358 protein-coding genes, 7 tRNA genes, 3 rRNA genes, 2 other RNA genes and 14 pseudogenes (2 of these 384 cut by a window edge) are annotated in these 461,373 nt (G+C 50.0%); 231 read left to right on the top strand and 153 right to left on the bottom strand.

All coding sequences use genetic code 11. The features are described from left to right. From ACX9GV_RS02080 to ACX9GV_RS02155, 16 genes and pseudogenes are all read left to right on the top strand, one after another. Positions 1-53 carry the final stretch of a phosphopantetheine-binding protein gene (locus ACX9GV_RS02080; RefSeq protein ID WP_473196870.1) on the top strand. Its footprint begins 205 nt before the window's first position, so the window shows 53 of its 258 coding nt (coding positions 206-258); its start codon lies beyond the left edge, outside the window; the stop codon is at positions 51-53. 13 nt (positions 54-66) lie between these two features. Next, positions 67-315, top strand: a complete 249-nt coding sequence (locus ACX9GV_RS02085; protein ID WP_116730199.1) for an acyl carrier protein — start codon at positions 67-69, stop codon at positions 313-315. Positions 316-323: 8 nt separating this feature from the next. Then, positions 324-905, top strand: coding sequence for a COG4648 family protein (locus tag ACX9GV_RS02090; RefSeq protein ID WP_473196871.1), 582 nt, complete (start codon positions 324-326; stop codon positions 903-905). Further along, positions 902-2,263 (top strand): AMP-binding protein, encoded by a 1,362-nt coding sequence (locus tag ACX9GV_RS02095; protein ID WP_473196872.1) that lies wholly within the window; start codon positions 902-904, stop codon positions 2,261-2,263. Before ACX9GV_RS02090 ends, ACX9GV_RS02095 begins: the two co-directional genes overlap by 4 nt. Beyond that, positions 2,250-2,603 (top strand): ApeI family dehydratase, encoded by a 354-nt coding sequence (locus tag ACX9GV_RS02100; protein WP_023488906.1) that lies wholly within the window; start codon positions 2,250-2,252, stop codon positions 2,601-2,603. The genes ACX9GV_RS02095 and ACX9GV_RS02100 overlap by 14 nt, the downstream gene beginning before the upstream one ends. 20 nt (positions 2,604-2,623) lie before the next feature. Continuing rightward, a complete protein-coding gene (locus ACX9GV_RS02105; RefSeq protein ID WP_473197956.1) occupies positions 2,624-4,327 on the top strand; it encodes a glycosyltransferase family 2 protein in 1,704 nt (567 codons plus the stop codon). A gap of 3 nt (positions 4,328-4,330) precedes the next feature. Then, on the top strand, positions 4,331-4,753 hold the full coding sequence (locus tag ACX9GV_RS02110) for an acyl-CoA thioesterase (protein ID WP_023488908.1): 423 nt from the start codon (positions 4,331-4,333) through the stop codon (positions 4,751-4,753). Then, positions 4,750-5,355 (top strand): outer membrane lipoprotein carrier protein LolA, encoded by a 606-nt coding sequence (locus tag ACX9GV_RS02115; protein WP_023488909.1) that lies wholly within the window; start codon positions 4,750-4,752, stop codon positions 5,353-5,355. The genes ACX9GV_RS02110 and ACX9GV_RS02115 overlap by 4 nt, the downstream gene beginning before the upstream one ends. Then, positions 5,324-7,644, top strand: a pseudogene (locus ACX9GV_RS02120) (MMPL family transporter). Before ACX9GV_RS02115 ends, ACX9GV_RS02120 begins: the two are co-directional and overlap by 32 nt. Further along, positions 7,641-8,228, top strand: coding sequence for a DUF3261 domain-containing protein (locus ACX9GV_RS02125; RefSeq protein WP_473196873.1), 588 nt, complete (start codon positions 7,641-7,643; stop codon positions 8,226-8,228). The pseudogene ACX9GV_RS02120 and the gene ACX9GV_RS02125 overlap by 4 nt, the downstream one beginning before the upstream one ends. A 1-nt stretch (position 8,229) precedes the next feature. Beyond that, the gene (locus ACX9GV_RS02130; protein ID WP_473196874.1) at positions 8,230-9,399 is read left to right on the top strand and encodes a beta-ketoacyl-[acyl-carrier-protein] synthase family protein; all 1,170 of its coding nucleotides are present in this window, start codon (positions 8,230-8,232) and stop codon (positions 9,397-9,399) included. Next, positions 9,396-9,872: a hotdog family protein gene (locus ACX9GV_RS02135; RefSeq protein ID WP_473196875.1), complete on the top strand. Its 477-nt coding sequence runs from the start codon at positions 9,396-9,398 to the stop codon at positions 9,870-9,872. Before ACX9GV_RS02130 ends, ACX9GV_RS02135 begins: the two co-directional genes overlap by 4 nt. Further along, the gene (locus ACX9GV_RS02140) at positions 9,869-10,600 is read left to right on the top strand and encodes a 3-ketoacyl-ACP reductase FabG2 (RefSeq protein ID WP_473196876.1); all 732 of its coding nucleotides are present in this window, start codon (positions 9,869-9,871) and stop codon (positions 10,598-10,600) included. The genes ACX9GV_RS02135 and ACX9GV_RS02140 overlap by 4 nt, the downstream gene beginning before the upstream one ends. Further along, positions 10,597-11,826, top strand: coding sequence for a beta-ketoacyl-ACP synthase (locus ACX9GV_RS02145; RefSeq protein WP_473196877.1), 1,230 nt, complete (start codon positions 10,597-10,599; stop codon positions 11,824-11,826). Before ACX9GV_RS02140 ends, ACX9GV_RS02145 begins: the two co-directional genes overlap by 4 nt. Positions 11,827-11,872: 46 nt before the next feature. After that, positions 11,873-12,706 carry a mechanosensitive ion channel family protein gene (locus ACX9GV_RS02150; RefSeq protein ID WP_473196878.1) on the top strand — a complete coding sequence of 278 codons (834 nt, stop codon included), beginning with the start codon at positions 11,873-11,875 and terminating at the stop codon, positions 12,704-12,706. A gap of 195 nt (positions 12,707-12,901) precedes the next feature. Next, positions 12,902-13,402 carry an AmiS/UreI family transporter gene (locus ACX9GV_RS02155; RefSeq protein ID WP_473196879.1) on the top strand — a complete coding sequence of 167 codons (501 nt, stop codon included), beginning with the start codon at positions 12,902-12,904 and terminating at the stop codon, positions 13,400-13,402. A gap of 76 nt (positions 13,403-13,478) precedes the next feature. Here the strand turns inward: ACX9GV_RS02155 and ACX9GV_RS02160 are convergent, their stop codons facing one another. The 11 genes and pseudogenes from ACX9GV_RS02160 to ACX9GV_RS02210 form a co-directional block, all read right to left on the bottom strand. Next, positions 13,479-14,516: an ABC transporter ATP-binding protein gene (locus ACX9GV_RS02160; protein ID WP_473196880.1), complete on the bottom strand. Its 1,038-nt coding sequence runs from the start codon at positions 14,514-14,516 to the stop codon at positions 13,479-13,481. Further along, positions 14,513-16,062 (bottom strand): annotated as a pseudogene (locus ACX9GV_RS02165) (ABC transporter permease). Before ACX9GV_RS02165 ends, ACX9GV_RS02160 begins: the two are co-directional and overlap by 4 nt. Positions 16,063-16,234: 172 nt before the next feature. Further along, complete coding sequence (locus tag ACX9GV_RS02170) at positions 16,235-17,251, bottom strand: iron ABC transporter substrate-binding protein (RefSeq protein ID WP_473196881.1); 1,017 nt, start codon at positions 17,249-17,251, stop codon at positions 16,235-16,237. A 380-nt stretch (positions 17,252-17,631) separates the two neighbouring features. Then, positions 17,632-19,764 carry an alkyl/aryl-sulfatase gene (locus ACX9GV_RS02175; protein ID WP_473196882.1) on the bottom strand — a complete coding sequence of 711 codons (2,133 nt, stop codon included), beginning with the start codon at positions 19,762-19,764 and terminating at the stop codon, positions 17,632-17,634. Between the two features lie 65 nt (positions 19,765-19,829). Next, complete coding sequence (locus tag ACX9GV_RS02180) at positions 19,830-20,645, bottom strand: hypothetical protein (RefSeq protein WP_473196883.1); 816 nt, start codon at positions 20,643-20,645, stop codon at positions 19,830-19,832. Positions 20,646-21,312: 667 nt separating this feature from the next. Further along, a complete protein-coding gene (locus tag ACX9GV_RS02185) occupies positions 21,313-23,277 on the bottom strand; it encodes a peptidase U32 family protein (protein ID WP_473196884.1) in 1,965 nt (654 codons plus the stop codon). Positions 23,278-23,427: 150 nt separating this feature from the next. Then, positions 23,428-23,856, bottom strand: a complete 429-nt coding sequence (arsC, locus tag ACX9GV_RS02190; RefSeq protein WP_473196885.1) for a glutaredoxin-dependent arsenate reductase — start codon at positions 23,854-23,856, stop codon at positions 23,428-23,430. Positions 23,857-23,919: 63 nt separating this feature from the next. Then, entirely contained in the window at positions 23,920-25,209 is a 1,290-nt protein-coding gene (locus tag ACX9GV_RS02195) for an arsenic transporter (protein WP_473196886.1), read from the bottom strand. A 53-nt stretch (positions 25,210-25,262) separates the two neighbouring features. Beyond that, on the bottom strand, positions 25,263-27,023 hold the full coding sequence (arsA, locus tag ACX9GV_RS02200) for an arsenical pump-driving ATPase (protein ID WP_473196887.1): 1,761 nt from the start codon (positions 27,021-27,023) through the stop codon (positions 25,263-25,265). Between the two features lie 57 nt (positions 27,024-27,080). Further along, complete coding sequence (gene arsD, locus ACX9GV_RS02205) at positions 27,081-27,443, bottom strand: arsenite efflux transporter metallochaperone ArsD (protein ID WP_473196888.1); 363 nt, start codon at positions 27,441-27,443, stop codon at positions 27,081-27,083. Between the two features lie 90 nt (positions 27,444-27,533). Further along, complete coding sequence (locus tag ACX9GV_RS02210; RefSeq protein ID WP_473196889.1) at positions 27,534-27,875, bottom strand: metalloregulator ArsR/SmtB family transcription factor; 342 nt, start codon at positions 27,873-27,875, stop codon at positions 27,534-27,536. A gap of 396 nt (positions 27,876-28,271) precedes the next feature. Here ACX9GV_RS02210 and tnaC point away from each other — a divergent pair, with 396 nt between their 5' ends. From tnaC to ACX9GV_RS02245, 7 genes are all read left to right on the top strand, one after another. After that, complete coding sequence (tnaC, locus tag ACX9GV_RS02215; protein ID WP_072011683.1) at positions 28,272-28,349, top strand: tryptophanase leader peptide; 78 nt, start codon at positions 28,272-28,274, stop codon at positions 28,347-28,349. Between the two features lie 269 nt (positions 28,350-28,618). Next, the gene (tnaA, locus tag ACX9GV_RS02220; RefSeq protein ID WP_473196890.1) at positions 28,619-30,034 is read left to right on the top strand and encodes a tryptophanase; all 1,416 of its coding nucleotides are present in this window, start codon (positions 28,619-28,621) and stop codon (positions 30,032-30,034) included. Positions 30,035-30,424: 390 nt separating this feature from the next. Then, positions 30,425-31,678 carry a low affinity tryptophan permease TnaB gene (tnaB, locus tag ACX9GV_RS02225; RefSeq protein ID WP_473196891.1) on the top strand — a complete coding sequence of 418 codons (1,254 nt, stop codon included), beginning with the start codon at positions 30,425-30,427 and terminating at the stop codon, positions 31,676-31,678. A gap of 724 nt (positions 31,679-32,402) precedes the next feature. Next, positions 32,403-35,924, top strand: coding sequence for a type I restriction-modification system endonuclease (gene hsdR, locus ACX9GV_RS02230; RefSeq protein WP_473196892.1), 3,522 nt, complete (start codon positions 32,403-32,405; stop codon positions 35,922-35,924). A gap of 135 nt (positions 35,925-36,059) precedes the next feature. Beyond that, entirely contained in the window at positions 36,060-37,139 is a 1,080-nt protein-coding gene (locus ACX9GV_RS02235) for a Fic family protein (protein ID WP_473196893.1), read from the top strand. 22 nt (positions 37,140-37,161) lie between these two features. Further along, entirely contained in the window at positions 37,162-38,733 is a 1,572-nt protein-coding gene (locus tag ACX9GV_RS02240; RefSeq protein ID WP_473196894.1) for a class I SAM-dependent DNA methyltransferase, read from the top strand. After that, positions 38,733-40,148, top strand: a complete 1,416-nt coding sequence (locus ACX9GV_RS02245) for a restriction endonuclease subunit S (protein WP_473196895.1) — start codon at positions 38,733-38,735, stop codon at positions 40,146-40,148. The genes ACX9GV_RS02240 and ACX9GV_RS02245 overlap by 1 nt, the downstream gene beginning before the upstream one ends. 205 nt (positions 40,149-40,353) lie before the next feature. Here ACX9GV_RS02245 and umuC (ACX9GV_RS02250) read toward each other — a convergent pair whose 3' ends face one another. The 4 genes from umuC (ACX9GV_RS02250) to ACX9GV_RS02265 all read right to left on the bottom strand — a co-directional run bounded on the left by umuC (ACX9GV_RS02250) (position 40,354) and on the right by ACX9GV_RS02265 (position 43,227). Then, the gene (gene umuC, locus ACX9GV_RS02250; RefSeq protein WP_473196896.1) at positions 40,354-41,610 is read right to left on the bottom strand and encodes a translesion error-prone DNA polymerase V subunit UmuC; all 1,257 of its coding nucleotides are present in this window, start codon (positions 41,608-41,610) and stop codon (positions 40,354-40,356) included. 131 nt (positions 41,611-41,741) lie between these two features. Then, on the bottom strand, positions 41,742-42,161 hold the full coding sequence (umuD, locus tag ACX9GV_RS02255) for a translesion error-prone DNA polymerase V autoproteolytic subunit (protein ID WP_473196897.1): 420 nt from the start codon (positions 42,159-42,161) through the stop codon (positions 41,742-41,744). Positions 42,162-42,214: 53 nt separating this feature from the next. Then, a complete protein-coding gene (locus ACX9GV_RS02260; protein ID WP_473196898.1) occupies positions 42,215-42,526 on the bottom strand; it encodes a hypothetical protein in 312 nt (103 codons plus the stop codon). Between the two features lie 35 nt (positions 42,527-42,561). Then, entirely contained in the window at positions 42,562-43,227 is a 666-nt protein-coding gene (locus tag ACX9GV_RS02265; protein WP_473196899.1) for an FMN-dependent NADH-azoreductase, read from the bottom strand. A gap of 109 nt (positions 43,228-43,336) precedes the next feature. On the opposite strand from ACX9GV_RS02265, the gene ACX9GV_RS02270 reads away from it, so the two are divergent. Continuing rightward, positions 43,337-44,230, top strand: coding sequence for a LysR substrate-binding domain-containing protein (locus tag ACX9GV_RS02270; RefSeq protein ID WP_473196900.1), 894 nt, complete (start codon positions 43,337-43,339; stop codon positions 44,228-44,230). A gap of 505 nt (positions 44,231-44,735) precedes the next feature. Beyond that, on the top strand, positions 44,736-48,245 hold the full coding sequence (locus ACX9GV_RS02275; RefSeq protein ID WP_473196901.1) for an autotransporter domain-containing protein: 3,510 nt from the start codon (positions 44,736-44,738) through the stop codon (positions 48,243-48,245). Between the two features lie 305 nt (positions 48,246-48,550). Here ACX9GV_RS02275 and ACX9GV_RS02280 read toward each other — a convergent pair whose 3' ends face one another. The 7 genes from ACX9GV_RS02280 to ACX9GV_RS02310 form a co-directional block, all read right to left on the bottom strand. Then, a complete protein-coding gene (locus ACX9GV_RS02280; RefSeq protein ID WP_473197957.1) occupies positions 48,551-48,640 on the bottom strand; it encodes a type II toxin-antitoxin system RelE/ParE family toxin in 90 nt (29 codons plus the stop codon). Positions 48,641-48,665: 25 nt separating this feature from the next. After that, positions 48,666-49,763, bottom strand: a complete 1,098-nt coding sequence (locus ACX9GV_RS02285; protein WP_473196902.1) for an ISAs1 family transposase — start codon at positions 49,761-49,763, stop codon at positions 48,666-48,668. Between the two features lie 33 nt (positions 49,764-49,796). Further along, positions 49,797-50,045 (bottom strand): type II toxin-antitoxin system RelE/ParE family toxin, encoded by a 249-nt coding sequence (locus ACX9GV_RS02290; protein ID WP_473196903.1) that lies wholly within the window; start codon positions 50,043-50,045, stop codon positions 49,797-49,799. Further along, positions 50,035-50,226, bottom strand: a complete 192-nt coding sequence (relB, locus tag ACX9GV_RS02295) for a type II toxin-antitoxin system RelB family antitoxin (protein WP_473196904.1) — start codon at positions 50,224-50,226, stop codon at positions 50,035-50,037. The genes ACX9GV_RS02290 and relB (ACX9GV_RS02295) overlap by 11 nt, the downstream gene beginning before the upstream one ends. A gap of 555 nt (positions 50,227-50,781) precedes the next feature. After that, the gene (locus tag ACX9GV_RS02300) at positions 50,782-51,069 is read right to left on the bottom strand and encodes a helix-turn-helix domain-containing protein (RefSeq protein WP_023492721.1); all 288 of its coding nucleotides are present in this window, start codon (positions 51,067-51,069) and stop codon (positions 50,782-50,784) included. Continuing rightward, positions 51,056-51,379 (bottom strand): type II toxin-antitoxin system RelE/ParE family toxin, encoded by a 324-nt coding sequence (locus ACX9GV_RS02305; RefSeq protein ID WP_023492722.1) that lies wholly within the window; start codon positions 51,377-51,379, stop codon positions 51,056-51,058. Before ACX9GV_RS02305 ends, ACX9GV_RS02300 begins: the two co-directional genes overlap by 14 nt. Before the next feature lie 276 nt (positions 51,380-51,655). Next, positions 51,656-57,526: a DUF3320 domain-containing protein gene (locus tag ACX9GV_RS02310; protein ID WP_473196905.1), complete on the bottom strand. Its 5,871-nt coding sequence runs from the start codon at positions 57,524-57,526 to the stop codon at positions 51,656-51,658. Between the two features lie 424 nt (positions 57,527-57,950). Here ACX9GV_RS02310 and ACX9GV_RS02315 point away from each other — a divergent pair, with 424 nt between their 5' ends. The 22 genes from ACX9GV_RS02315 to ACX9GV_RS02420 all read left to right on the top strand — a co-directional run bounded on the left by ACX9GV_RS02315 (position 57,951) and on the right by ACX9GV_RS02420 (position 78,133). Then, a complete protein-coding gene (locus tag ACX9GV_RS02315) occupies positions 57,951-58,763 on the top strand; it encodes a tyrosine-type recombinase/integrase (protein WP_473196906.1) in 813 nt (270 codons plus the stop codon). A 372-nt stretch (positions 58,764-59,135) separates the two neighbouring features. Continuing rightward, a complete protein-coding gene (locus ACX9GV_RS02320; protein WP_473196907.1) occupies positions 59,136-60,002 on the top strand; it encodes a ParA family protein in 867 nt (288 codons plus the stop codon). Further along, positions 59,999-60,358, top strand: a complete 360-nt coding sequence (locus tag ACX9GV_RS02325) for a hypothetical protein (RefSeq protein WP_473196908.1) — start codon at positions 59,999-60,001, stop codon at positions 60,356-60,358. The genes ACX9GV_RS02320 and ACX9GV_RS02325 overlap by 4 nt, the downstream gene beginning before the upstream one ends. Then, positions 60,351-61,706, top strand: coding sequence for an SPI-7-type island replicative DNA helicase (dnaB-PI, locus tag ACX9GV_RS02330; protein WP_473196909.1), 1,356 nt, complete (start codon positions 60,351-60,353; stop codon positions 61,704-61,706). The genes ACX9GV_RS02325 and dnaB-PI overlap by 8 nt, the downstream gene beginning before the upstream one ends. Next, on the top strand, positions 61,696-63,447 hold the full coding sequence (locus tag ACX9GV_RS02335) for a ParB family protein (protein ID WP_473196910.1): 1,752 nt from the start codon (positions 61,696-61,698) through the stop codon (positions 63,445-63,447). Before dnaB-PI ends, ACX9GV_RS02335 begins: the two co-directional genes overlap by 11 nt. Beyond that, the gene (locus tag ACX9GV_RS02340; RefSeq protein WP_473196911.1) at positions 63,444-64,169 is read left to right on the top strand and encodes a DUF2786 domain-containing protein; all 726 of its coding nucleotides are present in this window, start codon (positions 63,444-63,446) and stop codon (positions 64,167-64,169) included. Before ACX9GV_RS02335 ends, ACX9GV_RS02340 begins: the two co-directional genes overlap by 4 nt. A 93-nt stretch (positions 64,170-64,262) precedes the next feature. Continuing rightward, positions 64,263-64,829 (top strand): DUF2857 domain-containing protein, encoded by a 567-nt coding sequence (locus ACX9GV_RS02345; RefSeq protein ID WP_473196912.1) that lies wholly within the window; start codon positions 64,263-64,265, stop codon positions 64,827-64,829. Continuing rightward, complete coding sequence (locus ACX9GV_RS02350) at positions 64,829-66,055, top strand: STY4528 family pathogenicity island replication protein (protein ID WP_473196913.1); 1,227 nt, start codon at positions 64,829-64,831, stop codon at positions 66,053-66,055. The genes ACX9GV_RS02345 and ACX9GV_RS02350 overlap by 1 nt, the downstream gene beginning before the upstream one ends. Positions 66,056-66,398: 343 nt before the next feature. Next, positions 66,399-67,178 carry a PFL_4669 family integrating conjugative element protein gene (locus ACX9GV_RS02355; RefSeq protein ID WP_473196914.1) on the top strand — a complete coding sequence of 260 codons (780 nt, stop codon included), beginning with the start codon at positions 66,399-66,401 and terminating at the stop codon, positions 67,176-67,178. Further along, positions 67,156-67,746: a hypothetical protein gene (locus ACX9GV_RS02360; RefSeq protein WP_473196915.1), complete on the top strand. Its 591-nt coding sequence runs from the start codon at positions 67,156-67,158 to the stop codon at positions 67,744-67,746. The genes ACX9GV_RS02355 and ACX9GV_RS02360 overlap by 23 nt, the downstream gene beginning before the upstream one ends. A 136-nt stretch (positions 67,747-67,882) precedes the next feature. Further along, positions 67,883-69,976, top strand: coding sequence for a DNA topoisomerase III (locus tag ACX9GV_RS02365; protein ID WP_473196916.1), 2,094 nt, complete (start codon positions 67,883-67,885; stop codon positions 69,974-69,976). A 198-nt stretch (positions 69,977-70,174) separates the two neighbouring features. Beyond that, positions 70,175-70,309 carry a hypothetical protein gene (locus ACX9GV_RS02370; RefSeq protein ID WP_473196917.1) on the top strand — a complete coding sequence of 45 codons (135 nt, stop codon included), beginning with the start codon at positions 70,175-70,177 and terminating at the stop codon, positions 70,307-70,309. 314 nt (positions 70,310-70,623) lie between these two features. Beyond that, positions 70,624-71,115 carry an STY4534 family ICE replication protein gene (locus tag ACX9GV_RS02375; RefSeq protein WP_473196918.1) on the top strand — a complete coding sequence of 164 codons (492 nt, stop codon included), beginning with the start codon at positions 70,624-70,626 and terminating at the stop codon, positions 71,113-71,115. A gap of 139 nt (positions 71,116-71,254) precedes the next feature. Next, positions 71,255-71,881, top strand: a complete 627-nt coding sequence (gene pilL2 / locus ACX9GV_RS02380) for a PFGI-1 class ICE element type IV pilus protein PilL2 (RefSeq protein WP_473196919.1) — start codon at positions 71,255-71,257, stop codon at positions 71,879-71,881. Positions 71,882-71,994: 113 nt separating this feature from the next. Next, positions 71,995-72,627, top strand: a complete 633-nt coding sequence (locus tag ACX9GV_RS02385) for a hypothetical protein (RefSeq protein WP_473196920.1) — start codon at positions 71,995-71,997, stop codon at positions 72,625-72,627. A gap of 12 nt (positions 72,628-72,639) precedes the next feature. Continuing rightward, positions 72,640-73,368 (top strand): TIGR03759 family integrating conjugative element protein, encoded by a 729-nt coding sequence (locus tag ACX9GV_RS02390; RefSeq protein WP_473197958.1) that lies wholly within the window; start codon positions 72,640-72,642, stop codon positions 73,366-73,368. Further along, positions 73,347-73,940, top strand: coding sequence for a transglycosylase SLT domain-containing protein (locus tag ACX9GV_RS02395; protein ID WP_473196921.1), 594 nt, complete (start codon positions 73,347-73,349; stop codon positions 73,938-73,940). Before ACX9GV_RS02390 ends, ACX9GV_RS02395 begins: the two co-directional genes overlap by 22 nt. Beyond that, complete coding sequence (locus ACX9GV_RS02400; protein WP_473196922.1) at positions 73,937-74,452, top strand: integrating conjugative element protein; 516 nt, start codon at positions 73,937-73,939, stop codon at positions 74,450-74,452. Before ACX9GV_RS02395 ends, ACX9GV_RS02400 begins: the two co-directional genes overlap by 4 nt. After that, positions 74,449-74,985, top strand: a complete 537-nt coding sequence (locus ACX9GV_RS02405; RefSeq protein WP_473196923.1) for a restriction endonuclease — start codon at positions 74,449-74,451, stop codon at positions 74,983-74,985. Before ACX9GV_RS02400 ends, ACX9GV_RS02405 begins: the two co-directional genes overlap by 4 nt. Next, positions 74,985-77,081, top strand: coding sequence for a type IV conjugative transfer system coupling protein TraD (gene traD / locus ACX9GV_RS02410; RefSeq protein ID WP_473196924.1), 2,097 nt, complete (start codon positions 74,985-74,987; stop codon positions 77,079-77,081). The genes ACX9GV_RS02405 and traD overlap by 1 nt, the downstream gene beginning before the upstream one ends. 13 nt (positions 77,082-77,094) lie before the next feature. Then, the gene (locus ACX9GV_RS02415) at positions 77,095-77,367 is read left to right on the top strand and encodes a hypothetical protein (RefSeq protein ID WP_473196925.1); all 273 of its coding nucleotides are present in this window, start codon (positions 77,095-77,097) and stop codon (positions 77,365-77,367) included. A gap of 10 nt (positions 77,368-77,377) precedes the next feature. Beyond that, positions 77,378-78,133 (top strand): TIGR03747 family integrating conjugative element membrane protein, encoded by a 756-nt coding sequence (locus ACX9GV_RS02420; protein WP_473196926.1) that lies wholly within the window; start codon positions 77,378-77,380, stop codon positions 78,131-78,133. Positions 78,134-78,186: 53 nt separating this feature from the next. Here ACX9GV_RS02420 and ACX9GV_RS02425 read toward each other — a convergent pair whose 3' ends face one another. From ACX9GV_RS02425 to ACX9GV_RS02440, 4 genes are all read right to left on the bottom strand, one after another. Continuing rightward, positions 78,187-78,897 (bottom strand): DUF4145 domain-containing protein, encoded by a 711-nt coding sequence (locus ACX9GV_RS02425; protein WP_473196927.1) that lies wholly within the window; start codon positions 78,895-78,897, stop codon positions 78,187-78,189. Between the two features lie 263 nt (positions 78,898-79,160). Next, positions 79,161-79,436, bottom strand: a complete 276-nt coding sequence (locus tag ACX9GV_RS02430; RefSeq protein WP_076944270.1) for a type II toxin-antitoxin system RelE/ParE family toxin — start codon at positions 79,434-79,436, stop codon at positions 79,161-79,163. Next, positions 79,436-79,627 carry a type II toxin-antitoxin system RelB family antitoxin gene (relB, locus tag ACX9GV_RS02435; RefSeq protein ID WP_076944269.1) on the bottom strand — a complete coding sequence of 64 codons (192 nt, stop codon included), beginning with the start codon at positions 79,625-79,627 and terminating at the stop codon, positions 79,436-79,438. The genes ACX9GV_RS02430 and relB (ACX9GV_RS02435) overlap by 1 nt, the downstream gene beginning before the upstream one ends. A gap of 29 nt (positions 79,628-79,656) precedes the next feature. After that, a complete protein-coding gene (locus ACX9GV_RS02440) occupies positions 79,657-79,815 on the bottom strand; it encodes a hypothetical protein (protein ID WP_473196928.1) in 159 nt (52 codons plus the stop codon). Between the two features lie 112 nt (positions 79,816-79,927). On the opposite strand from ACX9GV_RS02440, the gene ACX9GV_RS02445 reads away from it, so the two are divergent. The 11 genes from ACX9GV_RS02445 to ACX9GV_RS02495 all read left to right on the top strand — a co-directional run bounded on the left by ACX9GV_RS02445 (position 79,928) and on the right by ACX9GV_RS02495 (position 88,794). Then, the gene (locus ACX9GV_RS02445) at positions 79,928-80,236 is read left to right on the top strand and encodes an integrative conjugative element protein, RAQPRD family (RefSeq protein ID WP_473196929.1); all 309 of its coding nucleotides are present in this window, start codon (positions 79,928-79,930) and stop codon (positions 80,234-80,236) included. Continuing rightward, positions 80,236-80,472, top strand: a complete 237-nt coding sequence (locus tag ACX9GV_RS02450; protein WP_473196930.1) for a TIGR03758 family integrating conjugative element protein — start codon at positions 80,236-80,238, stop codon at positions 80,470-80,472. Before ACX9GV_RS02445 ends, ACX9GV_RS02450 begins: the two co-directional genes overlap by 1 nt. 91 nt (positions 80,473-80,563) lie before the next feature. After that, a complete protein-coding gene (locus ACX9GV_RS02455; protein ID WP_473197959.1) occupies positions 80,564-80,878 on the top strand; it encodes a TIGR03745 family integrating conjugative element membrane protein in 315 nt (104 codons plus the stop codon). Between the two features lie 12 nt (positions 80,879-80,890). Next, positions 80,891-81,274 carry a TIGR03750 family conjugal transfer protein gene (locus tag ACX9GV_RS02460; protein ID WP_473196931.1) on the top strand — a complete coding sequence of 128 codons (384 nt, stop codon included), beginning with the start codon at positions 80,891-80,893 and terminating at the stop codon, positions 81,272-81,274. Further along, the gene (locus ACX9GV_RS02465) at positions 81,267-81,920 is read left to right on the top strand and encodes a PFL_4703 family integrating conjugative element protein (RefSeq protein WP_473196932.1); all 654 of its coding nucleotides are present in this window, start codon (positions 81,267-81,269) and stop codon (positions 81,918-81,920) included. Before ACX9GV_RS02460 ends, ACX9GV_RS02465 begins: the two co-directional genes overlap by 8 nt. A 98-nt stretch (positions 81,921-82,018) precedes the next feature. Then, the gene (locus ACX9GV_RS02470) at positions 82,019-82,855 is read left to right on the top strand and encodes a TIGR03749 family integrating conjugative element protein (protein ID WP_473197960.1); all 837 of its coding nucleotides are present in this window, start codon (positions 82,019-82,021) and stop codon (positions 82,853-82,855) included. Continuing rightward, positions 82,845-84,341, top strand: a complete 1,497-nt coding sequence (locus tag ACX9GV_RS02475) for a TIGR03752 family integrating conjugative element protein (RefSeq protein WP_473196933.1) — start codon at positions 82,845-82,847, stop codon at positions 84,339-84,341. The genes ACX9GV_RS02470 and ACX9GV_RS02475 overlap by 11 nt, the downstream gene beginning before the upstream one ends. A 10-nt stretch (positions 84,342-84,351) precedes the next feature. Beyond that, on the top strand, positions 84,352-84,756 hold the full coding sequence (locus tag ACX9GV_RS02480; RefSeq protein ID WP_473196934.1) for a TIGR03751 family conjugal transfer lipoprotein: 405 nt from the start codon (positions 84,352-84,354) through the stop codon (positions 84,754-84,756). 47 nt (positions 84,757-84,803) lie between these two features. Next, the gene (locus tag ACX9GV_RS02485; protein ID WP_473197961.1) at positions 84,804-87,545 is read left to right on the top strand and encodes a conjugative transfer ATPase; all 2,742 of its coding nucleotides are present in this window, start codon (positions 84,804-84,806) and stop codon (positions 87,543-87,545) included. Further along, positions 87,542-87,940, top strand: coding sequence for a hypothetical protein (locus ACX9GV_RS02490; protein ID WP_473196935.1), 399 nt, complete (start codon positions 87,542-87,544; stop codon positions 87,938-87,940). Before ACX9GV_RS02485 ends, ACX9GV_RS02490 begins: the two co-directional genes overlap by 4 nt. Positions 87,941-88,152: 212 nt before the next feature. Further along, positions 88,153-88,794: a glutathione S-transferase family protein gene (locus ACX9GV_RS02495; protein ID WP_473196936.1), complete on the top strand. Its 642-nt coding sequence runs from the start codon at positions 88,153-88,155 to the stop codon at positions 88,792-88,794. Positions 88,795-89,116: 322 nt separating this feature from the next. Here the strand turns inward: ACX9GV_RS02495 and umuC (ACX9GV_RS02500) are convergent, their stop codons facing one another. After that, positions 89,117-90,385: a translesion error-prone DNA polymerase V subunit UmuC gene (umuC, locus tag ACX9GV_RS02500; RefSeq protein ID WP_473196937.1), complete on the bottom strand. Its 1,269-nt coding sequence runs from the start codon at positions 90,383-90,385 to the stop codon at positions 89,117-89,119. Continuing rightward, entirely contained in the window at positions 90,385-90,807 is a 423-nt protein-coding gene (umuD, locus tag ACX9GV_RS02505) for a translesion error-prone DNA polymerase V autoproteolytic subunit (RefSeq protein ID WP_473196938.1), read from the bottom strand. Before umuD (ACX9GV_RS02505) ends, umuC (ACX9GV_RS02500) begins: the two co-directional genes overlap by 1 nt. A gap of 609 nt (positions 90,808-91,416) precedes the next feature. On the opposite strand from umuD (ACX9GV_RS02505), the gene ACX9GV_RS02510 reads away from it, so the two are divergent. Beyond that, positions 91,417-94,299 carry a TrlF family AAA-like ATPase gene (locus ACX9GV_RS02510; protein WP_473196939.1) on the top strand — a complete coding sequence of 961 codons (2,883 nt, stop codon included), beginning with the start codon at positions 91,417-91,419 and terminating at the stop codon, positions 94,297-94,299. Positions 94,300-94,772: 473 nt separating this feature from the next. Here ACX9GV_RS02510 and ACX9GV_RS02515 read toward each other — a convergent pair whose 3' ends face one another. Beyond that, entirely contained in the window at positions 94,773-95,303 is a 531-nt protein-coding gene (locus tag ACX9GV_RS02515; protein WP_283988352.1) for a restriction endonuclease, read from the bottom strand. Then, the gene (locus tag ACX9GV_RS02520) at positions 95,304-96,239 is read right to left on the bottom strand and encodes a hypothetical protein (RefSeq protein WP_473196940.1); all 936 of its coding nucleotides are present in this window, start codon (positions 96,237-96,239) and stop codon (positions 95,304-95,306) included. Between the two features lie 627 nt (positions 96,240-96,866). Between ACX9GV_RS02520 and ACX9GV_RS02525 the strand changes: the two genes are divergently transcribed. From ACX9GV_RS02525 to ACX9GV_RS02545, 5 genes are read left to right on the top strand one after another with little or no spacing between them, the layout of a single operon-like run. Beyond that, the gene (locus tag ACX9GV_RS02525; protein WP_473196941.1) at positions 96,867-97,274 is read left to right on the top strand and encodes a TIGR03757 family integrating conjugative element protein; all 408 of its coding nucleotides are present in this window, start codon (positions 96,867-96,869) and stop codon (positions 97,272-97,274) included. Positions 97,275-97,288: 14 nt separating this feature from the next. Continuing rightward, positions 97,289-98,218: a TIGR03756 family integrating conjugative element protein gene (locus ACX9GV_RS02530; protein WP_473197962.1), complete on the top strand. Its 930-nt coding sequence runs from the start codon at positions 97,289-97,291 to the stop codon at positions 98,216-98,218. A gap of 18 nt (positions 98,219-98,236) precedes the next feature. After that, on the top strand, positions 98,237-99,658 hold the full coding sequence (locus tag ACX9GV_RS02535) for an integrating conjugative element protein (RefSeq protein WP_473196942.1): 1,422 nt from the start codon (positions 98,237-98,239) through the stop codon (positions 99,656-99,658). 2 nt (positions 99,659-99,660) lie between these two features. Continuing rightward, on the top strand, positions 99,661-100,029 hold the full coding sequence (locus tag ACX9GV_RS02540) for a hypothetical protein (RefSeq protein WP_473196943.1): 369 nt from the start codon (positions 99,661-99,663) through the stop codon (positions 100,027-100,029). Then, complete coding sequence (locus ACX9GV_RS02545; RefSeq protein WP_473196944.1) at positions 100,029-101,540, top strand: conjugal transfer protein TraG N-terminal domain-containing protein; 1,512 nt, start codon at positions 100,029-100,031, stop codon at positions 101,538-101,540. Before ACX9GV_RS02540 ends, ACX9GV_RS02545 begins: the two co-directional genes overlap by 1 nt. A 36-nt stretch (positions 101,541-101,576) precedes the next feature. Here ACX9GV_RS02545 and ACX9GV_RS02550 read toward each other — a convergent pair whose 3' ends face one another. Continuing rightward, positions 101,577-101,810 carry a hypothetical protein gene (locus ACX9GV_RS02550; protein WP_473196945.1) on the bottom strand — a complete coding sequence of 78 codons (234 nt, stop codon included), beginning with the start codon at positions 101,808-101,810 and terminating at the stop codon, positions 101,577-101,579. Between the two features lie 269 nt (positions 101,811-102,079). On the opposite strand from ACX9GV_RS02550, the pseudogene parM reads away from it, so the two are divergent. The 16 genes and pseudogenes from parM to ACX9GV_RS02630 form a co-directional block, all read left to right on the top strand. After that, positions 102,080-102,538, top strand: a pseudogene (gene parM / locus ACX9GV_RS02555) (plasmid segregation protein ParM domain-containing protein); the annotation flags it as partial. Then, positions 102,518-103,039: a hypothetical protein gene (locus ACX9GV_RS02560; protein WP_473197963.1), complete on the top strand. Its 522-nt coding sequence runs from the start codon at positions 102,518-102,520 to the stop codon at positions 103,037-103,039. The pseudogene parM and the gene ACX9GV_RS02560, both read left to right, overlap by 21 nt. 2 nt (positions 103,040-103,041) lie before the next feature. Beyond that, positions 103,042-103,428 carry a plasmid partitioning/stability family protein gene (locus ACX9GV_RS02565; protein ID WP_473196946.1) on the top strand — a complete coding sequence of 129 codons (387 nt, stop codon included), beginning with the start codon at positions 103,042-103,044 and terminating at the stop codon, positions 103,426-103,428. 1,096 nt (positions 103,429-104,524) lie between these two features. Beyond that, complete coding sequence (locus ACX9GV_RS02570; protein WP_473196947.1) at positions 104,525-105,430, top strand: integrase domain-containing protein; 906 nt, start codon at positions 104,525-104,527, stop codon at positions 105,428-105,430. A 323-nt stretch (positions 105,431-105,753) separates the two neighbouring features. Beyond that, positions 105,754-106,083 carry a hypothetical protein gene (locus tag ACX9GV_RS02575; RefSeq protein WP_473196948.1) on the top strand — a complete coding sequence of 110 codons (330 nt, stop codon included), beginning with the start codon at positions 105,754-105,756 and terminating at the stop codon, positions 106,081-106,083. 22 nt (positions 106,084-106,105) lie between these two features. Then, complete coding sequence (locus tag ACX9GV_RS02580; protein ID WP_473196949.1) at positions 106,106-106,387, top strand: hypothetical protein; 282 nt, start codon at positions 106,106-106,108, stop codon at positions 106,385-106,387. Positions 106,388-106,487: 100 nt separating this feature from the next. Continuing rightward, positions 106,488-106,979 carry a RadC family protein gene (gene radC, locus ACX9GV_RS02585; RefSeq protein ID WP_473196950.1) on the top strand — a complete coding sequence of 164 codons (492 nt, stop codon included), beginning with the start codon at positions 106,488-106,490 and terminating at the stop codon, positions 106,977-106,979. 83 nt (positions 106,980-107,062) lie between these two features. Further along, complete coding sequence (locus tag ACX9GV_RS02590) at positions 107,063-107,515, top strand: antirestriction protein (protein ID WP_473196951.1); 453 nt, start codon at positions 107,063-107,065, stop codon at positions 107,513-107,515. A 101-nt stretch (positions 107,516-107,616) separates the two neighbouring features. Continuing rightward, positions 107,617-108,615 (top strand): ArdC family protein, encoded by a 999-nt coding sequence (locus tag ACX9GV_RS02595; protein WP_473196952.1) that lies wholly within the window; start codon positions 107,617-107,619, stop codon positions 108,613-108,615. Between the two features lie 22 nt (positions 108,616-108,637). Beyond that, positions 108,638-108,958, top strand: a complete 321-nt coding sequence (locus tag ACX9GV_RS02600) for a TA system toxin CbtA family protein (RefSeq protein ID WP_473196953.1) — start codon at positions 108,638-108,640, stop codon at positions 108,956-108,958. Between the two features lie 86 nt (positions 108,959-109,044). Then, on the top strand, positions 109,045-109,746 hold the full coding sequence (locus ACX9GV_RS02605; protein WP_473196954.1) for an N-6 DNA methylase: 702 nt from the start codon (positions 109,045-109,047) through the stop codon (positions 109,744-109,746). Between the two features lie 233 nt (positions 109,747-109,979). Further along, positions 109,980-111,686, top strand: a complete 1,707-nt coding sequence (locus tag ACX9GV_RS02610; RefSeq protein WP_473196955.1) for a class I SAM-dependent DNA methyltransferase — start codon at positions 109,980-109,982, stop codon at positions 111,684-111,686. Beyond that, entirely contained in the window at positions 111,676-113,097 is a 1,422-nt protein-coding gene (locus tag ACX9GV_RS02615; protein ID WP_473196956.1) for a restriction endonuclease subunit S, read from the top strand. Before ACX9GV_RS02610 ends, ACX9GV_RS02615 begins: the two co-directional genes overlap by 11 nt. A 14-nt stretch (positions 113,098-113,111) precedes the next feature. Next, entirely contained in the window at positions 113,112-114,164 is a 1,053-nt protein-coding gene (locus ACX9GV_RS02620) for a restriction endonuclease (RefSeq protein WP_473196957.1), read from the top strand. A gap of 60 nt (positions 114,165-114,224) precedes the next feature. Beyond that, positions 114,225-117,356 (top strand): type I restriction endonuclease subunit R, encoded by a 3,132-nt coding sequence (locus tag ACX9GV_RS02625; RefSeq protein WP_473196958.1) that lies wholly within the window; start codon positions 114,225-114,227, stop codon positions 117,354-117,356. Between the two features lie 241 nt (positions 117,357-117,597). Then, complete coding sequence (locus ACX9GV_RS02630; RefSeq protein ID WP_473196959.1) at positions 117,598-119,034, top strand: TraI domain-containing protein; 1,437 nt, start codon at positions 117,598-117,600, stop codon at positions 119,032-119,034. A gap of 31 nt (positions 119,035-119,065) precedes the next feature. Here ACX9GV_RS02630 and ACX9GV_RS02635 read toward each other — a convergent pair whose 3' ends face one another. The 4 genes from ACX9GV_RS02635 to ACX9GV_RS02650 are packed head-to-tail and all read right to left on the bottom strand — an operon-like array spanning position 119,066 to position 123,125. Next, positions 119,066-120,790, bottom strand: a complete 1,725-nt coding sequence (locus ACX9GV_RS02635; protein WP_473196960.1) for a hybrid sensor histidine kinase/response regulator — start codon at positions 120,788-120,790, stop codon at positions 119,066-119,068. Then, a complete protein-coding gene (locus ACX9GV_RS02640; RefSeq protein ID WP_473196961.1) occupies positions 120,791-121,285 on the bottom strand; it encodes a putative pterin-binding protein in 495 nt (164 codons plus the stop codon). Continuing rightward, a complete protein-coding gene (locus ACX9GV_RS02645) occupies positions 121,278-122,270 on the bottom strand; it encodes a glycosyltransferase family 9 protein (protein ID WP_473196962.1) in 993 nt (330 codons plus the stop codon). Before ACX9GV_RS02645 ends, ACX9GV_RS02640 begins: the two co-directional genes overlap by 8 nt. A gap of 6 nt (positions 122,271-122,276) precedes the next feature. Then, positions 122,277-123,125 (bottom strand): helix-turn-helix domain-containing protein, encoded by an 849-nt coding sequence (locus tag ACX9GV_RS02650; RefSeq protein ID WP_473196963.1) that lies wholly within the window; start codon positions 123,123-123,125, stop codon positions 122,277-122,279. A gap of 614 nt (positions 123,126-123,739) precedes the next feature. Here ACX9GV_RS02650 and ACX9GV_RS02655 point away from each other — a divergent pair. Continuing rightward, complete coding sequence (locus tag ACX9GV_RS02655) at positions 123,740-124,723, top strand: tyrosine-type recombinase/integrase (protein WP_473196964.1); 984 nt, start codon at positions 123,740-123,742, stop codon at positions 124,721-124,723. Positions 124,724-124,974: 251 nt separating this feature from the next. Here ACX9GV_RS02655 and ACX9GV_RS02660 read toward each other — a convergent pair. The 4 genes from ACX9GV_RS02660 to mutY form a co-directional block, all read right to left on the bottom strand. After that, a tRNA-Phe gene (locus tag ACX9GV_RS02660) sits at positions 124,975-125,050 on the bottom strand. 128 nt (positions 125,051-125,178) lie between these two features. After that, positions 125,179-126,249 (bottom strand): membrane-bound lytic murein transglycosylase MltC, encoded by a 1,071-nt coding sequence (mltC, locus tag ACX9GV_RS02665; protein ID WP_023489079.1) that lies wholly within the window; start codon positions 126,247-126,249, stop codon positions 125,179-125,181. Between the two features lie 144 nt (positions 126,250-126,393). Then, positions 126,394-126,666: an oxidative damage protection protein gene (locus ACX9GV_RS02670; protein ID WP_473196965.1), complete on the bottom strand. Its 273-nt coding sequence runs from the start codon at positions 126,664-126,666 to the stop codon at positions 126,394-126,396. A 43-nt stretch (positions 126,667-126,709) separates the two neighbouring features. After that, a complete protein-coding gene (gene mutY / locus ACX9GV_RS02675) occupies positions 126,710-127,765 on the bottom strand; it encodes an A/G-specific adenine glycosylase (protein ID WP_473196966.1) in 1,056 nt (351 codons plus the stop codon). A gap of 175 nt (positions 127,766-127,940) precedes the next feature. Between mutY and trmB the strand changes: the two genes are divergently transcribed. From trmB to ACX9GV_RS02690, 3 genes are all read left to right on the top strand, one after another. After that, positions 127,941-128,660 carry a tRNA (guanosine(46)-N7)-methyltransferase TrmB gene (gene trmB / locus ACX9GV_RS02680; protein ID WP_473196967.1) on the top strand — a complete coding sequence of 240 codons (720 nt, stop codon included), beginning with the start codon at positions 127,941-127,943 and terminating at the stop codon, positions 128,658-128,660. Next, a complete protein-coding gene (locus ACX9GV_RS02685; RefSeq protein ID WP_023489075.1) occupies positions 128,660-128,986 on the top strand; it encodes a YggL family protein in 327 nt (108 codons plus the stop codon). Before trmB ends, ACX9GV_RS02685 begins: the two co-directional genes overlap by 1 nt. Positions 128,987-129,063: 77 nt before the next feature. Next, positions 129,064-129,780 carry a YggN family protein gene (locus tag ACX9GV_RS02690; RefSeq protein ID WP_023489074.1) on the top strand — a complete coding sequence of 239 codons (717 nt, stop codon included), beginning with the start codon at positions 129,064-129,066 and terminating at the stop codon, positions 129,778-129,780. Positions 129,781-129,941: 161 nt separating this feature from the next. On the opposite strand, the pseudogene hemW reads toward ACX9GV_RS02690, so the two are convergent. The 6 genes and pseudogenes from hemW to ACX9GV_RS02720 all read right to left on the bottom strand — a co-directional run bounded on the left by hemW (position 129,942) and on the right by ACX9GV_RS02720 (position 134,251). Next, a pseudogene (hemW, locus tag ACX9GV_RS02695) lies at positions 129,942-131,077 on the bottom strand (radical SAM family heme chaperone HemW). Positions 131,078-131,123: 46 nt separating this feature from the next. Further along, positions 131,124-131,719: pseudogene (rdgB, locus tag ACX9GV_RS02700) on the bottom strand (RdgB/HAM1 family non-canonical purine NTP pyrophosphatase). Between the two features lie 54 nt (positions 131,720-131,773). Further along, positions 131,774-132,073: a DUF167 family protein YggU gene (gene yggU / locus ACX9GV_RS02705; RefSeq protein WP_473196968.1), complete on the bottom strand. Its 300-nt coding sequence runs from the start codon at positions 132,071-132,073 to the stop codon at positions 131,774-131,776. Further along, entirely contained in the window at positions 132,070-132,624 is a 555-nt protein-coding gene (locus ACX9GV_RS02710) for a YggT family protein (protein ID WP_023489070.1), read from the bottom strand. The genes yggU and ACX9GV_RS02710 overlap by 4 nt, the downstream gene beginning before the upstream one ends. An 81-nt stretch (positions 132,625-132,705) precedes the next feature. Next, positions 132,706-133,527: a pyrroline-5-carboxylate reductase gene (gene proC / locus ACX9GV_RS02715; protein ID WP_473196969.1), complete on the bottom strand. Its 822-nt coding sequence runs from the start codon at positions 133,525-133,527 to the stop codon at positions 132,706-132,708. Positions 133,528-133,555: 28 nt separating this feature from the next. Continuing rightward, positions 133,556-134,251, bottom strand: coding sequence for a YggS family pyridoxal phosphate-dependent enzyme (locus tag ACX9GV_RS02720; RefSeq protein WP_473196970.1), 696 nt, complete (start codon positions 134,249-134,251; stop codon positions 133,556-133,558). 20 nt (positions 134,252-134,271) lie between these two features. Here ACX9GV_RS02720 and ACX9GV_RS02725 point away from each other — a divergent pair, with 20 nt between their 5' ends. Then, positions 134,272-135,309: a type IV pilus twitching motility protein PilT gene (locus tag ACX9GV_RS02725; RefSeq protein ID WP_473196971.1), complete on the top strand. Its 1,038-nt coding sequence runs from the start codon at positions 134,272-134,274 to the stop codon at positions 135,307-135,309. Here the strand turns inward: ACX9GV_RS02725 and ruvX are convergent. The 6 genes from ruvX to ACX9GV_RS02755 form a co-directional block, all read right to left on the bottom strand. Next, on the bottom strand, positions 135,275-135,694 hold the full coding sequence (ruvX, locus tag ACX9GV_RS02730) for a Holliday junction resolvase RuvX (protein ID WP_023489066.1): 420 nt from the start codon (positions 135,692-135,694) through the stop codon (positions 135,275-135,277). The two genes, ACX9GV_RS02725 and ruvX, sit on opposite strands and share 35 nt — an antisense overlap. Beyond that, entirely contained in the window at positions 135,694-136,257 is a 564-nt protein-coding gene (locus ACX9GV_RS02735; protein WP_473196972.1) for a YqgE/AlgH family protein, read from the bottom strand. The genes ruvX and ACX9GV_RS02735 overlap by 1 nt, the downstream gene beginning before the upstream one ends. A gap of 101 nt (positions 136,258-136,358) precedes the next feature. Beyond that, positions 136,359-137,309, bottom strand: coding sequence for a glutathione synthase (gene gshB / locus ACX9GV_RS02740; RefSeq protein WP_023489064.1), 951 nt, complete (start codon positions 137,307-137,309; stop codon positions 136,359-136,361). Between the two features lie 33 nt (positions 137,310-137,342). Then, complete coding sequence (gene rsmE, locus ACX9GV_RS02745; protein WP_473196973.1) at positions 137,343-138,074, bottom strand: 16S rRNA (uracil(1498)-N(3))-methyltransferase; 732 nt, start codon at positions 138,072-138,074, stop codon at positions 137,343-137,345. Between the two features lie 98 nt (positions 138,075-138,172). Continuing rightward, complete coding sequence (endA, locus tag ACX9GV_RS02750) at positions 138,173-138,871, bottom strand: deoxyribonuclease I (protein WP_473196974.1); 699 nt, start codon at positions 138,869-138,871, stop codon at positions 138,173-138,175. Positions 138,872-139,022: 151 nt separating this feature from the next. Then, positions 139,023-139,523 (bottom strand): SprT family zinc-dependent metalloprotease, encoded by a 501-nt coding sequence (locus tag ACX9GV_RS02755; protein ID WP_037383534.1) that lies wholly within the window; start codon positions 139,521-139,523, stop codon positions 139,023-139,025. Between the two features lie 265 nt (positions 139,524-139,788). On the opposite strand from ACX9GV_RS02755, the gene fumA reads away from it, so the two are divergent. The 3 genes from fumA to ACX9GV_RS02770 all read left to right on the top strand — a co-directional run bounded on the left by fumA (position 139,789) and on the right by ACX9GV_RS02770 (position 147,173). Then, a complete protein-coding gene (gene fumA, locus ACX9GV_RS02760) occupies positions 139,789-141,435 on the top strand; it encodes a class I fumarate hydratase FumA (protein ID WP_473196975.1) in 1,647 nt (548 codons plus the stop codon). A gap of 211 nt (positions 141,436-141,646) precedes the next feature. Further along, positions 141,647-146,227, top strand: coding sequence for a CHASE domain-containing protein (locus ACX9GV_RS02765; RefSeq protein WP_473196976.1), 4,581 nt, complete (start codon positions 141,647-141,649; stop codon positions 146,225-146,227). Beyond that, positions 146,214-147,173 carry a GGDEF domain-containing response regulator gene (locus ACX9GV_RS02770; protein WP_023489788.1) on the top strand — a complete coding sequence of 320 codons (960 nt, stop codon included), beginning with the start codon at positions 146,214-146,216 and terminating at the stop codon, positions 147,171-147,173. The genes ACX9GV_RS02765 and ACX9GV_RS02770 overlap by 14 nt, the downstream gene beginning before the upstream one ends. Positions 147,174-147,292: 119 nt before the next feature. Here ACX9GV_RS02770 and ACX9GV_RS02775 read toward each other — a convergent pair whose 3' ends face one another. After that, complete coding sequence (locus ACX9GV_RS02775; protein ID WP_023489789.1) at positions 147,293-148,654, bottom strand: amino acid permease; 1,362 nt, start codon at positions 148,652-148,654, stop codon at positions 147,293-147,295. 616 nt (positions 148,655-149,270) lie between these two features. On the opposite strand from ACX9GV_RS02775, the gene pdhR reads away from it, so the two are divergent. From pdhR to yacL, 6 genes are all read left to right on the top strand, one after another. Beyond that, on the top strand, positions 149,271-150,035 hold the full coding sequence (gene pdhR, locus ACX9GV_RS02780; protein ID WP_037383573.1) for a pyruvate dehydrogenase complex transcriptional repressor PdhR: 765 nt from the start codon (positions 149,271-149,273) through the stop codon (positions 150,033-150,035). Positions 150,036-150,208: 173 nt separating this feature from the next. Next, entirely contained in the window at positions 150,209-152,872 is a 2,664-nt protein-coding gene (aceE, locus tag ACX9GV_RS02785) for a pyruvate dehydrogenase (acetyl-transferring), homodimeric type (RefSeq protein WP_473196977.1), read from the top strand. A 13-nt stretch (positions 152,873-152,885) separates the two neighbouring features. Continuing rightward, positions 152,886-154,481 (top strand): pyruvate dehydrogenase complex dihydrolipoyllysine-residue acetyltransferase, encoded by a 1,596-nt coding sequence (gene aceF / locus ACX9GV_RS02790; RefSeq protein ID WP_473196978.1) that lies wholly within the window; start codon positions 152,886-152,888, stop codon positions 154,479-154,481. Between the two features lie 298 nt (positions 154,482-154,779). After that, positions 154,780-156,204 (top strand): dihydrolipoyl dehydrogenase, encoded by a 1,425-nt coding sequence (gene lpdA / locus ACX9GV_RS02795; protein ID WP_473197964.1) that lies wholly within the window; start codon positions 154,780-154,782, stop codon positions 156,202-156,204. Positions 156,205-156,495: 291 nt separating this feature from the next. Beyond that, positions 156,496-159,093 carry a bifunctional aconitate hydratase 2/2-methylisocitrate dehydratase gene (acnB, locus tag ACX9GV_RS02800; protein WP_473196979.1) on the top strand — a complete coding sequence of 866 codons (2,598 nt, stop codon included), beginning with the start codon at positions 156,496-156,498 and terminating at the stop codon, positions 159,091-159,093. A 147-nt stretch (positions 159,094-159,240) separates the two neighbouring features. Then, positions 159,241-159,603 (top strand): protein YacL, encoded by a 363-nt coding sequence (gene yacL, locus ACX9GV_RS02805; RefSeq protein WP_473196980.1) that lies wholly within the window; start codon positions 159,241-159,243, stop codon positions 159,601-159,603. Positions 159,604-159,668: 65 nt separating this feature from the next. Here yacL and ACX9GV_RS02810 read toward each other — a convergent pair whose 3' ends face one another. From ACX9GV_RS02810 to ACX9GV_RS02825, 4 genes are all read right to left on the bottom strand, one after another. Then, on the bottom strand, positions 159,669-161,537 hold the full coding sequence (locus ACX9GV_RS02810) for a DUF3857 domain-containing transglutaminase family protein (protein WP_473196981.1): 1,869 nt from the start codon (positions 161,535-161,537) through the stop codon (positions 159,669-159,671). 178 nt (positions 161,538-161,715) lie between these two features. After that, the gene (gene speD / locus ACX9GV_RS02815; RefSeq protein ID WP_023489552.1) at positions 161,716-162,510 is read right to left on the bottom strand and encodes an adenosylmethionine decarboxylase; all 795 of its coding nucleotides are present in this window, start codon (positions 162,508-162,510) and stop codon (positions 161,716-161,718) included. Between the two features lie 26 nt (positions 162,511-162,536). Beyond that, positions 162,537-163,400, bottom strand: a complete 864-nt coding sequence (gene speE / locus ACX9GV_RS02820) for a polyamine aminopropyltransferase (protein WP_473196982.1) — start codon at positions 163,398-163,400, stop codon at positions 162,537-162,539. A gap of 145 nt (positions 163,401-163,545) precedes the next feature. Next, positions 163,546-163,893 (bottom strand): YacC family pilotin-like protein, encoded by a 348-nt coding sequence (locus tag ACX9GV_RS02825; RefSeq protein WP_037383575.1) that lies wholly within the window; start codon positions 163,891-163,893, stop codon positions 163,546-163,548. Positions 163,894-164,080: 187 nt separating this feature from the next. On the opposite strand from ACX9GV_RS02825, the gene cueO reads away from it, so the two are divergent. Then, on the top strand, positions 164,081-165,712 hold the full coding sequence (gene cueO, locus ACX9GV_RS02830; RefSeq protein ID WP_473196983.1) for a multicopper oxidase CueO: 1,632 nt from the start codon (positions 164,081-164,083) through the stop codon (positions 165,710-165,712). A 135-nt stretch (positions 165,713-165,847) separates the two neighbouring features. Further along, positions 165,848-166,384 carry a hypoxanthine phosphoribosyltransferase gene (gene hpt, locus ACX9GV_RS02835; protein WP_023489548.1) on the top strand — a complete coding sequence of 179 codons (537 nt, stop codon included), beginning with the start codon at positions 165,848-165,850 and terminating at the stop codon, positions 166,382-166,384. A gap of 38 nt (positions 166,385-166,422) precedes the next feature. Here the strand turns inward: hpt and can are convergent, their stop codons facing one another. Beyond that, positions 166,423-167,082, bottom strand: a complete 660-nt coding sequence (can, locus tag ACX9GV_RS02840) for a carbonate dehydratase (protein ID WP_023489547.1) — start codon at positions 167,080-167,082, stop codon at positions 166,423-166,425. 193 nt (positions 167,083-167,275) lie between these two features. Between can and ACX9GV_RS02845 the strand changes: the two genes are divergently transcribed. The 3 genes and pseudogenes from ACX9GV_RS02845 to ACX9GV_RS02855 all read left to right on the top strand — a co-directional run. Next, the gene (locus ACX9GV_RS02845; RefSeq protein WP_473197965.1) at positions 167,276-168,199 is read left to right on the top strand and encodes an ABC transporter ATP-binding protein; all 924 of its coding nucleotides are present in this window, start codon (positions 167,276-167,278) and stop codon (positions 168,197-168,199) included. Then, the gene (locus ACX9GV_RS02850) at positions 168,196-168,966 is read left to right on the top strand and encodes an ABC transporter permease (RefSeq protein WP_023489545.1); all 771 of its coding nucleotides are present in this window, start codon (positions 168,196-168,198) and stop codon (positions 168,964-168,966) included. The genes ACX9GV_RS02845 and ACX9GV_RS02850 overlap by 4 nt, the downstream gene beginning before the upstream one ends. A 247-nt stretch (positions 168,967-169,213) precedes the next feature. Next, positions 169,214-170,470, top strand: a pseudogene (locus tag ACX9GV_RS02855) (polysaccharide deacetylase family protein); the annotation flags it as partial. Positions 170,471-170,690: 220 nt separating this feature from the next. Here the strand turns inward: ACX9GV_RS02855 and panD are convergent. The 9 genes from panD to thpR form a co-directional block, all read right to left on the bottom strand. Beyond that, entirely contained in the window at positions 170,691-171,071 is a 381-nt protein-coding gene (gene panD / locus ACX9GV_RS02860; RefSeq protein WP_116730726.1) for an aspartate 1-decarboxylase, read from the bottom strand. Positions 171,072-171,209: 138 nt separating this feature from the next. Then, entirely contained in the window at positions 171,210-172,061 is an 852-nt protein-coding gene (panC, locus tag ACX9GV_RS02865; protein WP_473196984.1) for a pantoate--beta-alanine ligase, read from the bottom strand. A 62-nt stretch (positions 172,062-172,123) separates the two neighbouring features. After that, positions 172,124-172,918 carry a 3-methyl-2-oxobutanoate hydroxymethyltransferase gene (gene panB / locus ACX9GV_RS02870; protein WP_473196985.1) on the bottom strand — a complete coding sequence of 265 codons (795 nt, stop codon included), beginning with the start codon at positions 172,916-172,918 and terminating at the stop codon, positions 172,124-172,126. A gap of 155 nt (positions 172,919-173,073) precedes the next feature. Continuing rightward, positions 173,074-173,553, bottom strand: coding sequence for a 2-amino-4-hydroxy-6-hydroxymethyldihydropteridine diphosphokinase (gene folK / locus ACX9GV_RS02875; RefSeq protein ID WP_473196986.1), 480 nt, complete (start codon positions 173,551-173,553; stop codon positions 173,074-173,076). Beyond that, positions 173,553-175,100: a polynucleotide adenylyltransferase PcnB gene (pcnB, locus tag ACX9GV_RS02880; protein ID WP_473197966.1), complete on the bottom strand. Its 1,548-nt coding sequence runs from the start codon at positions 175,098-175,100 to the stop codon at positions 173,553-173,555. Before pcnB ends, folK begins: the two co-directional genes overlap by 1 nt. 122 nt (positions 175,101-175,222) lie before the next feature. Then, entirely contained in the window at positions 175,223-176,113 is an 891-nt protein-coding gene (gene gluQRS / locus ACX9GV_RS02885; protein WP_473196987.1) for a tRNA glutamyl-Q(34) synthetase GluQRS, read from the bottom strand. Positions 176,114-176,185: 72 nt separating this feature from the next. Further along, positions 176,186-176,641 (bottom strand): RNA polymerase-binding protein DksA, encoded by a 456-nt coding sequence (gene dksA / locus ACX9GV_RS02890; RefSeq protein ID WP_023489537.1) that lies wholly within the window; start codon positions 176,639-176,641, stop codon positions 176,186-176,188. A gap of 209 nt (positions 176,642-176,850) precedes the next feature. Next, positions 176,851-177,558: a DNA/RNA nuclease SfsA gene (gene sfsA / locus ACX9GV_RS02895; RefSeq protein WP_473196988.1), complete on the bottom strand. Its 708-nt coding sequence runs from the start codon at positions 177,556-177,558 to the stop codon at positions 176,851-176,853. Then, the gene (thpR, locus tag ACX9GV_RS02900; protein WP_023489535.1) at positions 177,555-178,097 is read right to left on the bottom strand and encodes an RNA 2',3'-cyclic phosphodiesterase; all 543 of its coding nucleotides are present in this window, start codon (positions 178,095-178,097) and stop codon (positions 177,555-177,557) included. The genes sfsA and thpR overlap by 4 nt, the downstream gene beginning before the upstream one ends. Positions 178,098-178,188: 91 nt before the next feature. Between thpR and hrpB the strand changes: the two genes are divergently transcribed. Further along, positions 178,189-180,627: an ATP-dependent helicase HrpB gene (hrpB, locus tag ACX9GV_RS02905; RefSeq protein ID WP_473196989.1), complete on the top strand. Its 2,439-nt coding sequence runs from the start codon at positions 178,189-178,191 to the stop codon at positions 180,625-180,627. Between the two features lie 150 nt (positions 180,628-180,777). Then, complete coding sequence (gene mrcB, locus ACX9GV_RS02910; protein WP_473196990.1) at positions 180,778-183,372, top strand: bifunctional glycosyl transferase/transpeptidase; 2,595 nt, start codon at positions 180,778-180,780, stop codon at positions 183,370-183,372. 63 nt (positions 183,373-183,435) lie between these two features. Here the strand turns inward: mrcB and metK are convergent, their stop codons facing one another. After that, positions 183,436-184,590, bottom strand: coding sequence for a methionine adenosyltransferase (metK, locus tag ACX9GV_RS02915; protein WP_023489532.1), 1,155 nt, complete (start codon positions 184,588-184,590; stop codon positions 183,436-183,438). Between the two features lie 456 nt (positions 184,591-185,046). On the opposite strand from metK, the gene speA reads away from it, so the two are divergent. The 19 genes and pseudogenes from speA to ACX9GV_RS03010 all read left to right on the top strand — a co-directional run bounded on the left by speA (position 185,047) and on the right by ACX9GV_RS03010 (position 225,454). Continuing rightward, a complete protein-coding gene (gene speA / locus ACX9GV_RS02920; RefSeq protein ID WP_200874161.1) occupies positions 185,047-186,960 on the top strand; it encodes a biosynthetic arginine decarboxylase in 1,914 nt (637 codons plus the stop codon). A gap of 282 nt (positions 186,961-187,242) precedes the next feature. Beyond that, positions 187,243-188,166, top strand: a complete 924-nt coding sequence (speB, locus tag ACX9GV_RS02925) for an agmatinase (protein WP_023489530.1) — start codon at positions 187,243-187,245, stop codon at positions 188,164-188,166. A 329-nt stretch (positions 188,167-188,495) separates the two neighbouring features. Next, positions 188,496-188,813, top strand: coding sequence for a non-heme iron oxygenase ferredoxin subunit (locus ACX9GV_RS02930; protein WP_023489529.1), 318 nt, complete (start codon positions 188,496-188,498; stop codon positions 188,811-188,813). A gap of 2 nt (positions 188,814-188,815) precedes the next feature. Then, positions 188,816-189,124 (top strand): recombinase-like helix-turn-helix domain-containing protein, encoded by a 309-nt coding sequence (locus ACX9GV_RS02935; protein ID WP_023489528.1) that lies wholly within the window; start codon positions 188,816-188,818, stop codon positions 189,122-189,124. A gap of 18 nt (positions 189,125-189,142) precedes the next feature. Then, positions 189,143-190,186 carry a Rieske 2Fe-2S domain-containing protein gene (locus tag ACX9GV_RS02940; protein ID WP_473196991.1) on the top strand — a complete coding sequence of 348 codons (1,044 nt, stop codon included), beginning with the start codon at positions 189,143-189,145 and terminating at the stop codon, positions 190,184-190,186. Further along, positions 190,183-190,938 carry an SDR family oxidoreductase gene (locus tag ACX9GV_RS02945; RefSeq protein ID WP_473196992.1) on the top strand — a complete coding sequence of 252 codons (756 nt, stop codon included), beginning with the start codon at positions 190,183-190,185 and terminating at the stop codon, positions 190,936-190,938. The genes ACX9GV_RS02940 and ACX9GV_RS02945 overlap by 4 nt, the downstream gene beginning before the upstream one ends. Before the next feature lie 29 nt (positions 190,939-190,967). Further along, positions 190,968-191,762: an IclR family transcriptional regulator gene (locus ACX9GV_RS02950; RefSeq protein WP_023489525.1), complete on the top strand. Its 795-nt coding sequence runs from the start codon at positions 190,968-190,970 to the stop codon at positions 191,760-191,762. Positions 191,763-191,882: 120 nt separating this feature from the next. Beyond that, complete coding sequence (locus ACX9GV_RS02955; protein WP_473196993.1) at positions 191,883-192,824, top strand: VOC family protein; 942 nt, start codon at positions 191,883-191,885, stop codon at positions 192,822-192,824. Next, positions 192,821-194,020 carry an NAD(P)/FAD-dependent oxidoreductase gene (locus tag ACX9GV_RS02960; protein ID WP_473196994.1) on the top strand — a complete coding sequence of 400 codons (1,200 nt, stop codon included), beginning with the start codon at positions 192,821-192,823 and terminating at the stop codon, positions 194,018-194,020. Before ACX9GV_RS02955 ends, ACX9GV_RS02960 begins: the two co-directional genes overlap by 4 nt. 38 nt (positions 194,021-194,058) lie before the next feature. Continuing rightward, a complete protein-coding gene (locus ACX9GV_RS02965) occupies positions 194,059-195,306 on the top strand; it encodes an MFS transporter (protein ID WP_473197967.1) in 1,248 nt (415 codons plus the stop codon). Between the two features lie 34 nt (positions 195,307-195,340). Beyond that, positions 195,341-195,865, top strand: a complete 525-nt coding sequence (locus ACX9GV_RS02970) for a cupin domain-containing protein (protein WP_023489521.1) — start codon at positions 195,341-195,343, stop codon at positions 195,863-195,865. After that, positions 195,865-196,683 carry an alpha/beta fold hydrolase gene (locus ACX9GV_RS02975; RefSeq protein ID WP_473196995.1) on the top strand — a complete coding sequence of 273 codons (819 nt, stop codon included), beginning with the start codon at positions 195,865-195,867 and terminating at the stop codon, positions 196,681-196,683. Before ACX9GV_RS02970 ends, ACX9GV_RS02975 begins: the two co-directional genes overlap by 1 nt. Next, on the top strand, positions 196,680-197,474 hold the full coding sequence (locus tag ACX9GV_RS02980; protein ID WP_023489519.1) for an SDR family oxidoreductase: 795 nt from the start codon (positions 196,680-196,682) through the stop codon (positions 197,472-197,474). Before ACX9GV_RS02975 ends, ACX9GV_RS02980 begins: the two co-directional genes overlap by 4 nt. 12 nt (positions 197,475-197,486) lie before the next feature. Then, the gene (locus tag ACX9GV_RS02985; protein ID WP_023489518.1) at positions 197,487-198,260 is read left to right on the top strand and encodes an aspartate dehydrogenase; all 774 of its coding nucleotides are present in this window, start codon (positions 197,487-197,489) and stop codon (positions 198,258-198,260) included. A 128-nt stretch (positions 198,261-198,388) separates the two neighbouring features. Continuing rightward, a pseudogene (locus tag ACX9GV_RS02990) lies at positions 198,389-199,800 on the top strand (aldehyde dehydrogenase). A 38-nt stretch (positions 199,801-199,838) separates the two neighbouring features. Then, positions 199,839-201,476, top strand: a complete 1,638-nt coding sequence (locus ACX9GV_RS02995; RefSeq protein WP_473196996.1) for a thiamine pyrophosphate-binding protein — start codon at positions 199,839-199,841, stop codon at positions 201,474-201,476. Between the two features lie 550 nt (positions 201,477-202,026). Then, positions 202,027-212,262 carry an ESPR-type extended signal peptide-containing protein gene (locus ACX9GV_RS03000; RefSeq protein WP_473196997.1) on the top strand — a complete coding sequence of 3,412 codons (10,236 nt, stop codon included), beginning with the start codon at positions 202,027-202,029 and terminating at the stop codon, positions 212,260-212,262. A gap of 11 nt (positions 212,263-212,273) precedes the next feature. Beyond that, a complete protein-coding gene (locus tag ACX9GV_RS03005) occupies positions 212,274-214,106 on the top strand; it encodes a beta strand repeat-containing protein (RefSeq protein ID WP_473196998.1) in 1,833 nt (610 codons plus the stop codon). Between the two features lie 14 nt (positions 214,107-214,120). Continuing rightward, complete coding sequence (locus tag ACX9GV_RS03010; RefSeq protein ID WP_473196999.1) at positions 214,121-225,454, top strand: autotransporter outer membrane beta-barrel domain-containing protein; 11,334 nt, start codon at positions 214,121-214,123, stop codon at positions 225,452-225,454. 164 nt (positions 225,455-225,618) lie between these two features. Here the strand turns inward: ACX9GV_RS03010 and ACX9GV_RS03015 are convergent, their stop codons facing one another. Both ACX9GV_RS03015 and ACX9GV_RS03020 read right to left on the bottom strand, forming a co-directional pair. Further along, positions 225,619-227,007: a WG repeat-containing protein gene (locus ACX9GV_RS03015; protein ID WP_473197000.1), complete on the bottom strand. Its 1,389-nt coding sequence runs from the start codon at positions 227,005-227,007 to the stop codon at positions 225,619-225,621. A 109-nt stretch (positions 227,008-227,116) separates the two neighbouring features. After that, positions 227,117-227,449: a GIY-YIG nuclease family protein gene (locus ACX9GV_RS03020; RefSeq protein WP_023489757.1), complete on the bottom strand. Its 333-nt coding sequence runs from the start codon at positions 227,447-227,449 to the stop codon at positions 227,117-227,119. A gap of 406 nt (positions 227,450-227,855) precedes the next feature. On the opposite strand from ACX9GV_RS03020, the gene ACX9GV_RS03025 reads away from it, so the two are divergent. The 3 genes from ACX9GV_RS03025 to ACX9GV_RS03035 all read left to right on the top strand — a co-directional run bounded on the left by ACX9GV_RS03025 (position 227,856) and on the right by ACX9GV_RS03035 (position 229,684). Further along, positions 227,856-228,755 (top strand): EamA family transporter, encoded by a 900-nt coding sequence (locus ACX9GV_RS03025; RefSeq protein ID WP_473197001.1) that lies wholly within the window; start codon positions 227,856-227,858, stop codon positions 228,753-228,755. Between the two features lie 201 nt (positions 228,756-228,956). Continuing rightward, positions 228,957-229,397, top strand: a complete 441-nt coding sequence (locus ACX9GV_RS03030; RefSeq protein ID WP_473197002.1) for an antitoxin PaaA2 family protein — start codon at positions 228,957-228,959, stop codon at positions 229,395-229,397. Then, on the top strand, positions 229,397-229,684 hold the full coding sequence (locus ACX9GV_RS03035) for a type II toxin-antitoxin system RelE/ParE family toxin (RefSeq protein ID WP_473197003.1): 288 nt from the start codon (positions 229,397-229,399) through the stop codon (positions 229,682-229,684). Before ACX9GV_RS03030 ends, ACX9GV_RS03035 begins: the two co-directional genes overlap by 1 nt. Before the next feature lie 131 nt (positions 229,685-229,815). On the opposite strand, the gene loiP is transcribed toward ACX9GV_RS03035, so the two are convergent. Further along, a complete protein-coding gene (gene loiP / locus ACX9GV_RS03040) occupies positions 229,816-230,568 on the bottom strand; it encodes a metalloprotease LoiP (RefSeq protein ID WP_023489753.1) in 753 nt (250 codons plus the stop codon). A 365-nt stretch (positions 230,569-230,933) separates the two neighbouring features. Between loiP and tkt the strand changes: the two genes are divergently transcribed. Continuing rightward, positions 230,934-232,928: a transketolase gene (gene tkt / locus ACX9GV_RS03045; RefSeq protein WP_473197004.1), complete on the top strand. Its 1,995-nt coding sequence runs from the start codon at positions 230,934-230,936 to the stop codon at positions 232,926-232,928. 98 nt (positions 232,929-233,026) lie between these two features. Here the strand turns inward: tkt and ACX9GV_RS03050 are convergent, their stop codons facing one another. Then, positions 233,027-233,314: a putative quinol monooxygenase gene (locus tag ACX9GV_RS03050; RefSeq protein WP_473197005.1), complete on the bottom strand. Its 288-nt coding sequence runs from the start codon at positions 233,312-233,314 to the stop codon at positions 233,027-233,029. Positions 233,315-233,775: 461 nt separating this feature from the next. On the opposite strand from ACX9GV_RS03050, the gene epd reads away from it, so the two are divergent. From epd to argO, 5 genes are all read left to right on the top strand, one after another. Continuing rightward, on the top strand, positions 233,776-234,792 hold the full coding sequence (epd, locus tag ACX9GV_RS03055; RefSeq protein ID WP_023489750.1) for an erythrose-4-phosphate dehydrogenase: 1,017 nt from the start codon (positions 233,776-233,778) through the stop codon (positions 234,790-234,792). 94 nt (positions 234,793-234,886) lie between these two features. After that, positions 234,887-236,050, top strand: a complete 1,164-nt coding sequence (gene pgk, locus ACX9GV_RS03060) for a phosphoglycerate kinase (protein ID WP_473197006.1) — start codon at positions 234,887-234,889, stop codon at positions 236,048-236,050. A 163-nt stretch (positions 236,051-236,213) separates the two neighbouring features. Beyond that, on the top strand, positions 236,214-237,293 hold the full coding sequence (gene fbaA / locus ACX9GV_RS03065; protein ID WP_023489748.1) for a class II fructose-bisphosphate aldolase: 1,080 nt from the start codon (positions 236,214-236,216) through the stop codon (positions 237,291-237,293). Positions 237,294-237,868: 575 nt separating this feature from the next. Further along, the gene (gene mscS / locus ACX9GV_RS03070; protein WP_023489747.1) at positions 237,869-238,684 is read left to right on the top strand and encodes a small-conductance mechanosensitive channel MscS; all 816 of its coding nucleotides are present in this window, start codon (positions 237,869-237,871) and stop codon (positions 238,682-238,684) included. 274 nt (positions 238,685-238,958) lie between these two features. Then, complete coding sequence (gene argO / locus ACX9GV_RS03075; protein ID WP_473197007.1) at positions 238,959-239,564, top strand: arginine exporter ArgO; 606 nt, start codon at positions 238,959-238,961, stop codon at positions 239,562-239,564. A 73-nt stretch (positions 239,565-239,637) separates the two neighbouring features. On the opposite strand, the gene ACX9GV_RS03080 is transcribed toward argO, so the two are convergent. After that, positions 239,638-240,531 carry a LysR family transcriptional regulator ArgP gene (locus tag ACX9GV_RS03080; protein ID WP_023489745.1) on the bottom strand — a complete coding sequence of 298 codons (894 nt, stop codon included), beginning with the start codon at positions 240,529-240,531 and terminating at the stop codon, positions 239,638-239,640. A 184-nt stretch (positions 240,532-240,715) separates the two neighbouring features. Here ACX9GV_RS03080 and rpiA point away from each other — a divergent pair, with 184 nt between their 5' ends. Both rpiA and serA read left to right on the top strand, forming a co-directional pair. Continuing rightward, positions 240,716-241,372 (top strand): ribose-5-phosphate isomerase RpiA, encoded by a 657-nt coding sequence (gene rpiA / locus ACX9GV_RS03085; protein ID WP_023489744.1) that lies wholly within the window; start codon positions 240,716-240,718, stop codon positions 241,370-241,372. 367 nt (positions 241,373-241,739) lie between these two features. Beyond that, entirely contained in the window at positions 241,740-242,978 is a 1,239-nt protein-coding gene (gene serA, locus ACX9GV_RS03090; protein ID WP_023489743.1) for a phosphoglycerate dehydrogenase, read from the top strand. A gap of 79 nt (positions 242,979-243,057) precedes the next feature. Here serA and ACX9GV_RS03095 read toward each other — a convergent pair whose 3' ends face one another. The 3 genes from ACX9GV_RS03095 to zapA all read right to left on the bottom strand — a co-directional run bounded on the left by ACX9GV_RS03095 (position 243,058) and on the right by zapA (position 244,285). Then, positions 243,058-243,681 (bottom strand): 5-formyltetrahydrofolate cyclo-ligase, encoded by a 624-nt coding sequence (locus ACX9GV_RS03095; RefSeq protein WP_473197008.1) that lies wholly within the window; start codon positions 243,679-243,681, stop codon positions 243,058-243,060. A 34-nt stretch (positions 243,682-243,715) separates the two neighbouring features. After that, positions 243,716-243,899, bottom strand: a non-coding RNA gene (gene ssrS / locus ACX9GV_RS03100) — 6S RNA. Positions 243,900-243,955: 56 nt separating this feature from the next. After that, entirely contained in the window at positions 243,956-244,285 is a 330-nt protein-coding gene (gene zapA, locus ACX9GV_RS03105) for a cell division protein ZapA (protein ID WP_023489741.1), read from the bottom strand. 233 nt (positions 244,286-244,518) lie between these two features. Between zapA and ACX9GV_RS03110 the strand changes: the two genes are divergently transcribed. The 7 genes from ACX9GV_RS03110 (at position 244,519) to gcvP (ending at position 254,150) form a co-directional block, all read left to right on the top strand. After that, complete coding sequence (locus ACX9GV_RS03110; RefSeq protein ID WP_473197009.1) at positions 244,519-245,097, top strand: YecA/YgfB family protein; 579 nt, start codon at positions 244,519-244,521, stop codon at positions 245,095-245,097. Positions 245,098-245,178: 81 nt separating this feature from the next. Further along, a complete protein-coding gene (gene pepP / locus ACX9GV_RS03115; RefSeq protein ID WP_473197968.1) occupies positions 245,179-246,492 on the top strand; it encodes a Xaa-Pro aminopeptidase in 1,314 nt (437 codons plus the stop codon). 1 nt (position 246,493) lies between these two features. Beyond that, a complete protein-coding gene (ubiH, locus tag ACX9GV_RS03120; protein ID WP_473197010.1) occupies positions 246,494-247,672 on the top strand; it encodes a 2-octaprenyl-6-methoxyphenyl hydroxylase in 1,179 nt (392 codons plus the stop codon). A 59-nt stretch (positions 247,673-247,731) separates the two neighbouring features. Further along, positions 247,732-248,958, top strand: a complete 1,227-nt coding sequence (gene ubiI, locus ACX9GV_RS03125) for an FAD-dependent 2-octaprenylphenol hydroxylase (protein ID WP_473197011.1) — start codon at positions 247,732-247,734, stop codon at positions 248,956-248,958. A gap of 425 nt (positions 248,959-249,383) precedes the next feature. Beyond that, positions 249,384-250,481 (top strand): glycine cleavage system aminomethyltransferase GcvT, encoded by a 1,098-nt coding sequence (gene gcvT / locus ACX9GV_RS03130; RefSeq protein WP_473197012.1) that lies wholly within the window; start codon positions 249,384-249,386, stop codon positions 250,479-250,481. A gap of 25 nt (positions 250,482-250,506) precedes the next feature. Next, complete coding sequence (gcvH, locus tag ACX9GV_RS03135; protein WP_023489735.1) at positions 250,507-250,893, top strand: glycine cleavage system protein GcvH; 387 nt, start codon at positions 250,507-250,509, stop codon at positions 250,891-250,893. A gap of 377 nt (positions 250,894-251,270) precedes the next feature. Beyond that, positions 251,271-254,150 carry an aminomethyl-transferring glycine dehydrogenase gene (gcvP, locus tag ACX9GV_RS03140; protein ID WP_473197013.1) on the top strand — a complete coding sequence of 960 codons (2,880 nt, stop codon included), beginning with the start codon at positions 251,271-251,273 and terminating at the stop codon, positions 254,148-254,150. Between the two features lie 73 nt (positions 254,151-254,223). Here gcvP and ACX9GV_RS03145 read toward each other — a convergent pair whose 3' ends face one another. Further along, entirely contained in the window at positions 254,224-254,832 is a 609-nt protein-coding gene (locus ACX9GV_RS03145; protein ID WP_473197014.1) for an HD domain-containing protein, read from the bottom strand. Positions 254,833-255,114: 282 nt separating this feature from the next. Between ACX9GV_RS03145 and trhA the strand changes: the two genes are divergently transcribed. Then, complete coding sequence (gene trhA / locus ACX9GV_RS03150) at positions 255,115-255,780, top strand: PAQR family membrane homeostasis protein TrhA (protein ID WP_023491434.1); 666 nt, start codon at positions 255,115-255,117, stop codon at positions 255,778-255,780. 49 nt (positions 255,781-255,829) lie between these two features. Here trhA and ygfZ read toward each other — a convergent pair whose 3' ends face one another. Beyond that, positions 255,830-256,822 (bottom strand): tRNA-modifying protein YgfZ, encoded by a 993-nt coding sequence (gene ygfZ, locus ACX9GV_RS03155; RefSeq protein ID WP_473197015.1) that lies wholly within the window; start codon positions 256,820-256,822, stop codon positions 255,830-255,832. A gap of 316 nt (positions 256,823-257,138) precedes the next feature. On the opposite strand from ygfZ, the gene sdhE reads away from it, so the two are divergent. From sdhE to creD, 5 genes and pseudogenes are all read left to right on the top strand, one after another. Further along, positions 257,139-257,405: an FAD assembly factor SdhE gene (gene sdhE, locus ACX9GV_RS03160; protein WP_023491437.1), complete on the top strand. Its 267-nt coding sequence runs from the start codon at positions 257,139-257,141 to the stop codon at positions 257,403-257,405. Next, positions 257,386-257,808 carry a protein YgfX gene (locus tag ACX9GV_RS03165; RefSeq protein ID WP_473197016.1) on the top strand — a complete coding sequence of 141 codons (423 nt, stop codon included), beginning with the start codon at positions 257,386-257,388 and terminating at the stop codon, positions 257,806-257,808. Before sdhE ends, ACX9GV_RS03165 begins: the two co-directional genes overlap by 20 nt. Next, positions 257,808-258,502 (top strand): annotated as a pseudogene (creB, locus tag ACX9GV_RS03170) (two-component system response regulator CreB). Before ACX9GV_RS03165 ends, creB begins: the two are co-directional and overlap by 1 nt. Next, the gene (gene creC / locus ACX9GV_RS03175) at positions 258,499-259,917 is read left to right on the top strand and encodes a two-component system sensor histidine kinase CreC (RefSeq protein ID WP_473197017.1); all 1,419 of its coding nucleotides are present in this window, start codon (positions 258,499-258,501) and stop codon (positions 259,915-259,917) included. Before creB ends, creC begins: the two are co-directional and overlap by 4 nt. A gap of 84 nt (positions 259,918-260,001) precedes the next feature. Continuing rightward, positions 260,002-261,498: a cell envelope integrity protein CreD gene (gene creD / locus ACX9GV_RS03180; RefSeq protein WP_473197018.1), complete on the top strand. Its 1,497-nt coding sequence runs from the start codon at positions 260,002-260,004 to the stop codon at positions 261,496-261,498. 35 nt (positions 261,499-261,533) lie between these two features. Here creD and fldB read toward each other — a convergent pair whose 3' ends face one another. Beyond that, positions 261,534-262,052 (bottom strand): flavodoxin FldB, encoded by a 519-nt coding sequence (gene fldB / locus ACX9GV_RS03185; RefSeq protein WP_473197019.1) that lies wholly within the window; start codon positions 262,050-262,052, stop codon positions 261,534-261,536. 212 nt (positions 262,053-262,264) lie between these two features. On the opposite strand from fldB, the gene xerD reads away from it, so the two are divergent. The 9 genes from xerD (at position 262,265) to ACX9GV_RS03230 (ending at position 271,742) form a co-directional block, all read left to right on the top strand. Next, positions 262,265-263,164, top strand: a complete 900-nt coding sequence (xerD, locus tag ACX9GV_RS03190) for a site-specific tyrosine recombinase XerD (RefSeq protein WP_473197020.1) — start codon at positions 262,265-262,267, stop codon at positions 263,162-263,164. A gap of 42 nt (positions 263,165-263,206) precedes the next feature. Further along, the gene (dsbC, locus tag ACX9GV_RS03195; RefSeq protein ID WP_023491446.1) at positions 263,207-263,920 is read left to right on the top strand and encodes a bifunctional protein-disulfide isomerase/oxidoreductase DsbC; all 714 of its coding nucleotides are present in this window, start codon (positions 263,207-263,209) and stop codon (positions 263,918-263,920) included. Positions 263,921-263,926: 6 nt separating this feature from the next. Then, positions 263,927-265,663 (top strand): single-stranded-DNA-specific exonuclease RecJ, encoded by a 1,737-nt coding sequence (gene recJ / locus ACX9GV_RS03200; RefSeq protein ID WP_473197021.1) that lies wholly within the window; start codon positions 263,927-263,929, stop codon positions 265,661-265,663. Positions 265,664-265,776: 113 nt separating this feature from the next. Next, a protein-coding gene (prfB, locus tag ACX9GV_RS03205) for a peptide chain release factor 2 (RefSeq protein ID WP_473197022.1) occupies positions 265,777-266,875 on the top strand; the annotation gives its coding sequence in 2 pieces (ribosomal slippage) (positions 265,777-265,851 and positions 265,853-266,875; 1,098 coding nt in all). Positions 266,876-266,884: 9 nt separating this feature from the next. Then, the gene (lysS, locus tag ACX9GV_RS03210) at positions 266,885-268,402 is read left to right on the top strand and encodes a lysine--tRNA ligase (RefSeq protein WP_023491451.1); all 1,518 of its coding nucleotides are present in this window, start codon (positions 266,885-266,887) and stop codon (positions 268,400-268,402) included. A gap of 198 nt (positions 268,403-268,600) precedes the next feature. Further along, positions 268,601-268,674, top strand: a tRNA-Gly gene (locus tag ACX9GV_RS03215). A gap of 233 nt (positions 268,675-268,907) precedes the next feature. After that, on the top strand, positions 268,908-269,042 hold the full coding sequence (locus tag ACX9GV_RS03220) for a hypothetical protein (RefSeq protein WP_473197023.1): 135 nt from the start codon (positions 268,908-268,910) through the stop codon (positions 269,040-269,042). 78 nt (positions 269,043-269,120) lie between these two features. Then, complete coding sequence (locus tag ACX9GV_RS03225; RefSeq protein ID WP_037384937.1) at positions 269,121-269,327, top strand: type II toxin-antitoxin system VapB family antitoxin; 207 nt, start codon at positions 269,121-269,123, stop codon at positions 269,325-269,327. 243 nt (positions 269,328-269,570) lie between these two features. Beyond that, on the top strand, positions 269,571-271,742 hold the full coding sequence (locus ACX9GV_RS03230) for a WG repeat-containing protein (RefSeq protein WP_473197024.1): 2,172 nt from the start codon (positions 269,571-269,573) through the stop codon (positions 271,740-271,742). A 396-nt stretch (positions 271,743-272,138) separates the two neighbouring features. Here the strand turns inward: ACX9GV_RS03230 and ACX9GV_RS03235 are convergent, their stop codons facing one another. The 4 genes from ACX9GV_RS03235 to iolD all read right to left on the bottom strand — a co-directional run bounded on the left by ACX9GV_RS03235 (position 272,139) and on the right by iolD (position 277,932). Beyond that, positions 272,139-272,480, bottom strand: coding sequence for a thiamine-binding protein (locus tag ACX9GV_RS03235; RefSeq protein ID WP_037384759.1), 342 nt, complete (start codon positions 272,478-272,480; stop codon positions 272,139-272,141). 307 nt (positions 272,481-272,787) lie between these two features. Further along, complete coding sequence (gene iolE / locus ACX9GV_RS03240) at positions 272,788-273,693, bottom strand: myo-inosose-2 dehydratase (RefSeq protein ID WP_473197025.1); 906 nt, start codon at positions 273,691-273,693, stop codon at positions 272,788-272,790. Between the two features lie 21 nt (positions 273,694-273,714). Next, positions 273,715-275,631 (bottom strand): bifunctional 5-dehydro-2-deoxygluconokinase/5-dehydro-2-deoxyphosphogluconate aldolase, encoded by a 1,917-nt coding sequence (locus ACX9GV_RS03245; RefSeq protein WP_473197026.1) that lies wholly within the window; start codon positions 275,629-275,631, stop codon positions 273,715-273,717. A 369-nt stretch (positions 275,632-276,000) separates the two neighbouring features. Further along, positions 276,001-277,932 carry a 3D-(3,5/4)-trihydroxycyclohexane-1,2-dione acylhydrolase (decyclizing) gene (gene iolD / locus ACX9GV_RS03250; protein ID WP_473197027.1) on the bottom strand — a complete coding sequence of 644 codons (1,932 nt, stop codon included), beginning with the start codon at positions 277,930-277,932 and terminating at the stop codon, positions 276,001-276,003. Positions 277,933-278,326: 394 nt separating this feature from the next. Here iolD and iolB point away from each other — a divergent pair, with 394 nt between their 5' ends. After that, positions 278,327-279,151, top strand: coding sequence for a 5-deoxy-glucuronate isomerase (iolB, locus tag ACX9GV_RS03255; protein WP_473197028.1), 825 nt, complete (start codon positions 278,327-278,329; stop codon positions 279,149-279,151). 211 nt (positions 279,152-279,362) lie between these two features. Here iolB and ACX9GV_RS03260 read toward each other — a convergent pair whose 3' ends face one another. From ACX9GV_RS03260 to iolG, 5 genes are all read right to left on the bottom strand, one after another. Then, positions 279,363-280,199 carry a MurR/RpiR family transcriptional regulator gene (locus ACX9GV_RS03260; RefSeq protein WP_023489809.1) on the bottom strand — a complete coding sequence of 279 codons (837 nt, stop codon included), beginning with the start codon at positions 280,197-280,199 and terminating at the stop codon, positions 279,363-279,365. 168 nt (positions 280,200-280,367) lie between these two features. Beyond that, a complete protein-coding gene (locus ACX9GV_RS03265; protein WP_473197029.1) occupies positions 280,368-281,081 on the bottom strand; it encodes a 3'-5' exonuclease in 714 nt (237 codons plus the stop codon). Then, positions 281,078-282,937, bottom strand: coding sequence for a DUF294 nucleotidyltransferase-like domain-containing protein (locus ACX9GV_RS03270; RefSeq protein WP_473197030.1), 1,860 nt, complete (start codon positions 282,935-282,937; stop codon positions 281,078-281,080). The genes ACX9GV_RS03265 and ACX9GV_RS03270 overlap by 4 nt, the downstream gene beginning before the upstream one ends. A 131-nt stretch (positions 282,938-283,068) precedes the next feature. Further along, positions 283,069-284,775, bottom strand: coding sequence for a solute:sodium symporter family transporter (locus ACX9GV_RS03275; RefSeq protein ID WP_473197031.1), 1,707 nt, complete (start codon positions 284,773-284,775; stop codon positions 283,069-283,071). A gap of 95 nt (positions 284,776-284,870) precedes the next feature. After that, entirely contained in the window at positions 284,871-285,857 is a 987-nt protein-coding gene (gene iolG / locus ACX9GV_RS03280) for an inositol 2-dehydrogenase (RefSeq protein WP_473197032.1), read from the bottom strand. Between the two features lie 954 nt (positions 285,858-286,811). Here iolG and ACX9GV_RS03285 point away from each other — a divergent pair. Continuing rightward, positions 286,812-289,637 carry an autotransporter outer membrane beta-barrel domain-containing protein gene (locus ACX9GV_RS03285; RefSeq protein ID WP_473197033.1) on the top strand — a complete coding sequence of 942 codons (2,826 nt, stop codon included), beginning with the start codon at positions 286,812-286,814 and terminating at the stop codon, positions 289,635-289,637. A gap of 121 nt (positions 289,638-289,758) precedes the next feature. On the opposite strand, the gene ACX9GV_RS03290 is transcribed toward ACX9GV_RS03285, so the two are convergent. From ACX9GV_RS03290 to ACX9GV_RS03305, 4 genes are all read right to left on the bottom strand, one after another. Continuing rightward, on the bottom strand, positions 289,759-292,839 hold the full coding sequence (locus ACX9GV_RS03290) for an efflux RND transporter permease subunit (RefSeq protein ID WP_473197034.1): 3,081 nt from the start codon (positions 292,837-292,839) through the stop codon (positions 289,759-289,761). Continuing rightward, a complete protein-coding gene (locus ACX9GV_RS03295) occupies positions 292,839-293,924 on the bottom strand; it encodes an efflux RND transporter periplasmic adaptor subunit (RefSeq protein ID WP_473197035.1) in 1,086 nt (361 codons plus the stop codon). Before ACX9GV_RS03295 ends, ACX9GV_RS03290 begins: the two co-directional genes overlap by 1 nt. Before the next feature lie 640 nt (positions 293,925-294,564). After that, a complete protein-coding gene (locus ACX9GV_RS03300) occupies positions 294,565-296,292 on the bottom strand; it encodes an ABC transporter ATP-binding protein/permease (RefSeq protein WP_473197036.1) in 1,728 nt (575 codons plus the stop codon). Between the two features lie 350 nt (positions 296,293-296,642). After that, complete coding sequence (locus tag ACX9GV_RS03305) at positions 296,643-297,524, bottom strand: MBL fold metallo-hydrolase (RefSeq protein ID WP_023489637.1); 882 nt, start codon at positions 297,522-297,524, stop codon at positions 296,643-296,645. Positions 297,525-297,625: 101 nt separating this feature from the next. Between ACX9GV_RS03305 and ACX9GV_RS03310 the strand changes: the two genes are divergently transcribed. Continuing rightward, a complete protein-coding gene (locus ACX9GV_RS03310) occupies positions 297,626-298,534 on the top strand; it encodes a LysR family transcriptional regulator (RefSeq protein WP_473197037.1) in 909 nt (302 codons plus the stop codon). Positions 298,535-299,153: 619 nt separating this feature from the next. Here ACX9GV_RS03310 and ACX9GV_RS03315 read toward each other — a convergent pair. Next, positions 299,154-300,173, bottom strand: a complete 1,020-nt coding sequence (locus ACX9GV_RS03315; protein WP_473195432.1) for an IS110 family RNA-guided transposase — start codon at positions 300,171-300,173, stop codon at positions 299,154-299,156. 306 nt (positions 300,174-300,479) lie between these two features. Beyond that, the gene (locus ACX9GV_RS03320; RefSeq protein ID WP_473197038.1) at positions 300,480-301,394 is read right to left on the bottom strand and encodes a LysR family transcriptional regulator; all 915 of its coding nucleotides are present in this window, start codon (positions 301,392-301,394) and stop codon (positions 300,480-300,482) included. A gap of 169 nt (positions 301,395-301,563) precedes the next feature. Between ACX9GV_RS03320 and lysA the strand changes: the two genes are divergently transcribed. Then, on the top strand, positions 301,564-302,820 hold the full coding sequence (gene lysA, locus ACX9GV_RS03325) for a diaminopimelate decarboxylase (protein ID WP_473197039.1): 1,257 nt from the start codon (positions 301,564-301,566) through the stop codon (positions 302,818-302,820). Positions 302,821-302,864: 44 nt separating this feature from the next. On the opposite strand, the gene ACX9GV_RS03330 is transcribed toward lysA, so the two are convergent. Together ACX9GV_RS03330 and galR are read right to left on the bottom strand one after the other, a co-directional pair. Next, entirely contained in the window at positions 302,865-303,884 is a 1,020-nt protein-coding gene (locus tag ACX9GV_RS03330; RefSeq protein WP_473197040.1) for a LacI family DNA-binding transcriptional regulator, read from the bottom strand. A gap of 219 nt (positions 303,885-304,103) precedes the next feature. After that, positions 304,104-305,135 (bottom strand): HTH-type transcriptional regulator GalR, encoded by a 1,032-nt coding sequence (gene galR, locus ACX9GV_RS03335; RefSeq protein WP_023489632.1) that lies wholly within the window; start codon positions 305,133-305,135, stop codon positions 304,104-304,106. A 613-nt stretch (positions 305,136-305,748) separates the two neighbouring features. On the opposite strand from galR, the gene aas reads away from it, so the two are divergent. Beyond that, on the top strand, positions 305,749-307,902 hold the full coding sequence (gene aas, locus ACX9GV_RS03340) for a bifunctional acyl-ACP--phospholipid O-acyltransferase/long-chain-fatty-acid--ACP ligase (RefSeq protein ID WP_473197041.1): 2,154 nt from the start codon (positions 305,749-305,751) through the stop codon (positions 307,900-307,902). Continuing rightward, a complete protein-coding gene (gene lplT / locus ACX9GV_RS03345) occupies positions 307,902-309,092 on the top strand; it encodes a lysophospholipid transporter LplT (RefSeq protein ID WP_473197042.1) in 1,191 nt (396 codons plus the stop codon). Before aas ends, lplT begins: the two co-directional genes overlap by 1 nt. Positions 309,093-309,157: 65 nt before the next feature. Here the strand turns inward: lplT and ACX9GV_RS03350 are convergent, their stop codons facing one another. The 3 genes and pseudogenes from ACX9GV_RS03350 to mutH form a co-directional block, all read right to left on the bottom strand. Beyond that, the gene (locus tag ACX9GV_RS03350; RefSeq protein ID WP_023489629.1) at positions 309,158-310,198 is read right to left on the bottom strand and encodes an NADP(H)-dependent aldo-keto reductase; all 1,041 of its coding nucleotides are present in this window, start codon (positions 310,196-310,198) and stop codon (positions 309,158-309,160) included. Between the two features lie 402 nt (positions 310,199-310,600). After that, a pseudogene (locus ACX9GV_RS03355) lies at positions 310,601-311,313 on the bottom strand (TerC family protein). A 119-nt stretch (positions 311,314-311,432) separates the two neighbouring features. Then, on the bottom strand, positions 311,433-312,116 hold the full coding sequence (mutH, locus tag ACX9GV_RS03360; protein WP_023489627.1) for a DNA mismatch repair endonuclease MutH: 684 nt from the start codon (positions 312,114-312,116) through the stop codon (positions 311,433-311,435). A 696-nt stretch (positions 312,117-312,812) separates the two neighbouring features. On the opposite strand from mutH, the gene rppH reads away from it, so the two are divergent. From rppH to ACX9GV_RS03400, 8 genes are all read left to right on the top strand, one after another. Continuing rightward, the gene (rppH, locus tag ACX9GV_RS03365) at positions 312,813-313,340 is read left to right on the top strand and encodes an RNA pyrophosphohydrolase (RefSeq protein ID WP_023489626.1); all 528 of its coding nucleotides are present in this window, start codon (positions 312,813-312,815) and stop codon (positions 313,338-313,340) included. A gap of 12 nt (positions 313,341-313,352) precedes the next feature. After that, positions 313,353-315,599 carry a phosphoenolpyruvate--protein phosphotransferase gene (gene ptsP, locus ACX9GV_RS03370; protein ID WP_473197043.1) on the top strand — a complete coding sequence of 749 codons (2,247 nt, stop codon included), beginning with the start codon at positions 313,353-313,355 and terminating at the stop codon, positions 315,597-315,599. Between the two features lie 287 nt (positions 315,600-315,886). Continuing rightward, on the top strand, positions 315,887-316,759 hold the full coding sequence (lgt, locus tag ACX9GV_RS03375; protein WP_473197044.1) for a prolipoprotein diacylglyceryl transferase: 873 nt from the start codon (positions 315,887-315,889) through the stop codon (positions 316,757-316,759). Between the two features lie 6 nt (positions 316,760-316,765). Continuing rightward, positions 316,766-317,560: a thymidylate synthase gene (gene thyA, locus ACX9GV_RS03380; RefSeq protein WP_473197045.1), complete on the top strand. Its 795-nt coding sequence runs from the start codon at positions 316,766-316,768 to the stop codon at positions 317,558-317,560. A 227-nt stretch (positions 317,561-317,787) separates the two neighbouring features. After that, the gene (locus tag ACX9GV_RS03385) at positions 317,788-318,288 is read left to right on the top strand and encodes a prepilin peptidase-dependent protein (protein ID WP_473197046.1); all 501 of its coding nucleotides are present in this window, start codon (positions 317,788-317,790) and stop codon (positions 318,286-318,288) included. Continuing rightward, positions 318,279-318,893: a prepilin peptidase-dependent protein gene (locus tag ACX9GV_RS03390; protein WP_473197047.1), complete on the top strand. Its 615-nt coding sequence runs from the start codon at positions 318,279-318,281 to the stop codon at positions 318,891-318,893. The genes ACX9GV_RS03385 and ACX9GV_RS03390 overlap by 10 nt, the downstream gene beginning before the upstream one ends. Further along, positions 318,890-319,342 carry a YgdB family protein gene (locus ACX9GV_RS03395; RefSeq protein ID WP_473197048.1) on the top strand — a complete coding sequence of 151 codons (453 nt, stop codon included), beginning with the start codon at positions 318,890-318,892 and terminating at the stop codon, positions 319,340-319,342. The genes ACX9GV_RS03390 and ACX9GV_RS03395 overlap by 4 nt, the downstream gene beginning before the upstream one ends. A gap of 40 nt (positions 319,343-319,382) precedes the next feature. Then, entirely contained in the window at positions 319,383-319,739 is a 357-nt protein-coding gene (locus tag ACX9GV_RS03400) for a prepilin-type N-terminal cleavage/methylation domain-containing protein (protein WP_473197969.1), read from the top strand. A gap of 160 nt (positions 319,740-319,899) precedes the next feature. Here ACX9GV_RS03400 and maiA read toward each other — a convergent pair whose 3' ends face one another. From maiA to ACX9GV_RS03435, 7 genes are all read right to left on the bottom strand, one after another. After that, positions 319,900-320,562 (bottom strand): maleylacetoacetate isomerase, encoded by a 663-nt coding sequence (gene maiA, locus ACX9GV_RS03405; RefSeq protein WP_473197049.1) that lies wholly within the window; start codon positions 320,560-320,562, stop codon positions 319,900-319,902. Between the two features lie 55 nt (positions 320,563-320,617). Then, positions 320,618-321,634 (bottom strand): fumarylacetoacetate hydrolase family protein, encoded by a 1,017-nt coding sequence (locus ACX9GV_RS03410; protein WP_473197050.1) that lies wholly within the window; start codon positions 321,632-321,634, stop codon positions 320,618-320,620. Between the two features lie 4 nt (positions 321,635-321,638). Further along, positions 321,639-323,021 carry an MFS transporter gene (locus tag ACX9GV_RS03415; protein WP_023489616.1) on the bottom strand — a complete coding sequence of 461 codons (1,383 nt, stop codon included), beginning with the start codon at positions 323,019-323,021 and terminating at the stop codon, positions 321,639-321,641. 142 nt (positions 323,022-323,163) lie between these two features. Next, on the bottom strand, positions 323,164-323,703 hold the full coding sequence (locus tag ACX9GV_RS03420; RefSeq protein WP_023489615.1) for a VOC family protein: 540 nt from the start codon (positions 323,701-323,703) through the stop codon (positions 323,164-323,166). 260 nt (positions 323,704-323,963) lie between these two features. Next, on the bottom strand, positions 323,964-325,145 hold the full coding sequence (locus ACX9GV_RS03425; protein ID WP_473197051.1) for an acetyl-CoA C-acetyltransferase: 1,182 nt from the start codon (positions 325,143-325,145) through the stop codon (positions 323,964-323,966). A gap of 9 nt (positions 325,146-325,154) precedes the next feature. Then, positions 325,155-325,811, bottom strand: a complete 657-nt coding sequence (locus ACX9GV_RS03430; protein ID WP_473197052.1) for a CoA transferase subunit B — start codon at positions 325,809-325,811, stop codon at positions 325,155-325,157. A gap of 2 nt (positions 325,812-325,813) precedes the next feature. Further along, entirely contained in the window at positions 325,814-326,521 is a 708-nt protein-coding gene (locus ACX9GV_RS03435) for a CoA transferase subunit A (protein WP_473197053.1), read from the bottom strand. 141 nt (positions 326,522-326,662) lie between these two features. On the opposite strand from ACX9GV_RS03435, the gene ACX9GV_RS03440 reads away from it, so the two are divergent. After that, positions 326,663-327,547, top strand: coding sequence for a LysR family transcriptional regulator (locus tag ACX9GV_RS03440; RefSeq protein ID WP_023489611.1), 885 nt, complete (start codon positions 326,663-326,665; stop codon positions 327,545-327,547). Positions 327,548-328,002: 455 nt separating this feature from the next. Beyond that, the gene (gene recC / locus ACX9GV_RS03445; protein WP_473197054.1) at positions 328,003-331,377 is read left to right on the top strand and encodes an exodeoxyribonuclease V subunit gamma; all 3,375 of its coding nucleotides are present in this window, start codon (positions 328,003-328,005) and stop codon (positions 331,375-331,377) included. Between the two features lie 142 nt (positions 331,378-331,519). Here recC and pdxR read toward each other — a convergent pair whose 3' ends face one another. Continuing rightward, entirely contained in the window at positions 331,520-332,962 is a 1,443-nt protein-coding gene (gene pdxR, locus ACX9GV_RS03450) for a MocR-like pyridoxine biosynthesis transcription factor PdxR (RefSeq protein ID WP_473197055.1), read from the bottom strand. Positions 332,963-333,060: 98 nt separating this feature from the next. Between pdxR and ACX9GV_RS03455 the strand changes: the two genes are divergently transcribed. Continuing rightward, positions 333,061-333,492 (top strand): carboxymuconolactone decarboxylase family protein, encoded by a 432-nt coding sequence (locus ACX9GV_RS03455; RefSeq protein ID WP_473197056.1) that lies wholly within the window; start codon positions 333,061-333,063, stop codon positions 333,490-333,492. Between the two features lie 207 nt (positions 333,493-333,699). Here the strand turns inward: ACX9GV_RS03455 and ACX9GV_RS03460 are convergent, their stop codons facing one another. Next, positions 333,700-333,825 carry a hypothetical protein gene (locus tag ACX9GV_RS03460; RefSeq protein WP_473197057.1) on the bottom strand — a complete coding sequence of 42 codons (126 nt, stop codon included), beginning with the start codon at positions 333,823-333,825 and terminating at the stop codon, positions 333,700-333,702. A gap of 236 nt (positions 333,826-334,061) precedes the next feature. On the opposite strand from ACX9GV_RS03460, the gene ptrA reads away from it, so the two are divergent. From ptrA to recD, 3 genes are read left to right on the top strand one after another with little or no spacing between them, the layout of a single operon-like run. After that, entirely contained in the window at positions 334,062-336,953 is a 2,892-nt protein-coding gene (ptrA, locus tag ACX9GV_RS03465) for a pitrilysin (protein WP_473197058.1), read from the top strand. Continuing rightward, a complete protein-coding gene (gene recB / locus ACX9GV_RS03470) occupies positions 336,950-340,501 on the top strand; it encodes an exodeoxyribonuclease V subunit beta (protein WP_473197059.1) in 3,552 nt (1,183 codons plus the stop codon). The genes ptrA and recB overlap by 4 nt, the downstream gene beginning before the upstream one ends. Further along, entirely contained in the window at positions 340,498-342,354 is a 1,857-nt protein-coding gene (gene recD, locus ACX9GV_RS03475) for an exodeoxyribonuclease V subunit alpha (protein ID WP_473197060.1), read from the top strand. Before recB ends, recD begins: the two co-directional genes overlap by 4 nt. 603 nt (positions 342,355-342,957) lie before the next feature. Here the strand turns inward: recD and argA are convergent. Continuing rightward, positions 342,958-344,301 carry an amino-acid N-acetyltransferase gene (gene argA, locus ACX9GV_RS03480; protein ID WP_473197970.1) on the bottom strand — a complete coding sequence of 448 codons (1,344 nt, stop codon included), beginning with the start codon at positions 344,299-344,301 and terminating at the stop codon, positions 342,958-342,960. 334 nt (positions 344,302-344,635) lie between these two features. On the opposite strand from argA, the gene amiC reads away from it, so the two are divergent. Further along, positions 344,636-345,892, top strand: coding sequence for an N-acetylmuramoyl-L-alanine amidase AmiC (gene amiC, locus ACX9GV_RS03485; protein ID WP_473197061.1), 1,257 nt, complete (start codon positions 344,636-344,638; stop codon positions 345,890-345,892). Between the two features lie 72 nt (positions 345,893-345,964). Here amiC and ACX9GV_RS03490 read toward each other — a convergent pair. From ACX9GV_RS03490 to ACX9GV_RS03500, 3 genes are all read right to left on the bottom strand, one after another. Continuing rightward, a tRNA-Met gene (locus ACX9GV_RS03490) sits at positions 345,965-346,041 on the bottom strand. A gap of 68 nt (positions 346,042-346,109) precedes the next feature. Further along, positions 346,110-346,186 (bottom strand) — tRNA-Met (locus ACX9GV_RS03495). A gap of 66 nt (positions 346,187-346,252) precedes the next feature. Further along, positions 346,253-346,329, bottom strand: a tRNA-Met gene (locus ACX9GV_RS03500). 330 nt (positions 346,330-346,659) lie between these two features. On the opposite strand from ACX9GV_RS03500, the gene mltA reads away from it, so the two are divergent. After that, positions 346,660-347,811 carry a murein transglycosylase A gene (gene mltA / locus ACX9GV_RS03505; protein WP_473197062.1) on the top strand — a complete coding sequence of 384 codons (1,152 nt, stop codon included), beginning with the start codon at positions 346,660-346,662 and terminating at the stop codon, positions 347,809-347,811. A gap of 83 nt (positions 347,812-347,894) precedes the next feature. After that, positions 347,895-348,716 carry a tRNA cyclic N6-threonylcarbamoyladenosine(37) synthase TcdA gene (gene tcdA, locus ACX9GV_RS03510; protein ID WP_473197063.1) on the top strand — a complete coding sequence of 274 codons (822 nt, stop codon included), beginning with the start codon at positions 347,895-347,897 and terminating at the stop codon, positions 348,714-348,716. 56 nt (positions 348,717-348,772) lie between these two features. Here the strand turns inward: tcdA and csdE are convergent, their stop codons facing one another. After that, entirely contained in the window at positions 348,773-349,231 is a 459-nt protein-coding gene (gene csdE, locus ACX9GV_RS03515) for a cysteine desulfurase sulfur acceptor subunit CsdE (protein ID WP_473197064.1), read from the bottom strand. Between the two features lie 35 nt (positions 349,232-349,266). Beyond that, positions 349,267-350,472: a cysteine desulfurase CsdA gene (gene csdA, locus ACX9GV_RS03520; protein WP_473197065.1), complete on the bottom strand. Its 1,206-nt coding sequence runs from the start codon at positions 350,470-350,472 to the stop codon at positions 349,267-349,269. 671 nt (positions 350,473-351,143) lie between these two features. Here csdA and ACX9GV_RS03525 point away from each other — a divergent pair. The 3 genes from ACX9GV_RS03525 (at position 351,144) to rlmM (ending at position 353,622) form a co-directional block, all read left to right on the top strand. Then, complete coding sequence (locus ACX9GV_RS03525) at positions 351,144-352,058, top strand: transcriptional regulator GcvA (protein WP_473197066.1); 915 nt, start codon at positions 351,144-351,146, stop codon at positions 352,056-352,058. A 72-nt stretch (positions 352,059-352,130) separates the two neighbouring features. Continuing rightward, on the top strand, positions 352,131-352,526 hold the full coding sequence (locus tag ACX9GV_RS03530; RefSeq protein WP_152554914.1) for a DUF423 domain-containing protein: 396 nt from the start codon (positions 352,131-352,133) through the stop codon (positions 352,524-352,526). Next, positions 352,519-353,622, top strand: a complete 1,104-nt coding sequence (rlmM, locus tag ACX9GV_RS03535; protein ID WP_473197067.1) for a 23S rRNA (cytidine(2498)-2'-O)-methyltransferase RlmM — start codon at positions 352,519-352,521, stop codon at positions 353,620-353,622. Before ACX9GV_RS03530 ends, rlmM begins: the two co-directional genes overlap by 8 nt. 65 nt (positions 353,623-353,687) lie before the next feature. Here the strand turns inward: rlmM and xni are convergent, their stop codons facing one another. From xni to queF, 3 genes are all read right to left on the bottom strand, one after another. Beyond that, entirely contained in the window at positions 353,688-354,446 is a 759-nt protein-coding gene (xni, locus tag ACX9GV_RS03540; RefSeq protein WP_473197068.1) for a flap endonuclease Xni, read from the bottom strand. Positions 354,447-354,558: 112 nt separating this feature from the next. Further along, positions 354,559-355,923, bottom strand: a complete 1,365-nt coding sequence (gene ppnN / locus ACX9GV_RS03545; protein ID WP_037384957.1) for a nucleotide 5'-monophosphate nucleosidase PpnN — start codon at positions 355,921-355,923, stop codon at positions 354,559-354,561. A gap of 202 nt (positions 355,924-356,125) precedes the next feature. Further along, positions 356,126-356,971, bottom strand: a complete 846-nt coding sequence (gene queF / locus ACX9GV_RS03550) for an NADPH-dependent 7-cyano-7-deazaguanine reductase QueF (RefSeq protein ID WP_473197069.1) — start codon at positions 356,969-356,971, stop codon at positions 356,126-356,128. A gap of 63 nt (positions 356,972-357,034) precedes the next feature. On the opposite strand from queF, the gene syd reads away from it, so the two are divergent. Then, on the top strand, positions 357,035-357,589 hold the full coding sequence (gene syd / locus ACX9GV_RS03555; protein ID WP_473197070.1) for a SecY-interacting protein: 555 nt from the start codon (positions 357,035-357,037) through the stop codon (positions 357,587-357,589). An 816-nt stretch (positions 357,590-358,405) separates the two neighbouring features. On the opposite strand, the gene ACX9GV_RS03560 is transcribed toward syd, so the two are convergent. Next, positions 358,406-359,659 (bottom strand): MFS transporter, encoded by a 1,254-nt coding sequence (locus tag ACX9GV_RS03560; RefSeq protein ID WP_037384963.1) that lies wholly within the window; start codon positions 359,657-359,659, stop codon positions 358,406-358,408. Between the two features lie 135 nt (positions 359,660-359,794). Here ACX9GV_RS03560 and ACX9GV_RS03565 point away from each other — a divergent pair, with 135 nt between their 5' ends. From ACX9GV_RS03565 to ACX9GV_RS03585, 5 genes and pseudogenes are all read left to right on the top strand, one after another. Next, positions 359,795-360,121 carry a YqcC family protein gene (locus ACX9GV_RS03565; protein WP_023491883.1) on the top strand — a complete coding sequence of 109 codons (327 nt, stop codon included), beginning with the start codon at positions 359,795-359,797 and terminating at the stop codon, positions 360,119-360,121. Between the two features lie 309 nt (positions 360,122-360,430). Further along, a pseudogene (locus ACX9GV_RS03570) lies at positions 360,431-366,444 on the top strand (alpha-2-macroglobulin family protein). A 57-nt stretch (positions 366,445-366,501) separates the two neighbouring features. Then, complete coding sequence (gene pbpC, locus ACX9GV_RS03575) at positions 366,502-368,871, top strand: penicillin-binding protein 1C (RefSeq protein WP_473197071.1); 2,370 nt, start codon at positions 366,502-366,504, stop codon at positions 368,869-368,871. Positions 368,872-369,132: 261 nt separating this feature from the next. Beyond that, the gene (gene truC, locus ACX9GV_RS03580) at positions 369,133-369,879 is read left to right on the top strand and encodes a tRNA pseudouridine(65) synthase TruC (RefSeq protein WP_473197072.1); all 747 of its coding nucleotides are present in this window, start codon (positions 369,133-369,135) and stop codon (positions 369,877-369,879) included. A 42-nt stretch (positions 369,880-369,921) separates the two neighbouring features. Continuing rightward, the gene (locus tag ACX9GV_RS03585; RefSeq protein WP_473197073.1) at positions 369,922-370,371 is read left to right on the top strand and encodes a flavodoxin; all 450 of its coding nucleotides are present in this window, start codon (positions 369,922-369,924) and stop codon (positions 370,369-370,371) included. A gap of 107 nt (positions 370,372-370,478) precedes the next feature. Here ACX9GV_RS03585 and ACX9GV_RS03590 read toward each other — a convergent pair whose 3' ends face one another. From ACX9GV_RS03590 to map, 4 genes are all read right to left on the bottom strand, one after another. Then, a complete protein-coding gene (locus ACX9GV_RS03590) occupies positions 370,479-370,868 on the bottom strand; it encodes a DUF3461 family protein (RefSeq protein ID WP_473197074.1) in 390 nt (129 codons plus the stop codon). 256 nt (positions 370,869-371,124) lie between these two features. Continuing rightward, positions 371,125-371,949 carry a 2,3,4,5-tetrahydropyridine-2,6-dicarboxylate N-succinyltransferase gene (gene dapD / locus ACX9GV_RS03595; protein ID WP_023490011.1) on the bottom strand — a complete coding sequence of 275 codons (825 nt, stop codon included), beginning with the start codon at positions 371,947-371,949 and terminating at the stop codon, positions 371,125-371,127. A gap of 42 nt (positions 371,950-371,991) precedes the next feature. Then, positions 371,992-374,655, bottom strand: coding sequence for a bifunctional uridylyltransferase/uridylyl-removing protein GlnD (gene glnD / locus ACX9GV_RS03600; RefSeq protein ID WP_473197075.1), 2,664 nt, complete (start codon positions 374,653-374,655; stop codon positions 371,992-371,994). Positions 374,656-374,751: 96 nt separating this feature from the next. After that, on the bottom strand, positions 374,752-375,546 hold the full coding sequence (gene map, locus ACX9GV_RS03605) for a type I methionyl aminopeptidase (RefSeq protein ID WP_473197076.1): 795 nt from the start codon (positions 375,544-375,546) through the stop codon (positions 374,752-374,754). Between the two features lie 355 nt (positions 375,547-375,901). Here map and rpsB point away from each other — a divergent pair, with 355 nt between their 5' ends. From rpsB to tilS, 20 genes are all read left to right on the top strand, one after another. Further along, the gene (rpsB, locus tag ACX9GV_RS03610) at positions 375,902-376,627 is read left to right on the top strand and encodes a 30S ribosomal protein S2 (RefSeq protein ID WP_473197077.1); all 726 of its coding nucleotides are present in this window, start codon (positions 375,902-375,904) and stop codon (positions 376,625-376,627) included. A 116-nt stretch (positions 376,628-376,743) separates the two neighbouring features. Continuing rightward, complete coding sequence (gene tsf / locus ACX9GV_RS03615; protein ID WP_023490015.1) at positions 376,744-377,595, top strand: translation elongation factor Ts; 852 nt, start codon at positions 376,744-376,746, stop codon at positions 377,593-377,595. A 213-nt stretch (positions 377,596-377,808) separates the two neighbouring features. Beyond that, complete coding sequence (gene pyrH / locus ACX9GV_RS03620) at positions 377,809-378,534, top strand: UMP kinase (protein ID WP_023490016.1); 726 nt, start codon at positions 377,809-377,811, stop codon at positions 378,532-378,534. 255 nt (positions 378,535-378,789) lie between these two features. Continuing rightward, positions 378,790-379,347, top strand: a complete 558-nt coding sequence (gene frr, locus ACX9GV_RS03625; protein ID WP_473197078.1) for a ribosome recycling factor — start codon at positions 378,790-378,792, stop codon at positions 379,345-379,347. A gap of 230 nt (positions 379,348-379,577) precedes the next feature. Next, a complete protein-coding gene (gene ispC / locus ACX9GV_RS03630; RefSeq protein ID WP_473197079.1) occupies positions 379,578-380,774 on the top strand; it encodes a 1-deoxy-D-xylulose-5-phosphate reductoisomerase in 1,197 nt (398 codons plus the stop codon). Between the two features lie 480 nt (positions 380,775-381,254). Further along, on the top strand, positions 381,255-382,013 hold the full coding sequence (gene ispU / locus ACX9GV_RS03635) for a (2E,6E)-farnesyl-diphosphate-specific ditrans,polycis-undecaprenyl-diphosphate synthase (RefSeq protein WP_473197080.1): 759 nt from the start codon (positions 381,255-381,257) through the stop codon (positions 382,011-382,013). A 9-nt stretch (positions 382,014-382,022) separates the two neighbouring features. Continuing rightward, positions 382,023-382,871, top strand: a complete 849-nt coding sequence (cdsA, locus tag ACX9GV_RS03640) for a phosphatidate cytidylyltransferase (RefSeq protein ID WP_473197081.1) — start codon at positions 382,023-382,025, stop codon at positions 382,869-382,871. A 31-nt stretch (positions 382,872-382,902) separates the two neighbouring features. Next, positions 382,903-384,258 carry a sigma E protease regulator RseP gene (rseP, locus tag ACX9GV_RS03645; protein ID WP_023490021.1) on the top strand — a complete coding sequence of 452 codons (1,356 nt, stop codon included), beginning with the start codon at positions 382,903-382,905 and terminating at the stop codon, positions 384,256-384,258. A gap of 35 nt (positions 384,259-384,293) precedes the next feature. Then, a complete protein-coding gene (gene bamA / locus ACX9GV_RS03650; RefSeq protein ID WP_473197082.1) occupies positions 384,294-386,714 on the top strand; it encodes an outer membrane protein assembly factor BamA in 2,421 nt (806 codons plus the stop codon). Between the two features lie 162 nt (positions 386,715-386,876). Continuing rightward, a complete protein-coding gene (gene skp / locus ACX9GV_RS03655; RefSeq protein WP_023490023.1) occupies positions 386,877-387,374 on the top strand; it encodes a molecular chaperone Skp in 498 nt (165 codons plus the stop codon). A gap of 4 nt (positions 387,375-387,378) precedes the next feature. Next, the gene (gene lpxD, locus ACX9GV_RS03660) at positions 387,379-388,401 is read left to right on the top strand and encodes a UDP-3-O-(3-hydroxymyristoyl)glucosamine N-acyltransferase (protein ID WP_473197083.1); all 1,023 of its coding nucleotides are present in this window, start codon (positions 387,379-387,381) and stop codon (positions 388,399-388,401) included. A 161-nt stretch (positions 388,402-388,562) separates the two neighbouring features. After that, the gene (fabZ, locus tag ACX9GV_RS03665; protein WP_473197084.1) at positions 388,563-389,018 is read left to right on the top strand and encodes a 3-hydroxyacyl-ACP dehydratase FabZ; all 456 of its coding nucleotides are present in this window, start codon (positions 388,563-388,565) and stop codon (positions 389,016-389,018) included. Between the two features lie 3 nt (positions 389,019-389,021). Then, positions 389,022-389,810, top strand: a complete 789-nt coding sequence (gene lpxA / locus ACX9GV_RS03670) for an acyl-ACP--UDP-N-acetylglucosamine O-acyltransferase (RefSeq protein ID WP_473197085.1) — start codon at positions 389,022-389,024, stop codon at positions 389,808-389,810. Between the two features lie 3 nt (positions 389,811-389,813). Then, the gene (gene lpxB, locus ACX9GV_RS03675; protein WP_473197086.1) at positions 389,814-390,965 is read left to right on the top strand and encodes a lipid-A-disaccharide synthase; all 1,152 of its coding nucleotides are present in this window, start codon (positions 389,814-389,816) and stop codon (positions 390,963-390,965) included. Further along, positions 390,959-391,552, top strand: coding sequence for a ribonuclease HII (gene rnhB, locus ACX9GV_RS03680; protein ID WP_473197087.1), 594 nt, complete (start codon positions 390,959-390,961; stop codon positions 391,550-391,552). Before lpxB ends, rnhB begins: the two co-directional genes overlap by 7 nt. Positions 391,553-391,635: 83 nt before the next feature. Then, positions 391,636-395,124: a DNA polymerase III subunit alpha gene (dnaE, locus tag ACX9GV_RS03685; protein ID WP_473197088.1), complete on the top strand. Its 3,489-nt coding sequence runs from the start codon at positions 391,636-391,638 to the stop codon at positions 395,122-395,124. 12 nt (positions 395,125-395,136) lie between these two features. Continuing rightward, entirely contained in the window at positions 395,137-396,096 is a 960-nt protein-coding gene (accA, locus tag ACX9GV_RS03690; RefSeq protein ID WP_023489819.1) for an acetyl-CoA carboxylase carboxyl transferase subunit alpha, read from the top strand. 118 nt (positions 396,097-396,214) lie between these two features. Further along, positions 396,215-398,359: a lysine decarboxylase LdcC gene (locus tag ACX9GV_RS03695; protein WP_473197089.1), complete on the top strand. Its 2,145-nt coding sequence runs from the start codon at positions 396,215-396,217 to the stop codon at positions 398,357-398,359. 70 nt (positions 398,360-398,429) lie between these two features. After that, complete coding sequence (locus ACX9GV_RS03700; protein ID WP_023489821.1) at positions 398,430-398,819, top strand: VOC family protein; 390 nt, start codon at positions 398,430-398,432, stop codon at positions 398,817-398,819. A gap of 119 nt (positions 398,820-398,938) precedes the next feature. After that, positions 398,939-400,255, top strand: a complete 1,317-nt coding sequence (tilS, locus tag ACX9GV_RS03705; protein WP_473197090.1) for a tRNA lysidine(34) synthetase TilS — start codon at positions 398,939-398,941, stop codon at positions 400,253-400,255. Positions 400,256-400,323: 68 nt separating this feature from the next. Here the strand turns inward: tilS and rof are convergent, their stop codons facing one another. Together rof and ACX9GV_RS03715 are read right to left on the bottom strand one after the other, a co-directional pair. Next, positions 400,324-400,587, bottom strand: coding sequence for a Rho-binding antiterminator (rof, locus tag ACX9GV_RS03710; protein ID WP_023489823.1), 264 nt, complete (start codon positions 400,585-400,587; stop codon positions 400,324-400,326). Continuing rightward, positions 400,574-400,774 carry a YaeP family protein gene (locus ACX9GV_RS03715; RefSeq protein WP_037384060.1) on the bottom strand — a complete coding sequence of 67 codons (201 nt, stop codon included), beginning with the start codon at positions 400,772-400,774 and terminating at the stop codon, positions 400,574-400,576. The genes rof and ACX9GV_RS03715 overlap by 14 nt, the downstream gene beginning before the upstream one ends. Positions 400,775-400,985: 211 nt before the next feature. Between ACX9GV_RS03715 and ACX9GV_RS03720 the strand changes: the two genes are divergently transcribed. Genes ACX9GV_RS03720 through nlpE form a run of 3 tightly spaced genes read left to right on the top strand, consistent with a single transcriptional unit; the run spans position 400,986 to position 402,680 of the window. Beyond that, positions 400,986-401,534, top strand: a complete 549-nt coding sequence (locus tag ACX9GV_RS03720; RefSeq protein WP_023491423.1) for a YaeQ family protein — start codon at positions 400,986-400,988, stop codon at positions 401,532-401,534. Positions 401,535-401,537: 3 nt separating this feature from the next. Further along, positions 401,538-401,951 carry an alternative ribosome rescue aminoacyl-tRNA hydrolase ArfB gene (gene arfB, locus ACX9GV_RS03725; protein WP_473197091.1) on the top strand — a complete coding sequence of 138 codons (414 nt, stop codon included), beginning with the start codon at positions 401,538-401,540 and terminating at the stop codon, positions 401,949-401,951. Between the two features lie 42 nt (positions 401,952-401,993). Continuing rightward, positions 401,994-402,680, top strand: coding sequence for an envelope stress response activation lipoprotein NlpE (gene nlpE / locus ACX9GV_RS03730; RefSeq protein ID WP_473197092.1), 687 nt, complete (start codon positions 401,994-401,996; stop codon positions 402,678-402,680). 246 nt (positions 402,681-402,926) lie between these two features. Here the strand turns inward: nlpE and ACX9GV_RS03735 are convergent, their stop codons facing one another. The 7 genes from ACX9GV_RS03735 to metN all read right to left on the bottom strand — a co-directional run bounded on the left by ACX9GV_RS03735 (position 402,927) and on the right by metN (position 409,591). Beyond that, positions 402,927-403,790, bottom strand: coding sequence for a YaeF family permuted papain-like enzyme (locus ACX9GV_RS03735; protein ID WP_473197093.1), 864 nt, complete (start codon positions 403,788-403,790; stop codon positions 402,927-402,929). Positions 403,791-403,866: 76 nt separating this feature from the next. Next, positions 403,867-405,585 (bottom strand): proline--tRNA ligase, encoded by a 1,719-nt coding sequence (gene proS, locus ACX9GV_RS03740; protein WP_473197094.1) that lies wholly within the window; start codon positions 405,583-405,585, stop codon positions 403,867-403,869. Between the two features lie 117 nt (positions 405,586-405,702). Further along, on the bottom strand, positions 405,703-406,410 hold the full coding sequence (tsaA, locus tag ACX9GV_RS03745; protein WP_473197095.1) for a tRNA (N6-threonylcarbamoyladenosine(37)-N6)-methyltransferase TrmO: 708 nt from the start codon (positions 406,408-406,410) through the stop codon (positions 405,703-405,705). Beyond that, positions 406,407-406,811 (bottom strand): Rcs stress response system protein RcsF, encoded by a 405-nt coding sequence (gene rcsF, locus ACX9GV_RS03750; RefSeq protein ID WP_473197096.1) that lies wholly within the window; start codon positions 406,809-406,811, stop codon positions 406,407-406,409. The genes tsaA and rcsF overlap by 4 nt, the downstream gene beginning before the upstream one ends. Positions 406,812-406,986: 175 nt before the next feature. Then, positions 406,987-407,802, bottom strand: a complete 816-nt coding sequence (locus tag ACX9GV_RS03755; protein WP_473197097.1) for a MetQ/NlpA family lipoprotein — start codon at positions 407,800-407,802, stop codon at positions 406,987-406,989. A gap of 111 nt (positions 407,803-407,913) precedes the next feature. Continuing rightward, a complete protein-coding gene (locus tag ACX9GV_RS03760; RefSeq protein WP_473197098.1) occupies positions 407,914-408,567 on the bottom strand; it encodes a methionine ABC transporter permease MetI in 654 nt (217 codons plus the stop codon). After that, complete coding sequence (gene metN / locus ACX9GV_RS03765) at positions 408,560-409,591, bottom strand: methionine ABC transporter ATP-binding protein MetN (protein WP_023492799.1); 1,032 nt, start codon at positions 409,589-409,591, stop codon at positions 408,560-408,562. Before metN ends, ACX9GV_RS03760 begins: the two co-directional genes overlap by 8 nt. Positions 409,592-409,804: 213 nt before the next feature. On the opposite strand from metN, the gene gmhB reads away from it, so the two are divergent. From gmhB to ACX9GV_RS03800, 7 genes are all read left to right on the top strand, one after another. Then, positions 409,805-410,368 (top strand): D-glycero-beta-D-manno-heptose 1,7-bisphosphate 7-phosphatase, encoded by a 564-nt coding sequence (gene gmhB, locus ACX9GV_RS03770; RefSeq protein ID WP_473197099.1) that lies wholly within the window; start codon positions 409,805-409,807, stop codon positions 410,366-410,368. Positions 410,369-410,751: 383 nt separating this feature from the next. Then, a 16S ribosomal RNA gene (locus ACX9GV_RS03775) occupies positions 410,752-412,293 on the top strand. 74 nt (positions 412,294-412,367) lie between these two features. After that, positions 412,368-412,444 (top strand) — tRNA-Ile (locus tag ACX9GV_RS03780). Between the two features lie 147 nt (positions 412,445-412,591). Next, positions 412,592-412,667, top strand: a tRNA-Ala gene (locus tag ACX9GV_RS03785). 310 nt (positions 412,668-412,977) lie between these two features. Further along, a 23S ribosomal RNA gene (locus ACX9GV_RS03790) occupies positions 412,978-415,884 on the top strand. A 115-nt stretch (positions 415,885-415,999) separates the two neighbouring features. Continuing rightward, a 5S ribosomal RNA gene (gene rrf / locus ACX9GV_RS03795) occupies positions 416,000-416,115 on the top strand. The 16S, 23S and 5S rRNA genes sit together here with 2 tRNA genes alongside, the layout of an rRNA operon. Before the next feature lie 585 nt (positions 416,116-416,700). Beyond that, positions 416,701-417,225 carry a fimbrial protein gene (locus ACX9GV_RS03800; RefSeq protein WP_473197100.1) on the top strand — a complete coding sequence of 175 codons (525 nt, stop codon included), beginning with the start codon at positions 416,701-416,703 and terminating at the stop codon, positions 417,223-417,225. Positions 417,226-417,306: 81 nt separating this feature from the next. On the opposite strand, the gene pssA is transcribed toward ACX9GV_RS03800, so the two are convergent. The 3 genes from pssA to ACX9GV_RS03815 all read right to left on the bottom strand — a co-directional run bounded on the left by pssA (position 417,307) and on the right by ACX9GV_RS03815 (position 422,431). After that, positions 417,307-418,662, bottom strand: a complete 1,356-nt coding sequence (gene pssA, locus ACX9GV_RS03805; protein ID WP_473197101.1) for a CDP-diacylglycerol--serine O-phosphatidyltransferase — start codon at positions 418,660-418,662, stop codon at positions 417,307-417,309. Positions 418,663-418,998: 336 nt separating this feature from the next. After that, positions 418,999-421,650 carry a bifunctional acetate--CoA ligase family protein/GNAT family N-acetyltransferase gene (locus ACX9GV_RS03810; protein ID WP_473197102.1) on the bottom strand — a complete coding sequence of 884 codons (2,652 nt, stop codon included), beginning with the start codon at positions 421,648-421,650 and terminating at the stop codon, positions 418,999-419,001. Positions 421,651-421,741: 91 nt separating this feature from the next. Next, entirely contained in the window at positions 421,742-422,431 is a 690-nt protein-coding gene (locus ACX9GV_RS03815; protein WP_473197103.1) for a tRNA-uridine aminocarboxypropyltransferase, read from the bottom strand. A 273-nt stretch (positions 422,432-422,704) separates the two neighbouring features. Between ACX9GV_RS03815 and ACX9GV_RS03820 the strand changes: the two genes are divergently transcribed. Further along, a complete protein-coding gene (locus ACX9GV_RS03820; RefSeq protein ID WP_023492137.1) occupies positions 422,705-423,781 on the top strand; it encodes a tRNA/rRNA methyltransferase in 1,077 nt (358 codons plus the stop codon). A gap of 121 nt (positions 423,782-423,902) precedes the next feature. Here the strand turns inward: ACX9GV_RS03820 and emrB are convergent, their stop codons facing one another. From emrB to ACX9GV_RS03845, 5 genes and pseudogenes are all read right to left on the bottom strand, one after another. Beyond that, positions 423,903-425,438: a multidrug efflux MFS transporter permease subunit EmrB gene (emrB, locus tag ACX9GV_RS03825; RefSeq protein WP_473197104.1), complete on the bottom strand. Its 1,536-nt coding sequence runs from the start codon at positions 425,436-425,438 to the stop codon at positions 423,903-423,905. 17 nt (positions 425,439-425,455) lie between these two features. Then, positions 425,456-426,631: a multidrug efflux MFS transporter periplasmic adaptor subunit EmrA gene (gene emrA, locus ACX9GV_RS03830; protein ID WP_473197971.1), complete on the bottom strand. Its 1,176-nt coding sequence runs from the start codon at positions 426,629-426,631 to the stop codon at positions 425,456-425,458. Between the two features lie 249 nt (positions 426,632-426,880). Continuing rightward, positions 426,881-427,402, bottom strand: a complete 522-nt coding sequence (mprA, locus tag ACX9GV_RS03835) for a transcriptional repressor MprA (RefSeq protein WP_473197105.1) — start codon at positions 427,400-427,402, stop codon at positions 426,881-426,883. A gap of 259 nt (positions 427,403-427,661) precedes the next feature. Further along, positions 427,662-428,462 (bottom strand): DeoR/GlpR family DNA-binding transcription regulator, encoded by an 801-nt coding sequence (locus ACX9GV_RS03840; protein WP_023492132.1) that lies wholly within the window; start codon positions 428,460-428,462, stop codon positions 427,662-427,664. 36 nt (positions 428,463-428,498) lie between these two features. Beyond that, positions 428,499-429,394 (bottom strand): annotated as a pseudogene (locus tag ACX9GV_RS03845) (sugar kinase). Between the two features lie 236 nt (positions 429,395-429,630). Here ACX9GV_RS03845 and ACX9GV_RS03850 point away from each other — a divergent pair. The 3 genes and pseudogenes from ACX9GV_RS03850 to ompL form a co-directional block, all read left to right on the top strand. Continuing rightward, positions 429,631-429,738, top strand: a pseudogene (locus tag ACX9GV_RS03850) (NAD(P)-binding domain-containing protein); the annotation flags it as partial. 439 nt (positions 429,739-430,177) lie between these two features. After that, a complete protein-coding gene (locus ACX9GV_RS03855) occupies positions 430,178-431,614 on the top strand; it encodes an MFS transporter (protein WP_037386839.1) in 1,437 nt (478 codons plus the stop codon). A 140-nt stretch (positions 431,615-431,754) separates the two neighbouring features. Beyond that, positions 431,755-432,423 carry a porin OmpL gene (gene ompL / locus ACX9GV_RS03860; RefSeq protein WP_473197972.1) on the top strand — a complete coding sequence of 223 codons (669 nt, stop codon included), beginning with the start codon at positions 431,755-431,757 and terminating at the stop codon, positions 432,421-432,423. A gap of 100 nt (positions 432,424-432,523) precedes the next feature. Here the strand turns inward: ompL and uxuA are convergent, their stop codons facing one another. From uxuA to ACX9GV_RS03880, 4 genes are all read right to left on the bottom strand, one after another. Beyond that, a complete protein-coding gene (uxuA, locus tag ACX9GV_RS03865) occupies positions 432,524-433,708 on the bottom strand; it encodes a mannonate dehydratase (RefSeq protein ID WP_023491774.1) in 1,185 nt (394 codons plus the stop codon). A 96-nt stretch (positions 433,709-433,804) separates the two neighbouring features. Further along, on the bottom strand, positions 433,805-434,542 hold the full coding sequence (locus ACX9GV_RS03870; RefSeq protein WP_473197106.1) for an FCD domain-containing protein: 738 nt from the start codon (positions 434,540-434,542) through the stop codon (positions 433,805-433,807). Positions 434,543-434,646: 104 nt separating this feature from the next. Further along, positions 434,647-436,434, bottom strand: a complete 1,788-nt coding sequence (locus ACX9GV_RS03875) for a glycoside hydrolase family 2 protein (protein ID WP_473197107.1) — start codon at positions 436,432-436,434, stop codon at positions 434,647-434,649. Between the two features lie 80 nt (positions 436,435-436,514). Beyond that, entirely contained in the window at positions 436,515-437,507 is a 993-nt protein-coding gene (locus ACX9GV_RS03880; RefSeq protein WP_473197108.1) for a TRAP transporter substrate-binding protein, read from the bottom strand. Between the two features lie 460 nt (positions 437,508-437,967). On the opposite strand from ACX9GV_RS03880, the gene ACX9GV_RS03885 reads away from it, so the two are divergent. From ACX9GV_RS03885 to uxaC, 4 genes are all read left to right on the top strand, one after another. Beyond that, positions 437,968-438,459, top strand: a complete 492-nt coding sequence (locus tag ACX9GV_RS03885) for a TRAP transporter small permease (RefSeq protein ID WP_473197109.1) — start codon at positions 437,968-437,970, stop codon at positions 438,457-438,459. Positions 438,460-438,506: 47 nt separating this feature from the next. Then, complete coding sequence (locus tag ACX9GV_RS03890) at positions 438,507-439,808, top strand: TRAP transporter large permease (protein WP_023492050.1); 1,302 nt, start codon at positions 438,507-438,509, stop codon at positions 439,806-439,808. Between the two features lie 53 nt (positions 439,809-439,861). Next, positions 439,862-441,325, top strand: a complete 1,464-nt coding sequence (locus ACX9GV_RS03895; RefSeq protein WP_473197110.1) for a fructuronate reductase — start codon at positions 439,862-439,864, stop codon at positions 441,323-441,325. A gap of 89 nt (positions 441,326-441,414) precedes the next feature. Beyond that, positions 441,415-442,833 carry a glucuronate isomerase gene (uxaC, locus tag ACX9GV_RS03900; protein ID WP_473197111.1) on the top strand — a complete coding sequence of 473 codons (1,419 nt, stop codon included), beginning with the start codon at positions 441,415-441,417 and terminating at the stop codon, positions 442,831-442,833. Positions 442,834-442,920: 87 nt separating this feature from the next. Here uxaC and ACX9GV_RS03905 read toward each other — a convergent pair whose 3' ends face one another. Beyond that, positions 442,921-444,552: an ATP-binding protein gene (locus ACX9GV_RS03905; RefSeq protein ID WP_473197112.1), complete on the bottom strand. Its 1,632-nt coding sequence runs from the start codon at positions 444,550-444,552 to the stop codon at positions 442,921-442,923. A gap of 56 nt (positions 444,553-444,608) precedes the next feature. Here ACX9GV_RS03905 and ACX9GV_RS03910 point away from each other — a divergent pair, with 56 nt between their 5' ends. After that, positions 444,609-444,749, top strand: coding sequence for a hypothetical protein (locus ACX9GV_RS03910; RefSeq protein WP_473197113.1), 141 nt, complete (start codon positions 444,609-444,611; stop codon positions 444,747-444,749). Here ACX9GV_RS03910 and ACX9GV_RS03915 read toward each other — a convergent pair. Beyond that, positions 444,732-445,178: a DUF1198 family protein gene (locus ACX9GV_RS03915; protein ID WP_023492056.1), complete on the bottom strand. Its 447-nt coding sequence runs from the start codon at positions 445,176-445,178 to the stop codon at positions 444,732-444,734. The genes ACX9GV_RS03910 and ACX9GV_RS03915 overlap by 18 nt on opposite strands. Positions 445,179-445,217: 39 nt before the next feature. Then, complete coding sequence (locus ACX9GV_RS03920) at positions 445,218-445,556, bottom strand: MbeD/MobD family mobilization/exclusion family protein (RefSeq protein WP_023492057.1); 339 nt, start codon at positions 445,554-445,556, stop codon at positions 445,218-445,220. 232 nt (positions 445,557-445,788) lie between these two features. Here ACX9GV_RS03920 and smrA point away from each other — a divergent pair, with 232 nt between their 5' ends. After that, complete coding sequence (smrA, locus tag ACX9GV_RS03925; RefSeq protein ID WP_473197114.1) at positions 445,789-446,361, top strand: DNA endonuclease SmrA; 573 nt, start codon at positions 445,789-445,791, stop codon at positions 446,359-446,361. A 52-nt stretch (positions 446,362-446,413) separates the two neighbouring features. On the opposite strand, the gene ACX9GV_RS03930 is transcribed toward smrA, so the two are convergent. Beyond that, complete coding sequence (locus tag ACX9GV_RS03930) at positions 446,414-446,827, bottom strand: DoxX family protein (RefSeq protein ID WP_473197115.1); 414 nt, start codon at positions 446,825-446,827, stop codon at positions 446,414-446,416. A 509-nt stretch (positions 446,828-447,336) separates the two neighbouring features. Here ACX9GV_RS03930 and ACX9GV_RS03935 point away from each other — a divergent pair. The 3 genes from ACX9GV_RS03935 (at position 447,337) to ACX9GV_RS03945 (ending at position 451,777) form a co-directional block, all read left to right on the top strand. Next, the gene (locus ACX9GV_RS03935; protein ID WP_473197116.1) at positions 447,337-450,552 is read left to right on the top strand and encodes a molybdopterin cofactor-binding domain-containing protein; all 3,216 of its coding nucleotides are present in this window, start codon (positions 447,337-447,339) and stop codon (positions 450,550-450,552) included. A 98-nt stretch (positions 450,553-450,650) separates the two neighbouring features. Continuing rightward, entirely contained in the window at positions 450,651-451,109 is a 459-nt protein-coding gene (locus ACX9GV_RS03940; RefSeq protein WP_023491913.1) for a (2Fe-2S)-binding protein, read from the top strand. A 188-nt stretch (positions 451,110-451,297) separates the two neighbouring features. Further along, on the top strand, positions 451,298-451,777 hold the full coding sequence (locus tag ACX9GV_RS03945) for a GNAT family N-acetyltransferase (RefSeq protein WP_473197117.1): 480 nt from the start codon (positions 451,298-451,300) through the stop codon (positions 451,775-451,777). Between the two features lie 181 nt (positions 451,778-451,958). Here ACX9GV_RS03945 and ACX9GV_RS03950 read toward each other — a convergent pair whose 3' ends face one another. From ACX9GV_RS03950 to ACX9GV_RS03965, 4 genes and pseudogenes are all read right to left on the bottom strand, one after another. Next, positions 451,959-452,483, bottom strand: coding sequence for a cytochrome b (locus ACX9GV_RS03950; protein ID WP_473197118.1), 525 nt, complete (start codon positions 452,481-452,483; stop codon positions 451,959-451,961). Positions 452,484-452,700: 217 nt separating this feature from the next. Next, positions 452,701-452,871, bottom strand: coding sequence for a hypothetical protein (locus ACX9GV_RS03955; protein WP_023491909.1), 171 nt, complete (start codon positions 452,869-452,871; stop codon positions 452,701-452,703). A 243-nt stretch (positions 452,872-453,114) separates the two neighbouring features. Continuing rightward, a complete protein-coding gene (locus tag ACX9GV_RS03960; protein WP_473197119.1) occupies positions 453,115-453,255 on the bottom strand; it encodes a hypothetical protein in 141 nt (46 codons plus the stop codon). 123 nt (positions 453,256-453,378) lie between these two features. Then, a pseudogene (locus tag ACX9GV_RS03965) lies at positions 453,379-453,600 on the bottom strand (GTPase); the annotation flags it as partial. A gap of 347 nt (positions 453,601-453,947) precedes the next feature. Here ACX9GV_RS03965 and ACX9GV_RS03970 point away from each other — a divergent pair. The 3 genes from ACX9GV_RS03970 to ACX9GV_RS03980 are packed head-to-tail and all read left to right on the top strand — an operon-like array spanning position 453,948 to position 457,367. Beyond that, the gene (locus ACX9GV_RS03970) at positions 453,948-454,856 is read left to right on the top strand and encodes a hypothetical protein (protein ID WP_473197120.1); all 909 of its coding nucleotides are present in this window, start codon (positions 453,948-453,950) and stop codon (positions 454,854-454,856) included. Between the two features lie 11 nt (positions 454,857-454,867). Beyond that, on the top strand, positions 454,868-455,335 hold the full coding sequence (locus ACX9GV_RS03975; protein WP_473197121.1) for a serine/threonine protein kinase: 468 nt from the start codon (positions 454,868-454,870) through the stop codon (positions 455,333-455,335). Position 455,336: 1 nt separating this feature from the next. Then, on the top strand, positions 455,337-457,367 hold the full coding sequence (locus ACX9GV_RS03980) for a hypothetical protein (RefSeq protein ID WP_473197122.1): 2,031 nt from the start codon (positions 455,337-455,339) through the stop codon (positions 457,365-457,367). Between the two features lie 121 nt (positions 457,368-457,488). Here the strand turns inward: ACX9GV_RS03980 and ACX9GV_RS03985 are convergent, their stop codons facing one another. The 3 genes and pseudogenes from ACX9GV_RS03985 to ssrA all read right to left on the bottom strand — a co-directional run. Continuing rightward, positions 457,489-459,999 carry an ATP-binding protein gene (locus ACX9GV_RS03985; RefSeq protein WP_473197973.1) on the bottom strand — a complete coding sequence of 837 codons (2,511 nt, stop codon included), beginning with the start codon at positions 459,997-459,999 and terminating at the stop codon, positions 457,489-457,491. 18 nt (positions 460,000-460,017) lie between these two features. Next, positions 460,018-461,164 (bottom strand): annotated as a pseudogene (locus ACX9GV_RS03990) (integrase domain-containing protein); the annotation flags it as partial. Between the two features lie 208 nt (positions 461,165-461,372). After that, position 461,373, bottom strand: a transfer-messenger RNA (tmRNA) gene (ssrA, locus tag ACX9GV_RS03995) (it continues 362 nt past the right edge of the window).

The raw sequence follows: 461,373 nt of genomic DNA on the forward strand, positions 1-461,373 counted from the left end.
ATTTCTATTCTGTGGCGACGCTGGCTTCTTTCATCCACAATCAACGCGCTTAAGAGCCCATCCGCTATGACAGAACAACATGCCATTTATCAGGAAGTATCTGATCTTCTAGGTAAACTATTTGAAATTTCCCCTGATGATATTAAGCCAGAGGCCCGTCTGTATGAGGATCTTGAGCTGGATAGTATTGATGCGGTTGACATGATCGTGCATCTGCAAAAGAAAACCGGCAAAAAGATCAAGCCTGAAACCTTTAAATCCGTCCGTACCGTGCAGGATGTGGTGGATGCGGTAGAAAACCTGCTGCGAGAATAATATTCCCTATGGGTGGTTACCGTTTGCAGCGGGGTATACAACTGATTACAGCGCTGATGCTGCTGGCTTGGCCATTTCTTATCTGGTTTGGTTTGACCTATAACGGTCTGCGTTGGTTAGTGCCGCTGATGGTTTTTTTGCTGATCTTGCGAGTTTGTCAGGTCCGCCAGACTATTGGCCCGATGCGCCTGGTGATACAAAGCGTTGTTTCGGCGGGGGTTGCCTTATGCATCTTGAGCTATCTGCTGCAAGCGCACCAGCTGTTGTTGTTTTATCCCGTGATGGTGAATCTGGTGATGCTGGTGTTATTCGGCAGTTCACTATGGAGTTCAATGCCGCTGGTTGAGCGCTTGGCACGTTTGCAGGCACCGGAACTCCCCCCAGAGGGAGTGCGTTATACCCGCAAGGTAACGCAAATATGGTGCGTGTTTTTTATTTTAAATGGTGCAATGGCACTATTTACCGTTTTATATGGTGAGATGTGGTTATGGACGACTTGGAACGGCATGATAGCCTATGTGCTGATGGGAATATTGATGATGGGCGAATGGCTGGTACGCCGCCAGGTGATAAAACGAGCCGCCCCATGATCAAGCCGCTTCCTCTGGCACAGTGGTTGAGTGCACCTCGTCCGGATGACACACCGGTTGCCTGGCTGGGCGAACAGACCTGGACCCTGGGGCATCTGCGTTATGATGTCACGCTGTTGGTGAAAACCCTGCAACAGCACGAGGGTCAACGCTGGGCGCTCTGTTTTGAAAACAGCTATTTATTTATCGTCGCATTATTAGCGATGCTGTATGCAGGGAAAACACCGATTATTCCAGGGCATAGCCGTGTTTCGCTGCTGGAGGAGCAACAAGCCCTGTTTAATGGCGTATTGGCAGACCGCATGCTGACCTGGGGTGGTCCAACTGTTGTCATTCATTCTGCTAATCAACAGGCTGAACAGCGTGAGCCATTACCTGCGATTGACCCGTCAGCTTATGTCGAGTTATTTACCTCTGGTTCCACCGGGCAGCCGCGACGAGTCATTAAGCCTATCACCTGCCTGGATCGTGAAGCGCTATTATTGGCGGACCGCTTTGCTGAACGCCTTGCTGGCTGCCGTGTTGTCGCCTCTGTGGTGCCACAGCATCTTTATGGGCTCACCTTCCGTATCTTTCTGCCCATGGCGTTAGGGTTACCGCTGCATGCGGCGATGCTCTATTACACCGAGCAGTTGGCCGCGTTGAATCCTGCCTATCGCTATGTGTTTATCAGCAGCCCGGCCTTTTTAAAACGTTTGGATCATCAACTGACACCGCCATCGGTAGCGATGGTGCTTTCCGCTGGTGGCGTCCTGCCATGGGAAGATGTGGTTCAAACTGCCCATTGGTTGGGAGTATGGCCTGACGAAATTTACGGCAGTACTGAAACCGGGATTATGGCGTGGTGCCATCGCCAGCAGGAGGATATCCTTTGGCAATGCTTCCCAGGGATAAAGATCCACGCCGATGGTGAGGTGTTTCGTGCTATTTCCCCCCTAATACCCGACAGTCAGGGCCAGTTGCTTGATGATATTTTGCAGTTTGATGATAACGGCTTGTTCCGTTTGCAGGGGCGCTGTGGCCGTGTCGTGAAGATTGAAGAGAAGCGAATTTCGTTGGACGAGATTGAACAACGCTTGCTGGAGTTGGAAGGGGTGAAGGAGGCGGTAGCTCTGTCAGTGAGTTGCGGTGGTCGTCAGGGGATTGGTGCTCTGCTGGTGCTGGATGAACCTATGCGGCAACAATGGCAACAGCATAGTAAGGCGGCACAGGAACTTGAGTGGCGTCGTGCGTTGTTGCCTCGGTTAGAGCCAGTTACCGTTCCCCGTTACTGGCGTATTATCGATGAGATACCGGTCAACAGTATGAATAAGCGTGTCTATGCGCAATTACAGGAGCTTTTTCATGCAACCACATGAAATTGAAAGTCATTTGTTGCAGGCATCACAAGCGGAAATCGTCCTGTGGCTTGACCCGGCTTCATTCTGGTTTAAGGGCCATTTTGCTGCCCAGCCACTGTTGCCTGGTGTTGCTCAATTAAATTGGGTGATGCATTACGCCACTACGCTGCTGGCACCGGGTTTTCGTTTTCACAGTATATCGAACGTTAAGTTTCAAGCCCCTTTGCTGCCGGAAAATAGAGTGACGTTGCTGCTTAACTGGCAGGAAGAGCGGCAGGTATTAACCTTCAGTTATCAACGTCATGATGGTGATGCGCGGCAGACTGCCAGCAGTGGGAAGATTCGTCTATGTCGTTAACTGCCATGTCATTAACTGCTATGTCGCTAACCCCCGTAGCCTGCCATTTCTGTGTGGTGATCCCTTGTTATAATCACGGAGCCATGATGGCTAGCGTGTTGACACGTTTGCAGCCCTTTGGTTTGCCCTGCTTTGTGGTGGACGATGGCAGTGATGAAGCGACACGCCAAGAGCTTGAACATTTGGTGGGGCGTTATCCTCATGTGACGCTGGTACGTCTTGCTCACAATTCCGGTAAAGGGACTGCGGTAATTCGCGGGTTGGAAGAGGCTTTTCAACAGGGGTTTACCCACGCGATTCAGGTGGATGCGGATGGGCAACACACCATTGAAGATATTCCTAAACTGATGGCGTTGGCACAGCAGCATCCCAGTGCGTTAATTTCCGGGCAACCGATTTATGACGATTCAATCCCACGTTCGCGTCGTTATGGCCGCTGGATAACCCATGTCTGGGTGTGGATTGAAACCCTCTCTTTGCAGTTAAAAGATAGCATGTGCGGTTTTCGCGTTTATCCGCTGGCGCCTACGTTGCAATTAGCGCAGCAGGTAGCCCTGGGTAAACGGATGGATTTTGATACTGAAGTGATGGTGCGGCTCTACTGGCAAGGTAACCGTAGTTATTTCGTCCCCACTCGCGTCACCTATCCGCAGGATGGTCTGTCGCACTTTGATGCATTGAAAGATAACTGCCGTATTTCACTGATGCATACTCGTCTGTTCTTCGGCATGCTGCCACGAATCCCAGCGCTGCTATTGCGCCGTTCCAGCTCACACTGGGCACAGCAAAAGGAGGTCCAGGGGCTATGGGGGATGCGACTCATGCTTACTGTCTGGCGACTGCTGGGGCGTAAAGCATTTTCACTGTTACTCTACCCGGTCGTGGCCGCTTATTGGCTTGGTGCACATCAGGCACGCCGTGCTTCGCAAAACTGGCTCAAGCGGGTGAGGTATGAATTAACCCAGCGTGAGCGCCCGATCCCAGCCGGTTGCAATAGCTACCAACATTTTTTGCGCTTTGGTGACGCCATGCTGGACAAAATTGCCAGTTGGCGAGGCGAGCTGCAATTGGGGCGGGATGTTATTTTTGCACCGGGGGCTGAGGCCACTCTGGATGTTCCTTCACCAACGGGAAAATTGCTGTTGGTGTCACATTTAGGGGATGTTGAAGCCTGTCGTGCTCTGGCTCAACAACAAGGCAGTAAGACCATCAATGCGTTGGTGTTTACTGATAACGCGCAACGTTTCAAACAGATTATGGCAGAGATGGCTCCACAGGCAGGGTTGAATCTGATCCCGGTTAATCATCTCGGCCCTGAGAGTGCCATATTGCTGAAAGAGAAGCTGGACCGTGGTGAATGGGTTGCCATTGTTGGCGATCGTGTTGCTGTGAATCGGCAACGGGGTGGTGACTGGCGTGTGGTTTGGAGCCGCTTTATGGGGCGTCCGGCACCCTTTCCTCAGGGGCCTTTTATTCTGGCGTCGGTCTTGCGCTGCCCAGTATTACTGGTTTTTGCCCTGCGTCAGCAAGGGAAACTGTATTTACACTGTGAACCCTTCGCCAACCCGTTACTGTTACCACGTGCGGACCGCCAGGGAGCACTGCAACAAGCGGTTGATCGCTATGCGGAGCGCCTAGAACATTATGCGCTGGCGTCGCCGCTCGATTGGTTTAATTTTTTCGATTTCTGGCAACTTCCTGACCAACCTGTTGATAAGGAGTAAAGGGTGCTCAACGATCCCCGTTTTACTGCTGAAGTAGAGCTTTCAGTGCCCTTCCATGATGTCGATATGATGGCGGTGGTTTGGCACGGTAACTACTTTCGCTACTTTGAAATTGCCCGCGAGGCATTACTGAACCAGTTTGATTATGGTTATCGGCAGATGAAAGCATCGGGTTATCTTTGGCCAGTGGTGGACACTCGGGTGAAGTACCGCAACATCCTGACTTTTGAACAGCGGATCCGTGTCTGTGCCCGCTTAACAGAATATGAAAACCGTTTGCGCATTGACTATCAGATTTTTGATGCAGCTAGCGGCAAATGTACCACTACCGGTTACACCATTCAGGTGGCGGTAGAAGAAAAGAGTGGGGAGATGTGTTTTGTCTGCCCGGCAATTCTGTTTGAACGAATGGGAGTGACACCATGAAGTACTGGCCTCTATTTATTCTGCTGTTCACTCCGTGGGTTAGTGCCGTCACGCTGGATGAATTGCAGCAGCGTTTTACCGAACAACCGGTGGTGCGCGCTCATTTTGATCAGACTCGCAGTATCAAAGGCCTGCCACAGCCGTTGCGCTCGCAAGGTGAAATGGTCATTGCCCGTGAACAAGGGTTGTTATGGGATCAGAAAACGCCGTTTGTCATGACGCTGATACTGGATGATGCGCGTATGGTGCAAGTGATTAACGGTCAGGCACCACAGGTGATTACGGCACAAAATAACCCTCAGATGTTCCAGTTCAACCATCTGTTGCGTGCGCTATTTCAGGCTGATCGAAAAGTATTGGAGCAAAACTTCCAAATTGATTTCCAGGATAAAGGTGAAGGCCGCTGGATGTTAAAGCTAACGCCTGTCACCACCCCGTTGGATAAAATTTTTGCCACCCTTGAACTGTCCGGGCAGCATTATCTGGAAACCATCCAACTGAACGATAAACAGGGTGATCGCACAACGATTATCTTCTCCCAACATCGGCTGACCCCCAATAGCTTGACCCATGATGAGAACCAACGTTTTGCTGCACACTAGCGCTAAACGCTTGGCGTGGTTATGGGGAGCCCTTTGTCTGGTTTTACTGGGTACCTTGCTGGTCATGTTGCCACAAACGCGTATCAACAGCAGTGTGCTGGCCATGTTGCCCAAGCAGACCCTGGGGACTATCCCCCCAGCACTGAATGACGGCTTTATGCAGCGGCTGGATAAACAACTGGTTTGGTTAGTCAGCCCGGGTAAACAGGCTAACCCGCAGGTCGCGCAATACTGGCTCACACTGTTGCAGCAATCCAAGGGGGTGAAGGAACTCAAAGGCCCGATGGATGCGACTAGCCAGCTGGCTTGGGGGGACTTTTATTGGCGTCATCGTAATGGCTTGCTCGACAGTGCGACACGTCAACGCTTACAGGATGGGGGGAAGCCCAGGCTCAGTGGATCCTCTCGCAACTCTACTCTGCATTTTCAGGGGTGAGCGGTAAAGAGTTACAAAATGATCCCTTGATGCTCATGCGCGGCTCGCAATTGGCATTGGCCCAAAATAGCCAGCGTTTGCGACTGATGGATGGCTGGTTGGTCACCCAGGATGATGAGGGGAATTACTGGTATTTGCTGCATGGTGAGTTAGCGAACTCGTCGTTTGATATGCAGCAGACTCACCAGGTGGTGTCCACGCTTAATAGGTTGGAAAACCAGTTAAAGGCAGAGTATCCACAGGCACAACTGCTTTCACGTGGCACGGTGTTTTACAGTGATTATGCCAGCCAACAAGCGAAGAGCGACCTCTCTACCTTGGGGGTAGCGACGATCCTCGGCGTCATCTTGCTGATTGTTGTGGTTTTTCGTTCACTGCGCCCTCTGCTGTTGTGCCTGCTTTCGGTAGGTATTGGGGCGTTGGCCGGGGTCGTCGCTACATTGTTGCTCTTTGGCGAACTGCACCTGATGACGCTGGTGATGAGTATGAGCATTATTGGCATCTCCGCTGACTACACGCTCTACTATCTCACTGAGCGGATGGTCCATGGCGGCGAAGTGTCACCTTGGCAAAGTTTGCATAAAGTTCGTCAAGCGCTGTTGTTGGCATTGCTGACGACCGTCATCGCCTATCTGATTATCATGTTGGCGCCCTTTCCGGGGATTCGCCAGATGGCGGTGTTTGCCGTGGCAGGGCTGAGCGCCTCCTGTTTGACGGTACTTTTCTGGCACCCTTGGTTATGTCAGCGATTGCCGGTCAGGCCCATCCCGGCTATGACACTACTACTGCGCTGGCTGGCGTTTTGGCGGCGTAAGCAAAAATTATCGTGGGCCTTGCCTGTGCTCCTGGCGGTGGTTTCATTGGCAGGTATCGCGACATTGCGGTTTGATGATGATATTGCTCAGTTGCAAGCGCTGCCGCAGGGGATTCTGGCGCAGGAAAAGCAGATTACCTACCTGACAGGGCAAAGCGTCGATCAGAAATGGTTTGTGGTTTATGGGGCAACCTCGCAACAAGTTTTGGAACGCCTTGAAGCATTGACTCCGGTTTTGGAGCAGGCTCGTCAGGGGGGAACGCTGACTGGGTTTCGCTTGCTCCCACTGAATTCGCTGGTTCGTCAGCAACAGGATCTCACCCTGTTACGTGAGGCGGCACCAGCCACCATTCGTGCGCTGCAAAGTGCGGGGTTGACGGCAATCACCCCGGCATTGCAGGCGATGCCGGTCACAGTTGATGAATGGCTTGCCAGCCCTGCCAGTGAGGGGTGGCGTTTGATGTGGTTAACGCTGTCAAACGGTGAAAGTGGTGTGTTGGTTCCGGTTGATGGTGTGACAGACAGTACCGCATTGAAGGCATTGGCAGCAAAGCAGGAGGGGGTGGAGTGGGTTGATCGTAAAAGCACCTTCAACGAACTTTTTGCGCTCTATCGCACGCTGCTCGCTGGTTTGTTGCTGGTGGCTCTGGCGGTGATTGCCTGCGGCGCAATGATACGTCTGGGGTGGCGTAAAGGATTAGTCAGCCTGGTACCTTCGTTGCTGTCCCTCAGTTGTGGGCTGGCTGTTTTATCCTTGAGTGGTCATGGGGTGAACCTGTTTTCGTTATTGGCACTGGTGCTGGTTTTGGGGATCGGTATTAACTACACCCTGTTTTTCAGTAATCCACGGGGTACGCCGGTGACTTCATTGCTGGCGATCACGCTGGCGATGATGACTACATTACTTACGCTAGGCATGTTGGTTTTTAGTACCACACAAGCAATTAGTAACTTTGGGATGGTGTTGGTGAGTGGGATCTTTACTGCTTTTCTGCTTTCCCCATTAGCCATGCCTGACCGAAAAGAGAGAAAAAAATGAGAAAGAATCACCTTTGGCATACGGTTATGCTGCTTGGGGTATTGTTAATGAGTGGTTGTCGCCATTCCCCCGGCCCTGCGGATAGCTCCGCCCCACAGGCGTGGCTTGAGCCTGGTGTGCGGGTGACGCTACCGGCTCCGGGCATTACGCCAGAAGTGAATTCTCAACAGTTGCTGACGGGCAGTTTTAACGGACAAACCCAGTCTTTGTTGGTGATGTTGAACGCTGACGCCAACCAAATTACGTTGGCAGGTCTCTCGTCTGTGGGGATCCGTCTATTCCTGCTCACCTATGACCATAATGGCATCCATACCGAGCAGGCGTTAGTAGTGCCACAATTGCCGCCAGCCAGTCAGGTTTTAGCTGATGTGATGCTCAGCCATTGGCCGATTAGTGCCTGGCAGAAGCAATTACCCAAAGGCTGGACCCTGGTTGATCAAGGGGATAAGCGTGAGTTGCGCAATGCCAGCGGCAAACTGGTCACTGAAATCACCTATTTACAGCGTAAAGGCAAACGTGAGCCTATTAGCATCAGGCAGCATGTCTTTAAATATCACATCGGCATTCAATATTTGGGCGACTGATATGATTTACATTTCTGCTATCGGCATGATTAACGCCTTAGGGCAATCGAACGCGGAGATTGCGGCCAACCTGACGCGCGGTGTTGCGCCAGGTATGCGTCCGCGCCCGGGTTGGTTACAGAATGATCTGCCAGTGGTGTTAGGGGGTGTTGATGGTGAATTACCGCCGATTCCCGACAGTTTTGCCCCCCATCGTAGCCGCAATAATCAACTGCTATTGGCAGCGCTGGCACAAATTCAACCGGTGGTGGATGAGGCGATACGGACTATTGGTCCTGAGCGCATCGCGGTGGTGTTGGGTACCAGCACGTCTGGATTGGATGAAGGTGATCAGTACGTTAATCTGCGGCTCCATGGTGAAGAGAGTTCAAGTTGGCATTACGCGCAACAAGAACTGGGTGACCCGTCGCGCTTTCTCAGCCGTTGGCTAGGATTGAGTGGCCCGGCATTTACGCTTTCCACCGCCTGTTCTTCCAGCGCCCGGGCGATCATCAGTGGGTGCAGGTTGATCGAAGCAGGTTTGGCGGATATGGCGATTGTCGGTGGGGCTGATACCTTAAGCCGGATGCCGATTAACGGGTTCGATAGTCTGGCGTCGCTTTCTACTACTCTTTGTCAGCCGTTTAGCCGTGACCGTAGCGGCATTACCATTGGTGAAGGTGCAGCACTGATGGTACTGACGCGTGAACCACAGTCGATTGCCGTGCTGGGGGTAGGTGAGTCGAGCGATGCCCACCATATTTCAGCACCACACCCACAAGGAGAGGGGGCAATACGCGCCATTCAACAGGCGTTGCAGCAGGCGGGTCTACAACCTGCGGACGTGGGTTATATTAATCTGCACGGCACGGCCACATTACTTAATGATCAGATTGAATCCAAAGTGGTACATGATCTGTTCGGTACCGGAGTGCCTTGCAGTTCGACCAAGCATTTAACCGGGCATACCTTGGGAGCCGCCGGCATCACCGAAGCGGCTATCAGCGCACTGATTCTGTTACAGAATCTACCATTGCCACCCCAGGATTTCAGTCGTTCACCGCTGGACCCCGATTTACCGCCTTGCGGTCTATTACATACCGCAGCACCACTGGCGCGTCCGGTTATTTTGTCTAACTCTTTCGCCTTTGGTGGCAATAACGCCAGTATTCTGCTGGGGAGAGTGGCATGAGTGATTACTTACTGCCAGTGAACTACCTGCCACATGATGCACCCATGTTACTACTGGCTGAAGTGTTGAGTGTCAGCGAGGAGAGTGCACATTGCCGGGTCGCCGTGACAGCTGACAGCGTATTGGCCCCCTTTCTTGATGGTCAGGGTAACTTGCCAGGTTGGTATGCGTTGGAGTTGATGGCGCAAACCATTGGCGTTTGGTCTGGTTGGCATCGTCAGCAACAAGGCCAGCAAAGTATCACGCTTGGCATGGTACTGGGAGCCAGGGAGTTGATCTGCGCCGCTGGTAGTTTGCCAGCAGGTGCGGTGCTGGATATTGAGGTTAAGCTACTGATGCAAGATCAACGGTTTGGTAGTTTTGACTGTACCATCTGCGTGGAAAATCACACGCTGGCGACAGGCCGTGTAAATACCTTTCAACCCGCGCCGGAAGAGCTAACATTACTTTTTAATCAGGGATCTACAACATGAGTCGTTCAGTTTTGGTCACGGGGGCCAGTAAAGGTATCGGGCGTGCCATTGCCTGCCAGTTGGCGGCAGATGGATTTATCGTCGGTATACATTATCATCAGGACCGCGCAGGCGCAGAGGCGACACGCGAGACCCTGACCGCCGCCGGGGGGCAAGGGCGCTTGCTATGCTTTGATGTAGCCAACCGCCAGCAATGTCAGGAGGTCCTCGAACAGGATATGGCAGAACATGGCCCGTGGTATGGCGTGGTCAGCAATGCGGGGATTACCCGCGATGGGGCTTTCCCCGCGTTGAGTGGCGATGACTGGGGAGCGGTAATCCACACTAATCTCGACAGCTTTTATAACGTGATTCACCCCTGTGTGATGCCAATGATCGCTACACGTCAAGGTGGTCGTATTATTACCCTCTCTTCCGTTTCTGGCCTGATGGGCAACCGTGGGCAGGTTAACTATAGTGCCGCTAAAGCAGGGATTATTGGTGCGACCAAAGCACTGGCCGTTGAATTGGCAAAACGCAAAATTACGGTGAACTGTATTGCGCCGGGCTTGATTGATACCGGCATGATTGAGATGGAAGAGGCTGCATTACAAGAGGCGATGGCGATGATTCCCATGAAGCGTATCGGGCAAGCGCAAGAAGTCGCTGGGTTGGCGAGTTATTTGATGTCTGATATTGCCGGTTATGTTACCCGCCAGGTTATCTCTATCAATGGAGGGATGTTATGACACGCCGTGTAGTGATTACCGGAATGGGGGGCGTCACCGCCTTTGGTGAGGATTGGCAAGCAGTGTCCCGTCGGCTGTTAGGCTATAAAAATGCAGTGCGCCACATGCCAGAATGGCAAATCTACTCTGGCTTGCATACGCTATTGGGTGCCCCTATCGATGATTTTGTGTTGCCTGAGCACTATACCCGGAAGCGTATTCGCTCCATGGGGCGAGTGTCACTGATGTCAACCCGGGCGACAGAGTTGGCGTTGATTCAGGCCGGGCTGATTGATGATCCGGTTTTGACCCAGGGGCGGACGGGTATTGCCTATGGCTCATCAACGGGCAGCACGGGGCCAGTGAGCGAATTCGCCACCATGTTAACTGAGAAACACACCAATAATATTACCGGCACCACCTATGTACAGATGATGCCACACACCACGGCGGTTAACACCGGGTTGTTCTTTGGCCTGCGTGGGCGGGTGATCCCGACTTCCAGTGCCTGTACCTCGGGTAGCCAAGCCATTGGTTATGCCTGGGAAGCGATTCGCCATGGTTATCAGACGGTGATGGTTGCCGGTGGTGCGGAGGAGCTATGTCCCTCTGAAGCAGCGGTGTTTGATACCCTGTTCGCGACCAGCCAGCGTAACGACGCGCCCCAGACGACGCCCGCACCGTTTGATCAACAGCGGGATGGGCTGGTGATTGGCGAAGGTGCAGGAACGTTGATCCTGGAGGAGTTGGAACATGCCAAAGCGCGAGGGGCAACCATTTATGGTGAGATAGTCGGCTTTGCCACTAATTGTGATGCCGCACATATCACGCAGCCACAGCGTGAAACCATGCAGATTTGCATGGAGCAATCACTACAGATGGCTGGTTTAAGCCCAGGTGATATTGGTTATATTTCTGCCCACGGTACGGCGACTGATAGGGGGGATATTGCTGAAAGTCAGGCTACCGCCGCGATTTATGGTGATAATGTGCCAATCTCATCATTAAAAAGCTATTTTGGTCACACATTAGGGGCTTGTGGTGCATTGGAGGCTTGGATGAGTCTGCAAATGATGCGTGAAGGTTGGTTTGCCCCGACACTCAACCTGCATACGCCAGATAAGCAGTGCGGAGCATTGGATTACATTATGGGGGAAGCACGTAATATTGATTGCGAATACCTGCAAAGTAATAACTTCGCTTTTGGTGGCATTAACACTTCGCTGATTATTAAGCGCTGGGCGTAAACAGCTTGGTTGAGGAATATTAAGTGATAGCCAGAGAGAACAAAAAATGCACACATTAAAGCTTGGGGAAGTTAATTTGCTTTCCTTTCTAAGCCCGGATAGTTTGTTCGGGGCGCTGATTTACCTCTTTTTGTTTATACTCGGTGCATTGATACTGTCCCGCGGTTTGTCGCTCACGGTGAGTAAAGCGATATCGCGTCACGAGCATCTTGACCGCACCACCATCAACTTCTTGCAACAATTGCTGTCAGCGTTGATCTGGGTGGTTTCACTGATTCTGTATGCTCACCTGATTCCAGCACTTCGAACTATGGGAACGGCAATGTTGGCCGGTGCCAGCGTGGTATCGGTGGTACTGGGTCTGGCTGCGCAAAGTACGCTGGGCAACTTAATCGCTGGCCTTGCTATTACTATCTACCGGCCATTCCGCTTGGGGGATACCTTACAGGTGGCGGTACCCAGTGGCACCGAGATTGGGGTAGTGCAGACTATTTCCCTGGGCTACACCACATTACGTACCGGGGATGGGCGGTTGGTAGTGATCCCAAACAGTGCTGCGGCCAGTCAGGTGGCGATCAACCTTAACGTTAACAGTACCCATTTCCCGATGAGGATCAAAATTTCGATTGATCGCAGTGTTGATATTGCTGCCGCCTGCTCACGGGCTCAAGCCCTTGCTGCAGAAGTGCTTGGGCAGCAGGCCGTTGGGTGCTGTATTTTGACCCATATTGATGGGGCTGTAGCGCAGTTGGAACTTTGCTTTCATGGTGAAGATAGTGAAGCTATCGCCGAAACTCGATCGAAATTACTGACTCGCCTTGTCAGCGGTTTTTCAGGGGATCCCGCCTGGGGACCAGCGCCAGGCCCAAGCTTCCTCTGATTTAAAGCGCGTCATTGTGAGTGTTGATCAAGAAAACTCCGTAATCAGAGATAAAGCTCAAATTTTAATATTTTAAATCAATATGTTGTGTAATTACGCGGTGAGTTCTATTGATGCTATTGCGGAGATCCTTAGTCAGTAGAATCTCGCTGACCCATCATGGACGGGCATGCCTGCCAAGCCAAGGAGAAGAGTATGTTAGGGCTGAGTTTATTATTTATTGGTGCAGTGTTGTTAGTGAATGCCCAGTCACTTTATGGTCGAGTCGCAGCACGGGAATGCGCCCCCTTTAATCTGTTAGTGGGGTTATTGGCGCTAGGGGTTAATGCATTGGGGATTGTGCGGGCCACGGATAATTTGGCATTACTGGCGGCAGCGGGTGGTTTACTGTTTGCGTTTACCTATCTTTATCTCTCAGTGGTGCAATGGTGGTCACTGGATGGTAGTGGGTTTGGATGGTACTGCCTGTTTGTGGCGATAAATACATTGGTTTTTGCCTTGCTGAGTGTCAACCAAAAAGCCTGGTTGTTTACGGTGCTATGGTTGGCCTGGGGCTGCCTGTGGTTGATGTTCTTTATTGCCCAGGGGTTGAAGCGCGACCTGGGACGAGCGTTGCCCCATATGACGTTGCTGGTGGGGATATTCACCTGTTGGTTGCCCGGCATTCTGATGCTCACCGGGAACTGGCCCGATTGAGCGTCAACATCCTTGCCGTTTGATTGATGGCGGGTATCAACCCTACCCGCCTCAGTTACTGAGCCTGACCCACTGCTTACTCTGTAAAAACATGCGCCAAACCAAGAATACTCAGGTTAATGTGAGCACCAACATCAAGTCCTGTGCGGCTGATAGTTTTAACTTCCAGGATTTCGTTACTGTCGCTCATCTGTAACGTTACGGTAGTAATAAACCCGGCGAAGTCGATATGGGTGATCGTTGCCTGAGAATCTGCCAGTTGCAGGGTAGGCTCGAGCAGCACTTGTTCAGGCCGTAACATAATACGACCTGGCCCACGCTGTTGAATATTGTCCACCGCCACGCGGCCGAGAACACACTCGGCAACGCCCGCTGCCAGTTGTGCAGGCAGTATCAGGGTATCACCAAGAAATGTGGCGGTGGGTTCATCTACCGGGTGGAGATAAAGATCTTTGGGGGGGCCCACTTGGGTTAAACGCCCATTGCGCATAACCGCCAACTGGTCTGCAAATGAGAGCGCTTCAACCTGGTCATGGGTAACCAGAATAGTGGCGATACCTGCTTCAGACAGCAGTTCAGTCACGGCTTTGCGGGTGGCTGCGCGCAATCCGGTATCCAGTGCCGAAAAAGGTTCGTCAAGCAGCATCAGCGTGGGCTGTTGTGACAAAGCCCGGGCCAGAGCGACTCGCTGTTGTTGCCCACCGGAAAGTTCGTGGGGCCAGAGCTTGGCAAGCCTGCGGTCTAGGGCGACCATATCCATAAGCTTATCAATGTGATGCTGTTTTTCTTGTTTACTGCCTTTCAGGGCAAAGCCGATATTACCTGCCACGGTAAAGTGCGGGAACAAGGCGCCATCTTGTGGCACAAAACCGATCCGCCGTTGATGAGCGGGGATCCAGACTTTTTCCGCCGCTAAGGTGTTGCCTTGTAACTGAAGCTCACCAGCATCAGGGGCTTCAAAACCGGCGATAATTCTCAGCAGTGTCGTTTTACCCGAGCCGGAAGGGCCAACGATAGCCGTTCTACTCCCTTCAGCCACTTGTAGGCAGATATCATCCAGAATTTTAACCCCATGATAAGATTTACCAATGTGATGTAGCGACAGTGTGTTCATAATCCTGCTGTACGTTTAGATTGAGAGTAAAGAAACCAGGTCAAGGGCAAGGACAACAGCACCATGAGAGTGGCGTAGGGGGCTGCGGCAACATAGTCTATTTCGCTGGTTAATGCCCAGAACCCGGTGGCCAGCGTGCGAGTGCCATTGGGGGCCAACAGTAATGTCGCGGTCAGTTCATTGGTGATAGCTATAAATACCAGTGCCGCCCCTGCCGCCGCACCGGGGGCCGCCAAGCGCAACGTGGTACTGAATAGCGCCAGCAACGGTGTTCGCCCGAGGCTGCGAGCCACATTTTCCAGTTCAACCGGGGCTTGTGCGATACCCGCTCGTAGATTGATCAGCGCTCTTGGCATAAACATCAGTAGATAGGCCAACAGTAAGGTGATCTCTGTTTGGTAAATGGGGCGAAAAGCATGAATAGTGATCGTTACCAGAGCCAGGGCGACCACAATGCCGGGTAAGGAACTGGTGATATAGTTACACGCTTCCAGTACCCGATAGAATTTGGACGGATAACGTATCGAGAGCCACGCTGTTGGAATGGCACACAGGGTAATGATCACCGCACCACTGGCGGCCAGCGACAGTGTCTGCCAGATGGCTGGCCAGAGCTGGGGGTTATTCCAGACGGCAGTACCCCCTAACAGCAGCCAGCGAGATAGCGTGATAAAAGGGACACCCAGCGCCAATACTGTGAGCGTGATGGGTAATAGTAGGCACAGCCAACCCATTGATGGGCGAAGCGCGTACAGGTATTGACGGCGGGCACTACCAGAACCCACTCGGGCGTACCGTGTTCGGCCACGGCTGGTGGCCTCAATCAACAGCAACCCCAAGCAACAGAGCGCCAGAACACCCGCCAGCATATTGGCTGCTGGCCCATTAAATGTTGACTGGAACTGGTCAAAAATGGCCGTGGTAAAAGTATCAAAACGGATCATGGCATACAGGCCATACTCTGCCAGTAAATGTAAGGCAATCAGTAATGCCCCCCCCAGATGGCCAGTTTAAGCTGTGGCAGGATCACCCGAAAGAATACCACCCGAGGGCGGTTACCCAGCGAAGTCGCCACGTCTTCAATCGCCGGGTCAAGACGCCGTAATACGGCGGCTACGGGGAGATAGATAAACGGAAAGTAGGCGAGCACCGAGATAAATACCCCAGCAGCCAGCCCATGCATGCCGGGTACCAGGCTTATCCAGGCATAGCTTTGTACAAACGCCGGGATCGCCAATGGTAAGATGGCGAGAATAGCCCAGAGCCGACGCCCCGGTAGTTGGGTTCGCTCTGTCAGCCAAGCTAGCGTGACCCCCAAGAAGGTGCAAATTGGCAGGGTAAAAACCACCAATAACAAGGTATTAACCAGTAATTCGCCCACCCGGGGGCGGAAAACCAGTGCTTTAACTGTTTGCCACCCGGTGTCAATGGCGATCCCCAGAACAAATCCCAGCGGCAGCAGCGCTAATAGTGCAAACAGGACGGCGGTAATCACCAACCATAATGGGGGATGTTGATGGGGCGTGTGAGCGTTATTATTCGGCATCGCTTGGGTGATATCTGAAAAGGTATTTGATGACATTACGGTTAAAACACGCTGCACCACAGGGTCTGTGGAGTGGCAGATAGGGATGATTTTTCCACTATCGGCCACTTGATACATTGGGAAATTAACACCTTAAATAGGCAATGTAATGCGCCTGAATGCTTGTTGGTGGTTATAGCAAACCGGCTTCGGTCATTAATTCCACCACTTTCTTGCTGTTCAGATTAGCAGGATCCACCGTGGGTGCGTCCAGATCTTTGAGTGGTGTCAATTTAGGGTTGGATGCTGCTCCTACGCCAACGGCATACTCAAACGCATTATTAGTGCGCAACATCTCTTGCCCTTGTTTACCAGTGATCCATTTTACAAATGCTTGTGCTTGCTCAGGTTGTTTACTGGATGCAAGAACGCCAGCACCAGAAATACTCACGAAAGCGCCAGGGTCCTGGTGTTTAAAGTAATGCACTTTGACATTCTTGCTGTTTTCACCGGTCTTGGCACCATCGACAAATGGATAGTAATGATAGATGACACCACTGTCGATTTGGCCCGCGTTGACGGCTTTCATCACGGTATTATTACCTTTATACGCGGTGAAGTTGGTTTTCATCGCCTTTAGCCATTCTCGGGTGGCTTCTTCCCCTTTTAAGTCGAGCAATGCACTGACGATCGCCTGGAAATCTGCACCAGAAGGGGAGGCGGCCCAGCGGCCTTTCCATTCAGGTTTGGCTAAGTCCATCAATGAGGCTGGTAACTCGCTGCTGTTGATCTTGGCCGGGTTATAAACAAACACCGTAGAGCGGGCAGCAATGCCGATCCAGTGACCATGATCTGGGCGATATTGTGATTCAACCTGTGCCAATGTGGTGGCATCAAGTGGTGCAAACAGTTTGGCATTATCTACCAACACCATGGCGGGGGAGTTTTCAGTCAAGAACACGTCTGCTGGCGAGGCTTTACCCTCTTGAACGAGTTGATTACCTAACTCGCTGTCACCGCCGTTACGCAATGTGACCGGAATACCGGTTTCTTGGGTAAAGGCATCTACCCAGGACTTAACCATACTTTCGTGCTGGGCGTTATACACCACGATCCCTGGATTTTTTGCTTCAGCATAGGCAGAGAATGCCGATATTGTCGAGCAAGCGAAGAGAGTTAAAGCCTTCAGAGCGGTGAAACGCGACTTCATATCGTGATCCTTTTAGTGTTCATGGATGAAGGAGGTGAATCGCTAAAAGCGCAGACTTGACAATTGTATCTAAAATTATCACGAATGATAGTGAAAACTATTCGCATTACACTTTTTTTGCGTTAGATCAATAAAACGTTTTTCTGGGGCGTTGACGAGGCGTGTTACTGGGGAGGACCTGGTTTTAGCTAACGCAGGGGGCATGAGCGGCTGGTGAGCACAAAAGCGTGTGACGGAAAGGCTAATCTTCAGACTGCTAATGAGGGGCTGATTATCTGTAACTTGCTTGCATTAGTTAGAGTATAAAGGCCGTAATCTCTTCCGAGATTACGGCCTGTTAAATACAATTAGGATCGTTCAACCGGTCCTAAACGGAGAGATTAATCTTCACCCGCTTCATAGAGAACGTATTCAAACGGATTATTGCTGTTATCCCCAGGCGTTTTACTGCTTACATTCGACGCTGGCGTTGGACGAGCATTGACCGTACCCGGGATAATTTCAAAGTCCGGCGTGAATCTGGTCAAGGTGGTTTTCAGCTTGCTATAGGCTGAACGATCCCCCTCCATCTTCACTTTCCCTTCTTTTTCCAGTGCTTCAAATGTGGTCGCGCCCATCATGACGTTGTCCAGATCGGTACGATTAAGGGTAATAGTTAAAGTCGGATTTTTGGCCTGATAATCGGCAATGTTGGTCAAGGTTGCATTACTCATCTCTATCAAGTAACGCTCCTTGTTATCCGGTGTGACCAGATTAATGGTAAAGCCCATGCCCTCGGCCTTTTTGCTGTCCATACTGATCCCAAGGAAATCCAGCCATAATGAGGTTGGCATCGCGCGAATAACATCAGGGCCTGTTGTTCTCGGTGGTAGAGCTTGCGGAATACCGGTGCGTAACTCATAAGCGCCTTGCAAGAAGCTGTTACGCAAACTGGTACTTTCTTTCTGGTAACCCAGTTGTTCGTAAGCATCAGCCAGCAAATTACGCGCATCCTGATTTTTCGGTTCGGCGTAAACCAGTTTGTTGAGGATTTCTGTGGTTTCCAGATATTTGCCTTGTGCATTAAGCTCCTTGCCCTTGGCCATGATCTTTGCCGCTCCACCCATCATTTCGACATACAAAGGTGCCGACTCACGTGGTGACAGCGGGGTCAAAGTGGCTGGGTTACCATCCCAATAACCAATAAAGCGGTTGATGATGGCTCGGGAGTTATGTGCTTCTGAACCGTGGTAGCTGCGAGCGGCCCATTGGCGTTGCAAACTAGGGGGCGCTTGGTAGACATTTTGAATTTCGTTGATAGTCACGCCTTGGTTGGCGTAATGCAGTACCTGGTTATTCATGTTGGCGTACAGATCACGCTGGGCACGCAACACTTCTTTAATGCGATCATTCCCCCAACGCGGCCAGCTGTGTGAGGCAAACATCACCTGTGCATCATCACCAAATTTGTGTAGGGCCATATTAATCTGTTTTGACCAGTTGAGGGCATTACGCACTGGCGCGCCACGTAAGGTATAAATGTTGTGGATAGTCCCCGTGACATTCTCTGCTGCCCAGAACGCTTTAAACTGCGGGAAGTAGGTGTTCATTTCTACGGGGGCTTCGGTATCTGGCGTGTTCTGGAAGACCATTTTGACGCCGTCGATGGTGATCTCTTCAAAGTCGTTCTTGATAAAACGGTTCGGCACCAGCAGGCCGGTGTTACCGACAGCCACATTCTTACCGATCGCCTGGTCCACATGACCAAACGGGCTGCGATCTAACAAGACCGCATATTGATACTGGAACCGGCGGGCCATGGCGTTACCGGCAAACACGTTCTCGGAAATAGCCGCCTCTACAAAGCCTTCTGGCGCAATCAGCGGTATTTTACCGCTGGTGACATCAGCCTCACTCACGACACCACGAACCCCACCAAAGTGGTCTCCGTGGGAGTGAGAAATCACAACGCCCACCACGGGGCGCTTACCCAGTTTTTCATTAACAAATGCCAGACCTGCCGCCGCAGTTTCACGGGTGGTTAGTGGATCAAAAATGATCCAACCGGTATCACCTTTAATAAAAGTCATGTTGGCGAGGTCAAAACCGCGAACTTGGTAGATACGATCCGGTACCACTTCATACAGGCCATAAGCCATATTTAGTATTGCTTGACGCTGTAGAGAGGGGTTGATACTGGTGAAATCCTTACCTTGCAGCAGGAATTCATAGCTGCCCATATCCCAAGCGACATTGCCTGCATCTGCCATGATCTTGGTAAAGGTGGGTTTAGCGATAAAGCCCTTTTGTGACTCTTCAAAATCACGAGTATCTTCAAAAGGTAATGATTTTTTTGCCTGGTTGTACAGGTCAACAGTAAATTGGGACGGTAGTTTGCCTTGGGGATGGAAATGCACATCGGGGTTGGTGGTCCGGATATTGGTACTGCCCCCGTCGCCAGCTGCATAAGCGAGGTTGAAGGTATTAGCCGCGATGATGATGGCGGTAAACTGTGCAATCTTACTTAATTTCATAGAGTGATCCTTAAAAACGATTTAATCATTGTGATGTTATTTTTAACTGACGCAGCGCTCAGGTTTTACCAGGCAATACCGACCCCGGTATAAAATCCTGATGTTGCTACATCATAAATAAAACCGTCATTCTGATAATTGATAGCGACATAGCGATAACCTAGCTTACCAATCACGTCAGGACGAAAGGCATAGTTCACCCCACCAAGGAGTTGCCATGTCAAGTTTGATCCTGAACTGGCCCCCCCGATGTCGGCATAGCCAACAACACTCCATTGCTGATCGAAACGATGTGTAACCCGAACCCCTGCGTAGGGATCAACCCAACTTTTGCGTTCTGAAAAATTCCGGGAAATAGAGGCACCAGGGAGCAGTGGTGATGCAAGTTGCGCGTCTATATCCCAACTGACGATGTTATAGCGCAGCCCTGCCAGCGCATCCACGGTAGTTTGACCCTCGATGGCTCGGTAATAACCGGCAGCAGAGTACTGCTGCTGAGTCACGTTACCGTCTGCGGACAGGCTGATCAGGCCATTAGGGCCAGAAATGCCGGCATTGTCAGAGACTCTAAGATAAATACCATCCAGTAATAAGCCCCAGCGGTTATAGCGCGCTTCAAAAGCCGCCATTCCACCGATATCCATACGATCCCAAATGTCAGAAAAGCTCTGATCGAATGACTGCCCGTCGCCAGGGCCTCTCTCTACACCGAGGGTGCCACTTTGACCAGTAGCCCATATATAAGGTGTAAATTCAAAGTGCCATTGATCGGCATTGACATCGTTTACTGCGGCTTGAGTGAGAGGGACGAATGAAGAAGAGAGTCCTAAAATCAACGTGAAGCAAGCTATCCTTTGCCGACAATTATCTTTATTACTCATCAGACTTTTCCTGTTTAAAAAATGCCCAGAATAAAAAGGCACAATATATTCAAGGGATTGTTTGAGGTGAGAATAGGTAACCCGTACAATCCTCGATATCACCGTGATACTTTTTGCTGGCTGGCTCGGTTGGATATATTCTTGGATTAGTATAGCGTTCTGAAATGGTTTTTGCGTAACTCTAACCCCTGCTCCCATAGCAGCGATCTGATTGTCATGAGGATGTTCTAGGCGATGTGCCTGTGCTGTTTCGACGATAGGTACCAAGATCTGTATTATCCTCTTTCCCATGGTACTTTGGGTATCAAGGCTATCAGCCAGAAACTGAACGACTTATAGTCGTAAATACGAGGGCTCATCTTTAATGTCATATAGATCTCATAAGTCGCAATTGCTGATCTTGATGCTTAGTCCCTTTTTAACGGCCCAGAAGTCTACCTTGTTTGAGATGATTAAAAAGAGACATAAATCATATTTATGCAATGGACCTTGGGTAATATCTCTTATGAATGAGTTGGGCTGGAGGTACAGTGCGGTTTTTTCGGGTTTTCATGGCGGAGACGCAGTAGTTTGACTAACAGGCATGCCTTGCAAGGTTATTCGGCAAATATCGTCATTGGAGACGATCAGTTTGCGGTATCAACACCTTGAAAGGCAGCCGTTGAGTTTATCCATTCTTACGCGGCGGTAGGGTTTTCCGCAGATCTTCCGGGCTAATTGACGCGACGATATTCCCGGGCGGCGGCATTTTGAGAATGTGGCTTTTGATTTTACCCATTACGTGCATTTCACACGGCTTGCAGTTAAAACGCAGTGTCAACACTTCATTGCCATGTACCAATTGCATCGGAGTTGCCTGCCAGCTTTTGATATTCCCTTTTGCCTGTTTCGGACAGAGGTTAAAGGCAAAGCGCAGGCAGTGTTTGGTGATCATCACCGGCACATCGCCCTTCTCTTGGTGCGCCTCATAGGCTGCATCAATAAGCTTAACGCCGTAGCGCTGATAAAACTCACGTGCTTTATGGTTATAAACGTTGGCGAGGAAGGTCAGGTGCGTTTCCGGGTAAACGGGCGGCGGTGAGGATACCGGCTTACGGCTACCACGTGGGTAAGCCGCCAAGCGCGCAGCATCAAGCCGTTCGACTGTTTCACGACGCAGTTGATTCAGCTGGCTGTTCGGCACAAACAGCATGTTCGACAGATTGATCACCACATCGCGGGCATAATAAATAGTCTGCCCCAGTTTCGCGATCCCATCCTGCAGGTTATTCCGTGCCTTTTCCGTGTTGGTGGCTTCGGTAAAATGGCTTTCAAGGGTATGGGTGACACTCACGCCATCCTCACTGGTCATGGTGAGGATCAACTGTTCTTGCCAGCCGCTAAGTTCGATATCCACGGCAATGCGGCGCTCGCTGGAGGTTTTCAGTAATGCTTGCTGCCAGTTGTGGTCAAGATTACGGTTAATTATCTGGTGTGGGCGCACGCTATGCAGTTCTGCTGGCATTTCGTTCGGCCAGATGCGATAGCGATTTTCAGCAGTTTTCTCTACTGTATTGACGCGAAAGCCCACCACTTCACGCTTGATCATCACATTAAGCCCATCACCATTGGTCAGCGGCTCAGTGACTGCCACATCCAGATGATCTTTGCTGACCTTCAGCACCTCTCCCACCGGCAGGCCGATAAATTTGGGGGAGTCAAAGGCACCGATATCGCTTTTACGGCCATTGACGAAGTAGTCAGTGCTGCCACGGTGGAAGGTTTTGTCTGTTGAAGGAATAAAGAAGTGTTCGGTACGGCCTGCGGAAGAGCGAGCCAAGTCACTTCTGTCTTCGATGATTGCGTCGAGCATTTGGCGGTAGTGCGCCGTAATGTTCTTCACGTAGCTCATGTCTTTATAGCGGCCTTCGATTTTGAACGAACGCACCCCTGAGTCAATCAGCGCTGCCAGGTTGGTGGTTTGGTCGTTATCTTTCATCGAGAGCAGATGTTTTTCATAAGCCACAACGCGCCCCTGATCGTCTTTCAAGGTAAACGGCAGACGACATGCCTGCGAGCAGTCTCCGCGGTTAGCGCTACGCCCGGTCTGGGCGTGGGAAATATAGCACTGGCCGGAATAAGCCACACATAGGGCACCGTGAATAAAAAACTCAATGGTTGCGTCAGTGGATTTATGGATCTCTTGAATTTGATCAAGAGTCAGTTCCCGCGCTAGCACGATCTGGTTAAAGCCCACGTCGGAGAGGAATTTTGCTTTTTCGATACTACGGATGTCGCACTGAGTACTGGCGTGCAACTCAATCGGCGGCAGGTCCAGTTCCAAAATCCCCATATCTTGCACAATCAGCGCATCTACCCCGTGGTGATAGAGGTCAGTAATCAACTTTTGCGCCGGTTCCAGTTCATCATCATGCAGAATCGTGTTCAGAGTGACGAACACTTTGGCGCCATAGCGATGGGCAAATGGCACCAGTTCTGCGATATCGCGCAGGCTGTTACTGGCATTATGACGGGCACCAAACCCAGGGCCACCAATGTAGACGGCATCCGCACCATGCAAAATTGCTTCGCGAGCGATGGCGGTGTCACGGGCTGGGCTGAGTAGTTCAAGATGATGGTGTTGTCGGCGCATATAATCGTCGTTATCCGTTATGGTCAAAGCAGCGGCTATCAGCGGCTATTGTAATCAGAAGTGAAACTGGACGAAAACATTTTCAATCTGTATGGCGAGAGCGGTACAGGCAATAAAAAGGGAGCCTTCAATGCTCCCCTTGAGGTTAGCTTATTTCTCTACACGTTTCCCTTGTGCATCCACCACGCGTTCGCCATCTTCCTTAGTGAAGGCACCGCGTTGTACATCGGGCAGGATATCCAGCACCAATTCAGAAGGGCGGCACAGTTTAGTTCCCAATGATGTAACCACAATTGGGCGGTTGATCAGGATGGGATGCTGCAGCATAAAATCGATCAACTGGTCATCGCTGAAGTTATCTTCTGCCAGCCCTAGCTGCTCATAAGGCTCAACGTTCTTACGTAATAATGCCAGAACGGTGATCCCCATATCTGCAATCAGTTTCACCAGCACATCGCGGCTGGGGGGTGTTTCCAGGTAGAGAATAACTGTAGGTTCCGTACCACTGTTACGAATTAACTCCAGCGTGTTACGCGATGTTCCACAGGCCGGATTATGATAAATAGTCACATTGCTCATCGTGGTGATCTCTCATTGAAACGCCAACCGCTTATGCCTGCTGGCGTGATTGTTTAAAAACAATTATAGGGAAATAGATAATCGCAGGGCCAATGCCGCCAGCGTGACCAATAGCACCGGGATCGTCATAACAATCCCCACCCGGAAGTAATATCCCCAGGTGATGGTCATATTTTTTTGTGATAGCACATGCAGCCACAGTAAGGTAGCAAGACTACCAATAGGGGTAATTTTCGGCCCTAGATCGCTGCCGATCACGTTGGCATAAATCATTGCCTCTTTAATCACACCGCTGGCCGTGCTGCCATCAATTGACAGCGCCCCCACCAGAACGGTAGGCATATTGTTCATAATGGAAGAGAGGAACGCTGTCAGGAACCCGGTGCCCAGTGTGGCTACCCACAGCCCTTGCTCGGCGAATTGGTTCAGCAACGCAGAAAGGTAATGGGTCAGCCCGGCATTGCGCAGGCCGTAAACCACCAGATACATGCCCAGCGAGAAGACTACGATTTGCCAAGGCGCACCACGCAGTACTTTGCCGGTATTGATGGCATGCCCTTTTTTGGCGACAACGAACAAAATCAGCGCCCCGACGGCAGCGACCAGGCTGACGGGAACACCGAGCGGTTCCAGGGCAAAGAAGCCGACCAACAGCAGAACCAGCACCAGCCAGCCAGTTTTGAAGGTGTTCAGGTCGCGGATGGCCTCTTTCGGCGCTTTTAGCAGCGACAAATCGTAAACGGCGGGTATCTCTTTGCGGAAAAACAGGTGCAGCATCACCAGTGTAGTCGCAATCGCCGCCAGGTTAACTGGCACCATCACCGCCGCGTATTCAGTGAATCCGAGGTTGAAAAAATCCGCCGAGACAATATTCACCAGGTTCGACACGATCAACGGCAAGCTGGCGGTATCGGCAATAAAGCCCGCCGCCATCACAAAGGCCAAGGTCGCGCCACGGCTGAAACCCAGCGCCAGAAGCATGGCTATGACAATCGGCGTGAGGATTAATGCTGCCCCATCGTTGGCGAACAAGGCCGCTACCGCTGCCCCCAGCAGGATGATATAGGTAAACAACAAACGGCCACGGCCATTGCCCCAGCGCGCCACATGCAAGGCCGCCCATTCAAAGAAGCCTGACTCATCCAGTAACAGACTGATGATGATCACCGCAATAAAGGTGGCGGTGGCATTCCAGACAATCTGCCAGACCACCGGAATATCATTGAGATGAACCACGCCAGTCAGTAACGCCAGTACGGCACCCAGTGTAGCGCTCCAACCAATGCCCAACCCTTTGGGTTGCCAGATAACCAATACAATGGTTAAGACAAAAATAGCTCCTGCCAACAACATAACGCCCCCAAAAGGGCAAGGGCGAACCCTTGCCCTGAAAAAATGATCCTGAGTTAAACGCCGTCAGCCAACTGGCTCAGACGGGCAATACCGATTGGCTCCTCTTCCTGCAGAGGAATAAGAGCCAGGCGTGAAGCCAGTGAGTCTCTGACTTTTTTAATCTGTTCAACTTCATGCGATGCACGTAATTGCAACAGCGGTGATGATGTTGTCGCAGCAACCAGGCTGTTATTGATAACCCATGCCCAAGGTTCAATACCTGCCCGGCGCAGGTCTTTCTGTAGGTTGGCGGCTTCCAGCACCGGAGTGGTTTCAGGCAGCGTCACCAATAACACTTTGGTTCGTTTTTTATCCTGCAATTGCATCATCGGGGTCAGGTAATGGCCACTTTCCCCCATACGTTTGGCGACCTCACGGTGGTAGGCACCGGTAGCATCCAACAGTAGCAACGTATGGCCGGTCGGTGCCGTATCCATCACCACAAAGCGCTTGCCTGCTTCCCGTATCACGCGGGAAAAAGCCTGAAATACCGCAATTTCCTCAGTACAGGGGGAGCGGAGATCTTCTTCCAGTAACGCCTTACCTTGTGCATCCAGATCCTTGCCTTTGGTGGATAAAACGTGCTGACGATAACGTTCTGTCTCAGCCAGTGGATCTATCCGGCTAACCATCAGGTTCGGAAGTTGCCCATGCAAGGTGTTCTCGAGATGCGCGGCAGGATCAGACGTGGTCAGGTGGACATCTAGCCCTTTTTCCGCCAGTTTTACTGCAATTGAGGAGGCCAGGGTGGTTTTGCCTACGCCACCTTTCCCCATCAGCATGACTAAACCGTGTTTATCAGCGGCTATTTCCTCAATCAGTGTGGACAGCGTGGGTAACTCGGGTAATGCTTCGGTCATGTGAGGTGTTGACGCTGAACGGGGGACTTTGCTGTTTCCCAACAGTTGGCGTAGCGCATCAGTTCCCACCATATTTACCGGTTGCAACATCAAATCATCTCTGGGCAATGCGCTGAGAACGTCGGGTAACTCACTCAAAGCCTGTTGCTCACGTAGATACAATGCACTGGCTAGTTTGTCTGCCTGAGCTTCAGTTGCGGGCAATATCCCATTGATAACGAGAAACTGGTTACCTAAGCCGACTTGGGCCAGTTCGTGATGGGTTCTGGCGACTTCAGCAAGTGTTGATTTTTGCGCCCTGGCAACCAGTATCAAGCGGGTTCTTGCTGCATCAGATAAGGCCTGTAATGCTTGGGCATAGCGATCACGCTGCTTTTCCAAACCGGCCAACGGGCCCAGGCACGAAGAGCCTTCTGGGTTCTTGTCGATAAAACTGCTCCAGGCACCAGGTAGTTGCAACAAACGAATGGTGTGCCCGGTGGGCGCAGTATCGAAAATGACATGATCAAAATTATTTAGCAGGGCGGCATCAGTCAATAAACCGGTAAACTCATCGAATGCGGCAATTTCAGTGGTACAGGCTCCTGACAATTGCTCTTCGATACTGCGAACCACCTCCTCTGGCAGGAGGCCTTTCACGGGGTCAACAATACGGGAACGGTAAAGTTGAGCCGCCGCCTGAGGATCAATTTCCAGCGCAGATAATCCTGGCACGGTTGTGATTGCGGTAATCTGGTTGCCAATAGACTGATTAAACACTTGGCCGACATTCGATGCCGGATCGGTGCTGACCAGCAAGACGCGTTTACCGGCATCAGCCAAGGTAATCGCACTGGCACAGGAAATGGATGTTTTACCGACACCGCCTTTCCCGGTAAAAAAGAGGAAAACGGGTGGGTTTTGTAAGAATTTCATGGCGTTCCCTCTATGTGTTGATTAACAGCAGGGCGTTGATTAACAGCAAGGCGTTGATTAACAGCAGGACGTGTTACCACCACAGCAGCTTTGGGGTGCGATGCTGGTAATTTCCAGCGGCAGTTTGCACCAGCGAGCCAGGTCAGCACGGGTAGGGTAACGCCCTGCCATAACAAATTCACCATCAAGCAAAATTAACGGCAGTCCTTCAGCCCCAGAATTCTCAAGGAAGTTTTTGACTAGCGCATTGTCGATAAAGGCCATCGGTTGCTGGGCCAGGTTGTAACGAGCAACGGTGACACCACGTTTTTTGAGCCAGTCAACATCAGCAGAGAAGGTGACCAAGGCTTGGTCAACGTCAGTACCGCATACGCCGGTACTGCAGCAGAGTGCCGGGTCATACACTGAGAGTGTTTTCATCTATACCGTCCTTCCGTTATTAAATCAGTTTGTCGTACTACGTTATCAAATGTAAAAAAACAGATATGAAAGAGTCGGTTTTTTAGTACATCAAAGACAGGCAGCCTTGCCGCTCATCGTGCCATTACCTCGTGCAAGCAAAATGATTTGCTCTTGTTGACTGAGGTAGGCTTGCTCAATCACGGCGGCAGCCCAGGCCGGAATATGTGGAGACAGGCGATAGTGGATCCACTTTCCAGCACGGCGATCCAGTAACAGCCCGGACTCTCTTAGCATGGCCAAGTGCCTGGAAATCTTGGGTTGAGACTCATTGAGGGTGTTACAAAGCTCGCAAACACACAGCTCACCAGACTCTCGGAGCAGCAGAATGACATTCAGGCGGGTTTCGTCTGATAGGTTTTTGAAGAGCTGTAATGGGGTAAGTGTGGTCATGGGAGCTCCAAGACGGAATACTGCGGTTATCTTAAGAGTCTTAAAGTCAAAGTCAATAATACATTTGATTATTCATATATGTTATCAAGTGATGGGATCGTAAAGAAACGGGGGTTGGTGTCATAGAGGTCGATGAAAACGGATGAGCTCAATGGCTGCTCGTAACCATCGGTCTATCACTACCGTCAGTGTTCAACTGGTTGATTTTTAACTTCCGTTTTGCCTCGGGGTTGCCAGTATTAGCGGGATGATGTTTGATCTGATCCTACTGGCCGAGAACGATTCGATTTATTCAAAAAAGTAGTTGTGAATCTAATCACATTTACTCGAAATACTCATAGACAAATTAATCCATTGGAATAATGTAATACTACGTTTAATGAGGGCTGATATATTATGATTACCTTAAAAGAGACATATATAACCCCGAAATGGTTTAACATTGACTATATGATCGTCAATCATCGCCCTTGATCTTCCTCGCCCTACCATACAAATATAAGTAAAGATGGATTCGCCGTAATCTGTTTTACTTGTCATGCTACTAATAATTTCAATTTCATGATGGCAGCAGAGAAGTAAACTCTTAATTGGGTTGGCTTATGCAATTCGCTGTGTGAGCTAATTCCGCTAGCATTCATGAAACTTGATATATTTTAGGCATATTAATGAAAATTATAATGGCTATTCATTTTTAATGAACAGCTATCAGGCTAGCTATATTTAAATTTAAGGATTATACGATGAATAACTTCAAACATCTCCCTGAGCCATTCCGTATTAGAGTTATTGAACCAATCAAGCGCACGACAAGAGAACATCGTGATAGTGCGATCATAAAATCAGGAATGAACCCTTTCCTACTTGATAGTGAAGATGTATTTATTGATTTACTGACGGACAGTGGTACCGGGGCTGTCACGCAAAACATGCAAGCCGCAATGTTACGCGGAGATGAAGCCTACAGTGGAAGCCGGAGCTATTATGCTTTAGCTAACGCAGTCAAAAATATTTTTGGATACCAACACACTATTCCGACTCACCAAGGGCGTGGTGCGGAACAAATCTATATTCCGGTATTAATTAAAAAGCGTGAGCAAGAAAAGGGTTTGGATAGAACAAAAATGGTTGTCTTCTCTAACTATTTTTTTGATACCACCCAAGGGCATAGCCAAATAAATGGTTGTACGGTGCGCAACGTTTATATTAAAGAAGCGTTTGATACCGCAGCCCGTCAAGACTTTAAAGGTAACTTTGATCTTGAGGGGCTAGAGAGAGGTATCATAGACGTTGGCCCTAATAACGTGCCTTATATTGTGGCGACCATAACGTCTAACTCTGCTGGTGGACAACCCGTTTCCATAGAAAATTTAAAAGCCGTATATGCTATTGCTAAAAAATATGACATTCCAGTGGTTATGGATTCGGCTCGTTTTGCTGAAAATGCTTACTTTATCCAGCAAAGAGAAGCGGGATATAAAGATTGGAGCATCGAACAAATAACGATGGAAACCTATAAGTATGCCGATATGTTAGCTATGTCTGCTAAAAAAGATGCGATGGTTCCGATGGGGGGGTTATTATGCATCAAAGATGATAGCTATTTAGATGTTTATACAGAGTGCAGAACGATTTGTGTTGTTCAGGAAGGTTTCCCTACTTATGGCGGTTTAGAGGGTGGGGCGATGGAACGTCTTGCTGTAGGGCTTAGTGATGGTATGAATCAAGATTGGCTAGCCTATCGTATTGCACAAGTTCAATATTTGGTTGATGGTCTTGAGGCTATTGGCGTGATTTGCCAGCAAGCTGGTGGCCACGCTGCTTTTGTTGATGCGGGCAAGTTGCTACCTCATATACCTGCTGAGCAATTCCCAGCTCAAGCTCTCGCTTGTGAGCTATATAAAGTAGCAGGTATTAGAGCAGTGGAAATTGGTTCGTTTTTACTGGGCAGAGACCCTAAGACCGGGAAGCAATTACCTTGCCCTGCTGAGTTGCTTCGTTTGACTATTTCAAGAGCCACCTACACACAAACGCACATGGACTTTATTATTGAAGCGTTTAAACATGTAAAAGAAAATGCTCATAATATTAAAGGGTTAACCTTTACCTACGAACCTAAAGTATTACGCCACTTTACGGCCAGGCTAAAAGAGGTCTAGTAAGAAATAGAGTAAGAAATGATTTTGTGTCGCAATGTTTATACGCAAAATAATTTGAATTTCTTGTGAACGGTAATTGATTGACAAATCGGTTAATAACCGATTTGAACAGCACTTGTGCTGACCCTTAGGGTGAACCTCATGAATGAGGTTGATTAATCCCCAGTCATATAGATAACTATGTGGCTGGGGTGAAAAAGGTGGCCAAAGCCAGGGCGATTTGAAGGGCGCGGGTATATGATGCTTTAAGTGACATACTATTTTTTATCAACTGGGTTGCTCGCTGCGTGAGGCAATAATTGTTCTTATTTTTATGTAACTTGAGCGTCGCTATCTGATAACTTATTTAAAACAACAATAAACATAGATTCTCTATAAATAGAGGGCATCATGAACGAAACATCAAATACTAAACACTCCTCCTTTTGGGGCGTGATGGTTATAGCGGGTACAGTCATCGGCGGGGGAATGTTTGCTTTACCCGTTAACCTTGCAGGGGCTTGGTTTTTTTGGGGAGCCTTCATATTAATAATCGCCTGGTTTTCAATGTTACACTCAGGGTTGTTATTGTTAGAGGCAAACTTAAATTACCCAGTGGGCTCCAGTTTCAATACAATAACTAAAGATTTGATTGGGAATAAGTGGAACATTGTAAGTGGTATAACGGTGGCTTTTGTACTGTATATACTGACTTATGCTTATATCTCTGCCAATGGTGCAATAATAAGCGAAACCCTATCAATGAATTTAGGGTATCAGGTAAATTCTCGGGTGGTTGGCATATGTACTGCGGTTTTTGTTGCCAGTGTATTGTGGTTTAGTTCGTTAGCTGCGAGTAGAATTACATCCCTTTTTCTAGGGATAAAAATAATAGCATTTGTTGTTGTGTTTGGGACACTTTTCTTCCAGGTTGATTACTCAATATTAAGGGATGTTAGTGGGGGCGATGGTGGTGGTAACAATTCCTACTTCCCTTATATATTTATGGCTATACCTGTGTGCCTGGCCTCCTTTGGCTTTCATGGTAATATTCCTAGCCTGATTATTTGTTATGGAAAGAGAAAAGATAAATTAATGAAAAGCATTGTTTTAGGTTCCCTGTTAGCGCTTGCTGTTTATTTATTTTGGTTATACTGCACCATGGGTAACGTTCCCCGTAATGATTTTAAAGAGATTATTTCATCAGGAGGAAACGTAGATTCTCTCGTTAAATCATTTTTAGGGACAAATCAAAGTAGTTCGATAGAATTTTTCTTGCTTGTTTTTTCTAACTTAGCGGTTGCTAGCTCATTTTTTGGCGTTACACTGGGGTTGTTTGATTACCTTGCTGACTTATTCAAGCTAGATAACTCACCTTACGGGCGTTTTAAAACCATATTATTAACTTTCCTACCCCCGAGTGTTTTGTATTTATTTTTCCCCAATGGTTTTATTTATGGCATAGGTGGGGCAGGGCTATGTGCCACAATATGGGCCGTAATAATACCTGCAGTTCTTGCCTTGAAATCAAGAGAAAGATTCCCAAACAAGACGTTCACGGTTTGGGGAGGAAAAGTTATTCCATTTTTAGTTATTACTTTCGGTGTGGTGGTTATATTTTGCTGGTTTGGCAGTGCATTCAATATACTGCCAAAGTTTGGTTAAAGGCCATTATATCTCAAGCTGTAGTCGGTGATGCAAAACCACTCAGAGTTGCATCCGTTAAGAGGGCGTGGTGCGGACTCGGAATAGCAACAAACCAATAAAACCTTTGTGATATTAAAAAATATTGCGTTGCGTAATTTTGGGGGCCATCAATAGGGCCCCCAGATGGCCCTCAGTGTCAGCATAGCTGTCTGCCTGCTCCTGAGTTTCAAACTCAGACACGATGGGGGACAGTTTGGTTACCATGTTGACTTATACACTAAATAATTCGAGTTGCTTGCAGGCGGCCAGACCGGGAGTCGCCAGGAGCATAGATAACTATGTGACTGGTGCGAGCGGATGCAGCCAACACCCAAGCAGCTTGAAATATGACGAGTATACTCCTTTCTTTGCTGCTCTTTTGACCAGCATGGCTTGTTACGCGGTTCAGACCAAGTGGATGGCGCGGTCTACCGTTGTTCCGTACCTAAATTTTCACTAAATTTTCCCTAAATTTTCAAAGTCAGCCTTGATTTAATCATTCCCCCACGTGATGTTAAATTCAATGGGAGCAGTAACTTGAATGTCTTGTGGTATGCTTGCTGGTATCGAAATAATCCATAAGATCTCGCCCGCATAATGGGCGAACAACAGGTGCGTATTGCCAATTGGTTCTCTTTTAGCGCAGGTGCCAGGCAACACCATGAACAGTGTTGCTCGATAGATAAAATGGAGTATCTGAGTCATGACATCATCCAGCCAGACCAGTAATTTTGGATTTCTTGCAGAACATGATCCTCTTTTCATCGAACTGGCTCTCTCCGCCGAACGGGCTTTCGCGAGTGACCCGAATACTACGCTCATCAAGCTGCGTCAGTTAGGCGAAGCCTTAGCCCAGCATATCGCGGTTCTGGTCGGTATCACCTTTGACGCACAAACCTCGCAGGCCGACCTACTCTACAGAGTCAATCGTGAGTTGAAACTGGAACCGGTGGTAAGAGAACTGTTCCATACGCTCAGGGTTGAGGGCAACAAAGCCACTCATCAATTTAGAACGCAGCATAAAGAAGCCATCAACGGCCTGGTGGTCGCGCGTAAACTCGCCATCTGGTTTCATCAGTCTTTTGGCAAGGCAGGTACCCAGTTCAAACCCGGCCCTTTTATCCCGCCTGCAGACCCCAGTGAGCAACTGCGTAAGCTGCAAACCGAAATCACCAAGCTTAAGAATGAATTGCAGCAGGCTAACATTAACCTTGATTCCAGCCAGCAACTCAATACGCTGATTGCCCAAGAAAAAGATGAGTACGCCGCGCTCGCTCAGGCAATGGATGAAGAGTCTCGTGCGTTGGCACAACAAGCGGCCGCCCATGAAAAAGCACTCAACCAGCAACAGCAGGAATATGAGCAAAGAATTAAAGCACTTCAGGCACAACTGGCCGCGCAAGATGAAAAAGCCCAAGCTTCACAACGTCAGCAGCTAAACCGCAATACACAGGCGGCTACACAGCACATTGTATTAGATGAAGCCTTAACCCGGATCTTGATTGATCAGCAGTTAAAAGATGTAGGCTGGCTGGTGGATAGTGAGGCCTTGACCTTCCAAAAAGGAATAAGGCCAGAAAAGGGCAAAAACATCGCCATTGCCGAGTGGCCCACTGAGCACAAAGGTAAAAAGGGCAGGGCTGATTACCTCTTGTTTGCAGGCTTGACGCCTATTGCGGTGATTGAGGCCAAAAAAGAGAACATCAATGTCGCCGGTAAGATCCCACAGGCCGAACGTTACAGTAAAGGGTTACAAATCACGCCGCCAATGCAGGGCGCATGGGAGTTGGCAGGCATGACCGTTGCCTGGCCCGATGACGAGGAGGGCCACTACAAAGTGCCGTTTGTTTACTCCTGCAATGGTCGCCCCTATGTGCCGCAACTTGCCGAGCAGTCGGGTATTTGGTTTCGCGATGTGCGCGCCCCCTCCAACACTAAACGAGCCTTGCCCGGTTTTCATACCCCGGCAGGTTTAATCGACCAGCTCAAACGCAGCAAGGTGGCAGCGGAGCAACAGCTCAAAGCAGAACCCTTTGGCTATCTGAAATTGCGTGATTATCAACAACACGCCATTATCGCCGTTGAAAACACCCTTGCTAGAGAAGTGCGCCATGCATTGCTGGCGATGGCGACAGGTACCGGAAAGACCCGCACTATCATTGGTTTGATGTATCGTTTTTTAAAAGCCGAACGCTTTAAACGTATTTTGTTTCTGGTTGATCGCACGGCGCTTGGCCAGCAGGCCATTGATGTGTTTAACGAAGCCCCGCTGGAACAAAGCCGTACACTCTCGAAAATTTACAATATCGCCGAGCTGGGTGATATGGCCGCCGCAGCGGAAACTCGCGTGCAGGTTGCCACCGTACAGGCGATGGTGAAGCGCATCTTCAACAGCGACTACCCACCACCGGTAGACCAATTTGACTGCATTATTATCGACGAAGCGCACCGTGGTTATACCCTCGACCAAGAGATGACCGAAGGCGAACTGGCAACCCGTGACGCCAGTCAATATCTCTCCAGCTACCGCCGGGTGCTGGATTATTTTGATGCGGTAAAAATCGCTTTAACCGCCACCCCGGCGAAGCACACCAGCGAAATTTTTGGTTCGCCGGTTTTCACTTATTCTTATCGTGAGGCCGTGGCTGATGATTGGCTGGTGGATCACGAACCGCCGATTCGCTACCAAACCCTGCTGACTCAAAACGGCATCACGTTTACCAAAGGGGAAAAGGTCAGCGCAATCAACATACAAACGGGCGAAGTGGACAGTGCTGAGTTGGATGATGAACTGAGTTTTGATGTTGATGCCTTTAACCGCAGGGTGATTACCGAAAACTTTAATCGCGTTATCTGCCAACAACTGGTGCATGAACTTGACCCCTTTGGTAACGAGAAGACCTTGATCTTCTGTGCTACCGATCTACACGCTGATATGGTTAAACGCCTGCTGGATGATGCCTTTAAAGACCTTTACAACGGCGAATATAACCAGGCGGCAGTGGCCAAAATTACCGGCCAAAGCGATAAGGTTGAGCAGTTGATCCGCCAGTATAAAAACGAACGTTACCCGAATATCGCCATTACAGTAGACCTGCTCACCACCGGCATTGATGTACCCGCCATCTGCAACCTGGTGTTTATGCGCCGGGTGAAATCACGCATTTTGTACGAGCAGATGATTGGCCGTGCTACACGGCGCTGCGATGATATTGGCAAAACCGTGTTCCGCATTTACGACCCTGTGGATATTTACGCTGCTCTGGCTGACGTGAACACCATGAAGCCGCTGGTGAAAGACCCCAACATCACCCTGGAACAGTTGATTGACGAAATCACCCACCCCGAGCAACTGGAGCGCGCATTGAATGCACCGGGTGATGCCGATGGGCAAAGCCATGCGGATGTGGTACTCAGCCAGCTTAGCCAAAAAGTGATGCGCATCCTGCGTAAGGCTGAAAAGAAGGCGGAACACAAATCTGCGCTTAAACAAAAACTCGATGAACTGCAAGGTTTGTGGGGGGTAGAGCCTAAAAGCCTGCATAGACATTTGTCCGCACTGGGCCCCAAGCAAGCCGCTGCCTTTATGACGCAACACAGCGGCCTGTTAAACCAGTTGGCAGAAGTCAATAGCCTGTTGGGCAGTGATCGCCAACCGGTTATCTCTGAGCATCACGACGAACTCCTGGAGCGTACCCAAAGCTACGGCGTGCATCACAAACCGGGAGATTACCTGGATAGCTTTAATCAGTTCATCAAAGAGCGGTTGAACCAAAGCGCCGCACTGGCGGTGGTGATTAACAAACCCCGAGATCTTACCCGTGAGCAACTCAAAGAGATCAGGTTGCTGCTTGATGGTGCGGGTTACTCAGAAGCCAAGCTACAAAGTGCCGTGCGTAATCAAACCAACCAGGATATTGCCGCCAGTATTATCGGCCATATCCGCCGCGCCGCCTTGGGGGAGCCCTTGGTACCCTTTGAACAACGGGTTGCTCAGGCCATGCAGCATATCTACCAAAGCCACAACTGGTTACCCACCCAACGCAAATGGCTGGAGCGCCTGTCTAACCAACTGGTACACGAAGTGATTATTGACCGCGATTTTGTCAACCAGCGCTTTGCCGAGCAAGGTGGAGCCAAGCAACTGGATAAAGTCCTTGGCAATCAATTGAGTAGCGTATTGGATGAGCTCAGTGATGCCATTTGGCAAACCAAAAGTGCCTGAGATGCATGGGCGACAGGGTGATTTTATGTATAGAAAATAGCAAAATCTATACATATTGGCGGCGATATGTATAATTTGCCCGGTTATTTATACCTATTTAAGCGCCATGAATCGGAACAAGGGAGAGATATAACTATGTCAGCGAATCTTACTCCGCTCCCACTGGCGAATATTGAACAATGGGAAACGCGAGCGGTACTCAAAAAGAGCGCAGAAGCTCACCGCCACTTGGCTGAGCTGAAAGGCGTGGCGGCCAGTATCCCAAATGAAGCCATATTGATTAACACCCTGTCACTGCAAGAGGCTAAAGACAGCTCTGAAGTGGAAAACATCGTCACCACCCACGATGAACTCTACAAAGCCAATTTGTTTCAGGAAGCGGTCACCAGTCCAGCGACCAAAGAAGTGCAGGACTATGCCTTTGCTTTAAAGCAGGGCTTTCACACGGCACGTCAAAACAAGTTGATCCGCCTTGGTGACATTCTCGCGGTGCAGCAGCAATTGGAGCACAATAATGCTGGCCTTCGCAGGCTGCCGGGAACAGAACTGAAGAATGCCCACACTGGCGAGGTTGTCTATACGCCACCGCAACATGCCGATGAAATTGCGGCGCTGATGGATAACCTCATCGCTTTTATCAATGACGACAGCCTGTGCGATGCAGATCCGCTGGTGAAAATGGCCATCATTCACCACCAGTTTGAAAGTATCCATCCGTTTTACGATGGTAATGGCAGAACTGGGCGTATTGTTAATATTCTTTATTTGGTGATCAAGGAATTGCTCAACCTACCGGTGTTGTACTTAAGCCGTTTTATCATTCGTCACAAAGCGGCCTATTATGCCAATTTGCAAGCGGTAAGAGACACCGGTGACTGGGAACCTTGGTTGCTGTTTATGCTTGATGGTGTGATTGATACCGCCAAAGATACCATTACCCTGATCATGGAGATGAAAAACCTAATGGTCAGCGTTAAACATGGCATCCGCGAGCAGTTGCCTAAAATTTATAGCCAGGATTTACTCAATAATCTGTTCAACCACCCCTACACGAAAATCGACTTTCTTGTTGAAGAGTTGGGCGTGACACGCATTACGGCCACCAAGTATCTGGAAAAACTGGTGGAATACGGCTTTTTAAGCAAACAGAAAGTTGGCCGAGCTAACTATTACATTAATCAGCCGCTGTGCAACTTACTGATCGCACATGGCTGAGATACGCAATCAAGAGACCATAATGACCAACAACGATATTGTACAAAAACTGTGGAACCTGTGTGACGTACTGCGTGATGACGGCATTAACTACAGCGACTATGTTACCGAGCTGGTATTGCTGCTGTTTATTAAAATGGTGCATGAAAATACCGAAGCGGAGATCCTGGATAAACATACCTTGCCGGAAGGGTGTCGCTGGAGTGATATCAACGGTAAATCCGGCATCAACCTGCTTAACGACTACAAACGTATTCTGCTGAGCCTGTCTACCGGTAAAGACGCCGAGGGCAATGTGGTTCACCAAGACCCACTAATCAGCGCCATTTATGCCGATGCCCAAACCCGCCTGCGTGAGCCACGCCATTTGGAGCAGATGATTAAAACGCTGGATCAAATCGACTGGTTCAGTGCGCAGAAAGATGGTCTGGGGGATTTATACGAAGGCTTATTGGAGAAAAACGCCTCTGAGACCAAATCTGGTGCCGGCCAGTACTTCACCCCACGTGCGCTGATTAACAGCATGGTGCGTTGCATCAAGCCGCAAATAGGCGAAACCATCCAAGACCCAGCGGCAGGTACGGCGGGCTTTTTAGTGGCAGCCGACCAATATATGCGCGCGGAAACCGACGACTATACGCAACTGCCCGCCAAAGATGCCGCCTTCCAGAAAAACAAAGCCTTTGTTGGCATCGAGCTGGTGCCCAATACCCGCCGACTGGCACTGATGAACTGCCTGTTACACGGTATGGAAGGGGATGACGAAGGGGTGGTGCATTTGGGCAATGCCTTGGGTGAATCGGGTAAGGGGATGAAACCCTGCGATATTATTCTGGCCAACCCGCCGTTTGGTACTAGCAAAGGTGGCGAAGCCAGCAACACCCGTGACGACCTGACCTATAAAACCAGCAACAAGCAACTGGCGTTTTTGCAGCATATCTACCGCAACCTCAAGCCCGGTGGCCGCGCGGCGGTGGTGTTGCCGGATAATGTGCTGTTTGAAGCCGGTGTCGGCACCGAGGTGCGCCGCGACCTGATGAACAAGTGCAATCTACACACCATTTTGCGCCTGCCCACCGGTATTTTTTATGCCCAGGGGGTAAAAACCAATGTGCTGTTTTTTACCAAAGGTTCGGCAACAGACAAATTTCAGCAGGAAAACTGCACTGAAACGGTATGGGTGTACGATCTACGCAGCAATATGCCGAGCTTTGGCAAACGCACGCCGTTTGGCGACAGCCACCTAGCGCCGTTTGAAGCGGTATATGGTGAAAATGCTGTTGGCACCAGCCCGCGTACAGCAGGTGAATACAGCTTTGGTGCTGAGGAAATCGCCGTTGATCATCAAGCCGCCGCAGAAAATAAAAATGTGGATGACAAGCTGTTACACAGCCGCTGGCGCTGCTTTAGCCGTGAATGGATCCGCGACCATAAAGGCGACTCGCTGGATATCAGTTGGCTAAAAGATAAAGACAGTGTGGATGCCGCCAGCCTGCCGGAGCCGGAGGTATTGGCACTGGAGGCAAAAGCGGAGCTGGAAGCAGCGTTAAGTGAGTTGGATGAATTATTGGTGGCGTTGGAAGGGGTGAATTGATGAGGGATATTAATTTGCCCGAAGGGTGGTTGCTCAGTAATTTAGGCGCAGTTTGCATTTATATCCAACGAGGCAAAGGGCCTAAGTATTCCAATGAGCCAAATGATTTTCCTATCGTTAACCAGAAAGCCATTAGATGGAGTGGTATTGAGCAGCAACATTTAAAGTATGTCGATCCAATCCAATGGGATAGCTGGGAGAATATACGATTTATCCATCAAGGTGATATTTTATGGAATTCCACTGGAACCGGAACTATCGGTCGCGCTTGCTATTTAACTGAAGAGGAAGTTAAAAAAGCTCGAGTCGTTGATAGTCATGTAACTATTGTACGTTCCGCCAAGAACCTAAATAGCAGGTTTGCATTTTTTTGGATTATGCATCCTGAGGTACAAGGGAAAGTTGGGGGGTTATATACAGGGACAACGAATCAAGTTGAATTAAGCAAAAAAATGGTGGAAGACTTGGAGTTTCCACTCCCCCCTCTAGCCGAACAAAAAGTCATCGCTGATAAACTCCATACCCTGCTGGCACAGGTGGAAAATACTAAAGCCCGCCTTGAACGCATCCCCACTATCCTAAAAACATTCCGGCAATCGGTACTGGCTGCGGCGGTCAGTGGGAAATTGACGGAAGAGTGGAGGAAATTCAACAAATCAAAGTTCCCTTACGAAAGCTGCCAATTATTAGAAATTATTCAGGAAATGCGAAACGGCTTGTCGCCTAAGCCAAATGAACAAGGGAGAGGCCATCCCATTTTGCGAATCAGCGCTGTTAGGCCATTTATACTGAATCAGGATGATATTCGACATCTTGAAATTTCTGAAAAAGATCAAGAGCGTTACTCGCTAAAGTCTGATGATCTCTTATTTACTCGATATAACGGCAGTATAGAGTATGTTGGCGTTTGTGCGCGTGTTACGCACATCGTTCACAATATTCTTCTTTATCCAGATAAGATAATTCGTGTGCGTGTAGACAAAGAAAAGGTGAATGCCGCATTCCTAGAGATAGTTGCAGCAAGTCATGAGGCTCGTGAATATATTTTCTCTCTTGTTAAATCAACATCTGGTCAAAAAGGAATATCCGGACAGGACCTGAAACTGTTGAAAGTAAAACTCCCCTCAGTTTCAGAACAAACCGAAATCGTCCGCCGTGTCGAACAACTGTTTGCTTTTGCCGATAATATCGAGCAAAAAGCCAATGCGGGATTAGCACGGGTTAATAACCTCACCCAATCCATTTTGGCTAAAGCCTTTCGTGGTGAACTCACCGCCGATTGGCGTGCCGCCAACCCGGAGTTAATCACTGGGGAAAATAGCGCCGAGACCTTGCTGGAAAAAATTAAGGCTGAGCGTGGGGCGCTCAAGGCCACCAAACCAACCCGTGGGCGGAAGCAAGCCTCATGCGGGTGATGCGGTGTATTAGCTAAGGGTGCTGGTGGGGTGGTTGGGGTTCACGGTGGCTCACAGTTAAGCTATTCCTGTGTTTGATGACTATTTTTGCCAGCAACCTAGCGGAACGGCAGAAAGCAAAAAACCAGCCATCGGCTGGGTTCTCTGAATAACTGCTGCCGTTTAGGCTCGCGATTTGTCGTTATTCACCGGGGGATGGGGGCACTTATATTTTAGCTTTAGGGATAGCGCGCCAATCAGTGGTATAGGCAGGGGAGAGCAGTTCGCGCTTCATCTTCCACCCCTGCTCGATGCCTTGGCCCGCAAACCAAATCTTACCCATGCCGGTGGTGTTAATACGATCAACCACTTTCATCAAGTGTTCACTGTTGGGCCGGGGGGGTGTTTCATCGAACATGTCTATTTGCCCAGGGCGGTGGCAGAAATCGTTCAAAATAACGCCCGCTTTTTGATAGCGGTAGCCGTTACGCCAAATCTTCTCTAGTGCCTTCATCGCGGCAGCGATAATGTCTCGCGTATCTTGCGTTCCTAGCATCAGTACATGGTTGGCGTTGTTAGCGTAATAGGGCTGATTGGCATGGGGGCTGGTGCGCAGAAATACGTTGATATGGCGGCAATACTGGTGTTGTTGGCGCAGCCTTTCAGCCGCCCGTTCTGCATATTGGCAGATTGCCTGGTGCATATCCTGTAACTGTGTGATCGGTTCACCAAAGCTACGGCTGCAAATGATCTGCTGTTTTGCAGGCAGAGAATCGATGGTGATGGAGGGTATGCCATTCAGTTCACGTACCGTTCGTTCAACCACCACGCCAAATGTTCTTTTAATTAACTGTATGTTCGCATCGGCCAACTTCAGCGCGGTGGTGATCCCCATTGCATTGAGCTTGGCTGAAAGCCGGTAGCCAATTCCCCATACCTGTTTGACCGGGAGCAACGCCATTAATTTCCGCTGACGCTGCGGGTTACTCAGTTCTACAACGCCACCGGTTGCTGGCCAGGTTTTTGCTGCGTGGTTGGCCAGCTTGGCTAATGTGCGTGTTTGCGCAATCCCGATACCACATATCAGCCCGGTTTGTTGTGCCACCGTGGCGCGGACTCGTTGGCCAAACGCGAAAAAGGGTTCGCAAGCATCAATGCCAGTGATATTCAGGAATGCTTCATCAATCGAGTAAATTTCAAGTTTGGGGGCCAGGGCTTCTAATGTGGTCATGACCCGTGCGCTCATATCGCCATAGAGCGCATAGTTGGAACTGAAACAGGCTATCTGGTAGCGCTGGATCAGGTTTTGGGCTTGAAAATAGGGGGAACCGGCCTTGATGCCCAGCATTTTGGCTTGTCGATTGGCAGCGACAATACAACCATCGTTGTTGCTTAACACAATAACCGGTTTTCCTTTCAGGTCCGGCCGAAACAGTTGCTCGCAACTGGCATACATCGAATTGACATCGCACAGCAGATACATATACCCCTCATACTTCAAGTTGCTTGGGTGTTGGCTGCCCTCGTTCACCCTAGTCACATAGTTAGCTATGCTCCCAGGGATTCGCTCAGTTGCCGCCTACAGGCAACTCGAATTATTTTGTGTATAGTCGATTACGACAAGGTGTGGATGGCGTGCGTGACTACACCAAAAATATCCAGGTCATCAGGTTCAACATAAATCGGGCTGTAGGCCGGATTCATCGGCTGAAGGCAAAGGCGAGGCTGTATACACAGCTTTTTCACCGTGAATTCCCCTGCCACTGCGGCGATGACAATATCACCATGCTTTGGCATCAGCGCCTTATCAACAATCAACAAATCACCGGAAAGAATACCCGCCTCGACCATCGATTCACCTTCCGCGCGGACAAAGTAAGTGGCAGAGGGATGCAAGATTAAATAGTGGTTGAGATCCAACTGCGCCTCGATGTAGTCCTGCGCGGGGGATGGAAAACCCGCTGGGCAGGTCTCCCCAAACAGCGGGATCTGCTGGTGAGTATCAGTAAATACGGAGGTGGTTGCTGCTTTCATGCCGATGTATGCCTGTAAAACTGTATAAATAAACAGTATTATGACTGACGATTTTACTGACTGGCAAGCAGCAACCAGCAACGTTTTGCTAGGGTGATGTTTTGCTGAGGAAAATAGTTTTGCACAAATTGGCAAATTGCAGCGGGCCGAGGTAATTGGTGGTGTCGTGTCAGCAACACCAACAACACCAACAACACCAACAACACCAACAACACCAACAACACCAACAACACCAACAACACCAACAACACCAACAACACCAACAACACCAACAACACCAACAACACCAACAACACCAACAACACCAACAACACCAACAACACCAACAACACCAACAACACCAACAACAATACCGACAGGCCCACCGTTTATCGGTGAGCCGATGAGGGGCTCCCGGTGGTTAGGCCAACTGCGATACTAGGCTCTTTACTGCGGCTTCCGCCTGCTGGATGGAGTTAACCAGCCGATGATCCGCAAATTCATCGTACTCAATAGCCGCCTCATACACATCGGTTACGCCGATATAGGCGAAAGCGGTGCGAACTGAGGCTTCCACATGGTTTTGAGTTCCGATGCGACCGCCGGGTTGATACCCATAGTCCCCCCGCGAAGAGAGGATCACCAGACGTTTGCCAGAATCCGACAGCAGGGGCCAATAAGGTTCTCCCTCTCGGCTGCGGTCAAATCCGAAGGTACGCCCCACTCGAACGATATTGTCAATGTATGCCTTGAACTGTGCGGGTGGCCCGAAGTTATACATCGGTACACCAGCAACGATGAGGTCAGCCTGGAGTATCTCATCGACCAAAGTATCACTGACGCGAAGCACATCCCACATCCAGGCTTCACGCTTGTTTTCAGGGGTAAAGGCCGCATGTATCCATTGCCCCGTGATATACGGTGGTGGCTCCTGCCCGACATCGCGGTAGATCACCTTTGTCTCGGGACGCATTGCAGTCCATTGTTGTACGAAATGAGCGGTTAAACGGCGAGTGTGCGATCCGTGAGAAATCTCGTCAGAGCGTCCAAAACGTGCGCTGGCATCAATATGCAGTAACGTGGTCATATAAATCCTTATAGATGATTTTAATTCAAACAAAGCAAGTTTCTACGTAATATGGATGGCCAACAAACGATAAAATCTCAGCTAATAGATGATATAAGGTCAGGTGTTTATGGCTATAAAACTCCCTTCGCTGACTGCTCTTCGTGCTTTTGAGGCTGCCGCACGTTTGGGGAGTTTCAAGAAAGCTGCCGAAGAGTTATCCGTCACGGCCACGGCCATCAGCCACCGTATTCGTGTCTTGGAGGAATATCTCGAACACCCTCTGTTCTTGCGCAAGGTACGAGCGGTTGAGCTGACCCAGAACGGCGAGGCGCTTTTCACTGCGGTTCATAGCAGTTTTGAGACTATCGCTCTGGCAATTGAACGCATACGCAAGCCATCTCGTTCATTGGTGACATTATCTACGACGCCTGCATTTGCCACTAAATGGCTGGTTCCTCGGCTAGCAGACTTTCATGAAGCACATCCAGATATTGATCTGCATATTCATGCTTCCAATACGCCAGTCGATCTCAATGCAGGCACAATAGACCTGGCGATTCGCTACGGACAAGGCCAGTATGGCGGCGTAATTTCGACGTTGCTCCTGGAGGATAATTTCGCGCCTGTCGCCAGCAAGATGCTTCAAACGATGACAAACCAAGATGTGTCAAAATGGCCTTTGATCCATTTCGATTGGCATCGCCCATTGCCTGTAGACCTGACATGGGCAGCGTGGGCGCGGGCTACCGGGCGAAAGCCATCTGATCTGTCGGCAGGTAGTCGGTATTCCGAAGAAAGCCACGCCATTCAGGCGACGATTGCTGGCCAGGGAGTGGCACTCTTGAGTCTGCTCTTGATAGAGGAAGAGCTGCGTCTGGGCGTTCTAGAGATTGTTGGCGAACCTAGGCTCAAGGGGATGTCTTACCACCTGCTTAAGAGCAATCAGCGCCCAGCCTCTGAGGCTATTGCCACCGTTGAGAACTGGCTGTTGCGTGTCGCTCGTCAGGTTAAACCGGCGTAACTTCTTTTGCCTCTTAACTTGACACCACACTGGCTTATACTCGCTCAGGTAGTACGCTTGGGTCATGTTTGGCAATAATATCGTTCATCTTATTCATCAATGCCGGAATGCTGGCTTCTTAAATGTCAGATGTATTGATCCCTTCATAAAGTATTTTCATGCCGATGTACGCCCGCAAAAACTATATAAATAAACAGTTTTATAACTGACGGTTTTACTGGCTGGCAAGCAGCAACGTTTTGCTAGGGTGATGTTTTGCTGGGGAAAATAGTTTTAAGGGGAGGGAAGGGGCTTGTTCAGTTATCGAGCCAGGCGATAACCTTTCTTGAATCACTCCGTGCTTCTTCGATGACTCACTTTAGCGTCAGCGAACACCACTTGAGGGTGGGTTGGGATGGCGCTCACGATCACGACCAAATTATTGTTGGATAATCTCCCCGTCCGCAGGGAGGTTTCATGCGACAGGTAGGTTTTACCTATTTAAACTGTTTTATGGAGGCGTTAGATGGTCAAAGATCCTATGAGAGTTCCACACCTATCCAAGGAGCAAAAAGGTCATGCCAGGAAAGAATTTTTTGTCCTGGCGTTTCTATGGGTACCCCTTGTCTTCACTATTCCGGCCGGTGCGGCCAGCGCACCTATATTTACCTACTATGGTGACCCGGGCTTTGTCGCCACTAGCCCGGGAGAAATGGCCAGCGCGAAAGCCAGTTGGGAAACGGCGGAATATGGTTTTTATACCGGCCATAACCCTGCTACTGATGGCTCGGCGGTCAACGCTCCATGGCAGCTCAGCGCGGTAAACGCATCCACCGCCTATGCCCTAGGGTACTTCGGGCAAGGCGTCACGCTCGGCATGATGGATTCTGGCTACAGGGCCACACACGAAGCATTTCAAACCGATTTGATCAAGTCGGTTACTGCGGAGGGTGTCTACGGCACGTCCGGCTACGGGTATCGTGGCGCAATCCCAAATAACCCGTTTTACGCGGGCGATAGGTTCACTGTGGCTGGTGATCAGGCGTTAACCAGCGATTACTCGCACGGCACCGGTATGCTCGGGGTTACCTCTGGCATCCGTGACGGTAAAAACCAGCACGGTATCGCCTTTGGATCGATGATGTATGTCGCCAAGACCGGCGGTTCCGATGGCCAATCCCACGGTCCATTCCACGATTACGAGTACTGGTATACAGCCAATAAGGCGCTGGTCGACGCGGGTGCCCAGGTCATCAATAGCAGTTGGGGATCCTACGTCCAGACCCTTGACAGAGCCCGCTATGATGGTTACGGAAACGATCTCGGCGCCGATGGCAACCTCGCCAACGCTTACGAGCTAGCCGGCAGAGACAGCGCCAGCAGCACGGCAATGGCGATTATTCTCCCAAGCCAGAACCTGAAGGATCTTGAGTACCAGCATTTCCTCTTCAAAAAAAGCTATTCGGAAGGTGGCATTCAATACGATAAGAACCACCCTGGGCTTTCCTTTATGGACGCCATATGGGACGCCATCAAAGACAGCGGCACCGTCAACGTACGTTCGGCTGGTAACAACGACTGGGACAATCCCTATTACCGTCCGGCCTATCCCATCTTCAATCCCTGGGCGGAAAACCAGTGGGTCGTCGTCGGTGGGGTGATACCACCCACTGATGCCAATCCAGAATATACCAAGCAGTCCAGGTTTAACGAGGCGGGGCTCGCCAAATGGTGGACCGTGTCTACCCCTTCAAACAGCATTTGGACCTCGGGCAGCGGTAGCGACACGACCTATTCAGGCTCAAGCGGTACGTCACCAGCAACACCCGTTGCGACAGCGGTGATGGGGGTTCTGCTCTCCCGCTATCCAAACATGAACGCCATGCAGGTGCGCGAACTGATGTTCACCACGGCGAACAACAAGATGTCCGATGGTGTGAGATTCCTCGGTACTGGGCAAACCTCTGCCACCGGGGAATCCATCGCCTGGACTGCTCCCGACGGCCTTCCGGACCAACGCTGGGGCTGGGGGATCCCCGATCTGGCCAAGGGCATGTATGGCCCCGGCCAATTCCTGAGCCCGATGGTATACACCATGAATAAGGCATCTCTGGACGTCTGGTCGAATAATATTAGCCAGACTGCGATCAAGGAAAGGGAAAGGGAAGACCTGGCGTGGCTGGCGGGCTACAAGGCGCAGGGCATTGCCTACGCCGGTGACTACGGCCCCAACGTGCTGAACCCGGATGGCACTCTTAACGAGCAAGCGTTCATGACTCAGGGCATTTTGAATGATCCTTACATACAGGCGATCACTAACGGCCACCCCGAGATGTATGACAAGATCGCCTATGAGGACGCTGTCAAGTGGCGCAAGGAATGGATGGATGGGAACGCAGCCTACATTGAGCACAAGATCGCCAACGGCCTCTACACGGCTTCGCTGACCAAGCAGGGTCCTGGGATGCTGGTCATGACCGGTAGCAATAGCTATGAAGGCGGCACGATGGTTGAGGATGGCACGCTGTACGGCTTCACCGAATCCTTCGGCACCGCGCCGGTCAACATTAACGGCGGCTATTTCGGCGTGCTTTCACACTACAACGATCTTTTCACGATGAAAGGCCTGCTGACTACCACGGAAAGCCGTCTGGCCAACGTCAACGTCAATAGCGGCGGTACGTATGTCATCGTGACGGGAAATGATGTCAATGTGGGTACACTGACCTTCAACAAAGGTTCCAAGCTTACGATTGCGGCCGCCGATACTGATATTCTGCGAGATGTGTTCAACAACCACAACCTCGTCGCAACGGGTAGCGTAGCCGCTGACACCTTGGCTGGCAGCGAATACATGGTGGTAGATCCAGACTATGCGTTCTTTAATATGGATGTGCTCACCACCAGGAGTGCTAGCGGTCCCTCCACCATCACAGGAACTCTTAGTTGGAATGACGCCGGCCTCGCCAGTTATGCGGCCAATAGCAACGGTCGCACTGTCGCAAACGTGATTTCGACCCATGTGCCTAATATGTTTATGGATCAACTTCTTTGGTCAACCAAGGATCAAGTTCACTCCACCCTTGATTCGCTGGGCAATGACATGTACCTCAATGTCGACAATACGAGCATTGTCAATTCACTGACTCTGTCCCGCACGCTCGAAAACCAGGCATCGGGTTTTGGCCACGACAAAAGCATCCAAATCAGTGACACGGCCCGCGTATGGGCCACGGGTGTCGGCAGTTGGTCCAGTGTAGATTTTGGTCGCTCCGATCTGGACGGTGAATTCTACGCAGCTCTTGTCGGCATGGAAGCCGACATCACCTCCAACAACAAGGCTGGCCTCTTCTTTGGCGCGGGTGAGAGTAAGTTCAGGGGCGGCCAGTACGGGACAGTGGACAGCAACGACCTGCACGTCGGGGTTTACGGCGTTTCCGATATCCCTGAGATCGCAAAGTTCACCTACGGCACCATGTACACCAACCAGGACCGGGAGTCGAGCCGCCAACTGACTGTTATTGACCAGTCGCAGATCAATAACGTTACCACCACTACGGATATCACCCAAGTCTTCGCCGATGCGGCGTACACGGGGTTCAACAAGGATAAGTACTCCATTGAACCCTATCTTGGTATGAACATGTTGTGGCTCAAATCAGACGGTTTCGATGAAAGCGTCGGTGATTATAAGTTCCATACTGACGGCAATTCGCAGACGCTTGGTGCGGCGACCCTAGGTGTTCGCGGAAGCGCTCCGCTTCTTACGGCCGGTACCGTGAAGCTTGCGGCACGGGGCTATATCTCCGGAACCACGTTCATGGGCGACACCACTCCAGAGGCCTATCTGCAGATTATGGATCTCGGCAAGGCCAGAATTGAGGGCGGAAAGATGGACAACCCGATGCTCAATCTCGGCGCTGGTGTTGATGCGACTCTTAGCGAATCGGTGAAACTCAGCCTGTCTTACGTAGGTTCTTTTAACAGCGACATTCAATCAAATGGCGTTGCGGCCAATCTGCGCATAGCGTTCTAAGGAAACGCTGATTTAACCCTCACAAGGTTCTGTCGCATTAGCGTAGTGAAGTTAGCAACCGTTGCGCTGCCTGAATAACCGGCAGCGCAGCTTTTGTTGACCTGCTTGCGTTAACGCGACACAACTCCCTTGCGTGCTGCACCAGTCCGCGCCGTTCGCCGTCTAACCAAACTTATTGTTGCTGCTCGCAGCAATGCTGATGGAGTTGGCGATATCGGTGACGATGGGGGAATTTAAAAGGTACCTCTGAGTCGGCAAGAACAACCTTCGTTATGGAGGCGGTTTAAGCTATTTTTCTCGATATTCTACGGGTATTCCTGGCGGGCGTGTAGAACATCAAGTACTTCAACTCTATCAAGCTGTACCCGATATACTACGATATAGTTAGGATGCAGGGCGGGAGCATACTTTGCTTGTTATTTAACCAAAGAATAACTGAGCCCGATAATTGTCATCCCAACCTGCCTTTTTTAGCTTGTTTCTCTGACTCGGCGCACCACAATTACTCTGCTTTATGATGTTTAGAACAAAGCGCCGGAATAGTGCCATATTCTCGACCGCATCCTCCATCGCTATTCTGGAGGCATCTTCATTGAACACCACATCAAGAATGTAATGCTGGCTGTTCTCAATCCGCCAGTGTTGACGAATATAGTGCCCGAGCAGCTTGTGTTTGGGAGATAACGAGCTGACATAGTAGGCGGTCTCTACCGTTCCTTTTCCGTTGGCGCTACGGTGACGCTCAACGGCGATGATGCTGCGGATTGTCGGCCATTTCTCCGCCAGCTCAGGCGGTAGTTTTGATTTTAATTGAAAGACATAACGCTCTTCTTGGCGGCCATGACCACTCTCTTTGTGCTCGACGATTATCTTCTCTTTCTGTGCGTCAAAGAGTGCCTGAAATTGCGATTGAACGGCTTGATACAGCTTCGGTTGGTTCTTCTTTACCTGAACCACCACATGCGCCTTCTTCTCGCTGATTTTCTCCAGCGTCTCACGCTGACAATGCAGGGCATCAAGCGTCACAACGGCGCCTTTGAGCTCAAGAATTTCCAGCATTTCTTTGACCGTTTCGAGTTCCCCTTTCTTATTTGGGGTTGTTTTCTGGCTTAAAACCAAACCATTTTCGGTATCGTAGGCTGTAACCAGTTGCAGAGCTTCGGCGGAATTTCCGCGGTAGGAGCCGCGTAACACCTTGCCGTCAAAGGCAATTATGGGTTTGCCCTGATGGGTACGCTGTTCATTGACCCAGCAGAGCAACGCTTCAAGCAGGGTATCGATGACAATGCAGCGCAAAATGCGGGCAATGGTGTGACGGCGCGGGATACCGTTGGCAAAAGGTCGATACTGACGGAGCCAATCGGCCTTTGAATTGCCATAGGTCTCTATGTCCCGCCAGCCTTCGGCACCACTCATGATGGCACTGATGACAAGAAACATGACGTCAACAAGGTCATGTTTACGATTGATGTCAGAGCGGGTTTCTTCAACAAGGGTAAGGTGTTCAATCAATGTCATCGAGCGTGCCTCCTACATGGAGACGTGATTAGATCACAGACGATCTGCCCGTTCAAGTTTCATTAACAAAGTGCGATCCCGCCCTGAGTTAGGATGGACGATGATTTCTCTCGTGCTTGGCATGCGACCAATACGATGCATATAAGGCTGTAATGGTAGGGATTGCGTAGCTTGCTCTATATCCGACGAGAGTTTGGCAGCAGCACTGGGATTACGTGTATCTATGTAATCAATAATGGTCCACAATGCTTCCAGTGCTTCATCACTCCAATCAACTCGCATTATGAAGTTTCCGCTTAGCCTCCAGACGAGAACGGATCTCTGCCATCACCTCATCGTGAGGTATACGGGGCTTGGTACTGTTCATCGCTGCTTCTACTCTGGCACGGAACCAGCGGTCATAGCTGTCTGCCTGCTCCTGAGTCTCAAACTCGGATACGATGGGGGACAGTTTGGTTACCATATTGACTTACTCCTTTCTTTGCTGCTCTTTTGACCAGTATAGCTTGTTACGCTGTTCAGACCAAGTGGATGGCGTGGCCTGCTGTTGTTCCTTACCAAAATTTTCAACATCCCCCTTCTCGTTGTTTGCTGCTACCTAGCTGTTTGTCTGCTCTCGGCTGCGGCCAGTTCAGGGCAGCGAGAAAGACGAGTTGGCGCTGGCCCTAAAGCATTTGAGCGGGGCCTGGAGCAGTCGAGATATGGGGTTCATGGGGCAGTGGCTTAGGTGACCATAACGACCAGCCATCTACCAACCGGAGTGCTAAAAAGCAAAAACCCAGCCATGGGCTGGGTTCTCTGAATAAGTGGTGCCCGGACTCGGAATCGGAATAAACCAATAAACCAATAACAAATTGTTATTTAAAGATATTATTTTTTTCGGTAATTCAAGGGGCCACCAATAGGGCCCCGGGTGGTTTGGCATAAAAAAGGGAATAGGTTCGATACTGTTTTCTCCTGTCGAGGTATTGAATGTGTTCGGGGTGGTTCCGAAATAAGGAACCATATCAAACATCAGTTATAGTGTAATCTGAGGGTGTTTAATACCACACGCGTTGGCATATCTGACTAGGGTGTCGAGGCTTGCTTTAACGATATTGGACTCCATACGTGAAACGGTGGGCGGCGTTACCCCCATTCGCTCAGCAACCTGTGCACGCGTTAACCCTGCATGGCTACGCCATTCTGCCAACATGGCCTGCAAACGCTCTTTACGTTCTTCGGCTTCATAAGCAGCTTGTACTTCTGGGTCAGACATTAAATCGGTTCTGACTGTCTCCCAGGCAACGCCTTTAGCTTTTTTCATTTAGCATCTCCTCTAATCGTTCAAAAGCGAGCGTTATCTCCCCTGACGGTGTTTTCTGTGTTTTCTTGATAAACACTCGTAATAGATAGATATTTTTCCCTTTCTGATAAACATACAACCCTCGGGCGATATTCGTTCCCATTGTTCTGATCTCAAATAAGCCATCTTTGAGTGGTTTGCTATCAGGCTCTCTCAGGGCAGTTGCATTTATCTTAAGTTTATCAATCAGTCGGATCATTTTAGCTTTGATGACTGGCGGTAAACTTGCGAGTTCTTCGGGTACTTCATCATGCAAAATCACGTTAAACACTCTCACTCCTCCATAGAGTAATGTTGCTCTATAAGCTAAGTTGCGTCAAATGCTAATTTAGAAGCAGCCTTATATGAACCTACTTACTCTGTCATTTGAGTAGGCGTTCACATTTGTCAGGGGGGCGCAGAACATGCCACACAAGTACCTTGGGTTTAGACAACCGTCGGTGGTGCTTGAGGATCTGAGACTGGCGGTTTAGCGTTGCAATCCGCCAGTCAACAGGCGTTAATAAGGACCACTACAGATCTTTAGTACCCAAAGTGGCCATTTTATTTAGAACAATAATTCCAGCCTTTTCTTCGCCTGGCTGGTCAGTCGCTTAATACCCAGTGACCTTGCCATTTCTAAGGTCTTATTTTCCCCATCAATACTTAAAGCCAGCGAGCGTAACTCTTCGTTTGGAATAGCATCAACCTGACGAACATCATAATCTGTTGCAGGAACACGGAAGGTATTCCAGTCAGAGCGTTGAGCTTCAGATAGCCAGACAAAATCCTCCCCACAAAGATCCGTTGCGACATGGTAGTTCTGATCAACGATCTCCATAACACGTTCGCGAATCAGTCTGCCAGTACGGTTAAATCCATGTGCACGTGCGACACGCTGCACCAATGTGGTATCAGGTAGAGGTGACTCGCCATTAACCACTTCCGCAATGAGAGCTTTTAACGTTTCATCGTATTCTGGAATATAAAATTTCTCTGGATCAGTCTTGCCTTGCCACCCCAGCAAGTCATTCACGACATATTTATCAGCCTTGGTATTTCGGGTTGGCTCAGATGCCGCTGAATAGGCGTACTTGAGTTCAGGTAATGAATCTCCAGAATCATCTTCCAATAGGGGTACAGATTTTATGTTTTCTACAAGTGCAGCGATATCACCGTCATTCGCTACTGACGTTATGGCATGAGCAGAAGCCTCTTCAATGATTTCAGCTTCTGCCAGGGCAATCTGGGCCTGTTCTTCTGCTGCAACCCTGATGGCTTCAGTGGCTCTGGATTCTTCAAGTAGGCTATTAATTGCCACATCGAGTCTTTCCAGAGCACCTTCTTTATCTATCCACCATTCTGTTGACCACAGACGAAGAAGTTTCCAACCAAGACTTTGCAGTATCGCGCTGCGTACCTTGTCGCGATCGCGTGCAGTGGCTGCGCTATGGTAGGTAGCGCCATCACATTCAACACCGACAAGATAATCACCAGGCTTATCTGGATGAACAATCCCCAAATCAATACGAAAGCGTGACACACCGATTTGCGGAACGACATGCCAGCCTTTCTTTCTTAGGCCATTAGCCACCGCCTCTTCAAATGGCGAGTCATAACCCCCTACCGAACTTCTAACGGCTTGCGCCAGAGCCATCGGGCCACGCTGGGCGAATTCAATAAAGTGCTTAAGATCAGAAACGGCCCGCGCACTCGTGCGATTGAGATCGATAACGGAAGGATCAAATGAACTGAAAACTATCATCTCCTGACGTGCACGAGTGATCGCAACGTTGAGGCGACGCCAGCCTCCATCACGGTTTAAAGGCCCAAAATTCATCGACATGGTATTGGCGCCAAGTTCTGTAGGACCGTATCCTATCCCGAGCATGATCAGGTCACGCTCATCACCCTGGACTGTCTCAAGATTTTTAACCACAACGGGTTCTTCCAGTTCAGGCTGGAAGAATGGTTCAATCTCTGGATATTGCTGCCGTGCACGATCCAACAGGTCGTTAATCAGCTTTTGTTGTTCTGTATTCAGCGTGATAATACCGATTGACTTGCCGGACGCGATAAAGGTTTTATCTTTCAGTCGTTTTACCGTTTCAGCAACCATCGCTTCTGCCTCTGCCTGATTGTGGCGTCCTTTACCTTTAGAGTAAATACCAGCAACTTTGCGCCACTGAACGGCACTCTGACATGTTTTTGAGGCCGGGAAAGTAATCAGATTACTGTCGTAATAGCGATGGTTGGAGAATGTAATCAAGCTTTCATGGCGACTCCGATAATGCCAACTCAAGCTGTGGTTATACAAACCAGCAGCCAGGCACTCATCAAGGATGCTCTCCATGTCTTCTTCAGTATCATCATCTGTTTCATTGGCTGCGCGGTTGAAGAAGCTGGTTGGAGGCATTTGACGAGGATCACCTGCAATAACAACCTGTTTGCCGCGAGCTATTGCGCCAATAGCATCCCAGGGGGCTATCTGTGATGCCTCATCAAAGATAACTAAATCAAACAGCGTCTGATCTGAAGGCAAGAACTGTGCTACTGAAAGTGGGCTCATCAGCATGCAGGGCGCAAGTTTAGACATAGCATCGCCCATTTCCGCAGCCATCTGGCGTACCGGTTTATGACGACGTGACTTCTGCAACTCATGTTTGAGCAGAGCAAAACCACCTTGCTTACTGACCTCATTTTTCGCCGGGATCACACCACATAAACGTGCACGAATATAGCGCACAGTAAGTTTGGCAAGACGATCCGTCTGAGTACGATAGGCCTCAATATCACTCATATGCTCCGCAGGAACAAAATTATGCAGCAAAGGTTCCGAGTCAATCATCCACGAGGCGAACCAACGACAATACGCAGTTTCAAACAACTCAGCCACACTGACATCGCTTGAATCAACATGACCAAGTGCGTTGACTAAAGGCAATAACCCCTGAGCTATCGCTTCTTCGCGCACCCTTGCCCAATCACTCCAGGCTTTGAGAGCGGACTCATGATGAATAATTTCTAATGCACAGTCGCGTAACGCTGTTATCGTCAGTTCACTTTCTGTCGATTTGATCAGATGACAGAATCTGACTTTAGCTTCGTTGAAATCAGACACCGTAGTGCGTAGTTTCTGAGTTAAAGCAGCAATAATACCCTGCGACCCGAGTAAATCATTAGCCTCAATGACCAGTGTTTTAACGGCAGAACGGATCTCCGTAAGCTGCTGAAGCGATGATGCCATACCAGCTAGAGTATTTCGAATAGCATCAGCTAAATCCAGCATGCCCTGTAAATCAGAATGACTGCTATCCAGGCCATTCCATCCAGGCAAGGTTGTCGTTAATAAAGTCAGTTCTGACAGCTGCTGATATAGTGATTGAAGTATCTCTATAATAGGTAGATCGGCAGAAAGGTCGGGAGTTGAATCAAGTGAGCATTGCCGCATCACTTCCCCAACAATTTTCTTACGAGCATTAGTTGCGAAGAACCAGAATTTTTTGTCAGCTTCTGCCAATGAGACTTTAATCTGCTGAGCATTGACGCTTTGCCACCTATTATCAGGATAAGGAACTGATAAACGCAATTGAGTTGATTCGATTTTTGTGAGCAGGTTGATTGCTGTTTTCGCAGCTTCAATTCGAGCCGTAGCATCCGGGGCAAACATAAAACTTAGGTCAATACCGGCTGCCTTAGATAACAATTCGCAAAGTGAGGCTAACTGTACAAGCCTCTCCGGTTCAACGGAATCCAATGATATTCCCGTGGCTTTAAGTAATTCCTCCGTGGCTTGTTCCAGATACTCAATTTTGGCAGGGATTGTTCGTGCCTCAGCTATCAGCGACGACTGCCAACCATTGGTCCAGTCAGTTTGGTTAATGATCCCGAAATGCATTCTATGTTGTTTAAAGGCGTCATAGTTGAGTTCAAGACGTCTTGCGATTTCTCTGAACACGGTCATTTGTTCAGCCGTGTGCAAAGTACCAGCAGGCCAGATGAAAGGAGGTGTTGCATTGCTGGCATCTCTGATAACGCGTCCCATCGCCTGATGGAGAGTCAAACCATTTGGCCAGCGCAAATGCAGCAAGCGGACAACCTCATTCAACTTGTCACGCAGGCGTTGTACCTTACCAGCCTCTTCTTCCCACTCACTGGTAGTTAGCACATCTCGAGCATCCCAGGCGCGTTCCAGCTGTTTGAGGAAATCCATTTTTGAAGTTTTACTGGAGTGTAACTCCAGACAAAACTCGCCTAGTCCCTGAGCTTCCAGTCTGCGATAGACCACATCAAGCGCAGCTTTCTTTTCGGCAACAAACAGTACACGTCGCCCTAGTGCCAAATTATGGGCAATAATATTGGCGATTGTCTGGGATTTACCGGTACCGGGTGGTCCATCAAGTACAAAGTCACGCCCTCTAGCAGAAGCCACAACCGCAGCAATTTGTGAGGAGTCTGCGGGCAATGGCAAGAAGAGCTCCTCGGGGCCGATGATATCGTCAAGCCTCTCAACCTCAACAATTTCGCCGCTCTTTTCCAGAACCTCATTGTCTTGACCGCGCTCAATAAGATATTTAACCAGTGGACTTTGCATTAATTGTGCAGCACGATCGATAAGGTCTTTCCACATTAGATACTTGGCAAAAGAGAAAGTACCAATCACGACATCACGAGTGACTTCAAAACCAGGCATATCACGCACAGCACGGCGGACAGTGTTCCAGATGCCCTCCACATCAATGCCGCTTTCATCCGTGGGTAACTCCCCCTCAAGACCATTGATCATCAGAGCAAAATCATTGCGCAGTAATTCGAGTAAAGTCAGGTTGAATCGAGGCTCCTCCTCAAGTATTCGCATAGTGACGCCTGAAAGCGCGCTCTTACGGTCAAGCTGGATCGGCAAAAGAATCAGAGGTGCAGAATAACTTTTCGGATCATCAGCTGATTTTTTCCACTTAAGAAAACCCACAGCAAGAAAGAGCGTATTAGTACCACCTTCTTCCAGATCACTTTTTGACTTGCGATACAGATCTATAAGGGCAGATTCCAGCCGATCTTTTTCAAGTGGTGACACCACTTCTCCGCGATCAAGCGCAAGCTGAGCATATTCCTCACGCAGGCTCGTGTTTGTTTGCTGACTATACAACTCTGCATCACGTCCTCCCTGCTCAAGATTTGGCATAGAGACAATGCGTATTCGTTTCCCCTCAGCCAGTTTGTCCTCCAAATAGCCAGGGTTTGAACATATTAGGCGGATACCTTTAGCACTTTCTGGTAGATGCAGCAGGCGGTTACGGGTGGTTAGATCGAGTAATTTGCGTTGCCAGTGCACCAGACGACTGGTTTTTTCTTTCTTACCCTCAATTTCAATATCTAAATCAAAGGCAGGGAGCGAAGGGGCATTTTCAAATCCATGTATGATATCTGATGTTGAATCGGATGATGTCTTCAGGTGAGTGATGCCTAATGCCAAGGGGCGAATTTTTTGCATTCGCGCACGGCGGGTATCTATGGCCGCATGGAATTTTTCTTCTGTCAGGTTTTTTAAGGCTGCTTCAAAAGCTTGTGAAAATGAAGGTGGATATTCCTTCGTCACCAGCGTTGTTTCAAATACGACCATTTCTTTTAGGTCAATACGTTTACGCACCGAAGATACATCTTCAGTGACCAATTGTGCAAACTCCTGTGGTTGCAGCCAGCAGCCAGCGAAGGCATGTCCTTCACTGAGAAATACCAGCGAGTTAAGCCCGATTTGCTCCAGTGCGGAGGCGAACAATAACGTTGTGTCCAGACAGGTGGCAACTTTGCTTTCAAGAATGGCACCCGGTGTACGGATCTTCTGGCCGTTACACTCAAAGCTGGCAGGAGGGAGGGCATAGCTGATTCTTAAGTTACAAACCGCAGTCCATAGTGCAGACGCGATCTCCCATACGCGAACTCTGGATTGGTTTTCGTACCCATCAAGTGCATCGTTTTTCCCGGCACTACGCAGAACATCTGATGTAGCTTTGAGGAGGCGATCAACAGCAGGATCGTTCGGCATAATGAAAGAGGGCAGTAGTTCAGACATTGCATTGCCGCCCCATTCATTTTTCGCCAACGCCTCAAGTGGATAATTAAGGGTAAAAAGTTCTTCGTCGCCCTGCCACAAACTTAACGTGATTTCACACATCACACTTTCAGTGAGTTCAGCTAGCCATTCCGCATTGAGCTTTACATCGCGCTCACGAATATCAATAGATGAACCAGGAAGCAGACGATCAATACTCCACTGTTTCGCTTCTAGCACTGCAGGTGCAGTCTGCAATTGTAACCTTAAGTCCTGAAAGGTTTGATCTGATTCGTTATGCAAGACAAGTTCACGTAACAGCGGAACTGCATTCTGGTGCGAAGTAAATCCCAGTTTGCGGGCGATACTCACCTGCGCCTTAATACTCATAAAAACGTGTCTCCTTAGAGGTAGATCCCTCTTGTATCCAAGTAGTTTCGTCGGCTATGACTGCTAAAAGAGGCATAAGAGATAGCGAGGTGAGTTGCTACGACGAGAAGTCAAAAAAGTGAAATGCTATGTAGCACCGTCCATTCGCTGGGCATTAGCGTAAAGGCTGCAAATGAGAAGCAACAACATCCAAAATCTATAGCCTGAATTTCCCCAGAATAGCTTTAGTTTTTTTATACCTTAAAGCATAAGGGAGGGGTAATCTATAGACACAGCTAACTTTAACGCTTCGAAATCAAATCCAAGGATTTTATTCATATGTAATTGATAAAATTATACATTATGTAAAAATCACCTGGATGATATTGTATTTTTATGATTAAAACCATTAATAAATTAGTATTATTCAAAATAATATTCCGTTATGATATTAATTAACAGGCAAATTGGCACGTTAAGAAATCGATTTAATGCGACTGATGCATTAGCGTTATTTAATTTTGGTATGAAGAATGACCTGTTACTTCATCCAGAAAATCCTTTCAATAAAGCCGTCGTTCGGGTTGGCAAAAAGAAGAAGAAAACGTTGTCACCTACCCAAGTAAAAACCGTGTATCGCCTGATGGAACAACACCATGAAAAAGAACAATCGGGCGCACAATCCCATGTGTTGAACGGGCGCGCTAATGCCTGTTATCCGGCCTGGTTTTGGCTGACAGTATTAGACACATTAAGTTATACCGGGATGCGCCAGAATCAACTGCTGCATGTGCGGCTGTGCGATGTGAATCTGGAGGAACACTGGATTGATGTGATTGCTGCGGGCTCTAAAAATCACCGGGAATTTCGTGTCCCTATTACCTCACGCTTGCGGCCACGGTTGGAGATGTTGGTGATGCGTACGCAGGAGGCAGACGCATCGCCCACTGAACAACTGTTTAATGTGAACCGTTTTGATCTACGACGTAAAGCACAACAGGGGAATGCGTCGCCTGAGCCGATGGGTGTGTACCCGCTGCGCTCTTTTTTCCATCGTCTTTCCCGGGAATGCCGCTTTGCGGTCAGCCCGCACCGTTTTCGGCACACTGTGGCCACTAACTTGATGAAATCACCAGATCGTAATCTGCAGGCCGTCAAACGCCCGTTGGGGCATTCCAGTTTGCGCTCTACGCTGGAGTACATTGATCAGGATATTGATAGCTTACGCGAGTTGTTAGAACAGGAATTGTGGGTTTAGATGGGGGATGGGAGGCACTTCCCTTGACGCAGTTTGATATTTGAATGTAGAAACTGTAAAACACGTAAGTGAAACAGCCCACCTGCGTCAGCAGGTGGGCTGTTCAAGAGCCTTTTACAACAACCGAGTAATGGTATCACTACATAAAATTACCATTCTGCGTTGGGTTATTGCTAGTTTGTGCTCGCTTTAGAACCCGTCATTTTTTCATTCTGAAAGAATGACAAGCGCTTCTGAATAAGTGGTGCCCGGACTCGGAATCGAACCAAGGACACGGGGATTTTCAATCCCTGTTCAGATAACCCGCAAAGATAACGATTAATTTTAGACGTTGCTAACCATGACCTGAATTAACTAATTCGGGTAATGTATATGCATGTAATTTCAATCATTTCCACCAAAGGCGGCGAAGGTAAATCGACCCACGCAGCTAATCTTGGCGGCTTTTGTGCCGATGCCGGCCTTAAAACCCTGCTGATCGACGGCGACTACGCCCAGCCAACGGCCTCCAGTTATTATCACCTGCGGTATGAAGCGCCCTGTGGTCTGTACGAACTGTTGATGCAAACTGCAGATCTGAACCAGCCTCAACAGCTTATTTCCCATACCAGCATTCCCAACCTTGATCTGATTGTTTCTAACGATCCCCATGAGCAACTCAAAACGGCCATGATGCATGCACCGGATGGACGTTTTCGTCTGCGCAATTTACTGCAGCATCCTCTGTTTACTCACTATGACGTGATTATTATTGATTCGCAGGGGGCACGTTCCATCATGTTGGAGCTGGTGATGCTGGCAACCAATCACACTGCACTTGCCATGATCAAGCCGGTCGTCCCCGATGTCCGTGAATTTTTACGTGGGACGATCCCGCTGATGGAGGGGCTACTGCCCTACAAAGATTTTGGTATTACGCTGCCGCCAGTGAGGATCCTTGTTAATTGCATGGACTACACCAATCTAGCCAGGGAAGCGCTGACGGCGATTACACAGATCGTTGAAGCGGGGAGCTACAGTTCGGCGGATATCCCGGTCAGTATGCTGACAACGCAGATCTATGATTTGGACGTCTATAAGTTAGGGCATAGCCTTTCACAGCCTGTGCATCGCTTGGAATACCAAACAGATCGCAAAACTCCACCTGCAGCACAATCGATATGTGGCCTGGCTTGTGAGCTCTTCCCTGAGTGGAAAACCCTGTTTAATGATGTTCTTGCCAGGGGGATCCGCTCATGAATCGCAATCAACTTTGGCGGGCTGTCGCCCGTTCCACTGCGACCTGTAAAGAGCACGACGAGATCCATGTGTTCGTCGATTCGCCCGATTATGAAACGGCAAAAAGCCGGATTGATGAGCGTCTGGTTGATGAATGGGAAGTGACTAGCGGTTTTATCCAATTTTACAACGTGTGGAGTGAATCGGAACTTCGTGAAATGGCTATTGGTCCGCAAGCGCCGGTTGGGCTTCCGTTACTGGAGTCTGGCGTGGGTTACGATCGGCAACCCTTGATTCTGGTTGCTTCCTCCCGACTCAGTTCAGTTCTGGAGTGCGCCTTGTTGGAGATTCAGAGTGAGGAGGCCTGCCATGCATAGCGATGAACCACGGCGGATGATGCCGCATTCCCTGGAAGCAGAGCAGTCAGTCCTGGGCGGATTAATGTTAGAAAACGACCGTTGGGACGAGATTGCACCTGTTCTGGCTGCTGACAGCTTTTTCTCTCCCCCTCACCAGAAGATATTTGCGGTTATGCAGGGGTTGCTTGGCCGCAATATGCCTATCGATCTGATCACCGTTTCGGAAGAGCTTGAACGTCTTGGCCAACTTGATATTGCCGGAGGTTTTGCCTACCTGGCGGAGCTGTCGAAGAATACCCCGAGCGCTGCCAACATCGTGGCTTATGCGGAGTATGTCTCTACGGCGAAGCAGAAACGTCAATTATTGGCGCTGGGGCATGATCTGGCCAAGCAGGCGGAAGATGCCCGCACGGATGTGCCTTCGTTAATGGAGGAGGCCGAACGACGTCTTTTTGATATCGCAGGATTGCAGGCTGCTGGCAAACAGTTCGACCTGGTCTCTTCGCTGGAGATCTACCTTAACCGGCTGGAGCAGCGCTGTGCCAGTGAGGACTTGATCACTGGTACGCCTACCCCGTTTACACAACTTAATGGCATGACCAGCGGGTTGCAGGCGAGTGATCTAATCCTGCTGGCAGGCCGTCCCTCGATGGGGAAAACCGCGTTGGCCCTGAGTTTGTGTGAAGGAGCGCTGGATAGCCGAAAAGAACAACCGGTGCAGATCTACAGCCTGGAAATGCCGGTTGACCAGCTTTTATCGCGGTTTGTTTCCATGTTGGGGCGTGTCTCCCTGCAGAATTTGCGCAGTGGCAATATGGATGATGAGGATTGGGCCAGAGTGGCCAAAGCAACCCATACTCTCCTGACGGAGTGGAAAGATCGCCTGATCATAGATGACGACAGCTTTATGACCCCGTCAATGCTGCGTTCCCGCGTCCGCAAGAATGTCCGTAAATTCGGTCATCCTTCACTGATCCTGCTGGACTATCTGCAACTGATGCGCTGTCCTGGCCAAGAAAATCGTACGCAGGAGATTGCCGAAATTTCGCGTTCGCTAAAAGCGTTGGCAAAGGAGATCGGCTGTCCGGTGGTGGCCCTCTCACAACTTAATCGTGCGCTTGAGAACCGGGTAGACAAGCGGCCCAATAACGGTGATCTGCGAGACTCCGGCGCATTAGAACAGGATGCCGATGTGATCATGTTTATCTACCGTGACGAGGTTTATGACGAGCACTCACCGGATAAAGGTGTTGCCGAACTGATTATTGGCAAGCAGCGTAATGGCCCTATCGGCACGGTAAAAGTGAAATATCAGGCTGAAATCACACGATTTGAGGATTTTTCAGGAGGTCGCTATGACTTCTAAAAAGGTGCAGGCCTTAGGCGAGAAATTGTTGCAGAGGGGGCGTTCTCCCGCTTCCAATGTAGTGATGTTGCCAGTCAGTGAAATGCCGATGGTGCTGACGCTGGATCAACTGCGGCCCAACCCAGATAACCCACGAACCACGCGCAACCCGAAGTATGACGAGATCAAGGCCTCCATTATGGCGCGTGGACTGGATTCGGTACCCAAAGTGACTAAAAACCCCGATAGCGCCGAAGATGTGTATATCTTCAGCGATGGGGGGAATACGCGTTATAGGATCCTGCTGGAGTTATGGGAAGAAACGCAGGATGAGCGCTTTCGTCGCATTCAGTGCATTTTCAAACCTTGGCCTGGACGGTTGAAGTGTCTTATTGGGCATTTGGCTGAGAATGATGTACGGGGAGATTTGTCTTTTATAGAAAAGGCCTTGGGGATCGCGAAAGCAAAATCTATTTATGAAGAGCAAGTCGGAAAGGTAATATCTCAGAGAGAGTTAGAGTCACTTTTGCGCTCTGAAGGGTATCCTGTCAGCCAGTCAAGCATAAGCAGGATGGAGTATACGCTCGAAAATTTATACCCTTATATGCCAAGTTTGTTTAAGTCAGGTATTGGCCGCCCTCAAATTGCTCAACTTATTACTTTACGAAGTGCTGCGCACAAAGCATGGGATACATTCTCTGCAAACTGTTCGGTAAATAACAATTTTGAAGAAGTATTTGGCGAGGTTTGTCGTTCTTTGGATGATCCCGACCATTACACTCTGGAAACGTTTAAAGATGAGTTGATCGCAGCATTACTTCAGGCGATACCTGATCCAGAGGTTACCTATGACCGCTGGCTAATCGAACTCGACCCGAACGAGCAGAATCGCAGGAAGCTCTTTGGTGAACCCGCTCCATTGCCGCAACATATTATCAATGCAGATAAAGTCCCTGGGGAAAAAGACGCTGCGAAAGCAGACGAAAAGGGGGCAGTTCCTGTCACTGTGCCATCGTTTTCACCCGGTTTATCTTCCAGTGACCGCAGTCAGAGCAAAGTTTCCCCCTCCGCAGTAAACCACCAACCCGATGCTGTTATCTCGCTGCAGGACGCGAATCGCTTTGCGGCTGCCGAGACAGGTTCTGCATCGCGGCAACTGCAAAATATCCCTGCACGAAAGGAGGAGCAGCTTGATTTGTCTGGTCTGGATAGTGGTTCTGGAGAGGAGATTAGAGAGTCAACGCTACCGGTTAGCTTTCCGCTGGCATCTGATACTGAACAGAGGGTACAGCATCACAATAGGCCTGATTCCGAGCTTGACAGTGCAATCACGGGCTCTTCAGTTTCTTTTGCCAATATAGGTCTAGAGCCGGTGACGGACATTTGGCATATCTCTGCCCTGCAGGATGACCTGGAGCATTTGCAAGATGCGGCCTTTCGCCTGGCATTCGAGTTGGCTGAAGTGTTGCAAGCTGAACAAGAACTGTGTGAAGACAACGCGCCAGTCTCAGTGGGATATCGTGTGCAGGTCAACATTCATCAGGCTTCACCCATCACGCGATTGCTGGCGGGGATAGCGGGTGATGACGCCGTCTCACTGACCGTGACCGAACTGACGAATATCGTGTTCGGCACTGAACAACCCGCAGACTGGCCACTACTGGATGATGTCCAGGTGGTGAAATTGTTGCGGCTAATTCGTGTTGTACGGCGCTTGCGTGAGATCCAGCGTCAGAGCCAGGATCGGGAGGTGCAAAGATGAGTCATTCACAGCGCCAAGTTCGCTTGGTGAAGTTAATCCGTAAATTACTGGAACTGGCCAGAAGTAACAGTAATGCGTATGAAGCTGGTCTGGCTTTATCTCGCGCACAGATGTTGATGCAAAAATACGGTATCAGTGAGTTAGATGCTGAATCCTCGTCTGTGCGCGAATTTACAACGCAGGGAGCCCCTTCTAGCGCAGTAAAAATTCCGCAATGGATGGATCGGCTGGTATGGGTGGTGAACCGGACATTTGGCTGTCGTGCTTATTTTGGCTGGCAACAGGGGCGTTCGGGCAACTGGCACAGGGTTGTGACGTTCTGCGGCTTTGGAGAGCGTCCAGCCGTTGCTGCATATTCCTTTGATGTCCTTTCTCGCCAGTTGAAAGAGGCGACAGCTTCTTACCTTAAAACACAGAATAAGCGCCTAAAGTTGGCCACTCGCCGTGCGCGGGCCGATCAGTTTCGTGAAGGTTGGGTTGATGGTGTTCGCCGAGTGGTTGCCGATTTTGGGGTGAATGAGCATGAAAGCAGAGTCATGACACATTACATCAACGCGTTGGGATTTGATGATGCAAAACTTCGGGAGGCGAAGTACTGCCGGGGAGCCGAGATCGCCCGTGGCACTGGCTTTGCTGCCGGGCAGAACGCCCGATTACATCATGGTGTCAACGGCGCGGAGCAAGGCAGACTGACGCGTAACAAGGAGGTTAATCGTGAATAAACCCCGTAAGGACTGGTCCACCATAGCGCTGGTTGTACTGAGCGTGGTGACCTGGGTGATTGATTTAGGGATATTGTTAGGCGGGAGCTATATATGAATGCACACATTGGTATGACGACTAACGCGCTGTTGACGCAGGTGTTGATGGAGCTGAAATCCGGCAATATCCGGCGTTGTGAAGCCATAGGGTTGACGCTGGAGGAAATCCAGGAGCTCAATCAGCTCACCGTTGAAGATCTACACTATCTGGTTAACTCTTCTGTCTCCATTCTGACGTTCCATATTAATCATACCAATCTCAATATGATGTTGGCGCAGGCTCGGCAGGAGCAGATACGCCTGCAGCGTATCGATCGTGCTTTGGCGCTGGGTGGGTCGATAGAGATGATGCAATGTTATTTTGGGCTTACGGCAGCAGAGGTTAGCACCCGCCGTCGCCTTGCCGGTATTCTTACCCGACAGGGGCGTAGTTTGACCCCCAGTGAAGCCGAGGAAGTCGCCATTTGGGAACAGTGGCGTGTCGCCAAAATAGATAATCTGGATTCACTGGAAGCGCTTGAGGTCATGATGCTGATTGCTGAACAACAGGATATTACCTTAACGTCAGTCTGGACGTTGGTAAAAAGCTGGGTTAATGAGCAACAGCGGAGAGTGGGTTAATGGCTTTGGTAGTAGATAATGTCATTCAGCATACTTTAAGCAAGATGGCAGACCGGATTGTGCAAAAAGCGCAATCCGGTGCTGTGGTCAATGAACAAAGTGGTTTGCTCTATTTGGGGAATGTGCATGATGCCGTTCCCCGGAAGTTGTTTCTTGATGCTCGGTTATCTCCTCTCGATAAGATGGCATGGATAATGATACGTCTCTATGCCCAACAGAACGAGGGGGCTGTGTTTCCCACCTATGAAGAACTACAGTTTCAGCTTGCATCCCCACATGCTGGCAAAGCGTCCAGAGAAACGGTCAGCCGTACATTGCTTATGTTGCGACTGACCGGCTGGCTCAGTCTATGCAAGCGGGCCCGAGATGAGAGGGGCCGAGTCCGTGGCAATATCTATGCTCAGCACGATGAGCCGTTAGGGTTACGCGATGCTGAGCATTTTGATCCCGGTTGGCTGGATGTTGTGGCACAGTCCTGTCAGCACGGTAATAAGACTATTCGGTTAACGGCACTTTCTGTACTTAATGAGATTAAGCAGGAAAGGTCTATGCGCCATCGTCATTCGCGAATTGCGTTGATAGAGTCTCGTTTGTCATCACCACAATCACCGCAAGAATTTGCGCTGCGACAGCAAGCTATTTTGCCGGGTTCGGTTTCCGAACCCAGTCAAAAAATGCCCCATTTCACTGCTGGATCACCGAGTTCGGGATCCGAACTCAGCATGAAAGAGGGGGCTATTTTACCGAGTTCGGGATCCGAACTCAGTGGTGAAATAAGGGGTTATGACCGAGTTCGGGATCCGAACTGTTACGTACGTAGTTTTACACAGTGTGTAAAAGATACGTACGTAGGGGGGGGGGTAAAAAATGAGCCTCGCTTGCGTTGGCCAGCAGTGCTTGTTGACAATCTCGCTACGGCGGACAGGGATAATGTGGAACCGCAACTTCGGGCATTGCCAGACCTGTTGGGACAGCAGGTTCTGGATGATGTTGCAGAGCGTGTTGGTAGCGGTGAGATAAAAAATGTGATCGCTTACCTGCTTGCCACGCTGAAACGTGCCAGAAACGGGCAGTTTAATACGACAATAAGCGCGACCAAACGTGCGCAACAACCATCAAAGCCCACCGAACTTGCTCAGAGCGCTATTCCGCAGGCGCGTCAGCGAGCTTCAGCAGAACAGATTGCCCAAGTCATGGAACAGATTCGAACTGCTTACAAACAGTAGTTGTTTTAACAATCAATAGTCGGTTATCAATAGGTACAGACTGATTACAGTGTAATCAGTTTTTGACTATCAATAGTTAGTTATCAATAGGTGCAGACTGATTACAGTGTAATCAGTTTTTGACTATCAATAGTTAGTTATCAATAGGTACAGACTGATTACAGTGTAATCAGTTTTTGACAATCAATAATCGGTTATCAATAGGTATAAGCCGATAACGGTGCTACGGTCACAACGGTAACTAAAAAGAATTGTGATAGTTGAGAAAATACTTTCTCGTTGTTCACCATCCTCATGATCTCCGAGTATCCCACTCTATCTCAACTATTGAACAGAGGCTGTTATGACTGAGAGTGTGGAGAAAAATGTTGGTAAAAAGGTGGGCGCTCTACGTTCAGAGTTGCGGATTGATTTGCACACCTTCTATGCGATAAGTACCTGGGAAGGTAGAAAGAAAAACGCGAGAAAAGGCATAATTATCGGAATGCCTCAATTTTTCCAGTTGGTTTCCAGGATTAATCGAGATTCTCTGGCTGATAACCCTTATGCCGATGCGGTGATGTATCGGCTTGAAAAGCTGATTGATGAGGCGCATCAGGAAATTCAGCATTTATTGGATGACGCAGGGAGTCTGCTCGCCGAGCTTCCAAGTGGAGTCACGCTATCTAACGTTGTATCCAGTGAACCTTTAAATATTGCGGTCCATAGTCATACCCCGTTGGGGTATCGGTGCGTTTATCTTCTGGTGGGATTTGACCAATTGGCCTTGAAGTTATTTCAGGCACATCATTACGGTTTTATCTCTCGTCGGCATCGTGATAATCAATTGCAGCAGGGTGGATATCTGATTCGTAGAGTGTTTACTGTAGCGCAGGACTACCGTTCGTTTCCCGTCAGCCGTAAAGAATGGACTGAAGAGAGTGTCCAGCAGGCCCGGAAGTATTTTGGTGATCTGGATGATGAAGTATTGTTTGGCAGAATACGTTCCCGTTTCTCTCCGCCCGTTAATACTGAGAGTATTCGTTTACTAAATAATCTATTGCGGCTTCAACCTGGCGATACTAAGGTAGCAGTGATCGTTGATAAACAAGGAGATAAGAATGATACGCATAAGTCAGCGTAAATCTCATCAAGCTGTAGCAATGGGGTTATCTGTCGTGCTGTTAAGTGGGTGTGCCGGTAGTGACATTGCAGAGTTGAATAAGAAAGTGAGCGATATAAGCTACGGTTTGCTTTCTGTGGGTAAAAAAACAGAGACAAATAACGGTGGTGGTTTACCTGCCTTATCAAAGAATACGCCCGTGGTGGACCAACAATCGTCGCGAGAATTTGAAGTACCGGTTGATGTGGACTCTGCGGCTGCAAGGGTAAAAAGGTATTATAAATTTACTTCCGGTGATGTTGTTAATGCCCTGAATAGCCAGGGGCTAGAAGGTAAAATGAAGGCAGCGGCAATCACTCAGGGAGGATATACCTGGGAAGCGCAACCTGGTTCTTACTACAAAATGGGCAGGGATTGGGGCGCTGATGAGGGAGTTGAAGACATTATCCTTATTGAACTGGAGAAGAATGGGGCGGGGAGTCGTATGTACATTACGTTCCGATCCAGTGAGGCTTCCCACGTCACCGACGCCTATACGGGCAAACTGTTTGCTGAAATCAAACAGGTCGCTGAAGGCAAATTACGCTAACGGTGATTGCATAGTGTGATGGCTTAGCGGAGCCATCACCGAATTTCCTTTATTAACCTGTCATCTTCATGGTTATGCCTCTATAGGTAGGGCTTCTTACATCCTGAATTTGACCAGACTCTCCTGGAGAAATGTAATGAAACTCTTTCTGTGCGAAAAACCCAGTCAGGGGCGTGATATTGCTGCTGTGCTGGGAGCGACTGAGAAGAAGCAAGGTTACCTGTCAGGGCAAGGAATTGCGGTGACCTGGGGATTTGGGCATCTGCTGGAGCAGGCCGGCCCGGAGGTTTATGGCGAACAGTTTGGTAACCCGTGGAGAGTAGAGGTATTGCCCGTGTTACCCTCTCAGTGGCAAATGCAGATCAAGCCAGAGTCAAAAGCACAGTTTGAAGTGATCCGAAAGCTGTTGATCAAGGCGGATTGCGTGGTGATTGCGACAGATGCCGACCGTGAAGGTGAAGTGATTGCACGCGAAATTCTTGATTATTGTGGGTATCAGGGCAGTGTCGAGCGTCTGTGGCTCTCGGCGCTCGATGAGGCCAGTGTTCGGGCTGCACTGGCAGCGATAAGACCAGGGCATGAAACGTATCCTTATTATCTGGCGGGCCTTGGTCGCTCTCGTGCAGATTGGCAGATTGGCATGAATTTGACGCGACTTTACACGGTAAAAGCCCGTGAAAGTGGTTATGGTAATGTGCTCTCTGTGGGGCGAGTTCAGACGCCGACTCTGAACCTGATTGTTGAGCGCGACCGTGATATTGCCGGTTTTGTGCCCAAATCCTATTTTGCTGTCACGCTTACACTTACCATAGATGGTCTACCTTTCCAAGCGCAGTGGGTGCCAGCGGCAAACTACTGTGATGAGGAGAGTCGCTGCATTCAGCAAGCGGTTGCCCAACAGGTTGTCCACCTGTGTCAACAGGTGGGGATCGCCTCGGTCACGGAGGTAGAGACTAAACGTGAAACCCTCTCAGCACCGTTACCTTTTGATTTAGGTACGCTGCAGCAACAGTGCTCAAAACGTTGGGGATTGGGTGCTCAGCAGGTTCTGAATATTGCTCAGGCGCTGTATGAAACACATAAAGCGACGACCTATCCTCGTACAGACTGCGGGTTTCTGCCGACCTCGATGCTGTCGGAAGTATCAACTGTCTTTTCTGCCCTGGTAAAAAGTGATCCTGCACTGTCGACGGTGCTGGAGCGGTTGCAGTCAGGATATGTCTCCCGTGCCTGGAACGACAAAAAAATCACTGCCCACCACGGTATTATCCCCACGAAACAGCCTTGTGATCTGGGTAACATGACTGATACGGAGCGCCAGGTCTACCTTCTAATCAGGCAGCACTATCTGGCGCAGTTTCTGCCGGTTCATGAGCTTGATGCGACCCGAGTGTCTCTCAATTGTGGCGGTCAACTGTTTAAAACCCGTGGTAATGTGGTGGTAGTTCCGGGGTGGAAAGTGTTGTTTGAGAAAGATGAAAATGGCGAGGATGCGCAAGGTGATACTGAGAATGCGCAGCTTCCTGCTATGCAGCAGGGAACACAATGCCAGGTTACTAGTTCAGCCATGAAGCCCCAGCAGACCAAGCCACCGGAGCATTATACGGAGGGCACTTTGGTTGCTGCGATGAAAAACGCGGCACAGTTTGTTACCGATCCCCGGCTGAAAAAAATCCTGAAAGAAAATGCTGGGTTGGGTACCGAAGCGACGCGTGCCAGTATCATCGAAACCCTGCTGGCTCGCGGTTTTATCATCAAGAAGGGGAAATCCCTACGTGCTGCAGTCGTCGCCGGTGAATTGATGGACGTATTGCCGACGCCGTTGAAAGATCCGGGAATGACAGCGCTGTGGGAACAGGCGTTGGATGATATCGCTGAAGGCAAGATGTCTCTTGATGATTTTATGGCCAAGCAGTCAGTTTGGACAGCGCAGTTAGTGGAGAAAGGGCGTCAGCAGGGAATACACATTACGGCCCCCCCATCGCCACCTTGCCCTGATTGCGGTGGCGCGACACGACAGCGAAAGGGGAAGTCAGGGGATTTTTGGGGATGTTTGCGTTACCCAGACTGCACTGGTGTGGTGAATCCTCCCAAGGGAAGCCACCGACGCTCTGCCGCTAAAAAAAAAGCGTACCGCTGGGTAACTAATTACCCATTGCACTGCGTACGGGGAGTTTGCTATTTTGCCGTGGCTTCTGAAGCACCCCGTGATTACTGCGGTTACCAGTAAGATACACCGTTCTTTTACCTGGGGGGCGATGTATAAGACGCAAAGTCTCAGTGAAAAACGCGTCGGGTTCGATGGCTCGGCCTCTGAGTTGATATAATGCAGCAACAGACAGCCTGTGGTGAGGGCCTGGCGGGGACGGTGTCGGGATGATACGGTCCCCGTTTTTTTAAGGCGCATATATCGTGATAGGAAAGGGAAATGGACAAACTGATTAGCGATATTCTGGACTGTTATTGGCTCGTCAATACCAGAAAGGGACGTCTGTATCTGACCATTTTGCTCGTGTTGTTGTTTGTCATCATCGTGTTGGCGGTTCATTATTTCGGTGAATAGTTAAGTATTGACTTCTTTTTAGACGATTTGAATAATGGTCAGGCTTACTTGTTGTCACAGACAACACCCCATGCTGCCATGACCTGTGAGGTAGCGCTGTAAAGCGGTCAAACCCAGTTGCCTAGACCTGAAACGCAACGCTTTTAGAGCGGTAACCCCCCTGAATCTTTGAAAGCGGGGATCGCAGTTCACTGCGATGAAGGTACGTTTATCTAACTTAACAGACAGTCAGCGTTCTGACGTTGACACCCTGCGGGAAACTTCCCGTAGGGGACGTTTCTCCGCATACCGATTTATTCCCAAGGAGAAACACCATGTCTCAAGCAACTCAAACTACAGCAACTCAAACTACAGCAACTCAAAACCAGACCAGCTATTTCAATCTGCATGTTGATGGTCTGGGGTATCTCAGCAATCTCCGCGAAATCACCACGGCCAACGGTTCATTCTTGACCTGCGTGATTAACGCCTTACATGGTTCGACGGAGAAACCTGACTATACGCGCTTCGATGTGACCGTCTCAGGTAAAGAGGCCAGTGGTTTACTCCGGCGCTGCCAGAAAGCGGTCGATGAAGAGAAGAAAGTGCTGTTGGGCTTTAAACTCAGCAATCTGACGGCAGATGTGTTCACCTTGACCAAAGGGGATTACGCAGGCGAAACCCGGCCGACACTGAAAGCCCGGCTGATAAAAGTCAGTTGGATAAAAGTGGGGCAGGAGATGGTTTACAAGGCGGAGAAGTCTGCACCAACACCAGAGGCTCCGCTCAATAACACACAAAAACAATACCCAGACAATGCCTTCTAGCTTGTCCATGTAGCATCATCCTTATACGCCAGGGCTTCTCTGGCGTTTTTTTATTTTTGGGAAATGAGTTATTGATTGAGGGGGAACCTGAAGATTCGCACAGTGAGCACGTCTTGTTGACTGCTTACTGAGGATGTTCATGAAACCACATTATGCTTTTTCCCTTTGTTTATTGGTCTTCGGTGTGTTGACCGGGTGTGCCCCATCACAAAAAAACCTGTCGCGTGACCCGGTTTCGCCGCTGGCCGGTGTTCAGCTATCCAGCAATGTTCAATCGGTGCGTCCAGATATGTTTGCCATGCCGCTGGAGGTTGTCCGCTACGATCGTTACCTGTTGGTCAGCACGTCGCCCTCCCAGGCACAACGTGCGCCGCTGGAGCAGGTGATTGATATCCGTATCCCCGCGTCTCTTTCGCCTACGGTGGCTGATGCCATGCGTTATGCCCTGCGCCAGTCCGGTTTCAGCCTTTGCAGTATCACCTCCGACAATCGGGTGCTCTATCACCAGGCGCTGCCTGCAGTGCATTATCAACTCGGTCCCATTCGCTTGAGTGAGGCGTTGCAAATCCTGGCAGGACCAGCCTGGCAACTGGAGGTGGACGCTGTACAACGGGTGGTGTGTCACTCGCTGCGTGACGGGTTCCGTTTACCACCAGAGCCGAGATCTGTGCCGATCGTCAACAGTCACTTTCTGCAGCCACCTGCTATCAAGGCGTTGCAACCGCAACCTACTCCGGCCCCCGCCCGGCAAAGGATGCTGAAATGAGCGAAGCGAAAGTGGAAACCCTGCCCGTTCGTCCGGGCAAGGCAATGCAGGTATTACGTTATAGCGTCTTCACGCTGCTGGTGCTTTCCGTGGCCGGTATCGGCGTCAAGGTGATGCGTCAGTCTGCCGAGATAGCCACCTTGCATACGGCGTTGGGACAAGTACCGGGCCGGGATGCGGTGCAGCAGGAACTGGACCGCTTGGGTGAGCAGGTCAATCACAACCGCGAGACGCTGACTGCCTTGTCGGCCTCAGTGGAAAAAGTAAAGGTTGTGCCAGCCGTGGATAAACCGGCGTTTGAACAACTGGCGCAACAGGTGCGCCAGCTCGAGACCAAAGTCAGTCAGCCGGTGTCGTCAGATGCACAGGCACTGCAGGGCGTTCATGCCACGATGGCACTGCTGCAGGCCCGTGTTGACACCCTGGAACAACGGGCCGGTGCAGCACAAACACCGGCAATCAAACCAGCAACCTCTGCCGTCGCTCCAGGGGCGACCTCACCCACCGTCAAGAAATCCCCCACCCGGATCGCCCGGTCTGTTGCTGCCCCTTTCCGTCTGACCAGCATTGAACGGCGAGGCGGCACGGTGTTTGTCGCCGTGGCCCCGTTGCAGGCGTTCAATCTGGCCGATATCCGGCTGATGGAAACCGGTGAGACTTTTCAGGGTTGGACGCTGCTGTCCGCCGCAGGCAATCAGGCCAAGTTCCGCGTCGCAGGCCGGACGCAGACGCTCAACGTTCAATAGGGAGGCTGCATGATGAAATTGACCGCTATCACGGTGGTATTGGCACTGGGACTAGCTCCTACCCTCCCGGCCACGGCAGCACTGCAAACCGAACAATCCCATCAGGGGAATACGGCCAGCGTTAGTACCACTTTGCAGGCCTTGGAAGAGGCGCAGTCGAAAAAAAATGCTCAGGAGTGGGGGCTAACCACCGAAGAGTGGCAGCGTTACCAGCACTTGAGCAAAGGGCGGCGCGGGATTTTATCGCCGGGGTTGGATCCCATTACCACGCTGGGCATCGAGGCGCGGACGGAGGAAGAACGTCGTCATTACGCCGAGCTGTCGGTCAAACAGGATTTTCAACGAGTGGAGGCGGAGTTGGCGTTTCAGCGCGAGGTGAATGATGCCTGGCAACGTGTCTACCCCGATATCCAACCGATTCAGGCCTCCGGCACCATAACAACTGCAGGCAACGGTCGCCTGGCGCTGTTTGTCCGTGCGGACTGTGGCAGCCCTTGTGAAACCAAGGTCGCCTCGCTGTTGGCGACCCAACGTCCGCTGGATATCTACCTGGTGGGCAGTGACGGGAAAGATGAGGCGGTGCGTGCCTGGGCTCGCAAACTGGCGATCCCGGTCGATCGGGTCAAAGCCAAGACGCTGACGCTCAATCATGACCGTGGCCAATGGTTTAAGTTCGGTCAGGGGCGGATGCCGGTGGTGCTACAACAGGGAGAAAACGGATGGCAAATTACCGCGTATTGAGCGTGCTGGCACTGCTTTTTAGCAGTGTGAGCAGCCTGGCATCAGTATCGTCTCAGGTGATACCGACGGGTTACTACCAAGTGGCGACATTGGAGCGGGTGCCCGCCGAAGCCTTGTACAGTCTGGCGCTCACCGAGTCGTCCAGGAAACTTCCCCACGGTGTTCGCCCCTGGCCGTGGACCATCAATGTGGCCGGAAAGGGTTACCGTTACGCAACGAGGCAAGAGGCTTACCAGGCGTTACTGGGGTTTATGCGCAGCCATTCGCTGAAGCGTATCGACGTCGGAATTGCCCAGGTGAACCTGGGTTGGAATGGCCACCATTTCCGTTCTGCCTGGGAGGCCTTCGATCCCTATACCAATCTGCATGTTGCGGCCCGTATCCTGAGGGACTGCTACGACAAAAAACCGGGGAGTTGGATAACGGCTGCCGGGTGTTACCACCATCCGGCAGGCGGTCAGCATGCCCGCACTTATCAAGCCATCGTCAAACGACACTTGAACCGCCTGCAACCGGCTACGGGGGGACTGGTCTCAAATGTTGTTGAACCTGCAGCAGGAGTGACCCCATGACATCACGTTTATCAGCTCGTTTGCTGTGCTTACTGGCATTACAGGTGGTCAGTGTGACAGCCCACGCTGGATTGGAGGTTGTCGCCGATTTGGGCGGCACCTCAACGGCAGCGTATTTCGACGGTATCAACAATCAGGGGGGCGTAGCTGCCTCACCGAGTGAGCCCTTGTCGACATCTGTGACCCCGGTGATGGGGTTGCCGGTCAGTACCCCCGAACTGACACCGGGCAAGGTTGAGGCCAGAGTGTTGAATCTGGCCGGAATGCGCCCGCTGTTCCTGATTGGCGATGACGATCTGTCACGTCGCTGGCTCGCAATGCGCCGTGATGCATTGGTGCAGTTGAACGCCATGGGCCTGGTGGTGAATGTGGCCAGTGAGGCGGCGCTCAATGACCTGAAGAAACACGCCGACGGGCTGGAGTTGCTGCCGGTCTCTGGCAGTGACCTGGCGAAACGGCTGGGGTTATCCCATTACCCGGTGTTGCTGACGGAGAAAGGGCTGGAGCAATGAGACCGGGCCTGCCGCTGGAGAGTTGGCCGTGGGGGATGGCGTTGCTGTTGCTCAGCCTGCTGGTGTGGTGGGCTTTGCTCGCTCGGGGAAAGTCCCTGCGCCATCGCCGCTATCAACTGCAGGCCCAACGTATTCTTGACCGTCTCCCCCAGTTGGCGGGTGACGGCCAACGTCTCAATTACCTGCGCAAAATCAATCCCTACGTGTTTGAGGAGTTACTCCTGACCGCATTCGAAAGTCGAGGTTATCGCATCCAGCGTAACCGGCGTTACAGCGGTGACGGTGGACTGGACGGGCAGGTGTGGATTGAGGGGCAACGTTACCTTATCCAGGCCAAACGCTATGCCCGTGCCATCACGCCGACCCATGTGGCCGAGTTCGGTGCGTTAGTGCGCCGCGAGGGTTGCCGGGGGCTGTTTGTCCACACCGGACGCACCGGCCCCAAAAGCCGCGCCGCACTGGCGCGTTTCCCCGAGATTGAAGTGCTCAGCGGGCAACGCCTGCTGGCGCTGCTGATAAAGGACATCCCCTGATGAGCGATCGCTATGTGATTGAGGCCATGCTGCGGCCTGCTGTTGAACTGAATACGGCGGTGGTAGCCGCCTGTGCCAGCTATATTTGCGTGACCGCGCCATGGGCGGTGGCATTGGCCCCGACGGTCAGTTACGTTACCGCCGGTGGGTTTGCTCTCTTCGCCCTGAAGCGGACCCGCGAAGGTCTTTTGGTGTTGCGCTACCGGCGCAATATCCGCCGTTTGCCCCGTTACGTGATGACCAGTGCCGAGGTGCCGGTGAGCCATCAACGCCTGTTTCTGGGGCGGGGGTTCCTGTGGGAGCAAAAGCACACCCAGCGTCTGCTGGCGACATTACGCCCAGAAGTGGAGCGCTATGTGAATCCCCCGGCGTTATACCAGGCGGCGCGTCGTTTTGAACAACGTTATGAATACCGCTATCCCACCCTGTGCAAATGGCTTGCCAGCCAGTCTGCTCTCAATCCGGTACGACCGTTGCCGGACGTCGGCGGCAAACCTGCGCTGCACGGCATCGAACCGGATGAGGTCAATGTCTCGCTGAACCTGCTGGAGCGGGTAGGGCATATGTTGGTACTGGGCACCACCCGCGTCGGCAAAACCCGCCTGGCGGAGCTGTTAATTACCCAGGATATCCGGCGTGGCAATGTCACCATTGTGTTTGACCCGAAAGGGGATGCGGACTTGCTCAAGCGTATGTATGCCGAAGCGCACCGCGCCGGTCGTGCCAGCGAGCTGCAGGTGTTTCACCTGGGCTGGCCGGATATCAGTGCCCGCTATAACGCCGTGGGGCGTTTTAACCGTATCTCGGAAGTGGCCACCCGCGTCGCCGGGCAACTGGAGGGCGGTGGCAACAATGCGGTATTCCGAGAGTTTGCCTGGCGGTTTGTCAACATCATCGCCCGTGGCCTGGTGGCACTGGGGCAACGCCCTGACTTTGGCCTTATCATGCGTTACGTCAATAACATCAGTGACCTGTATGAGGATTACGCCGAGTTCTACCTGTCGCAACATGCTCCTGCGCTGTGGGGACAGATTGAAGGACTGGTGCCCATTCTGGATGAGCGTGATGTGCCGCGCCATATGGAGGGGCGGTCGATGCGGGTGGTGGCGATTGAGCAGGTGTTGGGCAGCGATGAGGGCAAGCGGATTTACGACCCCATCCTCGATGGCCTGCGCTCTTCGGTGCGCTACGACCAGAAATACTACGACAAGATTGTCGCCAGCCTGTTGCCGTTGCTGGAGAAATTGACCTCCGGCAAGACGGCGCAACTTATCTCCCCGGACTATACCGACCTTACCGATCCGCGCCCGATTTTTGACTGGCAGCAGGTGATCCGCAAAAAGGGCATTATCTATATCGGCCTCGATGCGCTGTCAGACCCGGAAGTGGCGGCAGCGGTGGGCAACAGCATGTTTGCCGACCTAGTGAGCGTCGCCGGTCATATCTACAAGTTTGGTATTAACGACGGCTTACCGGGGGAGGAGGGGAAGAAAACCCCGATCAGCCTGCACTGTGACGAGTTTAACGAACTGATGGGCGATGAATTTATCCCATTAATCAACAAGGGCGGTGGGGCCGGTATCGAGGTGACGGCGTATACACAGACCCTACCGGATATCGAGGCGCGGTTGGGCAGTGCGGCCAAGGCGGCGCAGGTGGTGGGTAACTTCAACAGTTTGGTGATGCTGCGTGTTCGCCACACCGAGACGGCAGAACTGATGACCAAACAGCTTCCTGAAGTGGAGGTGTATACCAAAACGCTGGTCTCGGGCGTCACCGACATCTCCAATCCAGAGATGGGCAGTGATTTTACCTCCAACACCCAGGACCGGGTAAGTTCGGTCCGCACGCCGCTGATCACCCCGGCCAATGTGATCAACCTTCCAAAAGGGCAAGCCTTCGCCTTGCTGGAAGGCGGCAAGCTGTGGAAGATCCGTATGCCGTTGCCTGCAGCGGGGAATGATGCTCTGATGCCCGCAAGCCTGGCGAAAATCGCCGAGTACATGAAGAAAAACTATCGCACGGGCGATACCTGGTGGTCGGGGACGGCCCTGCCGGGTGACCGAGCGCCGGAGAATGATCATAGTGTGGTCTGAGAAGGAGAAAGGTGTGAAACAACAGTACCGTGTCCGCGCCGTCAAGGCATTCTGCCCCAGTCTGGGAGGTCCTGCCGAGGTGCCGGGTGAGATCCTTATGGTGTTAAACAGCCTACCCTGCTTAACCCCTTTCGTGACGGAGATCCTGGTGGCATTAAACCGGCAGGGGTTTGATGCCCGACGTGAACAGGAGCCTTGCCCGCCGGATCGGGTGGGGATCTGGGTAACGGTGTATGGCGAACCCATGTTGCTGCAGTGTGAGCTGGAAGCGCTGGGGTTACATTAAGGAGCATGTGATGGCGCAAGAATCCTCTTCCCAACCCATTCAGCAAACTGCACCGCCCAAGCGGCCTGGCCTGCTGACGACGGTATTGTGGGATATGCCCTGGCGGGTCGTCGGCATGTTGCTGGTCTCCCTGTTGTTCAGCCTGGTGGTGGAGTACATCGGCATTGCCTTTTTCTGGCCGGAACAGGGGGCCGAGCACAGCCGTGCAGTGATGGTGACGGAAAGCGGTTATTTTTCTGAAGGGTTTACCCGCAGCCTGTTGCTGTCTGCGCCGGTGACCACGGTGAGTACCTGGATAGCGCTGGGTTATCAGTGGCTGTTTGTGAACAGCGGTTTTCTGGGCTGGCTGCAGTCGGCACAGTCCGGCAACAGCGGCAATGCGGTGACGGATGGCCTGAATCTCGGCGGGGCCTGGCTGCTTCAAACGGCGCGGGAATACCTGATGGCCACCATGTATATCACCCTGGTATTTCTGATGCGGGTGACCATTCTGGTGCTGTCGGTGCCGCTGTTTGTGTTGGTGGCCCTGGTGGGGATTGTGGACGGTATGGTAAGGCGCGATTTGCGGCGCTATGGTGCCGGGTATGAGTCGAGTTTTTTGTATCATCACGCCAAGCGGTTTGTGAAACCGGCGGTGTATATCCCCTGTGTGCTGTACCTGTCCGCACCGTTTTCGGTGTATCCGAACCTGCTGTTGCTGCCCGCTGCACTGTTGATGGGGCTGGCGATCTCGGTGACGATGGGAGCATTCAAAAAGTACATTTGATCGGCAAGAACAGCCTTCGTTGTGGAGGCTGACCTCTTTTTACTCGAACTCACCTATTGCCCCACTAGTCTTTGTTTCCGTTCTTCACGCCTTGCTCTGGCTTCAGCAAGACGATGATGTTCGGTATATAAACGTTCAAGGAGAAGTTGAGTAAAGTCCTCGAGCTCCTCAGCTGCATCTTTATCTAAAGTACCTTCGTGTGCACCGTCGTTACCGTCATCTTTCACGCATTCTGCTAATTCTCTTAAAGTCTCAGGTAATAAACGATTATCAAACAACCATTCCATCCTCAATCCTAAGCTTCTTTTTACCTTTGATGTTGGCTCTTGTTCTCCCTTGGACACTAGTTCTTTTGTAGCGTAATCGAGACACAAGCGAAACATTGTCGCTGCAGCGTTATAGCAACCAATGGCTAAACATTTTGCGCCCTCAATGTATGCATCATTGATACGGGGAGGCAAAAATTCAGGAGGCTCAGAAACCTTTAGGTCAGCAGGGGAAATAGGCCTCCCAATTTCAGCTATCTCACTTAAATCTCGATAGTAATCCCAATTAATACTTTCAAAGGCTACGTCACAAGCTACTTTTTGGAGCGCATTGAAGATCGTGCCCTTGCCACATGACTTACAAACACAATACAGCTCGTAGCATTTAACACTACCACCATACTCATATTCAGAATTAGTAGTGAAATTGTATGCAAATACGTCAAGTGTCATTCGTTTTGCACTGCATCTGGGACAATCATCGACGATGAATGGCATCCTCAATCCTTAGAAAATTTGTATATATTGATGCTATACAATCACATAAACTAGCCGGAGTTCTAGAACTTATCCCCTGCTAGTTTATGTGTTCAGCGTTGGTATGTGTGGTCACGCAAACAACTGGTCGAGTGACCGCTACTTAACCATCATATTTGGCGTTCAACTCTGTTATATGGCCTTTCACTCTAGTCAAAATCATAGATACCAGACATTTTCAGCTTCAGTAACGGAAACGTCTGGGATTCCGGCATATATCCGTCTTATGGGTATTCCTGGCGAGCGTGTAGAACATCAAGTACCTCAATACAATCGACCAGTACCCGATACACAACGATATAGTTGGGGTGAGCGACGATTTCTCGTGTACCAGGAACTCGACCAGGACGAAAAATATAGGGATGTTCTGTTGCTGGAAGCGTTGAGTCCTCAATCCGATGCAGTAAAGACTCGGCAGCGAAAGGGTTCTGTTCGGCGATAAAGGCGATTAACGTGTAGAGTGCAGTTCGGGCATCGTCAGTCCATTTGACCGGTAACATTAAGCCTGTTTCCTTCTTGCTTTAGCCTCTTCAATAATCTTCCAGGCACCCGCCATCACTTCATCGTGTGGAATGCGGGGTTTGGTACTGTTCATGGCCGCTTCCACCCTGGCACGGAACCAGCGGTCATAGCTGTCTGCCTGCTCTTGCGTATCAAACTCTGACACGATGGGGGACAGTTTGGTTGTCATGGTGGCTCGCTCCTTATTCTGCTGACCTTTTAACCAGTATAGCCTGTTCCGTTGTTCAGACCAAGCGGGGAGAAAGTGACTGAATAGCAAGCCTGTGCGTCTTTCTGTTCCTTTCTCCCTGCCTGCGGGGCGCACAAGCGGGCTTGTGCCGGGGTGGCAAAGAACCCCGATGGCGCAAACTGCGCCACACTGTTGATACCTGCCTAAATTTTCACAATCCCCCTTCTAGTTGTTTGCTGACCCTTCCCTCCCTTTTCGCCACTCTCTGCCCTGCATCCATTACTCGAAAAGGAGGTTCATATGCATATAACACCGCTGCGGACGCTCTGCCTGGCAGGTTGTCTGCTCTCGGTAGTGCCGGTTCATGCCAGCGAAAAAGACGAGTTGGCCCTGGTTCTGAAGCAACTGGACCAGGTGCAGGCCAGCCTGGAGCGTGCCCGTGTGGTGGCGGTTCAGGACGGCCAGTCCGGGCGTTTTCATTTTGACTATCTGCGGGCTACGCAAGACGTCAATACGATGCGCCGGGGGATTGAGTTTTACCTCGAACCCTCCCGCGCTCAACCCACCACATCGTCAGTTTCCGGGCAATACCGCCAGGAGCGCCGGTAATGAATGACGCACAGACCGCTGCCTTTAAAGCCGCAGCAGGCAACGTTGAGCCTGCTGTGTTGAACGTGCTGTTTATCGGTTCACTGATAGCGGTCCTGACGCTGTGGGCTGGATGGGGTTTTGTCCATGTCTATCGCGGCTATGCCGCTGGGAAAATCGACGCCTCTGCTGTTCAACGCTTTGTCGTGCGCGTCGTCATCCTGTTGTTGGTCAGTCTGTATCTGTTCGCCAGTTAATTTTCTCTTGATTGATAAGGAATATGTCATGAATTTGCAGTCTCTTTTCTCCTTACCTCGCCGAGTCCTTCAACGTGTTCGTCAGGGCACGATGTTGTTTGCTTTGATGGCAGTGACTTCAGCACAGGCGGCATTGCCGACTGTAGAAGGTCCTAAAAGCGCCACCGACAGTACGTTCTATGGCCAGATTTCCGGTTACGTCAATGACGGTATTGTGCTGGGTGGCCTGATCCTGGCTGCGGTGGCCCTGCTGGTCGTGGCGAACTCCATCATTGCGACATTCGCCGAAGTACAACAGGGCAAATCCACCTGGGCCAAGTTCGGGATGCTGGTTGTGGTTGGCATTGTGCTGGTCGTGGCGGTTATCTGGCTGGCGACCAAAGCCGCCACTGTCATCGTCGGTTAAGGCAGGCACGGTATGGCGACTATTACGTTTTTGCCTGACAGGCTCAATGCTGAGCCTGTGGTGTTCAAGGGCTTTACCACGCCGGAGTTGTTTATGACGGCAGGGTTAAGCGTACTGGGCGGCCTGGTGGTCGCCATACCTTTTATCCCGTTTCTCGGTTGGCTGGCGTTCCCTACAGTCAGTTTGTTGATGCCGCTGTTTACGGTGTTTTTCGGCGGCAAGTTGATGGCCCGTTTCAAGCGTGGCAAGCCGGAGAACTATCTGTATCGTCGTGCTGAACTGTGGTTTAGCCGTCAACGCCTGGGCAATCCCCGGTTGATACACCGTAGCCAGACTTGGGCGTTACGCCGTTCAGTGCCAGTTGTACGCCAGCTTCAGGAGGAGTTTGATGAGTAAATACCGAAGTGCGGTCAATGCGCGTGACCGCCATATTGCTACCCTGCGTGGGGCTTGTGGCCTGTTGCTGGTGCTGTTGATGGTGGCCCTGACAGGCTGGATGCTGTCGCCGCGCAATCTGACCATCCATAACCCGCCCGACCTGCGTTCGGGCTCGACCCGCGCCTGGTGGGAGGTTCACCCGTCCACCGTCTACAGCTTTGCCTTTTACATCTTCCAGCAACTGAATTCCTGGCCAAAAGACGGCAATACCGACTACCCGTACCGTATCAGTACGCTCTCTGCCTACCTGACGCCGACCTGTGAAGAGTGGCTGAACAAGGATGCAAAACAGCGCAAGTCTGCCGGGGAGTTACGTGAGCGTGTGCGGGGTATCTCGGAGGTGCCAGGACGCGGTTACAAGGATGACAGCGTGACGGTGGTGAGCCGCGATAGTTGGATTGTGCGTCTGGATCTGGTGGCGGACGAGTATTACCACACCGAGCCGGTCAAACGTGCCCTGGTGCGCTACCCGCTGAAAATTGTGCGTTGGGACCAGAACCCGGAGGCCAACCCGTTTGGTCTGGCGCTGGATTGCTACGCTGATATCCCACAACGCCTGGAAGCGGCCCCGGTCGCGCCGGTGGAGAAAAAAGGACTATTTTGATGCGTATAAGACATCGTCATTATCTGCCGCTGTACCTGGCGTTGCTGGGAGCGGTAGGCACATTGGTTGTCCCTCTGCCAGTTGCAGCGGTAGAGTTGATGAAATGGGAGCGCATTCCGCTGCAGGTACCGCTGACCGTGAGGCAGGAGCGCATTGTGTTTGTGAACAAGAATGTGCGCGTGGGTTTTCCGCCTGAATTGAACGGCAAACTGCGGGTACAGAGTAGCGGCGGGGCGGTCTACCTGCAGGCGAACAGCGCCTTTGCCACCACGCGGCTACAACTGCAGGACGTGGAGAACGGCGAACTTATTCTGCTGGATGTCACCGCCCTGGAGGGCAAACAGGTGCGTGAGCCGGTGAGCGTGGTTTACCAGGGTGAAGTGTCCAGTGCCACCGCCAGCGATAACACTGTGGTCAGTGGTGAAACGTCGACCACAACCAACAGCAAGGCGTCCGATAGCTCGCCACGGTTCACCACCCCGTTGCCGATTGCGCTGACCCGCTATGCGGCACAAAGTCTGTATGCGCCGTTGCGCACCCTGGAGCCGTTACCTGGCGTTCATGCCATTTCACATGGATTGCCGTCGACCCTCACCTCTTTGTTACCTTCAGAGCCGGTCACGGTGCGTCCGTTAGCGGCCTGGGGTGTGCAGGGGTACAACGTGGTGGCGCTCAAACTCACGAATCAGCGATCGGGGAAGGTGGTTCTCGATCCGCGCCGCCTGCAGGGCAATTTCACGTCGGCCACCTTTCAACACCGTTGGCTCGGCGCGGCAGGCACCCCGGAGGACACCACCACACTGTACCTGGTGATGGAGGGCCGTCCGGACGCAGCGTTCCTGCCCGAGCCGGTGATGCCAGTGGTGAAAACCAAGGGCAAGGTGCGGAGTCCCTCAACCTCTGCTCCGGCAGGAGGAACCCCTCATGCAAATTAAATCCAACACCCTGCTGAAAGTGCTGGTGCCAGTGGTGCTGTTTATTGCCGTAACTATCGGGGTGAAGTCCTGTGGTTCGGGCAACGCCCCGGCAACTTCGGCCCCCAAACCGAATACGGTGTCTGATCTGACTCAGGAAGAACTGCAAATCCTCGGCATCGAGGGGGATACCCCGGAAGACACCTTGCGCACCCTGGTGGGCCGTTTGAAGGTCATTCAGGACAAGCAAAATAGCCTTGAGAGCAATAACGTGGCGTTGGCGGAAGAGAACGCCAATCTCAAGCGCAGTGGGGAGAACGTTGATAACCGTATCCGTGATGCGGTGAATGCAGCAAAGCAGGAAGAAGGTCAGGCCCGGCAAAAACTCCAGGCCGAGCAGCAACGTCTGGCCGCGCTGATTGAGAGCTTGAACAATACGGGCGTTACAGGCGGAAGGGCTGGACAGACAACATCTGCCGGTGCATCCGGGCAGGGGCAGGGTGATTTGCCGATTGGCCTGGGCCTGGAGGCCGGGGACGGTGCGGTGGGAACGGTAAGCGGTGGCGTGATATGGATTGAGCCGCAGGACGCGGTGCAGCTCGATCGCAACGGTAAACCCATGATTGGGGCTGCAGCCACCGGCACCGCAGCGGGCACCGGCAGTTTCCAGTTTCCCTCTTCCTTTGCCAGTCTGGATGACAATGAAATCAGTCGCCAGAAGGCTGAGCTGGACCGGGCGGCGAAAAATCAGCAGGCCATTGAGGAGGCGACCCCGGTGTATACGTTGCCGGAGAATGCCACCCTGGTAGGGAGCCGGGGCATGACGGCCTTGCTGGGCCGGGTGCCGATTGATGGCAAGGTGACCGACCCGTACCCGTTCAAGGTGCTTATCGGCAAAGAGAACCTGACTGCCAACGGCATAGAGTTGCCGGACGTGGAAGGGGCGATTGTCTCCGGTACCGCCACCGGTGATTGGGTACTGTCCTGTGTCCGGGGCGACGTGCATTCCATTACCTTTGTCTTTGCCGATGGCACCGTACGGACCGTGCCGTCACCGGCCAAATCCAGCGATGGCAGCAATGGAAAGACAAACGCGGGCAGTATTGGCTGGCTGTCTGATGAAAACGGCGTGCCGTGCCTGTCCGGGGAGCGCAAGTCCAACGCCTCCACCTACCTGCCGACCTTGTTTGCCCTGTCCGGGGCTGGAGCAGCGGCGGATGCGATGGCCAACAGCCAGACCACCACCTCGGTGGACGGGACCACGGTCACCAGCACCTTGACCGGCAGTGCCGGGCAGGCGGCGTTGGGTAAAGCGCTGTCGGGTGGCACCAACGAGTTGGCGACCTGGGTGAAGGCCCGTTACGGCCAGATGTTTGATGCTGTGTATGTGCCGCCAGGCGCACAGGTGGCGGTGCATATCACCCGCCAAATCCCGATTGATTTTGAGAAGCAGGGCCGCAAGGTCCGGTACGAGTTTGATATTCGCCAGCAGCATGGGCTGGATTGAGGAGAATGAAATGAGACAGCGACTGTTACCGTTCCTGTGCCTGGCTGCCTTACTGAGCGGGTGCAGTACCACCAAGGATGAAATGCTGCCGCCGGGGGATTCCACCATGTTGGAGCTGTGGCAAAACAAAGGCTCGTCGGCACGGACGGCCACCGAGGCCCGCAGCACCTTGCGGCGTGGGCTGACCGAAGAAGACCGCGCCGCCCTCCAGGCCATTGAGGAGAGCTATACCCGGACGGCGGAAAACGAAATCCAGCAGGTGTTTCCGCGCCTGCCCAACCCGGATATGGTGATTTACATCTACCCGCACATGGCCGGGAATGCCCCTGCGCCGGTGCCGGGTTATAGCTCGGTATTCCCGTTTTACAGCCAGGTGCAGTATGCGCTGCCGGGTGAACGTACGGAGGCGTTGTAATGTTCTCATTGTTCAACAAGAAGAAAATCGGCAAGCAGGCACCCGCTATGCCGGATGACGACCAAGATACGGTGGTGTTGGCGCGAGAGCCGCAGGTGAAAACCGGTAAGTTGACGGTGGCCGAGGAAAAGGCGCTCTACCCGAACAACCCGACGTTTGTGGATTATCTACCGTGGGCTGAGTATTTGCCGCGTAGTCAGAGCCTATTGCTTGATGATGGGGTGTCGGTAGGCGCGGTGTTTGAGATTGTGCCGGTAGGCACCGAAGGGCGCACCCCGGAGCGGTTGGAGGAAATCCGTGATGTGGTTGAGGATGCTCTACAGGACAGTTTCGACGAGCGGGACACGCATCCGTGGGTGATACAGTTTTTCTGCCAGGATGAGACCGATGTGACGGAGTATCTGGATAAACTGCGCGGTTATGTCAAACCCTGGGCACAGGGCTCTGCGTTTACCGAAGCTTACCTCAGCGAGATGGAACGGCACATGCGCGGTATTGCGGTACCCACAGGGTTGTTTATCGACAAGGCCATCACCGGCGCACCCTGGCGCGGTCAGCAACGCCGTACCCGGATGGTGGTCTACCGTTATGTCAACCCGGTGGTGCGTGAGCCCCATGCGCCCGAAGAGGCGTTGAATCAGGTCTGTGAACGTCTCTCGTCAGCGTTGGCCGGTGCCGGTGTCGTGGCGGCACGTCAGAATGGCGAGCAGATCCATGCCTGGTTGCTGCGTTGGTTTAACCCCAGCCCGGACTGGATAGACAAAGAGACGCTGTACCGCACCGCAGCGCATCAGGATGAGGTGGGGGTGTTGCCAGTGCAGAATGATTTCAGCGAGACGGTGCTGTTCTCTCCGCCCCGTTCGGACGTCGAGCGTGGCGTGTGGTGGTTTGATGAGGTACCGCACAAGGTGGTGACCATTGACCGGCTGCGCCGCGCCCCGACCGTGGGGCACCTCACTGGTGAAACGAGCAAGGGGGAAAACATCAATGCCTTGATGGATTTGATGCCGGAGGGCACCGTGGTCTCGCTGACCCTGGTAGTACAGCCTCAGGACGTGCTGGAAGAACGCTTCAACCACCTGGCCAAAAACGCCATCGGTGAGAATACCGAGTCCGAGCGGGTGCGGGAAGACTCGGAGACCGCCAAGCGTTACCTGGGCGAAAAGCACAAACTCTACCGGGCCAGCATGGCCTTTTACCTGAAGGCACCGACCCTTAAGATGCTGAACGCCCGCCAGCGTGACCTGACGGCGGTATTGCTGAATGCCGGGCTGCAGCCGGTGAAACCGGAATACGACGTTGCGCCTCTCAACGGTTACCTGCGTGCGTTGCCGATGTGTTTTAACCCGATGCATGACAAGAAACACTGGTACACGCGCCTGACCTTCGTGCAGCACTTGGCCAACCTGCTGCCGGTGTTTGGTCGTGACACCGGCACCGGCCATCCGGGCTTCACCTTCTTTAACCGGGGCGGCGCACCGCTGACCTTTGACCCGCTCAACAGCCTGGATCGCTCCAAGAATGCCCACCTTACGCTGTTTGGCCCCACCGGCTCAGGGAAGTCTGCCACGCTCAACAGCCTGTTCGCGCAACTGGTGGCCATCCACCGGCCCCGACTGTTTATTGCCGAAGCCGGTAACTCCTTCGGCTTGTTTGCTGACTACTGTGAAGAACTGGAACTGAGGGTAAACAAGGTGAGTATCAAACCAGGGTGTGGGATTTCTCTGGCTCCGTTTGCCGATGCCTGGCGTCTGATCGAAGAGCCTACTGCGCCTGTGCGCGAAGAAGAACTCAGTGACCGTATTGAGACTGAGGACAGCGACGACAATGACGACGACGAGCGGGACATCCTGGGTGAACTGGAAATCGTGGCCCGGCTGATGATCACCGGTGGGGAGGCCAAAGAAGAAGCCAAGCTGGAGCGTGCCGATCGGGGCATGATGCGTGAAGCTATCCTGGTGGCAGCAAAAACGGCCTATGGTGAAGGGCGGCAGATGATCACCGGCGACCTGCAGGCGGCGTTGTACCAGTTTGCTTCAGACGAGGCTCGCCCCGAAGTGCGCCGTACCCGGGCGCAGAACATGGGTGAATCGCTGGGCGTGTTTATGCAGGGGTTCCTGGGAGAATTGTTCGATCGTCCAGGTGAAAACTGGCCTGAGGCCGATGTGACGCTGATTGACCTTGGCACCCTTGCGCGGGAAGGGTATGAAGCCGCACTGGCGGTGGCTTACACCTCGCTGGTGAACACCATCAACAATATCGCTGAGCGTGACCAGTTCCTCGACCGGGAAATCGTGTTTGCGACCGATGAAGCCCACATGATCACCACCAACCCGCTGCTGGCCCCGTTCGTGGTCAAGATCGTGAAAATGTGGCGAAAACTCGGGGCCTGGCTGTGGCTCGCGACGCAGAACCTGGAGGATTTCCCCGACACTTCGAAGAAGATGCTCAACATGATTGAATGGTGGTTATGCTTGGTGATGCCGCCGGAAGAGGTGGAGGAAATTGCCCGCTTCAAGAAGCTGACGGCAGAGCAGAAGGCGATGTTGCTGTCGGCCACCAAAACCCCGCGTTGTTATACCGAAGGGGTGGTGCTGGCAAGCCGCATCGAGGCGCTGTTCCGGGCGGTGCCGCCGAGTCTGTATCTTGCGCTCGGGATGACCGAGAAGGAAGAGAAGGCGGCTCGGCGGGCGATTATGCAGGCACAGGGGGTGTCGGAGTTAGCAGCGGCGAAACAGATAGCCCACCAACTGGATGTGGCTCGCGGTATCGCTAAGGCGGCGGAATGATGCAATTGAAAAAGACGGTACTGGAGATAATCACCGGTGACGGTCAGGAAGGCGGGGTGCTGTTTGAGGCCCCGCCGCAGGGCAACCCGCGTATCAGTGAGGCCCACGCCGGGCAGTTAGCAGAATTATGCGACCACATCCGGGGACGTACCCCGTCAGTACTCACTATCACCTGCGCACCGCACCGGGTGGGGCATCACAGTTGTGTCGCAGTGACGTTGGCGGGGACGAGTAGCAGCGTCAACCTGTTGTTGACGATCACCGGCACGCTACGTTGGCCAACCCCGCAGGATTATGCCCAGGCTCCGCGCTGGTATATCAATCTTCCGGATGCGGTTGATGCGGTGTACCTGGTGACACAGTTGGCGGCACGGTTGGGTATAAAAACGGATTAGTCGGTCGGGTACCCGCCTGTTCTGCATGTTCATAAGTCGGCCATCGGGCCGATTTATTTTTAGTCTCCGTCGAACACTGGCCCTCTGTCATTGCGCGTATCCCCTGTTCTTTGTTCATGCATAAACAAATTGGTAACACTACTGCCAGTTTCTGACACTGTAACGAGAGATACTCCCCCATGTTATTCACTGCAACCTAAGGACGCTTTAACATGAATGATGCCAAAATCACCCTCTATACCCACCCGATGTCTCGTGGTCGCACGGTGCGCTGGTTACTGGAAGAGTGTGGTGCCTGTTACGACACCGTGGTACTTGATTACGGCCCCAGCATGAAAACCGCCGAGTATCTGGCCATGAACCCCATGGGTAAGGTGCCAACGCTCACGCATGGGGACACGGTGATAACCGAACACGCCGCTATCTGCACCTATTTGGCGGATCTGTTCCCTGAAAAGCAACTTGCACCTGTGCTCGGCAGCCCGGAGAGAGCGGCATATTACCGCTGGCTATTTTTTGCCGCTGGCCCCTTGGAAGCGGCTTTCACAGGCAAAGTGCTCGACCAGTTGGCTCCCCCTGATAAATCGTTCACGGTAGGTTACGGCAACTATGAATTAACAATGGACACCCTGGAGTTTGCTATTAAACAGGGTCGGCCTTACTTGTGCGGTGAGCAATTCAGCGCAGCAGACGCCTATCTGGCGGCCTGTATTCACTGGGGTATGCATTCCGGTGGCATTGAAAAGCGGCCAACCTACGAACACTACATCGAACCCATCCTCCAACGCCCTGCCTATATACGCGCCAGCGCTATGGATGACGCACTACTGGTCCAACATCCATTCCCTGGCTAAAGCTGATATTGCACGCTAGCCCGTTACCCCGCCCGAACGGCTTGAGCCAAGTCAATTGCGTTTGGTTTTATCATTCGGGCTATACGGACGTTGGCTGTGTCCCTTACTCACTCGCTCAATGAGTCTCGCATGCTTCGGGATCGGGGTACGCGGCGGTCAAAACTTGCCTTTCCAGTAACAACCACCTGTCCCTAGGTACGACAGGTGGCACGAAAAAACTGTCGTCAGGTCTGCATCTGGAGTAAATACGATAGGCTTATTCATGATGGCTTCCATTACAGCTTTTGCCTTCGCTTCACTACGGACCAGAAAAAACCGTGGGTCAATACACCCTTGCCAAAGGCAAATCGCTGATCCTGGTTGTATATGCGGGAGACAACATTTCGCGCTTCATCGTCCATACCTGCTCTGTCCCCTGTCCGGCAAACCAGATTTTGGCGCGGCCTGATTGGTTGATGCGGTCTAAAACCCCCATCAACTGCTCGCTATTAGGCTGTGGTTTGTACTCATCGAACAGCCCCAACTGCGCCACGCCGTGGCTGAAAAAATCTTGCAGCATCACGCCCCCTTTTTGGTATCGGTGGCCGGGTTGCCAAATCGCATCCAGGCAGCGCAACGCGGTGGCGATGATGTCGCGTGTATCTTGCGTGGGTATGTTCAACTGCACGTTGGCCGAATTGCCGTAATAAGGTTCATGGGGGGAGAAGGGGCTGGTCTTAATCCAGGCGCTCACGTGCCGACAATACTGGCGTTCTTCGCGCAATTTTTCCGCCGCACGCGTTGCGTACATGCAAATCGCCTGGTGCATGTGCTCGTACTCCGTGATGCGATCGCCAAAAGAACGGGAACAAATGATCTGCTGCTTGGTTGCTGCAAATTCCTCAAGGGCAAAACAGGGTTCGCCGCGCAATTCCCTCACCGTTCGTTCGATCACCACGCTGAAATGCCTGCGGATCATCGCAGTATTGGCATCGGCCAACTGCAGCGCTGATTCGATCCCCATTACCTTCAGCTTTTTCGATATCCGCCTGCCGATGCCCCAAATCTCTTCCACGGGCACCATGGCCATCAGCTTACGTTGCCGCGCCAGATTGGAGAGATCGACAACGCCACCGGTTTTATCCCACTTTTTGGCCGCAAAATTGGCCAGCTTTGCCAGCGTTTTGGTTTGAGCGATGCCAACGCCCACCGTCAGCCCCGTATCCTTTAGAACGCGGGCTTGGATCTGCCGCCCAAAGGTTTCAAGCTCAATGCAATGACGCACGCCGGTCAGATCGAGAAAGCTTTCATCAATCGAGTAAATCTCAATACGCGGTACCATTTCCTCCAGGACGGTCATCACTCTGGCAGACATGTCGGCATACAGTTCATAATTGCTACTGAAAGCGACGCCTCCGGCACGCTCAAATTTTTCTTTGATCTTGAAGTAGGGGCCACCCATTTCAAGCCCCAGCAATTTTGCCTCTTTGTTGCGGGCCACCACGCAACCATCGTTATTCGACAGCACCACCACGGGCCGCCCGCGTAAGTCTGGCCGCCATAGTGTTTCGCAGCTTGCATAGAAGCTGTTTACATCAGCCAGGGCGTACACTATTTCAGCCTCGTGATGGTCGATACCACGACCCCAACGATTTCCATTCCATCGCCACCGTCATAAAGCGGTATAGGCTGGTATTTAGGGTTCATCGGCTCAAGCTGGGCAACTGGCCGCAGACATAGCCGCTTGACGGTGAATTCACCGCCGATACTGGCAATCACAATGTCGCCATGCTCAGCGGTGATACTGCGATCAACCACAAGCATTGAACCATCTGTGATACCGGCCTCGAGCATGCTTTCACCAGACGCCAACAGGAAATAAGTGGCGTTTGGGTGGCTGATGCAATACTCGTTCAGATCGATGCGCTTGTGTATGTAGTCCTGTGCCGGGGAGGGAAAGCCAGCAGGCACCTTGTCAGAGAAAAGTGGGACTTTAAGTTTTATCGGGGTTGGCGTTGGTAATGAAATTTTCATAGCACGACTCTTCACTGTTTTTATATACAGTATAGGTGTGAGGAATGGCGGGCAAAAGATGAATTTATTCGGTGAATGGTATGAGATTGATCGCTAAGGAAAGAAAGTTTCTTGCTGCTGCCCCTCCCGATGTTCAACCCTAGACAACATCATGAAGCCGGTACGGGGCAGCGTTAACTGCTATGTAGTGGCGGTTTAGGGGATTTCAACTGCCGGTATTGCTATTGCCATTTGAAGTGATTAACGAACGTTTTATAAACACGGCTTTCGCCGTTTGCGAGCCAGGATATGTAGCATGTGGCTGTTATGTGCCAACAGCGGACATGCCTTTCGGTATCCCACTTGGAATTTGAGTGGTGTATTTAATCCAGCTTGCTGCTAAAAACGCTCCGTACCTTGTTAGACGGGTTTCCCCTTATTTGTCGCCTGCTTGAGTAGCAGTTGTACCTGTAAGTTGTTGTAAGTTTTAAAGAAGTGGTGTAATGTTTGTACATTAAATTTACAAAAGCGGGTTACCTCGTACTTAAATACGGTTCGACCCGCCGAATAAACGTTATATGCTAAAGTGAGTACTAAAATATTTCAATAATTTGATTTGTAAGGAATGTGATGAATAGCAAAGGTTCGGAATGGAATAGGTGGGACTTACATTTTCACACTCCATCCTCGTATGACTATAAAGATAAGACAGTTTCAAATGTCGATATCATCAACGAAATGAAGAAAAATTCTATAGCGGCGTTTGCTGTTACCGATCATCACGAAATTGACATAAATCGATACAAAGAACTTAAGGCGTTGGGTGAAAGGGAAGGAATCACAGTTTTACCTGGCATCGAGTTTCTTTCGGATGCCAGAGGCAGAGACCCTGTACACTTTATCGGTATATTTTCTGAAGATTCGAATATAGAACATATTTGGGGGCAAATTAAGCACAAAACAGATATCTATAAAGTGGATTCGGAGGACCGTAGAAAAAATCAAGTTTATTGTGATCTTAAAGACACAATAGAATTGGTAAAGGATTTAGGCGGAATTGTCACAATACATGCCGGCGAAAAGAGTGGAACTGTAGAAAATATTACACATTCACTCCCGCATGGAACCGCTCAGAAAACAGAAATTGCGAAGGCCGTTGATATATATGAGCTCGGCAATGAAAGTGACCAAGAGGGTTACAAGAGGAATGTTTTTCCCAAAATCAGTAAAATAATACCAATGATTATTTGCTCTGATAATCACAATATTCGAAAATACCAATTAAAACAGAAATTATGGATCAAGGGTGAGCCCTCTTTCAAAGGTCTAAAATATGCTCTAAATGAGCCTGAAAGTCGGTTCTATATTGGCGATGAACCGGAAATACTAAAGCGAGTTAGAAATAATCCTACCAAGTATATCAAGTCCATCAACATTCGGAGAACAGGTAAAGAAGATGCCAGTTCAATTTGGTTTGAAGATATTTCCATACCAATGAATAGCGAACTTGTCACTGTTATCGGCCATAAAGGCAGCGGTAAGAGTGCTCTGTCTGACATTCTAGCTATATGCTCAGACGCTGAGCATTCTGAAGATTATATATTTCTCCATAAGCAAAAGTTTAAAAGGAAAGGGCTTGCTGATCGGTTTAGTGCTTTTGTTGAGTTTGAGAGTGGAAAAAAAACCGAAGAGCGTTTACTTACGCATGTGATCGATGAAAGCCAAGAAAGGCTCGTTAGATATTTGCCGCAAAGCTACTTTGAGAAAGTTTGTAATGAAATTGATAAAGCGGATGCTTTTCGCTCAGAGATTGAGAAGGTCGTATTTCAATATGTCCCTATAGAGAAAAAAATGGGACAAACCACTTTTAAAGAGCTCATTGATTTAAAGAAAAGATCTGCTGAAAAAGAAATTCATCAAATCCATGAACAGATACTCGAGCTTAATGATGAAATTATAAAGCTAGAGAACCAATTTGATCCAAGTTTTAGGAAAAATCTCCTTAGTAAAATTAAAGTTAAGAAAGACGAGCTTACCGCCCATGAGTCTTTAAAACCAAAAACTGTAGAAGATCCGTCAAAACACGCTGAATCAGAAGATACCAAAACGAAAAAAGAGGCACTTAGAGAATTAGAATCTTCAAAGTTAGTTATAGAAAAAGAGATTCAATCTATAACTAAGGACATATCTGATAGGAACTATTTAATTGTCGAGGCAGAAAAGCTAAATCGCGACTTGAAAAACAAATACGGAGAGATAATCTCAATAATATCTGAAAGTAACGATGTTTCTGATAAGTGCGGATTCAACATTTCTAAAGCGATTAGTATTGATTTTGATGAGAATATAATTAGTTCTAGTGTCCTCTTGTTGAAGAAAATGAATGAAAGAGATGCCAATCTTATTAAGGTAGAAGATGACTGGCAACAAAAGAATTATGAGTCGCTTTCGCCAGCTTCAAAACTCGAATCTCTGAAAGATCAGATAAGTGCTATTCATTCCGAATTTACCGGCGAACAAAAGGCGTTTCAGACTTATTTAAGTGATTTGGCAGAGTGGGATATAAGAAAAAAAGAAATTGAGGGCGATTCTGAAACTGCTGACAGCTTGATATACATGCAAGATAAATTAGATTATCTAGAAAATGAACTTGAATCAGATATTAGCAAGAAGAGAGATTTAAGAATTAATAAATCGATCTTGATATTATCGAAAAAGAAGGAAGTTCAAGGGTTTTATGAAGAGATAAAAGAGGAAATATCTAAAAAATTATCACAATCTGATGTTTCAGGGTTGAGCATAGCCAGCTCATTCTATTGTTCAAATGAATTTAAAAATACGATCCTACGAAATATAAAGCAAAATAGAATAGGTTCTTTTTATGGTAGCGAAGATGGCTCAACACTGCTTCAGGAAGAGTTAATTGCATCAACCAACTGGAATGAAGAAGCGTCTGTGGAAACCTTTCTACGTCGGTTCATTGAATATTTGGAGTTTGATAAGCGGGTTAGCTCTCAGAATGAAAAAACATTTATCGGAGAAGTTACTAAGGATAGAAGTGAGTTATATAGTTATGTTTATGGGTTGAGCTTTATCGAACCATATTATGACTTGCGTCAAAAGGGTAAGAGTTTGGAGCAGCTATCTCCGGGAGAAAAAGGTGCTCTTTTACTTGTTTTTTATTTAGTGCTTGATAAAGAGGATATTCCTCTGATTATCGACCAACCAGAAGATAATTTAGATAATAATAGTGTTGCTAAAGTCCTTGTTCCCTATATAAAAGAAGCTAAAAAATACCGTCAAATTATTATGGTAACTCACAACCCTAATTTGGCTGTAGTAGCGGATTCTGAGCAGGTGATAAAAGTTAGTATAGATAAGGAAAATGGCAACGAATTCTGTTTTATATCAGGTGGTATAGAGCTTACAAAGATTAATGAGCAGATAGTAGAAGTTCTAGAGGGTACTATACCGGCTTTTTCTTTAAGAAAAGATAAGTACCAGATTGCGTGATGCATATAATACAAATAAGGCAGCTGCTGCTGAACAAATTTTCCGCTTCGCTGCAAGTTTGCCGCAGAGCGCGGCGTTAACTTCCGCTTCACGCTCGAAGCTGTCCTAAGTCCTGCCTACGGCAGCTTCGAGGGCGTGAAGCGGACATTAGCGATTGTTCTCAGTACCATGAAGAGCTAGTTAAACCTAGGTGTGTTAATCAATTGGAAGAAGCTCAACCCACCACAGGGCGGGCTGATACACAGTGATCTGTCCATAATCGAATCTCCTACTTTTTGTAATGGAGGATCCTCGAAAGTGAGGATCAGATGTTTATGCCAATTTAAGTTGAACCTCAAAACCTGCAGCATTATGATCTACCGTACTTTTTAACATCCCACAATCACATAAATTATATCCAAAAGCGAGCGTTTGACTTTACAGAAAATTATGAGTTCGGAGGAAAAATTTCCTGTAGCTACGCCTTATTATGTCTAAAGTACTTTGTGCACATAAAGCCCGCAGTATCGTTTTTTTATTAGCGCCCTGATATCATCTAAAGAAGTTAAAGAGCGAATATCATCCATAGTAATCACAATAACTCTAATACCATCTTGTAAAGCACTTGTTAAAATACCAATTGCTCCAGGCTCATTTCCGTCGCCTCTCACAAAGCTACCCGTAACACCATTGGCAGCAACAAATATACCGGTTGTTAAAGCTCGTCTACGGACTTTATTCACAAAATTATCTAATACTGATGCGCCAACAGCCGAGCTCCAATTTTTACACTCAACGAGGATCACTGAATCCCATGGTCTTAATATCTCTTCTGTCTGTGCATTCCACAGAACAATGTCTATTTCCTCTGAAGGCATCCTAACATCATGCTCAGTAATGTCTACCCCATTTAGATGAGCAAACATATAAATAGAAAGAAGCTCAAAAGACTGACCTTTTTGTTGATTTGTAATGGCTGCATCAACATCATTAATTAATGTTCTGAAGTGATTTAAGTCAAACATTTAGAACTCCTTTCCGTATAAGAGTTCTCTAACTTTCGTTTTGACAAGATATAATAGATCACTTGGGCTTATAACATTTATAAGATCATCTCGGTCTAACGCAATAACATTGATGCCCTCCTCAACTCTAAGCCTACTGAGTAATCTTTTGGTTCTTATATCATTTAATCCAGTCGTAGCTAATATTAATCCTTTAATTCCTGACTTCTTGCTTATCTTAAGGAGATTATGAAGCTTTGCCAAGCTCATTGACTTAATTGCTTTAATTTCAACGGCTATTGGATTCCCTAAAATAGAAAGCTCAGAATCTTCTTGGGAGTTCCAAATAACCAAGTCGAAACCAGTATCTCTACGATCAAGCGATTCAGATGCAGTAACCTCCCAACCTTCGATACCTGCAGCCCTCTCTGCAAGCCATTGTTCAAATAACCGAGCACGCCTATAACCTTCCACGGAAAAAAGATCGCGAAAATTTACAGCGGGCTGAAAGTTATGTAAGGCGGAATATTTTTTGTGCTCACTCCTAGGGCCGAGATAGCCAGATTTTCTTCTTGTTGCATCGTCAACTGCTTCTTTTAACTGAAAGACAAATTTGTTATCAAGAAAATCATATTTCGATACGCTTAATATTCTCTGGCCTCTAATCTCTGGTGGTAACGAATATTCGTTGTCAGTTATTATTACAACGGGCTTTCCTGCACCATGGGCTAACCCTATCTGATAATACAAGCTTTCAGAATTTTTATTAACGAACGCAACTAATACGTCACATAAATTAATCAGTCCCCACATAGCGCCTGATACAGTCTCTTGTTGATAAAAATCATCAATAGTTTCTACTTCATAGCCTTCCAATTGGGACATGTTTTTGAGTGAGTTTTTTAGCTCATTGGCCTCATGCGACAAACTATTTAATAATCCAATTCTCTTCATCATTATCTCTTAATGTCTTAAAATTCATAACGTCTGCCATTTAATTTAATCACCAAACTTTCTTTAAACAGTACAGTTTTTCATAGATGGCATATTTACTTAAGGGCTGATAACAAGCTCAGATTTCAATAGTCTATCCTCACAAGTATCAACACTTGGAACTTTGGTTCAAATTTATAGCCGAAAACATCATATTAGACAACCGAATAGGGTTATTAAAATGTTTTTCCTCTAAGCGGGCAACGTCCGCTTCACAGACTGTGTGAAAACCCTGACCGAAAACGGAAGTGCGTGCATCTACGTAAAATCTGAAATTGATCGACTGGTTAGTAGAGCCGAATTTTACGTATGAGCGCGGTTTTCAGCTCCGTTTTTAGCAGTCTCTGCGGTCAAAAACGTTTTCACACAGCCTGGGCACTTAGCAGATCATCAGGGATGGTTTAGCCACACTTTATTAAAAATCACACCCAGATTGAGCAACTACTCACCCGGTATGACTATCTCGATCAGACATCAATAATGTACGTAGTGGTTACTTTCCTTAATCTCCCCCAATGCATTTAGAGTTGTTTGCTGTTTTTGTCGCCAACTCACGTCACCCTGCGGTTTTATCCCACAGGAGTGAATGTGATGAAAAGACGAAACAGGGCCTTCCTGCTGGCCATCGGGTGTACCGCCGTGTCGGCACAGGCGGGGACCGTGGTGTACACCGACAGTCAGCACCCTCCCACAGGCTTGAGCGCTGGGAACCAGGTGATTTACCTGGATGCGCCCGAGACTGTCCAGCGCAACGTGTTTGGAGAATTGTCGTCAGATCCCCGCCTGGCAGAACAACAGGCCAAAGCGGTGCTGCAGTCCCCAAACTGGCAGCAGCAAGAGCAGCGTATTACCCTGGCTTACCAAGGCGTTATCCAGGCTTACAGTCTTGGATTGAAGAAATACCCTGCCGTAGTATTTGATGATCGCTATGTGGTTTATGGTACGGCAGATGTTGCCCTGGCCGAAGTGAAACTGGCCGAACTGAAGGGGGCACAATGACGTTCACTCCTTTCCTGCGTCATCGCCTGGCCACTGCGTTACTGTTGTATGGCGCAGCACAACCGTTCACGGCCAGTGCCATCAACTCGGCTCAAATCATTGCCAGTGCCATTTCCCCCACCTGCCTGGAGTACCGGATTGCCGGTATCTGCTACTGGCTGCTTTGCACCCCGTTTGGTTGTGTAGTTCGGACCTCCGTCAAAGTAAAACACTATATTCCCAATGCGGTGGTCTCCAGCTATGCCCAGGCAGGGGATAATCCCTGGTCAGAAGTGTCGATGCTTGGCACCGGTATTCCAGGCATTGCAGAAGGTGGTGGGAATAACGAACAGAAGCGCGGGCTGCGCAAAGATAACCTGCGTTATAAGAATGCTGATGCCATTGGTCACCCGGCGTTGGCTGCCCCGGTATTCAATAATTTTATGGGTTCAATGGGCTATACCTGCCCCGGTTCAGCCACGGCGTTTGTGCCGTATTTCCTCAGTACCCTGGATGCGCTGGTCTGGCGTAGTGGTGTCCCGGAAAGCTTTTACCCGGAGGCGGTGACTCCAGGGTTAAGGGAGGTTGGCTCTACCGGGGATATGTGGGGCAATGTCTATCCGCGCAGTGGGTTTGTCACTCAGGTGGATGACTACAAGGCTGCCGCTGTAGTCGCTCAACGCACGGCGGACATTATTACCCGTACTGGCCAGGTGCATGTTTATAACCCGATGACGGCCAGTAAAAGAGAAGGTTATTGGCCCCCGGAGCCGGTGACCGAAAACACCGGCACCAAGAATCATAAGTGGCAACGTCTAGCCCCCTCAATTTCGTCTTCCTGCGCCGTATTCCCAGACAGCAGCAACCCGATAGCGACAGACGGTGCTTACGCCTGGGCGCTGTGGCAACCCTATGCCTGCTGCCAGCGGCGTGGGCAGACGTTCCTCTACAGCACCGATTTCTAACCCAAGGGAGTGTATTCAATGACAGTGAAAATAGGGTTTAAAACAAGAATGCTGGCTGGCGTGGTCCTGCTGGCTTTGGTGCCATCGGTATTTGCGGCATTCAATCTCAGCGCGGAACAGGCCAACGCCGGTTATGGCAAGGCGGTGAAAGGTGCAGTGAACGACAACCTGTTTTACTCCATCGGCGGTGGCACGGTGATCTCCCAGCCGCCCAGCAGCAACAATATGGAGAAGCTCGGTTTGGGTATTGGTTGGAACAATGACCTGATGTGTGGCAATTTTGATTTGAGTACCACGGTCAAGAACCAGCTCAATGGTGCAACGCAGGGTTTCAAGAACATGATGGGGGATGTAATCAGTGGTGCGACAGGTGCCGTGGCCAGCTTGCCGGCAATGGTTATTCAACGCGCCAACCCTGGGTTGTATGAACTGCTCACCAACGGGGTGTTGCAAGCCAACGTGGCATTCGACAAGGCACAGCTTAACTGCCAGGCGATGTCGAAGAAACTGGCCGATTACACCTTATCCGGCAAGTTAACGCAGACCGCTATCGGCCAAGAGTTCCAGAACGTGATCGCCAGTACATCGGATGCTATCCGGGCGGATAACAGCTTAAAACAGTCGAGCGGTAAAGAAGGGGTGAAGTGGGTGGGGGGCCAGCAGCGTGGTGGTGCCGGGCAAAAAGCCATCAAACCGACTTATGACATTGCCAAAGCAGGCTACAACATCCTCAACAAGCAACCGGCCACCAGTGATGCAACAGTGACCGCCAGTGCCTGTAACGGTGCTTTGTGCCAGAAATACCCCACCAGTGCACAAGCAGCGGAGGCAGTGGTCAAGGTGCTGGGTGATCGTGCCTTGCGCACCTGCGTCAGTGGTAATGAATGCAGCAGTGGTGGACTGGAAAACGAACCAGGTACCTCGACACCGGGCGAGGGCTTCTCTCCCATGTTGGAGAAGACCACTCAAGATAACCTGGAGGTTCTGGTCAAACTGGTCAACGGTAATCTGGCCCCAAACGCCAGCAATCTAGCGACCTTGAAAACTGGCGACTTGGCGGTTACGCGCGGGGTGATCCAGGCATTGAAAGATGACCCGGACAATGGAGCTTTGGTGCAACGGCTAGCGGGTGAGTTGGCGATGGCGGACACCATTACCACCGCATTGGCCATGCGCCGGATGTTAATGGTGGGGCAGTCAGAGCCCAGCGTAGCAGCACAAGAACCGATTGTTGCCGAGTCGGACCGCCGCCTGGAATTTTTAGACCGTGAGATCCAGGCACTGAAAAATGAAATGGAGATCCGCAAAGCCATTAGCAACAACTCTATTTTGGTGGCGATCACCCGCCAGGAGGCGCGGGAAGTGGATAACAGCCTGCGTCAGGATAACCAGCAAAACGACCGTGCTATCCAAGGGCTTAGCCAGCCTAAGGAGGAATGATCATGACCACTGAACGCATTTCTAAAGATGAGCATCGCTCCAATCGCATAACGGTGCGCCGGTGGCGTAGAGCTGCCACCATCATGTTCGGGATGGTGGGGATGTTGCTGTTGGCGGGATGTGCAACGGCATTAGGGCTGTATCTGGCCGGGAATGAAACGGCATTGACGGACTGGTTGCGACAGGCCCGTGTACCGCTGTTGATCTGGCGGCTAACGCTGTACGGCATCGTGGCTGCAATGTGGTTTCACCGTGTACGCGCGGTATTGTTGCGTCAGGCACCGTCACCAGCGGCGGTCTACCGACTTGAGGTGATGATGGTATGCCTGGCATTGCTGATTGAGTTCACCAGTTACCGTTGGGGGATGTGATGACGACGGACAGTTATCTGGAGTTTTTCCTGGTGTTCCTGGGCTGGCTGATTAACAACGCCCTGTGGAGCATCATTACTACCACAGGATTGTTTGCTTTGCCATTGGTACTGAAAGTGGCCGGGGTCTGGCTGAAGGTGCGCACTGAGGGGGATGATGAGGGGAACAAGGGGGCACTGGCGTTGCCCCGCATCGAGCAGGTTCTGTATGTGGCATTTGTGGTGATCCTGTTCTGTGCGATGCCGTTCAAAGAGGTGGATCTGACTGTGATGAAGTTTGATCAGACTCGCTCCAGGCAGTGTGGCATTAACGTCCCGAAGCCTGACGAGTCGGGCTACGGTGGCTTATTGAACGACTTCAATGGCCAAGTGGCCAAGGTGCCGATGTGGTGGTATCTGGTTCATAACCTGTCAAAAGGGGTCACTCATGCTGCAATTGCTTCCATACCCTGCGGTAAGGAGTTACGACAACTGCGCTTTGAGGTGCAGCATACGCAATTGATTGACCCGGTGATCCGCCAGGAAGTGCAGGAATTTGCCAATCAGTGTTATTCCAAGGCCTATTTCAAGCTGAAGTCCACCAACAGCCAACTGACTGACGCCACCATCAATTCGGTGGGCTGGATAGGTTCAAGCTATTTCCTCAACACTGCTGGGTATTATGACTACTACACCTCAACGTCGCCCCGCTCGCAGTGGCCCTACAGCGAGAGCCGTGACAGTGGTTACCCTGACGTTGGGCGCGGTGGCTACCCGAGTTGTAAAACCTGGTGGAATACGGCGGAAATCGGCCTCAAAAGCCGCTTGTCGGCAGCCTATCACCCCAAAGTGGTCAACAGAATGAAGGTGAGAGATCCGGCAAACTGGGAAGAAAATCTGTTGCGTTGGCTGGTGAGCCCGCAAAACACCCTGATGTCTGGCGGTAAAGAAACCTATATGGCGGGGAGTCAACGGGGGACCGGGATTGCACTGGATACTACTTTTAAACAGATGGTTAGCAGCCTGGGTGCATTTTCAGCGCAGGCTACCCAGTTACCGGCATTCGATGCTTTACGGCAGGCGTTACCCATGGTGCATGGCATCCTGATGATGGCAATGGTGATCTGCATCCCGCTGGTGATGTTGTTTGGTGCGTACGATCCCAAAGTGGTGGTAACACTGACCTTTGCTCTGTTTGCCCTGACGTTTGTCACGTTCTGGTGGGAACTGGGGAGTTGGATGGATGATCGGTTGATCGAGATTGTCTACACTGGCGCGAACGGTTATTACAACTGGTTCAGCAGTGTCGGGGCCGAAGGTTGGATCATGAATCTGGTACTAGGGGCGATGTTTGTGGTGCTGCCCGCGTTTTGGTTTGGGGCTATAAGCTGGAGCGGGGTGCAAGTAGGGGGTGTTATATCTCAATCACTCATGAATGCTTCTGATGGGAGCCGTGCCGCAGGTGCTCAAGGGGGAAAGATCGCTTTAGAAACAGCTAAAACCGTAGCTACCAAAGGAATGGGTAAGAAATAGTGAGAAAGATGGGTGGTAACAATGGATACAATGTTATCACTCATCGTCCTGATCTGTTCTCATTCCATTCACGTAGTATCCATAGCCGCTATGACCATTACGTAGTTCGCCTATTCCGTTCTCTTTCTTGATACTTTCAGATGAGTTACTGCTTTTTCCTGATGTAAAAACAAAAATAAAGGCAGAAAACACCATCTTTACGGCTTCGACTAACCCTTTGGCGATGACACCCCAGATATCATCCTGTTGATTTGACGCTTTATTGGTCATGGCCCTTAACCTCCAGAATTTTTTCACCCTTACATTACGGCAGATGCGATGTTGGGACAACTGGTTTGCTGCATAAAGGGTGGCGCAATGTGAGACAGCTCATGACGCATTTTGAGTCAGGGGAGGCAGTAAAAGCGCTAGGGAAATTATAAATTTCTCAATTTGAGTTAAGAATGGACTCAATTATTGATTCGTCCGAAGGTAAGCGTGTTTCAGGCACTCATATTTTCTCAATATGAGTCATATCAATACGCAATCAGAGACATAGCATGCTCAACATATCTTGTGATGATGGATCGACCTACGTAAAACTGGCCTGGCTGGAACAGGGCGAGATTAAGACACACCTGTAGGGTAACAGTTTCAAAGATGGTTGGAGCCCTGCAATCTTGGGGACGGGAAGGGTGTTCAATTACACCGTTGATGGTAAGAAGTATTCCCATGACCTGGGGAGTACTGCGTCGATCGGCACCACCTACGTCGGCTATCAATACAGCACAACGAACCTGCTCGCTATCCACCATGCGCTGCTGACATCTGGTTTGTCGCCGCAGGACATCATATTGACGGTCACACTGCCGGTGACGGAGTTCTTCGATTCTGATAATCAGCCGAATGAGATGAATATTGAAGCAAAGAAAAAGAATGTTCTCCGTGATATCTCGTTGAATAAAGGCGAAGTCTTTAAAATCATACAGGTAAACGTGATGCCGGAGTCGTTACCCGCAGCATTGTCCTCCATCATTGCCGATGAGGTTACGCCCCTGGAACGTAGTCTGATTGTCGATTTGGGTGGGACAACGCTGGACTGTGGCATGATACAGGGTGCGTTTGAGAGCATCACTGAAATCAAGGGGAATGCTGAAATTGGCACGTCAAGGGTTACTCGTGCAGTGATGAATGCCCTGATAAATGCATCTACGCCAAGCAGCTACTATGTGGCAGGGGAAATAATTAAAAACCATGCTGATCAAGATTATTTGTGTACGCTAATTAATGATGTTGAGCAGATAGGGAATATCCAGTCGGTAATACAGAGGGAGTCCTCTTCCCTGGCGGAGAGTGTAAGAAATGAAATTGAGTCATTCAATGGGATGCATCGTATATATCTCACGGGTGGCGGTGCTGAAATTATCTACCCCTATATCGAAAAGTACTTCCCTCGGCATAAAGTGAGCAAAATAGAAGAGCCGCAGTTTGCTCTGGTCAAAGCGATGGCTAGGTCCTGATTATGGATAATAAACGAAAGAAGATAATAGCATATCTGCATCCGTCAATATATCCTCAGGAAAAATTGACTCAGCAATATGTAGAGGGTTTGCCTGTGCAAATCCGTGGCGAATTCTACCGACAGGCTATTGTTTGTGGCGTGGCCTTATCGTTTGTTGATCCCAGGTTGGTTAACTTGATTAGTGGTTTCTTTAATGAATCAATAACAGCGAGGGACGTGATCAGGCTTATAGAACAGGTGAATTGTAATCAATCAAATGGAGTAGGAGTTAATAGATTTGGTGATGTTATTTCAGAGGGCTCTTTCGTCCCTCCAAATAATACAATGCCAGAAGTCGGAAAAACTGAGAAAAATGCCATCAAGAACCTGTCCATGTTAAAAAAATAAATTGAGTTATGCACATATCCACGGTCAGAAAAGCCAGTGCAGCCGGGGGCCACCCAGCACCCCGGCAAACGGGAGCGGTCTGTGAGCGGGGCAAGCGAACAGACTCTGGCGGTGGGTATGTGTAGAACTCCGACACCTCAGCACCATATACCCCGTTTTCTTTTTGTTTGAAGGTTTTCCAGCCCTACACTATGATGACCATGTTTCACCGTTGTCACTGACAACACCCAATGCTGCCATGACCTGTAAGGCAGCGCTGTAAAGCGGTCAAACCCCAGTTGCCTAGACCTGAAATGCAACGCTTTTAGAGCGGTAACCCCCCTGAATCTTTGAGAGCGGGGATCGCAGCTTACTGCGATGAAGGTACGTTTATCCCTCAAATGATGACTTCTCCGCACTGGAGAACGTCCAGAACAATGCACGGTTTCCTGGGTTTACGTCCAGCCATCCCGGCAACATTTGCGGCTCTCTGCAAGGCCAATTGGAACATTTGGCCTCTGCGAGAGCAGCATTTGGCGCGGGATTGGCGCAGCGCGTCACTTGTGTCAATGCAACGCATTACCAAGTGACGCGCGAAGCGCATAACGGACAAACCCACGTCATACGGGCTTTCACAACGTCTACTACCCTCTGACCGACACGTAGTACCCTGGCCGAACCTCGGGCTACGCAACGTTCAGTGAACTAGATGGATATTTTTTAAACCCACGCGTCATAAAAACGGGGAACCCCCTATGAAGACGCTTACCCATGAAATGAAGGAGAACAATCGACTCGGTAACGATGGCAACGTCAGTCAACGCTGACGGATGGAGGTGACCTGACAACAGTCAGGAACCGGCGAAAGCCGCAAGCAGCTCAGCGAGCTGTGGATACCTCACAAGAACTCAACATTTTGCCACCCCGATGCACAGTCACCAGTCGAGCCGCAGGAAGCGCAATATAAACCGTGCCGTCGGGGCCAGGATGTATCACTGTCGTACTGGACGTCGTTCAGACGTCGTGGCGTACATCAAAAATGCAGTTCGGTGTGTCTTTCATCTCTCGGGATGAAAGCGGCAGTGTCGTGCGTTTTTCAGGACGAAAGGGGGCAGCGATGTCGCGAGCCAATAAGCAGTTAAGTAAACAATTAATCACCTTGGCCCGAAAGTCAGGGGGGAGTTTTAAAACCGTTGCGGACCGCGCCAGAATAGCGTCTCGATTGGCGGAGAGTATGCTGAAGTTAAACATTCAGATCCGCGACGTGAGCAATATTAAAACTAATCATATCGAGCTCTATATTAAGAGTCGCCAGTCTGAAAATATCTCAAAACGGACGATGCAAAATGAAATGGCGGCTATCCGGGCGATATTCACCACGGCAGGCAGGACGAAACTCGCCGATCCGAACCATGAGCGATTAAGTAATTCAGCGCTCGGCTTGTCCGGGGCCAGTCGTGACGGTTCTAAAGTCGCTATTTCGGACGAGCGCTATCACACAGCGCTCGTCCATATACGTGAAAAAGACGAAGGTGTAGCCGCAACCATGCAGTTGGCGCGCTATTTAGGGTTAAGAACAGAAGAAGCCGTGCAGTCCGCCAAATCATTAAAAACCTGGCAGCAGGCATTGAATAAAGGTGATGAACGGCTGCGTATTGTATTTGGCACTAAAGGTGGTCGCCCGAGAGAAACGACGATTGTTCATCGTGACCAGGTTATTCAGGCAGTGGGTGACGCAATTAAATATGCCAATCAGCATGGTGGGCGATTAATTGATAAACCCACATTACATTCGGCTATCGACCGTTATCGAAATACACTAAAAGACGCGGGACTTACCGGAAAGGAATCCCCTCATAGTTTGCGTTACGCGTATTCTCGCGAGGCAACGGAATACCATATGCGCAAGGGGTTAAGCCGAAAAGAGGCAGAAGCCATGGTCTCGATGGATCTGGGACATGGCGATGGCCGTGGGCATTATGTCGCCAGGGTGTATAACCGGGTTGATGAGGGTGAGAATTAATTTCCACGAAAGGGCTTGTTGAACTCGTTTGATTTATGTACGATTTTAAATGCTAAACCGTTGTCGCTGACAACACCCGATGCTGCCGTGACCTGTAAGGCAGCGCTGTAAAGTGGTCAAACCCCAGTTGCCTAGACCTGAAACGCAACGCTTTTAGAGCGGTAACCCCCCTGAATCTTTGAGAGCGGGGATCGCAGTTTACTGCGATGAAGGTACGTTTATCCAATATGCCTTTGAATGGCATCCTGTCTGATTGACTCACCCTTGAGGGAACACGCTTCCCTTCAGGGCAGTGGTGTTCCCTTTTTTTTATGGAGAACATCATGCAAACCCTTACCCAGCGTTATGCTGCATCCGTCGCCCGTGGGGCTTTTCCCCTGTTTGATTTGCTTTTTCCTGAACGGAAGGAAGCACTTCGAGGTGACTGGACAGCGAATAAAACCGGGCGTGTCAGCTACCGTGCCGAGGTCTTTCCGCTTGAGGAAGGAGCCTGGGGCATGGCGATACTGTGCCGTACCGGTTGGCACTCTGGTGAATATAGCTACGAGTGGTGCCGTGTGGGCCTGAATGCGGGCCCCAGTCGTCACCAGGTATTTCGTGAAGCCTGCCTGCTCGCCGAGCAACTGGCGACGCTTCGTTACCGTTATCACTAAACCAAACAAACAGGAGTGACTGATGACAACGTTTGTTCTGGTGGCAGACTATCGTAACGCCACAGACCGCCTGTTTACGTTGGCCAACGTGCATTTTTGTGCGTGTGTGACCGACAGCGAACGGTGTTCGTGGCGTAGCTGTGCGCAACGCCACCTTGCTGAACTGGAAAACCTGGGCTGCAAGCGAGCGAGTGAGCGAGACCGGCGTTGTTTTACCCAGGCCTGTCAGCTTCTGCGTGAACGTATTGCCATGGTAGGTCCACACGGCGAGGTGCTGTTACCGACCTCGGTGGTGGATCGCTAACGCGGTACCGTCTGCATTTTACACTTTTCATGATTTTCACCTGATTGGGTTGACCTCTGCCCGACAGGGCAGGTGTACGCCGATCTTTCTGGAGTACCCCATGCACTATGAGTCTCATGAGCAACATATCATCACCCAGGCTATCGGTTTGTTGGAACGACAACTGCAAGCCCGCACGGTGGTGCTGACACAACCTGATGCGGTTCGCCGCTATCTGCGTTTGCAACTGGAAAGGCAGGATCGCGAGGTGTTTATGGTGATGTTCCTGGATAACCAGCACCGGTTGATCGCGTGTGAAACGCTGTTTACCGGCACGTTGGCTTCGGTCAATGTTTATCCCAGGGAAATCGTCAAACAGGCTCTGGCCTACAATGCCGCAGCGGTGATCCTGGCGCATAACCATCCCTCGGGGATGGCTGAGCCCAGCCAGGCGGACAGAGCCGTGACGGATACAGTGACCGCCGCGCTGTCATTAATTGATGTGCGTGTGTTGGATCACATGGTGATCGGTCATGGCGAGGCGGTTTCGTTTGCCGAGCGTGGTTGGCTCAACGCGCTTAATGACTTGCCTGTTCGCAGTTCGCTCGCGTAGGGCACATAACCTGATTTAACTCAATCCTTTGTGGGGCCCGTCCCCAAAGGGCAGGTCCCACTCTTTTTTGGAGAAGACCTGGAATGACACAAACGACAACAGCAGAAACACCTGCCGTCACGGCGGAGATAAAGGAATGGATGACCAGTTATTACGGCCTGGTTTCCATACTTGTCCAACAGAGATTTTCTCCGGACAGTGCCAATCTTCATGTGATTAAGTTTACTGAGATGTGCTACGCCTTCGCGCGTAAATTCAGTCAGGACTATAGCGGTGATTTTTGGCATTGGTACACCCAATCTGATGGCGGGTTCTTTGTCTGCCCTCAGACCGAGAAAACCTATCGGATCGAGGTTAATTCAAACTATTACCAAGGTGAGATGAGCGCCCAGGCATTGGGGCTGACGGTGTCATTGTATGCCCTGTGCGTCCTAGCGGAAACTGGCCATGACTTTTTCATTGAGAGTTATTACCGGCTACGCAGTTTTGCTCTGGCGCATCCCGAAGGCATGGCGATTGCCGGTGCCATTGATTAGAGCCATCCACGGGCGTTAACCCGCCCGGTATTTTACTCACCCATAGGGGACTGATTCCCCTATGGGCGGTCGGTCCCCGTTTTTTTATCTGGAGACTGACCATGACAACCAAACACACCAAGAAAAAGGCGGTAGCAGGTCGCCAGGATAAAGCGGACCTGTTCCAGGTGGTGACGGATAAAATCATCGCCGCACTGGAAAAGGGCACCTCTCCTTGGCGCAAACCGTGGAAAACCGTCGCCGGTGGCCACACTGCCAGTATGAGCGGATTACCGGCCAATGCGGTGACGGGGCGTGCCTACAGCGGCATCAACGTGCTGCTGTTGTGGATTGATGCGGCGGACAAGGGGTTTACCTCTCACCGTTGGCTGACATTCAAGCAGGCACTGGATGTTGGTGGAAACGTCCGCAAGGGCGAGAAATCGACGCTGGTAACCTTGTTCAAGCCGTTCGAGAAGAAAGAGACTGACGAACAGGGCAAGCCGCTGTTTGATGAACAGGGGAATGCCGTGGTTTCCCAACGGAATTTCATGACCAGTTTTCATCTGTTCAATGTCGAGCAGTGTGAGAATTTACCTGACAGACTGTTAGCGCCGGTGACCGTGGCCGGTGAGGCAGAAGACACACCCGAGCAAGACGATATTGTACGTATCCAGCGGGCAGAACAGGTGATCGCCTGCAGTGGTGTGCCAGTGGACCATCGGCATCAGGACCGGGCGTTTTACAGCCCTGCTGCTGACCGAATCACCATGCCGGAGGCCGTGCAGTTCAACTGCCCGGCAGATTACTACAGCACGTTGCTGCATGAATTGGTGCACTCCACCGGTCATATCTCCCGACTGGCGCGAGAAGGTATTACGTCTTCAGCGCGTCGGTTTGGTGACCCGGTGTATGGGTTCGAAGAATTGGTGGCGGAAATCGGTTCGGCATTTTTGTGCGCCGAACTGGGTATCCAGGGTGACGTTCAGCATGAAAGCTATATCGCTTCCTGGCTGAAGGCACTGAAGGAAGACAAGAAGGCTATCTTCCAGGCAAGCCGTTTTGCCCGTGAAGCCTTTGAGTACCTTATCTTACGTGAACAGGCCCTGGCTGCTGCCTGAGCCGCTATTGGAGGAAGACACGATGGACACGATTGCAATTCGCGAATACCAAAAGATAGCGGCGTTCTTACTGGAGAAATACTTCGGGCTGACGTTGAACGACACCAACCTGCATGACGATGCTGTTGTACAGGAACTGGTCGAGCTTAACGTGCCGGTGTTTGAAGCCATTAACCAACTGGTGGAGAAATACCACCTGGACCGGATAGACCAGAACGCCTGGTCGCCCCGGAGCCCGTTGTTGACCGCGAGCCACTTTATGGTGGCCGTCTTGGAGACAGTGCCGGAAAACGTCCAGCTTGTCCGTATCGATGCAACGGATAGCAGCCCGACCCCGCACTGACTTTTTACCCAAGGTTAGTCAATAACCTGCCCCCCAGGGAAACATTTCCCTGGGGGATGTTTCCCGTCATTTCAGGAAACATCCCTATGGCAAACCACAACAACCCGCACATTGCGGCGTTTATTGCATTATTTAACCAGACGGCCCGTTATCATCACCGCTACGAGGTGTTTCGGGATTTTGTACAGATGGCGGCGTGCGCCGTCCACAATCAGGTGGTTTTTTCGCCACCGTTTGAGGATGAGTATCTTGGCTTGGTCAAGCGTTATGAACGTGACGACGTCAATCGGATGGGGAAGCTGTTAGGTATTCTCCGCTGTGGCTTGGGTCTGCAACAGCCGATTTACGATGATGTGCTTGGCAGGATATTCATGAGCTTGGAACTGGGTGATACGCACCGTGGGCAGTTTTTCACACCGTTCCACATCTCGCGGATGATGGCGATGCTGACGGTGCATGACCTGGAGAGCAGATTGGAACAAGCGCCATTCCTGATCGTGGGTGAGCCAGCCTGTGGTTCAGGTGGGATGGTTATCGCGGTGGCCGAGCAGTTTAGCCAGGCGGGGTATCCCCCAAACCAGCATCTGTTCGCTTCCTGCGTTGATATAGACACGGTGGCAAGCGCCATGTGTTTTTTGCAGTTGGCATTGTTGCAGATACCGGCAGAAGTCATTACCGGTAATTCGCTCACCGCGCAGTATCGCCGGGTTCTGCGAACGCCGGCTTACTATCTGCATGGATGGCCAGCACGTTTGGAGAGTAACGAAAAATCAGTGGTAGCATACTGAGTACAACGCCCTGGAAGCATCGGGGCGTTTTTTCTATGTTCGACCCGGCCTATCAACATGTACTTTTGCTCAGTAGTGATCCGCCATACTCATCCTCCTATTTTTTACCGTTTTGACTAATTCCTCCCATTCCGTGCGTCATGTCGTTGGTGATTACCGCGCTAGCAGGTATTATTTTGTGATACGCATTCCAAAAACTCCGTTTGCGCCGGTGCTGATTTTTAAGGATTTTGATGAACAACAACGAACAGCTTTTTCTGAACGAGCTGGATAACAAGTTCTGGAAGGCCGCCGACAAGCTGCGCGCCAATATGGATGCCGCCAACTACAAGCATGTGGTGCTGGGGCTAATTTTCCTTAAGTATGTTTCTGATGCCTTTGAGGCCCGCCAGCAGGAGTTGCTCCAGTTGTTCCGCGAACAGGGCAACCCGGACAATATCTACGCCATACCGCGTGACGATTACGCCTCTGATGAGGAATATGCGCAAGCATTGTGTGATGAGCTGGAAGTTGAAGACTATTACAGCGAAAAGAACGTGTTCTGGGTGCCAAAAGCGGCACGTTGGGAGACGCTGAAAAACAAAGCGGCACTGCCTATTGGGGCTGTGTTGTGGGCTGATGACGCTGGGCAGGACGTGAAGCTGCGCTCGGTTTCCTGGCTGATTGATAACGCGCTGGATGAGATCGAAAAGACCAACCCGAAACTGAAAGGCATTCTTAACCGCATCGGTCAGTACCAACTGGGTAATGAGGTGCTAATTGGCCTGATTAACACCTTCTCGGATGCTAACTTTAGCAACCCGGAATATAACGGCGAAAAACTGCCGCTTAAAAGCAAAGATATTCTCGGCCACGTTTACGAGTATTTCCTCGGTCAGTTTGCCTTGGCAGAGGGCAAGCAAGGCGGCCAATACTACACACCAAAAAGCATCGTTACCCTGATTGTGGAAATGCTCCAGCCGTATAAAGGCCGGGTGTACGATCCGGCGATGGGTTCCGGCGGTTTCTTTGTCTCCAGCGATCGTTTTATTGAGGAGCACGCGGGCGAGCAGCACTACAACGCCGCCGAGCAGAAACGCAATATTTCGGTCTACGGCCAGGAGTCCAACCCGACCACCTGGAAGCTGGCGGCGATGAATATGGCGATCCGCGGTATCGATTTTAACTTTGGTAAAAAGAACGCCGATACCTTGCTGGACGATCAGCACCCGGATCTGCGCGCCGACTTTGTGATGGCCAACCCGCCGTTCAACATGAAGGAGTGGTGGAACGCCAAGCTGGAAAAAGACGTGCGCTGGCAATATGGCACCCCGCCACAGGGCAACGCCAACTTTGCCTGGATGCAGCATATGATCTACCACCTAGCCCCCAAAGGCTCGATGGCGTTGCTGTTGGCCAATGGTTCGATGAGTTCCAACACTAATAACGAAGGGGAGATCCGTAAGGCGCTGTTGGAAGCGGATCTGGTGGAGTGCATGGTGGCTTTGCCAGGGCAGTTGTTTACCAACACCCAGATCCCCGCTTGTATCTGGTTGCTGACCAAAGATAAATCCGGTGGCAACGGCAAGGCGCACCGCAAAGGCGAAGTTCTGTTTATTGATGCACGCCAGATTGGCTATATGAAGGACCGGGTACTGCGTGATTTCACCAAAGAAGATATTGCCAAAATCGCCAATACCTTCCATGCCTGGCAGCAGGATAAAGCGTATCAGGATGAAGCTGGTTTCTGCTTTGCCGCCACGCTGGAAGAGATTAAGAAACACGATTATGTCCTGACGCCGGGGCGCTATGTGGGTGCTGCCGAACAGGAGGAAGATAGCGAACCCTTTGCCGAGAAGATGGCCCGTTTGACCGAGCAGCTAAAAGTTCAACTGGCAGAAAGCGCGGAACTGGAAATGCAGATTAAGGCGAGTCTGGGGGGGCTTGGTTATGAGTTTTAAAACTTATGTTTTAGCTGAACTCATCGAAAAGTGGATCGACAATCGTGGCAAAACACCTCCGCTGTCAAGTATAGGAATACCGTTGCTTGAGGTCAAAAATTTGCCGGCGAATGGCATCTACCCGCAACTCGAAGGAACAAAATATGTTAATCAAGAAACGTATGACTCTTGGTTCCGTGCATATTTGAAGCCAGAAGATATTCTGTTCTCAACAGTTGGAACCACTGCTAGGGTAATAATGACCCCAAAGGATAAAACTGTTGCCATAGCACAGAATGTTCTCGGCATCCGTTTCAAAAAGGAAATTGTTGATTCGTGGTATATGTTCTATTACATGCGTGGCAGAAAGTTTCAGCATGATATTGAATCACGCTTAGTAACAACTGTTCAAGCAAGCATCAAACGAGCGGACATGGTTGGAATAGAAATTGCGCTTCCGCCATTGTCTATTCAACGATCAATTGTTCAAAATATTTTTGGACTTGACCAAAAAATCCAACTAAACCACCAAATCAACCAAACACTAGAGCAAATGGCGCAAGCGCTATTTAAAAGCTGGTTTGTGGATTTTGAACCGGTAAAAGCCAAAATTACCGTTCTGGAAGCTGGCGGCACATTAGAAAATGCCATGTTGGCGGCAATGACGGCAATTTCCGGTAAGGATGGCACTGCCCTGGCCGTTTTTGCCCGTGAACAGCCGGAACAATATGCTGAACTCAAAGCCACCGCAGAGTTATTTCCGGCTGCCATGCAGGGGAGTGAGTTGGGGGAGATTCCGCAGGGGTGGTATTGTGCAGATCTATCAAGTTTGGCGCTACTTAATGCGTCATCATGGACAAAGAAAAATACGCCTGAGTCAGTGAGGTACGTGGACCTGGCAAACACAAAATGGGGGGCAATTCACTCTACGGAGGAGTTTGTCTTTTCTGAAGCGCCCAGTCGCGCGCGTAGGATATTAAAATCTAACGATACTATTGTGGGAACAGTCAGACCGGGTAATGGCTCTTATGCGCATATCAGCGTTGATGGACTTACTGGTAGCACTGGTTTTGCAGTGCTCACCCCGAAGCGTGATGCTTTTGGCGAGTTTATATATTTAAGTGCGACCGCAAAAGACAACATTGAACGCCTTGCACACTTAGCTGATGGCGGCGCTTACCCTGCAGTTAACGCGGATGTTGTTCTTTCAACACCGTGTGTAATTCCTGCTGAGCAAAAAGAAATGGAGCGTCTACTAAGTGTATTCAGTTCAAAAGTAAAAACGTTGTTTACATATAGAGCATGCAACTTTGAGCAGAATGTAGCTCTTTCCCAACTCCGCGACACCCTAATCCCCAAACTTCTTTCCGGTGAAATTACCCTCCCTGATGCAGAAGCCAGGGCAGCGCAAACGGAACCCCAGGAAGCCTAATTAAGGACAACGCCATGGAACTTTGGTTAACCCGTGCAGGTTCACAGGGGGAGTTTGAGCAAAAATTCCTCGAAGAGGGGCGCATCTACCTTACCTGGGATGAGCTGAACGACGACTTATCCAAGTTGGATAGCCGCCAGTCGTTGCTTGAATTGTTGCAACAGGTTTACCCCAACGAGAAACTCAAACGCTTGCAGAACCACAGCAGCCAGCTCTGGCCCTTTGCCAACGTCATGCAGCGTGGGGATTGGGTGGTATTGCCTTCCAAAAAACAACCGGTGGTCTATGTGGGGCGCATTACCGGGGATTATGTTTATAACCCGGCTGGCCCAGATCCTTATTACCACTGGCGCAGCGTAGAGTGGTTTGGGCAGGAGATCCCACGGGCCTACTTTGGCCAGGACCTGCTCTATAGCTTCGGTGCCTTTATGACCATCTGCCGCATCCAACGCAACAATGCCTTGGAACGGCTGCAAGCTATGTACAAGAATGGTTGGCAAGCAGAAAGAATCTCGTCCCAGATCCATGCCAGTCTGAGTTCTACCCGCTTGGACAGCAACGATGTCTCTAACGATGCCGAGAGCGAGCCAGACCTGGCGGATATGGCCAAGCAGCAGGTGATAAGGCTAATCGAATCGCGCTTCAAGGGGCATGAACTGACCCGCCTAGTCAAAGCCATTCTAGAAGCCCAGGGTTACACCACTTGGCAAAGCCCGGAAGGAGCCGATGGTGGGGCAGATATTCTGGCTGGCAACGGCGTTATGGGCTTTGGTAACCAGACCATCTGCGTCGAAGTGAAGTCTGGCAACGGCACGGTAGATCGCCCAACGGTCGATAAGCTGTTGGGAGCAATGTCCAAATTCAACGCCAACCACGGTTTATTCGTGGCTTGGGGTGGCTTTAAGCAGCATGTTCCGCGCGACATGGCCTCGAGTTTCTTCCGCTTACGCCTGTGGTCGCAGGATGACTTGCTGGAACAACTGTTCGCGGTTTACGACAAGCTGGATGAAGAACTGAAAGTGCAGTTGCCACTTAAGCGGGTATGGGCAGTCGCTTCTGACGAGTAGGGCCTTATTCAAGCAGGGAGCCTGACTGAAAAGCCTGCGCAATACTGAAGGAACAACAGCATGACCGAAGAGCAGTTGGAACAACAATGCCTAACCTGGTTTGCCGAAACCGGCTGGGAGGTTCATCACGGCCCGGATATTGCGCCAGACGGCAGCGATCCGCAGCGCGGTTCTTATCATGATGTTTTCCTGCGTAGGATACTGACAGACAGTCTACGCACGATTAACCGACACTTGCCTGCCGACGTTTTCGAACAGGTTATCGCCAAGGTCACTCACGCACAAAGCCCCGATCTGGTGGTCAGTAATCAAGCCTTCCATCATCTGCTGCTGGAAGGTGTGCCGGTGGAATATAAGAAAGGCGATGACGTTATCCACGATCACGCCTTCTTAATCGACTTTGCACATCCGGCCAATAACCGCTTTATGGTGGTTAACCAAATGACCATCACCGGCGCTAAACAGCCACGCCGCCCAGATGTTATCTGCTTTATCAACGGCCTACCGATAGCGGTAATAGAACTTAAAAGTCCGACGGAGGTTAACGCCGATATCTGGGCAGCATTCAACCAACTGCAAACCTATAAAAACGAACTCGGCGATCTGTTTATCTGTAATGAAGCGCTGGTGGTGAGTGATGGTTACCATGCCCGTATTGGCTCCCTCACCGCCGATCAAGAACGCTTTATGCCCTGGAAAACCCTAAGCCACGAGAACGACAAACCGTTGCTGGAATGGCAACTGGAAACCCTGGTGAAAGGTTTCTTCAACCGCGAATTGCTGCTTGATTACCTGCGTTACTTCATTCTGTTTGAACGTGACGGCAAGCATCTGATTAAAAAAATTGCCGCTTATCATCAGTTCCACGCGGTGCGTGAAGCGGTACGCGCCACCATCGTGGCCGCTACCGGCAAGCATCTGGCACTGCGCAGCAATATTCAGCCTGGCAGCAAAAAAGCCGGGGTGGTGTGGCATACCCAGGGCTCCGGCAAAAGCATCTCGATGTGTTGCTATGCCGGTAAATTGTTGCAGCAGGCGGAAATGGATAACCCGACCATTGTGGTGGTCACCGATCGCAACGATCTGGATGGCCAACTGTTTACCACCTTCTGCCAGGCGCAGGATCTGCTTAAGCAGTTGCCAGAGCAGGCGGATGATCGTGAAAAGCTGCGTGAACTACTCAATGCCCGTGAGTCTGGCGGCATTATCTTTACCACGGTGCAGAAGTTTACCCCGGAAAAGGGCGAGAAAGCACACCCGGCGCTTAACCTGCGCGGCAATATCGTGGTGATTTCCGACGAAGCACACCGCAGCCAATATGGGCTCAATGCTACGCTGGACCGGGAAACCGGCGAATACAAATACGGTTATGCCAAGCATATGCGCGATGCGTTGCCGAACGCCTGCTTTATGGGTTTTACTGGCACCCCGGTTTCTGCTGACGATAAAGACACCCGTGCGGTATTTGGCGATTACGTCTCGATTTACGATATTCAGGATGCGGTGGACGATGGCGCAACGGTGCCGATCTTCTACGAATCCCGCCTCGCCAGGCTCGATCTCAACCATGAGGAACTGGAAGCCCTTTCCGACCAGGTGGATGAACTGGTTGAGGACGAAGAGACTGAGCAGCAGGAGAAAACCAAAGGGGAGTGGAGCCGACTGGAAAAACTGGTGGGTTCAACACCGCGCTTACAGCAGGTGGCCGAGGACTTAATCAAGCACTTCGAGGCACGTAATGCCACCATTAGCGGTAAAGCGATGGTGGTAGCCATGAGCCGGGATATCTGCGTGCGGCTTTACAAAGCGCTGGTGGATCTGCGCCCAGAATGGCATAGCGATGACGTTGAGAAAGGTGAGATCAAAATCATTATGACCGGTTCCGCCTCTGATAAAGCCCATTTGCAACCGCATATCTACAATAAGCAGACCAAAAAACGTTTGGAAGCGCGTTTTAAGGATGTGAATGATCCACTGAAGATCGTGATTGTGCGCGATATGTGGCTGACCGGTTTCGATGCCCCTTGCTGCCACACCATGTATATCGACAAACCGATGCGTGGTCATAACCTGATGCAGGCTATTGCCCGCGTGAACCGGGTGTTTAAAGATAAACCCGGTGGCCTGGTGGTGGATTACATCGGCATTGCCAATGAGCTCAAGCAGGCGCTCAAAACCTATACCGATTCGAAAGGCAAAGGGCAAACCACCATCAATACGCATGAAGCCTTCGCGCTACTACTGGAAAAGCTGGATATCATTCATGGTATGTTTGCCAAAACCGCCACTTCGCCGGGCTTTGACTATGCTGGCTTTGAAACTAACCCAACACCACTGTTGATTGGGGCGGCAAACCATATTCTCAGCCTGGATGAGGGCAAAAAACGTTTCTCTGATACTGTTCTGGCGATGACCAAAGCCTGGTCGCTGTGCAGTACGCTGGATGAAGCCGAGCCGCTGAAGAGAGAGATCGCTTTTCTGTGTGCGGTAAAAGTGGCAATCACCAAGTTTGGTACCCCCGATAAAAAACTCAGCGAAGCAGAAAAGAACTCGGTACTGAGCCGCATTCTGGATAATGCTGTTGTGGCCAATGGTGTGGACGATGTGTTTGCGATGGCCGGTTTGGATAAGCCGAATATCGGCCTGTTGTCTGACGAGTTTTTGCAGGAAGTACGTGATATGCCCTACCGTAACCTGGCGGTGGAACTGCTGCAAAAACTGCTTAACGACGGTATCCATGCCCGTACCCAGAACAACGTAGTGCAGACGAAAAAGTATTCCGATCGTCTACAGGCGGTGCTCAACCGCTATAACAGCCGGGCAATAGAAACCGCGCAGGTGATCGAAGAATTAATCCAGATGGCAAAAGAGTTCCAGGCAGCGATGGCGCGGGATGATGCGCTGGGGCTGAACCCGGATGAAATCGCCTTCTATGACGCGTTGGCAGAAAACGAAAGCGCGGTGCGTGAACTGGGCGATGAGGTGCTGAAAAAGCTGGCGATAGAAGTGACGCAACAACTGCGTAAATCCACTACCGTTGATTGGCAGGTGCGTGAGAGCGTGCGGGCAAGGTTGCGGATACTGGTACGCCAGACGCTGCGCAAGTATAAGTATCCACCGGATAAAACCGCCGGGGCGGTGGAACTGATCCTCAAACAAGCAGAAGTGGTGTCGAATAGCTGGACGGTGTAGTTCACATTAAGACCAGTCTAGAGTCTATGGCTGGCCTGCGTGTTTGTAATATGAAGAGAAATCATATGCAATATATTGAAATTTATATAAAAGCATCTTGTTGAGTTGGCGCGCAATATCTTGGGAAGTTAGTCAGGAAGGGGGGCTAAAAAATACTTTTTTCTGATAAAGAGTTGTCGGTTGCACTCTGGATCAAGACAGATAAGGTAGCGGGATTGCTCACCTGATCAGGGCTCCCGCTATGCTACGTCTGAAACTGAGGTCTTTTTTTCGTCCCGTCGTTTCTTCACCTGTTGATTCTACACTCTCTGTCCCTTCGGGGTATTCGTTGCCGCTATCAGCAAGCAGCATGCTATCAGAGGCTAAACGCCAGCAATGGCTGCAAATCCTATGGGACTACTCCTCGCTACCAAAAGACCTGTACCAACAGTATTACCTGCAGCCGCTTGAGCGTTGCGTCAGCCTGATGCAGAAGTTTCCGGCCACCGAGAACGGCCATCATGCCTACCTCGGCGGCATGGTGGATCACCTATTGGAAACAGTGGCCTATGCCGCCCGCCTATCAAAAAACTATTTGCTCCCGGTGGGAGCCCCACCGGAAGAACAGGCATCACAGGGGGCTGCCTGGAATGCGGTGATTGTCTATGCCGCGATGCTGCAGGTACTTGAGGGGGTGTGTCATGTTGAGGTCGAACTGGAAAGCGGGCAGCGCTGGATGCCAATTAATGTCATACCTGGTGAGCCCTATCGTTTTCGCTTTGCACCGGTGACTGATGTGCTTCAGGTTCAGAGCTTTGGTGCAATGTTGGCCTGGAAAATCATTCCTGACAAGGCGCTTCAGTGGTTGAGTGTTTGGCCAGAGGTGCTAAGAACGTTGTCGCTGTATTTAACGGGGTTTCGTAACGAATCAGGGATCGTTAATGCCATTGTCTCGGAAGCGATCCGCACATCGATAGGAAAAACTGCACCTACTGTGGCAGATCCTGCTTTAGCAACGACACTCCCCGTTGTTCTGGAGGCAACATTGCCGTTGACTACCATTGTGGCCAATAACCCCGCAACTATTCTTTCCGTACCTTCTGGTGAAGGTAACGCACCTGTTGCCCTTGCTACCTCACTGGACAGTGCTGTCACCCAGAACGTTCTCAACGTTGATCCTGCAGAACCCGTTGTAGAGGATGTTACGGGGGACTTATTAGCCGTTATGGGTTTTTCGGAGTCGACTAGTTTGATCGAGAATCAGGGAGAAACATTAACGCAAGCGACGGCGGTAGCATCGACAGCAGAATCTTTGCACCCAAGCCAGGCTAGTGTAGGGGAGGTTTTCTATCAATGGTTGAAGAAGTGTCTTTTAGAACAATCCATTGCGGTAAATGAAGCGAAGTCCCCTGTCCATATCATTGCGGGCTATGTGTTTATGAGGTCACCGACAATTTTTTATCAGTTTATTGCTGAAAGGAAATCAACATTGTCGGAACAATCGCACGATTGGCGCGTTGTACAAAAACAATTTGAGAAACTGAAACTCCATAAACGCCAGTCGGATGGAACGAACGTATACCGCTGTCAGGAAAACAAAACCGGTAAATCGTTCAACGGCTATCTCATCCCCGCAGCAAAAATTTATGGTGCCATTCCGCCCCCGTCTGGTAACTCTTTGACGATGAAGCCTGTATAGGTAATTTTAAATAAAGTGCAAAAATTGCACTTTATTTATCTTCCATAACTAAATAGATTTGCTTATTGATGTCTCTCATTCTGACCGGTTTAGTCAGCATGGGCACAGATGATATAGGGCTTTCAGCCGAATAGGCGCTGATGAAAATAAATGGTGTATTTTTATTTGGACCATCCATAGTACGAGTTTTTTTGTAAAGTTCATCACCGGTCATTATCGGCATTTGAAGATCACTCAATACCAGGTCATATGATTTCCTCAATAGTTTCTCCAAAGCACGCTTGGGTGAAGTTGTGTACTCAGCCTTATAACCTGCACTATCCAATAATGATGCTATCGAAGTACAAGACATTTCATTATCATCGACGAGAAGAATTCTGATATTTTCATACTTTGAGTTGAATGAATGATCCTGTTCATCCACTTGATGCTCATGAACGAAGGGGGATATTTCTATAGGAATTTTCACAGTAAAAATACTTCCTTTCCCGATGTCACTTTTAACAAAAATACTTCCCCGCATTGCTTTTATAACCCCGTTAACGATAGCAAGGCCCATACCAAAACCAGGGATCTCTTTACTATTGTTTATTCTTACAAATGGAGAGAATATCGATGCTATTTTGTCTTTAGGTATTCCTTGCCCACTGTCCTCCACGATAATAATTAGCGTGTTATTATTTTCGATTGATGCTGTTATAAAGACATTGCCTATCTCTGTGTATTTAATAGCATTGGTGATGAGATTTTCCATTATTTGCATCAGTCGAGCTGAATCACTAATAATGAAAATATCAGGTATGTCCTTCGCCGTAACTATAACTGAGGGTTTAGGTAGTAGAACGACAGAGTCGCTAATGGATGTGTTTATTAGGCGCTTAAGATTAAATAAGGACGTGTTAATTTCAACGTTTCCGTTGTCAATTTTCGCAAATTCGGCTAAATCCTTCATTTGTCGCTCCATTTTTGTCGCCGCATTCTCTAAGCGATAAAAATGTTGCTTGTTATAATCATTGTTACTAATTACAACATCTACAGAAGATATTATTGCTTGTAATGATGTTCTTAATTCGTGGCCAATAACCCCTAAGAATGCATTTTTATTGTTAAATGCTTTTCTCTCTGAATCTAACAGTCGGTTTAATTTAAAAAGATAAAAGGAGGTTATGAAACATAACGATGAAATTAAAATGGCAGTTATAGTAAGTAGAATAAAAAGTTGCTTTCTTTTTTCTTTGAAATCTTCTAATGCCATTGTTCTTTGCTTGACTTCGGCATGGTCAGCCAAGTTGTTTAATAACGTAGAGTAAGGTTTCATTTCATTGACGATTTCAACAGCTTTTTTTATATCTGTATTGTCTGTGTTGATATATGAATCAACAACATTAAGTTTATCATATATGGCGTCAATGGTTTCTTTATATCCTTCTTGTCTATATAACGGTATCGTAGACTCACTTTTATTTCTTATTGATTGCACTCTTGAATATAATATATCTAGTTTTTCTTTTATCTCATCCATGTCTTTATCATTAGAACCGGTTAAATAATTAACTTCTGAAACCTTAACTAGTGAATAAAACTCAGATAGTTGAATTGAAAATTTAGCAATCGCCCATGAGTAGTTTTCTTGTGTGCCAGTTATAGCATACAAGGATTTATCCGAAAGCATTGAGTTATATTTTATGATGGCGGAAATAGAAAAAGTTAACGCAATTGATATTCCTGAAAGTAAAAGAAGGAAGTTTTTTTTCATTTACATCACCAATATCTTGTTTATTTGCCAAACAAACCGCGATAAATATATTGGTTTGTTTAGACCTGAAATATCATCAATTGGATAAATGCTAAAGTAAGGACCAAAATCTCTTGTTGTGAGCGTCTTACCATCCATTTTATTCGCTATAATAACACCATAGGCCTCAACGTCAGAAATCGGAATATCTACCCAGTAATCATTTAACGCGCTGACTCTAAGAGTAGTTCCATATGCACCTACTTTATGTAATATATCTTTAAGCGCGACACCTTCAAATGTTGCACGATAATCTTTTGGTGTCCAAGATGTTGTTGTTTTTATTGTTGATTTATCCATTTCATCAAAAATCTCCTTTGATAAAATAAAAAAACCATCACTATTTTTTATTTTTATCTTACCTTCTATTATAATATCTCCAACTTTAGCCATAGAAGAGAGTGGAACGATGAATAACATAAATAACAAAGAATAATATTTTATAATATTAAGCATAAAAAGCCTCAAATTTGGAATCAATTAAATTAATGAGATTGGCATTCTCATTACTATGTATTCCGTCGGTTTCAACTGTACCAATATAGTATGACTCGCAATTTTTATAATACAAACTACGAAATTCAGGTCTTACAGTAGTGAATATACATGTTGTTGGTATTTCAAATCCTGCACCAATATGAAGAGCTGATGAGTCGCATGTGTATAAATATTTTGAGTTCTTTATTATAGAAATGAAGTCTTCTGTTTTTCTTGAAAACTCACTTATATTTGTGTAGTTATCATGTTCAATGTCAGTAAATCCAATTACTTTACTTTGATACTTCTTACTGAGTTCATCTACTATTTTTTGATGAAAACGTGATGGGATACTTCTAATTTTAGTGCTTGCATTAGGGCAAAATAAAACGTAATCATTTAATGCAAACTCAGGTAGTTTTATATCTTTAAGCCAATGGTTTGATTTTTCACAGTCTTCAATATCGTTTGGTTCAATTCCAAGATTGTATAGAAAGAAATCATGCATTTCTCTTTTAGAAAATTCTTCCCAATACAATTGATTCCCCATGTCTATAATTATACCATCTTGGGAGTAGGGGATTTTTTCTATATGAAAAGGCATGTATGATAAAGTGTCAATGACATTGCTTGACAATGTGTAAACGTCATTAACATAGCTAGGGCATTTCTCTGGTCTTATGACTTCAATATTGATATTCTTGTTTATTCTTTTTACTGTAGATAATGCATTTATTCCGATGACAGAATCGCCGAGTGTGACTCCCATACCATTTATAATGATAAGTTTTTTTATATTTTTGTAATTTACTTTTATTTTCTTTTTTGAATTGTTATGAATTATATCTTTTTCTAGTGGCATTAAATTTCCGTCAGTCACTACCTTGCTAACACCGTAAGGTGAAACAATAAATTTCCCTTCTAATAACAGGCTGCCATTATATTCTAACAATAATTTATTCATATATGTCTATTTAGAAAAGTATTTATCTAGATTAGATTTAATTAAATTTGCCCGAATTGGTTTTTCGTAAGGACCAGTGATGTCGTAGTCGTGAATGGCATATGAAACTTCTTGATCTACGATCCCTTCTAGTTGCCCTGTGAGTACCAGTATCATTGAGTTTTTCTTTTGCGACTGCCTGATTTTCTTAATCGTATTGAAAACGGTTTTGTCACCAATAACCCAATCTAAAATATATGCATCATATGGGGAGTTATTTAAGCTATTCTCCAAGTCTTCAATTCTATAAAATGTATCTACGCTATAACAATCTCTACTTATAATATCTTTTAGACTGTCGACAATGATTTTGTCGTCATCAAGAATAGCTATTCTATGTTTTACAGTCTCTAAAGTTTTTGGGTAAACATGTAGATATTTAATGTTTCTTTTTGACTCAAAAAGAAAATCGTCTTTAATTTCATCGGTTCTAATAACAAACCATCCATCGTTAATTTTTAGAGCTGAATATTCTGTGGTTTTATTGATGTCTTCGTCAGATAGATAAATTTTACATGTTAAATCAATTTTGCCATTGTTCCATGTTGCTTCATGAATTTCAGTTACTGAATGGTTATACATGTCAAAAAAGTCACTCATTTCCATATCGATAGATTTAATGACCTTAATTAACTGGGACACTTCCCATTTTGATGCTCCACTCAATTTTTTATGAGCGGCGGCTGTAGTGATATCCAAAACTCGACCAGTATAGCCAATGTGCTTTTGCTTTGGTACTCCCTTCATTGTTAGAACTCTGGATATCATTTCTCCCAGAGAATTGTCAATTTTTTGATCTAGATCACAGTTCATCATTAGTCACACCCTCTCAGAACTATATCGTTTCGTATCAGTAGTGATTCTAACCGTAAAGTTTTTTTTATCAATAAAAACAATCCCTTTCCATGTCTTTTAATGATAATTTATTTCTCAAAAGTATCATAAATATGATTTAATATCGCATTAGTTGTTAAAATGTTGCAAATGATACCTATTTGATGTAGGTTCTGTGATGTAAATGATGCGTGATAACTAATACCGGGGGAAGATGGAATAATAATAATACTAAGGGAATAAGTAATTAAATTATGCTTTATGTTATTATTTAAATTAGATTTTTCTTGCTGAACTCATGTGGCGCTCCGGTAACAATGGAGCGTCTTTTATGAAATAAATTTTTAAAATACATATAGAGTTTTTCATAGTAGCCGTTATTTTTCTTCCTAGAGTGGAACACCTGTTAACTATCAGGATAACCACGCTATGCACATACCAGAAGGAAACGGTCAGGTTTTGCAACTGCTTGATGCAGTTTATATTCGAAACAGGTGGCCAGTACCAATCTGGCAAATGAATATTGCTGAAATGTTTTCGCATTTCCGGCAGGTAGTTCTTTGATTACTTTATGGAGCAATCCTGGAGAACATCTGGTGACTTGTGAACAGTTAGTAACATTTGATGCGCTATTAGACCATTATTTTTTCAGTCATGCGGTCCGTAATGACACCGAGTGGAGTTATCGAAAGGTGGTGAGGACTTTTTTAAGGTTTACCACTAAAAATCCGAATGAGGTTGATAACAGAGTGGTGCTCGAATGGCGCAGGCATGTTTTGAAAGAGCAGCAATTACAAGCGACAACCTGGAATAATAAGGTGACGCATATGAGGGCGCTGTTCAATTTCGGAATGAAGAACGGATTACTACAGCATAAGGATAATCCTTTTAACAAAGCAGTGGTGCGGGCAGGAAGGAAAAAGAAGAAAATCCTGACAGAGGCACAGACGGAGGCCGTCTATCGGCTGATGGCGCAGTATGAGGAGCAGGAGCGGTTGCAGGCCATGAGTTTGGCGGTGAACTGGCGGGTCCATGCCTGCCAGCCTGCCTGGTTCTGGCTGACGGTGCTTGATACCCTCAGTTACACCGCGATACGTCAGAACCAACTTCGCCACATACGTATCTGTGACGTCAATCTTGAAGATCGTTGGCTTGATTTGATTATCGCCGGAGCGAAGAATCACCGTGAACTGCGTATTCCCATCATTACCGAACTTTTTCCTCGTTTGGAGATACTGGTGACCCGCTCACTGGAAGCGGGTGCCGAACCGGAAGAACAATTGTTCAATGTGAACCGTTTTGATGTGGGGCGCAGGGCAAAACAACAGGGTGAAATGACCGACATGGGCATCTATCCCATTCGAGCCTTTTTTCGGCGGTTATCGAAGGAGTGTCGGTTTGTCGTCAGCCCCCACCGTTTTCGGCATACAGTGGCCACCAATCTGATGAAGTCTCCGGATCGCAATATTCATGCCGTGAAGCGTTTGCTAGGCCATTCTAGTTTGCGTTCTACGCTGGAGTACATTGATGAGGACGTGGAAAGTTTGCGGGAGATTATGGAACAGGAGTTCAAGCGATAGTTGAACGATACGATGGTTAACGGTATCCCCTTGACATAATTTGACATTCCAAGACGAAGTCTGTAAAAATTGTATATGAAAAAACCGCCTGTTGGAGCAGGCGGTTTTTCAAGAGCCTTTTACAATAACCGGGTAATGGTAGCACTGAATAAAATCAATCAGCCATTTTACTTGGGTTATCGTGTGCTTTGACTCGTTTTCGAACCCATCATTTTTTCATCCTGAAAGAATGACAAGCGCTTCTGAATAAGTGGTGCCCGGACTCGGAATCGAACCAAGGACACGGGGATTTTCAATCCCCTGCTCTACCGACTGAGCTATCCGGGCAACGGGCCGCATTAAACCGTATTGCTGATGTGGCGTCAATCAGTTTCTGCTACAAACAGATTTACTTGTTCTCTTTTCAGTCAAAATAGTCATTTTTCATCAGGTCATGACAGGGTGATGAGTTATTTTCACCGATATTTTTTCTGGGCGTTGTTGACCTTCACCAGGTAACGGCGTGATTCACTGGCCGGGTGCTTGGTGGTGAGGGTCTGGAAAACATCGCCCGGGGGCATGCTGTTGATAATGCTCGCGGCACGCGCTTTGTCACTGTGGAATACCCGAAGCACGCTGCCTGCGCCACCATTGTATGCGGTGATCACCGCGTAACGGCGTGAAGTCGGGTTTTGAATACCACCCAGATAGTTGTTCTGCAAAATCGCCAGATAGGCGGTGCCGGCATCAATGTTATTTTCTGGATCAAACAGATAGCTGCGGCTTGGAATGCCCGATTTCCCCTTCATCAGGAAAACATCTTTACCGGCAGTATGTTGCATGACCTGCATCAGCCCGAGTGCATCTGAACCGCTTACTGCATAGGGGTTGAAGCTGGATTCAGTCTGCATAATTGCCAGGATCAGCGATTCATCGACACCGTATTTTTGTGAAGCTTTGCGCACCATGGGCAGGTATTTATGCGCACGTTTATCCAGGTGGTTAGGCACCAACTGAATGTTGACCGAGTAGATCACATGCAGGCCAGAGGTGCGGCGTTGTAATTTATGTTGCAGCAGGTAGTCGGCAAACTTAGCAGCGCGCCATTCCCAGCGGATACTCTGGCCTTCATTATCCAGCACCTGCCCATAGAGGAACGGCTCTTTACTGATCTGGATGTCATTGGCATCAGAATAAAGATCAATAGAGCCGGGGTCATCCCCAATCAGCAAGGTGGTGATAATCGCCTGACGTAGATGAGCGGCGGGATCGGTAGTGGCAATGGTCTCGACAGTGATGGTGCCTGAAACAAAGTTAATATGGCTTCGGGTTTGATACTGGTCAGTATATTTGACGTAATCTTTCGGGCCAGCGATCAGAACTTCGTTCATTCCCCAGATATTCTCGATGTTGTGGGCAAATTGCCCCATCAGAATGTCAAAGGCGTTGGTGTCTTTGATATAGGCTTCGTTAACTGCTTCATCTTTGTTGCTGGAACAAGAGATCAGCAAAGGTGCTATCACGAGTAACGTTAAAATTTTCTTCATGTCAAAGCCGTATACAATACTTGCTGCGTGACTTGGTCCATCAGGGCCTGGCTCCTGCGGAGCCAGCGTAAGCGTTGTTTAAAACACCCTGCGGTTGTCCTGCAACTGGAATGAACTTAGGTACATAACGCTAGCTGCGTAAATTTACTGACTGGGTGGTGTGTAACCTTCAATATGCACATCCTGCCCTTCGAAAAGATAGTTGATCATCTCTTGTTCCAGCAGTTTGCGGTCATCAATGTTCATCATATTGAGTTTCTTTTCATTGATCAGCATGGTTTGCTTTTTCATCCATTCTGCCCAGGCCTCTTTGGAGATTTCGTTATAGATGCGCTTGCCAATATCACCAGGATAGAGCTGGAAATCCTGCCCGTCGGCGTCACGTTGCAGGAAAGTACAAAAAATGGTTCTGCTCATGCTAATTCCTCATTAATAGTTATACCGAAATAGTGATACCGGCTTAGGGCAGGGACTGTTTCGCCAACTGCTGCAACAGCCTTTCAACAGGCGTTGCCAGCCCGACCGATGGCGGCTGCGCTAAGTTATACCAGAGACCAGCATTCTCATCCATGGCACCAGCGACTTTATCGATGTTTAGCCACATGGGCACAATGTCCAGATGAAAGTGGCTGAAAGTGTGGCGAAATGCCGTCAACTGCTGTAGGTGGTTAGTGCTCAGGCCGCGCTGTTGTAACCAATACGCCAGCTCTTCTTGGGTGCTGAACTGTGGAAAGCAGAATAACCCGCCCCATAAACCTGTGCCTGGTCGCTGTTCCAGCCAGACTTTATCGCTTTGTTGCAACAGCAGGAAGTAGCTGGTTTTTTCTGGCAGCGTCTGTTTCGGTTTTTTGCCCGGATAGTTGGCCCAACTGCTGTTGCCGTTGGCACTACAACCTAGATTGAGGGGGCAAAGATCACATTTGGGTTTACTGCGGGTGCAAATCATCGCCCCCAGGTCCATCATTGCCTGGTTGTATTGACCAACACCGTCTGCGGGCGTCAGTTCTTCACTCAGTTGCCAGAGGCGGTTCTCCACGTCTTTCTTACCTGGCCAGCCATCGACTGCGTAACAACGTGCCAGTACCCGTTTGACGTTGCCGTCAAGTATGGGGTAGTGCTTGCCCATCGATAAAGAGAGGATCGCCCCGGCGGTTGAACGGCCAATACCAGGCAGAGCGACAATTTCTTCCAGGGTTGTGGGGAACTCGCCGCCGTGTTGTGCCACAATAGTTTGAGCCGCTTTATGCAGGTTTCTGCCGCGTGCGTAGTAACCTAAACCGGTCCAGAGATGCAGCACTTCATCCAATGGTGCTTCAGCAAGGGCGCGCAAGTTTGGAAAGCGTGCCATAAATCGCTGAAAATAGGGGATCACTGTGGCAACCTGAGTTTGTTGCAACATCACCTCAGAGAGCCATACTTGATAAGGTGTTTTATCGAGTTGCCATGGCAGCGTCTTGCGACCATAGCGTTGGTACCACTCAAGCACCAGGTGCGAAAACTGTTGCGCTTGCATCATAAATGGGGGCGTTATCCGGCGGTTAATGATCTTATTGATGGGCGATTGCAGCATAGAGTCAAGGTGCTGTAAACCGGAACTTTCAGGCAAGTAGCGTGATGAATGCTTGCTAAACCAAGGTATCTTTGCATAATGCGCGTTTCCCTAATTGGCAGTTCAACAGATAGAAAGCACTATGATTAATGACGTCATCTCTCCGGAATTTGATGAAAACGGCCGCGCGATGCGCCGTATTCGCAGTTTTGTCCGCCGCCAAGGGCGTTTGACCAAAGGCCAGCAGTACGCGCTGGATAACTATTGGCCGGTCATGGGGTTAGAATATCAAGTTGAACCTGTCGATATGGCGGCGCTATTTGGCCGAGAAGCCCCGACGGTACTGGAGATCGGCTTTGGCATGGGGGCGTCTCTGGTCACGATGGCGACCCAAAACCCGCAGCAGAATTTCCTGGGGATTGAAGTTCACTCCCCGGGTGTCGGGGCCTGTCTGGCGGATGCCCATGAAGCGCAATTGAGTAATTTGCGGGTAATGTGCCATGATGCGGTAGAAGTCTTGCAAAATATGATTCAAGACGCTTCACTGGATATGGTGCAGTTGTTTTTTCCCGATCCGTGGCACAAAGCACGGCATAACAAACGTCGCATTGTACAGCCGCCGTTTGTTGAACTGGTGTTAGGTAAATTAAAAATCGGTGGGGTATTTCATATGGCCACCGACTGGCAACCTTATGCAGAGCATATGCTGGAAGTGATGAATAACACCGCCGGGTACCGTAATCTGTCTGTCACTCAGGATTATGTGCCTCGGCCAGAATCACGTCCGCTGACAAAATTTGAATTACGAGGCCAGCGCCTAGGACATGGCGTTTGGGATTTGATGTTTGAGAGGGTTAAATAATGGCTAAGAACCGCAGTCGTCGCTTACGTAAAAAAATGCATATTGACGAGTTTCAGGAATTGGGCTTTTCCGTTGCCTGGTGTTTTGCTGAAGGTACTGCTGTCGAAGATATCGACAGCACATTGGATGCGTTTATTGATGAGGTTATCGAACCTAACGGGTTAGCGTTTGATGGCAGCGGCTACCTACAGTGGGAAGGCTTGGTCTGTTTGCAGCAGATTGGCCATTGTACCGATGCCCAGCGCGACCTGATCAAAAACTGGTTGGAAGCACGCCAGTTGAATGAGGTAAGGGTTAGCGCGTTGTTTGACATTTGGTGGGACTAACCTTGCCAGATAGACCGCAGAACGGGTAACGGGTATCACAGGAAGCTCTTTTAAAGAAAATCAGGTTAATGAAAACCATGTTAAAGAAAACCGCAGTAGCTTTACTGTTGCTGTCTGCGTTGCCGGTTTCTGCGCAGTACCAGTGCAATGTCAGGCCGCAAGATGATGTCATTATCACGCCACATCAGGTGCAAGTGGTGGGAGCAAGTGGGGACCTTAATATTTCTCCTGATGGTGATGTCACGCACAACGGTAAGGTGATGAGCCTGAATGATAACCAGCGTCAAAAGGCGTTTAGTTATCAGCAGGCATTGCGCAAAGATTTACCCTTGATCGAACAAGGGGCACAGCAGCACCTGGAAAAAGCCCGGGTGGCGCTGGATAACGTGATTGTCAAACAGTTGGGTAGCAGCAGTAATGTGCGTAATCGCCTGACCACACTGAATACCCAGCTTAAGCAGCAGATGAATCGTGTTATTGAGCGTCGCAGTGATGGTTTGGCATTTCACCACAAGGCGATCAATCAGGTTGAACAGGATTCACGCAATATTGTGCAGCAGAGTTTGGGCGGTGTATTGCAAGATAGCCTGAATGAAATGGGGATCAAGCAGGTGGCTAATGCTGCAGGCAACCCACTGCAGGCGCTCATGGGCAATTTGGGTGGCTTGCAACAAGCCATTAAAAATGAATGGAGCAGCCAGGAGCAGGGGTTCCAGAACTTTGGCCGCGACGTTTGCAACCGGGTGAGTGCATTAGAAAACCAGCGTAAAGGCCTGATTAAAGCGCTGAAGTAAGGTTTGATAGATATGGGGCAGAGGTTGCCCCATCTATACCCGTCGCCAATCAAACTGCAGCGGTGTTGGCTGCCTTCGCTCACCCGAATCACTTACTCTAGTAAGCTCATCGGGATTCGTTCAGTTGCCGCCTACCTGCAACTTGATTGAACTTGGGTATACTATTGGTCGGCTAAAAAGAGTTCCAGCAGTGAATTAAGGAACAGTTTGCCTTTTTCTGTCACCTGCCAGTATTGCTCAGACTCCAGTAGATAACCGTTGGCCAGTGCCATTTCCAGTGGTGCGCGGATCACGCTTTCATCCAGCCCGGTATAGCGGGTAAACTCTGCACGAGGTGCCGCTTCCAACAAACGGAAACGGTTCATAAAGAATTCAAACGGCCGATCATCGGCTGCAACCTGGTGCGACTTATCGCGATACTTCCCTTGCATATAGCCACGTGGGTGTTTGGTTTTGCTGGTACGCAGTATGCGCCCATCATCAAAACTCAACTTGCCGTGCGCACCGCAACCAATACCAAGATAATCACCAAACCGCCAGTAGTTGAGGTTATGTTGGCACTGATAACCCGGCTTGGCATAGGCGGAAGTCTCATATTGCTGATAACCCGCATCACTCAATAACTGATGCCCCTGCTCGAAGATATCCCAGAGTGCGTCATCATCGGGTAGTTTGGGTGGGCGTGAGCTGAACAGGGTATTGGGCTCAATAGTCAGCTGATACCACGACAAATGGGGGGATCCAGCGCAATGGCTTGGCGTAGGTCGTCCAGGGCTTCTGCCAGTGATTGGTCCGGCAAGCCATGCATCAGGTCAAGGTTAAAACTGCGTAACCCAAGCCCTGCTGCCAGGAGGGCGGCGCGTTTAGCCTCATCTGGGCCATGTATGCGGCCCAGGCGGGTTAGTTTTTCGCTGCTAAAGCTCTGTACGCCGATGGAGATGCGGTTCACGCCAGCGCGCAGATAGCCACTGAAACGGTCAACCTCCACCGTGCCTGGGTTAGCCTCCATGGTGATTTCGGCATTATCCGCAACTTTAACCCGTGCTCGCACACCGTCCAGCAGGGCTTGCATGGCTTCTGCGCTTAGCAGGCTCGGGGTTCCGCCACCGATAAACAGGCTACTGATTTCACGGCCACTGGTGAGTGGCAAATCAGCCTCCAGGTCAGCCAACAAATGGTCAACATACTCCTGGTGCGGTACTTCGCCCTTTAACGCATGGGAATTGAAATCGCAGTATGGGCACTTCTGTACACACCAGGGGATGTGAATATAGAGGCTCAGTGGTGGCAGTTGCATGGTTTTGACCGGCAGTTGCATGGTTTTAACTGGCAGTTGTATAGTTTTAACTGGCATTACGCATGGCTTCCAGCATCAGCTTTAATGCTTTACCACGGTGCGAAACGGCGCTTTTTTCATCCCGGGTTAATTCCGCTGCAGTGCTGCCCAATTCTGGTATGTAGAAGATTGGGTCGTAACCAAAACCGCCCGCCCCGGAGGATTGAAAAGCGATCTCCCCAGCCCAGCAACCATGGAACACTAATGGGGTTGGATCTTCTGCATGGCGCATATAGACCAGTACGCAGTGGAATTGGGCACCACGTTTGCCTGGCGGTACGTCTTGCAGCGTGACCAGTAATTTGTCCAGATTCTGCTGATCGCTGGCTTCCAAACCAGCATAGCGGGCAGAATAAATCCCCGGAGCCCCCCCAGAGCATCTACCGCCAGACCGGAATCGTCAGCAATGGTCGGCAGGCCAGTAATCTGTGCCGCATGACGAGCTTTCAAGATGGCATTTTCAATAAATGTCAGGCCAGTTTCTTCAGCGGAGTCCACGCCAAGCTCGGTTTGTGCTACCACGTCCAGACCAAAATCGGCTAGCAGATCGGCCAGTTCACGTACTTTGCCCGGGTTGCCAGTGGCAAGAACGACTTTTTGCATAGTGATTACCTTGGAAATGATTTGATGATACCCGTCGTCAATCAAGCGGCCGGGTCAAAATTCGGCCGGATATAGTGCTGCAATCACAGCAGGGATCTGCTGTGGGTTAACAATGCGTAGCTGCTTGTGTCGCCCCAATTCGCCTTTTTCTATCACCACATTGCTCTTCGCCACCCGGAACTGCTTGGCGATAAACTTGACCAAGTGGGCATTGGCCTGACCGTCTACCGGAGGTGCGGTAATGGCGACTTTTATCTCGTCGCCATGCAGGCCAATAATCTGGTCACGGCTGGCTTTAGGCTGGATATAAAGCCTGATAGTCAGCGCGCCGGGCATTGGAGTGACTGCACTCACAGTAGGACCCAGATCTGACCAAACACGTCCGCGCCCAGAGAGTTGAGAAGATAGAGGATCAGGATCACCACCATCGCAGAAAAATCAATCCCACCCATTGCTGGAATCAACCGACGGATCGGGGCCATCAGCGGTTCGGTAAGCTGATGCATAACATAATCAACCGGGCTGCGCCCTTGGCTGACCCAGCTCATTAATGAGCGAATGATCACCACCCAGAAAATCAGGTGCCCGGCAGATTTGATCAAGGCGATCAGGCCAAACAGCAAGTTATACAGACTGAGTGACATGCCGCCACTTTGGATCAGCAACAACAGCGGGTACTTGATGGTCATCAGCAGGAAGGCCAGCAATAAAGATGCGCTGTCTACCGGCCCCATAGAAGGAAGAATACGGCGTAATGGCCCGATAATTGGCTGGGTGACCTTCACCACGAACTGTGAGAAGGGGTTATAAAAGTCGGTGCGTGTCAGTTGCATCCAGATGCGCAGCAACAGCACCATCACATAAATATCGATAACAGTTTTGACCAGGAAAGTCAGCGTTAGCATGTAGGTTACCCTTTTTCTTAACTCTTGGTGATGCCCTTGAGAGTTCAAGTTGCCTAGCAACCTGAATACCTTCAGGTACAGTTAAAATGATTTTTCCATTTCCTGCGCACGGGAAACGGCGGCCTGCATTGCTTTAGCGACGGTCTCTGGCAGATGGTGCTCATTGAATACCCGCAATGCTTCGGCGGTGGTGCCACCTTTAGAGGTTACTTGATCTCGTAGGGTTGCTAAAGATATTTCCGGGTGGGCGCTAGCCAATGCGGCTGCCCCCACGGCGGCCTGTTGCACCAGGTTACGGGCCGCTTGGCTGCTGAAGCCCATACGTTCAGCCTCTTGCTGCATCGCATCCATAAACAGGAAGAAGTAGGCCGGGGCACTCCCCGCAGCGGCTATTACGCCATTGATATCGTTTTCGTCATCGACCCAACAGATTTTACCCACTGAACTCATCAGGCTGCTGGTGTAATCGCGGTCCTGTTGGCTTACCTGAGCCGGTGCATACAGCCCACTGATGCCTTCCCCCACCAGTGCGGGTGTATTGGGCATAATACGCACAATATTCAAGGCGGTGCCGAGCATTTGATAGAATCGGCTGACCAGGATACCCGCTGCAATGGATAACACCAGTTTGCCAGAGAAATTAACCTGCTGTTGTAACGGTTGACAGACTTGCGCCATCATTTGTGGTTTTACCGCCAGCACCACCACATCGGCGGCTTGTGCGCAGGCGATATTGTCGGCACTGCTGATCACGCCATACTCGGCGGCCAGCGCATCACGCTTGCCCGGTGATGGTGCGCAAACGCTGATGGCGGAAGCCGGATAACCACTGGCAACCAGACCAGCGATAATCGCACGTGCCATATTGCCGGCACCAATAAAGGTTATTTTACGGTGTTGCATGGACTTCCTCATTGGTTGTATGGATTTGTTAGGCCCGAGCGCCAAAAATAGCGGTACCGATACGTACCAGGGTACTGCCCGCGGCGATGGCGGCGGACATATCGTCAGTCATCCCCATCGACAGCGTGTCCACTTGCGGATAACGCTGTTTAAGCGCCTGATAGGCGCTGTTCATCTGGCCAAATACTGCTAATTGGCGCTGATAATCGCTTTCCGGTGCCGGGATCGCCATCAATCCACGCAAAGTGATATTGGGTAGCGCAGCGATAGCTTCAGCCAAGGGGGCCAGTTCAGTCAAGAGAATGCCTGATTTACTCTGTTCGTCACTGATATTTATCTGGATCAGTACATTAAGCGCTGGCATACCCGCAGGGCGTTGATCGCTGAGTCGTTCGGCGATTCGCAGGCGATCAAGGGTATGGAACCAGTTAAAGTGCTCGGCAACCAGTCTGCTTTTATTGGATTGCAACGGGCCGATAAAGTGCCATTCCAAGCCAATTCCGTTGGGTTGCTGAGCAAAATACTGGATCTTCTCCACACCTTCCTGCACGTAATTCTCACCGAATGCGCGCTGACCCGCCGCGATGGCTTCTGCGATCGCTTCCACAGGTTTGGTTTTGCTGACTGCAAGCAATACCACCTCTTCTGGCGAGCGCGCGCAACTTAGCGCTGCGGTAGCAATACGCCCCCTGACATCTTGCAGGTTCTGTTGGATAGTACTCATAGTTAACCCAGGAGATTGATATGGATATCGATAAATTTGTGGCTCTTAGTGTAAAGCATAATGCTTCAGATCTGCACCTTTGTAGCGGTCATCTACCCATGTTACGTATTGATGGTGAGTTGCAGGCGGTCGCGGGGGAAGAAATTATCTCGCCGCAGCAGATGGAGGCCGGGTGTAAGCCGTTATTAACGCCAAGTCTGTGGCAGCAATTGCAGAAGGTTGGGCAGCTTGACTTGGCATTGACCCTGGCGGATGGCGTGCGGTTACGGGCTAATTTCTTTTTACAAAACAGCGGGCTTTCCGTCGCGTTACGCAGGATAGCCAGCCATTGCCCAAACCTGGCGGAATTGGCCACCCCTGAGATTATCCCCGCTTTGTTACAGCGCTCTGATGGTCTGATATTGGTGACTGGCGCCACAGGCAGCGGCAAATCCACCACCTTGGCGGCCATGATCGATTTTATTAATCAGCATCAGCACCGCCATATTCTCACTTTGGAAGATCCTATCGAGTTTGTTCATCACAGCCGCTGTTGCTTAATTCAGCAACGGGAACTGGGGCGTGATACTCACAGTTTCGACGCTGCATTGCGTGCCGCATTACGTGAAGACCCTGATGTGATCCTGCTGGGGGAGCTGCGTGACACTACCACTATTCGGCTGGCATTAACGGCGGCAGAAACCGGCCATCTGGTACTGGCGACCCTGCATACGCGTAGTGCAGCACAAGCGGTAGAGCGGCTGGTGGATGTATTCCCCGCCGAGGAGAAGCCCTATGTACGCGCGCAGTTAGCTAACAGCCTGCAAGCGGTGATTGCCCAAAAGCTGTTGAGCCGGCCTGGTGGAGGGCGAGTGGCTATTTACGAAATTCTTACCGCCACGGCGGCGGTTAGCAGCATGATCCGTGAGGGGAAAACCCATCAGTTGGCCAGTGTGTTACATAGCGGGGGGCAAGCGGGTATGCAAACCTTTGAACAAGGGCTACAGCAGCGTATTCAAGCGGGGATACTCAGCGGGGGAGGGCCTAAGGATGCTGCTCAAACCAGCTTTCCAGAATAACCACCGCAGAGGCTGAATCCACACTACCTTTGTCGAGCGCCCGGAAACCACCACGGTCAAACAGGTGCGAACGTGCTTCAACGGTACTTAAACGTTCATCATGCAGAATTACCTGCACACCAAAGCGACCATGCAGGCGATTGGCAAATTTACGGGCACGTTCAGTTAACGGTTGCTCAGTGCCATCCATATTCAGCGGCAAACCGACTACCACTAAATCGGGTTGCCACTCTTGCAATAGACGTTCAACTTTTTGCCATTCCGGTACGCCATCCTGTGCCTTGAAGGCAGGTAATGCCCGTGCGGTGCCGGTGATTTCCTGGCCGATAGCCGCACCGATGCTTTTAGTACCGAAATCAAAGGCAATAATAGTACGGTTGGTCATCAGGCATGTCCTGCTTGGTTGGCAATGCTACGAATATCAATCCCTAAGCGGTTTGCAGCTTCGCGCCAGCGGTTAGCGATTGGCGTATGGAACAGGATCTCGTTATCGGCCTCGGTGGTTAGCCAGGCATTAGCCAGCACTTCTTGCTCTAACTGGCCCTTGTCCCAGCCAGCATAGCCGAGTGCAACCAGTACCTCTGCCGGTTGGTTCGGGGTACCGAGCGTTTCCAGTACATCTTTCGAGGTGGTGATCATGGTCGTAGGCGAGATCAGGATGCTGGAATCAAAGCCTTGATGTGGCGTATGCAGAATAAAACCGCGATCATCGGCCAATGGCCCGCCAGAGAATACTGGCTTCTTCAGCTTAATTGATGGGTCGCGCGGTGAAGGCTGGATGTTAAGTTTTTCCAACACCGTTTCAACGGTGAAATGCTCCATCGGTTTATTGATAACCAACCCCATGGCTCCTTCATCGTTATGTTCGCAAACGTATATCACTGCATGCTTAAAGCGCGGATCTTCCATGGCAGGCATGGCGATCAGGAAATGGTGCTGTAAATTCATATGGTTATATAAGTCAGTGGTTTTTAATTAGGGATAGTCAATATACTCTAAATAATTCGAGTTGTTATAGCATCCCCTTTCAGAGAAAGGGGATGGGGTAGTTAGCTTTTCGCCAGGCGCTTTTCAATGGCATCCATCAACATGCCGGTGATGGAAACTGGGAAGGCGGCTTCGATCTCGCGAGCGCAAGTTGGGCTGGTGACGTTGATCTCAGTGAGGCGGTCGCCGATCACATCCAATCCAACAAAAATTAATCCTTTCTCTTTGAGGGTTGGGGCCACTGCACGGGCAATTTCCCAATCACTGGCGCTTAGCGGGCGAGCCTCACCCCGGCCACCTGCTGCCAGGTTACCACGGGTTTCCCCCTGTGCCGGGATACGTGCCAGGCAATAAGGCACGGGTTCACCATCTACCACCAGAATACGTTTATCCCCGTCCTTAATCGCTGGCAGGAAGTTCTGTGCCATACAGAAACGGCTACCGTGTTCGGTCAGGGTTTCGATAATTACCGACAGGTTCGGATCATCCTGCTTAATACGGAAGATGGAAGCTCCCCCCATACCATCAAGCGGTTTGAGGATAATATCGCCATGCTGCTGGTGGAACTCACGAATACGGGCTGCACTGCGGCTCACCAGGGTGTCTGGTGTCAGTTCTGGGAACCAGGCGGTAAACAGTTTTTCGTTACAATCGCGCAGGCTCTGCGGTTTGTTGACCACCAGGGTTCCTTTCACTTCTGCACGTTCTAGAATATAGGTGGCATAAATGAATTCGGTGTCAAATGGCGGATCCTTACGCATCAGGATCACATCCAGCTCATGCAGTGGCAGGTCTTGCTCAGTGCCAAAATTAAACCAATTCTCCTGGTCTTGTTTTACTGTCAGTTGTCGAGTGCGGGCTCGGCCCTCACCGGCATGCAGATAGAGGTCACCCATCTCCATATAGTGAATTTGCCAACCACGGCGTTGTGCTTCAAGTAGCATGGCAAAACTGGTGTCTTTCTTGATATTGATGGATGCAATAGGGTCCATCACGATGCCGAGCTTGATCATCTCTTCTCCTTACAAACCTGTTATCACAGGCTATTAGCCCAGGTCGCCGAAACGGACCTGCAAGGCGGTAATTGCGGTGAGGGCGGTGGTTTCGGTACGTAAAACCCGCGGCCCTAACAGAATATCAGTAAATCCATAACCTGCAGTCATGGCAATTTCATCGCTGGATAATCCCCCTTCTGGCCCAATCAGTAACCGCACATGCTTCATCGGTAATGGCAGTGTATTGATGCTTTGGCTCGCGCGAGGGTGCAGATTCAGTTTGAGGCTATCATCTTGTTCTGCGCACCAGTCTGATAGTGACATGGCTTCACGGATTTCTGGAATGCGGTTGCGGCCACATTGCTCGCAGGCGGCGATGGCAATTTTTTGCCACTGTTGGCGTTTTTTGGCCAAGCGTTCACCAGCAAGCGTAACACCACAACGCTCGGAAAACAGCGGGGTGATGAGGTTAACGCCTAGCTCAATAGACTTTTGGATGGTGAACTCCATTTTATCCCCACGGGAGATAACCTGACCAAGGTGCAGATTGAGCGGTGATTCACGGTCTTCCCACTGCGCGCCGTGAACCTGAACCAGCAGATTCTTTTTATCGGCCCGGGTGATTTCGGCATCAAATATCTGGTTGCTGCCGTCGAACAACTGCAACTTTTGCCCAGTGCTCATGCGAAGTACTCGACCAACATGATTAGTCGCATCCTCGCTCAGAGCGATTTCGCTATTAGCGCTCAATGGGGCAGGATGGTAAATGCGAGGTATACGCATAATGGTTCTCAGATCCTGGCTTGATGAAAGTGCGCTGTTTTCAAGCAGCGCGAACGTATTTACGCATTAAAGTACTATAGTAGGTCAGCAATAGTAGGTCAGTCTTTTCGTTGCTGACAAGCCTGTTGAATATACGGGTTATTATTGCCTTGTACGAGGGCGATACGCGCTTCTCTTTGGCATTCCCAGAGGCTGACGGGGTACTGACGGTCCCAAGCGTCAAACAGTTGGGTTTGCTGCCGTGAAAGTTGCAGGTGATAACGGTCACGCATATAGAAGTAAGTACGGGCAATGGCACCGCGCGCACGGGCTGGCGGCTCTGCCTGTTTATTTTTGAAATCGACTTTCATTGGGCATTGGCCGTATTGACCTTCCCCACCATTCCATTGGCTGAACATAAAATTATTGCGGTCACCATTCACTTCGCCGATGGCGGGTTGCAGGTTATGCAGGTCAGTTTCCATTTGGCGATAAACGGGGTCTTTATCGCAGTTCTTGCGGCCACCGTTTTGCCAGCATTGCAATTGGTGGCCAAACTGCCAGGCCGGGACCACATGTTCCCATTCAATGCGCTCAGCACGCTGAGTATTTTTACGTACCTGATAACCGCAACTGGTGAGGTCAGGAATACCCTGTTTTCCCTGCCAATGGATCTTACAGCCACAGTAGAAGCTACCTGGGGCATCTTGATTGATTTTAGCTGCGGCGGCTTTGGCTTGGGTGAAGTTATTAATACCTTGTGCCAAGGCGCTGCTGGAGAGGGCTAAGGCCACTATAAATAAAATTTTGCGAGGCATATTCCAAAACTGTTTGAAATGGCAAAGTAGGCAGGGTAGTCGAAGTTATCGGCAGTAGCAAATGGTGATATACCCGTCGTGAATCAAACGGTGGGATGTGAGTAGAAACTTATATGTGTTTGCGGGTGAATTTGTACACGCTTACTGGTTGTCAGCCTGAAAATAACAGCTTTTCACCACATTGGCGGCAACGGTATTCGCTCTCGCTACGCATCACTCGGTTATGGCGGCGCAGCGTCAACTGATGTTGCTGGCAAGCGCAGCGATAAGGAAAGGTTTTGCTCTGTACCGAGCTGACTTCAAATCGGTGGGTGCGGCGGGCGGAAACCAGTAGCACTTGCTCCATCATCCAGCGCCATTCTCGACCATGGGGTGCAACGCGGCCAAAATGGCGGAACACCAGCAAATGGGCCAACTCATGGGGGACGACTTCATCAATAAACGGCTGTTGGTTTTCCAGCAATAGCACCGGGTTGAGGCGGATTTCCCAGCTTTGTAACCAGGCGGTACCCGCGCTGGTGCCCCGTTGCTGGTAAATGACTTTCGGTTCAGGAAATTCAACGGCTAAATGCTGCTGCGCCAATTGTAATTTATCCCGTAGGCAGCGCATCACCGCTTGTTGTAGTGCAATGGGGACTCTTATTCGGTTCATTGATGTTAGCTTAAGTAATGAGGCAATGGCTGGCAAAAGGGGATATGAACGGAGATGATATACCGTAGTAATGGAGATTTCATCAGGTAGGATAAAACACACCGTTATTGCTAAGCTACTGAGTTAATCGCGGCTATTTTGCGATTTAGCGCAACGACTGATGGCCTGAAAATACGTAAGGTATAGAGAGTTTTTGACGCAGCGCGCTCTGAGCATGCAGAGCACGTGTGAATTTAACGCAGCTGATGTTGCAAGTGAGAGATCAATGTCGAATAAACCGTTTTATTACCAAGACCCGTTCCCACTAAAGGCAGACGATACGGAATATTACCTATTAAGCCGCGATTATGTTTCCATCGATCAGTTTGCTGGTCAGGAGGTGCTTAAGGTTGATCCGCAAGCTTTGACGCTGGTTGCTCAGCAGGCTTTTCACGATGCCTCATTTATGCTGCGTACCGGTCATCAACAACAAGTTGCTGATATTCTTCATGACCCAGAGGCCAGCGAGAATGATAAGTATGTTGCCTTGCAATTTTTGCGCAATTCCGAAATTGCAGCCAAGGGCATTTTGCCTACCTGCCAGGATACCGGCACCGCAATTATTGTAGGTAAGAAGGGGCAGCGTGTTTGGACCGGTGGTGGCGACGAAGAAGCCTTGTCACGTGGGGTATACAACACGTTTATTACCGATAATCTGCGTTATTCGCAAAATGCCGCACTGGATATGTATAAAGAGGTCAATACCGGTTGCAATCTGCCTGCGCAGATTGATCTCTATAGTGTGGATGGGGAAGAGTATAAATTCCTGTGTATTGCCAAAGGTGGCGGTTCAGCCAATAAAACGTATTTGTACCAAGAAACTAAAGCGTTGTTGTCACCAGGCAAGTTGAAAGATTATCTGGTGGATAAAATGCGTACTCTGGGGACATCGGCGTGCCCACCGTACCATGTGGCTTTTGTTATCGGTGGTACTTCTGCCGAAGCAACGCTAAAAACCGTCAAGCTGGCTTCAACGAAATATTATGATGGCTTGCCAACAGAAGGTAATGAGCACGGCCAGGCGTTCCGCGATGTGGCTCTGGAAGAAGAACTGCTGAAAGAAGCTCAGAAACTGGGCATCGGGGCGCAGTTTGGGGGTAAATATTTCGCCCATGATGTTCGTGTGGTACGTTTACCGCGTCATGGGGCTTCTTGCCCAGTAGGGATGGGGGTTTCCTGTTCAGCCGATCGTAATATCAAAGCCAAGATCAACCGTGAAGGTATCTGGTTGGAAAAACTGGAACATAATCCAGGCCGGTTTATTCCGCAAGAACTGCGTCAGGCAGGGGAAGGTGAGGCCATCAAAGTGGATCTTAACCGCCCAATGGCTGAGATCCTCAAGCAGTTGTCACAATACCCGGTCTCAACTCGTCTTTCTTTGAGTGGAACCATTATTGTTGGGCGAGATATTGTTCACGCCAAGTTGAAAGAGCGGCTGGATCGTGGTGAAGACTTGCCACAATACATAAAAGACCACCCGATCTATTATGCAGGCCCGGCCAAAACACCAGCAGGTTATCCTTCGGGTTCTTTGGGGCCAACAACCGCTGGGCGTATGGATTCTTATGTCGATCAGTTGCAGTCTCATGGTGGCAGCATGATTATGCTGGCTAAGGGGAATCGCAGTCAGCAGGTGACTGATGCTTGTCACAAGCATGGTGGGTTCTACCTGGGGAGTATCGGTGGCCCGGCCGCCGTTTTGGCGCAGCAGAGTATCAAGAGCCTGGAGTGTGTGGAATATCCTGAGTTGGGTATGGAAGCGCTCTGGAAAATTGAAGTGGAAGATTTCCCAGCCTTTATTTTGGTGGATGATAAAGGCAACGATTTCTTCCAGCAGGTTCTGTCATCACAATGTACAGCTTGTGTGAAGTAACCCAGCCCGGTTGATTCAAGTTGTAGCTTGACCGTCATCGAGAGGCCCATTGCTGGGCCTCTTTCTTTCTGTGCCGCAGTAGCCTAATTCCGCCGTAGCCGATATTTATGTAGTCCAGAGTTTGTTAACCCACTCGATGATTAAACGCCTTGAATCATAGGGTATTACAACTATGCTTAATTCATTATTGATGACTGAAAAGTGATGTCGCATGACGAGCCCACAACCCGGAGAGGTTAGCAGTACCACCAGAGGTAAGTTCTCTTTCGCCAAAAATCGGTTAATAAAAATTAATCTACTGCCATTGATGTTATTTATCGTTGGGGTGGTTCTGTCTGCGGTTGGCACTTGGCAGATCTACCGTGAAATAGAAGATCATGCCAAAATTGAGTTTAAAAATGATGTAGAAAGGGTCTCAGGGGAACTGGTCCGTCGTTTCCTGCAAAAGGTCAATGGTTTGAATGGTGCGCGCGGAGTTTATGCGACTAATAATCATTTAAGTCGAGCGCAGTTCCGCGCTTATGTGGCTTCACGTGACTTGCCAGTGGACTTTCCTGGTGTGAGAGGGTTTGGTTTTATTCAACGGGTTGAGCGTAATAATCTCGATGAGTTTATAAAAGCCGTTAGGGCGGATGGGGCCCCTGAATTTACTCTTCGTCAGCTGAATGATAAAAATTACAATGATCTGTATATCATCAAATTTCTCGAGCCAGCCAAAGGTAATAAAGGTGCTGAGGGGTTAGATATTGGCTCGGAAGCGGTGAGGCGGTCGGCTGCATTATCGGCTATTAATACGGGCAATGCGACATTAACGGGTGCCGTTAATCTGGTACAAGAGAGCCGTAAAATCCCAGGGGTGCTATTATATGTTCCGGTTTACACCACAGGGAGTATGCCGACTACTCCTGAACAGCGGCAGGAATCACTGGTAGGGTTAGTTTATTCACCCATAGTGATAGCAGAGTTGCTAAGTGATATTCCTGAGTTTGTTAATAGAAGAGTCAATATAGAACTGTTTGATAGTATAAATAATATATCTACACAGAATTTGATTTTTGATGCATCCGCCAATAAAGAGTCTGATTTTTTCACTAAAGAAGCAAAAAAAGATCAGTTTGAGGCTGACGGCGAGTTTGTTGACACCAGCATATTGCATCTTCCTGGCCGCGATATGACACTAAGAGTCAGTCGGTTTGCAAACTATGAAGATACGACTGAACGTTATGCCTCTTGGTTGTTATTTTTACTTGGCTGTTTGTTAAGTGGCGTGTTGGCACTGTTTCTCCGCCAGCAAATTAATGGTCGCTATCGTGCCGAACGCTTGGCTTATAATATGACGGCTGATCTTGAACGGCTGGCCCTGGTGGCTAAAAACACCTCTAACGCAGTGGTTATTACTGATATAAACCGCTTGATTGTTTGGGTTAATGAGGGGTTTGAGCGCATTACGGGGTACAGTAAAAGTGAAGTGCTCGGTAAATCACCAGGAGCATTATTACAGTGTGCGAACAGTGATAAAAAAGTTCTGGCGCAAATGGGAAACGCTTTACATGCCGGAGAGTCGTTTAAAGGAGAAATCATCAATTGTTCCAAATCGGGTAAGGAGTACTGGATTGAGCTGGAGATCCAGCCGCGTTACAACGATAAGAATGAAGCCATCGGTTTTATGGCAATTGAATCGGATATCAGTGAACGTAAAGCCACTTACTTTCGTCTGGAAGCTGCTTTGCGAGAAAACAATGCCTTGCTCAGTACACTTAATTTATATGGCATCGTCTCTTCTGCAGACTGTAATGGGAAGATTATTGATGTTAATGATGCCTTCTGTAGCATCAGTGGCTATAAGCGCGAGGAGTTGATTGGCAACAATTACCGGATGCTGGAGTCTCATGCGCATTCGCCCGAATTCTGGTTATCCATGTGGAATGATATCTCGAGTGGGATTCCCTGGCGGGGGGTTATTTGCAATAAATCGAAGAGCGGCGAACTCTATTGGGTCGATACCACTATTGCGCCTTTTAAAAATAGCGCGGGTGAAATTGACCGCTATGTCTCTATTCAGACCGATATTACCGCCAGCAAAAATCAACAAGCCAGTTTGATTATCGCGCGTAATCAATTAGTCAGGGCGGCAGATGTTGCTGAGTTGGGTGTTTGGTCCTGGAATATTCCTGAAGGTACGCTCTCTTTTGATGAGCGGATGAATGATATCTATGCATTACCGCTTGAATTACGCCATGGCCCTATTTCACAGGATTATTGGTTTGATTTATTGCACCCTGAAGATCGTCAGGATGTTGCATCTGCTTTAAACCAGGCATTAGAAGGTGAAGATGTCTACCGCCAAGACTTTAGGGTGGTTATTGATAATCAAGTACGCTTTATTCAATCCACCGGTACCGTGGAGCGGGATGAGAATGGGCACCCTGTGTTGATGATGGGTATCAATCGCGATATTACTCAGCAACGTGAGAATGAAAATATACTGCGTGCAGCCAGGCAGGCAGCAGAAGAGGCCAATAGCGCCAAATCTGCATTCTTAGCGACCATGAGCCATGAACTGCGCACCCCAATGAACGCTATTCTTGGCATGATGACACTACTGAGAAAAACCGGGTTAAATACCAAACAGGCAGATTATGCGGTCAAAATTGAAGCAGCGGCACGCTCACTACTGCATCTGCTTAATGACATTCTAGACTTTTCAAAAGTTGAATCAGGCAAGATGGTATTGGAATGTATTCCATTTAATATTCATGAAATGCTGAGGGATCTGTCGGTTATTTTATCCGGTAATTTGAAAGTTAAAAGTGTCGAAGTTTTATTTGATATTGATCCGCAACTACCCACTTTTGTTGAAGGGGATAGCATGCGGTTGCAGCAAGTATTAACCAATCTTGGCAGTAATGCGCTGAAATTTACTGAGAAAGGTGAAGTGGTTCTGTTTATCAAGGTGGTGCAGAAAGAGAGTCATTATGTGACGTTGCAGTTTGGGGTCCGTGATACCGGAATTGGGATTGCTCCTGAGCACCAAGAGAGAATATTCAGCGCATTTACTCAAGCAGAAGCCTCCATCACCCGTCGATTTGGTGGTACTGGGCTAGGGTTGGTCATCAGCCAGCGTTTTGTCAGCTTGATGGGGGGAACATTACAGCTGGAAAGCCAGCTCGGTTTTGGTAGCCTGTTCCATTTCACGGTTACTCTGCCAATACCTTCTCAGCCGCTTTCAGGGCCGCAAATTTCAGGGACCTTGGCAAATAAAGTCAATGTCCTGCATCAGCTACGCGTGTTGGTTATTGATGATAATTTGACCTCTTGTAATCTGATTAAACGGATGGGGGAGTCACTCAACTGGACAGTTGATGTGGCAACCAGCGGCAATGACGCTTTGCAATTGATTAATACACAGCGTGAGCAAGGAATGACTTACGGTGCATTATTTATTGACTGGAAAATGCCTGGCTTAGATGGTTGGCAGACCAGTAAAGCCGTGCGTGAACTAATGTCGAAAGGTAACTCGCCAATGATTGTGATGATTACTGCTCATGGTCGCGAAATGTTGTTAGCACGCAGTGAAGAAGATCAAACATTGATTGACGGTTATCTGATTAAACCGATTACTGCCTCGATGTTGCTGGATTCAGTTACTGACGTGTTAAGTCATAATAATCAATCAGACAATTCAAAGATGGTGCAGCAGACATCCTCTCATCGATTAGAGGGCATCAGGTTGTTGGTGGTTGAAGATAATTTAAATAATCAGCAAATCGCACGAGAGTTATTGGAGGATGAAGGCGCTATTGTGCAGATTGCTAATCAAGGGCAAGAAGCCATTGATATACTTCAGGATAATTCGGCTTTATTTGATGTGGTGCTGATGGATTTACAAATGCCGGTCATGGATGGTTTAACGGCTGCGCGCTATATTCGTGGCACTTTAGAGTTGGCTGATTTACCGATTATCGCCATGACGGCCAATGCGATGACTTCTGACCGTGATGCTTGTTTAGCTGCAGGGATGAACGATCATATCGGCAAGCCCTTTGAGCTGAATAATTTGATCCGGGTGATTCGCAAGTACAGTAAACGCCCTGAATTGGTGCTGGTTGCCAGTGAAAATTACACCAGTTCACCATTAGGACAGGAATGGAAAGATGTAGCGGCTGCCGCAGGTATTGATTTTACCTCTGCCATTGATCGATTAGGTGGCGACATTGAACTTTATCAGAATATGTTGTTGTTGTTTTCCTCCGAATTGGCTGATTTCCCGCAGCAGTTGGATAAATTTGTGGTTCAGCAGGATTGGCCCGCTTTATCGCGGTTGTTGCACACCCTTAAAGGGTTGGCGGCGCAATTGGGGGCACCTTACTTATCGCAGATGGCCAGTGATGGCGAGCAATTGTTGAAGAACTCACCAACACTGCCATCAGAAGGGATGGCTAGGTTGTTTGATGAGGTAAAAAAGGAAGCACAATCAATACAGATGGCATTGGTACAGCTAAGTCAGTTATCACCTGATGATGTACATCAGGCAGCGTCAAAAGAAGAGACAGACACGCATCCTATTCTTTCTGAGTTGAATGCTTTGATAGCCTTGCTGCAAAATTCAGATATGGCGGCATTAGAGGTGATGCGTAAATTGCAAACGAACTTTGGTCATCATTTTGGTGAACAGTTACGCCCATTAAGTGATGCAATCAATCAGTTAGATTTTACTCTGGCGATTGAAGTAAGCCAGGCATTGTTAAGTGCGCTTTCTATTCAGGGAGAGAGCCATAATGCCAATAAGTAATCTACCTGAGTTGGATTCAACACTGTTTTTTCCACAACAGGGAACGGCGAAGCTGCTGATTGTGGATGATCACCCGATCAATATTCAGATGCTATATCAAGTGTTTTCCGCCGATCATCAAGTTTATATGGCGACGAATGGTAAGCAGGCTCTGGAGGTCTGTTTAAAGCAGCAGCCAGATTTGATTTTGCTGGATATTGAAATGCCTGATATCAGTGGCTATGAGGTGTGTGCACAATTGAAGGCGATGCCTGAAACCAAAGATATTCCGATTATTTTTGTTACCTCTCATAGTAATGAAGAAACTGAAACGCGTTGTTTCCAAGAAGGGGCAGCTGATTTTGTCAGTAAGCCGATCAATAGAAATACAGTTAAAGCCAGGGTTCATACCCAGTTGTTATTGCGGGCACAAGCGAACTTATTGCGACAATTACTTTATTTTGATGAGGTCACCGAGGTTCATAATCGCCGTTACTTTGATGAGCGATTACATCAGGAGTGGCAGTTTGATAGCCAGGCACCGCTGAGCTTGATTCTTATTGATGTCGATTTTTTTAAAAAATATAACGAATTGTATGGGCACCAGGAGGGAAACATTAGTCTGCGGCGTATTGCGAAGTCAACGCAGCTGGTTGTTACGCGGCCAAGAGATGTTGTTGCACGTTATGGTGATGAAAACTTTGCCTGTTTACTGCCTAATACCGAATTTAATCATGCGATGGCGATAGCCGAGAAGATAAGAGCACAAATTATTGCTCTTGAGATCCATCATAGTGATTCGTTTGTATCGCCGTTTGTCAGCGCTAGTCTGGGCGTTTGTTGCCGAGGAGCCCAGAGCTCAGGGAGCCTTGATGATTTTTTGCACCAGGCAGCAGAACAACTATATAAGGCGAAGAAAAATGGCAAGAATCAGGTTTGCGGGGCGCTGTTAGGCTCTATCGGTTAATCGGTTAATTGATTTGTTGGTAATTGCATTATTCAGAAAGGCTTAAAGCGCTATAGCCAGCCCCTCTGTGATTTGATTAATGTATCTTACTCAAACCGCAGGGGGGGCTGGCCGATGAATCAGTTTACTGATTGTTGAGTTTTTTGTTTAATCGCATAGCCGATACCGAGAATGGCAACCCACACTGGAATTAACAGAACGGAAATCCGAATGCCAGGTGTTAGGTACATAATCACCAGAATACCCGCCAGAAATGCCAGGCATAGATAGTTACTGAACGGATACCAGAACGCCTTGAACTTCGGTTGTACCCCTTCACGCATTTTAGCGGCACGGAATTTCAGGTGTGCCAGGCTGATCATCGCCCAGTTGATCACCAGCGCAGAGACCACCAGTGCCATCAATAGCTCAAAGGCACGGCCAGGAATCAGGTAGTTGATCAATACACAGAACCCGGTTGCCACGGCAGAGAAACCAATGGCAATCACTGGCACGCCACGGCCATCGACCTTCATTAGGGCTTTCGGGCCATTACCTTGTTTCGCCAGACCGTACAACATGCGGCTGTTGCAGTAAACACAACTGTTATAGACCGATAGTGCGGCAGTGAGTACCACGATATTGAGTACCGTTGCCACCATATTGCTGTTTAATGCATGGAAGATCAGGACAAATGGGCTACCACCTTCAACCACTTTACCCCACGGATAGAGTGACAGCAGAATGGTCAGGGAGCCGATATAAAAAATCAGGATACGGTAAATGACCTGGTTGGTGGCTTTGGGAATGCTTTTTTCCGGGTTATCAGCTTCAGCTGCGGTAATCCCCACCAGTTCCAACCCACCGAATGAGAACATGATCACCGCGATAGCCATCACTAATCCCATAACACCGTTCGGGAAAAATCCCCCTTGAGCCCAAAGATTGGTCACTGTGGCTTCTGGTCCACCCTGGCCGCTGAGCAACAAATAAGAACCAAAGGCGATCATACCGATAATGGCGACCACTTTGATGATGGCAAACCAGAATTCCATCTCTCCATAGACCTTCACATTGGACAGGTTGATGGCATTGATGACCAGAAAGAACACGGCGGCCGAAACCCAGGTTGGGATCTCTGGCCACCAGTATTGTACATAGATACCCACAGCCGTCAGTTCCGCCATGGCAACCAGTACATATAACACCCAATAATTCCAGCCAGAGGAGAAACCTGCGAACCCCCCCCAGTATTTATACGCAAAGTGACTAAAAGAACCAGCGACCGGCTCTTCAACGACCATTTCACCTAATTGACGCATGATCAGGAACGCAATAAAACCGCCAATGGCATAACCCAGAATGACTGATGGGCCAGCCATTTTTATGGTTTGGGCGATACCCAGAAATAAACCGGTACCGATTGCCCCGCCTAAGGCAATAAGCTGAATATGGCGGTTTTTCAGGCCGCGTTTCAGCTGGTCGTGTTGTTGACCACTCATTAAAAGAATCCTCTGTTGTTGCAGAACATGAATATTGCAGAACACGAATGTTGCAGAACATGAATGTTGCAGAACATGAATGTTGCAGATGTTGTTGCAGAACACCGATGTTGCAGAATGCCAATGCTGTAAATTTTAAATTACAATTTGTGTATTTTTTTATTTACATTTTTTGATATCGGAAATCTATCTCTCTACTACCATGCGGCACAGAATAGTGGTAAGCACGAAAGTTTGCACCTGTTTTATACTCAAGTTTATTCATATTGAGAGGGAATAGGGGCGTGTTCAGTGTTCTATGCTTCTTTCTTTCAACGCTAGGCAGTCAGTATGCCAACTCTCCCTGCTGCCATTATGCTGTCATAACAGCTTGATATTCATGCTAACCATAAGTTTCATAAAAGTTAAATTCGTCACTGACTGAGTAAATGGTATTACCAATACGGCGTTAATGGATTGCGCATTTTTGTGGTCTGACAAGTTAAAAATGGCGGCTTAAATGATTTCGATCAAATTCCATATGGACAATAGGTGAATGATTTGTTACTTTGTCGGCACGTTTTTGGAATTGGTATTACCAATTGACTCCGCGCCCTTCGCAGAGAAGAAAGCATCCATGACATACAGCAAAATCCGCCAACCTAAATTGTCAGATGTTATCGAGCAACGGCTCGAGTATCTGATCCTTGAGGGGACACTGCGTCCGGGCGAAAAGCTACCCCCGGAGCGGGAGCTGGCAAAGCAATTTGATGTTTCTCGTCCTTCGTTGAGAGAAGCTATTCAGCGCCTTGAAGCCAAGGGGCTGCTGCTGCGTCGTCAGGGTGGTGGCACCTTTGTACAAACCAATTTGTGGCAGAGCTTCAGCGATCCGTTGGCTGAACTGCTTGCTGATCATCCCGAATCACAATTCGATCTGCTTGAAACCCGTCATGCCCTTGAGGGCATCGCCGCCTATTATGCCGCACTACGTGGCACCGATGAGGATCTGGCGCGTATCCGCGATTGTCATGATGTTATTGAGCAAGCTCAGAACAGCGGCGATCCCAACGCGGAAGCTGAGGCGGTGATGCAGTATCAGGTTGCGGTAACCGAAGCGGCTCATAACGTGGTGTTACTCCATCTGCTGCGTTGTATGGGGCCAATGTTGCAACAAAACGTCCATCAGAACTTTGAATTGCTTTACTCGCGCCATGAGATGTTGGCAACAGTGAGTAGTCATCGCGCCAGAATTTTTGAGGCGATAATGGCTCGCGAACCTGAAAAGGCCCGTGAAGCCTCGCATCGTCATTTGGCGTTTATTGAGGAAATCTTGCTGGATCTCGACAGAGAACGCACCCGACGCGAGCGATCGCTGCGGCGTCTCCAGCAACGCAAGGATTAATAGAGTGGTTCTCTGCAGTGGACACCAGCCTGTGGAGATAAAGCTCGAAGTGCTGAATTTAGCATTTAAAGTAGAAACCGATACCCAAGTTGATTCGAGTTGTAGCCAATAACACTGCCGCTTGAGAAACGATGGGAATAAACAAAACCATTAGACAGATAAGGAATACCACCATGTCAGAACGTTTAAACAATGACGTGGATCCGATCGAAACTCGCGACTGGTTACAGGCGATCGAATCGGTCATCCGTGAAGAAGGTGTTGAGCGAGCTCAGTTTCTGATTGATCAACTCTTGGGGGAGGCCCGCAAAGGTGGTGTTAGCATTGCTGCGGGCGCTGGCGCTAGTAAGTATATCAATACCATTGCGGTAGAAGATGAACCCGCCTACCCCGGGGACCAGGATCTGGAACGTCGTATTCGTTCCGCGATCCGTTGGAATGCGGTCATGACGGTACTGCGTGCTTCCCAGAAAGATCTGGATCTGGGCGGCCATATGGCTTCTTTCCAATCCTCAGCTACCTTCTATGAAGTCTGCTTTAATCACTTTTTCCGTGCCCGTAATGCCAAAGATGGTGGTGATCTGGTTTACTTCCAAGGTCATATCTCCCCTGGCGTTTATGCTCGTGCCTTCCTGGAAGGCCGCTTGACCGAAGATCAAATGAACAATTTCCGTCAGGAAGTTCATGGTAAAGGGCTCTCTTCTTACCCGCACCCTAAACTGATGCCGGAATTCTGGCAGTTCCCAACAGTCTCTATGGGGTTAGGCCCCATCAGCGCTATCTATCAGGCTAAGTTCCTCAAGTATCTGGAGCATCGTGGTCTGAAGGACACCTCAGGACAAACCGTTTACGCTTTCCTGGGTGATGGCGAAATGGATGAGCCAGAATCCAAAGGGGCGATCACTATCGCTACCCGCGAAAAGCTGGATAACCTGGTGTTTGTCATCAACTGTAACTTGCAGCGCCTCGATGGCCCAGTTACCGGTAATGGCAAGATCATCAATGAGCTGGAAGGTATCTTCGCGGGTGCTGGCTGGCAGGTATTGAAGGTCATCTGGGGTGATCGCTGGGATGAGTTGCTGCGCAAAGACACCAGCGGCAAACTGGTTCAATTAATGGGTGAAACCCTGGACGGCGACTATCAGACCTTCAAATCCAAAGACGGCGCTTATGTGCGTGAGCACTTCTTTGGTCGTTACCCGGAAACTGCTGCCTTGGTGAAAGACATGAGCGACGATGAGCTCTGGGCACTGAACCGTGGTGGTCACGATCCGAAGAAAATCTATGCGGCACTGAAAAAAGCGCAAGAGACCAAAGGTAAAGCGACAGTTATCCTGGCCCATACCATTAAAGGTTACGGCATGGGTGAAACCGCAGAAGGCAAAAATATTGCCCACCAGGTGAAGAAAATGAACATGGAAGGCGTTCGCCATTTCCGTGATCGTTTCAATGTGCCGGTTGCCGATGCTGACATCGAAAAACTGCCGTACGTCACTTTCGACAAAAATTCTGCAGAATCCCAATATCTACACCAACGTCGTCAGGCACTGGAAGGCTATGTTCCTACTCGCCTGCCAGCGTTTACCGAGAAACTGGAAATGCCAGCACTGGAAGAGTTTGCCCCATTGTTGGAAGAGCAGAATAAAGAAATTTCTACCACCATCGCCTTTGTTCGTGCTTTGAACGTGATGTTGAAGAACAAGTCGATCAAAGATCGTCTGGTGCCAATTATCGCTGATGAAGCGCGTACCTTTGGTATGGAAGGCTTGTTCCGTCAGATTGGTATCTACAGCCCGAATGGTCAGCAGTACACGCCGCAAGATCGTGAGCAGGTGGCGTACTACAAAGAAGACGAGAAAGGGCAGATTCTGCAGGAAGGGATCAACGAACTGGGGGCTGCTTCTTCATGGTTGGCTGCTGCCACCTCCTACAGTACCAACGATCTGCCGATGATCCCGTTCTATATCTACTATTCGATGTTCGGTTTCCAACGTATCGGTGATCTCTGTTGGGCTGCTGGCGACCAACAAGCTCGTGGTTTCCTGATTGGCGGAACTTCAGGCCGTACTACGCTCAATGGCGAAGGTCTGCAGCACGAAGATGGTCACAGCCATATTCAATCGCTGACGATCCCTAACTGTATCTCCTATGACCCGGCTTATGCGTACGAAGTAGCTGTCATCATGCATGATGGTCTGGTGCGGATGTATGGTGACGCGCAAGAAAACGTCTACTACTACCTGACCACACTGAACGAAAACTACCATATGCCAGCCATGCCTAAGGGCGCTGAAGAAGGCATTCGTAAAGGGATCTATAAGCTGGAAACCTTGGAAGGCAGCAAAGGCAAAGTACAATTGCTGGGTTCAGGTGCCATCTTGCGTCATGTTCGTGAGGCAGCTCAGATCCTGGCGAAAGACTATGGTATCGGTTCAGATGTATTCAGCGTGACTTCGTTCACCGAACTGGCGCGTGAAGGTCAGGATTGTGAGCGTTGGAATATGCTGCATCCAACCGAAGCGCCACATGTGCCTTACGTTGCTCAGGTGATGAGTGATGCACCAGCAGTCGCGGCGACCGACTACATGAAGCTGTTTGCAGAGCAGATCCGTAACTTCATCCCGGCAACGGATTACTGTGTACTGGGTACTGATGGTTTCGGTCGTTCTGATAGCCGTGAGAACCTGCGTCACCACTTCGAAGTCGACGCTACTTATGTCGTGGTCGCGGCCCTGGGCGAATTGGCTAAACGTGGTGAAATCGATAAGAAAGTGGTTGCGGAAGCTATCGCCAAATTCAATATCGATGCAGATAAAGTCAACCCGCGTTTGGCATAAGAGGTAAAGAACAATGTCTATCGAAATTAAAGTGCCGGACATCGGTGCAGACGAAGTTGAAATCACCGAAATTCTGGTGAAGGTTGGCGATAAAGTTGAAGTAGAACAATCGCTGATCACGGTGGAAGGTGACAAGGCTTCTATGGAAGTTCCCTCGCCACAAGCTGGTGTGGTGAAAGAGATCAAAATTGCTGTGGGTGATAAAACCACCACGGGCAAATTGATCATGATCTTTGACGCTGCCGGGGCCGCTGGGGCTGAAACAGCTGCACCAGTCGCCAACAGCGCGGAAAAACCAGCGGTGGTTGCTGCTGCGGTAAGTGCTGACCAAGACGTTGCGGTGCCCGATATTGGCTCTGATGAAGTGGAAGTCACTGAAATCCTGGTGAAGGTAGGGGATGTGGTTGCCGCCGAGCAGTCACTAATCACTGTCGAGGGCGATAAAGCCTCGATGGAAGTTCCCGCGCCATTCGCTGGTACGGTTAAAGAGATGAAAATCAATACTGGCGATAAAGTGAAGACCGGTTCCCTGATTATGGTCTTTGCCGTGGCTGATGCGGCGGCTCCGGCTGTGGCCGTAGCGGTTGCCGCACCTGCACCTGTTGCCAGCGCACCCGCTGCTGTGGCTCCGGCTGCACAACCGGCACCAGTTGCTGATACCAACCGTGGTGAGTTCACTGAGAACGAGGCTTACGTTCATGCTACCCCAGTCATCCGCCGCTTGGCGCGTGAGTTTGGTGTTAACCTGGCGAAAGTGAAAGGTACCGGGCGTAAAGGCCGTATTCTGCGCGAAGACGTTCAGGCTTACGTGAAAGACGCGGTTAAACGTGCGGAAGCTGCGCCGGCTGCGGCTGGTGGTGGTCTGCCTGGTATGCTGCCATGGCCGAAGGTGGACTTCAGCAAGTTTGGTGAGATCGAAGAAGTTGAAATGGGCCGTATCCAGAAAATTTCTGGTGCCAACCTGAGCCGCAACTGGGTGATGATCCCCCATGTAACTCACTTCGACAAAACGGATATCACTGACCTGGAAGCGTTCCGTAAGCAGCAGAACAGTGAAGCAGAAAAGCGCAAACTGGATGTGAAGTTCACACCAGTGGTGTTTATCATGAAAGCAGTTGCTGCCGCCTTGGAACAGATGCCACGTTTCAACAGTTCTCTGTCTGAAGATGGCCAAAAGTTGACACTGAAAAAATACATCAATATTGGTGTGGCAGTGGATACGCCAAATGGTCTGGTAGTGCCGGTGTTCAAGGACGTGAATAAGAAAGGCATTGTGGAGCTTTCCCGCGAGTTGATGGCTATCTCCAAAAAAGCGCGTGACGGTAAGCTGACGGCCGGTGAAATGCAGGGCGGGTGTTTTACCATCTCCAGTTTGGGTGGTATTGGGACGACCCACTTTGCGCCGATTGTTAATGCGCCGGAAGTGGCTATTCTGGGGGTTTCCAAGTCGTCTATGGAGCCAGTGTGGAATGGTAAAGAGTTCATGCCACGCTTGATGATGCCGATGTCTCTCTCCTTCGACCACCGTGTGATCGACGGAGCTGATGGCGCACGCTTTATCACTATTATCAATAATATGCTGTCTGATATTCGCCGTCTGGTGATGTAATGAATCAAGGGGCGGTAGAGATGCTGCCCCTTTTGCAATTCAGTCGCGGTTCTGACGAGTTTTACATGACTCGACAGAATTGTTGCGACACGGGTCACTCGAACACGCTTTGCAGCTTATTAACAATTCTGTAAACTGCTTATACACAAAATAATTCGATTTATTTGATGTCAGGCAGTAGAAGCGGGTTAGTCAAGGACGTCTTTAAAGCACAAGTAACGCTAACAATGCAGCAACTTGAAAGACGCAGGGGATATATAAACGTCTGACCCGGCGGACAAACAATTAAGAGGTCATGATGAGTACTGAAATTAAAACTCAGGTCGTGGTAATTGGGGCGGGCCCGGCAGGTTATTCTGCTGCTTTCCGTTGCGCTGATTTAGGTCTTGAAACCGTTCTGGTTGAGCGTTATCCCACGCTGGGTGGGGTTTGTTTGAACGTGGGCTGTATCCCTTCTAAAGCATTGCTGCACGTTGCCAAAGTGATCGAAGAAGCCAAAGCGCTGGCTGAGCACGGCATTGTTTTCGGCTCGCCGAAAACCGACATCGATAAAGTGCGTATCTGGAAAGAAAAAGTGATCACCCAACTGACCGGTGGCCTGGCGGGTATGGCTAAAGGCCGTAAAGTGAACGTGGTCAATGGTCATGGCAAGTTTACTGGCTCCAACACTCTGCTGGTGGAAGGGGAGAATGGTGCAACCACCATTAACTTCGACAATGCCATTATTGCTGCAGGTTCCCGCCCAATCCAACTGCCATTTATTCCCCATGAAGATCCACGCATCTGGGATTCAACCGATGCCTTGGAGCTGAGAAGCGTTCCTGAGCGTTTGCTGGTGATGGGGGGCGGTATTATCGGCCTGGAGATGGGTACGGTATACCATGCACTGGGTTCAAATATTGATGTGGTTGAAATGTTTGATCAGGTGATCCCTGCTGCTGACAAAGACGTAGTTAAGGTCTTTACCAAGCGGATCAGCAAGCAGTTTAACCTGATGTTAGAGACCAAGGTTACCGCCGTAGAAGCCAGAGAAGATGGCATCTATGTGAGCATGGAAGGCAAGAAAGCACCTGCTGAACCACAGCGTTATGACGCCGTATTGGTTGCCATTGGCCGTGTACCTAATGGTAAGCTGCTCGATGCTGGCAAAGCAGGCGTGGAAGTTGACGATCGTGGCTTTATCCATGTTGACAAGCAACTGCGTACCAATGTGCCGCATATTTTCGCCATTGGTGACATTGTGGGTCAGCCGATGCTGGCACACAAAGGTGTCCATGAAGGCCATGTCGCTGCCGAAGTTATCGCTGGCATGAAGCACTACTTTGATCCGAAAGTGATCCCATCCATTGCTTATACCGAACCCGAAGTTGCATGGGTGGGTATGACCGAAAAAGAAGCCAAGGAAAAAGGCGTTAGCTACGAAGTGTCGACCTTCCCATGGGCAGCTTCTGGCCGTGCTATCGCTTCTGATTGTGCTGATGGTATGACCAAACTGATTTTTGACAAAGAATCCCACCGTATCATCGGGGGCGCGATTGTCGGCACTAACGGCGGTGAATTGCTGGGTGAGATTGGTTTGGCTATCGAGATGGGTTGCGATGCAGAAGATCTGGCATTGACTATCCATGCGCACCCGACTTTGCATGAATCTGTCGGCTTGGCAGCAGAAATCTACGAAGGCAGTATCACTGACCTGCCTAACCCGAAAGCCAAGAAGAAGTAATTTTTGCGCTCTTGCGGTTAATCAGCGGCTCCTATATAGGGGCCGTTTTTTTATGTGTCGCTTTTTATGAGTTAAGCTGAGGTGTTGCCAGCGTCAACGGCTTGCCAGACGATTACACCGCCCGCAACGATTCAGCAAAGATTTGATGTTGCTTTTATGTGAAGGAATTAACAACGGTTTTAAAGCCTGCTATGCTGGCTGAGTCAAACGAGGTGCTGTACCTTGCCACCCAGATAACAGTGCCTGTCAGGAACAATCATAATCAATAACAATGTGAGCGAGGAGAACGTCGTGCTAAAAGAATACCGTAAGCACGTAGCCGAGCGTGCTGCAGAGGGTATTGTCCCTAAGCCGTTAGATGCGATACAGATGGCTGCATTGGTCGAGTTATTAAAAAATCCGCCAACAGGTGAAGAAGAATTTTTGTTAGACCTGCTGATTAACCGCGTACCACCAGGCGTTGATGAAGCTGCCTATGTTAAAGCCGGTTTTTTGGCCGCTATCGCGAAAGGTGAAACCACTTCTCCTCTGATTACTCCAGAAAAAGCCATCGAGTTATTGGGTACTATGCAAGGCGGTTATAATATTCATCCGCTGATTGATGCATTGGATAACGAAAAGTTGGCACCGATTGCCGCCAAGGCACTTTCTCATACCCTGTTGATGTTTGATAACTTCTACGATGTGGAAGAAAAAGCCAAGGCCGGTAACGCCTTTGCCAAGCAGGTCATGCAATCTTGGGCGGATGCCGAATGGTATCTTTCACGCCCTAAGCTGGCAGAAAAAATTACCGTCACTGTATTTAAGGTCACCGGTGAAACCAATACCGATGATCTCTCACCAGCACCAGATGCCTGGTCACGTCCCGATATTCCACTGCACGCCTTGGCGATGCTGAAGAACGAACGTGAAGGTATCACGCCAGATCAGCCTGGTAGCGTTGGCCCGATCAAACAGATTGAACAACTGAGCAAAAAAGGCTTTCCATTAGCCTATGTGGGCGATGTGGTGGGTACCGGTTCTTCTCGTAAATCTGCCACCAACTCGGTGCTGTGGTTTATGGGGGACGATATCCCTTATGTGCCGAACAAGCGTGCTGGCGGTGTGGTACTGGGTGGGAAAATTGCCCCTATCTTCTTTAATACCATGGAAGATGCAGGTGCATTACCCGTCGAAGTCGATGTTTCTAACCTGAATATGGGGGATGTTATCGATATCTTCCCATACCAGGGGGAAGTACGGAACCACCAAACAGGCGAAGTGTTGGCCAAGTTTGAATTGAAGACCGATGTGTTGCTGGATGAAGTGCGTGCTGGTGGGCGTATTCCACTGATTATTGGCCGTGGCTTGACCACTAAAGCGCGTGAAGCCCTTGGGTTGCCACACAGCGATGTCTTCAATGTTGCTAAACCGGTTGCCGCTAGCAATAAAGGTTTTTCACTGGCACAGAAAATGGTTGGCCGTGCTTGTGGTGTCGCTGGTGTTCGCCCAGGTGAATATTGTGAGCCCAAGATGGCTTCAGTGGGCTCGCAGGATACCACCGGCCCAATGACGCGCGATGAGCTGAAAGACCTGGCTTGCCTGGGTTTCTCTGCTGATCTGGTGATGCAGTCATTCTGCCATACTGCGGCTTATCCTAAGCCGGTGGATGTGGTCACTCATCACACCCTGCCTGATTTTATTATGAACCGCGGTGGCGTTTCCTTGCGTCCTGGTGACGGTATTATTCACTCGTGGTTGAACCGGATGCTGTTGCCGGACACTGTGGGCACCGGTGGTGATTCACATACCCGTTTCCCTATCGGGATCTCTTTCCCTGCGGGTTCTGGCCTGGTGGCGTTTGCTGCCGCGACCGGCGTCATGCCGCTGGATATGCCGGAATCAGTATTGGTACGCTTCAAAGGTAAAATGCAACCCGGGATCACCTTACGTGATCTGGTTCATGCCATCCCTTACTATGCTATTCAGCAGGGCCTGCTGACGGTTGAGAAGAAGGGTAAGAAAAATATCTTCTCTGGCCGTATCCTGGAAATCGAAGGTTTGCCTGAGCTGAAAGTGGAACAGGCATTTGAGCTGGCGGATGCTTCTGCTGAGCGTTCTGCTGCCGGTTGTACCATTAAGTTGGATAAGGCGCCGATCCAGGAGTATCTGAATTCCAATGTCGTGCTGCTGAAGTGGATGATCGCTGAAGGTTATGGTGACCGTCGTACCTTGGAGCGCCGTATTCAAGGGATGGAAAAATGGTTGGCCGATCCACAACTGCTGGTCGGTGATGCCGATGCCGAATATGCCGCAGTGATTGAAATTGATCTGGCGGATATCAAGCAACCTATCCTGTGTGCGCCAAATGACCCAGATGATGCGCGCTTGTTGTCCGATGTGGCTAACAGCAAGATCGATGAAGTCTTTATCGGCTCCTGCATGACCAACATCGGTCACTTCCGTGCGGCAGGCAAGTTGTTGGAGCAGCATAAAGGCCAACTGCCAACCCGTTTGTGGGTGGCACCGCCAACCAAGATGGATGCGGCTCAACTGACTGAAGAGGGCTACTACAGCGTCTTTGGCAAGAGTGGGGCGCGTATCGAGATCCCGGGTTGTTCACTCTGTATGGGCAACCAGGCACGGGTAGCGGATGGCGCGACCGTGGTCTCTACCTCAACCCGTAACTTCCCGAACCGTTTGGGAACCGGAGCCAACGTTTACCTGGCTTCCGCGGAACTGGCGGCAGTGGCTGCTCTGTTGGGGCGCTTGCCAACGCCAGATGAATATCAGAGTTATATGGCACAGGTTGATAAGACGGCAGCGGATACTTACCGTTATCTGAACTTTGACCAGTTAAGCCAATATACTCAGAAAGCAGATGGGGTGATTTTCCAGACTGCGGTATAAGTCAGCGTATTATTATCTCTAGTATTATCGGGGGACCTGCGGGTTCCCCTTTTTTGTCTTGGTCGCTAAATCTGTTATGCAAAGTAACTTGAGTACAGTCGCCAATTAGCGTTTAAACTTATAAAAACGACTCAGGGGGAACAGGCTATGGATTACGAATTTCTGCGTGATGTCACTGGCCAGGTGGTTGTCAAATTTTCTATGGGGCATGAGGCGATTGGTCACTGGATCAATGAAGAGCTGAAAGGGGATCTCAATATACTTGATCAGATTGAGGCCGCAGCGGCGGAGCTTAAAGGCAGTGAGCGTCAGTGGCAGTTAGCCGGTCATGAATATACGTTGCTACTGGATAGTGAAGAAGTGATGATCAGAGCCAATCAACTGGAATTTGAGAGTGACGAAATGGAAGAGGGAATGAATTACTATGATGAAGAAAGCCTCTCTTTTTGTGGTGTAGAAGACTTTCTGGCCGCGCTGCAAGCCTACCGCCATTTTATGCTGAATCACTGAATTCAGATGTGGTGATGAGAAGGCAGGGCTGCCCTCTCATCACGATAATTAGCCCATCTGCGGGGCTAAGCTTTCACGGGCTGCATCACCAAACGTAGCTTTTTGACGCAATCATCCCCTTGTTCGATCAGTTTGCCGAAGGGTTCGCTGTTGATCTCATCGTGGCTCAACCAACTGACTTTCTGCACTTCCCGGTAGCGATAGTGGTAACCCGCTTTGCTGGGTTCTGCTTGTAAATCAATATCGAACCAGGGGGAGCGTATCTGGCAATGGTGCGCTGGCTCCTGGGTCTCCCCTGATAAACTGACGTCATAGGAGATGGTCTGCGGGTCCCCCAGGTAGATATCTGCCAACTGCCCCTCAAGGCGATAAGTAGAGAAGGCACGCCAGTTTTGGGCCAGACTCTGGCGATGGTAGGTATATTGCCCCCCGATAAGCTCCAGGCCATGCAGGTCGGTCAGCTTGGCCTCAATGTGATACTGGGGCGGGATGACAAACTGGCTCTCATCACGCTGCAAACTACAATCGCTGACTTGATTCGCAAAATTGCGACAGAGCATTTGATCAACGCTGGTGCGTCCATCCTGGTGGTCAGCGACGCTAAGTTGCATTAGCGGGATATTGGAGAGTTCTACGCTTGCTTGGATTTTGGCTTGACCGTCGTGGGTATATTGTTCGCTACGGGTGACACGCACGGTGTCATCGGGGTTTTCCAGGGGGATATTCTCTTGCCGAACCTGACCCGCCTCACCTAGCACCAATACCCAGCGCTGCTGAAGGTCATGCATGGTACGCCCAGGAATAAACGCCGGGTTGGTGGGATCAAGCCACCAGATGTTGCCATCGACTTCTGCGCGCACTATGGCATGGTTGGGGGCGTAGATGCCTGGAATCAATAAGTTTGGCGCGACATCGCCACGATTGACTAAAGCGGTTTCTGCTTTTATACCGACTGCTTTGAGCATGGCGGTGAGCATGGTAGCCAAGTCTTTGCAGTCCCCATAGCCATTGCGCTCGATTTCGGCCAAGGTAAAGGGAATGTAGCCGCGTTCGCTGCTGCGCCAGTCACCGAGATAGCGGTAGTTATTGTTGATGTATTGCATCAGCGCGGCAACCTGTTGTGCCGCAGGTTTACCTTGGTTAGTGGCAACAGCAGCTGCCATATTTTGCGGCAGTTCGGCGGCCAGCAACTGATTATAACGCTTGGCTAAAGCAGACAGATTGTCCTGTAGATCAAGTGAACTGCCTAATTCCAGGCGAGGTATCTGCCGGAAGTAACTACTGTCCGCTTCGTTGATATAGTTCAAATAGTACGGGGATGACTTAAGGCTGACCTTGACGCTTTTTTTATCGTCACTCTGTTCAATGTGGTAAGCCTCCATCTTCTCACTGCGTATCAGGATTGGGCGTTCAGCAGTGAATTCTGCCTCAAAGCGATCATAACGTACGGGTATTGCCCCCAGACCAAGTACGTAATGGAATTGGCTATTTAAAGGTTTGGCGACAAAATGTTCACGTAAGGTATAGCTGATACGAGTGCCAACGCGCAGATTGGGGAAGGCCAGGGAAATCTGTTTTTCTCGCAGAAAACCTTGATCAGGGTTCGGAGCCATGCGCGTATCGATCTGTGACTCTGCCAAGGGGACTGGCTGTTCACCCGGTTGGGTCACTTCTGCTTTCTCAAGTGTCAGGGTGTCATTTTCCGCATAATTGCGGTCAATACGCGAGAGCATTTCACGCCCGTTGGGTTTGAGTATGGTAAAGCTGTAGGTAGTAACACAATCGGTACTGTTATCCGTATTGAACTGGCAATGGCGCTCTGTCTCGCCCGACAGAGGTGCCTCTTCAATCGGTTGTAAGGCGGCAAATACGGAAGTGGTGGTTAGCAACAGACTGTAAGCAACTAGGGAGAGCGGGAAGGAATAACGGTGCATTAATACCTCGTAGAGAGTACTTGAATAACGATATACCTATCGTCTTCAAGCTGCCGCAGTGTTGGCTAAGGCTGTGCGCCCCAGTCACATAGCGTTTATGCTCGTGGGGACTTATTCACTTGCCGCCTGGCCGCAACTTGAATGAACCCGGCGGTAAGCCTGGATAGGTAATGAGATGTTATAGCTGTGGGATGTTCCGCCCGTAGTAGATTTCCTGCATCTCTTTCCATAGCAGAGCAGTGATCCTTTTCCGTTCAATTTCGTTGAGCGCTTCCGGCTGAGCATTAAACAGGTAATGCTTCAGATCAAAATCCTTCAACAGCATCTTGGTGTGGAAGATGTTTTCCTGATAGACGTTCACATCCATCAGGTGGTACAGCGCTTTCATATCTTCGGACATAAAGTTCTGGATCGAATTGATCTCATGATCGATGTAATGTTTCACACCATTTACGTCGCGAGTAAAACCACGTACCCGATAATCCATGGTGACAATATCGGATTCCAACTGGTGAATCAGATAGTTCAGCGCTTTTAACGGTGAGATGACCCCACAGGTAGAGACTTCGATATCGGCACGGAAGGTACACAGACCGCCTTGCGGGTGACTTTCGGGGTAAGTGTGGACGCAGATATGGCTTTTGTCCAGGTGGGCAACCACCGTATTAGGCAACGGACCAGGGTGTTCCGAAGTATCCACATCTTTAGGGTCAACGGGTTCTTCGCTAACCAGAATAGTGACACTGGCCCCTTGGGGGTCATAATCCTGGCGTGCAATATTCAGAATATTGGCACCGATGATCGAGCAGGTCTCACTGAGGATCTCGGTCAGGCGGTTGGCATTGTACTGTTCGTCAATGTAGGCGATATAGCCGTCACGGTCATCCGTGGTCTTGGCGTAACAGATATCGTAAATACAAAAACTCAGGCTCTTGGTCAGGTTATTAAAGCCGTGCAATTTGAGCTTATGCAATTTGGCTCACCTCCTTATCTTCTCGCTTAACGTGGTACGTCTAGTGCATTGAGTAAATACTGTGGCAGAGCAAAACTGCCGATGTGAATTGCCGGGTTGTAATAACGGCAGTGTAATCCACTCTGATTAAAGCGCTGTTGTAGCGTGGTTATGTCCAACTGGCGTAATGCCGGGTTCTGGCTGGCCCAGGCAAATGTCATGATCCCGCCGTAGTAAGTAGGAATCGCGGCCTGGTAAAAGCTGACATCATTAAAATATTGGCTTAATCGGCTATGGCTGTTGACCGCTTCATCCTGTTGTAGAAAACAGACACCGTTTTGCGCCACAAAGATACCGCCTTCATTCAGGCAGCGAGCGCAACCTTGATAGAATGCGGAAGTGAACAGGCTTTCACCGGGGCCGATGGGGTCGGTACAGTCAGAAATAATGACATCAAATTTGTCTGTGGTCTGATTAACAAAGTTGACGCCATCGTCGATCACCAGTTTAAAACGCGGATCATCATAGGCTCCCGCATGGTGATTAGGCAGATACTGACGGCAGAACTCCACCACACCGGCGTCAATCTCCACCATGGTGATTTGGCGAACGCCCGGATGACGGCTCACTTCACGCAGCATACCGCCATCGCCACCGCCAATAATCAATACATTGCTGGCATGACCATGTGCCAATAAAGGGATGTGGGTCATCATTTCGTGATAGATAAATTCATCACGTTCAGTGGTTTGCACGACGCCATCCAGGGCCATTACACGTCCGAGTACCGAATTTTCGAAGATCACCAGATCCTGATGTTCGGTCTGTTTACGATAAAGCACCTTCTCAACAGAGAAGTATTGGCCGAAATTGGCATGAAGTGTCTCATACCAAATATCTTTCTGGGTCATGTGAGGGGTTACTCCGTGATAACAGCCATGAAAAACGGGCGCAACATGATAAACCGGACCTGCGGCAAATTACAAACTTGTCCGACTTGTCTAGCGCTTCACTCAGCTTGCGTTCACCGCTGGGTTTTGCTGTGGGGGAGACAACCTAGTTGGCGTAAGTGAGCAGGTTTAATGAATCGCGTGCCAGCAACTTGCACTTGTTGGGTGTAGGAATGGCAATTCCACTGAGGTCACGATAACTCTCTTCCCCCAGCATTTTCATATTGAAACTACTGTAATTACTTAAATCCCAACGATTTTGCCGAGCAAAAAAGACAATAGCTCGTTTGATTTGCTCATTAGGCAGATCACTGTAGCCGCAATTGCTTTTTAGATAGACAAACACCGCGGTCAGATCAGCAAGATCTTCAGCTTCGGCTTCATTAAGGGCCAGACTGGCTTTGGAGAAGCCTAGCATTGTCAGCAATAGCATCAATAACGTTGTTTTTTTCATCATCAAAGTAGACCTGTGCAATATGTGCTGACGTTACCATATTTGCCTGTAAAGGCACCAAGTTTTATTACTGTAGCTTAACTTTTTTAAAGATAAAGGCTTGACCTTCCTCTAAGGGGAGGCTTTACGCTAAAGGATTCAAACAGCGATGATGAATTTTTCGAACACTGAGAAAAGGGAGTCTGAAATGTTGCGTCGTGATTTTATCAAATTAACTGCCGCGCTCGGGGCTGCTAGCACGTTACCATTATGGAGTCACTCGGCCTGGGCGGCGGGTCGGCCATCCCTACCCATTCCCCCCATTTTAACCCCTGATGCCCAAGGTAAAATTTCGTTGGTCATGCAAACGGGGCAAATGAACTGGTTACCTAACGTGGCGACTCAGACTTGGGGCGTTAACGGCGCGTTACTTGGCCCGGCAGTGCGCTTGCAACGGGGGCAGTCGGTCACGGTAGATATCCATAATAAATTGCCGCAAGCCAGCACGCTGCACTGGCATGGGCTGGAGATCCCGGGGGATGTTGATGGGGGGCCACAAGCCTTGATTCAGCCGGGTAGTACGCGCACTGTGGCTTTTACTGTTGATCAAAGTGCTGCCACCTGTTGGTTTCACCCCCATACACATGGGACAACCGGTCAGCAAGTGATGAAGGGGTTAGGCGGATTAGTCCTGCTGGAAGATGACGAAAGCAGTCAGTTACCGTTACCCAAAACCTGGGGCCAGGATGATTTCCCGGTGATCTTGCAAGATAAACGCTTGGATAAAGCGGGGCAGATCGAATATCAATTAGATGTTATCAGTGCTGCGGTAGGCTGGTTTGGTGACCGCATGTTTACCAACGGTGCCCTCTATCCACAACATATCGCGCCACGCGGTTGGTTACGCTTGCGTTTCCTGAATGGCTGTAATGCCCGCACTCTCAATCTGGCAGCCAGTGACAATCGGCCGTTATATGTGATTGCCAGTGACGGCGGATTTCTTGCCGAGCCGGTAAAATTGACTGAATTGCCGATTTTTATGGGGGAACGCTTTGAGGTCATGGTCGATGCGACGGATGGTAAGCCATTTGATATTGTCACTTTGCCCGTGAAGCAGATGGGCATGACATTAGCGCCATTCGATCAACCATTGCCAGTATTACATATTCAACCTTCCTTGGCTCAGGGCATCAAATCAATGCCTGACAGTTTAGTCAAACTTCCCGTGTTGCCTTCATCAAGTGGGGGACCAGAGCGATTCTTACAACTGATGATGGATCCGAAACTCGACATGATGGGTATGAAAGCATTGATGGATCGCTACGGACATCAGGCGATGGCGGGCATGAGTATGAACCACGGCAGTTCAAACCATAACATGGCAGAAATGGATCATGGAAAGATGGATCATGGAAAAATGGATCATGGTGATATGCAGGGTATGGATCATAGCAAGATGAGCGGCATGAAGCAGAATCACTCATCGTTTGATTTCAGTCATGCCAATACCATCAATGGCAAAGCGTTCGATATGAACAAGCCAATGTTTGAAGCCAAACGTGGTCAGTATGAGAAATGGACCATTTCTGGAGAGGGCGACATGATGCTGCACCCGTTCCATATTCACGGCACGCAATTTCGCATTCTGTCAGAGAATGGTAAGCCACCAGCGGCTCATCGTGTGGGTTGGAAGGATACCGTGCTGGTTGAGGGCGCACGCAGTGAAGTCCTGGTACGCTTTAATCACTTGGCTAATGCGCAGCAGCCTTATATGGCTCATTGCCACCTGCTGGAGCACGAAGATACCGGCATGATGTTGGGCTTTACTGTTACCGCTTGATAGACCTGCCATTCTGCAAGCGACAGCGTGAATGAGGGCCTGTTGTAGGCTCTCACATCGCCACTGTTTGCCAGCTATGTTAAACTTTGGCAACGTGTTCCGGTAATTGACCTAAAACTATTTGACCTAAAAACCATGAAACATATTGTAGAAGTAATGATTTCCGAGCAGGAGATACGTACCCGCGTCGCCGAACTTGGGCAGCAAATCAGTGAAGATTACCGTCATAGTGGTAGTGAGATGGTGCTGGTTGGGCTGCTACGTGGCTCTTTTATGTTTATGGCCGATTTGTGCCGCGCTATTGAGGTGCCGCATGAAGTGGACTTTATGACCGCCTCCAGTTATGGCAGCGGCATGTCGACCTCTCGAGATGTCAAGATCCTCAAAGATCTGGATGAAGATATCCATGGTAAAGATGTGTTGATCGTGGAAGATATTATCGACTCCGGCAACACCTTGAACAAAGTGCGCGAGATTTTGGCATTGCGTGGGCCAAAATCCTTGGCGATTTGTACCTTGCTGGATAAACCTGAGCGTCGAGAAGTGGACGTCCCGGTGGAATATGTCGGTTTCTCTATCCCAGATGAGTTTATCGTTGGCTATGGCATCGATTATGCCCAGCGTTACCGCCATTTGCCCTACATTGGTAAAGTGGTCATGTTGGATGAGTGATTAAACGATGGGGGCCACAAGGTGGCCCCCATCAGGCGCTAGGATACACCTTTGTCACGGGTGAGGGTGGCTATAGCCTTGCGGTAGCCCATCTCCAGGCTTTCACGGCTGGTGGCGGTGACCTCCAGATTGTGTAAACGACCATCCTGGATCCCATAGACCCAACCATGAATCATCACTTTCTGGCCACGTTTCCAGGCAGACTGCATAATGGTGGAATGGCCCAGGTTATAAACCTGTTCAATCACATTGATTTCACACAGGACATCCAGGCGTTGTTCTGGCTCCAGTTCCCCCAGCAATGAACTGTGCTTGTACCAGAGGTCGCGAATGTGCAGCAGCCAGTTGTTGATCAGCCCCAGTTCCGGGTTTTCTACCGCTGCTTCCACACCACCGCATCCCAAGTGACCACAGATAATGATATGTTCAACCTCGAGCACATCAACGGCATATTGCACTACGGACAGGCAGTTCAAGTCAGTGTGAATGACCAGGTTTGCCACATTGCGGTGGACGAACAGTTCTCCCGGCTCCAGGCCAGTCAAACGCTCTGCGGGTACTCGGCTGTCGGAGCAACCTATCCATAAGAATCGTGGTTTCTGCGCCTGGGATAACCGCTCAAAAAAGCCAGGATCTTCTAGCTTGATGTTAGCGGACCAGGTTTGGTTGTTGGCTATAAGCGTTTCGATTTCTTTCATGGCAGTGATTGACCTGTGATGAACGAATTGCGTTGATGTAATATAGGGTAAGCATCACAATTTGGAAATGGAAACCGTACAGCTATTTTTTTGCGTGGGGTAGGTTTCCTATCGCTATAGCTTGCTGGCAACTCGAGCAAACTCGGGTATATGCTAGCAAAATACTTATCTTCACAAGGCACTCTCATCAATGATGGATTATGCACTGGAAATAGCGCAGTTGACCAAAACTTATGCCGGTGGCGTAAAGGCATTGCGCGGTATTGATCTCAAGGTAGAGGCAGGGGATTTTTATGCTCTGTTAGGACCCAATGGTGCTGGGAAATCAACCACCATTGGGATTATTAGTTCGCTGGTCAACAAAACTTCAGGCACTGTGCGGGTGTTCGGTTACGATATTGACAAAGATATTGTCAATGCCAAGCGTCAGCTTGGGCTGGTGCCACAAGAATTCAATTTCAACCCGTTTGAGACGGTATTTCAGATTGTCGCCAATCAGGCCGGTTACTATGGTGTTGAACGTCGCGAGGCCCATGCACGGGCAGAAAAATATCTTAACCAGCTCGATTTATGGGATAAGCGTAACGTGCGGGCTCGTATGCTTTCTGGTGGTATGAAGCGCCGGCTGATGATTGCTCGTGCCTTGATGCACCAACCAAAATTATTGATCCTCGACGAACCCACTGCCGGGGTGGATATTGAGTTGCGCCGTTCGATGTGGGTTTTTTTGAAAGAGCTGAATGCGCAAGGCACCACGATTATTCTGACTACACACTATCTGGAAGAAGCGGAAATGCTGTGCCGAAACATTGGCATTATTCAGCATGGCGAATTGGTGGAAAACACCTCAATGAAAGGGCTACTGTCGAAGCTCAAGTCAGAAACCTTCATTCTTGATTTGGCAGCCAAAAGTCCATTACCTAAGTTGGAGGGGTACCAAAGCCGTTTGATTGACACCTCGACGCTTGAAGTAGAAGTGATGCGTGAACAAGGTTTGAACTCGCTGTTTAGCCAATTGAGTGCCCAAGGGGTACAGGTGCTGAGTATGCGAAACAAGGCTAACCGGTTGGAAGAGCTATTCGTCAAACTGGTGAATAGCCATGGAGAAAAAGCATGATGCATTTGTATTGGGTGGCTTTGAAGAGTATCTGGGCGAAAGAGATTAACCGTTTTACCCGTATCTGGGTCCAGACGCTGGTTCCTCCGGTGATCACCATGACGTTGTACTTTATTATTTTTGGCAACCTGATTGGTGCGCGAATTGGCGAGATGCATGGTTTTGATTATATGCAGTTTATTGTTCCAGGGCTGATTATGATGGCGGTGATCACCAATTCCTATGCCAATGTGGCAGCATCGTTTTTCAGTGCCAAGTTTCAGCGTAATATTGAAGAACTCCTGGTCGCACCTGTACCGACTCATATCATGATTGCCGGTTATGTGGGGGGCGGCGTGGCCAGAGGTATTTGTGTGGGTATCTTGGTCACCGCCATTTCATTGTTTTTTGTTCCCTTGCAGGTACATGCTTGGTGGGTGATTGCCGTGACACTGTTATTGACGGCGATCCTGTTCTCACTGGGGGGACTACTGAATGCCATATATGCCACTACCTTTGATGATATCAGCCTGATCCCGACTTTTGTGCTGACACCCTTGACCTATCTGGGGGGCGTCTTTTATTCGTTGACACTGCTGCCGCCGGTTTGGCAAATGGTCTCCAAATTAAACCCGATTGTGTATATGATCAGTGGATTTCGCTTCGGTTTTCTTGGCATTGCCGATGTTCCTTTAGCGCTGACCATGGCGGTGCTGGTAGCGTTTATCGTGGTGTTTTATGGGTTGGCCTGGTATCTGATTGAGCGTGGCAAAGGTCTACGCACTTGATGTAGCCATTGAGGTTGCCGGGCGCATTAGCAGCGCCACTGACTCCTTACTTTCCCCAAGCGGGCAGACCTGCGCGTCTGCCCTGTACACATAAAGACATATTCTTTTGTTACCTGATACCATTGTTAACTGTTTGTAACTTTAATTTATCAGGTCGCCGTATGATCAGAATAAGCACTTTCTACCTGTGATTTAAATCATGTTATGCTAGCGCACTTTTATCGGGGATTAGTAAGTAGAACAAACCATGCAGTCTCAACATAGAATAATCGCAGGATTACTCGGTATTGTTATATCGTTGCTGGTGCCAACTGCCGCGGCGGTGGTGGTGTCGCAAGACAGTACGGTCAAAACCGAGTACATGGAAGCAGAACGAGACAGCGAAATGTATTCGTTGGTGGGCGAACAGGTCATTCCAGTAGGGCAAGTGAAGCAAGGTCAACTGCTCCAGGTGTTCCGTGCAGATGCGCAATATTATGAGTTCAAATTTGGGCATGGTACCGGTTTTATTGATAAAGCCAATGTTCGCCCGATCATTAAATCACGTCAGGTGAAGGATGACTCAAAGGAACTGAGCAAACAGCCCGCGAATCCACAACATTTGATTACTCAGCGGCCAACCCAGGTTTATTCTACTCCGGATGCTCAAAGTAAAGTGTTTGCTGTACTGGAAGAGAATCTGCGTTATCCGATTATTGGTAAACTGAAAGACCGGATGCATAACACTTGGTTTGAAGTTAACATTGGCGATCGTCTGGGTTTTATCAGGGCCCAGGATAGCGAGATTGACAATGGTATCCCGGTGTTGACCTATCACCACATGTTGAAAAATGAAGAGAACAAACGTTTTCGGAATACGTCAACCACCACCTCTGATGCGGCATTTAGTAATCAGATGGCGTATCTGAAACAGGCTGGCTATGACACTATCACCTTGTATCAACTGGAAGCTTATCTGAATAATCAGATCAATCTACCTGCTAAGGTTGTGGTGCTGACCTTTGATGATGGTTTGAAATCGGTTTATCGCTATGCCTATCCAGTACTGAAGGCGAACGGTTTTCAGGCAACAACATTTGTTATCTCTTCACGTATCAAGCGCCATCCACAGCAGTGGAACGCAGATACATTGCAGTTTATGAGTATTTCTGAATTACAAGAAATTCAGGATGTTTTTGATATTCAATCGCATACCCATTTCCTGCATCGTACCGATGGCAAGCACCGGCCCATTTTGCTGAGTCGTTCGCTACATAATATTAGGGTTGACTTTGAGCGTTCAAGAAGGGCGTTGGAACAGTTTAACCCGAAAATCTATTATCTCGCTTACCCATTTGGCGGCTATAACCAGGATGCGGTCGAGGCAGCAAAAGAAGCAGGGCTGCATCTGGCGTTTTCGACGGTAAAAGGCAAAGTGAAGCCAGGGGATAATATTTATACTTTGAAACGGTTATATATCCTACGCACCGACTCTATTCCTTCGATGGCAGAGCGAGTTGCCAACACGCGGGAATCCTTATCGACACCGTTGTACCCAAGTTTATCCAGTTTGTCGTTAGATCATGGCGACGGGAAATCTCAGGAGTCAGTTGACCTAATGGATTTCTGGGGGCAGTTTGCCTCATTGATGATGCTCGGTCAGATGCAAATGTTTATTCAACCCGGGTGAGTCGGCTAGGGTATGGAAGATAAAAAACGGGCGCTTTACGCGCCCGGTTTTTTTATCAGGCAACCTGTACAGGAACGGCTTTCGCCTTGCGTTGCAGAAGGTTATCGCCCTCAAAATAGGCGACTTTCGGATGGTGCTGACGCGCATCGGCATCACTCATCTGCACATAGGAACAGATGATCAGTTTGTCACCGACACAGGCACAGCGCGCCGCCGCACCATTGACCGATATAATGCGTGAACCGCGTTCAGCAGCGATGGCATAGGTGGAAAAACGCTGACCGTTATCAACGTTGTAAATATCAATCGCTTCATATTCCAGAATCCCTGCCGCTTCCAGAAAGTCCTGATCGATGGCGCAGGAACCCTCATAATGCAAGTCAGCCTGAGTCACTTTTACCCGATGCAGTTTGCCTTGCAACATAGTACGTATCATAGCGTTACCTAACTGAATATCGGCTTTTCAGCCAACTGGATTGAAATCTGACTCTGCTTGCGGGTCACTTCAGCAATAAACAGGCTCAGTCTACTGCCAATGAAGTCACCACGGCAACCGTGTTCTATAAAGGGCTTATTACGACAGGTCGACCTGTTGATTATCGATCAAGCGCGCTTTACCCAGCCAGGCAGCCATTAATATGACTGCATGGCGGCTCTCTATACCTAATGGTTGCAGCGTGTCGGCATCACGGATAAATAATTCATCAGGGGTAAAGCCAGCAGTGCGCAGCCTTTCCGCTGCCTGCCCAAGTAATTTATCCACATGGCGCTCACCATGGCTGAGTTGCTCTGCTACGCCATGCATAATCATGCTTAGCTGCGGTGCAATTTTGCGCTCTTCGGCATTGAGGTAGCCATTGCGTGAACTGAGTGCCAACCCATCTTTGGCGCGCACTGTGGGTACACCAATAATGTCAATATCGTACCCCATGTCCTCGACCATCTTGCGGATCAGTGCCAGTTGCTGGTAATCCTTCTCGCCAAAGCAGGCCAGATGAGGTTGAACCAGATTAAACAATTTACTGACCACGGTAGCTACACCACGGAAATGCCCTGGACGGCTGGCACCTTCAAGGATGGTGGAAATACCAGGAACATCGACACTGGTTTGCTGATCCAATCCTTGTGGGTAAATTTCTGCTGGTGATGGGGCGAATATCAGATCAACATTACGGTGAGTGAGTTTTTCACTATCCTCTTGCAGTGTGCGTGGGTAGCGAGCCAAATCATCAGGGCGATCGAATTGCATCGGGTTAACGAAAATAGTCACAACCACAACATCGGCACGAGCACGAGCCTCATCAACCAACGTCATGTGGCCTTCATGCAAGTTTCCCATGGTGGGGACCAGTGCGATGCGCTTGCCTTCTTGCCGCCAGCGGCGGATTTGTTGGCGTAGCAATGGCAGAGTTTCGACAATTACCATTCCATAACTCCTGGAGTTTCAATCAATCTTTCAAACAATCATTCATTCAAGCAATGACAAAATTAGTTGAACGAGTGCTCTTCTGCAGGATAGACACCTTGTTCAACTTCCTGAATATAGCGTTGTACTGCACTGCGGATATCACCACTCTGTGCCAGAAAGTTTTTGGCAAATTTTGGAATATGGCCACTGGTGATCCCTAAGGCGTCATGCATGACCAGTATTTGACCATCGGTAGCATTACCGGCACCAATGCCAATTACCGGGATAGACAAGGCTTCTGTCACCTTCCGCGCCAGTTCGCTCGGAACGCACTCCAGTACCAGTAGTTGCATGCCAGCCTGCTCCAGGCTTTTGGCATCCTCCAACAGTTGGTTTGCTGTGGCTTCCTCGCGCCCTTGCACTTTATAACCACCGAACAGGTTGACCGATTGTGGTGTCAGCCCGAGATGACCACAAACGGGAACAGCACGTTCTGTCAGCATTTTTACGCTATCAATCAGCCAATTGCCCCCTTCCAGTTTGACCATATTAGCCCCGGCACGCATCAGTTCTGCCGCACTGTGGCAGGTTTGTTCAGGGGTAGCGTAACTCATGAAAGGAAGGTCGGCCAATAACAGGCAGGCTGGTGCGCCACGACGCACCGCACGAGTATGATAGGCGATGTCGGCGACGGTAACGGGGAGTGTGGAGTCATGCCCTTGTAGTGTCATCCCTAACGAGTCACCAACCAACATCACTTTAATGCCTTGTTGCTCGAATAATTGGGCAAAACTGGCATCGTAAGCCGTTATGGTGGCAAATTTGTGCTTTTGCTGTTTCCACTGGCGTAAGTGGCTCACGGTGGTGGGTTTCACGATCATCTCTCCAAAGAATAGCCGTACAATTTATCCCCAGCGCCATGCAGGTGGTAAGCGGGGGGCGGAATGCTGGGGTATATTGACACCACCTTAATGATACAGGGTGGTGAGGTGGCAGACGTTCCTCTAGGGTTGTTTCAGCAGGCAGGTGATTACCATAACGTCATGCCGTTTTTAGGTACAGGTTTCAGGCAGTCTGCCAGGCTTTCACCATCCGGCAACACCAGATTTGGCGCAATATCCGCTAGCGGATAGAGCACAAATTCACGCTGTTTCAGGCCATAGTGCGGTACGGTTAAGCGCTCGGTATTAATCACCTGGTCACCATATAACAGGATGTCCAGGTCCAGTGTGCGTGGCCCCCAGCGCTCATCTTTGCGGACCCGCCCTTGGTCGCGCTCTATCGCTTGAGTGTGATCAAGCAATTGTTCTGCGGATAACAGCGTATCCAGTGCCACCACCGCATTAAGAAAATCCGGCTGGTTTTGTGGCCCCAGCGGCTTGGTACGGTAGAACGGCGAGCAAAGGATGCGCTGGGTCTGCGGTAGATGATCCAATGCTGCCAGTGCGTTATTTATCTGCTCAATGGGATGCGCCAAGTTGCTCCCAAGAGCGATATAAACGCGTACCATTATACTTCCTCTTTACGTGGGGATCGGTTACGCGGGCGGCGCTGACGCGTTCTGCGTGGTGCCGGGTCTTCCCCCAACGTGCTCACCATATTTTTCTGCTGTGCCGCAGTAGCTTCCTGGAAGTCGCCCCACCATTTGACCAAGCGCAGCATCTCGGCATTGTTTTCCACTTCGGCGCGCAGAGCCAGCAAATCGTAAGCGGCGCGGAATTTGGGGTGTTCCATCAGCTTATAGGCACGTTTGCCTTGACGACGGGACAAGCGTAATTGCAATTGCCAGATATCCCGCACTAATGTGGTGATCCGCTTGGGAATCGCTAATGAACGACACTCTTCATCCAGCACATCATTCATTGCCAGTGCAAAGGCATCATAATAGGTCAGCCCACTCTCCTGAACCAGTTTCTGTGCGTGTTCCAGCAGTGGGTACCACAACATGGCAGCAAACAGGAAAGCCGGGTTGACACGCAGACCGTTTTGCAAACGGTGATCGGTATTTTTCAGTACCTGCACCAGAATGCGTTCCATTGGCGTATCCTGGTCTGGCGTGAAGTGGCGCGCAATCAGTGGGAACAGCGGCTGGAACAGCTGATATTCACACAGTTTGAGGTAGGTTTGATAACCACTCCCGGTCTGCAATAATTTCAGCGACTCTTCAAACAGACGAGCTGGCGGGATCTCGCTTAGTAATGAAGCTAGCCGAGGGATTGGCTCGGCAGTTTCTTTGCTGAGGGTCATGTCCAGTTTGGCGGCAAAGCGTACCGCACGTAGCATCCGCACCGGGTCTTCACGATAGCGGGTTTCTGGATCGCCGATCAAGCGGATCACACCTTGTTGCAGATCGTTCAGGCCACCGACGTAATCGCGCACGGTAAAATCCGCAATGCCGTAATACAGGCTATTGATGGTGAAGTCGCGGCGCTGGGCATCTTCTTCAATAGAACCAAAAATATTGTCGCGCAGCAACATGCCACTCTGCGCTTGTTGCGAAGAGTTCTTGTCTGACTCTTGATGCTGTTCGTGATGGCCACGGAAGGTGGCAACTTCGATAGTTTCTGGCCCAAACATCACATGTGCCAGCCGGAAACGGCGGCCAACCAGACGGCAATTACGGAATAATTTGCGTACCTGATCCGGGGTAGCATTGGTGGTAATGTCGAAATCTTTGGGCTTTTTGCCAAGCAATAGATCGCGTACACCACCACCGACCAGATAGGCTTCATAGCCGGATTTGTTCAGACGGTATAGCACCTTCAGGGCATTATCACTGATGTCTTTACGTGAAATCGAATGCTGATCACGCGGGATCACGGTGATTGAGCGTGCGTCTGCTGTGGTCGGCAATGGCGCACGCTTGCGCGCTGCCGGACGGCGGGCAGGGTTATGGGCGCCGCTGGTAGCAGAGCGGGGTGATTGTTTCGCCGGTTGTTCTACGGGGGCGAGTTCCTCGCGAGTTTGGGCTTGCTCGCTGTCCCGCGCATTATCGCGGTTCAATTTGTCATCGCGGATAAGCACCTTACGGCAGAAATTGGCTACTCGGGTAAAAATAGTACACCTCGATAGTGACGGATAAAAAAGTGCTAATTAAAAACAGCGGCTAATAATAGCTCACCATGGCGTCTTTGAGAATGCTGTTGTGATTTTACTCACTATATTGACGTCTGTTACCACTACAATGAATCTGGGGTGAGATGAATAGCCCGTTGGCGTGGTACATTTTCTAAGCACCAATGTTGCACAGCCCAGTTCAATAATAACGACAGGCTCAGATCTTGCCAGCTTTCTGGCTGTGGTTGCTGGAGAAACTTGAGGGCCTTAATCAGCGTCGGGCGTGGGTCACCACTGGGTAGCGCCGGTGCTTGATTTTGTTTCGACAGCTTGATCCCATGATGGCCTAATGCCAATGGCAAATGAATATAGTGCGGAACCGGGGCTTGTAACTGCTGGTATAGCGCAATTTGGCGCACGGTGGGGGCGATCAGGTCGGCACCACGAACGATTTCGGTCACCCCTTGAAAATGGTCGTCGATCACCACAGCCAGATTATAGGCAAACAGGTCATCACGGCGGCGAATGATAAAATCTTCTTCTGCCAAGGCGGGTTCAGCCTGCAATTCCCCCTGCAACCGATCGTTAAAGGTATAGATCGGGTTTGATTGTCGCAAACGGATTGCCGCACCTTGTGGGCCAAGTCGTAACTGACGGCAATGACCATCGTATAGCCCACCAAGCTGCTGGATACGCTGGCGTGTACAGGTACAGTAATAACTTGCTCCCTGTTGTTGTAAACAATCAAGGGTAGCTCGGTAGGCGTCGAGGCGTTGGGACTGATATAGCACCTGACCATCCCAGTGGAGGCCATAGTGTTCTAATGTCGTCAGGATGCGGTCAGCTGCACCAGCCACTTCCCGCGGAGGGTCGATATCTTCAATGCGTACCAGCCATTGCCCGTGTTGAGCACGAGCCTGAAGGTAGCTTCCCAGAGCGGCAATCAGCGAACCGAAATGCAGATCTCCAGAAGGCGATGGGGCAAAACGCCCCACATAGTGACTGTCTACCATAGCAGTAGGAAGCAGTGTCCTTTACTCGGTGTGGCGCGTATAGAGGCACGCGCCACAGGCGGTAATAACTGCTTAGCCAGCCATCTGCTTTTCACGGATCTCGGCCAACGTCTTGCAATCGATGCACAAATCAGCAGTCGGACGCGCTTCAAGGCGACGAATGCCAATCTCCACGCCGCAAGATTCGCAGTAGCCGAAATCATCGTCTTCTACTTTCTTCAGCGTTTTCTCGATCTTTTTGATCAGTTTACGTTCACGGTCTCGGTTACGAAGTTCAAGGCTGAACTCTTCTTCCTGAGTTGCTCGGTCTGCTGGATCAGGGAAATTAGCTGCCTCTTCCTGCATATGTGAAACCGTGCGGTTAACTTCATCCCTAAGCTGGTTACGCCATGCATCAAGAATGAGTCTGAAATGCGCCAACTGAGCGCTATTCATGTATTCTTCGCCCGGCTTCTCTTGGTACGGCTCCACCCCAGCGATGGCGAGAATGCTCAAGGACGAGGCTTTACGGGTTTGCCCTTCTTGCATATTGCTTCTCCTACATACACACGCACTATACCTTTATTACAACGATGTTCAGGTATATCGAATCCCCGAAGAGGGGAAAAACAGGCCGCTATAAATAACAGAAGGGAAGAGGGATGGCAATTATTCCTGTCGCCTACTTGACAATGCTGTGAAGGAAGGCGTAATCGACGCGGCTATCTGGTGGCAAAATTAATCACTGCCCGCACGCGCTAATCGATAAAAAACGGTAACTTATCACAGAGTGATAGACCGTCAGGTGATAATTTTGCCCCATAACAAATCACTTCCACTCCTGTCTGCTGAACTTGCTTGAGTAGTGCCGCATAATGCTTATCTATATGATGTGCCGGAGTCACCTGAGCGATACCACTGTGCAACACCGCAAAAAACAGTACCGCCCGTTGACCTTGTTCAACCACGCTTTGCAACTCACGTAGATGTTTTTGTCCTCGGAGCGTAACAGCATCTGGGAAATAACCACGATCATGTTGCAATAGTGTGACAGACTTGACTTCAATATAGCAGTTAACCCGGTTTTCTGCCTGTAATAACAAGTCGATACGGCTATTTTCCGCACCATATTTTACTTCACTGCTGATTTTACAATAACCGGATAATTCAGTGATTATATTCTGTTCAATTGCTTCACGCACCAGCGTATTGGCACGCAGCGTATTGACGCAGATCCAGTCACCTCCCTGCGTATGGGTGAGTTCCCAACTCTGGGGATATTTACGCTTGGCATTCTCTGACGTGGAGTACCAAACCGTATCACCCGGTGTCGCACAGCCGGTCATCGCCCCGGTATTGGCACAGTGCAAGGTCAAGGTTTCGCCTGTTGGCGTAATCACATCAGCCAGAAAACGTTTATAACGCTTAATCAGTTGGGCAGATTTTAGCGGTGGGGTAAAAATCATGTTTTATCCTGTTGGTTGAGTGTCCACTGCTCAAGTTCATGGTAGCGGGTACGACCTTGTTCAAACACCGATTGATAGAGCGAGAAATGACGGGCATCAAAATGCCAACCCGGTGTGCCCGGGGGAAGAACCAGCGGTTTAGTCGCCGCCCGCAGTAACGTGATATGGGGGTGAAACGGTAATGGGCTCTGATAGCAGCCACTGCGGGCCGCCTGCGAGCGGAGTAAGGCCGCCAACTGCAACAGGGCGCGTGGTGCCTGCTTGGTGCCAAGCCAGACGATACCCGGGCGCGGCCAGTGACCGAGGTCATCAAGGCAGAGCTGAAAGCCAGCTTGTACTATGCGCCCGGCCAGCGCTTTTAATGCTCGCTCTTTCTGCTCACTAAGCTCGCCCAGAAATGCCAGGGTCAGATGTAGGTTGGCAGCAGCAACCGGGCGGCCATCTTCGGGAGCGAAGGCAGTGGCACGCCAGCGTATCACCTGTTGTTGCAGGGCATCAGGTAACGGAAGTGCAAAGAACAAGCGGCGTGAACTGGACATGTAACCCCGGTAAGTGAATTAAACGCTGAGGGTAATGCTACAATGGGTGTCATTCATTAACTACCCCACGAACCACTCCACGGAGAATTTAGTGTCCTTATTGCCCGTCAGTGCGGTTGTTGAGCAACTGCTTGCCTCACTGCAATCCGCCCCTCAGGTCTTGCTGCATGCGCCGACCGGTGCCGGTAAATCTACTTGGTTGCCACTACAAATACTGGCAAAAGCTCAGTTGCCAGGGCGTATTATCATGCTTGAGCCGCGGCGGTTGGCGGCCAGAAACGTGGCCTATCGCCTGGCACAGCAATTGGGGGAAGAGCCGGGCCAAACCGTCGGTTACCGTATGCGGGCTGAAAGCAAAATCGGCCCTCAGACTCGTCTGGAAGTGGTGACTGAAGGAATACTGACCCGCATGTTGCAGCAGGATGTTGAACTGCAGGGGGTTTCCTTGGTCATTCTGGATGAATTCCACGAACGCAGCTTGCAAGCGGATTTGGCCTTGGCCTTATTGCTTGATGTGCAACAGGGGCTGCGTGACGATTTGAAGTTACTGATTATGTCAGCGACGCTGGATAATGTGCGTTTGTCGCAATTACTGCCGGCAGCACCGGTGGTGGTTTCAGAAGGGCGTAGTTATCCTGTTGAGCGCCACTATCAACCACTGGCTAGCCATCAGCGGTTTGAGGAGGGGGTGGCATCGGTGGTGAAGCGCTTACTGTCTGAGCAGCAGGGTTCATTGCTGCTTTTCTTACCTGGCGTGGCGGAAATCAGTCGGGTACTGGAACGATTGACAGGGGATGTGGCCACTGACATTGATCTCTGCCCGCTATACGGCGCATTGCCCTTGATGCAGCAACAAAAAGCGATTCAGCCCGCAGCGAAGGGACGCCGCAAAGTGGTGCTGGCCACCAATATCGCGGAAACCAGCTTGACCATTGAAGGGATTCGTCTGGTGGTTGATGCGGGCCTGGAGCGCGTAGCCCACTATGACCTGCGTAGTGGACTGACTCGTTTGGTCACCCAGCGCATCAGCCAGGCTTCCATGTTACAGCGTGCCGGGCGTGCTGGGCGTCTGGAGCCTGGTATCTGCTGGCATCTGTTTACCCGGGAGCAGGCGGAACGTGCGGCGGAGCACGCAACAGCGGAAATCCTGCAAAGTGATCTCGCCAGCTTATGGCTTGAATTATTGCAATGGGGGTGTGTGGATGTCGAACAACTGACCTGGCTTGATCAGCCTCCTCAAGGGGCATTGATGGCAGCCAGCCAGTTGTTACACACCTTATCGGCCATCGACAGTGGGGGCAAGCTCACGGCTCAAGGTCGCAAGATGGCGGGATTGGGTTGCGAACCCCGGTTAGCGGCCATGCTCTGCGCCGGCGCAGAGATGGGGCCTGATGGATTAGCGACAGCAGCGATGTTAGCGGCTCTGCTTGAAGAACCGCCGCGCGGTGGGCAGATCGATATTGGCTATTGGTTGAGTTGCCCCCAATCACATTGGCAACGCCGGGCGACTCAACTAAGTAAGCGCTTACTTCAAAAAACAGGGCAGGTGGATACTGAGCTTGCCCCTTTTTTGCTGGCAACGGCTTTTGCCGACCGTCTAGCGCAGCAGCGTGGGCACGATGGGCGTTATTTGCTGGCGAATGGTTTAGGGGCCGCTATGGATCAGCATGACGCACTATCCAGGTACCCTTGGCTGATCATTCCTTCCCTGTTGCAAGGGCACAACAACCCGGATGCTCGTATCCTGTTGGCGTTACCGATCGAGATTGACAGCCTGGTGACTCAACGGCCACAGCTGGTCAGCAGCCAGACTGCTGTTGAATGGGACGAAGATAAAGGCACTCTGCGCGCATGGCGGCGGCAACAGATAGGCCGCTTAATCTTGCGGGCTCAACCGCTGGCCAAACCGGCAGATGAAGAGTTGCAACAGGCACTGATAAACTGGATACGCACGCAGGGGGTGGGTGTACTCAGTTGGGACAGCGCCGCAGAGCAGTTACGTTTACGTTTACACTGCGCTCAGCGCTGGCTGCCTGAGGCTGCGTGGCCTGCGGTAGATGATGAGTCGCTGTTGGCGACATTGGAAAGTTGGTTATTACCGTCATTGGGGGGCGTGCGCGATCTTCGTGGACTCAAGCAGGTAAATATGGCTGAAGCCCTGGGGCGTCTATTGAACTGGCAACAAAAACAGCGGCTGGATAATGCGTTACCGACTCATTACACTGTAGCCACCGGCAGCCGCTTACCGATTCGCTATGACAGCGATAATCTGCCAGTGCTGGCGGTGCGTTTACAAGAGATGTTTGGTGAACAACGTAGCCCAATGTTGGCCGAGGGGCGTATAGCGGTGGTGCTCGAGCTCCTTTCACCCGCACACAGACCATTGCAAATTACCAGCGATCTGGCTGCTTTCTGGCAGGGGGCGTACCCAGAGGTACAAAAAGAGATGAAAGGGCGCTATCCCAAACATGTATGGCCGGATGACCCAGCCAATAGTCCCCCGACCCGACGTACCAAAAAATATCAATAACGGTACCGCTAGTTTAGGGGGATGGGTTTTCTGCACCTTTGAAGGGTGATGGGTATAATTCAGAAGTTTCTTCTGTTCTGTAGCCTGCTACAGGACTAGATTAAGCGATAAATAATGGCCATCAGGGCCACAATATGGAGAGCAACAGTAATGGCTGGGGATGACCGCAAGCCGATTGGGCGCCAAGGGAGACAAGCTAAACGTCAGGCGCCACGTAGACCGATGCGCCGTCGTCGTGATGATGATTATGACGATTATGATGAATACGAAGAAAACGAGTATCAGGATGAGTATGACGACGACGAGGATGGCTATGATGAGGAATATGAGGAAAAACGCATGTCGCGCAAGGTAAAAGCGCGCCCATCACGTAAAAAACGCCGTTGGCTGGGTTTACTGATCAAGCTGTTCCTGGTGGTTGCCGCATTGTTGGCGGTTTATGGCGTTTATCTCGATTCGCAGATCCGCAGTCGTATTGATGGCAAAGTCTGGGAGTTGCCAGCGGCGGTGTATGGCCGAATGGTTAACCTGGAACCTGGAATGCCATACAGTAAACAGCAGATGGTTAATCTGCTGGAAGGGATGCAATACCGTCAGGTTAGTCGCATGACGCGCCCAGGGGAATTTACGGTGGAGGGCAACAGTATTGAACTGCAGCGCCGTCCATTTGATTTCCCGGATGGCAAAGAGGGGCAGATCCACGCTCGGCTCGATTTCCAGAACAACGGTTTGGCAAAAATCGTTAATATGGATAATCAGCGTAACTTTGGTTTTTTCCGTCTTGATCCGCGTTTGATAACCATGATGCAGTCACCCAATGGTGAACAGCGCCTGTTTGTACCGCGTAGTGGCTTCCCGGATTTGCTGGTGGATACGTTGATCGCCACCGAAGACCGTCAGTTCTATGAGCATGAAGGTATCAGTCTTTATTCTATTGGCCGTGCAGTATTCGTTAACCTGTCCGCCGGTCATGCGGTGCAAGGCGGTAGTACTCTGACGCAACAATTGGTGAAGAACCTGTTCTTGAGCAGTGAGCGTTCACTTTCGCGCAAGCTCAATGAAGCTTATATGGCGTTGCTGCTGGATTATCGTTACAGCAAAGACCGTATTCTGGAGTTGTACCTTAACGAGGTCTACCTGGGGCAGAGTGGTGGTGATGAGATCCGCGGTTTTCCACTGGCGAGCCTGTATTACTTTGGTCGTCCGGTTAATGAGTTGAGTCTTGATCAACAGGCCTTGCTGGTGGGCATGGTCAAAGGCGCCTCGTTGTATAACCCATGGCGTAACCCGCAGTTAGCGTTGGAACGCCGTAATGTGGTGCTTAAGCTGTTGCAGGGGCAGGGGATGATTGACGCTGAGCTCTATAACATGCTGAGTAGTCGTCCGTTGGGGGTGCAGCCGAAAGGGGGCGTGATTTCACCGCAGCCCGCTTTTATGCAACTGGTGCGTCAGGAGTTGCAGAATAAGCTGGGTGACAAGATTAATGATCTTTCAGGGGTGAAGATCTTCACCACACTGGACCCGGTTTCGCAAGATGCGACGGAGAAAGCGGTTGAGGAAGGGGTCCCGGCGCTGCGTGCAGCTCGTCATGTTGATGATCTGGAAGCTGCCATGGTGGTGGTGGATCGTTTCACCGGCGAAGTTCGTGCCATGGTAGGGGGAGCTAATTCTCAGTTTGCTGGTTTCAACCGGGCAACTCAGGCGCGGCGTCTGGTGGGGTCACTGGCCAAGCCACCGACTTACCTGGCGGCGTTGTCGCAGCCCGATAAGTACCGCCTGAATACCTGGCTGGCGGATCAGCCGCTGTCGATAAAGTTGCCAAATGGTACCTCGTGGCAACCGAACAACTATGATCGCCAGTTCCGTGGCCGGGTGATGTTGGTTGATGCCTTGGCCAACTCCCTCAACGTGCCAACGGTCAATCTCGGGATGTCGTTGGGGCTGGATCAGATCAGCGCGACGCTACAACGCTTGGGTATCCCTAAAACCGCCATTTCTCCGGTACCTTCTATGTTGCTGGGGGCCATTGGTCTGACTCCGATGGAAGTGGCACAGGAATACCAGACTATCGCCAGCGGGGGGAACCGTGCCCCGCTGTCTGCAGTACGTTCAGTGATTGCAGAGGATGGCACCGTGTTGTATCAGAGCTTGCCACAGGCAGAGCGTATGGTCCCGGCTCAAGCGGCTTATCTGACATTGTACGCGATGCAACAGGGGGTAGTCCGTGGTACTTCGCGTTCACTGTCTGGTAAATATGGCAACTACAATTTGGCGGCCAAAACCGGTACCACCAACGATTTGCGCGATAGTTGGTTTGCAGGTATTGATGGCAAGGAAGTGGCGATAGCCTGGGTTGGGCGTGATAATAATGGCCCAGCTAAATTAACCGGTGCTAATGGTGCTCTGACACTGTACCGTCGCTATCTGGAGAATCAGACGCCGTTGGCGTTGACGTTGCAACAGCCAGAAGGAATTAGCCAGATGGCCATCGATTCTGACGGTAATTTCATTTGTGGTGGTAATGGCTCGCGTACCCTCCCCGTGTGGACGGAAAACCCACAGGGATTATGCCAGGGGAGTCAGGCGGTGGTACAACAGGCTCAACAGCCATCGCAGCAAACTCAGCCACAGCAGCAGCAACAGCAACAACAGCAACAGCCACCACAATCTCAGCAGCCAAAACTGGATGAGCAGAAAGATGCCGATGGTGTTCCTGGGTGGATCAAGGATATGTTTGGTCAATAAAATATATCCAGTAACAAAAACGGCGAGCCAGTGGCTCGCCGTTTTTACTACCCTCATATGGGCTTATTTCAAGCCAGCAGCTTCACGCAACAAAGGGGCTTTATCAGTGGCTTCCCAAGGGAAGTGTTCACGACCAAAGTGGCCATAAGCGGCGGTTTGGCGATAGATCGGTTTTAACAAATCCATCATCTGGATCAGCCCATAAGGACGCAGATCGAAAAATTCGCGCACCAGCACGGTCAACCGCTCAGTTGAAATTTTCTCAGTCCCGAAGGTTTCCACCATGATAGAGGTTGGCTCAGCCACACCGATAGCATAAGAAACCTGGATTTCACAACGCTCAGCCAACCCGGCGGCCACGATATTTTTCGCGACATAACGGGCAGCATAGGCAGCGGAACGGTCAACTTTGGAAGGATCCTTGCCGGAAAATGCCCCACCACCATGACGTGCCATACCACCGTAGGTATCAACAATGATTTTGCGCCCGGTCAGGCCGCAATCACCCATTGGGCCACCAATAACGAAACGGCCTGTCGGGTTGATGTGGTATTTGGTATCAGCACTCAGCCATTCAGCGGGCAGCACGGGCTTGATGATCTCTTCCATCACTGCTTCTTGCAGCGCTTTTAGCGTGACCTCTTCACAATGTTGTGTAGAGAGTACCACGGTATCGATACCCACGATTTTACCGTCGTCATACTGGAAGGTGACTTGGCTTTTAGCATCTGGACGCAGCCATGGCAGAGTGCCATTTTTACGCACTTCAGACTGGCGTTGAACCAGGCGGTGTGCGTAAGTGATTGGAGCCGGCATTAACACGTCGGTTTCGTTGCTGGCATAACCAAACATCAACCCCTGGTCGCCAGCCCCTTGCTCCAATGGGTCACTACGATCTACACCCTGGTTGATATCTGGGGATTGTTTACCGATGGCGCTTAAAACCGCGCAGGAGTTGGCGTCGAAGCCCATATCAGAATGAACATAGCCAATCTCACGCACGGTTTGACGGGTGATTTCTTCAATATCAACCCAGGCGCTGGTAGTAATTTCGCCGCCAACGAGCACCATACCGGTTTTTACGTAGGTCTCACAGGCTACGCGCGCTTTAGGATCTTGTTCTAGAATGGCGTCAAGAACGGCATCGGAGATCTGATCGGCAATTTTGTCTGGATGTCCTTCAGAGACAGATTCAGACGTGAAAAGGTGTTTAGCCATGGTGATTCTTTACCTTGCACAAAACGGGTTAAAAATAACTGCACAGCGTTGGCGATCCGAACAGCAAAGCATCAGGGCTCTGGTGGTGATAAATTGATCCTGCAACGCCTCTCAGGCAAAGCTGTCAAGCAGTAGAAAAGTATAGATGGATTAACATCTGGACGTCTATTTTAAGTCAGGAGCTGAGAAGATTGCCAGCAATTTCTGATTTTTTGTGCTCGCGATCGCCCGTCTTTACGCCATTTTCATCGCTTGAAACAGTTTCTGGCAAATTTTCATTTTGCATTTTCCTTGAGTGTCCGGTAAAAACAGCGCCAGAATGCTTTTAGTGCATTACGCAGGGTGTGAATTTGTCGTTGATTCAAGTTGCAGTTAATACGCCTGCAACTTGGGTGAACTTGGGTATATGCTGAATAGATGTCCGCCATTAACGGGTGAAATTTATTTTTATGCTCCATGCAGGAGGTTGCCATGAATGATCAGGTTGCCAGCAAGATGCTGCGCACTTATAACGTCGCCTACTGGGGCAACAATTATTATGACGTTAATGAACTGGGACATATCAGCGTCTGCCCGGATCCAGACGTCCCACAGGCGCGTATTGATCTCGCTGAATTGGTCAAAGAACATCAGGCAGAGGGGGGGCGTTTACCTGCTCTGTTCTGTTTTCCTCAGATCTTGCAGCATCGTTTGCGATCAATTAATGCCGCTTTCAAACGTGCGCGTGAATCTTTTGGTTATCAAGGTGATTACCTCCTGGTTTACCCGATCAAAGTTAACCAGCATCGTCGGGTGATTGAGTCGCTGGTCAATTCGGGGGAGCCATTAGGGTTGGAAGCGGGTTCCAAGGCAGAGTTGATGGCCGTATTGGCACATGCCGGTATGACTCGTTCGGTGATCGTCTGTAACGGTTATAAAGATCGCGAGTATATCCGTTTGGCACTGATTGGCGAAAAGCTAGGCCACAAAGTCTATCTGGTGATCGAGAAGATGTCGGAAATTCGCCTGGTACTGGAAGAAGCCGAACGCCTGAATGTGATACCTCGTTTGGGGGTTCGTGCTCGTCTGGCTTCCCAAGGCTCAGGTAAATGGCAAGCCAGTGGCGGGGAAAAATCCAAGTTCGGCCTGGCCGCTATTCAGGTGCTGAAATTGGTGGAAACCTTGCGTAATGTGGGTCGCCTGGATAGCCTGCAATTACTGCATTTTCACCTGGGTTCTCAGTTGGCCAATATTCGCGATATTGCCACCGGAGTCCGTGAGTCTGCGCGTTTTTATGTCGAATTACATAAGCTCGGCGTTAATATTCAATGTTTCGATGTGGGCGGTGGCCTGGGTGTAGATTACGAAGGGACCCGTTCGCAATCCGATTGCTCGGTTAACTACGGTCTGAACGAATACGCCAACAATGTGATCTGGGGCATTGGGGATGCTTGCAATGAGTATGATTTGCCGCATCCAACGGTGATCACTGAGTCGGGCAGAGCAGTAACCGCTCACCATACTGTGCTGGTCTCTAATGTCATTGGGGTTGAGCGTAACGAATTCTGTGAGCCTGTTCCCCCACCGGAAGATTCGCCGCGCGCACTGGAGAGTATGTGGGAAACCTGGCAGGAGATGAATGAACCGGAAAATCGGCGTTCACTGCGTGAATGGTTACACGATAGCCAGATGGATCTGCACGATGTGCATACCCAATATACTCACGGGATGCTGGACCTGACCCAACGAGCCTATGCCGAGCAGTTGTATCTGAATATCTGCAATAAAATTCAGCAGCAGCTTGACCCAAGTAATCGAGCTCACCGCCCGGTTATTGATGAGTTGCAAGAGCGGATGGCAGACAAGTTATACGTTAACTTCTCGTTATTTCAGTCAATGCCGGATGCTTGGGGTATTGATCAACTGTTCCCGGTATTGCCGCTCGAGGGGTTGGACAAACCACCGGAAGGTCGGGTGGTGTTGCTGGATATTACCTGCGATTCTGACGGTACCATTGACCACTATATTGATGGTGATGGTGTGGCAACTACTATGCCGATGCCCCCTTACGACCCGGAAAATTTACCGGCGCTGGGGTTCTTTATGGTGGGGGCATACCAGGAAATTCTGGGGAATATGCATAACCTGTTTGGTGATACTTCCGCAGTGGATGTGTTTGTGTTCCCTGATGGTAGCGCGGAAACCGAGTTATCTGATGAGGGGGATACCGTTGCCGATATGCTGGAATATGTGCAGCTCGATCCCACAGCGTTGCTGGCGAAATTCCGCGACCAGGTGAAAAAAACCGATCTGGATAGTGAACTGCAGGCCCAGTTTGTGGAGGAGTTTGAAGCTGGGTTGTATGGCTATACCTATCTCGAAGATGAGTAAATCTATTTGATTGATTGGTTGATTGTCGAGTGAGGATTGACAGTTTCAGGGCGACTAGCTAGCCCTGAAACTGTTGCTAAAGTGAAGGTTCTGACCATGGGGTCATTAGGTGCCATGAGTCGGCCTTGGGTGTGAGAGGTGGTATTTCACGCCTAACATCAATTGGCTAAATCTGTTCGATTAGATTTAAATTTAACGATGTATGACCAACGGATTTAATCGTATTTTTGCTATCGCCCAAGCGATTGGCTACGGGCAATTCGTTTAAATAAGAGGTTAAATATGAGTACCTTAGGCCATCACCCTGATAATTCTTTAGTCTCCAATGCCTTTGGTTTTCTGCGCTTTCCACTGAATTTCATGCCCTACGACAGTGATGCTGAGTGGGTTATCACCGGCATTCCATTTGATATGGCCACCTCTGGGCGTGCCGGTGGTCGTCATGGCCCGGCTGCTATTCGTCAGGTGTCTACCAACTTGGCATGGGAAGGGGCTCGCTGGCCATGGCGTTTTGAACTGCGTGATCACTTGAACGTCATCGATTGTGGTGACATCGTGTTCAATTTCGGTGATGCGCAAGATATGAGTGACAAACTGCAGGCACACGCAGAAAAGTTGTTGCAAGCGGGTAAACGCATGCTCTCTTTTGGTGGTGACCATTTCGTCACCCTGCCATTGCTGCGCGCCCATGCCAAACATTTTGGCAAAATGGCACTGGTACATTTTGATGCGCATACCGATACCTATGCCAATGGCAGCAAATTCGATCATGGCACCATGTTTTTCCATGCGCCAAATGAAGGGCTGATCGACCCTCATCATTCAGTGCAGATTGGTATCCGTACCGAGTTCGATCATGACAACGGCTTTACTGTTCTGGATGCTGCGCAAGTGAATGACCGCAGTGTGGATGATCTTCTGGCCCAGATCAGAGAGATCGTGGGTGATATGCCCGTGTACCTGACGTTTGATATTGACTGCCTGGATCCGGCTTTTGCACCGGGTACCGGAACACCGGTGATTGGTGGCCTGACGTCTGATCGTGCTCTGAAACTGGTACGTGGTATGCAGTCGTTGAATATTGTCGGCATGGATGTGGTGGAAGTGGCTCCGGCTTATGATCAGTCAGAGATCACCGCATTGGCGGCGGCAACGCTAGGCCTGGAAATGCTCTATTTGCAAGCGGCCAAAAAGCTGGAGGGATAACTCCACTGCATTAGTGGCTTGATGGCCAGGCTGTTAGGCTGCTACGGGGCTGGTTGAGACTACCAGCCCCTTTTTTATCCCCGTTATTATTAAAACTGTCGCGCTATTCCCCTCGTTATTGACTGCGTTATTTGTCACTAAAGCAATTGTTGTGTTGCTTTATAACTGTACATTTTTTGTGATCATCACCTCAAAGGCAACTTTTAAACAACCATTTGTTAACAATCCATCGGTGATTTTCTTGACTAAAGAATCGCCATATTTATAGTGGCTGTATTAAATAATAAACTAAGTTTCATATATGAGACAAATAGTTAAGGATGGAAGATATGAGCTGGAAGAATGTGTGTGAGGCATCTCAGGTAACCGAGGATTTTCCTTTCTCTGCGAACATAGAGGGTAGGGAGATCGGCGTTTTCCTGGTGGAGGGGCAATATTACGCGCTGGAAGATGTTTGCCCGCATGCCTATGCCTTGCTCAGCCAAGGGTTTGTTGATGACGGAAAAGTGGAGTGCCCGCTACACGAAGCCCAGTTTGATGTGCGTACTGGCAAGTGTTTGCGCGAGCCGGGTGGCCGTGATCTGCGAACCTACCCTACCCGGATGATCGACAATCAAATCCAAATCACCTTGATCACAGAGGAATAAGCATGCAGCCGATTACTGATTTCAACCCTTGGCTACCGGATAGCCAACAAGTGATTCCCTCCCGTTTTGGCGGTAATGGTCAAATCCATCATCCCGGTAAATATCAAAATGTCATTTGGCAAAGTCGGGCGCGGGTTCCAGACGGCTTTGAAACTGCCCTGGTCGGCGCGTTGGAAGAGATTTTTGAACAGGGGGCGGAAGAGCTGGATCAGATTATCCAGGCCCTCAATCAGCGCCGCTTTTTTGATCGCCATGGGCAGCCATGGAACGAAGACACTTTCCGCCAATTCCTTCAGGTTAACGGTTTCTGAGCCGCATAGGAGAAGAACATGACAAATCAGACCCCATCCTCCGCGCAGACAGTACAGGAGTACCTTGATCAGGGTTTACGTGGTCTCTGGTATCCGGTGCTGGCCAGTTGGGAAGTGAGCAGTAACCCGGTGGGGATCACCCGCCTGGAGCAACAGATCGTATTATGGCGTGATAGCCAAGGCCAACTCCATGCGCTGGAAGATCGCTGCCCCCATCGTGGTGCGCGCCTTTCCGTGGGCTGGAACTTAGGTGATCGCATCGCCTGCTGGTATCACGGTGTCGAAGTTAATGGTGACGGTGTCGTCAAAGATGTCCCAGCGGTGGATCGTTGTCCACTGGTGGGGCAGAAGTGTCTGCGTTCTTATCCGGTGAAAGAAGCCTATGGCGCGGTTTTCCTCTATTTTGGGGTTACAGCTGACGAACCACCTGCAGAACTGACGTTTCCTCAGGAGTTGGCGGATGGCGAAAGTTATAGCCATTTCCTCTGTACTGCCAGTTGGGACTGTAATTACCAGTATGCCTTGGAAAACGTGATGGACCCGATGCACGGTTCTTATCTCCATTCCGCCTCCCACTCTATGGCGGAAGGGGATCGCAAGGCCAATATGTCGTTGCAGCCCACTGGCAGTGGATTCATCTTTAAAAAGGATGAACAAAGTGGTGTGAACTTTGACTGGGTAGAGCTAGGTAGTAGTGGGGCGTATTGGATGCGCCTGTCGATCCCGTATAAAAAACGCTTTGGGCCGGGGGGACATTTCTGGATCATCGGGATGGCGGTACCGGAAGATAAAGATCACTGCCGGGTATTTTTCTGGCGGATCCGTAAAGTGAAAGATTGGCAGCGTGATGCCTGGCGTTTTATGTATCGCAATCGTTTGGAAGGTTTACATTGGGACGTGCTGGAGCAAGACCGTATCGTGCTGGAAAACATGGTACCGAACGCACGTGGCCGTGAATATCTTTACCAGCATGATGTGGGGCTCTCCCGCCTGCGGCGTGTAATGCAGAAGGAAGCCCAAAAACAATTGGCGACCCTCAGCCAACAGGAGACCGCACAGTGAGCGGCCTGCTGGCAGGGAAACGGATAGTGGTCACCGGTGCTGCCCGGGGGCTTGGGCGCAGCTTTGCGGCGGCACTGGCTCAGTCCGGCGCCAGTGTGGTGATGTGCGATATCCTGGCTGCAGAATTGCAGGATAGTGCCGCCAGCTTGCGCCAGCAGGGGGCACAGGTGGAAGTACAGGTTATCGACCTCGCCTCTCCCGCTTCCATCACCGCCGCTTTTAGCGAGATCGCTAAAGGTGGCGTGATTGATGGCTTGGTGAATAACGCCGCATTGGCCACCGGCGTGGGCGGTAAGACCATGATGGAGTACGATATTGATCTGTGGGATCGGGTGATGCAGGTGAATGTGCGTGGTACTTGGTTGGTAAGCCAGGCGGCGGTTCCACTGTTGGCGCAGACGGCCCATGGCAAAATCGTTAATGTCGCTTCAGATACCGCGTTGTGGGGCGCGCCCAAATTGATGGCTTATGTGGCCAGTAAAGGGGCGGTGATCGCCATGACCCGTTCCATGGCTCGCGAGCTGGGGCCGCAGGGGATCTGCGTTAATACCATTGCTCCAGGTTTGACCCGGGTAGAAGCCACAGAGTATGTTCCCGCTGAACGGCACCAATTGTATGAGCAAGGCCGAGCTTTGACCGGGGTACAACATCCAGACGATGTGACTGGCAGTGTGATTTATCTGCTGTCACCATTGGCGGATTTTGTCACTGGCCAGTTATTACCGGTCAATGGTGGCTTTGTGTTTAATTGACAGGTAGGCAACGACTTAAGAGGTAGCACATGGCAGACGAACAAGCGTGTAAATATCTTATCCCCGGGCTGGATCGCGGGTTACAACTGCTACTGGCATTCGGTGAGCAGCATAAGGAAATGACCTTTGCAGAATTACATCGCCTGGTCGATATGCCAAAAGCTACGGCCTATCGGGTGGTACAAACACTGGAACATCTGGGTTTTTTGGAGCGTAATCCACGTACCAATACCTTTGCGTTGGGGATCAAAGTGCTGCGGTTAGGCTTTGAGTATATCGCCTCATTGGATGTTGCTCAGGTGGGTCAACCGGTGATTGAGCAATTGCGTGATCGCAGCCAGTGCAGTAGTCATCTGGCGATCCGCGATGGGCATGATGTGATCTACATTGCCCGTGTCAGCGCGGCGGGTTCGCAGATAAATCAGGTGAGTGTGGGCACTCGCTTGCCAGTACACCGTACTTCTCTTGGCCGCATGTTGCTGACCAGTACCAGCCGGGAAGAGTTTGAGAAGCTATTTCCGCAGGAAACCTTACCTGATAGGGCACCGGGTACGCCCGCTAGCCGTGAGGCTTTGTGGCAAATGGTGCAGCAAGATAAAGCGCGCGGTTATGTGATTGGTGAATCCTTCTTCCGGCTAGGTATCTCGTCGATCGTTTACCCGATCTTTAACCGCGAACGGCAGGTGGAGGCAGTAGTCAGCATTATGGTGCCCTCGAATGAGATCCCGAAAGCGGACCGCGAACGGTTACGCGCCGAAGTGCGTGATGCCGCAGTGAAAATATCCGGGTTTCTAGGGGCATCGGTGCAGGAGTACGCCAGCTAGGTCACTGTTACAACCAGACTGATTCTTTAACTCAGGCAGTAATCAGGCTCATGCAAATTAATGGGCCAGGGTTCGCTCATGCCTGAAAAACATATTCAGCGATAACCTGAGGCACAACGAATGAGCATAAGCGGAATCGAAAAGCTGGAATTTGGCGTTGAAGATCTGCCAACGTGTGAAAAATTTATAAAAGACTTTGGCTTGCAGCCAGTGGTTCAACAGCAGGGGGATCTCTACCGTGAGTTTACCACCCTCACTGGGGCCAAAGTGGTGCTGTATCCACAAAACAGCGGGGCATTACCCCCAGCGTTTGAAGCGGGTTCTACGCTGCGCCGTATCACTTGGGCGGTTGAAAGCCCAACTGCTCTGGCTACATTACAAAAGAAACTGGCACCCATGCCAGGCTTCCACCAGGTGGGCGAAGAGTTTGAATGCCAAGATCCTAACGGCATGACGGTACGCTTTGCTGTCAGTGCGCAGCAGCCAGTGAGTCTGCCGGTATCGCCGATTAACCAGTGGGGAGATGTACGCCGCATCGATCAAGCCAGCCCGGTTTATACCCAGGCACAACCCGTTAATATCGGCCATGTGGTGTTCTTTGTGGAAGACTTACCGGCTACGGAGCGTTTTTACTGCGATGTGCTCGGGTTCCAGGTGTCTGACCGCTATATTGACCGCGCGGTGTTTCTACGCACCCAGGTACGCGGGGTTCACCACAACCTGTTTCTGCTCAAATTGCCCAACCGCCCGCGTGGCCTGAACCATGTGGCGTTCACCGTGCGCGATATCCATGAAGTGATCGGCGGTGGTATCGCCATGAATAAACAGCAGTGGAGCACTTTTCTTGGCCCGGGCCGCCACCCGATCTCCTCTGCCTACTTTTGGTATGTCAACAGCCCGACCGGCGGCGCGTTTGAATACTACACCAATGACGATTACTTGACCGAAAACTGGCAACCCCGTGAGCTGGAGCATTCGCTGGTGTCATTTACCGAATGGGCGGTTGAAGGGGGAATAGACCACGATACCCGCCGGCAACATCACAAAACGGGGGCGCTATGAGTGCAGGTATTGTGATTATTGGTGCTGGGCAAGCGGGGGGTTGGGCCGCCAAAACCCTGCGTGCAGATGGTTACAACGGCAAACTCACGGTGGTGAGTGATGAACCTTATGATTTCTATGAGCGTCCACCGCTTTCTAAATCCGTGTTGCTGGATGAACAGGCTCCACTAAGCCGCCTGTTTAGTGAAGAAGAAGTTTCCGCGCTAGATATCGACTGGTATCGCCCATTACGGGCTGAGGCGATTGATGCCCATCAGCAGACGGTGACGCTCAATAATGGTTGCCAACTACATTTTGAACAACTGTTGCTGGCCACCGGTGGGCAGCCACGCTTGCCGGATGCCCACTGGGCCAGTCATCCGCACGTGATGACATTGCGCTCTTGGGATGATGCCATTCGCCTGCGCCACAATTTGCTGCACTGTAAAAAACTGGCAATTGTTGGCGGTGGCTGGATTGGCCTGGAAATCGCCGCTTCAGCCCGCAAGCTGGGCATTGAGGTGACGGTATTTGAGCGGCAACCTGCATTGTGTATGCGCAGTGTTGGGTCAGAGGTCTCGCAGGCGTTGCTGGAACTGCATCAACAGCAGGGTGTGACGGTGCATTGCGACTGTGGCGAACTCACCCTTGAGGACCGGCAGGGAACTGCGTGGATAACCAGTGGCAAAAGCGCCGCACACTCTTTTGATCGGGTGGTGGTGGGCATTGGCGTGGAGCTAAACCTGGCGTTAGCACACAGTGCTGGGCTGCGGGTTGAGCATGGGATTGTGGTCGATGGGCAAGGGCGAACCAGCCACCCGGCAATTTTTGCCGCTGGCGATGTGGCACGTCATCCTAAACTTGGCCTCTGTCTACAGTCTTGGGCTTACGCACAGAACCAGGCGATTAGCACCGCCCACGCGATGCTGGATGCCACCGCGGTACCTTACGATGAAGCCGCCTGGCTTTGGTCAGATCAATATGACGCCAATATCCAGATCCTTGGCATCCCTAATGGGGGTGTTCACTCCGTGGTGCGCCGAACACCGCAATCATCGCTGTTTTTTACCCTGAATGCTGAGCAGCAACTGGTGCAAATGGTGGCGTTTAATGATGCGCGCGCCATCAAGCTGGGTAAACGTTGGCTGGCCAGTGGCCGGATATTGGATCCGCAGCAACTGGCGGATGTGGAGTTTTCTCTGATGGCGTTGAAATAGCCGCCGACCTGAGGGAGCGTTTTATGACGATACAAGATATTGACACCCGTAATACTCGGGTGGGGGATGTTGTTGCCGAAAACTTGCCAACCAGAGTGCGTTGGTCAGCGCCTATCGCCCTGTTTGCCTGCGTATTGCTGGCATTTTTCGACAAGATCAGTATTGCTGCACTGTTTTCTGACGCCGAGTTTCAGCAGGCGATGGGCATTGGTTTTGATCCTGCCCGGCTGGGATTACTGATGAGTGCCTTCCTGTTCTCTTACGGCATCTCTTCCATGTTGCTGAGTGGCATTGGTGACCGGTTAAACCCAGTCAAAGTCCTGATCGGTATGATGGTGAGTTGGGGGGTGCTGATGGTCTTAATGGGCCTGACACGCTCCTATTACAGCATGATTACCTTGCGTGTTTTGCTGGGGATCGCAGAAGGTCCACTGATACCGATGGCTTACACCATTGTACGCCAGGCATTTCCGCAACATTTACAGGCACGTGCCACCATGATGTGGTTATTAGGCACGCCGATCGGTGCGGCGCTCGGCTTCCCGGCAACCTTATATATTCTGCACAACTTTGACTGGCAAAGTACCTTCTTCTTTATGGCATTTCTGACACTGCCGGTCATGCTGTTGGTGTTTTGGGGGACCAGACATCTGAATGTGGATCGCCCCGTGCTGGCTGGTAATAGCAAACCGCTGGCTGCTGAGCGTAGGCAGCTACGGGCTGAACTGTTTCGGACCCCGCATTTCTGGATGATTTGCCTATTCAATATTGCATTTCTGACCTACCTGTGGGGCATGAATGGTTGGGTGCCTAGCTATCTCATTGAAGGTAAAGGTATTCATCTGGAACATGCTGGCTACCTGTCATCACTACCGTTTATTGCCATGCTGTTAGGCGAAGTGCTGGGTGCCTGGCTATCAGACAAAATGGATCGCCGGGCTTTGGCCTGTTTTATCTCATTGTTTGGGGCCGGCTTGGGTTTGTGGGTGGTGTTACATCTGCAGGGGACTTACAGCGTGATTGCCGCCATGTCTTTCAGCACCTTTATGTGGGGTACCGGGGCACCCAATATCTTTGCCCTGTTGGCTAAGGCCACCAGCAGCCGGGTTAGCGCCACTGCTGGCGGTATTTTTAACGGGTTAGGTAACTTTGCCGGTGCTTTGGCTCCGGTGCTGATGGGGGCGTTGATCGCCGCTAGCGGCAATATGGATAACGGCTTGCTGTTCCTGGTGGTGATGGCCTTGGTTGGCTGCGTCATTTTGCTGCCGTTAGTGAAAAAATATTGATGTGACCATATTGATATAACAAAGGAGAGAAAATATGTCTCAAGTTGAAGATAAAGCAGTGACCAAGCCGCAGGATCTGACGATAAAACAACGGGTAGAGTCACGCATCGCCCGCTTTGAGGGGCGTAAATACGACTGGAACGCACTGAAGTTTCAGGCGGATTATGATCCGAAGTATCGTCGCGCGCAGATGCGCTATCTGGGGACTGGTGCTACCGGTGTCGCCAGCGATAGCAACACCGTTCCGGCAGAGCACTTTACTTTTTCCACCATGGTGCTGCCCGCCAAATGTGAAGGACCGCTGCACCTCCATGCGGATGTTGAAGAAGTGTTCTTTATGCTGAAAGGCAGCATCACGGTGATGATCAGAGATGGTGACGAATACTACGAAACCACCCTGAAAGAGCGTGACCTGATATCCGTACCGGCAGGGATTTATCGCGGCCTGTTCAACCATGGTGAAGAAGAAGCCCTAATGTGCGTGATGCTGGGTACCCCCAAGCCGGAAATACCGACCTACCCGGCGGATCACCCTTTATCCAAAGTGAAGCGTAACTGATGAGTGGTTTACCGCAACGCCAACAGGCGAACTGTGGCGGCTACCCATTAAGCTGGCGTGAGGCGGGACAGGGCCAGGCGGTGTTGTTACTGCATGGTATCAGTTCCGGCTCCGCTTCTTGGGTCAAGCAGTTCAGTGATAGCGCCTTGACGGATAACCATCGTCTGATCGCCTGGGATGCCCCAGGTTATGGTGGGAGTGCGGTACTGGCGCAAGCGACAGCCAGTGCCGCCGACTATGCCAAGGCGTTGGCGGCCTTGGTTGCTGAGTTGGCGTTGCAACAGCCACTGATTGTTGGGCATTCCCTTGGCGCGTTGATTGGCAGTGCCTACGCCGCCGCCCATCCTGATGGTATCAGTGGCTTGGTCCTGGCTGATCCGGCGCAAGGTTATGCCACGGCCAGCGCAGAAAAACGCCAGCAGGTTTATGCACAGCGTAAACAATTGATGGCAACACTCGGCCCACAAGGTTACGCAGAGCAGCGTGCGGCGGCGTTACTGCGTGAGGGGGCAGAACCACAGGATATCGCTTGGGTCGGTAATGGTATGCAGCAGCTTAATCCCGCTGGTTTTCTTAATGCGGCGTGGATGTTGGCCAATGATGACATCCATCAATATTTGCGTGCTTACCAGGGGCACTTACAGGTGTGGTGTGGCAGTGAAGACCGCATCACCCCGCCAGCAGGGGCTGAAAGTCTGGCACAACAGTATGCTGCGCCGATGCGCCTGATCCCAGCGGCAGGGCATGCCAGCTATCTTGATGCCGCAGCACTGTTTAACCGTTATTTGCAGCAGTTTACGGGGGGGATCCCATCATGAACTTTCAAATAGAGCAACGAGTTGCCGTGGTCACTGGTGGCTCCTCAGGGATCGGTTTTGCAACCTTGCGTCTGCTACTGGCGGAAGGGGCAAAAGTGGCTTTCTGTGGTCGTAACCCAGATAAACTGGCTTCTGCACAGGCCAATTTGCGCGATGAGTTTCCACAAGCACAAATCCTGGCATTACCCTGTGATGTGCTTGATGTTGACCAGGTTGCCCACTTTGCTGACCAGGTGAACCACCATTTTGGTGCAGTGGATATGTTGATCAATAACGCCGGGCAAGGGTTTGTGGCGAATTTTGAGCAAACACCACGTGAAGCCTGGCTGCATGAAGCAGAACTCAAACTGTTTGGGGTGATTAACCCGGTACAGGCATTTTTACCCGCGTTACAACGTTCAGATATTGCTTCGATTACCTGCGTTAACTCGTTACTGGCTTTGCAACCGGAAGAGCACATGATTGCCACCTCGGCGGCTCGGGCCGCGCTACTCAATATGACGCTGACCTTGTCGAAAGAGCTGGTGAGTAAGGGAGTGCGTGTCAATTCTATCCTGCTGGGAATGGTGGAATCTGGTCAGTGGCAGCGCCGCTTTGCCCAACGGGATGATCAGCAGCAGAGCTGGGAGCAGTGGACAGCGGCGCTCGCGCAGCGGCGTGGTATTCCGATGAAACGACTGGGTAAGCCCCAAGAAGCGGCACGCGCCTTGCTGTTTTTGGCCTCACCCATGGCTTCCTTTACGACTGGGGCGACACTGGACGTTTCCGGTGGTTTTAACCGGCATCTCTGATAGGGCCAGAAAATGAAAAAAATCATGATGATAGGTTATGGCTCAATGGCCAAAGAGGTGGTGGCACGCTTACCAGCAGGGGTTGAATTGGGTTGGATCCTGGCACGGGAAAAACATCATGGCGAGATCGCGGCGGCATTTAATGGGCGCGTGGTGGCGTTGAGTGACCCGGCACAATGCAGCGAGCGGCCTGACCTGGTGTTGGAGTGCGCCAGCCAACAGGCAGTTGCCGAGTTTGGTGAAGCTATCCTGAAACGTGGTTGGTCGCTGGCGGTGATCTCTACCGGTGCGTTGGCTGATAGCGCATTACAACAGCGTTTACAGCAGGCGGTGGCAGCGCATCATGGCCGGTTGATGGTGCTGTCTGGTGCGGTGGCGGGTATGGATGGACTGGCGGCGGCTCGTGAGGGCGGGCTGGAAAGTGTCACTTACCAATCCAGCAAAAGCCCGGCCAGTTGGCGTGGTAGCCAAGCGGAAAAATTGATCGACCTAGATAGTGTCACTGAAGCGCGAGTGTTCTTTGAGGGCTCAGCCCGTGAGGCGGCACGGCTATTTCCAGCCAATGCCAATGTGGCTGCCACCATTGCACTGCATGGCCTGGGGATGGATGCCACGCGAGTACGCTTGCAGGTGGATCCACATACCCAACGCAATACCCATCGCTTACAGGTATCTGGCCGCTTTGGTCAATTCCAGATTGAGCTCTGTGGCAACCCGTTGGCGAGTAACCCCAAAACCTCAATGTTGGCGGCGTTGAGTGCGGTACAAGCTTGCCGTGACTTGTAATGGCCAGTGAACGCCAGTGATAGCCGAGATTTTGACCTTAGTTTTTATTGCCTGAACAACAGGAGTACCTGATGGAAACGTTAAAGATTTTTCTTGCTGGCCGCTGGTGTGAGGGGCGAGGTGACGAGATGCAGTCGGTTTTTCCGGCTGATGGCAGCGTGAATGCCCACTTGCGTGCCGCCAGCATTGAAGATGTCAATGAAGCGGTGACGGCAGCGGAACAAGCCTGGCGCAACCCAAACTGGCGGGGGGTGATGCCGCATCAGCGTGCGGCTATTTTGTACCGTGTTAGTGATTTGATCAGCGCACAGGTAGAGAGCTTGGCGCAACTGCAAACCCGTGATAACGGTAAGCCATTAGCGGAAACCCGTGGATTAGTGATGAGTGCGGCAGCTACTGCGCGCTATTTTGCTGCCGCCTGCGAAGTGCTTGAGGGAGAACTGCCCACTCAGCGCAACCGTGACGTAATGACCTTAAGCCAATATCAACCGTTGGGGGTGATTGCGGCCATCACCCCCTGGAACTCCCCCATTGCCAGTGAAATGCAGAAAGTGGCGCCGGCGTTAGCTGCAGGAAATGCCGTGGTGCTTAAACCTGCCGAAGCGACGCCTTTAATGGCGCTGAAATTGGCGGAGTTGTTTGAACAAGCGGGTTTGCCTGCCGGCTTGCTGAGTGTATTACCGGGTAAAGGGTCAGTGATTGGCGAAGCGTTAGCGCGTCACCCACTAGTGAAGAAGATCTCTTTTACCGGCGGTACCGGCACTGGCCGTCATCTGGCCCATATTGCGGCTGAAAAACTGATCCCCACTTCACTGGAGCTGGGGGGTAAATCACCAACGATAGTCTTAGCGGATGCCGACCTGGAGCAAGCGGCAAGGGGTATTTGTTACGGTATTTTCAGTTCGGCGGGGCAGGCGTGTATTGCCGGATCGCGGTTGTTTGTACACCGTTCATTGTATCAGCCCTTATTGGCACGCTTGTGTGAACTGACGGCGGGTCTGCGTATCGGCAACCCACTACAGCCCGGTATTCATCTGGGCCCATTAATCAGCCAAAAACACCGCCAGAGCGTCGCGGACTACGTGGCGTTGGCTCAGCAGGAGGGGGGAGAGTCCTGATGGGGGGCGAGTCACCGGCCGATCCACAATTGGCGCAAGGCAGTTATTACCTGCCAACGATTATAGAAGGGCTGAGTAATAGTGCTCGGGCCTGCCAAGAGGAGATCTTCGGCCCGGTGCTGGTGGTAATGCCGTTTGATGATGAAGCACAGTTGGTTGAACTGGCCAACGACTCAGTATATGGCCTGGCCGCAGGTATCTGGAGCCGTGATTTTACCCGTGCGATGGCGCTGGCAGAACAGTTGGAAACCGGCACTGTGTGGATTAACACCTACAAAACATTCTCGATTTCTACGCCATTTGGCGGCTTTAAACAGAGTGGCTTGGGGCGTGAAAAGGGCCGCCAGGGTATTCAGGCTTATATGCAACAAAAAAGCCTGTATCTGGCATTGAGTAATCAGCCCAATCGTTGGAGTGACTGAGCGTCTTCCATAAAACAAGATAATCAAGAAGGTAGAAGATGAACGAAAAAATAACGGTTGGTGAGGCGATAGTCCGAACGCTGGAACAGTACCAAGTGGCTGCAATCTATGGCGTTATCTCAATCCATAACCTGCCAGTGGCCGATGCTATTGGGCAACGTGGGGCGATCCGCTTTGTGCCAGCACGCGGCGAGGCAGGGGCGGTGACCATGGCGGATGCTCACGGGCGTTTTTCTGGCCTGGGGGTGGCGTTGACCAGCACCGGCGCTGGGGCGGGCAATGCGGTGGGGGCAATGATTGAAGCACTGAATGCCAATACGCCATTACTGCACATTACCGGCCAGGTAGAAAAAGCCTATCTGGATGCTGATGCCGGGTTTATTCATGAAACCAAAGATCAATTGGGTTTTCTGCGTGCTTGTTCCAAGCAGGCTTATCGGGTGCATACGCCCGAACAGGCGGTAGCGGTGTTGCAACGGGCTATTCTGGATGCGCAGACCGTTCCTTGTGGCCCGGTGGCGATAGAGATCCCGATCGATATTCAAAACAGTCTGATCCCTGCCAATCTGGTAGGTGGTGCCATTTTGCCACCGGTGTTGCCAGCGGCGGCTGACGTGGCGGTAGAGCGCCTGTACCAGCGCTTGCGCAGTGCCAAACGCCCGCTACTGTGGGTGGGGGGCGGTGCACTGGCCTGCCGTGAAGCGGTTAAACAGTTGGCAGATGCCGGCGTGGTGGTAATTTCCAGTACGCATGGGCGTGGTATTTTGCCCGATAGCCACCCGCGCAGCTTGCGGGCATTCCATAACTCACCCAGTGTTGAAGCGATCCTGACGCAGTGTGACTTAACGCTGGTGGCGGGTTCTCGGCTACGTAGTAATGAAACGCGTACTTGGTCGCTACCACTGCCTCGCCCGTTGGTACAGATTGATATCGACCCGGCGGCAGCCAACCGTAACTATCTGGCAGATGAACAGATTTCTGGTGATTGTGCTGCTTTGCTCACTGCATTGGCAGCACGGTTGACCCCAGGAGAAAAAGTGAATGCCGACTGGGATAGGGAAATTGCTCAGGCGGTAGAGCAGGCAGAAGCGGCACTGCGCCAGCAGTCGGGGGAATACGCCAAACTGAATGATGCGATCGCCAGCGCATTACCACCGGATGGTTTACTGGTCCGTGATATCACCGTCTCTGGCAGTGTTTGGGGCAGCCGCCTGTTCCGTGCTATTTCACCTTTGTGCAATATTCACTCCTTGGCGGGGGCGATCGGCATGGGGTTATCGATGGCCATTGGTACGGCGATTGCCAACCCACAGCGCAAAGTGGTGGGACTGGTGGGGGATGGGGGTTTAGCCCTAGGGTTAGGGGAATTGGCGACCATGGCGCAGGAGAAAGCCAATATCACTTTGCTGATTATGAATGATGGTGGTTATGGTGTGATGCGGGGTATTCAAGATAAGTATTTTGCCGGGCGGCAGTACTATAACCAATTACATACCCCAGATTTTTGCCAGGTTGCCGAAGCTATGGGAATCAAAGCCTGGAAAGTGAATCATGCCGAGCAGTTTGCCGGTGTTATGGCAGAGGCGATTAACTACTCAGGGCCATCAGTGGTCGAGGTGGAGATGAACAGCGTAGGCCCCTTGAGTTTTGCCGGTCCACCACAGAAATTGTATTAACTATCGGCGGCAAAGCGTTCTGCCATTTTTCAAGCGACTGCCATGTTTATATCATCCGCTGTTTTATCAGGCCCATTATTGGGCCTTTTTCTCACCTGCTTAGCGGTTTACGTTGTTTAAACCCATCTGCATTTTACTTGGTCATTTAAAGTAGATTAACGAGATAAAAGAATGGCTAACTGATCTTTTTTTTTCTACTACACTTTCTTAAGAAGCGAATGAGTTTCTCACCCGATACTCATGAGACTCCTCATACTTCAATTGCAGGGCTATTGGTTGAGTTATTCAGCCTGGCTCCCTGAAATTACTCGTTTCGGCACCACCGATGATGTGGGTGCGAAAAGGCTTTACCTGCAACTTGAATGAAGCAGGACATAAAGGGTTCACACCTTATCACTCTATTCTATAAAACATTAACTCAATTTATTTAACAAACCTGTGTCAGTGTTACGCAAAGAGTCATGCGATGGGTGACATCATCATATAACCAATAAATTCACGATATTGTCACCTCATTTAGAATAACGCTGGCATAGAGGGGATGGACACTATGAATCGTGTATACCGTGTTGTTTTTAACTACGCTTTAGGGCTTATGCAGGTGGCTTCTGAGTTTACGCGCCGTACGGGTAAGTCATCCTCTGGTCAGACCGTGGTTGAAGGTGCTGGTTGTCACGCTTCAGAGAGTCAAACAATTAAAAAAAGCGCTTTATCAATTCGTGGTTGGCCACTGCTGAGTGCGGTTTGCCTGGTTTTATTCTCTCAAGGGGTATTCGCCAACGGTACGGGTGGCGATAACGCTTCTTTCTTGGGGGGCAATGGAGCTTATGGTGGTGCTGGCGGGGGTGGGGGAGCGAGTGGCACTGGTGGAAGACCGAGCGCCCGTTCTATAGCGGGTTCCGCTGGTTTAGCCAATGGTACTGGCGGGGCGGGGTCAAGAGGTTCGGGTACAAACGCCGATGACCCTGTGGGCTCGGCAGGGCTTGGTGGGGGCATAGGCAGTGCAGCTAACCCGGTGGGTGTAGCGGGAGGTGTAGGGGGAAATGCTGTTTGTACACCTTCTTGTTCTAATGGTTTTGGTGCTGGTGGTGGTGGTGGTGGTGGTGCTGGTTTTGTCGGTAGCACAATAAATACGATCTCGGCAACTATCCGTGGTGGCAATGGCGGTAATGGGGGTAATGCCTTGGCTACTGGTGGTTCAGATGGGGGTAGTGGTGGCGGTGGTGGTGCCGGTGTTGTACTGACAGGTAGCGGTACCACCACGGTGAATACCAATATCACTATATCTGGTGGTACTGGGGGCAATGGAGGAACCGGTGCTGGTGGTGGTGGTGGTGGTTTTGGTGGTGGTGGTGGTAGTGGCATAGTGAGTAGTGGCGTCAGTATCAGCAATAGTCGGACCATTTCCGGTGGCAATGGCGGGGTGGGCGGAACCAATGCCACCACCGCTGCGCACAGCCGCTCTGGTGGGGTTGGTGGCACCGGTATTACCGGGTCATCACTGACCATCACTAACACCGGAACCATCCAAGGGGGGAGTGGCGGAGCAAGTGGCACTGGCGCATCAGGTACGCCGGGGGCTCTGGCAGCGGGTGGCATTGGTATCACTGGCAGTAATATGACCATCATCAACTCCGGAACCATTACTGGTGGTCTAACTAGCACCGGTGGCACGCGCAGCCGGGCAATTTCATTTACTACGGGTACTAATCGCCTGGAGTTACAGGCGGGCTACTCTATTAATGGCAATGTCGGCGGGAGTGGAACCAATACCTTGACGTTGGGCGGGGCGACTACCGCTATCTTTAATATGTCCCTGCTAGCCAGTCAATTCACCAGTTTCGGTGCGTTACAAAAAACCGGCAATAGTACCTGGACGCTGACCGGTAGCAGTACCACCACTTCGCCATGGACTATCTCCGCCGGTACATTAGGGACGAGTATTATCGGTGCATTGGGGAATGGTACAATTAGTGTGGCTAATGGCGCGACTTTATTATTTACCAGTATTACCGGATCAACATTTGCCAATACCTTAAGTGGTGCGGGGACCTGGGCGTTAAATGGCAGTAATGTCAGTATGGCCAGCCGTACCAATGCCAGCAACTTTACCGGTATTTTTAACCTAATCAACACCTCAAGCTTAACCATTAATAACGCCACATCATTAAATAGCAATGCCCGGTTTAATATGACCAATGCGAATAGCCGCTTGCTGATTAATAATACCGCCAACTATACCCTGAATAATGGCATTACCGGTGCAGGGCAAATTAATGTCAATGGCAGCAATGCGAATTTGAGCTTTGGTTTTGGTGCCAATGCCGGTAGTGCTTTTACCGGTACCGTGAATCTACAAAACAGCCAGTTCGCTTTGACCGGTAATAATACGACAGCGTTAACCCGAGCGACACTCACCCTAAGCAGTGGCAATCGGACCACGGTGGGTGCGGCGGGAACAACCAGTACGCAAAATATCGGCAACCTGGGCATAGCCGGTGGCACAGCAGAGTTTTATAGCAATTTATTCAGTGATCGTGCGGATAGCATTATTAGCGCCACCGCCCTGACCGCCACCAGTGGCACCATTAATATTGTGGGTGATGGTGCCATCAATGCCAATACGTTAATAGGGAGTCGTTCTTTACTTAACCAGAATATAAATACCCAGTGGACTCAGTTGGTGAACGCCACCAGCGCCGGCAGTGTCAGTGGGTTAAACATGCAGCTCAATGGGGCTGCAGTGAACCCAGGTGTGCGCTATGGCATCACTCAAAATAGTGAGCGTGTAGCCAACGGGCTGTATGATTTTAGCTTATTGAATAACGGCAGCAGTGGTCAGGGCCTTTATATGGGCTATGACCTTGGCTCGATAGAGTTGTTGGTCAATAGTACTAATGCCTTGGTGATCGCCACCGATGGGGTCGTAGGGTCTAACAATAATCTGTCGGTTAACCTGTTTGGTACCGGGGGCATTGTACTGGATGGCACCCAGGCTGCGTTAACCATCTCCAACAGCACCAACAGTTACAGCGGTAACACCACCATCCGTGGGGGTACCGTCTTGCTGGGGGCCAGTGGGGCTTTGGGGAGCACCAACTTACTGGCGGTGAACAACGGCAGTACCTTGAACCTCAACAGCTTTAACCAGAGTGTGTCGACCACCACCAATGACGGCACGGTATTGCTGGGCAGCGGTGTGCTCACCAGTGGGGCATTAACCAACAATGGCACCATTAACCTGGGAACCGGTACTTTGGCACTGACCCAGGGGGGGACGTCCAGTGCTAGCGGGGGGCTAAGCGGTAATGGGCTGTTGAATCTCCAAGGGGGCACTTTCACCGTCAGTGCCGCCAATGGCGGTTTAACCGGTAATAGCACCATTGCCACCGGGGCGACCCTGGTGTTGAACAGTGCGGGGACCCTGGGCAGCAGTGCGGTGAATGTGGGGGGTAACCTCAATTTTGCCCGTAATGGCAGCTTTGCCAACCAACTCAGTGGTCTCGGCACCATCAATACCCTGGGGGATGTGCAACTCACCGGTAATAACAGTTTTACCGGTAATCATGTCATTGCGGCGAATAGCCGGTTAACCGTCAATGCGGCTAACAATCTGGGGCAGTCAGCAGCGAGAGTGAATTTAACCAGCAACACCTCTGGCCTGGTTTTTAATGGCGTGACAGGGAATGTGGCCAATGCGCTGACCGGGGTCGCGGGCTCGACGGTCACCCTCAGTGCTCTGGCGAATATGTCCCTGTCGGGTAATAACAGTACCTTCAATGGACTCTATGACCTGATTGGCAACAGTACCCTGACCGTGGCGCAGGCTCAGAATCTGGGTAACGGTTCGGTGGCGATGGCCAGTGGCAGCAATTTACTGTTCAGCAATTATGCCAATGGTGTTTTGAGCACCTTGGATAATACCCTCAGCGGGGCAGGCACCTGGACGCTGAACGCCAGCCATATCAATCTGAGTAATAACAATCGCACGCTGGATTTGAGTGGGGTGATGGATCTCACCAATGGCTCTAGCCTGAATATTGACGGCAGCACCGTACTCAATACTCTCGCCAGGGTGAATGTGGCGGATACCGGCAGTGATTTGAATATCACCACCACCGGGGCCTTTACCTTCAATAATGGGTTGAGCGGGGTGGGGGATGTTAATGTCAGCACCAACAACACGGCGTTTAATTTTGGTACCGCAGTAGGCAGCGCTTTTGCCGGTACAGTGAATTTACAAAATACCCTGTTTGACCTCATCGGCACCAATACCAGTACGTTAACCCTGGCAACTCTGGACTTGGGGACGGGGAGCTATACCACGGTCGGTAGCAGCAACGTGACCAGTACGGAAAGTGTCGGCAATGTCAGCCTGAATGGCGGCACGCTGAAGTTTTATGGTGATATCCAGGGGCAACGTGCAGATGGCTTGATCACTACCGACGACTTCACCGCCACTGGCGGCATTATTGATCTGGAAAGTCCGGCAATAGTGGCCAATAGTACTGGCAGCGGCTCGCTGCTCAATCAAATGACCGATGGCGATAGCGTGCAGTTGGTGAGTGCCCAAACCGCCAGTGGGGCCGACCAACTGACCTTGCAGATCAATGGCGATGAGGTGGGGCAAAATGTTTCAGACGCCATTGAACAGAATGGCGTGCATGTTGCCAACGGGATTTATGATTACGGCTTGAGCAACAGTGGGGAGAATGGCGAGGGGTTGTATATGAATTACGCCCTTACCGCCTTGGAGTTGCTGGAAGATGGCGACGATGCACTGGTGATAGCGACCGACGGTTTGCCTGGCTCCAACAACGACTTGCTGGTTAACGTGTTTGGCACTGGCGGTCTTGTACTGGATGGCACCTTGGCCCCGTTGACTATCTCCAACAGCACCAACAGTTACAGCGGCAGTACCACTATTGCTGGGGGCACTGTGTTGCTGGGGGCCAGTGGGGCGCTGGGGTATACCCATTTACTGGCAGTCACCACCGGCAGTACCTTTAACCTCAATAACTACAGCCAACTCGTTGAAAGCACCACCAATGAGGGTACGGTGCTGTTAGGCAGCGGCGTGCTGACCAGTGGGGCGTTAACCAACAATGGCATCATTAACCTGGGGACTGGCACGCTAGCGCTCACTGCGGGGGGGACCTCCAGTGCGACCGGTGGCTTAACCGGCGCTGGGTTGTTACAGGTACAAGCCGGTACTTTCACTGTCAGTGCCGCCAACAGTGGGCTGACCGCTGATACCGATATTGACAGCGGCGCGACGCTGGTGCTGAACAATGCCGGGACCCTGGGCAGCAGTGATGTGAACGTGGACGGTAACCTGAATTTCGCCCGTGATGGCAGTTTTGCCAACCCGCTCAGTGGTGCGGGCACTATCAATACCCTGGCGGATGTGCAACTTACCGGTGATAACAGAGGGTTTACCGGTGCTCAGGTGATTGCAGCAGACAGCCGGTTAACCGTGACTGACGCCAATAACCTGGGGGATGCTACGGCTACGGTGGATTTAACGACTGATACCTCGGTGCTGAATTTCAGTGGTGTGACGGAGGATGTGGCCAATGCGTTGACCGGGGTGGTCGATTCCACTGTCAGCATCAGCAATGAGGCCGATATGTCCTTGTCGGCGGATAACAGCAATTTTTACGGCGTGTTTGCTCTGGTGGATAACAGCACCCTGACGGTGACGCAGGGGCAACAACTGGGTAATGGCTCGGTGGCGATTGCCAGTGGCAGCAACCTGTTGTTTGGCGCTTATGCCAATGGGGCGCAGAGCACCTTGGATAACGCGCTGAGCGGGGCGGGCAACTGGACGCTGGATGCCAGCCATATCAATCTGGCCAATAACAGCAATGCGCAGAATTTTAGTGGCGTGGTGGATATCACCAACGGCTCCAGCCTGAATATTGACGGCAGTACGGTGCTCAACAGTGCCGCCAGGGTGAATGTGGCGGATACCAGCAGTGACCTGAATATCACCGCCACCGGGGCGTTTACCTTCAACAATGTGTTGACCGGGGTGGGGGATGTCAATGTTAACACCAACAACAGCGCGTTTAACTTTGGCAGTACGGTGGGCAGTGCGTTTGCTGGTACGGTGAATGTGCAAAATACCCTGTTTGCACTCTCCGGTGATAACACCAGCGCGTTAACCTTGGCGACGCTGGATCTCGGCACCAACAGTCATGCGACAGTTGGTAGCAACGGGGTGACTACCACCGAATCTGTCGGCAATGTAAACCTGAATGGCGGCACCCTGACGTTTTATGGCGACCTGCCGGGGTTGCGTTCAGATGGCTTGATCAGTACCGATAATTTCATCGCCACCGGCGGTACGGTAAATATTTTAGGCAATGCAGCGATAGATAACACCCCCGGCAGTGGCTCACTGTTGAACCAAATGACCGGCAATAATGCCATGCAACTGGTGAGTGCCACCACGGCGACGGGGGCTGACCTGCTGACCTTGCAGATTAATGGTACTAACGTTGGGCAAAATACCTCAGACCAAATTGAACAGAATGGCGTGCATGTTGCCAACGGGATTTATGATTATGGCTTGAGCAACAGCGGGGATAATGGCGCCGGCCTGTATATGGATTATACCCTTACCGCCCTGGAGTTGCTGGAGGACGGTAACGATGCACTGGTGATAGCGACCGATGGGCTGGCGGGCTCCAACAATGACTTGCTGGTTAACGTGTTTGGCACCGGCGGTCTTGTACTGGATGGCACCTTGGCACCATTAACCCTTTCCAACAGCACCAACAGCTACAGCGGCAGCACCACCATCCGTGGGGGCAGCGTGTTGCTGGGGGCCAGTGGGGCGCTGGGGAGTACCTATTTACTGGCAGTCACCACCGGCAGTAGCTTTAACCTCAATAACTACAACCAACAGGTGGGAAGCACCACCAATGAAGGCACCGTGCTGTTAGGCAGCGGGGTGCTGACCAGTGGGCTATTCACCAACAATGGCATCATTAACCTGGGGGCTGGCACGCTAGCGCTGACTGCGGGCGGGACCTCCAGTGCGACCGGTGGCTTAACCGGCGCGGGTTTGTTACAGGTGCAAGCCGGTACCTTCACTGTCAGTGCCGCCAACAGTGGGCTAACCGCTGATACCGACATTGACAGCGGCGCGACGCTGGTGCTGAACAATGCCGGGACCTTGGGCAGCAGTGATGTGAACGTGGACGGTAACCTCAATTTCGCCCGTGATGGCAGTTTTGCCAACCCACTCAGTGGTGCCGGCACCCTCAATACCCTGGCGGATGTGCAACTTACCGGTGATAACAGCGCGTTTACCGGTGCCCAGGTGATTGGCGCCGACAGTCGTTTAACCGTCATTGACGCCAATAATCTGGGGGCCGCCAGCGCCACCGTGGATTTGACCACCGACAGTTCGGTGCTGAATTTCAGTGGCGTGACGGAGGATGTGGCTAATGCACTCACTGGGGTGGTTGATTCCACCGTCAGTATCAGCAATGGGGCAAATATGTCCCTGTCCGCCGATAACAGCAATTTCTATGGCGTGTTTGATCTGGTGGGCGGCAGCACCTTGACGGTAACCCAGGCCCCACAATTGGGCAATGGTGTAGTCGCCATCGCCAGTGGCAGCAACTTGCTGTTTAGCAATTATGCCAACGGGGCACTAAGTACCCTGGATAACGTCCTCAGCGGGGCAGGTACCTGGACGCTGGATGCCAGCCATATCAATCTGAGCAATAGCAGTGATGCACAGGGCTTGAGTGGGGTTATAGATATCACCAATGGCGCCAGCCTGAATATTGACGGCAGCACCGTGCTCAACAGTGCCGCCAGAGTGAATGTGGCCGATACCGGCAGTGACTTGAATATCACCACCACCGGGGCGTTGACCTTCAACAATGCGCTGACCGGGTTGGGGGATGTCAATGTCAACACCAACAACAGCGCGTTTAACTTTGGCAGTACAGTGGGCAGTGCGTTTGCCGGTACGGTGAATTTGCAAAATACCCTGTTTGCCCTCGCCGGTGATAATACCCGTGCGTTAACCTTGGCGACGCTGGATCTGGGCACCAACAGTCATGCGACAGTTGGCAGCAACGGGGTGACTACCACTGAATCTGTCGGCAATGTAGACCTGAATGGCGGCACCCTGACGTTTTATGGCGACCTCCCGGGGTTGCGTTCAGATGGCTTGCTCAGTACCGATAATTTTATCGCCACTGGTGGGACGGTGAATATTCTGGGTAATGCAGCGATAGACAACACCACCGGCAGTGGTTCACTGCTCAATCAAATGACCGGCAATAATGCCATGCAATTGGTGAGTGCCACCACGGCGACGGGGGCTGACCTGCTGACCTTGCAGATCAATGGTACTAACGTTGGGCAAAATACCTCAGACCAAATTGAACAGAATGGCGTGCATGTTGCCAACGGGATTTATGATTATGGCTTGAGCAACAGCGGCAGCAATGGCGCGGGCCTGTATATGGATTATACCCTTACCGCCCTGGAGTTGTTGGAGGACGGTAACGATGCACTGGTGATAGCGACCGACGGTTTGCCAGGATCCAACAACGACTTGCTGGTTAACGTGTTTGGCACCGGCGGTCTTGTACTGGATGGCACCTTGGCACCGTTAACCCTTTCCAACAGCACCAACAGTTACAGCGGCAGCACCACCATCCGTGGGGGCAGCGTGTTGCTGGGGTCCAGTGGGGCGCTGGGGAGTACCTATTTACTGGCCGTGAACAGCGGCAGTACCTTTAACCTCAATAACTACAACCAAACGGTGGGGAGCACCACCAATGAGGGCACGGTACTGTTAGGCAGCGGGGTGCTGACCAGTGGGCTATTCACCAACAATGGCATCATTAACCTGGGGACTGGCACGCTAACGCTGACTGCGGGCGGGACCTCCAGTACTACCGATGGGTTAACCGGCGCAGGTCTGTTACAGCTACAAGCCGGTACCTTCACTGTCAGTGCCGCCAACAGTGGGCTAACCGCTGATACCGACATTGACAGCGGCGCGACGCTGGTGCTGAACAATGCCGGGACCCTGGGCAGCAGTGATGTGAACGTGGACGGTAACCTCAATGTCGCCCGTGATGGCAGTTTTGCCAACCAGCTCAGTGGTGCGGGGACCATCAATACCCTGGCGGATGTGCAACTCACCGGTGATAACAGTGCGTTTACCGGTGCCCAGGTGATTGGGGCAGACAGTCGGTTAACCGTCACTGACGCCAATAACCTGGGGGCCGCCAGCGCCACCGTGGATTTGACCACTGACAGCTCGGTGCTGAATTTCAGTGGTGTGACGGAGGATGTGGCTCATGCACTCACTGGGGTGGTTGATTCCACCGTCAGTATCAGCAATGGGGCTGAGATGTCCCTGTCTGCGGATAACAGCAATTTTTACGGTTTGTTTGATCTGGTGGGCGGCAGCACCCTGACGGTGACCCAAGGGCAACAACTGGGCAATGGCTCGGTCGCCATCGCCAGTGGCAGTAACTTGCTGTTTAGCGCTTATGCCAACGGGGCCTTAAGTACCCTGGATAACGCGCTGAGCGGGGCGGGTACTTGGATGCTGGATGCCAGCCATATCAATCTGAGCAATAGCGATAATGCACAGGGCTTGAGTGGGGTTATAGATATCACCAATGGCGCCAGCCTGACGCTTGACGGCAACACGGTGCTCAACAGTGCCGCCAGAGTGAATGTGGCCGATACCAGCAGTGATTTGAATATCACCACTACCGGGGCGTTGACCTTCAACAATGCGCTGACCGGGTTGGGGGATGTGAATGTCGACACCAACAACAGCGCCTTTAACTTTGGCACTACGGTGGGCAGTGCGTTTGCCGGTACGGTGAATTTACAAAATACCCTGTTTGATTTGTCCGGCACCAATACCACCAGCTTAATGCTTGCTACCCTGAACCTGGGCACCGGCAGCAACACCAACGTGGGTGATGGGGTGCAAACCCTCGGTGGTCTGGTGTTCAATGGCGGTGAATTAACTTACGCCCATATCACTGAAAATAACGGTGTGATCACTGCAGATGGCATCATTACGGCACAAACCATTGATACCACTGCTGGCGGTACCGTGAGTGTTAACCTACCACCGAGTTTATCCCCTAGCTTGGCGGGGTTAAATACGCTGGATCTGGATACCGGGGTGGCTATCGCCACCCTGGCCACTGGCGCTGCTACCGGGACCGGCAGTGAATTGACCCTTACCGATGGGAGCAATACCCCGATCACCGACATTTATCTGCAAGGCATTACCAATCCCAACGACACCACTGTTGCGGCGATGGGGAGTTTTGTTTATGGCTTGAGTACCGGGGTTGGGCAAGATGGTTTATATGTCAGTTATCTGTTGCAACAACTGGAACTGTTAACCACCGGCAGCCAGGCGCTGATGTTAGAAGGTAGCCTGGCGAATAATGGGACTCGACACAATGATCTCGGTGCCAAAATTACCGGCAGTGGGGATTTGGCTATCGACTCCCCCAATGATGGCACCATCATTACCTTGTCTAACAGTAGCAATGATTACACCGGCGATACTTTTGTGCGCTCAGGGATCTTGCAACTGGCGGCGGACTCGGCCTTGGGGCAGACCACCACCCTTGACCTGAGCAGTGGGGCGACGGTGGATTTAAATGGCCACACGCAAACAGTGCAAACCCTGCTCAACAATGGGGTGCTGGACCTGGCGGGCGGTTCGTTACTGCTCGCCCAAGGGGGAGCTCTAGTTCCACCGGGGGTTTGACCGGTGATGGTTTGTTGCAGGTACAAGGTGGCACCTTCACCGTCAGCGCCGCCAACAGTGGCTTAACCGCCGATACCCAAATTGACAGCGGGGCGACGCTGGTGCTGAACAATACCGGGACCCTGGGCAGCAGTGAGGTGAACGTGGAAGGTAACCTCAATTTCGCCCGCGATGGCAGCTTTGCTAACCCACTCAGTGGTGCGGGGACCATCAATACCTTGGCGGATGTGCAACTCACCGGTGATAACAGCCTGTTTACCGGTGCTCAGGTGATTGGCACCGACAGCCGGTTAACCGTGACTGACGCCAATAATCTGGGGGCCGCCAGCGCCACCGTGGATTTGACCACCGACAGCTCGGTGCTGAATTTCAGTGGCTTGAGTGAGGATGTGGCCAATGCGCTCACCGGGGTGGCAGACTCCACCGTCAGTGTCAGCAATGGGGCTGATATGTCCCTGTCTGCGGATAACAGCAATTTTTACGGCGTGTTTGATCTGGTGGGCGGCAGCACCCTGATGGTGACGCAGGGGCAACAACTGGGTAATGGCTCGGTCGCCATCGCCAGTGGCAGTAATCTGCTGTTTAGCGCCTATGCCAATGGGGCACTGAGTACCCTGGATAACGTGCTGAGCGGGGCGGGCACCTGGACGCTGGATGCCAGCCATATCAATCTGAGCAATAACAGTGATGCACAGGGCTTGAGTGGAGTGCTGGATATCACCAACGGCGCTAGTCTGACCATTGACGGCAACACGCTGCTCAACGGTGCCGCCAGAGTGAATGTGGCGGATACCGGCAGTGATTTGAATATCACCACCACCGGGGCGTTTGCCTTTAATAATGCGCTGACCGGGTTGGGGGATGTCAATGTCGACACCAACAACAGCGCGTTTAACTTTGGCAGTACGGTGGGCAGTGCGTTTGCGGGCAATGTCAATTTGCAAAACACGCGGTTTGATCTGTCCGGTACTAATACCACCAGCTTAACGCTCGCCACCCTGAACCTGGGTGCGGGCAGTAACACCAATGTGGGCGATGGGGTGCAAACCCTCGGTCATCTGGTGTTCAATGGCGGTGAGTTAACTTACGCTCATATTACTGAAAATAACGGTGTGATCACCGCTGATGGCATCATTACGGCACAAACCATTGATACCACTGCCGGCGGTACCGTCAGTGTTAACCTGCCAAGCAACTTATCCCCCAGTTTGGCAGGGTTAAATACGCTGGATTTAGATACCGGGGTGGCTATCGCCACCTTGGCCACCGGTGTGGCCACCGGCACCGGCAGTGAATTGATCCTCACTGATGGGAGCTATACCCCGATTACCGGCATCTATCTTCAAGGGATTACCAATCCTGGTGATAGCCAAGTCGCGGCACTGGGAAGCTTCGAGTATGGCCTGAGTACTGGGGCGGATAGTAATGGTTTATATGTCAGTTATCTGCTGAAACAGCTGGAACTGTTAACCACCGGCAGCCAGGCACTGATGTTACAGGGCACCCTGGCCAATAACGGCACTCAACGCAATAATCTCGGGGCCAAAGTGACCGGTAGCGGGGATTTGGCTATCGACTCCCCCAACGATGGCACCATCATCACCGTGTCCAATGCGACCAATGACTACACCGGCGATACGTTGGTGCGCTCAGGGATCTTGCAACTGGCGGCGGATTCGGCCTTGGGGCAGACCACCACCCTTGACCTGAGCAGTGGGGCGACGGTGGATTTAAATGGCCACACGCAAACAGTGCAAACTCTGGTCAATAGTGGGGTGCTGGATCTGGCGGGCGGTTCGTTACTGCTCGCCCTGGGGGGAGCTCAAGCGCCACCGGGGGCTTAACCGGTGATGGTCTGTTGACGCTACAAGGGGGCACCTTCACCGTCAGCGCCGCCAACAGTGGCTTAACCGCCGATACCGACATTGACAGCGGCGCGACGCTGATACTGAACAATGCCGGGACCCTGGGCAGCAGTGAGGTGAATGTCGACGGTAACCTGAATTTCGCCCGCGATGGCAGCTTTGCCAACCCACTCAGTGGTGCCGGCACTATCAATACCCTGGCGGATGTGCAACTCACCGGTGATAACAGCCTGTTTACCGGGGCTCAGGTGATTGGGGCAGACAGTCGTTTAACCGTTACTGATGCCAATAATCTGGGGGCCGCCAGCGCCACCGTGGATTTGACCACCGACAGCGCGGTGCTGAATTTCAGTGGCGTGACGGAGGATGTGGCTCATGCCCTGACTGGGGTGGTTGATTCCACCGTCAGTATCAGCAATGGGGCTGAGATGTCCCTGTCTGCGGATAACAGCAATTTTTACGGTTTGTTTGATCTGGTCGATAACAGCACCCTGATGGTGACGCAAGCCCCACAATTGGGCAATGGTGTAGTCGCCATCGCCAGTGGCAGTAACTTACTGTTTAGCGCCTATGCCAACGGCGTGCTGAGCGCCTTGGATAACGCGCTGAGCGGGGCGGGTACCTGGACGCTGGATGCCAGCCATATCAATCTGAGCAATAACAGTGATGCACAGGGCTTGAGTGGGGTTATAGATATCACCAATGGCGCCAGCCTGACGCTTGACGGCAACACCGTGCTCAACAGTGCCGCCAGAGTGAATGTGGCGGATACCGGCAGTGATTTGAACATCACCACCACCGGGGCGTTGACCTTCAACAATGCGCTGACCGGGTTGGGGGATGTCAATGTTAACACCAACAACAGCGCCTTTAATTTTGGTAGTACGGTGGGCAGTGCGTTTGCCGGTACGGTGAATTTGCTAAATACCCTGTTTGCCCTCGCCGGTGATAACACCAGCGCGTTAACCTTGGCGACGCTGGATCTGGGCACCAACAGTCATGCGACGGTCGGCAGCAACGGGGTGACCACCACCGAATCTGTCGGCAATGTAAACCTGAATGGCGGCACCCTGACGTTTTATGGTGACCTGCCGGGGGTACGTGCAGATGGCTTGCTCAGCACCGATAACTTTATCGCCACCGGCGGTACGGTAAATATTTTAGGCAATGCAGCGATAGACAACACCCCCGGCAGTGGCTCACTGTTGAACCAAATGACCGGCAATAATGCCATGCAACTGGTGAGTGCCACCACGGCGACGGGGGCAGATCAACTGACCTTGCAGATCAATGGTACTAACGTTGGGCAAAATACCTCAGACCAAATTGAACAAAATGGCGTGCATGTTGCCAACGGGATTTATGATTATGGCTTGAGCAACAGCGGGGATAATGGCGCGGGCCTGTATATGGATTATGCCCTTACCGCCCTGGAGTTGCTGGAAGATGGCACCGATGCATTGGTGATAGCCACCGATGGGCTGGCGGGCTCCAACAACGATTTACTGGTTAACGTGTTTGGCAGCGGCGGTCTTGTACTGGACGGCACCTTGGCGCCGTTAACCCTTTCCAACAGCACCAACAGTTACAGCGGCAGTACCACTATTGCTGGGGGCACCGTGTTGCTGGGGGCCAGTGGGGCGCTGGGGAGTACCTATTTACTGGCCGTGAACAGCGGCAGTAGCTTTAACCTCAATAACTACAACCAAACGGTGGGGAGCACCACCAATGAAGGCACCGTGCTGTTAGGCAGTGGGGTGCTGACCAGTGGGGCGTTAACCAACAACGGCACCCTTAACCTGGGGACTGGCACGCTAGCGCTTACTGCGGGCGGGACCTCCAGTGCGACCGATGGGTTAACCGGCGCGGGTTTGTTACAGCTACAAGCCGGCACTTTCACCGTCAGTGCCGCCAACAGTGGGCTAACCGCTGATACCGACATTGACAGCGGCGCGACGCTGGTGCTGAACAATGCCGGGACCTTGGGCAGCAGTGATGTGAACGTGGACGGTAACCTCAATTTCGCCCGTGATGGCAGTTTTGCCAACCCACTCAGTGGTGCCGGCACCCTCAATACCCTGGCGGATGTGCAACTTACCGGTGATAACAGTGCGTTTACCGGGGCCCAGGTGATTGGCACCGACAGCCGATTAACCGTCACTGACGCCAATAATCTGGGGGCCGCCAGCGCCACCGTGAATTTAACCACCGACAGTTCGGTGCTGAATTTCAGTGGCGTGACGGAGGATGTGGCTCATGCCCTGACCGGGGTGGCAGACTCGACGGTCACCCTCAGCAACGGGGCCGATATGTCCCTGTCTGCGGATAACAACAATTTCTATGGTTTGTTTGATCTGGTGGATAACAGCACCCTGACGGTAACCCAGGCCCCACAACTGGGCAATGGTTTAGTCGCCATCGCCAGTGGCAGTAACTTGCTGTTTAGCGCTTATGCTAACGGTGCATTAAGTACCTTGGATAACGCCCTCAGCGGGGCGGGCACCTGGACACTGGATGCCAGCCATATCAATCTGGGTAATAGCAGTGATGCACAGGGCTTGAGTGGTGTGGTGGACCTGACTAATGGCTCTAGCCTGACTATTGACGGCAGCACGGTGCTCAACAGTGCCGCCAGGGTGAATGTGGCGGATACCGGCAGTGATTTGAACATCACCACCACCGGGGCGTTTACCTTTAATAATGCGCTGACCGGGTTGGGGGATGTCAATGTTGATACTAACCAGACGGCCTTTAACTTTGGCACCACGGTGGGCAGTGCGTTTGCCGGCACGGTGAAGCTACAAAATACTCTGTTTGCCCTCTCCGGCGACAATACTCGCGCGTTAACGCTTGCCACCCTCAACCTGGGTAACGGCAGTAACACCACGGTCGGGGCCAGTGGGGTCATCAGCACAGAAACTGTCGGCGATGTCAGCATCGATGGCGGTAGTGTGACGTTTTATGCCGGTATTCCCGGCCAGCAGGCGGATGGGATCATCGCGACTGACAGCTTGACTGCCAATGGCGGGGTGGTGAATGTGTTGGGCAATGTTGCCATTGATAACACCCCACCCAATGGTTCACTGTTGAATCAAATTTCGGCCTCCAATGGCATTCAACTGGTGAGTGCCCAGAGCGCTTCGGGGGCCAGTCAGTTAACCTTGCTGATTAACAGCAATGCGGCAGGGCAAGGGACCTTGAGCCAAATTGACCAGGGCGGTGTCCATGTTGCCAACGGGATTTATGATTATGGCTTGAGCAACAGTGGCCGTTATGGGGCGGGCCTGTATATGAATTACGCCCTCACCGCCCTTGAGTTGCTGGGTAATGGTGTGGATGCGCTGGTGATTGCTACCGATGGGCTGGCGGGCTCTAACAACACCCTGTCGGTGAATATCTTTGGTACCGGTGACCTGGTGCTGGCGGGTGCCTTGGCACCGTTAACGATTTCCAACAGCACCAACAGCTATAGCGGCACCACCACCATCAGTGCAGGCTCGGTGTTGCTGGGGGCCAGTGGGGCGCTGGGCAGCACCAGTTTGCTGGCCGTGAACAGCGGCAGTACCTTTAACCTCAATAGCTACACCCAAATGGTAGGAAGTACCCTCAATGAAGGCTCGGTGTTGTTAGGCGCTGGCGTGTTGACCAGTGGGCTATTCACCAACAATGGCAGCATTAACCTGGGGACCGGCACGCTAGCGCTTACTGCGGGCGGGACCTCCAGTGCGACCGATGGGTTAACCGGTGCGGGTTTGTTACAGGTGCAAGCCGGTACTTTCACCGTCAGCGCCGCCAACAGTGGGTTAACCGCCGATACCGACATTGACAGCGGGGCGACGCTGGTGCTGAACAATGCCGGGACCTTGGGCAGCAGTGAGGTGAATGTCGACGGTAACCTGAATTTCGCCCGCGATGGCAGCTTTGCCAACCCACTCAGCGGTGCCGGGATCATCAATACCCTGGCGGATGTGCAACTCACCGGTGATAACAGTGCGTTTAGCGGTGCCCAGGTGATTGGGGCAGACAGTCGTTTAACCGTCACTGATGCCAATAATCTGGGGGCCGCCAGCGCCACGGTGGATTTGACTACCGACAGTTCGGTGCTGAATTTCAGTGGTGTGACGGAGGATGTGGCTAATGCACTCACTGGGGTGGCAGACTCCACGGTGACCCTCAGCAATGGGGCCGATATGTCCCTGTCCGCCGATAACAACAATTTTTATGGTTTGTTTGATCTGGTGGACGGCAGCACCCTGACGGTGACGCAGGCACCACAATTGGGCAATGGTGTAGTCGCCATCGCCAGTGGCAGTAATTTGCTGTTTAGCGCCTATGCCAATGGGGTACTGAGCGCCTTGAACAACGCCCTCAGTGGGGCGGGCACCTGGACGCTGGATGCCAGCCATATCAATCTGAGCAATAGCAGTGATGCACAGGGCTTGAGTGGTGTCGTGGACCTGACTAATGGCTCTAGCCTGACTATTGACGGCAACACGGTGCTGGACAATGCCGCCAGGGTGAACGTGGCGGATATCGGCAGTGATTTGAACATCACCACCACCGGGGCGTTGACCTTCAATAATGCGCTGACCGGGTTGGGGGATGTCAATGTCGACACCAACAACAGCGCCTTTAACTTTGGCACGACGGTGGGCAGTGCGTTTGCGGGGACGGTGAATCTACAAAATACCCTGCTTGCACTCTCTGGCGACAATACTCGCGCGTTAACGCTTGCCACCCTCAACCTGGGTAACGGCAGTAACACCACAGTCGGGGCCAGTGGGGTCATCAGCACAGAAACTGTCGGCGATGTCAGCATTGATGGCGGTAGTGTGACGTTTTATGCCGGTATTCCCGGCCAGCAGGCGGATGGGATCATCGCGACTGACCGCTTGACTGCCTATGGCGGGGTGGTAAATGTGTTGGGCAATATTGCCATTGATAACACCCCACCCAATGGTTCACTGCTGAATCAAATTTCGGCCTCCAATGGTATTCAACTGGTGAGTGCTCAGAGCGCTTCGGGGGTCAGTCAGTTAACCTTGCTGATTAATGGGGCGGCGGCAGGGCAAGGGACCTCGAGCCAAATTGACCAGGGGGGCGTGCATGTTGCCAATGGGATTTATGATTATGGTTTGAGTAACAGTGGCCGTCATGGGGCGGGCCTGTATATGAATTACGCCCTCACCGCCCTTGAGTTGCTGGGTAATGGTGTAGATGCGCTGGTGATTGCTACCGATGGGCTGGCGGGCTCTAACAACACCCTGTCGGTGAATATCTTTGGTACCGGTGACCTGGTGCTGGCGGGTGCCCTGGCACCGTTAACGATTTCCAACAGCACCAACAGCTATAGCGGCAGCACCACCATCAGCGCAGGCTCGGTGTCGCTGGGGGCCAGTGGAGCACTGGGCAGCACCACTTTACTGGCAGTCAACAGCGGCAGTACGTTCAACCTCAACAACTACCAGCAAATTGTGGGAAGTACCACCAATGAGGGCTCGGTGCTGTTAGGCAGTGGTGTGCTGACCAGTGGAGCATTAACCAACAATGGTTTGATGAATCTCGGTACCGGCACCTTGACCCTGACCCAGGGGGGGAGTTCCGGCGCTACCGACGGTTTAGCCGGTAATGGATTGCTCAATGTTCAAGCCGGCACCTTTACCGTCAGTGCCGCCAACAGTGGGCTAACCGCTGATACCGACATTGACAGTGGGGCGACGCTGATACTGAACAATGCCGGGACCCTGGGCAGCAGTGATGTGAACGTGGACGGTAGCCTGACCTTTGCCCGCGATGGCAGCTTTGCCAACCCACTCAGTGGTGCGGGGATTATCAATACGCTGGCGGATGTGCAACTCACCGGTGATAACCACTTGTTTGTCGGTGCTCAGGTGATTGGTGCCGACAGCCGCTTAACCGTGACTGCGGCCAATCACCTGGGGGATGCTGCCGCCACGGTGAATTTAACCACCAACACCTCGGAACTGGTCTTCAGTAGCCTGTTTGGTGCGGTGGCCAATGCACTGACCGGGGTGAGCGATTCAACGGTGACGGTCACCAATGGGTCGGCGTTGTCGTTGACGGGTGATAACAGCAACTTTAATGGCGGGTATGATCTGATTGGCAACAGCACGGTGACGGTGACACAAGCGCAGAGTCTGGGCAATGGCTCGGTGGCGATTGCCAGTGGCAGTACGTTGCTGTTTAACGGTTATCTCGCGCGCGCGTTAAGCACCTTGGATAATGCCCTCCGTGGTGATGGCCGTTGGACGCTTAATGCCAGTCATATTGACTTGAGCAATAACAGCCTGGCTCAGGACTTCAGCGGTGTGGTGAATATCACCCAGGGCTCCAGCCTGAATATTGATGGCAACACGGTGCTGAACAGTGACGCCACGGTGAATGTGGCGGATATCAGCAGTGATCTGAACATCGCCACCACGGGGGCGTTTACCTTCAATAATGCGCTGACTGGGCAGGGCGTGGTCAATGTCAATACCAACAACACGGCGTTTGATTTTGGCACCCCGGTGGGCAGTGATTTTACCGGCAAGGTCAGCTTGCAAAACACCCAGTTTGCTCTCGCCGGCACGAATACCGGTACATTAACGCAAGCCACTCTGGACCTGGGCACGGGCAGTCATACCACCGTGGGGCGTGTTGGGGTGAGTAGTACAGAAGCCGTGGGTAATGTCAGTCTCCATGGCGGCAGTCTGGTGTTTTATGCCGGCATTCCCGGTCAGCAGGCGGATGGGGTGATTGCGACCAACAATTTGACTGCCAGTAGCGGGGTGGTCAATGTTCTGGGCAATCTTTCTATTGATAACACCCCGCCGAATGACTCATTACTGAATCAAATTTCAGCCTCCAATGGCATTCAACTGGTGAGTGCCCAGTCAGCCACCGGGGCGAATAAACTGACCTTGCAAATCAATGGTAGCGAGGTGGGGCAAGAGACCACCTCGCAAATCGACCAGGGCGGGGTGCATGTTGCCAACGGGATTTATGATTATGCGTTGAGTAACCAGGGTCGCAATGGTGCGGGGCTGTATATGAATTACGCCCTCACTGCGCTGGAGTTGCTCGGTAAGGGTGCTGATGCGCTGGTGATTGCCACCGATGGGCTGGCGGGCTCTAACAACGACCTGTCGGTGACTATCTTTGGCGGCGGTGATCTGGTGCTGGAGGGTACCCAGGCCGCGTTAACCATTTCCAACAGCACCAACAGCTACACCGGTAATACCACCCTCCAGGGCGGCACGGTGGTGCTGGGGGCTAACGGGGCGCTGGGCAGTACCCGCTTGCTGACGGTCAACAGCGGCAGTACCTTTGATCTCAACAGTTACAACCAGAATGTGCAGAGTGCTGTCAATAATGGCACGGTACTGCTCGGGGCAAGCCTGCTGACCAGTGGGGCGTTAACCAACAATGGCATCCTTGATCTCGGTAGCGGTATCTTGACGCTGACCGAGGGGGGAACCTCCAGCGCGACCGGCGGTTTAACCGGTCATGGTGAGTTGCAGGTGCAAGGGGGCACCTTTACCGTCAGTGCCGCTAATAGTGGCTTAACCGGCGATACACAGATTGATAACGGGGCTACGCTGGTGCTGAACAGTGCCGGGACCTTGGGCAGCAGTGAAGTCAATGTGGAGGGTAGCCTGACCTTCGCCCGGGATGGCCGCTTTGCCAATCAGTTAAGTGGCTCCGGTATCATCAACACCCAAGGGGATGTGCAACTTACGGGCATTAACAGCTTCGGCGGTACCCAGAGGATTGCAGCGGATAGCCGCTTAACTGTCGATGCGGCTTACAATCTTGGGGATTCAACGGCGACGGTGGATTTAACCACCAATACCTCGGTGCTGGTATTCAATGGGTTGAGTGGCTTGGTGATGAATGCACTGACCGGGGTAGACGGTTCAACCGTCAGCGTCAGCAATGGCGCTGATATGGCGTTGGCTGGCGATAATAGCAACTTCTATGGGCGGTATGACTTGGTGGGTGACAGCACCCTGACGGTGATATACGCACAGAATTTGGGGCAGGGTTCGGTGGCGATTGCCAGTGGCAGCAACTTGCTGTTTAGCGATTATGCCGGTGGAGCCCCGAGTACGCTGGATAATGTGTTAACCGGGGCGGGCAATTGGGTGCTGAGTGAAAGCCACATTAATCTGGCGGGTAACAGCAATGCTCAGAATTTCAGTGGAATAGTGGATCTGACGAGTGGCTCCAGTCTGAATATTGATGGCAACACGGTGCTGAACAGTGACGCCAGGGTGAATGTGGCTGATAGCAGCAGTGCGTTAGATATCAACACCAGCGGGGCATTCACCTTCAATAATGCCCTGACCGGGATCGGTGATGTCAACGTCAACACCAACAGCGCCGCCTTTAACTTTGGTACTACCGTGGGCAGTGCTTTTGCGGGCACGGTGAATTTACAAAATACCCGGTTTGATTTGTCGGGTGCCAATACCACCACCTTGACTCAGGCGACGCTTGAGCTGGCGGCGGGCAGTAATACCTCGGTGGGTGATGGGGTACAAACCCTCGGTAGTCTGGTGTTCAAGGACGGGGTATTAACCTATGCCAACCTGATTGAAAACAATGGGGTGGTCACTTCCGAGGGGACCATTATTGCGCAAAATATTGATACGCGCGCTGGCGGTACGGTGAGTGTCAACTTGCCAGAGACGCTCTCGCCCAGTATCGAGGGGCTGAACACCCTGGATCTGGACACCGGGGTGATTATTGTCGGGTTGGCGCAAGGGGCCGCCAACGGCACGGGTGATGAGTTGATACTCACGGATGGCAACAATCTTCCCATCGAGACTATTTATCTGCAAGGCATTACCAACCCCAATAACACGACGGTCGCGGGTATGGGGACCTTTATGTATGGCCTCAGTACCGGTATCGAACGGGATGGTTTATATGTCAATTACGGTTTGAAAAAACTGGAGCTGTTAACCAGCGGCAGTGAAGCGCTGGTTTTGCAGGGCACGTTGGTCAATAACGGCACCCCACACAATAATCTTAACGCGAAAATTACCGGCAGCGGTGATTTGGCGATTGATTCCCCTAATGATGGCACCATCGTGACCTTGTCAAGTAGCGCCAATGATTACACCGGTGCGACCTTCGTGCGCTCGGGTATTTTGCAGTTAATGGCCGATTCGGCCTTGGGGAATACCGCTAACCTTGCCATTAGCAGCGGTGCCCGTGTGGATTTGAATGCCCATACCCAAACGGTGGGGGCACTGAATACAGACAGCAACAGTACCTTGGCGCTCAACAATGGCAGCTTGACGGTAAAAGAGGGGGGGCAAGTCAATGGCGTGATGACCGGTGCGGGTAACCTGATATTGGCTGGCGGCACCTTGGCGCTCACCCGTCATAGCCCGGACTATAGCGCAATAACGCACATCCTCTCTGCAGCCAACGCACAGCTGACTCAAACCGGCGCGTTGGGGCAGAGTGACATTATTATCGATGGTCAACTGACGCTGGATAACGCCGTGGGCGACCTGGTCAATGTGCTACAAGGGGCCGGTGACGTTGAGCTGACTAACGCAGCAGCGGTGACATTAACCGGCAATAACAGCCAGTATGGCGGTACCTTCTTCACACAAAGCGGGACCACCTTACAAGCCAGTGCGGCGGAGAGCCTGGGGAGTGGTGCGGTGGCTAACGACGGGACGTTGGTGTTAGAGACCGAGGGGCTCTGGCAGTTTGTCACGCCAGTCAGTGGTCAGGGTACGGTGGTTAAACAGGGGAGTGGTACGCTACACATTGCCAACGACCAGGTGAGTGCGCAGACCACCGTCATTCAAGCGGGGCGCTTACTGCTCAGCACGACGCCCGCCGTGATGGCAGGGGTACAAGCCAGCGCGATGGCGTTCAGTGGCGCCTCGTCGGCAATTTTAAACAGCCAGGTTCTCATTGAAGCGAATGGCACCTTGGCGGGTGATGGCCAGGTGAACGGTAATGTCACCAACGCCGGTACGATGGCGGTTGGGCGCAGTGCCACCGGGGCGGATTACGCCGCGCTGACCATTAATGGCAACTACATGGGCAATAATGGCAATATCACGTTTGATAGCGTGTTGGGGGATGATGCCTCTAAAACCGATAGGCTGGTGATTAACGGTAATACCGCTGGCGAGAGTACGGTCACCGTCAACAATATTGGCGGCGAAGGGGCAGAAAACAGCAATGGTATTGAAATTATTCGCGTGGGGGGCGTTTCTGCGGGCAACTTTACCTTAAATGGCCGTGCTGTGGCCGGGGCACTTGATTACTTCCTCTATCAGGGAACACCCACGGACCCAGCCAGTGGCAACTGGTATTTGCGCTCGAACTATGGTGATTTTGTCAACGATGTCTATCGCCCTGAAGCCGGCAGCTATATGGCCAGCATTGGCACGGCCAATACCTTGTTCAATACGCGCCTGGATGACATCAAACCTTCGGTTGATGATGGGGAACACAGCTTATGGCTGCGCCAGCAAGGCTCCCGTACCAAGTTTAATGATGCATCCGGCCAGCTTTCCAATAGCAGTAATAACTATGTGGTACAACTGGGGGGCGAGGTGTTTAACGGGCAAATCACCGGTGAAGATGCGCTCGCCGTGGGTGTGATGGCGGGTTATGGGCTGAGTAATGGCAGTTCAGACTCACGGATCAGCGATTACCGTTCTGACAACCGGTTAGACGGTTACTCCCTGGGGGTGTATGGCACCTGGTATCAATATGCCAATCAACGCCATAGCCCTTATGTGCATGGCTGGTTGCAGTACGCTTGGTTCAACGGGTCAACCGAAGGGCAGTCGGAGAGTCAGCAGGATTACCGCCTGCGCGGTGCCAGTGCCTCGGTGGAGGTGGGTTACCCCGTGGAGATTTATCAACGTGGTGATAACACCGGTTATATGACGCCGCAAGCGCAGTTAACCCTTAATGGCGTCAAAATGAAGGATTTTACGGATAGCAAAGGTACCCAGATACAACAAAGTGGTCATCATAATCTGCAAACTCGCGTCGGTGTGAAGTTCGCCAATGATATGCAGATGGCGGGGGATAAAACGGGCAAGACGGTATTCACCACCTATGCGGCGGTGAATTACATTGGCAATAGCCAGATGTCCGGTGTTTCCATGAATGGCACCACCCTGGAACAGGCGGGTAACCGCCATCTGGTTGAAGTGCAAGTGGGGGTTGAAGGCAAGTTAAATAAAGACCTCACGGTTTGGGGTAACTTGACCAATCAAATTGGTGAACAGGGTTATGACAATAAAGCGGTGATGGTCGGGGTGAAATACGCGTTCTAACAGACTGTTGTTATTGAGAGAATGCTATTGAGATAATGTGATCCAGAAAATCAGGGGCGAGGTGACTCGCCCTTGTTATTTTTGTTACCTACCCATTGTTGGAATTATTCAGGTTTGAGGGGCGAAATTGTCACGGAGAGTGAAGACCCTATAAATTATTCCAACTAGTTGTCACCGACATGCTTATTGATATCTTTAAATGGCAGTTTTTTTAATTGTCGTGTTTGCGGATCGAATGACATATAGGTATAGATGAGCTCGGTGGTCACGACATCGGTATCTTTATCTTTATGGGATGAACCCTCATCGGTCATCAGGTAGATACCGCTGATATCAGTTTGTTCAATTTTGTGAAACTGCGGTTTGATCACCCAATTGCCGCTTTTATCGACCAAACCGAAGGTGTTGCTGGCATCATCTTTGGCAATATAGCGATCTTGCTCAGCCAGTTCATTGGTGAGCGTTTGGTTGAATGTATTGCTTTTTTCCTGCATGGCAAGAAGATAGATCACCACAGATTCAGGTTGTGCCACAAATTTTACTTCCTGCTGGATCTGTTTTTTATTATTTTTTTCCAACGCTTTTTTACGCTCGTCGGTGAGTTTTTCCAGATGCGCCTGTAACGCTTTGCTATCGGTGAATTGGTTAATATCACGACGTGTTTTCACCAAGTCATCACGATACTGTTTAAACTGTTGTAGTTGCTCATCAGAGGGCATTGAAGCGAAACTGCTGCCAGTTCTTGGTAATACCTGTCCGGAAGCAGTCAAGCCCTCCACCAGATAATGTGATGCTTCAGGCAGGGCCAGTTGTAATGACACTTTGCCCCCTTTAATACTGATAAGCTGATAGCTTGAACCATCGTCAGTGGTCATTTTGGGCTGTTCTTTATTCAGAACGACTTTTTTAAAAGAGCTGTAAGAGGGATAACGGATTTCGAATTCGATACCTTTTATCGGTTTACTGGTGGGTAATGTAAACGTCGAGCTGGCACTGAGGTAGTAGTAGCCGTCATCTGCCTCAGAAATAATAACCGGTTGCAATTTTTGTTCACTACCATCCCAGAAGGAAACCTGGGTGATTTTATATTGTAGGTCCGGTTCATTATCCTTTGGCCATGCATCAGCAAACAGTTTCTCCAATGGCTTATTGGAAAAACGGATCTCTGAGCCTGTAGAGGTAATAGCTTGCTTGAAACTAGTCGTCTGTGTTTTTTGGCTATTCAACCTGTTGACCAGTTGCTGTGTCGTTAATGGTGTGAAGGGTTTTTCATATCGGATGGGCGATTCAGTTCGATAATCGACTCCTGGTTTACCGGGAGAGACTTCAAACTTCATGTTCTGCACCATCTTAATCGCTTGCTCAACGGTTTGAATAGTATCGTTGGTTTCGGCTATCAGATAATTCAGACGTTTTTCCGCTTCGGGCATTGATAGCGTGGCGATGTCATCGATCTCGCCTGCATTCATCTCTTGTTGTTGAGCCTGAGCACTACTAACCATCAGCATCAACGCACTAAAAAAAACGGCTATAGGAGATGATGCTTTTTCCATTTTCAATTCAAGTTATCCTAATGTTTGGTTATGTGGGGTGGTTACACACTAGCGATATTGCCGCCAGGGGCATGGCGAGTAAATGATCAATCGGTCATTTTCGCAGACTTTACGGTGCGTTCAACTGCCTGCGCTTCAGCTCTTCGATGGGCAATAGCGGCTCCAGAGAGTGCGGTAGGCTGGTAATCAACTGCTCTTTCTGTTTTTTGCTCAATTGTTTAACCCGATATTCCAGCTTGAGTGCGTTGGAGTGGTCGCCGACTTGGCAGTGAAATACCAGCGTCAGTGGTCCTTTGCCACGCAGGGCTTTCGCCCCTTTGCCTGCCTGATGTTGTGCCAACCGCCGGGGGATATCGGTGGTGATACCGGTATACAACATACCGCCTGACATACGCAGCATGTAAAGCGACCACACTGTTTTACTGTGCTCGCTCTGTGTCATGCTTTGCACCGAAATGGCTCATCAGTTATCAGCTCTCTGATGATGAATTTACCACTAGACAGCTTGCCTTTAGCGTGGTTATTTCTTGCGAGCTTTTCCGTTGGCTGCATGGTTGACATGGGTAATCCCCGGCTTGTTGAGTGCTTCCCTTATTCTATACCCAAGTTTAATCCAACTCTAAGAACCTAGCCCTCTATAGTGGCGGAAGTGGCAAGTTTGCCGGCTTCAGGCTTGAACCCGGCTCTTGCAGCATCCTCGTCATGGGGCCCTGTGGGCCCTTATCTATCAGTGACGCGCTGAGAGCGGCTGGGGCGTTTTCTCTGCGGGTAAGTGCATTATTCCCTATAATTTTTGTGATATTCTCGGCATATTGAACTCCCTCTATTAATTATCTGCTGGATCAAAAATGGGCTCCACCAAAAAAGGGATACTGAGCGTCTTAGCTGCTGCCATATTGTGGGGGAGCTCAGGGGTGTGTGCGCAATATATTATTGAGCAAGGGCAGGTCCCTTCGCCGTTTTTGACCATGACGCGTTTGCTGCTGGCTGGGCCGATTTTACTGGTGATCGCCCTGGTGCATGGTGATAAGGTGTTTGCGATACTGAAAAACCGCAAAGATATCATGAGATTGCTAGTGTTTTCTCTGTTCGGCGCTATGATAGTGCAGTTAACCTTTCTTTTGGCGATTGAACACTCTAATGCTGCCACCGCAACGATACTGCAATTTTTGTCCCCTTCGATCATCGTCACCTGGTTTGCACTAGTACGCAAGAAACGCCCCGGTGGCGTGCTGCTTGTTGCAATTATCACCTCACTGGCAGGGATGTTCTTGCTGGTCACTCATGGTGATCCCACTTCACTTTCTGTCTCACATGCCGCCCTGTTCTGGGGTATTGCGTCAGCTTTTGCAGCTGCATTTTATGTGACTTATCCACCAAAGTTGATTAGCCGCTATGGCACATTGCCGATTGTTGGCTGGAGTATGTTACTGGGGGGGCTGATGATGGTGCCATTTTATGCCGGGAAAACCCCCGATTTTGTGGTCAATCTCCGCTTATCATTAGCCTATCTCTACCTTGTGCTGTTTGGCACTGCTTTGACCTTTAGCCTCTATCTTAAAGGTGCTCAGGTCATTGGCGGTTCGAAAGCCAGTGTGCTCAGTTGTGCTGAACCACTTAGCAGTGCACTGCTGTCATTATTGCTCTTGGGGGTGGTTTTTACCTTCCACGATTGGGTCGGTACTTTCCTGATTTTATCTTCCGTAGTACTGATTTCTATGGATTCACGTCGCAGTCTATCTGCTTAGCTTGTAACAGAACGGTACGCCATGCTACCTGCCTCGCAATACCGGAAAGAGGCAGTAGTAGGTACGGTTTAGCTATGGCATAACCCCATTTAAAGCATCTGGTGACGATATGCTATTTTTTATTGTTTAATTCGCAATCTATAGTAAATTGCAATAATTAATATTATTAATTGCAGCGCTATATCACCAGAGAGCGATTTTATGGTAACGGAAACTATCGATCATTCTACCCTGCATCACTTGGTTGAGGCGGGAGCCGTCTCTGCGGCTCATGTTGTTGGCACCCAGGGTGGATGGGTATTGGTCGTCAGATATGGTTTGTTGGAGCGGTCATTAGCCGCACAGCGTAGTCGGCAGGTACGGCTATTTAAGCGATTGGAGACACTTGTGAACTATTTGAAAGATATCGGTATTGTACGGTTTGATGTTGATGCATCTAACTTCACCCCAGAGCGCCTGCCGAGGCATGCTCGCCCAGACCGTTCAATTGCGTTAAAGCGGGCACATGAAGCGGCTGCTTATGATGCTTGGTTCAGAGAGCAGGTGCAGGCATCAATGGATGATCCTCGGCCAGCAGTGTCACATGAAGAAGCTAAGCATCAGTTCGCCGCCCGTAAAGCCGCTTTACGTAAGGTGCCTTAATGCGGTTGGGGTTGGAATGGAAACCCATCTCCTTGGTAGACAGGGAAAAGATAATGGATTATATCGCCCGAGGTAATCCCCAGGCTGCAGCGTTACTGGATGATGCGTTTGAGAAAGCCGCAGAGCGAGCCCGTGAGCGGCCTGATATGTATAAAGTGGGTCGTATTAATGGCACCAGAGAAGTGGTCGTTCGGCCCAATTACGTTCTGATCTATCAGGTTAATGGTACAACCGTAGAGGTTTTACGCATATTGCATGCTGCGCAACAGTGGTCACTTACTGAGTAAAAAGGTCAGTTGCTGCATCGATCAGTCTAAATTCAAGAATAACAGTGAGATATACCCAAGTTCATTCAAGTTGCCGATTATAAATGCTCGGCATTTTATCGGGCAACTTGAATTTTTTAGCTATAAAACAGTTATTTACCGGCGGCGATACGGTCACGAATATGTTGTGCGCGGGCTTCGGAAGCCGGGTGGTCATCAAACATACTGCTCTTGCGCCCGCCCTCCATTTTGGCCAGTTTTTCGAAACTGGTGACAAGACCATTCGGGTCAATTCCGCGTTTTTTCAGCAAATCAAATGAGTAATCATCCGCTTCGCTTTCCTGTTTTTGTGAAAACTGTGCATTAACCAGTTTTTCGCCCAAGTCAGCCAACTGTGACTGGGAGAGGGAACCCACTACTCCGCCTGCTGAAGAGGCCGCAGTGCGCAGGGCGACAGTTCCGTAAGCGACCTGTAGCTTCTTGCGAGTATGACCCAGCGCGACGTGGCCCATTTCATGCCCCAGTACGCCTTCCACTTCGTTGTCGGTCATCATATCCATCAGACCGCTGTAAACGCGGATACAGCCATTGGCCATGGCCCAGGCATTCACGTCGTTGGTCATGTAAACTTTATAGTTAGCTGGCGTGCCGTTGATGTTATCCCCTAATGCAGCGGCGATTTTGTTCAAGCGCTTGGCATAGTCGCTGTTTGCCGGGGCAATTTGTGCTTTACTGTCCATCTCGGCACAAGATTTATCACTCAGTGCTATCACGTCGTTGTCGCTCAGTGTCGCGGCCTGGAAGGCTTGAGCGCCGGATTGCATCAAGGTATTGGTATTCAGGTTTTGGCAACCGCTTAATAGCGCAGTAATACTCAATGCAATTAAAGAAATACGTATCTTCATGAAACTATCTTCCTGTGATGGTAAAAGGGGCTATCCATGCCTGTGGCGCTGATCTGCAACTTTACGTAACCTAGATGAGGCCAGGGGAGCGGAGATACCCTATCAATTGTAAGTACCCTGCGCGTTATATCCCTTTGTTCGGGTGCCAGTCAAATAATCAAGGTGAGTTCCCCGCCAAGAGTGCTGCAATTTGAGCAACAATAGGTATAGTGTTACAGCGAAACACGGCTTACAGCGAAACACGGTACTAATGTGCCGATAAGTTGTGATCTCACTCGCATTTACCATTAGAGATTGCCGTTTTGATGCAGAGTCTGAGAAAATAGAAAAACTGACTGCTTTTTAAATCCGACTTGGAGTAAAACATGTCCTCTCGTAAAGAACTTGCCAACGCTATCCGCGCACTCAGTATGGACGCTGTCCAAAAAGCCAATTCCGGCCATCCGGGTGCCCCGATGGGGATGGCAGATATCGCTGAAGTTCTGTGGCGTGATTACCTCAACCACAACCCGACTAACCCACATTGGGCTGATCGTGACCGTTTTGTCCTATCCAATGGTCATGGCTCCATGCTGATTTACAGCCTGTTGCACCTCACCGGTTATGATTTGCCGATGAGCGAACTGGAAAACTTCCGCCAACTGCACTCCAAAACTCCCGGCCACCCAGAGTACGGCTATACCCCAGGGGTAGAAACTACCACCGGGCCTTTGGGGCAGGGGATCGCTAATGCCGTGGGCTTTGCCATTGCTGAACGCACGCTGGCGGCGCAGTTCAACCGCCCAGGGCATGACATTGTCAACCATCACACCTATGTCTTTATGGGTGACGGCTGCATGATGGAAGGCATCTCACACGAAGCCTGTTCCCTGGCGGGCACCATGAAATTGGGTAAACTCACCGCGTTCTACGACGATAACGGCATCTCCATTGATGGCCACGTAGAGGGTTGGTTTACCGATGATACTGCCAAGCGCTTTGAAGCCTACGGCTGGCACGTGGTGCGCGGCGTAGATGGCCATAACAGCGAATCTATCAAAGCGGCAATTGAAGAAGCACGTAAAGTGACTGACAAGCCTTCACTGCTGATGTGTAAAACCGTGATCGGCTTCGGTTCGCCAAGTAAGGCGGGTACCCACGATTCGCACGGCGCTCCATTGGGTGCGGCGGAAGTGGCTGCTACCCGTGAAGCACTGGGTTGGAAATATCCGGCGTTTGAAATCCCGCAAGAGATTTACGCGCAGTGGGATGCCAAAGAAGCTGGTAAAGCCAGAGAGAATGCCTGGGATCAAAAGCTGTCAGCCTACCGCCAAGCCTTCCCAGAATTGGCAGCGGAGTTCCAACGCCGTGTGAATGGTGAGTTGCCTGCTAACTGGAAAGTCGAAGCGCAGAAGTTTGTTGAGCAGTTGCAGGCTAACCCGGCCAATATTGCCAGCCGCAAAGCCTCACAGAACTCATTGGAAGCCTTTGGCAAAATCCTGCCAGAATTCCTCGGTGGCTCTGCTGACCTGGCACCTAGCAACCTGACCATGTGGTCTGGCTCTAAATCACTGAGTGATGATCTGGCGGGTAACTACATCCACTACGGTGTGCGTGAATTCGGTATGACCGCCATCACTAACGGTATTGCGCTGCACGGTGGTTTCCTGCCGTATTCAGCAACGTTCCTGATGTTTGTGGAATATGCCCGTAACGCGGTGCGTATGGCGGCATTAATGAAGCTGCGCAACCTGTTTGTCTACACCCATGACTCCATCGGCCTGGGTGAAGATGGCCCAACCCACCAGCCGGTTGAGCAACTGGCTAGCCTGCGCACCACGCCAAACATGAGCACCTGGCGCCCTTGTGATCAGGTGGAATCCGCTATCGCCTGGCAATATGGTATCGAGCGCAATGACGGCCCAACCACGCTGGTATTCTCGCGCCAGAACCTGACCCAGCAGCCACGTAGTGCTGAGCAGTTGGCTAATGTTTACCGTGGTGGTTATGTGCTGAAACAGTGTGCTGGTACTCCGGACGTGATCCTGATTGCTACCGGTTCTGAAGTGGGCATCACCGTGGAAGCAGCAGACAAACTGAGTGCCGAAGGGCATAAAGTACGGGTCGTCTCTCTGCCATCTACCGATGCCTTCGATAAGCAAGATGCTGCTTACCGTGAGTCTGTACTGCCTGCCGCCGTAACTGCCCGTGTGGCGGTGGAAGCGGGCATTGCCGATTACTGGTACAAGTATGTTGGCCTGAACGGTGCCATTGTGGGTATGACCAGCTTCGGTGAGTCAGCTCCGGCAGACCAACTGTTTAAAGAGTTCGGTTTCACCGTGGATAACGTGGTCGCCAAGGCGAAAGCGTTGTTGAAGTAATCCGGTTTTGAGTTGTGCTATCAGGGGCGAATATTTCGCCCCTGATTCTTTGTGGGAGTAGGGCAATTCTCCCGGCGATTTGAATGACGACCCGCTTCTTACAACGGCGTCACTTTTTTCACTTCCAGACTAACCAGTTTCCCTTCCAGTTCAGCCAGAAAAGCACGGAAGTGGTTGGTTTCGGTATGTTCCTGCAGGGCTTGTGCTGAGGCCCAGCGTTCAATAAATACATAAGCGTTGGGGTGGTCCACTTCCTGATGTAAGTCATACTGCAGGCAACCCGCTTCAGCACGGCTTGGTGCCACCATAGCACGCAGCGCTTGCTCTACGGCGGTACGGTGTTCAGGGGTGGCAGTAATCAGGGCAACGACTTTAACTTCACTCATTTGGGCTCCTAGTCCTATTACTCAGTCATATCCAGTTCTGGGTTGTTAGTAGAAAAATCATCGAACCGTGGTTATTCAGGTGGTAGGTATCTGAATAAACACAGGCTTAGAGTCTATGTCAAACCGGGTGTGAAAATGTGCGCTAGATCATTTTATTTGGGTAAAATCAGCCGAACTTGTCAGGTGGCTTATTGCACCTGTTCCTTTTGGTAAAGCTTTGGTTTATCCTCAGCTGAAGCGTTTCAGTTGGTAGGGTTGCGAGTGGAAACGTCAGGTCAGTGTGAAGGGTTGCGATAGACCGCACAAGTTTGAGGAATAACGAATAGAGTGGTTCACAGTAAGCGGCGCGCTAAAGTACGCTATAGTCGTCATCATTCAGGTTGCTGGGGTTGTCTGCAATTTGCAGAATGGCGAGTATAAATGACGATCACTGGCGTAAAGACGCGTTCCCAAGGAGTAGCATGACCATCCGCATAGCAATCAACGGTTTTGGGCGTATTGGACGCAGCGTTTTGCGCGCGCTGTATGAATCAGGACGACGCGCTGACATTTCTGTCGTCGCCATCAATGAATTGGCTCAGGCTGAGGGGATGGCGCACCTGCTGAAGTATGACTCCAGCCACGGCCGTTTTGCCTGGGATGTACGCCAGGAGCTTGATGTGCTGAGCGTCGGGGATGATAACATTCGCCTACTGCATCAACCGGCATTGCAACAGTTGCCCTGGCGGGAACTGGGGGTTGATGTGGTGCTCGATTGCACCGGGGTATACGGCAGCAAGGCGGATGGTGAAGCTCATTTGCAGGCAGGGGCCAAGAAGGTACTGTTTGCTCACCCGGGCAGCAATGATCTGGATGCCACTATTGTGTTTGGGGTTAACCACCAGACACTACGTAAAGAGCACCGGATTGTGTCCAATGCCTCCTGTACCACCAATTGCATTATTCCGGTGATTAAACTGCTGGATGATGCTTACCACATTGAATCCGGGACTGTCACCACCATCCACTCCTCAATGAACGATCAACCGGTGATAGATGCCTATCACTCGGATTTACGGCGTACCCGTGCGGCGAGCCAATCGATTATTCCGGTGGATACCAAGTTGGCTGCTGGTATTACGCGTATTTTTCCGCAGTTTTGCGATCGTTTTGAAGCGATTTCGGTGCGGGTACCCACGATTAATGTGACCGCCATTGATCTCAGTGTCAGCGTTAGTTCTCCGGTACAGGTGAGCGAGGTCAACCAGCTGTTTCAAAAGGCGGCACAGGGTTCATTTCGTGGTATAGTTGACTACACAGAAGTACCACTGGTTTCCATCGATTTTAACCATGATCCGCACAGTGCCATCGTTGATGGTACGCAAACTCGGGTTAGTGGGCAGCACCTGATCAAAACCCTGGTCTGGTGTGATAATGAATGGGGCTTTGCCAACCGGATGTTGGATACCACACTGGCAATGGCCGCAAGCGGTTTCTAGTAAGGGCTTGTTTTAACAAGTCTAAGGTGGCACCAGCGTTGTGTTGGTGCACCACTCAGGCAACTTTGAAGAGAATCAACCAAGAGGGTTCACCATGTCTGTAATTAAGATGACCGATCTGGATCTGGCCGGTAAACGTGTTTTGATCCGTTCTGATCTCAACGTACCAGTGAAAGACGGTAAAGTGACGTCCGATGCACGTATCCGTGCCTCCCTGCCGACTATCGAAGCAGCACTCAAGCAAGGCGCGCGCGTGATGGTCACTTCCCACCTGGGGCGTCCTACCGAAGGTGAGTACAATGAAGAGTACTCTCTGCTGCCAGTGGTCAACTACCTGAAAGAGCATATGACATCACCAGTACGTCTGGCGAAGGATTATCTGGATGGTGTGGAAGTGGCTCCTGGGGAACTGGTGGTTCTGGAAAACGTCCGCTTCAATAAAGGCGAGAAGAAAGACGATGAAGCCCTGTCCAAGAAATATGCAGCGCTGTGCGACGTGTATGTGATGGACGCCTTTGGTACTGCACACCGTGCGCAGGCGTCTACCCATGGCGTGGGTAAGTTTGCTCCTATTGCTTGTGCTGGCCCGCTGTTGTCGGCAGAACTGGAAGCGCTAGGCAAAGCACTGGGCAACCCAGCACGCCCAATGGTGGCGATTGTCGGTGGTTCTAAAGTGTCTACCAAACTGACGGTGCTGGATTCCCTGTCCAGAATCGCTGATCAACTGATCGTCGGTGGTGGTATTGCCAACACCTTTGTGGCCGCTCAAGGGCACAATGTGGGTAAATCCCTGTATGAAGCTGATTTGATCCCTGAAGCGAAAAAGCTGCTGGAGACCTGTGATATTCCTGTTCCTACCGATGTGCGCGTAGCCACTGAGTTTTCTGAAACCGCTACCGCGACCCTGAAGTCAGCTAGTGATATCAAAGACGACGAGCAAATTCTGGATTTGGGGGATGTGTCTGCACAGCGTCTGGCCACGATCTTGAAAGATGCCAAAACCATTCTGTGGAATGGCCCGGTGGGCGTATTCGAGTTCCCTAACTTCCGTAAAGGGACCGAAATTGTTGCGCAGGCTATCGCCGATAGCGACGCTTTCTCTATTGCTGGTGGTGGCGACACACTTGCTGCGATCGATTTGTTCGGTATTGCTGACAAAATCTCCTATATTTCTACCGGTGGCGGTGCTTTCCTCGAGTTTGTGGAAGGCAAACAACTGCCAGCAGTAGTCATGCTGGAAGAGCGCGCCAAGAAGTAATTCAGGCATTAGCGGGGGGAGATTGGCCTCCCGCTTGTTTTATTCCCCACAGTTGCGATGACAGTTGCGATGCGGGGAATTTCATCCATCGCTACTTGCCCGCTTTCATGTTGTCACTTGAGAGCGTGACGGGTACACGGCCAACGAAATAGGGCGAAACCACATGTCTAAAATTTTTGATTTCGTAAAACCGGGTGTCATCTCAGGTGATGACGTTCAGAAAGTCTTTGCTATTGCCAAAGAGCACCATTTTGCACTGCCTGCAGTAAACTGTGTGGGGACTGACTCCATCAATGCCGTGCTGGAAACAGCCGCCAAAGTGCGCGCTCCAGTGATTGTTCAGTTCTCTAACGGTGGTGCTGCGTTTATCGCTGGTAAAGGCGTTAAAACCGATGTTCCGCAAGGTGCTGCTATTCTGGGTGCAATTTCTGGCGCTCATCATGTGCATCAGATGGCGGAGCATTATGGTGTGCCAGTGATCCTGCACACTGACCACTGTGCCAAGAAATTGCTGCCATGGTTGGATGCATTGCTGGATGCCGGTGAGAAGCACTTTGCCGCGACCGGTAAACCTCTGTTCTCTTCCCATATGATTGACCTGTCTGAAGAGTCACTGGAAGAAAACATCGAAATTTGCAGCAAGTACCTGGCGCGTATGGCGAAGATCGGTATGACGCTTGAAATCGAACTGGGTTGCACCGGTGGTGAAGAAGATGGTGTGGATAACAGCCATATGGATGCTTCTGCCCTGTACACTCAACCTAAAGATGTTGATTACGCTTACGAGAAACTGAACGCTATCAGCCCACGTTTCACCATTGCAGCCTCTTTTGGCAACGTACACGGTGTTTACAAGCCAGGTAACGTAAAACTGACCCCGACTATTCTGCGTGATTCCCAAGAGTATGTTTCCAAGAAACATAACCTGCCGCACAATACCTTGAACTTTGTGTTCCATGGTGGTTCAGGTTCTACTGCGGCTGAAATCAAAGAAGCCGTCAGCTACGGTGTAGTGAAAATGAACATCGATACCGATACCCAGTGGGCAACTTGGGAAGGTGTACTGAATTACTACAAAAAGAACGAAGCTTATTTGCAAGGCCAACTGGGTAACCCAGAAGGTGCCGACAAGCCAAACAAGAAATACTATGATCCGCGTGTATGGGTGCGTGCAGGCCAGACCACGATGATTACCCGTCTGGAATTGGCGTTCAAAGAGTTGAATGCTATCGACGTGCTGTAATATCTAGGCCATAGGCATTGATAACGAAAGGCTCCCATTGGGAGCCTTTCTATTTTTTAATTCAGTAATTCCATTTTTAATTCAGTAATCCCGCCCCGACATTAATTGATATATACCCAAGTTCAATCAAGTTGCAGGACAAACCGCTGTGCGTTTTGAACAGCACTTGCGCTGGCCCGCAGGGCGAAGCTCATGGATGAGGTTCATTAATCCCGATGAGTTTACTAGGGTAAGTGATTCGGGTGAGGGACAAATCCGCCTGGACAAATCGGTCAGGAATCGATTTGAATACCACTTTGCGGCAACCCGAAGGGTAAATTACAGGGAATTGATTTATAAAGGATTTTAACGTTGCTTGCAGCGGCCTTAGGGATGAGGCGAATAACCGCAGCCAACACCGCTACAGTTTGATTGGTGACGGGGATATACCCAACCTGCCAGAGAGTTTTCCCAGTACAGATTGGCATTGTAGCAAAAGGTTGGTTACCCTTAGGCGGTCGTTTTCATACTGTTGTTACTTCATTAGTCTATTTTGTGCATTTTTCCCCTCAGGGGCTTTGCAGTGGGACCTCAAAATGAAAGATTTTAATGTAATAGAAGATATTAATAAGGCCAGTAACTGGGTCGTGACCCATCAGGATTTACTACTGCAATATGTGGTGAATATTGTCGCGGCAATCATTATTCTTATTATTGGTTGGCTGGTTGCGCGTATCGTCAGTAATGCCTTGAGGCGTGTGATGAAACTGCGTGGTATTGATGATACCGTGGCGGGTTTTCTGGCGACGATGGCGCGTTATGCTATTTTGGCATTTACCCTGATTGCGGTGTTGGGGCGGGTGGGGGTGCAGACGACCTCGGTGATTGCGGTGTTAGGCGCCGCGGGTCTGGCTGTGGGTTTGGCATTGCAAGGCTCCCTTTCCAACTTTGCCGCAGGTGTGTTGCTGGTGGCTTTCCGCCCAATGCGCGCAGGTGAGTTTGTTGATCTTGGTGGGGTCGCTGGTACGGTAGATGAGGTACATATTTTTTCCACCACGTTGCGTACTGGCGACAATAAAATGATTGTGATACCGAACGGTAAAATCATTGCTGGCAATATTATCAACTTTTCCCGCGAGCAAGAGCGCCGCGTGGATATTATGGTGAGTGTGGCTTATCACGCTAATATCGACCTAGTGAAACAAGTGCTGGGGGAGGTGATCGCTGCCGATAAACGTATTATGCATGATAAAGGCGTCACCGTGCGCTTGAATGAAATAGCCCCAGCGGCACTCAATTTTGTTACCCGTAGTTGGACCAGTAGCGCTGAGTATTGGGATGTCTACCATGATTTGATAGAAAACTTTAAACGTCAGCTAGACGCTCACCATATTGGTGTAACCATGCCTTAAATGGGGGGCAGTTACAGCAGGTGAGCCAAGCAGGTGAACAATAGCTAGAAATGCTGTTGTTGATACTGAGCGTCATTAGGGGGGCGTTTATTCGCTCCCGTCACTGATGAGCAAGGCTGGGGATTGATTCGTTTGCTGCGTTACTTGGTCAAAGAGCGAGTATTAGCAATATTGATGGCTGATTAGAATTATCTATTTCTCCTAATGATTTTCTCTTCGTATGATGAGCGTATTGAACCACACAGACGCTATTTTTTATCTCCATTAGGAATCTATGTTAACCACTTATTTGCAGGGACTTATGCTGAGTGCCGCGATGATCTTGCCGCTGGGTCCACAAAATGTTTTTGTGATGAATCAGGGGATCCGCCGCCAGTATCATCTGATGATTGCCTCGTTATGTGCATTGAGTGACATTGCCTTAATCTGTGCGGGTATTTTCGGTGGTAGCGCGTTGCTAAGCCGCTCGCCAATGCTGTTAACCGTGGTGACCTGGGGTGGGGTGGCTTTCCTGTTGTGGTATGGCTGGGGGGCCTTCCGTGCGGCTTTCAGCCAGCACCTTGAACAGGTCGCCGCGCTAGAGATGCAACAGAGCCGCTGGCGTATTCTGGTCACGATGCTGGCAGTCACCTGGTTGAACCCCCATGTTTACCTCGATACCTTTGTGGTCCTCGGTAGTTTGGGGGGGCAACTGATGGAGGAGATGCGTTTATGGTTTGCCTTGGGGGCGGCCAGCGCTTCCATTCTCTGGTTCTTTGCTTTAGCCCTGCTAGCTGCGTGGTTGGCCCCCTGGTTGCAGACTCAAATGGCACAGCGTGTTATCAACCTGTTGGTGGGGGTGGTGATGTGGGGGATTGCTCTGCAACTGGCTTGGCATTAAAGCTATCGACACCCGTCGTCAATCGAACGGCAGGCAACCCTGGTTAGCATGACAACGAGTATAGCGATACGGCTTAGTCTTGCCTTAACACCTTATGCCCGTGGGACAGGATGGCATCGGTGACCTTACGCATCATACGGCTCTCTGGCGCAAACCGGTGCCAGAACAGCATCCGGCGTTGGAACAGGCCGGGTGTCAGATCGATTAATTCCCCATCTGCCAGCTCTCGCTCTATTTGCAGATGCGGGATCATACAGCAAGTGGTGCCTTGCCGTGCCAACTGCACAAAGGCCTCTGACGAGTTAACAATATGGCAAGGAACACTACCCGGTGAAAGGTCAAAATTTTGCTGGAGAAATGCCTGATGCATATCGTCGAGATGGTCGAAGGCCACCGCAGGGGCTTTTAATAGCGCAGTGCGGGTAACACCTTGAGGAAAGTAGCGCTCGGCAAACGGTTTTGATGCGACAAACAGGTAGTCAAGGGCACCCAGTCTGTCCACCAGGCAGCTTGGCAGCGGTTGTGGCTGGATACTGACCGCACCAACCACCTCTCCGCGCCGCAGGCGCTCCTGGGTTCGAGTTTCATCTTCAACCTGCAGGTTGAGGCGGATAGGGGAATCAGCCAGCACCGGTTTTAATGCCGGTAACAACCAGGTTGCCAGGCTGTCGGCGTTAACTGCCAACGACAGCAGTAACGGTGTATCAATACCGTTATCATTACCCAGCCACTCTTCTTCCAGCAATTCCACCTGGTGTAGCAAAGCCAGTAACTTCTGGCCCTGCTCAGTAGGGCGAGGCGGCACAGTACGCACCAACAAAGGTTGACCGAACAGGTTTTCCAACTGTTTGATGCGTTGGGATACTGCCGATTGGGTGATACACAGTTTTTGTGCCGCACGCTCAAAGCCGCGTTCACGGATCACCGCGTCCAGCGCTTGTAATGTCCTATAGTCTGGGCGTTTCATCGGAGAAATATCCCTTAAAATAAATTGAGTGAAAACGATCAATACGCTTGTTGTTGGCAACCAGAACCAACTTATGCATCGACAAATGTGCGGTAGCTTAAATAAGTCTCTTTTAGCCTAAGATGTAGATGAAGATTTACCTTATAATACGTATTCGTTTTCGTACATAGGCAATGAACAGATTATGACTCAGGATGAACTCAAAAAAGCGGTAGGTTGGGCTGCATTGGAGTACGTGAAACCAGGCACTATTGTGGGTGTCGGCACGGGTTCTACCGCAGCGCACTTTATTGATGCTCTTGGAACCATCAAACATCAAATCGAAGGGGCGGTATCCAGTTCAGATGATTCCACAGCCAAACTCAAGAGCCTGGGGATCACTGTTTATGATAGTAACGAAGTGGATTCGTTGGATATCTATGTTGATGGTGCGGATGAGATCAACCGTCATATGCAAATGATCAAAGGTGGGGGCGCCGCGCTGACCCGTGAGAAGGTCATTGCTGCCATGGCTCGCCAATTTATCTGCATTGTCGATGCCAGCAAACAGGTGGATGTTCTGGGGAAATTCCCGTTACCTGTGGAAGTGATCCCCATGGCGCGTTCTTATGTAGCGCGTGAATTGGTCAAGCTGGGGGGGCTGCCAGAATATCGTCAGCACGTGGTGACCGATAATGGCAACGTGATCCTTGATGTATACAATTTGAATATTCTTGATGCGGTTGCCTTGGAAAACAAGATCAATGGCATCGCCGGTGTAGTGACCGTGGGGCTGTTTGCCAACCGTGGCGCAGATATTGCGTTGGTGGGAACCGCGGATGGTGTGAAGGTCGTCAAGTAAGAGACTCTCGGCGGCGCAGTTGATTTACTGCGCCTGCTGATACCTGTCAGCCATTCAGGCTGCATCATTTTGCTATTAAATGATATTTTCTTAAATTCAGTTTTTTTGGTGATATATATCACATTCTAATAAGAAGCATTGCCGGGCTTCTGTCTAATGACTTCCTGATGGCATTTTCCACCAGAAACGAAAGCGATGACTGTACCTTGTGTAGGGCAGCAGGCAATCGTTTGGTCTTGCCCGACGTGTAATTTTTGTTATGTTGGTAGGCGTGCTGTTGGTTTCAAGCTGGAGACAGCCAGTCTGAATGGCGATGGATAGTGTTCCACAACAGCCACTTCTGAGGTCTGAACATAGGGTCGGGTAAATGGCAAAAGTATCATTGGAGAAAGACAAGATTAAGTTCTTGTTGGTTGAAGGGGTTCATCAAAGCACCGTAGATAACCTGCGTGCCGCTGGATATACCAATATTGAATACCACAAAGGTGCGTTAGACACTGAATCGCTTAAGGCATCGATCCGTGATGCGCACTTTATCGGTCTTCGTTCGCGCACTGAGTTGTCGGAAGAGGTGTTTGCTGCCGCAGAAAAACTGGTGGCTGTGGGTTGTTTCTGTATTGGTACCAATCAGGTTGATTTGAAAGCGGCCACCAAGCGTGGCATTCCGGTATTTAACGCACCGTTCTCCAATACGCGATCCGTGGCAGAAATGGTACTGGGGGAACTGTTGCTGATGCTGCGTGGTATCCCCAGCGCCAACGCCAAGGCCCACCGTGGTCAGTGGCAAAAACTGGCTGTCGGCTCCTATGAAGCACGTGGCAAGAAACTGGGTATCATCGGTTATGGTCATATCGGCACTCAGCTCGGCATACTGGCCGAAGGGCTGGGGATGCACGTGTTCTTTTACGACATCGAAAACAAGCTGCCATTAGGTAATGCTCATCAAGTCCGTCACCTGTCCGATTTGTTAAATATGAGCGATGTGGTGACACTGCATGTGCCAGAAACACCGTCCACCAAGAATATGATCGGTGAACAAGAGTTGGCATTGATGAAGCCAGGGGCGATTCTGATTAATGCCTCACGAGGGACGGTGGTAGATATTCCGGCGCTATGTCAGGCTTTGTCTAGCAATCATCTGGCGGGCGCGGCGATTGACGTGTTCCCGGAGGAGCCAGCCACCAATAGCGATCCTTTTGAATCACCATTGTGCCAATTTGACAATGTGCTGTTGACGCCACATATCGGTGGTTCAACCCAGGAAGCGCAAGAGAATATCGGTGATGAAGTGGCGGGCAAGCTGGCGAAGTACTCTGATAACGGTTCTACCTTGTCAGCGGTCAACTTCCCAGAGGTTTCGCTACCTTCCCATGCACCAAGCTCCAGCCGTTTACTGCATATCCATGAAAATCGCCCAGGGATCCTGACGCAGATTAACCAGATCTTCGCTGAAGAAGGGGTAAACATTGCCGCTCAGTATCTACAAACCAGCGCAGAGATCGGTTATGTGGTGATCGATATCGAAGCCACCACTGAGGATGCGGCGGTGGCCTTGCAGCGGATGAAAGCGATTGAAGGCACGATTCGCGCCCGTCTGTTGTTGTAGTTGGAATCAGTTATAACGAAAGATTAGTTGTAACAGGTTATCAGCGTAAATAAGAAGGCCGGAGTGATCCGGCTTTTTGTTATTCTTGGTGCCATGCCCAGCACTTGGTGGGGGTAATAATCTCCGGTAGCGCAATATCCCATGATTCCACGGGTAAGGCGCTAACCTGCTGGCAATTATGTGCCAGCCCGATAGGGTAAGGGCCACCACGTTGCCAATGCTGCAGGGTCCGATCGTAAAATCCGCCCCCCATCCCCAAACGCCCCCCTTGTGAGTCAAAGGCCACCAGTGGCGTTAAAACCACGGCTAACTGTGATAATGGCAACACATTACGTACATCCAGCGCCGGTTCCAAAATATGGAAGCGATTTTCAACCAGCACGGTTTGCTCGGTGTAATGCAGGAACAGCAGATTGCCAGGGCTGAATGGATGCAATACCGGCAGATAAACCTGCTTGCCCAGTTGCCATAACTGCTTAATCAGCGGGCCAGTATCCAACTCCCCATCAAACGAGAGATACAGAGCAAGATGTTGCGCGGCTTGAATACGCGGATGTTCGGTGACTCGAGTCACCAGTTGATTGGCATCACTTTGTTGCTGTTGGGGGGATAACGTGCGCCGCCGTTGGCGGATTTCATGACGAATGGCTTGCCGTTGCTGGGCAACTTGCGGTTGCTGAGTAGATTGTGCTTGGAGTGCCATAGTACCAGACCGGCAAAAAATATGATGAAGGTGAAGGATCTCCGAGATGCCGCCGCAGGCTGTAACCCTTGAACCCATGGTTCAAGGTGAACGCACCGTCGCAACCTTCAGGCTCCTCGGACGAACCGAGTATGCACACCGATCACAGAGCAATACATTCTATTGGTACTAAATATCGGCTCAGGGGACTGGCCCGCTGGCAAACATCTCAGAGAAATCTGTTAACTCATTGCCGAAGCCTTCAACTTCCACAATGATATTTATTCAACGCTATTTATTCGAACTGCGCACCCTGATGTTCAGTGATGCGACCTTGCTCAAGCAGTGCCTGTTCAATGGTCTGTTGCAGCATACGAATTCTTTGTTCCATATTGTTCGCATAATCACGAGTTTTCAAGCGTTCTTGTGTAAGTTCGTGACAAACATTCAATGCTGCGATAAATACAAGTTGTTCTGTATTTGTGACTCTAGTGCGAACTTTCAGATCTTGCAACCGTTGATTAAGATCCTCTGCGGCCATATTCAACGCATCTTGTTGTTCTGGCGGACAATTGACTCTTAACGAGCGGCCAAAAATTTGTATATCTACCGGTTGTGCAGACATGCCACCTTCCTGCCTAAATTTCGCGCCAACACTTTTTCGCGCAAACACTGGCCAACGATTGCCGCGCTATCAAAACGGGCGCCACTATATATACCACGGTACCAAGATACAACACTTTTTCAGTCACAGATGATAGCCACTGACTGAACTGAGATGTTGCGCTCAACTGGTGTACCAATGGGGCTTGGTGGTAGCATAACACGAACTTATCTTGCCAACGATGACCAATACGCATGTCTATACAGAATACAGTTCCAAGTTATCAATCTTTGACCGTCGTGCTCAACCAGCAAGCGGTGGCCTTAACCGCTGCAGAAATGCACGGCTTGATCAGCGGCCTGCTGTGCGGTGGCAACCAGGATGCCAGTTGGCGGACGCTGGTGTTTGATCTGACCAACGATGGGGAGGCTTTCCCGCAGGTGCTGAGCCAGCCATTGCAACAACTGCATGACGCCACCAAAGAAGCGCTGGAAGATGATGAGTTCATGTTCCAATTGATGATGCCTGAGGGGGAAACCGTCAGCGTATTTGAACGTGCTGATGCACTGGCGGGCTGGGTAAACCACTTTTTGCTGGGGCTGGGCATGATGCAGCCGAAGTTGGCACAAGTGAAAGATGAAGTGGGTGAAGCGATAGACGATCTGCGTAATATTGCCCAACTGGGTTATGACGAAGATGAAGATCAAGAAGCGTTGGAACAGTCACTGGAAGAAGTGATGGAGTATGTGCGAGTTGTCGCGTTACTTTGCCATACTGAATTTACTCGCCAGCAGCCGAATGCGGCGGAAAATCACAAGCCAACTTTGCATTAAACACCTGCGAGAGTGTTCGTGTAGAGAATACTCAGCCTGATCTAAGACAGGAACAGGATTAACCGATTTCAGGAGAAGATGATGACCCAACAAGAATTCCATAACCGCCGTCAGGCATTGTTGGCGAAAATGGCTCCAGCCAGTGCGGCAGTGATTTTTGCCGCTCCGGAAGTGGCGCGTAATGCAGATTCTGAGTATCCGTATCGCCAAAACAGTGATTTCTGGTATTTGACCGGTTTTAACGAACCTGAAGCGGTCCTGATCCTGGTGAAAAGTGATGAAACCCATAATCACAGTGTGCTGTTTAACCGGGTACGTGATTTGACCGCAGAGATCTGGTTTGGTCGCCGCTTGGGGCAAGACGCCGCCCCAGCCCGATTGGGGATTGATCGCGCATTGGCGTTCAGCGAGATCAACGAGCAACTGCATCTGCTGCTTAATGGTCTGGACGTGGTGTACCACGCCCCGGGGCAATATGCTTTTGCTGATGAGATTCTGTTTGCGGCGTTGGAGAAACTGAGAAAAGGTTTCCGCCAGAATCTGACGGCACCGGACACCTTAACGGACTATCGCCCATGGTTGCATGAAATGCGCCTGTTCAAATCAGCGGAAGAGTTAGCGGTGATGCGCCGTGCCGGTGAAATTAGTGCCCTGGCCCATACGCGTGCCATGCAAAAATGCCGCCCTGGTCTGTTCGAATATCAGTTGGAAGGGGAGATCCTGCATGAGTTTATCCGCCATGGCGCACGTTCCCCTTCTTATAACACCATCGTCGGTAGCGGTGACAACGCTTGCATTCTGCATTACACCGAAAATGAGAGTGAAATGCGTGATGGTGATTTGGTGTTGATTGATGCAGGTTGTGAGTACCGTGGTTATGCCGGCGATATCACCCGCACTTTTCCGGTAAATGGTAAATTCAGCCAACCTCAGCGTGAGCTTTATGACATCGTACTGGCCTCGATTAATAAGGCACTGGCGCTGTTTAAACCAGGCATCAGCATCCGCGAAGTGACTGATGAGGTGGTACGTATCATGATAGTTGGGCTGGTTGATCTGGGGATACTCCAGGGTGACATTGAACAACTGATTACTGAGCAGGCACACCGCCCATTCTTTATGCATGGCCTGAGCCACTGGTTAGGGCTGGATGTGCATGATGTAGGGCATTATGGCTCACCGAACCGTGATCGTGTGCTGGAACCTGGCATGGTGCTAACGATTGAACCCGGTTTGTATATCGCGCCTGATGCGGATGTACCAGCGCAATATCGCGGTATCGGTATTCGTATTGAAGATGACATTCTGATCACCAAAACGGGTAATGAGAACCTCACCGCCAGCGTGGTGAAAGAGGTTGATGCGATTGAAGCCTTGATGGCGGCGGCGCGTTGATATGAGTGTCATCATTGTGGGTGGTGGCATGGCAGGTGCCACGTTGGCACTGGCGATTTCCTCCCTGACGCAGGGTAAACTGGCGGTCTCTCTGGTTGAGGCAAATCAGCCGGATGAGGGTGGCCACCCTGGGTTTGATGCCCGGGCTATCGCTCTGGCGCAGGGAACTTGCCAACAATTGGCGCGGATTGGTCTTTGGCAGGCGTTAAGTGATTGTGCCACCGCCATCACCCATGTGCATGTGAGTGACCGTGGACATGCCGGTTTTGTTAATCTGAATGCTCGGGACTACCAACTGGACGCCCTCGGGCAGGTTATCGAACTGTTTGATGCCGGGCAGCGGCTGTTTGCGTTACTGGCCAAAGCGCCCGGTGTTACGGTGCATTGCCCGGCTAAAGTGGTTGATGTGCGGCGTACTGCTGAGTACGCAGAGGTTGAGTTAGATAATGGGCAACACCTGAAAGGGCAACTGCTGGTGGCGGCGGATGGTTCGGCTTCCCCATTGGCCCAAGCCTGTCATATTCAATGGCAACAACAGGATTACCCGCAGTTCGCCACGATTGCCAATATCACCACTTCCGAGCATCCACAAGGTCGAGCGTTTGAACGCTTTACCCGTCATGGCCCGCTGGCGTTATTGCCCATGTCTCACGGGCGCTGTTCTTTGGTTTGGTGCCACGCACGGGAAAACCGCCAGCAGGTGGATAGCTGGAGCGAGGAACAGTTTCTCAGTGAATTACAACAAGCGTTTGGTTGGCGCTTGGGCAAGATGTTGCAGGCGGGTAAGCGCCATAGCTATCCTCTTCGCCTGCTGAAGGCTAACCAGCACGTGAGCCACCGTTTGGCATTGGTGGGTAATGCTGCCCAGACGTTACATCCTATTGCTGGGCAAGGGTTTAATCTGGGGCTACGTGACGTGATGTCGTTGGCAGAAACCTTGGCAGAAGCGGCGCAAACCGGAGAGGACGTTGGGGCTTACCCATTATTAAGCCGTTATCAGCAACGGCGGCAGGGTGATCAGCAGGCCACTATTGGTGTTACTGATGGATTAGTACGGTTATTTGCCAACAACTATGCGCCGCTGGTTGCTGGGCGTAATCTGGGGTTGATGGTGATGGAACAGTTACCTGCAGCACGCCATGCTTTTGCCAAACGCACGTTGGGCTGGGTGGCGCGTTAAATTTCCCCTTTTCTGTGTTACGGGCAAGGGCTTAAGTTAGATGAAGGAATTGAGGCAGCATGCAATCATTTGATGTGATTATTGTTGGTGGCGGTATGGTGGGTTTGGCGCTGGCCTGTGGTTTGCAGGGCAGCGGTTTGCGCGTGGCGGTGCTGGAACAGCAATCACCACAACACTCACTACAACACGCACCGTTGTCAGAACGTCCGGCGCTACGGGTTTCTGCCATCAATGCTGCCAGTGAACGCTTGTTGCAACGGCTTGGTGCCTGGGACGAGATCATCAACCGGCGCGCCAGTGCCTATAACGCCATGGAAGTCTGGGAACGTGACAGTTTCGGCAAGATCGCTTTCCGCGGCGATGAATATGGCTTCAACCATTTAGGGCATATTATTGAAAATGATGTGATCCAGCAGGCGTTGTGGAACCGGGCTCAAACCTTGGCGGATGTAACGCTGCTGGCACCGGCGGTATTGAAGCAGGTGGCTTGGGGCGAGAACGAGGCTTTTGTCACCCTGGAAGATGGCCGCATGTTGAGTGCTCGTTTGCTGGTCGGGGCAGATGGTGCCCATTCCTGGCTGCGTCAACATGCTGATATTCCATTGACCTTTTGGGATTATCGCCACAGTGCGTTGGTCGCCACCATCGCTACCGAACAGCCCCATTTGGCTACCGCGCGTCAGGTATTTCATGGTGACGGTATTCTGGCATTCTTGCCATTTAACGATGCGCATTTAAGTTCGATTGTCTGGTCAGTGGCACCGGAAGAGGCAGAGCGGCTGAAGCAGTTAGAACCGCAAGCCTTTAACCGTGAATTGGCGATGGCTTTTGATATGCGCTTAGGCCATTGTCAGTTACAGAGTGAACGCTTGACCTTCCCTCTTACTGGGCGTTATGCCCGTAGCTTTGCCAGTCATCGTCTGGCGTTGATGGGGGATGCGGCTCATACCGTACATCCTCTGGCGGGTCAGGGGGTGAATTTGGGCTTTATGGATGCGGCAGAACTGATCTCTGAACTTAAGCGTCTGCATCGTCAAGGTAAAGATATCGGTCAGCATCTCTATCTGCGCCGTTATGAGCGCCGCCGTAAGCACGGTGCCGCGATGATGCTGGCCAGTATGCAGGGTTTTCGTGAATTGTTTGCGGGCAACAATCCAGCGAAGAAATTGCTGCGTGATGTAGGTTTAAGATTGGCAGATAGCCTGCCCGGTGTGAAACCCAAGCTGATTCGTCAGGCGATGGGGCTTAATGATTTGCCGGAGTGGTTGGCAGAGCCCGGTCATTAATTCAACTCCCAGGGGCGAATCGACTCGCCCTGATACTCTCCCTTCATTTGAGAAATTCTAATTTCAAGCCGATTTCATCATTACTTTTTCTAATGTTACTGTTGGCGGGTAAAAACGCTCATTCTCCAGATTTGACGAAGTTTGTTATATAACTTTGCCATTTTGCTGCTTTAATTGTTTGTTTTGTAGATTAAGTCGTGTTTTCCCAGTGAAAAAAACTGCATGCTAGTACCTGCCATTGACTGCTGATAAGTCTATTTTAACTTATGGTTAATCGGCGAGTTCGGTGATAACGTCACAGCAAAGGCATCGTTTGCGTCGTTGACTATTCGGCGCGGGTGAGTGTTAAGCAGCACACAATCAGCCCCCATCTTATTTGCGTAGCAACAGCCGGACTGCGGCTACTGGAGCGGAAAGAGGAAGAAATGGCAAAGCAAACCCCCCTGTATGACCAACATGTGGCTTGTGGTGCGCGCATGGTCGACTTTCATGGCTGGATGATGCCGCTGCATTATGGCTCCCAGATTGATGAACACCATACCGTGCGCCAAGATGCTGGTATGTTTGACGTTTCCCATATGACCATTGTCGATCTTCATGGTGCCCGTACCCGCGAGTTTCTGCGTTACCTATTAGCGAATGATGTCGCCAAACTCACCCAATCAGGCAAAGCCTTGTATAGCGGTATGCTGACTGCTTCCGGCGGGGTGATTGATGACCTGATTGTCTATTTCTTTACTGAAGAGTACTTCCGCCTGGTGGTGAACTCCGCCACCCGCGAGAAGGATCTGGCCTGGATTGAACAACATGCCGCCGCCTACCAGGTTGAGCTGACGGTGCGTGATGATCTGGCGCTGATTGCGGTACAGGGCCCCCAGGCTAAACAACGTGCGGCCACCCTGTTTACGCCAGAACAACAACAGGCGGTGGCGGGTATGAAGCCCTTTTTCGGTGTGCAGGTGGGGGATTTATTTATTGCTACCACCGGTTATACCGGTGAAGCGGGCTATGAAATTGCCCTACCTAAAGAACAAGCAGTTGATTTCTGGCTGAAATTGCTAGCCGCAGGGGTGAAGCCGGCTGGGTTGGGGGCTCGTGATACATTGCGCCTGGAAGCGGGCATGAATCTCTACGGTCAGGAAATGGACGAAGGCGTTTCACCGCTGGCGGCTAATATGGGGTGGACGATTGCCTGGGAACCACAGGATCGCCAGTTTATTGGTCGCGAGGCGTTGGAGCAGCAGCGAGAAAACGGCACTGAACAACTGGTCGGTTTGATCATGACCGAAAAAGGTGTATTACGTAATGAGTTACCGGTGCATTTTACCGATGCGCAGGGGCAGCCGCAGGTTGGGGTGATCACCAGTGGATCCTTTTCGCCGACCTTGGGCTTCAGTATTGCATTGGCGCGTGTGCCTGCCGGTATTGGCGAACAGGCTATCGTGCAGATTCGTAACCGTGAAATGCCCGTCGTGATAACGAAACCGGGTTTTGTACGCGCTGGTAAATCATTGATCAATTAGTTCTTATTAAAGGAGAAGTAGGCCAATGAGTAATGTGCCAACAGAGCTGAAATATGCCGCATCTCATGAGTGGGTGCGTGACGAAGGTAATGGCGAATACCTGGTGGGGATTACTGAACACGCTCAAGAACTGCTGGGCGATATGGTATTTGTTGATCTGCCGGAAATCGGCACTGCGGTTTCCGCGGGTGATGAGTGCGCTGTTGCGGAATCGGTCAAGGCCGCGTCTGATATCTATGCTCCCATCAGCGGTGAAATTATTGCCGTCAATAATGAGCTGGAAAGTTCACCTGATCTGGTTAACAGCGAACCCTATGCTGATGGTTGGTTGTTCCGCATCAAGGCTTCTGATGAGGCTGAGCTAGACATGTTGCTGGATGCTGATGCGTATTTGGCTTCCATTGACGAATAATCAGTCGCTACTCACGTTCATTCGAGCTACAGCGGCTTGAATGAACGTGGGTAGATACCCGTCACCAATGAAACTGCAGCGGTGTTGGCTACGCTCGTTCGCCCGAATCACTTACCCATGTAAGCTCATCGGGACTCTCTCGTTTGCCGCCTACCTGCAACTCCATTGAACTTGGGTATCGTTTCCGTCTTGATTGTACGGGTTGCCGAGAGTGATGTTAGCCACTGGGCAGCCCGTTTACCGCCTGATGACAACGGGTAATCTACTGAGTAGGTAACGTGCTTGCCTATGACGTAATAGAACCTATGACGTGATAGTCAGCGTTGTGCAGTTCGGGCGATATCCCATACCCTGCAAGTATCCAGGAATTCGTAGCAATGACTCAGACACTCAGCCAACTTGAACACAGCGAAGCGTTTATTGAGCGCCATATCGGCTCTTCTGCCGAGCAACAACAGCAGATGCTGGCAGCGGTGGGGGCAGGTTCGCTCAACGCGTTGATCCAACAGATTGTCCCGGTGGACATCCAACTGCCCGGGCCACCGCCAGTGGGCGAGGCGGCTACTGAACATCAGGCGTTGGCGGAACTAAAAGCCATTGCCTCACTGAATCAGTGCTACAAATCCTATATCGGTATGGGTTACAGCGCAGTGCTGATGCCACCGGTGATCCAGCGCAATATGCTGGAAAACCCAGGCTGGTACACCGCTTATACCCCGTATCAACCGGAAGTGTCACAAGGCCGTCTTGAGGCATTGCTGAATTTCCAGACCTTGACCCTTGATCTGACCGGGTTGGATCTGGCCTCCGCTTCCTTGCTTGATGAGGCGACAGCAGCCGCTGAAGCGATGGCATTGGCCAAACGTGCCAGCAAATTGAAAGAGGCTAACCGTTTCTTTGTTGCTGATGACGTTCACCCGCAAACGCTCGATGTGGTTCGTACCCGTGCGAAAACCTTTGGTTTTGAGGTTATTGTCGACAAGCCGGCGAAAGTGCTGGAGTTGCAAGGTGTGTTTGGTGTGCTGTTGCAACAGATGGGCACCACCGGTGAACTGCATGACTACAGTGCGTTACTGGCAGAATTAAAACAACGCAAGATTATTACCAGCATGGCGGCAGACATTATGGCGCTGGTATTGCTGGTAGCTCCGGGCAAACAGGGGGCCGATGTGGTCTTTGGCTCCTCACAACGCTTTGGTGTCCCGATGGGCTATGGTGGCCCCCATGCGGCGTTCTTTGCTTGCCGTGACGAGTTCAAACGTTCAATGCCCGGGCGTATCATTGGCGTTTCTCGCGATGCAGCAGGTAATACTGCGTTACGTATGGCGATGCAAACCCGCGAGCAACATATCCGCCGTGAAAAGGCCAATTCCAATATCTGTACCTCACAGGTGTTGCTGGCCAACATTGCTAGCTTGTATGCGGTGTACCATGGGCCGCAGGGCTTGCGGCGTATCGCTTTGCGCATTCATCGCCTGACGGATATTCTGGCAGCAGGGCTGCAACAAGCGGGTTTATCTCTGCGTCACAATACCTGGTTCGATACCCTGACCGTGGAAGTGAAAGACAAGTCAGCGGTATTGGCGCGTGCGCTGAGCTTTGGTATTAATCTGCGTACTGATATTCATGGTGCGCTGGGGATCTCGTTGGATGAGGCCACTTGCCGTGAAGATATTCAGGCGCTGTTTTCAGTATTGATAGGTGATAATCACGGCCTGGATATTGATGCGTTAGATGCGCAGGTCAGCCAAGAGAGCCAGTCGATCCCGGCTGCATTGTTGCGTAAAGATCCGATCCTCACCCATCCGGTATTCAATCGCTATCACAGCGAAACCGAGATGATGCGTTATATGCATCGCTTGGAAAACAAAGATTTGGCGCTGAATCAGGCGATGATTCCGCTGGGCTCCTGCACCATGAAGTTGAACGCTGCCGCAGAGATGATCCCCATCACTTGGCCAGAGTTTTCAGACCTGCACCCATTCTGCCCGCCGGAGCAGGCCGCTGGCTATCAACTGATGATTGGCCAGCTTTCCCAATGGTTGGTTCAGTTAACCGGTTATGATGCGGTATGCATGCAGCCTAATTCTGGGGCCCAGGGGGAGTATGCGGGCTTGCTGGCTATTCGCCGTTATCATGAAAGCCGTAATGAAACCGACCGTAATATCTGTTTGATCCCGAGTTCAGCCCATGGTACCAACCCGGCGTCAGCCCAGATGGCGGGCATGAGTGTGGTGGTGGTCGCCTGTGACAAGAACGGGAATATCGACTTGCATGATCTGCGGTTGAAAGCAGAACAGGCAGGTGAAGCCCTTTCCTGCATTATGGTCACCTATCCCTCCACCCATGGTGTTTATGAAGAGACCATCCGTGAAGTGTGCCAGATAGTGCATCAGTTCGGCGGCCAGGTGTATCTGGATGGCGCCAATATGAATGCGCAGGTGGGGATCACCACGCCGGGCTATATCGGTGCCGATGTTTCCCATCTTAACTTGCATAAAACCTTCAGCATTCCCCATGGCGGTGGTGGCCCAGGTATGGGGCCGATTGGCGTGAAGGCACACTTGGCCCCCTTTGTGCCAGGGCACAGTGTGGTACAGATTGATGGCGTGACCACGCAGCAGAGCGCGGTTTCTGCGGCGCCGTTTGGCAGTGCTTCCATTCTGCCAATCAGTTGGATGTATATCCGCATGATGGGAGCAGAAGGGCTCAAGCAGGCTAGCCAAGTGGCGATCCTCAATGCCAACTATATTGCCACCCGTTTGAAAGGGGCATACCCGGTGTTGTATACCGGTCGTGATGGCCGCGTAGCTCACGAATGTATTTTGGATATTCGCCCGTTAAAAGAGGAAACCGGCATCAGTGAGATGGATATTGCCAAGCGTCTGATTGATTATGGGTTCCATGCCCCTACCATGTCATTCCCGGTGGCAGGCACGTTGATGGTGGAACCGACCGAATCGGAAAGTAAAGTGGAGCTGGACCGTTTTATTGATGCCATGCTGGCTATTCGTCACGAAATTGATCGGGTACATCGCGGTGAATGGCCACTGGATGATAATCCTTTGGTTAATGCCCCGCATATTCAAGCTGAACTGGTCAGCGACTGGCAACATGCTTATAGCCGTGAACTGGCGGTGTTCCCGGTTGCAGGGGTGCGTGAGAACAAATATTGGCCGAGCGTCAAGCGCCTGGATGATGTTTATGGGGATCGTAATCTGTTCTGTTCTTGTGTGCCGATGGAAGAATATCTGTAGGATGATTTGTGGCCCGAAGACTCGGGCCTGACATTATCGCAGGGAAGGGGGCCTCGGCCCTCTTCCGTTATGGCTATTTCAACCAACCTTTGCGCTGAGCCTCCTGCAGATGGTGCAGTAAGTGTTGCCATAGCTCCGGGTGAATATCGCCAATCACGCCATTACGCTCTAACACCTGACTGAGACTGACGTTATTTTCTATCCAGCTCTGGCCTTGATTATGCAGGTTCATCAGCATGGGCATTGCGCGATCCAGCATGAACGCAAAACGTGCATCGGCGCTGCTGCCCTCTTCATATTCTTGCCATAAAGCAGTGAACTGTTCACGCTGCGGTTCAGGTAGCAGGCCGAAGAGCCGTTTCGCTGCTGCGACCTCTTGATCATGGATCTCCGCCCGGGCACTCAGGTCATAGACGAAGACATCCCCCGCATCGATTTCAACAATATCATGCAGCAATGCCATCTGGATCACGCGCTGAATATCCACCTCTTTACTGGCATAAGGTGCCAGGCTGAATGCCGCAACCGCAAAGTGCCAGCTATGTTCAGCGGAGTTTTCCTGGCGCTGCGTACCCAGCACCTTGGTACGGCGCTGAACGCTTTTTAGTTTATCGATCTCCATCAGGAACTGAATAACTTGTGTCATGGAACCAAAATTTAATACTGGCACAGCAGATGACATGGTACGGACCTCGAGGTGGGCAAAAAAGGGAATATCCAAGTAGCTGCTCATCTGCAACTTGAATGAGCTCGGGTATAAAAAACCCGCTGATTGTAGCTGAATGAACTATAGATTTCGATGTTGACCCGGTGTTACATGCGTTCACAGTTTATTTGAGCGTACACGTGTACACTGGAATCATTGTTGGTTAAGCTGATCTGTAGTGATTTTGCACAATTTATTCCGCTAGCAGCTCACATTCTGTGGCTGCATGGATGCGGATTTCAAGGAGCGATGGAGATAATGGTTGAAGTAAAAAACGAGGTGAGTAAACAGCCTGCCAAAACTTACCCATGGGCTGAAGAGATCGCTAACAGCGTTAGTCATGGCATTGGTTTGGTTTTTGGTATTGTCGGGTTGGTTTTACTGCTGATACAGGCAGTGGGGAGTGGTGCCGATGCAATAGCGATCACCAGTTATAGCCTGTATGGCGGCAGTATGATCCTGCTGTTTTTAGCTTCCACGCTGTATCATGCCATTCCGCATCAACGGGCCAAGCACTGGCTGAAAAAGTTTGACCACTGTGCGATTTACCTGCTGATTGCTGGTACTTATACACCGTTCTTGCTGGTGGGGCTGGATTCGCCCCTGGCGCGGGGGCTGATGGCGGTAATCTGGGGCTTAGCGCTGCTGGGGGTGATTTTTAAACTGGCGTTTGCGCACCGGTTTGAAGTGTTATCGTTGGTGACTTATCTCACTATGGGCTGGTTGTCGCTGATTGTGATCTATCAATTAGCCACCCGCTTAGCCGTTGGCGGCGTCACTTTGCTGGCAGTGGGTGGGGTGGTGTATACACTCGGGGTGATTTTCTATGCCTCCAAGCGTTTTCGCTTTGGTCACGCGATTTGGCACGGTTTTGTCCTTGGTGGTAGCGTCTGCCATTTTCTGGCGATCTATTTATATGTTTAATCTTCTCAGATAGCCCCAGGCAACATGCTGTTCGTCTGGGGCGATGCTTTTACTGCCCTTCTGCCAGTGAATAGGGCAGTGGCTTGATGCTCAGCTGACTCTCGGCATCGCCACGCACCCGCAGTTCGCTGTCAGCCGCCAGATCGTTATTCATCACCACTTGAACCCAGAGCGCGCCATCAGCCTGATGGCTCGCCGCCAGCACGGTGCCGGTACGCCGCCAGTTGTCACCCAGCTTCAGTTCCAGCTCGTCACCCGCTTGCGGAGCAGCGTTGCCGGTGCCTGCCAACCAATACATGGCGCGTTTATTGGCACCACGGAACTTGGCGCGAGCCACCATTTCCTGCCCGGTGTAACACCCTTTACTAAAACTGATGCCCGCCAGTGCCTGCAGATTGGTGGCTTGGGGGATCAGTTGCCCACTGTTTGGCGCATCAATCACTGGGTAACCGGCTTCAATATCCAGTAGCAACCATTGGCGACTATCGTTTAATTCAGCCTGCCCACTCAATTGTGTGGTGATCTGGTTGGCGAACTCAGCGGTGGTGATTAACATAAAGCGCTCTGCGGGCAGCGCAAAATGCAATAACGTGGTATCCCCGTCTTGCACCACTTGATGCTCAGCATCAGGTAAAGTCGCAAAAATAGTCGCCAAAGTGGCACGTGCCTCAGCGCCCGCCACACCGAGCAATACCGCTTGATCGTCAGCAGCGATGGTCACTTTGGAAAAGACAGCGTATTTTTTGATTTCCGCCAGTTGGCTTTCCAGCACACTGCGACGTTCAAGATAAGCGAAACCTTCACCACGGTGAAATAAACGCAGGTTGCTCCACATTTTGCCTTTGGCATCACAATGGCCACAAAGAACATGTTGGTCGGCCGCTAATTTGCTGATATCCGCCGTCACCTGCCCTTGCAGGTATTTCACCGTATCGGGGCCATTGAGCTGCACCAGCACCCAATCTTCCAATGAGATCAGCGCCAGTGGCAGATGGATGGAGGCACAAGGTGGATGGGAGGGAAAAGGCATGTTGGGCGTCATAATCACTTCCTGCTGCGTATTGATACTTTCTGTCCGTTAATAGGCGAATTGTCAGAGGGTTGTAGCTGACATGAGTTTAGGTATAGCTTACCTGAAGGATGAATACCATGGTAAAAGAGATGGCGGGCTTTGCAAACAGTTATTATGGCGTAGGGTTTTTTAAGATTTTTCTCATTGTTTGGCAAATACCCTTTCCGCAAAGTGTGTCAAATTGTTACTCTATGCCATCTTAGCGCAATTTGGGGCGATACCCACATTGCTGCAATACTGTTTGAATGATGACGGGCATAGCTGATAAGAGGTGAGTGATAACAGCATGGATATTAACAATAAAGCACGCATTCACTGGGCTTGCCGCCGTGGTATGCGCGAGTTGGATCTCTCAATCATGCCGTTTTTTGAGTATGAATACGACACGCTGAATGATAAAGACAAAGCGCTGTTCATCCGTCTGCTTGAGTGCGATGACCCGGATTTGTTGAATTGGCTAATGAATAATGGCGCTCCGCAGGATCAAGAACTGCAGAGAATGGTTTCACTGATTCAGACGCGAAATAAAGACCGTGGCTTTGTGGCGATGTAATGTCCGGGTTTCCTGGCGAACCCAATGCTTTTCACTGTTAATGCATGGTGCATTGATTTTATTGATATTGATCTCACCTTGGCCAGTAAATTATAGCCTGATCTGGCTGGTGTTGGTGACCTTGGTGGTGTTTGAATGTATCCGCAGCCAGAAGCGTATTGCCTCAAGAAAAGGAGAGTTGCGCTTGCTGGCAGAACGCAGGATTGAGTGGCAAGGAGAGGAATGGCTGATCGTGAAAAAAGCCTGGATGCTGAGGTTCGGGGTTTTACTCTCACTGCAGCAGGCCAATGGTAAGAAACGCTGTAAGCTATGGTTGGCCTCAGATGCCTTAAGTCATGGGGAGTGGCGTCATCTGTACCAACAGCTGTTATACCCGCAAGTGACGTTTGACGAGGATAAGTAATGAAACCACTGCTCTGGTTGGTAGAGGACGAACCCAGCATTGCAGATACCTTGATCTACACCCTGGAGAGTGAAGGTTTTCAGGTACGTTGGTTTGACCGTGGTGAGCCTGCATTACAGGCTTTGCCGCAAGGCGTACCGGCACTGGCTATTCTTGATGTGGGGTTGCCTGATATCAATGGTTTTGAACTTTGCCGTCGCTTGCTGGCGCAGGCAGAGGATTTACCTATTCTATTTCTTACCGCACGCAGTGATGAGCTCGATCGCCTAATCGGTTTGGAAATTGGTGCGGATGACTATGTTGCTAAACCTTTTTCCCCCGCGAGGTTAGCGCACGGGTGCGTACTATTTTGCGGCGGCTGCAAAAGCAGCAGCGCCTGCAACAGCCAACACACTATCATTTTGGCGCTTTTACTCTGGATGAAGAAGGGGCCTTGATCTGTTATCACCAACAGCCCTTACAGTTAACCCGCTATGAATTCTTATTATTGAAAACCTTGCTGTTGGCCCCGGGGCGGGTGTTTTCACGCCAGCAATTGATGGATATCGTTTGGGCTCAGGCAGAAGAGAGCCTGGATCGTACTGTCGATACCCATATCAAAACGTTGCGCGCCAAATTGCGTGCTATTGATGCCGGGGAGCCGCCGATCCATACCCATCGGGGTTTAGGTTACAGCGTGAGCCGTCAGCCATGAGGATTGGCCTGCACTTACTATTGGGCTATTTTCTGATTGTGGCGATAGCGGGTTACTTTGTCCTGAGCATTTTTGTCCAGGAGGTGAAGCCCGGCGTGCGGCGCGCTACTGAAGGCACCCTGGTGGATACCGCCAATCTGCTGGCGCAAGTGGCCCGTTTGGATATGAAACGCGGCGATGTGGCCCAGGGCCAATTAGCACAAGCTCTTGGCCAGCTTAATCAGAGGCCGATTGGCGCGAATATTGCCGGTATTCGTAAAGATCGTAATGAATATCGTGTCTATCTTACTGACGTGCGCGGCAAGGTTATTTTTGACTCGCAAGGTCTGGCGCTGGGGCAAGACTATTCCCGCTGGAATGATGTCTATTTGACATTACGTGGTCAATACGGTGCGCGCAGTACACGCACCATCGCGGATGATGAAAACAGCTCAGTGATGTATGTGGCGGCCCCGGTGATAGAACAAGGGCAGATTATCGGGGTGCTCAGTGTCGGTAAACCCAATAGCGCCATGGTGCCAGTGATCCGCCGTAGTGAGCGGCGTATTTTATTGGCGGGGGCGATGTTACTGGGGATTGCCTTGGCGATTGGCCTCGGGTTCGTCTGGTGGATCAACCGTTCAATTAACCGCCTGGTGCGTTATGCCAATGGGGTGGCGAAGAGCGAGGCGGTTTCACTACCCAGAATGGGCAGTGTTGAATTGGCCCAGTTGGCGCGGGCTCTAGAAAGTATGCGTATCAAACTTGAGGGTAAAGCCTATATTGAACAGTATGTGCATACCCTGACGCATGAATTGAAAAGCCCGCTGGCGGCGATCCGTGGTGCAGCGGAGTTGTTGCAGGAGTTACCACCGCCAGAGACCGCAAAACGTTTCCTCACCAACATTGAACAGCAGAGTGCGCGCATCCAACAACTGGTGGATAAATTGCTGGTTCAGGCACGCTTGGAAAGCCGCCCCGGTTTGGAGTTGGCTCCTGTGGCATTGGTGCCATTAGTGCAACAAGTACTGGCTACTAAGGAAGCACCGGCGGCGCAGCGCGGTATTACTATCACCGTGGGGGCGTTACCTGAGGTAACGGTGACTGGGGATGCGTTCCTGCTCGGGCAAGCGTTAAGCAACCTGTTGGATAATGCCTTGGATTTCACCCCGGCGGGTGGCTCTATCAGCGTTGACGGGGTGCGTTTGGAACAGCAGTATCAACTGACGATTAGCGATACTGGCAGCGGTATTCCTGATTATGCCCTCGATAAAGTTTTTGAACGCTTCTACTCCCTGGCCCGCGCCGATAAACCCAAAAGTAGTGGTCTGGGGCTTAACTTTGTGCAAGAAGTAGCGCGTTTGCACCATGGCAGTATCCGTTTGCACAATCTACAACCCTCCGGTGTTGCCGCAATTTTCACTTTAATGATCTAACTTCACCTGCTCTTCACATAACCACATTCTGATTTCACTTGCCGGTTTTATTGTTGCGTCATCGTCTACAAGGAGAATGCAGCAATGTTTAAATCGGTGTTATTTTGGAAAATCACCACATTATTGGGGTTAATGATCCTGATGATGTTCCCGGTATCCCTGTTAAGAGATGCCATCGAAGAACGTAGTGGCTATCGTCAGAGTGTGATCAGCCAGGTGAGTGAAAGCACTAGCCGGGCACAGAAGATCCTCGGGCCGTTGATTGTGATCCCTTATACCGTCAGTGAAGAGAGAAAAGATGAGAATGGGGTCGAGTTTGTACTGGAAAGCCAGCGTCAATTATTTGTGTTACCGGAATCGTTACAGGTTAACGGCACACCCAATGTTGATGTACGTAAACTGGGGATCTATCAGACCCAAGTCTATCAAGGCCCATTAGAATTTCAGGTGAAATTTACCCCGCCCAACTTGCAGGAGTTGCAGCAGAGTCATGTGAAGATGGGCCAGCCATTTTTGATGGTGTCGTTAAGTGACTCCCGCGGAATCAAAGCTATTTCACCACTGAGTGGTACACAGCAGGGAACATTCGAGCCAGGTACCGGGGTCAATGGGCTTACTCAAGGCCTCAGTGCCCCGTTGTCACTGGATGTTTTACAAGCCCAAGGGTTAGAAGCGAGCTTTACCCTGACGCTAGCTGGTACCAGTCGGTTGTCATTAGTCCCTCTGGGGCGTAATTCGCAACTGACACTGCAAAGTAACTGGCCACATCCTAACTTTTTAGGTGATTTCTTGCCTGATGAACGCAAAGTGACGGAGAAAGGTTTCAGCGCCCATTGGAGCAGTACTTGGTTTGCCAATAATATTAATAGTGTGCTCCACCTGAAAAGTGTTTCTATCGGCAATGACGCGTCTGATTACCAGGATAAACTACCGACGTTTACCACCAGCTTTATCGAACCGGTGGATCATTATCAGTTAGTTGACCGTGCAGTGAAGTATGCGATGCTGTTTCTTGGCTTAACGTTTATGTCGTTCTTCCTGTTTGAAACCCTGACCGGGCTACGGGTCCACCCGATCCAATATCTGTTGGTAGGTGCGGCGCTGGTGCTGTTTTACCTGATCTTGCTGGCGTTTTCGGAACATGTCGGTTTTGACGTGGCCTATTTACTGGGAAGTATCGCTTGTAGTGGTTTGATTGCTTTCTACCTCTGCGCGGTATTGCGTAGCAAGCTGTGGGGAATGCTGTTTGCTGTTGGCTTGTTATCGCTGTATGGCGTGTTGTTTCTGTTGCTACAGTCAGAAGATAACTCGCTGGTGTTGGGCTCGGTACTGCTGTTTGTGGTGTTGGCGGCGATTATGTTGCTGACGCGTAAACTGGATTGGTATCTGGTGGCTGACCCGACTCGGTTGAAGGGGAATCCTGCCGTAGCTAAAGGACCCGCAGTGTCAGAAGAGGTTGCAGCCCCTGAAGATGTCACGGTAGCGGAAGACATTGCGCAGCCTGAAGCGGAAGCAGTTACTGAAGCCACGCTTGAAGAACCTGCTACCAAGGATGAAAGCAATTTCAGATTGTGGAAGTAACCTTACTACTGGGCGCATGATTGCGCCCAATCTCCTTACAGCAACGCATCTATCTCCAGCAGGATCTGTTCACACCATTGTTCTAGGCGTTGTTCGCTCATCTCATACTGATTGACTTCATCCAGTGCCAGACCGACAAAGTATTGCCCGTCCGCAGTGAGCGGTTTGGGGCTGGTGAATTCAAAGCCTGCCGTTGGCCAGAAACCTATAAACTGCACCCCGATGGGGGCCAACTGATCATGTAGCATCCCCAGTGCATCAAGAAACCATTCACCGTAACCCAGTTGATCGCCCATGCCGTAAAGAGCAACAATTTTGCCTTTCAGATCTAACTCCGGCAGTTGCTGCCAGATAGCTTCCCAGTCTTCTTGCAACTCACCAAAATCCCAGGTTGGAATACCGAGGATCAGCACGGAGTAATCCTCCATTAACTTGGGGGAAACCTCTTTCAGATTGTGCAGTTCAACCAGTTCCTCTCCCAGGATGTCGCGGATTTTCTCTGCTGCCATCTCGGTGTAGCAGGTGCTGGAGCCATAAAATAGACCGATCTTCATGTTTAAGTCACTTAAGGTGCTGGGTGTAGAATGGTAACGAGTATACTTGATTGCCAACGGGGTTAAACCTATACCCAAGTTCATTCGAGTTGCAGGTAGGCGGCAACAGAGCGAGTCCCCAGGAGCTTACACCAGTAAGTGACTGGGGGGAGTGAAAGCAGCCAACAACCCTGCAGCTTGAATGGCGACGGGTATAACAAAGAGAGAGACACATGCAACACCAAGATAGCGCACTGATTGAGCAATTTCTGGATGCGCTGTGGCTTGAACGCAATCTGGCAGAAAATACCCTGGTTTCCTACCGGCTGGATTTGCAGGCCTTGGCAGGCTGGTTGGCTGCCACTCACAGTAGTTTTTTGCAGGCACAAGCGCTGGATCTGCAGGCTTTTCTTGCTGATCGGGTTGAAGGGGGCTATAAGGCCACCAGTTCCGCTCGTTTGCTCAGTGCGATGCGCCGTTTGTATCAATATTTTAACCGTGAAAAATTGCGGGAGGATGACCCCACCGCATTGTTGGCCTCACCCAAATTACCGCAGCGCTTGCCAAAAGATCTGAGTGAAGCGCAGGTAGAAGCGTTGCTGCAAGCTCCTTGTGTTGATCAACCTCTGGAGTTGCGTGATAAGGCGATGCTTGAAGTGCTGTATGCGACAGGTTTGCGGGTGTCAGAGCTGGTGGGTTTGAACATCGGTGATGTCAGCTTGCGCCAAGGGGTGGTACGCGTCATTGGTAAAGGTAATAAAGAGCGCTTGGTTCCCTTGGGGGAAGAGGCGGTATACTGGATTGAAAACTACCTGGAGTACGGTAGACCCTGGATGTTGAACGGCCAGACGCTCGATGTGTTGTTCCCCAGTAGCCGAAGCCAGCAAATGACCCGCCAGACATTCTGGCATCGCATCAAACATTATGCGACTCTAGCAGGTATTGATAGTGAGCGCTTGTCGCCACACGTCTTGCGCCACGCCTTCGCCACCCATTTACTGAACCATGGGGCTGATCTGCGTGTCGTACAGATGTTATTGGGGCACAGCGACCTCTCAACAACGCAAATTTATACACATGTAGCCACTGAAAGATTGAAACAGCTACATCAACAGCACCACCCGCGCGCTTGAAACGCGGACTCTGGAAGGATAAAAAGTGGAAGGATGGAAAGAATGAAAAAAAGTTTATTGCTGCTCTCTTTACTGACCGCTTCGGTAACCGGTGTAGCTCATGCTGATGATGCAGCAATTCAAAAAGCACTGGGTAGCCTGGGCATCAAACAGGCGGATGTCCAATCTTCGCCTATTGCTGGGGTCAAAACCGTACTGACCGAAAGCGGTGCGTTATATGTTACCGAAGATGGTAAATACATCCTACAGGGGCCGTTATATGATGTTAGCGGTAAACAGCCGGTTAATGTGACCAATCAACTGTTAATGGCCCAACTGACCGCGCTGGAAGACCAAATGATAGTCTTTAAAGCAGCGAAGGAAAAGCATGTCATTACCGTGTTTACTGATATCACCTGCGGTTACTGCCATAAGCTGCATGAGCAAATGAAAGAGTATAACGACCTGGGCATCACGGTGCGTTATCTGGCATTTCCACGTCAGGGGTTGAACTCTCAAGCTGAGAAAGACATGCAGTCCATCTGGTGTACCGCCGATAAGAATAAAGCCTTCGACGCTGCCATTAAAGGCGACCCCATCTCTCCGGCAACCTGCAAGATCAATATTGCCAAACATTATCAGTTAGGGGTGCAGTTTGGTATTCAAGGGACACCTGCGATCATTTTACAAAATGGCGAGATGGTCCCAGGTTATCAAGGGCCGAAAGAGATGCTCGCCATGCTGGATGCTCACGCTGCTTCAATGGCGGCGAAATAAACTTCAGTGAGTATTAAAACCCAATTACGCCGCCGCAAGGCGGCAGATAGTCGCGATTTACCTGCCAGCCTCCCCCCTTTGTTGCGCCGCTTATATGCGTTGCGTGGCGTTCAGGGGGAGCAAGAACTGGAACGCAGCGTCAAAGGCATGTTGCCTTGGCAACAGTTGGGCGGTATTGAGGCGGCGGTCACCCTGCTGCAGCAGGCCTTGACGCAGCGCCAGCGCATTATGGTGGTGGGGGATTTTGATGCTGATGGTGCTACTAGCACCGCGCTCACGGTATTAGCCCTGCGCAGTATGGGCGGTAGCGCCGTTGACTATTTAGTGCCTAACCGTTTTGAAGATGGCTATGGTTTAAGCCCGGAAGTGGTGGAGCAAGTCGCCACACGGGGGGCTGAGCTTATCATCACCGTGGATAACGGTATCTCCTCCCATGCTGGCGTTGACGCAGCTCACGCTAAAGGGATGCAGGTGCTGGTCACTGATCATCACTTGCCAGGGGAAACGTTACCCGCCGCCGAAGCGATTGTTAACCCAAACCTGGCCAGTTGTGATTTCCCCTCCAAGTCTTTGGCAGGGGTGGGCGTGGCGTTCTATCTGATGCTAGCGCTACGTAGCCGATTGCGTGATAGCGGTTGGTTCGAACAACAGTGCCTGGGGATACCCAATCTGGCCGATTTACTCGATCTGGTGGCGTTAGGCACCGTGGCAGATGTGGTGCCATTGGATGCCAACAACCGCATTCTGGTCTATCAAGGGTTAAATCGTATCCGTGCCGGTAAGTGTCGCCCAGGCATTCGCGCCTTGCTGGAAGTCGCCAACCGTGATGCACGTCAGTTAGCAGCCAACGATTTGGGTTTTGTGCTTGGCCCAAGGTTGAACGCAGCAGGGCGTTTGGACGACATGTCGATTGGGGTGGCGCTGTTGCTCAGTGATGATATTGCCCAGGCGCGCATGTTGGCGAGTGACTTGGACGCGCTTAACTTGACCCGCCGCGATATTGAACAGGGTATGCAAGTGGAAGCCCTGGCGCTGTGCTCTCAACTGGAGCAAACCACCACAGAGTTACCTTACGGCTTGGCAATGTATCACCCGGAGTGGCACCAAGGGGTGGTGGGGATCCTCGCTTCCCGTATCAAAGAGCGTTTTCACCGCCCGGTAATCGCTTTTGCACCAGCAGGGGAAGGCATCCTCAAAGGCTCTGGCCGTTCAGTGGCCGGGTTGCATCTACGTGATGCGCTGGAGCGGCTCGATATGTTGCACCCCGGCCTGATGATGAAATTCGGCGGCCATGCCATGGCGGCTGGGTTATCGCTGGAAGAGGCCCGCTTTGATGAGTTTCGCCAGCGCTTTGGCGAACTGGTGGGGGAGTGGCTCGATCCGGCGATGCTGGAAGGCGTCGTCTGGTCTGATGGTGAATTGGCAATGCAGGAACTGACACTGGATACCGCCGAGTTACTGCGTGAAGGGGGCCCCTGGGGGCAAGCCTTTCCCGAGCCGGTTTTTGACGGCAAGTTCCGCATTTTACAGCAACGGCTGGTGGGGGAAAAACACCTCAAGCTGATGGTGGAGCCGCTGGGGGGTGGCCCGTTGCTGGATGGTATCGCCTTTAATATCGATACCACGCAGTGGCCTGATAACAGCATCAAGCAAGCGGAAATCGCCTACAAACTGGAAGTGAATGAGTTCCGTGGCAATCGTAATGTGCAGTTGCTGATCCAGCATCTGTGGCCATTGGCGTGATAGCCCGACAAAAACTGACCAACCTGCTATAAACTGGCCATCGGATCCGTTAGAATTAGCGGTTCCAATGGCATTTCGCCATCGACGACATCAACGTAAGAACGCTAAAAATCATGTTTGAAATTAATCCGGTAAAAAACCGTATTCAAGACCTGTCTGAGCGAACCGCCGTTCTCAGGGGGTATCTTTGACTATGATGCCAAGAAAGAACGCCTAGAAGAGGTTAACGCCGAGCTGGAGCAGCCAGACGTCTGGAACGAGCCAGAGCGTGCACAGGCATTGGGTAAAGAGCGCTCGGCGCTGGAAGCCATTGTAGAAACCATCGACCAACTGCAACAGGGCTGTGAAGACGTCACCGGCCTATTGGAACTGGCAGTTGAAGCAGAAGATGAAGAAACCTTTGATGAAGCGGTGGTTGAGCTCGAACAGCTCAGCGTCAAGCTTGATCAACTGGAATTCCGCCGCATGTTCTCTGGTGAGTACGACAGCGCCGATTGCTACCTGGATATTCAGGCCGGTTCTGGCGGCACTGAAGCGCAAGACTGGGCAAGCATGTTGCTGCGTATGTATCTGCGTTGGGCGGAAGCAAAAGGCTTCAAAACTGAAGTAATTGAAGAGTCTGATGGTGATGTTGCTGGCCTGAAGTCGGCCACCATCAAGATTATCGGTGATTATGCCTTTGGCTGGTTGCGTACTGAAACTGGCGTGCATCGCCTGGTACGTAAAAGCCCATTCGACTCCGGTGGCCGCCGCCACACCTCGTTCAGCTCAGTGTTTATCTACCCTGAAGTGGATGACGATATCGATATTGATATCAATCCGGCGGATCTGCGTATTGACGTTTACCGCGCTTCTGGTGCGGGTGGGCAGCACGTTAACAAAACCGAGTCGGCGGTGCGTATTACCCACCTGCCAACCAACATTGTGGTGCAGTGTCAAAACGACCGCTCACAGCATAAAAACAAAGATCAGGCGTTTAAACAACTGCGCGCCAAATTGTATGAATACGAGATGCAAAAGAAAAATGCCGATAAACAGATGCTGGAAGATAGCAAATCTGATATCGGCTGGGGCAGCCAGATCCGCTCTTATGTGCTGGACGACTCCCGCATCAAAGATTTGCGCACCAACGTAGAAACACGTAATACGCAGGCCGTACTGGATGGCGACCTGGATAAATTCATTGAGGCAAGTTTGAAAGCCGGGTTATGAGGAACAGAAATGTCTGAGCAACAACCACAAGGCGCCGAGCAGGCGTTGGATCTGAACAACGAGTTGCAGGCGCGCCGTGAAAAACTTGCCGCACTGCGCGAGAACGGCCTCCCGTTCCCGAATGATTTCCGTCGCGATACCACATCAGATCAATTGCACGCCGCCTATGACAGCAAAGAAAACGAAGAGCTGGAATCTTTAGGCATCGAAGTGACGGTTGCGGGCCGTATGATGACCCGCCGCATCATGGGTAAAGCCTCTTTTGTTACGCTGCAGGATGTTGGCGGGCGTATTCAGCTTTATGTGGCTCGTGATGATCTGGCTGAAGGGATTTATAACGAACAGTTCAAAAAGTGGGATCTGGGGGATATCCTTGGCGCACGGGGTAAGCTGTTCAAAACCAAGACGGGCGAACTGTCTATCCACTGTACTGAATTGCGCCTGCTGACTAAAGCGCTGCGCCCGTTACCAGATAAGTTCCATGGCTTGGCGGATCAGGAAACCCGTTATCGTCAGCGTTATCTGGACTTGATCGCTAACGAAGAGTCACGCAACACCTTTAAAATTCGCTCACAAGTGATGGCGGCGGTGCGTAACTTTATGGTGGATAGAGGCTTTATGGAAGTCGAAACCCCCATGATGCAAGTGATACCGGGTGGTGCTGCTGCCCGTCCGTTTATTACCCACCATAATGCGCTGGATATTGATATGTATCTGCGTATTGCCCCAGAACTTTACCTGAAGCGTTTAGTGGTGGGCGGCTTTGAGCGGGTGTTCGAAATCAACCGTAATTTCCGTAATGAAGGGGTTTCCCCACGTCATAACCCAGAGTTCACCATGATGGAACTCTATATGGCCTATGCGGATTACAAAGACTTGATCGAGCTGACGGAATCCCTGTTCCGCACCTTGGCGCAAGATGTGCTGGGTGACACCAAAGTGCCTTATGGCGATGTGGTGTTTGATTTCGGCAAGCCGTTTGAAAAGCTGACCATGACGCAGGCGATCAAAAAATACCGCCCTGAGACCAATCTCGATGACCTGAACGAGATGAGCAAAGCGGTGGCTATTGCCGAGTCTATCGGTATTAAAGTTGAGAAGAGCTGGGGCTTGGGCCGTGTGGTAACCGAGATTTTTGAAGAGACCGCAGAAAGTCATCTGATCCAGCCGACCTTTATTACCGAGTATCCAGCGGAGGTTTCTCCACTGGCACGCCGTAACGACGAGAACCCGGAAATTACTGATCGTTTCGAGTTCTTTATCGGTGGCCGTGAAATTGGTAATGGTTTCTCGGAATTGAATGATGCGGAAGATCAGGCGCAACGTTTTGCTGACCAGGTTACTGCCAAAGATGCTGGTGATGACGAAGCGATGTTCTACGACGAAGATTATGTTACCGCGCTGGAACATGGTTTGCCGCCAACGGCAGGTTTGGGGATTGGTATTGACCGCATGGTAATGTTACTGACCAACAGCCACACCATCCGCGATGTGATCCTGTTCCCGGCGATGCGCCCAAGCAAGTAACACTAAGCACGGCATTCTGACTTTTTCAAGCGATGGTCAGCATAAGTGCAATCTAAACCGGTGCCAGTAATGGTGCCGGTTTTTATTTACGCAGACAGCCAAAATAATGATGATTAACCGCCTAAAATATCGGCAGTTATCTACTTTCTTCGCTTGCTCGATGCGTATAACCAGTTATAATGCCAGTCGCACACCAAAGCGGGTGTAGTTCAATGGTAGAACGAGAGCTTCCCAAGCTCTATACGAGGGTTCGATTCCCTTCACCCGCTCCAAGATTTCAGACCCTCGCTTCGGCGGGGTTTTTTGTTTTTTGGCTCAGTAACTTATTGGTTTAGTGATGTTTCCAATCGATAACCCAACCTGTGGCTGTTGTAGCAGGTAGTACAGATTGGTAGTACATTATGGGCATTATGCCGACTCCAAAACCTAACAAACATGGCGTATATCTGTCGCTGCTACCGTGAATGGTTAAAAGCGTGGAGTCTCTCAATGCGCCAGAAGCAACATGTCGGCAAAAAGTGCTTTATCGACTTCTGGCGGTCCGATGGTCTCCAGCATTAACCCGGCTACCGGCGAGGTTCGCCGCGTGCTCATCTTCGCGGTTGTAATGGGGGCATCGACGATACGTGCCAAACCGTGATCGATTTAGATGCCATTTTGTACTTTGATTCTTTTTTTGATGTATGTTGTCATCATTATATGAATCAAGGGGGATATTATGCGAACTACAGTCACGATTGATGATGCGCTGTATGCACAGGCATTGGAAATGGCCGACCCAGATATGGATAAGGCAGATATTTTCCGTGAAGCGATGAAAACGTTTGTTCGGGTGCAGGCAGCAAAAAGGCTGGCTTCGCTCGGCGGCACCTCACCTGATATGCCGATAGTTCCTCGTCGCCGGGAAGAGCCATCCGCAGAATGATTGTTTTAGCTAAACGTTTTAATGCGAGTTATCGGTCGATTCATTGAGCCCAAAACCTAACAAACATGGCGTATATAAAGTATGCCTCGGCGTTCCCCAAGAACCTCAGCGATCATCGGCACACTCAACAGACGGCACGAACTTGACGTTGATATTGCACTGAGTAAGCGTATTATTTCTGTCAATGATGCCTTGAGTGCTCAATCATATCTATCGGTTTAAACCTGTGAGTGTTGCGACTAAATGAATAACAAAATTTTATTATCCGCTTTCTCCCTAAAATCGTTATTACTGGCTCTCGGGTTGTTATGTTCCGCTAGTGTGATGGCTGGGCCTGAAATTATAGAACCGACTCAAACAGAGTCAGCCTCAGCGGAGCCTTCCAAAGCAGAAATAGAAGCCCTGTTCCAAGAGTCATTTAAAGGCAAAACGCTGCCTCAGATAAAAATCATGCTCAATGAGCAAATTGAAGAACTAGAATCCGTTCAAAAATTTAATTCGATACGTCTATCTGTTGGTTCAGCAGAGGATGATAACAAGGTCCAGCATACATCTAAGTTTACTCCGATGTCAGCATCAGCTTTCGAGACCTTGTTTAATCAGTATTTTGATTCGCTGGAGCCACGTCAACAAATTGCAGGTAAGTCCTCTTATGTTTCAACGAATTTCAGGAGCTATGATTTTTCTAAGCTCTCCGCCGATTACGAGGTTTTTGACTATGAACCGGTAACAATAATGATTGAACGGGTTCACTTTAAAGATGGTTCATCTGCATTACCGGCAGAAGTCATAAACATGGGGGAGATTAAAGTTGCCAGTGCCGGAAGGGTCGTCTCAGTTGATATGGTGGCAACCTATACATTACCGGATTCTGTTAAGCATTTTGACTTTAATACCAAAGATAACGCGAGTCAGAATGAGAACAGTCTGGTGTCAATCAATGGGCGCGAAGTGACGCTGACCATGCCAGAAGCCATGTACAAAAATATTCTTCACGTCGAAGCCATTGATAAAAACGGCGAGCCCCTGAAGGATGCTGGATCATCATCTTATTACAACAATGCTTACTACGTTGATAAGCTACATCAGTATTTTACTGATGCCATTAAGCAACTGGACAACGATAAAATTACCGAACGTGACAGTTTGATAAAGTATCTGGCCAACAACTACCCTTCAAAAAAAGAGGCCAACAAGGCACATCCGCCTAAATATACGGCATCTTATCGGTTTCATGGGGAGCCAGCTTCAGTAACCGTTTTCCTCAAGCCTGAGGCAAAAAAGTATACTTACAACTTTACACTAACCATGCCAGACACCGCATATAACAACGGTCTGGCTGTCGCTGCTAACGAATCAGAAAAACCGCTATATGGTTTAGTCGATGAGCAAGGGAATTGGTTGATCCCTCCTCAGTATATTCGGTTAGATAGGCAAGTAGGAGACTACTACTATGCTGTTGGCGCTAAGGGTGATTATAACGACGGGAAAGTTTATTTACTGAACCGAACAGCTAAAAAACTGGAGCTGCAACCATTTTATATTATGAATGAAGAGATAATTAAAGATAAGTTCCTCATTGTTAATAAAGAACGAAATAATAATTTCATTCAAGGCTTAGTCAATATACAAACTCATCAAATTTTATTGCCATTAAAGTACCACGATATTGAAGTGGCTGGGTCACTGTTTATTGCTTCTAACTTCGATGATAAGCGTAATATCCGCCGTTACGAGGTCTACCGTCAGAGCGATAATAAACAGATCCTCCATGGTGATTTTAATGACTTTTATGTTGATGGTGATAATATCATTGTGCGGCATGAAATGAGAACGACGAAAAAAGAGGGCAATACCCCTTATTACGCCATTGAAAACGATAATGTTTATATTTATCATAACTTCGATATCTATAATGCCGATGGGGTTCGGCTTAATGCTAAATCCTATGCGCAACTGCCTTCCGAAATGAGTTTTGGTAAAGATGGCTTAATGCCGGTAATCGATAAGCAGGATAAATCATATTACGTTGATCGTCAGGCCAAAAAAGTTAATTTCGATCTCAGTGGCTATCAGAATATCAAGTCGTTCTCCAACGGCCTGGCTGCTGTACAAGGTGAAGATGGCCAGTATGGCTATATCAACACTCAGGGTAAGTTAGTTATCCCTATGATGTACAAAGGCGCCAACTTTTTTCAGGGTGGAACAGCGCTGGTCGAAACAAGTGAAGGATATCAGCTGATCACCCCTAAAAATAAAGTTGTGGCACAATTTAAGGACATTTCGATTCGCACCTACAGCTTAATACAAGATGCGCAGGAAGCCACTTATACCTTTATTAATTATCAGACTGATGAGTTTTTTACCTATGATCAACAAGGTAAGCCGATTACCAAGGAAAAATCAGGTAATTAGTTAACCTAGCGGCGGTTACCCGATTTCTATACTCGTCATACTTCAAGTTGCTTGGGTGTTGGCTGCCCTCGTTCACCCTAGTCACATAGTTAGCTATGCTCCCAGGGATTCGCTCAGTTGCCGCCTACAGGCAACTCGAATTATTTTGTGTATATATGAGCCTTGTAGAAATCGGGTTGGTCGTCATCGCCACTATGCCAATCATCTGATTCTGTTGGTCAGAGAGAGTTCACGCGAATCATCTTTTGTGATTTGCGCCTGGCGAACTAACGATGCCAAGAACGATCTGAGTAAATCTGGTTTCTTGGAATTATGTACAAAAGTATTATTGCACGCCGGTTACGGTGTCAAACCACCGGCAGATAAATGAGCAACCAGAAACGCCTAACAAGGAAGCTAATCATCCATAAACATATGATTAGCTTTGGTGACGCCTCTGTTATAGGTACAGAAAGTGTCGGTTGCCAGTTCAGTTTTACTATGAATTTTAATGTTTGTAATAACCTCAACAGCACCAGCTTGGTAGCACGCTTGTTGTGCGTCTTTGACAATCTCTAATAGCTGGTTTAGCTCGCCTCTCATGGTGGTTTCCATTGCACTCACTTGGAATGGCACACCCGAAGCTTTTACAACTTCGATAGCTTTATCGACCACCTCGAAGTTGTTGCCTTCTTTCAGTCTTGGGATGATCTGGAAAGCGAGCATGACATCTTTTAGTGGTTGGTTTTCAGTTGGCATCAGCAATGACTCATGGGTATATACTCGTCATACTTCAAGTTGCTTGGGTGTTAGCTGCGCTCATTGCACCCCAGTCACATAGTCAGCTATGCTCCTGGGGATTCCATCGCTGGCTGCCTACAAGCATCTCGAATTATTTAGAGTATATATTTTTACGGGATGCAGCATAGTAGCACTGTTTGTCGATTATGCAGACTGGGGGATGCAACACCTAGCTCTATCAAGTGATGGCAAATGGTAGAGATATCCAATGTTAGGCAGTCACCAGAAGCGCCTAAAAAAGGCGCTTCTGGTTAAAGGTACAGAACTATTGCTGGGTAAGATCAAACAGCCCTGCTTCGTTAGCAAACTTGTATAAATTGTTGTAACCCAAGGTGGCATAGGTCAGCGGATGGGCAATGGCTGGGTCTTGTTCGGCTTCAACCACTAACCAGCCGCTGTAATTGACGTTTTTAAGTACGTTAAATACCGCCGGGTAATCGATGCAGCCATCTCCGGGAACGGTATAAACCCCTTCAAGCACCGAATCGAGAAAGCTCAATTTGCGGTTTTTCACATCCGCCAGCACCTCTTGGCGGATATCTTTGCAATGCACGTGGTTAATACGCTCAGACCAGTTCTGTGCCACAGTGACTGGGTCGCCTCCGGCGAAAGTAATGTGCCCGGTGTCTAACAGTAACCCCACTTCTGGCCCGGTATGTTTCATTAAGTTATTAATATCTTCTGCAGTTTCAATCACCGTGCCCATATGGTGGTGATAGGCAATTTGTACCCCTTGGCTTTGCGTATATTGAGCAAACTCGGTCAGTTTGCGGCCATATTCTTGCCAACGCTCGGCAGGGAAAAGCGGGCGTAAATGGACCGGGATGTCTTGCGCGCCATGGATACAACCCGTTACTTCACAAGCGACCATCACTTTGGCACCGAGTTCACGTAACAAGGTCAGGTGGTTTTGGACCGCCACAATCTCTTCTTCAACACTGCGGGTCAACAGTTCCATGGAATACCAGCCTGATACCAGTTTAAGATCATGCCTGGCCAAGATGGGGCCTAATAAGCTTGCCTGACGTGGAAATTTATTCCCCAGCTCAAAGCCGCTAAACCCGGCTTGCTTCCCTTCGCTTAAACAGGTTTCTAGCGAAGTTTCTGCCCCCAATGTTGGCATGTCGTCATTAGTCCAAGTGAGCGGGTTGATACCTAGTTGAACACTCATCAAAATTCTCCTGTGCTGGCACTATTTTTCGCCACGTTGGCGCCATAGTGTGATTAAGTTGTGGTAATTGGTTTTCACTTTATGAATCAGCGTTTGATCATCTATCTGGCCGGCTAACCAGGCACGTGAAGGTTCGCCAAATAACGTGCGACCAACAGCAAACCCTTTCACAATGCTTTGCCCGGCAGTTTGTGAAAATGCGTGTTGTAATTGTTCTTGTGGGGCATCTAAGCCAAGAATCACCACCCCGCGGCAGTAAGCATCGCGCTCAGCTATCAAGGCAGATACGGCACCCCAACTGGCTTTTGCCAATGGTGGCAGTTTCCACCAATCGGGTTTGATCCCGAGGTTATAAAAGCGTTGCAGCGCACGTAGATACAGGGCGTCGTCTTGTTTGGTCCCTGCGGGTAAAATCACTTCCAGCAACAACTCATGCCCGGACTGGCAACAGGCTTGATAAACTTCTTGAATTTGATGCTCTTGCTGTAAACGGAGGTGGTGATCATCCTCTGGGTTAAAGAACACTAGGCATTTCACGATATGCTCAAGCGGCCAACTGACCAGTTGTGAGCCGATATTGCCATGTTCAAGCTTGAGTGGACGTGAACTGGGTAATTCAATCGGGCGAGCAATCCACCACCCCTGACCCGTCACGGCATTTAATACCTCTTGGCCAAAGGTGCTGTCACACAGCAGGCCTGCCTGACCTTGGTCCAATCCAGCTTCAACGGCCACTTCCTGGCTGGCTTGTAAAATCAGTTGTTTAAGGGGGCTAATGCGCGCGATATCCGCCCCTGCTTGCCGCGCCATATCAACAAATTGAATGCGGTGATCAAAGGCCAGTACACAGAGTTCATTACGCTCTGGGGATTTACGTGTCGTGACGCGATGGAGATGGTTTAGCTCAGGATCCAGGTCTGGGCGCTTCACTTGCTGCGCCCGTAGTAGGTAGTTATCCAGTTCCACTTTGGTCGGCATGGCGGGGGCACAGCCATGGCGAGAAACCACCAGGGCACCACAGGCATTGGCGTAAGCACAGGCTGTTTCCCAGCCCTCACCACTTAAGTAGCCACGCAGCAGGCCAGACATAAAGGCATCCCCAGCCCCTAAGACATTCAGCACATCAACGCGCACGCCATAGACCGTGATCCCTTGGTCCAGCTCATCAGGGATCTCACCCGTAAAGACCGAGCAACCTAACGCGCCGCGCTTGCAGACCAGTTCCGCCTGCGTTACGGAACGGATGGTTTTTAGCGCTGCAATGGTATCGGTTGATCCCCCGCCGATATGGAACTCTTCTTCGGTGCCGACGATCAGGTCAAACAGGCCTAATACCTCTTGTAGTTGTTCCGTGACAGCATCTGATTGAATAAAGCGGGTTTCACCGTCCCCTAATGAGGTCAGCCCCCAAAGTACCGGGCGGTAGTCAATATCCAAGGCGGTTTTTACACCGTGGCGGCGAGCGTATTGCAAGGCAGTGATGACTGCATCACGTGTTTTAGGGTGAGAAAGGTGCGTGCCGGTAATAGCCAGGCAACGGGCAGAAGCAATGTATTCTTCACTGACGTCGTCTCTGGTTATCGCCATATCGGCGCAATTTTCACGATAGAAAATCAGTGGGAAAGTCTCTTGATCTTTGATGCCAAGAATGACCAAACCGGTTAGGCGATCTTTGTCGGTAATTAAATGGCTGGTATCGCAGCCAACCCGTTCCAGTTCTTCACGCAGAAAACGGCCCATATGCTCATCGCCGACGCGCGCCAGCATGGAAGATTTCAGCCCCTGCACGGCGGTACCATAAGCAACGTTACCGGATGACCCCCCCAAATATTTGCTGAAGGAGCTCATGTCTTCCAGGCGGGCACCGATCTGCTGTCCATAAAAATCAACAGCGATTCGTCCCATGCAAATCACATCAAACTTTTTTTCTGTACTCACCGTTCGCTCCTCAAGTCTCTCAGTGCTTGGGCTATATATAGGCCGTCGCTTTTGCCGTTTTGCAGCTTATTGCATAATCATTTCAATAAATCGTTTATACGGAATGATTGTTTCATTTTCAATTGAAAAATACAGGAATATTTCATTATGTGATCACCGTGGAATTTTAATTTAAAATGTATAGGTAAATGGAAAAAATATTCCGCAATGATGGTTAATATTAAATAAAATCAATGGACTAGAAGCTGTCTTCTTCCTGTGTGATCAGGTAATGGCAAGAAAGGCAGAGCAAGAAATAAACCCACCACGTAAGGTGGTGGGAAAGAGGAGGGGAAACCCTGGTTCAAGTCACTTGAACTGAAGGGGGATTTAATACTGACGAGCCTTGGCTAGCGCCTGTTTAATTTCATCGGCAGCTTGTTCAATTTCCGGCTTATCGGCCACTTGCGCCGTACCGCAGCGCCACCAGGCTTCATAGCCGTGGGTCATGGTTTTTGGCAACACTTTAATATCAATCAGTGTCGATACGGTCTGCTGTTTGGCATCCGCCAGCGCATGGATCAGTTGCTCTTCGTTATAGACCCGATAGGCTCGGCATCCATAACTTTGCGCATTCATCGCAAAATCCACCGGGACTAATGGCCCGGTCAGTTTGTTGGTCTGCGGATCTCGAAAGCGGTTTTCAGTGCCAAAACTGCCCATGCCTTGGCTCATCTGTAAATTGTTAATGCAACCGAAGGCCGCGTTATCAAACAGAATCACATTGATCTTCAGCCCTTCCTGAATGGAGGTCTGTAATTCAGAATGCAGCATCATATAAGAGCCATCACCCAATAAGCTGTAAACCGGCTGATCAGGACAGGCGATTTTAGCGCCAATGGCGGCACCGATTTCATACCCCATGCAGGAAAAGCCGTATTCCATATGGTAGGTATCCGCGACTTTCGGTTGCCATAGCCGTTGTAAATCACCCGGCAGTGACCCCGCAGCACCCACCACAATGGCATTATCTTCCAAATGTTGGTCCAACAAGCCCAAGACCCGGGTTTGCGTCAATTCTGTGTTGAGGGCGTCACGATACTCACGCAGTGCATCATCGAAATGTCCTGCCACTTCGGGTTGGTAATTGGAGTTTATCTGAGTGCTAAACAGGCGTGCGACCTCTGCTCGCCAAGCCTGTTTTGCTTGTTGGATTTCACCATGGTAACCACTGAGATATCCCGCCGCGCTTAACTTGTGGGATATGGCCATCAGCGCAGATTTAGCATCGGCAACCACCGATGTGGCATCCAGTTTACTGGCATCAAACTCGGAAACATTAATGGTTAAAAAGTCCACATTAGGATTCTGGAATAGCGATTTTGACGCGGTGGTGAAATCGGTAAAGCGAGTGCCGACGCCAATCACTAAATCGGCTTCTTTCGCTATCAGATTGGCAGCCAGGCAGCCGGTGGTGCCAATGCCACCCAAGTTAAGTGGGTGATCGTAAACAATGGCGCTTTTGCCCGCTTGCGTTTCACCAAAAGGAATATGGAAGGTTTCTGCAAATTGACGGAAAGCCTCATGGGCTTCGGAATAGCGAACCCCGCCGCCACAGATCAACAGCGGTTTTTTCTTACTGCGGATTAATCGGATGGCATCATCAATCATCGTTTCCGTGGCGGGGCGGCGATCAATACGATGAACCCGTTTCTGGAAAAAATAGGCCGGGAAGTCGTAGGCTTCCCCCTGAACATCTTGCGGCAGGCAGATAGTCACCGCACCGGTATCAGCCGGGTCGGTCAATACTCGCATGGCATTGAGCATGGCGGACATCAACTGCTCTGGGCGATAGATGCGATCCCAATAGCGAGAAACCGGTTTAAAGCAGTCATTGGTGCTGATAGAGGCATCATGATATTGCTCTACTTGCTGCAGAACCGGGTCCGGTTGGCGGCAGGCAAAGACATCACCGGGTAAAAACAGCACCGGAATTCGGTTCGCGGTTGCGGTTGCCGCTGCGGTGATCATATTGGCTGCCCCTGGCCCAACCGATGAGGTTACCGCATAGATTTTCTTACGTTTATGCTGTTTGGCAAACCCCATGGCGATATGGGCCATGCCTTGTTCGTTACAGCCTTGGTGCACCATCAGGTCGCCTGCATCTTGTTCCAGTGCTTGTCCAAGCCCAACCACATTGCCATGACCAAAAATGGTCAGCACACCATGAATAAATTTGTGTTGCTGACCATCGAACTCGACATATTGTTGGTTCATAAATTTTACCAACGCCTGTGCCGTGGTCATTCTTATGGTATTCATCAGCGGATCATCTCCCAATTCGCGTAGAGAAACATTGGCGTTGTGGCGTATTTGCACTCATCGCCTGCTGCAATCTAGTTATCATCTGAATGCACTATATGAAATATAAATTTCATTTCAATTTATTATTGAAATAAATTGGGCTTTTGTGATCGCGGTATAATTCTCAAGATTAATCCGTTATCCAGCCGTGCAACGCACTATTTTCTAGTAATTGAGCATTGAGTTTGAAATGTTTATTTCATAATATTGAGATATTGAAAACTTGGGCTCATCCCAATCACCGCAAAGCATTTGCTAGTGGGCAGAGCGCAGCCAACACCGCTGCAGTTTGATTGGCGATGGGTATAAATGAACTGGCAAAATGGGGGCCGGCCCCATTAAGGAACAGAGTATGTCGACACTGCTGTCAAAGTATCAAGCACCTGATGATGCGGGTTGCACCCAAAAAATCACCCCTGAGAATGCGGGTTGGCAGTATGTCGGCTTTGAGGTTTATGAACTCAAACCCGGTCAAAAACTCACTCTGCCAGCATCCGCCAATGAGCTCTGTTTAGTCTTGGTGGCGGGTAAAGCCTCGGTTAAAACAGAAACAGCCCACTTCGAAAATATTGGCGAGCGCATGTCCCCTTTTGAGCGTAAAAAACCCTATGCGGTTTATGTGTCCGCTCAGGAAAGCTGTGAAGTTGTAGCATTAACTTCCCTCGAGTTGGCGGTGTGTCAGGCACCTGGCAAAGGAACCTACGCCACCCGGTTAATTACCCCGCAAGACATTCAGGCCGAAGCGAGAGGGCACGGGAATAATCGGCGTTATGTGCATAATATCTTGCCCGATAATCTGCCTGCGGATAGCTTACTGGTGGTGGAAGTCTTTACTGATGAGGGTTGTACCAGTTCTTACCCCAGCCATAAGCACGACCAAGCTAACGAACCGCATGAAACCTACCTGGAAGAAACCTACTACCATCGGCTTAATCCTGAGCAAGGTTTTTGTCTACAACGCATTTATACCGATGACCGCTCTTTGGATCAGTGTATGGCGGTGTATAACAAAGATGTGGTGAAAGCACCAAAAGGTTATCACCCGGTGGCGACGATTGCGGGGTACGACAACTATTACTTAAATGTGATGGCGGGCCCTTCACGCAAATGGTGTTTTACTTGGGAACCGGACCATGTTTGGGTCAATGGCCCGGAGTATCAAGCCAAGCACAGCTAAACTAATCCATTATTAACAATGCCAGTGATGATCACTGGCATTGTTTATGGAAAACGCTGTTAGCCCTAAATAGCGCTATAGGTGGGAGTGGGGTAGGTTAGCCGAGCGCAGGAGTGCGCGATACGAGCGCCCACGAATTGGGTTCCACGGCGTGTCGGCGCTCCTGGCCATTCCCACCGACCTAAAGTGGAGCTGTATTATGAACACCTATTTAGGCTTTGCTCGGGGCATTATGAAACGCCAGCGAAACCGCCAGGGTTTGTGCTAAGCACAATGACGCCGCCTGAGAGCGAAAGGCATCCACCTTGGCTTCTTTAACTACAAAGCAAATGTCGCTTGATGAAGCTAATGGGCTAATTTGGCTATCGGTAATAATAATTTGCTTAATGGCTGAACCCACTAACGACTCGCTAATGGCGGTGGTCTCTTTCGCATAGGGTGAAAAGCTAATCACAATTAAAACATCATGATCTTCAATGGTGCTCATCTGCTCTTTAAACATGCCCCCAAGCCCATCAATCAGAAAGGCTCGCTTGCTTAAATGCCGTAATGCATACACCAGATAAGAAGCCACCGGGAAAGAGCGACCTAAACCCACCACGTAGATGTTTTTGGCATTGGCCAGCGTGTCGACCGCTTCGTCTAAATGCTCGACAGGCGTTTGAGCCGCCAACTGATGCATGGCATTGCTATTGGCTCGTGCAAACTCTTGCAGAATATCCGCCGGGCGTTCAGGGGGCGCGGTATCCCCAGACATTTCTTTCAGCAGACGAACGCGGTCGGTGTAACTGGAGGTCTCTTCTAGCAGGTTACTACGAAATAGTTGTTTCATTTCGTTGAACCCGCTATAGCCAAAAGCATTGGCAAAACGGATCAGTGTAGAAGGGGGAACACTGGCCTGTTCGGCAATCGCTGACACTGTTTCAAAAGCAACACTGTTTTTATTATCTAATACATAGGCTGCAACTTGTTGTAATCTTTTGCTTAATTCATCGTAGCGATTGCGAATTTGGTCTTCCAATTCACTTAAGGTTGTTGCTGTTAACATTCCAGTACTCCAACACTCCGTTAATTACCTTAGGGGTAAGTTTATGCGAAATGAAACTATAGTAAAAATAATTTTCTGTTTTTTATAAAAATAAAACAAAAAATACAATTGGTTAGCAACGCCGTTTTAACGGTTGGGCTCAAGCCAGTTCATTCGCCGACATTGTCATCATAATGAACGTAACACCAATGGCCCCAAAAGAGGTGGCTTATCTGCACAGATTTCTTCAACCAGAGCTAGAAACAGCTCACCGGTGGCCACCACATCGGCGAACGCATTGTGAGCAAGATACGGCGGTAATCCTTTTTGTTGGCGAACATGAGTCAGCCGTAAATCGGGATACATCACGCCGCGATATTTCATCAATGAGCGCTCCAGGCGCAGAGTATCTAAGAAGATCAGCGGTAACGGCAGGCTATCGTCTAATTGCAATAAGTGACGCAAAAAATGCTTCTCAATTTCTGCCCCATGGGCGATCACCACTTTGCCACTTAAACTGACCACTAAGCGTTCAATTAACTGATGGCGTGAAATTCCCCCGATCAGCGTTTCAGGCACAATGTGGTTAATCACCGCAGTTTTTGAATGGATGACTTGCTCTGACTGAACATAATAGTGCTGAGCGCTAGCCAGGGACATCACCGGATAATGAATATCAACCATCCCCACGGAGAGAATCTCATCCTGTTTGGGGTCAAGCCCCGATGTTTCAAAGTCCAATACCACACACTTGAGCTCAGATAGCGGGCTGTTGGGGGCTGGGTAGCTTTTTTGGAATAGCTCAAGACAATGGGCGGGAATGGGGGATTTTGCCAGTGCATGACAGCGTAATTGATCACCGTTTTGCAGCGGATGTTGGCGACGAAACCAATTTACTTTCACCGTAAGCGCCCCCCCGCCTGGTATCGCTGTTTTGCTGCCTCTTGATAACGTGCAATGATGCGAAACGCGTCCTTAAGGTGATTACGTTCAAACGCAGTAAACTCACCAGGTGCTATCTGATTGTTCAAACTTTTTCCCCGTTTTACCTGTTCACCTTGGTGATGCAAACGCACTTGATTGATAAAATTCAATGCGGCTTGTAATTCTTGCTGGCTGGCATGACTTATCACGCCCTGCTCTGCAGCAAACTCCAGCCGTTTACTGGTTTCAGGCACCAAACTGCATGCGGTTAAGGCATAAATTCGGGCTAATTCGACCACCAAACTGACCGCTTGCTGTTTAATGTTCAATACTTGCCGATTATCGCCATCTTTGGTTAACACAAACTGGCGAAACATGCCCAGTGGCGGGCTGACGCGCAAAGAGTTAGCCACCATAATAGAGAGAAAACGCTGGTTGCCCCGTACACAGGTGATCAAGGTTTGGTGAAGTTTATCCACCAACCCCTGCGCCCCGTAGAGAAAGCGTATATCCAGAAAAACACTGATATCGAGTAATGCTTGAGGCTCAGGCAGCACCACCCATTGCCTGAAGTTTTTTTGCCATTGATCCAAAGAAACACACCAGCGAGCATTGCTCGCCATCATCTCCCCGGGGCAAAGTGCATAGCCACAAGCATCCAGCCCATGACAGACCCATTGCGCCAATTGTTGAAAGTAGGCTTGCTCTTCACTGTTGGCTTCTCTGGCCAAAATAATGCCATTGTCTTGGTCAGAATTGAGGTGCATTTCCTGACGAGCTTGCGAGCCGGCAACAAACCAGGCGTAGTCCATTGGCGCCGGGCCTAACTCTCGCTCAGCGAGTTGCAATAGCCGCTTGTTAAATGCGTCAGCAATCAGCGTCATCATTTGTTGAATAATCGCCGGAGAGGCATTGACCGAAAGCAAGGCATCAAATACTGCTTGTCGTTGCGGAACCATGCTCACCAATTCGGTCAAAGACTCCTGCCGATAAATACGGCTAATCAGAAATACCGCGTGAACCTGGCTTTTTTCCGTCAGGCTGGTGGCGGTTAATACGCCAGCGATCTGCTCCCCCTCCATCACCGGCAGGCTGCGCACATTGTGCAGCATCATCATTTCCATTGCGGTAAGCAACAAGGCATCTGACTGAATGGTTTGCGGGTGCTGGGTCATGATTTGGCTTACCGGAGCATGCAGTGCTAACCCTTTGGCAATCACACGTTTGGTCATATCACGGTCAGTCACCACGCCCACCAATTTATCCCCATCCATCACCATCGCACTGGAACGATGCTTATCGACCATAATCTGGGCGGCTTCTTGCACTGAAGTGTGAGGATGCACATTGGCGACACTACGGTTCATCACCTCTTTGACCTTTTTCAGATATAACATCTCCTCCCCGGCCCATTTCACGCTCGAATGCGCCAAACGGACGGATTCCTTGGAAGAGAAGTGATGCCTGACTGCCGGGTTATCCTGCATCAATTTCAGCAGGACTTGCTTGGGGATGCGGTACAACAAGGTATTTTCTAACGCGACTAATGAGTAATCACATTTACCTGAGCGATATAACTGGCTGAAGCCAAACAGATCCCCATCGGCTAAGCGGGCGCGTAGTGTCCCATCGGTATGATATTGCTCCACAGCCCCGGTACGTACAATATACAAACCCTGGCTGACGATTTGCTCATCCGCCAGGCGCTTACCTTGTTTTAAATAGAGAATATCAATCGCCGCCGCCAGGGCATTTTGTTCCTGTTTCTCTAAGCGATCAAAGGGATCGATAGAGGAGAGGTAGCTGACAATGTTGGGTAACAGCGTGCTTTCCATTAAAAATACTCTTTATTCTTCGGGTTGCTTGGTTGTTGGCTGCGTCTATCAATAAAAATCGCTCAACCTTTTTAAAAATTGAGCGGAATAGCGGGTTTGACTGCCGTGTTAAGCGAGGCGAAAACGCATCATTATTCAGCTTCTTTCTGCATTTTGATCATCTTGGCGCGCGGGCTGCGCATCAACTCGCGGAAAATGGTCCAGAACACGAAGCCAAGAGAAACGGTCGCCAATAGGTAGTAGCCAACCATGATCCAGCTAGGAACATTATGAGCCAGGAAGACATACATAGACACCGAAGACAGGACAATCAGTACGGCGACAGCGGGTGTCATTGACCAAGGCGTAATATCAACTTGTTCGGTATAAACATCTTCATGGGCTTTTTGTGGATAGAAATGACCTACAGTCAGCATAAAGGCGACGTTTGCCACAAACAGCAAGCCCACTAAATGGAAGAAGTGGATATCTATTTTAAAGACAAAGTTAAACAGGATGTAAGCTGAAACGCCGAATAGCAGCCCCAATTTTGCCGCAATGGCTGGAACGTGCTTGGTTAATAGCCCAACGAGAACAACACTGAGAATCGGCGCATTAAACAGCCCTTGCAGTTGCTGAATCAAATAGAACAGCCCATCAGGTGCATTGGCCACTAAAGGGGCGACAATCATTGAAATAAGCGCCAAACTTAATCCCAGCCATTTGCCCAAGCTCACGGTTTGCGCCTCCGTAGCATTAGGTTTGAGCGTTTTTTGGAAAATATTGACGGTAAATAGGGTAACCGAAGAGTTTAAACCACCGCTAAAGGTAGAGAACACCGCGCCAACCACCACCGCAGCGAAAAAGCCTACCAGCATTTCCGGTAACACTAATTGAACCAAGCTGGGGTAGGCATGGTCAGGGTTATCCATCTGCCCATTAAAGACATGGAAGGCAATAATGCCGGGTAAAATGATAATACTGGGGATCATCAGTTTAAAAAAGGCACAAAGCAGCACCCCTTTTTGCCCTTCAGCCAGGTTTTTAGCCCCCAGTGCTTTTTGCACAATCGACTGATTGGTACACCAAAAAAACATATTGGAGACAATCAACCCGGTGAACAAGGTCGAAAATGGCACCATAGAATCTTCAGCGCCTATTGAGTTGAATTTTTCCGGATGAGCTTGATAAACTTCCACTAATCCCCCCCAGATGTCGCCATTACCGACATAAGCCAGGGCAAAGCAGGTTACCATCAACCCGCCAGTAATTAACCCCACACCATTAATGGTATCAGCAACGGCAATGGCTTTTATCCCGCCAAACACGGCATAAATCGCGCCGATACCACCGACACCCCAGACCATCAGCCACAATGCAGTCTCTTTTTCTACATGAAACACATTGGAAACCTGGAACAGGCTTTCCAGAGCAATCGCGCCGGTATAAAGCACAATAGGCAATAGTGAGATGACATACATGGCTAAAAAGAGAATCGAGGTGATGGTCAGCGTCTGTTTATCAAAGCGCTTTTCCAGATAGCCAGGAATGGTAGAAATACCCAATTTCAAATAGCGAGGTAAGAAAAAGATAGCAAAGAGCACAATGGTCATCGCCGCCATCACTTCCCATGCCATCACAATGAAACCGGTGCGAAATGATAAGCCATTAAGCCCAACCAGGTGTTCAGTGGAGAGATTCATCAGCAGCATGGAGCCGCCAATATAGACGCCAGTTAATGACCGACCACCTAAAAAATAACCTTCTGTTGAATCGGTGAGATGAGAATTGCGGGTTTTATAATAAGCGAATCCGGCAACAAATAACGTAAAGCCGATAAATGAGATAAAAGCGAGCATGGCTTCTCCAAAAGCTTGAATTATGCTCAGCACGGTTTCATTCATGCTGAGCGATAATGAGCAGGATCTCTATTTCTGAGTGAATTAATGAGGGCTTATAGTTTGATTTCACAGCCTGAATTGAGAGACGCTAATGCCTTATCAGCAAGGAGTAATGCTTGCTCGCCATCGTAACCACTGCATTCGGGTTGAGCGCGGCCAGAGAGGATATCGACAAAATGTTGCCACTCTGCACGATAGGCCTTTTCATAACGCTGTAAGAAGAAATGCTCAGGTTTAGCCGCTACACAGCCTTGGTCACCCCAAACTTCTACGGCATCTTCATGGATGTTGTTTGCGCGCAGTAAGCCTTTTTCACCATGCAATTCAATCCGTTGATCATAGCCATAACCAGAGCGACGGCTATTGGAGATGGTGGCCATCGCCCCGGAAGGGAATTTCATCACGATAAATGCGGTGTCAATATCCCCCGCTTGACCAATCTCTGGATCGACTAAATTGCTGCCTTGAGCATAAATAGAGACCGGCTCTTCCCCGATGATAAAGCGAGCCATATCAAAATCATGGATAGTCATATCGCGGAACATACCACCGGATACTTTGACGTATTGTGCAGGCGGTGGGGAGGGATCACGTGAAGTGATCAACAGGGATTCGGCTTTACCAATCACGCCAGCACTAAGCTGTTCACGAACTTTGCGAAACTGTGGGTCATAACGGCGGTTAAACCCGACAAATAGCGGCACCTGGTGTTCTTTGACTATCGCTAAACAGGCGCGTACGCGTTCAATATCCAGGTGAACCGGTTTTTCACAGAAAATGGCTTTCCCTGCTCGCGCAGAAAGTTCAATCAATTCAGCATGGGTATCGGTAGCCGAGGCGATTAACACCCCCTGCACCTTGGGGTCGGCTAAGGCTTCTTCGATGGTTTGAATCTTAGCACCATATTTATCGGCCAGTTTTTGCGCCCCGTCGCCATAAGGATCAATGACAGAATAAAGGGAGGTTTCTTTATGTTCAGCGATATTGACTGCATGAACTTGTCCAATTCGACCCGCACCAAACAAAGCAATGTTATACATCGGGAACTCTCCTCTAAATGGGAATATTTGTGATGTTTTCATGGGTTTTTGACATCATGACGAATGGACATTTTCCGCGTTCATCAGTGCCTTGCACCGAAAACATGAGCTCTTGTCAATTTCAAATATACCCTATCAGTGGAAATTTCATTTCACAATATTTTTATATGAAATTTTCATTTTAAAATTGAAAAATGGGATTTTTGTAACAGATCTGCTTGAAATGTGCGGGGCTAGCTTTGGGTTGTTTGTTTAGGGCAGGGCAGGGCGGGGCAATGGGTACCTTCGTTGTTGCGGCTCTCAATCAGCCTACCCAGGTTGTTTGAAAACAGATCGTTTGAAAACAGATTGTTTGAAAACAGATTGTTTGAAAACAGGTTGTTCGAAAAGTCATCTTGCAGTCATGATGCTTGCTCGTTTTTAGTATGATCGTCTAGGAATAGTCCGAAAGTCAGCTGTGGCCGTTGGTTTTTTAACCATAAGTTGGTATAACTATCTGCGTGCAATTCTTCGATAGATTTATTTATTGAGAATATTTACCAGTCGTACTTGCAGTCGCAGGAGCGTCAACAGTATTCGCTCGTTCGAATGACTCAAACTTACTGAAAGAAATCAGTAGTGATAAGTTATTAAGGTGAGTTTTTCGTACTATCTAAGTGTTGATTAAATCATTTCTTGAGATTTATCATTCACTCTATGCCAGATTTACTGCCATACCAAGTACCTTGGTAATTAAATAATTAATGTGTTTACACGTACCAAACGTCAAATCGTAGTATGTTGGTAGGTTTACTCTTATAGCCTGATAATGGTCTATATACTTCTGGGTATTTGTCAGCCTGACTACGTCTTTTTTATTGAATGTTATTGGTGTGTATATTTTTTTAACCAGGGTGGTTAATTTTTATTTTTTTTAACTTAAAATTAACCTAAGTAACAGTAGAAGAGGCTTTAATGCGTTTTTTAAAGAAAGAAAATAGCGGTTTGGTATTTTTAATTTTACCATTTAGTATGGCCTATGCAGCTGATAACTGTACTAATACCACTGACGCCGATGGGAAAAAATTATTAAGCTGTTCAGAAGTCGTTTATTACTATAACTCTGGTCTGCACGGAGGCTTAGGGCTTTCTGCTTATGACACAGTTAATATCACCACCACAACTAAAGCGGGTACCTCACCACTGCAAGGTTGGGGTATCTATGGTAATAGCAGCACCTATAATTTTAATAATTTAATTATTGCTACATCCGGTGTGGATGCTGACGGCATTATTACCAAAAATGGCGCAAGTAAAATAACAACCAATAATTTGACCATAACCACCACGGGCTCAAGTGCTGATGGTGTCAATATAGGCAGAGAATCCACTGGTTCTATTGTTACCGTTAATGGAGATGCTGTGGTTAGCACCGTTAATGGTATGGGGCTACGTGCTAATGTGGCCTACAACAAAATGGGTATGAATACCATTATTGTTAAAGGTAATACAATTGTTGATACCCAGGGAAGTGGTAGTGCTAATGGTGGTTATGGTGTTTACGCGGGGATCGATTCAATATATGGGGGCAATGATACCGCTAAAATAGATTTACAGGGTGATAGCAAAGTGACTACCACGGGGAATACTGCCCATGCTATTTATGCCAATGGTCACGGATATATTCGCTTAAATAATGTTGATGTGAAAACATCTGGACAAGGTGCTAATGGTATTTTTGCTAATGTAGCTCAAGGTTTTTTGGGTAGCACCACCGCTTATGGTGGTGTGATTGATTTGCTTTCTGATGTGATTGTGACAGTACAAAATGGCAGTAAAGCCATTTATGCCTCAGGCCAAAATTCAAAAGTGGCTTCATTCGATAGTGAGCAAAATCAACAGGTTTCAGGTATTTTTACCGTTAATGGCGATATTGTTGCGGATAAAAAAGCGCTTGTTGACCTGGTGATGACTGATGGCAGCAATATTACCGGCATCGTGAATTCGAACCAGTATAAAGCTGATGGTACCGTTAATAGTGCCAGTAATGCGGCTACCGTGAATTTGGATATTTCAGGTGCCAATAGCATATGGAATGTTACCGGGGATTCAGTAGTATCAAACTTGGCTTTAAATAATTCTACTGTCAGTTTTGTAGCACCAGCCGACATGAATGATCCTGCCGGCTTTACCAGTAAAACGGTGACTATTGCCGGTAATTACACCAGTAATAATGGCCTGTTAGTGATGAATTCGGTGCTGGGTGATGATAGTTCACCTGCAGATAAGCTTATTATCAAAGGGGATGCCAGTGGTAATACCGATGTCGCTATCAATAACATTGGTGGTACAGGTGCGTTAACCGCTCAAGGGATTGAAATTATTAAAGTCGAGGGTGCTTCCAGCGCAACGTTTAGCAACAGCAAACGTATTGTAGCGGGTTCATTTGACTACTTTGTGCGTCCGAATAGCACAAATAATACCTGGTATCTGGTGTCAGACTATAGCCCAGTAGACCCAGTAGACCCAGTAGACCCAGTAGACCCAGTAGACCCAGTGGACCCAGTAGACCCAGTAGACCCAGTAGACCCAGTAGACCCAGTAGACCCAGTAGACCCAGTAGACCCAGTAGACCCAGTAGACCCAGTAGACCCAGTGGACCCAGTAGACCCAGTGGACCCAGTAGACCCAGTGGACCCAGTGGACCCAGTGGACCCAGTGGACCCAGTAGACCCAGTGGACCCAGTGGACCCAGTAAATCCAGTAGATCCAGTAGATCCAGTAGATCCTGCGGACCCTACCCCGGATAAACGTGAAGTGAAGCCGGTTTATCGTCCAGAAGTTAGTGGCTACACCAATAACCTGGCGGCAGCCAATAATATGTTTGTTACCCGTTTACATGACCGGATGGGTGAAACGCAATATGTTGATGCTGTGACAGGTGAGCATAAAGTCACCAGTATGTGGTTGCGTAACGAAGGTGCCCATAACCGTTCTCGTGATACTTATGGGCAACTGCGTACCCAGGCTAACCGTTATGTGCTGCAACTGGGGGGCGATATCGCGCAGTGGAGTTATAATGGTACTGACAGTTTGCACCTGGGTTTGATGGCCGGTTATGCCAATAGCAAGAGCCGTACAGAATCACGTGTGACAGGCTACACCGCTCGGGCGTCAGTGAGTGGTTACAGCACCGGGGTATATGGTACCTGGTATGCCAATGAAGCGGATAAATCTGGTTTATATGTAGACAGTTGGTTGCAATATAGCTGGTTCAATAACAGTGTTGATGGCCTGGATTTAGCAAAAGAAGAGTATAAATCCAAGGGTTTCACGGCATCGGTTGAAAGTGGTTATGCCTTTAAATTTGGTGAAAATGCCGCGAAAAGCGTGGTGTACTTTATCCAACCTAAGGCACAACTGGTTTGGATGGGAGTGAAAGCCGATGACCATAAAGAGTCTAATGGTACTAATGTCTCTGGTGAAGGTGACGGTAATATTCAAACGCGATTAGGCGTGAGAACGTCGTTGCGCACTCACAGTGGCCAGGACAAGAATAAAGCCCCGGTGTTTGAACCTTTTGTTGAAGCTAACTGGGTGCATAACACCAAAGATTTTGGTACCAAACTGGATAACATTTCAGTTAAACAGAATGGTGCCGCTAATATTGCTGAGCTGAAAGTGGGTTTAGAAAGCCAGGTTAATCAGCGTGTTAATCTGTGGGGCAATATTAATCAGCAAGTAGGTAATCACGGTTACAGTGATACCGCCTTTATGTTGGGGGCTAAATATAACTTCTAACAGTCTATAAAATTCAACAGGTCATAACAAAAGCCCTCTTTAATGACTAAAGAGGGCTTTATTATTTAGAGCAGACAGCCTGTTAACTATCTCGTTGAACCATCTCGTTGAACCATCTCGCTTAACTCTCTACCGAGGCTTCCGAATAGCGATTTTTGGAAGGCAGGCAACTGTAAATAACCGGTAATACCAGCAGTGTCAGCACAGTTGCGAACCCCAAGCCGAACATAATGACTACCGCCATACTCTGGAAGAAGGCATCACTCAGCAAAGGTGCTAAACCCAGTACCGTGGTGAATGCAGTCAGCATAATCGGGCGCAAGCGCGATGTGGCTGAGTCAATGATCGCCTCCTGCATTGGCTTGTGTTCCCGTTGCAGGTTAATTTCCTCCACCAGCACAATACCGTTACGAATCAACATGCCGCTCAAACTCAACAGGCCAATCAATGCCATAAAGCCAAAGGGAATACCGGTTAACAGGAAACCGAGCGTGACGCCAATCAGTGCGAGCGGCACGGTTAACCAAATCGCCAAGGCATTTTTCACTGAACTGAACATCAATACAGTGATAATAAACATCACCACAAAGGCGATCGGCAGGCTGGTAAACAGCCCGGCCTGGGCTTTGTTGGTACTTTCATAGTCACCGCCCCATTGCAGCTCGTAACCCTGTGGCAAGGGCATCGCATCAATTTGCGGCTTGATGCGCTGTAACAGTTCGGAGGACGTTTCACCACTTTGTGAGCTGGGGTCGGCCTGTACGGTCAAGGTGCGTTTACGATCCCGGCGCATGATCAATGGATCTTCCCACTCGGTAACAAATCCATTAACCACGTTATCAATAGGAATAAAGGCTTGCCGTGCCTGGCTCCAGATCATCACATCATTGAGCCGTTCAGCATTCATCCGCTCAGACTCTGGGGTTCTTAAGATAATCGGCATTAAGCGGGTGCCATCGCGGTACAAACCGACCGTAATCCCACCAAAACTCATACGCAATGCATTATCGACTTCACGTTTATCTACTCCTAACTCACGGGCAAGATAATCCGAGACTTGTGGACGAATAACTTTGCTACGCTCTTGCCAATCGTGCATCAGGCCGTCCGAATTCGGGTCGGAATTGATGATATCTTTCGCTTTGGTGGCCAGTGAACGCAGCACGTTAGGGTCCGGGCCAATAAAGCGTGCCTCAATCGAGCTGTCATTAGAGGGCCCGAACATAATACGTTTGGCCTGGACATTCACCTGCGGAAAATTACGGCGTATATAGCCTTCTATCTGCTCAGCCATGGCCGGGATCTGGTTAAGGTTTTTGGCTCGTACCATCACTTGCGCATAGTTGGAATATTGCCGTTGGGCATTATAGGTGAGCATAAAGCGCATGGCACCTTGACCAATGGTGACCATGGTATCGCTAACACCCTCTTGTACCTTGATATGCTGCTCAATCTCGGCGGCAATTTTCTCGGTATAGGCAATATCGGTCCCATAGGGTAGCCACATATCTACGAAAAATATCGGGGTATTGGAGGGTGGGAAGAAGCTTTGGCGAACGCTACCAAAACCAATCACCGAAGCCACCAACAAAGCAGCCAACACCGAGAGGGTAATTGCACGTTGCGCGAGCAGTTTAGCCAGTATGCTGCGATAAATGCGGAACACCTTGCCATCATAAGGGTTTTTAGGCGGTTCGTCCGGGTTGGGTTCCACTACTTTTTGTTTTTCAAACGCCCATTTGGTAAACACCGGCGTTAAGGTTAATGCGGTAATCCAGCTCAACATCAGTGAAATCAGCAGAACCTGGAACAGGGATTTACAGTATTCCCCGGTGGCATCATTCGATAACCCAATGGGGGCAAATGCCAGGATGGCAATGATGGTTCCCCCTAACAGTGGGAACATGGTGCGTTTTATCACATTGCTGGTGGCTGCCAGGGTGCTTTGCCCCATTTGCCGCCCAATCAGAATGCCCTCGACGATCACAATGGCGTTATCTACCAGCATACTCAGAGAAATCACCAAGGCACCGAGTGAAATCCGCTGTAGTTCAATATTCAACAGTTTCATGATCAGCAAGGTACCCAGCACATTAAGTGCTAGTGAGGCGGCGATCACCATGCCGCTGCGCCCCCCCATAAAAATCAACAGGGTACCGACGACAATCAGGACGGCTAACAAAAAGTTGGTAATAAAGCCGTTGACTGCCAGTTCCACTTCCTGGGCTTGATCATAGAAAACGCTGATATCCATCCCTGCTGGGCGCTCAGCTTCCAACTCGGCTAAACGAGCTTTGAGCGCCTTACCCACGACAATCACGTTAACGTTGGGGACAAAAGAGACTCCAATGGATAACGCCGGGCGTCCATTAGCGCGATAGATATTGTCCGGGGTGCGTGTCACGCCTTGCTTAATGGTGGCGATATCACGTAAATAAACGCTACGTGGGCTACCGGGCTCACTGATCAGCAGGTTGCCCAACTCCTGAATATTATTAAACTCACCAGTAGGATGCAGCCTGATCGACTCACTGCCCACTAGCAGATCCCCGGCATTAGAGACCACGTTTTGCCGGCTGAGCAAGTCGTAAAGCCGTTGCGGGATAATATTGGCCGCGGTCATCTGGGCACGGGAAATCTCAATTTGTACTTCTTCGGGTGTGACACCGACAATCGCCACTTTGCCCACACCAGGCACCACAACCAACTCACGGCGTAGCAGGTCGGCAAAGTTACGCAATTCCTGATTGCTATAACCGTCACCATACAACGAGAAGAAGAAGCCATAAACGTCACCAAAGTCATCGTTGACGAACGGCGCGCTGGAACCCGGTGGCAGCACTCGGGCGGCATCACCCACGCGACGGCGTAGCGTATCCCAGATTTGCGGCAACTCTGCCGAACCATATTCAGCGCGGATATTGACGGTAATCTGTGACAAGCCGACGCTCGAGATTGAGGTGACATTGTCAACATAAGGCAATTGTTGAATGGCATTTTCTAGCGGTAGTGTGACTTCTTCTTCAACCTGCTGGGCTGATGCGCCGTCATAGCGAGTAACCACCACCGCCGTTTTTATGGTAAAGGCCGGATCTTCCAGCCGACCAATATTGAGAAAGGCAATTAAGCCACCAATCCCTAATAGCACGATTGCCAGCCAAATGCGGGTACTGTTGTTGATAAAGCTCTCTGTCAGTTTCATTACAGACCTCGCTCACGGACCCAGGCACGGACTTGCTGATTTTCACTCAGTTCACGGGTACCGGTTGCGACGATCCGTTCACCATCAGCCAGGCCGCTTACAATCTGGATACCAGTGGCGGTTAACTGCCCAGTTTGCACTTGGCGCGACTCAAGGGATAACTTGCCGTCCTGTTCTTTAATTACCCATACATGGGGTTGATTCTTTTCACTATTATCTGGGTTAAAGACCGCCTCGACCGGGATAATTACGCTGCTGGTCTGTGCCATACCGGGCAAATTACCAAGATTAATGCGCACGCTGCCGCTCATCCCCGACAGCATTGGCAAGTCTTGCGGCCGTGGCATAGTGAGTGTCATTTGGTAGGTTAAGGAGCCTGAGGTGGTATTGGTGGTATGTTCTTTATAACTCGCAGCAAATTCCCGGCCCGGTAAATTGTTGAACTGAACAATCGGCTGGTATTTAGCGTTGTTTTCATCAATCAGGATAAACAGATTTTCTGGGATGCTGAAAACCACATCCAGCGAGTCAAGTGAGTTGAGTGACGCTATCGCTTGGCCAGCGGGAATAACCTGATAATTTCGGGCATTGACCATGGCGATCACCCCGGCGAAAGGGGCGCGGATTTGCATATCTGCCACTTCTTCCCCGGCCAGTTTTAAGGCTGCTTGCGCGGAATCACGAGCGGCACGTTGTACATCAAGCTCTGCCCGGGCGATGACATTACGGGTGCTTAAGGTCGCATAACGGTTGAATTGCGCCTGTGCCAGATTGAATGTGGCTTGTCGGTCCTGCAACCGCAGCTTTGCATCAGTATTGTCGAGTTCAGCAATTAATTGCCCTTGGCTGACTCGTTCGCCCTCTCTGACTAACACTTGCTCCAGTTGCCCTGCGCGTTTAAAAGAGAGCTCAGTACGGTCACCGGCAATAATTCTGGCAGGAAAGATCCGTACCCCTTGTTGCGCACCGTTACTCACCTCAAAAATGCTAACCGGGCGCACACTGTCGTTTTCCTCCGGTACCTCTCTGTTACAGGCAGAGAGAAAGAGTGTAGAAAGTAGAACGGCAACAAGTTTTATATTCACGATGCAATCTCTTCGGATCAGATTTTAAGGGGGCGATGAATTCATCCGTTGGCTCCCTGCCTTTCGGTTTATCGCTCGTCTGGGCCTGCTCCGGCCCTGGCCCCAAGCTATCGGGGGCTCAATAACCCGTGTCATCTGCCCAGAGGGGCAACAGGCAACGGGTCAAACATGTAGCAAAGCCAAAATAAAATGATAATCAGTGGGTTAAAAGATATTCCAGAATACCGGTTACTCCAGTGGTTTGATCGACCGAACTGTGGTCTTTTATTGATAATAATTTCAAGTTTAGTTTGTTTACAACAACATCGGGGAAATTATCTTCATCAGGTTGCGACATCATGCTGTTGGCAGAAAAAGCCACTCGCCATGAGCGGATGGCCGATATCAATGGGTCGCTAATAGCAGGGCCGGATGATACGTGCTGAGAAAAATCTTAATCGTGATCCAGATCACTTCTTTTAATGTGACTTTCTTTATTTTTGTAAAGTAATCAAATGGCTAGCTTTACTGAAAATAAGGTTAGCAAGTGGATTACTGGCTTTTGTGGGGAGTTTTCACACCACTAAAAGAGGTGCCCCAAGCCGATTCAAGTTGAGTTTTAACAATCACTTGTATCGGCTTGGGGGTAATGGGGAAAGCCTTATAACGGCAATGGGCTCAGCGCCACCTTGGCTATGCCGCTTTCGTCACGGCTAAAGCGCCAGCAGGTTTGATGGTATTTCGCCACACTGATGCGGTGCGCCACGCTGATCAAGGTAACATCAGGCAGTTCATCCACCAGCAGGCAATACATCAACTGTTCGGTTTCATCATCCAGTGCGCTGGTTGCCTCATCCAGGAACAGCACATCCGGACGAGTCAGGATCGCTCGAGCAAATGCCAGCCGTTGCTGCTCACCCGGTGACAAGCGCTGGCTCCAGTTAGCACTGGTATCCAGCCAGCGTTGCAGATGCGTCAGGCGGCAGTTTTCCAGCACTTTCAACAATTGTTGATCGCTATATTCTTTATCCGGATGTGGATAGCTCAATGCCTCACGCAGTGTACCGATGGGGATATAGCTGCGTTGTGGCAGGAACAGCGTAGTTAGGGATTTATCCCGGCCAATCTCACCAGAGCCATAGGGCCAGATGCCAGCTACGGCACGCAGCAAGGTGGATTTACCACTGCCAGAGGGGCCAACAATCAGTAGCCGTTCACCGCGCTTGATCGTCATATTGGTTGGGTTTAACAGCGGCTGCCCATCAGGTAACGTCATGCCGAGGTCGCGTAATGCCAGGGGGTGCTCATGTTCTGACTGTAGCGTGATGCCACGGGGTTGATGATGTACCTTATCCACCGCCGCATTAAAACCGGCTAGACGGTTAACACAGGCTTTCCAGGTAGCCAGATTGTTAAAAGCATCAATAAACCACGACAGCGCTCCCTGAACATGACCAAAAGCAGAGGAGATCTGCATCAACCCCCCCATCTGGATAGCACCGGAAAAATAGCGTGGAGCGGCCACCAAGAGAGGAAAGATAATGGCAAATTGCCCATAAAAATTGCTGGCGATATTGAGCCGCCGGGTGATGCGCATGATCGACCACCAGTTACTGCGGATGGCTTCAAAACCACGGCTTAATTGCTGCTCTTCACGGGGTTCACCATGATACAAGGCAATGGCATCATTATTTTCACGGATACGGATCAAGCCAAAGCGGAAGTTAGCTTCATAGCGTTCCTGATTGAAACCCAGCATGACCAAGGGTTTACCCACCCGCCAGATCAATAATGAACCCAGTGCGGCATATAAAAAGGCAAACCACACCATATAGCCGGGCAGAGTGAAGCTATGTTGTGAAATAACAAAAGTCATCGGACCGCTGATATTCCAAAGAATGGTAATGAATGAACAGAGCGTCACTACACTGGAGAGCAAGCCGAGTGATAAAGAGAGCGTGTATTGCGTTAACACATTGAGATCGTCTGCAATACGTTGGTCTGGGTTATCAATCAGTTGCTGCTGCTCAGTATGATAGTAGGCGCGATGTGCCAGCCATTTGCCCATAAATTTTTCGGTCATCCAGCGCCGCCAACGCATCTGCAACCCTTGAGTCAGGTAAATTTTGTAGACCGCCAGCGAGATAAAGATCAGCGCTAAATAGGTAAAGCGCCACAACTGGGCCTTGAATACCGCATAGTCTTTATTCTGTAACGCATCATAAAATACCTGATTCCACTGGTTGAACAGCACGCTGATATAAACCAGTCCCAGAGTGAGCGCAATAATGGCTATCAGCATTGCCCAAGCGCGCGGGCTCTCTTCTGAGACCCAAAACGGTTTAATTAACTGCCAAACGGCATGTTTCTGTGAAATTGTCGTGTTCATGGTATTCCGGGATGTCTGTTTCAATTTAGCATGGCCGTTAGGGTTGCAGACCAGCAACCGGCCATGGATAAGCAGTTTTAACGGTACTCACTATTTGAAGCGGTAAGATTACAACACAACTTGCGCCAGGTGAGAGATTTCTTTGCTGATAATGTGGTGATAACGGGGAAAGTGGTGGGGAATAGTGTGCTCTGGTTGCCTCTGACATCCCTATTTAAGTCAATTGGGTGTCAGGGCAAGGTACGAATCAGAGACTGGAACAGTTGCCAGTGTTGTTTACAGCAAAACTGGCTCTAAGCCTGTGTATCGGTTTTTTCCCGGCTAACACAGGCGTTAGTGGATAAGTTTTATTACGGCCACTTCATTTCGCCTTTCAATACTTTGGCGCTCAACTCCAGGCTGGAAACGCCTTTTAGATCAGGATAATGCCGTGTCATGGCGGCAATCAGTTCAGTGGCATTGTGAGCTTTTGGTAATTCACGTTCCAATGTTGCCAAGTAATGTTGGGTAAATGTCACTGAGGCTAGAGTTTGCGGCGCACCAGGCAAGAAATGCCCAGGAACTACGCGTTCGGGTTGTAATGCCTCGATATTTGCTAACGTTTTTTGCCAATGAGCACGGGATTCTACGCTCTGATTATCAGCAACCCAGGGATGGATATTGTCACCAGCAACAGGTACACCGCCTACCACCGCTTTTAATGACGGGATCCACACATAGGTGCGATCTGTCGTTGGGCCGTCTAGTCCTTTTACCTCCACTAGCTGGCCATCGATAGTAAAGCTGTTGCCTTGTAGCGGTTGTGGAATGACGATCTCTTGCGGCGCATTCTCTTTCAAAATGGGGCCCCAATAGGCGACTTTACCAGCCTGATTGGCGGTTATATTTTTAACTGTCTCTGGTGAAGCGATAATTTTTGCTTGGGGAAAGGCGGTTTTGAGTACATCCAGCCCAAAATAGAAGTCAGGATCTGAATGGCTGATGTAGATCGTGGTTAGCTTTTTCCCGGTGGCATTGATTTTTTTTACCAATTCCTGTGCGTCATTACGTTGGAATTGAGCATCAATCAGCGCTACTTCATGTGGACCGCTGATGATCTCGGACGAAACCGGGAAAATACTTTTTTCACCGGGATTGTAGACCTCCATCGTCAAGGGTGCCGTCGCATTGGCAAATGAACTGATTGTGGCGAGGCCACCAAGAACCAGGGGAAGTAATGATTTTTTAAACATAGATAGATCTCCTGTAGTGATTAGTGAGAAATGATATGTTGCATGAATCGATAGAAAAACCGGAGAATGGGCAATTATTAATTGCATAAATCGAGCGAATCATGGATCGCATTACCGCTGCACAGGTTTTTGTCACCATTGTTGAATGTGGCAGCATGATTGCTGCAGCGGAAAGGTTGGAAATGTCACGAGCGATGGTGACGCGTTATCTGGCACAGATGGAACAGTGGGCGGGAACACGTTTGTTGCACCGAACAACGCGGAAGCTCAACCTGACAGATGCGGGTGAACGCACATTGGAACGTTGTCGCCAAATGCTGCGGGTCGTGGAGGATATTGACCAGCAAGCAGAAACGCAGGGAGACGAGCTACGCGGTTTGTTACGCTTGAGTTGTTCACAATTCCTGGGGCAAACGGCTTTGGTGGGAGCCATTGCACAGTTTCTACAACGTCATCCTCTGGTTACGGTGGATATGCAAATTAACAACCGAGTGATCAATCTGGTGGAAGAGCGGATTGATTTGGCATTGCGTATTACTAATGATTTGGATCCTAACCTGATAGCCCGACCACTCGCCACTTGTGCTTCGGTAGTCTGTGCATCGCCCGCTTATCTTGCTGCTCATGGTACTCCGCTTCATCCACAGGATCTGACGTTACATAATTGCCTGACCTATTCCTATTTTGGTAAAAGTCTGTGGCATTTTGATGATCAGGGGGCTAAATCATCCGTTGCTGTCAGTGGTAATCTTAGTGCCAATGAACCCTTGGTTTTGTTAGCCGGTTGTCTGCAGGGCGTAGGGATTGCGTTACAACCCTATCAATCGGTAGCTCCTTGGTTGGATAAAGGGGAACTGGTGGCCTTGCTACCGGGGTATTCCCCCCAAATGATGGGGATTTATGGTATCTATACCTCTCGCCGCCACATGCCGGCAACATTGCGTGCCATGCTGGATTTTCTGGTGGAGTGGTTTGCTACCGATCCAGGCTGGCGCCATGCTTCACGTTGACGATATCACCCCCGCCCTGAGGGATCCCCATATATTTTCTGTCAACATTCTGTATTGAGACAAATTTAAGGTATAAAATTCAATATATTGTATTTTTGTGACAAATTTCGGTCGCCTTATGTTTTCCATACTATGAACTGATTGCGCCTGCGACCGAATCAGGGGCCAAAGGCGTGGCCCCTGATAACCCGCGCCTTTGCCAACTCAGGCGGTCGCTACGCGACAATTACTCGGCCCGTCCCTGGGCCTCGCCCCTCCGGGGCCGCTGCAAGCAGCGTTCAAATCGGTTCCCGACCGATTTGTCCTCACTACGCTACGGCACATCACGGCCGGCTGCTACAGACCTATATGGACGCTCCCGATAATGCGAGTGTTTTCTTGAAAAAAGTGAACAGGTATTGCAGCCATATATCCGGTTTCTTTCTGGGTCTTGTTGTGACCCGAACCATGATGAAATCCGCCAGGTGAGTTCCTTACATCCCTACGGGTCAAAATACCCTCGTCTGTATCGGATTGTCTCACCTGCGGTCTTACCTGTTTCGCCATCTTCTTGATTACACATGCAACTACCGGACTGCGTTTTACTCTTGCTGACCCGTTATCACCCTTTGAGCTTGTCTCAATGGGTGATAACGGGTCGATATTCTGTTTCTTTCACCAGCATTGACCACAGAATACGTGCCGTTTTGCTCGCCTGCGCCACCACCGCTACGTTGTAGTTTTTCTTTTGCAGCAAGGCGAATAACCACGGCATGTCTTCTTTATGGCGTTCAATCACCGAGGCTACAGCACGGGCACCGTGTACCAGCAAATATCGAAAGTAGCCATCGCCTCGTTTGCTGATGCTGCCTAGCCGCTGTTTACCACCGCTGGAGTGTTCACGTGGTGTCAGGCCCAGCCAGGCGGAAAACTGTTTCGCACAATGAAATTGCTGTCCGTTACCAACCGACGCAACCAGATAGGTCGAGGTCAGCAACCCGACACCCGGCACTTTCATTACCCGCTGACAGGCTGGCTGGGTCTGCGCCCACTGGCTGAGCTCTTGCTCAATCAAGGTGACTTGGTCTTCCAACGACTGGATATGCTCAAACTGACGAGCAACACTGCGTCGAATAAATGGCGATAGCTCGATATCCCCATTTTCCAGAATATCGGGAATACCTTGATTAAACGCTTTCCGACCAACTGCCATAATGAGGCCAAACTCGGCCAGTATAGCCCGTAGGCTGTTTACACAGGCGATACGTTCCCGAATGAGGATGTCTCGCTCGGTATGCAAAGCAAGAACTGCCTGCTGCTCAGCGGTTTTTACCTGCACAAAGCGCATGTTGGGACGTGTAACTGCTTCACAAATCGCTTCGGCATCAGCAGCATCGGTCTTGTTGGTTTTGACGTAGGGTTTGACATATTGCGGTGGCATCAATTTGACCTGATGGCCAAACTGAGTCAGCACCCGAGCGAAATGATGACTCGAAGCACAGGCCTCCATCCCAATAAGGCAAGGTTCCAGTTGCATGATAAAAGGCACGAATTTATCGCGAGTCAGTTTTTTCTTCAGAACCGTCTTGCCATTGTGATCAACGCCATGAAGCTGGAAAACATTTTTTGCCAAGTCGATACCGAGGGTAGATACTTTCATTTGGACGCTCCTTCTTTTGAGTTTTCACGCTCACATTTTGGCACTTTGATGCCGTAAAAGTTGGAGCGTCCATCTCATTATCCCTGTCTGTCTCGCCTAAAAACGCCATCCTTGGCGTTTTTGCCTATGCGCCGTAGCTACGTTCAGCGCCTTCAATGGCGTCAGCTTCCGTGCTTTTTTCAGCACTTATATCGTCTGCTGATTTTTAGTCATGGTTCAAGTGGAATTAAACTTAATAAATTGTTTTATAACAAAATTAATCATTATAGAGTTATTCAAAATCAAACTGGATTTTGTGGGGATTCGTCAGACCCCCGCCAGTTTGGTGAGCAGTTTTTCTGCCTGCTGCTGCAAATGTTGAACAAAGGTGGTCACCAGTTCAGAAGAGGGGCGGTGCAGTGGGCGGATCAAACTCACCGTGAAGGGCACTGCCACACTAAAAGGCCGGATATGGATGCCGTTGCTGGCATAATCCAATGCGGTCAGTGGGTTGACAATTGATATGCCGACACCCTCTTTGACCATCGCACACACGGAAGCCGCACTATGGGTTTCCAACACCATCCGGCGCTCGACCCCTTGTTCATGGAACAGCGTATCCAGTAATTGCCGATAACTGTCGGTGGCAGACAGGCTGATAAAGTTCTCTGCTGCAAAGTCTTGCGGGGTGAGTTGTGCTTTAGCCAACAGGCGGTGCCCGGCAGGGAGCACACAGACTTCATTCATGGTCATTAACGTCATGCGTTCCGTGCCCGCTGGCGTCAGGGTATTTTCTGTCAAACCCAGGTCATAACGCTGTGCCGAGAGCCACTCTTCCAGCAGCGGTGATTCCTGCGGGATCACGCTGAAACTCACTTCAGGATAGCGGTCAACAAAGGGTTTACAGACTGCGGGCAGCAACGATTGGGAAAAGACCGGCAAACAGGCAATGGACAGTTGGGCCTGCTGGAATTGGCGGATCCCGGCGGCCGCATTGGTGATACGCTCCAGGCCATAATAAGAGCGTTGCACTTCCTCAAACAATCTCAGCCCTTGCACTGTAGGCTGAAGACGACCACGTACCCGATCAAACAACGGTAACTGGATCAGTTTTTCAAAACGAGCCAGTTCACGGCTGACTGTCGGCTGCGAAGTTTGCAGCAGGGCTGCCGCTTCAGTCAGGTTGCCGGTGGTCATTACCGCATGAAAAATCTCAATTTGGCGCAGGGTTATGGCGGGCATATTTAGGCTCCATCAGTGGGGTCTACCAGCGAGATAATGGTGCCGAGCTCATTGAGCTATCTCGAAGCTATACCTATATCATAAATGAATAGACTAAGCCTAAATAGATATTTTTCATACCAACTGGGTCACGGCATGATAGGGAAAATTTGATGATGGAAACAAAGTTATGCCATATGCCTTGAATGATACCGCTACAGCACTTAATGCAACCAACCTGCTGGCATTACCAAAACGTTTTGGCTGCCCGGTATGGGCCTATGATGCGGATATTATTATTGATCGTATCAACCAATTGCATAATTTCGATGTGGTGCGTTTTGCCCAGAAAGCCTGTTCGAATATTCATATTCTGCGCTTGATGCGCGAGCACGGCGTGAAGGTGGATGCGGTATCGTTGGGGGAGATTGAGCGTGCGCTGAAGGCGGGTTTTGAGCCGGGTGGCGAGGAGATCGTCTTTACTGCAGATTTGCTCGATCAGGCTACGTTACAACGTGTCAGCGAATTGAGAATACCGGTTAACGCTGGCTCGATTGATATGTTGGAGCAACTGGGGCAGGTTTCCGCTGGGCACCCAGTCTGGCTGCGTATCAACCCCGGCTTTGGTCATGGTCATAGCCAGAAAACCAATACCGGTGGGGAAAACAGCAAGCACGGTATTTGGTATGCCGATTTGCCCCAAGCCATTGCAAAAGTGCAACAATACGGCTTGCAGTTGGTCGGATTACATATGCATATCGGCTCGGGTGTGGATTATCAGCATCTGGAGCGGGTGTGCGACGCCATGGTGCAGCAGGTGATAGCGTTGGGGCAGGATATCAGCGCTATTTCAGCCGGTGGTGGTCTTTCCGTACCTTATCAGTTTGGTGAGGAAGCGGTGGATACTGAGCACTATTATGGTTTGTGGAATCGAGCCCGTGAGCGGATTGCCACGCACCTGGGGCATCCGGTCAAGTTAGAGATTGAGCCGGGCCGCTTTCTGATGGCGGAGGCGGGGGCGCTGGTGGCAGAAGTACGCTCGGTGAAGCAGATGGGGAGCCGCCATTTTGTCTTGGTGGATGCCGGTTTCAATGATCTGATGCGCCCGGCAATGTACGGCAGTTACCACCATATCTCATTGTTACCCGCTGACGGGCGTAATCTAGAGCAGCAAGCGGAGCACGAAACCGTGATTGCCGGGCCGTTGTGTGAATCTGGTGATGTCTTTACCCAGCAAGCAGGGGGCGGCATTGAAACCCGCCTGCTGCCACCGGTGCAGGTAGGGGATTATCTGGTATTCCATGATACCGGGGCTTATGGCGCATCTATGTCGTCTAACTACAATAGTCGTCCATTATTACCCGAGGTGCTGTTTGAGCAGGGGCAACCACGGTTAATCCGCCGCCGTCAGACTATTGAAGAGTTGATTGGATTAGAACTGGTGTAAGTGGCCAGTGTGTTCGCCGGCCTCACGCTCGCCTAGCTGCAACTTTATGAACCAAGGGTAGCGGTGGCGTAGGGGCCGGGAATTACCGATTCACGCAGTTTTAGTTCACCAGTGAACGGGGTTAACGGTGGCAACGGTTGCCCATTAATCAGGCGCAACGCCTGGGTGATGGCGGTTTCGATCATGATATCGATCGGCAGATAAACCGTAGACAAGGCCGGTTGCAGGTAAGCCGCGCTGGGTTCGTCATCAAAGCCAAACAGTGAAACATCTTCTGGTAGACGTTTGCCGGCTTGTTGCAGCGCTTTCATCGCCCCAATGGCCATATCATCATTGTTGGCAAAGAGGGCACTGAAATGGCTGCGGTGGGCTAACAAGGTGTTGCAGCTGTGGTATCCCCCCGGCACGCTGCTATCGCTGTTGGCAACCAGCGCTGGGTTGAAGGCAATATTATGCTGTACCAAGGCCTGACGGTAGCCTGCCAGGCGTGCTTGAGCCGTGGGGGTGTTGATAGGCCCGGTAATACAGGCGATCTCACGGTGTCCTTGGCCAATCAGATAATCCACCACCTGGTAGGCAGCCTGCTGTTGTTCAAAGAACACGCAGCGTTCGGGTGCTTGGGGGAGGTTGCGGTTAACCACCATCACCGGCAAGCTTTCCACCAGCGTCATCAGTGCGCTTTCACTCATAAACCGGGTATAGAGAATAATGGCATCACAGCGGCGGTCAGCCAGCAGATGCACTGCCTGCAATTCGTTTTCTGGCGTATTGTGGCCATCAGTGACGATCAAATGTTTGCCGTTAGCTTCTGTCAGTGTGGCGGCCTGGCGTAACAAACGGCCAAAATAGGGACCGTCGAAATTGGACACCACCAGACCAATACTATTGGAGCTGTTATTGGCCAGTGATTGGGCAAGAAAGTTTGGCCGATAGCCTAACTCATCCATGGCCTTGAACACCGCATCGCGGGTACTTTTCTTCACCAGACCGGTGTCATTTAATACGCGGGAAACGGTGGCTTTCGACACTCCCGCGCGAATGGCGACATCCAACATGGTGATCATTAGTGAGTAACCTCTATCAGTAGCGGCAGTAGTCAATATCGCTCAGTTTACCATAGGGGCTCTATACCTAGGTTCATTCAAGTTGCAGGTAGGCGGCAATTGAATGAATCCCTAGGAGCATAGCCCACTATGTGACTAGGGTGAGTGAGAGAAGCCAACAACCCTGTAGTTTGAATGGCGACGTGTATAAACCCGGTGATTAGCCAGGTCTACGGATTATCAAGCATCGGTTGGATTTGGCTCAACTTGATGACTGATATTAGCCACTGAATGGCGGCGCACCAGCGTTGGGCTAAACATATTGGTGACTTCCGGCAGGGGTTGTTTGTTCGCCAGCGCCAAAGCCAGTTGTGCTGCTTGTGTCGCCATGGCTACCACCGGATAACGGATGGTTGTCAGGCGCGGGCGCAAATAGCGTGAAATCAAAACATCATCAAAGCCAATTAAAGAGAGTTGTTCCGGTACGTTGATGCTGTTGTCGCTGAGAACCGAAAGTGCTCCGGCAGCCATGGGGTCGTTATAACAGGTGATGGCGGTGAAGTTTTTGCCCCGGCTTAACAGTTCGGTCATCGCTTGTTCACCGCCGACCTCATCGGGCTCGCCGTAGGCAATCAGCTTTTCATCCACGGTGATACCCTGTTCCGCCAAGGCATCCCGATAACCTTGTAACCGATCGGTGGCGTCTGAAATCTGGTGGGTGGAGCAAATGATAGCGATGCGTTGGTGGCCCTGCTGGATCAAATGTTGTGTTGCCAGCCAGGCACCGTAATGGTCATCCAGCGCCACACAGCGCTGCTCGAACCCTGGCAGGGTTCGATTGATCAGCACCATTCCCGGTATTTGTGCCATCCAGGCCATAAGTTCTTCATCGGTGAGCTTTTTGGCGTGGACTACCAAGGCAGCACAACGGTGGCGGAGCAGTTGTTCAATCGCCTGACGCTCTTTTTCAGCGTTGTGATAACCATTGCCAATCAGCAAAAAGTTGTGGGTGGCATAGGCGACCTGTTCCACGGCTTTGACCATGGTACCAAAGAAGGGGTCGGACACATCGGAAACGATCAAACCCAGGGTTTCAGTGGATTGTTGCGCCAGCGCGCGCGCATTGGCGTCGGGGTGATACTGCAGCGCTTGCATGGCATCTTGTACCGCAGTACGTGCACTTTCACTGGTTTTGGGGGAGTGATTGATTACGCGTGATACTGTGGCTACGGAAACGCCCGCCAGCCTGGCAACATCTTTGATCGTGGCCATATCTCTCAACGTTTCCTGAGTAACTGCCTGATAACCGCCAGTCTTACGGAAAAAGCCACAAGCTGCAACTTGAATTATCAGACTATTTTCATCTGGGTTTGTCCATTTTCTGGTTAAGACATCGCCATTATGTCAACCAGAGGTGAAAAATGACATCGTTAGTTACATTTTGCACCTGACTGTTGCGATTAGCCGCTGGTAGTGATTGGCGATGACACGATAGATTAAGCGTCCCAGAGGTATTGATTGGTGAACATCAGCAAGTTGCTTGTTGAAACTGTTTGTTGAAACCATCTTGATTACACCAACCTACGCAAATGCGTAGGTTTTTTTTTACCAGTCATCTCTATATACTCCGTTCGTTATACCCCAAATGATTAGATTTGCTTGCGGGCGGAAAATCCGAGAGTCGCCAGGAACATAGCCCGCTATGTGATTGGTGCGAACGGAGGCAGTTCACACCCAAGCAATTTGAAGTATCAAGGGGATATATATTTCAAGTAGCAAGGGTTCGGCTTATGGCTGAGGCATCCCTATCGCTATTCAAGCTACAGCGGTGCTGGCTACGTTATGGGGCCAATCCCTGAGCCCCTTAATCCCGTAGGAGAGTGGGATGTTATTATCTGTATTACGTGCGCTGTTTCGCTTGCTGTTTCGTGTTCGTGTTGAAGGTGATGCCAGCTATTTTGAACACCAGAAGTTGCTGATTGTACCGAATCACGTCTCTTTTATGGATGGTGCGTTGCTGGCACTATTCTTGCCTGTCAAACCGGTTTTTGCGGTTTACTCGTCGATTTCTCAACGCTGGTTTATGCGTTGGTTGAAACCCTTTATCGATTTCGTCCCGCTGGATCCCACCAAGCCAATGGCCATCAAATATCTGGTTCGGATGGTGGAGCAGGGCAGGCCGATTGTCATATTCCCGGAAGGGCGTATCACGGTGACCGGTTCATTGATGAAGATCTATGATGGCGCGGCTTTTATTGCCGCCAAGTCTGGTGCGACCCTGGTTCCTGTGCATATTGATGGCCTTGAGTTTAGCCGTTTTAGCCGTATGGCTGGGGTGTTTAAACTCCGTTGGTTTCCTGCAGTGAACATCACCGTCCTTCCTCCGACAACCTTGCCGATGCCGGAGGCTCCACGAGCCCGTGAGCGGCGGGAGTTGGCGGGTGACAAACTGTATCAGATCATGATGCAGGCGCGCATGGATAGCATTAAACCACAAACCCTGTTTAGTGCTTTATTAGCGGCGCAGTCTCGTTATGGGCGCAATAAGCCTTGTATCGAAGATATCGCCTTCAAGGAAGAGAGTTACCAACAGCTGATTAAAAAGGCGCTGGGGGTTAGCCGGATTCTGCAGCGTTTTACCCAACAAGGGGAGCATGTCGGCTTGTTGTTGCCGAATGCCACGATTACTGCTGCCGCTATCTTTGGTGCTTCGTTACGTGGCCGTATTCCTGCCATGCTCAATTACACCGCTGGCGCCAAGGGTTTAAACAGTGCGATGACTGCCGCGCAGATCAAAACCATTGTCACTTCGCGCCAGTTTCTGGAAAAAGGCAAGCTGACTCATCTGCCCGAGCAGGTACCTGAAGCCAATTGGGTCTATCTGGAAGATTTGAAAGATAGCGTGACCCTGCAAGATAAGTTATGGATCCTGCGCCATCTGTTCCAGCCAGAACGGGCCATGGTACCTCAACAGCCAGAGGATGCCGCCTTGATCCTGTTTACCTCTGGTTCAGAAGGCAATCCGAAGGGGGTGGTGCACTCTCATGCCAGTTTATTGGCCAATGTGGAGCAGATCCGCACTATTTCAGATTTCACGCCGCGAGACTGCTTTATGTCTTCGCTACCCTTGTTCCATTCGTTTGGTTTAACCGTGGGATTATTCACCCCGCTAATGACCGGTAGCCGAGTGTTTCTTTACCCCAGCCCACTGCATTATCGAGTGGTGCCGGAACTGGTGTATGACCGCAACTGTACTGTGCTGTTTGGCACGGCGACGTTCCTCAATAACTATGCCCGTTTCGCTCACCCTTATGATTTTGCTCGCCTGCGCTATGTGGTGGCCGGGGCTGAAAAACTGGCAGAAAGTACCCGCCAGATCTATCAGGACAAATACGGGATTCGTATTCTGGAAGGATATGGGGTCACAGAGTGTGCGCCGGTGGTGTCGATCAACGTTCCTCTGGCCGCGAAGGTGGGGACCGTAGGGCGCATGATGCCGAAAATGGAAGCACGCCTGATGGCGGTACCAGGGATTGAACATGGTGGCCGCCTCCAGTTGAAAGGCCCGAATATTATGAAAGGCTACCTGCGGGTTGAGCGCCCTGGCGAATTAGAGCCCCCTGCTGCGGAAGATGAACATGGGGTACTGCAAGCGGGCTGGTATGACACGGGGGATATTGTCAGCTTTGATCAACAGGGTTATTGCACCATTCGTGGGCGGGTAAAACGTTTTGCCAAGCTGGCGGGTGAAATGGTGTCATTGGAAAGTGTTGAACAGTTGGCATTACGCCTGGCACCGGAAGGCTCACATGCTGCTACCGTGAAAAGTGACAGTGGCAAAGGTGAGGCGTTGGTCTTATTTACCAATACCCCCAGCATCACTCGTGAGGCCTTGTTGCGCGTTGCGCGTGAACAGGGTGTCCCGGAGTTGGCGGTGCCGCGCGATATCCGTTTGCTGAAGGCATTACCGCTGCTGGGAAGTGGCAAAGCGGATTTTGTTACTTTGCGCCAAATGGCTGAACAGCCGGAGAGTGTCTGATGAAGCCCCCTGATTCTTCTTTGTTATCACGCCCAATGATGGCGGTGATTTGCGCGCAGTTTTTTTCGGCTTTTGGTGATAATGCGCTGCTGTTTGCCACGTTGGCACTGATTAAGCAGTTATCATACCCAGAATGGAGCCAGCCGGTTTTGCAAATGGCTTTCGTGGTGACTTATATCATTCTGGCGCCGTTTGTCGGCCAAATTGCGGATAGCTTCGCCAAAGGGCGGGTGATGATGTTTGCCAACGCCCTTAAGTTGAGTGGTGCGTTGGTCATTTGTTTCGGCTGGGATCCTTTCTTGGGGTATAGCCTGGTTGGGGTGGGGGCTGCAGCCTATTCACCGGCGAAATATGGCATTCTCGGTGAAATCACCAGCGGTGAAAAACTGGTCAAGGCGAACGGGCTGATAGAGGCCTCTACCATCGCGGCTATTTTGACCGGTTCAGTGGCGGGTGGTTTGCTGGCTGATTGGCATATTGCGGCCGCACTGGTGGCTTGTGCTTTGGTGTACGGTATTGCGGTGGTGGCTAACTGCTTTATCCCTCGTTTGCCAGCAGCCCATAAAGTCACTTCCTGGCGGCCTTCGGCGATAGGGCGCAGTTTTTTCAACGCTTGTGTGGTGCTGTGGAAAGATGGACAAACACGTTTTTCGCTGATTGGTACTAGCATGTTCTGGGGAGCTGGGATCACCTTGCGTTTTCTGTTGGTGATGTGGGTGCCAGTGGCGCTGGGTATCAGCGATAATGCCACGCCGACGCTGCTCAATGCCATGGTGGCGATAGGAATAGTCGGTGGGGCGGGTGTAGCAGCACGTTTTATTACTTTGGAAAACGTTAAACGTTGTATGCCCGCCGGGATATTGATCGGGGTGGGGGTGGCGTTCTTTGCTATACAAACCCATATATTGAATGCTTACGGGTTGTTATTGTTAATCGGTGTGTTTGGCGGTTTTTTTGTCGTGCCGCTGAATGCGCTATTGCAGGAACGGGGTAAACAGTCTGTTGGTGCAGGCAATGCGATTGCGGTACAAAACTTGGGTGAAAATACCGCGATGCTGCTGATGCTAGGGCTATATACCTGGATGGTTCGATTGAACGTGCCTGTGGTGACGATTGGCATTGGTTTTGGCGTGGTATTCGCCCTAGCCATTACGGCACTTTGGGTTTCTCAGTTACGCTCTAAAGCTTAGGTTTTATCTGATTTCCGCTAACCAGGCACCCCTATCAGGGCACGGAGTACCGTGCCCTGAGTGCTTTACGGCGCAGGGATGGTAAAGCGGCGATGGATCTCTTCCAGTGCCTGCAAGACTTCGTCATTGAGCACCAGATCAAAACTGCCAATATTGGTTTTCAACTGTTCGAGTGAGGTTGCCCCCAATAAGGTGCTGGCGACAAAAGGCTGTTGCCGCACAAAGGCCAAAGCCATTTGTGATGGGTCTAACCCCTGTTTTTTTGCCAGGGCGACATATTCGGCGACGGCCAATTGACTCTGTGGTGAAGTGTAGCGGGTAAAGCGGCTGAACAAGGTGTTGCGTGCGCCCGCTGGCTTTGCCCCGTTGAGATATTTGCCGGAAAGCGTACCAAAGGCCAAACTGGAATAGGCCAGGAGCTCCACGCCTTCGTGCCGGCTGATTTCTGCCAGACCAATTTCAAAACTGCGGTTCAGCAGACTATAGGGATTTTGGATTGAGACTATCCGTGGCAAATCATGCTTTTCTGCTAACTGCAGATAACGCATCACACCCCATGGTGTTTCGTTAGAGACACCGATATAGCGTATTTTACCGGCACGGACTTGCTCGTTCAGTGCTTCCAGGGTTTCCAACAGCGAAACAGCAACTTTCTCGTCGGTATATTGATAGTTCAGTTTGCCAAAACAATTGGTGGTACGTTGTGGCCAATGTAACTGATAGAGATCGAGATAATCGGTGTTGAGCCTTTTCAGGCTGGCATCCAGTGCGATACGGATATTCTTGCGATCTAACGCCTGCTCAGGGCGGATGCTATTGTCATTACCTCTTATCGGGCCACTTATTTTGCTGGCCAGCACAATTTTATCGCGACTGCCGCGCGCTTTGATCCAATTGCCAATATATTGCTCTGTCAGCCCTTGGGTAGCCGGGCGAGGGGGCACTGGGTACATTTCAGCGGTATCGATCAGGTTGATGCCAGCGGCTAATGCGTAATCCAGTTGGGCGTGGGCATCAGCTTCGCTATTTTGTTCGCCAAAGGTCATGGTGCCCAGCCCCAGCACGCTGACTTCTAAAGAACTGTGGGGAATACGGTGGTATTGCATTAACAGCCTTCCTTCAATGTTAGCACTTCCAGGTGACCTTCTGACGGGGAGATACCCGGTGAGGCAGAAGTCAGAGATCCAAAGCCAATAAAACGCCTTGTCTGTATATATCCAAGCCGAGGGAAATAAGATAATAGTCGCTATTACTGAGCAATAGCGTTTAGCTCCTTGATCACCGGCTCAGACCCTAGTACCGATATCACATTATGCAATCAAGCCGCAAGGGTAGGTTAGCGATTAGCGCTTTTTATCAGCAGGATTAAATTGGCCGCTCGCCTAAATAGATGTTCGCATTAGTGAGAGCGGTTTGAGTGATGCGGGTTAGCTGACTGCGAAGTGCCTGCGTCAGAAGAATTGACATAAAATTCAGGGGGGATAAGGAGCTCCCCCCTGGATGAAACCTTAGGCAACAGGTGTTTTTTTGTTGCGCATCAGATTCAGTGCTTCAACCGACATTGAGAAGAACATGGCAAAATAGATATAGCCTTTCGGAATGTGGATTTGCATGCTTTCCAGCATCAAGGTGAAGCCCACCAAGATCAAGAATGAGAGCGCCAGCATTTTCACTGAAGGATGGCGGTTAACAAACTCCCCGATTGGCCGTGCGGCAAACATCATTACCCCGACGGCAATCACTACCGCCGCCATCATAATAAACAGATGGTCAGACAGACCCACGGCGGTGATGACCGAATCCAGGCTGAAAATAATATCCAGTAACATAATCTGCACTATGGCCCCAAAAAAGAGTGCACCTTGCTGTGCAGTTCTTCATTTGAGCCTTCAATAGTTTCATGAATCTCTTTACTGGCTTTCCAAATCAGGAATAACCCCCCCAGCAGCAAAATCAAATCGCGGGCGGAGATATTGTGATCCATCACTGAGAACAGCGGCTGCGTCAGGCGGATCACCCAAGCTATTGACGCCAACAGTGCCAAGCGCATCAGCATGGCTGCAGCTAAACCAATACGACGAGCCTTGTTTTGCTGCGCCTTTGGCAGTTTGGCTACCACCAAAGAGAGGAAAATAATGTTATCGATACCCAATACAACCTCAAGAATAGTCAGCGTGCCTAACGCTAACCAGGCATTGGGATCCACAATCCATTCAAACATTGCCGCTACATCCTAATAGAAAAACAAACCGGAATTATACGTGGTTCTCGGCAGCTTGGTACTGTTACTTGATACCCCGCTGAATCTTTATCGCCTTTAGGCCATTGCGTGAATCAACATCAGTTAATGGCGAAATGCCTTGCCAGTAGTGCGCCGGTGAAGTTTTTCTTAAGATAGAATCCACGGGGCAGTGTCATAATCGGCTGGCCTTGCTCGCCTATGGCTTCGGTTAGTGCTTTGCTGTTAGCGGCTTTGGGGCGTAGTTGCAGCACTTCCCCATGGCGTGCGGTGATGCGTTCCACCTGACCAAGGACGATTAAATCCATCAGTTCTTCCCAATCGCGGCGCAGCATATCCTCTTCTTCTTGCGAGGGCTGCCATAACAGTGGTGAGCCGATACGGCGCTGGGATAACGGAATTTGCCGTTCCCCCTCAACGGGTATCCACAGCACTTGTGCCAGTTTGTGGCGCACATGGCTGCTTTCCCAAGTGACGCCACTGTTAGCGGTGAGGGGAGCCACACAGACAAACGTGGTTTCCAGTGGCCTACCGGTGCTATCCACAGGGATGGTTTTCAACTCAATGCCGAGCTCAGGGAAATCCTGCTCTGGTTTACTGCCCGCCATCGCCCCCAGACAGCGTTCCAGCAGGGTGCCGACCCAACCCTTATCACGCTTTAAATCCTTAGGGATATTGAGTTGTACACCCAGTGCCAACTCACCGAGAGTGAAACCGGCTAACGCTTGCGCTCGCGCGAACAACTGCTGTGCATTTTCCGGTGGTAACGGAGACGAATATGTCATAAATCAAGCCCATAAGTTCTGGTTGAAAAATACACTGTATTTACTCACAGCCAAAATAAGGGTAGTGAGATCGGAAAGAATAATATTAATACTATGATTTATAATCTTTTTTTTCAATTTCCTGGCGGGTGTGAATTTTTTTATTATGGCTTGTTCATCGGTAGCCACCGACAATGAACAGGATCTTACCCCTATTTATCCACAGATTTATGGGATAACCCAGTTTTTTACTGATCACTGGTTTGATTTACAGCCTTGACGCGAGACTTTTTTTGCGAACTTGTCGGTTTTATAGGCCACTCTGGCGGATAAGCTGTGGATAAAATCGAGGGTGCTGTAACTTTCGCCAGAGCAAGAGATAAAAGCGCTAGCGATCGTAAGTTCACCTGACAAATCGTCCTTTATTGTTATTTAACATATTGTATTTTAATGAACTATTTTATTTCACTGAGGCGCTTTTTCTTAGGCTCTACAGAGTTGTACCAGCTTATCCCTTGAGTTTTTCACATACCTATCCACAGAAATAGTGAATAAAATCCGCTTAAAACCCTAAGCTGTGTTTATAACTTAGTCCATATCTGTGAGTTACCTGAATGTTATCCGAAGACATGAGCTGCAAAGCAGTGGTTTACCGCTTGTAGCTTGTGTGAAACAATCAGGTTATCAATACGAATTTATGCTTATCGAGGTAGTCCGGTGATCGATGATGATGGCTACCGCCCGAATGTTGGTATCGTAATCTGTAATCGTCAGGGGCAGGTCTTATGGGCTCGCCGTTACGGTCAGCACTCCTGGCAGTTTCCCCAAGGAGGTATCAATCCTGGGGAAACGCCGGAGCAGGCGATGTTCCGTGAACTGTTCGAAGAAGTAGGGTTGAATAAAAAAGAGGTGCGTATTCTGGCTTCAACCCGTAACTGGTTGCGCTATAAATTGCCAAAACGTTTGGTGCGTTGGGACACAAAGCCGGTTTGTATCGGCCAAAAGCAGAAATGGTTTCTATTGCAGCTCATGGGCAATGACTCTGATATCAATATGCAACGTAGCAGTACACCGGAGTTTGATGGTTGGCGTTGGGTGAACTTCTGGTATCCGGTGCGTCAAGTGGTTTCATTCAAACGGGATGTATACCGTCGGGTAATGAAAGAATTTGCTGTCACTGTGATGCCCATGCAGGAACAGGCAGTACAGCGGCAGGCCCCGATTTATCGCCGAAAGAGAGGTTAATTTAAACGGACTATGCTCACGCGCTTGCGAGAAGTGGTTGAAAAAGTAGCCGCGACGGCCAACCTGACAGAGGCGCTGGACCTTTTGGTCAATGAAACCTGTCTGGCTATGGATACTGAAGTCTGCTCTATTTATTTGGCAGACAGTGACCGTCGCTGTTATTACCTGATGGCCACGCGAGGGTTAAAAATGCCGCGTGGGCGCACCGTCACATTGGCCTTTGATGAAGGGATCGTCGGTCTGGTGGGGCGTAAGGCTGAGCTAATCAATCTGGCGGATGCGCACAGTCATCCAAGCTTCAAATATGTTCCACAGGTTAAAGAAGAGGATTTTCGCTCTTTCCTCGGGGTGCCGATTATTCATCGTCGGCAGTTGCTGGGTGTTTTGGTGGTTCAGCAGCGTGAGCTACGCCAATTTGATGAAAGTGAAGAGTCCTTCATGGTTACTCTGGCCATGCAAATGGCTGGGATCCTCTCGCTCTCACAGCTGAATGCTGTTTTTAGTCAATATCGCCAGATCCGCATCCGCGCGTTAGCTGCCTCCCCAGGGGTTGCCGTGGCCGAAGGGTGGCTGGATAGTAGCCAACCTTCCCTCGATCAGGTCTACCAAGCCTCCACGCTGGATGTTGCCAGTGAACGTGAACGCCTGGTACTGGCTCTGGAAGCGGCCGGTGCTGAGTTCCGGCGTTTCAGCAAGCACTTTAACGCCAGCTCGCAAAAAGAGAGCGCGGCTATTTTCGATCTCTATTCTCTCTTGTTGAATGATGTCCGCCTGAAGCGTGAGCTTTTTACAGAAATAGAGACCGGTTCGGTGGCGGAATGGGCGGTAAAACAGGTGATTGAAGCCTTCGCTGCCCAGTTTGCGGCGTTGCAAGATACCTATCTACGTGAGCGCGCCAGTGATTTGCGTGCACTCGGTCAGCGCTTGCTGTTTCATCTTGATGATAGCACTCAAGGGGCCACCCAGTGGCCAGCGCGTTTTGTGCTGGTGACCGATGAACTGACCGTAACCCTGTTGGCGGAAGTGCCGCAGGATCGTTTGGTGGGTGTGGTGGTGCGTGATGGTGCTGCCAACTCTCATGCGGCAATCCTGGTGCGGGCCATGGGCGTGCCAACGGTGATGGGGGCGGATATCCAACCGGCTTTGTTGGCACAGCGCCTGTTGATTGTCGATGGCTATCGCGGTGAATTGCTGGTCAATCCAGAACCGGTGCTGGTGCAGGAATATCAACGCCTGATCAGCGAAGAGCAGGAACTGAGTAAACTTGCCGAAGATGACGTTGAGCGGCCCGCCCGTTTGAAATCCGGTGAGCGAGTTCAGGTGATGTTGAATGCCGGTCTCTGCCCTGAACATGAGCAAATGCTCGGTGGGCGGGTGGATGGTGTCGGTTTATACCGCACTGAACTCCCTTTTATGCTGCAAAGCGGCTTCCCGTCAGAAGAGGAGCAGGTGGCGCAATATCAGGGGATGCTGCAACTTGATCCGCAAAAGCCAGTCACGCTAAGAACATTGGATGTGGGGGCTGATAAACAGCTTTCTTATCTGCCGATTAGCGAAGAGAACCCTTGCCTCGGTTGGCGTGGCATCCGTATTACTCTTGACCAACCAGAAATTTTTCTGATTCAGGTGCGTGCCATGTTGCGTGCCAATGCGAGTACCGGGAATTTGGGGATCTTGCTGCCGATGATCACCAGCCTGGATGAAATTGACGAAGCTAAACGTCTGATTGAGCGCGCAGGAAAAGAAGTGGAGGAGATGCTGGGGTATCAAATACCCAAGCCGAGGATCGGCATCATGCTGGAAGTGCCGTCGATGGTCTTTCTGATCCCTCATTTGGCGGCGCGTATTGATTTTATTTCCGTGGGCACCAATGATTTAACGCAGTATCTGTTGGCGGTCGATCGTAATAATACGCGCGTCGCTTCGCTATATGACAGCTTGCACCCGGCGATGTTACAGGTGCTCAAACTGATTATTGAACAAGGGACAGCTGCGGGGCTACAGGTTGGCTTATGCGGTGAACTGGCGGGTGATCCTATGGGAGCCTTGCTGTTGGTGGGCATGGGATACCGTCATTTAAGTATGAATGGTCGCAGTGTGGCACGTATCAAATACTTGCTGCGCCATATTGAATTAGCCGATGCGCAAACTCTGGCTCAGCGGGTATTGAGCGCCCAAGTCACAACCGATGTTCGCCATTTGATCGCGGCTTTTATGGAGCGGCGCGGTGTGGGGGGGTTGATCCGTGGTGGTCGCTGAAGTGGATACTTTACAGAATTTTTCCCGGTCAGCACGCTGAGGCACGGTTAAGGCTATGCTATGATGCGCCCTCTCTGCACAGAGTGCTTTTGAGCATTTTTTGTAGTTACCGACCCCAGATGGGGAAGAATAATCGACATATACCCAAAATAATTCGAGTTGCTTGCAGGCGGAAAGCGATGGAAGCCCTAGGCGCATAGCCAACTAGGTGACCAGGGTGAATAACCGCAGCTCACATCCAGGCAGTTTGAATTATTAAGGGGATAACAGACATATTGTGGTGATAGATGAGTAATAACTATCTGGCGTTTCCTGACTTTGATCCGGTCATTTTCTCTATCGGCCCGGTTTCTTTGCACTGGTATGGTTTGATGTACCTGGTTGGCTTTGTGTTTGCCATGTGGCTGGCGGTTCGCCGGGCGAACAAACCAGGGAGTGGCTGGACTAAAGATGAAGTGGAAAACCTGCTGTATGCGGGTTTTGTCGGCGTGTTTGTTGGTGGTCGGGTAGGTTATGTGCTGTTTTATAATTTGCCTCTGTTTCTGGATAATCCTCTTTATCTGTTTAAAGTCTGGGATGGCGGCATGTCGTTCCACGGTGGCCTGATCGGGGTGATCCTGGTGATGTTGTGGTTTGCCCGCCGCACCAAGCGGAGTTTCTTCCAGGTCTCTGATTTTATGGCCCCATTGATTCCGTTTGGTTTAGGGGCGGGCCGCTTGGGTAACTTTATTAACGGTGAGCTTTGGGGGCGTGTGACGACTGACACCCCTTGGGCGATGCTGTTTCCCACCTCGCGCTCAGAAGATATTGCCACTGCTGCCAGTAACCCTGATTTGCTGCCAATACTAAATCAGTATGGTGTCTTGCCACGCCATCCCTCGCAACTGTATGAGTTGGTATTGGAAGGGATCGTACTGTTTATTATTTTGAACTTGTTTATCCGCAAGCCACGCCCGATGGGGGCAGTTTCCGGGTTGTTCCTGATTGGTTATGGCGCATTCCGTATTATTGTTGAAATGTTCCGCCAGCCGGATGCTCAGTTGGGTCTGTTTGACGGCATCATCAGTATGGGGCAGATCCTCTCTGTGCCGATGGTGCTCGCGGGTATTATTATGATGATTTGGGCTTATCGCCGTCGTCCACAGCCACATTTGTCGTGAGGAACCATGCAACAGTATCTGGATTTGATGAACAAAGTGCTCGCCGAGGGCACCCCTAAGGCTGACCGCACCGGCACTGGTACCTTGTCGATTTTCGGCCACCAGATGCGTTTCAATTTGCAGGAAGGTTTCCCGCTGGTGACCACGAAAAAATGTCACTTGCGCTCGATTATTCATGAGCTGTTGTGGTTCTTGAATGGCGATACCAATGTGGCTTACCTGCGTGAAAACAAAGTCACCATCTGGGACGAGTGGGCTGATGAAAATGGTGACCTGGGGCCGGTCTATGGCAAACAGTGGCGAGCCTGGGGTGCTGCTGATGGCCGCCAGATTGACCAGTTGAGCAACGTTTTACAGCAACTGAAGCAGGACCCAGACTCACGGCGGATCATTGTTTCAGCTTGGAATGTGGGCGAGCTGGATCAAATGGCATTGGCACCTTGCCATGCCTTTTTTCAGTTTTATGTCGCCGATGGCAAACTTTCCTGCCAACTGTACCAGCGTTCTTGTGATGTATTTCTTGGTTTGCCATTCAATATCGCCAGCTATGCGTTGTTAGTGCATATGATGGCACAGCAGTGTGATCTGCAAGTGGGTGATTTCGTCTGGACGGGTGGGGATACGCATCTGTACAACAACCATATGGAACAGACACAGTTGCAATTAACACGTGAACCGCGCCCCTTGCCGCAGTTAGTGATTAAACGCAAACCTGCATCACTGTTTGATTACTGCTTTGATGACTTTGAGATCACCGGTTATGACCCCCATTCGGCGATCAAAGCGCCAGTGGCCATCTGACGTTTAGGGGCACAACCCGTTGTGCTCTCTCCGTTTGTCGAAGCTAAGGCTCAGCATTTGCTGAGCCTTAGGTTTTTGTACGGTACTTGAATCGCGACCAGTGAATTGTGCGACGTTGAGCATAATTTTATCTCGCTTGTTGCCGCACAGAAAAAAACTTTGCTCGCCGCTTTCCAATCAACATTATCTCCGCTGTTACCGCTCTGCGGGCCAATTACACTGGCTTCATGAACCAATATCACACTCACTCTTATCGGCAACGTGGCCTGACACTGATTGAATTACTGTTGGTGATCGTGCTGGCGGGGATGTTGACCTCATGGGGCGTTAACCAGTGGCACCATTACCAGCAATTGGTGAGGCTGGAACAGACGGCTTTGCAATTACAGGCATTTTTGATGCGGCTACAGGCTGATGCTAACTGGCATAACCGCAATGCCTTGTTGTGGTTGCAGCCAGGAGAACATTGGTGTGTCGGCAGTGGTACGCCGATGTCCAGCTGTCACGCTCAGATTAACGAGGTATTTACGCCAGAACATTCAGGGGTGGTGTTGCAGGAGTTTACTCAAAAAGAGATGGGGTTTTATGGTGTGCGCAATAACGCCCAAGCCGGGCACCTGGTGCTAGGTAACCCGGTTGGCCGTATACGCCTGGTGTTGTCAGCCAGGGGGCGGATACGTTTATGCAGTGAAGAGGTCGCTATTCGGAGTATTCCCCCATGTCATTAGATCGTATGTCATTAGGCCGTATGTTATTAGACCGCAAGCTATTAGAGCGTGGTTTTACCTTACCGGAGGTCATGCTGGCGATGACGGTGGGTAGCATGATTACGTTGGCGGCAGCCAAAGCCTTACCGATTTTGCGCCAACAAACGGTTAATGTGGGGCATCACTACCGTTTGGATCTGCTATTACGTCAGTTAGTGTTCACTATTGATAAGGATCTGCGGCGTAGTGGCTTTTGTGCCGGAGAGTGCCAGGGGCGCCCTCTGTTAATCAGTCGCTTGGTGGGGGAGGCACCGGCCAGTTGTGTCATCGTGGCTTATGACCTAAACCTTAACGGGCGTTGGGAAGAGGGCGGAGAGGCGGAATATTTTGGCTACCGCCTGCGCGCTGGGGCTTTGGAAGGGCAACGTGGTGTTAGGCATTGCCAGGGATCCGGCTGGGAGCGTTTACTCGATCCGCAGGAGGTACAGATTGAATCCTTCACTGTCCGCCAGATAACCCGTAGCGGAGGGAAATCTTTTATTCTGCTGGGGTTAACTGGGCGTTCAAGCATACAGGAAACGATACAAAGTCGTTTGGAGTGGGTGGTGAGTATGGAGGCTCAGTGAAGAGACAGAGGCAAAAGGGGGGAAGCACGCTGGTGGCGGTGATGTTACTTCTGGTGATGGGATTAATGTTGCTCACTGCCCAACAGCGGCAATTAGACAGTGCATTATTACTGGCGGTTGACCAGCAGCGTTACCTGCGAGCCTATAATCAGGCCGCCTCAGCATTAAGTTGGGGGTTGTCACAGCCATGGCCGCAGAGCGTTTTGCAGAGCAACAGGTGGTATTGCCTGCCAGTAAACAGCGATGCTTTACAAGCCTGTGCCCGCTACTCCTCCCGCACAGATATTGTGGTGGTGCGTGGTGCTGGAGTGCCGCTGGGTGGCGAACCTTTGTGGTTATACCAACTGGCGACGGAAGTCCAAGAGATGGGTAATAGTCGGTTTAAGGCCCAAAAAGGGGGCTGGCTGGATTTTTGCCCAGAGAGGCGAGAGCGCGATTGTGCGGACTGATCGGATAGAGCGGACTGAGCGGGCAGAGCGGGCAGAGCGGATAGAGCCGGGAGAGAGAGATGGGCAACGGGGTTTTAGCCTGCCTGAAGTGTTGGTTGCTGCGTTGTTGTTCGCAGTGTCACTACTGGGATTGTTGCAATATCATCAAATTTTGTTGCAAGGCTTTCAACGACAATGGCAATACCGCCATGCCTGGTCGCTGGCACATCAACAATTAGAGATGCTCGATATCGCGACCGATATGCCCGATCCGCTACTCACACTACCGCCCAATTGGCACAGCACCGTTGAAAGCCATATCGGGGCAGGCAACTGTCTCAAGCGCACGGTAAAGATTCAAACAGCGCTGCGGCAACAGGTTGAACTTAGCCGGTGGTATTGCAAACCACCGGGCTAAGTCACTCTTAGGGATTAGGGATTAGTATCGCTGGGCGTTGATATTTAGACTTATACCCAAGTTCAATGAAGTTGCAGGTAGGCGACAAGTGAGAGAGACCCTAGGAGCATAGATAACTATGTGACTAGGGCGTACGAGCGTAGTCAACAACCCTGCAGCTTTACTGCTGAAGGGTATATTCGGCATCTGGCTGATTGATGGGAGAGGCCGCCTGGAAGGCGGGCAGTTCTTCACAGGCTTGGTAAATCTGCTGGATAGTCGGCATTTGCTCCAGTGAGCAATTGAAACGCTGGGCATTGAACACTTGTGGTACTAAGCAGCAGTCGGCTAACCCAGGAGTATCGCCATGACAATAGCGACCGGTTCGAGGATCATCGACGAGCATTTTCTCAATGGCCAGCAAGCCTTGGTTGACCCAATGTCTGTACCAAGTGGTTTTATCATCGGCCGATATGTCGAACTGCTTGGTAAGAAAATTCAATACTCGGAGGTTGTTGAGCGGATGAATATCGCAGGCGATGATCTGGGCAATACTGCGAACTCTGGCGCGGTCCGCAGAGCGAGCGGGTAGCAGCGGCGGTTCGGGATAGACTTCTTCCAGATACTCGATGATAGCCAGAGACTGCGCCAGATGGCCGCCATCGTTCGTTTCAAGACAGGGCACGGTACCGAGTGGACTGATCGCGCGATAGTGGATTGAGTTCTGTTGGCCACCGTCTTTCAATAAATGTACTGGCTCGGTGTCGTATGGCAGCCCCTTGAGATTGAGGGCGATACGCACCCGGTAGGCGGCCGAACTTCTGAAATAAGAATAGAGTTTCATCGTTTGTATCCAAACAGGGCGGGAACCCTCGTGGATGGATCACCCGCCCTGATCCTCAGGTGATATCTGGTTGGACTTGCTGTTCAATGGCGCCGAACAGGCTCTGGTTATGCTGGTCAAACATTTCAATTTTTACGCTGTCGCCAAATTTCAGGAAGGGCGTTTTGGGTTTGCCAATTTCGATGGTTTCGTACATTCTGACCTCAGCCAAACAGCAATAACCAACCCCCCCATTGCTAATCGATGAGCCATACAAATCCCCCTGTTTGTTCGAGACGGTTCCTGAGCCAATAATAGAACCCGCTGTCAACTTGCGGGTCTTGGCAGCATGGGCAATCAACTGGGGGAAGTTGAAGGTCATGTCCTGGCCAGCATTGGGATTGCCAAAAAGGCGCTGATTGATATGGACTGTCAGCGGACGATGAACTCGGCCATTATGCCAATCCTCGCCAAGCTCGTCCGGTGTAATGGCCACCGGACTAAAGGCTGATGCCGGTTTTGACTGGAAAAAACCGAAACCCTTGGCCAATTCAGAGGGGATCAGATTGCGTAAGGAAACATCGTTAACCAGCATGAGGAGGCGAATGCTGCTCGCGCTCTGTTCCTGTGTTGCGCCCATGGGGACATCACCAGTGATTACGGCGATTTCGGCTTCGAGGTCAACTCCCCAGTCTTCTGAATTCACAACAATGGGATCCCGTGGTCCGACGAACGAATCGGAGCCCCCCTGATACATCAAGGGGTCAGTCCAGAACTCTGCGGGCAGTTTGGCACCGCGAGCCCGGCGGACCAGTTCGACATGATTGACATAGGCGGAGCCGTCGGCCCACTGGTAAGCGCGCGGCAGCGGCGAGTGGCAGTGTTCAGGGTCAAAAGTCTCGGCTGTCTGTAATTGCCCCTGATTCATCGCATGGTAAATTTCATGTAGTTTGCCTTCGACGCTATCCCAGTTATCTAGAGCGTCTTGCAACGTATGGGCGATGGCAGGAACCGATTGGCAATGGGTTAGGGCACGATTCACCACCACCAGTACGCCGTTACGATTGCTGCTCTTCAAAGTGGCTAATTTCATGTTGTTACTCCAAGTTCGATGAGGATGTAGGGTGTTTTTGACGACTCAGCGTGTGACTAGGGTTTGCTTGTGTGGTTTGTTCGAACCGAGCAAACAGCAGGACCAGGACAATGACGACGGACGGTATGGCGACCAGCTGAAACAAGCTGTCCTGGCCCCAGTTCAAACCGATAAGCTGCCCACCGACCACTGGGCCGATCACTGATCCGATCCGACCGATCCCCAGGCTCCAGCCTACGCCAGTGGTTCGTAGCGCCGTCGGGTAGTAGCTGGCCGCCATGGCATTGATCGCCGGCTGACCACCGACCACGGCAAAACCAGTGATGAAGACCACGGCAAACAACAGGTAAACTGCGCCCACCGAATGGCCGATTAAGGCGATGAACAGCGTGGCTACCGCGAAACACGGCACCAGAACACGCTTGAATCCGACATTGTCTATCAGTTTGCCCATTGCAAGGGTGCCGATGATTCCGCCCAGTTGTAGTGTGGCACCCACCAATACGGCGCTCTCAAGGCTCAACCCCGCCGTTTGGGCAATGGTCGGTAGCCAATTGGACAGAAAGTAGAGGGCGATCATATTGAGGAAGCTGATTGCCCAAATCGCCAACGTACCGGCCATCCTGCCATCCTGAAAGAGCGCCATAAGGGGAACGCCACGGCTATTTTGTTCACCAACGACCAGGACCATGTCGTGGGAAATAGGTTGAGCAGGAAAGATTTTCTTGCAGACAACCAGCGTTGAGGCAGAGGTTTTACCTGTAAGCACTTGGAACTGAATGGATTCCGGTAGATAACGGATCATCAACACGGCGATAAACAGCGGCAAGATACCGCCGAGATAGAAAATTGATTGCCAGCCATAGGTCGGAATCAGTGCGGCCGCGATGGCACCACCGAGCATGGCACCTACCGTGAAGCCACAAGAAATCATCATCATGATAGAAATTCGCTTGCGCTTCGGGCTGAACTCACCGCAAAGCGCCATCGAATTGGGCATGATGGCACCTAGCCCCAGCCCAGTGATAAATCGAATAGCGATCAATTCCTGGAGTGTGCTGGCAAAGGGGGTGACTAACATACACAAACCAAAAAAGAAGGTGGAAACGATAAGAACGGGGCGTCGCCCGAGTTTGTCGGCAACCATACTGAATAATAACGAGCCGATGAGCAGTCCAAACAGACCGGCACCGAATACTGGCCCGAGAGAGGATTTGTCAATACGCCAGTCCTGAAGTAACGCTGGGGCGACATAGCTCATCGCCTGAACATCGAAGCCATCAAGGACCATACAAATTGCGCAGAGGATAAAAATTCGCCACTGAAACTTGCCGATGGGACTTTCATCAATCAGCCTGACGACATCAATTTTTGCAGTCAAGGTCATGTAATGTCTCCTTGCCACCCTTGAGACGCTTTTAGACAACGCGTCTCTCGACGATTAGCACGTCGCTCTGATGTGGCTTAATGCGGTTAGTCGGTTATATGCCTGGGGGTATTTAGGGCCCTAACACCTAGAACATAATCGGTTACTCCGTATAGCTGCCGTCGTGCATCCAGCGGGCGTGCTGGGGGGCTTGTTTGGTTTGGGACCACTCGTTGAGCATTTCCCACTTAACGTCATCAAGTAACTTCGCCATCTTCGGTGTGCCGATATTGGTCGCCAATTCAAGGCGATGGCCACTGGGGTCGAAGAAGTAAATGGATTTGAAAATGGTGTGGTCAGTGGGGCCGACGACTGAAATACCATCAGCTTCGAGTTTGCTCTTCACCTCCATCAGGACATCAACCGAGTTAACTTCTAAAGCCAGGTGTTGAGTCCAGTTCGGTGTATTCGGATCTCGTCCCATTTCAGGCTTGGTGGGTAATTCGAAGAACGCCAAAATACTGCCGTTTCCTGCATCCAAAAAAATATGCATGTAGGGATCCGGCTCTTTGGTCGAGGGAACCTGATCCTCAGCAATGGCAAGAATGAAGTTCATGCCCAAGTACTTTTGGTACCATTCGACAGTCTCTTTGGCATCCTTACAGCGATAAGCGACATGGTGAATTTTTTTGATTAGTTGCATTGTTAGTCTCCAAATATCAGGATATATACCCGTCGCCAATGAAGCTGCAGCGGTGTTGGCTGCCTTTACTCACCCCAGTCACTTACTTGTGTAAGCTCCTGGGGCTTCGCTCAGTTGCCGCCTACCTGCAACATCATTGAACTTGGGTATGGGTCGGCGTTTCAGTATGGGTGACACGCCGTCAGGGTCATCAATACACTCACTACAGCTCCTCGCTATCAGGGTGAGATTCGGTGACAGAATGAAAAGTTAAGGGCATGTCAGCGAGCCAGCGTCATGGCAATGCCTTGTCCGCCCCCCTCGCAGAGGGTAACCAGCCCTTTTCTGACGTCACGGCGCTGCATTTCGTAGAGCAATGTCACCAGTGTCCGACAGCCGGATGCGCCAATCGGATGACCCAGGGCAATGGCTCCGCCGTTGACATTGACCTTCTGGTTATCCCAACCGAGCGCTTGGCCTACCGCCAGTGATTGCGCGGCAAAGGCTTCGTTAGCCTCGATTAAGTCCACTTCATCCAGAGACCAGCCCGCCTGCCGTAGAGCACGCTGGCTGGCACTGACCGGGCCAATCCCCATCAGCGCGGGGTCGACACCGGTGACAACACAGCTGACAATTTGACCTAATACCGGCAAGCCAAGCTGGTGCGCTTTATCACGGCTCATCAGCAAGACTGCAGCCGCACCGTCGTTCAGCGTAGAGGCATTCCCAGCGGTGACGGTGCCGTTTTCCTGACGAAAAGCCGGGCGTAGTTGTGCTAGTTGTGCGAGCGTGGTGTTGGGGCGAGGTTGTTCATCGCTATCGACGATACGGCTTAACTTCCGACCTTGTTGAGTAGAGATCGGTGTTATCTGTTGGGTGAAAAAGCCAGCTTCGATGGCGGCTGCCGCTTTTTGCTGCGACTGTAGAGCGAAAGCGTCCTGCGCTTGGCGGGTGATCTGGTATTTTTCAGCCAGATTTTCTGCTGTATCCCCCATATGATAATGGTTGAAGGCATCCCATAGCCCATCGGTGATCATGCTATCCCGCATCTGGGTATGGCCGAACCGCAGCCCTTTACGCACACCCTCCAGCAGATAGGGGGCGTTACTCATGCTTTCCTGCCCCCCGGCGATGACTACCTGCGCGTCACCACAGCGGATCGCCTGAGCAGCCAATTGTACCGCTTTCAACCCGGCACCGCACACTTGGTTTATGGTTGTTGCTGGAATGTCTACGGACATTCCGCTGGCGATGGCTGTCTGGCGAGCGGGGTTTTGTCCGCAGCCAGCAGCCAGTACCTGACCGAAAATCAACTCATCAACCTGTGCCGCGGCAAGTGGGTTTTGCTTCAAGAGGCTACGTACCGTGCAGGCACCCAGTTCTACCGCAGAGAGCGAAGCGAGCGCACCACCCAAACTGCCGATCGGTGTTCTTGTTGCACCAACAATCACCACGTCCTTCATGTTTGTTCCTCAGTTGAAACGCATTTCGCGTATATCGTTTGGGATAATCAGCGGGCCGGCGGTTTTGCTGATGATCTCCCCAATGCTCACGCCAGGGGCGTACTCGCGTAAAACGAATGCCCCGTCGGCTATTTCCAGCAGTGCAAGGTCAGTCAGAACCCGACGAATACAACCAACGCCGGTCAGGGGGAGGGTGCAACGAGAGAGCAGTTTTGATTCACCTCCTTTAGCAGCGTGGGTCATCATGACAATGATGTTTTGCGCACCGGCAACAAGATCCATCGCCCCTCCCATGCCCTTCACCATTTTCCCTGGGATCATCCACGAGGCGATGTTGCCCTCAACATCCACCTCAAAGGCCCCCAGAACGGTCAAATCCACATGACCGCCACGGATCATGGCAAACGATTGAGCTGAATCGAAAATCGCCGCGCCAGTGCGTGCCGTTACGGTCTGCTTACCGGCGTTAATCATGTCGGCATCGATATACTGTTCATCGGGAAAGCCACCCATGCCCAAGAGTCCATTTTCCGATTGGAGCATCACATCTATCCCTTCAGGGATATAGTTCGCCACCAGCGTCGGGATGCCGATTCCCAGGTTGACGTAGTCACCATCACGCAGCTCTTGCGCCACGCGCATAGCCATCTGTTCGCGGTTCAACATGATCAGCTCCCCTCCTGGCGTAACGTGCGTTGTTCAATACGTTTTTCAACATGCCCAAGAATTAGCCTGTCAACGTAGATACCTGGGGTATGAATAGTGGCGGGGGGTAACTCACCCGGCGGAACAATTTCCTCCACTTCGACCACCGTTATCCGGGCGGCTGTCGCCATAAGTGGGTTAAAGTTCTGTGCGGTATGGCGATAAATCACATTGCCGTACCAGTCTGCTTTCCACCCTTTGATCAGCGCAAAATCGCCCACCAGAGATTCTTCCAGGATGTAATGTTGTTTACCGAACTGGCGAACTTCTTTGCCTGTGGCGACGGGCGTGCCATATCCGGTAGCGATATAAAAGGCCGGGATACCGGCACCGCCCGCACGAACTTTTTCTGCCAGTGTTCCCTGTGGTGTCAGCTCCAGCTCCAGCTCACCACTGAGTACCTGCTGTTCAAATAAGGCGTTTTCACCCACATAGGATGCCACTACCTTGCGTACCTGGCGGGTTTCGAGCAGCATGCCGAGGCCAAAATCATCCACACCGCAGTTATTCGAGACGATGGTTAAGTTTTGCACCTGGCGCCGCTTGACTTCAGCAATCAGATTTTCAGGTATGCCGCAGAGTCCGAAACCGCCAGCAAGAACGGTCATCCCGTCTTTCAGCCCGTCCAGTGCCTGCGCATAATTGACGACGCGTTTATCCAATCCAGCCATGTTTATCTCTCCGCTTGACCCATGGCGCTATCATTGATGGGAAACACTGATTTGTTAATTTTGAATTTGTGACTCAATCATTTGTTTTTTTTATTAATAAGATGTTAACTAATTGTTTTTAATTGGTTGGCGGGAAGAAAAATGAGAATGAGCGTCAAACAGCTACGCGCGTTTCTGGCGGTAGCTCACACTCTGAACTTCGCGCATGCCAGCGAACGACTGAATTTGTCACAACCAGCGTTGAGCTTGAGGATTAAAGGGCTGGAAGATGCGCTAGGGGGGCCGCTGCTCCTGCGAAATACCCGTAAGGTCGCCCTGACGCAAGAAGGGGAGGCGTTTTTGTCAATGGCGCGGCAACTGCTTGCTGATTGGGATAATGTCGAAGAAGCCATGTGCCAGAGCTTCACGCTGCAGCGTGGCAAAATTTCGGTTGCGGCGATGCCTTCCTTTGCGGCGAACGTTTTGCCTGAGGTGCTGAGAGCATTCCGTGAGCGCTACAGCGGAATCAATGTCACCGTACATGACATTATCAATGAGCAGGTGATTGAAATGGTACGTGAAGGACGAGTTGAAATCGGCATCGCCTTTGAACCTGCACCCACTCACAACTTACTGTTTACTCCTCTGGGTATTGACCGCTTTATCGCTATTGTTCCGAAAACCTCTGCCCTTGCCGCGAAAAAGCGTCTTTCATGGGATGAGTTATTGGCACTGGATTTCATTACCTTGCAGCGTCCTTCCGCGGTACGGTTGATGTTGGAAGAGGAATTAGCCCGAAGCGGGCGTAAACTGGATGTGGCTTTTGAGAGTCACCAACTGGTCACAGTAGGGCGCATGGTGGCGAGCGGGCTGGGTGGCAGTGCCGTGCCAGCCCTATGCCAAGCACAAATGACCGAATTGGGTGCCGTATGTATCCCGCTTGATAACCCAGTGATAGAAAAATGCATCGGCGTGATTCACGCCGGGCATCTGCAACTTTCAAAAGCCGCCTATGCATTGCTGGAAACATTAAAAGGATATTATTAACTTTTTAATAGCTGAACCGCGTCGGCAAGGTTTCCTTTACCTAAATAGCTGCTCGTAATAGTACTACAGGTGGGAGTGAGGCAGGTTAGCCGACCGTTGAGCGCATGGACGCGCGATACGAGCCCCCAGGGAGGGGTATACGGCGTGTCGGCGTTCCTGACCATTCCCACCGACCAAAAGCGTAAAGTGTAGTGGTATTAGGAACACTTATTTTGTATCAATACGGCAGTTAACTATTCTGGTGTGGCCTTTATCCGGCATTTTTGAAGCAAGGTGCGAATAGTTTCCTGATGTGAGACCATAAGAACCGCTTTGGTGCTTGGGTCGAGGTTTAATATAAGTCACCCGTTGATGTTCCCAAACCACAAGTTCAAGGGCGAGGCCATCAAAGTCGAATTTAGCTCGCCAACAAAAAAGTACCACTCAGGTTATTGCCCCTTGCTTAAAGGAGTCTCATGTTTACGGTTTATCATTCCAATCAGTTGGATTTGCTGAAAACGCTTATCAGCGCGTTGATAGCCAGAGAACCCTTGACCGATCCTTTTCAGCAGGAAGTAGTGCTGGTGCAAAGCCCGGGAATGGCTCAGTGGTTGCAGATACAACTGGCGCAAGAGTTCGGTATTGCTGCCAATATCGCTTTCCCGCTGCCCGCCACCTTTATTTGGGAGATGTTTACCAAAGTCTTGCCCGGGATCCCCAAAGAGAGTGCCTTTAGCAAAGATGCCATGACCTGGAAGCTGATGTGGTTGCTTCCTGAAATGCTGACACAACCCGCCTTTGCGCCACTGCAACATTACCTGACGGACGATAGCGACAAGCGCAAGATCCACCAGCTTGCTGGGCGGGTTGCTGACTTGTTTGACCAATATCTGGTTTATCGCCCACAGTGGCTGGAAAGCTGGCAGCGCGGGGAAATGGTTGCCGAGTTAGCCGATGCCCAGCTGTGGCAAGCGCCGCTATGGCAGCGGTTGGTGGAATGTACCGCTGAACTGGGGCAACCGGAATGGCACCGAGCCAATTTATATCGGCGTTTTATCAGCGTATTAGAGAACGCTGCCTCATGCCCGGCTGGGTTGCCGCCACGGGTGTTTATATGCGGCATTTCCGCTTTGCCACCGGTTTATCTTGAGGCACTACAAGCCTTGGGCAAACATATTGATATTCACCTGATGTTTACCAACCCTTGCCGCTACTATTGGGGGGATATTCAGGATTATGCTTTTCTGGCTCGTTTACAGAGCCGCAAACGCCGCCACCATCATCATCAGGCGCAAGAGCATCGGTTATTTCGCCAGCCGGAACAGGCCGCCCAGCTATTTGATGCCGAAGGCGCACAACAACTGAGTAATCCGTTGCTGGCCTCTTGGGGGAAATTAGGGCGCGACCACCTCTATTTACTGGCGCAGATGACCCAAGTGCAGGAAGTGGACGCCTTTGTAGATATTCCGGCGAATGACTTATTGCATGCTATTCAACATGACATGCTGGAGTTAGAAGATTATGCGGTGATCGGTACCACCCCGGAAACCTTGGACCGCAGTGACCATAAACGCCGTCTGGAACCGCAAGATCGCTCTATTAGCCTGCACGTTTGCCACAGTTTGCAGCGTGAAGTGGAAATATTACATGATCAACTGTTGGCGATGTTGTCACAAGACCCGCAATTAAGCGTACGGGATATTATTGTGATGGTGGCCGATATCGACAGCTATGCCCCCTATATTCAGGCGGTTTTTGGCAGTGCACCGCCGGGGCGAAATCTCCCCTTTGCCATCTCCGACCGTAAGGCTCGCCATGTACACCCGACATTGCAGGCGTTTATCTCCTTACTGGATTTACCACAAAGCCGTTTCACTTCCGAGCAAGTGTTGGCATTGCTGGATGTACCGGCGCTGGCGGCGCGTTTCTCGATTCAAGAGTCCGGGCTAATTCTGTTACGTCGCTGGAGTGGTGAAGCTGGTGTTCGTTGGGGGTTGGATGATGACAATGTGCGCCAGTTGAATCTGCCGGTAACCGGGCAGCATACCTGGCGGTTTGGTATTACACGCATGTTGTTGGGGTACGCGATGGACAGCAATGCGGGTTGCTGGCAGGACGTATTGCCCTATGATGAGTCGAGTGGTTTGGTGGCGGAACTGGCGGGGCAATTAGCCGAACTGCTGGCGCAACTTAGCCATTGGCGGCAGCTATTAAGTGAGGAGCGGCCATTGGCAGAATGGTTACCGCTGTGCCAACAGTTGTTAACCGCTTTCTTCCAGCGAGACAGTGAGACCGAAGAAGCACTGACGTTGATTGAAGATCAATGGCAAAAGGTGATCAGCTTAGGGCTGGCAGCGCGCTATGCTGACCCGTTACCGCTGGTACCGTTGCGCGACGAACTAGCCGCCAGGCTTGATCAACAACGCATCAGCCAACGCTTCCTGGCGGGGCAGATTAATTTTTGCACCCTGATGCCGATGCGCTCCATCCCGTTTAAAGTGGTTTGCCTGCTGGGTATGAATGATGGTGTTTATCCCCGGAGCTTGCCTCCTTTGGGGTTTGACCTGATGGCGCAACCAACTCAGCGTGGTGATCGTAGCCGCCGCGATGATGACCGCTATCTGTTCCTGGAGGCGATACTCTCTGCTCAGCAACGGCTCTATATCAGCTTTATTGGCCGCTCGATTCAGGACAATAGTGAACGCTTTCCTTCGGTGCTGGTGACCGAGTTATTGGAATATCTGGAGCAGAGTTATTGCTTACCCGGCGATGAGCAATGTGATGCAGACAGCAGTGCCCAACGGGTGCGTGAACACTTACTTCAACACCATGCGCGTATGCCGTTTGCCACAGCCAACTTTGTGCCAGGCAGTGAGGAACAGAGCTATGCGGCAGAATGGCTACCTGCCGCGCAGGGCAATGGGGTGGCACATCCTGGTTTTAGCCATCCGTTGCCACAGGAAGCCAAAACGCAGGTGGCTTTTGACGAGTTACTGCGTTTTTACCGCCACCCGATCCGCGCTTTTTTCCAACTGCGGCTCGGGGTTAATTTTATTCTGGAAGAGACCGAATTACCGGAAGAAGAGCCCTTTACCTTAGATAATCTCGAACGTTATCAATTTAACAGTCAATTGTTGAATACGTTGATTGAGGGGGAAGAGAGTACCCCGTTGTATCAACGGCTCCGCGCCTCCGGCAGCTTACCCTATGGCGCTTTTGGTGAGATTTACTGGCAGAAACAGCAGGAAGAACTGAGCGAATTGGCGGAATTGGTGCGCGAACAGCGCCAGGAGAGTAGCAGTTTAGAGTTGGATATCTCGGTGGCGGGGGTACAAATTAGTGGCTGGTTGCATCAAGTTCAAGCGGATGGTCTACTGCGCTGGCGTCCAGCGACACTTAACGCCGTGGATGGTATTTTGTTGTGGCTGGAGCATTTGGCTTATTGTTGTGCTGGGGGAACCGGGGAGAGCCGGATGTATGGCAGTAAAAAATCTGCCTGGCGTTTTGCGGCACTTTCGGTGGAACAAGCCCATGAGCAGTTGGCTGAGTTGCTAACAGGTTACCAGCGTGGGCTTGCGGAACCCTTGATGCTATTGAATAAAAGTGGCTGGGCATGGCTGAGCCACTGTTATCAGCAAGAAACGCAGCAAATAGATTGGAGTGAAGAAGTTCAAAGCAAAGCCCGCAGTAAGCTGTTGCAAACCTGGCAAGGTGAACAACGAGTGATAGGGGAAGGGGAAAACCCCTATGTACAGCGGGTGTTCCGGCAAATGGATAATGTTTATTTTGAACAAATTATCAGTGAAACCGTGCGTTATCTGTTACCTGTGGCACGGCATAACCTAGGGTAATAAGGCATGTTCTTTGCCCCCATCTCTATTTTGCAAGAGACAAGGGCTCTCTTTTCTTGATGCCTTTGAGTGGGTTGTGGCTCAATGGCCGAGCTCACCTTTGCCTTTACTGAAGTATCAACCTAGATTCGATCTTTTGATTTTATGGTGAATTAATTGCCTCGATAACCGCTGCCAAATTAGCCACAGCATGTTCTGCCTCTGCTTTGTTCTTGAAATTGGTAAACCCCATAAGTAACCCATTCCCTACAGACTCCCCCCTTTGCCAATCCGACAAAGCTTGTACCGCCATTCCCTGTTGCCAAGCATGTTGTACCACTTTTTGGTCATTCAATCCTGACTTGAGTAGAGCAAGCAGTTGGATACCACCCGCTTGTGGGGCCACCGTCAAGAATTCACCTAACTGTTGTTCAAGTGCCTTTGCCAACCATTCACGTCGCTGAAGATACAACGGCCTCATCTGCTTAAGATGGCGGTAAAAGTATCCTTGGTCGATAAATTCTGCCACACCAGCCTGCATTAGCGGTGGGCAGCCACAAACGTGCAGTTGGCTCGTCATCTCAAAAGCGTCAACCTGTTCTGGTGGTACCACCAAATAAGCCATCCGTAATGCCGGAAATAACGTTTTACTGAAAGTACCTGCGTACAACACCCTTCCTTGGTGGTCGAGGCTTTTTAATGGAGGCAATGGTCTGCCGTGATAACGAAACTCACTGTCATAGTCGTCTTCAACAATCCATGATGCCTGTTGCTGTGCCCAATCCAACAAGGCCATACGCCGTTCAAGGGTTAGCGATACACCCAGCGGACTCTGATGTGTTGGCGTCAATACCGCCATGCGCGCATTTGGTGACATAGCAATCCCTGCGGCAATGTTCATGCCGCCACTATCTACAGGGACAGGTATCGGATGCATTCCGGCCAGCCTTAACAACGGGTATGTTGCCAGATATCCTGGGTCCTCCAACCAAACATGATCTCCTGGTTGCAATAACGTGTTGGCAATCAATCCCATTAGCGCCTGATAACCAGCGCAAATGAAAATTTGTTCTGGGCGGCAGATAAAGGCCCGGGAGAGATGCAGATAACGGCAAATAGCCGCCCGCAATTCCGGTAGGCCGTTTACAGGAGGCAGTCCCAAACCCGTGGTTGTCGTGCTACGTAATTGGCGGCCAACAATTCGCGACCATACCTTACGAGGGAAAACATCTAATGCAGGCAAGCCAAGCTGAAAAAGGGGTAATTGCCCGGAAGAATAGAATGCAGTAGGCACGATGTCCCTGATCGGCTCTGCGACAACTGGCGCTACAGAGCGTGGTATCTTGCGTAATTGTGGCGACACATAGGTACCCGCTTGTCCACGGCTTTGTAAAAAACCTTCGGCAATGAGAATACTGTATGCATTCTCTACAGTGGCTCGCGCCACACCAAGCTCACTTGCCAACCCACGGAGCGAGGGCAAACGGGTATTAGGTGCGAGTACCCCTTGAGTAATAGCCTCTTTGATCCGCAAAGAAATCTGCTGATAAAGCGGTTTGGTCAGTTTGTCATCTAGCGGCAGAGAAGCAAAAAGAGGGTGCATCATGGCCTATCTAAATAATCATTTTATGGCTCTATAGTATAGGCCATATTGTCACTAAAGTAGCGTTCACTTATTTTTAAATCAATAACCCGAGGTAGAGTATGATTAATCAGCGCTTGAAGTATTCAGAATTGTCACCAGAACCGTATAAAGGCATGCTGGCTGCATTGGTTGGGCTGGAAAAAAGTACGCTGGATAGAACAATGATCGAATTGATATTCATGCGTGTTTCGCAACTTAATGGTTGTGCTTATTGTCTGAAAATGCACAGCAAGACGCTGCGCGAAGCGGGTTTCAGCCAGACAAAGCTAGACACATTAGCAGGATGGCGTGTAGGCCATGAATTCAGTGAGGCGGAGCGTGCAGCACTGGAATGGGCAGAAGCAGTAACGCTAATTGCGAATACTGACGCATCGGAAGAATTTTTTGAAACTTTGCAAAGCCATTTTAGTCACACCGAAATTAGCGATCTGACTTTTGCTATCAGTATCATGAATGGCTTTAACCGTCTGGCCATTAGCATGCGGCAGTAAATATTGCTGATTCACGTTTAAATTCGTGGCAAAAATAGCTTCGCATTGTGCCACCTGTGTTGTTATGAGGTAAGGATATTACCTCTTACCAGGTGGCCAAATTCATTAAACCACGCGCACTCGAGCCAATCCCTGTCGCATATAGGGCAGGTTAAAACCAAGCAACTCATCTACCCTATACCGAAGACGCCAGAGCTTTAACCTTCTTTAATTGCGCTTGGAAGGCTTCACCGATAAAGTAAGCCCCAGTGTCTTGGCATCGGTGTAGCATTGTTCTTTTTTGTCTGTGACATTGAAGGCCTCAAGAAAACGCACCGTAAACTCAAAACGCATACTCTGCTCTTACTGGGCAGTAGACATTGGTAATCCCCATCTCATTGAGTACTTGAATATTGCGTGCTCAAAAACACACTCAACATAGATTGGGATTGCAACGTTTTCTTTGGTTCAATCCTGAATATAAGCAACCATGAATCTATTGATTAAAAAGATAAAATTTACAATCTGAAATTTTATTCAAACATACATTGAAGAGCATAATGGCAGAACAATCGAGGTCTATTTTGGTTATGCGCAGACAGTTTGCCCACCTTTTCGGGTTGGTATTTTTGGTGATGTTTTGGCTGCCGTCAGGCTGGGCTGCCCAGGGATGGCAACCGCTGGCAGAAAAGATCAACAAAAGTGATCATGACCCGCGTCAGTATCAGGCGATTACCTTAACCAATGGGATGACGGTGTTACTGGTTTCTGATCCTCAGGCTCCCAAGTCACTGGCGGCTTTGGCACTGCCAATAGGGTCGCTGGATGATCCTGACAGCCAGTTGGGTTTGGCCCATTACCTTGAGCATATGGTGCTTATGGGGTCCAAACATTATCCGGAGCCGGAGAGTCTGGCCGAGTTTTTGAAAAAGCATGGGGGGAGTCATAACGCCAGTACCGCCCCTTATCGCACCGCGTTTTATCTGGAAGTGGAAAACGACGCCTTGGCAGCGGCAGTTGATCGTCTGGCAGATGCCATTGCTGCCCCGATCCTGGATCCTGACAATGCCGACCGTGAGCGTAATGCGGTCAATGCCGAGTTAACCATGGCGCGTTCTCGCGATGGGATGCGTATGGCGCAAGTCGGCGCCGAAACCTTGAATCCGGCACACCCTGCCGCACGTTTTTCTGGTGGTAATCTCGATACCTTGAAGGATAAACCCGGCAGCAAACTGCATGATGAGCTGACGCAATTTTACCAGCGCTACTATTCCGCCAACCTGATGATGGGGGTGTTATACAGCAACCAACCCTTGCCGGAATTAGCGGCACTGGCGGAAAAAAACTTTGGTCGCATAGCCAATCGTCATGCGCAGGTACCCGCCATCACGGTGCCAGCAGCAACGTCTGAACAGAAAGGGATCATCATCCACTATGTTCCGGCACAGCCACGCAAACAGTTGAAAATCGAATTCCGGATTGATAACAACAGTGCGGAATTCCGCAGTAAAACCGATACCTATATCGGCTATCTGATTGGCAATCGAAGTAAAAATACGCTTTCAGACTGGTTACAACGACAAGGGTTAGCGGATGCTATCAATGCCGGTGCCGCCCCGATGGTGGATCGTAACGGCGGTGTGTTCTCCATCAGTGTTTCCCTGACGGACAAAGGGCTGGCACAGCGTGACAAGGTGGTTGCCGCCATCTTCAGTTACCTGCAAATGATGCGCCAGGAAGGGATAAAACAGAGCTATTTTGATGAGATTGCCCGCGTATTAAATATCGATTTCCGCTATCCATCTATTACCCGCAATATGGGGTACATCGAGTGGCTGGTGGATGCGATGCTGCGCGTACCGGTTGAACATGTGCTCGATGCCCCTTTTCTGGCGGATCGTTATGATCCACAAGCGATTGCCGCACGCCTGGAGCAGATGACCCCGCAAAATGCACGAATCTGGTTTATTAGCCCCGATGAACCCCACAACAAACAGGCTTACTTTGTTGAGGCACGTTATCAGGTAGAGAAAATCCCCCAGGATCGTTTTACTCAGTGGCAGCAACTGGGGCAGGGAATTGCGCTTTCATTGCCAGGGTTGAACCCTTATATTCCGGATGACTTTAGCCTGATCAAACCTTCTCATCCGTTTAGCCAACCGGAAATGGTGGTGAATCAACCTGGGTTACGCGCACTGTATATGCCCAGTCGCTATTTTGCTGATGAGCCGAAGGCGGATGTGACGGTGGCATTACGTCACGCCAAAACGATGGATTCTGCACGTCACCAGGTATTGTTCTCGTTGATGGATTACCTGGCGGGCCTGTCGTTGGATCAGTTAAGTTATCAGGCCGCAGTAGGGGGGATCAATTTTTCCACCTCATCAAACAACGGCCTGCTGTTTAATGCGAATGGATTTACTCAGCGGTTACCACGGTTACTCACTGCGCTAATAGAAGGCTATGCCAGCTTTACCCCTACTGAAGAGCAGTTTGAGCAAGCTAAATCCTGGTATTTGGAACAGTTAGATGCTGCCGAAAAGGGTAAAGCTTTTGAGTTGGCTATCCAGCCGGCACAGGTACTTTCCCGTGTACCTTATGCAGAACGCAGTGAACGGCGTGAAATTGTGCGTTCGCTGACGCTGAAAGAGGTATTGAGTTATCGCGATAGCCTGATGGCTGGGGCAACCCCTGAACTGCTGGTGGTGGGTAATATCAGCCAACAACAGGTCGGTGTACTGGCCTCTTCATTACAACATCGCTTGGGGAGTCGTGGGGTTGATTGGTGGCATGGCGAAGACGTGGTGGTTGCCAAAAAGCAGTTGGCAAATATGCAGCGCCCGGGTAGCAGCACTGACTCTGCGCTGGCGGCAGTGTATGTGCCAACGGGTTATGATGACATTACCAGCATGGCCTATAGCACCTTGCTGGGGGAGATGATCCAACCCTGGTTCTATAGCCAATTGCGTACCCAAGAACAACTCGGTTATGCGGTATTTGCTTTTGCAATACCGGTTGGTCGCCAGTGGGGCGTGGGTTTTTTGTTGCAGAGCAATAATCAGCAGCCCGCCTATCTCTACCAGCGTTATCAAGACTTCTATCCGAAAGCAGAAAAGCGTTTGCGCGAGATGAAAGCGGCTGATTTTGAGCAGTATAAGCAGGCGATGATCAATCAACTGGAGCAACGCCCACAGACATTAAGTGAAGAGGCGGGGCGTTTTAGCAACGATTTTGACCGGGGTAATTTTGCTTTTGATACCCGCCAAAAACTGATTGCGCAAATCAGGCTGTTGACCCCGGTCAAGCTGGCAGATTTCTTCCATCAGGCGGTCATTTCGCCCCATGGGTTGGCACTTTTGTCGCAGGTGAGTGGCAGCAGCCAGCAGAAAGCGGATTTTGCCACCCCCGGTAAAGATTGGGTGACCTATGACAATGCCTCCTCGTTACAGCAAACACTGCCACGTCAGGTGGTGACGCCATGATGAAAACTGTTCCTCAGCGGCTTGATCCACTTAGGTTGCCACTGTTTGGTGAGCGCCTGATTGAAGCCTCCGCAGGGACGGGTAAAACCTTCACCATTGGCGTGTTGTATTTGCGTCTACTGCTGGGGTTAGGAGAGTCAGCGGCGTTCCCGCGCCCCTTGACGGTAGAAGAGATCCTGGTGGTGACCTTTACCGAGGCGGCAACTGAGGAGCTGCGCGGGCGTATTCGCAGTAATATCCATGCGTTGCGTGTGGCTTGTGTTCGTGGGCAGAGTCAAGATCCCATATTGGCCGCCTTGATGGCAGAACTGGATGATTTGGCAGCGGCCGCCGCGCAATTGCTGGCGGCAGAACGCCAAATGGATGAAGCGGCAATCTACACCATCCACGGTTTTTGCCAGCGAATGCTCACTTACCATGCATTTGAATCCGGCATGCTGTTTGAACAAACCCTGATACAAGATGAGTTGCCGTTACGCCGTCAGGCCTGTGCCGATTTCTGGCGGCGCCACTGCTATCCGTTACCGCTGAATGTGGCGCGTGCCGTCAGCCAGGAGTGGAGTGGCCCGGAAGCGCTGCTTAGTGACCTGACCAGTTATCTGCATGGCGAGGCCCCCACCTTACGGCAGCCCCCGCGGGATGATGAAACCCTGTTGATGCGTCACGAACAGGTCGTCGCGCGTATTGATGCCCTTAAAGCGCAATGGCGTGAGGTATCAGCGGAACTGGAGGCCTTGATCAGCCAATCTGGTGTCGACAAGCGTAGCTATAGCAGTAAACACCTGCCTAACTGGCTTAATAAGGTGGGGGAGTGGGCTGGGCAGGAAACGCAGGATTATCAGTTACCCAAAGAGTTGGACAAGTTCCGCCAATCGGTCTTGTTGGAGAAAACCAAAAAAGGGGAAGCTCCTCGCCATAGTCTGTTTGTCGCCATTGATGAACTGTTTTCTCAACCACTGACCCTCCGTGACCTGGTTATGGCGCGGGCGTTGAGTGAGATACGCATCTCTGTGCAACAGGAAAAGAGCCAACGTGCCGAATTGGGGTTTGATGACCTGCTCAGCAGATTGGATGGCGCATTACATAGCAGCGGTGGGGAACAACTGGCTTTGGCTATCCGCCAACGTTACCCGCTGGCGATGATTGATGAGTTTCAGGATACTGACCCGCAGCAATACCGTATCTTCCAAAAACTTTATGTCGGCCAACCAGAGTGTGGCCTGTTGCTGATTGGTGACCCTAAACAGGCGATTTATGCTTTTCGTGGCGCGGATATCTTTACCTATATGCGGGCTCGTTCAGAGGTGATGGCTCACTATACGCTGGAGACTAACTGGCGTTCATCGCCAGCGATGGTGGGTAGCGTGAACGCGCTATTTAGCCAAGTGGAAAAGCCATTTCTGTTTGAGCAAATCCCGTTTATCAAGGTGGCGGCAGCTGCAAAAAATCAAGGGTTGGCCTTTGAGTTAGGTGGTAAATCACAACCGGCCATGCAGTTCTGGTTGCAGCCAGGGGAAGGGGTCGGCGTCAGTGATTATCAGCAGTTAATGGCGCGGCAATGTGCAGCGCAGGTTCGTGACTGGCTGAGTGCTGGTCAGGGCGGGGAAGCCTGGTTGGCGGACGGGGAACAGCGGCGTTCAGTTCAGGCGTCAGATATTACCATTTTGGTGCGTAGCCGCGCGGAAGCGGCGTTGATACGTGATGCGCTCAGTGCGCTGGCGATCCCTTCGGTTTACCTTTCCAGCCGTGACAGTGTTTTTGATACTGTAGAAGCGAAAGATTTACTGTGGTTATTGCAGGCAGTATTGGCTCCGGAACAGGAGTGGACATTACGTAGCGCCATGGCGAGCAGTTTGCTGGGGCTGGATGCGCTGACGCTGGACCAGTTGAATCGCGATGAGCGCGCCTGGGATGCCTTGGTTAATGAGTTTGATGCATACCGCACTTGCTGGTTGCAGCGGGGTGTTTTGCCCATGTTGCGTCAGGTGATGGTCAAGCGGCATTTAGCTGAGGATCTGCTGGCCAGTATGGGCGGTGAACGTCGTTTGACCGATATTATGCACTTAGGTGAGTTATTGCAGGAAGCCTCGACGCAACTTGAAGGGGAACATGCCCTGGTACGCTGGTTGGCTCAGCAAATTGCTCAGCCCAACCAGCAGATGGATAACCAACAATTGCGGCTAGAGAGTGATCGGCATTTAGTCCAGGTGATGACTATCCATAAATCCAAAGGCTTGGAGTTCAATCTGGTGTGGCTGCCTTTTGTCGCCCATGCTCGCCAGCAACAACAAGGGCTATACCATGACCGCCAAACGTTTCAGGCGTTGCTGGACCTGAACGCCAATGAAGAGAGTCAGGCCTGGGCGGAAGAAGAACGTCTGGCCGAAGACTTGCGGTTACTGTATGTGGCGCTAACCCGTTCGGTTTATCACTGTAGCATCGGTCTCGCCCCACTCTTTCTGGGGATGCGTAAGAAGCAAGGTGAGACGGATTTGCACCGTAGCGCCCTGGGTTATCTGTTACAGGCTGGGCAAGCGGGTGATGCAGCCTACCTTAAAGCGTGTTTACAGCAGTTGTCAGCCAAGGAGATGGCCTTTGCATGGGTGGATACGCCAGATGAACATCTCTGGCAGCCACAACAGACTACGGTCACTGAGTTAGTAGCCAGGCAGTTCTCACGGCAATATCAAGATTCATGGCGTGTCACCAGCTATACCGGGTTGCAGCAGCATGGTTCGAGTCGCGTACTGGAGTTGTTACCGCGCCTGGATATTGAGGCTATTGGCGAGCAATCGGTAGAGAGTGTCACCACCCTGACCCCCCATACTTTTCCACGCGGCGCAGCACCCGGAACGTTTCTGCATAGTTTGTTTGAAGAATGGGATTTCACTCAACCGTTAGATCAAGCGTGGTTACTGGAACAAGTGCAGAAACAGGGCGTAGAGCCGCATTGGTTACCGGTTTTGTATCACTGGATGCAAGGGGTGCTCAATACGCCGCTTAATCACAGCGGGGTGATGCTTTCAGCGCTACCTGCTGGGGCCCGACAGGCGGAGTTACAGTTTTATTTGCCGATTAATCGGCTGTTGCAGGCGAGCGAGTTAGATAAGCTGATAAAACGCTATGATGCGCTGTCTGCCCATTGCCCGGAACTCAATTTCCAACAGGTGCAAGGGATGCTGAAAGGCTTTATTGACCTGGTGTTCTGCTGGCAAGGGAAATACTACTTGCTGGATTACAAATCCAACTGGTTGGGCGATAACAGTGGCGCTTATACCCAGCAAGCCATGGAGCAGGCGATGGTTCAACACCGCTACGACCTGCAATATCAACTCTATACCTTGGCGCTGCATCGTTATTTGCGCCATCGTCTGGTGGATTACGATTATGAGCACCATTTCGGCGGGGTGATTTATCTATTTCTACGCGGCGTGGATAGCGAACAGGTTGGCAACGGTATCTTTACTTGCCGCCCGCCACTGGCGTTAGTCGAAGGGATGGATAGCCTGTTTAGTGGTGAACCCCTGGCCCTTGAGGTGGAGCAATGATCAATATCCTGAATCAGGCATTGGCGTTGGGGGTGTTGCGCCCGTTAGATGTGCAATTTGCCCAGGTGGTGGCCAGCGAAGATCAACCCGCACTGCTGCTGGCTGCCGCTTGCTTGAGTGCAGATGCCGGGGCAGGGCATGTCTGTTTGTTGCTCGAGCAACTGTTACCGGAAAATTTGTTCCATGGCCGTCAACCCGAGTTGGCATTGGCTGCCTGGCAAGCCTGTGGGCAACCGGATCTGGCTGGTTGGCAACAGTGCTTACTGGCAACGCCGGCAGTGAGTGATGGTAGTGCTGCGACCCCCATGGTGCTGCAACAACAACGGCTCTATTTGCAACGTATGTGGCAAAACGAGGGGGAGGTGGCGGCCTTTATCGGCGGTGAGAGTTCACCTCTGTTGATGGAGGAAGTGCCACTGCGCACCATCCTCGATCAACTGTTTGGCGAGACAACCGCTGAACCTGATTGGCAAAAAATTGCCGCAGCCGTTGCGGTAACACGGCGTATTGCGGTGATTTCTGGTGGACCTGGTACGGGGAAAACCACCACCGTCGCTAAATTGTTGGCGGCATTGGTCCAGTTGAACCACAGTGAGCACTTACGTATCCAGCTTGCGGCCCCGACGGGCAAAGCAGCGGCGCGCCTGACGGAGTCCTTGGGGCGTGCCAGCCAGCAGTTAAATTTAACCCCGGAACAACGGGCATTATTCCCGACAGAGGCGGCAACGTTACACCGTTTGCTGGGCGCTCAGCCAAATAGCCAGCGGATGCGTTACCACCGGGGTAACCCACTGCATCTGGATATCTTGGTGGTGGATGAAGCCTCAATGGTGGACTTACCGATGATGGCGCGCTTAATTGCTGCTTTACCCGCTAATGCGCGGGTGATTTTCCTGGGGGATCGTGATCAGTTAGCGTCTGTAGAGGCGGGGGCGGTGCTGGGAGATATCTGTCAATTTGCCGAGCAAGGTTATAGTGAGAGTCGCGCCGAGCAGTTGACGCGCTTGACCGGGTGCTCAATACCCCGGCAATGGGTAGGGGACGGGCCCTTGGTGCGTGATAGCCTGTGCTTACTGCGTAAGAGTTATCGGTTTGACGCCAACTCCGGTATTGGGCAGTTAGCGTTGGCGGTGAATGCCGGTGAGGCTAAGCGTGCTATGGCGGTGCTAAATAGCGGCTACGCTGATGTGTCTGCCTATCCATTGGTTGAAACTGAAGATTATCAACAGTTACTGGATACCTGTGTTGATGGTTATGGTGCTTATCTACGGCTGGTGGCTACCGGCGCCGGGGCTGCCACCATCCTGACCGCGTTCGGTGACTTTCAACTCTTGTGCGCGCTGAGAGAAGGGCCATTTGGCGTTGCTGGGTTGAATCAACGTATTGAAAGCGGCTTGCAGCGAGTGGGGCTGATCCAGCGTAATGCCGCGGCGGCAGGGCGTTGGTATCCAGGCCGTCCGGTGATGATTAGCCGAAACGATAGTGCCTTGGGATTATTCAATGGTGATATTGGTATCGCCTTGCCCGATGAAGAAGGCAACTTGCGGGTTTATTTCCCATTACCGGATGGTTCAATTAAATCGGTGCAGCCGAGCCGTTTGCCAGAGCACGAAACCGCCTATGCCATGACGGTACATAAATCCCAAGGCTCAGAGTTTGAACATACGGTACTGGTGTTACCCCCTGACTTTCTGCCGCTACTCACTCGCGAACTGTTGTATACCGCGATTACCCGTGCTCGTAAGCAGCTCTCGCTTTATGTTACCGATAAGGTGCTGATGGGGGCGATTCGCACCCCAACACAGCGCCGTAGTGGTTTGGCCGAACGGCTGCAATTGGTAATCAGTCCGTGATTTTGGTTAATGGTCAATTTGTTTGGATAAATCGGTCAGGGGTCTGCCTGACTAATATCCACAAAAGCCAGTTTGATTTTGAATAACGCTATAATGGTTAATTTTTATAAAACAACTCATTAATTTCGCTTTATCTCGGACTATGATTAAAAATCAGCAGACGACATGAGTGTTGAAGGGTGTACGGTGGTTGACGCCATTGAAGGCGCTGAACGCAGCTACGGCGCATAGGCAAAATCGCCATGGATGGCGATTTTAGGCGAGACAGACACGGATGTCTGTAGCAGCCGGCCGTGATGTGCCATAGCGTAGTGAAGGTAGTCGCGCAGCGACCGCCTGAGTTGGCGAAGGCGCGGGTTATCAGGGGCCACGCCTTTGGCCCCTGATTCGGTCGCAGGTGCAATCAATTCATAGTATGGAAAATATAAAGCGACCGAAACTTGCCACGATACAAGCAAGATAATAATTTTTTCCTACTAGATTGCCATTTTTATGCATTTTTCTTAAAGAAGATGTTAGGGGAGCGCCCCGGTCAGGAATCAATTTGAAGGCAGCTGGCAGGGGGCTAACCCCTGCAGCTTGAATGATGACGAGTATAAACAGTCAGAGATTCGCCAACAGGATCTTGGAGCGACGTTGGTAGTTGTACAACGCCTGCTTTTTCATCGGCAATACGTCTACTTCTGCCGGGGTGAAGCCCCGTTCCTGGAACCAGTGAATACTGCGGGTCGTGAGCACAAACAGTTTCTGCAGCCCCATTTGACGCGCCTGGCTTTCTACCCGTTGCAGCAGCATTTCACCGCGTGATGAACTGCGGTAATCCGGGTGTACCGCAACACAGGCCATTTCACCGATCTTCTCTTCCGGGAAGGGGTAGAGTGCCGCACAGGCAATAGTCAGGTTATCCCGCTCGATAATGGTAAATTTGTCGATTTCCATCTCCAGTTGTTCCCGCGAGCGGCGTACCAGGATCCCTTGCTGCTCCAGTGGGCGGATAAGCTCCAGTATGCCGCCAATATCATTGATGGTCGCATTGCGCACCTGTTCGGCACTCTCCATCACTATCTGGGTGCCGATGCCATCCCGTGAGAATAGCTCTTGCAGCAAGGCTCCATCTTCCTGGTAGCTGATCAAATGGCAACGGCGTACACCGCTACTGCAGGCTTTGACTGCACCGCGCAGGAAACGTACCGTACCGGAGTAGTAATCGCCAGATTCTTCCAGTTGTTCAATGCGTTTTTGCGCATCGTTAGGGAACAATTCGGAGATAATATTCCCTTGCTTATCCGTCACCCCTTGTGAAGAGCAAAAGCCGATCATTTTTTCCGCCTGCAATTTGATCGCCAACTGTGTAGCGACTTCTTCGGAGGTCAGGTTAAAACTTTCGCCAGTGACTGATACCGCGACAGGGCCAATCAAGACAATGGCGTTGCTGTCTAACTGACGGTGGATTGCTTCCTGGTCAATGCGGCGGATACGGCCACTGTGGCAGTAATCTACGCCATCATCCACCCCCAACGGTTGGGCAATGACAAAGTTACCGCTGACGACATTGATATGCGCCCCTTGCAATGGGGTATTGTTGAGGCTCATTGAGAGCCGTGCCGTGATATCCAGCTGTAACAAGCCAGCAGCCTGTTTGACCAACTCTAAGGCTTGAGCGTCAGTCACACGGACATGTTTATGATAAATGGGCTCACAATGATGTAGGGCCAGATTGCTATCGATCTGTGGGCGTGCGCCATAGACCACCACCAGACGGATCCCCAAACTATGTAATAACCCAATATCATTGACGATACTGGTGAAGTTTTCATGCTCAATGGCTTCCCCACCGAGCATGATGACAAACGTTTTGCCACGGTGAGCGTTGATATAGGGAACTGAGTGACGGAATCCTTGGACCAGCTCTGTGCTACGTTCCTTCACGACAAAACCTCTTTGCATATTTATACGGTATTTTTGTATTTTTATTCTTTTATGGCGTAAATGGCAAGAGGGAAATAATCTGAAACTGCCCGTTAGGTGAGTGATCTGGCGGTTGTTATTCAGGTTTTGGCGCATTTATTTGCTTTACCTGCTTGAGAATAACGCGAATTATTCAGCACAATAGATGAGTAAATTGAAAACCATTAAAGATGACAGGGTTGTCGAGATTAGTTAAAGTTTTGCAATTATGCTTGTTTTTCTATCGGTTATAGCAAATTTTATACGGGTTATAGATAAAAACCCTATAGCTTGAAGAGTGACGGGTAAAAATTTTTACTATTGCTGGAGCCACATGCCTAACGCTAACCACCATCAGACTCGTCGTCGTCTTTTACAAGGAGTAGCCGCAACTTGGTTGCTGAGTGTGAGCCGCATTGGCTTCGCTGCTGCTGCTTCGGTGATTGCGGTCCGCATCTGGCCCTCCTCGACCTATACCCGGGTAACGCTGGAATCTAATATTCCATTGAAGTATCAGCAGTTTGCATTGGCTAATCCAGAGCGAATCGTCATTGACGTGGAAGGAGTGCATCTTAACTCGGTGCTTAAAGGTATCGCCGGGCAGGTACGCAAGGAAGACCCTTATTTGAAACAGGTGCGAGTGGGTCAGTTCGATAAAGATACCGTCAGATTGGTACTAGAACTCAAGCAACGTGTGAGTTCGCACCTGTTTACCCTGTCACCGGTTGCTGAGTATCGTAACCGCCTGGTTATGGATCTCTATCCTGCTAAAGCAAGCAGCGGTGAAGAGTACGACCCGTTGCTGGCATTACTGGAGGATTATAATAAAGGCGATGTGGAACGCTCATTACCAGCCCCGGCACAAACACCACAGGTGGGTAAGGCAGGGCGTGACAGGCCTATTGTGATCATGCTGGATCCTGGGCACGGTGGAGAAGATCCTGGTGCTATTGGTAGAAATAAAACCCGCGAAAAAGACATTGTGTTGCAAATTGCCCGCCGGTTGAGTGCGCTGATCAAGCGTGAACCCAATATGCAAGTCTTTATGACACGCAATGAAGATGTGTTTATTCCATTGAAAGTGCGGGTGGCTAAAGCACGCAAGCAACGGGCAGATCTGTTTGTTTCGATCCATGCGGATGCTTTTTCCAACCATAGTGCTCGGGGATCTTCCGTTTTTGCCCTATCCACCAAAGGCGCTACCAGTAATACCGCCAAGTTTCTGGCACAGACACAGAACGCCGCCGATGATATTGGTGGGGTAAGCAAAAGTGGTGATCGCTATCTTGATCACACCATGTTTGATCTACTGCAGACGGCGACCATCAATGACAGCCTGAAATTTGGCCGGGAAGTGCTGACTCGTATGGGGAAAATTAACCGTTTGCACAAGAACCGGGTCGATCAGGCGGGGTTTGCTGTGCTCAAAGCACCGGATATTCCTTCCATTCTGGTGGAAACCGCATTTATCAGTAACCCGGAAGAGGAGCGTAAACTGCGCACCAGTCAGTTTCAGCAGCAGATAGCCCAATCTATTTTGGCCGGAATCAAAGCCTATTTTGCCAATGGTGGCGCGCAGGCACGTGGTTGAGTATCAAGGGGGAAGATAAATGATAGATACAAAAAAACACCCGCTAAGGTGCTTGCTTGTACTGCTCAAGATTGGTTGCGGAGGCCGGATTTGAACCGACGACCTTCGGGTTATGAGCCCGACGAGCTACCAGGCTGCTCCACCCCGCGTCCGTCTTGATGCTGATATTATCACTACAACATTACTATGGTTAACAACAAGTTGTTAGATAGTAAGTTGGTTGCGGAGGCCGGATTTGAACCGACGACCTTCGGGTTATGAGCCCGACGAGCTACCAGGCTGCTCCACCCCGCGTCCGTATAATACCTGTTTTTTCATCGAATCCAATCTTTTATCTGTAATTATTACCACAGTATTGATTGGTTGCGGAGGCCGGATTTGAACCGACGACCTTCGGGTTATGAGCCCGACGAGCTACCAGGCTGCTCCACCCCGCGTCCGATGGATGCGCACTATACTCTCCGCACACTTTGTTGCAAACTCTTTTTACAGATAATTCATCGAAAGCTATCTTTGTGCTGAATTAGTCCACAAATTGTCTTTTTTTTCGCCATTAACATTTGGCGGGAAATTTTTAGCGCGAGAGATTCCTTTATTAATAGCTGTTTGTTATCGTTCAGCCAGTTTTATTCGGTGTGTTGCACGTCGCGGTGTAGTGATTAGCCAGTCTGCCGCGAAGCAAGCTCCAGAGGGAGCTAGGGCCGCCAACCGCGCTACACGAGAATGGTGACGGGTAGAAAACAGATCAGTCTGAGAGAGCGAATATAATGAAAGAACGTTGGTGTAAATACCTGCTGGGTGGGTTAGTGATTGCAGCACTGGCTGGTTGTTCGTCAAAGCCAACTGATCGTGGGCAACAGTATAAAGATGGTCATCTGAATCACTCGCTAGAGCTAGAGAGCCAGCCTAATGCCAGGGGGGTGCCGATCAACGGTAATGATTACTCTGAGCAACTGAAAAAGATTCAATCTTCGGCCCCTTCGCTGTTTACCCGTAATAACGCGACCTATCAGGCGGTGCAAAACTGGATGGCGGCGGGGGCAGACCCGAAAAAATTGAGTCAATTTGGTTTGAACACCTATCAGATGGGAGGCGTCGATAACTATGGTAACGTGCAGTTCACCGGTTATTACACCCCGGTGGTGCAGGCACGCCGTACCCAGCAAGGGGAGTTTCGTTACCCGTTATATCGTATGCCATCCAATGGTAAACGCCGGTTGCCTGATCGTGCAGCGATCTACTCCGGTGCCCTTGATCCTCGTTATATCATCGCTTACAGCAACTCGCTGATGGATAACTTTATGATGGAGGTTCAGGGCAGCGGTTATGTTGATTTTGGCGATGGTCAACCATTAGTATTCTTTGGTTATTCCGGTAAAAATGGCCATGCTTATCGTAGCATTGGCAAGGTGTTGATTGACCGTGGGGAAGTGGCCAAAGCCGATATGTCGATGCAGGCCATTCGTCAGTGGGCCGATACACACAGTGAAGCGGAAGTACGTCAACTATTAGAGCAGAACCCGTCATTCGTCTTTTTCCACCCCGAGGTGTTTGCACCGGTGAGAGGCGCGAGTGCCGTCCCCTTGGTGGCCAAAGCCTCTGTCGCTTCTGACCGTTCGTTGATCCCGGCTGGGACAACACTGTTGGCAGAAGTGCCGTTACTGGACAATAAAGGGAAATTCACCGGGAAATATGAAATGCGCTTGATGGTCGCTCTGGATGTCGGTGGCGCTATTAAAGGGCAGCACTTTGATATGTATCAGGGGATTGGCCCAGAAGCGGGGCATTCCGCGGGTTACTACAACCACTATGGTCGCGTATGGGTGTTGAAAGGTACTGACGGTGGTGCTGCGCAATTCAATGCTTACCAGCCTACCACGGCGTCGAGCTCGAACGGTTCCTCGTTAATTACCCGCTGAAGTAGCGGTAGTATTGCTTTTGACCCGCCAGGGCCGGATTTCCCGGCCCTGGCTATTTTGAGATATTAAGGTAATAAAACCCAATGACTACACCCTATTCAGCCGCCTATTTGCAGCGTTTTGGCGGCATAGCCCGTTTATATGGTCAATCTGCCCTTGCCCTGTTTGCACAGGCTCATATCTGTGTAATCGGTATCGGCGGGGTCGGTTCATGGGCAGCAGAAGCGCTGGCAAGAACGGGTATCGGTGCCATTACCTTGATCGATATGGATGATGTTTGTGTCACCAATACCAACCGTCAGATCCACGCTTTGCGTCAACATGTTGGGCAGTCAAAAACTGAGGTGATGGCGCAGCGCATTCTGGCCATCAATCCGGAATGTCGGGTCACTTGCATAGATGATTTCATTACTCCCGATAATGTGGCGCAACTGTTGAATCATAATTTCAGCTATGTCATTGATGCGATTGATAGTGTGCGACCGAAAGCTGCGTTACTGGCCTATTGCCGCCGTTTCAAAATACCGGTTGTGACCACCGGGGGAGCAGGGGGGCAGATTGATCCAACACGCATCGAAGTCACGGATTTAGCCAAAACGATTCAGGATCCGCTGGCGGCCAAGCTGCGTGAAAGATTGAAAAGTGACTTTAATGTGGTGAAAAACAGTAAAGGGAAGCTGGGGATCGATTGTGTCTTTTCCAGTGAACCGTTGGTTTACCCACAGCCAGATGGTTCTGTGTGCCCTTCGCGCAGTAGTGCCACCGGGCCAAAACGCATGGATTGCAACGCAGGTTTTGGCGCAGCAACCATGGTTACCGCTACCTTTGGCTTTGTTGCCACCTCACATGCCTTGAAGAAGATGCTGGCAAAAGCGGCGCGTCAGGCACAGTCCATAGAGATCTAGCCTGTAGAGATCTAGCCCGTAGAGATCCAGTTTGTAGCGATCCAGTTCGTAGAGATCTAGTCCGTAGAAATAGAGTCCGTAGAAATATAGCCCGTAGCGATGGTGTTTACTCTGGCGGCCAAAGCTGCCAGGCCGCTGGCACGAGTGGCACTAAGTTGGTCACGTAGCGACAGCTGATCAAACAAACTGAGTGGGTCGCAGGTTAATAGCTGTTGTGGCGTTTTGCCCTCCACCGTAGTGAGTAAGATTGCCAATAGACCGCGGACAATGCGGCCTTCACTGTCGCCATAGAAATGCAATGTGCCATCTGCCAGTAATTGGTGCCCTAACCAGACACGATTTTCACAACCACTCAGTTCAATATCCGCTTGTCGCAGCTCTTCCGCCAGCGGTGGCAGTTGCTTTGCGAGCAGGATCAATTGGCGATAACGATCTTCCCACAGTTTCAAGGTGCTGAATTTTTCTATCAGTGCTTGGGCGGTAATGTCACGACCAAAGGGATGAGCGGTTAGCATGGGCTCTCTCATAGTTGGGTATAGAATTGGCAATCTTATTCTGCCAACAGTGCGACGGCATTGGTCAATGCTTGTATCAAGGCATCAACATCTTGCGGGGTATTGTAAGGTGCAAATGAGGCTCTCAGTGTTCCATTGATACCTAATGCCGCCATCAGCGGCTGGGCACAATGTTGACCTGCACGCACGGCGATACCTTGTTCGGCCAATAAAGTGACGATATCACTGTGGTGGATCCCGCTGATATCAAATGCCAGCAGGCTGGAGCCGGAGCAGCGGAAACTACGGAACCCAGGTAACGCCTGTAGCCGTTGTTCAGCGCTTTGTGCTAAAGCACAACTATATTGTTCAGCGCCAACACGATCCTGCGTATCAAGCCAGTCAAGTGCCGCGCCCAGCCCGAGGACACCCGCAATATTGGGGGTGCCAGCCTCAAAGCAGTGTGGTGGTTTCTGTGGTGAGAAACCAGTGAATGAAGCGTGGGTCAGCATTTTCCCCCCGCCTTGCCAGGGTTTCATTTGTGCCAGCAGGGCGCTTTTGCCATATAACGCACCAATGCCCGTCGGGCCATACAGTTTATGGCCGGAGAAAGCGTAGAAATCGATATCCAACTGTTGTACATCGGTAGGACCATGCACAATGCCTTGTGCACCATCGACCATCACCACTGCATTAACCGCATGAGCCAACTTGATGGCCAAAGCCAGGTCTGGGCAGCCACCCGTCACATTGGACATTTGCCCCAGCGCCAGAATGCGGGTTTTCTCACTAAGCAAGCGGGGTAATTGCGTTAAATCGGGGAGGCGGTCTTCCCCCAGTGGCAGTTTCACTACCTGAGCACCGGTTTGCTCCGCCACCATCAGCCATGGGATCAAATTAGCATGATGCTCTGCTTCACTGACCAGGATCTGGTCACCGGCTTGCAAACGCGGACGAGCATAACTCTGTGCAACCAGATTGATCGCTTCGGTTGTCCCACGTACCCAGACAATATCGTCTGCGCTAGGGGCATTAACCAGCGTTGCCACTTGTTGACGCACATGTTCAAACCGCAAGGTCAGGTCCTGTGCCGCTCGGTGCTGGCTGCGGTGCACTGTGGCTGCATCTTCACTGTAGAACTGCTGTGTCGTATCAACGACGGCCTGTGGCTTCAGCGCGGTAGCAGCACTGTCGAGGTAAATTCCCGCCTGTTTGATAGCAGGAAATTGGTTGCGGAAAAGGATGGGATCGAAAGGCTTCATAAATGGGTCATCGCTGGCTTCACCAAAAAAGGATCCTGACCTATTTTTTCCGTCGAGACAAGTTCTCTGATAGTGCTATTGATGCCAATTGAGGGGGGTTACAGGTAAAAAAAAGCACCGCTAAAGTGGCGGTGCTACATAAATCACTATGGACAGACAGGGTTAATGTACAGAAGTGAAAACAGTAAATAATGACCATATCCGGGATACCGGACAAATTGCAAACACAACATCACCACCACAGAGCCAAAAGTTCATCGGTGTCCTCGACACCCAATTCCTTTCCGTTCCGGCTCGGTAAGTGCAGCTACTATAGGTATTTACTGGCCCCGGCTCAATGGACAATTTATAATGTCTCGGATTAAAAAAACTAATGGCAATGATTGCGTTATACTCCTCATCATTCTGGGGATTATGGCTTGAATGGCAACGGGATAACTATACCTCTTATACTTCAAGTTGCTTGGGTGTTGGCTACCTTCGTTCACCCCAGTCACATAGTTATCTATGCTCCTGGGGATTCTCTTAGTTGCCGCCTACACGCAACTCGAATTCTTTTGGGTATAAGCGCTGCTTTAGGCAGCCTGAACCGATTATGCGAACCGATACGGATAACTGTAATATGATAAATATCGCTATGCCCAAGGGATTTCAGGCACGGGGGGCAATGCATGTCTAAGCGCTTGCCCCCTCTTAACGCATTACGGGTTTTTGATGCCGCGGCTCGCCATTTGAGTTTTACCAAGGCGGCAGAAGAGCTGTTTGTGACACAGGCAGCGGTCAGCCATCAGATTAAGTCGCTGGAGGATTTCCTGGGTCTCAAGCTGTTTCGGCGGCGTAACCGCTCGCTATTGCTGACAGAAGAAGGCCAAAGTTACTATCTTGATATTAAAGAAATCTTCTCTGCGATTAATGATGCGACACGTAAACTTCAGGCACGCAGTGCCAAGGGCGCGTTAACCGTCAGTCTACCGCCCAGTTTTGCTATTCAGTGGCTGGTGCCACGGCTTTCTGGTTTTAACTCCGCCTACCCGGGGATTGATGTGCGTATACAGGCGGTTGATCGTGAAGAAGATAAATTGGCCGATGATGTCGATGTGGCGATCTTTTATGGTCGAGGCAACTGGCCGGGAGTGCGAGCAGAGCGTTTGTATGCAGAATATCTGTTACCCGTCTGTTCTCCTGCGCTGCTGATGGGCGAGCACGCACTGAAAGTGCCAGGTGACTTGGCTTACCATACGCTTCTGCACGATACTTCACGTCGCGACTGGTTGGCTTATACCCGGCAATTGGGGTTACTGCAGATTAATGTGCAACAGGGGCCGATTTTCAGCCACAGCGCCATGGTGGTTCAGGCTGCCGTGCATGGTCAAGGCATTGCGCTGGTCAATAATGTGATGGCACAAACCGAGATTGAGGCGGGGCGTTTGGTTTGCCCGTTTAACGAAGTACTGGTGAGTAAAAACGCTTTTTATCTGGTATGCCATGACAGCCAGGCAGAACTGGGTAAAATAGCCGCTTTTCGCCAATGGATCCTGGCGCGAGCAGCCAGTGAGCAAGAGAAGTTTCGTTTTCGCTATGACTGATATCCTCAGTCTTCGGCTACACCCGACCCCTTTATCAGTCGCGGTGGAGTAACTTTAATTAAGGTGAATAACGTGAGTTATCGTTCTATGCTGATTTTTGCTGCTATCAGCGGTTTTGTCTTCGTTGCGCTGGGGGCCTTTGGCGCCCATGTTTTGAGCGGTAAGCTAGAGGTTAATGAGATGGCCTGGATCCATACCGGGCTTGAGTATCAGGGGTTTCATACCTTAGCGATCCTGGCGTTGGCTGTTGCTATGCAGCGCCAATTCAGCCGATGGTTTGCTTGGAGTGGCGCATTGCTGGCATTGGGTACGGTGCTGTTTAGCGGGAGTTTGTATGCTCTGGCGTTGTCACCGCTGAAAATTTGGGTTTATATCACCCCCGTTGGTGGGATGTGTTTCCTCATTGGTTGGGTATTAATGTTGATTGGCGCTTTGCGTCTGAGAGAAAAGGCCGAGTGCCATGAATAAAATTGCGTTGTATTGTCGCCCCGGCTTTGAAAAAGAGTGTGCGGCAGAAATCACTGATAGAGCTGGGCAATTGGCGGTATTTGGTTTTGCCCGGGTGAAAGAAAATAGCGGTTATGTGCTGTTTGAATGTTATCAGCCGGAGGATGCTGATCGTCTGGCAAGAGAGCTCCCCTTCCGTGAGCTGATCTTTGCCCGCCAGATGCTGGTGGTGGGCGAGTTATTACGTCATTTGCCGCCAGAAGATCGCGTCTCCCCTATTGTTGGCATGTTAATGGGGGTGGTTGAGCGTGCAGGGGAGTTACGAGTAGAGGTGCCGGACACCAACGAAAGTAAAGAGTTGATGAAGTTCTGCCGCAAATTGACCGTACCACTGCGAGCCGCCATGCGTGAGCAGAAGGTGATGATGGCGCGTGAGAACCCAAGCCGCCCGGTGGTACATGTGTTTTTTATTGCCCCTGGCTGCTGTTATGTGGGCTATTCCTACAGTAACAACAACTCTCCGTTCTATATGGGGATCCCTCGGCTAAAATTCCCCTCTGATGCACCCAGCCGTTCTACGTTAAAGCTGGAAGAAGCTTTTCATGTTTTCATCCCAGCGGATGAATGGGATGAGCGCTTGGCCAGTGGGATGTATGCCGTCGATTTGGGGGCTTGCCCTGGTGGTTGGACTTATCAATTGGTCAAGCGCAGCATGATGGTCCATGCGGTGGATAATGGGATGATGGCGCAAAGTCTGATGGATAGCGGGCAGGTGACTCATCACCGTGCGGATGGTTTTAGATTTGAACCTACCACCAGCAAAAATTATTGGTTGGTGTGTGATATGGTTGAGAAGCCAGCAAAAGTCACCAACCTGGTGATTCAATGGCTGGTTAATGGTTGGTGTCGAGAAGCGATTTTTAACCTGAAGTTGCCAATGAAGAAACGCTACGAAGTGGTTGCAGATAATTTACGGGCCATCCGTGAAGCCATGGCCGCCGCTGATATCAGCGCCGAAGTCAATGCCAAACAGTTGTACCATGACCGTGAAGAGGTCACTGTTCATATACGCCGTATGTGGTCAGCGGTTCCGGGCCGCCGCGACGAGCGTGATTAATCCACTAGCCTCTCCATCATGTCAATTGCCGTGAACCCCACGGTAGTTGACGGATAGATAGGCGCTTAGTGTGTTGGTAAACGCAGTTGCTGTAGGTTGCCTTCCAGTGTCAGGTCGGTACGCAGGGTGGCGGCCTGTTTACTGATATACGCCAGTTCCCGGTGCTGTTGCAGTTTGCTGCGCCATTTTTCTGGTACCTGATGCAGATGTTGGTAGAGGTCATCCAGCCCGGTGATTTGTTGTAACAGCAGCGCGGCGGTTTTGGGCCCGATACCAGCAACCCCCGGGATTTTACTGCTGCTTATTCCTGCCAACCCCCAATAGTCCGGCAACTGCTGTGGTAACACACCAAATTCCTGCTGTACAAATGGCATATCCAGCCAACGTTTCTGGAAGTAGTCGCGGATTTGCACATTAGGTGCCAGTAGTTGGCAGTAGCCTTTATCGGTAGAGACGATGGTCACCTGATAACCATGACTGGCGACTTTTGCTGCCAGTGTCGCCGCCAGATCGTCTGCTTCATTGCCAGGGGAGTGCCAACCGGCGACCCCCAGTTGGTTAAATGCTTGATGCAGTAGCGGCATTTCCAGTTTCAGATTATCTGGCATTGGGGAACGCCCCGCTTTGTAATCAGGCAGGATCTGGTGGCGCCAGCTTTGGCTGCGATCATCGGCATCAAACACCGCCACCGCATGAGTGGGCTGACTATGCTGAATCAACTGCTGTAGCGCATGCTGGCAGGTTTCGACGCAAGGTGAACCCTGCACCGCATGGATACGGCGGATTAAGTTCAGGGCATCGACAATCAGTAAATGTATCGTCATGGACTCGTCGTCTTTCAGATTGCGGCGTGGTTGCTGCTACGTCGTTATTTATCGCTATCGTGATTCAAGCTGCAGCGGGCTGCAACTTGAATCAACGTGGCGGTGATGAGGATCAGGTTACGATTTCATAACAAGGCACATAAGCACTGCCAGGCAGTTTCATACGATGCTGCGCAACAAAGCCCTGTAGCAGGCTGTCCATTTGCTGCATCATTTGCGGTTCACCATGCAACTTGTAAGGGCCAAATTGCTCAATAGCGTGAATACCATTTTCTTTCACATTACCTGCTACGATGCCCGAGAAGGCGCGACGTAGTGCCGCAGCCAGTTGCTCTGCAGGTTGATTAGGATACAGGTTGAGATTAGCCATATTTTCATGGGTTGGCTCGAAGGGGCGCTGTAAATCCGGAGCAATGCGAATAGACCAGTTAAAACTGTAGGCATCTCCGCTATTGCGGCGGTTTTCTTTCACCAGCGGCATGGCTTTTTTCATCTGGCGGGCCACTTCTGCCGGATCATCAATGATGATTTGGTAATGGCGGCGGGCTTTATCACCCAGGGTATTGATGATGAATTCATCCAAGACACGGAAGTAATCGGCACTCTCTTTTGGCCCGGTGAGAATCAACGGTAACACTTGATCGCTGTTCTCTGGATTCATCAGAATGCCCAGGAGGTAAAGCAGTTCTTCCGCGGTACCAACACCACCAGGGAAAATCACAATACCGTGCGCGATACGCACAAACGCTTCCAGGCGTTTTTCAATATCGGGCATGATCACCAGTTCATTCACCAACGGATTGGGCGGTTCAGCGGCAATAATGGAAGGCTCGGTCATGCCGATAAAGCGGCTGTTGCGATAGCGTTGCTGCGCATGACCGACAGCAGCCCCTTTCATGGGGGCCTCCATGGCGCCAGGCCCACAACCGGTACAGATATTCAGTTCGCGCAGCCCCAGTTGGCTACCCACTTTGCGGCCATAAAGATATTCATTTTCGTTGATCGAGTGCCCACCCCAACAGACCACCAGGTTCGGGTCTTCATCGAGGTGAAGCGTGCGGGCATTACGTAATATGGAAAATACCAGATTGGTAATATGGATAGAGTCGTCCAGATTCAGATGACGGAAACGCTCCGCATTGACCAGTTGACCGTGTACGAACAGGATGTCACGCAGTACGGCAAACAGGTTGGCTTGTAATGAGCGGATTATCCGCCCATCGACAAAGGCCTCTTCTGGTGGATTGACCAGCTCCAGTTTTACGCCACGTTCTCGGCGTAGCACATTGATATCAAAATTTTTGTAGCGAGCTAACAACTGTTTACTGCTATCGGTCTGGCTACCTGAATTTAACACTGCCAGGGAACAGTTACGGAATAAACGATACAGATCGCTGCTGGCGGTATGCTTGAGCATGTCGACTTCCAACTGCGATAACAAATCCATAGAGCCAAGTGGACTAATGTGTGTAATCAAGGTAACTCCTTTGCGCCGGTTATGGGCGATAGTATTGCGTACCGCAATCATAGCCATTGTTACTCAGGCTGCGGTGAAGGCCCTGCAACTTGAATAAATCTGGAGATAAAGAGCGGGCTTGCTTGCTTCAACCTTACCGTTGTCCCCTGATTTTTACCAATATAAACTGCTTGTTAGCTTAGATATTGCGCATTAACAGGCATTATTGACGGGCCAACCGGGCGCGTGCCGGTTCAAAGGCAACATTGCTGCGCCATGGGTTGATATCCAGGCCCCCTCGTCGGGTATAGCGGGCATAAACACTCAACTGTTCTGGTTGGCAAAAACGCAGTAGGTCGTTAAAGATACGTTCTACACATTGCTCATGAAATTCATTGTGATGTCGGAACGAAACCAGGTAGCGCAACAGCGCCTCGCGGTTGATCTGCGGCCCACGATAGCTGATTTGTACTGAGCCCCAGTCGGGTTGGTTGGTGATCAAACAGTTGGACTTTAACAGATGGCTGACCAGGGTTTCCTCAACCGATACTGATGTGGTGGCACCTTGCAGATAATTGGCATTGAACTCATAACTGTCGATAAAGATATCCTGCTGATCGAGACATTCTCCTGCCAATCGTCCGATGGGCGTGCCTTCGAATTGCTCAACCCGGTATAGCTCAACACTGACATCCCCTTGCGCACAGGCAGCAAGGTCGCGTTGCAAGGTAGCACACACCGTTTGCCAGTCAGGGAAAGGGGTTTGGTTAAAGCTATTGAGATAGAGTTTGAAACTTTTGGATTCGATCAAATTGACACTATTGGCACTTAGGCTGATTTCACCCACGGCCACTTGGGGTAATCCCTTGGCATTCAGCCAGGAAAGCTCATAGAGCGTCCAGATATCCGCACCATGAAATGGCAGGCTTTCAGGATATAGCCCTAACGGTTCACGATTCATGCTGCGGGGAACCGCCTGTAACAGTGTCGGATCGTAACGGTCGCAGTAATCCGTGGGTTTACCCAGAGTTAATGCCGACAAAGCCTGATGCATTTTTGAAGAAGACATGAGCTGTCACCTTGATGTTAGAGAGGTACAATGGCGGCCAGTTTATCGTATGTGAGAAAAATTATGGACTATCACCATGAGGTAGCGCACGCATTGGGTGAATTTACTCAGCGCTATGTTGATTATTGGCAGCAGCAGCGTGGTCATGCTCCTGCAAGTGAGGAGCTGTATGGTGTGGCCTCCCCTTGTATTGTCGAAAATCGCGGGGATACCGTATTGTGGCGGCCGCAACCTTTTACCCCAGCAGCCAGTTTGGTTAAGGTCGAACAGGCGCTGGAAATACAATTGTGCCCGGAGATTCATACTTTTTATACTCAACAATATGCGGGTGACATGAGCGCCATGTTGGGGGAACAGGCGCTTACACTGCTCCAAGTGTGGAGTGAGGATGATTTTATCCGCCTGCAGGAAAATTTGATTGGCCATTTGGTGACGCAAAAGCGCCTTAAACTTCCACCTACTTTATTTTTGGCGACGACAGAATCGGAAATGGCTATGGTATCGCTGTGTAATGTCAGTGGTCATGTGGTGCTGGAACAGTTTGGTAGTACAAAACAGACATTACTCGCTGATTCACTCGGTCACTTCCTGGGTGCTTTACAGCCGACCTTGGGATAGCGCTTGGTTATTATCGCCACAGCGTGTGAGATATATCTTACAAAACCTGTAAGAGATCGCTTTTAATTTTTTTATTCCCATGGTTTTTTTTAGGGTTATTTTCATTAAAATCAATTCATTAGGCTTATCTTGAAATGAATGTTGGATAAAGCTCGGTGTAATCCATCCTACATGACCTTGTAGCCGGGAGAGAATTAAGCGATCTTATACGCATCGGACAGGAGTCTGTAGGAATGGAAAACATCAGGATGATGTGACTTCAGGAAGAAGAAAAGGATGCACTCAGGGAGAGTGAAAAGGAACAAGCTTCAGGATGACGCTTAGGATATTTCAGGGTTGAATTTAGGGACACCTCCGGGAAAGAGATTGAGTACCAGCACAGGAATGTTGGTGAGTCAGGAAGACCAAGGAACTTCGTCAGGATGATGTCACTTCAGGAAGAAGAATTGGATACACTCAGGGAGAGTGACAAGGACAAGCTTCAGGAAGAGGTTTGGAATATTTCTGGAATGAAATCAAGGACACCTCCAGGAAGGAGAACGAGAGCCAGCACAGGAATGTTGGTGGGTCAGGAAGACTGAGGAACAGCGTCAGGATGATGTTATAGGAATTTAGCAAGGATTGTTTGGTCAGGATGGCCGAAGGAAAAGTTTTCAAGGATCGAGCAGGGAGCATACTTGTAGCGGGATAGCTATAAAACGAACCGGGGGCACTGCATTAGCAGTGCCCCCCTTTTCTTTTGGTGCGCATGGTGACAAGGCTATACCCAAATTCCATCAAGATGCCGTCAGCTTGATTGACTGTGGGTATAAGGTGTTAACCAATGGCGCCTAATGAATCGCCGGAGCCTTGTTTTTTGGGTGATGAGTTCTTGGGTAACAGGAACAGCGTGGCGATAATATCTAATAGGTAAATACTCGCCAGCAGGCTGATAGCAGCAGTAAAGGAAACCTGTGTAACCAACGCGCCAATGACCAATGGCCCAAACCCACCAACACCCCGCCCCAGGTTAAACAGGACATTTTGTGCGGTAGCACGAGCCTGTACCGGATAAGTATCAGAAATTAACGCACCATAACCGCCAATCATGCCGTTAACAAAGACACCCATCAAGGCACCAGCGAACAGCATTAATGTAGGATCGCTAAGCTGCGCGTAGCAAATGACCATCACTGTTGCGCCGCTCTGATATATCACAAAAATGATCCAGCGCGGGAAACGGTCAGCCAGTATACCGAACAACCAGATACCAAAGGTCATCCCAATAACTGTCACCCCTGTCCAGATACCCGATTTGGTGAGTGAAAAGCCAAAGTTTTTAGACAGATAGGTAGGCATCCAAATCATTAAGCCGTAATAGCCAAAGTTTTGTACTGAACAAAGAATAAATATCCCCAGACTGGCTTTGCCCGTGGTGCGATCTTTAAACAGGAGTTGTAAACGTTGAGTGAAGGATAGCTGTTGTTCGCTGGGTTGTTGTTGTACGAACGCCTCTGGTTCACCCATGGTGCGGCGGATAAAAAAGGAGACCAGGGCAGGCAGCAAACCCACCAGAAACATGCCACGCCAGCCAATGTAGGGTAACAACAACGGGGTAAGGAACGCAGCGGCCAATACACCAAGTTGCCAACCCATACCCACATAGGCAGAGGCACGGTTGCGTTTTTCTGCAGGCCAGGCTTCGGCAATCAATGCCATACCAATACCAAATTCACCGCCGAGCCCTATGCCAGCCAAGGTGCGGTAAGCGAGCAGATCCCAGTAACCGACAGCAATAGCGCAAAGGCCGGTAAACAGCGAAAACATCAAAATGGTGATGGTTAATATACGGATACGGCCAAAACGATCACTGAAATGGCCGAAAATTACACCACCAATCACTGCGCCTATCAGTGTCCAGGTAACCAGAGAACCGGCTTGTGATGAGGTAAGGCCCAGTTCAATGGAAATCACTGGGAGCATAAAGCCGAGTATCAGTAGATCGAAACCATCCATTGCATAACCGGTCACTGAAGCTAACATAGCTTTAGCAGGTGTGGCGTGATTCTTAGTGGGGGAAGTTGCGGGCATTTCTTTTATCATAATAGGTAGTTAGTTAGGTGCGCTATTGTGCCGTGCCTTGGTGTTGTCCACCAGATAAAATTAGGGCGTCAGCGTTAAAATGCCTTGAGTCGATAATCAGGTCGAAATAACTTGGGATTACAGATGAGTCTACAAAATCAGGTTCGTTGCAGTTTGCAGGAGATTGAACAAGCCATGCGCGAGTTAGCATGGTGGCAGGAGATGCCACCCGCAGCGGAAGCCTTTGCCAGTATCGAACCTTTCTGTGTCGATAGCATGTTGGCTGAGGAGTGGTTGCAGTGGGTTTTGTTACCTAGAATGAACGCATTGTTGGATGCCGATGCGCCTTTGCCAACCCGCTTTGCTATCACGCCTTATTTTGAACAGGCATGGCAGGACAAACAACCAGAGTGTTTGCCACTATTGGTGCTGCTGCAACGACTGGATAACTTGCTGAATAAAGAGCCTTAGTGATGAAGTGATAGGTTTTTGCCCGTCAGCTTCGGCAAATTACAGCCACCATGCTGCCGAATAACCCCATCAATTTCCCAGCAGTTTGATTGACAGCAGGTATATGCGAAGCTGCACGCAATTTATGCGATATTAATGTTATTGAGTCTCCATCTTTCAATAAAAATGATGGATAATCCATCGCTTAGCAGTGTCGCTATGAGTGGTCAGGGAAAGAGCGTTATGAACAAAAAAGACCTATTCCCTCGCTTGAAGTGCGATGGGTAATAACATAACCGCAGGTATCAAGGATTCTAAGGTGCTGAGATAATGGATTTACTAAAGTTTCTCCTCCGTTTGCCTTTTACGTTGATAAAAGGCGTGTTTCGCTTATTGGCGATAATCCTTGGCCTGTTGGGGCGGTTGTTCAAGCCGTTGGTGGGTAACCTGGCCTGGAGTGCACCTGGCTGGTGGACGGTATTTTCAGGTTGGGTTAAACGTGTTTTTTTGCGCCTGGAAACTGGGGTGGATAAACATCCGGGAACGATCAGCCTGATACTGCTGGTTTTATTATGTATCGCCGGTGGGGGTTACTACGGTTGGCACTGGTGGCAAAACCGGCCGCAGCCCATAGAGGCAGCCCCAATGGTCTATCAGGAAACCAGTGTCAGGGTTTCCGACCCTCAACCGATCAACTTTACGGTGCAGAAAGCCGCACTACAGCAAGTAACGCTCACCTTTAAAAACTCGGTGGCTCCGTTAACTGATGCCGGTAAAGTGATCGATAAAGGGGTGAAAATCACGCCCGCTATTGAAGGGCAGTGGAAATGGGACAATGCCTGGACATTGGTTTTTACCTCCCAAAAACCATTGCCAATGGGGGGCAGCTACGAAATCAATCTTGACCCATCGGTGCTGTTGGCACCACAAATCAAGCTGGCTAATACGCGTTATACCTTTAATGTCCCTGCCTTTGATTATCAACTTGGTCAAGCTGAGTACTATCAGGATCCGCAAGATCCGCAAAAGCGTAGTGCAATCTTTAACGTCAAATTCAATGCCCCCGTCGATGTGGCCAGCTTTGAGAAACAGATAGCCATGGGGTTGGTTGAAGCTAACACCAAGTCTGAAAAACCGCTCAATTTCTCCGTGATCTACGATGAGAAGAAACTCAATGCCTGGATCCATTCGCAGCCTTTGATGGCACTGGATCATGGTGGCAAGGTGCATCTGGTATTAGGGTCAGGCATCAAGTCAGTGGTAGCGGCCAATAGTATTACAAAAACCAAGGAAAACTGGGTTGCTATTCCGACGCTGTATAGTCTTGCGGTGAAAGAAGTCAGTGCTCAAGTGGTGAATAGTGATAGTACCAACAGCCAGCGTGCGTTGGTGGTTGCCTTTAGCGATGCCGTAAAAGACCAGGATGTTGGTCAAGCGGTTAAAGCCTGGTTACTGCCACAACATCACCCTGATGATTCCGAGGCCAGTCAAGATCCTGACGATTTTTACCATTGGTCTGAGGTCGGCGACATTGATAAGCGCATTCTGGCGCAATCGACAGCATTGGTTTTGACCTTGAATGAGGCGGAAGAGGTTTATCAACCGCAGTTTAGCTTCAAATTCGATGCTCAAGCTCACCGCTTTATGTTGATAGAGGTCACGAACCTGATGACCTCATCCGGTGGTTACAAAATGCCGGACAGGGTTTATCGCATTGTAGAGGTGCCGGATTACCCTAAGACCTTGCAGTTTATGTCCCAAGGTTCGCTGTTATCGGTTAATGGTGATAAACAAATCAGCGTAGCAGCGCGTAATGTGCAAGGTTTACGTCTGGATATTAAACGAGTGATCCCAAGTCAATTACAGCACATTGTCTCGTTTAAGAGCAGTGAGTACTCTTCGGCGCAGTTCAACCAGCTTAATGATGAATACTTTACTGAACATTTCAATTATCAAACCGTTATCAACAATGATAAACCGGGTGAAGTGAGTTATCAGGGGGTCGATCTTTCTCGTTACCTCTCCACCAATTCCGATTCTCACCGTGGGGTGTTCTTGCTGACCCTTTCCGAATGGCAACCAGAGAAGAAAAAAGCGCAGACGGTGGAAGAGGGGAGTGAACAGGATCAACTGGCCGGGGATGACTTGCCGAGTTCAGAGGATCAGTCACCTGCCGCAGGGGATTCACGCTTTGTGGTGGTGACGGATTTGGGGATTATTGCCAAGCGTTCGCAAGATAAAACCCGTGATGTATTTGTACAATCCATCAACACTGGGGCACCGGTCAGTCATGCTGAGGTCTCGGTGATTGCCAAGAACGGTGTCACCTTGCTGAGTCAGGTGACTGATGCCAATGGGCATGTCCGTTTCCCAGCATTGGATGTGTATACCAATGAACGCCAACCAGTGATGTTCCTGGTGGAAAAAGAGGGGGATGTGTCGTTTTTACCCACCAGTAGTAATAATGACCGTGGGTTGGACTTTTCCCGTTTTGATATCGAGGGTGAAGAAACACCGGTTGATCCGCGTACTTTGAGCAGCTATCTCTTCTCTGATCGCGGAGTGTACCGGCCAGGGGATACGTTCAATATCGGTTTAATTACCCGAGCGGCAGACTGGAACATTGCCCTGACCGGGGTACCGGTACGGGCCGAGATCCGTGATCCGCGCGATAAACTGATGATGACCGTGCCATTAACCCTGAGCAGCAGTGGTTTCAATGAACTCAGCTATACCACGGATGAAAATGCGCCAACGGGCGAGTGGAATGTTTACTTATATCTAGTTGGTAAAAATAACGAGGCTTCCACTTTCTTGGGTCACACCTTGGTCAATGTGAAAGAGTTTGAGCCTGACCAGTTAAAGGTGAAGCTGACATTAACGCCGAATCGCCAGCAAGGCTGGGTTAAGCCTGCTGAATTACAGGCCAACATTGATGTACAGAATCTGTTTGGTACCCCGGCCCAGGATCGGCGTGTTACCTCCAAGCTGACCCTGCGGCCAATGTATCCGCGTTTTGATCAGTTCCCAGATTATACCTTCTATGAAAACCGCCAGAATAACGATGGTTTTGAAACCCAGTTGGAAGATCAGACTACCAACGAGCAAGGGGTAGCCACCATCCCATTGGGCTTGAAATCTTATGCGGATGCCACTTATCAACTGCAATTGCTGTCAGAAGCCTTTGTGGCTGGCGGTGGGCGTTCAGTGACTGCCACAGCGCGGGTATTGGTTTCACCATATGATTATCTGGTCGGTGTGAAAGCTGACGGAGACCTGGGCTATATCAACCGGGGAGCCGCACGCCATCTGAACGTGATTGCCGTTGATCCTGCGCTGAAACAAGTGGCGCTGCCTGACCTGAAATTGGTGTTGATTGAACAGAGATATATCTCCGTACTGACCAAACAGAACTCCGGTGTTTATAAATATCAGTCGAAGATGAAGGAGGTCCAGCTTTCAGAGCAATCACTGGCGTTGACGGAGCAGGGCAACGATATCACTTTGGCGACCGAGGCACCGGGTGATTTTGTGCTAGTGATTGAGGATGCAGAAGGTAAGGTACTTAACCGTATCGCCTACAGTGTGGCGGGGAATGCCAATCTTAGCCGCTCATTGGATCGCAATGCGGAGCTGAAGCTGAAATTGAACCAGGGCGAATATAAACCGGGTGAAGAAGTTGAAGTTTCGATCAACGCACCTTATACCGGTAGTGGTTTGATTACGATTGAAAAAGACCGTGTTTATGCCTGGCAGTGGTTCCATACGGACACCACCAGTTCGGTGCAGAAAATATCTGTGCCGGCCGAGATGGAAGGTAACGGTTATATCAACGTGCAGTTTGTACGTGATGTGAATTCCAGTGAAATCTTTATGAGCCCGCTGAGTTATGGCGTTATGCCATTTAAAATCAGCACCAGTGGCCGTAAGAACAGCCTGCAAGTGTTGGCACCGGAGGTGATTAAACCGGGCGAAGACCTGACCATAACGGTAAAAACTGATGGTCCACAACAGGTAGCCCTGTTCGCTGTTGATGAAGGGATTTTGCAGGTGGCGCGTTATCGCCTGAAAGATCCATTGGAGTTCTTCTTCCGCAAGCGGCAACTGAGTGTTGAAAGCTCTCAGATCCTTGATTTGATCCTGCCGGAATTCAGCAAATTGATGTCGCTGTCGGCGGCTCCTGGTGGTGATGGGGGGAAGGATTAGATCTCAACCTGAATCCGTTCAAACGTAAACGTGACAAGCCGGTGGCCTATTGGTCTGGTATTACCGAGGTAAATGGCGAGAAACAGTTCCATTACCCGGTACCGGATTACTTTAATGGCAAAATCCGCGTGATGGCGATTTCGGTTACGCCAAGTAAAATCGGTAATACGCAAACGTCCACTACTGTGCGTGATAATTTCATTATGACGCCGAATGTCCCTTCGATGGTGGCACCAGGGGACGAGTTTGATGTCAGCGTCGGGGTGAGCAATAACCTTGAGGGGGGCAATGGCACGCCAGTGGCGATTACGGTGCATTTGACACCGCCACCGCAATTGGAGGTAGTAGGTAATGCTGAGCAGAGCCTTTCTTTGGCAGCCAAGCGTGAGGGGGTAATCAACTTCCGCCTGCGAGCCAAAGCGGCATTGGGGGATGCCCCGTTGACGTTTGATGCCCGCTATGGCGATAAAACCAGCCGTCGCACTATCAGCACATCAGTCCGCCCAGCGATGCCATACCGTACACAATCGCTGATGGGACGGATGAATGGCAGTAGCCAGAATATTGATCACTTGCGGCAGATGTTTGATGCTTATGCACAGCGTAGTGCAGCGGTATCCCATTCACCATTGGTATTGAGCCATGGTTTGGCACAGTATTTGGCGGATTATCCTTATTACTGCTCTGAGCAGATCGTCAGTCGCTCGATCCCGTTGATCATGCAGAGCCAACATCCGGAAATGCAGAGCGGCCTGAGCCATGCTGAAGTCAGCCAACAATTGAAAAACCTGCTGGGTGTATTGCGTTCCCGTCAGAATGACCGGGGCGCCATTGGGGTTTGGCGTTCTTCACCAGAGACTGACCCATTTGTTACACCTTATGTGGTGCAGTATCTATTGGAAGCCAAAGCAGCGGGTTATGCATTGCCAGAAGGGATGCTGGAAGATGCTAATGGTGCATTACGTGAGTTGGCCGCCAGCGGTGATAGCGACCTTTATCACTTGCGTCTGCGTACCTGGGCGATTTATCTGCTGACTTTGCAGGGCGAACTCACTACCAACTCGTTGGCATCGGTACAGGCAACATTGCAGAAAATGTATCCAGATAGCTGGAAGACAGATTTGAGTGCCTTGTATTTGGCCTCCTCTTATCGGCTGTTAAAAATGGATGATGTTGCCAATACCTTGTTACAGCCAAGTTGGAAGCAATTGAGCAAGGCTTACGACAAAGGGTGGTGGACGCAGAATTATTTCGATCCGCTGGTGCAGGATGCTACACGCCTCTACCTGATTACCCGGCATTTCCCAGAAAAAATTTCTGAGATACCGCCGCAGGTACTGGAAAATATGGTCAAGGCGTTGCGAGAAGATCGCTATACCACTTATTCTTCGGCAATGAGTATCCTGGCGTTGGAAAGTTATTCTGCTCAGTTAGCAGCGCAGGCAGCTTCTTCAACGGAGACATTAACCATCACCCAGACCGGTAAATCAGGGGCGGTGGATCCGCAAGTGATTTCCTCGGTCGTCGGGCTGTTTGCTAAAGGGCAGTTTAGCGCCGATGCTCAGGCTATCCGCTTCGCCAATGCCAGCGATGCCCCAGCCTGGTATGTGGTCAGTCAGGCCGGCTATGACCTTGCTGCTCCGCAGAAAGCCATTACGCGCGGTTTAGAAATTACCCGTGATTACACCGATGAACAAGGCAAACCGGTTACTCAGGTGACCTTGGGGCAGAAGATTAACGTCCATCTGAAATTCCGGGCAAACTCGAAACAAGGGCAGAATAACCTGGCAATTGTTGACCTGTTACCCGGTGGATTTGAAGTGGTACAACAAACCGCTCCAGAGCCTGCCAGCGATGCAGGTGAAGAGAGCGAGAGTACGCAAGGCGGCTGGCAGTCGCCGTTGGCAGCCACGGGTTCAACTTGGGCACCTGATTACAGCGATATCCGTGAAGATCGGGTGATTATCTATGGTAGTGCGACGACGGATATCCAAGAGTTTATCTACCAGATTAAAGCGACGAACACCGGTAGCTTTGTCATCCCACCTGCTTATGGTGAAGCGATGTATGACCGTGAAGTACAGGCAATGTCTGTTGGGAGCGGTAAACTGGTGGTAGTGCCTGCGGGAAGTGAGTGACAACCTGAGCCCCGTGGTTAATACCCACCTCGGGGCTCAGTTTTGTATTGAGAATTGATGAAAATCTTCCCTGTTTCTTTTACTGCGGTTAAACGCTGGCTGCAGAATATTTTAATGGCGGTATTTTTGCTGGCGCTGGTGATCTTGGCAGCCAGGTTATGGCCTCATCCGCCACTTTCGCAGGGGCTCCCCCTATCCGCAGTTTATTATGACCGCCATGGCACACTAATGCGCATCACCTTGGCCAATGATGATCGTTATCGCCTATGGACACCGTTAGAAAAGATATCGCCGTTGGTGGTGCGGGGGATTTTGTTACACGAGGATCGCTGGTTTTATTACAACCCCGGTTTTAACCCAGTCAGTCTGTTGCGCGGTTTTTGGCGCAGCTATGTGGCGGGTGGCAAAATGCAAGGTGGGTCGACGATCACCATGCAGTTAGCACGCATGCATTGGCACTTGAATACCCGTACCCCAACAGGAAAATTGATGCAGGTGCTGCGTGCTATCCAATTGGAACTCTATTATTCCAAGGACGATATTCTTGAAGCCTACCTGAATTACGCCCCTTATGGGCGCAATATTGAGAGCATTGGTGCGGCGAGCCTGATTTATTTCGCCAAGACACCAGAAGACCTTACGCTGCCGGAAGCGTTGACACTGGCGGTGTTACCACAATCCCCCAGTTACCGTATTGACCCTAAGACCGGGGTGTTGGGGGCGGCGTTGACCCTGGCACGTAATCGTCTTTTTCAGCGCTGGCAAGGGATTTATGTGACTGATAGCAGCCAGAAAGCCTGGTTCCAGTTGCCTTTGGCACTGCGCCAACCGGAGCAAATGCCCTACATTGCGCCGCACTTTATTGAGCAATTGCAGCAGCAGACACAACGGTTGGTGCAGTTAGATACTCGTGTGGAGACAACGCTAGATGCCGGGCTGCAACAGCTGATTGAAAAACAGGTGAATGCATTTATTAACCGTAATCAAAGCCGAGGCATACATAATGCTGCGGTATTACTGGTTGATAGCCGTGATATGGGGGTGCGTGCGCTGGTAGGATCTGCTGATTATTATAACCGAGGGATCCAGGGGCAGGTGAACGGTACCAATGCCAAGCGCTCCCCCGGTTCCACACTGAAGCCCTTCATTTATGCGTTAGGCATGGAGCAGGGGGTATTGCACCCCATGACCATTTTAAAGGATGTATCCTCTTCTTTTGGTGCCTATGCGCCAGAGAATTTTGATCGGCGTTTTCTGGGGCCGGTGACGGCAACTGATGCTCTGAATTTCAGCCGTAATATTCCGGCGGTGTATGTGGCTTCGCAACTACGCCAGCCAACGTTTTATCAGTTCTTAAGTTTGTCCGGCATCGCCAATCTGGCCAGTGAGAACCATTATGGACTCTCATTGGTGCTGGGGGGCGGTGAAGTCACGGTACAAGAACTGGCTAAGTTGTACGCCATACTGGCTAATCGAGGTTTGCTGCGTCCATTACGTATGCAGCAAAGTGATGCTTCCCCCCAGCAGCCGATACGGTTACTGAGTGAAGAGGCCAGCTTTATGACGTTGGATATGTTACGCCAGCATCGCCGGCCAGGGGATACCTTGGCACAGCGCTCATCCGCTTTACCGGTCTATTGGAAAACCGGTACCTCCTGGGGGTTCCGCGATGCCTGGAGTGTCGGTATTTTCGGGCCTTATGTGCTGGTGGTGTGGGAAGGCAATTTTGACAGCAAAGGAAATAACGTCTTTGTCGGCGTTGATGCGGCGGCTCCGCTGTTTTTCAACATTATCGACAGTATTAATGCCAGTTACCCGGGGATTGAGGAACCCAAGCATCGGTTCCCGAAGCAGTTGAAACGGCAGGATATCTGCTTGGCTAGTGGTAACCTGCCTACTGAGTGGTGTCAGCAGAAAGGCAAAACCTGGTTTATTCCTGGCAAGTCGCCCATTAAGGTGGATACGGTCTATCGCCCGGTGGTGGTGGAGATTGAAAGTGGTGAAGTTGCTTGCCCACCGTATGATAAATCGCAAACGCGTCTTGAGGTTTTTGAATTCTGGCCTTCGGATTTGGCCAATGTTTTTGCGCAGGCAGGTTTGCCCAAACGGACTCCGCCAGTAAACCATTGCCAAGATGGCACACCGCTGGTGAGTGGTAACCCACCGCGCATAACGTCGCCACTTAAAAATACCACTTATACCCTGAGGCAATCGCAACAGGGGCGTGACAAAATCGCCTTCAATGCCGTGACAGATGCGGACAGTAAAACGGTATACTGGTTTGTCGACGATATTTATCTTGGCAGCAGTAATAGTAAACAAGCCATTGATTGGCGGCCAATCAATAACGGCCAATATCGTATCAGAGCCGTAGACGACCGTGGTCGTGCCGATAGCCGCCTGATTACGATTGAACGGGTTAACTGACATGTTTTATACCCATCGCCAATTGAGCTGCAGCGGTGTTGGCTGCCTTTGCTCACCCGAATCACTTACTCTAGTAAGCTCATCGGGATTCGTTCAGTTGCCGCCTACCTGCAACTTGATTGAACTTGGGTATAGTGAGCAGGGCGGGGTAACAGCCAGGTAGCTTGAGTGGTGCCAAGTAACCCGTATTATGGCTTCAATCGGTTTGTTGAAGCAGCGATAAAAACAAGCCAGTAACAGGCATTATAGAAAAGTGTATATATGATTGTTTTATATCAAGATGAACATCTGATCGCCGTTAACAAGCCGAGTGGTTGGCTGGTACATCGTAGCTGGTTAGCTCGTCATGAAACCCAGTTTGTGATGCAGACAGTGCGTGACCAGATAGGCCAGCATGTCTTTCCGGTTCATCGTTTGGATCGTCCCACTTCGGGTGTCTTGCTAATGGCACTCTCCAGTGATGTCGCGCGTTTACTTTCACAACAGTTTGAACAGCACCAAGTGCAAAAAACTTACCATGCAGTGGTGCGGGGTTATGTGTTATCGGGTGGCACCGTTGATTACGCATTGACACAAGAATTGGATAAAGTGGCGGATAAGTATGCGGATCCGAATAAGGAGCCCAAGCCGGCCATCAGCCATTATCAACCGCTGGCGACGGTAGAAATGCCAGTAGCCATTGGTCGTTATGACACCGCACGTTACAGCTTGGTTGAGCTGAAACCGGAAACTGGGCGTAAGCATCAACTGCGTCGCCATATGGCTCATCTTCGTCACCCGATTATCGGTGATTCGGCTCATGGCGATCTGCGCCAGAACCGGGGGATGGCGCACTATTTCGCTTGTCCTCGTCTCATGTTGCATGCCAGCCATCTACAATTAACCCATCCGGTGAGTGGTGAGTTATTGTCTATTTCTGCACCGTGGGACGAGACCTGGCAGGGCGTGATGGCACAATTTGGCTGGCTCGATGTTGTTGCTGACAGCGTTGGGGCTGAGTTCTTATAACCACCTATTTTTTAAGTTAATAAAATCAAAGGAACGCGAATAATGGCTCAAGTCGGTATTTTCATCGGTACGGTTTATGGTAATGCTTTGCTGGTAGCCGAAGAGGCTGAGACAATTCTTCATCAACAGGGCCATCAGGTTAAACTGTTTGAGGAAGGCACCTTGGAAGATTGGCAGTATTATCGCCAGCATTATGCCTTGGTGATTACCTCGACCACTGGGCAGGGAGATTTGCCCGATACTATCGCGCCCTTATTTGATGCTATCCGTGATCAGGTTGGCTATCAGCCAGAGTTACACTACGGGTTGATTGCCTTGGGAGATAGCAGTTACGACAACTTCTGCGGGGGTGGGCACAAATTTGATGCCCTGCTGCAAGAACAAGGTGCTACGCGTGTCGGGGAAGTATTGGAAATTGATGCCATGGAACAACCAGAGCCAGAAGTGGTGTCACGCCCATGGGTAACGCAGTGGGGCACCTTGCTGAAATAACAGCCAACACACAAGTTCATTCAAGCTGCAGGGGCTGCAATTTGAATGAACCAGAAGATAAACGCTTTCGATATAGGCTGTGCTGTGAGTAAGGCTCAGCCTCTATTTTATTTTCCGCGGGTCAACTTTTCCAAGTCTGACTCGATCTCGGCAATTTTGTTAGAGACCACACTTTCCAGATGGCGTAAATCATCCAGAATTTTGCGTTTCAGATCGACTTCAATTTGCTCTCGTTGGCATAACTGGTCCAGTTCGTCGATGATATAGCGCAGGCTGGGGCTGATCTCATTGATCTCTTTGTAGCCTTGAGCAACATTATCGGCTACCACCGTTTTACGTTGGCGAGGGTATTTGAACTTGACGCTTTTGGCAAAAAATTCGCCCTTATCTTTGCGGAAATAAATTTTGAGAATATCGTTATTGGCTTCTTGCCGCAGGCTATAGCGGTCAATATCTTCTGGTTGATTGATTCCTAAGCTTTTCAGGTTGTCATACATAATTGGCCACCTTTTAATGAATAGACCGATTGTTTTAAGTCACAGTATGGTTAGCTGTCACTTACAATCTATAGGGTATCCCAACTGTTATTCAATTGTTAGTTTTGTTGGCTGAAAATTGAAATCCATCAGGGATATTCTACTGCCAAGGATTATGGTGAAAACAGCCGTCCGAGACTGTGACGGCGAGCGTAACGAAAGCAAAAAAAAGCGGGTGATTCACCCGCTATTCATTAATGTTAGTCAATCATTAATGTCAGTCAATGGTGCGCAATAGCTCATTAATCCCGACTTTAGCCCGTGTTTTGGCATCCACTTTCTTGACGATCACTGCGCAGTACAGGCTGTAGCTGCCATCTTTGGATGGCAAGTTACCGGAAACAACCACCGAACCTGCTGGAACACGGCCATAATGGATTTCACCAGTTTCTCTATCATAGATACGGGTGCTTTGGCCCAGATAAACCCCCATTGAGATCACCGCACCTTCTTCAACGATCACGCCTTCTACCACTTCTGAACGTGCACCGATAAAGCAGTTGTCTTCGATGATAGTGGGGTTGGCTTGCAGCGGTTCTAACACGCCACCAATGCCCACGCCGCCTGATAGATGCACATTTTTACCGATCTGGGCACAGGAACCGACTGTTGCCCAAGTGTCGACCATCGAGCCTTCATCGACATAAGCGCCGATGTTGACGTAAGACGGCATCAGCACCGTATTGCGCGCAATAAATGCCCCTTGGCGGACGGTGGCGGGTGGCACCACGCGGAAGCCTTCTTGCTGAAAACGCGCTGCATCGTAGTCAGCGAATTTCATCGGCACTTTGTCGTAATAACGGGTTTCAGCACCATCGATGACTTTGTTGTCGTTGATACGGAAAGAAAGCAGGACGGCTTTTTTCAACCACTGATGTGTTACCCATTGACCATCGATCTTCTCGGCAACACGCAGGGCACCGCTGTCTAGTAAGGCGAGCACTTGGTTTACCGCTTCACGCGTTACGGTGTCTACGTTCGCCGGAGTGATCTCTGCACGGCGTTCGAAGGCGCTTTCAATAACGTTTTGTAATTGCTGCATGCTGTTTTCTATCCTGATTTTATTAACGAAAGGTTACTTGTATCACATTTTATCGGTTGGATTGAGTGCTTCTGTCAACCGTTGTTCCAACTTTCTGCGTGTTTCTTCGCTTAGGGCACGCCGGTCATTCTCTGCCAGGATAAACAAATCTTCAACACGTTCGCCAATCGTCGAAATGCGCGCGCTGTGTAGCGATAGCGCAAGGTCGGCAAAGACTTCCCCAACCCGCGCCAGTAAGCCGGGTTGGTCAAGGGCGATCAACTCCAGGTAACTGCGACGGTTGGTGTGAGCCGGCAGAAAGTTGACCTCGGTGGGTACGCTGAAGTAGCGCAGCTTGGAGGAACAGCGGCGCACACGGGGTGGTTGGTAATCCTGTTGGGTGATCACTTGCTCCAGAGCATGGCGGATCACGGCATGGCGGTCCGGTGCCACGGGGCTGCCATCCGGCTCCAGAACAATAAAGGTATCCATCGCCATGCCGTCTCGGTTGGTAAAGATCTGTGCATCATGCACACTCAGGTTACGCCGATCCAACTCACCGGCGACGGCGGCAAACAGATAAGGGCGATCTTGACTCCAGATAAAGATCTCGGTACCGCCACGTGTTGCCTGGCTACTGACTAATACCAGCGGCTTGGTGGAATCATGGGGTAGCAGATGGCGAGCGTGCCATGCTAATTGATTCGGTGAATGACGTAAAAAGTAATCAGCGCGGCAGCGGCTCCAGATATGTTGCAGTGCCTCTTCATCGATATTATCCATGCGCAGTAGAGCCAGCGCCTGTAAACGATGGTAGCGGATGCGCTCACGCAGGTCCGGGCTGTTTTGCATGCCTCGGCGCAGCTGTTTTTCAGTGGCAAAATAGAGTTCACGCAGCAGGCTCTGTTTCCAACTGTTCCATTGTGTTTCATTGGTGGCGCAAATATCCGCTATGGTCAAGCAAATCAGGTAACGTAAGCGGATTTCACTTTGTACTTCACTGCTAAATTGCTGAATAACAGCAGGGTCTTGAATGTCTCGCCGTTGTGCGGTGACCGACATCAGTAGATGGCGACTGACCAGCCAGGCGACCAACTGAGTTTCACGTGAGTTCAAGCCATGTAATTCGGCAAACTCCATTGCGTCTTGAGCACCAAGAATGGAATGGTCACCACCACGCCCTTTGGCAATATCATGAAACAATGCCGCCAGCAGCAGGAGTTCTGGCTGTGGCAGGCGGGGGTAGAGCTCAACACAGAGCGGGTGGTGTGGGCGGTTTTCCTCGTTGGCAAAACTTTCCAGCTTTTGCAACACGCGGATGGTGTGCTCATCAACGGTATAAGCGTGAAACAGATCGAACTGCATCTGGCCGACAATTTTACTCCATTGCGGCATATAGGCCCACAATACACTGTGACGATGCATTGGCAGTAGTGCGCGGGAAACCGCGCCAGGATGGCGCAGAATAGCCATAAATAACTTTCTGGCGGCAGGGATATTGCACAAAGGTTGTGCCAGATGGCGGCGAGCATGACGTAATTGGCGCACTGTGGTGGAGTAGATGCCGGTGATCTCACGGTTGCAGGCCATCAGGTAAAACATGCGCATGATCGCCTCTGGTTGACGGATAAACAGCTGTTCATCACGCAGGTCAATCAAGGTGCCGCGAAGTTGAAAATCATCATCGAGTGGGTGTGGCTTTTCTGTGGTCTCTAACGCCAGAATAGCTTCATCAAATAGCTGCAATAGCATCTGGTTGAGTTCGCTGACGCGGCGCGTCATCCGATAGAAATCTTTCATCATTCGTTCTATCGGTTCATTACCTGTCCCTGTGTAATTGAGTAACTGGGCGACGCTGAGCTGGCGATCAAAGAGCAGCCGATTATCGTAGCGTGATAGCACCAGATGTAACGCAAAGCGGATACGCCACAAGAAACTTTGACACTCATTTAATTCGTTGCGTTCAGCTTGCGTCAGGAAACCGAATTCCACCATTTCATCCAGAGAGGTTGCACCAAAATGGCGGCGAGCCACCCACAGCAGGGTGTGGATATCGCGCAGGCCCCCAGGGCTGCTTTTGATATCTGGCTCCAGATTATAACTGGTACCGTGATAGCGCTGATGACGTTGCTGCTGTTCGAGAATTTTGGCATCAAAGAATTTTGGTGAAGGCCAGAAGCCATCACTAAAAATATGTTTTTGCAGTTGTAAGAACAGTGCAACATCGCCACAGATTAAACGGGATTCAATCAGATTGGTGGCAATGGTCAGGTCCGCCAGCCCTTCTAGCAGGCACTCTTCCAGGGTCCGTACACTGTGACCTACCTCGAGTTTCAAATCCCACAGCAAGGTGATGAATTCACTGACCCCGGCGGCTTGTTTGTCGTCCAGCGGTGTCTGGCTGAGTATCAGTAGGTCAATATCAGACCATGGATGCAGTTCACCCCGGCCATAGCCTCCAACGGCAACCAGCGCGGTTTCGGGGATATCGGCAAATCCGTAGAATATCCACAGCCGGCGCAGGAGCTGATCAATAAATTCACTACGGGCCGTTACCAGGGGTTCAACAGGAGAACCCGCATTGAATGCTGACTTGAGCCAAAGGTGAAATTGCTCAAGGTGTTGTTTAAGCGCGATGCAGTTAATTTCTGCATCGCCGTAGGTGTTAGGGTATTCCGGTGACGGCGGCGTGTTGGCTGTCTCTGGTTCACAATTATTTTCAGACATGATTCACAGCCCCTAAAAAGCCGGGTATAAACCGGCGTTAGATCACTGATCAAGCCGGTTATTAGAGAAATCTACAACAGGTTCTATGCTGATTGCCTACTCTTGGTGCGTAATAATGCGCGGGATGCTGTCATCCTTACGTAGTGTCATTATTTCACAGCCATTCTCAGTAACCACAATAGTATGCTCGTACTGAGCCGACAAGCTGCGGTCCTTGGTTTTTACTGTCCACCCGTCTTTCATGGTGCGAATCCGGTAATCACCCGCATTGACCATCGGCTCGATAGTGAAGGCCATACCTGCCTGTAATACTACGCCACCATCATCAGCATCATAATGCAGTACCTGGGGTTCCTCATGGAAATTTTCGCCAATGCCATGGCCACAATATTCACGCACGACAGAGAATTTCTCAGCTTCAACGAATTGTTGAATCGCCTTGCCCAGAGTGCGCAGGCGGATGCCGGGTTTAACCATCTTAAGCGCCAAATACAGGCTCTCTTGAGTAATACGGCATAGGCGATCACCCAGAATGGTGGATTTGCCGACGGTAAACATTTTCGAGGTATCACCGTGGAAACCGTCTTTGATGACCGTGACATCAATATTGACGATATCACCATCTTTCAACACTTTTTCATCACTGGGAATGCCGTGACAGACAACTTCATTCGCCGAAATACAAACAGATTTCGGATAGCCATGATAGCCAAGGGGAGCGGGGATGGCCTGTTGTTGATGAGTGATGTACTCGTGACAGATTTTGTCCAGCTCACCGGTGGTGATGCCAGGTTTGACGTAGGGTTCGATCATTTCCAGCACTTCTGCGGCCAGACGGCCTGCAACGCGCATTTTTTGTATGTCATCAGGTGTTTTGATTGAAATTGCCATGAATTAGTCCGCAGGTGTCGCCATTAATTGATATTAGGAATGAAAGGCTTTGACTTATGGTATCAGCCCTGTAGGTGGCTGCCAAATTTGATTTCCGATATGCAACAAAAGTTGGTGTCGCGGGCCGGTTTATGGTATAAAGCGCGCCGACAGATCCGCAGTTTGTACTGGTTGCTGACTAAGGGTCTAGTCATAGTATTTAACTGATAGTATTTAACTGCACTCATATTGTGTAAATAACACACACGTATCGGCACATCCGCCGGGGTGCCTTGAGATGGCTTAGGCCATTGTCGGGGTCGGCGTTATGGGATACGTGGAGGCATAACCCCAATCATTCTATAGAGGTTTAATCATGGCAACTGTTTCCATGCGCGACATGCTTCAGGCTGGTGTTCACTTTGGTCACCAAACCCGTTACTGGAACCCGAAAATGAAGCCTTTCATTTTTGGTGCACGTAACAAGGTTCACATCATCAACCTGGAAAAAACGGTACCAATGGCCAATGCTGCACTGGCTGAACTGACAAAAATTGCTTCCCGTAAAGGTAAGATCCTGTTCGTTGGTACCAAACGCGCAGCAAGCGAAGCGGTAAAAGAATATGCTAACAACTGCGATCAGTTCTTCGTGAACCATCGTTGGTTGGGTGGCATGCTGACTAACTGGAAAACAGTTCGTCAGTCAATCAAACGTTTGAAAGATCTGGAAATCCAGTCTCAAGATGGCACCTTTGACAAGCTGACCAAGAAAGAAGCGCTGATGCGTACTCGTGAATTGGACAAGCTGGAAAACTCACTGGGTGGTATCAAGGACATGGGTGGTCTGCCAGACGCTCTGTTTGTTATCGATGCCGATCACGAACATATTGCAATCAAAGAAGCCAACAACTTGGGTATCCCGGTATTCTCCATCGTTGATACCAACTCTGATCCAGATGGCGTTGACTTCATCATCCCTGGTAACGACGATGCCATCCGTGCAATCAAATTGTACTTGGATGCTGTTGCTACTGCCGTCCGTGAAGGTCGTTCTCAAGATCTGGCCGTTCAGGCGGAAGAAAGCTTCGTAGAAGCTGAATAATAAGGTCAAGCCCTTATTAACCAGGTATTGAATATGTTGGTTAGGGGGCCTATAAAGGCCCCTTTTACTTATCTGAATGAGAACTATCTCCGTGAGAGATAACCGAGGAAAAAGAAATGGCTGATATTACCGCTGCCCTGGTAAAAGAACTGCGTGAGCGTACCAGCGCAGGCATGATGGATTGTAAAAAAGCGCTGATCGAAGCTGCTGGCGACATTGAGTTGGCAATCGAAAACATGCGTAAATCTGGTGCGATCAAAGCCGCTAAGAAAGCAGGCAATGTGGCTGCTGATGGCGTGATCAAGACCAAGATTGACGGTCATTACGGTGTGATTCTGGAAGTTAACTGCCAGACTGACTTCGTAGCTAAAGATGCTGGCTTCCAGGCATTTGCCAACAAAGTGTTGGATGCGGCTGTGGCAGGTAAAATCACAGATATTGATGTGTTGAAAGCTCAGTTCGAAGAAGAGCGTATTGCACTGGTGGCTAAAATCGGTGAGAACATCAATATTCGCCGCGTTGCTTCCCTGGAAGGCGATGTGCTGGGTAGCTATCTGCACGGTGCACGTATTGGGGTTCTGGTTGCTGCGAAAGGTGCTGATGAAGAGTTGGTTAAACAACTTGCTATGCATGTTGCGGCGAGCAAGCCTGAATTCGTGAATCCTGAAGATGTGTCAGCTGAAGTGGTAGAAAAAGAGTACCAGGTTCAGTTGGACATCGCCATGCAGTCCGGCAAGCCAAAAGAAATCGCCGAGAAAATGGTTGAAGGCCGCATGAAGAAATTTACCGGCGAAGTTTCTCTGACCGGTCAGCCTTTTGTTATTGATCCAAACAAGAGTGTGGGTCAGTTGCTGAAGGAACATAACGCCGAAGTTGTTAATTTCATCCGCTTTGAAGTGGGTGAAGGTATCGAGAAGGTTGAAACCGACTTTGCTGCAGAAGTTGCAGCGATGAGTAAGCAATCTTAATACCTGTTAGTTAAGGAGCCGCCGTCAGGCGGTTCCTTTTATGCCCCAGTCAAGCAGTAGATAAGACGCTTTTGTATAGCTCGCTAAATCGAGTGGAATCGCTAGTGTTGTCATAAGAATCTACCGCTTGAATGATGGGGTATATACTCAGTAAAGGCGCGACATATCAGCCCAAACCTCCAATACAATTACTGCTTCTTAGGACAGAACACCATGGCAACCAATGCAAAACCCGTTTATCAGCGTATCCTACTCAAACTGAGTGGTGAAGCTCTGCAAGGTGCAGAAGGCTTTGGGATTGACGCTAGCGTTTTGGATCGCATGGCTCAGGAAATAAAAGAACTGGTCGAGCTGGGGATTCAGGTTGGTGTAGTGATTGGTGGTGGCAACCTTTTCCGTGGTGCTGGCTTGGCACAAGCGGGCATGAACCGCGTAGTGGGTGACCATATGGGGATGCTGGCTACCGTGATGAACGGGTTGGCTATGCGTGATGCCTTGCACCGTGCCTATGTGAACGCTCGCCTGATGTCGGCCATTCCGTTGAACGGCGTGTGTGACAATTACAGCTGGGCAGAGGCGATCAGCTTGCTGCGCAACAACCGTGTGGTTATTTTCTCCGCAGGAACAGGTAACCCGTTTTTTACCACCGATTCCGCTGCCTGCCTGCGTGGCATTGAAATTGAAGCCGATGTAGTATTGAAGGCGACTAAAGTAGATGGTGTATACTCTGCTGACCCGGTGAAACACCCGGATGCAACACTGTTCGAACAGTTGACTTATCAGGACGTGTTGGAGCGTGAGTTGAAAGTGATGGATCTGGCGGCATTCACGCTGGCTCGTGATCATGGTTTGCCAATTCGTGTATTTAACATGAATAAGCCTGGAGCGCTGCGTCGGGTGGTCATGGGTGAAAGCGAAGGCACGTTGATCAGCAAATAACCGCCGTTCTACCAAATTTAGCGGGAGTGTGTGTATCTGGCCTCATGGTAACGTTGCCGATAGCAGGCAACTGAATATGCTGATAGGCTTGAGCAAGCCGACGATTCAGGTGATTGAGCGCCATCAACACTTCTGTAGCTTGAAAGATCACGGGTAGATAACCCCAGGTGCTCTCTACCCATTAGAGTAAAATTCACGGGCTATACGTATTTGAGCTATGGCCTGCCAAGTAACCAGCTTTCAAGGGTTCGCAACGTGATAAATGAAATCAGAAAAGATGCCGATTCGCGCATGGGAAAATGCGTAGAATCATTCAAAAACCACATCAGCAAGATCCGTACCGGCCGTGCTTCACCCAGTATTCTGGATGGCATCATGGTGGAATATTATGGCTCTTCAACACCATTGCGCCAACTGGCTAACGTAACGGTTGAAGATTCCCGTACTTTGGCGATCAATCTGTTTGATCGTTCTTTGGGGTCAGCAGTAGAAAAGGCCATTATGGCTTCTGATCTGGGGCTGAACCCTAACTCTGCAGGCGCTGTGATCCGTGTTCCACTGCCACCGTTGACGGAAGAGCGTCGTAAGGATCTGATTAAGGTGGTCCGCGGTGAAGCAGAACAAGGGCGTGTTGCCGTGCGTAATGTGCGTCGTGATGCTAACGATAAAGTCAAAGTGCTGTTGAAAGATAAAGAAATCAGTGAAGATGAAGATCGTCGTTCACAAGATGATATTCAGAAAATGACTGATGCCTATATCAAGTTACTTGATGCTGCGTTGGCTGACAAAGAAAAAGAGCTGATGGATTTTTAATCATCATCATGTAGGGATAAGCGTCGCCTGAGCGGCGCTTTATTTTTTGTGGTATCTCATCCATGATAATTTGAGTTGCAAGGTTGCGGTTTGCGCATCGTGGTCTGCAATTTGAATGGTGATGGGTATAGCGTCCGTCTTATCATTTTTAGAGGTCACAGATAATCGCGACTACAGCTTTTATGCTCGATTATCTTGGATTTCATCGCACAGTGATTCAGAGCCTACTTATGAAGCAACTGACTATTTTAGGTTCCACCGGTTCTGTGGGTACCAGTACACTGGCGGTGGTCAGGGAGAATCCTGATCTTTTCGCGATTAAAGCACTGGTGGCTGGCCGTAATGTGGCGGTCATGGCACAGCAGTGTATTGAGTTTCGTCCAGACTATGCGGCTATGGCGGATGAAAAAGCCGCGAATGCGCTACGACTCCTGTTGGCCGAAAATGGGGTGAAAACCGAAGTATTGGCGGGCGAGCAGGCAGCGTGCGAACTGGCGGCATTAAGTGATGTCGATCAGGTTACTGCGGCGATTGTCGGTGCTGCAGGCTTACTACCGACACTGGCGGCCATTCGTGCGAGTAAACAGGTATTACTGGCGAATAAAGAGTCGTTGGTGACATGTGGTCGTCTGTTTATGGAGGCGGTCCAAAAGAGCCAGGCGCAATTACTGCCACTGGATAGTGAACACAATGCTATCTTTCAGAGCCTGCCAGAAACCATTCAGCGCCAGTTAGGGTATGGTTCTTTGGCGGAACAGGGGGTTTCACGTATCGTGCTTACCGGCTCTGGTGGTCCGTTCCGGTCTACACCATTGACGCAATTTGCCAGTATGACGCCTGATCAAGCCTGTGCTCACCCTAACTGGTCAATGGGGCGCAAAATCTCAGTGGATTCTGCCACCATGATGAATAAAGGTCTGGAGTATATTGAGGCGCGCTGGCTATTCAATGCTTCAGCTGAGCAAATGGAAGTTATTTTACATCCACAATCGGTGATTCACTCCATGGTGCGTTATGCTGATGGCAGTGTATTGGCTCAACTGGGCACACCGGATATGCGTACCCCTATCGCCCATGCTATGGCCTATCCACAGCGGGTTAATTCAGGCGTGGCTGCACTCGATTTCTGCCGTATTGGCGCGTTAACCTTCTCTGAGCCTGAACCTGAACGTTACCCTTGCCTTTATCTGGCGATTAAAGCCTTTGATGCCGGCCAAGCGGCTACCACAGCACTGAATGCAGCGAATGAAATTGCTGTAGCGGCATTCTTGCAGGAACAGATTCGTTTTACTGATATTTCAACGGTCAATCATAGCGTTGTTGAATGTTTAGCCCTGAAGGAACCCACTTCAATTGAGATGGTTTTAGACATAGACCGTCAGGCTCGTGAAATGGCTCGTGGTATGGTTCGTACACTCTGTATTTAGTGGTTACAGTCAGCAGCAACGGGTGAGTGGCCAGAGGATTGGAGGTAAGGCATCTTAATAAGTTTTAGTTCAATCGGTTACTAGCAGTCCGCAACTGACCTAAACTTGGGTATAATAGATCGTCTGATTTTGACAGGAATGCGTGTTTGCCATGCTGTGGCTGTTTGTTCAGGCTGTTATGAGGTGTTATAGTCTTTAGGATAATTATTGCGTTATCAGCCATAATTTAAGTTGCTGGTGTGTCGGCTGTGTTACTCGACTCATTTACGGATAGGCCGAGTAACACAGTCAACATCTTGTAGATTGCACTGTAGCGAGTCAGGTAATGGATAGAGAATATTCGTCAATCCTTGCCGGGCAGCGTCAGGGTACAAGGTGGGCAGACTGAAAAGCTGTGTCAGGCACACGGCTTTTTTTGCGTATAAAGCCCAATGTTTCGGCATGGCTATGGTGTTTCTATTGAGGAAATAAGTACGAGTTATGTCGTCAGCAAATCAACAAGAAGCTAGTCAGGTAGTTCAAATGCCACGCCATGTTGCGATTATCATGGATGGCAATGGGCGCTGGGCCAAGCGTCAAGGTAAATTACGCATATCTGGGCATAAAGCTGGGGTGAAATCGGTGCGCCGTGCGGTCAGCTTTGCTGCCAGTAACCATCTGGATGCTCTCACACTTTATGCTTTCAGCAGCGAAAACTGGAACCGTCCTGCGCAGGAAGTACTGGCTTTGATGGAGCTTTTTGTTCGTGCGCTAGATAGTGAAGTAAAAAGTCTACACAAACATAATGTGAGATTACGGGTGATCGGTGATATCACACGTTTCAGCACACGTCTCCAAGAGCGAATCCGTCGCTCGGAGCAACTGACAGAGAATAACAGCGGCCTGACGCTGAATGTCGCAGCCAATTATGGTGGTCGGTGGGATATTATTCAGGGAGTGAAAGCGTTGGCTGAAAAGGTGCAGCAGGGGAGTTTGCACCCAGAGCAGATCAGTGAAGAGTTGCTCAATGAGTCTGTTTGCATGAGCGATCTCGCGCCAGTAGATTTAGTGATCCGCACCGGGGGCGAACATCGCATAAGTAACTTCTTGTTGTGGCAAATTGCCTATGCTGAGCTTTACTTCACTGATGTACTCTGGCCAGATTTTGATGAACTTGTCTTTGAAGGTGCGCTAAATGCATTTGCACAACGGGAGCGTCGCTTCGGAGGTACAACACCTATTGACGCCAATGCGTCCTAGGGGGAACTTTTGCTGAAGTCTCGCCTTATAACGGCTCTGATTTTAATTCCGATTGTTATCGCTGCGCTGTTTTTTCTCGCGCCGTTAGCCTTTGGCCTGGTGACACTGGCTGTTTGCATGTTGGCAGCTTGGGAGTGGGGGCAATTGGCGGGGTTTACTTCCCGCGCCCAGCGTATTTTATTGGCCGTATTGTGTGGCTTGCTACTGGCATTGATGATGTTCAGTGTGCAGGTTTCCCCACAATCGGGTCACCCATGGTTGTCGGAAGGCCCATTGTGGCTGGCGTTGGCATGGTGGTTGATGGCCCTGGCGCTGGTGCTGTTCTACCCGAGTTCCGCAGCATTATGGCGTAACTCACGGTTATTACGCCTGGTTTTTGGCCTCTTCACCATTGTCCCGTTCTTCTGGGGGATGCTGGCATTGCGCCAGTATGGTTATGAGGAGAATCCTTTTACCGGATCTTGGCGTTTGCTCTACATCATGCTACTGGTTTGGGGGGCGGACTCTGGCGCCTATATGTTTGGCAAGTTGTTTGGCAAACATAAATTGGCACCTAAAGTTTCCCCAGGGAAAACCTGGGAAGGGTTGATTGGTGGCCTGGTGACCTCTGCAGTGCTTTCCTGGCTATTTGGCCTTTATGCCCCTTTATCTGTGGCACCGATAACACTGTTAGTCTGTTCTGTTATTGCTGCACTGGCTTCGGTATTGGGCGATCTGACGGAAAGTATGTTTAAACGCGAAGCGGGTATCAAAGATAGTGGTCATCTGATTCCAGGGCATGGTGGTATACTGGATCGCATTGATAGTTTGACTGCAGCGGTGCCGGTATTTGCTTGTTTAATGCTGTTAGTGTTTTAATCTGTTATCGGCGGGAGACTTAAAAGGTTATATGTTAAGCGTGCTCTGGAATCTGGTGGCGTTTATTATTGCGCTAGGGATATTAATCACTGTGCATGAGTTTGGGCACTTTTGGGTGGCTCGTCGCTGTGGTGTGCGCGTTGAGCGCTTTTCCATTGGTTTTGGCCGTGCACTGTGGAGCCGCACTGACCGTCAGGGTACAGAAATTGTCATCGCCATGATCCCGCTTGGCGGTTATGTAAAAATGCTGGATGAGCGTGCTGAACCCGTTGCGCCAGAGTTACGGCACCAGGCTTTCAATAATAAACCCATCTGGCAGCGTGCGGCGATAATCAGTGCTGGCCCGATTGCTAATTTTCTTTTTGCTATTTTTGCTTATTGGATAGTATTTATTATCGGTGTGCCAAGCTTTCGTCCAGTCATTGGGGAAATAGCACCACAATCTATAGCGGCGAACGCTGAAATTTCTCCTGGTATGGAACTTAAATCAGTCGATGGTATCGAAACGCCTGATTGGGAATCTGTTCGTCTCGCTCTGGTGACTAAAATAGGGGATGCCCAAACTGAGGTAGGAGTAGCACCGTTTGGTTCTTCACAAGCGGTGATAAAAACCTTGGATTTACGTCATTGGAGTTTTGAACCTGACAAAGAGGACCCTGTACGTTCTTTGGGCATGATCCCTCGAGGTCCACAGATAGAGTCTGTTTTAGCACAAGTACAAGTAGGCTCAGCAGCGCAAAAGGCGGGTTTACAAGTAGGGGACAGGATCGTTAAAGTCGATGGTCAGCCACTAGATCGTTGGGAAACATTGGTTAAACAGATTCTCAATAGTCCAGGCAAACCGTTGGTTTTAGAGATAGAAAGAAGCGGTAACCCCTTGTCTTTAACGCTAATACCAGATACAAAATCAGTAGGTAAAGATAAGTCAGTAGGTTTTGCAGGTATTTTCCCGAAAGTGTTACCACTGCCGGATGAGTACAAAACGATTCGTCAGTATGGACCGTTCTCGGCGCTGTATCAGGCTGGGGACAAAACCTGGCAACTGATGCACCTTACGGTCAGCATGTTGGGTAAATTAATAACTGGTGATGTGAAACTGAACAACCTGAGTGGTCCTATTTCTATCGCTCAGGGGGCAGGGGCATCAGCGGGAGTGGGGTTTGTGTATTACATGATGTTTCTGGCGTTGATTAGCGTCAACCTTGGGATCATCAACCTATTCCCACTACCTGTATTAGATGGTGGGCATCTTCTCTTCCTGGCGATAGAAAAGCTGAAGGGGGGGCCAGTTTCCGAGCGAGTACAGGACTACAGTTACCGCATTGGTTCGATCTTGTTGGTGCTGCTAATGGGTCTTGCACTTTTCAATGATTTTTCTCGTCTTTAGGGGCGGGGACAGGTTAGGAAGAACGCATAACAACGATGGCGATGAAAAAGTTGCTCATAGCGTCGCTGCTGTTTGGCAGCGCCACCGTATACGGTGCCGACGGGTTCGTAGTGAAGGATATTCATTTCGAAGGCCTGCAACGAGTCGCCGTCGGTGCGGCGTTACTCAATATGCCGGTTCGTGTAGGTGATACCGTCTCTGATGAAGATATCAGTAATACCATTCGTGCCTTGTTTGCTACTGGCAACTTCGAGGATGTCCGCGTACTGCGGGATGGTGATACGCTGATAGTTCAGGTCAAAGAACGCCCCACCATTGCCAGCATCACTTTCTCCGGTAATAAATCGGTAAAAGATGACATGCTCAAGCAGAACCTGGAAGCCTCTGGCGTTCGGGTCGGTGAGGCACTTGACCGTACCACCTTATCCAGCATGGAGAAAGGGTTAGAAGACTTTTACTACAGCGTAGGTAAATACAGTGCCTCGGTGAAAGCCGTGGTCACGCCTTTGCCACGTAACCGTGTTGACCTGAAATTGGTGTTCGCGGAAGGGGTCTCAGCCAAAATCCAACAAATCAATATTGTTGGTAACCATGCGTTCACCACTGATGAGCTGTTAGCTCATTTCCAACTGCGTGATGAGGTACCTTGGTGGAATTTGGTGGCTGATCAGAAATACCAGAAGCAAAAACTGGCGGGTGATCTTGAAACCCTGCGCAGCTTTTATCTGGATCGTGGTTATGCCCGTTTCAATATTGATTCCACGCAGGTCAGCCTGACGCCAGATAAGAAAGGTATCTACGTCACTATCAACATTACCGAAGGTGAACAGTTCAAGCTTACTGGTGTCGTGGTTACCGGTGACTTGGCAGGGCACTCGGCAGAAGTGGCCCAATTGACCAAAGTCGAACCAGGGCAACTGTTTAGTGGCACTAAATTGACCAAGATGGAAGATAGCATCAAAAAGATGTTTGCCCGTTATGGTTATGCTTATCCTCGCGTACAGACTCAACCTGAAATCAACGATGCAGATAGAACGGTGAAGTTGCACATTAACATTGATGCGGGTAACCGTTTCTATGTTAAGCGCATCCGGTTTGAAGGTAATGACGTTAGTAAAGATTCTGTATTGCGTCGCGAAATGCGCCAGATGGAAGGTGCCTGGTTAGGCAATGAACAGGTTGAGCAGGGTAAAGATCGTCTGAACCGTTTAGGTTTCTTCGAAACGGTGGATGTAGAAACTCAACGTGTACCAGGTACAACTGATCAGGTTGATATCGTTTACAAAGTGAAAGAGCGCAACACCGGTACGCTAAACTTTGGTGTCGGTTACGGTACTGAAAGTGGTGTCAGCTTCCAAGCAGGTGTGCAGCAGGATAACTGGCTGGGTACAGGCTATTCGGTGGGGATTAACGGTACCAAGAATACTTATCAGACTTATACCGAGCTGTCGCTGACCAACCCATACTTCACCGTTGATGGTGTGAGCTTGGGCGGGCGTATTTTCTACAATGACTTTAAAGCGAGCAACGCTGATCTGTCTGCGTATACCAACAGCAGTTATGGTATCGATGGTACGCTAGGGTTCCCGATCAACGAATATAACTCTCTGCGTACCAGCTTGGGTTATGTGCACAACTCCTTGTCGGATATGAAGCCGCAGGTGGCCATGTGGCGTTACCTTGACTCGGTAGGTGAGAATCCAGGCCTTCTTAACACGGCCAGCTATAGTGCGGATGATTTCACCCTGAGCTTGGGGTGGACGTATAATAATCTCAACCGTGGCTTCTTCCCGACACAAGGTAACCGGACCTCGTTTACCACCAAGGTTGCCGTGCCTGGTTCGGACAACTCGTACTACAAGATGACCTTGGACAGTACGCAGTATGTGCCAATCGATGAAGATAAGACCTGGGTGGTGTTAGGCCGTGGCCGTGTAGGTTACGCAGATGGCTTTGGCGGTAAAGAGATGCCATTCTACGAGAACTTCTATGCCGGTGGTTCGAGTACGGTGCGTGGCTTCCAGTCCAATACCATTGGTCCAAAAGCGGTTTACTATAATTCAAATTCATTTAGCTGCCCGACTATGTCGAATGGCCAAGCTCAGGTGCTCTGTAATTCCGGCGATGCGGTGGGTGGTAATGCTACCGCCGTAGCCAGTTTGGAGCTGATTACACCAACGCCGTTCCTCAGTGAGAAATACGCGAACTCAGTGCGTACTTCGTTTTTCATTGATGCGGGTACGGTATGGGATACCAAGTGGGAAAATACCACTGAGACAGCCATGTATGGGGTGCCAGACTACAGTAAAGCGAGCAATATTCGCTTGTCGGCTGGTATTGCTGTGCAATGGATGTCGCCACTGGGGCCATTGGTATTCTCGTATGCTGATCCGTTCAAGAGCTATGAAGGCGATCGCTCAGAACAGTTCCAGTTTAACATTGGTAAAACCTGGTAATCGGTTTGCTGGTGTGTAGGGCAGTTAAAAACAGAATCACAAATGTCAGGCTTAGATCATGTCATAGGGAGTGGATTTCCATTGTGGCCTGTGACAAGTCTGGCAAATTGTGTATTTCAATAGTGTCAAATGACACAAACGAGTGATGGTAAGGAGTTTATAGTGAAAAAGTGGTTATGTGCCGCAGGCCTCGGTTTAGCAATGGCTGCTTCAGCGGGCGTTCAAGCAGCAGATAAAATCGCTGTCGTTAACGTTTCCAACATTTTCCAGCAAATGCCTGCCCGTGAAGCCGTGGCTAAGCAGTTGGAAAGTGAATTCAAAAACCGTGCAACTGAACTCCAGAACATGGAACGTGATCTGCAGACTAAAATGCAGAAGTTGCAACGTGACGCTTCTACCATGAAGGCTGCTGACCGCAGCAAAATGGAGAAAGAAGTCATGGCGCAGCGTGATCAGTTCTCTCAGAAAGCGCAAGCTTTCGAACAGGACAATCGTCGCCGTCAGATGGAAGAGCGTAACAAACTCCTGACCCGTATTCAGGATGCGGTGAAAGCTGTTGCCACCAAACAAGGTTATGACGTTGTGATCGACACTAACGCAATTGCTTATGCGGGTGCTTCACAAGATATTACCGCTGAAGTACAAAAACAGGTTAAATAATAACATGTTTTCAATTCGACTGGCTGATTTAGCGCAGCAGTTGAATGCACAAATGCACGGTGATGGCGATCTCGTCATCACCGGCATTGCTTCTATGCATTCTGCACAGGCTGGGCAAATCACGTTTTTGTCAAACAGCCGTTATCAACAGCAATTGGCCGCATGTCAGGCGAGTGCCGTTGTTTTGACCGCTGCAGATTTACCACATTGTCGCAGTGCGGCGCTAGTGGTTAAAAATCCTTATTTGACTTATGCCCATTTGGCACAACTGATGGATACCACACCTACACCGGCAACCGATATTGCGCCGAGTGCAGTGATCTCGCCTGAAGCGCAGCTTGGCTTGAATGTATCCGTTGGTGCTAACGCCGTTATCGAATCTGGTGTCGTACTCGGTGATAACGTGGTGATTGGTGCGGGTTGTTTTATTGGTAAATATACTCGTATTGGTGCTGGTACGCGTCTATGGGCGAATGTAACGATTTACCATGAGATTGAAATTGGTCAGCATTGCCTGATTCAATCAGGAACAGTGATTGGTGCTGATGGTTTCGGCTATGCCAATGAGCGAGGCAATTGGATCAAGATCCCTCAGTTGGGGAGAGTGATTATTGGTGACCGCGTTGAAATTGGTGCCTGTACCACTATTGATCGTGGTGCGCTGGATGATACTCTGATTGGCAATGGTGTTATCATTGATAACCAGTGCCAGATTGCGCATAACGTGGTGATTGGCGAGAACACTGCTGTTGCTGGCGGTGTTATTATGGCGGGTAGTCTGAAAATTGGCCGCAATTGTCAAATTGGTGGTGCCAGTGTGATTAATGGTCACATGGAGATTGCTGATCAGGTTGTTGTCACCGGAATGGGAATGGTTATGAGACCAATCACTGAACCTGGGGTATACTCCTCGGGTATTCCGCTACAGCCTAACAAAGTTTGGCGTAAAACAGCTGCGTTGGTGATGAATATCGACGATATTAGCAAGCGTTTAAAAGCTATTGAACGAAAAGTCGGGAAAGATTAATCACTGTTACCCACTGAGATACTGGGTATAAAATAAACGCATTGGCTTTAACGCCAACAGTGCAAAGTGATGTTAATTTGCGGCCTGCCGGATGCCCTTCTTTTGGCATAAAGCAGGCCGTGTTGTTGATACTTTAAGTTTTTAAAGACAGGAAGAGTATTTTGACTACAGACACTCATACTCTAGATATAGCAGAAATTTTGGAACTTCTTCCTCATCGTTATCCGTTTTTGCTGGTTGATCGTGTACTAGAGTTCGAAGAACATAAATATCTGCGGGCAGTGAAGAACGTATCGGTCAATGAGCCGTTTTTCCAGGGCCATTTCCCAGGTAAACCGATTTTCCCGGGTGTGTTGATTTTAGAAGCAATGGCACAGGCTACCGGTATTCTGGCATTTAAGAGTGTAGGCAAACTGGAACCGGGTGAATTGTACTATTTTGCCGGGATTGACGAAGCGCGTTTCAAACGCCCAGTGGTGCCTGGTGACCAGATGGTTATGGAAGTCACTTTCGAAAAAACTCGTCGCGGTCTGACGCGCTTTAAAGGCGTGGCAACCGTTGATGGAAAAATTGTCTGCGAAGCAACCATGATGTGTGCCCGCAGCCGGGAGGCATAATCTGTGATTGATAAAACCGCCTTTATCCATCCTGCAGCAATTGTTGAAAAGGGAGCCATCATCGGTGCGGGGGCGCATATTGGCCCTTTCTGTTACGTTGGTCCTCAGGTGGAAATCGGCGCAGGTACCCTCCTGAAATCCCATGTGGTGGTGAACGGTATTACCAAAATTGGTCGCGATAACCAGATTTATCAGTTCGCTTCCATTGGTGAAGTGAACCAGGATCTAAAATATGCCGGTGAGCCGACACGTGTTGAGGTGGGTGACCGTAACCGTATCCGTGAAAGTGTCACCATCCACCGCGGTACGGTGCAGGCGTCGGGCCTGACCAAGGTGGGAAACGATAATCTGCTGATGGTCAATGTCCATATTGCCCATGATTGCGTGGTGGGTAACTCCTGCATATTGGCAAATAATGCGACGCTGGCCGGCCATGTGGAAATAGACGACTATGCCATCATTGGTGGCATGAGTGCAGTCCATCAGTTCTGTGTTATTGGTGCTCATGTGATGGTGGGGGGGTGCTCCGGTGTGGCGCAAGATGTGCCGCCTTTCGTTATTGCGCAAGGTAACCATGCAACGCCGTTTGGTGTGAATACCGTTGGCCTGAAACGTCGCGGCTTTGATAAGGATCAAGTGCAGGCGATCCGTAATGCCTACAAAATCCTCTATCGTAGCGAGAAAACGTTGGATGAAGCCAAAGCAGAGATTGACGAATTGGCGAAAGAGCAACCGGTGGTGCAGTCGTTCCTCGATTTCTTCGCCCGCTCAACCCGCGGGATTATTCGCTGAGCTATGCAAAATCGTCCACTGACTATTGGATTGGTCGCCGGAGAAACCTCCGGTGATATCTTGGGGGCTGGTTTAATCCATGCATTGAAGGCTCATCATCCTGATGCCCGCTTTGTTGGTGTTGCAGGGCCATTGATGCAGGCGGCAGGGTGTGAAGCCTGGTATGAAATGGAAGAGCTGGCGGTTATGGGGGTGGTAGAAGTCCTTGGGCGTTTGCCGCGTTTACTGAAGATTCGCCAGGATTTGACTCGTCGGTTTAGTGAGTTGCAGCCCGATGTGTTTGTAGGTATTGATGCGCCGGATTTCAATATTACTCTGGAAGGTCGCCTGAAAAAACAGGGCATCCGTACTATTCACTATGTCAGCCCATCAGTCTGGGCCTGGCGACAAAAACGCATTTTCAAAATTGCTAAAGCAACCAATTTGGTGCTGGCATTTCTTCCTTTTGAAAAAGCGTTTTACGACCGTTTCAACGTCCCTTGTCGTTTTATCGGCCATACCATGGCTGATGCCATGCCGCTGCAGCCAGATAAGCAAGCTGCACGTTTAGCGTTGGGTATCGCCCCCAATGCTCGCTGTTTGGCTCTGCTGCCTGGCAGTCGTGGTGCCGAAGTGGAAATGTTGAGTGGCGACTTTATCAAGACTGCACAGTTGCTACGCCACCATTACCCGGAGCTGGTGGTGATTGTGCCGCTAGTTAATGCTAAACGGCGTCAACAGTTCGAAGCTATCAAGGCTCAGATAGCACCGGAGCTCAATATTCGCCTGCTGGATGGCAAAGGGCGTGAGGCCATGGTTGCCAGTGATGCGGCGTTGTTGGCTTCAGGTACTGCGGCTTTGGAGTGCATGCTGGCGAAATGCCCTATGGTGGTGGGTTATCGGATGAAGCCTTCTACCTTTTGGTTAGCCCAGCGTCTGGTGAAAACGCCCTATGTTTCGTTGCCAAACTTGTTGGCTGGGCGAGAGATCGTTACCGAACTGTTACAGCACGATTGTGTGCCGGATAAGCTGGCAAGCGCATTGCTACCCTTGTTGGAAGAGAGTTCGCAAACCGAGCAGTTGAAGCAGACATTTCTGGCTCTTCATCAGAGTATTCGCTGTGGCGCTGACGAACAGGCTGCCCAGGCCGTGTTGGAGTTGGCAACATCATGCTAGAACCCTTTGTTTATCCTGCAGCCCGGCTGTTTGCCGGGGTAGATGAAGTTGGACGGGGGCCTCTGGTGGGGGCGGTAGTGACTGCGGCAGTGATTCTTGATCCGGCCAAACCGATTGTCGGCCTGGCAGATTCAAAAAAACTCAGTGAAAAGCGCCGTCTGGCATTGTATGACGAAATCATGGACAAAGCGTATTCCTGGAGTTTGGGGCGTGCTGAAGCCAGTGAAATCGATCAACTGAATATCCTGCATGCCACTATGTTGGCGATGCAGCGTGCAGTGGTCGGCTTGCATATTGAACCTGATATGGTGTTGATTGACGGAAACCGTTGCCCCACATTACCGATGCGTTCATTGGCGGTGGTGAAAGGGGACAGTCGAGTCGCGGAAATCAGTGCAGCATCAATCCTGGCAAAGGTGACGCGTGATCGAGAAATGGCCGAGCTCGACTTGGCTTTTCCGGAATATGGTTTTGCCCAACATAAAGGCTACCCGACGGCGTACCATCTGGAGAAGCTGGCGACATTCGGGGCTACAGAACACCATCGCCGCAGTTTTGCACCAGTCAGAAGAGTACTGGGGCAGTAATTTATCTCTTGGCCTCATTAGGCTGAACAATCTGAGTTAACCTGGGTTCAGTTTGCTGAACCTACCTACGTTGGTATCTCGATATGGCCGAACCTCGTTTTATTCATCTTCGTGTCCACAGTGATTACTCCATGGTGGATGGGCTAGCCAAGATTGGTCCGTTGGTGAAAAGAGCAGCTGCGCAAGGTATGCCAGCCCTGGCGATCACCGATTTCACTAACTTATGTGGGTTGGTGAAATTTTATGGCGGTGCACATGGTGCTGGGGTCAAGCCGATAATCGGGGCGGATTTCCTGGTACAAAGTGACATGTTGGGTGATGAGCTGGCACAGCTTACCGTCCTTGCCGCCAACAATGAAGGTTATCAGAATCTCACCTTATTGATCTCCAAAGCCTATCAGCGCGGTTATGGTGCGATGGGGCCGATCATTGATCGTGATTGGTTAATTGAACATCGGGCGGGTTTAATCCTGCTCTCCGGTGGGCGCATGGGGGATGTTGGCAAATTTTTGTTACGGGGCAACCAGGCTCTGGTTGACCAATGCCTCGAGTTTTACCAATGCTATTTTCCAGACAGTTATTATCTTGAACTGATCCGCACGGCGCGTGCAGATGAAGAAAACTATCTGCACGCCGCTGTAGCACTGGCCACTGAACGAGGGTTGCCGGTGGTAGCCACCAATGAGGTCTGTTTTCTTGTAGAAGATGACTTTGACGCCCATGAGATCCGGGTGGCGATCCATGATGGTTTTACCTTAGATGACCCCAAACGACCGCGAAACTACAGCCCACAGCAGTATCTGCGTAGTGAAGATGAAATGTGTGAGCTGTTTGCTGACATTCCAGAAGCCTTACTCAACAGTGTCGAGATTGCTAAACGCTGTAATGTGACCATCCGCTTGGGTGAGTATTTCCTGCCACAGTTTCCTACCGGGGATATGACCACTGAAGACTTCCTGGTGGTGAAGTCTAAAGCCGGGTTGGAGGAGCGTCTTGAGTTCCTGTTCCCAGACCCTGAAGTTCGCAGCCAACAGCGTGTTGAGTATGATGAACGCCTGGATGTGGAGCTGGAAGTCATCAATCAGATGGGGTTCCCGGGCTACTTCCTGATCGTTATGGAGTTCATTCAGTGGTCGAAAGATAATAACGTGCCTGTTGGCCCTGGGCGCGGTTCTGGTGCAGGCTCGCTCGTGGCTTATGCGCTCAAAATCACCGACATTGATCCTCTGGCGTTTGACCTGCTGTTCGAACGTTTTTTGAACCCTGAACGTGTTTCAATGCCCGATTTCGACGTTGATTTCTGTATGGAAAAGCGTGATCAGGTGATCGAACACGTCGCCGATATGTATGGCCGTGAAGCGGTATCACAGATTATTACCTTTGGTACCATGGCGGCGAAAGCGGTAATTCGCGATGTGGGGCGTGTGTTGGGGCACCCTTACGGTTTTGTGGACCGTATTTCCAAGTTGGTCCCCCCTGACCCCGGCATGACGCTAGAGAAGGCGTTTGCCGCAGAACCGCAACTCCCAGAAATTTATGAGGCCGACGAAGAAGTCAAAGCGTTGATCGATATGGCGCGTAAACTGGAAGGGGTGACGCGCAACGCCGGGAAACACGCCGGTGGGGTGGTGATCGCACCCACCAAAATTACTGACTTTGCTCCGCTATATTGCGATGCGGAAGGCCAGCATCCAGTTACCCAGTTTGACAAGAACGATGTGGAATATGCCGGGCTGGTAAAATTCGACTTCTTGGGGCTGCGTACCCTGACCATCATTGATTGGGCGTTGGAGATGATCAATGCCCGTCGCGCTAGAAGTGGGCTGGAGCCAATAGATATTTCTGCTATCCCACTGGATGACAAGAAAAGTTTTGACATGCTGCAGCGTTCGGAAACCACGGCGGTGTTCCAGCTTGAATCCCGTGGCATGAAAGACTTGATCAAACGCCTCAAGCCTGACTGTTTTGAAGATATGATCGCGCTGGTGGCGCTGTTCCGGCCGGGGCCATTGCAGTCAGGTATGGTGGATAACTTTATCGACCGTAAACATGGCCGTGAAGAGATCTCCTATCCCGATATCCAATGGCAGCATGAGTCGTTGAAACCGGTGCTAGAACCCACCTATGGCATTATCCTGTATCAGGAACAGGTCATGCAGATTGCCCAGGTTCTGGCGGGGTATACGCTGGGCGGTGCAGATATGTTGCGCCGTGCCATGGGTAAGAAAAAGCCGGAAGAGATGGCGAAGCAGCGTTCAGTGTTTGAGGACGGGGCGAAAAGCATGGGTGTCGACGGCGAGCTGTCGATGAAGATTTTTGACCTGGTAGAGAAATTTGCCGGTTACGGCTTCAACAAATCTCACTCAGCAGCCTATGCACTGGTGTCATACCAGACGCTGTGGTTGAAAGCTCACTATCCCGCGGAGTTTATGGCGGCGGTGATGACCGCTGATATGGATAATACCGATAAGGTCGTCGGGCTGGTGGATGAGTGCTGGCGCATGGAGTTAAAAATTCTGCCGCCGGACATCAATAGTGGGCAGTATCATTTCCATGTTAATGGCGAAGGTGAGATTGTTTACGGCATTGGCGCGATTAAAGGTGTGGGGGAAGGGCCAATAGAGGCCATTATCGAAGCCCGTAATAGTGGGGAGCAGGGCTATTTCAAGGACCTGTTTGACCTGTGCGCCCGTACTGATACCAAAAAACTCAACCGCCGGATACTGGAAAAACTGATTATGTCCGGGGCGTTTGATCGCCTGGGGCCACACCGTGCGGCACTGATGAATTCGCTGAATGATGCACTGAAAGCAGCCGATCAACATGCTAAAGCGGAAGCCATAGGTCAGGCGGATATGTTTGGCGTATTGGCAGAAGCGCCAGAGCAGGTTGAGCAATCTTACGCGAATGTTCCGCGTTGGCAGGAACAGGTGGTGCTCGATGGTGAACGGGAAACCTTGGGGCTCTATCTTACTGGCCATCCGATCACCCAATATTTGAAAGAGATTGAACGTTATGCGGGTGGGCAGCGGCTGAAAGATATGCACCCGACCGAGCGGGGTAAAATGACGACGGCAGTCGGGTTGGTAATTGCTTGTAAAGTGATGATGACCAAACGGGGTAATCGCATTGGCATCTGTACACTGGATGACCGTTCTGGCCGCTTGGATGTGATGTTATTTACCGATGCATTGGAAAAATACCAGCATTTATTGGAAAAAGACCGTATCCTGATTGCGAATGGACAGGTCAGCTTTGATGACTTTAATGGTGGGCTTAAAATGACAGCCCGTGAACTCATGGACATCAGTGACGCCCGTGAAAAATATGCCCGTGGGCTTGCTATCTCGCTAACGGACAGGCAAATTGATGAACAGCTTTTGAACCGTCTCCGTCAGTCTTTGGAACCTCATCGCTCGGGGACGATTCCAGTGCATCTCTACTATCAACGGGAAGATGCACGAGCCAGACTACGCTTTGGTGCAACCTGGCGCGTGACACCCACTGACCGCTTGTTGATTGATTTGCGGACCTTGGTAGGTAATGAGCAGGTTGAACTGGAATTTGACTAAAATAGGAACACTATGAGTCTGAATTTTCTTAATTTTGAACAGCCGATTGCAGAGTTGGAAGCGAAAATTGACTCGCTGACCTCAGTCAGCCGTCAAGACGAAAAGTTAGATATTAATCTAGATGAAGAGGTTGAGCGATTACGCGAAAAGAGCGTTGAGCTGACACGCAAGATTTTTTCTGATCTTGGGGCTTGGCAGATTGCCCAACTCGCCCGTCACCCACTGCGTCCTTATACGCTGGATTATATCAAGTATATCTTCACTGATTTTGAAGAGTTGGCAGGTGATCGTGCCTATGCCGATGACAAAGCCATTGTGGGGGGGATTGCGCGGCTCGATGGCCGTCCGGTGATGATCATTGGTCATCAGAAAGGGCGCGAAACCAAAGAGAAAATTCGTCGTAACTTTGGTATGCCGGCACCGGAAGGTTACCGTAAGGCGTTACGCCTGATGGAAATGGCTTCCCGCTTCAAAATGCCACTGATTACTTTCATTGATACTCCCGGTGCTTATCCAGGCGTGGGGGCGGAAGAGCGTGGTCAATCGGAAGCTATCGCGCGTAATCTGCGTGAAATGTCCCGCCTGAATATTCCGGTGATCTGTACGGTCATCGGTGAAGGGGGGTCCGGTGGTGCGCTGGCGATTGGCGTGGGTGATAAAGTCAATATGCTGCAATACAGCACTTATTCGGTGATTTCGCCAGAGGGTTGCGCTTCCATTCTGTGGAAAAGTGCCGATAAAGCGCCGATTGCCGCGGAAGCCATGGGTATTACGGCTCCACGTTTGAAAGAGTTAAAGCTGATCGATTCGGTGATCCCTGAGCCACTGGGTTCTGCACATCGTGATGTTCCCGCCATGGCGGCTTCGCTGAAGGCACAGTTGCTGGCGGACCTGGCGGAATTGGATAATCTGAGTAACGAAGAATTGCTCAATCGTCGTTATCAGCGGTTGATGAATTACGGTTACTGCTAATATTTAGTAGCAGGTTAACAAGGGTGTTGGCGGTGTTAGCAGGTTTTTCCTGGTAGCCCTCAGCACCCTTGTCGTTTGTGGATTAAGCTAGTGGTGGCTAATTAACAGGATAGATTCGATGAATATCATTGCAATCATGAGCCCGATGGGCGTTTATTACAAAGATGAGCCTATCCGGGAGCTGCACACAGCCCTGGCTGCAATGGGATTCCAACTGGTCTATCCCAAAAATAGTGGCGACTTGTTGAAGTTGATTGAGGACAATGCGCGTATTTGTGGTGTGATTTTCGATTGGGATGATTACAGCCTTGAATTATGCAGCGAAATCAACGATCTCAATGAGTATTTGCCACTGTATGCCTTTATCAACACGCATTCGACGTTTGATGTCACCTTGCACGAAATGCGCATGGTGCTCTATTTCTTTGAGTATGGCCTGAGTACGGCCGATGATATCGCCCAACGCATTCGGCAGTATACCGATGAATATATTGATACCATCACACCGCCACTAACTAAGGCGTTGTTTACCTATGTGAAAGAGGGGAAATATACTTTCTGTACCCCAGGCCATATGGGGGGGACGGCATTTCAGAAAAGTCCGGTAGGCAGCCTGTTTTATGATTTTTTTGGTGCCAACACCTTAAAGGCCGATATTTCAGTTTCGGTAACTGAACTGGGTTCATTACTTGATCACAGTGGGCCGCATTTGGAAGCAGAAGAGTATATTGCCCGTACTTTCAATGCAGAACAGAGCTATCTGGTCACCAATGGCACCTCTACTGCCAACAAGATTGTCGGGATGTATGCCATTCCGGCGGGGCGTACCGTGCTGATTGATCGCAATTGCCATAAATCTTTATGTCATTTGTTGATGATGTGCGACATCGTGCCCATTTACCTGCGTCCATTGCGTAATGCGTATGGCATTTTAGGTGGCATCCCTCAGCGAGAGTTTACCCACGATAGCATTGCCAAACGGGTGGCAGAAACCACCAATGCCAGTTGGCCAGTGCATGCGGTGATCACTAATTCGACCTATGATGGTCTGTTGTACAACACGGATTACATCAAACAGACGTTGGATGTAGCATCGATTCACTTTGATTCAGCATGGGTACCTTACACCAATTTTCACCCGATTTACGCTGGCAAAAGTGGCATGAGTGGCGAGCGTATTCCAGGTAAGGTGATTTATGAAACGCAATCGACACATAAACTGTTGGCGGCTTTTTCACAGGCTTCAATGATCCACATTAAGGGTGACTACGACGAGGGCACCTTTAATGAAGCCTATATGATGCATACCACCACTTCTCCGCATTATGGCATTGTCGCTTCGATGGAGACCGCCGCAGCGATGCTGCGTGGTAACCCTGGGCGACGGATCATTAATCGTTCAGTAGAGCGAGCATTGCATTTTCGTCGTGAAATACAACGCTTGCGAGATGAGAGTGATAGCTGGTTTTTTGATATCTGGCAGCCAGAAAAAATCGATGAGGCAGAGTGCTGGCCACTGGATCCTGATGATAACTGGCATGGTTTCGGCCATACCGACGCTAATCATATGTATCTCGATCCCATCAAAGTCACCATCTTGACGCCCGGCATGAATGAACTGGGGGAGTTGGAAGATTCAGGTATCCCTGCCGCCCTGGTGGCCAAATATCTTGATCAACGCGGGATTGTGGTTGAAAAAACCGGACCTTACAATTTGTTGTTTTTGTTCAGTATTGGCATCGATAAAACCAAGGCTATGAGCCTGCTGCGTAGTCTGACCGATTTCAAACGTGGCTATGATCTCAATTTATCAATAAAGAACATGCTGCCGGATCTCTATGCAGAGGATCCTGATTTTTACCGTAATATGCGCATTCAGGATCTGGCGGCCGGGATCCACCAATTAATCTGCAAGCATAATTTACCTCACTTGATGCTGTGCGCATTTGATGTTTTACCAGAGATGAAACTGACCCCTTACCAGATGTTTCAGCAGCAGGTGAGTGGTAATGTGGAAACCTGCGATATTGACCACTTGATCGGCAGGGTTGCCGCCAACATGATCTTGCCCTATCCACCTGGCGTGCCTTTGGTGATGCCTGGCGAGATGATCACCGAAGAGAGTCGCGGCGTGCTCGATTTTCTGCTGATGCTGTGTTCAATTGGTGAACATTATCCAGGGTTTGAAACCGATATTCACGGAGCCAAATTGACTGAAGATGGTCGTTATCTAGTGAATGTTTTGAAAACAACCGTGGTTTGATGGCGTCATCGCTTATCTTTTGGTCCTGAAGGCATTTCTCAGGTGGATGGCAAAATAGTGGAGTTAATTTATGTTGGCCTTGCAGCAAGTTCACCATATCGCGGTGATTGCGTCTGATTACCCGGTCAGTAAACATTTTTACTGCGACATTTTAGGGTTTACCCTGTTAGCAGAGGTCTATCGTCAGGAGCGAGATTCGTGGAAAGCGGATCTGGCACTGAATGGTCAATACACGATTGAGCTGTTTTCGTTCCCATCGCCGCCAGCACGGCCTAGTCATCCAGAGGCCTGCGGTCTGCGTCACTTGGCATTCAGTGTGGCAGATATTGATGCGGCAATAGCCCATTTACAGGCTGCAGGCGTCACCTGTGAAGCGGTACGTATTGATCCCTATACCCAGTCCCGCTTTACTTTTTTCAATGATCCAGATGGGTTACCGCTGGAATTATATGAGCTCTAGTTTATTCAGGCTGTGAACTGTAATAAACACGGTGAACTGTAATAAACACTGTTAACTGTAATAAACACTGTTAACTGTAATAAATACAATGATGATAGGGTGCAAACTCTGCGCAATCGATGAATACGAATCCGCTTGTTAGGCAAATCAGAGATTTTCTGGGGAGTGAGCGCCAACTCTTGGTGGCGTTTAGTGGGGGTTTAGACTCCACGGTATTGCTGCATTTGTTGGTTCAATTGCGCCAACAGCAGCCTGATCTGGTGCTGCGTGCGGTGCATGTCCATCATGGGTTGAGTGACTTTGCCGATAGCTGGGTGGCGCATTGCCAACAACAGTGTGAGTCTTGGCAGATTCCGCTGGTGGTTCAGCAGGTAACGGTGGATGGTCGAGCCGGGGGGATTGAGGCCGCGGCCAGAGCGGCGCGATACCAGGCTTTCAGTGCCACCCTGTTGGTAGGTGAAGCTCTGCTGACGGCACAACATCTTGATGACCAATGTGAAACCTTTTTGTTGGCTTTAAAACGGGGTAGCGGTCCGGCGGGGCTTTCTGCTATGGCAGCAAGAACGCATCTGGGAAATAATTTCTTGCTGCGGCCATTGTTGCCATTCTCACGCCAGCAATTGGAGCTTTACGCACAGCAGTATCAACTTAGTTGGATCGAGGATGACAGCAACCAAGACTGCCGTTTTGATCGTAATTTTTTGCGCCTGAATGTCCTGCCCTTATTGAATCAACGTTGGCCACATTTTGCCGCAGCAACGGCACGCAGTGCCAGCTTATGTGCCGAGCAAGAGCAACTGCTTGATGAGCTGCTAGCAGAGCAGTTGGCCTTGTTGCTGGATCAACAGAATTCTCTGGCTATCACCGGGTTACAAACGTGTTCAGATGCCAAGCGTTATGCATTGTTGCGCCGTTGGATCGCCTGGTTTGGTGTATCTCTCCCTGCGCGCGATGGCTTGCATAAACTTTGGCATGAGGTGGCTTTGAGCCAGGCTGATGCTGAACCGCAATTACAATTAGGTGACTACCAGATTCGTCGTTTCCGTCAGCGCTTGTATCTACTGCCTCGGATGCGTGATTTGAGTGAAAAACAGTTGCTTTGGCAATGTGATGCCGATGCTGCCTTGGTATTGCCTGATGGGTTAGGCACCTTGTGGGTTGGTGAGGGTGAATGCCGAGTGCGAGCACCGCAGCAACATGAACAGGTCAGTGTTCGTTTCGCCGCCACCGGGCGGGTACGCATCATCGGCCGTAGTGGATCAAGACCGATAAAAAAATTGTGGCAGGAGTTGGGTGTTCCACCCTGGCTGCGTCAACGTACCCCGTTACTCTATTATGATGAGCAGTTGATTGCCGCTATTGGCCTGTTTATTACCGAAGAGGGGCAAGTGCCTGCCGGGGAGCCGGCTTATCGCTTTCGCTGGCAGCAAGAGTAACCGCTATTGGCTGAAAATGAGAAGGGCAGCCTAACGGCTGCCCTGTAGTGATTAAATTACCGGCCTGGTCAATCGGAAAGACTGACGACAATGGTACCTATATCTGGATGGCTAAAACTGCCGATATGGTCCAGACGTATATCCCGTTGACTCCCATTTTGCTCGATGGTGAGATACTCCACGCGCTTCTTTTGCAACAGGTCGAGGGCTTTCGCTTCGATGATTTCTCCGTCGCGTAACGCCAACTTCAGAATATACTTATGCTGACAGGCGAGTTCTAAGTTGTCGTAGTCATCACAATTGATGGGGTGGTATTCATCATTTATCAACATAGTCGCTCACCAATAAGTTAGCGGCGGCAAAAGCCGCCTGTTCTCTAATGGAGGACGATAGCTCGCTATTTGCTGCCACTTCGTCCAATGCCTTTAAAACGCAGGCTAACGCATCAGGCACGTAACCCAGATCCCCACTGCCGATCTGAGCATAAAAACGGCGTACTAACTCACAATATTGTTGCACAATATCCTCCTTCAAGATCTGTCTATTACCGGCATACCGCAGGGAATAGAGAGAGATACTCGGAGTTATATCCTATCTAGACGACTATAGCACAGCTGTTGTTGAGTTATTAAGTCTTGGTAACGGCTTTCTAACACCCATCTTTATCGCTGTACTGGCTGCTAACCGCCTGGATCAAGTACACTGTCAGCGATTAATAATGAGGTTACCCATGGCGCTGAAAGCAACCATTTACAAAGCTACGGTCAATATCGCTGATATGGATCGCCATTTTTACCACGATACTACGCTCACGTTGGCTCAGCATCCTTCAGAAACGGAACAACGTATGATGCTCCGCTTACTGGCCTGGATTTGTCATGCGGATGAACGTCTGGTCTTTACCAAGGGTTTGAGTGCAGAGGACGAACCAGAGATTTGGCAACGGAACGACCATAATGGGCTAGAAATGTGGATTGAGTTGGGTTTGCCGGATGAGAAGCGGATTAAAAAAGCCTGTAACCAGTCGCCTAGGGTGGTGCTCTATGCTTATGGTGAACGTGCAGGATACGTTTGGTGGCAAGGGATGCAGGGTAAGGTGGCGAACCACAAGAATCTGACCATTCGCTTTCTCGATGATAAGCAATTGTCACAGTTGGCGGCATTAGCCAACCGTAATATGACGCTACAGGCGACTTTGCAGGAAGGGACGATTTGGCTTTCTGATGCTCAGAATAGTTTGGAAATTCAATTTGCCCAGTGGCAGCAAGCGCAGGATTAATCGGTGTTAGCACTGTCAAAAAACCGGATGATCCCGGATAATGAAATAGAGTTAACGGCGATCCGTGCCCAAGGGGCGGGTGGTCAACATGTCAATAAAGCCTCAACCGCGATTCACTTGCGTTTTGACATCCGAGCATCTAGCCTGCCAGACTATTATAAACAGCGGTTACTGGCGTTTAGTCATCATTTAATCACTACCGAGGGGGTGGTGATTATTAAAGCTCAGGAGTATCGCAGTCAGGAGTTAAATCGTGAGGCGGCGCTGGCCCGGTTGATGGCGTTGATTCAGCAGGCGATGGTGGTTGAAAAGACTCGCCACGCAACCAAACCCAGCAAAGGGGCAAAGTTGCGTCGTCTGGAAACTAAAGTGCGTAAGGGCGCGGTTAAAGCGCTACGTAGCAAGGTTCATCCGTAGGTTATACTCAGGGTAAAAATAAATTACAGCAGGAGAGTCACGGTGAAGACAATAACGATTGCTCTGTTCTTAGCGGCAGGGGCCCTTTCGTTGATGGGGTGTAATAATCAGTACCCGGCTAAAGAACAAGCACTGCAGCCGATGCAACAAAGTTATCAAGGCTTATTGCCTTGTGCGGATTGCAGTGGCATAGATACCTCGCTATTTCTTGATGAAGATGGAACCTTTGTTCTACAGCAAACTTATCGTGGTGCTAAAGGCGGTGATCAAACGTTTACCAGCCATGGTACTTGGGCACGCACTGCAGATAAGCTGACATTAACCGAGAGCAACGGTGAAAAACGCTATTTTCACCCGGAAGGTAAAGTGTTGAGAATGCTTGACCGAAGTGGTGCTCCGATTGTATCCCAGCTGAATTATGTGCTGTCACCGGTAAGCAAGCCCTTACCACAGACCTCAATGCCATTGACGGGGCTCTATACCTATCTGGCAGATGCCGCAGTATTTAAAGATTGTGTGACCGGTAAAACCTTCCCGGTGGTTAATAACATCGCGTTAGAAAAAGGCTATCTGCAGGCTCGTAAGGCACCGGGCGAACCGGTATTTCTCATGTTGAATGGTCATTTCAGTGTGCAGCCTTCCATGGAAGAGGGGCGGACGATAAAGTCGCTGGTCCCTGAACCGAACGGTAAATTTACGTTTGACAATAGCAAGAGTTGTGCTCATTGATTGCATTTAAGCTGATTGAATCTTGAGCGTTTTATCCCGTGCACCGTAAGAAAAACTCGGTGTTCTTAGGGGGTCGGGATATATACTCAAGTTCATTCAAGTTGCAGGTAGGCGGCAACTGAGCGAAGCCCCAGGAGCTTACACCAGTAAGTGACTGGGGTGAGTAAAGGCAGCCAACACCGCTGTAGCTTGAATGGCGACGAGTATCAACCTGAAATTTTCAGGATCGCTTTTTATGATCGCAAGTCAGGGTACTTTGGTCTGATTCGCTAACTGTGAAGGGGATTCCATCGCTGAAGAGTGATCATTGTCTGGCACTTTTGAGCGTAAATAAATCCCTGGTTTGATGTGACCGATATAATGCAGCGACTGACTCGGTGCTAAGGTGGCAATATCGCCTTGTCGCATATGCAGTAAATCCCCTGGGCTCACCCAGCCCGCTTTAGCTAACGTAATGGGTTGCCCGGCATACTCGAAAGCAGCAAGGACAAACTCTGAACAGAAATAGCGGGATTCACCATTGGTGGGGGTCGCGAGTTGCGCCTCGGCCATGCCTTTTACGCATTGTTGGCGAAAATCCTGCGAGAATGGATTTAATGAACAAAGTCGTTTCGTCACCATAAAGGGCATCATCTCGACTATCCCTTGATAGTTATATTGACTGCCTAACTTTTGTTGAGCAAATTCACGGATTTTAATGGTTTGTTCTGCGGTTAATCCTGGCATACGTAAAGCGAACAACTTGTCACTATGCGCGCGCATCTCTTCCAGCGTGATAATCTGCACACCGGCACCTACCGATTCAGCGACCTGCCCATGGCCAATATAGATAGCGACATGGCTGACCGAGGAAGCACTGAACAGGCGGATCCCGAGTGATGTCAGGCCAATGGAGGAGGAAAACAGCAAATCCCCTTCTTGCAGATCAGCCTGATGGATTTCATGGTAGGTGTTGCCCTGAATGGAACTGATGGATTGAAATCGCACATCTACGGGCTGGGCAGACTTTGATTGCTCTTTTTCTGACAAGGCAATATCCATAGTACAGCCAGTGAGTAACATCGGTAGCAGAGCAATCAGGTAGAGGGGGGATTTGCACGACAATGTCATTATTGAGTCCTTTGCTGGCCTGCTTCCTGAGTAGAGCACCCTGTATTACGGGTGCTCTAGATACTGATTACTGATATCAGCGTTTGATTTGTGCCAATAGAAAATCAATGATTTCACTGGTTTTAATCATCTGCTTCTCACCAACGCGGCGGTTTTTGTACTCGATCTCTTCACTATCGAGGTTACGATCACCAATCACAATAGAGTGAGGTACACCGATCAACTCCATATCGGCAAACATAACGCCAGGACGCTCTTTACGGTCATCGAGAATAACGTCAATGCCTTTTGAACGTAGCGTGTCGTACAGCTCTTCCGCCAGCGCTTGCACACGGAAGGATTTGTGCATATTCATGGGTAGAATAGCGACCTGGAAAGGGGCAATGGCATCCGGCCAAATAATGCCACGCTCATCGTAGTTTTGCTCGATAGCGGCGGCCACCACTCGGCTAACACCAATACCGTAGCATCCCATCGTCAAGACCTGATTACGGCCATCTTCACCTTGTACCGTTGCTTTCATTGCTTCCGAGTATTTGGTCCCCAGTTGGAAGATATGCCCAACTTCAATACCGCGTTTGATGAGCAGTGTGCCTTTCCCATCAGGGCTGGCATCACCTTCCACCACATTACGGATATCGGCAGTGGCTGGTAGCGGCAGGTCACGCTGCCAGTTAATGCCAAAGTAGTGTTTACCATCAATGTTGGCACCCGCAGAGAAATCACTCATTACTGCAACACTGCGATCAATAACCAGCGGGATGGGCAAGTTAACTGGGCCAAGAGAACCGGGGCCAGCGCCTACAATAGCGCGGATCTCTTCTTCGGTAGCAAAAGTCAACGGCTTGGCGACTTGAGGTAGTTTTTCTGCCTTGATTTCATTGAGCTGATGATCACCGCGCACCAAGAGTGCAACGAGCTTATGGCCACTGTGCTCATCAGCGTGAACCATTAAGGTTTTCACGGTTTTTTCTATCGGAAACTGGAACTGTTCAACCAGGTCAGCAATGGTTTTGGCGTTTGGCGTGTCAACAATACGCAGTTCTTCGCTTGCTGCGGCCAGCGGATGAGCGGGTGCTATTGCTTCAGCCAGTTCGATATTGGCGGCATAATCAGAATGGGTGGAGAACACAATATCATCTTCGCCACTGTCCGCCAGCACTTGGAACTCATGTGATGCACTGCCACCAATCGAGCCGGTATCAGCCAGTACGGCACGGAAATCGAGACCGATGCGATTAAAGATGGCGCTGTAGGCTTGGTACATGGCGTCGTAGGTTGTTTGCAACGATTCCTGTGAGGTATGGAACGAGTAAGCGTCTTTCATCAGGAATTCACGTGCGCGCATCACACCAAAACGTGGGCGAACTTCATCACGGAACTTGGTTTGGATTTGGAAGAAATTCAGCGGCAGTTGCTTGTAGGAGCTGACTTCATTACGGATCAGATCGGTGATCACTTCCTCATGGGTTGGGCCCAGCACAAACGGACGCTCACCGCGATCAACAAAACGTAATAATTCCGGGCCATATTGCTCCCAGCGACCACTTTCCTGCCACAGATCGGCGGGTTGAACGACCGGCATGGAAACTTCGATCGCATTAGCATTGTTCATTTCTTCACGAACGATGTTTTCAACCTTCTTGAGCACTCGCAAGCCAGTAGGCAACCAGGTATAAAGACCGGAGGCCAGCTTGCGGATCATTCCGGCGCGCAGCATCAACTGGTGGCTGATCACTTCGGCATCGGCAGGGGTCTCCTTCAGGGTGGAGAGCAGATATTGGCTTGTACGCATGGTGTTTGGTTCCGTTAGAACTGCGAGTTTTATCGGGCTGTTAGAGGCAGCCAACATATTCAAAAGTGGTTTAGTTTACCAGCGCAAGCGGGTTGTCAAAAGAGAGAAGGTGGAATTTTAGCGAACATCCAATGACAACACTTCTGTTTGACCATTCACCAGCCGCCAACGCACATTGAACTCCAGCAGCCATACCGCATATTCACGCTCGCTCGCTGATTCTTTGCGATAGGCAGGGCGCGGGTCTTGCGCGAGAACCTGAGTAATAAAACGGCGTAAGTGAGGGTAACGCGGCTGGTGCTGTTGTAACTGTCGTTCCGCCTGTGTAGAGAAATAAACCGGCATATCGGCCGTGGGTGGTAATTGAGCAAAACCTGCTTGTGCCTGCGGCTTACTGTCGGCAAAGGGTAAATAAGGTTTGATGTCCACCACCGGGGTACCATCAACCAGGTCCAGGCTACCTAACTTGAGTATCACCTGATCCCCTTGAGTTTCTATGCCTTTGAGTTCAATCAATGACATGCCCAGAGGGTTAGGGCGGAAGGTTGAACGGGTGGCGAATACTCCCATCCGAGTATTTCCCCCCAGGCGAGGAGGACGTACCGTAGGCCGCCACCCCCCCGCCATCGTTTGATGGAAAACAAAAATTATCCATAGGTGACTGAATTCGCTGAGGCCGCGCACCGCTTCTACTTGATTGTATGGCGGTAAGAGCAGCAGTTCCCCATTCCCATCTTCCACTAACCCTGGTTGGCGGGGAACCGCGAACTTTTCTTTATAGGGTGAGCGGATAATGCCGATTTGGTTAACAACAAACTCACTCATTTGGATGAGACATTAAGTGCCGAGCCTTGGCAAATCGCTTGTCGGTAACAGTTACCCACACCCGTGACAATTTGGCAGTCATGCAATAGCACGACATTGGCATTCATGCTCGATGCGCGGCTTTGCATACGTTTGCGGGCGGTAGCCAGATTGGGTGGGGTATCCTGAATTGTGGCTTGGCAAGATTCGCCAGAGACGGTACCTAACTCACGAAAAGGTTTACCCGCTAATTCGTCTACGCTGCTATAAACAACGGGGGTGGCACGAGATCCAGAAACGGAGGAGGTGGTATTGCTTGATGCAGAACTTGCCGGAGGAGTCAGGTTGTGGGATGAAGAGCTGTGCCAAGTAGAACATCCCGTTAGCATAAGTGCTAACAAACCAAGAGGGAAAACACGCATAGAAATTTCTCTTTCTGGTTATAAAAGTAGCGCTATTGAAGCAATGTCTGGCAAAAATAACAAGATTTGTCTTTGTTCACGCTATCATATTAGCTATATGACCGTCATCTTATCCCCAAGTTGCTACAAACTGCAGCAAGTTGGCTGCAGTTTGTATGGCAACAGGTATCAATGATTACCAGCCTTTTACTGCACCGCCATTGAAGATTTTGTTCGCAGCCTGATTAACTTCTTCAGACTGGTAAGCCTGAGCGAATTTTTTCACTTTCTCGGCATCCTTGTTATCTTCACGGGCAACCATGATGTTGACATAAGGAGACTCTTTATCTTCAACAAACAGGCCATCTTTGGCTGGTGTCAGCCCAATCTGGCTAGCATAGGTGGTGTTGATGATAGCCAAGGCAATTTGTTGATCATCGAGTGAGCGTGGTAATTGTGGGGCTTCCAGCTCAACCAACTTCAGGTTTTTTGGATTTTCAGTGACATCCAATACTGTTGGCAGTAAACCAACGCCATCTTTTAGTTTGATCAGCCCTTCTTTTTGCAGCAACAGCAAGGAACGACCGAGATTAGTAGGGTCATTCGGTAAGGCTACTTGTGAACCGTCTTTCAACTCAGACACGGCTTTGATTTTCTTGGAATAGCCGGCGATGGGATAAACGAAGGTGTTACCAACAGAAACCAGTTTATAGCCACGATCTTTGATTTGCTGATCCAGATAAGGCTTGTGCTGGAATGCGTTCAGATCAATATCACCTTTGCTTAAGGCTTCATTGGGCAGAACATAGTCATTGAATGTCACCAGTTCAACATCCAAACCATACTTCTCTTTAGCGACTTTCTGTGCGACTTCAGCCACTTGCTGTTCAGCACCAACAATAACCCCCACCTTGATATGGTTTGGATCTTTTTCATCCTGACCACAGCCAACAAGAGCCAACGTGCCGATCAGTGCGCCGATTGCTGCAATGGATTTAAATTTTAACGACATATCTCTTCCTCATTAGGTTCATATATCAAATACGCTTCACTTTCTATCATTCAAGATACAGCTCGGCTGTGTGATGAAATCTATCAAGTCGATGTGAACTTGTGGGTAACGCTATTTGTGTGTCACGGCCTTAACCAGGCGATCACCACAGAACTGGATCAGATAGACCAAGACAACCAGTAATATTAATACCGTATTCATCACGGTAGCGTTATAACCAATATATCCATATTGATAACCAATTTGACCTAAACCGCCAGCACCTACCGCTCCCCCCATGGCAGAATAACCGACCAGGGTAATCAAGGTGATAGTAGCTGCATTCACCAAGCCAGGCAGCGCCTCAGGCAGCAGTACTTTAGTTATGATCTGCATCGGGGTGGCCCCCATAGCACGAGCCGCTTCAACCAGGCCGGAAGGGATCTCCAACAGGGCGTTCTCAACCATGCGTGCAATAAAGGGTGCTGCACCGACAGTGAGTGGAACGATAGCGGCCTGCAAACCGATGGAGGTACCGACGATCATTCGGGTGAATGGGATCATCCAGACCAACAGGATAATGAACGGGATAGAACGGAATATGTTCACCAACCCGGACAACATCTTATATAGCGTGTTATTGGCGATGATTTGCCCTGGACGGGTGACATACAGTAGCACGCCAACTGGCAAGCCAAGCACAAAACCGAAAAAGCCAGAGACAAAGGTCATCGTGACGGTTTCCCACACACCACGGGCCATTAACCACATCATTGCCTCAGACATAACCCAGAACCTCTACTTTTACCTGATTTTCTTTTAGGAATTCAATTGCCGCCAGGGCATCTTCGTCAGTCCCATGGAGTTCAGCCAGCATCACACCGAATTTCACACCGCCAGCGTAATCCATCTGTGCGCTGATAATGTTGTTATTCACATTAAAGCGGCGAGCGGCTTCAGACAGCAAGGGCGCATCGACGGATCGACCGGTAAATTCCAGTCGCAGCAGCGGGTGACGACCATCGACACGCTCTTGGACCAGACGGTTGGCATAATCATCCGGAATATCCAGATGTAATGTGGCTTGGATAAATTGTTGTGCCAACGGAGTCTTGGGATGTGAGAAGACTTCGCTGACGCTGTCTTTCTCAATCAGTTGCCCTTGGCTGATTACGGCGACTTGATCACAGATGCGTTTCACCACGTCCATTTCATGGGTGATCAACAGAATGGTTAACCCCAATCGACGGTTGATATCTTTCAGTAATTCCAGAATAGACCGGGTGGTGGCGGGGTCTAGCGCGCTGGTGGCTTCATCGCACAGTAAAACTTTAGGGTTACTTGCCAAGGCACGCGCAATGGCGACACGCTGTTTCTGACCACCAGACAGATTGGCCGGGTAGGCATCATGTTTATCTGACAGGCCAACCAGTTCCAGTAATTCCGTGACCCGTTTTTTGATTTCTGCACGTGACATACTGCCCAGTTCCAATGGCAGCGCCACATTACCGAAGACGGTACGGGAAGAGAGCAGGTTAAAGTGCTGGAAAATCATGCCAATTTGGCGACGTGCATGTGTCAACTCATGTTCAGACAACGCCGTCAAATCCTGTCCATTGACCAGAACAGTACCTGATGTTGGCCGCTCAAGCATGTTGGCACAACGGATCAGCGTACTTTTACCCGCACCTGATGCACCAATAACGCCATAAATCTGTCCTGCAGGGACGTGAAGAGTAACGTCAGACAGTGCCGTAATGGTGCGCACTCCCTGTTGAAACACTTTGCTGATGTTAGAAAGTTTAATCATGTTCTTCTTATTTTTAGCGTTGTTGCTCGTGGCTAATGTTGCTGGTGGCTAAATAAAATAAACCAGGGACTGAACCCAAGGATGAAACAGATGTTAAGGCGTCTAGACGTCCAAGTCAACGTTAACTCTATTCTTCATCGCCCATTCGTCGTTCTCAGCTTTGAGTAAAACATGCGATACTATGCCGGTTCTTAGCGCTTCAGGAGTATACCGGTGACACAGCGGGTTCCAGCAATTTTTTTAGATCGTGATGGCACGATTAATATCGATCATGGTTATGTCCATGAAATAGATGACTTCCAATTTATAGATGGTGTGATTGACGCATGCCGTGAACTGAAAAACATGGGTTTCGCGCTAGTGTTAGTGACCAACCAATCGGGTATTGCCCGTGGCAAATTCAGTGAACAGCAGTTTATGAGCCTGACTGAGTGGATGGATTGGTCATTGGCTGACCGTGATGTTGACTTGGATGGCATCTATTTCTGTCCACATCATCCCGAAGCGGCAATAGAAGAATATCGTCAGGTCTGTGACTGCCGTAAACCACAACCAGGGATGCTATTACAGGCACAAAAAGAACTGAATATCGACCTGGCTGCCTCTTATATGGTTGGCGACAAAATTGAAGATATGCAGGCGGCCGCCAGTGCTGGCGTTGGGACTAAAGTTTTGGTTCGAACGGGGAAACCGGTCACTGAGGACGGTGAAAAAGCGGCAGATTGGGTGCTAAACAGCCTGAAAGATCTGCCAGAAGCGATTAAAAACCGGGCTTAGTGGGGCTCTCTGTTGCTTGAATCAATAGGGGGAATCTCTGCCGTTTTGCAGTGAATCCCTCATCAGCGCTAGCTAGGGGGCTGTTTTATAACGTCTCCGTAAGTCGAGTTTTTAGTGAATTGCTATCGATAGAGAAAAAAACTGAAAATTAGGGTTGACTCTGAAAGAGGAAAGCGTAATATACGCCACCTCGAGTTAGCGGGCTGAAGCCAGTAACTCACTGCTCTTTAACAATTTATCAGACAATCTGTGTGGGCACTCACAAAGACGATATCCAGTTGCTTCGGCAACAAAAAAATATCAAGTCTTAAAGAGTGACTCATGTAAGTAAAATTCATGCAGTAATCTTTGAGCATCGCTATTAACTTAGCAAATCAAGCTTTTAATTGAAGAGTTTGATCATGGCTCAGATTGAACGCTGGCGGCAGGCTTAACACATGCAAGTCGAGCGGTAGCACAGGGGAGCTTGCTCCCTGGGTGACGAGCGGCGGACGGGTGAGTAATGTCTGGGAAACTGCCTGATGGAGGGGGATAACTACTGGAAACGGTAGCTAATACCGCATAACGTCGCAAGACCAAAGTGGGGGACCTTCGGGCCTCACACCATCGGATGTGCCCAGATGGGATTAGCTAGTAGGTGGGGTAATGGCTCACCTAGGCGACGATCCCTAGCTGGTCTGAGAGGATGACCAGCCACACTGGAACTGAGACACGGTCCAGACTCCTACGGGAGGCAGCAGTGGGGAATATTGCACAATGGGCGCAAGCCTGATGCAGCCATGCCGCGTGTGTGAAGAAGGCCTTAGGGTTGTAAAGCACTTTCAGCGAGGAGGAAGGGTGATGTGTTAATAGCACATCACATTGACGTTACTCGCAGAAGAAGCACCGGCTAACTCCGTGCCAGCAGCCGCGGTAATACGGAGGGTGCAAGCGTTAATCGGAATTACTGGGCGTAAAGCGCACGCAGGCGGTTTGTTAAGTCAGATGTGAAATCCCCGAGCTTAACTTGGGAACTGCATTTGAAACTGGCAAGCTAGAGTCTTGTAGAGGGGGGTAGAATTCCAGGTGTAGCGGTGAAATGCGTAGAGATCTGGAGGAATACCGGTGGCGAAGGCGGCCCCCTGGACAAAGACTGACGCTCAGGTGCGAAAGCGTGGGGAGCAAACAGGATTAGATACCCTGGTAGTCCACGCTGTAAACGATGTCGATTTGGAGGTTGTGCCCTTGAGGCGTGGCTTCCGGAGCTAACGCGTTAAATCGACCGCCTGGGGAGTACGGCCGCAAGGTTAAAACTCAAATGAATTGACGGGGGCCCGCACAAGCGGTGGAGCATGTGGTTTAATTCGATGCAACGCGAAGAACCTTACCTACTCTTGACATCCAGAGAACTTTCCAGAGATGGATTGGTGCCTTCGGGAACTCTGAGACAGGTGCTGCATGGCTGTCGTCAGCTCGTGTTGTGAAATGTTGGGTTAAGTCCCGCAACGAGCGCAACCCTTATCCTTTGTTGCCAGCGATTCGGTCGGGAACTCAAAGGAGACTGCCGGTGATAAACCGGAGGAAGGTGGGGATGACGTCAAGTCATCATGGCCCTTACGAGTAGGGCTACACACGTGCTACAATGGCGTATACAAAGAGAAGCGACCTCGCGAGAGCAAGCGGACCTCATAAAGTACGTCGTAGTCCGGATTGGAGTCTGCAACTCGACTCCATGAAGTCGGAATCGCTAGTAATCGTAGATCAGAATGCTACGGTGAATACGTTCCCGGGCCTTGTACACACCGCCCGTCACACCATGGGAGTGGGTTGCAAAAGAAGTAGGTAGCTTAACCTTCGGGAGGGCGCTTACCACTTTGTGATTCATGACTGGGGTGAAGTCGTAACAAGGTAACCGTAGGGGAACCTGCGGTTGGATCACCTCCTTACCTAAAGATATTGCTTCGCGTGAAGTGCTCACACAGATTGTCTGATGAAAAGTAACGAGCAGAGATACCTTTATAGGCTTGTAGCTCAGGTGGTTAGAGCGCACCCCTGATAAGGGTGAGGTCGGTGGTTCAAGTCCACTCAGGCCTACCAAATTTCTTTTGATGCTGCGTTATGCGCGCGGTCGTTTACCCAAGTAAACGTCCCTTCCGCATGCCTTGCCTGAAAAGAAATTACATTGTCTTAAAAAGATAATGTGACTCTCCGAGTGGTAGTAAAGGTCTCTGCAAGTGACTGTATGGGGCTATAGCTCAGCTGGGAGAGCGCCTGCCTTGCACGCAGGAGGTCAGCGGTTCGATCCCGCTTAGCTCCACCATAAGTCATTGAATATACTTCAGAGTGTACTGGAAACAGTATGCTGCGAAGTATTTTGCTCTTTAACAATCTGGAACAAGCTGAAAATTGAAACTTCAGCGCATCAATGAGTTAACTGACATTGATGACGTTGAAAGAGTCTCTCAAATTTATCATAACTCGTAAGCAGGTTGAGCGAGCTAAGTGAAGACAAGGCGTAGGAGCAGAGCCAGCGCAGTGGACTTGATGTCCATGAGCATGGCGAGCACCGCACAACGCAGTATTCACGACGCGCAGCCAACCGGCAAGATGGAAACATCTTCGGGTTGTGAGGTTAAGCGACTAAGCGTACACGGTGGATGCCTAGGCAGTCAGAGGCGATGAAGGGCGTGCTAATCTGCGAAAAGTGTCGGTAAGGTGATATGAACCGTTACAACCGACAATACCCGAATGGGGAAACCCAGTGCAATTCGTTGCACTATCCTGTCATGAATACATAGTGGCAGGAGGCGAACCGGGGGAACTGAAACATCTCAGTACCCCGAGGAAAAGAAATCAACCGAGATTCCCCTAGTAGCGGCGAGCGAACGGGGAAGAGCCCAGAACCTGAATCAGTTTGTGTGTCAGTGGAAGCGTCTGGAAAGTCGCACAGTAAAGGGTGATAGTCCCGTACACGAAGATGCACAGATTGTGAGTTCGATGAGTAGGGCGGGACACGTGTTATCCTGTCTGAATATGGGGGGACCATCCTCCAAGGCTAAATACTCCTGACTGACCGATAGTGAACCAGTACCGTGAGGGAAAGGCGAAAAGAACCCCGGCGAGGGGAGTGAAATAGAACCTGAAACCGTGTACGTACAAGCAGTGGGAGCCTACTTGTTAGGTGACTGCGTACCTTTTGTATAATGGGTCAGCGACTTATATTTTGTAGCAAGGTTAACCGAATAGGGGAGCCGTAGGGAAACCGAGTCTTAACTGGGCGAATAGTTGCAAGGTATAGACCCGAAACCCGGTGATCTAGCCATGGGCAGGTTGAAGGTTGGGTAACACTAACTGGAGGACCGAACCGACTAATGTTGAAAAATTAGCGGATGACTTGTGGCTGGGGGTGAAAGGCCAATCAAACCGGGAGATAGCTGGTTCTCCCCGAAAGCTATTTAGGTAGCGCCTCGTGAATTCATCTTCGGGGGTAGAGCACTGTTTCGGCTAGGGGGCCATCCCGGCTTACCAACCCGATGCAAACTGCGAATACCGAAGAATGTTATCACGGGAGACACACGGCGGGTGCTAACGTCCGTCGTGAAGAGGGAAACAACCCAGACCGCCAGCTAAGGTCCCAAAGTCATGGTTAAGTGGGAAACGATGTGGGAAGGCACAGACAGCCAGGATGTTGGCTTAGAAGCAGCCATCATTTAAAGAAAGCGTAATAGCTCACTGGTCGAGTCGGCCTGCGCGGAAGATGTAACGGGGCTAAACCATGCACCGAAGCTGCGGCAGCGACGCTTAGGCGTTGTTGGGTAGGGGAGCGTTCTGTAAGCCTGCGAAGGTGACCTGTGAGGGTTGCTGGAGGTATCAGAAGTGCGAATGCTGACATAAGTAACGATAAAGCGGGTGAAAAGCCCGCTCGCCGGAAGACCAAGGGTTCCTGTCCAACGTTAATCGGGGCAGGGTGAGTCGACCCCTAAGGCGAGGCTGAAAAGCGTAGTCGATGGGAAACAGGTTAATATTCCTGTACTGGGTGTTACTGCGAAGGGGGGACGGAGAAGGCTAGGCTATCCGGGCGACGGTTGTCCCGGTTCAAGTGTGTAGGGGGGTAGACCAGGCAAATCCGGTTTACTGTCAACCCTGAGGCACGATGACGAGTCTCTACGGAGATGAAGTAGTTGATGCCCTGCTTCCAGGAAAAGCCTCTAAGCATCAGGTAACATTTAATCGTACCCCAAACCGACACAGGTGGTCAGGTAGAGAATACTCAGGCGCTTGAGAGAACTCGGGTGAAGGAACTAGGCAAAATGGTGCCGTAACTTCGGGAGAAGGCACGCTGGCGTTAGGTGAAGGGATTTACTCCTGGAGCTGAAGCCAGTCGCAGATACCAGCTGGCTGCAACTGTTTAATAAAAACACAGCACTGTGCAAACACGAAAGTGGACGTATACGGTGTGACGCCTGCCCGGTGCTGGAAGGTTAATTGATGGGGTTAGCGGCAACGCGAAGCTCTTGATCGAAGCCCCAGTAAACGGCGGCCGTAACTATAACGGTCCTAAGGTAGCGAAATTCCTTGTCGGGTAAGTTCCGACCTGCACGAATGGCGTAATGATGGCCAGGCTGTCTCCACCCGAGACTCAGTGAAATTGAACTCGCTGTGAAGATGCAGTGTACCCGCGGCAAGACGGAAAGACCCCGTGAACCTTTACTATAGCTTGACACTGAACATTGAGCCTTGATGTGTAGGATAGGTGGGAGGCTTTGAAGTGTGGACGCCAGTCTGCATGGAGCCAACCTTGAAATACCACCCTTTAATGTTTGATGTTCTAACTCGGCCCCGTGATCCGGGGTGAGGACAGTGTCTGGTGGGTAGTTTGACTGGGGCGGTCTCCTCCCAAAGAGTAACGGAGGAGCACGAAGGTTGGCTAATCACGGTCGGACATCGTGAGGTTAGTGCAAAGGCATAAGCCAGCTTGACTGTGAGAGTGACGGCTCGAGCAGGTACGAAAGTAGGTCTTAGTGATCCGGTGGTTCTGAATGGAAGGGCCATCGCTCAACGGATAAAAGGTACTCCGGGGATAACAGGCTGATACCGCCCAAGAGTTCATATCGACGGCGGTGTTTGGCACCTCGATGTCGGCTCATCACATCCTGGGGCTGAAGTAGGTCCCAAGGGTATGGCTGTTCGCCATTTAAAGTGGTACGCGAGCTGGGTTTAGAACGTCGTGAGACAGTTCGGTCCCTATCTGCCGTGGGCGTTGGAAGATTGAGAGGGTTTGCTCCTAGTACGAGAGGACCGGAGTGAACGCACCCCTGGTGTTCGGGTTGTCATGCCAATGGCACTGCCCGGTAGCTAAGTGCGGAAAAGATAAGCGCTGAAAGCATCTAAGCGCGAAACTTGCCTCGAGATGAGTCTTCCCTGGGCCTTTAAGGCCCCTGAAGGAACGTTTAAGACTAAGACGTTGATAGGCTGGGTGTGTAAGTGCAGCGATGTATTGAGCTAACCAGTACTAATGAACCGTGAGGCTTAACCTTACAACACCGAAGGTGTTTTATTGAGAGACGCGAATTGCTTTGATTTTCAGCGAAGTTCCGAGATTGGTTTTGATGGCTTTACTGAGGTAAAGCGGTTGAAATGAAACAGAATTTGCCTGGCGGCCTTAGCGCGGTGGTCCCACCTGATCCCATGCCGAACTCAGAAGTGAAACGCCGTAGCGCCGATGGTAGTGTGGGGTCTCCCCATGTGAGAGTAGGACACTGCCAGGCATCCAAATAAGTAGAAAGCCCCGTGCGCAAGCATAGGGCTTTTTGCTTTTGTGATTTTTTATAAAATAGTTATCTCTTCTCTGATTCAAGCCATTGGGCAATAAATAAGGCGATCATTGCCGGTTGATTGATATCTAGCCATGGTGCGTTATCTTCAGTTTTAATGTTCCTGGTTACAGTAATGATATATATGCTGAATCAATAGTGGTTTATATATATTTAAAGCATATGATAATTTTAATTAAATAATTATGTTTCAACTCTTTTATCGAAAAATATAGCGATAAGAAAATTCGTTAGTCTCAATATTGGCGATACTCAGCGACTCAGAGCCTCATAAACCAGGCCACTAAAGGGTTGAAGCAAGCGCTATTCAGGTCTTTTCCTGTGGGTTTATCGCCTAAATGTGCTTACAGGTATTATCTGCAATGAAGCAGAAAATTAGTTCAATCCTGTTAAAGCTATATAAATATCTATAGTATACAGAGTAATTAAGCTTAACAGGTCGTTTTTTATGTACCCACTTTTCTTGGGTATTCTTCTATTCGCTTGAATAAAAACATTCTCTCTGGGAGGAGTCGAATAATGTTTCATCTAAAAAAAATTTTATTTGTACTGTGCATTTTTTACCAGACTATAAATAGTGGGGTTGTATATGCCGTCGATATGAATTTTACAGGTAACCTCGTTGTACCACCCTGTGTGATTAATGGTGGGCGAGATGTTTTTATGGAATGGGGAAACGTTGATTTAACTAAGGTACCTGCGGGTGATATTGGGTTTGGTGCGTCGAAGTCTATTACACTATTACTTTCTTGCCCTTATGCCATTGGAGTACCCAATATGTATGTTACAGGGGATAGTTTCACTGGGCCTTCCTTTTATCGTGGGGCGGTTAAGACAACCAAAGAGGATGTTATCGTCTATCTTCACGCAACTGGTGTTGACGGTACATTACGTATTAATGGGAAAACACCCATCACGTTAACCGGAGCGGGAACTGAAAAAAGTGTAACATTAACGGGTTACCTGGCTCGTACCCCTGGTTTTACTTCGCTCACTCCTGGTCCTTTCAACGGTATTGTGGCACTCAATGTTGTTTATGAGTAAACAGGATAGGGTTCCGGAGGGTGAAGTTTACCGATGTGAGCATCAAGTCAGCCGGGTGAGGCTGACTTGATGATTGAGACATTACAGAATACGACTAATTAACCGGTCAATACGGATGCGGCGCAAGCGGCGGATCAGCTTGCGTACCTTGATGGGGTATTGCTGAATATTTTGCAGTTCGTGATAGCTACCGACCACGGTGGTGTGAGTGCGGATCGTTTCCAGCTCTTTATGGCGTTGTTCCCGCATCTCTTGCTGAGGATCGTGGATCAGAATGGCATTCTCCAAGTCCAGACGCCAAGCACGTGGGTTGAGGTTATTACCCGTAATCAACTGCCATTTATCATCAACCCACACGCCTTTCAGGTGATAAGTATTATCCTCATCTTTCCATAACCGAACAATGAGTTGCCCAGTGTCGATATAGCGTTGCAGGCGGCTGAGGAAACGGCGCAAGTTGATTTCGTAGAGATAAGGTAATGCGCCGATAATCTTGAAGGGTTGATCTTCAGGAATATAGAAGTCATTTGCTGTCTTGTCGCCCACAATGATTTCTACCTGCTTCCCCTGGCGCAGCAAATAAATGATATCACGTACCAGTATGGCGGGGAGGTTGAAGTAAGGGGTGCATAGTGTGAGTTTCTGCTCGGTACTGGCCATCAAATGATGGATGGTATCATTGAGGATATTCTGTTTACCCAAGCCAATTAATGGGATTACCGCTAATTCTTCGTTACTCGCGTCGCCTTGAAATTGATAACTGGCGTGACGCAAGCCAGACCGCAAAGTGCGCGTCTCATTTTTGATCTCCGGACTGGTGGGCCGGTCATGGCGATCGAGGCGTTGCACCGCACCTGCGGTTAACAAATGCTGCTTAATGAAATTATACAGAGTCTGAGCCAGCACCTTGTTGGTGATCAACTGGTAGCGGTCATAACGGTACTTTTCATTCTGATGCAAATAGACATCATTAATACTGGCACCGCTGTAGACCACGGTATCATCAATGATAAACCCTTTTAGGTGGAGCACACCCAGGGCTTCCCGGGTATTGACGGGCACACCGTAAATAGGGACTGAGACTTGTGGATGCTGTTCTGCCATGCTGCAGTACCAATCCGCGTTGGTATTGGTAGCGGCTGCACCGATACGGCCCCGTTGTGCACGATGCCAGTCTACGAATATGGAGACCTCTAACTCTGGGCGATGTTGTTTGGCCTGATAGAGCGCGTTAAGGATCTCGCGCCCCGCATCATCGTGCTCTAAATAAAGCGCGGCCAGATAAATACGGCTCTTAGCGCTAGCTATCATCTCCAGCAACGTGGTGCGGAAATGGGAGGGCGCATAAAGAGTGCGAACATCAGCAACCGTCTGAGGGATTTTGGGCAGTTGTGCAAGGTGTTGTTGATGTTTGCTACGTTTAAATTTTGACAACATCACAGTGCGTTTCTTCTCTTATGTTTGGATGGCCATAACGCCACCTGCATTATACCCGTTGTCTTACGTGTTATAGGGAGTTTCATGACTTGGGCCGTCATCGAACTCACTGAACAGGGGCATAGCCAAAACCTGCGCACCTGTACCTGGCAGATTCAGCACAGACCTTCTCTACCTGCTCCCTGAGGCCATGCTTTGTTACTGCCTGCCTGTAACTTGAAACAACTTAAGTATAAAACAATTCTTTGAACAATCGGGCGATAATAACACTAGTTGTTATGATTGTACGTATGTTTTGCTATCAAGTAGCGGATTTGTATTACATTGCGATCGAGCTCACGGCATCTGATTCCCTTGCAATGGCAGTGTCAAATTGACAATGCCTTCGTCAATTTGCACATCCACCTCAAACCCCAGTTTCTGTGCCAGTGTGACCATTCCTCGATTGTTCGGCATGGTCATACCGGTCAGCCGGGTCAGGCCTCGCGCACGAGCATATTCGATCATTTTTACCAGCAATTTACGGCCCAGGCCGAGGCCTTTTAGGTCGGAACGGACCAGTACGGCGAATTCTGCATCGATATTGTCGGGATCAGAGTGCGCCCGAGTCACACCGATAATTTCATCGCCGTTGCGTACCGCGACGAAAGCCATCTCACGATCGTAGTCGATCTGTGTCATGTTGGCTAAATCTTCATGGGTAAACTCATTGATTTCACTAAAGTAGCGGTAGTAGAGATCTTCTTTGGTCACACGGTCGATAAAGTGTTTCAGTGCCGGTTCATCTTCCGGCAGAATCGGGCGGAACAAGCAATGTGAGCCATTTTTTAATTCAATGGTTTCTTCCAGTTCATGGGGGTAGGGGCGAATAGCCAAGCGTGCCTGTGGGTCTCCACTAAAGGGGGCAAGCTGCATTGATACATCCAGCAAGGTAAATTCACTGCCAGCGGCTAATACCGGGTGAATATCGAGGCGCGATATTTCCGGGCAATCCAGGATCAGATTGGAAACTTGCACCAATAACTGACTTAGGCCAGGAATATCGAGCGGTCGTAGCGCACTGCGGTCACGGATTTTTCCGCCTTTCACCGCTTGTAGCACCAGATACCGAGCGAGTGCCATATTTAGAGGGGGGAGTGCAACGGCAACTTGGTTTTTTTGACGCCATTCGACACCGCCTTCCCCCAGCATGATCAGTGGCCCGAAGATAGCATCCTGTTCCACGGCAATTCTCAACTCTTGTGCACCCGCCCGGTTGGCCATGCTCTGTACCAACAGGCCGTGGATACGCGCCTGTGGATAGGACTGTTTTACCCGATCGAGGATGGCGTCTGCCGCGCGTTGTACTTCAGTGGCGGTACGCAAATAGAGCATCACGCCTTGAACTTCAGATTTGTGTGGAATATCAGGGGAGCGTAGTTTCAACGCCACCGGGTAACCAATTTGCTCAGCGATATGGACGGCTTCAGCGCTATCACCGGCGATCCAGGTTGGTAAGGTGCTGAGACCATAGGCTTGCAGAATCGGCTGCACTTCATGGGTATCCAACTGAGTAACCCCTTCAGCCAGTGCCTGACTGATCTGCTGGTGTGCCACGGCGGTATTGGCCGTCAGCCCAACGGGTAGAGCAGGGGTTTCTTTCAACTGTTTCTGATTCCGGCGGTATTCCACCATATGCATAAAGGCGGTGATGGCACCTTCTGGTGTCCGGTAGGTCGGTATCCCCGCTTCGGTAAACAGGCGACGGGCGTCCTGTGAAGAGTATTCACCACACCAATTAGTCAGTAGCGTGATGCGTTTGCCACGTGGGTGCTGGCGGATAGCCTCAATCAGCAGTTCTGCGGTTTCAGAACCTGGAGCCGCTGCACTGGGGGCATGGATCAGCAGCAAAGCATCGTATTCTTGGCAGTCAAGCAGTGCTTGCAGTGCCGCCAGATAGCGTTGGGGGGTGGCATCATCACGTAAATCGATAGGATTGCCGACCTTAATAAACTCAGGCAGCGAGCTGCTGAGCTTTTCCTGTGTCTCTTTGGGCAATGTCGCCAGTTTGCCATTACGGGCAAGCAGTTCGTCTAATGCCATAGCGGCAGGTGCGGCGCCATTGCTGATAATCATCAGCCGCTCACCGCGTAGCGGGTGCATGTGGCTTAAGGTTTCCACGGCGGAAAAAAGTTCGTGGGTATCCTGCACGCGCAGCAAGCCAGCCCGTTGTATTGCGGCATCATAGGCGGCATCTAACCCTTGTTGGCTGTTGAGCAAGCGCTGTGCCTGTTGGCTACGGCCACTTTTGATCACCAAGATGGGTTTATTACGGGAAGCACTACGGGAGGCAGAGAGAAAACGCCGTGCATCGCTGATGTTTTCCAGATAGAGCAAAATGGCACTGGTTTTGCTGTCACGGGCCAAGAAGTCGAGTAGATCGTCAATATCAATATCCAGACTATCACCCAGCGAAATGAAATAGGAGAAGCCGACCTCCCGTTGTTGTGCCCAATCGAGAATGGTATTGGCTACAGCGGCAGATTGCGAAATAAATGCCAGCTTGCCTTTTTGAATAGGAACCGGTGAAAAGCTGGCATTGATCCCTTGCCACGGTGCGAGCAAACCCAGGCTATTGGGGCCAAGCAGGCGCATTGAATAGCGCTGTGCCATGGCTTTGAGTTCGGCGAATTGCTCCACGGGGGAAGAGAGCACAATAGCGGTTTTGCAACCCAGCTTGCCGAGTGATTCTACCAATAGCAGGTTGCGCTGTGGGTTGGTGCATAACACCGCCAGATCAGGCGTGAGTGGTAAACTGGCGACATCGGGATAAGCCATCACGCCGCAGACGGCTTTGTAGCGCGGGTTGACCGGCATCACTGGGCCGGTAAATCCCCCGGCAAGTAGATTGCGCATCATCAGGTAACCAGCACGACCGACCTTTTGCGAAGCGCCGATCACAGCGATGGATTTGGGACGTAATAGCGCTTCTAGTCCTCTTTGGCTCATGGGTGACTCCAACTTCCGGTTAGCTTTGCTTCTTTCGAACGATGAGGCTGGAAACAAGGCAAGTTATTTTTTGATTTTAGACGCATTGTCGCTACGGTGCTGTGACCGATGCCGCTGAGCGGCAAGCTTTTCCAGCCAGATATTGTTGGCGAAAATAATTGAAATGTTGTTCGAGACCGCTGGCAGCATCGGTATCACCTGCCTGTTGCAATAAAGCGGCGGCGACTTCGGCGGTGCAAAGCTGCTCTGTACGGCTGGCGGCACGCAATTGATAATCGGATGCATTGGATACATTGAGAGAAAATAGCGGGAACGGATCCAGATAAGGACTTTTGCGGAACATTTTGCATGCTTCCGGCCAAGTACCATCCAACATAATAAACAGGGGCGCTTTACTTTCAGCAGGCAGGCTGCTGAATACTGGGCGCGATGGGGTGGCGTAAGAGGCCGGGAACACCACATAAGGCTGTCGGTCAGGGTTATTGAGCAACTCTAGCAGTGCCGGGTCCACCGTGGTACGTGACCAAAGAAATGCCTGGGTATCAGGCAGAATATCGGCGATCAGCCGCCCGGTATTGCTCGGTTTCAGCGGTTCAGTATCGAACATCACCAGACAGAAAAGTGCCTTGGCCTGCTGCGGTTGGATGGTGGAACACAGGCAGTTTTGCTGGGGCAGCAAACAATGCTGACAGCGTATTGCACGGCAACCACGCGCTCGAAAAGGCCGAGTTGCTCGTTCTAAACGGAATTGGCGCAGACGTAGCACCGCATTGTGAGTCATAACTGTCCTGATAAAAAGGCTATTGTAGCGTAGAAACGAGCCGCACGGGAGAGGTGCCGGGTGTTAGGGGGCCGTGTCATTATGCCCGTAGGGAAGTGTGTTATTTGGCATAATTGCGCTTAAGTAAATTAGCGCCCATGCAACCTCTGCAATTTGCATCGAGACAGGTCTATAATTGATCAGTTTGATAGTTGCCAGCTTTTAGCACAAGTTGGTGGCTTAGCGCGGCAACATCAGGTAATCTTCGCGCCCTGCGCGTTGGTGGAGAATGAGATGAACGATTCATTTAGTGGCAAGAACGGCAAAGTTAAAGTGATGTACGTCCGCAGTGACGATGACAACCGTAACAACAATAAACGTTCGGACGGTAAAGGCCGCCCAACGGACAATGCGCGTTCTGGTCGTCCCGGTCAGGATAAGCAGCGTGGTGGCTACCGCCGGGATGCTGATCCTCGCCGTAGTGAAAATGATCGTCCTCGCCGCCCAGCTCGCACTGAAGATTCTGGTGGCTATGAATCCCCATGGAAAACGGTATCACGTGGCCCAGACGAAGAGCCCGCGTTCGATCATGGTGGTATCAGTGGCAAAAGTTTTATTGACCCTGAGCAGTTGCGTCGCCAACGGGCGGAAGAAACCCGAGTCTATGGTGAGAATGCCTGCCAGGCGCTGTTCGCCAGCCGTCCAGAGTCCATTGTACGCGCCTGGTTTATACAATCAGTCACACCGCGCTTTCGCGAAGCCCTACGTTGGATGGCAGCAAACCGCAAAGCGTATCATGTAGTCGATGATGATGAACTGGAGAAAGCGTCCGGTACTGAGCATCATGGTGGCGTCTGTTTTCTGATCAAAAAACGTCAAGGCTTGGATGCGCAAACTTATCTTAAGAGCGCGCCCAGCAAAGATTGTGTACTTGCCTTGGAAGATGTAGGTAACCCGCATATTCTGGGGGCGATTGTGCGCTCTTGTGCCAACTTTGGCGTGAATGGTGTGTTACTGCAAGACCCTGCTTTACTGGAGTCAGGTGCGGCAGTGCGTACCGCTGAAGGGGGTGCTGAACATATCAAGGCGATCAATGCTGATGATTTCCTGTCGGTGCTGGATACTTTCCGCCAGGCGGGATATACCATCGTCACGGCTTCCAGCCGCAAAGGGGAGCGTGCCGGGCAAGCTAAATTGCCTGCCAAGGCGGTGCTGGTGTTAGGCTCGGAAGGCAGTGCTTTGAGCGACAATGCTTGGCAGCAGGGTGATATGAGTGTCTCCATTGGCGGCACTGGCAAAGTAGATAGCCTGAATATTTCAGTGACCGCCGGTATTCTGCTAGCTGACTGGTGGCGACAGAATCACGAGTAAGCCGGGTAGCAAAGACAACCGAAAAATATCAGGGGGTGAGTCAAGTGACTCACCCCCTGTTGTTTATATCGAGTTGTTTATATCGAGTTGTTTATATCGCGTTGTATATATCGCAAGGTGATCAGTGAGCGCCGCCCCCACCGCCACCAGAACTGAACGGTGGCTTGGCGAACCAGACTAACGCGATCAGGATCAGGAACACCCCCGCCGATAACCAAAAAATCTCGTTTGCCGAGATAATCAGCCCTTGCGCAGTGATTTCGTTAGCGATGTAGGCCGAAGCCTGTTGCTTGTTCATACCGAGATGTTCCAGTTTGCGGTACATCTCCTGCGATTGTGGGTTGAACGGATTAATAAACTCGGTCAGGTGTGTATGGTGCATTGACTCTCGACTGGTCCATAGCGTCGTGGTGATTGACGTACCGATAGAGCCGGAGAGTGTTCGGGCAAAGTTCGACAAACTCGATGCGGCGGCGATGCGCTCAGAGGGTAACCCCGAAAGGGTAATAGTGGTCAATGGCATAAAGAAACAGGCAATAGCGAAGCCTTGCACAAACTGTGGCCATGCAGACGCAGCGAAATCCATCCCCGGTTCAAAGGTATAGGCCCGCCAGTAGAAACAGATGGCATAGACCAGAAAACTCCCGGTGACCAGCCGGCGCATATCCAGGCGGTTACCAAAGCGGCCGATAATCGGTGACAGCACCAGCGGCAGCAGCCCTACTGGCGCGGATGCCAAGCCTGCCCAGGTTGCGGTATAACCATAGACCTCCTGTAGCAATTGTGGCAACAGCACGATGGCCCCAAAATACAACATATAGGCCAGGCTGATACACAAACAGCCGATAGTAAAATTACGTGACTTGAACAGGGACAAATCCACCACCGGGTGCTCATCTGTCAGCTCCCAAACCACCAGGAACAGTAACGCTATAACTGCCACCGCGGTCAGAATAATAATTTGAGGCGAATTGAACCAGTCAAGCTCTTTACCCTGATCAAGCATAATCTGTAGCGAACCGATGCCGACAACCAGCAAAACCAGCCCGATAGTATCGATGGGTTTAATTTCAGTCTTGGTTTCCCGGCCTTTTAGTGTCGACATCGCCGCCAGGATCACGAACAAGCCAATGGGAATATTGATAAAGAAGATCCAACCCCAATGGTAGTTATCACTGATATAGCCACCGAGAATGGGCCCAAAGATTGGCGCAACGATCACGGTCATTGACCATAGCGCCAGGGCCATCGAACGTTTTGCTGGCGGATAGTTGTTCAGTAATAAACTCTGTGACAGCGGGATCAGCGGCCCGGCCACTAACCCTTGGATCACGCGGAAAAAGATCAGCATCCCGAGACTGTTGGAGATACCACATAACCAGGAAGCCAGGACAAATAGCGTGGTAGACCACAGAAACAGACGAACTTCACCAACGCGTTTCGCTAGCCAACCGGTAATGGGAATAGAGATGGCATTAGCCACCCCAAACGAGGTAATCACCCAGGTACCTTGTGAGTTGGATGAACCGAGGTTGCCCGAGATAGTGGGGATGGCAACGTTGGCGATGGTGGAGTCCAGTACCTGCATGAACGTCGCCATGGCGAGGGCGATGGTCATCCAGGCAAGCTGGGAACCTTCAAGTGGTTTTTGTGCCACGGTAATCTCCCGTCCGCTTAACCGGCATTAGCATGGATCACATCGGCGATCATCTGATTAACCGGGGCCAGGTCCAGCGTCAGCGCACTGGTTTCATAGCGCGGCTCTTTACGCACGGTATTGGCGAGTACCGGACCATCCTGATTAGCGGTATCAACCTTCACTAGCGTAGAGAGACCAATTCGCAGTGGGTGTTCTGCAACTTGCTGTGCATCCAGTTCAATACGGACTGGTAAGCGCTGTACGACTTTGATCCAGTTACCGGTGGCATTTTGTGCCGGTAACAGTGAGAAAGCACTGCCGGTACCCATATCGATACCCACCACCTTGCCTTTGAACACCACCTCACTGCCGTAAATATCAGTGACGACGGTAGCGGGCTGGCCGATACGCATATTGGTCAGTTGGGTCTCTTTAAAGTTGGCATCTATCCACATAAGTTCTGCCGGAATAATGGCCATCAGCGGTGTTTCTGTAGAGATCTGGGCGCCCACCTGTACACTGCGGCGTGAGACAAAACCAGTCACCGGGCTGACGACACGTGTGCGCTGCAGCGCCATCCAGGCATCACGCATTTGTGCTGCAGCCTGCAGAATGGCAGGCTGTTCTTCTAGCGGTGTATTGAGCACCAGCGCCTGGTTAGCATTGTATTGCTGTATGGCTACTTCCAGTGCAGCCTTGGCGTTGTCCACGGCATTTTTTGCATGTTGCAGTTCTTCGCGGCCAATCGCATCCGCATGGCCTAGCACGATACGGCGTTGGAGGTCGCTTTCCACTTTACTCAGTTCGGATTTACGCAGTGCAATGTTAGCCTGATACTGTTTGCTATTGACCACCAACTGATGCGTCTGCCGCACACTGTTGGCTAACGCTGTTTTAGCGCGAGCAAAGGCTTGCTCAGCATCGGCAGGGTCGAGAGTCAGTAACACATCACCTTGGTGCACGAAGTCAGTGTTGTCGAATGCCACACTGTTCACACTGCCTGAAACCTGGGCCATGATTTGGACTTGATTACCGGCCACGTAAGCATTGTCAGTTTCCTGATGATGGCGCAGTACCATAAACCAATACACCAAATAGACCACCCCGATGATAATAAAAATAACCGTCAGCAGCAGTAGCCAAAATGTACGCTGCTGTTTTTTGCTGTTTGCCGGTTGCTGCGGTACTTGAGTCTCCGCATTGGTATTCATGCTTCCCATGTTGAAATAATTCCTTGGTGCTTGGAGTTGCAGCCTCTATCAGCATGCAACTTGAATGAATTTGATACTAATTTATGCTGTTATGTTCGCCGTTTCTGAGCCATCAAACGATAGGGCGCTTAGCTAGCACCAGCTATGCGGGCTGACAGCTAATGCGTTGGTGTTTGCTAATACCACGACCAGGAGTGGGGTGAGTCGCTAATTCAAAGGGATAACATCAATAGACGACCTGGACAGCAACTATGGGGATATCGGTTCTGAAACATCCATCTGATCAAGACGATGCAACAATTTGCGCGTCAATATTTCGAGCTGCAGCTGTTCCTCGTGGCTGAGTGTGGACCACAGGAAATGCAGACATTGATGTTGTGGCGGAAGTAATTGCTTAAGGAAGGCTTCCCCCGCTTGGGTCAGGTGCAGATACAGGCAGCGGCGATCATGGCCACTTTCTCGGCGCTCAATCCAGCCATGTTTTTCTAGCTCATCGGCAATGCGCGTGGCGTTGGTGCGCGATGAACCTAAAGCTGAACTGAGCTCTGAAGGCTGAATGCAACGGTTTTCCTGCGAATCCAACGTGATGAGTGCCATAAACAGGGTTTCATTGATCCCTTGCGCTTTCAGCATCTTGTTACGATGCTCCAGCAACTTACTTTGCATATGCATGCAGAGACGGGTTAGCAGAATCTCCCGATAGGGATAATCCTTTTGGCTTTTTGCACGATAATTGAGCATTTGCTCAATAGGCGTAAACGAGCTTTCCATAGTTTAAGACCCTATTAATTTCGTCCGGTATAGTAACCATAGTAACTAATAGTGTAAGTCGCCAACCCGGGGTGCCGTTTAGCAATTCGTGTCATTGGTCAGTTATTGGTAAATGTCAGGTGAATGATAGGTGAGACGATTGCCGACTCTAGCGAGTCATCACGTTTGCCATACCACCGGTTCAAATGATTCAGTAGGGATAGAATGGAGCCAATGTGTTGTCGTGCTAGCAGGGGAATCAGCTGATTTCCTCTGTAGGTCACAATGTCGGTAGTTCGTTGTTGGAGGGGTTAACCACCAGTTCCACTTGTTGTTGTTGTAGTAATGACCGGAGAGCCGGCGGGGGAGTGATATCGGTAAATAATGCGGTGACCTGTCGTGTATTGCCGATCTCTACGGCGGCGGATGCGTGAAATTTGGTATGGTCGGCCGCCAGCAGAATATGGCGGGAGTGGGTCATCATTGCTTTCGCCACACTTGACTCATTGACGTCAAACTCCAGCAAGTCACCGTTGGCTTCTATGGCACCTACGCTGGTGATGAGGTAATCGGAACGAAAACCTTCCACAAAACTGACCGCGCTGGGGCCAATAATCCCGCCATTATTGGGGCGCAATGTACCCCCCGGCACCATCACTTCGAATTCGGTATTTTTATACAGAATATGCGCCACCCGCAGGCTGTTGGTAATAATGCGCAAATGCCGATGATTCATCAACGCCCGAGCGATATGTTCAACCGTGGTGCCAATGGTGATAAACACCGTCGAACCATCAGGAATATAGTCAGCGATAGATCGGGCAATGGCGTTTTTTTCTTCGGTGTAAGAGAGTTCTCGTTGTTCAAAGGCAGTATTCACTACACTGGAGGCACGGCCAGCGCCTCCATGGTGGCGAGTGATTAACCCTTGTTCGCTCAGTTTACGAATATCACGCCTTACCGTCTGCGTTGAAACCTCCAGTAATTGTGCCAGTTCGTCGATGTTCATATAGCCGCGCTTGGCGATTAACTGAATCAGTTGGTCGTGACGCGGATTACCGGTAAGCTCGGTCAGATTCATAAACTGTTCTCTTAATGATGCCCTTGATTGAACATTTTATACAAAACTGGCCAAGAAAGAATCTATTTGTTCACAATTGGGGATCCCTGCACGGCCACCAGGGCGAGTACACTTCAGCGCAGCTACTGCATTAGCGTAACGCACTGCCTGAGCGAGATTGGGTTGTGAGCCTAGAGCAACGGCTAATGCGCCATGAAAAACATCCCCAGCACCGGTGGTATCCACCACATCCACCTTAAAGCCTGGCTGATGTTTTATCTGGTCGTTTTCTAGCCAGAAGCAGCCATGTTTACCTTGAGTGACATAAATGTGTCCATTTTTGTCATTTTTAGCCAAGCGCAGAGCACGCTCAATATCGGTTTCCTGGGTCATACGCAGTAAACCGGGCTCAGAAAACGCCGCATGATCAGCCAAAGCGACCAGTGGATGGATATCTTGCGGTGTGACATCCGCATCCAACAGAGTAGTGACACCCGCACGCCGCGCCAGGGTGAAGGCCGTCAAAGCACCTTGGTGCCAGCGTACATCAGCTAATACCACATCATATTGGCTAAAGTCGATTTCATTCAACCAACTGGCATCTTCAGGCAAATCGGGGCTTGGGTGGTTGATAATAATGCGCTCACCCTGAGCATCCACCAGAATAGCCGATTGTGATGAACGCGCCTGTGGATAGCGGCGAACATGACTAACATTAACCCCATAACCGTTCAGTTCCGCCAATAGCGTTTGCCCAGTGGCATCGTCACCAACACGGCCAATAAAATCCACTTCAGCCCCCAACCTGGCAGCGGCGACAGCGGCGGTTGCCGCCGGCCCCCCCCAATTTCACGATAGTCATTGGCGACATATTTTCCACCGCCAGTGGGCAGTTGTTCGATGTAATACAAACGGTCTTGCACCGTAATACCTACACATGCGATTCGAGTCATTGTCAGGATCCTTGGTTATTAATTTGCTGTGAGTAAAACGGTTATCAGCCAAAAATTGGCTACCGATCACGATGCCATCATTTTAATTCTCTCAAATGTTAAAAGAGTGATGAATGTCAATTTTTCAATCATAAATTACAAATACGATCAAAAACAGACAGAAGTGGTCTAAATTGTGCGCATTGAGTTGACGCAAAGATGACACTTGTAATCAACAGGAAATAACCATGGCATAGATCGCATTTATCGGGCTAGGCCAAATGGGGGCACCCATAGCCAGCAACCTGCTAAAGCTGGGGCACCGGCTGAGCGTGTTTGATATTAGCCCGGCGGCGGTCAGAAGGTAGGGTTTAAACCGGGTTTACCTTCTTCCGTAAGGTCTATCAGGGATTGGCGGTGTTGACGGCGTTAACCATGGAGCTGTTCTACCATTTGACAGAGAAAAATTACCTCAAAATTATCGGCGAGCTGGAAGATAGAAAGCGTCAGGTCAGTCCAGCGGTATGAGTTGAGAGGTTGGGGATAGATGCATCCAAGGGGCAATGGATTTAAGGTGTCAGCAGATATTCCCACTGGATTTCAGATGACAGCCAGACGGCGAAAGTAAGGCAAATGGGTTACCACAGATTTGCATTGCCTTTGCACCGGTCCTGTGTCGAGCCTCAAGGATGAGGCTCATCATTGCCAGGCAATTGCTTAGGTTAGCGATACCGCTATGTACATAAAGCCAACAGTGCTAACGCCTGAAAAATAAAAAATAAGACAATAATAAGGACCATTTAGATGCCCAACGCGACATCCTATTCAGACTCCGTCACATTACGCTTGCCACTGCGTGAAAAATTCGCTTACGGCATGGGGGATTTTGGCTCTAACCTAATGTTGTGTATCGGTACACTTTATTTACTGAAGTTCTATACCGATATTTTAGGGATACCTGCAATTTATGGTGGTGTGATCTTTCTGATCGCTAAATTTTTTACTGCTTTTACTGATATGTTGACCGGTGTCTTGTTAGATTCTCGGCGTAATATTGGTGTTAAAGGTAAGTTCAGACCATTTATTCTTTATGCTTCGTTGCCAGTCGGATTACTGGCAGTGGCAAACTTTACCAATAGCGGCTTCAGTTTGAATATTAAGACAGTATTGGCAACGGTACTGTTTATGTTGTTTGGCCTGTTTTACAGTTTGATGAATTGTTCTTATGGTGCAATGGTGCCCGCGATCACTAAAAACCCTCAAGAGCGTGCTCAACTGGCGGCTTGGCGGCAAGGGGGGGCGACCTTAGGATTACTGCTGTGCACCGTCGGATTTATTCCTATCCAAATGTTATTTACTGAGCAACCAGGAATCGGTTATCTGATTGCTGCGGTCGTCTTTGCAACTTGCGGTGTATTTTGCATGTGGTGGTGCTATGCCGGGGTTAAAGAGCGTTATGTTGAAATGGTGCCAGCCCATCATAAACCCGGTATTTTAAAATCGTTCCGCGCTATTTTTGAAAACCCACCGTTGTTAGTATTGTGTCTTGCCAATTTATGTACGCTAGCGGCATTTAATATCAAGTTGGCAATCCAGGTTTATTACACCCAATACGTATTGCACGATATCAAATTGCTCTCTTATATGGGCTTCTTTAGCATGGGCTGCATTTTGATTGGTGTGCTGATGGTGCCCGCCGCAGTAAAACGCTTTGGCAAAAAGAACGTCTATTTGGGCGGGCTACTGCTATGGTGCCTGGGGGACTTATTTAACTATGCCTGGGGCGGTACTTCTTTCTCTTTTGTGGCATTTTCCTGCATGGCCTTTTTTGGTACCGCTTTCGTTAATAGCCTGAATTGGGCGTTAGTGCCCGATACTGTCGATTACGGCGAATGGAAAACCGGTATTCGTGCCGAAGGGTCGGTTTACACCGGGTATACTTTCTCGCGTAAGATATCTGCTGCCTTGGCCGGATTTTTACCGGGTATTATGTTAACGCAAATTGGTTATATACCGAATATTGAGCAGTCGCCAGCAGTGCTGGAAGGATTTCGCCAGTTAATCTTTATTTATCCTTGTATCTTGGCGATGGGGGCCGCCATTATGATGGCCACCTTCTATAAACTCAATGAACAGCTATTTATGAAGATAATAGCAGAAATTAATATCAGAAAAGAGAAACGAGAAGAGAGTCGGGAAGTTTATCCGGAAATAAAAAAAGAGATTATTGAAGAGGTTTAACTCGCTATACCATCAGTAATAATACTTACTCGCTATACCTTCAGGTATAGCGGAGCCCTTTATTCTTTTATCACAAGGAAATGTAAACCATGTCTAGGAGTTGTGGTTCTATTGTGCGTAACACCAAGTTGGCATTATTAATGATGACGCTGGTCATTTCAGCCGGTGCTGAAGCTGGGCGAGCTTATCTGGAAACACGTACCGCTTATAATACCGCGTCAGACTTAAGCGAAGTCATTCTGCGTGGTGGTTATCATTTTGATGGCGGACAGGGCCTGATGGCGACCAACGCTTATAATGTCGGGAAGTTTGATCAAGTAAAGCATAGTTATAATGAATTAGAAGGGTGGTACCCGATTTTTCGTCCAACAGACAAATGGACTATTACTACCGGTGGGTTGGTGAACTCAAATAGTGCCGGGTCAGGGGGTTCTGTTTATCTGGATAATAATTACAAGTTTCTGCCATCGTTCAACCTGACGGTGCGTTATCGTTATAATCGTAGCAATTATGACACCATCGATTTTAATGGTAACTCAGCACGCAACGACACGCATGAGATTGCCAATTACTGGAACTTTAAAATCTCCGAACAATTTAATTATACATTCGAGCCACATTATTTTATTCGGACCAATGATTTCTATAGTAAAAATGGCAAGAGCCATCATTGGGAGATCACGAATACATTCCGTTATAAAATAGATAATAACTGGATGCCTTATCTCGACCTGCAATGGTTAGATCGCTGGAACTATTATAATCAGGAACAGTACCGTATTCGTGTAGGGGTGCGTTATACCTTCTAACGCGCTTTGTTTGATAGGTATAGTTTGATAGGTATAGTTTGATAGATATAGTTTGATAGGCAATAACGCGGTTTAACCGCGTTATTGCTATTTAATTGTCTTAGCTAAAAAATGCACGTTTTAGCGCCAACTCTAAGCCACGCACTTCCGCCAGACCTTTTAGACGACCAATGGCCGAATAGCCTGGGTTGGTTTTCTTCTTCAGGTCATCCAACATTTGATGACCATGGTCAGGACGCATTGGGATTTTACGCTGATCGCCCGCTTTTTCACGGCGCTGCTCTTCTTCCAGGATCGCCATCACCACGCTATACATATCGACGTCGCCTTCCAGGTGTGCAGCTTCGTGGAAGGTTAGCGGGTTTTGTTCTTCACGTTGGGTCGAGCGCAGATGAGTGAAGTAAACACGTTCACCATGCTTTTTGATCATCTTGACCAGATCGTTGTCACCACGCACCCCGTAAGAACCGGTACACATAGTGATACCGTTCATCTTGCTTGGCACTTTCTCGGTTAACCAATCAATGTCTTCGATAGTTGAGACGATGCGTGGCAACCCGAGGATTGGGCGCGGAGGATCATCAGGGTGCACCGCCATCTTGATGTTTTCTTCCTCGCACACCGGCATCAGTTCTGACAGGAAATACGCCATGTTTTGACGTAATTGATCCTTGGTAATACCAGCGTAGCGGTCTAACTGTGCCTGGAACTCTTCCAGCGTGTAGCCTTCTTCTGCACCTGGCAAACCGGCAATAATATTGCTGGTTAATTGCTTGATCTGCTCTGGGGACATGTTGTTGAAGTACTCAAGCGCTTGCTCTTGTTCTTGCTTGGCGTAGTCTGCTTGGGCACCTGGGCGCTTTAGGATGTACAGTTCAAATGCTGCAAAGGCGATCTGGTCAAAGCGTAACGCTTTAGAGCCATCAGGCATTTGATATTCAAGGTCAGTACGTGTCCAGTCCAGCACCGGCATAAAGTTGTAGCACACCGTATCGATACCACATTGTGCCAGGTTACGCAGGGTCTGCTTGTAGTTATCAATCCACTGTTGGTAGTTGCCTGTTTGTGTCTTGATTTCTTCATGTACCGGGACACTTTCAACCACAGACCAGGTAAGACCCTTTGCTTCGATGATGGCTTTGCGAGCAAGAATTTCTTCTTTGGTCCAAACCTGACCATTCGGGATATGGTGAAGCGCGTTAACAATTCCCGTCGCGCCTGCTTGACGGATATCATCGAGTGAAACTGAGTCATTGGGGCCGTACCAGCGCCAGGTTTGTTCCATGGTTAATCTACCTTCTATCATGGTGGACTTTCACCTTGAGCAAAAGTCACGACCGTATACGAATAAGAGGAGCTGGCTCCTCTGCGGGAAATAGGGTTAAGGGAACAGGTAGCCGTCAAACTTCGGGTCATCAACGTCTGAAAGTGCAAACAGCACTTGTTTAACGTTTTCCAGGTGTTCCCACATTGCTTTGCGTGCGCCTTCTGGGTCACGTTTTTGCAGCGCGATCAGGATCTGCTCATGATCCAGCAGCCAGGCTTTGCGGTAATCATGATTAACGATATGCGAATGTAACTGCCGCCACATTGAACTCTCATGACGGCGTAGCCACAGGTCATTGACTACGTCAGCGAGTATGCTGTTTTGCGAGGCGGCGGCAATGGTAAGGTGAAATAGCTCATCGCTATCGTAATCATCACAACCAGCTTCAAGATTGCGCTTTTCAGTGTTTAATGCCTCACGCAGGCGTTGAATGTCACTTTTGGTGATATACCGTGCGGCAAAGCTGGCGATTTCACTTTCAATCAATTGGCGTGCTTGTAGCAGTTCAAAAGGGCCGATATCGCTACTCGTTCCTGATGCAGATGACGGCGTCAACGGGTTTTCTTCACTTGGCTGGTTAATCACATACACACCGGAACCCTTGCGCACTTCCACCAAACCTTTGAGTTCCAGCATGATGATCGCCTCGCGCACAACTGAGCGACTGACGTCCATTTTTTCTGCGATGTCACGCTCTGGTGGCAAGCGGTCACCCACTTTGAATTCACCTTTGGCAACACGCTCTTGCAGCAAAAATCCAATTTCTTGATACAGTCTTTTGGGTTCTGACATGGTGGTACTCATTAATACTCTCGCCAGTTTCTTTGGGGGATTATATCACCCTAGTTAAATTGGTCAACCAACTGGTCAACCAATTAATGATGCTACCATACCGTTTACGGCTTCAATGTTGCGTAGAAGTCCGCAAGCAACTGGAATGACTCTTTTTTGGTAAATTTATCATTAGAAATTAATCCTTTACGGTTCCATCCTTTTTGGAACATATTCTGACGCCGCTCAACACGGAATTCGTACAGGATCCAAGGGGAGATACCTTTGATGTAGTCCAGTTTTGCCAGATAATCGATTTGCTTGCGATACACGTCGGTCATGTAAGATTCACTGAAGAACCCGGTTTTCGGTGCGCCTTCACCAATGAAGCCATCTGCACCCGTTTCTGAAATCACCACCGGTTTACCCGGGTTTGAGTTTTCACCAATCTCAATCAAGTCATCAAAAACTTCCTCGTACCAACCGTAATATTCATTAATACCAATGATATCCAGGTGATCCGCAAGACGATCTTCAATCTTGTTCTTAGCGTGGTTAACCAGACAAGCGGCGGAAACCAGGCGGCACGAGTCGTTATCGCGGGCAGCTTTAACCAGGTTAGCCATGAAGGTGAGGCGAGCATCGGTGTCCGCATTTTCATTACCTACCGACCACATAATCACAGAGGCACGGTTACGGTCACGCTTTATCATTTCGATAAGCTGGTTTTCTGCATCACTGTAAGTCGCTGGATTGTCGAAATCAATCGCCCAGTAAACTGGGATCTCGGCCCAAATCAGAAAGCCAAGTTCGTCAGCCATCCGGGTTGCCATCTCGTGGTGGGTGTAATGAGCAAAACGCATATAGTTACAGTTCAGCTCTTTCGCATGCTGGAAACGGCGCTTTAGATCTTCCGGGGTCACAACTTTACCCAGAACTTGGTCATCTTCGTGTACGCTAATACCACGCAGGAAGGTGTTGACACCATTCAAGAAAATCTCAGTCCCTTTAACTTCGATCTGGCGGAAACCAACGCGATCTGATACTTGGTCTTGGCCGAACGCGGCGGTGACATCGTAAAGTTTTGGGTTTTCTGGTGACCACAATTCTGGCTGGGCAGTGAGCTCAACCGTGCCTTTGCCGTCGGTGATGGTGACCGTATTGTGCAGATTGAGTTCAGGGATCGCTATTTCAACATGGCCTGAGCTGCCTTCAACCGCAACATCAATGTGGATCAGGTTGTACTGGCTGTTGGGTACCAGGTAAACATGCAGGTCGCGGATAATCGCTTTAGGGGTACGCACAATTTCAATGTCACGATAGATGCCACCGTAGTTGAACCAGTCCGTATTGCGCATCGGGACACGATCCAGCGTGCGGTTATTGTTGACACAACACATGATCCAATTACGGCCTGCTTGCAATTTACCGGTAAACTCGGCGAAGAATGGCGTGGAACCGCCGTAGTGGTTACCAATAAATTCGCCGTTTAGAAACACTTTACAATCGTACTGAGCGGCCCCAATCCGCAGGAAAACACGCTCACCCGCTGCTGCTTCTTGGTAATCCCAGGCTTTGGTATACCAGGCACTCCCTTCAAAGAAGTACCATTTTTCTTTTTGCATCTGCCAGCAAGAAGGGACTGGAATGGTTTCCCCCACATAAGGGTCATAATCCCAGGGCTCGGTGCGTTTTTCTGCGGGCATGGGTGTCATTTCGTGCCAACGTTGACGCAGACCGGTATCGAGCAGGTCAACCGCAAAGTTCCAATGGCCGTTAAGTGATTCGCTGGCCCGTCCCCCCATAAACAGCATGTTGGTGTGATTCAGGTTTTGCAGATTGAATGGCAGATCATACTGTTCGTCATGCAGGCAGTTGATCGCGTTTTCAGCAAGCTCAGAACGTTCTAACATTGGTATTTATTCCTAAATATGAGAGCGCGATTCGCGCTCTCTATATTGACTATCTGTGGGTACGGGATAGCGACAGGTTGTTACTGGGTGTTGGCTTGGGCATCAATGCCGCGCACATAGTCAGCAATCACTGGGTTTTGCAGTGCAGCTTCGTGCATCGGTTTCACCGCATCAACGAAAGGTTGTTTTTCAACGTCGATGAACTTAACTTTCATGGTCGATTGAGCTTCCTCAATGGATTTGGCGGTCATCTCGGTCCATAGCGTTTTATGGAACTGCATTGACTCTTTCGCCGCTTTCTTAATAGCTTGACGTTCTTCTTCTTTTAACCCGTCCCAAACTTTAGAACTGATGACCAGCACATCCGGGATCATCGTGTGTTCATCTTTGCTGAAGAATTTAGCCACTTCCCCGTGACGAGCGGTGGTTAGTGCGGTTTCGTTGTTCTCCGCACCATCAACCACACCTTGTTGTAATGCGGTATATAACTCGCCGTAAGAGAGTGGGGTTGGTGAGCCACCCATCATTTTGATCATTTCAACGGCCGTTGGGCTTGGCTGAACGCGGATTTTCATCCCTTTCAGGTCAGCTGGTGTTTTGATCTCTTTGTTGGCATAGAAGCTACGAGCGCCGGCATCGTAGTAAGTCAGGCCGACAAAACCCTTCTGGTGCGATGTCGCCAGAATTTTTTCACCCACATCACTTTCCATGGCCCGGTAATAGTGGTCACGGTCACGGAAGATATAAGGAATATTGAATGCGCCGTAAGCAGGCTCAAACGCTTCCAGTTCACTGGCGTTTGATTTAACCATGGCGAGAGCACCATTTTGCAGCAGCTCCATGGATTCACGCTGAGTACCCAGTTGCCCGTTTGGATAGATACGGATGCGTACTTGGTCGTTGGTGTATTCCTTCACTTTGTCAGCCATGTATTGCATTGACTGGTGCACTGGATGGTTACGGTCTTGGTTGTGGCTCAACTTTAACGTGGTTGCTGCAAGCGTTGAGAAAGAGGTGGTGGCTGCCAGGGCACAGGTAACGAATGTCACCAGCACTTTTTTGCTAATACGCATAAGGTTCTCCAGGTTTTATCGTTCTGTTATACCCCGTTGATGCAAGCGAAAACTGCAATGAACCGGGTATAGATGTTCTGCTGTTTTTGGTTAGCCAATTGCAGTGCTTAACCAGGGGTAGCTAATTACTTGTACAACTTGAGTCAAAGCAAACCAATTTTCAACTAAAAAAAGTGAATTGGTTGACCAATATCACGATCTGGTTGAGAAAAGTGGACTGACCAATTTTATTGTGACTCTTATCACAAGAGCGACTTTTACTCTGTGCTTAAATGCCGCCCACTCTTGGTTATGTGCGCACTCATATCACCTTTGGTCACCATGACGGGGTAGGAGAGAGCTGAGAACACCCGGTGAGCTGACAAAACCAAGGGATTTAGTTGGACGATAACGCTGCCAAGGAGTCTGTGTTGATTGCGACATTATTGGACGCGAATGAATGGTCACTTAGGAGACTTTGATGAATAAACTTACCAACATCATGAATAAGGTGCTCTCTTTATTCTGTATCTCGCTCAGTAGTGTATTGGTGTTGTCCGTATCGTGGCAGGTATTTTCTCGTTATGTTCTGAATAATCCGAGTACATTCACCGATGAAATTTCTCGTTTCCTCTTCATATGGGTAGGTTTGATGGGGGCGGCATACACCTTGGGGCAAAAGCGTCATCTGGCGATTGATCTGCTACCAATGAAGCTTGAGCACAGCCCAAGAAAACACAATCAACTCAGCATAGTCATTAATATTTTCAGTGCGGCATTTGCTTTTATCATCATGATTTACGGTGGCGGCAACTTGATGCTGAAAACCATGGCGACAGGCCAGATTTCCCCTGCTCTGGGCATTGAAATGGGCCTGGTTTATGCAGCGATTCCATTGAGCGGTCTGTTTATGGTGATGTACATCATTCGCGATCTGGTGGAACTCATTTCTGCGCGTCAAAAGTTGGCTTGATTACAGCCATCATAAAAACAATAACTCATTGAATAAGGAATAATACCGTGGAATGGCAAGTGCTTATTGTCTTATTTGGTAGCTTTTTTCTGTTACTTGGTATCGGGGTGCCAATTTCATTTTCTATCGGTCTCGCTTCGTTATTAGCAGTAACACTGTCGTTGCCTTTTGATGCTGCTATTGCGGTTATCTCGCAGAAAATGGCCTCTGGTCTGGATAGCTTTGCGTTACTCGCCATCCCATTCTTTATCTTGGCGGGTAACATCATGAACCAAGGCGGTATCGCCATGCGCCTGATTGAATTTGCCAAAATTCTGGGTGGCCGCCTACCGGGTTCACTGGCGCACGTAAACATTATCGCCAATATGATGTTTGGTGCCATTTCAGGTTCAGCCGTGGCATCAGCCGCAGCAGTTGGTGGCACCATGGCGCCACTGCAGAAGAAAGAAGGTTACGACCCAGCGTACTCAGCCGCGGTTAACATTACTTCCTGCCCAACCGGTCTGCTTATTCCGCCCAGTAATACTTTCATTGTCTACTCGCTGATTTCTGGTGGTACCTCAATCGGGGCGCTATTTCTGGCGGGCTATATTCCCGGCCTTATGATGGGCCTGGGTTTGATGCTGGTGGCGGGTTTTATTGCCAAAAAACGCGGCTATGCCATTGCCCCAAAACCGACTCGCGCTGAAGTTATCAAGAAAACCCTGGATGCACTGCCTAGCCTTAGCCTGGTTGTGGTCATCATGGGGGGGATCATCAGTGGGATCTTTACCGCTACAGAAGCCTCTGCCATTGCGGTGGTCTACACGCTGATTCTTGCGGTGGTGTTCTACCGTGAAGTCAGTGTCAAGCAGTTGCCACGTATCGTACTTGAATCGGTGGTCACCACCTCTATCGTCTTGTTATTGATTGGTACATCAATGGGGATGTCTTGGGCGATGGCTAACGCTGATATCCCTTACCTAATCAGTGATGCTCTGTTGGCGATTTCTGATAACCCCATCATTATCCTATTGATCATCAACGTTGCTTTACTGATCGTCGGTATCTTTATGGATATGACTCCTGCGTTACTGATTTTTACCCCTATCTTCCTGCCAATCGCCATGGACTTGGGAATGGATCCGGTACACTTTGGTATCATGATGACGTTTAACCTGTGTATTGGTATTTGTACGCCGCCAGTGGGGAGCGCACTGTTTATCGGTTGTTCAGTCGGTAACGTGAAAATTGATAAAGTTATCAAACCACTACTGCCATTCTATGTGGTATTGGTGGCAACGCTGCTACTGGTTACTTTTATACCGCAAATCAGCTTGACTCTTCCTCGGTTCTTCCTCGGTTATTAAAAATTATTGGATGAGCCCTTTGGGGCTCTCCTTCTTTTGTAAGGACTATTGAAATGAAAAACCTCAGCGATAGCCAATTAAACGCTAACGTTATTGTGCCGAGCTATGACCGTAGTCGACTGAAGTCGAGTATTGTGCATCTGGGGTTCGGTGCCTTCCACCGTGCACATCAGGCGTTGTTTACTAACGAGATGTTAGAGAAAACAGACAGTGACTGGGGGATTTGTGAAGTTAACCTGGTTGGTGGTGAAGCGCTGATCAAACAGTTGCGCGAACAAGACCATCTTTATACCGTGGCAGAGAAGGGCGCGCAGGCGACACAAGTTAAAATGATCGGCTCGGTGACGGAATCGTTGCACCCAGCGCTTGACGGCAAAGCTGCGGTACTGGCGAAAATGACCGAACCGCAAGTAGCGATTGTTTCCATGACCATCACCGAAAAAGGCTATTGTGCTGACCCTGCAACCGGTCGTCTGGATAAAAAAAATCCGTTAATCGTCGCTGACTTAGCCAATCCTCGCGACCCCAACTCGGCTATTGGCTACATTGTTGAAGCTTTGCGTCAACGTCGTGAGAAGGGAATAGCGCCCTTTACCGTGATGTCTTGCGATAACGTACAAGAGAACGGCCATGTGGCGCGGGCCGCAGTACTCGGCTTTGCCAACCTGGTTGATGCTGATTTGGCTACCTGGATTGAAAACCATGTGACTTTCCCATGCACCATGGTTGACCGTATTGTGCCTGCCGCGACAGAAGAGACACTGAAAGAGATCGAAGCCCTGGTTGGTGTCGCCGACCCTTGTGGTATCGCTTGTGAGCCGTTCCGCCAATGGGTGATTGAAGACAACTTTGTGGCGGGGCGCCCTGATTGGAACGTCGCCGGTGCTGAGTTTGTCAGCGATGTGGTGCCCTTTGAAGAAATGAAGCTGCGTATGTTGAACGGCAGCCACTCATTCCTGGCTTATCTCGGTTACCTGGGGGGATACGCACATATTTCCGATACCATGACCAATGCTGACTACCGTAAAGCGGCATTCGACATGATGATGAAAGCGCAAGCGCCAACATTGAAAATGCCACAAGGTACCGACTTGGAAGGGTACGCCAACCTCTTGATTGAGCGGTTTACCAACCCCAGCCTAAAACACCAGACCTGGCAAATTGCCATGGATGGTAGCCAGAAAATCCCACAACGGATGGGCGGTTCTTTGCGTTATCACCTTGCTCGCGGTTCCGATTTTAAATGGTTGGCAATGGGGATTGCCGGTTGGATGCGTTATGTGGCGGGAGTTGATGAACGCGGTGAAGCCATTGATGTTCGTGACCCGATGGTGGCACAGTTCCAGGCAATTTATGCTGAGCAGGGCCTTAACGTTTCGGTGGTGAAAGCGTTGCTGTCCATTGAAGCGATATTTGGTACCGACCTTATTGCCAATGACACCTTTGTCACCGCAGTCACCGAGGCTTACCAACGGATTCTGGATCAGGGTGCGCGCGCTGCCGTAGCATCACTGTAATTTAACACTCAATGCCTGCGCCGATTGCGCGGGCATTGTTTTCACATCCCCCTCAAGCGCGAATATGAATCGCGTTAGTGAAAGAGAAAATGAAAAATTTTTTGTGCGAAGACTTCTTACTGTCGAACGATACCGCCCGCGAGCTCTATCATGACTACGCGAAGGCGATGCCAATCTATGATTACCACTGTCACCTCAACCCCAAAGAAGTGGCCGAGAACCGGCAGTTTGCTAACCTGGGCCAAATTTGGCTTGAGGGTGATCATTACAAATGGCGTGGTATGCGCTCTGCGGGGGTACCCGAGTCACTGATTACCGGTAAAGAAACCTCAGACTATCAGAAGTACCAGGCATGGGCGCAAACTGTTCCCAAAACCTTAGGTAACCCGCTTTATCACTGGACTCATTTGGAGTTACGCCGTCCATTTGGTGTAACGGGCAAACTATTTGGCCCTGAAACCGCAGAGGATATCTGGCACCACTGTAATGAACTGCTGGCGACGCCTGAATTCTCTGCTCGCGGCATTATGAAGCAAATGAATGTGGTGATGGCCGGGACCACCGATGACCCTATTCATTCTCTCGAGGCCCACAAAGCGATCGCGGACGATCAAAGCTTTGATATTGAAGTGGCACCTAGCTGGCGTCCAGATCGCGCATTTAAAATTGAGTTAGACGGTTTTTCCGCCTATATGGCTCAACTTGGGGCGGTGGCCGATGTGGAGATTACGAGCTTTGCTGATTTGCTGACGGCGCTGGAACGCCGCCTGGAGCACTTCAGTGCCCACGGCTGTCGCGCGGCTGACCATGGCATCGAGGTGGTGCGCTTTGCGGCAGTTCCGGCAGAAAGCACGTTAGATGCTATTTTAACGCGTCGTTTGGCAGGTGAAACGCTGACTGAACTTGAAATTGACCAGTTCACTACGGCAGTACAGGTCTGGCTTGGCCAGCAGTACGCCAAACGCGGCTGGGTCATGCAACTACACGTGGGGGCTCAGCGTAATAACAACACGCGGATGTTCCGTTTACTGGGGGCGGATTGCGGCTTCGATTCGATAGGTGATCGTTCATATGCGCTGCAACTTGCTTGCTTGATGGATGCGATGGAGACAACCAACGAATTACCCAAGACCATTCTGTATTGTTTGAACCCACGTGATAACGAAATGCTGGCAACCATGATGGGGAATTTCCAGGATGGCAGTATCGCGGGCAAGATCCAATTTGGTTCTGGCTGGTGGTTCAATGACCAGAAAGATGGCATGGAACGCCAGATGCAACAGCTGTCTCAGCTCGGTTTGTTAAGCCAGTTTGTGGGTATGCTGACAGACTCGCGCAGCTTCCTTTCTTATACTCGCCACGAATACTTCCGTCGTATTCTTTGCAACATGATTGGGCAATGGGCGGAAAATGGTGAAGTACCCCGTGATATGCGCATGTTAGGCAAGATGGTTGAAGATATTTGCTACCACAATGCCAAAGCGTACTTTATGTTGCCGGGTGAGTAACAACCAAATAGGTGTTATGGCACCCTAATGGGGGCCATAACCCATACCCAGATCTATTCAACCGCTAGGCTTGTTACTTGTTACTTGTTACTTGTTACTTGTTACTTGTTGCTGGGGCGGTTCTTGATAGGCCTTGGGGATAAATAGCGAGAAAATGGTACCACAAGGGTCATTATCCGAAACCTCGATGCTGCCATGTGCCTGGCTGACATAGCTGGCCACCAAGTGCAGACCAATACCGTGGTCGCCTCCACGTTTAGTAGTAACCCCCTGTTCAAACAGCGTATCACGCACTTCGGCGGCAATACCGGTGCCGTGATCCGCCACTTCAATCACCAATTCGTTACTGCTGTCATTAATATACAGTTCTACGGCTTGATAAGGCGGCGCACAACGCAGTGTGGCATCCACCGCGTTATCCAACAGATTGCCGATAATCGACATTAATTCGGTTTCATTTAATGCCGCCGGGAGTTGGCGCAATTGGCAAGCGGGATCAAACTGCAACGTGATACCTTTTTCACGTGCGCTGGCGTATTTACCCAACAGTAGCCCACAGATCGTGGCGGAACTGAAACGTTGAGAGATAAAATCGAGGATTTCCTGCGCACCTTCTGATTGTGCTTCTATATAGCGGATAGCTTCATCATACCGTTGCATATGTAACAAACCCGCGAGCGTGGCCGTCCAGTTCAACTGCTCATGGCGCATGATGCGTAGATTGTCGGCATAACGCTTTACCTGGCTAAGCTGGCTACTCAGGGTATTGATATCGTTTTTGTCGCGGAAAGTGATCACCCAACCCTGTAATTCATTCTCCTGCATAATACGTACCCGGTTGGCAATCACCTGTATATGGTTGAAACGGCAGATCTCATCATGAGTATCCTGTTCCAATTGGCTGGCGGAAAAGAAATTCGGTTGTGACTGGATAAGGTCACCGATTTTCTGCCCCAGCAGGCTGCTCATCGGCTGTTTTAGGTCAAGTAACTCACGGGCGGCATAGTTGATGGTGATAATGCGTAACTGTGGATCGATAGCGATCACGCCTTCATAAATCGCTTCCAGCAAGGCTTTCTGTTGGCGTACCAACAGGGCGATTTCTTTGGGTTCCAGTGAGAACATTTGGCGTTTTAAGTTTTTCGACAATAACCAGGAAAAAAGAAACAACGCCGTTAACAGCAGGAGAACTGAAAAAACAATTTGAGTGAGTGTTCGGGCATTTAAGCGGTCGATATGGCTCTTAAGATAACCGACAGAAACAATACCAATGACCTGATCATCCGCATTAAGGATCGGTGCCTTGCTACGTAATGAAATGCCGATGCCGCCTTCGCGGATGGAAATAATACTTTTACCTTCCAACACTTCTTTATTGTCACCCCCCACCATCGGTTTCCCCAGTTGTTTGGGGTGTTCGGAATGGTAAAGGTGCAGGGTGTGCCGATCGCCAACCACAATATAACTGGCATCGCTGGCGGCGCGGATTTGTTTCATCAGATTGGCGATATCTTGCGTATTGTTCTGCTCTACTGCGGTGATCAGTGTCGGGATCAGCGCAATTTCACGGGCCTGGACTTGAGCGCGGGCACCCAGATCACGGTGCAACTGGGTATTCAGATTATAGTAGGTGTAAACGCCAATCAGCGTGAGCAGCACACTTGAACAGGCGACCAGGCAAAGAAAAAGTTTGATGTGAAAAGAGAGTGTTATACGCATGGGTGATTATGGGGCCTCTATTTCGGTTTCCGGGTGTTTTTTTGAGGTAAACCATCATGCTTAATCGCTACCTGTTTGAAGAGATCTTCAGTGCTGTAGCCTTATGTGGTCTGGTGGTTGGTGGCTTGGGCATTGTTTCTGCCAGGTTCTTTTTTTTGATCATGCTGCTAGCGTGGATTTTATTCGCTAGCGATTGATATCCGGTTATAGCGCTCGTTATAGGCGCGGCGAAACTGAGCCAATTCGAACGCATCCAGATCCAGTTCTGCAAAGTAAAACAGTGCCGCTTCAGTGTGCTCGGCATACAACACCGCTGGCAGCCCGGCACGTAACAGTGTTTCTCGCCAGAGATCAATCTGTTGGTCATCCGCCTGTTTGATAAACGTCAGGTAGATAAACAACAGATACGCCGCTTGATGCATCTCTTCGGTATAGCCATTATTCAACATCCGGATAAAGGCCTGGCTGTTGCGGCTACCCATTTCCTGCATCATTGATTCAATCAGCATCGGTTTTACCTTCAGGAAACGCGCCAATGAAGCGATGGCCTTGCGGGTATCGGAAGTCAAAACAAGATAACCAATGATAAATGTGGCGCACAGGGCGGCGATGATGATCCAGATCATTGATGGTGTATTACCTTTTTGCTGCGCCAGAGAATGACGTCAGTGTTGTTCACTATTGAAATTGTCTGCAGATGGTTGTTGATGATTCACCTGGCAATTGAAGTTGGCAGCATCTTGTGCCAGTGCCTCCAAATGGACACTTAATATTTTGATCTGCTTGATCAGAACATGTTGCTCTGGCACTGAATTAGCGGTACTCAGTTTGCGTACTAGCTGTTCGTTTTGCATACGCAAGATGATTTCACGCTGCTTGGCTTCTTCTAACTGCTGTTGCAAAGCCTGATAGCTGTGTTGCCATTCACGGTGCTGCTTTTCGAAGCTGGCTTGCAACTCGTTCATTGCATGGTGAAAATGGAGTTCCAGCTCACGCATAGTCATAGATTCGATCCTTTGCGGCACTCAATAATGGGCGATAGTATAACTAAAACCGCTCATAAGCTCACTTGTTGCTGCGCATTACTGATTTGCAACCGTGCGACAGCACTTTACAATGGGTTTGGCTGGCCCCAAACAGTCGCTTCCCTGTGCGCCTATCTGGTTTTTTGCAGGGTTTGAGCCGTGTGGGGACCATTAAAGGATACCGTCAGGCCATCTTTTTGAGTGATGTGAAATGAACGACGATGACCAAGGTTTTTTTACGCAAGCCATGGCTGATGTGACCCCGCTACCCAAGGGGCAACAAACGCTCTACCTTAAGCCACAGGACGTGGTGGATAAACTTGCGCGCCGCGAAGCGCAGGCGTTGCAACAGGAAAACTTTCTCAGTACCGGGTTTCTCGACATCATTCCGTGCGATACCCCATTGGAATATAAAGGCGAAGGCATTCAGCAAGGCGTCTTGGACAAGTTGCGCACTGGGCGCTACCCCCCGCAGGCCAGCCTCAATTTACTGCGTCAGCCAGTAGAACATTGCCGCCAGGCACTATTCCGTTTTATGGTTCAGGCTGAGCAAGATAGCCTGCGTTCACTGTTGATTGTCCATGGCCGTGGACGAACAGATCAAAGCCACCCGAATATCATCCGCAGTTATGTGGCCAAATGGTTGGGGCAGTTTGAACAGGTACAGGCTTTTTGCCGGGCGCTACCTCGGGATGGCGGTGAGGGGGCTTGCTATGTCACGCTACGCAAATCGCTGACAGCGAAAATAGATAACTTTGAACGCCATGCTAAACGTAGCCGTTGATATCTTTAGGTAATATATGGCGGCGTAGCGTTACGCCGCCATCAGGGAAAAGTTACTGTTTACGAAATTTATAGTCCAGAGAGAAACGCCCTGCTCCAGTAATCGACAGCAGCAGTAGCCCGGCGACAATACTGATGTTTTTAAAGAAATTAATCTCATTCCCGAGCATTTCTAACCCACTCATCCGCCAGAATGGGTGACCAATCAAAGCCGTACCCAATACATAGATGGCATAAATGATGGCCAAGGGACGGGTGTAGAACCCCACGACAATGGCGATACCGAAAACAAATTCAACCAGTATGGATATCAATGCTGCCAGATAGGGCAGTGGTGTGCCATAACCTTCCATCGCGCTAACGGTGGCCCCGAAGTTGGTTAATTTCATCCAGCCGAAAACAAGAAACAGCATCATCAACAGAATTCTTGACAGCAGAATGGTGCTGTCTTTTAAAGTTTCGTTCATGGTGAACCCCTTAATCACGATGAATGGGCGTTACAATTTAAAGATTAGAACAAATTTAAATAACGTCTATCTTGATCCTTTAAGTTGTGCAATTCCATCGCGGTGTCCACTTGCGGTTTGCTGGGGTTATCGCTGTCATTGCTGATTAATGACCTGCTGCTTTGCTGCGTATACCGCTCAAATTATGCCGATTATCAATTTGTTGATGGCGTTGATTGTTGTCTTATTTAACAGTTTGATTCCTTTAGTAAAACAGCAATTATCATCCTGATGCGCCGCCCATTATCAATTTGAGATAGGCGCGAGTTTTAACGTGATAAAACCCTGATTTTATTTGGGGGCATTCATCAAAAAAATTAATTATTTAGCTAAAATATGTGAATGGCATCACAAGGATGTTACGCCGAAGGGCCTGCGCTATTTGTTGGCATATCTCTTGGATCTTTTTCCAAATGTATTGGCGAACGAGAGGGTGTTCGCCGCTGATAAAAATAATGAAGGAGAATGCAATGGGTGCTTCAGGTTCAACGCCTGTACGGCGAGTGGATGGACTGGCGAAAGTCACAGGTACTGCTGTTTACGGTAATGACATGACATTACCGGGTATGTTGTACGGTGTTTGCCGTTATGCAGATATTCCCGCAGGTAAAGTTGAGGAGATTGATCTCAGCGAAGCACTGAAAATTGATGGTGTGGTCAAAATTGCCACTTATAAGGATATCCCCGGTGAACCTGTAGTTGGCATCATGGTTAAAGACTACCTGCCGATCATCAAAGATGAAGTGGTTTTTCACGGGGATGTGATAGCGGTGGTGGCGGCGAAAACCTATGAAGCCGCCTGTGCTGCAGCAGATAAAATCCGGGTGCGTTATACCCCTTACACCCCGGTGACAGATGTTGAACAGGCGCTGAAGAAAGATGCCCGCTTGGTCCACCCAGAGCGGGAAAACAATATTGCCGCCCATCATCATACGGTGAAAGGGGATATTGATGCTGGCTTTGCCCGTGCCAAGCATATTATTGAACGTGAGTATGAAGTAGGTTTTCAGGAGCATGCTTACATTGAACCGGAAGTTGTGCTCACCTGGTTGGACCCGACGGAACGCCATTTAGTGATTTCAGGATCGATCCAAAACCCGCACCGGGTACGCAGTTTTGTGGCGCGCTTTATGGGGTGCCCACAAAGCCACATCAATATTAAGCGTGCGGTGATGGGCGGTTCGTTTGGCGGTAAGGATGACATTATCGATCACCTCTCTTGCCGTTCGGCGCTACTGACCACGCTGACCGGTCGCCCAGTCAAATTCACCTATACGCGTGAACAGTCCATTCTGGAAAGCTGCAAGCGTCACCCTTATAAGATGAAGTACAAAGTCGGCTTGGATGATGCCGGCCATATTTTGGCAATGAAAGTCGATGTGCTGGCCGACAGTGGTGGCTATGCCGCCTCCACGCCGTTTGTGACTTGGCGTAGCTCGGTACAAGCCGCTGGCCCCTATAACATTCCCAATGTGCGTATCGATGTTACCGGGGTTTATACCAACAACAGTTACACCTCTGCGATGCGCGGGTTTGGTTCACCGCAAGTGGTTTATGCCAATGAATCACTGATGGATGAGATTGCTGCCCAGTTAAATATGTCACCGGTGGAGATCCGCCGGATTAATGCGTTGCGTCAGGGCGACACTTCAATTACCGGCCAGGTGTTTGACCAGCATACAGTCTCGGCGCTGGAGGTTCTGGATAAAGCGGTGACGGCCACCGAGTTTGAAGCCAAACGCCAACATTATGAACAACTGAATCAGCGTGGTGGTGTGCACCGTTATGGCATCGGCCTGGCGCTCAGCTACCGTGGTTGCTCCATTGGTGCGGAAGGGGTGGATACCTCAACGGCACTGGTTCAGGTGAACGAAGATGGCAGCGTGAATATCGCCACTTCCGTGTCGGAAAATGGGCAGGGGCTACAGACCGCCATGTCACTAATTACCGCAGGAGCCTTTGGTATTCCATTAGCTGAAATCCGTTTTAGTGAACCGCCTACATCGGTGATTGGTGACGGTGGTTCAACAGCGGCGACACGCGGAACCCTGGTGGGTGGTGGAGCGATTCTCGATGCGGCAGAGAAGATCAAACAACGTATTCTGAGCGTGGTTGCTGAAACGGTGGGTAGCCCAAACTTGGCTGATACCTTGTGGCAGGATGGCTGGATTATCAACCGATTCAATGAACAAAAACGTATCGATTTCAAAACAGCGGTGAACAAGACCAAGTGGGCGAGTGTCAGCCTGACGGAGTATGGTTGGTTCGTGCCGCCCCCCATCCATTGGGACGAAGAGAAAGGATGCGGTAGCCCCTATTTTACCTGGGTATATGGTTGCCAGGTCGCCGAAACCCGCACCAACACCAGCACCGGGAAAACCGAGCTGTTACATGTTACGGCAGTACATGATGTCGGCCATGTAATTAACCCTGTCGGCTTTGAAGGGCAGGTGAGTGGTGGTGTGGCACAGGGCTTCGGCTATGCCCTGCTGGAGGACTTCAACATTGAAGGTGGGGAAGTTAAATCGGAGAACTTCGACAGCTACTTACTGCCGACCATCAAAGATATTCCCCCTATCACGGTGATCGGCGTGGAGAACCCAGATGCCGCAGGGCCACTCGGTGCCAAAGGTATTGGTGAGCCAGCAACGGAACTGGCGGCTGCAGCGATTAATAACGCAGTCAGCTCAGCGTTGGGCACGCGTTTTAACAAACTGCCTCTGACACTGGAGCAGGTCATTTTGGGTTACAACCTGAAAAAACCAGCCCGGCAGAGTGAGTTGATGATTGAACCATCCAGCAGGAAACAGGTGTTGCGCCTGACCGACGTCACGGTGACCCGCCCACAAACGCTGGAACAGGCGTTGGAGCTGTTGAAGACCGAGGGCACCAGTGCCATTGCTGGTGGTACTGATGTTATCGTTCAGGCTCGTCTGCAAACCAAGCCGATAAACTTAATCGATATTTCCCACCTGCCAGAGTTGACGCAGATAACCGAGCACAGCGCGACCGGGGAGCTATTTATCGGTGGTGCGGTAACATTTAACCGTATTGTTGAGCACCCAGTGATTCGTGAACGTTATCCGTTATTGGCGCAGGCGTGCCGCACGGTGGGTTCCAACCAGATCCGTAACCGGGCAACCATTGGCGGCAATATGGTCAATGCGGCCCCCTGTGGGGATTCGATCCCGCCAGCGATTATTTACGATGCCGTTATTGAACTGCGATCTCGTCAGGCGATGCGGCGGATGTCTTTAAGCGAGTTTTTACTGTCAGGATACAAAACTCAGCGCCAGCCGGATGAACTGTTGACGCAAGTGATTCTGCCGCCGTTGGCCAGACCCGCGGCCTTGAGTTTTTATCATCAACTGGGGCGCCGTAATGCACTGAACATCACGCGTCAGAGCCTGACGTGCCTGGTGGACTGTGATGCCAATGGCGTGATTGATTATTGTCGGTTGGTTGACGGCGCCTTGTTCAGCAAGCCTCAGCGCCTAATAGACATTGAAGCCTGCCTGACTGGCAAGAAGCTGTCTGACGATGTCATCAACAGCGCGAGCCAGATCCTGGACAAATTGATCTACGCGGCAATCGGTAAACGCTGGTCTGCAGCATACAAACAGCCGGTATTCGTCAATATGTTCCGCGATATGATGGCGGATGTGCAGCGGCAACTCGGCAAGTAAGTGGGCTCACCCGTATTACTGGGTAACGATTTGGACAGGCGTGTCATTGGCCATGAAATACCAAGATGCCCTACACGCCATACCGTGGAAGAGAGATTATGAGTACGATAAAAGTTAAGGTAAACGGTGAGTTAGTTGAAGCGCAGGTGACAGGTAATATGCGTTTGTTGGACATGCTGCGCGATAAACTTCAGCTTACGGCAACGAAGGAAGGATGCGCCATTGGCGAATGTGGCGCATGTACAGTGATGATGAATGGCAACGCCGTCTGTTCGTGCCTGGTTTTAGCACAGCAGTGCGAAGATGCCGAAATCACCACCCTGGAAGGGTTGGCAGACAACCCCATCACCCAGGAGCTGCAACATGCGTTCGTTGAGCGTGGTGGTGTACAGTGCGGGTTTTGCACCCCGGGCGTGCTGGTGAGTACCACTGCACTGTTGGCGAAACATCCGGACCCCAGTGAGGAGCAGTTGATGGATGCGCTGGAAGGAAACATTTGCCGCTGCACTGGCTACCAGCCAATATTGGATTCCATCCACTATGCGTTAAAACGGTAAAATTAAGCCGATTATTATCAACCAAGTGGAACGCCAGGCCGACAAATTGTCGGCCTTTTTTATGTGCATGCCATTCAAGCTGTTTGCGCATCGGTTTTACCGGGGGCTTATCGTTATTCTGCCCTGCAACATAACGAAACTTAGGTATATATTATTCGGTACTATTTACTGGTAACAGGAAGTTTGTAATGACAGTTGAAATTCGCCGGGCGGAAAGACGTGATGCCAAGTTGATTCTGGATATGATCATTGAGCTGGCAGTGTATGAAAAGGCGCGAGATGAAGTGCGCACGTCACAAAGTGAGATTGAAGAAAGCCTGTTTGGCGAACATGCCAGTGCTGAAGCCCTTATTTGCAGTGTGGATGGCAAACCCGCGGGTTACGCGGTGTTTTTTATGAGTTATTCCACCTGGCTGGGTAAAAACGGTATTTACCTGGAAGACTTGTACATTGCCCCTCAGTTCCGTGGGGCGGGCAGTGGTAAAGCGCTGTTACGCCATATTGCGCAGCTTGCTTGTGAACGGGGTTGTGGGCGCTTGGAGTGGAGCGTGTTGGACTGGAACCAGCCAGCAATTGATTTTTATCTCAGCATTGGTGCTGCATCACAAGATGAATGGGTCCGTTACCGCATGGAAGGAAAAGTACTGGAGCAATTTGCGCGGTCTTGATCAGTGGACTGTTGCTATACTCAAGTTCAATGAAGTTGCAGGTAGGCGGCAACTGAGCGAAGCCCCAGGAGCTTGGCCGACCAAGTGACTGGGGTGAGTAAAGGCAGCCAACACCGCTGCAGCCTCATTGGCGACGAGTATAGATTAATTCCGGTACCTTGGTGGATACCGGAGTGATCAATTATTTACCCGGCATCATACGGCGCAGCGTATTGTCACCACGGAAATAATGATGGTAAAGCGCTGCCAGAGCATGAATACCAATAATGAAATAACCGGTATTTGCTAACACTTCGTGGATTTCTTTAAGGAAGTGGCCTGTTTGCGGATCTGGTGAAACGAACTGCGGTACTTGCCAGCCCAATATAATCAAATCTTTGCCACCATAAACCACGCTGAGCATGCCCAACAATGGTAAAACTAAAAACAACAGATAAAGTATCCAGTGGATAACCGCCGCACCGCGTGCTTGCAAGGGTTCCAATGGCGGCGTGATGGGTGGGGCTTTGTGGAGATGCCGTAAACCAAGGCGGATAAACATCAGCACAAAAACTGAAATACCAAAGTTATAGTGCAACTGCTTCACCAACGCAACGTACTCATCAGGCACCGAATCTTTCAACAACATGGCACTGTAGGTCAAAATCACCATCACTAACGTTAGCCAGTGAAAAAGGATTTGTGACTTGGCGTAACGATCATCCATAAGCTCTCCCTATATTTAAATGATGCAATTTTGTTAATGTACTGATTGAATAGATTTTGAAAACAATAAAAAACGGAGTCCAGAAATGCCAAAAGCAGAAGGGGACTAGGTTCGCCGAGTTCAAGGATAGATGATGAGATGACAGGGTGCAATACAGCCCCTGCCTAAATCCGTTGGTTTAGTAGGGAAAAGACAACAACAATAGAATGCTATCTGTTCACTGATGCCTTTCCCCCCCGTAGATACAGGCGACATACCAAAAACCTGAGTAACTGTCGCAATCTTTGTTACAGGTATGACTGGCTCCCATAGAGACACAGGCAAAGGTGGGGGCGGTAATGGTAAACAGCAGGATTGCAGCACCATACTTGATAATTTTTGGCATCATCAATTCTCCTCTCTCTGTTGTAAGTCGCTGAGCTAGTTTAAACAGCACTAACAGGTTATGTTAAATTTCCTAATGGTTGTCAACTATACCCTAAATAATTCGTTTTGCAGGAAGGCGGCGACGCAGAGAATCCCCAGGAGCTTACATTGGTAAGTGACTGGGGTGAACGAGGAAAGCCAACACACATGCAATTTGAAGTATGACGGGTATAAATCGCATCATTCGCTGATAGAAACTTTATTTTTACCGGCTGGCTGGGGCATGGCTGACGGTGGAAATGAGGTTAAAAGAGTCGAGGTCTTTCAATAGGGTGCGAGTCAGCGGTAGGTAGAGGGAGTCGGTTTTGTGGTTGAAGCGGGTAAAGCCAAAGTTAAGGTTATGCACAAATCTTATGCTGATAGTTTTCAATGGTTACTCGGATCTGATAAAAAGATTATCTGTAATTGAGCGCAGGCAGGACAGGAGGTGTCCGTCATAAACGGTTCGTCAGAAGAAAATCCAGTCCCAGACGGCGCGGGTACAGGCTTCAACATTACTGACAGGTGTAACCTCCCCCTGGAAGAGAGCATTGCAGAGACTACTTTTACCGGCTCCGGTTTTACCCATAATGCCGATCACCGGCTCGTATTGTGTAAGACAGCGAAGACGTTCAAGAATGTAGTTGCGGATGGTGTGGGGCAGAGAAGCTAATGGCTTCTCAATGGCCTGGAGGCCGTCAGGTTCTTGCATATGGAGATCTCTGCGTGAAAAATAAAAAGCCCCGCAATTCATAAAGATGCGGGTGACTCACTGAGATGATATCTGTCTGAAATTATTTGCAATATTAGGTAATGGCTTGATTGTGTCCCCATGGCTTTGGATACATTCGATTCCTTAAGCCTGTTTAGTATAGAAAATGCATGTATTTAGACTGATATCAAAAAATGATAAAAAACTAGCTACAATAACTGTATTAATGTACAGTTGTCGGTGTGAGGGAGATGTGTAATCTTTGATGGTGAATATTTGACCTATTTGGTTTACTCCATATTGAACAAGAGGTTATACTTAGATAAAATAGTTTCTATGGACTAGGCATGTTTACTGACCCTAACAGCGACCCAAAAGCATGGGAGCAATATTTTAAGAGTATTGTCCGTTTGCATTATAAACCGGCTAATTTCTGTGACATGCCAGATTCGCAAAATGGTGATTTTGGTATTGAATGTTACACCCTATCTGGACATGTGTTTCAATGTTACTTACCAGAACAATCAAGTGATATTGAAAAATTAGTAAAATCACAACGCCGTAAAATAAATATAGATATTTTAAAGTTTACAAAAAAATATAGAGAAGATCTTGAGTTGTTATTTGGTGATACAAAGATTAGTCGGTGGATTCTGGCAACACCCTATAGTAAATCATCGAAACTAACACAATATTGCACTCAGAAATCTTTGCGGGTGCGAGCTCTCGGTTTGCCCTATGTTGCAGATGACTTTCAAATATTAGTTAAGACGGATAGTGATTATATTACAGAGAGGTCATTGCTTCGTAGGACGAATTTTCAGTTAAACTTGGAGCTAGATAACGCTACAGTAGAAAATGCAGCTTCATTTATTAATGAACATGTTGATTTCCTTGATAAATTAAATTTAAAGCTTCCTAAAATTGATCCTTCAGAATCGGCACAAAATAATTATCGGCACTTTTTAATACAAAAATATCTTGATTATCAAAACCTCTTGGATGAATTGAAACAGAACTGGGTTGATATTTATCAAGTTGTATATAAATGTATACAACAAAGGGAAACAAATTTAGTCGGACTCTCTATGCTGAGCTCGTCAGGTACACAACCTGGGGAGAAGATGCTAAAGCAAATGGAAGTATTGAAAGATAATATTGAAAAGGAAATACCAACTTTTAAAGAGTCCGATTTAGAAAAGATCAACTGGGGTGTCATTTCTGACTGGTTAATTAGATGCCCGTTGGATTTTTGAGATGGTGAAAAATGAACATTAAAGTAGAAGATATCATCGGACGTCCCTTCACATTCACGAGAAGACCAGAGCATCTTCCATGTGAAATGAGGCCTATGTGGCGCGCTAGTTTGATTATAATTTCTTTCACGCTTGTTGCTTCCAGAACTGGTGTATGCTCATTAAAAAAGCTACATGTTATCAATTGGTTGTTAAAATCAGAGAAAAATGCTACCGATTTCGCGTTTTGGGTTTTAAATAAAGATGGTATAAAGCCAGAAGTAAGGATGGACCCAACCTTTGATAGAGCTATTGAACTCTTACTGGCTGATAAATTTATCAGCCAAGAAAACGGAAAGTTCAGTCTTACTGATAAAGGCAGCCGGTCATCAATAGAGTTGTTTTCTATGAATATATTTAAAAAGGAATTAGATACTCTTTTAAAAAACAAAAAAGGTCTGACGGAAGCTAATGTTACCAAACTCTTTCAGGTAGGATGATATGTCTTTTGAATTAATATCCCTTAAAATAACAGTTAATACAATTGATGGACCATATGGAGTTAATATTCCATTCTCAAGTGGGCTCTTTCTTCTGCGTGTTGAAAACTCCCATGGCAAGTCAACTTGTATGAATGCTATCGCATACGCTCTTGGAATGGAAAGAGCATTGGGTTTAGGTGGAGCAAAGATACCATTTCCTCCATCTTTAACCCGAGCCTTGACTAATAAAGAGGGTGAAGAAATAGGTGTCATTAAATCATTTGTTGAACTAACTATTAAAAATAAATGGAATAAGTTTGCAACATTGAAAAGAAATATAGCTGGCTTTGAAAGTGATAATGTTATCACAATAAAAGAGTTCGATGTTGAAGGGAAGGATAATAATGGAACGTATTTTTTACACCTTGAAGGTGATGCTAAAAGAGAGCTAGGGTTTTATTTTTGGTTATCTAAATTCCTTGATTGGAACATTCCTCAAGTACCAAACCATAATGGTAAGGATACTCCATTATACCCATCGGTACTCTTTCCTGGATGGTTTGTTGAGCAGAAAAAGGGGTGGTCTTCAATACTTGCAACTGTACCTACGCAATTTGGTATAAAAGAATGTAAAAAAAGAGTTTTAGAATTTTTACTTTCTTTAGATGTTAATGATAATATCTTGGAGAGAAGTGAAATTAAAAATGAAATAGATAATGTTTCATTTAAATGGAAACTGATAAGGCATAATGCGGAAATTGTCTCAGCAAAAATATCAGGTATTGTTTCAGGAATCCCTGAACAACCAGAAGTAAAATTTGACACATACAAAATTGACTTGGTACTAAAAGAACAAGAGTCGATCATTTCTGCAATCGAATATCGTAAGAATTTAGAGTCTAAGTTGAATGACCTCAATACTGAAACTATAAAGCCTGAAGATAATGAAAAAGTGCAAGTAGAGGTAGTTAGACTCATTAGCTCTAAATTAGATGAAATTAATTCACAAGAGCTAGCTTTACAAAAAATTAGTGATCATAAAAGTTATATAGCCCATCAAATATCATCAACAAAAGACAGGCTTAATAACCTATTAGATGATAAAAGAAAATATGAGGATCTGAAAAAAATAGCATCCTCTTCTGCATTTGAAAATACTCATTTAAATAGTAATGAGTGTCCAACTTGTGGGGCTCCTTACAGTGATAACTTATTAGATCTTTCATCACAAGACAATCTGATGACCTATGAGAGTAGTTTGAATTTTATCAAAGATCAGATTAAAGCTTTTGAATTTGTTTTGCATGATAGTGAAAAACAGCTTCAATATAAAATCTCGGAACAGAGAAAAATTGAAGAGCTTATAGCTTCCTTAAAGATTGATATTGATAGATTGAAAAAAAGAGATAATTCATCTTTAGCCTTGCAGGAAGAAATTCTTCGTAGAAAAATAAATCTAGAAAATACAATTGAAAATATAAATAACGCGTATATTTCTTTAGCTGAAATTAAGCTTGAGTTAAACACACTACATTCAAAATATACAAAACTCCTTTCGAAAAGGAAGGCGTTTCCTCAAAGTATTCTTTCCTCTAAAGATTTAGATAAACTGAAATCATTGAGGTCTGGTTTGGTTAGTAGACTTAGTAAATATAATTTTTCTAGTTTTGATGCTAACTTGATTAATATCTCTGAAGAAACCTATCTGCCAACAAGAGAGGGTTATGATATTGGGTTTGATACTTCTGCAAGTGATGGTATTCGTATTATTTGGGGATATTTGATTAGCTTGTTTTCTGTCGGTAAAGAGTATTCAACAAACCATCCTGGGTTGGTTGTTTTCGATGAACCTCGCCAGCAAGAGGCGAATAAGGTAAGTTTTGCTGAGTTACTTAGAGATGCTGCCAAGTCAGCTTCAAATGGTGGGCAAATAATATTTGCAACTTCTGAAGAAGAGAGTGTTCTTGTTGAAGCATTAAAAGAACATGATTATAAAATAGTATCTTTTGATAAAAATGATGGTAAGCTACTACGGAAATTAGATATTTGAGTCTGTCCATAATTCTGCGTAATTGCCAACGCATTAAGGTGATCGCTCAGGCGATCACCGAACTCGATAATAAAACGACTCATGGCTAATCGCCAGTTCTGGATCGGCATATTTAAGTTAATTAATTTCCCATATCGAACATTAATGCATGAATGTTTTTGTTTTCGTTATGGTTATTAATTATTGTTTTGTTAAATCTCTCCTTAGCTTTGTTTAGCTTGAACTTTGCTCTTTGTGTTTTTGCTTCTGACTCTGCTTCGATAATACATCTATGTGCATTTTTATATGTAAATGACCTTATGTCACCATGAGAAATCAAATTAATCATTACATCAAATGATTGTAGCCAATCTATAGAAGTATCACTTTCAAGAGTATTCCATATCACATTGTGCATTTCATATGATTCTGCAATGTGTATATCTTTGTTTCTATTCTGTGAGTCTTTTATTGATATAGCTAGATACTGACTGGCCTCAACTAGGTCATTTACTCTATCAATACCATTTCGTAAAGATGATCTATGAGTTAAGCTTTTTGCTAAGTAATATGCCCATTTATAGTTGCTGAACTTTTTCTTGTCTAGTGCTAATCGAGATACTTCTATTTCTCCAGCGATAGAGCCTAACGAGTTTTCACAATTATACCAAAAATCGAATAGCATTTCTTTTTCTTGACCGTTATCAAACGATTGCTTGAGTATTTTTCTGGCTTCATCATAATTCGGAGATGCAGACTGTAAAATACATCTGGCATGTGCAAGTAATAAGTCGGAGTTTTTAGGCTGTCTTTGTAGTTCATTAGTTATCGTTTTTATAGCCTCTAATTCCCGCTCTTCTTTCATAAGCGATAGGGCTTGACTAATGGCTAGCCCAATTCTCTTTGTGTTTCCTTGTTTTCCTTGAGTATTTAATCCAAGTCGAATCTGTTGTATTGATTTTTTTAAATTCTTATAGTCTGCTGCTAACTTATCTTGTAATTCAGATAATATCAATTTAGTCGTCATTGAAATTGAGAATCTATCTTCATTTTCGATGAATTTTGGAGCGTTAACCAAAAACAATGATTGTAGTTCAATCAAAGCATCATTAAGCCTAATTTTAGGTAATCCAGATGCTTGCTGTAACTCAGATTTGGAACAGCTATCAAAGTAAAAAATGCACAAAAGAGCCCTTTTTGCTTCAATTCCTAAACTAAGTATTTCTCTTTCAACAGCAGCACTTCTAGCATCCTCACCCGTCTGCCCTTTCCATTCTGTTACTGCTGAATCAAAAGTATCACCTAATTTACAAAGACGAAGTATGGATTGAGTTAGCAACGGTGAACCATCGGTTGCTTGATAGATATTATCAATTTTCTTTTTGTTTGGTTTTTTTATAGAGTATTTATCACAATATTCGGTTAATAGTTCTTCATAGTCTGATTTTTTTAATCCACCGACTTCTATACACAAATCATCTGAATAAGAGAATCTATTTCTTGTGGTTATTAAAAATCTAACTTTTTCTTGACCTAATTGCCTGCAAGTGTCAACGACTTTTAATTGTTCGCCTTGTTCCAAAGAGTCAACATTATCAATAATAATTAAAGATGGGAAAATAGGGAGTGATGACCTTAGTTTTAGTTTTATGTTTTGTACTGATGTTGATTCTAATAAATCCCCATCTAAGGCACAATGCTCTGATAATGTAACTAAAAAGCTATTATAGTCAGTGAAGTCTACTTCTTGTAGATTGAAATATCTATTATCGAAGCCGGAAAATTGTTTTTCTTTAGCACCTAACCATAATACTCGTTCAAACTTTGCAGGTGGGGAATCTAAAAATTGCTGACAAAACTTATAGGCGATTGATGTCTTGCCCTTCCCTCCATCACCAGCTAGCACCTTAGTATATTCTAAAGGGTCAGAGAGCCATTCCCATAGTATAGATAAAATACTCTCTCTGCCAATAAATTTAGGGCAAATTATTCTTCTCTCAGGGAGGTTATGATCTATACTAACCTCTATCCTAGTGTTGTTGTTTATTTCCATGAAGGTTCTAGGAGAAAAAAGAAATCGCCAATCTTCTGTAGCAGTGGCTTTCATACAATCATCAAGTTTTCTTAGATAAACGTCTCCTTCTAGAAATATATTCTTTTCTGAAGTGGCTGTTTTCTTTTTTGGACTGCTTTTGATGAATTTAACAGGTAATGTACTATCTTTTTCTCTCTGAGGTATATGTAGTACACCGATGTTAAAATTTTTGTCTCTTGATGCGACTTGATATGTTGAATAAGTTATATCTATCTGAGCGTCTAAATAAGTTTTTATTAAATTTTTAAGTTGTGAAATATTTATCTTGCTTAGATCGGTATCTATTGGTATGAATACTTTGTCTTTTTCCTGCTCACGAACTCCATATATAATGTAACCACCAAAGCTATTATGGAAGCTGGATATTTGCTTGACTGCTTTTGCCAATGATAATTCATCATTCTCTAGTTCTTCTTTATAGTCCCAGAGCACTGATTCTTTTGCTATAAATTTATTTTCCAGGTAAAGATTTTTTAATACTTCCTGCGCTGAAGCTCCCTTCATTACACATGTGTGAATTTCATTTTTTATCTCAACTATATTGAATCCTATACTCATTGGGTATCCCTTATTCGCTATTTTGCGTTTTCTTACTATGTCTGACCACCAACATATTAACTCTTTTCTCTGCTGTAAATACGTAGAGCGATTGTATGCACGTCTCACTTCATTTTTATCACTATGCGCTAATGCAGCTTCAATCGCATCAGATTAAAGCCAGCATTATTCATCACTGTAGTAACAATAGATCGTAGACCATGTGCGACTAATTTTCCATCATAGCCGATACGTTTTAAGGCAGCATTTGCCGTTTGGCTATTCATTGGTTTACGCGGATCATTACGGCCAGGGAATACGTACTCACGTCTGCCGCTGATAGGCCGCATGATTTCGAGTATATCTAATGCCTGGTCTGAGAGTAAAACAATGTGACCTCGCTTTGCCTACATGCGTGCTGCTGGAATACGCCATTCTCTTTTCTCTATATCGGTTTCCGAAAAGGCGGTTGCGGATGCTTCAGCAGGGAGTATCAGCGTCAATAATTGCCATTCAAGCAAACAGCGAGTGGGTACCGATAGATTACTCATCGAGATAGTGCGCATCAGCTTGGCTCATTCTTCGGGGCGTATAGTTGGCATATGTTGCTTTTTGTGGTACTCAAACGCATTACCGATATCAGAGGCAGGGTTAGCCTCAATCAAGCCAGTGTTGACGGCATAGATCATGATTTCGTTGATACGTTGCACAAGTCGAAGAACAGTCTCTAACGTTCCACGCGCTTTGATAGGTTCTAATACCTGTTCAGCAACCACGCTTTAATTTCCTGAACGGGGACATTCTCTAGGGAAGGCAAAATATCTTTCTCGATGGAGCGCCAGATATCTTTTGCGTGGTCTTCGCTCACATAGGCTTGCTTCAATGCAAACCACTGCTTGGCGACGTTAAGGAAAATGCTTTCCTGGGCGATCTGTTGCTGTTTTGTTTCTTCTGCATCTTTGGCCTACGGGTTAATCCCATGAACAAGTAGTGAAAGCTTTTCATCATGGAGCTTTCTGGCATCGGCTAATGAGAGAGCAGGGTAGGCACCTAGGCTTACGTTGGTTCGCTTGTCAGTACCCGGGCGTTGGTAGCGTAACCGCCACAGCTTTTTGCCGCAGGTCTTGACCAGGAGGAACAGACCGTCGCCGTCGTACAGCGTGTAGTTTGGCTTTGAGGATTTCATTGTGGGGCAGGGGGGGTTAGGCGCGCCATAACTAGCTCCCTTACATAATTGGTATACTTTATAGATTACATCTAAACGTATACCAATAAATCCCGGATTCACCCGGATATGTTCAGAAAGTTAAAGACACAAAAAAGCCCGCAAGGCTTATACCATGCGGGCTTTTCGTACTTCTCCGGGCTTATCTGGTGATACCCGGATCATTATTT

This window comes from Serratia sp. 25CWL12, from assembly GCF_055790885.1.

Bases quoted from the DNA above. Each gene is read 5' to 3' on its own strand.
- ACX9GV_RS02085 (WP_116730199.1), top strand. From the start codon at position 67: ATGACAGAACAACATGCCATTTATCAGGAAGTATCTGATCTTCTAGGT.
- ACX9GV_RS02090 (WP_473196871.1), top strand. From the start codon at position 324: ATGGGTGGTTACCGTTTGCAGCGGGGTATACAACTGATTACAGCGCTG.
- ACX9GV_RS02095 (WP_473196872.1), top strand. From the start codon at position 902: ATGATCAAGCCGCTTCCTCTGGCACAGTGGTTGAGTGCACCTCGTCCG.
- ACX9GV_RS02100 (WP_023488906.1), top strand. From the start codon at position 2,250: ATGCAACCACATGAAATTGAAAGTCATTTGTTGCAGGCATCACAAGCG.
- ACX9GV_RS02105 (WP_473197956.1), top strand. From the start codon at position 2,624: ATGTCGCTAACCCCCGTAGCCTGCCATTTCTGTGTGGTGATCCCTTGT.
- ACX9GV_RS02115 (WP_023488909.1), top strand. From the start codon at position 4,750: ATGAAGTACTGGCCTCTATTTATTCTGCTGTTCACTCCGTGGGTTAGT.
- ACX9GV_RS02125 (WP_473196873.1), top strand. From the start codon at position 7,641: ATGAGAAAGAATCACCTTTGGCATACGGTTATGCTGCTTGGGGTATTG.
- ACX9GV_RS02130 (WP_473196874.1), top strand. From the start codon at position 8,230: ATGATTTACATTTCTGCTATCGGCATGATTAACGCCTTAGGGCAATCG.
- ACX9GV_RS02135 (WP_473196875.1), top strand. From the start codon at position 9,396: ATGAGTGATTACTTACTGCCAGTGAACTACCTGCCACATGATGCACCC.
- ACX9GV_RS02140 (WP_473196876.1), top strand. From the start codon at position 9,869: ATGAGTCGTTCAGTTTTGGTCACGGGGGCCAGTAAAGGTATCGGGCGT.
- ACX9GV_RS02145 (WP_473196877.1), top strand. From the start codon at position 10,597: ATGACACGCCGTGTAGTGATTACCGGAATGGGGGGCGTCACCGCCTTT.
- ACX9GV_RS02150 (WP_473196878.1), top strand. From the start codon at position 11,873: ATGCACACATTAAAGCTTGGGGAAGTTAATTTGCTTTCCTTTCTAAGC.
- ACX9GV_RS02155 (WP_473196879.1), top strand. From the start codon at position 12,902: ATGTTAGGGCTGAGTTTATTATTTATTGGTGCAGTGTTGTTAGTGAAT.
- ACX9GV_RS02160 (WP_473196880.1), bottom strand. From the start codon at position 14,516: ATGAACACACTGTCGCTACATCACATTGGTAAATCTTATCATGGGGTT.
- ACX9GV_RS02170 (WP_473196881.1), bottom strand. From the start codon at position 17,251: ATGAAGTCGCGTTTCACCGCTCTGAAGGCTTTAACTCTCTTCGCTTGC.
- ACX9GV_RS02175 (WP_473196882.1), bottom strand. From the start codon at position 19,764: ATGAAATTAAGTAAGATTGCACAGTTTACCGCCATCATCATCGCGGCT.
- ACX9GV_RS02180 (WP_473196883.1), bottom strand. From the start codon at position 20,645: ATGAGTAATAAAGATAATTGTCGGCAAAGGATAGCTTGCTTCACGTTG.
- ACX9GV_RS02185 (WP_473196884.1), bottom strand. From the start codon at position 23,277: ATGCGCCGACAACACCATCATCTTGAACTACTCAGCCCAGCCCGTGAC.
- arsC (WP_473196885.1), bottom strand. From the start codon at position 23,856: ATGAGCAATGTGACTATTTATCATAATCCGGCCTGTGGAACATCGCGT.
- ACX9GV_RS02195 (WP_473196886.1), bottom strand. From the start codon at position 25,209: ATGTTGTTGGCAGGAGCTATTTTTGTCTTAACCATTGTATTGGTTATC.
- arsA (WP_473196887.1), bottom strand. From the start codon at position 27,023: ATGAAATTCTTACAAAACCCACCCGTTTTCCTCTTTTTTACCGGGAAA.
- arsD (WP_473196888.1), bottom strand. From the start codon at position 27,443: ATGAAAACACTCTCAGTGTATGACCCGGCACTCTGCTGCAGTACCGGC.
- ACX9GV_RS02210 (WP_473196889.1), bottom strand. From the start codon at position 27,875: ATGACCACACTTACCCCATTACAGCTCTTCAAAAACCTATCAGACGAA.
- tnaC (WP_072011683.1), top strand. From the start codon at position 28,272: ATGATTACCTTAAAAGAGACATATATAACCCCGAAATGGTTTAACATT.
- tnaA (WP_473196890.1), top strand. From the start codon at position 28,619: ATGAATAACTTCAAACATCTCCCTGAGCCATTCCGTATTAGAGTTATT.
- tnaB (WP_473196891.1), top strand. From the start codon at position 30,425: ATGAACGAAACATCAAATACTAAACACTCCTCCTTTTGGGGCGTGATG.
- hsdR (WP_473196892.1), top strand. From the start codon at position 32,403: ATGACATCATCCAGCCAGACCAGTAATTTTGGATTTCTTGCAGAACAT.
- ACX9GV_RS02235 (WP_473196893.1), top strand. From the start codon at position 36,060: ATGTCAGCGAATCTTACTCCGCTCCCACTGGCGAATATTGAACAATGG.
- ACX9GV_RS02240 (WP_473196894.1), top strand. From the start codon at position 37,162: ATGACCAACAACGATATTGTACAAAAACTGTGGAACCTGTGTGACGTA.
- ACX9GV_RS02245 (WP_473196895.1), top strand. From the start codon at position 38,733: ATGAGGGATATTAATTTGCCCGAAGGGTGGTTGCTCAGTAATTTAGGC.
- umuC (WP_473196896.1), bottom strand. From the start codon at position 41,610: ATGTATCTGCTGTGCGATGTCAATTCGATGTATGCCAGTTGCGAGCAA.
- umuD (WP_473196897.1), bottom strand. From the start codon at position 42,161: ATGAAAGCAGCAACCACCTCCGTATTTACTGATACTCACCAGCAGATC.
- ACX9GV_RS02265 (WP_473196899.1), bottom strand. From the start codon at position 43,227: ATGACCACGTTACTGCATATTGATGCCAGCGCACGTTTTGGACGCTCT.
- ACX9GV_RS02270 (WP_473196900.1), top strand. From the start codon at position 43,337: ATGGCTATAAAACTCCCTTCGCTGACTGCTCTTCGTGCTTTTGAGGCT.
- ACX9GV_RS02275 (WP_473196901.1), top strand. From the start codon at position 44,736: ATGGTCAAAGATCCTATGAGAGTTCCACACCTATCCAAGGAGCAAAAA.
- ACX9GV_RS02285 (WP_473196902.1), bottom strand. From the start codon at position 49,763: ATGACATTGATTGAACACCTTACCCTTGTTGAAGAAACCCGCTCTGAC.
- ACX9GV_RS02290 (WP_473196903.1), bottom strand. From the start codon at position 50,045: ATGCGAGTTGATTGGAGTGATGAAGCACTGGAAGCATTGTGGACCATT.
- relB (WP_473196904.1), bottom strand. From the start codon at position 50,226: ATGGTAACCAAACTGTCCCCCATCGTATCCGAGTTTGAGACTCAGGAG.
- ACX9GV_RS02300 (WP_023492721.1), bottom strand. From the start codon at position 51,069: ATGAAAAAAGCTAAAGGCGTTGCCTGGGAGACAGTCAGAACCGATTTA.
- ACX9GV_RS02310 (WP_473196905.1), bottom strand. From the start codon at position 57,526: ATGAGTATTAAGGCGCAGGTGAGTATCGCCCGCAAACTGGGATTTACT.
- ACX9GV_RS02315 (WP_473196906.1), top strand. From the start codon at position 57,951: ATGATATTAATTAACAGGCAAATTGGCACGTTAAGAAATCGATTTAAT.
- ACX9GV_RS02320 (WP_473196907.1), top strand. From the start codon at position 59,136: ATGCATGTAATTTCAATCATTTCCACCAAAGGCGGCGAAGGTAAATCG.
- ACX9GV_RS02325 (WP_473196908.1), top strand. From the start codon at position 59,999: ATGAATCGCAATCAACTTTGGCGGGCTGTCGCCCGTTCCACTGCGACC.
- dnaB-PI (WP_473196909.1), top strand. From the start codon at position 60,351: ATGCATAGCGATGAACCACGGCGGATGATGCCGCATTCCCTGGAAGCA.
- ACX9GV_RS02335 (WP_473196910.1), top strand. From the start codon at position 61,696: ATGACTTCTAAAAAGGTGCAGGCCTTAGGCGAGAAATTGTTGCAGAGG.
- ACX9GV_RS02340 (WP_473196911.1), top strand. From the start codon at position 63,444: ATGAGTCATTCACAGCGCCAAGTTCGCTTGGTGAAGTTAATCCGTAAA.
- ACX9GV_RS02345 (WP_473196912.1), top strand. From the start codon at position 64,263: ATGAATGCACACATTGGTATGACGACTAACGCGCTGTTGACGCAGGTG.
- ACX9GV_RS02350 (WP_473196913.1), top strand. From the start codon at position 64,829: ATGGCTTTGGTAGTAGATAATGTCATTCAGCATACTTTAAGCAAGATG.
- ACX9GV_RS02355 (WP_473196914.1), top strand. From the start codon at position 66,399: ATGACTGAGAGTGTGGAGAAAAATGTTGGTAAAAAGGTGGGCGCTCTA.
- ACX9GV_RS02360 (WP_473196915.1), top strand. From the start codon at position 67,156: ATGATACGCATAAGTCAGCGTAAATCTCATCAAGCTGTAGCAATGGGG.
- ACX9GV_RS02365 (WP_473196916.1), top strand. From the start codon at position 67,883: ATGAAACTCTTTCTGTGCGAAAAACCCAGTCAGGGGCGTGATATTGCT.
- ACX9GV_RS02370 (WP_473196917.1), top strand. From the start codon at position 70,175: ATGGACAAACTGATTAGCGATATTCTGGACTGTTATTGGCTCGTCAAT.
- ACX9GV_RS02375 (WP_473196918.1), top strand. From the start codon at position 70,624: ATGTCTCAAGCAACTCAAACTACAGCAACTCAAACTACAGCAACTCAA.
- pilL2 (WP_473196919.1), top strand. From the start codon at position 71,255: ATGAAACCACATTATGCTTTTTCCCTTTGTTTATTGGTCTTCGGTGTG.
- ACX9GV_RS02385 (WP_473196920.1), top strand. From the start codon at position 71,995: ATGCGTCAGTCTGCCGAGATAGCCACCTTGCATACGGCGTTGGGACAA.
- ACX9GV_RS02390 (WP_473197958.1), top strand. From the start codon at position 72,640: ATGAAATTGACCGCTATCACGGTGGTATTGGCACTGGGACTAGCTCCT.
- ACX9GV_RS02395 (WP_473196921.1), top strand. From the start codon at position 73,347: ATGGCAAATTACCGCGTATTGAGCGTGCTGGCACTGCTTTTTAGCAGT.
- ACX9GV_RS02400 (WP_473196922.1), top strand. From the start codon at position 73,937: ATGACATCACGTTTATCAGCTCGTTTGCTGTGCTTACTGGCATTACAG.
- ACX9GV_RS02405 (WP_473196923.1), top strand. From the start codon at position 74,449: ATGAGACCGGGCCTGCCGCTGGAGAGTTGGCCGTGGGGGATGGCGTTG.
- traD (WP_473196924.1), top strand. From the start codon at position 74,985: ATGAGCGATCGCTATGTGATTGAGGCCATGCTGCGGCCTGCTGTTGAA.
- ACX9GV_RS02420 (WP_473196926.1), top strand. From the start codon at position 77,378: ATGGCGCAAGAATCCTCTTCCCAACCCATTCAGCAAACTGCACCGCCC.
- ACX9GV_RS02425 (WP_473196927.1), bottom strand. From the start codon at position 78,897: ATGCCATTCATCGTCGATGATTGTCCCAGATGCAGTGCAAAACGAATG.
- ACX9GV_RS02430 (WP_076944270.1), bottom strand. From the start codon at position 79,436: ATGTTACCGGTCAAATGGACTGACGATGCCCGAACTGCACTCTACACG.
- relB (WP_076944269.1), bottom strand. From the start codon at position 79,627: ATGACAACCAAACTGTCCCCCATCGTGTCAGAGTTTGATACGCAAGAG.
- ACX9GV_RS02445 (WP_473196929.1), top strand. From the start codon at position 79,928: ATGCATATAACACCGCTGCGGACGCTCTGCCTGGCAGGTTGTCTGCTC.
- ACX9GV_RS02450 (WP_473196930.1), top strand. From the start codon at position 80,236: ATGAATGACGCACAGACCGCTGCCTTTAAAGCCGCAGCAGGCAACGTT.
- ACX9GV_RS02455 (WP_473197959.1), top strand. From the start codon at position 80,564: ATGTTGTTTGCTTTGATGGCAGTGACTTCAGCACAGGCGGCATTGCCG.
- ACX9GV_RS02460 (WP_473196931.1), top strand. From the start codon at position 80,891: ATGGCGACTATTACGTTTTTGCCTGACAGGCTCAATGCTGAGCCTGTG.
- ACX9GV_RS02465 (WP_473196932.1), top strand. From the start codon at position 81,267: ATGAGTAAATACCGAAGTGCGGTCAATGCGCGTGACCGCCATATTGCT.
- ACX9GV_RS02470 (WP_473197960.1), top strand. From the start codon at position 82,019: ATGAAATGGGAGCGCATTCCGCTGCAGGTACCGCTGACCGTGAGGCAG.
- ACX9GV_RS02475 (WP_473196933.1), top strand. From the start codon at position 82,845: ATGCAAATTAAATCCAACACCCTGCTGAAAGTGCTGGTGCCAGTGGTG.
- ACX9GV_RS02480 (WP_473196934.1), top strand. From the start codon at position 84,352: ATGAGACAGCGACTGTTACCGTTCCTGTGCCTGGCTGCCTTACTGAGC.
- ACX9GV_RS02485 (WP_473197961.1), top strand. From the start codon at position 84,804: ATGCCGGATGACGACCAAGATACGGTGGTGTTGGCGCGAGAGCCGCAG.
- ACX9GV_RS02490 (WP_473196935.1), top strand. From the start codon at position 87,542: ATGATGCAATTGAAAAAGACGGTACTGGAGATAATCACCGGTGACGGT.
- ACX9GV_RS02495 (WP_473196936.1), top strand. From the start codon at position 88,153: ATGAATGATGCCAAAATCACCCTCTATACCCACCCGATGTCTCGTGGT.
- umuD (WP_473196938.1), bottom strand. From the start codon at position 90,807: ATGAAAATTTCATTACCAACGCCAACCCCGATAAAACTTAAAGTCCCA.
- ACX9GV_RS02510 (WP_473196939.1), top strand. From the start codon at position 91,417: ATGAATAGCAAAGGTTCGGAATGGAATAGGTGGGACTTACATTTTCAC.
- ACX9GV_RS02515 (WP_283988352.1), bottom strand. From the start codon at position 95,303: ATGTTTGACTTAAATCACTTCAGAACATTAATTAATGATGTTGATGCA.
- ACX9GV_RS02520 (WP_473196940.1), bottom strand. From the start codon at position 96,239: ATGATGAAGAGAATTGGATTATTAAATAGTTTGTCGCATGAGGCCAAT.
- ACX9GV_RS02525 (WP_473196941.1), top strand. From the start codon at position 96,867: ATGAAAAGACGAAACAGGGCCTTCCTGCTGGCCATCGGGTGTACCGCC.
- ACX9GV_RS02535 (WP_473196942.1), top strand. From the start codon at position 98,237: ATGACAGTGAAAATAGGGTTTAAAACAAGAATGCTGGCTGGCGTGGTC.
- ACX9GV_RS02540 (WP_473196943.1), top strand. From the start codon at position 99,661: ATGACCACTGAACGCATTTCTAAAGATGAGCATCGCTCCAATCGCATA.
- ACX9GV_RS02545 (WP_473196944.1), top strand. From the start codon at position 100,029: ATGACGACGGACAGTTATCTGGAGTTTTTCCTGGTGTTCCTGGGCTGG.
- ACX9GV_RS02550 (WP_473196945.1), bottom strand. From the start codon at position 101,810: ATGACCAATAAAGCGTCAAATCAACAGGATGATATCTGGGGTGTCATC.
- ACX9GV_RS02560 (WP_473197963.1), top strand. From the start codon at position 102,518: ATGCCGGAGTCGTTACCCGCAGCATTGTCCTCCATCATTGCCGATGAG.
- ACX9GV_RS02565 (WP_473196946.1), top strand. From the start codon at position 103,042: ATGGATAATAAACGAAAGAAGATAATAGCATATCTGCATCCGTCAATA.
- ACX9GV_RS02570 (WP_473196947.1), top strand. From the start codon at position 104,525: ATGTCGCGAGCCAATAAGCAGTTAAGTAAACAATTAATCACCTTGGCC.
- ACX9GV_RS02575 (WP_473196948.1), top strand. From the start codon at position 105,754: ATGCAAACCCTTACCCAGCGTTATGCTGCATCCGTCGCCCGTGGGGCT.
- ACX9GV_RS02580 (WP_473196949.1), top strand. From the start codon at position 106,106: ATGACAACGTTTGTTCTGGTGGCAGACTATCGTAACGCCACAGACCGC.
- radC (WP_473196950.1), top strand. From the start codon at position 106,488: ATGCACTATGAGTCTCATGAGCAACATATCATCACCCAGGCTATCGGT.
- ACX9GV_RS02590 (WP_473196951.1), top strand. From the start codon at position 107,063: ATGACACAAACGACAACAGCAGAAACACCTGCCGTCACGGCGGAGATA.
- ACX9GV_RS02595 (WP_473196952.1), top strand. From the start codon at position 107,617: ATGACAACCAAACACACCAAGAAAAAGGCGGTAGCAGGTCGCCAGGAT.
- ACX9GV_RS02600 (WP_473196953.1), top strand. From the start codon at position 108,638: ATGGACACGATTGCAATTCGCGAATACCAAAAGATAGCGGCGTTCTTA.
- ACX9GV_RS02605 (WP_473196954.1), top strand. From the start codon at position 109,045: ATGGCAAACCACAACAACCCGCACATTGCGGCGTTTATTGCATTATTT.
- ACX9GV_RS02610 (WP_473196955.1), top strand. From the start codon at position 109,980: ATGAACAACAACGAACAGCTTTTTCTGAACGAGCTGGATAACAAGTTC.
- ACX9GV_RS02615 (WP_473196956.1), top strand. From the start codon at position 111,676: ATGAGTTTTAAAACTTATGTTTTAGCTGAACTCATCGAAAAGTGGATC.
- ACX9GV_RS02620 (WP_473196957.1), top strand. From the start codon at position 113,112: ATGGAACTTTGGTTAACCCGTGCAGGTTCACAGGGGGAGTTTGAGCAA.
- ACX9GV_RS02625 (WP_473196958.1), top strand. From the start codon at position 114,225: ATGACCGAAGAGCAGTTGGAACAACAATGCCTAACCTGGTTTGCCGAA.
- ACX9GV_RS02630 (WP_473196959.1), top strand. From the start codon at position 117,598: ATGCTACGTCTGAAACTGAGGTCTTTTTTTCGTCCCGTCGTTTCTTCA.
- ACX9GV_RS02635 (WP_473196960.1), bottom strand. From the start codon at position 120,790: ATGAAAAAAAACTTCCTTCTTTTACTTTCAGGAATATCAATTGCGTTA.
- ACX9GV_RS02640 (WP_473196961.1), bottom strand. From the start codon at position 121,285: ATGCTTAATATTATAAAATATTATTCTTTGTTATTTATGTTATTCATC.
- ACX9GV_RS02645 (WP_473196962.1), bottom strand. From the start codon at position 122,270: ATGAATAAATTATTGTTAGAATATAATGGCAGCCTGTTATTAGAAGGG.
- ACX9GV_RS02650 (WP_473196963.1), bottom strand. From the start codon at position 123,125: ATGATGAACTGTGATCTAGATCAAAAAATTGACAATTCTCTGGGAGAA.
- mltC (WP_023489079.1), bottom strand. From the start codon at position 126,249: ATGAAGAAAATTTTAACGTTACTCGTGATAGCACCTTTGCTGATCTCT.
- ACX9GV_RS02670 (WP_473196965.1), bottom strand. From the start codon at position 126,666: ATGAGCAGAACCATTTTTTGTACTTTCCTGCAACGTGACGCCGACGGG.
- mutY (WP_473196966.1), bottom strand. From the start codon at position 127,765: ATGATGCAAGCGCAACAGTTTTCGCACCTGGTGCTTGAGTGGTACCAA.
- trmB (WP_473196967.1), top strand. From the start codon at position 127,941: ATGATTAATGACGTCATCTCTCCGGAATTTGATGAAAACGGCCGCGCG.
- ACX9GV_RS02685 (WP_023489075.1), top strand. From the start codon at position 128,660: ATGGCTAAGAACCGCAGTCGTCGCTTACGTAAAAAAATGCATATTGAC.
- ACX9GV_RS02690 (WP_023489074.1), top strand. From the start codon at position 129,064: ATGTTAAAGAAAACCGCAGTAGCTTTACTGTTGCTGTCTGCGTTGCCG.
- ACX9GV_RS02710 (WP_023489070.1), bottom strand. From the start codon at position 132,624: ATGCTAACGCTGACTTTCCTGGTCAAAACTGTTATCGATATTTATGTG.
- proC (WP_473196969.1), bottom strand. From the start codon at position 133,527: ATGCAACACCGTAAAATAACCTTTATTGGTGCCGGCAATATGGCACGT.
- ACX9GV_RS02720 (WP_473196970.1), bottom strand. From the start codon at position 134,251: ATGAGTACTATCCAACAGAACCTGCAAGATGTCAGGGGGCGTATTGCT.
- ACX9GV_RS02725 (WP_473196971.1), top strand. From the start codon at position 134,272: ATGGATATCGATAAATTTGTGGCTCTTAGTGTAAAGCATAATGCTTCA.
- ruvX (WP_023489066.1), bottom strand. From the start codon at position 135,694: ATGACCAACCGTACTATTATTGCCTTTGATTTCGGTACTAAAAGCATC.
- ACX9GV_RS02735 (WP_473196972.1), bottom strand. From the start codon at position 136,257: ATGAATTTACAGCACCATTTCCTGATCGCCATGCCTGCCATGGAAGAT.
- gshB (WP_023489064.1), bottom strand. From the start codon at position 137,309: ATGATCAAGCTCGGCATCGTGATGGACCCTATTGCATCCATCAATATC.
- rsmE (WP_473196973.1), bottom strand. From the start codon at position 138,074: ATGCGTATACCTCGCATTTACCATCCTGCCCCATTGAGCGCTAATAGC.
- endA (WP_473196974.1), bottom strand. From the start codon at position 138,871: ATGCCTCGCAAAATTTTATTTATAGTGGCCTTAGCCCTCTCCAGCAGC.
- ACX9GV_RS02755 (WP_037383534.1), bottom strand. From the start codon at position 139,523: ATGAACCGAATAAGAGTCCCCATTGCACTACAACAAGCGGTGATGCGC.
- fumA (WP_473196975.1), top strand. From the start codon at position 139,789: ATGTCGAATAAACCGTTTTATTACCAAGACCCGTTCCCACTAAAGGCA.
- ACX9GV_RS02765 (WP_473196976.1), top strand. From the start codon at position 141,647: ATGACGAGCCCACAACCCGGAGAGGTTAGCAGTACCACCAGAGGTAAG.
- ACX9GV_RS02770 (WP_023489788.1), top strand. From the start codon at position 146,214: ATGCCAATAAGTAATCTACCTGAGTTGGATTCAACACTGTTTTTTCCA.
- ACX9GV_RS02775 (WP_023489789.1), bottom strand. From the start codon at position 148,654: ATGAGTGGTCAACAACACGACCAGCTGAAACGCGGCCTGAAAAACCGC.
- pdhR (WP_037383573.1), top strand. From the start codon at position 149,271: ATGACATACAGCAAAATCCGCCAACCTAAATTGTCAGATGTTATCGAG.
- aceE (WP_473196977.1), top strand. From the start codon at position 150,209: ATGTCAGAACGTTTAAACAATGACGTGGATCCGATCGAAACTCGCGAC.
- aceF (WP_473196978.1), top strand. From the start codon at position 152,886: ATGTCTATCGAAATTAAAGTGCCGGACATCGGTGCAGACGAAGTTGAA.
- lpdA (WP_473197964.1), top strand. From the start codon at position 154,780: ATGAGTACTGAAATTAAAACTCAGGTCGTGGTAATTGGGGCGGGCCCG.
- yacL (WP_473196980.1), top strand. From the start codon at position 159,241: ATGGATTACGAATTTCTGCGTGATGTCACTGGCCAGGTGGTTGTCAAA.
- ACX9GV_RS02810 (WP_473196981.1), bottom strand. From the start codon at position 161,537: ATGCACCGTTATTCCTTCCCGCTCTCCCTAGTTGCTTACAGTCTGTTG.
- speE (WP_473196982.1), bottom strand. From the start codon at position 163,400: ATGACCCAGAAAGATATTTGGTATGAGACACTTCATGCCAATTTCGGC.
- ACX9GV_RS02825 (WP_037383575.1), bottom strand. From the start codon at position 163,893: ATGAAAAAAACAACGTTATTGATGCTATTGCTGACAATGCTAGGCTTC.
- cueO (WP_473196983.1), top strand. From the start codon at position 164,081: ATGTTGCGTCGTGATTTTATCAAATTAACTGCCGCGCTCGGGGCTGCT.
- hpt (WP_023489548.1), top strand. From the start codon at position 165,848: ATGAAACATATTGTAGAAGTAATGATTTCCGAGCAGGAGATACGTACC.
- can (WP_023489547.1), bottom strand. From the start codon at position 167,082: ATGAAAGAAATCGAAACGCTTATAGCCAACAACCAAACCTGGTCCGCT.
- ACX9GV_RS02845 (WP_473197965.1), top strand. From the start codon at position 167,276: ATGGATTATGCACTGGAAATAGCGCAGTTGACCAAAACTTATGCCGGT.
- ACX9GV_RS02850 (WP_023489545.1), top strand. From the start codon at position 168,196: ATGATGCATTTGTATTGGGTGGCTTTGAAGAGTATCTGGGCGAAAGAG.
- panD (WP_116730726.1), bottom strand. From the start codon at position 171,071: ATGATACGTACTATGTTGCAAGGCAAACTGCATCGGGTAAAAGTGACT.
- panC (WP_473196984.1), bottom strand. From the start codon at position 172,061: ATGGTAATTGTCGAAACTCTGCCATTGCTACGCCAACAAATCCGCCGC.
- folK (WP_473196986.1), bottom strand. From the start codon at position 173,553: ATGGTACGCGTTTATATCGCTCTTGGGAGCAACTTGGCGCATCCCATT.
- gluQRS (WP_473196987.1), bottom strand. From the start codon at position 176,113: ATGGTAGACAGTCACTATGTGGGGCGTTTTGCCCCATCGCCTTCTGGA.
- dksA (WP_023489537.1), bottom strand. From the start codon at position 176,641: ATGCAAGAAGGGCAAACCCGTAAAGCCTCGTCCTTGAGCATTCTCGCC.
- sfsA (WP_473196988.1), bottom strand. From the start codon at position 177,558: ATGATTTTTACCCCACCGCTAAAATCTGCCCAACTGATTAAGCGTTAT.
- thpR (WP_023489535.1), bottom strand. From the start codon at position 178,097: ATGTCCAGTTCACGCCGCTTGTTCTTTGCACTTCCGTTACCTGATGCC.
- mrcB (WP_473196990.1), top strand. From the start codon at position 180,778: ATGGCTGGGGATGACCGCAAGCCGATTGGGCGCCAAGGGAGACAAGCT.
- metK (WP_023489532.1), bottom strand. From the start codon at position 184,590: ATGGCTAAACACCTTTTCACGTCTGAATCTGTCTCTGAAGGACATCCA.
- speA (WP_200874161.1), top strand. From the start codon at position 185,047: ATGCAGGAGGTTGCCATGAATGATCAGGTTGCCAGCAAGATGCTGCGC.
- speB (WP_023489530.1), top strand. From the start codon at position 187,243: ATGAGTACCTTAGGCCATCACCCTGATAATTCTTTAGTCTCCAATGCC.
- ACX9GV_RS02930 (WP_023489529.1), top strand. From the start codon at position 188,496: ATGAGCTGGAAGAATGTGTGTGAGGCATCTCAGGTAACCGAGGATTTT.
- ACX9GV_RS02935 (WP_023489528.1), top strand. From the start codon at position 188,816: ATGCAGCCGATTACTGATTTCAACCCTTGGCTACCGGATAGCCAACAA.
- ACX9GV_RS02940 (WP_473196991.1), top strand. From the start codon at position 189,143: ATGACAAATCAGACCCCATCCTCCGCGCAGACAGTACAGGAGTACCTT.
- ACX9GV_RS02950 (WP_023489525.1), top strand. From the start codon at position 190,968: ATGGCAGACGAACAAGCGTGTAAATATCTTATCCCCGGGCTGGATCGC.
- ACX9GV_RS02955 (WP_473196993.1), top strand. From the start codon at position 191,883: ATGAGCATAAGCGGAATCGAAAAGCTGGAATTTGGCGTTGAAGATCTG.
- ACX9GV_RS02960 (WP_473196994.1), top strand. From the start codon at position 192,821: ATGAGTGCAGGTATTGTGATTATTGGTGCTGGGCAAGCGGGGGGTTGG.
- ACX9GV_RS02970 (WP_023489521.1), top strand. From the start codon at position 195,341: ATGTCTCAAGTTGAAGATAAAGCAGTGACCAAGCCGCAGGATCTGACG.
- ACX9GV_RS02975 (WP_473196995.1), top strand. From the start codon at position 195,865: ATGAGTGGTTTACCGCAACGCCAACAGGCGAACTGTGGCGGCTACCCA.
- ACX9GV_RS02980 (WP_023489519.1), top strand. From the start codon at position 196,680: ATGAACTTTCAAATAGAGCAACGAGTTGCCGTGGTCACTGGTGGCTCC.
- ACX9GV_RS02985 (WP_023489518.1), top strand. From the start codon at position 197,487: ATGAAAAAAATCATGATGATAGGTTATGGCTCAATGGCCAAAGAGGTG.
- ACX9GV_RS02995 (WP_473196996.1), top strand. From the start codon at position 199,839: ATGAACGAAAAAATAACGGTTGGTGAGGCGATAGTCCGAACGCTGGAA.
- ACX9GV_RS03000 (WP_473196997.1), top strand. From the start codon at position 202,027: ATGAATCGTGTATACCGTGTTGTTTTTAACTACGCTTTAGGGCTTATG.
- ACX9GV_RS03015 (WP_473197000.1), bottom strand. From the start codon at position 227,007: ATGGAAAAAGCATCATCTCCTATAGCCGTTTTTTTTAGTGCGTTGATG.
- ACX9GV_RS03020 (WP_023489757.1), bottom strand. From the start codon at position 227,449: ATGACACAGAGCGAGCACAGTAAAACAGTGTGGTCGCTTTACATGCTG.
- ACX9GV_RS03025 (WP_473197001.1), top strand. From the start codon at position 227,856: ATGGGCTCCACCAAAAAAGGGATACTGAGCGTCTTAGCTGCTGCCATA.
- ACX9GV_RS03030 (WP_473197002.1), top strand. From the start codon at position 228,957: ATGGTAACGGAAACTATCGATCATTCTACCCTGCATCACTTGGTTGAG.
- ACX9GV_RS03035 (WP_473197003.1), top strand. From the start codon at position 229,397: ATGCGGTTGGGGTTGGAATGGAAACCCATCTCCTTGGTAGACAGGGAA.
- loiP (WP_023489753.1), bottom strand. From the start codon at position 230,568: ATGAAGATACGTATTTCTTTAATTGCATTGAGTATTACTGCGCTATTA.
- tkt (WP_473197004.1), top strand. From the start codon at position 230,934: ATGTCCTCTCGTAAAGAACTTGCCAACGCTATCCGCGCACTCAGTATG.
- ACX9GV_RS03050 (WP_473197005.1), bottom strand. From the start codon at position 233,314: ATGAGTGAAGTTAAAGTCGTTGCCCTGATTACTGCCACCCCTGAACAC.
- epd (WP_023489750.1), top strand. From the start codon at position 233,776: ATGACCATCCGCATAGCAATCAACGGTTTTGGGCGTATTGGACGCAGC.
- pgk (WP_473197006.1), top strand. From the start codon at position 234,887: ATGTCTGTAATTAAGATGACCGATCTGGATCTGGCCGGTAAACGTGTT.
- fbaA (WP_023489748.1), top strand. From the start codon at position 236,214: ATGTCTAAAATTTTTGATTTCGTAAAACCGGGTGTCATCTCAGGTGAT.
- mscS (WP_023489747.1), top strand. From the start codon at position 237,869: ATGAAAGATTTTAATGTAATAGAAGATATTAATAAGGCCAGTAACTGG.
- argO (WP_473197007.1), top strand. From the start codon at position 238,959: ATGTTAACCACTTATTTGCAGGGACTTATGCTGAGTGCCGCGATGATC.
- ACX9GV_RS03080 (WP_023489745.1), bottom strand. From the start codon at position 240,531: ATGAAACGCCCAGACTATAGGACATTACAAGCGCTGGACGCGGTGATC.
- rpiA (WP_023489744.1), top strand. From the start codon at position 240,716: ATGACTCAGGATGAACTCAAAAAAGCGGTAGGTTGGGCTGCATTGGAG.
- serA (WP_023489743.1), top strand. From the start codon at position 241,740: ATGGCAAAAGTATCATTGGAGAAAGACAAGATTAAGTTCTTGTTGGTT.
- ACX9GV_RS03095 (WP_473197008.1), bottom strand. From the start codon at position 243,681: ATGGCACTCCAAGCACAATCTACTCAGCAACCGCAAGTTGCCCAGCAA.
- zapA (WP_023489741.1), bottom strand. From the start codon at position 244,285: ATGTCTGCACAACCGGTAGATATACAAATTTTTGGCCGCTCGTTAAGA.
- ACX9GV_RS03110 (WP_473197009.1), top strand. From the start codon at position 244,519: ATGTCTATACAGAATACAGTTCCAAGTTATCAATCTTTGACCGTCGTG.
- pepP (WP_473197968.1), top strand. From the start codon at position 245,179: ATGACCCAACAAGAATTCCATAACCGCCGTCAGGCATTGTTGGCGAAA.
- ubiH (WP_473197010.1), top strand. From the start codon at position 246,494: ATGAGTGTCATCATTGTGGGTGGTGGCATGGCAGGTGCCACGTTGGCA.
- ubiI (WP_473197011.1), top strand. From the start codon at position 247,732: ATGCAATCATTTGATGTGATTATTGTTGGTGGCGGTATGGTGGGTTTG.
- gcvT (WP_473197012.1), top strand. From the start codon at position 249,384: ATGGCAAAGCAAACCCCCCTGTATGACCAACATGTGGCTTGTGGTGCG.
- gcvH (WP_023489735.1), top strand. From the start codon at position 250,507: ATGAGTAATGTGCCAACAGAGCTGAAATATGCCGCATCTCATGAGTGG.
- gcvP (WP_473197013.1), top strand. From the start codon at position 251,271: ATGACTCAGACACTCAGCCAACTTGAACACAGCGAAGCGTTTATTGAG.
- ACX9GV_RS03145 (WP_473197014.1), bottom strand. From the start codon at position 254,832: ATGTCATCTGCTGTGCCAGTATTAAATTTTGGTTCCATGACACAAGTT.
- trhA (WP_023491434.1), top strand. From the start codon at position 255,115: ATGGTTGAAGTAAAAAACGAGGTGAGTAAACAGCCTGCCAAAACTTAC.
- ygfZ (WP_473197015.1), bottom strand. From the start codon at position 256,822: ATGACGCCCAACATGCCTTTTCCCTCCCATCCACCTTGTGCCTCCATC.
- sdhE (WP_023491437.1), top strand. From the start codon at position 257,139: ATGGATATTAACAATAAAGCACGCATTCACTGGGCTTGCCGCCGTGGT.
- creC (WP_473197017.1), top strand. From the start codon at position 258,499: ATGAGGATTGGCCTGCACTTACTATTGGGCTATTTTCTGATTGTGGCG.
- creD (WP_473197018.1), top strand. From the start codon at position 260,002: ATGTTTAAATCGGTGTTATTTTGGAAAATCACCACATTATTGGGGTTA.
- fldB (WP_473197019.1), bottom strand. From the start codon at position 262,052: ATGAAGATCGGTCTATTTTATGGCTCCAGCACCTGCTACACCGAGATG.
- xerD (WP_473197020.1), top strand. From the start codon at position 262,265: ATGCAACACCAAGATAGCGCACTGATTGAGCAATTTCTGGATGCGCTG.
- dsbC (WP_023491446.1), top strand. From the start codon at position 263,207: ATGAAAAAAAGTTTATTGCTGCTCTCTTTACTGACCGCTTCGGTAACC.
- lysS (WP_023491451.1), top strand. From the start codon at position 266,885: ATGTCTGAGCAACAACCACAAGGCGCCGAGCAGGCGTTGGATCTGAAC.
- ACX9GV_RS03220 (WP_473197023.1), top strand. From the start codon at position 268,908: ATGTCGGCAAAAAGTGCTTTATCGACTTCTGGCGGTCCGATGGTCTCC.
- ACX9GV_RS03225 (WP_037384937.1), top strand. From the start codon at position 269,121: ATGCGAACTACAGTCACGATTGATGATGCGCTGTATGCACAGGCATTG.
- ACX9GV_RS03230 (WP_473197024.1), top strand. From the start codon at position 269,571: ATGAATAACAAAATTTTATTATCCGCTTTCTCCCTAAAATCGTTATTA.
- ACX9GV_RS03235 (WP_037384759.1), bottom strand. From the start codon at position 272,480: ATGCCAACTGAAAACCAACCACTAAAAGATGTCATGCTCGCTTTCCAG.
- iolE (WP_473197025.1), bottom strand. From the start codon at position 273,693: ATGAGTGTTCAACTAGGTATCAACCCGCTCACTTGGACTAATGACGAC.
- iolD (WP_473197027.1), bottom strand. From the start codon at position 277,932: ATGAATACCATAAGAATGACCACGGCACAGGCGTTGGTAAAATTTATG.
- iolB (WP_473197028.1), top strand. From the start codon at position 278,327: ATGTCGACACTGCTGTCAAAGTATCAAGCACCTGATGATGCGGGTTGC.
- ACX9GV_RS03260 (WP_023489809.1), bottom strand. From the start codon at position 280,199: ATGTTAACAGCAACAACCTTAAGTGAATTGGAAGACCAAATTCGCAAT.
- ACX9GV_RS03270 (WP_473197030.1), bottom strand. From the start codon at position 282,937: ATGGAAAGCACGCTGTTACCCAACATTGTCAGCTACCTCTCCTCTATC.
- ACX9GV_RS03275 (WP_473197031.1), bottom strand. From the start codon at position 284,775: ATGCTCGCTTTTATCTCATTTATCGGCTTTACGTTATTTGTTGCCGGA.
- iolG (WP_473197032.1), bottom strand. From the start codon at position 285,857: ATGTATAACATTGCTTTGTTTGGTGCGGGTCGAATTGGACAAGTTCAT.
- ACX9GV_RS03285 (WP_473197033.1), top strand. From the start codon at position 286,812: ATGCGTTTTTTAAAGAAAGAAAATAGCGGTTTGGTATTTTTAATTTTA.
- ACX9GV_RS03290 (WP_473197034.1), bottom strand. From the start codon at position 292,839: ATGAAACTGACAGAGAGCTTTATCAACAACAGTACCCGCATTTGGCTG.
- ACX9GV_RS03300 (WP_473197036.1), bottom strand. From the start codon at position 296,292: ATGAACACGACAATTTCACAGAAACATGCCGTTTGGCAGTTAATTAAA.
- ACX9GV_RS03305 (WP_023489637.1), bottom strand. From the start codon at position 297,524: ATGTTTAAAAAATCATTACTTCCCCTGGTTCTTGGTGGCCTCGCCACA.
- ACX9GV_RS03310 (WP_473197037.1), top strand. From the start codon at position 297,626: ATGGATCGCATTACCGCTGCACAGGTTTTTGTCACCATTGTTGAATGT.
- ACX9GV_RS03315 (WP_473195432.1), bottom strand. From the start codon at position 300,173: ATGAAAGTATCTACCCTCGGTATCGACTTGGCAAAAAATGTTTTCCAG.
- ACX9GV_RS03320 (WP_473197038.1), bottom strand. From the start codon at position 301,394: ATGCCCGCCATAACCCTGCGCCAAATTGAGATTTTTCATGCGGTAATG.
- lysA (WP_473197039.1), top strand. From the start codon at position 301,564: ATGCCATATGCCTTGAATGATACCGCTACAGCACTTAATGCAACCAAC.
- ACX9GV_RS03330 (WP_473197040.1), bottom strand. From the start codon at position 303,884: ATGATCACCATGTTGGATGTCGCCATTCGCGCGGGAGTGTCGAAAGCC.
- galR (WP_023489632.1), bottom strand. From the start codon at position 305,135: ATGGCCACGATCAAAGATGTTGCCAGGCTGGCGGGCGTTTCCGTAGCC.
- aas (WP_473197041.1), top strand. From the start codon at position 305,749: ATGTTATTATCTGTATTACGTGCGCTGTTTCGCTTGCTGTTTCGTGTT.
- lplT (WP_473197042.1), top strand. From the start codon at position 307,902: ATGAAGCCCCCTGATTCTTCTTTGTTATCACGCCCAATGATGGCGGTG.
- ACX9GV_RS03350 (WP_023489629.1), bottom strand. From the start codon at position 310,198: ATGCAATACCACCGTATTCCCCACAGTTCTTTAGAAGTCAGCGTGCTG.
- mutH (WP_023489627.1), bottom strand. From the start codon at position 312,116: ATGACATATTCGTCTCCGTTACCACCGGAAAATGCACAGCAGTTGTTC.
- ptsP (WP_473197043.1), top strand. From the start codon at position 313,353: ATGCTCACGCGCTTGCGAGAAGTGGTTGAAAAAGTAGCCGCGACGGCC.
- lgt (WP_473197044.1), top strand. From the start codon at position 315,887: ATGAGTAATAACTATCTGGCGTTTCCTGACTTTGATCCGGTCATTTTC.
- thyA (WP_473197045.1), top strand. From the start codon at position 316,766: ATGCAACAGTATCTGGATTTGATGAACAAAGTGCTCGCCGAGGGCACC.
- ACX9GV_RS03385 (WP_473197046.1), top strand. From the start codon at position 317,788: ATGAACCAATATCACACTCACTCTTATCGGCAACGTGGCCTGACACTG.
- ACX9GV_RS03390 (WP_473197047.1), top strand. From the start codon at position 318,279: ATGTCATTAGATCGTATGTCATTAGGCCGTATGTTATTAGACCGCAAG.
- maiA (WP_473197049.1), bottom strand. From the start codon at position 320,562: ATGAAACTCTATTCTTATTTCAGAAGTTCGGCCGCCTACCGGGTGCGT.
- ACX9GV_RS03410 (WP_473197050.1), bottom strand. From the start codon at position 321,634: ATGAAATTAGCCACTTTGAAGAGCAGCAATCGTAACGGCGTACTGGTG.
- ACX9GV_RS03415 (WP_023489616.1), bottom strand. From the start codon at position 323,021: ATGACCTTGACTGCAAAAATTGATGTCGTCAGGCTGATTGATGAAAGT.
- ACX9GV_RS03420 (WP_023489615.1), bottom strand. From the start codon at position 323,703: ATGCAACTAATCAAAAAAATTCACCATGTCGCTTATCGCTGTAAGGAT.
- ACX9GV_RS03425 (WP_473197051.1), bottom strand. From the start codon at position 325,145: ATGAAGGACGTGGTGATTGTTGGTGCAACAAGAACACCGATCGGCAGT.
- ACX9GV_RS03430 (WP_473197052.1), bottom strand. From the start codon at position 325,811: ATGTTGAACCGCGAACAGATGGCTATGCGCGTGGCGCAAGAGCTGCGT.
- ACX9GV_RS03435 (WP_473197053.1), bottom strand. From the start codon at position 326,521: ATGGCTGGATTGGATAAACGCGTCGTCAATTATGCGCAGGCACTGGAC.
- ACX9GV_RS03440 (WP_023489611.1), top strand. From the start codon at position 326,663: ATGAGAATGAGCGTCAAACAGCTACGCGCGTTTCTGGCGGTAGCTCAC.
- recC (WP_473197054.1), top strand. From the start codon at position 328,003: ATGTTTACGGTTTATCATTCCAATCAGTTGGATTTGCTGAAAACGCTT.
- pdxR (WP_473197055.1), bottom strand. From the start codon at position 332,962: ATGATGCACCCTCTTTTTGCTTCTCTGCCGCTAGATGACAAACTGACC.
- ACX9GV_RS03455 (WP_473197056.1), top strand. From the start codon at position 333,061: ATGATTAATCAGCGCTTGAAGTATTCAGAATTGTCACCAGAACCGTAT.
- ACX9GV_RS03460 (WP_473197057.1), bottom strand. From the start codon at position 333,825: ATGCGTTTTGAGTTTACGGTGCGTTTTCTTGAGGCCTTCAATGTCACA.
- ptrA (WP_473197058.1), top strand. From the start codon at position 334,062: ATGCGCAGACAGTTTGCCCACCTTTTCGGGTTGGTATTTTTGGTGATG.
- recB (WP_473197059.1), top strand. From the start codon at position 336,950: ATGATGAAAACTGTTCCTCAGCGGCTTGATCCACTTAGGTTGCCACTG.
- recD (WP_473197060.1), top strand. From the start codon at position 340,498: ATGATCAATATCCTGAATCAGGCATTGGCGTTGGGGGTGTTGCGCCCG.
- argA (WP_473197970.1), bottom strand. From the start codon at position 344,301: ATGCAAAGAGGTTTTGTCGTGAAGGAACGTAGCACAGAGCTGGTCCAA.
- amiC (WP_473197061.1), top strand. From the start codon at position 344,636: ATGCCTAACGCTAACCACCATCAGACTCGTCGTCGTCTTTTACAAGGA.
- mltA (WP_473197062.1), top strand. From the start codon at position 346,660: ATGAAAGAACGTTGGTGTAAATACCTGCTGGGTGGGTTAGTGATTGCA.
- tcdA (WP_473197063.1), top strand. From the start codon at position 347,895: ATGACTACACCCTATTCAGCCGCCTATTTGCAGCGTTTTGGCGGCATA.
- csdE (WP_473197064.1), bottom strand. From the start codon at position 349,231: ATGCTAACCGCTCATCCCTTTGGTCGTGACATTACCGCCCAAGCACTG.
- csdA (WP_473197065.1), bottom strand. From the start codon at position 350,472: ATGAAGCCTTTCGATCCCATCCTTTTCCGCAACCAATTTCCTGCTATC.
- ACX9GV_RS03525 (WP_473197066.1), top strand. From the start codon at position 351,144: ATGTCTAAGCGCTTGCCCCCTCTTAACGCATTACGGGTTTTTGATGCC.
- rlmM (WP_473197067.1), top strand. From the start codon at position 352,519: ATGAATAAAATTGCGTTGTATTGTCGCCCCGGCTTTGAAAAAGAGTGT.
- xni (WP_473197068.1), bottom strand. From the start codon at position 354,446: ATGACGATACATTTACTGATTGTCGATGCCCTGAACTTAATCCGCCGT.
- queF (WP_473197069.1), bottom strand. From the start codon at position 356,971: ATGTCTTCTTCAAAAATGCATCAGGCTTTGTCGGCATTAACTCTGGGT.
- syd (WP_473197070.1), top strand. From the start codon at position 357,035: ATGGACTATCACCATGAGGTAGCGCACGCATTGGGTGAATTTACTCAG.
- ACX9GV_RS03560 (WP_037384963.1), bottom strand. From the start codon at position 359,659: ATGCCCGCAACTTCCCCCACTAAGAATCACGCCACACCTGCTAAAGCT.
- ACX9GV_RS03565 (WP_023491883.1), top strand. From the start codon at position 359,795: ATGAGTCTACAAAATCAGGTTCGTTGCAGTTTGCAGGAGATTGAACAA.
- pbpC (WP_473197071.1), top strand. From the start codon at position 366,502: ATGAAAATCTTCCCTGTTTCTTTTACTGCGGTTAAACGCTGGCTGCAG.
- truC (WP_473197072.1), top strand. From the start codon at position 369,133: ATGATTGTTTTATATCAAGATGAACATCTGATCGCCGTTAACAAGCCG.
- ACX9GV_RS03585 (WP_473197073.1), top strand. From the start codon at position 369,922: ATGGCTCAAGTCGGTATTTTCATCGGTACGGTTTATGGTAATGCTTTG.
- ACX9GV_RS03590 (WP_473197074.1), bottom strand. From the start codon at position 370,868: ATGTATGACAACCTGAAAAGCTTAGGAATCAATCAACCAGAAGATATT.
- dapD (WP_023490011.1), bottom strand. From the start codon at position 371,949: ATGCAGCAATTACAAAACGTTATTGAAAGCGCCTTCGAACGCCGTGCA.
- glnD (WP_473197075.1), bottom strand. From the start codon at position 374,655: ATGTCTGAAAATAATTGTGAACCAGAGACAGCCAACACGCCGCCGTCA.
- map (WP_473197076.1), bottom strand. From the start codon at position 375,546: ATGGCAATTTCAATCAAAACACCTGATGACATACAAAAAATGCGCGTT.
- rpsB (WP_473197077.1), top strand. From the start codon at position 375,902: ATGGCAACTGTTTCCATGCGCGACATGCTTCAGGCTGGTGTTCACTTT.
- tsf (WP_023490015.1), top strand. From the start codon at position 376,744: ATGGCTGATATTACCGCTGCCCTGGTAAAAGAACTGCGTGAGCGTACC.
- pyrH (WP_023490016.1), top strand. From the start codon at position 377,809: ATGGCAACCAATGCAAAACCCGTTTATCAGCGTATCCTACTCAAACTG.
- ispC (WP_473197079.1), top strand. From the start codon at position 379,578: ATGAAGCAACTGACTATTTTAGGTTCCACCGGTTCTGTGGGTACCAGT.
- ispU (WP_473197080.1), top strand. From the start codon at position 381,255: ATGTCGTCAGCAAATCAACAAGAAGCTAGTCAGGTAGTTCAAATGCCA.
- rseP (WP_023490021.1), top strand. From the start codon at position 382,903: ATGTTAAGCGTGCTCTGGAATCTGGTGGCGTTTATTATTGCGCTAGGG.
- bamA (WP_473197082.1), top strand. From the start codon at position 384,294: ATGGCGATGAAAAAGTTGCTCATAGCGTCGCTGCTGTTTGGCAGCGCC.
- lpxD (WP_473197083.1), top strand. From the start codon at position 387,379: ATGTTTTCAATTCGACTGGCTGATTTAGCGCAGCAGTTGAATGCACAA.
- lpxB (WP_473197086.1), top strand. From the start codon at position 389,814: ATGCAAAATCGTCCACTGACTATTGGATTGGTCGCCGGAGAAACCTCC.
- rnhB (WP_473197087.1), top strand. From the start codon at position 390,959: ATGCTAGAACCCTTTGTTTATCCTGCAGCCCGGCTGTTTGCCGGGGTA.
- dnaE (WP_473197088.1), top strand. From the start codon at position 391,636: ATGGCCGAACCTCGTTTTATTCATCTTCGTGTCCACAGTGATTACTCC.
- accA (WP_023489819.1), top strand. From the start codon at position 395,137: ATGAGTCTGAATTTTCTTAATTTTGAACAGCCGATTGCAGAGTTGGAA.
- ACX9GV_RS03695 (WP_473197089.1), top strand. From the start codon at position 396,215: ATGAATATCATTGCAATCATGAGCCCGATGGGCGTTTATTACAAAGAT.
- ACX9GV_RS03700 (WP_023489821.1), top strand. From the start codon at position 398,430: ATGTTGGCCTTGCAGCAAGTTCACCATATCGCGGTGATTGCGTCTGAT.
- tilS (WP_473197090.1), top strand. From the start codon at position 398,939: ATGAATACGAATCCGCTTGTTAGGCAAATCAGAGATTTTCTGGGGAGT.
- rof (WP_023489823.1), bottom strand. From the start codon at position 400,587: ATGTTGATAAATGATGAATACCACCCCATCAATTGTGATGACTACGAC.
- ACX9GV_RS03720 (WP_023491423.1), top strand. From the start codon at position 400,986: ATGGCGCTGAAAGCAACCATTTACAAAGCTACGGTCAATATCGCTGAT.
- ACX9GV_RS03735 (WP_473197093.1), bottom strand. From the start codon at position 403,790: ATGACATTGTCGTGCAAATCCCCCCTCTACCTGATTGCTCTGCTACCG.
- proS (WP_473197094.1), bottom strand. From the start codon at position 405,585: ATGCGTACAAGCCAATATCTGCTCTCCACCCTGAAGGAGACCCCTGCC.
- tsaA (WP_473197095.1), bottom strand. From the start codon at position 406,410: ATGAGTGAGTTTGTTGTTAACCAAATCGGCATTATCCGCTCACCCTAT.
- rcsF (WP_473197096.1), bottom strand. From the start codon at position 406,811: ATGCGTGTTTTCCCTCTTGGTTTGTTAGCACTTATGCTAACGGGATGT.
- ACX9GV_RS03755 (WP_473197097.1), bottom strand. From the start codon at position 407,802: ATGTCGTTAAAATTTAAATCCATTGCAGCAATCGGCGCACTGATCGGC.
- ACX9GV_RS03760 (WP_473197098.1), bottom strand. From the start codon at position 408,567: ATGTCTGAGGCAATGATGTGGTTAATGGCCCGTGGTGTGTGGGAAACC.
- metN (WP_023492799.1), bottom strand. From the start codon at position 409,591: ATGATTAAACTTTCTAACATCAGCAAAGTGTTTCAACAGGGAGTGCGC.
- ACX9GV_RS03800 (WP_473197100.1), top strand. From the start codon at position 416,701: ATGTTTCATCTAAAAAAAATTTTATTTGTACTGTGCATTTTTTACCAG.
- pssA (WP_473197101.1), bottom strand. From the start codon at position 418,662: ATGTTGTCAAAATTTAAACGTAGCAAACATCAACAACACCTTGCACAA.
- ACX9GV_RS03810 (WP_473197102.1), bottom strand. From the start codon at position 421,650: ATGAGCCAAAGAGGACTAGAAGCGCTATTACGTCCCAAATCCATCGCT.
- ACX9GV_RS03815 (WP_473197103.1), bottom strand. From the start codon at position 422,431: ATGACTCACAATGCGGTGCTACGTCTGCGCCAATTCCGTTTAGAACGA.
- ACX9GV_RS03820 (WP_023492137.1), top strand. From the start codon at position 422,705: ATGAACGATTCATTTAGTGGCAAGAACGGCAAAGTTAAAGTGATGTAC.
- emrA (WP_473197971.1), bottom strand. From the start codon at position 426,631: ATGAATACCAATGCGGAGACTCAAGTACCGCAGCAACCGGCAAACAGC.
- mprA (WP_473197105.1), bottom strand. From the start codon at position 427,402: ATGGAAAGCTCGTTTACGCCTATTGAGCAAATGCTCAATTATCGTGCA.
- ACX9GV_RS03840 (WP_023492132.1), bottom strand. From the start codon at position 428,462: ATGAATCTGACCGAGCTTACCGGTAATCCGCGTCACGACCAACTGATT.
- ACX9GV_RS03855 (WP_037386839.1), top strand. From the start codon at position 430,178: ATGCCCAACGCGACATCCTATTCAGACTCCGTCACATTACGCTTGCCA.
- ompL (WP_473197972.1), top strand. From the start codon at position 431,755: ATGATGACGCTGGTCATTTCAGCCGGTGCTGAAGCTGGGCGAGCTTAT.
- uxuA (WP_023491774.1), bottom strand. From the start codon at position 433,708: ATGGAACAAACCTGGCGCTGGTACGGCCCCAATGACTCAGTTTCACTC.
- ACX9GV_RS03870 (WP_473197106.1), bottom strand. From the start codon at position 434,542: ATGTCAGAACCCAAAAGACTGTATCAAGAAATTGGATTTTTGCTGCAA.
- ACX9GV_RS03875 (WP_473197107.1), bottom strand. From the start codon at position 436,434: ATGTTAGAACGTTCTGAGCTTGCTGAAAACGCGATCAACTGCCTGCAT.
- ACX9GV_RS03880 (WP_473197108.1), bottom strand. From the start codon at position 437,507: ATGCGTATTAGCAAAAAAGTGCTGGTGACATTCGTTACCTGTGCCCTG.
- ACX9GV_RS03885 (WP_473197109.1), top strand. From the start codon at position 437,968: ATGAATAAACTTACCAACATCATGAATAAGGTGCTCTCTTTATTCTGT.
- ACX9GV_RS03895 (WP_473197110.1), top strand. From the start codon at position 439,862: ATGAAAAACCTCAGCGATAGCCAATTAAACGCTAACGTTATTGTGCCG.
- uxaC (WP_473197111.1), top strand. From the start codon at position 441,415: ATGAAAAATTTTTTGTGCGAAGACTTCTTACTGTCGAACGATACCGCC.
- ACX9GV_RS03905 (WP_473197112.1), bottom strand. From the start codon at position 444,552: ATGCGTATAACACTCTCTTTTCACATCAAACTTTTTCTTTGCCTGGTC.
- ACX9GV_RS03910 (WP_473197113.1), top strand. From the start codon at position 444,609: ATGCTTAATCGCTACCTGTTTGAAGAGATCTTCAGTGCTGTAGCCTTA.
- ACX9GV_RS03915 (WP_023492056.1), bottom strand. From the start codon at position 445,178: ATGATCTGGATCATCATCGCCGCCCTGTGCGCCACATTTATCATTGGT.
- ACX9GV_RS03920 (WP_023492057.1), bottom strand. From the start codon at position 445,556: ATGACTATGCGTGAGCTGGAACTCCATTTTCACCATGCAATGAACGAG.
- smrA (WP_473197114.1), top strand. From the start codon at position 445,789: ATGAACGACGATGACCAAGGTTTTTTTACGCAAGCCATGGCTGATGTG.
- ACX9GV_RS03930 (WP_473197115.1), bottom strand. From the start codon at position 446,827: ATGAACGAAACTTTAAAAGACAGCACCATTCTGCTGTCAAGAATTCTG.
- ACX9GV_RS03935 (WP_473197116.1), top strand. From the start codon at position 447,337: ATGGGTGCTTCAGGTTCAACGCCTGTACGGCGAGTGGATGGACTGGCG.
- ACX9GV_RS03940 (WP_023491913.1), top strand. From the start codon at position 450,651: ATGAGTACGATAAAAGTTAAGGTAAACGGTGAGTTAGTTGAAGCGCAG.
- ACX9GV_RS03945 (WP_473197117.1), top strand. From the start codon at position 451,298: ATGACAGTTGAAATTCGCCGGGCGGAAAGACGTGATGCCAAGTTGATT.
- ACX9GV_RS03950 (WP_473197118.1), bottom strand. From the start codon at position 452,483: ATGGATGATCGTTACGCCAAGTCACAAATCCTTTTTCACTGGCTAACG.
- ACX9GV_RS03955 (WP_023491909.1), bottom strand. From the start codon at position 452,871: ATGATGCCAAAAATTATCAAGTATGGTGCTGCAATCCTGCTGTTTACC.
- ACX9GV_RS03970 (WP_473197120.1), top strand. From the start codon at position 453,948: ATGTTTACTGACCCTAACAGCGACCCAAAAGCATGGGAGCAATATTTT.
- ACX9GV_RS03975 (WP_473197121.1), top strand. From the start codon at position 454,868: ATGAACATTAAAGTAGAAGATATCATCGGACGTCCCTTCACATTCACG.
- ACX9GV_RS03980 (WP_473197122.1), top strand. From the start codon at position 455,337: ATGTCTTTTGAATTAATATCCCTTAAAATAACAGTTAATACAATTGAT.
- ACX9GV_RS03985 (WP_473197973.1), bottom strand. From the start codon at position 459,999: ATGAGTATAGGATTCAATATAGTTGAGATAAAAAATGAAATTCACACA.